General features: G+C 64.8%; 429 protein-coding genes, 5 tRNA genes, 2 pseudogenes, 1 riboswitch and 1 other annotated feature (2 of these 438 cut by a window edge). Of the genes and pseudogenes, 201 read left to right on the top strand and 235 right to left on the bottom strand.

From position 1 onward, the window contains the following. From glgB to ACXJ1Z_RS10290, 4 genes are all read right to left on the bottom strand, one after another. Positions 1–491 carry the start of a 1,4-alpha-glucan branching protein GlgB gene (glgB, locus tag ACXJ1Z_RS10305; protein ID WP_463776467.1) on the bottom strand. The gene continues 1,675 nt to the left of window position 1, outside the view, so 491 of the gene's 2,166 nt are visible here — the first part of the coding sequence; its start codon is at positions 489–491; its stop codon lies off the left edge, out of view. After that, a complete protein-coding gene (locus ACXJ1Z_RS10300; RefSeq protein ID WP_463776466.1) occupies positions 488–2,899 on the bottom strand; it encodes a glycogen/starch/alpha-glucan phosphorylase in 2,412 nt (803 codons plus the stop codon). The genes glgB and ACXJ1Z_RS10300 overlap by 4 nt, the downstream gene beginning before the upstream one ends. A 392-nt stretch (positions 2,900–3,291) precedes the next feature. After that, positions 3,292–3,951 carry a TetR/AcrR family transcriptional regulator gene (locus ACXJ1Z_RS10295; protein ID WP_463776465.1) on the bottom strand — a complete coding sequence of 220 codons (660 nt, stop codon included), beginning with the start codon at positions 3,949–3,951 and terminating at the stop codon, positions 3,292–3,294. 191 nt (positions 3,952–4,142) lie between these two features. Beyond that, complete coding sequence (locus tag ACXJ1Z_RS10290) at positions 4,143–5,102, bottom strand: hydroxyacid dehydrogenase (protein WP_463776463.1); 960 nt, start codon at positions 5,100–5,102, stop codon at positions 4,143–4,145. A gap of 98 nt (positions 5,103–5,200) precedes the next feature. On the opposite strand from ACXJ1Z_RS10290, the gene ACXJ1Z_RS10285 reads away from it, so the two are divergent. Then, on the top strand, positions 5,201–6,121 hold the full coding sequence (locus ACXJ1Z_RS10285) for an SMP-30/gluconolactonase/LRE family protein (RefSeq protein WP_463776462.1): 921 nt from the start codon (positions 5,201–5,203) through the stop codon (positions 6,119–6,121). Between the two features lie 46 nt (positions 6,122–6,167). On the opposite strand, the gene ACXJ1Z_RS10280 is transcribed toward ACXJ1Z_RS10285, so the two are convergent. From ACXJ1Z_RS10280 to phhA, 8 genes are all read right to left on the bottom strand, one after another. After that, a complete protein-coding gene (locus ACXJ1Z_RS10280; RefSeq protein WP_463776461.1) occupies positions 6,168–6,587 on the bottom strand; it encodes a GlcG/HbpS family heme-binding protein in 420 nt (139 codons plus the stop codon). A 79-nt stretch (positions 6,588–6,666) separates the two neighbouring features. Then, positions 6,667–7,371 (bottom strand): GntR family transcriptional regulator, encoded by a 705-nt coding sequence (locus ACXJ1Z_RS10275; protein ID WP_463776459.1) that lies wholly within the window; start codon positions 7,369–7,371, stop codon positions 6,667–6,669. Continuing rightward, positions 7,368–8,969, bottom strand: coding sequence for a GNAT family N-acetyltransferase (locus tag ACXJ1Z_RS10270; protein WP_463776458.1), 1,602 nt, complete (start codon positions 8,967–8,969; stop codon positions 7,368–7,370). The genes ACXJ1Z_RS10275 and ACXJ1Z_RS10270 overlap by 4 nt, the downstream gene beginning before the upstream one ends. A gap of 45 nt (positions 8,970–9,014) precedes the next feature. Next, positions 9,015–10,022: a fumarylacetoacetate hydrolase family protein gene (locus tag ACXJ1Z_RS10265; protein ID WP_463776457.1), complete on the bottom strand. Its 1,008-nt coding sequence runs from the start codon at positions 10,020–10,022 to the stop codon at positions 9,015–9,017. Then, positions 10,019–10,666: a maleylacetoacetate isomerase gene (gene maiA / locus ACXJ1Z_RS10260; RefSeq protein WP_463776455.1), complete on the bottom strand. Its 648-nt coding sequence runs from the start codon at positions 10,664–10,666 to the stop codon at positions 10,019–10,021. Before maiA ends, ACXJ1Z_RS10265 begins: the two co-directional genes overlap by 4 nt. Next, entirely contained in the window at positions 10,666–11,241 is a 576-nt protein-coding gene (locus ACXJ1Z_RS10255) for a VOC family protein (protein ID WP_463776454.1), read from the bottom strand. Before ACXJ1Z_RS10255 ends, maiA begins: the two co-directional genes overlap by 1 nt. A gap of 13 nt (positions 11,242–11,254) precedes the next feature. Next, the gene (gene hppD / locus ACXJ1Z_RS10250; RefSeq protein WP_463776453.1) at positions 11,255–12,352 is read right to left on the bottom strand and encodes a 4-hydroxyphenylpyruvate dioxygenase; all 1,098 of its coding nucleotides are present in this window, start codon (positions 12,350–12,352) and stop codon (positions 11,255–11,257) included. Next, a complete protein-coding gene (gene phhA / locus ACXJ1Z_RS10245) occupies positions 12,349–13,215 on the bottom strand; it encodes a phenylalanine 4-monooxygenase (RefSeq protein WP_463776452.1) in 867 nt (288 codons plus the stop codon). The genes hppD and phhA overlap by 4 nt, the downstream gene beginning before the upstream one ends. Before the next feature lie 106 nt (positions 13,216–13,321). Here phhA and ACXJ1Z_RS10240 point away from each other — a divergent pair, with 106 nt between their 5' ends. Next, a complete protein-coding gene (locus ACXJ1Z_RS10240) occupies positions 13,322–13,783 on the top strand; it encodes an Lrp/AsnC family transcriptional regulator (protein ID WP_463776451.1) in 462 nt (153 codons plus the stop codon). A 17-nt stretch (positions 13,784–13,800) separates the two neighbouring features. Here ACXJ1Z_RS10240 and ACXJ1Z_RS10235 read toward each other — a convergent pair whose 3' ends face one another. From ACXJ1Z_RS10235 to ACXJ1Z_RS10210, 6 genes are all read right to left on the bottom strand, one after another. Next, a complete protein-coding gene (locus tag ACXJ1Z_RS10235) occupies positions 13,801–18,579 on the bottom strand; it encodes an NAD-glutamate dehydrogenase (protein ID WP_463776449.1) in 4,779 nt (1,592 codons plus the stop codon). Between the two features lie 162 nt (positions 18,580–18,741). After that, complete coding sequence (locus ACXJ1Z_RS10230) at positions 18,742–19,482, bottom strand: SDR family oxidoreductase (protein ID WP_463776447.1); 741 nt, start codon at positions 19,480–19,482, stop codon at positions 18,742–18,744. After that, positions 19,479–20,807 (bottom strand): FAD-binding oxidoreductase, encoded by a 1,329-nt coding sequence (locus ACXJ1Z_RS10225; RefSeq protein ID WP_463776446.1) that lies wholly within the window; start codon positions 20,805–20,807, stop codon positions 19,479–19,481. The genes ACXJ1Z_RS10230 and ACXJ1Z_RS10225 overlap by 4 nt, the downstream gene beginning before the upstream one ends. Next, complete coding sequence (locus tag ACXJ1Z_RS10220; protein ID WP_463776444.1) at positions 20,804–21,244, bottom strand: GtrA family protein; 441 nt, start codon at positions 21,242–21,244, stop codon at positions 20,804–20,806. Before ACXJ1Z_RS10220 ends, ACXJ1Z_RS10225 begins: the two co-directional genes overlap by 4 nt. Continuing rightward, positions 21,241–22,734 (bottom strand): UbiA family prenyltransferase, encoded by a 1,494-nt coding sequence (locus ACXJ1Z_RS10215; RefSeq protein ID WP_463776442.1) that lies wholly within the window; start codon positions 22,732–22,734, stop codon positions 21,241–21,243. The genes ACXJ1Z_RS10220 and ACXJ1Z_RS10215 overlap by 4 nt, the downstream gene beginning before the upstream one ends. Positions 22,735–23,239: 505 nt before the next feature. Beyond that, positions 23,240–24,400: a cell wall hydrolase gene (locus tag ACXJ1Z_RS10210; protein WP_463776440.1), complete on the bottom strand. Its 1,161-nt coding sequence runs from the start codon at positions 24,398–24,400 to the stop codon at positions 23,240–23,242. 375 nt (positions 24,401–24,775) lie between these two features. Between ACXJ1Z_RS10210 and ACXJ1Z_RS10205 the strand changes: the two genes are divergently transcribed. Continuing rightward, positions 24,776–24,925, top strand: a complete 150-nt coding sequence (locus ACXJ1Z_RS10205; RefSeq protein WP_463776439.1) for a hypothetical protein — start codon at positions 24,776–24,778, stop codon at positions 24,923–24,925. A 150-nt stretch (positions 24,926–25,075) separates the two neighbouring features. On the opposite strand, the gene ACXJ1Z_RS10200 is transcribed toward ACXJ1Z_RS10205, so the two are convergent. From ACXJ1Z_RS10200 to ACXJ1Z_RS10190, 3 genes are all read right to left on the bottom strand, one after another. Beyond that, positions 25,076–25,318: an XrtV sorting system accessory protein gene (locus tag ACXJ1Z_RS10200; protein ID WP_463776437.1), complete on the bottom strand. Its 243-nt coding sequence runs from the start codon at positions 25,316–25,318 to the stop codon at positions 25,076–25,078. Between the two features lie 310 nt (positions 25,319–25,628). Continuing rightward, entirely contained in the window at positions 25,629–27,794 is a 2,166-nt protein-coding gene (locus ACXJ1Z_RS10195) for a GumC family protein (protein ID WP_463776436.1), read from the bottom strand. 82 nt (positions 27,795–27,876) lie between these two features. Next, entirely contained in the window at positions 27,877–29,037 is a 1,161-nt protein-coding gene (locus ACXJ1Z_RS10190) for an outer membrane beta-barrel protein (protein WP_463776434.1), read from the bottom strand. Between the two features lie 447 nt (positions 29,038–29,484). Here ACXJ1Z_RS10190 and ACXJ1Z_RS10185 point away from each other — a divergent pair, with 447 nt between their 5' ends. Beyond that, positions 29,485–29,982: a polysaccharide biosynthesis/export family protein gene (locus tag ACXJ1Z_RS10185; RefSeq protein WP_463776433.1), complete on the top strand. Its 498-nt coding sequence runs from the start codon at positions 29,485–29,487 to the stop codon at positions 29,980–29,982. Between the two features lie 410 nt (positions 29,983–30,392). Continuing rightward, a complete protein-coding gene (locus ACXJ1Z_RS10180; RefSeq protein WP_463776431.1) occupies positions 30,393–31,835 on the top strand; it encodes a DUF6418 domain-containing protein in 1,443 nt (480 codons plus the stop codon). On the opposite strand, the gene ACXJ1Z_RS10175 is transcribed toward ACXJ1Z_RS10180, so the two are convergent. Further along, complete coding sequence (locus ACXJ1Z_RS10175) at positions 31,761–32,855, bottom strand: acyltransferase family protein (RefSeq protein WP_463776429.1); 1,095 nt, start codon at positions 32,853–32,855, stop codon at positions 31,761–31,763. The genes ACXJ1Z_RS10180 and ACXJ1Z_RS10175 overlap by 75 nt on opposite strands. Before the next feature lie 303 nt (positions 32,856–33,158). Here ACXJ1Z_RS10175 and ACXJ1Z_RS10170 point away from each other — a divergent pair, with 303 nt between their 5' ends. Next, positions 33,159–34,583, top strand: coding sequence for an oligosaccharide flippase family protein (locus ACXJ1Z_RS10170; protein ID WP_463776428.1), 1,425 nt, complete (start codon positions 33,159–33,161; stop codon positions 34,581–34,583). 68 nt (positions 34,584–34,651) lie between these two features. Here the strand turns inward: ACXJ1Z_RS10170 and ACXJ1Z_RS10165 are convergent, their stop codons facing one another. After that, positions 34,652–35,749 (bottom strand): glycosyltransferase family 4 protein, encoded by a 1,098-nt coding sequence (locus ACXJ1Z_RS10165; RefSeq protein ID WP_463776426.1) that lies wholly within the window; start codon positions 35,747–35,749, stop codon positions 34,652–34,654. Positions 35,750–35,782: 33 nt separating this feature from the next. On the opposite strand from ACXJ1Z_RS10165, the gene ACXJ1Z_RS10160 reads away from it, so the two are divergent. Genes ACXJ1Z_RS10160 through ACXJ1Z_RS10150 form a run of 3 tightly spaced genes read left to right on the top strand, consistent with a single transcriptional unit; the run spans position 35,783 to position 39,349 of the window. Further along, a complete protein-coding gene (locus ACXJ1Z_RS10160) occupies positions 35,783–37,006 on the top strand; it encodes a glycosyltransferase family 4 protein (RefSeq protein ID WP_463776425.1) in 1,224 nt (407 codons plus the stop codon). A gap of 5 nt (positions 37,007–37,011) precedes the next feature. Then, positions 37,012–38,220 (top strand): glycosyltransferase family 4 protein, encoded by a 1,209-nt coding sequence (locus ACXJ1Z_RS10155; protein WP_463776423.1) that lies wholly within the window; start codon positions 37,012–37,014, stop codon positions 38,218–38,220. Beyond that, the gene (locus ACXJ1Z_RS10150; protein WP_463776421.1) at positions 38,183–39,349 is read left to right on the top strand and encodes a glycosyltransferase; all 1,167 of its coding nucleotides are present in this window, start codon (positions 38,183–38,185) and stop codon (positions 39,347–39,349) included. The genes ACXJ1Z_RS10155 and ACXJ1Z_RS10150 overlap by 38 nt, the downstream gene beginning before the upstream one ends. A gap of 463 nt (positions 39,350–39,812) precedes the next feature. Here ACXJ1Z_RS10150 and tatC read toward each other — a convergent pair whose 3' ends face one another. From tatC to argS, 8 genes are all read right to left on the bottom strand, one after another. Further along, entirely contained in the window at positions 39,813–40,622 is an 810-nt protein-coding gene (gene tatC / locus ACXJ1Z_RS10145) for a twin-arginine translocase subunit TatC (protein ID WP_463776419.1), read from the bottom strand. A gap of 31 nt (positions 40,623–40,653) precedes the next feature. After that, the gene (gene tatB / locus ACXJ1Z_RS10140; RefSeq protein WP_463776417.1) at positions 40,654–41,046 is read right to left on the bottom strand and encodes a Sec-independent protein translocase protein TatB; all 393 of its coding nucleotides are present in this window, start codon (positions 41,044–41,046) and stop codon (positions 40,654–40,656) included. Between the two features lie 46 nt (positions 41,047–41,092). Continuing rightward, a complete protein-coding gene (locus ACXJ1Z_RS10135; RefSeq protein ID WP_463776416.1) occupies positions 41,093–41,386 on the bottom strand; it encodes a twin-arginine translocase TatA/TatE family subunit in 294 nt (97 codons plus the stop codon). Positions 41,387–41,554: 168 nt separating this feature from the next. Beyond that, the gene (gene scpB, locus ACXJ1Z_RS10130) at positions 41,555–42,139 is read right to left on the bottom strand and encodes an SMC-Scp complex subunit ScpB (RefSeq protein ID WP_463776414.1); all 585 of its coding nucleotides are present in this window, start codon (positions 42,137–42,139) and stop codon (positions 41,555–41,557) included. After that, a complete protein-coding gene (locus ACXJ1Z_RS10125) occupies positions 42,136–42,924 on the bottom strand; it encodes a segregation and condensation protein A (RefSeq protein WP_463776412.1) in 789 nt (262 codons plus the stop codon). Before ACXJ1Z_RS10125 ends, scpB begins: the two co-directional genes overlap by 4 nt. Continuing rightward, positions 42,921–43,943 (bottom strand): beta-N-acetylhexosaminidase, encoded by a 1,023-nt coding sequence (gene nagZ, locus ACXJ1Z_RS10120; RefSeq protein WP_463776411.1) that lies wholly within the window; start codon positions 43,941–43,943, stop codon positions 42,921–42,923. The genes ACXJ1Z_RS10125 and nagZ overlap by 4 nt, the downstream gene beginning before the upstream one ends. Positions 43,944–44,074: 131 nt before the next feature. After that, the gene (locus ACXJ1Z_RS10115) at positions 44,075–44,869 is read right to left on the bottom strand and encodes an SPOR domain-containing protein (protein ID WP_463776409.1); all 795 of its coding nucleotides are present in this window, start codon (positions 44,867–44,869) and stop codon (positions 44,075–44,077) included. Positions 44,870–44,871: 2 nt separating this feature from the next. After that, entirely contained in the window at positions 44,872–46,629 is a 1,758-nt protein-coding gene (gene argS, locus ACXJ1Z_RS10110) for an arginine--tRNA ligase (RefSeq protein ID WP_463776408.1), read from the bottom strand. Positions 46,630–46,708: 79 nt separating this feature from the next. Between argS and miaB the strand changes: the two genes are divergently transcribed. Then, positions 46,709–48,043, top strand: a complete 1,335-nt coding sequence (gene miaB, locus ACXJ1Z_RS10105) for a tRNA (N6-isopentenyl adenosine(37)-C2)-methylthiotransferase MiaB (RefSeq protein ID WP_463776406.1) — start codon at positions 46,709–46,711, stop codon at positions 48,041–48,043. A gap of 49 nt (positions 48,044–48,092) precedes the next feature. On the opposite strand, the gene ACXJ1Z_RS10100 is transcribed toward miaB, so the two are convergent. After that, positions 48,093–48,584, bottom strand: a complete 492-nt coding sequence (locus ACXJ1Z_RS10100; protein ID WP_463776405.1) for an RcnB family protein — start codon at positions 48,582–48,584, stop codon at positions 48,093–48,095. Between the two features lie 240 nt (positions 48,585–48,824). Between ACXJ1Z_RS10100 and ACXJ1Z_RS10095 the strand changes: the two genes are divergently transcribed. The 6 genes from ACXJ1Z_RS10095 (at position 48,825) to ACXJ1Z_RS10070 (ending at position 56,039) form a co-directional block, all read left to right on the top strand. Continuing rightward, positions 48,825–49,847 carry a PhoH family protein gene (locus tag ACXJ1Z_RS10095; RefSeq protein WP_463776403.1) on the top strand — a complete coding sequence of 341 codons (1,023 nt, stop codon included), beginning with the start codon at positions 48,825–48,827 and terminating at the stop codon, positions 49,845–49,847. 599 nt (positions 49,848–50,446) lie between these two features. Beyond that, positions 50,447–51,331: a CDP-glycerol glycerophosphotransferase family protein gene (locus ACXJ1Z_RS10090; protein ID WP_463776402.1), complete on the top strand. Its 885-nt coding sequence runs from the start codon at positions 50,447–50,449 to the stop codon at positions 51,329–51,331. Positions 51,332–51,442: 111 nt separating this feature from the next. Then, positions 51,443–51,934 carry an rRNA maturation RNase YbeY gene (gene ybeY / locus ACXJ1Z_RS10085; RefSeq protein WP_463776401.1) on the top strand — a complete coding sequence of 164 codons (492 nt, stop codon included), beginning with the start codon at positions 51,443–51,445 and terminating at the stop codon, positions 51,932–51,934. Between the two features lie 22 nt (positions 51,935–51,956). Beyond that, a complete protein-coding gene (locus ACXJ1Z_RS10080; protein ID WP_463776399.1) occupies positions 51,957–52,874 on the top strand; it encodes a hemolysin family protein in 918 nt (305 codons plus the stop codon). Positions 52,875–52,919: 45 nt separating this feature from the next. After that, positions 52,920–53,804 (top strand): LysR substrate-binding domain-containing protein, encoded by an 885-nt coding sequence (locus tag ACXJ1Z_RS10075; RefSeq protein WP_463776398.1) that lies wholly within the window; start codon positions 52,920–52,922, stop codon positions 53,802–53,804. Positions 53,805–53,852: 48 nt separating this feature from the next. Continuing rightward, entirely contained in the window at positions 53,853–56,039 is a 2,187-nt protein-coding gene (locus ACXJ1Z_RS10070; RefSeq protein ID WP_463776397.1) for a prolyl oligopeptidase family serine peptidase, read from the top strand. Here ACXJ1Z_RS10070 and ACXJ1Z_RS10065 read toward each other — a convergent pair. Further along, complete coding sequence (locus ACXJ1Z_RS10065) at positions 56,017–57,135, bottom strand: Tle-like phospholipase domain-containing protein (RefSeq protein WP_463776395.1); 1,119 nt, start codon at positions 57,133–57,135, stop codon at positions 56,017–56,019. The two genes, ACXJ1Z_RS10070 and ACXJ1Z_RS10065, sit on opposite strands and share 23 nt — an antisense overlap. A gap of 64 nt (positions 57,136–57,199) precedes the next feature. Beyond that, on the bottom strand, positions 57,200–57,655 hold the full coding sequence (locus ACXJ1Z_RS10060) for a peptidylprolyl isomerase (RefSeq protein WP_463776394.1): 456 nt from the start codon (positions 57,653–57,655) through the stop codon (positions 57,200–57,202). 211 nt (positions 57,656–57,866) lie between these two features. Here ACXJ1Z_RS10060 and mgtE point away from each other — a divergent pair, with 211 nt between their 5' ends. Both mgtE and ACXJ1Z_RS10050 read left to right on the top strand, forming a co-directional pair. Then, positions 57,867–59,237, top strand: coding sequence for a magnesium transporter (mgtE, locus tag ACXJ1Z_RS10055; RefSeq protein WP_463781226.1), 1,371 nt, complete (start codon positions 57,867–57,869; stop codon positions 59,235–59,237). A gap of 27 nt (positions 59,238–59,264) precedes the next feature. Continuing rightward, on the top strand, positions 59,265–59,672 hold the full coding sequence (locus tag ACXJ1Z_RS10050; protein WP_463776392.1) for a DUF1489 domain-containing protein: 408 nt from the start codon (positions 59,265–59,267) through the stop codon (positions 59,670–59,672). 7 nt (positions 59,673–59,679) lie between these two features. On the opposite strand, the gene nudC is transcribed toward ACXJ1Z_RS10050, so the two are convergent. The 3 genes from nudC to ACXJ1Z_RS10035 are packed head-to-tail and all read right to left on the bottom strand — an operon-like array spanning position 59,680 to position 62,983. Continuing rightward, positions 59,680–60,621, bottom strand: coding sequence for an NAD(+) diphosphatase (nudC, locus tag ACXJ1Z_RS10045; protein ID WP_463776391.1), 942 nt, complete (start codon positions 60,619–60,621; stop codon positions 59,680–59,682). Beyond that, positions 60,618–61,907 (bottom strand): serine hydrolase domain-containing protein, encoded by a 1,290-nt coding sequence (locus tag ACXJ1Z_RS10040; protein ID WP_463776390.1) that lies wholly within the window; start codon positions 61,905–61,907, stop codon positions 60,618–60,620. Before ACXJ1Z_RS10040 ends, nudC begins: the two co-directional genes overlap by 4 nt. A 14-nt stretch (positions 61,908–61,921) precedes the next feature. Further along, a complete protein-coding gene (locus ACXJ1Z_RS10035; protein WP_463776388.1) occupies positions 61,922–62,983 on the bottom strand; it encodes an A/G-specific adenine glycosylase in 1,062 nt (353 codons plus the stop codon). Positions 62,984–63,012: 29 nt separating this feature from the next. On the opposite strand from ACXJ1Z_RS10035, the gene ACXJ1Z_RS10030 reads away from it, so the two are divergent. From ACXJ1Z_RS10030 to ACXJ1Z_RS10015, 4 genes are all read left to right on the top strand, one after another. Continuing rightward, positions 63,013–63,624, top strand: a complete 612-nt coding sequence (locus ACXJ1Z_RS10030) for a DUF721 domain-containing protein (RefSeq protein WP_463776387.1) — start codon at positions 63,013–63,015, stop codon at positions 63,622–63,624. Then, positions 63,621–64,304, top strand: coding sequence for a DsbA family protein (locus ACXJ1Z_RS10025; RefSeq protein ID WP_463776385.1), 684 nt, complete (start codon positions 63,621–63,623; stop codon positions 64,302–64,304). Before ACXJ1Z_RS10030 ends, ACXJ1Z_RS10025 begins: the two co-directional genes overlap by 4 nt. An 87-nt stretch (positions 64,305–64,391) precedes the next feature. After that, a complete protein-coding gene (locus tag ACXJ1Z_RS10020) occupies positions 64,392–65,144 on the top strand; it encodes a thioredoxin domain-containing protein (RefSeq protein WP_463776384.1) in 753 nt (250 codons plus the stop codon). A gap of 35 nt (positions 65,145–65,179) precedes the next feature. Beyond that, positions 65,180–68,605, top strand: coding sequence for a chromosome segregation SMC family protein (locus tag ACXJ1Z_RS10015; protein WP_463776382.1), 3,426 nt, complete (start codon positions 65,180–65,182; stop codon positions 68,603–68,605). Between the two features lie 11 nt (positions 68,606–68,616). Here ACXJ1Z_RS10015 and ACXJ1Z_RS10010 read toward each other — a convergent pair whose 3' ends face one another. The 6 genes from ACXJ1Z_RS10010 to thiC all read right to left on the bottom strand — a co-directional run bounded on the left by ACXJ1Z_RS10010 (position 68,617) and on the right by thiC (position 73,321). Next, positions 68,617–68,847: a hypothetical protein gene (locus ACXJ1Z_RS10010; protein WP_463776381.1), complete on the bottom strand. Its 231-nt coding sequence runs from the start codon at positions 68,845–68,847 to the stop codon at positions 68,617–68,619. A gap of 84 nt (positions 68,848–68,931) precedes the next feature. Then, positions 68,932–69,138 carry a cold-shock protein gene (locus ACXJ1Z_RS10005; protein ID WP_463776380.1) on the bottom strand — a complete coding sequence of 69 codons (207 nt, stop codon included), beginning with the start codon at positions 69,136–69,138 and terminating at the stop codon, positions 68,932–68,934. Between the two features lie 341 nt (positions 69,139–69,479). Beyond that, positions 69,480–70,358, bottom strand: coding sequence for an OmpA family protein (locus tag ACXJ1Z_RS10000; RefSeq protein ID WP_463776378.1), 879 nt, complete (start codon positions 70,356–70,358; stop codon positions 69,480–69,482). A 279-nt stretch (positions 70,359–70,637) separates the two neighbouring features. Continuing rightward, a complete protein-coding gene (locus ACXJ1Z_RS09995) occupies positions 70,638–71,027 on the bottom strand; it encodes a nuclear transport factor 2 family protein (protein WP_463776377.1) in 390 nt (129 codons plus the stop codon). 94 nt (positions 71,028–71,121) lie between these two features. Beyond that, on the bottom strand, positions 71,122–71,418 hold the full coding sequence (locus tag ACXJ1Z_RS09990; protein ID WP_463776376.1) for a YciI-like protein: 297 nt from the start codon (positions 71,416–71,418) through the stop codon (positions 71,122–71,124). 25 nt (positions 71,419–71,443) lie between these two features. Beyond that, entirely contained in the window at positions 71,444–73,321 is a 1,878-nt protein-coding gene (gene thiC, locus ACXJ1Z_RS09985; RefSeq protein ID WP_463776374.1) for a phosphomethylpyrimidine synthase ThiC, read from the bottom strand. A gap of 45 nt (positions 73,322–73,366) precedes the next feature. Next, positions 73,367–73,476: riboswitch (TPP riboswitch) on the bottom strand. A gap of 311 nt (positions 73,477–73,787) precedes the next feature. Here thiC and ACXJ1Z_RS09980 point away from each other — a divergent pair. The 4 genes from ACXJ1Z_RS09980 to ACXJ1Z_RS09965 all read left to right on the top strand — a co-directional run bounded on the left by ACXJ1Z_RS09980 (position 73,788) and on the right by ACXJ1Z_RS09965 (position 77,036). Continuing rightward, positions 73,788–74,609 (top strand): SPFH domain-containing protein, encoded by an 822-nt coding sequence (locus tag ACXJ1Z_RS09980; RefSeq protein ID WP_463776372.1) that lies wholly within the window; start codon positions 73,788–73,790, stop codon positions 74,607–74,609. Further along, positions 74,590–75,273, top strand: a complete 684-nt coding sequence (locus tag ACXJ1Z_RS09975) for an SOS response-associated peptidase family protein (RefSeq protein ID WP_463776370.1) — start codon at positions 74,590–74,592, stop codon at positions 75,271–75,273. Before ACXJ1Z_RS09980 ends, ACXJ1Z_RS09975 begins: the two co-directional genes overlap by 20 nt. 90 nt (positions 75,274–75,363) lie before the next feature. Continuing rightward, positions 75,364–75,858, top strand: coding sequence for a hypothetical protein (locus ACXJ1Z_RS09970; RefSeq protein WP_463776369.1), 495 nt, complete (start codon positions 75,364–75,366; stop codon positions 75,856–75,858). 260 nt (positions 75,859–76,118) lie between these two features. After that, positions 76,119–77,036 carry a GGDEF domain-containing protein gene (locus ACXJ1Z_RS09965; protein WP_463776367.1) on the top strand — a complete coding sequence of 306 codons (918 nt, stop codon included), beginning with the start codon at positions 76,119–76,121 and terminating at the stop codon, positions 77,034–77,036. Between the two features lie 210 nt (positions 77,037–77,246). Here ACXJ1Z_RS09965 and rpmA read toward each other — a convergent pair whose 3' ends face one another. Further along, positions 77,247–77,516: a 50S ribosomal protein L27 gene (rpmA, locus tag ACXJ1Z_RS09960; protein WP_463776365.1), complete on the bottom strand. Its 270-nt coding sequence runs from the start codon at positions 77,514–77,516 to the stop codon at positions 77,247–77,249. A 45-nt stretch (positions 77,517–77,561) separates the two neighbouring features. Next, positions 77,562–77,855: pseudogene (rplU, locus tag ACXJ1Z_RS09955) on the bottom strand (50S ribosomal protein L21); the annotation flags it as partial. 249 nt (positions 77,856–78,104) lie between these two features. On the opposite strand from rplU, the gene ACXJ1Z_RS09950 reads away from it, so the two are divergent. Beyond that, complete coding sequence (locus ACXJ1Z_RS09950; RefSeq protein ID WP_463776364.1) at positions 78,105–78,629, top strand: hypothetical protein; 525 nt, start codon at positions 78,105–78,107, stop codon at positions 78,627–78,629. Between the two features lie 4 nt (positions 78,630–78,633). Here the strand turns inward: ACXJ1Z_RS09950 and ACXJ1Z_RS09945 are convergent, their stop codons facing one another. The 14 genes from ACXJ1Z_RS09945 to coxB all read right to left on the bottom strand — a co-directional run bounded on the left by ACXJ1Z_RS09945 (position 78,634) and on the right by coxB (position 90,003). Further along, a complete protein-coding gene (locus ACXJ1Z_RS09945; protein ID WP_463776362.1) occupies positions 78,634–79,107 on the bottom strand; it encodes a molybdenum cofactor biosynthesis protein MoaE in 474 nt (157 codons plus the stop codon). Positions 79,108–79,109: 2 nt separating this feature from the next. Next, on the bottom strand, positions 79,110–79,352 hold the full coding sequence (locus ACXJ1Z_RS09940) for a MoaD/ThiS family protein (protein WP_463776361.1): 243 nt from the start codon (positions 79,350–79,352) through the stop codon (positions 79,110–79,112). Between the two features lies 1 nt (position 79,353). Then, complete coding sequence (gene moaA, locus ACXJ1Z_RS09935; protein WP_463776359.1) at positions 79,354–80,361, bottom strand: GTP 3',8-cyclase MoaA; 1,008 nt, start codon at positions 80,359–80,361, stop codon at positions 79,354–79,356. After that, entirely contained in the window at positions 80,361–80,699 is a 339-nt protein-coding gene (locus ACXJ1Z_RS09930; protein WP_463776358.1) for a Rossmann fold domain-containing protein, read from the bottom strand. Before ACXJ1Z_RS09930 ends, moaA begins: the two co-directional genes overlap by 1 nt. After that, positions 80,699–81,070: a dihydroneopterin aldolase gene (locus ACXJ1Z_RS09925; RefSeq protein WP_463776357.1), complete on the bottom strand. Its 372-nt coding sequence runs from the start codon at positions 81,068–81,070 to the stop codon at positions 80,699–80,701. The genes ACXJ1Z_RS09930 and ACXJ1Z_RS09925 overlap by 1 nt, the downstream gene beginning before the upstream one ends. An 8-nt stretch (positions 81,071–81,078) precedes the next feature. Then, on the bottom strand, positions 81,079–81,966 hold the full coding sequence (locus tag ACXJ1Z_RS09920) for an RsmD family RNA methyltransferase (RefSeq protein WP_463776355.1): 888 nt from the start codon (positions 81,964–81,966) through the stop codon (positions 81,079–81,081). Further along, the gene (thrC, locus tag ACXJ1Z_RS09915) at positions 81,966–83,369 is read right to left on the bottom strand and encodes a threonine synthase (RefSeq protein ID WP_463776354.1); all 1,404 of its coding nucleotides are present in this window, start codon (positions 83,367–83,369) and stop codon (positions 81,966–81,968) included. Before thrC ends, ACXJ1Z_RS09920 begins: the two co-directional genes overlap by 1 nt. A gap of 59 nt (positions 83,370–83,428) precedes the next feature. Further along, complete coding sequence (locus ACXJ1Z_RS09910; protein ID WP_463776352.1) at positions 83,429–84,001, bottom strand: SURF1 family cytochrome oxidase biogenesis protein; 573 nt, start codon at positions 83,999–84,001, stop codon at positions 83,429–83,431. A gap of 273 nt (positions 84,002–84,274) precedes the next feature. Further along, entirely contained in the window at positions 84,275–85,096 is an 822-nt protein-coding gene (locus ACXJ1Z_RS09905; RefSeq protein WP_463776351.1) for a cytochrome c oxidase subunit 3, read from the bottom strand. Between the two features lie 76 nt (positions 85,097–85,172). Further along, positions 85,173–85,778 (bottom strand): cytochrome c oxidase assembly protein, encoded by a 606-nt coding sequence (locus tag ACXJ1Z_RS09900; RefSeq protein WP_463776349.1) that lies wholly within the window; start codon positions 85,776–85,778, stop codon positions 85,173–85,175. Between the two features lie 4 nt (positions 85,779–85,782). Further along, on the bottom strand, positions 85,783–85,899 hold the full coding sequence (locus ACXJ1Z_RS19720; protein ID WP_488199530.1) for a cytochrome c oxidase system small membrane protein: 117 nt from the start codon (positions 85,897–85,899) through the stop codon (positions 85,783–85,785). Positions 85,900–85,909: 10 nt separating this feature from the next. Continuing rightward, on the bottom strand, positions 85,910–86,812 hold the full coding sequence (locus tag ACXJ1Z_RS09895; RefSeq protein ID WP_463776348.1) for a heme o synthase: 903 nt from the start codon (positions 86,810–86,812) through the stop codon (positions 85,910–85,912). 303 nt (positions 86,813–87,115) lie between these two features. Then, positions 87,116–88,804, bottom strand: a complete 1,689-nt coding sequence (gene ctaD, locus ACXJ1Z_RS09890; RefSeq protein WP_463776346.1) for a cytochrome c oxidase subunit I — start codon at positions 88,802–88,804, stop codon at positions 87,116–87,118. Between the two features lie 26 nt (positions 88,805–88,830). Next, positions 88,831–90,003, bottom strand: coding sequence for a cytochrome c oxidase subunit II (gene coxB / locus ACXJ1Z_RS09885; protein ID WP_463776345.1), 1,173 nt, complete (start codon positions 90,001–90,003; stop codon positions 88,831–88,833). Positions 90,004–90,201: 198 nt separating this feature from the next. On the opposite strand from coxB, the gene pyrE reads away from it, so the two are divergent. The 6 genes from pyrE to ACXJ1Z_RS09855 all read left to right on the top strand — a co-directional run bounded on the left by pyrE (position 90,202) and on the right by ACXJ1Z_RS09855 (position 95,330). After that, the gene (pyrE, locus tag ACXJ1Z_RS09880) at positions 90,202–90,786 is read left to right on the top strand and encodes an orotate phosphoribosyltransferase (RefSeq protein ID WP_463776344.1); all 585 of its coding nucleotides are present in this window, start codon (positions 90,202–90,204) and stop codon (positions 90,784–90,786) included. Between the two features lie 13 nt (positions 90,787–90,799). Beyond that, on the top strand, positions 90,800–91,534 hold the full coding sequence (locus ACXJ1Z_RS09875; RefSeq protein WP_463776342.1) for a pyridoxine 5'-phosphate synthase: 735 nt from the start codon (positions 90,800–90,802) through the stop codon (positions 91,532–91,534). A gap of 76 nt (positions 91,535–91,610) precedes the next feature. Beyond that, positions 91,611–92,012 (top strand): holo-ACP synthase, encoded by a 402-nt coding sequence (gene acpS / locus ACXJ1Z_RS09870; protein ID WP_463781225.1) that lies wholly within the window; start codon positions 91,611–91,613, stop codon positions 92,010–92,012. A gap of 13 nt (positions 92,013–92,025) precedes the next feature. Further along, positions 92,026–92,934, top strand: coding sequence for a signal peptidase I (lepB, locus tag ACXJ1Z_RS09865; protein WP_463776341.1), 909 nt, complete (start codon positions 92,026–92,028; stop codon positions 92,932–92,934). Continuing rightward, positions 92,931–94,079: an AI-2E family transporter gene (locus tag ACXJ1Z_RS09860; protein ID WP_463776340.1), complete on the top strand. Its 1,149-nt coding sequence runs from the start codon at positions 92,931–92,933 to the stop codon at positions 94,077–94,079. Before lepB ends, ACXJ1Z_RS09860 begins: the two co-directional genes overlap by 4 nt. Before the next feature lie 48 nt (positions 94,080–94,127). Further along, positions 94,128–95,330: a DUF3089 domain-containing protein gene (locus tag ACXJ1Z_RS09855; protein WP_463776339.1), complete on the top strand. Its 1,203-nt coding sequence runs from the start codon at positions 94,128–94,130 to the stop codon at positions 95,328–95,330. A 20-nt stretch (positions 95,331–95,350) separates the two neighbouring features. On the opposite strand, the gene ACXJ1Z_RS09850 is transcribed toward ACXJ1Z_RS09855, so the two are convergent. Further along, positions 95,351–96,832: a SulP family inorganic anion transporter gene (locus tag ACXJ1Z_RS09850; protein ID WP_463776338.1), complete on the bottom strand. Its 1,482-nt coding sequence runs from the start codon at positions 96,830–96,832 to the stop codon at positions 95,351–95,353. 71 nt (positions 96,833–96,903) lie between these two features. After that, positions 96,904–96,959 (bottom strand) — a sequence feature (sul1 is cis-regulatory element that is thought to sense ions involved in sulfur or methionine metabolism; They are found in Alphaproteobacteria). Positions 96,960–97,142: 183 nt separating this feature from the next. Between ACXJ1Z_RS09850 and ACXJ1Z_RS09845 the strand changes: the two genes are divergently transcribed. After that, positions 97,143–97,736 carry a uracil-DNA glycosylase family protein gene (locus ACXJ1Z_RS09845; protein WP_463781224.1) on the top strand — a complete coding sequence of 198 codons (594 nt, stop codon included), beginning with the start codon at positions 97,143–97,145 and terminating at the stop codon, positions 97,734–97,736. 51 nt (positions 97,737–97,787) lie between these two features. Here ACXJ1Z_RS09845 and ACXJ1Z_RS09840 read toward each other — a convergent pair whose 3' ends face one another. From ACXJ1Z_RS09840 to ACXJ1Z_RS09830, 3 genes are all read right to left on the bottom strand, one after another. Continuing rightward, a complete protein-coding gene (locus ACXJ1Z_RS09840) occupies positions 97,788–98,162 on the bottom strand; it encodes a hypothetical protein (RefSeq protein ID WP_463776337.1) in 375 nt (124 codons plus the stop codon). 133 nt (positions 98,163–98,295) lie between these two features. After that, positions 98,296–99,141 carry a MipA/OmpV family protein gene (locus ACXJ1Z_RS09835; RefSeq protein WP_463776335.1) on the bottom strand — a complete coding sequence of 282 codons (846 nt, stop codon included), beginning with the start codon at positions 99,139–99,141 and terminating at the stop codon, positions 98,296–98,298. An 86-nt stretch (positions 99,142–99,227) separates the two neighbouring features. Continuing rightward, entirely contained in the window at positions 99,228–99,767 is a 540-nt protein-coding gene (locus tag ACXJ1Z_RS09830) for a GNAT family N-acetyltransferase (RefSeq protein WP_463776334.1), read from the bottom strand. Positions 99,768–99,842: 75 nt separating this feature from the next. Between ACXJ1Z_RS09830 and crtY the strand changes: the two genes are divergently transcribed. From crtY to ACXJ1Z_RS09805, 5 genes are all read left to right on the top strand, one after another. Then, positions 99,843–101,030, top strand: coding sequence for a lycopene beta-cyclase CrtY (gene crtY / locus ACXJ1Z_RS09825; RefSeq protein ID WP_463781223.1), 1,188 nt, complete (start codon positions 99,843–99,845; stop codon positions 101,028–101,030). Continuing rightward, positions 101,027–102,505 carry a phytoene desaturase gene (locus tag ACXJ1Z_RS09820; protein WP_463776332.1) on the top strand — a complete coding sequence of 493 codons (1,479 nt, stop codon included), beginning with the start codon at positions 101,027–101,029 and terminating at the stop codon, positions 102,503–102,505. Before crtY ends, ACXJ1Z_RS09820 begins: the two co-directional genes overlap by 4 nt. Further along, positions 102,502–103,080: an LOG family protein gene (locus tag ACXJ1Z_RS09815; RefSeq protein WP_463776331.1), complete on the top strand. Its 579-nt coding sequence runs from the start codon at positions 102,502–102,504 to the stop codon at positions 103,078–103,080. The genes ACXJ1Z_RS09820 and ACXJ1Z_RS09815 overlap by 4 nt, the downstream gene beginning before the upstream one ends. Positions 103,081–103,096: 16 nt before the next feature. Next, positions 103,097–104,053 (top strand): phytoene/squalene synthase family protein, encoded by a 957-nt coding sequence (locus ACXJ1Z_RS09810; protein WP_463781222.1) that lies wholly within the window; start codon positions 103,097–103,099, stop codon positions 104,051–104,053. Between the two features lie 111 nt (positions 104,054–104,164). Beyond that, positions 104,165–104,311 (top strand): lmo0937 family membrane protein, encoded by a 147-nt coding sequence (locus ACXJ1Z_RS09805; protein WP_463776330.1) that lies wholly within the window; start codon positions 104,165–104,167, stop codon positions 104,309–104,311. A gap of 19 nt (positions 104,312–104,330) precedes the next feature. Here the strand turns inward: ACXJ1Z_RS09805 and ACXJ1Z_RS09800 are convergent, their stop codons facing one another. Continuing rightward, a complete protein-coding gene (locus tag ACXJ1Z_RS09800; RefSeq protein WP_463776328.1) occupies positions 104,331–105,587 on the bottom strand; it encodes a multidrug effflux MFS transporter in 1,257 nt (418 codons plus the stop codon). A gap of 122 nt (positions 105,588–105,709) precedes the next feature. Between ACXJ1Z_RS09800 and dinB the strand changes: the two genes are divergently transcribed. Continuing rightward, the gene (dinB, locus tag ACXJ1Z_RS09795; protein WP_463776327.1) at positions 105,710–106,849 is read left to right on the top strand and encodes a DNA polymerase IV; all 1,140 of its coding nucleotides are present in this window, start codon (positions 105,710–105,712) and stop codon (positions 106,847–106,849) included. On the opposite strand, the gene ACXJ1Z_RS09790 is transcribed toward dinB, so the two are convergent. From ACXJ1Z_RS09790 to ACXJ1Z_RS09780, 3 genes are all read right to left on the bottom strand, one after another. Then, a complete protein-coding gene (locus ACXJ1Z_RS09790) occupies positions 106,831–107,229 on the bottom strand; it encodes an NUDIX hydrolase (protein WP_463776325.1) in 399 nt (132 codons plus the stop codon). The two genes, dinB and ACXJ1Z_RS09790, sit on opposite strands and share 19 nt — an antisense overlap. Positions 107,230–107,430: 201 nt before the next feature. Further along, a complete protein-coding gene (locus ACXJ1Z_RS09785) occupies positions 107,431–107,883 on the bottom strand; it encodes a Dps family protein (protein WP_463776323.1) in 453 nt (150 codons plus the stop codon). 70 nt (positions 107,884–107,953) lie between these two features. Then, positions 107,954–108,511 (bottom strand): hypothetical protein, encoded by a 558-nt coding sequence (locus ACXJ1Z_RS09780; protein ID WP_463776321.1) that lies wholly within the window; start codon positions 108,509–108,511, stop codon positions 107,954–107,956. An 87-nt stretch (positions 108,512–108,598) separates the two neighbouring features. Here ACXJ1Z_RS09780 and otsB point away from each other — a divergent pair, with 87 nt between their 5' ends. From otsB to ACXJ1Z_RS09745, 7 genes are all read left to right on the top strand, one after another. After that, positions 108,599–109,450, top strand: a complete 852-nt coding sequence (otsB, locus tag ACXJ1Z_RS09775) for a trehalose-phosphatase (RefSeq protein ID WP_463776320.1) — start codon at positions 108,599–108,601, stop codon at positions 109,448–109,450. A gap of 116 nt (positions 109,451–109,566) precedes the next feature. Continuing rightward, complete coding sequence (locus ACXJ1Z_RS09770; RefSeq protein ID WP_463781221.1) at positions 109,567–111,327, top strand: glycoside hydrolase family 15 protein; 1,761 nt, start codon at positions 109,567–109,569, stop codon at positions 111,325–111,327. Between the two features lie 88 nt (positions 111,328–111,415). Beyond that, complete coding sequence (otsA, locus tag ACXJ1Z_RS09765) at positions 111,416–112,837, top strand: alpha,alpha-trehalose-phosphate synthase (UDP-forming) (protein ID WP_463776318.1); 1,422 nt, start codon at positions 111,416–111,418, stop codon at positions 112,835–112,837. Between the two features lie 140 nt (positions 112,838–112,977). Beyond that, the gene (locus ACXJ1Z_RS09760) at positions 112,978–113,226 is read left to right on the top strand and encodes a hypothetical protein (RefSeq protein WP_463776317.1); all 249 of its coding nucleotides are present in this window, start codon (positions 112,978–112,980) and stop codon (positions 113,224–113,226) included. A gap of 162 nt (positions 113,227–113,388) precedes the next feature. After that, entirely contained in the window at positions 113,389–114,294 is a 906-nt protein-coding gene (locus ACXJ1Z_RS09755; protein ID WP_463776315.1) for a sulfite exporter TauE/SafE family protein, read from the top strand. A gap of 105 nt (positions 114,295–114,399) precedes the next feature. Then, positions 114,400–115,416, top strand: coding sequence for a UDP-glucose 4-epimerase GalE (gene galE / locus ACXJ1Z_RS09750; RefSeq protein WP_463776313.1), 1,017 nt, complete (start codon positions 114,400–114,402; stop codon positions 115,414–115,416). 21 nt (positions 115,417–115,437) lie between these two features. Further along, complete coding sequence (locus tag ACXJ1Z_RS09745; RefSeq protein WP_463776312.1) at positions 115,438–116,037, top strand: thymidine kinase; 600 nt, start codon at positions 115,438–115,440, stop codon at positions 116,035–116,037. A 19-nt stretch (positions 116,038–116,056) separates the two neighbouring features. Here ACXJ1Z_RS09745 and ACXJ1Z_RS09740 read toward each other — a convergent pair whose 3' ends face one another. The 3 genes from ACXJ1Z_RS09740 to ACXJ1Z_RS09730 all read right to left on the bottom strand — a co-directional run bounded on the left by ACXJ1Z_RS09740 (position 116,057) and on the right by ACXJ1Z_RS09730 (position 119,033). Then, positions 116,057–117,070, bottom strand: coding sequence for an NAD-dependent epimerase/dehydratase family protein (locus ACXJ1Z_RS09740; protein WP_463776311.1), 1,014 nt, complete (start codon positions 117,068–117,070; stop codon positions 116,057–116,059). 149 nt (positions 117,071–117,219) lie between these two features. After that, a complete protein-coding gene (locus ACXJ1Z_RS09735) occupies positions 117,220–117,981 on the bottom strand; it encodes a hypothetical protein (RefSeq protein ID WP_463776309.1) in 762 nt (253 codons plus the stop codon). A 98-nt stretch (positions 117,982–118,079) separates the two neighbouring features. Then, positions 118,080–119,033, bottom strand: coding sequence for a UDP-glucuronic acid decarboxylase family protein (locus ACXJ1Z_RS09730; RefSeq protein WP_463776308.1), 954 nt, complete (start codon positions 119,031–119,033; stop codon positions 118,080–118,082). Positions 119,034–119,181: 148 nt separating this feature from the next. On the opposite strand from ACXJ1Z_RS09730, the gene ACXJ1Z_RS09725 reads away from it, so the two are divergent. From ACXJ1Z_RS09725 to ACXJ1Z_RS09710, 4 genes are all read left to right on the top strand, one after another. Then, positions 119,182–120,117 carry a glycosyltransferase family 2 protein gene (locus ACXJ1Z_RS09725; RefSeq protein ID WP_463781220.1) on the top strand — a complete coding sequence of 312 codons (936 nt, stop codon included), beginning with the start codon at positions 119,182–119,184 and terminating at the stop codon, positions 120,115–120,117. Positions 120,118–120,225: 108 nt separating this feature from the next. After that, positions 120,226–121,167 carry a glycosyltransferase family 2 protein gene (locus tag ACXJ1Z_RS09720; RefSeq protein WP_463776306.1) on the top strand — a complete coding sequence of 314 codons (942 nt, stop codon included), beginning with the start codon at positions 120,226–120,228 and terminating at the stop codon, positions 121,165–121,167. Positions 121,168–121,310: 143 nt separating this feature from the next. Next, positions 121,311–123,041, top strand: a complete 1,731-nt coding sequence (locus tag ACXJ1Z_RS09715) for a type I secretion system permease/ATPase (protein ID WP_463776305.1) — start codon at positions 121,311–121,313, stop codon at positions 123,039–123,041. Between the two features lie 4 nt (positions 123,042–123,045). Further along, entirely contained in the window at positions 123,046–124,362 is a 1,317-nt protein-coding gene (locus tag ACXJ1Z_RS09710) for an HlyD family type I secretion periplasmic adaptor subunit (RefSeq protein ID WP_463776303.1), read from the top strand. Here ACXJ1Z_RS09710 and ACXJ1Z_RS09705 read toward each other — a convergent pair. The 3 genes from ACXJ1Z_RS09705 to ACXJ1Z_RS09695 all read right to left on the bottom strand — a co-directional run bounded on the left by ACXJ1Z_RS09705 (position 124,359) and on the right by ACXJ1Z_RS09695 (position 126,812). Further along, on the bottom strand, positions 124,359–124,772 hold the full coding sequence (locus tag ACXJ1Z_RS09705) for a Rap1a/Tai family immunity protein (protein ID WP_463781219.1): 414 nt from the start codon (positions 124,770–124,772) through the stop codon (positions 124,359–124,361). The two genes, ACXJ1Z_RS09710 and ACXJ1Z_RS09705, sit on opposite strands and share 4 nt — an antisense overlap. 5 nt (positions 124,773–124,777) lie before the next feature. Further along, positions 124,778–125,575, bottom strand: coding sequence for a metallophosphoesterase family protein (locus tag ACXJ1Z_RS09700; RefSeq protein WP_463776302.1), 798 nt, complete (start codon positions 125,573–125,575; stop codon positions 124,778–124,780). A gap of 118 nt (positions 125,576–125,693) precedes the next feature. Further along, on the bottom strand, positions 125,694–126,812 hold the full coding sequence (locus ACXJ1Z_RS09695; protein WP_463776300.1) for an acyltransferase family protein: 1,119 nt from the start codon (positions 126,810–126,812) through the stop codon (positions 125,694–125,696). A gap of 349 nt (positions 126,813–127,161) precedes the next feature. On the opposite strand from ACXJ1Z_RS09695, the gene ACXJ1Z_RS09690 reads away from it, so the two are divergent. From ACXJ1Z_RS09690 to ACXJ1Z_RS09655, 8 genes are all read left to right on the top strand, one after another. Then, a complete protein-coding gene (locus ACXJ1Z_RS09690; protein WP_463776299.1) occupies positions 127,162–127,989 on the top strand; it encodes a class I SAM-dependent methyltransferase in 828 nt (275 codons plus the stop codon). 81 nt (positions 127,990–128,070) lie between these two features. Further along, on the top strand, positions 128,071–129,105 hold the full coding sequence (locus tag ACXJ1Z_RS09685) for a cell wall hydrolase (RefSeq protein WP_463776297.1): 1,035 nt from the start codon (positions 128,071–128,073) through the stop codon (positions 129,103–129,105). 151 nt (positions 129,106–129,256) lie between these two features. Next, positions 129,257–131,179, top strand: coding sequence for an acyltransferase family protein (locus ACXJ1Z_RS09680; RefSeq protein ID WP_463776295.1), 1,923 nt, complete (start codon positions 129,257–129,259; stop codon positions 131,177–131,179). A 72-nt stretch (positions 131,180–131,251) separates the two neighbouring features. Beyond that, entirely contained in the window at positions 131,252–131,836 is a 585-nt protein-coding gene (locus ACXJ1Z_RS09675) for a polysaccharide biosynthesis/export family protein (protein ID WP_463776294.1), read from the top strand. Between the two features lie 272 nt (positions 131,837–132,108). Continuing rightward, positions 132,109–133,407 (top strand): outer membrane beta-barrel protein, encoded by a 1,299-nt coding sequence (locus ACXJ1Z_RS09670; RefSeq protein WP_463776293.1) that lies wholly within the window; start codon positions 132,109–132,111, stop codon positions 133,405–133,407. Between the two features lie 19 nt (positions 133,408–133,426). Next, on the top strand, positions 133,427–135,547 hold the full coding sequence (locus ACXJ1Z_RS09665; RefSeq protein ID WP_463776292.1) for a GumC family protein: 2,121 nt from the start codon (positions 133,427–133,429) through the stop codon (positions 135,545–135,547). 273 nt (positions 135,548–135,820) lie between these two features. After that, positions 135,821–136,627, top strand: a complete 807-nt coding sequence (locus ACXJ1Z_RS09660; RefSeq protein WP_463776290.1) for a WecB/TagA/CpsF family glycosyltransferase — start codon at positions 135,821–135,823, stop codon at positions 136,625–136,627. Positions 136,628–136,953: 326 nt separating this feature from the next. Continuing rightward, positions 136,954–138,120 carry a nucleotide sugar dehydrogenase gene (locus ACXJ1Z_RS09655; protein WP_463776289.1) on the top strand — a complete coding sequence of 389 codons (1,167 nt, stop codon included), beginning with the start codon at positions 136,954–136,956 and terminating at the stop codon, positions 138,118–138,120. A gap of 663 nt (positions 138,121–138,783) precedes the next feature. On the opposite strand, the gene ACXJ1Z_RS09650 is transcribed toward ACXJ1Z_RS09655, so the two are convergent. After that, complete coding sequence (locus tag ACXJ1Z_RS09650; protein WP_463776288.1) at positions 138,784–139,650, bottom strand: flagellin; 867 nt, start codon at positions 139,648–139,650, stop codon at positions 138,784–138,786. 256 nt (positions 139,651–139,906) lie between these two features. Here ACXJ1Z_RS09650 and ACXJ1Z_RS09645 point away from each other — a divergent pair, with 256 nt between their 5' ends. Beyond that, on the top strand, positions 139,907–140,320 hold the full coding sequence (locus ACXJ1Z_RS09645; protein ID WP_463776286.1) for a flagellar biosynthesis repressor FlbT: 414 nt from the start codon (positions 139,907–139,909) through the stop codon (positions 140,318–140,320). A gap of 27 nt (positions 140,321–140,347) precedes the next feature. Here ACXJ1Z_RS09645 and ACXJ1Z_RS09640 read toward each other — a convergent pair whose 3' ends face one another. The 9 genes from ACXJ1Z_RS09640 to ACXJ1Z_RS09600 form a co-directional block, all read right to left on the bottom strand. Further along, positions 140,348–141,004, bottom strand: a complete 657-nt coding sequence (locus ACXJ1Z_RS09640; protein ID WP_463776284.1) for a TadE/TadG family type IV pilus assembly protein — start codon at positions 141,002–141,004, stop codon at positions 140,348–140,350. Further along, positions 141,001–141,603, bottom strand: coding sequence for a TadE/TadG family type IV pilus assembly protein (locus tag ACXJ1Z_RS09635; RefSeq protein WP_463781218.1), 603 nt, complete (start codon positions 141,601–141,603; stop codon positions 141,001–141,003). Before ACXJ1Z_RS09635 ends, ACXJ1Z_RS09640 begins: the two co-directional genes overlap by 4 nt. Positions 141,604–141,617: 14 nt before the next feature. Continuing rightward, complete coding sequence (locus ACXJ1Z_RS09630; RefSeq protein WP_463781217.1) at positions 141,618–143,507, bottom strand: pilus assembly protein TadG-related protein; 1,890 nt, start codon at positions 143,505–143,507, stop codon at positions 141,618–141,620. A gap of 551 nt (positions 143,508–144,058) precedes the next feature. Next, a complete protein-coding gene (gene ygfZ / locus ACXJ1Z_RS09625) occupies positions 144,059–144,829 on the bottom strand; it encodes a CAF17-like 4Fe-4S cluster assembly/insertion protein YgfZ (RefSeq protein ID WP_463776283.1) in 771 nt (256 codons plus the stop codon). 65 nt (positions 144,830–144,894) lie between these two features. Next, positions 144,895–145,041, bottom strand: coding sequence for a DUF2256 domain-containing protein (locus ACXJ1Z_RS09620; RefSeq protein WP_463776281.1), 147 nt, complete (start codon positions 145,039–145,041; stop codon positions 144,895–144,897). An 88-nt stretch (positions 145,042–145,129) separates the two neighbouring features. Continuing rightward, on the bottom strand, positions 145,130–146,425 hold the full coding sequence (locus ACXJ1Z_RS09615; RefSeq protein ID WP_463781216.1) for a glycosyltransferase: 1,296 nt from the start codon (positions 146,423–146,425) through the stop codon (positions 145,130–145,132). A gap of 108 nt (positions 146,426–146,533) precedes the next feature. Continuing rightward, positions 146,534–147,604 (bottom strand): tetratricopeptide repeat-containing glycosyltransferase family 2 protein, encoded by a 1,071-nt coding sequence (locus tag ACXJ1Z_RS09610; RefSeq protein ID WP_463776280.1) that lies wholly within the window; start codon positions 147,602–147,604, stop codon positions 146,534–146,536. Between the two features lie 337 nt (positions 147,605–147,941). Beyond that, complete coding sequence (locus tag ACXJ1Z_RS09605; protein ID WP_463776279.1) at positions 147,942–148,307, bottom strand: response regulator; 366 nt, start codon at positions 148,305–148,307, stop codon at positions 147,942–147,944. A 119-nt stretch (positions 148,308–148,426) separates the two neighbouring features. Beyond that, the gene (locus ACXJ1Z_RS09600) at positions 148,427–149,953 is read right to left on the bottom strand and encodes a L,D-transpeptidase family protein (RefSeq protein WP_463776277.1); all 1,527 of its coding nucleotides are present in this window, start codon (positions 149,951–149,953) and stop codon (positions 148,427–148,429) included. Between the two features lie 218 nt (positions 149,954–150,171). Here ACXJ1Z_RS09600 and ACXJ1Z_RS09595 point away from each other — a divergent pair, with 218 nt between their 5' ends. The 3 genes from ACXJ1Z_RS09595 to ACXJ1Z_RS09585 all read left to right on the top strand — a co-directional run bounded on the left by ACXJ1Z_RS09595 (position 150,172) and on the right by ACXJ1Z_RS09585 (position 154,905). Next, the gene (locus ACXJ1Z_RS09595; protein WP_463776276.1) at positions 150,172–151,086 is read left to right on the top strand and encodes a DMT family transporter; all 915 of its coding nucleotides are present in this window, start codon (positions 150,172–150,174) and stop codon (positions 151,084–151,086) included. A 179-nt stretch (positions 151,087–151,265) separates the two neighbouring features. Beyond that, a complete protein-coding gene (acnA, locus tag ACXJ1Z_RS09590; RefSeq protein ID WP_463776275.1) occupies positions 151,266–153,938 on the top strand; it encodes an aconitate hydratase AcnA in 2,673 nt (890 codons plus the stop codon). A gap of 241 nt (positions 153,939–154,179) precedes the next feature. Beyond that, complete coding sequence (locus tag ACXJ1Z_RS09585; protein WP_463776274.1) at positions 154,180–154,905, top strand: hypothetical protein; 726 nt, start codon at positions 154,180–154,182, stop codon at positions 154,903–154,905. Between the two features lie 410 nt (positions 154,906–155,315). Here ACXJ1Z_RS09585 and ruvB read toward each other — a convergent pair whose 3' ends face one another. The 8 genes from ruvB to ACXJ1Z_RS09545 form a co-directional block, all read right to left on the bottom strand. Then, on the bottom strand, positions 155,316–156,359 hold the full coding sequence (gene ruvB / locus ACXJ1Z_RS09580) for a Holliday junction branch migration DNA helicase RuvB (protein WP_463776273.1): 1,044 nt from the start codon (positions 156,357–156,359) through the stop codon (positions 155,316–155,318). Positions 156,360–156,473: 114 nt separating this feature from the next. After that, positions 156,474–157,073, bottom strand: a complete 600-nt coding sequence (gene ruvA, locus ACXJ1Z_RS09575; protein WP_463776271.1) for a Holliday junction branch migration protein RuvA — start codon at positions 157,071–157,073, stop codon at positions 156,474–156,476. A gap of 59 nt (positions 157,074–157,132) precedes the next feature. Continuing rightward, entirely contained in the window at positions 157,133–157,918 is a 786-nt protein-coding gene (locus ACXJ1Z_RS09570) for an SDR family NAD(P)-dependent oxidoreductase (RefSeq protein WP_463776270.1), read from the bottom strand. A gap of 62 nt (positions 157,919–157,980) precedes the next feature. Continuing rightward, a complete protein-coding gene (gene ruvC, locus ACXJ1Z_RS09565) occupies positions 157,981–158,457 on the bottom strand; it encodes a crossover junction endodeoxyribonuclease RuvC (protein ID WP_463776269.1) in 477 nt (158 codons plus the stop codon). Further along, complete coding sequence (locus ACXJ1Z_RS09560; RefSeq protein WP_463781215.1) at positions 158,458–158,808, bottom strand: DUF3147 family protein; 351 nt, start codon at positions 158,806–158,808, stop codon at positions 158,458–158,460. Between the two features lie 58 nt (positions 158,809–158,866). After that, positions 158,867–159,610, bottom strand: coding sequence for a YebC/PmpR family DNA-binding transcriptional regulator (locus ACXJ1Z_RS09555; RefSeq protein WP_463776268.1), 744 nt, complete (start codon positions 159,608–159,610; stop codon positions 158,867–158,869). A gap of 95 nt (positions 159,611–159,705) precedes the next feature. Then, positions 159,706–159,942 carry a DUF2312 domain-containing protein gene (locus tag ACXJ1Z_RS09550; protein WP_463776266.1) on the bottom strand — a complete coding sequence of 79 codons (237 nt, stop codon included), beginning with the start codon at positions 159,940–159,942 and terminating at the stop codon, positions 159,706–159,708. Positions 159,943–160,151: 209 nt separating this feature from the next. Beyond that, complete coding sequence (locus tag ACXJ1Z_RS09545; RefSeq protein ID WP_463781214.1) at positions 160,152–160,463, bottom strand: DUF1244 domain-containing protein; 312 nt, start codon at positions 160,461–160,463, stop codon at positions 160,152–160,154. An 88-nt stretch (positions 160,464–160,551) separates the two neighbouring features. On the opposite strand from ACXJ1Z_RS09545, the gene pyk reads away from it, so the two are divergent. Next, the gene (gene pyk / locus ACXJ1Z_RS09540; RefSeq protein ID WP_463776264.1) at positions 160,552–162,021 is read left to right on the top strand and encodes a pyruvate kinase; all 1,470 of its coding nucleotides are present in this window, start codon (positions 160,552–160,554) and stop codon (positions 162,019–162,021) included. A 12-nt stretch (positions 162,022–162,033) separates the two neighbouring features. Here the strand turns inward: pyk and ACXJ1Z_RS09535 are convergent, their stop codons facing one another. After that, positions 162,034–162,693, bottom strand: coding sequence for a YggS family pyridoxal phosphate-dependent enzyme (locus tag ACXJ1Z_RS09535; protein ID WP_463776263.1), 660 nt, complete (start codon positions 162,691–162,693; stop codon positions 162,034–162,036). Between ACXJ1Z_RS09535 and ACXJ1Z_RS09530 the strand changes: the two genes are divergently transcribed. Together ACXJ1Z_RS09530 and ACXJ1Z_RS09525 are read left to right on the top strand one after the other, a co-directional pair. Continuing rightward, complete coding sequence (locus ACXJ1Z_RS09530) at positions 162,692–163,303, top strand: thiamine phosphate synthase (RefSeq protein ID WP_463776262.1); 612 nt, start codon at positions 162,692–162,694, stop codon at positions 163,301–163,303. The genes ACXJ1Z_RS09535 and ACXJ1Z_RS09530 overlap by 2 nt on opposite strands. 58 nt (positions 163,304–163,361) lie before the next feature. Further along, positions 163,362–165,749: a DNA translocase FtsK gene (locus ACXJ1Z_RS09525; protein WP_463776260.1), complete on the top strand. Its 2,388-nt coding sequence runs from the start codon at positions 163,362–163,364 to the stop codon at positions 165,747–165,749. A gap of 112 nt (positions 165,750–165,861) precedes the next feature. On the opposite strand, the gene ACXJ1Z_RS09520 is transcribed toward ACXJ1Z_RS09525, so the two are convergent. After that, the gene (locus tag ACXJ1Z_RS09520) at positions 165,862–166,260 is read right to left on the bottom strand and encodes a hypothetical protein (RefSeq protein ID WP_463776259.1); all 399 of its coding nucleotides are present in this window, start codon (positions 166,258–166,260) and stop codon (positions 165,862–165,864) included. Positions 166,261–166,482: 222 nt separating this feature from the next. On the opposite strand from ACXJ1Z_RS09520, the gene ACXJ1Z_RS09515 reads away from it, so the two are divergent. The 4 genes from ACXJ1Z_RS09515 to ACXJ1Z_RS09500 all read left to right on the top strand — a co-directional run bounded on the left by ACXJ1Z_RS09515 (position 166,483) and on the right by ACXJ1Z_RS09500 (position 171,226). Further along, the gene (locus ACXJ1Z_RS09515) at positions 166,483–168,237 is read left to right on the top strand and encodes a cation:proton antiporter domain-containing protein (protein ID WP_463776258.1); all 1,755 of its coding nucleotides are present in this window, start codon (positions 166,483–166,485) and stop codon (positions 168,235–168,237) included. 129 nt (positions 168,238–168,366) lie between these two features. Then, positions 168,367–169,482, top strand: coding sequence for an alanine dehydrogenase (ald, locus tag ACXJ1Z_RS09510; RefSeq protein WP_463776256.1), 1,116 nt, complete (start codon positions 168,367–168,369; stop codon positions 169,480–169,482). Between the two features lie 644 nt (positions 169,483–170,126). Beyond that, complete coding sequence (locus ACXJ1Z_RS09505) at positions 170,127–170,786, top strand: S1 family peptidase (RefSeq protein ID WP_463776255.1); 660 nt, start codon at positions 170,127–170,129, stop codon at positions 170,784–170,786. After that, positions 170,786–171,226 (top strand): hypothetical protein, encoded by a 441-nt coding sequence (locus ACXJ1Z_RS09500; protein ID WP_463776253.1) that lies wholly within the window; start codon positions 170,786–170,788, stop codon positions 171,224–171,226. The genes ACXJ1Z_RS09505 and ACXJ1Z_RS09500 overlap by 1 nt, the downstream gene beginning before the upstream one ends. Before the next feature lie 345 nt (positions 171,227–171,571). Here ACXJ1Z_RS09500 and ACXJ1Z_RS09495 read toward each other — a convergent pair whose 3' ends face one another. Then, a complete protein-coding gene (locus tag ACXJ1Z_RS09495; RefSeq protein WP_463781213.1) occupies positions 171,572–171,973 on the bottom strand; it encodes an acyl-CoA thioesterase in 402 nt (133 codons plus the stop codon). Further along, a complete protein-coding gene (locus tag ACXJ1Z_RS09490; protein ID WP_463776251.1) occupies positions 171,970–174,084 on the bottom strand; it encodes a S9 family peptidase in 2,115 nt (704 codons plus the stop codon). Before ACXJ1Z_RS09490 ends, ACXJ1Z_RS09495 begins: the two co-directional genes overlap by 4 nt. 51 nt (positions 174,085–174,135) lie before the next feature. Between ACXJ1Z_RS09490 and ACXJ1Z_RS09485 the strand changes: the two genes are divergently transcribed. The 5 genes from ACXJ1Z_RS09485 (at position 174,136) to ACXJ1Z_RS09465 (ending at position 179,389) form a co-directional block, all read left to right on the top strand. After that, a complete protein-coding gene (locus ACXJ1Z_RS09485; protein ID WP_463776250.1) occupies positions 174,136–175,968 on the top strand; it encodes an aminopeptidase P family protein in 1,833 nt (610 codons plus the stop codon). A 53-nt stretch (positions 175,969–176,021) separates the two neighbouring features. Next, entirely contained in the window at positions 176,022–176,423 is a 402-nt protein-coding gene (locus tag ACXJ1Z_RS09480; RefSeq protein WP_463776248.1) for a cupin, read from the top strand. A gap of 176 nt (positions 176,424–176,599) precedes the next feature. Further along, positions 176,600–177,199 carry an EF-hand domain-containing protein gene (locus ACXJ1Z_RS09475; protein WP_463776247.1) on the top strand — a complete coding sequence of 200 codons (600 nt, stop codon included), beginning with the start codon at positions 176,600–176,602 and terminating at the stop codon, positions 177,197–177,199. A 25-nt stretch (positions 177,200–177,224) separates the two neighbouring features. Beyond that, positions 177,225–177,971 carry a response regulator gene (locus tag ACXJ1Z_RS09470; RefSeq protein WP_463776245.1) on the top strand — a complete coding sequence of 249 codons (747 nt, stop codon included), beginning with the start codon at positions 177,225–177,227 and terminating at the stop codon, positions 177,969–177,971. Next, positions 177,971–179,389 carry a sensor histidine kinase gene (locus tag ACXJ1Z_RS09465; RefSeq protein ID WP_463776244.1) on the top strand — a complete coding sequence of 473 codons (1,419 nt, stop codon included), beginning with the start codon at positions 177,971–177,973 and terminating at the stop codon, positions 179,387–179,389. Before ACXJ1Z_RS09470 ends, ACXJ1Z_RS09465 begins: the two co-directional genes overlap by 1 nt. A gap of 4 nt (positions 179,390–179,393) precedes the next feature. Here the strand turns inward: ACXJ1Z_RS09465 and ACXJ1Z_RS09460 are convergent, their stop codons facing one another. Both ACXJ1Z_RS09460 and ACXJ1Z_RS09455 read right to left on the bottom strand, forming a co-directional pair. Beyond that, positions 179,394–182,090, bottom strand: a complete 2,697-nt coding sequence (locus ACXJ1Z_RS09460; RefSeq protein WP_463776243.1) for a M1 family metallopeptidase — start codon at positions 182,088–182,090, stop codon at positions 179,394–179,396. Between the two features lie 2 nt (positions 182,091–182,092). Next, positions 182,093–183,691, bottom strand: coding sequence for a helicase HerA-like domain-containing protein (locus ACXJ1Z_RS09455; RefSeq protein WP_463776241.1), 1,599 nt, complete (start codon positions 183,689–183,691; stop codon positions 182,093–182,095). A 123-nt stretch (positions 183,692–183,814) separates the two neighbouring features. Between ACXJ1Z_RS09455 and pabB the strand changes: the two genes are divergently transcribed. The 5 genes from pabB (at position 183,815) to ACXJ1Z_RS09430 (ending at position 188,013) form a co-directional block, all read left to right on the top strand. Next, entirely contained in the window at positions 183,815–185,620 is a 1,806-nt protein-coding gene (gene pabB, locus ACXJ1Z_RS09450) for an aminodeoxychorismate synthase component I (RefSeq protein ID WP_463776240.1), read from the top strand. Next, positions 185,617–186,789 (top strand): pyridoxal phosphate-dependent aminotransferase, encoded by a 1,173-nt coding sequence (locus ACXJ1Z_RS09445; RefSeq protein WP_463776238.1) that lies wholly within the window; start codon positions 185,617–185,619, stop codon positions 186,787–186,789. Before pabB ends, ACXJ1Z_RS09445 begins: the two co-directional genes overlap by 4 nt. Beyond that, positions 186,786–187,487, top strand: a complete 702-nt coding sequence (locus ACXJ1Z_RS09440; RefSeq protein WP_463776236.1) for an RluA family pseudouridine synthase — start codon at positions 186,786–186,788, stop codon at positions 187,485–187,487. The genes ACXJ1Z_RS09445 and ACXJ1Z_RS09440 overlap by 4 nt, the downstream gene beginning before the upstream one ends. Further along, positions 187,480–187,890 (top strand): alternative ribosome rescue aminoacyl-tRNA hydrolase ArfB, encoded by a 411-nt coding sequence (gene arfB, locus ACXJ1Z_RS09435; protein ID WP_463776235.1) that lies wholly within the window; start codon positions 187,480–187,482, stop codon positions 187,888–187,890. The genes ACXJ1Z_RS09440 and arfB overlap by 8 nt, the downstream gene beginning before the upstream one ends. Positions 187,891–187,939: 49 nt before the next feature. Continuing rightward, positions 187,940–188,013, top strand: a tRNA-Gly gene (locus tag ACXJ1Z_RS09430). A 61-nt stretch (positions 188,014–188,074) separates the two neighbouring features. On the opposite strand, the gene ACXJ1Z_RS09425 is transcribed toward ACXJ1Z_RS09430, so the two are convergent. Next, a complete protein-coding gene (locus ACXJ1Z_RS09425; RefSeq protein ID WP_463776233.1) occupies positions 188,075–189,694 on the bottom strand; it encodes an arylsulfatase in 1,620 nt (539 codons plus the stop codon). A 35-nt stretch (positions 189,695–189,729) separates the two neighbouring features. Beyond that, entirely contained in the window at positions 189,730–189,888 is a 159-nt protein-coding gene (locus ACXJ1Z_RS09420) for a hypothetical protein (RefSeq protein ID WP_463776232.1), read from the bottom strand. Positions 189,889–190,541: 653 nt separating this feature from the next. Here ACXJ1Z_RS09420 and ACXJ1Z_RS09415 point away from each other — a divergent pair. The 3 genes from ACXJ1Z_RS09415 (at position 190,542) to ACXJ1Z_RS09405 (ending at position 194,751) form a co-directional block, all read left to right on the top strand. After that, positions 190,542–192,224 carry an ABC transporter transmembrane domain-containing protein gene (locus ACXJ1Z_RS09415; RefSeq protein WP_463776230.1) on the top strand — a complete coding sequence of 561 codons (1,683 nt, stop codon included), beginning with the start codon at positions 190,542–190,544 and terminating at the stop codon, positions 192,222–192,224. Next, positions 192,221–193,294 carry an efflux RND transporter periplasmic adaptor subunit gene (locus tag ACXJ1Z_RS09410; protein ID WP_463776228.1) on the top strand — a complete coding sequence of 358 codons (1,074 nt, stop codon included), beginning with the start codon at positions 192,221–192,223 and terminating at the stop codon, positions 193,292–193,294. Before ACXJ1Z_RS09415 ends, ACXJ1Z_RS09410 begins: the two co-directional genes overlap by 4 nt. 89 nt (positions 193,295–193,383) lie before the next feature. Further along, positions 193,384–194,751 carry a TolC family protein gene (locus ACXJ1Z_RS09405; RefSeq protein ID WP_463781212.1) on the top strand — a complete coding sequence of 456 codons (1,368 nt, stop codon included), beginning with the start codon at positions 193,384–193,386 and terminating at the stop codon, positions 194,749–194,751. A gap of 85 nt (positions 194,752–194,836) precedes the next feature. Here the strand turns inward: ACXJ1Z_RS09405 and ACXJ1Z_RS09400 are convergent, their stop codons facing one another. The 6 genes from ACXJ1Z_RS09400 to ACXJ1Z_RS09375 all read right to left on the bottom strand — a co-directional run bounded on the left by ACXJ1Z_RS09400 (position 194,837) and on the right by ACXJ1Z_RS09375 (position 201,361). Beyond that, entirely contained in the window at positions 194,837–195,190 is a 354-nt protein-coding gene (locus tag ACXJ1Z_RS09400) for a PRC-barrel domain-containing protein (RefSeq protein ID WP_463776226.1), read from the bottom strand. Between the two features lie 41 nt (positions 195,191–195,231). Then, a complete protein-coding gene (locus tag ACXJ1Z_RS09395) occupies positions 195,232–196,149 on the bottom strand; it encodes an SDR family NAD(P)-dependent oxidoreductase (protein WP_463776225.1) in 918 nt (305 codons plus the stop codon). Between the two features lie 51 nt (positions 196,150–196,200). Next, positions 196,201–197,412, bottom strand: a complete 1,212-nt coding sequence (locus ACXJ1Z_RS09390; RefSeq protein WP_463776223.1) for a CaiB/BaiF CoA transferase family protein — start codon at positions 197,410–197,412, stop codon at positions 196,201–196,203. Positions 197,413–197,416: 4 nt separating this feature from the next. Beyond that, complete coding sequence (locus tag ACXJ1Z_RS09385) at positions 197,417–198,424, bottom strand: alpha/beta hydrolase (RefSeq protein WP_463776221.1); 1,008 nt, start codon at positions 198,422–198,424, stop codon at positions 197,417–197,419. A gap of 175 nt (positions 198,425–198,599) precedes the next feature. Then, positions 198,600–199,742: an FAS1-like dehydratase domain-containing protein gene (locus ACXJ1Z_RS09380; RefSeq protein ID WP_463776219.1), complete on the bottom strand. Its 1,143-nt coding sequence runs from the start codon at positions 199,740–199,742 to the stop codon at positions 198,600–198,602. A gap of 44 nt (positions 199,743–199,786) precedes the next feature. Next, a complete protein-coding gene (locus ACXJ1Z_RS09375; protein ID WP_463776217.1) occupies positions 199,787–201,361 on the bottom strand; it encodes an acetate--CoA ligase in 1,575 nt (524 codons plus the stop codon). Positions 201,362–201,484: 123 nt separating this feature from the next. Here ACXJ1Z_RS09375 and ACXJ1Z_RS09370 point away from each other — a divergent pair, with 123 nt between their 5' ends. Then, positions 201,485–202,264 carry an IclR family transcriptional regulator gene (locus ACXJ1Z_RS09370; protein ID WP_463776215.1) on the top strand — a complete coding sequence of 260 codons (780 nt, stop codon included), beginning with the start codon at positions 201,485–201,487 and terminating at the stop codon, positions 202,262–202,264. Positions 202,265–202,352: 88 nt separating this feature from the next. After that, positions 202,353–203,954, top strand: coding sequence for a carboxyl transferase domain-containing protein (locus ACXJ1Z_RS09365; protein ID WP_463776214.1), 1,602 nt, complete (start codon positions 202,353–202,355; stop codon positions 203,952–203,954). A gap of 5 nt (positions 203,955–203,959) precedes the next feature. On the opposite strand, the gene ACXJ1Z_RS09360 is transcribed toward ACXJ1Z_RS09365, so the two are convergent. Then, entirely contained in the window at positions 203,960–204,406 is a 447-nt protein-coding gene (locus ACXJ1Z_RS09360) for an endonuclease domain-containing protein (protein WP_463776213.1), read from the bottom strand. Positions 204,407–204,480: 74 nt separating this feature from the next. Here ACXJ1Z_RS09360 and ACXJ1Z_RS09355 point away from each other — a divergent pair, with 74 nt between their 5' ends. From ACXJ1Z_RS09355 to ACXJ1Z_RS09345, 3 genes are read left to right on the top strand one after another with little or no spacing between them, the layout of a single operon-like run. Next, on the top strand, positions 204,481–206,331 hold the full coding sequence (locus ACXJ1Z_RS09355) for an acetyl/propionyl/methylcrotonyl-CoA carboxylase subunit alpha (RefSeq protein ID WP_463776212.1): 1,851 nt from the start codon (positions 204,481–204,483) through the stop codon (positions 206,329–206,331). Further along, the gene (locus ACXJ1Z_RS09350) at positions 206,328–206,708 is read left to right on the top strand and encodes a TfoX/Sxy family protein (RefSeq protein ID WP_463776210.1); all 381 of its coding nucleotides are present in this window, start codon (positions 206,328–206,330) and stop codon (positions 206,706–206,708) included. The genes ACXJ1Z_RS09355 and ACXJ1Z_RS09350 overlap by 4 nt, the downstream gene beginning before the upstream one ends. Next, positions 206,708–207,160: a MaoC family dehydratase gene (locus ACXJ1Z_RS09345; RefSeq protein WP_463776209.1), complete on the top strand. Its 453-nt coding sequence runs from the start codon at positions 206,708–206,710 to the stop codon at positions 207,158–207,160. Before ACXJ1Z_RS09350 ends, ACXJ1Z_RS09345 begins: the two co-directional genes overlap by 1 nt. A 218-nt stretch (positions 207,161–207,378) precedes the next feature. On the opposite strand, the gene ACXJ1Z_RS09340 is transcribed toward ACXJ1Z_RS09345, so the two are convergent. Genes ACXJ1Z_RS09340 through ACXJ1Z_RS09325 form a run of 4 tightly spaced genes read right to left on the bottom strand, consistent with a single transcriptional unit; the run spans position 207,379 to position 210,735 of the window. Beyond that, entirely contained in the window at positions 207,379–208,413 is a 1,035-nt protein-coding gene (locus ACXJ1Z_RS09340; RefSeq protein ID WP_463776208.1) for an alcohol dehydrogenase catalytic domain-containing protein, read from the bottom strand. Next, the gene (locus tag ACXJ1Z_RS09335) at positions 208,410–209,420 is read right to left on the bottom strand and encodes an LLM class flavin-dependent oxidoreductase (RefSeq protein WP_463776206.1); all 1,011 of its coding nucleotides are present in this window, start codon (positions 209,418–209,420) and stop codon (positions 208,410–208,412) included. Before ACXJ1Z_RS09335 ends, ACXJ1Z_RS09340 begins: the two co-directional genes overlap by 4 nt. After that, positions 209,417–209,920 carry a nuclear transport factor 2 family protein gene (locus tag ACXJ1Z_RS09330; protein WP_463776204.1) on the bottom strand — a complete coding sequence of 168 codons (504 nt, stop codon included), beginning with the start codon at positions 209,918–209,920 and terminating at the stop codon, positions 209,417–209,419. Before ACXJ1Z_RS09330 ends, ACXJ1Z_RS09335 begins: the two co-directional genes overlap by 4 nt. Further along, on the bottom strand, positions 209,917–210,735 hold the full coding sequence (locus ACXJ1Z_RS09325; RefSeq protein ID WP_463776203.1) for an SDR family NAD(P)-dependent oxidoreductase: 819 nt from the start codon (positions 210,733–210,735) through the stop codon (positions 209,917–209,919). The genes ACXJ1Z_RS09330 and ACXJ1Z_RS09325 overlap by 4 nt, the downstream gene beginning before the upstream one ends. 79 nt (positions 210,736–210,814) lie before the next feature. Between ACXJ1Z_RS09325 and ACXJ1Z_RS09320 the strand changes: the two genes are divergently transcribed. Together ACXJ1Z_RS09320 and ACXJ1Z_RS09315 are read left to right on the top strand one after the other, a co-directional pair. Further along, a complete protein-coding gene (locus ACXJ1Z_RS09320) occupies positions 210,815–211,285 on the top strand; it encodes a GbsR/MarR family transcriptional regulator (RefSeq protein ID WP_463776201.1) in 471 nt (156 codons plus the stop codon). A gap of 23 nt (positions 211,286–211,308) precedes the next feature. Next, the gene (locus ACXJ1Z_RS09315; RefSeq protein ID WP_463776199.1) at positions 211,309–212,067 is read left to right on the top strand and encodes an enoyl-CoA hydratase/isomerase family protein; all 759 of its coding nucleotides are present in this window, start codon (positions 211,309–211,311) and stop codon (positions 212,065–212,067) included. 9 nt (positions 212,068–212,076) lie between these two features. Here ACXJ1Z_RS09315 and ACXJ1Z_RS09310 read toward each other — a convergent pair whose 3' ends face one another. The 5 genes from ACXJ1Z_RS09310 to ACXJ1Z_RS09290 form a co-directional block, all read right to left on the bottom strand. Beyond that, the gene (locus ACXJ1Z_RS09310; RefSeq protein WP_463776197.1) at positions 212,077–213,099 is read right to left on the bottom strand and encodes a DUF2889 domain-containing protein; all 1,023 of its coding nucleotides are present in this window, start codon (positions 213,097–213,099) and stop codon (positions 212,077–212,079) included. Positions 213,100–213,160: 61 nt separating this feature from the next. Next, positions 213,161–214,186, bottom strand: a complete 1,026-nt coding sequence (locus ACXJ1Z_RS09305) for an NADP-dependent oxidoreductase (protein WP_463776196.1) — start codon at positions 214,184–214,186, stop codon at positions 213,161–213,163. A gap of 8 nt (positions 214,187–214,194) precedes the next feature. Next, a complete protein-coding gene (locus ACXJ1Z_RS09300; RefSeq protein WP_463776194.1) occupies positions 214,195–215,523 on the bottom strand; it encodes a cytochrome P450 in 1,329 nt (442 codons plus the stop codon). Beyond that, positions 215,523–216,338, bottom strand: coding sequence for an SDR family NAD(P)-dependent oxidoreductase (locus ACXJ1Z_RS09295; protein ID WP_463776192.1), 816 nt, complete (start codon positions 216,336–216,338; stop codon positions 215,523–215,525). Before ACXJ1Z_RS09295 ends, ACXJ1Z_RS09300 begins: the two co-directional genes overlap by 1 nt. Positions 216,339–216,354: 16 nt before the next feature. Continuing rightward, the gene (locus tag ACXJ1Z_RS09290) at positions 216,355–217,794 is read right to left on the bottom strand and encodes an aldehyde dehydrogenase family protein (RefSeq protein ID WP_463781211.1); all 1,440 of its coding nucleotides are present in this window, start codon (positions 217,792–217,794) and stop codon (positions 216,355–216,357) included. 235 nt (positions 217,795–218,029) lie between these two features. On the opposite strand from ACXJ1Z_RS09290, the gene ACXJ1Z_RS09285 reads away from it, so the two are divergent. Both ACXJ1Z_RS09285 and ACXJ1Z_RS09280 read left to right on the top strand, forming a co-directional pair. After that, positions 218,030–219,538, top strand: a complete 1,509-nt coding sequence (locus ACXJ1Z_RS09285) for an NAD-dependent succinate-semialdehyde dehydrogenase (RefSeq protein WP_463776190.1) — start codon at positions 218,030–218,032, stop codon at positions 219,536–219,538. Positions 219,539–219,617: 79 nt separating this feature from the next. Then, entirely contained in the window at positions 219,618–220,133 is a 516-nt protein-coding gene (locus tag ACXJ1Z_RS09280; protein WP_463776188.1) for a GNAT family N-acetyltransferase, read from the top strand. Between the two features lie 27 nt (positions 220,134–220,160). On the opposite strand, the gene ACXJ1Z_RS09275 is transcribed toward ACXJ1Z_RS09280, so the two are convergent. After that, positions 220,161–221,168 carry a zinc transporter ZntB gene (locus tag ACXJ1Z_RS09275; RefSeq protein WP_463776187.1) on the bottom strand — a complete coding sequence of 336 codons (1,008 nt, stop codon included), beginning with the start codon at positions 221,166–221,168 and terminating at the stop codon, positions 220,161–220,163. A 126-nt stretch (positions 221,169–221,294) separates the two neighbouring features. On the opposite strand from ACXJ1Z_RS09275, the gene ispG reads away from it, so the two are divergent. Together ispG and ACXJ1Z_RS09265 are read left to right on the top strand one after the other, a co-directional pair. Beyond that, on the top strand, positions 221,295–222,431 hold the full coding sequence (ispG, locus tag ACXJ1Z_RS09270; protein ID WP_463781210.1) for a flavodoxin-dependent (E)-4-hydroxy-3-methylbut-2-enyl-diphosphate synthase: 1,137 nt from the start codon (positions 221,295–221,297) through the stop codon (positions 222,429–222,431). Next, positions 222,428–222,916 carry a GNAT family N-acetyltransferase gene (locus ACXJ1Z_RS09265; RefSeq protein ID WP_463776185.1) on the top strand — a complete coding sequence of 163 codons (489 nt, stop codon included), beginning with the start codon at positions 222,428–222,430 and terminating at the stop codon, positions 222,914–222,916. The genes ispG and ACXJ1Z_RS09265 overlap by 4 nt, the downstream gene beginning before the upstream one ends. A gap of 170 nt (positions 222,917–223,086) precedes the next feature. Here the strand turns inward: ACXJ1Z_RS09265 and ACXJ1Z_RS09260 are convergent, their stop codons facing one another. From ACXJ1Z_RS09260 to rpoB, 3 genes are all read right to left on the bottom strand, one after another. After that, positions 223,087–223,530: a hypothetical protein gene (locus ACXJ1Z_RS09260; protein ID WP_463776184.1), complete on the bottom strand. Its 444-nt coding sequence runs from the start codon at positions 223,528–223,530 to the stop codon at positions 223,087–223,089. A 155-nt stretch (positions 223,531–223,685) separates the two neighbouring features. Continuing rightward, the gene (rpoC, locus tag ACXJ1Z_RS09255) at positions 223,686–227,975 is read right to left on the bottom strand and encodes a DNA-directed RNA polymerase subunit beta' (protein ID WP_463776182.1); all 4,290 of its coding nucleotides are present in this window, start codon (positions 227,973–227,975) and stop codon (positions 223,686–223,688) included. Between the two features lie 76 nt (positions 227,976–228,051). Further along, positions 228,052–232,245 (bottom strand): DNA-directed RNA polymerase subunit beta, encoded by a 4,194-nt coding sequence (gene rpoB, locus ACXJ1Z_RS09250; protein ID WP_463776180.1) that lies wholly within the window; start codon positions 232,243–232,245, stop codon positions 228,052–228,054. 332 nt (positions 232,246–232,577) lie between these two features. On the opposite strand from rpoB, the gene ACXJ1Z_RS09245 reads away from it, so the two are divergent. From ACXJ1Z_RS09245 to ACXJ1Z_RS09230, 4 genes are all read left to right on the top strand, one after another. After that, on the top strand, positions 232,578–233,906 hold the full coding sequence (locus ACXJ1Z_RS09245; protein WP_463776179.1) for a hypothetical protein: 1,329 nt from the start codon (positions 232,578–232,580) through the stop codon (positions 233,904–233,906). Positions 233,907–234,008: 102 nt separating this feature from the next. Then, positions 234,009–234,164 carry a hypothetical protein gene (locus tag ACXJ1Z_RS09240; protein ID WP_463776177.1) on the top strand — a complete coding sequence of 52 codons (156 nt, stop codon included), beginning with the start codon at positions 234,009–234,011 and terminating at the stop codon, positions 234,162–234,164. A 24-nt stretch (positions 234,165–234,188) separates the two neighbouring features. Continuing rightward, entirely contained in the window at positions 234,189–234,743 is a 555-nt protein-coding gene (locus ACXJ1Z_RS09235) for a DUF2975 domain-containing protein (protein WP_463776176.1), read from the top strand. Then, on the top strand, positions 234,743–235,018 hold the full coding sequence (locus ACXJ1Z_RS09230; RefSeq protein WP_463776175.1) for a helix-turn-helix domain-containing protein: 276 nt from the start codon (positions 234,743–234,745) through the stop codon (positions 235,016–235,018). The genes ACXJ1Z_RS09235 and ACXJ1Z_RS09230 overlap by 1 nt, the downstream gene beginning before the upstream one ends. A 122-nt stretch (positions 235,019–235,140) precedes the next feature. On the opposite strand, the gene groL is transcribed toward ACXJ1Z_RS09230, so the two are convergent. The 3 genes from groL to ACXJ1Z_RS09215 form a co-directional block, all read right to left on the bottom strand. Further along, positions 235,141–236,787 (bottom strand): chaperonin GroEL, encoded by a 1,647-nt coding sequence (groL, locus tag ACXJ1Z_RS09225; RefSeq protein WP_463776173.1) that lies wholly within the window; start codon positions 236,785–236,787, stop codon positions 235,141–235,143. Positions 236,788–236,834: 47 nt separating this feature from the next. Beyond that, positions 236,835–237,122 carry a co-chaperone GroES gene (gene groES / locus ACXJ1Z_RS09220; protein ID WP_463776172.1) on the bottom strand — a complete coding sequence of 96 codons (288 nt, stop codon included), beginning with the start codon at positions 237,120–237,122 and terminating at the stop codon, positions 236,835–236,837. A gap of 197 nt (positions 237,123–237,319) precedes the next feature. Beyond that, positions 237,320–238,744, bottom strand: a complete 1,425-nt coding sequence (locus tag ACXJ1Z_RS09215) for an MATE family efflux transporter (protein ID WP_463776171.1) — start codon at positions 238,742–238,744, stop codon at positions 237,320–237,322. A gap of 161 nt (positions 238,745–238,905) precedes the next feature. Between ACXJ1Z_RS09215 and ACXJ1Z_RS09210 the strand changes: the two genes are divergently transcribed. After that, positions 238,906–239,307, top strand: a complete 402-nt coding sequence (locus tag ACXJ1Z_RS09210; protein ID WP_463776169.1) for a c-type cytochrome — start codon at positions 238,906–238,908, stop codon at positions 239,305–239,307. Further along, positions 239,304–239,750, top strand: a complete 447-nt coding sequence (locus ACXJ1Z_RS09205) for a nuclear transport factor 2 family protein (protein WP_463776168.1) — start codon at positions 239,304–239,306, stop codon at positions 239,748–239,750. The genes ACXJ1Z_RS09210 and ACXJ1Z_RS09205 overlap by 4 nt, the downstream gene beginning before the upstream one ends. An 81-nt stretch (positions 239,751–239,831) precedes the next feature. Here the strand turns inward: ACXJ1Z_RS09205 and rplL are convergent, their stop codons facing one another. The 6 genes from rplL to ACXJ1Z_RS09175 form a co-directional block, all read right to left on the bottom strand. Then, a complete protein-coding gene (gene rplL, locus ACXJ1Z_RS09200; protein WP_184242919.1) occupies positions 239,832–240,209 on the bottom strand; it encodes a 50S ribosomal protein L7/L12 in 378 nt (125 codons plus the stop codon). Positions 240,210–240,344: 135 nt separating this feature from the next. Then, complete coding sequence (gene rplJ, locus ACXJ1Z_RS09195) at positions 240,345–240,860, bottom strand: 50S ribosomal protein L10 (RefSeq protein ID WP_463781126.1); 516 nt, start codon at positions 240,858–240,860, stop codon at positions 240,345–240,347. A gap of 360 nt (positions 240,861–241,220) precedes the next feature. Further along, a complete protein-coding gene (locus tag ACXJ1Z_RS09190) occupies positions 241,221–241,826 on the bottom strand; it encodes a hypothetical protein (protein WP_463781125.1) in 606 nt (201 codons plus the stop codon). A 75-nt stretch (positions 241,827–241,901) separates the two neighbouring features. Continuing rightward, complete coding sequence (locus tag ACXJ1Z_RS09185) at positions 241,902–242,693, bottom strand: TPM domain-containing protein (protein ID WP_463781124.1); 792 nt, start codon at positions 242,691–242,693, stop codon at positions 241,902–241,904. A 178-nt stretch (positions 242,694–242,871) separates the two neighbouring features. Then, a complete protein-coding gene (locus ACXJ1Z_RS09180) occupies positions 242,872–244,956 on the bottom strand; it encodes a TonB-dependent siderophore receptor (protein WP_463781123.1) in 2,085 nt (694 codons plus the stop codon). A gap of 268 nt (positions 244,957–245,224) precedes the next feature. After that, complete coding sequence (locus ACXJ1Z_RS09175) at positions 245,225–247,699, bottom strand: TonB-dependent receptor (RefSeq protein WP_463781122.1); 2,475 nt, start codon at positions 247,697–247,699, stop codon at positions 245,225–245,227. 483 nt (positions 247,700–248,182) lie between these two features. On the opposite strand from ACXJ1Z_RS09175, the gene ACXJ1Z_RS09170 reads away from it, so the two are divergent. Next, on the top strand, positions 248,183–249,451 hold the full coding sequence (locus ACXJ1Z_RS09170) for a GGDEF domain-containing response regulator (protein WP_463781121.1): 1,269 nt from the start codon (positions 248,183–248,185) through the stop codon (positions 249,449–249,451). 14 nt (positions 249,452–249,465) lie between these two features. Here the strand turns inward: ACXJ1Z_RS09170 and ACXJ1Z_RS09165 are convergent, their stop codons facing one another. Further along, on the bottom strand, positions 249,466–249,888 hold the full coding sequence (locus ACXJ1Z_RS09165; protein ID WP_463781120.1) for a hypothetical protein: 423 nt from the start codon (positions 249,886–249,888) through the stop codon (positions 249,466–249,468). A gap of 302 nt (positions 249,889–250,190) precedes the next feature. Between ACXJ1Z_RS09165 and yaaA the strand changes: the two genes are divergently transcribed. From yaaA to ACXJ1Z_RS09070, 19 genes are all read left to right on the top strand, one after another. Beyond that, positions 250,191–250,943: a peroxide stress protein YaaA gene (yaaA, locus tag ACXJ1Z_RS09160; protein ID WP_463781119.1), complete on the top strand. Its 753-nt coding sequence runs from the start codon at positions 250,191–250,193 to the stop codon at positions 250,941–250,943. A gap of 428 nt (positions 250,944–251,371) precedes the next feature. Then, positions 251,372–252,244, top strand: a complete 873-nt coding sequence (locus ACXJ1Z_RS09155) for a transporter (RefSeq protein ID WP_463781118.1) — start codon at positions 251,372–251,374, stop codon at positions 252,242–252,244. Between the two features lie 181 nt (positions 252,245–252,425). Beyond that, on the top strand, positions 252,426–253,619 hold the full coding sequence (locus tag ACXJ1Z_RS09150) for an acyl-CoA dehydrogenase family protein (RefSeq protein WP_463781117.1): 1,194 nt from the start codon (positions 252,426–252,428) through the stop codon (positions 253,617–253,619). 146 nt (positions 253,620–253,765) lie between these two features. Beyond that, on the top strand, positions 253,766–254,353 hold the full coding sequence (gene msuE / locus ACXJ1Z_RS09145) for an FMN reductase (RefSeq protein WP_463781116.1): 588 nt from the start codon (positions 253,766–253,768) through the stop codon (positions 254,351–254,353). 20 nt (positions 254,354–254,373) lie between these two features. Further along, on the top strand, positions 254,374–255,471 hold the full coding sequence (gene sfnG / locus ACXJ1Z_RS09140; RefSeq protein WP_463781115.1) for a dimethylsulfone monooxygenase SfnG: 1,098 nt from the start codon (positions 254,374–254,376) through the stop codon (positions 255,469–255,471). Between the two features lie 2 nt (positions 255,472–255,473). Continuing rightward, on the top strand, positions 255,474–256,283 hold the full coding sequence (locus ACXJ1Z_RS09135; protein WP_463781114.1) for an ABC transporter ATP-binding protein: 810 nt from the start codon (positions 255,474–255,476) through the stop codon (positions 256,281–256,283). A gap of 10 nt (positions 256,284–256,293) precedes the next feature. Next, on the top strand, positions 256,294–257,175 hold the full coding sequence (locus ACXJ1Z_RS09130; RefSeq protein WP_463781113.1) for a branched-chain amino acid ABC transporter permease: 882 nt from the start codon (positions 256,294–256,296) through the stop codon (positions 257,173–257,175). 3 nt (positions 257,176–257,178) lie between these two features. Further along, entirely contained in the window at positions 257,179–258,240 is a 1,062-nt protein-coding gene (locus tag ACXJ1Z_RS09125; RefSeq protein WP_463781112.1) for a branched-chain amino acid ABC transporter permease, read from the top strand. A 12-nt stretch (positions 258,241–258,252) separates the two neighbouring features. After that, on the top strand, positions 258,253–259,620 hold the full coding sequence (locus ACXJ1Z_RS09120) for an ABC transporter substrate-binding protein (protein WP_463781111.1): 1,368 nt from the start codon (positions 258,253–258,255) through the stop codon (positions 259,618–259,620). 22 nt (positions 259,621–259,642) lie between these two features. Next, a complete protein-coding gene (locus tag ACXJ1Z_RS09115) occupies positions 259,643–260,419 on the top strand; it encodes an ABC transporter ATP-binding protein (RefSeq protein ID WP_463781110.1) in 777 nt (258 codons plus the stop codon). Positions 260,420–260,441: 22 nt separating this feature from the next. Then, the gene (locus ACXJ1Z_RS09110) at positions 260,442–261,560 is read left to right on the top strand and encodes a sigma-54 interaction domain-containing protein (RefSeq protein ID WP_463781109.1); all 1,119 of its coding nucleotides are present in this window, start codon (positions 260,442–260,444) and stop codon (positions 261,558–261,560) included. 11 nt (positions 261,561–261,571) lie between these two features. After that, entirely contained in the window at positions 261,572–262,828 is a 1,257-nt protein-coding gene (locus ACXJ1Z_RS09105) for an SfnB family sulfur acquisition oxidoreductase (RefSeq protein WP_463781108.1), read from the top strand. A gap of 4 nt (positions 262,829–262,832) precedes the next feature. Then, positions 262,833–264,005, top strand: a complete 1,173-nt coding sequence (gene ssuD, locus ACXJ1Z_RS09100) for an FMNH2-dependent alkanesulfonate monooxygenase (protein WP_463781107.1) — start codon at positions 262,833–262,835, stop codon at positions 264,003–264,005. Positions 264,006–264,011: 6 nt separating this feature from the next. Further along, the gene (locus ACXJ1Z_RS09095) at positions 264,012–265,424 is read left to right on the top strand and encodes an FAD/NAD(P)-binding protein (RefSeq protein WP_463781106.1); all 1,413 of its coding nucleotides are present in this window, start codon (positions 264,012–264,014) and stop codon (positions 265,422–265,424) included. Positions 265,425–265,734: 310 nt separating this feature from the next. Then, on the top strand, positions 265,735–266,055 hold the full coding sequence (locus tag ACXJ1Z_RS09090; protein WP_463781105.1) for a hypothetical protein: 321 nt from the start codon (positions 265,735–265,737) through the stop codon (positions 266,053–266,055). A gap of 41 nt (positions 266,056–266,096) precedes the next feature. Next, on the top strand, positions 266,097–266,459 hold the full coding sequence (locus ACXJ1Z_RS09085) for a CsbD family protein (protein ID WP_463781104.1): 363 nt from the start codon (positions 266,097–266,099) through the stop codon (positions 266,457–266,459). An 8-nt stretch (positions 266,460–266,467) separates the two neighbouring features. After that, on the top strand, positions 266,468–267,988 hold the full coding sequence (locus ACXJ1Z_RS09080; RefSeq protein ID WP_463781103.1) for a PAS domain S-box protein: 1,521 nt from the start codon (positions 266,468–266,470) through the stop codon (positions 267,986–267,988). Then, positions 267,985–268,209, top strand: a complete 225-nt coding sequence (locus ACXJ1Z_RS09075) for a hypothetical protein (protein ID WP_463781102.1) — start codon at positions 267,985–267,987, stop codon at positions 268,207–268,209. Before ACXJ1Z_RS09080 ends, ACXJ1Z_RS09075 begins: the two co-directional genes overlap by 4 nt. Before the next feature lie 45 nt (positions 268,210–268,254). Then, positions 268,255–269,136, top strand: coding sequence for a hypothetical protein (locus ACXJ1Z_RS09070; RefSeq protein WP_463781101.1), 882 nt, complete (start codon positions 268,255–268,257; stop codon positions 269,134–269,136). 248 nt (positions 269,137–269,384) lie between these two features. Here the strand turns inward: ACXJ1Z_RS09070 and ACXJ1Z_RS09065 are convergent. Beyond that, positions 269,385–269,459: transfer RNA gene (locus ACXJ1Z_RS09065), tRNA-Gly, on the bottom strand. A gap of 214 nt (positions 269,460–269,673) precedes the next feature. On the opposite strand from ACXJ1Z_RS09065, the gene ACXJ1Z_RS09060 reads away from it, so the two are divergent. Together ACXJ1Z_RS09060 and ACXJ1Z_RS09055 are read left to right on the top strand one after the other, a co-directional pair. Then, positions 269,674–270,573 (top strand): tetratricopeptide repeat protein, encoded by a 900-nt coding sequence (locus ACXJ1Z_RS09060; RefSeq protein WP_463781100.1) that lies wholly within the window; start codon positions 269,674–269,676, stop codon positions 270,571–270,573. Between the two features lie 8 nt (positions 270,574–270,581). Then, positions 270,582–271,193: an LON peptidase substrate-binding domain-containing protein gene (locus tag ACXJ1Z_RS09055; protein ID WP_463781209.1), complete on the top strand. Its 612-nt coding sequence runs from the start codon at positions 270,582–270,584 to the stop codon at positions 271,191–271,193. A 31-nt stretch (positions 271,194–271,224) separates the two neighbouring features. Here the strand turns inward: ACXJ1Z_RS09055 and ACXJ1Z_RS09050 are convergent, their stop codons facing one another. From ACXJ1Z_RS09050 to ACXJ1Z_RS09020, 7 genes are all read right to left on the bottom strand, one after another. After that, positions 271,225–271,869 (bottom strand): MarC family protein, encoded by a 645-nt coding sequence (locus ACXJ1Z_RS09050; protein WP_463781208.1) that lies wholly within the window; start codon positions 271,867–271,869, stop codon positions 271,225–271,227. Continuing rightward, positions 271,866–272,594: a Cif family virulence factor gene (locus ACXJ1Z_RS09045; RefSeq protein ID WP_463781099.1), complete on the bottom strand. Its 729-nt coding sequence runs from the start codon at positions 272,592–272,594 to the stop codon at positions 271,866–271,868. The genes ACXJ1Z_RS09050 and ACXJ1Z_RS09045 overlap by 4 nt, the downstream gene beginning before the upstream one ends. Continuing rightward, entirely contained in the window at positions 272,591–273,502 is a 912-nt protein-coding gene (folD, locus tag ACXJ1Z_RS09040) for a bifunctional methylenetetrahydrofolate dehydrogenase/methenyltetrahydrofolate cyclohydrolase FolD (protein WP_463781098.1), read from the bottom strand. The genes ACXJ1Z_RS09045 and folD overlap by 4 nt, the downstream gene beginning before the upstream one ends. 11 nt (positions 273,503–273,513) lie before the next feature. After that, a complete protein-coding gene (locus ACXJ1Z_RS09035) occupies positions 273,514–273,819 on the bottom strand; it encodes a YggT family protein (protein ID WP_463781097.1) in 306 nt (101 codons plus the stop codon). A gap of 126 nt (positions 273,820–273,945) precedes the next feature. Next, positions 273,946–274,506 (bottom strand): hypothetical protein, encoded by a 561-nt coding sequence (locus tag ACXJ1Z_RS09030; RefSeq protein WP_463781096.1) that lies wholly within the window; start codon positions 274,504–274,506, stop codon positions 273,946–273,948. 48 nt (positions 274,507–274,554) lie between these two features. Next, positions 274,555–275,454 carry an acetylglutamate kinase gene (argB, locus tag ACXJ1Z_RS09025; protein ID WP_463781095.1) on the bottom strand — a complete coding sequence of 300 codons (900 nt, stop codon included), beginning with the start codon at positions 275,452–275,454 and terminating at the stop codon, positions 274,555–274,557. A gap of 54 nt (positions 275,455–275,508) precedes the next feature. Continuing rightward, positions 275,509–276,216, bottom strand: a complete 708-nt coding sequence (locus tag ACXJ1Z_RS09020) for a queuosine precursor transporter (protein ID WP_463781094.1) — start codon at positions 276,214–276,216, stop codon at positions 275,509–275,511. 114 nt (positions 276,217–276,330) lie between these two features. On the opposite strand from ACXJ1Z_RS09020, the gene ACXJ1Z_RS09015 reads away from it, so the two are divergent. After that, positions 276,331–277,659, top strand: coding sequence for a NupC/NupG family nucleoside CNT transporter (locus ACXJ1Z_RS09015; RefSeq protein ID WP_463781093.1), 1,329 nt, complete (start codon positions 276,331–276,333; stop codon positions 277,657–277,659). A gap of 21 nt (positions 277,660–277,680) precedes the next feature. Here the strand turns inward: ACXJ1Z_RS09015 and ACXJ1Z_RS09010 are convergent, their stop codons facing one another. The 3 genes from ACXJ1Z_RS09010 to ACXJ1Z_RS09000 form a co-directional block, all read right to left on the bottom strand. Next, positions 277,681–278,244, bottom strand: a complete 564-nt coding sequence (locus ACXJ1Z_RS09010) for an NADPH-dependent FMN reductase (protein ID WP_463781092.1) — start codon at positions 278,242–278,244, stop codon at positions 277,681–277,683. Positions 278,245–278,333: 89 nt separating this feature from the next. Next, positions 278,334–278,864: a nuclear transport factor 2 family protein gene (locus ACXJ1Z_RS09005; protein ID WP_463781090.1), complete on the bottom strand. Its 531-nt coding sequence runs from the start codon at positions 278,862–278,864 to the stop codon at positions 278,334–278,336. A gap of 58 nt (positions 278,865–278,922) precedes the next feature. Continuing rightward, positions 278,923–279,561 (bottom strand): YqaA family protein, encoded by a 639-nt coding sequence (locus ACXJ1Z_RS09000; RefSeq protein ID WP_463781089.1) that lies wholly within the window; start codon positions 279,559–279,561, stop codon positions 278,923–278,925. Between the two features lie 187 nt (positions 279,562–279,748). Here ACXJ1Z_RS09000 and ACXJ1Z_RS08995 point away from each other — a divergent pair, with 187 nt between their 5' ends. From ACXJ1Z_RS08995 to ACXJ1Z_RS08910, 18 genes are all read left to right on the top strand, one after another. Beyond that, positions 279,749–280,234 carry a hypothetical protein gene (locus ACXJ1Z_RS08995; protein ID WP_463781088.1) on the top strand — a complete coding sequence of 162 codons (486 nt, stop codon included), beginning with the start codon at positions 279,749–279,751 and terminating at the stop codon, positions 280,232–280,234. After that, on the top strand, positions 280,227–281,567 hold the full coding sequence (locus ACXJ1Z_RS08990) for a DNA-packaging protein (RefSeq protein ID WP_463781087.1): 1,341 nt from the start codon (positions 280,227–280,229) through the stop codon (positions 281,565–281,567). Before ACXJ1Z_RS08995 ends, ACXJ1Z_RS08990 begins: the two co-directional genes overlap by 8 nt. 156 nt (positions 281,568–281,723) lie before the next feature. Continuing rightward, positions 281,724–282,881 (top strand): phage portal protein, encoded by a 1,158-nt coding sequence (locus ACXJ1Z_RS08985; RefSeq protein ID WP_463781086.1) that lies wholly within the window; start codon positions 281,724–281,726, stop codon positions 282,879–282,881. After that, positions 282,878–283,186 carry a DUF6127 family protein gene (locus tag ACXJ1Z_RS08980; RefSeq protein ID WP_463781085.1) on the top strand — a complete coding sequence of 103 codons (309 nt, stop codon included), beginning with the start codon at positions 282,878–282,880 and terminating at the stop codon, positions 283,184–283,186. Before ACXJ1Z_RS08985 ends, ACXJ1Z_RS08980 begins: the two co-directional genes overlap by 4 nt. Further along, on the top strand, positions 283,186–283,575 hold the full coding sequence (locus ACXJ1Z_RS08975; RefSeq protein ID WP_463781207.1) for an HK97 family phage prohead protease: 390 nt from the start codon (positions 283,186–283,188) through the stop codon (positions 283,573–283,575). Before ACXJ1Z_RS08980 ends, ACXJ1Z_RS08975 begins: the two co-directional genes overlap by 1 nt. 56 nt (positions 283,576–283,631) lie before the next feature. After that, a complete protein-coding gene (locus ACXJ1Z_RS08970; protein WP_463781084.1) occupies positions 283,632–284,774 on the top strand; it encodes a phage major capsid protein in 1,143 nt (380 codons plus the stop codon). A gap of 176 nt (positions 284,775–284,950) precedes the next feature. Then, positions 284,951–285,493 carry a head-tail connector protein gene (locus ACXJ1Z_RS08965; RefSeq protein WP_463781083.1) on the top strand — a complete coding sequence of 181 codons (543 nt, stop codon included), beginning with the start codon at positions 284,951–284,953 and terminating at the stop codon, positions 285,491–285,493. Positions 285,494–285,638: 145 nt separating this feature from the next. After that, positions 285,639–286,043 (top strand): DUF3168 domain-containing protein, encoded by a 405-nt coding sequence (locus ACXJ1Z_RS08960; RefSeq protein WP_463781082.1) that lies wholly within the window; start codon positions 285,639–285,641, stop codon positions 286,041–286,043. Beyond that, entirely contained in the window at positions 286,040–286,447 is a 408-nt protein-coding gene (locus ACXJ1Z_RS08955; RefSeq protein ID WP_463781081.1) for a phage major tail protein, TP901-1 family, read from the top strand. The genes ACXJ1Z_RS08960 and ACXJ1Z_RS08955 overlap by 4 nt, the downstream gene beginning before the upstream one ends. Continuing rightward, positions 286,444–286,758 carry a gene transfer agent family protein gene (locus ACXJ1Z_RS08950; protein WP_463781080.1) on the top strand — a complete coding sequence of 105 codons (315 nt, stop codon included), beginning with the start codon at positions 286,444–286,446 and terminating at the stop codon, positions 286,756–286,758. Before ACXJ1Z_RS08955 ends, ACXJ1Z_RS08950 begins: the two co-directional genes overlap by 4 nt. Then, positions 286,755–286,940, top strand: a complete 186-nt coding sequence (locus ACXJ1Z_RS08945; RefSeq protein WP_463781079.1) for a phage tail assembly chaperone — start codon at positions 286,755–286,757, stop codon at positions 286,938–286,940. Before ACXJ1Z_RS08950 ends, ACXJ1Z_RS08945 begins: the two co-directional genes overlap by 4 nt. Continuing rightward, positions 286,933–287,478: a tail tape measure protein gene (locus tag ACXJ1Z_RS08940; protein ID WP_463781078.1), complete on the top strand. Its 546-nt coding sequence runs from the start codon at positions 286,933–286,935 to the stop codon at positions 287,476–287,478. The genes ACXJ1Z_RS08945 and ACXJ1Z_RS08940 overlap by 8 nt, the downstream gene beginning before the upstream one ends. A gap of 137 nt (positions 287,479–287,615) precedes the next feature. Then, positions 287,616–289,943, top strand: coding sequence for a DUF2460 domain-containing protein (locus ACXJ1Z_RS08935; protein WP_463781077.1), 2,328 nt, complete (start codon positions 287,616–287,618; stop codon positions 289,941–289,943). Further along, the gene (locus ACXJ1Z_RS08930; protein WP_463781076.1) at positions 289,940–290,764 is read left to right on the top strand and encodes a phage/gene transfer agent baseplate hub protein; all 825 of its coding nucleotides are present in this window, start codon (positions 289,940–289,942) and stop codon (positions 290,762–290,764) included. The genes ACXJ1Z_RS08935 and ACXJ1Z_RS08930 overlap by 4 nt, the downstream gene beginning before the upstream one ends. Further along, positions 290,761–291,174 carry a hypothetical protein gene (locus ACXJ1Z_RS08925; protein ID WP_463781075.1) on the top strand — a complete coding sequence of 138 codons (414 nt, stop codon included), beginning with the start codon at positions 290,761–290,763 and terminating at the stop codon, positions 291,172–291,174. Before ACXJ1Z_RS08930 ends, ACXJ1Z_RS08925 begins: the two co-directional genes overlap by 4 nt. Positions 291,175–291,180: 6 nt before the next feature. Continuing rightward, positions 291,181–293,373 carry a GTA baseplate fiber-binding domain-containing protein gene (locus ACXJ1Z_RS08920; protein WP_463781074.1) on the top strand — a complete coding sequence of 731 codons (2,193 nt, stop codon included), beginning with the start codon at positions 291,181–291,183 and terminating at the stop codon, positions 293,371–293,373. Between the two features lie 38 nt (positions 293,374–293,411). Then, the gene (locus ACXJ1Z_RS08915) at positions 293,412–293,870 is read left to right on the top strand and encodes a DUF2793 domain-containing protein (RefSeq protein WP_463781073.1); all 459 of its coding nucleotides are present in this window, start codon (positions 293,412–293,414) and stop codon (positions 293,868–293,870) included. 190 nt (positions 293,871–294,060) lie between these two features. Continuing rightward, a complete protein-coding gene (locus ACXJ1Z_RS08910) occupies positions 294,061–295,131 on the top strand; it encodes an OmpA family protein (RefSeq protein WP_463781072.1) in 1,071 nt (356 codons plus the stop codon). 230 nt (positions 295,132–295,361) lie between these two features. Here ACXJ1Z_RS08910 and queC read toward each other — a convergent pair whose 3' ends face one another. The 6 genes from queC to ACXJ1Z_RS08880 all read right to left on the bottom strand — a co-directional run bounded on the left by queC (position 295,362) and on the right by ACXJ1Z_RS08880 (position 300,602). Continuing rightward, the gene (queC, locus tag ACXJ1Z_RS08905) at positions 295,362–296,057 is read right to left on the bottom strand and encodes a 7-cyano-7-deazaguanine synthase QueC (protein ID WP_463781071.1); all 696 of its coding nucleotides are present in this window, start codon (positions 296,055–296,057) and stop codon (positions 295,362–295,364) included. Between the two features lie 54 nt (positions 296,058–296,111). Next, a complete protein-coding gene (locus ACXJ1Z_RS08900; RefSeq protein WP_463781070.1) occupies positions 296,112–296,519 on the bottom strand; it encodes a DUF3617 domain-containing protein in 408 nt (135 codons plus the stop codon). A 125-nt stretch (positions 296,520–296,644) separates the two neighbouring features. Beyond that, a complete protein-coding gene (hslO, locus tag ACXJ1Z_RS08895) occupies positions 296,645–297,556 on the bottom strand; it encodes an Hsp33 family molecular chaperone HslO (RefSeq protein ID WP_463781068.1) in 912 nt (303 codons plus the stop codon). Then, positions 297,553–298,482, bottom strand: a complete 930-nt coding sequence (gene argF / locus ACXJ1Z_RS08890; RefSeq protein WP_463781067.1) for an ornithine carbamoyltransferase — start codon at positions 298,480–298,482, stop codon at positions 297,553–297,555. Before argF ends, hslO begins: the two co-directional genes overlap by 4 nt. Further along, on the bottom strand, positions 298,479–299,669 hold the full coding sequence (locus tag ACXJ1Z_RS08885) for an aspartate aminotransferase family protein (protein ID WP_463781066.1): 1,191 nt from the start codon (positions 299,667–299,669) through the stop codon (positions 298,479–298,481). Before ACXJ1Z_RS08885 ends, argF begins: the two co-directional genes overlap by 4 nt. Positions 299,670–299,801: 132 nt before the next feature. After that, on the bottom strand, positions 299,802–300,602 hold the full coding sequence (locus tag ACXJ1Z_RS08880) for a cold-shock protein (protein ID WP_463781065.1): 801 nt from the start codon (positions 300,600–300,602) through the stop codon (positions 299,802–299,804). 248 nt (positions 300,603–300,850) lie between these two features. Between ACXJ1Z_RS08880 and ACXJ1Z_RS08875 the strand changes: the two genes are divergently transcribed. Next, entirely contained in the window at positions 300,851–301,282 is a 432-nt protein-coding gene (locus ACXJ1Z_RS08875; RefSeq protein ID WP_463781064.1) for a protein tyrosine phosphatase family protein, read from the top strand. A 168-nt stretch (positions 301,283–301,450) separates the two neighbouring features. Here ACXJ1Z_RS08875 and ACXJ1Z_RS08870 read toward each other — a convergent pair whose 3' ends face one another. The 18 genes and pseudogenes from ACXJ1Z_RS08870 to ACXJ1Z_RS08785 all read right to left on the bottom strand — a co-directional run bounded on the left by ACXJ1Z_RS08870 (position 301,451) and on the right by ACXJ1Z_RS08785 (position 316,436). After that, positions 301,451–302,881, bottom strand: a complete 1,431-nt coding sequence (locus ACXJ1Z_RS08870; protein ID WP_463781063.1) for an ammonium transporter — start codon at positions 302,879–302,881, stop codon at positions 301,451–301,453. Positions 302,882–302,892: 11 nt separating this feature from the next. Beyond that, positions 302,893–303,231, bottom strand: a complete 339-nt coding sequence (locus ACXJ1Z_RS08865) for a P-II family nitrogen regulator (RefSeq protein WP_463781062.1) — start codon at positions 303,229–303,231, stop codon at positions 302,893–302,895. A gap of 150 nt (positions 303,232–303,381) precedes the next feature. Beyond that, positions 303,382–304,083: an endonuclease/exonuclease/phosphatase family protein gene (locus tag ACXJ1Z_RS08860; protein ID WP_463781061.1), complete on the bottom strand. Its 702-nt coding sequence runs from the start codon at positions 304,081–304,083 to the stop codon at positions 303,382–303,384. An 8-nt stretch (positions 304,084–304,091) separates the two neighbouring features. Further along, the gene (locus tag ACXJ1Z_RS08855; RefSeq protein WP_463781060.1) at positions 304,092–304,667 is read right to left on the bottom strand and encodes a pyridoxamine 5'-phosphate oxidase family protein; all 576 of its coding nucleotides are present in this window, start codon (positions 304,665–304,667) and stop codon (positions 304,092–304,094) included. A gap of 48 nt (positions 304,668–304,715) precedes the next feature. Beyond that, positions 304,716–306,242, bottom strand: a complete 1,527-nt coding sequence (locus tag ACXJ1Z_RS08850) for a peptide chain release factor 3 (RefSeq protein ID WP_463781059.1) — start codon at positions 306,240–306,242, stop codon at positions 304,716–304,718. A gap of 37 nt (positions 306,243–306,279) precedes the next feature. After that, on the bottom strand, positions 306,280–307,026 hold the full coding sequence (locus ACXJ1Z_RS08845) for an SDR family NAD(P)-dependent oxidoreductase (protein ID WP_463781058.1): 747 nt from the start codon (positions 307,024–307,026) through the stop codon (positions 306,280–306,282). 43 nt (positions 307,027–307,069) lie between these two features. Further along, positions 307,070–307,942, bottom strand: a complete 873-nt coding sequence (locus tag ACXJ1Z_RS08840) for an aldose 1-epimerase family protein (RefSeq protein WP_463781057.1) — start codon at positions 307,940–307,942, stop codon at positions 307,070–307,072. An 8-nt stretch (positions 307,943–307,950) separates the two neighbouring features. Continuing rightward, complete coding sequence (locus ACXJ1Z_RS08835; RefSeq protein ID WP_463781056.1) at positions 307,951–308,370, bottom strand: hypothetical protein; 420 nt, start codon at positions 308,368–308,370, stop codon at positions 307,951–307,953. Between the two features lie 4 nt (positions 308,371–308,374). Continuing rightward, positions 308,375–310,783 carry a phenylalanine--tRNA ligase subunit beta gene (gene pheT / locus ACXJ1Z_RS08830; RefSeq protein WP_463781055.1) on the bottom strand — a complete coding sequence of 803 codons (2,409 nt, stop codon included), beginning with the start codon at positions 310,781–310,783 and terminating at the stop codon, positions 308,375–308,377. Between the two features lie 13 nt (positions 310,784–310,796). Next, positions 310,797–311,885: a phenylalanine--tRNA ligase subunit alpha gene (pheS, locus tag ACXJ1Z_RS08825; RefSeq protein ID WP_463781054.1), complete on the bottom strand. Its 1,089-nt coding sequence runs from the start codon at positions 311,883–311,885 to the stop codon at positions 310,797–310,799. Between the two features lie 61 nt (positions 311,886–311,946). Beyond that, positions 311,947–312,275: pseudogene (locus ACXJ1Z_RS08820) on the bottom strand (GIY-YIG nuclease family protein). Between the two features lie 206 nt (positions 312,276–312,481). Beyond that, positions 312,482–312,841: a 50S ribosomal protein L20 gene (gene rplT / locus ACXJ1Z_RS08815; protein ID WP_463781053.1), complete on the bottom strand. Its 360-nt coding sequence runs from the start codon at positions 312,839–312,841 to the stop codon at positions 312,482–312,484. Positions 312,842–312,854: 13 nt separating this feature from the next. Continuing rightward, a complete protein-coding gene (gene rpmI / locus ACXJ1Z_RS08810) occupies positions 312,855–313,058 on the bottom strand; it encodes a 50S ribosomal protein L35 (protein WP_463781052.1) in 204 nt (67 codons plus the stop codon). A 212-nt stretch (positions 313,059–313,270) separates the two neighbouring features. After that, on the bottom strand, positions 313,271–313,480 hold the full coding sequence (locus ACXJ1Z_RS08805; protein WP_463781051.1) for a hypothetical protein: 210 nt from the start codon (positions 313,478–313,480) through the stop codon (positions 313,271–313,273). Between the two features lie 95 nt (positions 313,481–313,575). Beyond that, the gene (locus tag ACXJ1Z_RS08800) at positions 313,576–313,782 is read right to left on the bottom strand and encodes a cold-shock protein (protein ID WP_463781050.1); all 207 of its coding nucleotides are present in this window, start codon (positions 313,780–313,782) and stop codon (positions 313,576–313,578) included. Positions 313,783–314,062: 280 nt separating this feature from the next. Then, complete coding sequence (gene ctrA / locus ACXJ1Z_RS08795; RefSeq protein WP_463781049.1) at positions 314,063–314,758, bottom strand: response regulator transcription factor CtrA; 696 nt, start codon at positions 314,756–314,758, stop codon at positions 314,063–314,065. A gap of 146 nt (positions 314,759–314,904) precedes the next feature. After that, complete coding sequence (locus ACXJ1Z_RS08790) at positions 314,905–316,275, bottom strand: putative O-glycosylation ligase, exosortase A system-associated (RefSeq protein WP_463781048.1); 1,371 nt, start codon at positions 316,273–316,275, stop codon at positions 314,905–314,907. Then, positions 316,272–316,436, bottom strand: coding sequence for a hypothetical protein (locus ACXJ1Z_RS08785; protein WP_463781047.1), 165 nt, complete (start codon positions 316,434–316,436; stop codon positions 316,272–316,274). The genes ACXJ1Z_RS08790 and ACXJ1Z_RS08785 overlap by 4 nt, the downstream gene beginning before the upstream one ends. A 65-nt stretch (positions 316,437–316,501) precedes the next feature. Here ACXJ1Z_RS08785 and ACXJ1Z_RS08780 point away from each other — a divergent pair, with 65 nt between their 5' ends. The 5 genes from ACXJ1Z_RS08780 (at position 316,502) to ACXJ1Z_RS08760 (ending at position 326,047) form a co-directional block, all read left to right on the top strand. Next, on the top strand, positions 316,502–317,746 hold the full coding sequence (locus tag ACXJ1Z_RS08780) for a TIGR04063 family PEP-CTERM/XrtA system glycosyltransferase (protein WP_463781046.1): 1,245 nt from the start codon (positions 316,502–316,504) through the stop codon (positions 317,744–317,746). A gap of 53 nt (positions 317,747–317,799) precedes the next feature. Continuing rightward, positions 317,800–319,206 carry a hypothetical protein gene (locus ACXJ1Z_RS08775; protein WP_463781045.1) on the top strand — a complete coding sequence of 469 codons (1,407 nt, stop codon included), beginning with the start codon at positions 317,800–317,802 and terminating at the stop codon, positions 319,204–319,206. A gap of 272 nt (positions 319,207–319,478) precedes the next feature. Then, positions 319,479–324,116 carry a glutamate synthase large subunit gene (gltB, locus tag ACXJ1Z_RS08770; RefSeq protein WP_463781044.1) on the top strand — a complete coding sequence of 1,546 codons (4,638 nt, stop codon included), beginning with the start codon at positions 319,479–319,481 and terminating at the stop codon, positions 324,114–324,116. Between the two features lie 101 nt (positions 324,117–324,217). Next, the gene (locus tag ACXJ1Z_RS08765) at positions 324,218–325,651 is read left to right on the top strand and encodes a glutamate synthase subunit beta (RefSeq protein ID WP_463781043.1); all 1,434 of its coding nucleotides are present in this window, start codon (positions 324,218–324,220) and stop codon (positions 325,649–325,651) included. Positions 325,652–325,738: 87 nt separating this feature from the next. Continuing rightward, positions 325,739–326,047, top strand: coding sequence for a putative quinol monooxygenase (locus ACXJ1Z_RS08760; RefSeq protein WP_463781042.1), 309 nt, complete (start codon positions 325,739–325,741; stop codon positions 326,045–326,047). Between the two features lie 56 nt (positions 326,048–326,103). Here the strand turns inward: ACXJ1Z_RS08760 and ACXJ1Z_RS08755 are convergent, their stop codons facing one another. Further along, positions 326,104–326,811 (bottom strand): uracil-DNA glycosylase, encoded by a 708-nt coding sequence (locus tag ACXJ1Z_RS08755; protein WP_463781041.1) that lies wholly within the window; start codon positions 326,809–326,811, stop codon positions 326,104–326,106. Between the two features lie 53 nt (positions 326,812–326,864). On the opposite strand from ACXJ1Z_RS08755, the gene ACXJ1Z_RS08750 reads away from it, so the two are divergent. From ACXJ1Z_RS08750 to ACXJ1Z_RS08740, 3 genes are read left to right on the top strand one after another with little or no spacing between them, the layout of a single operon-like run. Beyond that, positions 326,865–327,488 carry a ribonuclease D gene (locus ACXJ1Z_RS08750; protein WP_463781040.1) on the top strand — a complete coding sequence of 208 codons (624 nt, stop codon included), beginning with the start codon at positions 326,865–326,867 and terminating at the stop codon, positions 327,486–327,488. A 7-nt stretch (positions 327,489–327,495) separates the two neighbouring features. Then, complete coding sequence (locus ACXJ1Z_RS08745) at positions 327,496–328,143, top strand: LPS export ABC transporter periplasmic protein LptC (protein ID WP_463781039.1); 648 nt, start codon at positions 327,496–327,498, stop codon at positions 328,141–328,143. Further along, on the top strand, positions 328,140–328,658 hold the full coding sequence (locus ACXJ1Z_RS08740; RefSeq protein ID WP_463781038.1) for an LptA/OstA family protein: 519 nt from the start codon (positions 328,140–328,142) through the stop codon (positions 328,656–328,658). Before ACXJ1Z_RS08745 ends, ACXJ1Z_RS08740 begins: the two co-directional genes overlap by 4 nt. Before the next feature lie 123 nt (positions 328,659–328,781). Here ACXJ1Z_RS08740 and ACXJ1Z_RS08735 read toward each other — a convergent pair whose 3' ends face one another. The 5 genes from ACXJ1Z_RS08735 to ACXJ1Z_RS08715 all read right to left on the bottom strand — a co-directional run bounded on the left by ACXJ1Z_RS08735 (position 328,782) and on the right by ACXJ1Z_RS08715 (position 335,021). Beyond that, positions 328,782–330,182, bottom strand: a complete 1,401-nt coding sequence (locus tag ACXJ1Z_RS08735; RefSeq protein ID WP_463781037.1) for a sugar transferase — start codon at positions 330,180–330,182, stop codon at positions 328,782–328,784. A 135-nt stretch (positions 330,183–330,317) separates the two neighbouring features. Then, entirely contained in the window at positions 330,318–331,370 is a 1,053-nt protein-coding gene (holA, locus tag ACXJ1Z_RS08730; RefSeq protein ID WP_463781036.1) for a DNA polymerase III subunit delta, read from the bottom strand. Next, positions 331,367–331,870 carry an LPS assembly lipoprotein LptE gene (lptE, locus tag ACXJ1Z_RS08725; protein WP_463781035.1) on the bottom strand — a complete coding sequence of 168 codons (504 nt, stop codon included), beginning with the start codon at positions 331,868–331,870 and terminating at the stop codon, positions 331,367–331,369. The genes holA and lptE overlap by 4 nt, the downstream gene beginning before the upstream one ends. Beyond that, on the bottom strand, positions 331,867–334,389 hold the full coding sequence (gene leuS / locus ACXJ1Z_RS08720; protein ID WP_463781034.1) for a leucine--tRNA ligase: 2,523 nt from the start codon (positions 334,387–334,389) through the stop codon (positions 331,867–331,869). Before leuS ends, lptE begins: the two co-directional genes overlap by 4 nt. A gap of 149 nt (positions 334,390–334,538) precedes the next feature. Continuing rightward, the gene (locus ACXJ1Z_RS08715) at positions 334,539–335,021 is read right to left on the bottom strand and encodes a DUF3576 domain-containing protein (protein ID WP_463781033.1); all 483 of its coding nucleotides are present in this window, start codon (positions 335,019–335,021) and stop codon (positions 334,539–334,541) included. Between the two features lie 260 nt (positions 335,022–335,281). Here ACXJ1Z_RS08715 and ACXJ1Z_RS08710 point away from each other — a divergent pair, with 260 nt between their 5' ends. The 4 genes from ACXJ1Z_RS08710 (at position 335,282) to ACXJ1Z_RS08695 (ending at position 337,614) form a co-directional block, all read left to right on the top strand. After that, on the top strand, positions 335,282–336,022 hold the full coding sequence (locus ACXJ1Z_RS08710; protein WP_463781032.1) for a hypothetical protein: 741 nt from the start codon (positions 335,282–335,284) through the stop codon (positions 336,020–336,022). Positions 336,023–336,157: 135 nt separating this feature from the next. Further along, a complete protein-coding gene (phbB, locus tag ACXJ1Z_RS08705; protein ID WP_463781031.1) occupies positions 336,158–336,880 on the top strand; it encodes an acetoacetyl-CoA reductase in 723 nt (240 codons plus the stop codon). 96 nt (positions 336,881–336,976) lie between these two features. Continuing rightward, positions 336,977–337,201, top strand: coding sequence for a ribbon-helix-helix domain-containing protein (locus ACXJ1Z_RS08700; RefSeq protein ID WP_463781030.1), 225 nt, complete (start codon positions 336,977–336,979; stop codon positions 337,199–337,201). Beyond that, positions 337,198–337,614, top strand: coding sequence for a GNAT family acetyltransferase (locus tag ACXJ1Z_RS08695; RefSeq protein WP_463781029.1), 417 nt, complete (start codon positions 337,198–337,200; stop codon positions 337,612–337,614). Before ACXJ1Z_RS08700 ends, ACXJ1Z_RS08695 begins: the two co-directional genes overlap by 4 nt. 64 nt (positions 337,615–337,678) lie before the next feature. On the opposite strand, the gene ACXJ1Z_RS08690 is transcribed toward ACXJ1Z_RS08695, so the two are convergent. Both ACXJ1Z_RS08690 and murA read right to left on the bottom strand, forming a co-directional pair. Continuing rightward, positions 337,679–337,918: a hypothetical protein gene (locus ACXJ1Z_RS08690; protein ID WP_463781028.1), complete on the bottom strand. Its 240-nt coding sequence runs from the start codon at positions 337,916–337,918 to the stop codon at positions 337,679–337,681. Between the two features lie 67 nt (positions 337,919–337,985). Next, the gene (gene murA, locus ACXJ1Z_RS08685; protein WP_463781027.1) at positions 337,986–339,269 is read right to left on the bottom strand and encodes a UDP-N-acetylglucosamine 1-carboxyvinyltransferase; all 1,284 of its coding nucleotides are present in this window, start codon (positions 339,267–339,269) and stop codon (positions 337,986–337,988) included. 180 nt (positions 339,270–339,449) lie between these two features. Between murA and ACXJ1Z_RS08680 the strand changes: the two genes are divergently transcribed. After that, positions 339,450–340,346: a UTP--glucose-1-phosphate uridylyltransferase gene (locus ACXJ1Z_RS08680; protein ID WP_463781026.1), complete on the top strand. Its 897-nt coding sequence runs from the start codon at positions 339,450–339,452 to the stop codon at positions 340,344–340,346. 54 nt (positions 340,347–340,400) lie between these two features. Here ACXJ1Z_RS08680 and ACXJ1Z_RS08675 read toward each other — a convergent pair whose 3' ends face one another. The 3 genes from ACXJ1Z_RS08675 to ACXJ1Z_RS08665 form a co-directional block, all read right to left on the bottom strand. After that, entirely contained in the window at positions 340,401–340,712 is a 312-nt protein-coding gene (locus ACXJ1Z_RS08675; RefSeq protein ID WP_463781025.1) for a TrbC/VirB2 family protein, read from the bottom strand. Continuing rightward, positions 340,709–341,332: a lytic transglycosylase domain-containing protein gene (locus tag ACXJ1Z_RS08670; RefSeq protein WP_463781024.1), complete on the bottom strand. Its 624-nt coding sequence runs from the start codon at positions 341,330–341,332 to the stop codon at positions 340,709–340,711. The genes ACXJ1Z_RS08675 and ACXJ1Z_RS08670 overlap by 4 nt, the downstream gene beginning before the upstream one ends. Positions 341,333–341,521: 189 nt before the next feature. Further along, a tRNA-Thr gene (locus ACXJ1Z_RS08665) sits at positions 341,522–341,596 on the bottom strand. Between the two features lie 111 nt (positions 341,597–341,707). Between ACXJ1Z_RS08665 and ACXJ1Z_RS08660 the strand changes: the two genes are divergently transcribed. From ACXJ1Z_RS08660 to ACXJ1Z_RS08625, 8 genes are all read left to right on the top strand, one after another. Next, positions 341,708–341,887: a hypothetical protein gene (locus ACXJ1Z_RS08660; RefSeq protein WP_463781023.1), complete on the top strand. Its 180-nt coding sequence runs from the start codon at positions 341,708–341,710 to the stop codon at positions 341,885–341,887. 44 nt (positions 341,888–341,931) lie between these two features. Next, positions 341,932–342,618 (top strand): 2,3-diphosphoglycerate-dependent phosphoglycerate mutase, encoded by a 687-nt coding sequence (gpmA, locus tag ACXJ1Z_RS08655; protein WP_463781022.1) that lies wholly within the window; start codon positions 341,932–341,934, stop codon positions 342,616–342,618. Between the two features lies 1 nt (position 342,619). Continuing rightward, complete coding sequence (gene purE / locus ACXJ1Z_RS08650; protein WP_463781021.1) at positions 342,620–343,117, top strand: 5-(carboxyamino)imidazole ribonucleotide mutase; 498 nt, start codon at positions 342,620–342,622, stop codon at positions 343,115–343,117. Then, positions 343,114–344,172 (top strand): 5-(carboxyamino)imidazole ribonucleotide synthase, encoded by a 1,059-nt coding sequence (locus tag ACXJ1Z_RS08645; protein WP_463781020.1) that lies wholly within the window; start codon positions 343,114–343,116, stop codon positions 344,170–344,172. Before purE ends, ACXJ1Z_RS08645 begins: the two co-directional genes overlap by 4 nt. Then, positions 344,169–344,651, top strand: coding sequence for a dihydrofolate reductase (locus ACXJ1Z_RS08640; protein WP_463781019.1), 483 nt, complete (start codon positions 344,169–344,171; stop codon positions 344,649–344,651). The genes ACXJ1Z_RS08645 and ACXJ1Z_RS08640 overlap by 4 nt, the downstream gene beginning before the upstream one ends. A gap of 8 nt (positions 344,652–344,659) precedes the next feature. Beyond that, positions 344,660–345,589, top strand: coding sequence for a bifunctional riboflavin kinase/FAD synthetase (locus ACXJ1Z_RS08635; protein ID WP_463781018.1), 930 nt, complete (start codon positions 344,660–344,662; stop codon positions 345,587–345,589). Positions 345,590–345,708: 119 nt separating this feature from the next. Then, a complete protein-coding gene (locus ACXJ1Z_RS08630; RefSeq protein ID WP_463781017.1) occupies positions 345,709–347,463 on the top strand; it encodes an asparagine synthetase B family protein in 1,755 nt (584 codons plus the stop codon). A 101-nt stretch (positions 347,464–347,564) separates the two neighbouring features. Continuing rightward, the gene (locus ACXJ1Z_RS08625) at positions 347,565–348,575 is read left to right on the top strand and encodes a right-handed parallel beta-helix repeat-containing protein (protein ID WP_463781016.1); all 1,011 of its coding nucleotides are present in this window, start codon (positions 347,565–347,567) and stop codon (positions 348,573–348,575) included. A 29-nt stretch (positions 348,576–348,604) separates the two neighbouring features. On the opposite strand, the gene ACXJ1Z_RS08620 is transcribed toward ACXJ1Z_RS08625, so the two are convergent. Continuing rightward, positions 348,605–348,681 (bottom strand) — tRNA-Arg (locus tag ACXJ1Z_RS08620). A 234-nt stretch (positions 348,682–348,915) separates the two neighbouring features. On the opposite strand from ACXJ1Z_RS08620, the gene ACXJ1Z_RS08615 reads away from it, so the two are divergent. Both ACXJ1Z_RS08615 and ACXJ1Z_RS08610 read left to right on the top strand, forming a co-directional pair. Then, positions 348,916–349,215: a hypothetical protein gene (locus ACXJ1Z_RS08615; protein WP_463781015.1), complete on the top strand. Its 300-nt coding sequence runs from the start codon at positions 348,916–348,918 to the stop codon at positions 349,213–349,215. Between the two features lie 141 nt (positions 349,216–349,356). After that, on the top strand, positions 349,357–349,794 hold the full coding sequence (locus ACXJ1Z_RS08610; RefSeq protein ID WP_463781206.1) for an MmcB family DNA repair protein: 438 nt from the start codon (positions 349,357–349,359) through the stop codon (positions 349,792–349,794). Positions 349,795–350,036: 242 nt separating this feature from the next. On the opposite strand, the gene ACXJ1Z_RS08605 is transcribed toward ACXJ1Z_RS08610, so the two are convergent. From ACXJ1Z_RS08605 to pepN, 6 genes are all read right to left on the bottom strand, one after another. Continuing rightward, positions 350,037–350,228, bottom strand: coding sequence for a DUF1289 domain-containing protein (locus ACXJ1Z_RS08605; RefSeq protein ID WP_463781014.1), 192 nt, complete (start codon positions 350,226–350,228; stop codon positions 350,037–350,039). Positions 350,229–350,357: 129 nt separating this feature from the next. Further along, a complete protein-coding gene (locus ACXJ1Z_RS08600) occupies positions 350,358–351,203 on the bottom strand; it encodes a cytochrome c1 (RefSeq protein ID WP_463781013.1) in 846 nt (281 codons plus the stop codon). A 24-nt stretch (positions 351,204–351,227) separates the two neighbouring features. Continuing rightward, the gene (locus ACXJ1Z_RS08595; RefSeq protein ID WP_463781012.1) at positions 351,228–352,556 is read right to left on the bottom strand and encodes a cytochrome b; all 1,329 of its coding nucleotides are present in this window, start codon (positions 352,554–352,556) and stop codon (positions 351,228–351,230) included. Positions 352,557–352,567: 11 nt separating this feature from the next. Continuing rightward, positions 352,568–353,152: a ubiquinol-cytochrome c reductase iron-sulfur subunit gene (gene petA, locus ACXJ1Z_RS08590; protein WP_463781011.1), complete on the bottom strand. Its 585-nt coding sequence runs from the start codon at positions 353,150–353,152 to the stop codon at positions 352,568–352,570. A 208-nt stretch (positions 353,153–353,360) separates the two neighbouring features. Continuing rightward, on the bottom strand, positions 353,361–354,140 hold the full coding sequence (pgeF, locus tag ACXJ1Z_RS08585; RefSeq protein ID WP_463781010.1) for a peptidoglycan editing factor PgeF: 780 nt from the start codon (positions 354,138–354,140) through the stop codon (positions 353,361–353,363). Then, positions 354,133–356,787 (bottom strand): aminopeptidase N, encoded by a 2,655-nt coding sequence (gene pepN, locus ACXJ1Z_RS08580; protein ID WP_463781009.1) that lies wholly within the window; start codon positions 356,785–356,787, stop codon positions 354,133–354,135. The genes pgeF and pepN overlap by 8 nt, the downstream gene beginning before the upstream one ends. Positions 356,788–356,856: 69 nt before the next feature. On the opposite strand from pepN, the gene ACXJ1Z_RS08575 reads away from it, so the two are divergent. Then, positions 356,857–357,690: a Rossmann-fold NAD(P)-binding domain-containing protein gene (locus ACXJ1Z_RS08575; RefSeq protein WP_463781008.1), complete on the top strand. Its 834-nt coding sequence runs from the start codon at positions 356,857–356,859 to the stop codon at positions 357,688–357,690. Here the strand turns inward: ACXJ1Z_RS08575 and ACXJ1Z_RS08570 are convergent. Both ACXJ1Z_RS08570 and ACXJ1Z_RS08565 read right to left on the bottom strand, forming a co-directional pair. Then, a complete protein-coding gene (locus tag ACXJ1Z_RS08570) occupies positions 357,600–358,520 on the bottom strand; it encodes a DMT family transporter (RefSeq protein ID WP_463781007.1) in 921 nt (306 codons plus the stop codon). The genes ACXJ1Z_RS08575 and ACXJ1Z_RS08570 overlap by 91 nt on opposite strands. A 5-nt stretch (positions 358,521–358,525) precedes the next feature. After that, the gene (locus tag ACXJ1Z_RS08565) at positions 358,526–359,521 is read right to left on the bottom strand and encodes a threonine aldolase family protein (protein ID WP_463781006.1); all 996 of its coding nucleotides are present in this window, start codon (positions 359,519–359,521) and stop codon (positions 358,526–358,528) included. Positions 359,522–359,589: 68 nt separating this feature from the next. On the opposite strand from ACXJ1Z_RS08565, the gene ACXJ1Z_RS08560 reads away from it, so the two are divergent. Then, the gene (locus ACXJ1Z_RS08560; protein ID WP_463781005.1) at positions 359,590–359,880 is read left to right on the top strand and encodes a GNAT family N-acetyltransferase; all 291 of its coding nucleotides are present in this window, start codon (positions 359,590–359,592) and stop codon (positions 359,878–359,880) included. A 3-nt stretch (positions 359,881–359,883) separates the two neighbouring features. Here ACXJ1Z_RS08560 and ACXJ1Z_RS08555 read toward each other — a convergent pair whose 3' ends face one another. Both ACXJ1Z_RS08555 and ACXJ1Z_RS08550 read right to left on the bottom strand, forming a co-directional pair. After that, complete coding sequence (locus ACXJ1Z_RS08555; protein ID WP_463781004.1) at positions 359,884–361,122, bottom strand: M20 metallopeptidase family protein; 1,239 nt, start codon at positions 361,120–361,122, stop codon at positions 359,884–359,886. 19 nt (positions 361,123–361,141) lie between these two features. Further along, positions 361,142–362,533, bottom strand: a complete 1,392-nt coding sequence (locus tag ACXJ1Z_RS08550) for a lipopolysaccharide biosynthesis protein (RefSeq protein ID WP_463781003.1) — start codon at positions 362,531–362,533, stop codon at positions 361,142–361,144. A gap of 98 nt (positions 362,534–362,631) precedes the next feature. Between ACXJ1Z_RS08550 and ACXJ1Z_RS08545 the strand changes: the two genes are divergently transcribed. Next, positions 362,632–363,375 carry a phosphocholine cytidylyltransferase family protein gene (locus tag ACXJ1Z_RS08545; protein WP_463781002.1) on the top strand — a complete coding sequence of 248 codons (744 nt, stop codon included), beginning with the start codon at positions 362,632–362,634 and terminating at the stop codon, positions 363,373–363,375. 21 nt (positions 363,376–363,396) lie between these two features. Here the strand turns inward: ACXJ1Z_RS08545 and ACXJ1Z_RS08540 are convergent, their stop codons facing one another. The 3 genes from ACXJ1Z_RS08540 to ACXJ1Z_RS08530 are packed head-to-tail and all read right to left on the bottom strand — an operon-like array spanning position 363,397 to position 366,096. Continuing rightward, complete coding sequence (locus ACXJ1Z_RS08540) at positions 363,397–364,515, bottom strand: glycosyltransferase (RefSeq protein WP_463781001.1); 1,119 nt, start codon at positions 364,513–364,515, stop codon at positions 363,397–363,399. 16 nt (positions 364,516–364,531) lie between these two features. Continuing rightward, positions 364,532–364,957: an HIT family protein gene (locus ACXJ1Z_RS08535; RefSeq protein WP_463781000.1), complete on the bottom strand. Its 426-nt coding sequence runs from the start codon at positions 364,955–364,957 to the stop codon at positions 364,532–364,534. Next, positions 364,954–366,096, bottom strand: coding sequence for a CDP-alcohol phosphatidyltransferase family protein (locus tag ACXJ1Z_RS08530; RefSeq protein WP_463780999.1), 1,143 nt, complete (start codon positions 366,094–366,096; stop codon positions 364,954–364,956). The genes ACXJ1Z_RS08535 and ACXJ1Z_RS08530 overlap by 4 nt, the downstream gene beginning before the upstream one ends. Before the next feature lie 249 nt (positions 366,097–366,345). On the opposite strand from ACXJ1Z_RS08530, the gene ACXJ1Z_RS08525 reads away from it, so the two are divergent. From ACXJ1Z_RS08525 to ACXJ1Z_RS08515, 3 genes are read left to right on the top strand one after another with little or no spacing between them, the layout of a single operon-like run. Continuing rightward, positions 366,346–367,314, top strand: a complete 969-nt coding sequence (locus tag ACXJ1Z_RS08525; protein ID WP_463780998.1) for a diacylglycerol kinase family protein — start codon at positions 366,346–366,348, stop codon at positions 367,312–367,314. After that, entirely contained in the window at positions 367,311–368,219 is a 909-nt protein-coding gene (locus ACXJ1Z_RS08520; protein WP_463780997.1) for a hypothetical protein, read from the top strand. The genes ACXJ1Z_RS08525 and ACXJ1Z_RS08520 overlap by 4 nt, the downstream gene beginning before the upstream one ends. Then, complete coding sequence (locus ACXJ1Z_RS08515; RefSeq protein WP_463780996.1) at positions 368,216–369,007, top strand: NTP transferase domain-containing protein; 792 nt, start codon at positions 368,216–368,218, stop codon at positions 369,005–369,007. Before ACXJ1Z_RS08520 ends, ACXJ1Z_RS08515 begins: the two co-directional genes overlap by 4 nt. Here the strand turns inward: ACXJ1Z_RS08515 and ACXJ1Z_RS08510 are convergent. Beyond that, positions 368,973–369,482: a DUF2141 domain-containing protein gene (locus tag ACXJ1Z_RS08510; RefSeq protein WP_463780995.1), complete on the bottom strand. Its 510-nt coding sequence runs from the start codon at positions 369,480–369,482 to the stop codon at positions 368,973–368,975. The genes ACXJ1Z_RS08515 and ACXJ1Z_RS08510 overlap by 35 nt on opposite strands. A gap of 282 nt (positions 369,483–369,764) precedes the next feature. Between ACXJ1Z_RS08510 and rpe the strand changes: the two genes are divergently transcribed. The 7 genes from rpe to dxs all read left to right on the top strand — a co-directional run bounded on the left by rpe (position 369,765) and on the right by dxs (position 377,555). Continuing rightward, entirely contained in the window at positions 369,765–370,427 is a 663-nt protein-coding gene (gene rpe / locus ACXJ1Z_RS08505; RefSeq protein ID WP_463780994.1) for a ribulose-phosphate 3-epimerase, read from the top strand. Between the two features lie 4 nt (positions 370,428–370,431). After that, a complete protein-coding gene (locus tag ACXJ1Z_RS08500; RefSeq protein ID WP_463780993.1) occupies positions 370,432–372,318 on the top strand; it encodes a heparinase II/III family protein in 1,887 nt (628 codons plus the stop codon). A 104-nt stretch (positions 372,319–372,422) separates the two neighbouring features. Continuing rightward, positions 372,423–374,015, top strand: coding sequence for a bifunctional phosphoribosylaminoimidazolecarboxamide formyltransferase/IMP cyclohydrolase (purH, locus tag ACXJ1Z_RS08495; protein WP_463780991.1), 1,593 nt, complete (start codon positions 372,423–372,425; stop codon positions 374,013–374,015). Positions 374,016–374,153: 138 nt separating this feature from the next. Beyond that, positions 374,154–374,303: a hypothetical protein gene (locus ACXJ1Z_RS08490; RefSeq protein ID WP_463780990.1), complete on the top strand. Its 150-nt coding sequence runs from the start codon at positions 374,154–374,156 to the stop codon at positions 374,301–374,303. Next, complete coding sequence (gene msrA, locus ACXJ1Z_RS08485) at positions 374,300–374,983, top strand: peptide-methionine (S)-S-oxide reductase MsrA (RefSeq protein WP_463780989.1); 684 nt, start codon at positions 374,300–374,302, stop codon at positions 374,981–374,983. The genes ACXJ1Z_RS08490 and msrA overlap by 4 nt, the downstream gene beginning before the upstream one ends. 80 nt (positions 374,984–375,063) lie before the next feature. Next, on the top strand, positions 375,064–375,522 hold the full coding sequence (locus ACXJ1Z_RS08480) for a Fur family transcriptional regulator (RefSeq protein ID WP_463780988.1): 459 nt from the start codon (positions 375,064–375,066) through the stop codon (positions 375,520–375,522). A 110-nt stretch (positions 375,523–375,632) separates the two neighbouring features. Next, on the top strand, positions 375,633–377,555 hold the full coding sequence (gene dxs / locus ACXJ1Z_RS08475) for a 1-deoxy-D-xylulose-5-phosphate synthase (RefSeq protein WP_463780987.1): 1,923 nt from the start codon (positions 375,633–375,635) through the stop codon (positions 377,553–377,555). A 171-nt stretch (positions 377,556–377,726) separates the two neighbouring features. Here dxs and ACXJ1Z_RS08470 read toward each other — a convergent pair whose 3' ends face one another. Together ACXJ1Z_RS08470 and ACXJ1Z_RS08465 are read right to left on the bottom strand one after the other, a co-directional pair. Further along, on the bottom strand, positions 377,727–378,986 hold the full coding sequence (locus ACXJ1Z_RS08470; RefSeq protein WP_463780986.1) for an MFS transporter: 1,260 nt from the start codon (positions 378,984–378,986) through the stop codon (positions 377,727–377,729). A gap of 242 nt (positions 378,987–379,228) precedes the next feature. Further along, entirely contained in the window at positions 379,229–380,884 is a 1,656-nt protein-coding gene (locus ACXJ1Z_RS08465) for a peptide MFS transporter (RefSeq protein ID WP_463780985.1), read from the bottom strand. A gap of 237 nt (positions 380,885–381,121) precedes the next feature. On the opposite strand from ACXJ1Z_RS08465, the gene ACXJ1Z_RS08460 reads away from it, so the two are divergent. From ACXJ1Z_RS08460 to ACXJ1Z_RS08445, 4 genes are all read left to right on the top strand, one after another. Next, positions 381,122–381,403 carry an integration host factor subunit beta gene (locus ACXJ1Z_RS08460; RefSeq protein WP_463780984.1) on the top strand — a complete coding sequence of 94 codons (282 nt, stop codon included), beginning with the start codon at positions 381,122–381,124 and terminating at the stop codon, positions 381,401–381,403. A gap of 96 nt (positions 381,404–381,499) precedes the next feature. Next, a tRNA-Leu gene (locus ACXJ1Z_RS08455) sits at positions 381,500–381,584 on the top strand. A gap of 38 nt (positions 381,585–381,622) precedes the next feature. Continuing rightward, positions 381,623–382,174, top strand: a complete 552-nt coding sequence (locus ACXJ1Z_RS08450; protein WP_463780983.1) for a hypothetical protein — start codon at positions 381,623–381,625, stop codon at positions 382,172–382,174. Between the two features lie 152 nt (positions 382,175–382,326). Then, positions 382,327–382,965: a PilZ domain-containing protein gene (locus ACXJ1Z_RS08445; protein WP_463780982.1), complete on the top strand. Its 639-nt coding sequence runs from the start codon at positions 382,327–382,329 to the stop codon at positions 382,963–382,965. A 32-nt stretch (positions 382,966–382,997) separates the two neighbouring features. On the opposite strand, the gene msrB (ACXJ1Z_RS08440) is transcribed toward ACXJ1Z_RS08445, so the two are convergent. Genes msrB (ACXJ1Z_RS08440) through ACXJ1Z_RS08430 form a run of 3 tightly spaced genes read right to left on the bottom strand, consistent with a single transcriptional unit; the run spans position 382,998 to position 385,788 of the window. Beyond that, positions 382,998–383,492, bottom strand: a complete 495-nt coding sequence (gene msrB, locus ACXJ1Z_RS08440) for a peptide-methionine (R)-S-oxide reductase MsrB (RefSeq protein WP_463780981.1) — start codon at positions 383,490–383,492, stop codon at positions 382,998–383,000. 44 nt (positions 383,493–383,536) lie between these two features. Further along, positions 383,537–384,799 carry an ABC transporter permease gene (locus tag ACXJ1Z_RS08435; RefSeq protein WP_463780980.1) on the bottom strand — a complete coding sequence of 421 codons (1,263 nt, stop codon included), beginning with the start codon at positions 384,797–384,799 and terminating at the stop codon, positions 383,537–383,539. Further along, positions 384,796–385,788 (bottom strand): ABC transporter ATP-binding protein, encoded by a 993-nt coding sequence (locus tag ACXJ1Z_RS08430; protein WP_463780979.1) that lies wholly within the window; start codon positions 385,786–385,788, stop codon positions 384,796–384,798. The genes ACXJ1Z_RS08435 and ACXJ1Z_RS08430 overlap by 4 nt, the downstream gene beginning before the upstream one ends. 97 nt (positions 385,789–385,885) lie before the next feature. On the opposite strand from ACXJ1Z_RS08430, the gene queG reads away from it, so the two are divergent. Beyond that, the gene (gene queG, locus ACXJ1Z_RS08425; RefSeq protein ID WP_463781205.1) at positions 385,886–386,923 is read left to right on the top strand and encodes a tRNA epoxyqueuosine(34) reductase QueG; all 1,038 of its coding nucleotides are present in this window, start codon (positions 385,886–385,888) and stop codon (positions 386,921–386,923) included. On the opposite strand, the gene ACXJ1Z_RS08420 is transcribed toward queG, so the two are convergent. The 5 genes from ACXJ1Z_RS08420 to ACXJ1Z_RS08400 all read right to left on the bottom strand — a co-directional run bounded on the left by ACXJ1Z_RS08420 (position 386,913) and on the right by ACXJ1Z_RS08400 (position 392,115). After that, positions 386,913–388,184: an MFS transporter gene (locus ACXJ1Z_RS08420; RefSeq protein ID WP_463780978.1), complete on the bottom strand. Its 1,272-nt coding sequence runs from the start codon at positions 388,182–388,184 to the stop codon at positions 386,913–386,915. The genes queG and ACXJ1Z_RS08420 overlap by 11 nt on opposite strands. Positions 388,185–388,197: 13 nt before the next feature. Next, positions 388,198–389,424, bottom strand: coding sequence for an NAD(P)/FAD-dependent oxidoreductase (locus ACXJ1Z_RS08415; RefSeq protein WP_463780977.1), 1,227 nt, complete (start codon positions 389,422–389,424; stop codon positions 388,198–388,200). A 76-nt stretch (positions 389,425–389,500) separates the two neighbouring features. Continuing rightward, complete coding sequence (locus ACXJ1Z_RS08410) at positions 389,501–390,496, bottom strand: LLM class flavin-dependent oxidoreductase (protein WP_463781204.1); 996 nt, start codon at positions 390,494–390,496, stop codon at positions 389,501–389,503. An 11-nt stretch (positions 390,497–390,507) separates the two neighbouring features. Continuing rightward, positions 390,508–391,353 (bottom strand): tetratricopeptide repeat protein, encoded by an 846-nt coding sequence (locus tag ACXJ1Z_RS08405; protein ID WP_463780976.1) that lies wholly within the window; start codon positions 391,351–391,353, stop codon positions 390,508–390,510. A gap of 15 nt (positions 391,354–391,368) precedes the next feature. Then, complete coding sequence (locus ACXJ1Z_RS08400) at positions 391,369–392,115, bottom strand: alpha/beta fold hydrolase (protein ID WP_463781203.1); 747 nt, start codon at positions 392,113–392,115, stop codon at positions 391,369–391,371. Positions 392,116–392,210: 95 nt separating this feature from the next. Here ACXJ1Z_RS08400 and ACXJ1Z_RS08395 point away from each other — a divergent pair, with 95 nt between their 5' ends. From ACXJ1Z_RS08395 to ACXJ1Z_RS08380, 4 genes are all read left to right on the top strand, one after another. Beyond that, complete coding sequence (locus ACXJ1Z_RS08395; RefSeq protein ID WP_463780975.1) at positions 392,211–393,536, top strand: ArnT family glycosyltransferase; 1,326 nt, start codon at positions 392,211–392,213, stop codon at positions 393,534–393,536. 229 nt (positions 393,537–393,765) lie between these two features. Then, positions 393,766–395,772, top strand: a complete 2,007-nt coding sequence (gene thrS, locus ACXJ1Z_RS08390) for a threonine--tRNA ligase (RefSeq protein WP_463780974.1) — start codon at positions 393,766–393,768, stop codon at positions 395,770–395,772. Next, positions 395,769–396,221: an acetyltransferase gene (locus ACXJ1Z_RS08385; RefSeq protein WP_463780973.1), complete on the top strand. Its 453-nt coding sequence runs from the start codon at positions 395,769–395,771 to the stop codon at positions 396,219–396,221. Before thrS ends, ACXJ1Z_RS08385 begins: the two co-directional genes overlap by 4 nt. Further along, the gene (locus tag ACXJ1Z_RS08380; protein WP_463780972.1) at positions 396,218–396,889 is read left to right on the top strand and encodes a spermine/spermidine synthase domain-containing protein; all 672 of its coding nucleotides are present in this window, start codon (positions 396,218–396,220) and stop codon (positions 396,887–396,889) included. The genes ACXJ1Z_RS08385 and ACXJ1Z_RS08380 overlap by 4 nt, the downstream gene beginning before the upstream one ends. A gap of 78 nt (positions 396,890–396,967) precedes the next feature. On the opposite strand, the gene ACXJ1Z_RS08375 is transcribed toward ACXJ1Z_RS08380, so the two are convergent. The 5 genes from ACXJ1Z_RS08375 to ACXJ1Z_RS08355 form a co-directional block, all read right to left on the bottom strand. Then, the gene (locus ACXJ1Z_RS08375) at positions 396,968–397,855 is read right to left on the bottom strand and encodes a bestrophin family protein (RefSeq protein ID WP_463780971.1); all 888 of its coding nucleotides are present in this window, start codon (positions 397,853–397,855) and stop codon (positions 396,968–396,970) included. Next, positions 397,852–398,076, bottom strand: coding sequence for a hypothetical protein (locus tag ACXJ1Z_RS08370; RefSeq protein WP_463780970.1), 225 nt, complete (start codon positions 398,074–398,076; stop codon positions 397,852–397,854). The genes ACXJ1Z_RS08375 and ACXJ1Z_RS08370 overlap by 4 nt, the downstream gene beginning before the upstream one ends. Positions 398,077–398,264: 188 nt before the next feature. After that, positions 398,265–398,393 (bottom strand): hypothetical protein, encoded by a 129-nt coding sequence (locus ACXJ1Z_RS08365; protein WP_463780969.1) that lies wholly within the window; start codon positions 398,391–398,393, stop codon positions 398,265–398,267. 119 nt (positions 398,394–398,512) lie between these two features. After that, on the bottom strand, positions 398,513–399,010 hold the full coding sequence (locus tag ACXJ1Z_RS08360; RefSeq protein WP_463780968.1) for a hypothetical protein: 498 nt from the start codon (positions 399,008–399,010) through the stop codon (positions 398,513–398,515). Positions 399,011–399,106: 96 nt separating this feature from the next. Beyond that, entirely contained in the window at positions 399,107–399,508 is a 402-nt protein-coding gene (locus tag ACXJ1Z_RS08355; RefSeq protein WP_463780967.1) for a hypothetical protein, read from the bottom strand. Positions 399,509–399,686: 178 nt separating this feature from the next. Here ACXJ1Z_RS08355 and ACXJ1Z_RS08350 point away from each other — a divergent pair, with 178 nt between their 5' ends. After that, a complete protein-coding gene (locus ACXJ1Z_RS08350) occupies positions 399,687–399,875 on the top strand; it encodes a CrpP-related protein (RefSeq protein WP_463780966.1) in 189 nt (62 codons plus the stop codon). A 36-nt stretch (positions 399,876–399,911) separates the two neighbouring features. On the opposite strand, the gene ACXJ1Z_RS08345 is transcribed toward ACXJ1Z_RS08350, so the two are convergent. From ACXJ1Z_RS08345 to ACXJ1Z_RS08300, 10 genes are all read right to left on the bottom strand, one after another. Continuing rightward, positions 399,912–400,562, bottom strand: coding sequence for a DUF4197 domain-containing protein (locus ACXJ1Z_RS08345; RefSeq protein WP_463780965.1), 651 nt, complete (start codon positions 400,560–400,562; stop codon positions 399,912–399,914). A 148-nt stretch (positions 400,563–400,710) separates the two neighbouring features. After that, entirely contained in the window at positions 400,711–401,070 is a 360-nt protein-coding gene (locus ACXJ1Z_RS08340) for a hypothetical protein (RefSeq protein ID WP_463780964.1), read from the bottom strand. A 125-nt stretch (positions 401,071–401,195) separates the two neighbouring features. Next, entirely contained in the window at positions 401,196–402,644 is a 1,449-nt protein-coding gene (locus ACXJ1Z_RS08335) for an aromatic ring-hydroxylating oxygenase subunit alpha (protein WP_463780963.1), read from the bottom strand. 278 nt (positions 402,645–402,922) lie between these two features. After that, positions 402,923–404,566: an FAD-dependent oxidoreductase gene (locus tag ACXJ1Z_RS08330; RefSeq protein ID WP_463780962.1), complete on the bottom strand. Its 1,644-nt coding sequence runs from the start codon at positions 404,564–404,566 to the stop codon at positions 402,923–402,925. Between the two features lie 201 nt (positions 404,567–404,767). Beyond that, on the bottom strand, positions 404,768–405,973 hold the full coding sequence (locus ACXJ1Z_RS08325) for a PepSY-associated TM helix domain-containing protein (RefSeq protein WP_463780961.1): 1,206 nt from the start codon (positions 405,971–405,973) through the stop codon (positions 404,768–404,770). A gap of 2 nt (positions 405,974–405,975) precedes the next feature. Continuing rightward, the gene (locus ACXJ1Z_RS08320; RefSeq protein WP_463780960.1) at positions 405,976–407,961 is read right to left on the bottom strand and encodes a TonB-dependent siderophore receptor; all 1,986 of its coding nucleotides are present in this window, start codon (positions 407,959–407,961) and stop codon (positions 405,976–405,978) included. A 355-nt stretch (positions 407,962–408,316) separates the two neighbouring features. After that, the gene (locus ACXJ1Z_RS08315) at positions 408,317–409,081 is read right to left on the bottom strand and encodes an SDR family NAD(P)-dependent oxidoreductase (RefSeq protein WP_463780959.1); all 765 of its coding nucleotides are present in this window, start codon (positions 409,079–409,081) and stop codon (positions 408,317–408,319) included. Position 409,082: 1 nt separating this feature from the next. Continuing rightward, a complete protein-coding gene (locus ACXJ1Z_RS08310) occupies positions 409,083–409,871 on the bottom strand; it encodes an SDR family NAD(P)-dependent oxidoreductase (protein ID WP_463780958.1) in 789 nt (262 codons plus the stop codon). 7 nt (positions 409,872–409,878) lie between these two features. Next, positions 409,879–411,192, bottom strand: a complete 1,314-nt coding sequence (locus ACXJ1Z_RS08305; protein ID WP_463780957.1) for an acyl-CoA dehydrogenase family protein — start codon at positions 411,190–411,192, stop codon at positions 409,879–409,881. A 37-nt stretch (positions 411,193–411,229) separates the two neighbouring features. Beyond that, positions 411,230–412,297 carry a phosphotransferase family protein gene (locus ACXJ1Z_RS08300; RefSeq protein ID WP_463780956.1) on the bottom strand — a complete coding sequence of 356 codons (1,068 nt, stop codon included), beginning with the start codon at positions 412,295–412,297 and terminating at the stop codon, positions 411,230–411,232. A gap of 155 nt (positions 412,298–412,452) precedes the next feature. Here ACXJ1Z_RS08300 and ACXJ1Z_RS08295 point away from each other — a divergent pair, with 155 nt between their 5' ends. The 4 genes from ACXJ1Z_RS08295 (at position 412,453) to ACXJ1Z_RS08280 (ending at position 415,277) form a co-directional block, all read left to right on the top strand. Continuing rightward, entirely contained in the window at positions 412,453–413,289 is an 837-nt protein-coding gene (locus ACXJ1Z_RS08295; RefSeq protein WP_463780955.1) for a helix-turn-helix transcriptional regulator, read from the top strand. Between the two features lie 77 nt (positions 413,290–413,366). Beyond that, complete coding sequence (locus tag ACXJ1Z_RS08290; protein ID WP_463780954.1) at positions 413,367–413,936, top strand: sigma-70 family RNA polymerase sigma factor; 570 nt, start codon at positions 413,367–413,369, stop codon at positions 413,934–413,936. Next, the gene (locus ACXJ1Z_RS08285) at positions 413,929–414,633 is read left to right on the top strand and encodes an anti-sigma factor (RefSeq protein ID WP_463780953.1); all 705 of its coding nucleotides are present in this window, start codon (positions 413,929–413,931) and stop codon (positions 414,631–414,633) included. The genes ACXJ1Z_RS08290 and ACXJ1Z_RS08285 overlap by 8 nt, the downstream gene beginning before the upstream one ends. An 83-nt stretch (positions 414,634–414,716) precedes the next feature. After that, the gene (locus ACXJ1Z_RS08280; RefSeq protein ID WP_463780952.1) at positions 414,717–415,277 is read left to right on the top strand and encodes a fasciclin domain-containing protein; all 561 of its coding nucleotides are present in this window, start codon (positions 414,717–414,719) and stop codon (positions 415,275–415,277) included. Between the two features lie 150 nt (positions 415,278–415,427). Here the strand turns inward: ACXJ1Z_RS08280 and ACXJ1Z_RS08275 are convergent, their stop codons facing one another. The 3 genes from ACXJ1Z_RS08275 to ACXJ1Z_RS08265 form a co-directional block, all read right to left on the bottom strand. Further along, positions 415,428–416,915 carry an 8'-apo-carotenoid 13,14-cleaving dioxygenase gene (locus tag ACXJ1Z_RS08275; RefSeq protein ID WP_463780950.1) on the bottom strand — a complete coding sequence of 496 codons (1,488 nt, stop codon included), beginning with the start codon at positions 416,913–416,915 and terminating at the stop codon, positions 415,428–415,430. Then, a complete protein-coding gene (gene hmuQ, locus ACXJ1Z_RS08270) occupies positions 416,912–417,226 on the bottom strand; it encodes a heme-degrading protein HmuQ (protein WP_463780949.1) in 315 nt (104 codons plus the stop codon). Before hmuQ ends, ACXJ1Z_RS08275 begins: the two co-directional genes overlap by 4 nt. Positions 417,227–417,320: 94 nt before the next feature. Beyond that, positions 417,321–418,100: an SDR family oxidoreductase gene (locus tag ACXJ1Z_RS08265; protein WP_463780948.1), complete on the bottom strand. Its 780-nt coding sequence runs from the start codon at positions 418,098–418,100 to the stop codon at positions 417,321–417,323. A 227-nt stretch (positions 418,101–418,327) separates the two neighbouring features. Between ACXJ1Z_RS08265 and ACXJ1Z_RS08260 the strand changes: the two genes are divergently transcribed. Both ACXJ1Z_RS08260 and ACXJ1Z_RS08255 read left to right on the top strand, forming a co-directional pair. Beyond that, positions 418,328–418,753 (top strand): hypothetical protein, encoded by a 426-nt coding sequence (locus ACXJ1Z_RS08260; protein ID WP_463780946.1) that lies wholly within the window; start codon positions 418,328–418,330, stop codon positions 418,751–418,753. Between the two features lie 92 nt (positions 418,754–418,845). Continuing rightward, positions 418,846–420,846, top strand: coding sequence for a TonB-dependent receptor (locus tag ACXJ1Z_RS08255; RefSeq protein ID WP_463780945.1), 2,001 nt, complete (start codon positions 418,846–418,848; stop codon positions 420,844–420,846). Positions 420,847–420,897: 51 nt separating this feature from the next. On the opposite strand, the gene ACXJ1Z_RS08250 is transcribed toward ACXJ1Z_RS08255, so the two are convergent. Further along, positions 420,898–421,929 carry a S66 peptidase family protein gene (locus ACXJ1Z_RS08250; RefSeq protein WP_463780943.1) on the bottom strand — a complete coding sequence of 344 codons (1,032 nt, stop codon included), beginning with the start codon at positions 421,927–421,929 and terminating at the stop codon, positions 420,898–420,900. Positions 421,930–422,005: 76 nt separating this feature from the next. On the opposite strand from ACXJ1Z_RS08250, the gene ACXJ1Z_RS08245 reads away from it, so the two are divergent. Next, complete coding sequence (locus tag ACXJ1Z_RS08245) at positions 422,006–422,884, top strand: LOG family protein (protein WP_463780942.1); 879 nt, start codon at positions 422,006–422,008, stop codon at positions 422,882–422,884. Between the two features lie 42 nt (positions 422,885–422,926). Here ACXJ1Z_RS08245 and ACXJ1Z_RS08240 read toward each other — a convergent pair whose 3' ends face one another. The 6 genes from ACXJ1Z_RS08240 to ACXJ1Z_RS08215 all read right to left on the bottom strand — a co-directional run bounded on the left by ACXJ1Z_RS08240 (position 422,927) and on the right by ACXJ1Z_RS08215 (position 430,427). Continuing rightward, positions 422,927–423,460: a GNAT family N-acetyltransferase gene (locus ACXJ1Z_RS08240; protein ID WP_463781202.1), complete on the bottom strand. Its 534-nt coding sequence runs from the start codon at positions 423,458–423,460 to the stop codon at positions 422,927–422,929. Then, positions 423,457–424,677: a DUF445 domain-containing protein gene (locus ACXJ1Z_RS08235; RefSeq protein WP_463781201.1), complete on the bottom strand. Its 1,221-nt coding sequence runs from the start codon at positions 424,675–424,677 to the stop codon at positions 423,457–423,459. The genes ACXJ1Z_RS08240 and ACXJ1Z_RS08235 overlap by 4 nt, the downstream gene beginning before the upstream one ends. A 142-nt stretch (positions 424,678–424,819) precedes the next feature. Then, positions 424,820–428,254: an efflux RND transporter permease subunit gene (locus ACXJ1Z_RS08230; protein ID WP_463780941.1), complete on the bottom strand. Its 3,435-nt coding sequence runs from the start codon at positions 428,252–428,254 to the stop codon at positions 424,820–424,822. A 36-nt stretch (positions 428,255–428,290) separates the two neighbouring features. Next, positions 428,291–429,490: an efflux RND transporter periplasmic adaptor subunit gene (locus ACXJ1Z_RS08225; protein ID WP_463780939.1), complete on the bottom strand. Its 1,200-nt coding sequence runs from the start codon at positions 429,488–429,490 to the stop codon at positions 428,291–428,293. Positions 429,491–429,804: 314 nt separating this feature from the next. Next, positions 429,805–430,104 carry a CtrA inhibitor SciP gene (gene sciP, locus ACXJ1Z_RS08220; protein WP_463780937.1) on the bottom strand — a complete coding sequence of 100 codons (300 nt, stop codon included), beginning with the start codon at positions 430,102–430,104 and terminating at the stop codon, positions 429,805–429,807. Continuing rightward, positions 430,101–430,427 (bottom strand): hypothetical protein, encoded by a 327-nt coding sequence (locus ACXJ1Z_RS08215; protein ID WP_463780935.1) that lies wholly within the window; start codon positions 430,425–430,427, stop codon positions 430,101–430,103. The genes sciP and ACXJ1Z_RS08215 overlap by 4 nt, the downstream gene beginning before the upstream one ends. 136 nt (positions 430,428–430,563) lie before the next feature. Here ACXJ1Z_RS08215 and mnmA point away from each other — a divergent pair, with 136 nt between their 5' ends. Continuing rightward, positions 430,564–431,715, top strand: coding sequence for a tRNA 2-thiouridine(34) synthase MnmA (mnmA, locus tag ACXJ1Z_RS08210; RefSeq protein WP_463780934.1), 1,152 nt, complete (start codon positions 430,564–430,566; stop codon positions 431,713–431,715). Between the two features lie 46 nt (positions 431,716–431,761). Further along, the gene (locus ACXJ1Z_RS08205) at positions 431,762–432,103 is read left to right on the top strand and encodes a hypothetical protein (RefSeq protein WP_463780932.1); all 342 of its coding nucleotides are present in this window, start codon (positions 431,762–431,764) and stop codon (positions 432,101–432,103) included. A gap of 42 nt (positions 432,104–432,145) precedes the next feature. On the opposite strand, the gene ACXJ1Z_RS08200 is transcribed toward ACXJ1Z_RS08205, so the two are convergent. Then, complete coding sequence (locus ACXJ1Z_RS08200; protein WP_463780931.1) at positions 432,146–434,380, bottom strand: transglycosylase domain-containing protein; 2,235 nt, start codon at positions 434,378–434,380, stop codon at positions 432,146–432,148. Positions 434,381–434,486: 106 nt separating this feature from the next. Further along, entirely contained in the window at positions 434,487–434,900 is a 414-nt protein-coding gene (gene msrB, locus ACXJ1Z_RS08195; protein WP_463780929.1) for a peptide-methionine (R)-S-oxide reductase MsrB, read from the bottom strand. Between the two features lie 216 nt (positions 434,901–435,116). On the opposite strand from msrB (ACXJ1Z_RS08195), the gene ACXJ1Z_RS08190 reads away from it, so the two are divergent. Further along, positions 435,117–435,872 (top strand): Crp/Fnr family transcriptional regulator, encoded by a 756-nt coding sequence (locus ACXJ1Z_RS08190; RefSeq protein WP_463780928.1) that lies wholly within the window; start codon positions 435,117–435,119, stop codon positions 435,870–435,872. A 44-nt stretch (positions 435,873–435,916) separates the two neighbouring features. Here the strand turns inward: ACXJ1Z_RS08190 and ligD are convergent, their stop codons facing one another. The 5 genes from ligD to lptB all read right to left on the bottom strand — a co-directional run bounded on the left by ligD (position 435,917) and on the right by lptB (position 442,919). Continuing rightward, positions 435,917–438,475, bottom strand: a complete 2,559-nt coding sequence (gene ligD / locus ACXJ1Z_RS08185; protein WP_463780927.1) for a DNA ligase D — start codon at positions 438,473–438,475, stop codon at positions 435,917–435,919. A 15-nt stretch (positions 438,476–438,490) separates the two neighbouring features. Further along, on the bottom strand, positions 438,491–439,444 hold the full coding sequence (gene ku / locus ACXJ1Z_RS08180) for a non-homologous end joining protein Ku (protein ID WP_463780925.1): 954 nt from the start codon (positions 439,442–439,444) through the stop codon (positions 438,491–438,493). A gap of 268 nt (positions 439,445–439,712) precedes the next feature. Continuing rightward, positions 439,713–440,348 carry an energy transducer TonB gene (locus ACXJ1Z_RS08175; protein WP_463781200.1) on the bottom strand — a complete coding sequence of 212 codons (636 nt, stop codon included), beginning with the start codon at positions 440,346–440,348 and terminating at the stop codon, positions 439,713–439,715. Positions 440,349–440,553: 205 nt separating this feature from the next. Then, entirely contained in the window at positions 440,554–442,065 is a 1,512-nt protein-coding gene (gene rpoN / locus ACXJ1Z_RS08170; protein WP_463780924.1) for an RNA polymerase factor sigma-54, read from the bottom strand. A 74-nt stretch (positions 442,066–442,139) separates the two neighbouring features. After that, the gene (lptB, locus tag ACXJ1Z_RS08165; RefSeq protein ID WP_463780922.1) at positions 442,140–442,919 is read right to left on the bottom strand and encodes an LPS export ABC transporter ATP-binding protein; all 780 of its coding nucleotides are present in this window, start codon (positions 442,917–442,919) and stop codon (positions 442,140–442,142) included. Positions 442,920–443,117: 198 nt separating this feature from the next. Here lptB and ACXJ1Z_RS08160 point away from each other — a divergent pair, with 198 nt between their 5' ends. Beyond that, on the top strand, positions 443,118–443,501 hold the full coding sequence (locus ACXJ1Z_RS08160; RefSeq protein ID WP_463780921.1) for a hypothetical protein: 384 nt from the start codon (positions 443,118–443,120) through the stop codon (positions 443,499–443,501). A gap of 117 nt (positions 443,502–443,618) precedes the next feature. After that, positions 443,619–444,965: a TldD/PmbA family protein gene (locus tag ACXJ1Z_RS08155; RefSeq protein WP_463780919.1), complete on the top strand. Its 1,347-nt coding sequence runs from the start codon at positions 443,619–443,621 to the stop codon at positions 444,963–444,965. 34 nt (positions 444,966–444,999) lie between these two features. Here the strand turns inward: ACXJ1Z_RS08155 and ACXJ1Z_RS08150 are convergent, their stop codons facing one another. Both ACXJ1Z_RS08150 and ACXJ1Z_RS08145 read right to left on the bottom strand, forming a co-directional pair. Next, complete coding sequence (locus tag ACXJ1Z_RS08150) at positions 445,000–445,419, bottom strand: hypothetical protein (RefSeq protein ID WP_463780918.1); 420 nt, start codon at positions 445,417–445,419, stop codon at positions 445,000–445,002. Positions 445,420–445,562: 143 nt separating this feature from the next. Next, complete coding sequence (locus tag ACXJ1Z_RS08145) at positions 445,563–447,497, bottom strand: glycosyltransferase family 2 protein (protein WP_463780917.1); 1,935 nt, start codon at positions 447,495–447,497, stop codon at positions 445,563–445,565. 326 nt (positions 447,498–447,823) lie between these two features. Here ACXJ1Z_RS08145 and ACXJ1Z_RS08140 point away from each other — a divergent pair, with 326 nt between their 5' ends. Continuing rightward, on the top strand, positions 447,824–448,978 hold the full coding sequence (locus ACXJ1Z_RS08140; RefSeq protein ID WP_463780915.1) for a sulfotransferase family protein: 1,155 nt from the start codon (positions 447,824–447,826) through the stop codon (positions 448,976–448,978). Positions 448,979–449,486: 508 nt separating this feature from the next. Here the strand turns inward: ACXJ1Z_RS08140 and ACXJ1Z_RS08135 are convergent. Then, a protein-coding gene (locus ACXJ1Z_RS08135) for an SDR family NAD(P)-dependent oxidoreductase (protein WP_463780913.1) crosses the window boundary here: on the bottom strand, positions 449,487–450,128 show its 3' portion. 156 nt of this gene lie beyond the right edge of the window; only the last 642 of its 798 coding nucleotides appear in the window; its start codon lies beyond the right edge, outside the window — the gene reads right to left on this strand; its stop codon occupies positions 449,487–449,489.

Here is a 450,128-nt window from a genome sequence, read left to right as displayed (position 1 = left end):
CGATGCCGCATCGGATAGCGCCTGGGATCCCAGTCGTTGAAATCGCCGACAAGGCTGACTTGCCGCGCGCCCGGCGCCCAGACCGCGAAATGGACGCCCGGCGCACCTTCGTGCTCGATCAGGTGCGCCCCCAGCTTGTCGAACAGGCGAAAATGCGTGCCCTGCGCGATAAGCAGATCGTCGAGCGGGCCCAGCACCGGGCCGAAGCTGTAGGGATCGGTCACCAGCCAATCGTTTCCGCCGGCGTTGCAACGATAGAGGATCGGCTCTCGTGAGCCGAGGAAGCGTCCTTCGAACAGACCGCGCGGATCGACCTTGTCCATCGGCCCCAGCGCGGTGCCATCCAGGGTGAAGGCTTCGACCTCCTCCGCTCCCGGCAGCATCGCCCGCAGCAGGGTTCCTGCGGGCCCTTCATGCACCCCCAGCAGCGAAAACGGGTCCGAGTGGGTTCCTTCGAATAACGCGTCGATAGCGCTCTGCGGTGGCGTCACATCACGTTCCAAATGTCTTTCGCATACTCGGCTATCGTTCGGTCAGAGGAGAACCAGCCGACGTTGGCGATGTTCCGTATCGCCGCCGTGCGCCAGCGCGCCCGATCCTCCCAGCAGGTATCCACGCTGCGTTGCGCCTGGGCGTAAGCATCGAAATCGGCCGCCAGCATGAACCAGTCGCTGTCCATGATGCCGTTCATCAGATCGCGGTAACGATCGGGATCGTCGTGCGAAAATACGCCCGTCGCGATCGCGGCGATCGCCTGGCTAAGTTCGAGCGACCCTTCGATGATCGCGCGCGGATTGTAGCCATCGGCGCGTCGCGTCGCGACTTCGTCGGCGGTTAGACCGAAGATGAAGATGTTGTCGTCGCCCACCCGGTCCTTGATCTCGATGTTGGCGCCGTCGAGCGTGCCGATCGTCAGGGCGCCGTTCATCGCGAATTTCATGTTGCCGGTGCCGGACGCCTCCATCCCGGCGGTCGAGATCTGTTCGGACAAGTCGGCGGCCGGAATGATCCGTTCGGCCAGGCTGACGTTGTAATTGGGGATGAACACCACCTTGAGCAGCCCGCCGACGGAAGGATCGGCATTGATCCGTCTGGCGATGTCATTGGTCAGTTTGATGATAAGCTTGGCGTTGTGGTAGCTCGGCGCCGCCTTGCCGCCGAAGATCTTGACCCGAGGCACCCAGTCGCGCTCGGGGTGACTGCGGATCTGGTCGTAAAGGGCGACGGTCTCCACCAGGTTGAGCAGCTGGCGCTTGTATTCATGGATGCGCTTGATCTGCACGTCGAACATCGCGTCGGGATCGAGGCGGATACCCATGGTCTGCTTGATGTGGTTGGCCAGCGCGACCTTGTTGGCGCGCTTTACCGCCATCACCTTGTCCCCCAACGCCGCGTCGGCGGCGAGTGGCTTGAGGTCGCTCAGCTTCGCGGCGTCGTCCAGGAAGGCCGGACCGATCGCGTCCTGGATCACGGCGGTCAGCCCAGGGTTGCATTGCTGCAGCCAGCGGCGCGGCGTGACGCCGTTGGTCTTGTTGTTGATGCGCGTGGGGTAAAGCTTGTGAAGGTCTGAAAAGACGGTCTGCTTCATCAGTTCGGTATGCAGCGCCGCGACACCGTTTACCGAGTGCCCCCCGGTGAACGCTAGGTTCGCCATGCGCACGCGACGCTCGCCGCCTTCGTCGATCAGCGAGATGTTGGCGATGCCCGCGTCGTCGAACCCCGCTTTACGCGCCTCGAGCAAGACCCGGCTGTTGATTGCATAGATGATCTGCATGTGCCGCGGCAGCAGCCGTTCGAACAGCGGCAGCGGCCAGCTTTCAAGCGCCTCGGGCAGGAGTGTGTGATTGGTGTAGGAGAACGTGCGCTGGGTGATCGCCCATGCCTCTCCGAATTCGATGCCATGCAGGTCGACCAGCAGCCGCATCAGTTCGGCGACCGATACCGCCGGGTGGGTGTCGTTCAGCTGGATGGCCGCCTTGTCGGGCAAGGTCCGGATGTCGCCTTCGTACTGGACATGGCGCCGCACGATGTCCTGGATCGAGGCGGCGGAGAAGAAGTACTCCTGACGCAGGCGAAGTTCTTGCCCCGCCTTGTGCGAATCGGCCGGGTATAGCACCCGTACCAGCGAATCCGCGCGCACCTGATCGGCCAGCGCGCCGGCATGGTCCCCGGCGTTGAACGCATCCAGCTTCAGCGGATCGAGCGCATTGGCGGTCCACAACCGCAGCGTATTCACCCGCTTGCCGCGCCACCCCACGACCGGCGTATCGATCGCGGTCGCCTCGACTTCTTCGGCCGGATGCCAGACGACGGCATCGCCCTGCGCCACCGCCTCGCCGCCAAAACCGATGCGATAGGTGCTTTCGACCCGCTCGAACTCCCAGGGGTTGCCATGCGCGAGCCAGGTCTCGGGCAATTCTATCTGCACACCGTCGTCGATACGCTGGCGGAACATGCCGTTCACATAGCGGATGCCGTAGCCATAGGCCGGGATGTCGAGCGTCGCGAGGCTTTCCATGAAGCACGCTGCGAGCCGGCCCAGGCCGCCATTGCCCAGCGCCGCGTCGGGCTCGAGTTCCTCGATCTCGGCAAGGTCGAGGCCATGCGCTTCCAGCGCTTGGCGCATTTCCTCGGTCAGGCCCATGTTGGACAGCGCATCGCGCAGCAGCCGACCGATCAAGAACTCCATCGACAGGTAGTAGACCCGCTTGCCGCCCTGCTCGTAAGTGCGCCTGGTCGATTCGATCCAACGGTCGATGATATCGTCACGCAACGCCAGGATCGACGCCTTGTACCAGTCGTACAGCTTGGCGGCGCGCTCGTCCTTGCCGATGCGATGGCGCAAGATGTCGACGATGAGGGCGTCTGTTTCCGATGCGGCGGCATTCCTGGTAGCCAAGATCAACTTCCCCTGTTGCACAAATGCCGTCCGGATCGACGCTCGCGCGCGGTCGGACGATGGCGCCAAACCACACGGTTGCACGCGATTCCTGATCGTCCTGCCCTGTCTGGCTATGCGCGGCTCGCAGTTGCGGCAAGCCGATTGTGCGATGCAGCAGAAAAAACCGGCTTCAAGAGGTTGAAGGGTGTTTCTTCGTTACAGTCGCGCCACGATGCTGGCCGGTTGCGGAGGCATCAGCCTACGATGACACAGCCAGTCGGCTTGATCGCCCGACATCCTTTGTCGATAGGCGCCAGACGGAATCACAAGCCGCAAGTCGCCCTTGGCCGCGACTTACCGACCCGGCATCGCAATGACACGCCTGGCTCGCCGGCAGAGCGGTTTGCCGCCTACCAGTACGATCGCCCGGGTATAAGCTTGTCGACCAAATCGCGCACCCATGCGGTGCGATCTTCGATGCTCGGTTCGCCCGCGCGCAGGATCGCGGAGGCATGATAGCCTCGCACGGCCATGATATAGACGGTGGCGATGGCGTGGGGATTGCGGCACGGGATGCCATCACGCTCGGCGCAATCGGCGATGAAGCCGCTGATCGTCTCGATCCCTTTGGACACCCGGTTGGCAACCGCATCGGCCAGCTCGGGAAATTGCAGCCCCTCGGCATAAGCCAATCGCTCGTAGTTCGCCCATAGTGGCGCCAGGCAGGTCCGCATCGCAGTATCACCGAAAGCGAACAGGCCGTCTGCGAGCGACTGAACCTTGCGATTCTCGCTGTGCAGGGCGAGATTGGTCAACTGATCGACCGTCTGCAGCACAGTGGCCTGAAACAGTTCCATCTTCGTGGCGTAGCGCGCGTAGAGGGTGGTCTTCGAGACGCCTGCGGCCTTGACGATCATCGCCATCGACGTGCCGGCATAACCATGCTCGAAAAACTGTTCACGCGCGGTGTCGATGATTTCGCGATCGATCTGCGCGACGATCTCGGTTGTCGGCCTTCCACGCGTACGCAACACGCTCGACTTGTTTTCGCTAAGCGCCAACGTTTCCATCACATACTCCCCGCCAACGTGTTCAGGCGCGGCGGGCAACGCATTACGCGCCTCATCCGCTGCGCCCTTGGACCTTGATTTCGTTGGCTTCAGTTATTTATATTATCATATTACGGCCAATCGGCCAGTGCCCTTGCACCGATTTCCCAAAGTGGGATCCTGGCCTTGACATAGGCGATCACCCGCCACCGTCACCGCAATGCAGCGCCATTCAGCAGCGTCGGTGGCATTTCACCGCGATGAACCATGTCGATCACCCTTGCGCAGTGCAGCGCCATATCCTTCATGCCCGCTTCAGTCACGCCGGCGACATGCGGCGAGAGCAGCGCGTTGGGCAAGCTGAACAACGGGTGGTCGGCAGGCGGCGGCTCGTCCGTGAACACGTCGATCCCGGCACCGCCGATGCTGCGTGCCTGCAGCGCCGCGACCAGCGCGACCTCGTCGATGATGCCCCCGCGTGAGCAGTTCACGATGATCGCCTTGGAATGCATCTGCGCCAGTTCGCCTGCCCCGATCAGGTTGCGCGTGCCTTCGGTCAGCGGGGTGTGGATCGAGATCACGTCGCGGCTGAGGATTTGCGCCAGCGGCAGCGACTCTACCCCGGCCGCGCGCATGTCCGCGTGAGGCACCATCGGATCGTAGGCCGCGACTTCGGCCCCGAATCCGGCACCGCAGATCGTCGCGACATGGCGGGCGATGCGGCCGAAGCCGATCAGACCGACCCTGGCACCGCTGAGATCACCCAGGCGAATGCCCCAACGCTCGTCCCAGCGGTTCTCGCGCACCAACGCATCCATCTCGCGCACTTGCCGCAGCAACCCCAGCATCATCGCCACCGCCCCTTCGGCGACGGCGGTGGAGTTGTTGCCGCCCGGCGTGTTGGCGACCAGCACGCCTTTGGCGGAGGCTGCGGGGATGGCGATGTTGTCCACCCCGGCGCCATGCTTCACAATCGCTTTGAGCCGGGCCATCGAGCCGAAGATATCCTCGCCCAACGGGCTGGTGCGGATCAGGATAACGGTGGTGTCCGGCAGTCGCGGATCGTCGCTCCAGTTCTCCCCCCGGATCAGCGTATGGCCGCTGGCCTCCAGCGCCACGACGCCAGCAGGGTGGATCGGATCGATGATGGTGACGAGTTCGCCGATGCTCAAGCTGATCCTCCTGATGTATACCATCGCTCCTGAAAGCACTTTGCCGGAAGGTCAACCGGGTTTAGGTGTCGCGCAAACGTGACGCCTAGGAGAGACCGATGTTCGCCGCCCCGCCCGCCATCATGGCCGAACCGTTCTGCCGCATTCCCGACAAGTTCCGCCGACACGAGATGTCGGAATGGGCGAAGGTCCAGCTCTATGGCGCGCCGGCGCCGGCGTTCCTCGAAGGCCCGGTGTTCGACAAGGCCGGCAACCTGTGGGTCACCGACATTCCCTGGGGTCGCCTGTTCAAGATCAGCCCGGAGGGCGAATGCGAGGTGGGCTTCGAATACGACGGCCAGCCCAACGGGATGAAGTTCCTGGCCGACGGGCGCATCCTCGTTGCCGATCATCACAAGGGCATGGTCATCTGCGATCCGGCGACGGGCAAATGGGACTACTGGTTCGAACGCTATCTGCTCGAGCCGTTCCTGGGCTGCAACGACCTGACCATCGCGAAGAACGGCGACATCTACTTCACCGACCAGGGCCAGTCGGGCTGGCACAATCCCAACGGGCGGCTGTTCCGCGTCAAGGCCGGCACCGGCCAGCTGGAACTGCTGCTCGACGGCATTCCCAGCCCCAACGGTCTGGTGCTGAACAAGGCCGAGACCGCGGTGTATCTCGCCGTCACCCGCGCCAACGCGATCTGGCGGGTGCCGCTGCTGATGGACGGCGCGGTGGTGAGCAAGGTCGGCACCTTCATCCAGATGTCGGGCGGCAACGGGCCTGACGGCGTGGCGATCGACGAGGACGACAACCTGGCCGTGTGCCATGTCGGCTTCGGCGCAGTCTGGCTGTTCAGCAACCGGGGCGAGCCAATGCTGCGGATCGACGTTCCCGAAGGCCGCTACACCACCAACGCCTGCTATGGCGGGCTGGACAACAAGACGCTGTATTTCACCGAGTCGGCGACCGGGACCATCTATCAAGCGCCGATGCCGGTGGCAGGCCGGGAGATCTACGCGGCTTCGGTCTGACTTGCCCCGTCGACCCGGGCCTGACCCGGGTCGACGATGCGTCGGATCAGCTGGCGGTCAGTCCCGCGGCTGCGACACCTGCGAACGCCGCTTCCTCGTCCTTGTCCGAAAGATCGCCGCTGACGCCCACTGCGCCAAGCAGCTTGCCCTCGCCGTCCTTGATCAGCACGCCACCTGCCGCCGGGATCAGCTTGCCCGCCCAGGCGACCGACAGCGCCGCCATGAACTGCGGACGCTCCGCCGCCATGTCACCCAGCTTGCGGCTGGACACGCCCATGGCCAGCGCACCTGCCGCCTTGCCGCCCGCCACATCAGGGCGGCCATAGGCCGAGCCATCCTCGCGCTCCATCGCCACCAGGTGCCCCCCGGCGTCGAGCACCACCACGGTCAGCGGGTTCAATCCCATTTCGCGACCCTTGATACGCGTGGCGGCGATGACGGTGCGGGCCTGGTCGAGGCTGATCATGCGAGGACTTCCTTCTTCAAGATATGCCGCAACCTAGCCCCGAGCTACCGGCCCAAGCAACACCGAATGTATACGCTGACTACTCGGCGGCGGTGGCGAGTCCGCCGTGCAACGCCACCTCTCCAGTGCCGCTGGCGAGCAGGTGGCCGTGACGGACCAACCCCTGGCGGGTGCGGCGGATGTGCAGCACCAGCACCGCTTGCGCCACCTCGACGTCACCATTGACCAAAGCGTCGTACATCGTCTGGTGCTCGGTATCGTGGGTGCGGTTGCCGCTGCCCATGCGCAGCTTGAGGTAGGCGCGGCGATAGCTCTGGGTCGTATCCCACACCCGCTCGACGATCTGCGCCAACAAGGGGGTCGCGTGGCGGCGATAGGTGATCCAGTGAAACTCGCGGCCAAGCGCGATCGCCTCGTCGATATCGGTGCAGACCTCGTTGCGCGCGATCACGTCGCGTAAGTCGGCGAAGTCCTCGGGCGTGAGATGCGGCGCGCTTTCGGCGAGCAACAGCGGCTCGATGCGCTCGCGGATTTCGTAGGAGATGACGAGGTCGCGCGTGGTCAGCTCGGTCACTCGGGCACCGGCGTTGGCGCGCATGGTGACGAGGCCGCGCGCCTCCAGCATCCGCAAGGCATCGCGCACCGGGATGCGGCTCGTGCGCAGTTCGTCGGCCAGCTCGTCCTGCTTGATGCGCGATCCGGGCGCGAGATCGCCCGAGAGGATGCGCTCGGCCAGGATGTCGGCAACGCGCTGGCTGGCGACGGTGGACGGATCCTTGATCACCCGTGCGCCCCGCTGCCGCCACCCGCCGAGCCCCCGCCAGCCGGGGGCGGCGAGCCGACCTGACGCCAGTCCACGCGATACAGATCGAAGCGCCGATCGCGCAGGTTCTGCACCGCGCCCGATTGCCGCGCCGTCAGCAGCGCATCGAGGCTGAGGTCGGCGATGGCGATCGTCTCAGTGTTGGGCGCCGTCTCCGCCGCGATGCCGTCGCGCGCGAAGGGGAAGTCCGAAGGCGTCAGGATCGCGCTCTCGGCATAGTGGATGTCCATGTTCTCGACGTTGGGCAGGTTGCCGACCACGCCCGAGGTGACGACGTAGCACTGGTTCTCCACCGCGCGCGCCTGGGCGCAATAGCGCACCCGCAGATAGCCGCGACGCTCATCGGTGCAGAACGGCACGAACAGCAGCAGCGCGCCCTGGTTGACGAGGTGGCGCGCCATCTCGGGGAACTCGCTGTCGTAGCAGATCATCACCCCGATCGGCCCGCAATCGGTGGGGATCACGCTGGCGCCGACGCCGCCCTGGATGTTCCACCAGCGCCGCTCCGACGGCGTCGGGTGCAGCTTTTCCTGCGTGTGGGTCGAACCATCGCGCAGGAAGACCGAACTGATGTTGCGGATCTCCTTGCCGACCCGCGTCGGGTGCGAGCCGCCGATGATGTTGATGTTATAGCTGACCGCCATCTTTTCCATGAAGGCGGTGAAGCGCGGTGTGTACTCGGCGATCTTGGCGATGGCGGCCGCCGGCTCCAGCTTGGTCTGCTCGATCGAGAGCAGTTCCAGCGTGAACAGTTCGGGGAACAGCACGAAGTCGGCCTCGTAGTCCGAGGCCACATCGATCCAGTATTCGACCTGCTCCTCGAACTGGTCGATGGTGTCGATCTTGCGCATCTGGAACTGGACCGTCGCGACGCGCACCGACGAGGGCAGGCGCTCCTTCATGCCGGGCGCGGCATTGCCCATGTCACGCGGGGCGAGCGGGTTGGTCCAGTACATCAGCACCGCGAAGCCGGCGCTCTCGTGGTCGGCGGGGATGTATTCGGGCAGGATGCCGCGCGGTTCGTAGCCCTCGCTCATCTGGAACTCGACCACCTGATCACGGACCTTCTTGGCCTTCACCGCCTCGATATAGGCGGCGGGATCAGGATAGCTGCGGCGGCGGCGGGCATATCCGGGCATGCGACCGGCGAAGGCGATGCCCTTCAGTTCGAAGTCCTGGCACAGCTCGCGGCGTTTGCGATAGAGACGCTGGCCGATGCGCAGGCGGCGGAAGTCGGGGTCGACGCAGACCTCGAAGCCATAAAGGACGTCGCCGTCGGCGGTGACTGGACGGCCATAGCCGCCGCCGCTGATCTCCTCCCATGTGTGCGGCTTGAACGCCAGTTCCGAGCTGACGATCATCGTCGCGCAGTGGCCGACGACCTTGCCCTCGTACTCTGCGACGAACTGGCCATCGGGGAAGTTGTTGATCTGGCCGCGGATCTCGGCACGCGTGAACGCGTCGGGGCGGCCATAGACCTTGGCGGACAGGCGCGTGATCGCGGGCGCGTCCGCCAAAGTGGCCTGACGGATGAGGAGCTTGGCTTTTGAAGTGGTCATGGCGCTGCACTTACGCGATTGCTGCAGTGCAACGCCAGTACCCAATCAGGCTTGCACGACGTCCTGTTCGATACGCCCGAAGATCGAACGCCCTTCGGCGTCGATCATCTCGATGCCGACGGAGTCGCCCCAGCGCATGAACGGCGTCGCGGGCTTGCCATCGCGGATGGTCTCGATCGTACGGATCTCGGCGATGCAGGAGTAACCAAGGCCGCCCTCGCCGACCGGCCGCCCGGGCGAGCCGTCCGCGTCCTTGTTGGAGACAGTGCCCGATCCGATGATCGTGCCGGCGCACAGCGGGCGCGTCCGGGCGGCGTGGGCGACCAGATCGGCGAGGCTGAACGTCGCGTCCTCGCCCGCTTCGGCGCGGCCGAAGGGCTGGCCGTTGTAGTCGATCCGCAGCGGCAGGTGGACACGCGCGTCGCGCCACGCCTCGCCCAACTCGTCCGGCGTCACCGCGACCGGCGAGAAGGCGCTGGGCGGCTTGGACTGGAAGAAGCCGAAGCCCTTGGCGAGTTCGCCGGGGATCAGGTTGCGCAGGGAAACGTCGTTGCACAGCATCACCAGCTTGATGTGGCCGAGCGCCTCGGCGGGGCCGGTGCCGAGCGGCACGTCGTCGGTCACGACCGCGATCTCGCCCTCCATGTCGCAGCCCCAGGCTTCGTCGCGCAAGGGGATCGGATCGCGCGGGGGCAGGAACGCGTCGGAGCCGCCCTGATACATCAGCGGATCGCTGTAGAAGCTGTCGGGAACCTCGGCATTGCGTGCTTTTCGCACCAGCTCGACGTGGTTGATATAGGCGCTGCCGTCGGCCCACTGATAGGCGCGCGGCAGCGGCGCATGCGCGTCGGCCTGATCGAACGGCTCGCCCGGCCAGGCCCCGTTGTCGAGCTGCTCGGCGATGGCGCGCAGGCGCGGTTCGGCATCGGCCCAGTCGTCGAGCGCGGCCTGCAGCGTGGGCGCCACTTCATGCGCGGCGACGCAACGGGACAAGTCGCGCGAGACGACGACGAGGCGGCCATCACGGCCATGCTTCAACGAGGCGAGCTTCATGCGTGTGGGTTCCTCGGGGCGTCGGGCTGATTTTCTGGGAGCGCGGCGGTGAACGACGGCAGGGCGAGGCAAGCCGTCTCGATCCGCGCGATATGCGGCATCATGCCAAGATCGAAGCCGAACCGCCGCGCATTGTAGAGCTGCGGGATGAGCACGGCTTCGAACAGGCCGGGCCTGTCGCGCAGGAAGTCAACCGCGCCGCGCTGCGCCAACCGGCTTTCGACACCGGTCAGGGTCTTGTCGAGCCAGCGGTGGTACCAGGCGCGAACGGCGTCCTTGTTTAGGCCCAGGTCCTGTTCGAGATAGGCGAGCACCGACGAGTTGAGCGGGGCGTGCAGTTCGGTGGCGATGGCATAGGCAAGCTCGCGCACGGCGAAGCGCCCTTCGATGTCGTCAGGCAGAAGTGGTTTTTGCGCATAGCGTTCGTCCAGCCATTCGAGGATCGCCAGCGATTGCGCATAGATGCGTCCATCCACCTCGAGGGCGGGAACACCGGCAAAAGCGTTGATCGCCCGGAACGACGCGCTGCGTTGTTCCGCCGCCAGCAGGTCCACCGGCACCGTCTCGTAGGCGAGCCCCTTGAGGTTGAGGGCGATGCGGACCCGGTAGCTGGTCGAACTGCGATAGTAGCCGTGCAGACGCATCAGCTGTCTGTCTTGCCGGTTTCCTGCGCGATCTTTTCATGCAGCCAGGCGGCGTGGCGCGGGGCCTTGCGGGTGAGCGACCACTCTTCCAGCATGTCATCCGCCACGTCCTTCAGCCGTTGCATCTGGTCGTCGGTGCCGAAATCCCAAGCCAGTTCAAGGCGATGGCCGTTGGGATCGAAGAAATAGATCGACTTGAAAACGCCGTGGTGAGTCGGCCCCACGACATCAAGCCCACGCGCCTCGACCCGTGCCTTGGCGGTCAACAGGGCATCGTAGTCGTTCACCTTGAAGGCGATGTGCTGCACCCAGGCGGGTGTCGCCTCATCACGACCCATCCGGTCCGCGTTGGGCAGCTCAAAGAAGGCGAGTACGTTTCCCCCACCGGCGTCGAGGAAGACGTGCATGTAGGGGTCGGGGGCGCCAGTGGAGGGTACCTTATCCTCGGCGATCGCCAGCTTGAACTCCATGCCCAGCACGTCGCGGTAGAACTCGACCGTCTCCTTGGCGTCCTTGCAACGATAGGCGACGTGGTGGATGCCCGCGAGCACGGGTGGGCTGTCGGCCAGGCTCATGAAATGCTCTCCCTTATTCGGCCGGCTCGGCGACCTTGAGCACGCCGCGGCGCACCTGATCGCGTTCCATGCTTTCGAACAGCGCCTTGAAGTTGCCGTTGCCGAAACCCTCGTCGCCGCGCCGTTCGATAAACTCGAAGAACACCGGCCCGACCCGCGCCTCGGCGAAGATCTGCAGCAGCAAGCGCGGCTCGCCATTCTCGACCGTACCGTCGAGCAGGATGCCGCGCGACTGCAGCTCGCCCGCATCGACACCGTGGCCGGACAGGCGCTCATCCAGCATTTCATAATAGGTCTCGGGCGGCGCGGTCACCAGTGGCACGCCGAGTGTCTTCAGCCGGTCCCATGTCGCCACGAGATCATCCGAGATCAGCGCGATATGCTGGATTCCCTCGCCATTGAAGGCGCGCAGGAACTCGTCGATCTGGCCTTTTCCACCGTCCGCCTCCTCGTTGAGCGGGATGCGGATCTTGCCATCGGGTGCGGTGAGCGCCCGGCTAGTGAGGCCGGTGTATTCGCCCTTGATGTCGAAGTAGCGGATCTCGCGAAAGTTGAAGAGCTTCTCGTAATAGTCGGCCCAGAACTTCATGCGCCCGCCATAGACGTTGTGCGTCAGGTGATCGATCAGCTGGAGGCCCGCGCCCACCGGATGGCGGTCGATGCCGGGCAGGTAGTCGAAATCGATGTCGTAGATCGACAGGCCTTCTCCGTCCCTTTCGTAGCGGTCGATCAGGTAGATGATCGAGTTGCCGATGCCGCGGATGCCGGGCAGGTGTAGCTCCATCGGCCCGGTCGCGACCTGCACCGGCTCGGCAGAACGGGCGATCAGCTCGGCATAGGCGGCACGCGCATCATGCACGCGAAAGCCCATCCCACAGGCGCTAGGCCCATGCTCTCGGCTGAAGAACCACGCAGGGCTCTGCGGCTCGTAGTTGGTGATGAAATTGATCTCGCCCTGGCGCCATAGCTCGACATCCTTCGACCGATGCCGCGCGACTAGGCTGAAGCCCATCGCCGCGAAGACCGGCTCCAGCACGCCCTTGTGCGGCGCCGAGAATTCAACGAATTCGAAGCCGTCGAGGCCGATGGGATTGTCGAAAAGATCGCTCATGCCGTATGCTCTCCGGTGATTGCGAACCCGTTCTCTCCGGGCAGGGGAATGCCTGCAGGTAGCGGCGGTTCGTCACGCCAGCGTTCGTACAAGGGTCCAAAATCCAGCTGCGCCAAGCCGTCGATCAACTGGTCGAGGCTATCCAGCACGAAATAGTTCCGCTGGAAGCTGTCGATCGAGTAGGCGGTGCGCATGATCCGCAAGGGATCGAACGGCAGCCGCAGCACCGAAGGATCGCTTACCGCATAGACGGTTTCGCCTGCCGACGAGACGATGCCGGCGCCCAGTACCTTCAGATCGTCGCCGTCGCGAACCAGGCCGAACTCGATCGTGTACCAATATACGCGGGCGAGCATATCCAGCGCGCCCATGGCCGTCGCTCGCTCCCCCGCCTTGCCGTAAAGCTCGAGGAAGTCGGCGACACGGCGATCCAGCAGCATCGGCACATGGCCGAAGAAGTCATGGAAGATATCGGGCTCGACGAGGTAGTCGACCTCCGATTCCTCGCGCAGCCAGCGGGTCACCGGGAAGCGGCGATGCGCGAGATGGTCGAAGAATACCGCATCAGGGATGAAGCCGGGTACCGCCACCAGTTGCCATCCGGTTGCCGCACCCAGTACCGCGTTGGCATCCTCGAACCGAGGAATGGCATTGGCGCAGTCCAGCTTCGTCAGACCCGCGACGAACTGCGGCGCGGCATGGCGGCGCGCAAGTTCGCTTTGCCGCGCATAGAGCCGGCGCCATCGGTCATGGGCCTCGTCGGAATAGCTGTTCCAGTCCTGCGCCACGGTGAAGTCGAACGCAGCGCCGTCATACTCTCCGCGAAGCCCACTCGTCGTTGTCGTAGTGCGAGGGGTCTGCATGGAAGGATAATGCCACAGTCATGCGATCAGTTCCGTGCGAACTTGCGCAGGAAGACTTGTCATGGAAGTGGAAACACGCAAGTAATACCGAATTATGAGTGGATCCATGCAACTCGACGCATTCGATCGCAGCATTATCACCGCCTTGCAGGAGGATGCGAGGATGCCGGTCGCCACGATCGCCGATCGAACGTCCCTTTCGGCGACCCCCGTCAGCAGGCGGCTCAAGCGGCTGGAAGACGAAGGCCTGATCCGTGGCTATGAAGCGATACTCGACGCCCGCAAGCTGGGCTTCGCGCTCGACGCCTATGTGCTCGTCAATCTCGACGCGCATAGCGACGAGAACATCACCGGCTTCGAAAAGGCGATCGCCGACAATCCTTACGTGATCGCCTGCCATGCGGTCACCGGAGAGCGCGACTACCTGCTCCATGTCATCGCCCGCGATGTCGAGCATCTGGGGCAGATAACGCTAAAGTCGATCGTCCGGATCAAGGGAGTGCGCGACGTGCAATCCATCATCGTGCTCGACACGATCAAGCGCAGTCGCGCCCTGCCGCTGGATTAGCGACAGGGCGAACGCCCTCAGTCCGGTTTGCGGGCCAGCAGGTTGCGCGCCTGACTGGCGATCTGGGCCAGCATCGCCGGCGCGGTCGGTACCGTCGCAGCGGCCCGGTCGACCATCGCACGAAACGTGCGAATCGCGGTGGCATGCGCGGCGGCCCAGGATTCCACCGCGGCGACAGGATCGTCGCGGTTGGCCTTGCCCTTGGCGAAGCTGGCGAGGAACTCCAGCCGCATCTGCTGAAAATCGCGCGCCAGGCCGGCGACGAGCAGGCGTTCCCACGGATCGGTCGGGCTCATGACCGCGGCACTCATCTGTGCCCAGTCCAACCCGAGCGCAGACCCCAGCCGGGTGAACGCGGCCACCAGGCGGCGCGGCGTGATGCGGGTCTGATCCGCCAAGGCCGCCAGCCCGATCGCACCATCGAGATCGTACAAATGTGCGACCGCGCTCGCCTCGCCTTCCGGCGCGCCTTCGGCCACCAGCGCCGCGCTGATGCGGCCAGAGTGCGCGCGCCCGCTCTCGCCCAGCAACTCGCGCGTCCCGGTGACGAGCGCGGCGATACCGTTGTCCAGCCGCTCGGCAAGCACGGTGGGCGCAAGACGACCCGCGCCAACGCGCAGCAGGTCGGCCATGTGTCCGCGCACGGCATGGGCGACCTTATCGAACAACGCGAGCCGCGCCGTTTCCGGCATCGGCGTCTCCTCGATCCGCGTCCACAACGGCTCCAGCCCGAACAGGCGATCGGCAAGCGTGAAGGCAGCCGCGACCTGCCCCAGGGTCGCGCCTTCCTCTTCCGCAAGTTCGAAAGGATGGATCACGCCAAGACGGTTGACGATGCGATTGGCAAGCTTGGTGGCGACGATCTCGCCGGCCAGACGATGGCTCTTGATGAAGCTCGCGAACTTGGCCTGCATGGCGCTGGGGAATGCGGCCAGCAGCACGCCTTCCATGCTCGGGTCGCTTGCCAGCGCGCTGTGCTCGATCGCATCCTGCAACACCAGCTTGGCGCTGGAAAGCAACACCGCCAGTTCGGGCCGCGTCAGCCCCTGCCGATCGAGCGCCCGGCGCGACAGCGTCTCGCCATCGGCAAGCCCCTCGGTCCGGCGGTCTAGATTGCCGGTTTCCTCCAGCGCTTCGATCAGACGCGCATACGACGGGATCGCCCCGCTGCCGCCCCGCTCGGCGATAGACAGCGCCAGCGCCTGGAGGCGGTTGTCCTCCAGAACCAGTTCGGCCACCTCGTCGGTCATCTCGCGCAGCAGCGTGACGCGCTTGGCCTCGGTGAGCTTGCCCGCCCGCTTGGCAGCCGCAAGCGCGATCTTGATGTTGACCTCGTTGTCGGAGCAATCGACCCCGGCCGAGTTGTCGATGAAATCCGTGTTGATGCGTCCGCCATGCAGGGCGAATTCGATCCGCCCCGCCTGGGTGGTACCCAGGTTCGCGCCTTCGCCCACCACCTTCACACGCAACATGGCCCCGTCGACGCGCACCGCATCGTTGGTCGGATCGCCTACCGTCGCGTTGTTTTCGACCGAAGACTTCACGTATGTGCCGATACCGCCGAACCACAGCAGATCGACTTGCGCCTGCAAAATGGCGCTGATCAAGGCTTCGGGTTCCAGCTCGGTGGCGGTAACGCCCAGCGCCGCACGCACCTCGGGACTGAGCGGGATCTGCTTCATCGAGCGCGCGAACACGCCACCGCCCTTCGAGATCAGCGCCTTGTCGTAATCGTCCCAGCTGGACACCGGCAGGTTGAACAGGCGATCGCGCTCCACCCAGCTTTTCGCTGGATCGGGGTCGGGATCGAGGAAGACGTGACGGTGATCGAATGCCGCGACCAGCCGGATCGACTTGGACAGCAACATGCCGTTGCCGAACACGTCACCCGACATATCGCCGCAGCCCACGACCCGCACGGGATCGGTCTGAACGTCCAAACCCTGTTCCAGGAAGTGGCGTTGCACCGATAGCCACGCGCCCTTGGCGGTGATGCCCATCGCCTTGTGGTCATAGCCCTTGGAGCCACCACTGGCGAACGCATCGTCCAGCCAGAAATCGTGGGCGATGGCGATGCCGTTGGCGACGTCCGAGAACTTGGCGGTGCCCTTGTCCGCCGCCACCACGAAGTAGGGATCCTCGCCATCGCGGATGACGACGCCTTCGGGATGGACCACCGCGTTGTCGACGATGTTGTCGGTGATCGACAGCAGCGTGCGGATGAAGATCTCGTACGATGCCTGGCCCTCCGCCGCCCAGCCGGCGCGATCGCGGGCCGGATCGGGGAGCAGCTTGGGATAGAAACCGCCCTTGGCGCCGGTCGGCACGATGACCGCGTTCTTGACCCGCTGCGCCTTCATCAGGCCCAGGATCTCGGTACGATAGTCGTCGCGTCGGTCGGACCAGCGCAGGCCCCCGCGCGCGATCGGACCGGCACGCAAGTGGATGCCTTCGACCCGGCGCGAATAGACGAAGATCTCACGCCATGGCACTGGCTTGGGCAAGCCCGGAACCAGCGCCGAATCGACCTTGAACGCCAGCGCCTCGGCGGCCGCCGGTGCGAAGGCATTGGTGCGCAGGATCGCTTCGACCAGGCTGCGGAACAGGCGCAGCACGCGATCGTCGTTGATCGCCGCCACGCCTGCCAAGCCGGTGCGGATCGCCTCGGACGCCGCGGCCTCGCCCGCCTCGCGATCACCGGCGAAGGCCGGATCGTGCCGCGCGCGAAACAGGCCGATCAACGCGCGGGTGATGTCCGACGAGCGGCCAAGCGCATCGACGACGGTGTTGATCGTGTAAGTGGCTCCGGTCTGGCGCAGATAACGGTAGAACGCACGCAGCCAGTCGGCTTCATCCGATCCAAGACCGACAGATACGACCAGGCGATTGAACACGTCGTTCTCCGACGCGCCGTTCAGCACCGCCGCGAACGCCGCCTCGATCGCTTCGCTGCGATCCAGAAGCGGCGCCGCCGTCTCACCCGCAGACAGTTCGACCAGGAAGTCGTGGATCGTCCCCATACGGCCACGATCGAGGCCGGTAGGAATTTCCTCCAACACCCGGAAGCCGAAATTCTCCAGTGCCGGCACCGCGTCCGACAAGGGCAGCGCGCCTTCGTTCTGGTAGATTTTCAGCCGCAAACGCTCGGGGCCATCGCTATCCATGCGGTAGAGCCGCGCGTCCCGCCGGCTATGCGGACCCGATGCGATCTCGGCTTCGCTTCCGGCCAGACGACGCAGATGACGGATATCGAGCGCGGCTTCCACCGCGCCGTAATCGCTGCGGTAGACCACCGGAAACGCCTCGGCGTAGCGGGCGGTGACCGCCGCCGCGCGCGAGCCTTCGCCTTGCGCCACCAGCGCCGCTTCCACCGCCTCGCCCCAGCCGCGCAGCAGCACGCGCAGCTGGCGGTCCAGTTCCGCCTCGTCGGGGGTGCCGGCCGCCTCTCGCACGTCGATGACGTAGCGCAACATGGCAAGCGTCCCGGCCTCGACCTGCACCGACCAGTCCAGCACACGAACACCGTCGCTCTGCTCGATCATGGCCTGGATCCGCCCACGCATCTGCGAGGAGAGCTGATCGCGCGGCAGCCAGACGAACGCGAGCGCATGGCGGGCCAGGGGTGCCTCTACCAGCAACAGCCGTGGCCGTGGACGATCGACCAGGCTGGTCATCGTGGTGGCCACACGCTCGACATCTTCGTCGCTGAAGCTGACCAGCAAGTCGTGCGGCAAGGCGCCGAGCGCATGGCGCAAGGCCTTGCCGGTGTGGCCGTTGGGATCGAGATCGAAACGCTTGCTCAGCCGGGCGAGCTGCCGGCGCAGGCGCGGGATCTGATCCGGCGCGGCGGCGAGCGCGGCGCTGGTCCACAAGCCGGCATGAACCGAGATCGCGGTGACCGCGCCATCCTGCACGACAGGGACGAGGAACAGGTCCAGCGGGACGCGGCGATGGACCGTGGCAAGGCGGTTGGCCTTGACGATGATCGGCGCCCGCGCCGAACCGGCTGAGCCGGCCGTGGCCACAGCCTCGTCGAACAAGCCGAAAGCGCGCTCGTAGCTGACATTGGCCAGAACCGCTTTCGCGCTGCGGCGGCAGATGCCGAGCAGCTGCGAATGGCCGCCATCGCGCTTGCGGGTGACATGGCCAAGCTGCGTAAGATGGCCTTGCGAGAACCATTGCAGCAAGGCGGCACCCTCCGGATCGTCGAGGCCGGCCCCGCCTTCCAGCCGCGCGGCATCCTCCTGCAATCGCTCGACCATGCGAGGATAGTCGCTGACGGCCGAGCGGACATCGGCGAGCGTCGCCTCCAGCACGTCGGCAAGCTCGCGGCGCTGGCGTGCATCGATACGCGCAGTCTCGATGTAGATCATCGATTCTGCTTGCGCATCCTGGGCAAGTTCGTCCGGCAAGGCGGTGATCGCACCATCGGCATCGCGCACGACAGATACCACGGGATGGACCAGCCGGTCGATGGCGATGCCCATCGCGCTGATCGCGGCGGTCACGGAATCCACCAGGAACGGCATGTCGTCGTTGACCAGCGCGATGCGCAAGAAGCGGCGGCCGCGCTCGCCAGCATCGCTGGAGGATGACAACTCAATCACCGGATCACCGGGCTCACGCTGCCGCGCGGCGGCGAACAGAAAAGCCGACGCATAGTCGACCCAGCCAGATTCAAACGGACCGTCGCCAGGCAGCAACGAGTCACGAACGCGATCGGCGATCCGCGCCTCGAGATTGCCGCTGATCGCCGCCTTGCGGCCGCGCGTCCCGGCTTTGCTACCTTCGGTCATCTGTCTCTCCACTCGGAACTCTGGCGCAACCGCCGCGATCCATTGGCATGGTCCGCTCCGCTGATGTGCACCCAGCTTGATCGGTCGTCCATATAGGCACTCCAACCTGAAGCGACAGTTACGGCCTTGGAGCTTATGGCAGGACGATCGATGTCATGCCGACTAGATGCTCATGGTCTTGAACTTGAACTCGGGGATGTTGCGGATCGCCAGCATGATCCCCTGCCAGATCGGGCGGACGTAGATGACGTCGCGCCCCTTTTCGACCGCCTTGACGATCGCGGCGCCCAATTCGTCGGGCTGAGCGGTCAACTTGGGCGGCAAATCCATGCCTTGCGTCATCTGGGTCCGGACGAAGCCTGGCAGCACCGTGACCACATGCACGCCGGTCTTGTCCCGCGCGAGGCGGTTGCGCAGTCCGGAGAGGAAGGCGGTGAAACCCGCCTTGGCCGAGCCGTAAATGTAGTTCGCCGCCCGCCCGCGCTCTCCCGCGACCGAACTGATGCCCACCAACGTCCCCGACCCTCGCGCCGCCATCCGATTGGCCAGCACGGCGAGAAGGCTGGCCGGTCCCTCGAAATTGCTGCGCAGCACCTTCGCCATCTCATCCAGAGACGTTTCGTTGCGCTTCTGCTCGCCCATGTAGCCGACCGCGCAGACGGCGATATCCGGCAGTACCGGCAGCTCGGCGATGAAGGCCTCATGGCTGGAAAGGTCTAGGGCATCGACCTCGTGCAAGGTGACGTCGACGCCGTGGCGCGTCACCAGATCCTTGCGATCGTCCGCCAGCGACGCGGCATTGCGCGCGGCAAGCTGCACCGCGAAGCCCCTGGCGGCAAAGGCACGCGCCGTGGCGATGCCGATGTCGGATCGCGCCCCGATGATGAGGACGGTTCGGGTCATAGGACGAGCCTTTCGGACTGCAGGGAGCTGAAACGCGACGCGGCGCCGCTGGCCTCGCGCATCCTGGTGAATGCGGCGGTGCGGCCGTCGGACTGGCGCAGCCGTGTCGGCGTGAGCAGGCTGTCCTTTGCAAGATAGAACCGGCCGCCATGGTCGATCGCGATCGCCTCAAGCACGGCGAACAGGGCGGGCGTGCTTTCCCGCATCGGAAAATCCAGCGCGAGCGTGTAGCCTTCCATCGGAAACGAAAAGCGACTGGCCTGCGCCCCCATCCGCTTGAGCACGGCCAGGAACGAGCCCTCCCCCGATCGCCCGATCGCGCGCAGCAAGGCCTGCAGCCCTTCGCGCGCGGCGGCGAGCGGGATCACGCACTGGAACTGCGCGAAGCCCCTGCGGCCATAGATGCGGTTCCATTCCAAAATGGCGTCGAGGGGGTAGAAGTAGCTCTCGTAGTCGATCAGCGAAGATCCGGCATGCCGCCTACCCTTGGCGTAATACAGCGTATTGAACGCCCGCACCGACAGGGAACTGAGCGCGATGGCCGGGAACTCCAGCGGTACCGATTTGATGCCCCGCTGGGGCCTCCCCCAGCGATTGGCGCCTGCCACGTCGTCCAGCTCCGCCAGCTTCGCATGCTCGCCAACCATGACCAGCGAACGCCCCATCGCGTCGCCGCGCGCGAGGCAATCAATCCAGGCGACCGAATAGGTGGCGTCCTGCGCGCGTTCGAACAGCTCCATGGCCGTCGCAAGATCGGGGGCAGGGTACAATTGCTGGCGGATCCAGCCGGTCTCCACGGGCGTCAGGCGAAAGGCGGCGCGCAGGATCACGCCGGTCAGGCCCATTCCACCGACCGTCCACGCGAACAGGTCCGCCTCTTCGCCGCGACCGGCGCGACGGACCACGCCGTCCGGGCCCAGCACGTCGATCCAATCGACGAAGGCGCCAAAAGAGCCGTGCCGGTGATGGTTCTTGCCATGGACATCCGCGGCGATGGCGCCACCGACCGTCACGAACTTGGTGCCGGGAGTCACGGCCGGAAACCAGCCGCGCGGCAGGAACACGTCGATCAGGTCGGCCAGCAGCACGCCGGCTTCGGCCACGACCTCCCCACGCTCGGGGTTGAACGCCAAAATGCGGTCGAGCCCGCGCATGTCCAGGGTGTTGGCCGTGTTCAACGCACTATCGCCATACGATCGGCCATTGCCGCGTGCGATCATTCGACCCGGCGCCTGGGCTACCGCCCGCTCGACAGCTTCGGCATCGCGCGGCCGCACCACCGAACATTCCGCGCGCGGAAAACGCCCCCAGCCCGACAGCTTCATCGTGCCACCTTGGCCACCCCGGCGGGGTGAAGCACGGCGTCAGTGAACACGAAGCGACGATCAAGGCGGTATTTGATCACGTAACCCACCGCGAGCCCCAGCAAGGCACCCAGCTCGCGCATGGTCTCGCTATGCCAGACGAACCAGAACGTGCTTTCGGTGCCCCAGAAGATGGCGGTCGTGACGAGACCCATCGCGGTGTAGAGCCCGAACTTCTGCCCATGTTGCTTCAGGCCGCTACCGGTGTCGAAAAAGATCCAGCGTTTGTCGAGCACATACTTGATGACAAGACCGGCCAGCGTGCCGACGAAAACCGCTGCCATGAACATGGCCATTCCGTCGCCCTGCCGCAGCACCAGCCGCTGGGCACCCAGGTTCGCAAGCGTCGCGATCACCGCGAACAGCGCATAGCGCAAGATCAGCACCGGCAGGCTCATGCCAATGAAGCCGCCACCACGAAACATGCGACCAGGATACCGCACACCATGCTTACCTTGTCCTTGGCCGCAAACACGATCGGATCGTCGTGCATCTCGCCGCGATGCGCCTTGAAGATGACGCGGCTGATCCAGAACAGCAGTACCGGGGTCACCCCCCAAAGCGCCTCGGCGCGAGGGTAGATCCTGGTGACCGTCTCGGAACTGAGGTAGAGTGTCATCACCAGCACCGCGACGAAGCCCGAGGCCGTCGCCATCTGCGATACCAGCTCCAGATCGCCGGGGTGGTAGCCGCGACCATGGATCTTGAGCTTGCCGGCTTTCACCGCATCGACCAACTCGGCCTGACGCTTCACCGCCGCGAGCGAGAAGAAGATGAAAAGCGCGAATGCCAGCAGCCAGACGGAGATCGGCAGCCCGGTCGCGACGCCACCGGCCAGCACGCGGATGGCGTAAAGTCCTGCCAATACGCAGATATCCATGATCGGAAAGCGCTTGAGCGACAAGGAATAGGCCAACGTGGCGACGAAGTAGATGCCGATGACCAGCAGGAACTTTGCTCCCAGCAATGCGGCGATGCCCATGCCGGCGACCAGCAGCAGCGATGCCAGCGGCAGCCCCAGCTCGATCGCGGCTGCCCCGGATGCGAACGGTCGATTGCGTTTGCGCGCATGGGCGCGATCAGCGGAGAGATCGAGCAGGTCGTTGACGAGGTAGACGCTCGAAGCCACGAGGCAAAACGCGACGAAGGCGCCCCCTGCACGCATCAACATGTCGAGATCGAACAGCCGGTGGGCCCCGGCGATCGCGAGAAACACAAGCAGGTTCTTGACCCACTGATGGGGTCGCAGCGCCTGCAACAGTTTGCTGGCACTGCCAGGCGCTTGGGCAAGGACATGAAAGCTATCGTGCTGGCACGCCATCGCCTGGACCCGTGCCGATCGGCTTTTGACCACGGCGTGTCCCGATCGCAGCCAGACCGGCGCATCCGCATCGGTATCGCCGATATAGGCATAGTTGCCGGCACCGAACCGCTCGACGAGAAAGTCGGCCTTGTTTCCCCCCTTGAGGTTACGGACGCCATCGGAACCGAAGACTGCATCGAACAGCCCCAAATGCGCGGCGATCGCATTCGCCAAGGCTTGATCGGTCGCGGTAACCAGCGCCACCTGCCCGCCCTCCGCACGCCAGGTGCGAATGAACGCGATCACGTCATCATCATAGGGCAGAACGCCGATGTCGACAGATGATCGCTCTGCCAACACCGACTTGAGCCGTGCCCGCCCCTTGATCAGCGCCGCCAATGCGACGAGCGGCGTCTTCCAATCCGCTGCAAAGGCGGACCAGAACGTCTCATGGAGCATGTTGGAACGCAGCAGCGTACCATCCAGATCGACCGCGAGGAAAACCGGAAGCTTCCGAGCAGGCGTGGCATGCTCCCGTCTTTGCGTGGCGTCCGCCGCACTCACGTTGGCACTCTGACCGATCACGGTTTGACTACGTTATGGTGGACACTCGTCTCAACAGCGATGTGCCATGTCGGGCGATGCTCAGGCAATGGCAAAGCCATTCGGCCGAACATGACCGATGGCATGACAACCCGTTCGAAGGCGACTTCATGCGGCCTCATCTTCAGCGCGCCTCGTTCTTGCCGCGTTGTAGGTCTGAAGATCGCGGCCTTGGACACGCTGCGCAATCCCGGGACGATGGCCGGAGCATAAGCGAAATCAACCCGTGGCGCGGCAAACCATCTCATGGCCGTCTTCGTATGAGCTTACGGCCACGATTGCCAAGCACGCAAACGCAAGCACGAGACGAATGCGTGCGCGTTTTGTAGCTGCTCACGCGTTAGCTCGCCAGCGTTGTGCCAACAGCCGACGCTGAGGCCTGACGTCGATTGCTTCCGATCCAACCGGGCGGCGCACCAGACATGCGAGCGCCCCTTCCCCCTATCCCATCCAACAACAACGTTCGGAGTGCTGGAGAGAAACGCGATTAGAACGCGTTTGCAGGCGGCGGCTCAACGCGCTTGTCGGCAGGGGGGACCCGGGCAAACGAGAAAGCAAGCGCTGCGCGAGCGTCCGCATCGACGCGGATGGTAGGAGGAACCGCAACTGCGGATCGCCAACCATAGACGTGGCATTCACCACGACCGCCACAGAGCAATTCCGCGACCTTGCGTAGCGCGGCGTCTTTCGCCTGCGGCGTGACCAACAAGAAGAACACGCCTTCATCGGGGAACGTTCGCATCACGCGGCTGCCGCCGATCATAGGTCCGGCCAAATTCCTCTCGGCGTTCGAAGGCTGGGACCAAGAGGTCTGAGGCAATCGCCGAGAGAGCGGAATGGCTTGGGCCGACACGGTAACCGCATGATTGGCCGCACCAAGGCCTTTGGCCTCAGCATTCACCCGCTGCGCCAAAGCGATGCTTTCCATGGTCGGGAAATTGCCTTGTGACGCGATAGCTTGCTGCCGATCCGACAGCTCGACCGATGCCGCCGCATGATCGACAAAGGAGGCAAATTGCACGGCGGAGGGTTCGTGACCGTCGAGGCTGGTCCGGACCACCGCAGCCGAACCCCAGCGACCAGGCCAGCGAAAGAACAAGTGCGTGCCCACGCGGGCGATCTTTTCCAGCTTGGGGCTCCACCACGGATACACATCGACCGTGTGATAGTGCGTTGCCAGTCCCACGCCGCCAAACACCATCCCATCAAGCATCAGATCCGCATGGGACAATGCCCTCGCCCGTGCTGCAGGACTGCTGGGACGCGCCAACGACCCGTCACAGGTGAACGTGAACTGACAACCGGTGTGTCGATCGCTGCCTTGGGCGACGACACCGCAGATGCTGCCTGGAAAAGCCGGATGGCGCAGGCGATTGAGCACCACTTGCCCCACCGCGAGTTGGCCGATGCCATTATCCCCCGCCTCGTAGAGCATCGCCGCCGCCAGGCAGGCACGCGCCCGAAGCCGGTCGCCGGGTGCGCCAGCAAATCGAAAGGGTCTTGCAGCCGGTCCGAGGGCGACGAACGGCATCGCCGCGTTCGACTGGGCGGCTTCCTTGCCCAGCAACGGTGCCGGTTCGACCGCGCCGTCCCGCCCGGCGTTACCGGGACTGGCCGGAAGCTCGTTCACGCCCAGCAGGCTCGCCAAATCACGCGGTGGCTTTGCATCATCGGGCGAAAACACGGGGGTGAAGCAAATCGACAATACCGCGGCAAGTATCAGGACGAGTAACGCGATGCCCAGCAGAGGTGCTCGTGCTCCCCGACGCCCGAGCAGCCACAGCCTCGGCCCCAAGGCAGATCGATACGACCAACCAAGCCCTGAACACGACCGCAGCAGCCTGATTTTTTCGAACATCTGCCGATGCGAAGCCGCCAAATTCATCAGTGATACAACCCTTTAGGGTGCAGCGCAGCAAAGCATGCAGATCGACTGTCGAGGCGATACGGCCTCGGGGTCACCATATGCCGGACAATCTTCGTGTTAATGACTTCACGATAAAAACGACTGAGGATGACCATCATGACTTTTGGCAACAACGAGCAGTACAGACTGCGCACGCAAGCTGTCGGCGCTTGTACCCATCGTCGTCTGCATGTCGCGGCAGCGATCATCGATGGCGTTGCGCTTTCGACCCTGCTCTGGCTGACCATCCTCATCGCCATACGTTGAATCACGGCAGCACGACGCCACCGGCTATTTTGCGTGCCTCCATCGGATTGAGATGCACGCCATCGCGCGATAAGGTGCCACTTTCGTGTCCCAGGCACCTCGGTCGGGCAAGCGATGCGCGAATCCTCGGGCATAGTGGCATGACTTCGATCACGCGCGATCCAGCGGCCTGATGACAAACCAGATATATGCCAGTACGCCAAACATCATGACGGTTGCAGGCAAAGGCCAGTCCGCGTTCCCGATCTGGTTGGCGGCGACGCAGGTAACTGCGGGCGGCAGGTACTTCCACACAGCATCATGGTCCGGACGTTCGCCGGCCGATCGCTGCAGGTAGATGATCGCCAATCCAGCAAATATGATCACCGTGAGCCAATCATACACCGTGCTCATCGTAGTGTCCCCCCGACACGTGTATCTGCCCCGCCCGAGGGCGCTTCGCGCCGCGAACTATCCCAACAGTCCACTCCGAAACGGACCCATCGATTACTGCAGCGCACAATCGACCCTGATGACGCGTCAACAACCGCCGATTCGACGGGGCAAGTGGCGGTTTCGATACGTCCGACGCTCGCGAACCGACGCGACCGTATCTTGTCAGGGGCCTCATCCTTGCGGACCGCGCAAACCGCCGTTCGCTTGTAGCCGCCCTCTGGTTTGAGCGCGACCAGCCCCATCATGACCTTGCATCGATCCGTCATCATCAACCAGCCGCAAGCCGCAGTTTGCCGATCGATGGTTCGCTATAGCTTCCCATCATCATCTCACTGCTTGCGGGAACCTCGGTCAGAACAAGACCGAGAACCGCATTGCCCGATCGTGTCAGGAGCGTAATCGCAAACTCGATCGCCTGGCGCGAGGTGTGCTTCCACCGCGTAAGCAAAACCACACCATCGCTGACGGCGGCGATCGCCCGTGCTTCCGCGACCTGCAACACGGGGGGCAGATCCAGCACGACAAGATCGAACATCGTTCTCGCTTCACTGACGAGCGCTTCAAGTTCGTCAAAGGCAATTGACTGCCCCGCCTCGATCATCTCGCCAACGGGCAGGAAACGCGCCGGAGTAAGCTTGTCATCGATCAGACAGTCCGTCAGCCTGGCCTCACCTCGCAATGCTTCGATCAGTCCGGGTCCGGCCTTGCCGAAACCGAACCGGTGATGGAAGGTCGGTCGCTGCAAGTCGCAATCGATCACGAGCACGCGACGCCCCCGAAGTGCCTGACTGCGGCCAAGCGCGATGGCCGTCGTCGATTTGCCTTCACTGGCTTGAGCCGATGTGAGCGCGATGACTTTTGGCTGCTCCTGGCCCGGCAGGAACAGACCGGCCGCCAAAGCCCGCAAGGCCTCCGCATACGGCGACCCTGGTGCCTCGACCACCTGGTTGATGATCGCCATGTCATCGGTGTTGCGAAGTCGGGGCACCGCCGCGAGGAATTCGACCCCGAAGATCGATTCGACCTCCTCCGCCGACCCTACACCCACTGCGAAGACCTGCTTGATCAGGGCGGTGATCGCAAACAGGATGCCCCCCAGGAACGCGCCGATCGCCAGGTTCACCAGCCAGCTCGGCCCAGACGCCTGCACCGGCAAAGGCGCATAGGCGGCGATCCGCGCGTCGGCTTGCTCGACTCCGCTCTGCGTGGAGATCTGGGCCAACCGGCTCATGTACGCGTCCAGCAACGCCTTGGGTGCCGCGACCTGACTCTCAAGTTCACGAAGCTGGACGGCAGCACGATCTGCTCCAGCCAGTTTGGTCTCGGTAGAAGATAGCTTTCCGGCGATCTCGGAAGCCCGTCCGGCCGATGCCTGCGCTTGCGCTTGCAGGCCGGAAACGACGCGCGTGCCTTGGCTGGCGATCAGGCGATCAATATCGGACAGCTGCTGGCGCGCCGTAATCAGCTCCGGGTGATTGGGCCCGTAACGACTGGCCAGCTGCGCCACCAGGGCACTGGTCGTCGCCTGCTGCGCCCGCAGGTTCAGCATGCTGGGTGTATTGAGTTCGCCCAGCTTGTCGACACCTTGCGCGATCTGCGACTGCGCGGCGCCTAGTCGCTGCGCGTCTTCAGCGGACTGCGCCCGAGCGAGCGCCAGTGTCTGATTGTAGCTGGAGATCTCCTGCTCCGTCAGCGTACCCGCCGCTGTGTTGCCGTTCAGGCCAGTGCGCGCCTTGTACGCAGCGACGGCGGCATCCGCGCTCAGAACTTGCGAGCGCAAGCGATTGATCTCGTTTTCCAGATGGCGCCGAACGCGGGTGTTCTCTTCCACACGCACGTTCACTTGCGATTCTATGTACGTGCGTGCGTAGAGATTGGCCATTCGCTGCGCCGTTTCGGGATCGCTTGATTTATAGCGGATCTCGATCAGATAGGTCAGACCGATGCGGCTGATCGTGCGATGCTTCAGCACATCGGTTACCACCAGCGCCGCATCTTCCTGCTGCTGCCTCGACATGCGCTCGACCGGAGTGTCCGGAATCAGTCCGGCCTCACGGGCGACTTGAAAAGCCATGCCTGAGGACGAGAGCATTTCGACCTCGGTATCGACCACGCTGGAATCCGCGGGTAGCGGGGAAAGAACATCGTCCAGACCCTGGACGACCTGCTTCTTGCGCTGGTCGAGCAAGACGCTTGCCTTCGTTTCGAAGACAGGCTCCTGACGGAGCGTGTAGAGCGCCGCGAGCCCGAGCACGACGGCCATGATGCCCAGGAACAGCTTGTAGTTATCACGCACGAACCGGCCCATCCGGGAGCCATCCAGCTGACCGGAATGAGATCCCGCATAGCCTACAGGATCCTCCGCGTTGAATGGTCGCCCCCGCTCAACAAGCGCGTGGTGCTGGCCAGCCGTCATCTCGTTGGTCAAGTTCATGTTCCCGTGGCGAAAAGCGAACCGCATGGCAGTTCGGCTGGTTACAATTTACTGGCGCGATCGCCGGCTTCAGGTTCGCACCTCAAGGCTTGAGCAACACCCCGATGCTCATCACGTTTTCGGTCAGGCGCCGGCCGATCTCGACAGGGCGCGTGTTCACCCGCAAATGGTCATAGCGCGCGAACAAGGTCGCATGCCGATCGACCAGATACTGGCCCGTAAGTCCAACGTGCGGCCGCCGCTCGGTTCGGGTCGGCAGTTGAAATCGATCGGTTTCGTAATCCGCCAAGGCCGAAATCACGATATACCGGTACAACTCATGATCCACTCGCAGACCTACGCGGGTGCGGCGATAGCTGGGCGCCAGCGGATTGCCTGCATCCTGCAGTGTTCGGGACGCTTCGAAGGCGATCGTGGTCAGCCTCGTCGGAAAGTATTCGATGGAGGCTCGACCGCCGAACCCACTGAAATCACGAATGGCGCCACTGCGAAAGCTTTGCTTGATATATCCGACTGCGACCTCGCCGCGCAGCAGGTCGGTAAACTCGAAGCTAACCCCGCCTAGCAATTCAGCTTTGCGTGCCGAACGATCGACGGTCAGCGAGTTGTCTGGAAGATTGTAGTCGATCTTGCTGACCGTTCCGCTTAGCAGCAGCGCCAGATCGGCGGTTACCGCATAGTCCGCTCGCAATCCCGCCTGATAACGCTTGCGATCCAGCTCGCGTGAATCGACGCGCACTCCGGCGAAAGTGGTTATATCGGCATAGGCGATGCTCGCGGCGCTGCCGGTCGCGGCCAAGCGCAGGCGATTGCCCTGCCAAGTCAGCTGTGCCCCTGCCAGGGCCGTATTGAACGCGGCCGGCCGCACGGTGTTTCGCAGGGCTCCCGGGGCGGACCGGCGCTCGACGTCGCGCCGGTAACCAGCGTATCCAAACAGGCGGATCTCGTCTCCAGCATCATAGCGCCCCTCGCCCTGCACGGCGAACGTCTCAGTACTTTCCGTCCTGAGCTTGGCAAAGCGCGTTGCCGTCGCCGAAGCTGTGAGACCAAGCTGATGGCGTGACCATTGCGTCACGGCGCGTACCGACGGCTCGATCACGATGCCAACATCGCTGTCCTTGCCGTTCTGTACGGCACGGACATTATCGTCATAGGCGACCTGGACCCTGAGCCGAGGGTAGATCGCAAAACCGGCTGCGCGAAGTCCGACCTCTTCATAGCCCGCCTGCACACGTTGATTCACTGCCTGAGTCCGCTGCCTGTCGAACTGCGTCCCGGCAGTGGGTGAGGCGGACACGTTCTGCGCGCGAACACCATGGCCACACGATAATGCGATCATCGCACTCGCCCCACAAAGCCCTTTGATCGTTCCAGTCCGCATACCGACAATGATATCAAACGGCCAAAGTGCCGCAACGCCAATTCCGACGATGATCGATGTTGTTCGTGTTGCAAGTGCAAACACCAACACTATTCTTGGCCTCGTATAACTACCCACGCTCATCGAATGAGCGTTAATTGACGATATCCCGGCATGAGTTCGTATCGACAACTTACATCCAAATCGGATTGATGTCCTGTTTGCATAATGAAGCGCTCTGGAGGAAATGCGAAGATGCCGAAAGCAAAGTTAGGCGCTCTACTGGGCTTGGCCGCATCGCTGATGCCGGCGCTGTCCGGATGTGCATCAATGCCGCGGCAAGTAGCGCCATCGGTGGCGGAGACGACCGAGTACCGCCTGGGATCAGGCGATGGCTTGAGACTTATCTTCTACGGCGAGGACAAGCTTAACGGCGAATATCAGATAGCGAGCGACGGGCGTCTCGCACTCCCGCTCGTCGGGACGATCGAAGCAAATGGGAAAACTCTCGCCGAGTTGCAGGAAGCAATCCGCGTCGCCTATGCCAAGGGTGGGTACTTGCTGGACCCAAAAGTCGCGGTTGAGATCCTACGGTATCGCCCGTTTTTCGTACTGGGTGAGGTCAACGCGCCAGGGCAGTACCCCTTCATTCCGGGCATGAACGTCCGGCAGGCGATCGCTACCGCCAAAGGCTACACATATCGCGCACAACAAGGAACTGCGATGATCACGCGTTGGGGCGAGGCAAGCGAGACACCGTACAAGCTTTCGCCAGGCACCGCCGTCAGGCCCGGCGACACCATCCGCGTTCCTGAACGCCATTTTTAATCATGAGACGGCCTGCTGTCGTTAAACACCCGCCTGATCGCGGCGGTAGGCAGATAATGCGCTCTATTTACAGAATATCTAAGTGCAGCGGCCCCATCATGGTTCTTTTCACAAACTTTAAGGGCGGCTGATTCAAATCAGCCAAATGTTCGATCGCTGTCTGCACTGCATGTTAGGCCAGATCACCTATAATCCTACTTGCATCCATTCAATTGTATTGACCAGGATTGCATCACAAGATGTGGGTTATGGTCCCGGAAGCGCCTCAACTAGGGAAGTGTGTCGAGATGATATCGTCAACCGCCAATCCAAGGCGATCTGCACGCTTCCTCCCCGCGCCTTTCGCAGGCAACTCGCCGCGCTCCTCAAGATCTCGACAGCACAGCCAGCTCACCCTCGAGGCATTCTTCATGGCGCTGTCATTCGTGGGATCACTTTTGGGATCTGCATATTGGATCCATCCTGCATGGTCTTTGGCAGCTTTCGTCAACTACATCTGGCTGTGCACCGTGCTGTTCCGCCTGGAACCGCGCGGAACCGTGCTCATCCTGCCCCAGTTGATCAATAATGCATCCGCCATGGTTGCGATGATCATGATAGAGTTCGGCGCGGAGATGTTCGAACTGGGCCTTGTCGGTCGCCCCGGTCCATGGTCAAGCGCGCTTGCCATCTGCAATCTGATGTTTTGTGCCGGATTCGTCGTCGCCGTACGTCCGCTTCTGAAGATGCTGGATCGCAGGTCAGGCACAGAGATGTCGTTGGTGCTCGACCGCTTTGCCAATCTTGTCGCCATCATCACCTTGGCGCTGGCCGGAATGATGGCACTGGCTCTCATCTTTCGCGGGCTGCAAGCGGGATTCCCCCTACTCGCCGGTACGGATCGCTTCCTGTTCAGACGCTTCTCTGCGGACAAAGTGACACTTTACGCACTCAACCTGAAGTTCGTGATCGGCTACGCGCTTGGGTTTGTCACATTCGTAGTGCCTGCGACGCGATGGCTACGCATCAGTGCGGGACTCATGTTCGCCCTGCTGATGATCATCTATTTCCTTTTTGGTGATAAGTTCTTCACCCAGCTAAGCGCACTCTCAGCCTTCGCGGCCCCCTATCTCTACTACCATCATCGCAAGATATCCCGAAGGATCTGGGTCTATGCTCTTAGTGGCTTGCTTGCGCTCTCGGGAGTGATGGGCATGACCACCTACATCTACTCGAAGGGGTTCACCGAAACCAGTGCCGCAACCACCAAGAAACTAAGCGGACGGATGGTTGGCCAAGGAGAACTATGGTACCTTCAATCCTCGATCGGCGCTCCCGTAGTCGACTGGAACGCCCCTTTGATCGAACGCTATCTTCAATCACTTAGCGTAAAATCAATCGATCTGTTTGCCGTGCAAAATTCGCTCGGGCCCAATTACTTTTCCAACCGCTACGCGCCGGACTATTTGCGAGCATCGTTGCAGCGCAATGCCGGCTCGGTCACCTATACGGCTGTCACCGAGGCTATGGGGCTTGTGCTTTTTGGATGGCTGGGATTGGGCGTCCTGATGTTCGTACTCGGTGGATTTCTCGGGCTCGCCTGCGCCTATATCGCCTATGCAATTGAGAGCCGATCAATCTTGAGCGGACTGTTCGCAGCATACATCTATGTACAACTGCGCACGTCGATAATCCAGGCGACCCCATGGGTGATCGCAAGCGTTTATTCGGCGCGGTGGCTGGTGCTGATACTGGCTATCGAACTCGCGCTACTTGTCCTTGCCCGTGGCGGCGCACGCTCAGGCAGGAGGAGCCGCCGGAATCAGGTCCGCTCGCCGCGATCCATCCAACCAACCGCGAAGCCATCGATCTAATGGACGCTCAACCAGCAAATTGACGGCAAACGCTGCGGTGATGACCACGATCATGAGCAGCATCACATAGAGCCAGGGCGCCATCGGCAAGCCGATGCGGTTCCAGATCAACGCGCCCGATCGAATACCGAACGGATGGATCACATAGATCGCGTAGGATGCCTCCCCGCCGGCAACGAGAAAGCGCTTCAATCTCCCTTGATGGGCATCGAACGGCGCCGCGACCACAGCCATCGCGATCAACCACGCCGGCAACCCTGCATAGACCGCGCGGGGAAGGTAAGCTGCCATTCCGTTGTTCTGCATCCATGTAAGCAGCAATACACTTGCCGCGATAACGGACCACGCTCCCACGCTGCTCAGCCTGAAATCGCGATGGTACAACATGGCCACGCCGATGCCGCCGATAAATTCGAACACCAACGACTGCCCCCAAAAGGCGATTGCCGTTGGTGGATGCGGCAGCACGTTCGCAAGAGCAACCATCGCCCCGAGCAGAAGCGTCATCACCAACAGCCCCGTGCGCTGGCCGAACATCAGCGCGATCGCGAAGACAACGTAGAAGTACGCTTCGAAATTGAGCGTCCATCCCAATTTAAGCACGGGCACTGCCTCTCCCAACGCGTTCAGCGATGGAAAGAACAGAAAGGACGCAAGGACGTGGCCGAGGTCAGGCTGGGGGATTGAAACCGCATTCGAGAAGGTGGCGGACGCGAGCAGCATCAGCACGGTTGCGAGATAATACAGCGGTGCGATACGCAGATAGCGCCTGATTAGGAAGTTACGCGCGGCACCCTTCTGTCCAAATTTACCAGCTGCGACATGATACATGATGAAGCCGCTGATCACGAAGAACAGATCGACGCCAAAGCCGCCATCGATAAGGGTAAAGGGATGGAAGCCACCAGCATCCGGAAACCGCGATACAACCTCGTGCTGTAAGTGTGCGAACAGAACCGAGACAGCCGCGATGAAGCGAAGAACCTGAACACGCCCGAGATATGCTCCTCGTTGCTTCATACGTAGTTCTCCAAAGTCACTGAAATTGATCCGATACCGATCGGACGCGAAGCCGAATATCCTGACTGGCTATTGCCCCCTCATTGTCCCGGCAGTATTTTGCAAGTGCGAATGGATCGGTTCTGCAGCACGTTGCGATACCGTCACCACGCGCCTTATGCACGTTGGGAACGGTCGTGACGTCTTTGATACATAATCGGATCACGTTTCTGCACGGCTTGATTCAGCGCATTGTGATTACCTGCAGAGCGATGGTCCGAACGCTGCCTTACGTGTCTCATAGAGGATGACCGGCGCTTACTCATGCTGAAGAACCTGGCATCGATGTCGTCGCTCAACCTGTTCAAGGCCGCGGTGCAATTCGCGATCACCACCCTAGTGGCCGTCTTCGTCTTACCTGCCGACTATGGCCTGATCACATTCTCGCTGCCCATTATCCAGTTCATTGCGCTGATGACGGACATGGGGCTGGGCAGTGCCATCATTCGTCAACCTGACGTTCGACCGGAGGATGCAGGAGCCGCGTTTGCAGTCTCGGCGGCGATTGCCACCATTTCGGCGCTAGTCCTGATCGCTTTCGCACGCCCTATCGAGATTTGGGCCTCGATGCCGGGACTTGCGCCGGTCCTGGCAGCGCTGGCGATCGCGGTGGGCTTTACGATCGCGGCGGCGATCCCGCGTGCCATGTTGGAGCGAGATCTACGCTACCAGCAAGTCGCGCTCGTGGAAGGTGGCGCCACCATCGTCGGCGCACTTCTGTGCGCCGCTCTGGTCGGCATGCTGCAGGCGGGCATTTGGGGCGTGATCGGCTTTCACATCGCACTGCAAGCCACGCGCGCCGTGTCCTTCACGGGATTGACCTGGAAACTGTACAAGCTTGATGGACAATGGAACAGAGTGCTGCCGTTACTAGGGTTTGGCGGTTGGGTTTTGGCCAGTAACGTCATCAATTTCGCGGCCCGCAATGCGCAGGGGCTGCTCATCGGCGCAACGTTGGGGGCTGCGGTGGTCGGCCTCTATGGCATGGCCTATCAATTCATGATCCTGCCCCTGATGGCCCTTGCATGGCCCGCTTCAGGTGTCCTGCTGGCAACGCTTAGCCGTCTAGCCAGTGGGTCGACACTTGATGGCGATCGCGCCGCATTCACAGCGCCGGTGCTGTCGTTGAGCCTGCTCACCGCAACGATCACCTTTCCGCTGATGATGTGGATCGCGCTCGCATTGCCTTTCCCGGTGCGGACGTTGCTCCACCCACAGTGGCAGCAGGCTTTGCCGCTGATCGCGATGCTCGCGCCGCTGGGTGCCCTCCAGTCGCTGGCGGCTTACAATGGAGCCGTTCTGATCGCGCGCGGGCATGCGAGACTACAATTCCACGTGAATCTGGCCAGCAGCGCCGCGCTATTGGTCGGCTTTGTCGCATCGCTGCCGTTTGGCATCCAGGCTTTCGCGGTCACCTATCTGATCGTCGGCAGCATCGTCGCGGTAGGACAGATCCTGGCGAAGCTATGGGCTGCCAGAATAAACGTGATCGAATATCTGCACAGCCTGGCCGTTCCGATCCTGGCCACGGCGGCAGGTTGCGCAACCGCTGCTCTTTACGGATTGCGACCGCTTGATTGGCAACAATGGAGCTATATGACGCTGATCTACATATTAACCGTCCTAGCGATCAATGCGTGCAGCCACCGTCCGATCGTTCAAGCGGTTCGCGGCTTGATGCCCGCTTAGGCGGGGGTGCAATATAGCCCCCTCGCCAGCCAACCAGATGCAGTTCGATACCCGGGATAAACGCCTCTTTATGGCGCGACCATGGCATCAATCAGGACGCGCGCGCTACTCTCCCATGTAAAGCGATCCACACGCTCCATTGCCAAAAGACGTTGCTGCGCATTTCTTTGTGATACATCCCAGTGCTCACGCATGATTTCGGCGAGGCGGTCAGCATCGGCGCGTGGAAAGTAAGTTGCCGCATTTGCACAGACTTCATGCAAAACCGGAATGTCCGACGCAATTACCGGGCAACCGGTAGCCATTGCTTCCAGGGGAGGGATACCGAAACCCTCATAGAGGCTGGGGAATACAAGTGCCGTCGCGTGCGCGTAGAGCGAAGCTATTTCCGCATCGGTTCGACGGGACGCCAGGATCACATTCTTCGCCGCGGCAGTACCCTCACCCCCGAAAACGCTGCGATCAAGTGATCCCACCACCACGAGCTTGGCGCCGTCTCGACCCATTCTAGCAAAAGCGTCCAGAAGAACCGGAAGGTTCTTGTTGGGCGCGGGGCTGCCGACGAAGAGGAAATACCGTTGCGGCTCAAGACCCAAACGCGCTAACACCAGATCGTCTGATGCGCTTCCGACAAAATGATCGCATCCGTTGTAAGCCACCAGGATGGCGTCTTCACGCAACGCCAATGTTTGCGCGAGTTCTTGCTGCGAAAACTTCGATACTGTCCCGATGCGCCCGGTTCGCGCCAGAATACGGCCAAGCGCACGATGGGCGATACGATATTTCAGGCCGAAATTACCCGGCGTGCGGAAGACTGCTGCATCGTGAATGACCACCAGTCTATCTCGGTGAAAAACAGGTCCGCTATTGCCCAGGTTCAACAATCGCGATTTTGCGGCAGCGCGCGCCAGATCCCGTTGTTCCCACAGATGGCCTCCGCCCTTGCCGACGACTTCAATGGTGATGGCGCCTAGCTGCAGAGCCTGATCTGCTCCGGGAGGAACCATCAGCTTCCAGCGAAATCCATCCAACTTTGTAGATTGATTTTGGATCAGACGGTCCATCGCAATCACGATCTCCCGACTATATCGCTGAACTCCACTCAGTCGTTGCATCATGAAACGACCATTTATTGCGATGTCGCGATTTGATCCAAGATCATTCATGCGTCGAAACCTAACCACTAGGATAATCAGGGCTTGATCATACTCCATCTTAGCTCGCTTTATCCACCATCGTTAGTCGGTGGCGCTGAAAAGGTTGCATCCATTCTTGCAGAAGTTCAGGCGGCCGCAGGTCATGACGTCACCGCCTGCTCACTTGTGCGGGAACCCACGAAGCCAGCCATGTTGAATGGCGTCAGGTCGCGACCCTTGAACGCGCGCAATCCCTTGTGGATTCTGGAATCGGCAAAATATCCATCGCCCATACGCCTCGCCAACAAGGCCGCTACCGTGCTTAACGGTCGAGTTTCATCCGAATTCGGGGCACTTCTCGACGACATCAGGCCGGACGTTCTGCACACCCATTCCATGGTCGAATTACCACCGCATGTTTGGGATCAGGCTGCGCGCAGGAATGTTCCTGTCGTCCATACGCTTCATGATTACGACTTGCTTTGTATTCGCGGCGCGATGTTCAAAGATGGGCGCAAGTGCGAGCCTCGCCATATCGCATGCCGCGTTTTATCCGCACCCAAGCGCAAGATGCACGACCGCATCGATGCCGTTGCCGCAGTCTCGCAGACCGTGCTGCAGACACATCTAGACCATGGCCTTTTCACCCATTTACCGGCCCGAAACCGCCGTGTGATCTGGAATCCGGCGCACCTGCCGAAGCGTCGCCGCCCTCGACATCCACGCAACTTCGACGAGCCTCTACGCTTCGGCTTTCTGGGGCGTCTCGTGGGGGAAAAGGGTCTCGGGCCATTACTGCAGGCGTGCCGACAGTTACCCTTGAGCGGATGGACACTTCGGATCGCCGGAGAAGGCGCAGAGCGCCGCGCGTTTGAGGCTCAGGCACAAGGGCTTCCGGTTACATTCGACGGCTATGTCGAAAGCACCGAGTTCCTGTCGCAGATCGACGTGCTGATTTGCGTGCCGCTGTGGGATGAACCGTTCGGCCTCACCACGATCGAAGCGTATGCGGCCGAATGTCGTGTCATCGGCTCCGAGCGAGGGGTTATTGGTGAAGTCGTAAGCCGGATCGATCCCGAATGGCGCGTGTCGCCGGGCGACGCGGACGCCTTGGCATTCGCGATGAACCGCGCATTGGACACGCACGCACCGCTGGATACGGCACGCCAGTCCGAAGTGGACGCGCTGCTGACCCAACTCGATCCGGCCAACGTCGCGCACGATTATCTCGACCTTTATCACACGGCACAGGCACGATCCGGCGCGCCCGTTGCTGCGAACGGATGACGTCCATGCGGATCCTCCATCTCAGCATGCTCTACCCGCCCCACATCCTGGGGGGAGCGGAAAAATCCGTGGCGATGCTGGCCGAAGCACAGACCGCCTTGGGCCATCAGGTCGCAGCGGCCTGTACCACCCCCGACAAATTCGTCCACGAGCAGCGCAACGGCGTGGACGTTTTTCGGATGCCGCACGAAACCGCGTTCTGGGCGGAGGAATGGCCGCGGCACAGCAAGCTTGAACGAGGCTGGCGCAAGTTCACGCAGCAGTTCAATTACCGTCTGCGCGGCCATTTCGGACGCGTGATCGACCGCTTCCGGCCCGACATCATTCACACGCATTCGATGGTCGATGTGTCGACGACGGTGTGGGAGGCCGCCGCTGAACGCGACCTTCCGATCGTCCACACCTTGCGCGATTATGACCTGCTGTGCGCCGATGCGTCGATGTGGCACGACGGTGGGCCCTGCGGTGTAAAGTGCAAGGTGATGACCTTTGCCAAGGTCGGGCGGCATCGCCTCACCGAGGGTGTGGCCGCCGTAGGACGCGAGACACTCGACATCCACCGCCGCGCGGGCTTCTTCGATCACCTGCCCGAGCGTCTTCAGCGGGTGATCTGGAATCCTGCCGTCGTGGAAGGTGCAGGTCCCGGTTATCAGCGACCGACCCGTGCCGGCCAGCCATTCACATTTGGCTACCTGGGCAGGATCAACGAGGAGAAAGGCGTCGGCACCCTGATCGATGCAGCACGCCGGCTCGCCCCCGGCAATTGGCAGGTCATGGTCGCTGGAAAGGCGAACAACACGCTCGATCCCTTTGTCGCACGCGCGCAGGGGCTTCCCGTAACCTTTCCCGGGTTCATGGATCCACGGGCGTTCTTCGAAGCGATCGACGTTATGATCGCGCCATCGATCTGGGCGGAACCCCTTCCCCGCACCATTCTGGAAGCCTGCGCGATGGGCGTACCGACGATTGGTGCGCGATCGGGCGGCATTCCCGATCTGATCGGCCATGACAACGCGGATTGGCTGTTCACCCCGGGCGATGACGCCAACCTTGCCGGGCAGATGATGCGTACCATCAGGACAGGACGCGAGGGATTGCCCGGCCAGGAAGCGTTCGCCTCGGTGCTTACCGAAACGCAGCCGGAAGTGGTCGCTCGCCGTTATCTGGCCTTCTACGATGATGTCCTTGCCGCTCGTCTATCGCGCGCGGCCTGAACAAGCCATGCGCATACTCCACGTCGCAGAATCGGTAAAAGGCGGCTGCGGGACATATCTGAATCAGCTGGTTCGCGCCCAGCGGGCGAGCATGGCGATCACCGATGTCCACGCCGTTCTGCCTGCTGCACATGTGATCCAGGTACCCGATATTCCCCAGGATTGCCGCACGCTGTTCGACAGTGCCGGTCGTTCGCCAAGGTCGCTCCATGCGCTGTGGAAGGCGACCGCACGGCAGGTGGCGGCCATTCAGCCGGACTGCGTGCATCTCCACTCGACCTTTGCCGGCGCGATCGGCAGGCTTGGGCTCGCTCTGGGATCTCGCCGACCGCCGGTCGTCTATTGCGCGCATGGATGGTCATTCGACATGGACGGATCGCCCGCCAAACGCGGGACAATGGCCCTGACCGAGCGGGTGCTTTCACATGGCTGCGAGGGCGTGATCGCAATATCGGAATACGAGCGGGAGCGCGGCATCGCCATCGGCATCGCGCCCGAGCGCATCGTGACGGTCCTCAACGGCATCGTCGATGCACCGTGGACCCCCATCCCGGCCAATTGCGAAACGCGCGGCGTCGGACGACCGCGCAGAGCGTTGTTCATTGGCAGGCTCGACCGGCAAAAAGGCATCGATATACTGCTGGCCGCCATCGCCGGATTGGAGGACCGCATCGATCTTCGCGTCATCGGCTCGACTGTCGTTGGGGATCAAGCCGCAATCGATCTGGATCGCCCTGGCATCACCCACCTGGGTTGGTGCGATGACGAGCGCATCCGGCAGGAGCTTGCCTGGGCGGACTACGTGGTTATCCCATCGCGGTGGGAAGGCTTTGGCCTTGTCGCCCTTGAAGCGATGCGAGCCGGCCGCGCAGTAATCGCGACGAACGTGGGCGGCCTACCCGAAGTGATCGACAATGGACGCACCGGTTGGCTGGTCCCCGCCGAAGACCCGGTTGCACTTCGCACTGTGATGCTGTCACGAACCAGCGCTCAACTCGCCGCCGCCGGGCTCGCCGGTCGTCGGCGTTTCGCCCAGTGCTTCACGATCGAGCGCACTGCCATGGCGTTATCGGCTGTATATCGGCAAGCCATCGCGATGCGTGGCAGCATCTCGCATGCCTTCGCTTGAACTTGGAAGTTGCTGAAATAAGGTGCGTAGGCAGCGCCTCAGTCCGGCACAATCGCAATCGAGACGGTGACTCTAGCGGGGACGACCGCCTCACGAGCACGCGTCGAGTCCCATGAATGATTGCGCAGGCGGTCTGCCGCTGGTTTGAAAGCGAGGTTGTTTTTCCAGCTCTTCGAAATACGTATGAGCCGGAGGGCCGTGATACAGCCACGGCAGCGCCATAAATGGCCGGAGCTGCGTTGGAGATGACTCTCGTCAATCAATCCGCATTTAGCTTGCGGTGCTGCAGCAACCCTGTCTGGATCCGCAGGACATTGGGCATACGGTCGCCATGTCCGTGGTGGCATGGACCGCCAAGTTCGCCGTCGCCATTTTGACCGAACGATCCATCCGCGATCGAAGCCGGGCCACGGCCAAGTCCGGCATCGACGGAACACCAATGTGGCAGATCGGTCGCGCTCGGCTACTCGACCACCACGCTGGTCGACGCAGCGGCTTCCTCGGCTGCCTTGGTTCGTGCGTCGCTACGCTCGGTAAACCACATCAGGATCAGCGTGCCTTCGAACAGCAGCAATAGCGGCACCGCCAGCAGCAGCTGGGAGATCACGTCGGGCGGCGTCGCCACGGCAGCGACGATGAATATCCCGACGATGGCATAGCGCCGCGCGCCCTTGGTCTGTTCACGCGTGATGATGCCGGCACGGTTCAGCAGCATTAGCAACACCGGCATGAGGAAGCTGATCCCGAACGCCAAGATGAACTGCATGACAAGCGCAAGGTAATCGCCGGTTCCCGGTAGCGCTTCCAGCTTAAGCCCGCCCTTCTGCCCCTCGAACCCGAGGAAGAAGTGAAACGCGGTGGGCATCACCACGTAATAGGCGAGCGCCGCGCCCATCGTGAACAGCACCGGGGTCGCGATCAGGAAAGGCAGGAACGCCTTCTTCTCTTTCGCGTAGAGGCCCGGCGCGACGAAAGCCCAGATCTGGTTGGCGATGATCGGAAAGCTGAGGAAGAACGCGGCGAAGATGGCGATCTTCACTTCGACGAAGAATGCCTCGTACAGCTTCGTATAGATCAGCACCGCCTCGCCGGGCGGAAAGGCGCGTGTCAAGGGTGCGACGAGGAAGGTGAAGATACGGTCCGCGAAGTAGAAGCAGATCGCGAACGCGATGCCGAACGCCACGAGCGCGCGCAACAGTCGCGTGCGCAATTCGATCAGGTGATCGAGCAGTGGCGCCTGCGAATCGTCGATGTCCTGAAGGCGAAAGGCCATGACTATGCCACCAGGCTTGAGTTGCCGGCCATCATGGCGGCGGGAGCGGCAACTGCGGCTCGGCCTCGTCGGCCGGGTCAGAGCGCTTATGCGGCGAAGTGCGGTCTTCCAGCGAAGCGAGCGCAGCCTCGGCCGAGGTCGGCTGCGCACTCAGTTCGTCGCCGGTCATCGGATCGCTGGCAGCAAGCTGCGGATGCGATTTCATGATCGCCTCGTTCTGCTCACGCCATTTGCGCTCCATTTCCTCAAGCTCGGCCTCGCGCACCATGGCGTCGAGTCCGCTGCGGAAGTGACCCGATATCCGCCGCATCTTGCCGATCCATCGCCCGGCGGTGCGCAGCGCCATTGGCATGTCTTTGGGACCGATCACGACCACCGCTACGATCACGATCATCAGCATCTCGGATGCACCGACGTCGAACATGCGCTCTTGGTCCCTGGTTCGACTTTTCAGATCGTCTTATCGTTCGTCAAACGCCCGTTTTCGGATCGGTGGGGTTGACGACCGGGGCCGGAGCGACCGGAGGCGTAACCACGGGCGGGGACACCGGATCGACCGGACTGACAGGCTGCGGCGCGATCTGGACCGGAGGCACGACCGGCGCGGCGGTGTGACGATCGCCGCTTTCCTCGTGAATACCTTCCTTGAAGCTTTTGATGCCCTTGCCGAAATCACCCATGATCTCGGAGATGCGGCCGCGGCCGAACAGGATCAAAACGACCAGAAGGACGATGATCCAGTGCCAGAGGGATAGGCCACCCATACTTGCGACTCCAATGCTTGCGCCAGTCGGTGGCGCGGGGCTCATCTAGTGCTTTGTACGCCCGGATGCCAGTGCGTTCCACGTCGGGCGCAAAGGCATCGGGTGCACTAAAGCGCGATCAGGTTGCGGCGCGCTACGACCCGGCGATGACGATCGCGTGACGGTCCCTCATTGCGTATCGTCGCCGTCGGCTTCGCGCGACATCGCCTGTTCCACCATGTCGTCGTCGACGGGATCGAGCAGCCCGGCGCCGCGCATCTCGTCGACGCCCGGCAGTTCCTTGAGCGATGCAAGACCGAAGTGGGCGAGAAACTCCGGTGTCGTGGCGTAGATGACGGGACGGCCGGGCACCTCGCGGCGGCCGCTGATCCGCACCCACCCGGCTTCCATCAGCACGTCGAGCGTCCCCTTTGCGGTTTGCACGCCACGGATCGCCTCGATCTCGGCCCGGCTGACCGGCTCATGATAGGCGACTATCGCCAGCACTTCGGTCGCCGCACGGCTGAGCCTGCGCACATCCTCGCGCTCACGCCGTAGCAAATGCGCCAGGTCGGGCGCGGTCTCGAAGTGCCAGCGGCCACCCCGTTCGACGAGATGCACGCCGCGCCGATCATAATGCGCGCGCAATTCGGCCAGCGCGGCACGCACGGGGACACCGCCCAGATGCGCCGAAATCGTCTCGACCGTCATCGGCGCCTCGGCCGCGAACAACGTCGCTTCCACCGCACGCACGAGATCATCGGGTGGGTTCACCGCCCGATCGCCTTCAACCGCAGCGGTCCGAACGTCTCATCCTGCGCCAGTTCCGCCCGGCCAGTACGCGCGAGTTCCAGCGCGGCGACGAAGCTGGAGGCCAGGGCCGACCGACGCAGGCGCGGGTTGGCCCAATCCCCTTGGGTGACCGGCGGCACGAAATCACGCAGTTCGATCCAGTCCAGCGTGACACCGAGCATCGCGGCGACCCGGGCAATCGCACTTTCCAGTGTCATCACCATGCGTTCGCGCACCATGTGCACCACGGGCTCGTTGCGCATCTTCACGTCGCCATATGCCCTTACAAGGTCGAACCATTCGCATTGCCAGCGATTGCGGCGATCGACGCGCAAGCCTTCTGGCGCCCCGCGTGAGAACACGTCGCGCCCCAGCCGGTCCCGCGCCATCAACCGGGCCGCGCCTTCGCGCATCGCATTCAGCCGCTGCAGACGAAGCTGCAGGCGTAGCGCCAGTTCTTCGGGGCTGGGATCCTCCTGTTCATCCTTGGGCAGCAGCAATGCGGACTTGAGATAGGCGAGCCATGCCGCCATCACCAGGTAATCGGCGGCCAGTTCCAGCCGCATCGCCCCGACCCGATCGATGTAGCCCAGGTATTGATCGACGAGTTCGAGGATCGATATCCGTCGCAAGTCCACCTTCTGCCGCCGGGCGAGATCGAGCAGCAGATCAAGCGGCCCTTCCCAGCCGTCGATCTCTAGATAAAGCGGTCGATCCTCGTCGCGTGCGCTCGATCCCTGCCGATCTTCGACAGCCAGCGCGGTCACGCCCTGGTGTCGCCGGAGGCCAGCGCCAACAGCGCGTCGCGCTTGGCGACGAGCTCGCCATGGTCGGCAGTGACTACCTCGACATCGAGCGCCAGGGCGCGCTCCAGTCGGGCACCGCTCGCCGCGGACATCGACGGGCAGGCCGCGGCGATCCCGATCATGTCGTCCATTCGCGCCCAGCAGTTGAGCGCGATGTCGCATCCCGCCGCGATCGCCCGCGCCGCGCGTTCGGGCACCGTTCCATCAAGCGCCTGCATGTCGAGGTCGTCGGTCAGCAGCAGGCCAGCGAAGCCGATACGCTTGCGAATCACCTCTTCGATGATGAACGGCGAGAGGGTGCCCGGATTGTCCGCATCCCACGCGGTGTAGCGGACATGGGCGGTCATCCCGATCGGCGCATGGGCCAGGCTGCGAAACGGACGCAAGTCGATTTCCAGTTCCTCGGCGGAGGCAGTAACGGTGGGCAGCTCCTTGTGGCTGTCTGCCGTGGCGCGGCCATGACCGGGCATGTGCTTGATGCAGCCGACGACGCCGGCGCGGGCAAGTCCGTCGAGCGCCGCGCGGCCGAGCGCTGCCACGCGCATCGGATCGGCGCCGAAAGCGCGATCGCCGATGACGTCGTGCGCACCCGGCTGGCGCACATCGATCGAGGGATAGCAATCGACGGTGATCCCGACCTCTGCCAGGTCCAGTCCCAGCGCGTGGGCATTGCATCGCGCCGCCTCGATCGCGCTGATCGGTCCGATGTTATAGAGCCGGTCGAACGCCTCGCCAGCGGGATAAGCCGGCCAGATCGGAGGCTTCAACCGCGCCACGCGGCCGCCTTCCTGATCGATGCAGACGAGTGGCCGGTCGCGACCGTGGATGTCGCGCAGGCTGTCGGTCAGCGCGCGGACTTGCTCGCGGCTATCGATGTTGCGGCCGAACAGGATGTATCCGGCAGGGTCGGCATCGCGGAAGAAGGCACGCTCGTCGGCGCTGAGCGTCAGCCCCGACAAGCCGAAGATCGCGGGTGTCATGATCGAGGATTCGCAGAACTCGACAGTCGGGGCAAGTTGGCGTCGTCGGATGTGCACAGGTGGAGGCGGATCACGACCGCCCCCGCCATTCCCGTAGAGGTGGGAATGGCGGGGCTATGAGGCCGGCGCCCTCAGCTGCCGCGCTTGACCTGGCAGCTCAGGCCTGCCCCCTTGAGCGTGGCGCAAAGGCGATTGGCGGCATTAGTATCGCCGGGCACGGCCTGCAGGCGATAGACGGTGCCGATGTCGGCGCGCCCCTCGACGATGCGGTACTTCATGCCCGATAACGCTTCATATTGCGTGGACAGGCGGGTCCAGCCCTTGTCGGCGGACTCGCGAGTGGAATAAGCGCCGATCTGCACGCCGACACCGGTGGTGTCGGTCGACGCCGCCGACGATGAAACAGCTGCCGGCGATGCGGCCGCGTTGCCCTCGGGCTTGGGCGTGATGGCGGGTGCAGGCGCATCGCTGCCCATGCGGACTTGCCGGGTCTGGCCTTCCGCCACAGCGAAGCTGGTGTCGCCGGTGCCGGCGACGACTTCACCACCGGGATTGGCCGGTCTCGTCTTATATGGCGTGGTCGGTGCCGCGATCGTCTCGCCATCGGCAACCAGCGTCTCGTCGGGTCGGTCGCGCTGGAACCACCAGATCGCGCCGACGATCACGCCCAATGCCACCAGTCCAAGCAGAACGAAGGCGATGAGTTGCCCGGTGCCCGAGCGGTTCTGATCAAGATCGTCGTCATCGTCACCCTCGAGCCACGGCAGGCGGACGTCGTCATCGCCGAGGTCAAGCTCTCCCGTCTGATCGAAGCGGTTGTCGAACGATCGGTCGGTGCCGACCTTCGAGCCGGTCCTGGCGAACGCCTCGCGTTCATCCTCGATGCGCGAATCGTCGCGGCCCACACCCGGATACGCCATCGCCATCGTCACATTTCCTCCACCGCCTCGACACCGAGCAAGGCCAGCCCATTGCGTACCAACTGCCCGATCTGGGTTGCAAGAAAAAGCCTAGCGCCGGTCAGGTTACCATCTTGTGCCACGATGAAGCGCTTTTCGACGCGATCGTTGCCGAGGTTCCAGTAGCCATGGAACGCAGCCGCCAAATCCTGCAGGAAGAAAGCGATCCGATGTGCCTCGCGCGCGGCGGCGGCGGCTTCGACGATGCGAGGGAACTGCGCGGCCAGCTTGATGAGATCCAGCTCTTCCTCGCCCAGCAGCTCTACATGCTCGCCCGATGGCGCGAAGCCTTCCGCCGCGCCCTTGCGCAGGGTCGAGCTGACGCGGGCATGGGCATACTGGACGTAGAACACCGGGTTGTCCTTCGACGCCTCGACCACCTTGGCGAAGTCGAAGTCCATCTGCGCCTCGGGTTTGCGGGTCAGCATGGTGAAGCGCACCACGTCCTTGCCGACTTCCTTCACCACGTCCGCCAGCGTAACGAAGGTGCCCGAACGCTTGGACATCTTCACCGGCTCGCCATTGCGCAGCAACTGCACCATCTGGACCAGCTTGATCTCGAACGGGATCGCCCCCGTTCCATCATTGGCGCCGTCGGCGCTGGTCAGCGCGGTGACCGCGGCCTTGATCCGCTTGACGGTGCCGGCATGGTCGGCGCCCCAGATGTCAACCAGCGCATCGGCATTCTGCGCTTTCTGGAAGTGGTAGGCGAGGTCGGCGCCGAAATACGTCCAGCTGCCGTCGGACTTGCGGATCGGGCGATCCTGGTCGTCGCCAAATTTGGTCGAGCGGAACAGCGGCAGTTCGACCGGCTCCCAGTCGTCCAGGGTCTTGCCCTTGGGCGCTTCCAGCACGCCGTCATAGACGAGATCGCGGGCGCGCAAAAAGGCTTCGGCTTCCTCGGGCTTGCCGGCGGCCTGCAGTTCCGCCTCCGACGAGAACAGGTCGTGCTCGATGCCGAGCAGCGCCAGATCCTGCTTGATCATCACCAGCATCGCCGCGACCGCCTTTTCGCGGAACAGGATCAGCCAGTCGCTTTCGGGCGCGGCGACGTACGTGTCGCCGAACTCCTGCGCGAGCGCCTGGCCCAGCGGCACCAGGTAGTCGCCAGGGTAGAGCCCCTCGGGGATCGTAACCGTCTCGCCCAATGCCTCGCGGTAGCGGACGTGCACCGAGCGGGCGAGCACGTCGACCTGCGCACCCGCATCGTTGACGTAGTATTCGCGGATGACCTTGTAGCCCGCCGATTCCAGCAGCGTGCAAAGCGCATCGCCCACCACCGCGCCCCGGCAATGGCCCATATGCATCGGCCCGGTCGGGTTGGCCGAGACATACTCGACGTTCACCACCGCGCCGCCGCCTGCATCCGACTTGCCATAGTCCGCGCCCAACGTCGCGATCGCACGCAGTTCGGCCAGCCAGGCGGCGGGCGACAGGCGCAAGTTGATGAAGCCCGGACCGGCGATCTCGGCGCTGGTCACGTCGGGCAGCTTGGTCAGTTCGGCGATCAGCGCCTCGGCCAGATCGCGCGGCTTCAAGCCCGCAGGTTTGGCCAGCACCATCGCCGCATTGGTCGACAAGTCGCCGTGCGAGGGATCGCGCGGCGGCTCCACCGTGATCGCCCCGCGCTTCATCCCCGCCGGCAGCGTGCCTGCGGCTTCCAGCGCGTCGAGCGCGGCGGAGAGATGACCGGTGAAGGCGGCGTAGAGGGTCTGGTTCTGGCTCATGGTGCGCGCCGGTTAGCCGGTTTGCCCCTTCAAACCAACCTCCTTCAAATTCGCCCGGCTTTCCTGTATCGGGCCAGCCATGCCCCCATCAACGTCCCCGCAGACCTACAAGGTCAAGAGCTTCGGCTGCCAGATGAACGTCTATGACGGCGAGCGCATGGGCGAACTGCTCGCCTCGCAAGGCATGACCGCCGCGCCCGAGGGGACCGATGCTGACTTGGTCGTGCTCAACACCTGCCACATTCGCGAGAAGGCGGTCGATCGCGTCTACTCCGACATCGGCCGCCTGCGCCGCGATGACGGCTCGGTCCCGCTGATCGCGGTCGCGGGCTGTGTCGCCCAGGCCGAGGGCGAGGAGATCATGGCGCGGGCGCCGTCTGTGAAGATGGTCGTCGGCCCGCAAGCCTATCATCGCCTGCCCGAAATGGTGCGAGAGGCGGCGGCCGGTCGATCCTCGACCGACACCGACATGCCCACCGCGACCAAGTTTGCCAGCCTGCCTGCGCGACGCCGCAGCGGGGCGACCGCCTTTTTGACCGTACAGGAAGGCTGCGACAAGTTCTGCACTTATTGCGTCGTGCCCTACACGCGCGGCGCGGAAGTCTCGCGACCGTACGCCGACCTCGTCGACGAGGCGCAGCGACTGGTTGACAGCGGTGCGCGCGAGATCACGCTGCTGGGCCAGAACGTCAACGCTTGGACCGGACAGGACGCGAAAGGCCGCGACGTCGGGCTGGACGGCCTGATCCGCGCCCTCGCCGCGATGCCCAGCCTGGCGCGCATCCGCTACACCACCAGCCACCCCAACGATATGACGATGGCGCTGATCGAGGCCCACGCCACGATCCCCAAGCTGATGCCGTTCCTGCACTTGCCGGTGCAGTCGGGATCGGATCGCGTGCTCAGGGCGATGAACCGGAGCCATTCGGTCGAGAGCTACTTGCGGATCCTGGAGCAGGTGCGCGCGGTGCGCCCCGACATCGCGGTCTCGGGCGATTTCATCGTCGGCTTTCCCGGCGAGACCGATGCGGAGTTCGACGAGACGGTGCGGCTGGTCGAAGCTGTCGGCTATGCCCAGTGCTTCAGCTTCAAGTATTCCCCACGACCCGGCACACCGGCAGCGACGATGGAAGGCCAGATCGCTCCAGAGGTAATGGATGAGCGGCTACAGCGGCTGCAGGCGTCGCTGAACCGCACCCAGCTCGCCTTCAACCAGGCCAGCGTCGGGCGTGTGTGCGACGTGTTGGTGGAGCGCAAGGGCAAGCTGCCCGGCCAGTGGCTGGGCAAGTCGCCCTGGCTGCAATCGGTGCACTTCTTCGATGACGCCGCTATCGGTGATATCGTCTCCATCGAACTCGTGGAGGCAGGGGCCAATTCGCTGGCGGGTCGTCCCGCCTTGCGGATGGTCGCCTGAATGCGCATCCGGCCCCGGCGCATCGCTGCACCGGGGCCGGACGACAGGCTTACCAGAAGAAGCCGTTATGCACCTGCAACACGCGTCCGTTGCGGATGTTCACCAGCGCCACGTCGTTGCCATAGCGGACCCAGCGCGCGTTGCGGGCGGGAGCCGGCAGGCGATAGTTGCGATAGTCGTTTACCCAATACCGATTGCCATAGTACTGGCGATCGAAACGGTGACCGACGGCAACCGGGCGATATTGATATCCGCGCGGTCCGGCGTAGGCGGGGCGGCGGTAGGCATCGCGATGGGTGCGGCGATAGTCGCGCCAATCCTCACGCACTTCGCGACGTGATTCGCGCACGTCGCGGCGGGCATCGCGCACATCGCCACGATCGCCGTAGCGCTGGGCATCGCGCAGGTCTCGCTGGTCGCGGCGCAGATCGCGCTGGCTTTCGCGCACCTCGCGCGCGCTTTGCGCCTGCGCCGCCACCGCAACGAAAACCGCCGGAACCATCGCGCTGGCCGCCAGCGCGGCCATGATGAACTTACGCATCTCTATCTCCATCTTCGGCACCCCCGAGGGGCAACACATTCACCTTTGGAGCTGTTAAACTGAACGGAGTGACAACCACAGCTTCAGGACCAATGCAGGAATGTCGCGAGATGTATTCGGTTGCTGAACATCAAGTGCGTGATCGCAATTGTGGACAGTGCGGTGTCCGCCCGCTTGCGCATGCCAAACCGCAGCCTAGATTGGACGTACACTGAAGCGCGTTCATCCTGAAAGGAGCGCATGGCCCGCAAGATAGCGCAGCGTCCAGAGTCGACGCAATTTCGGCCCGACCATCATCGGCGGGCGCGTGTCGAGGTTGAATTCGACCAACCCGCGCTGCTCGGGACATTGTTCGGCCAGTTCGATGCCAACCTGGTGCAAGTGGAGAACCGGCTCGGCGTCTATATCGCCGCGCGGGGCAATCGCGTGCAGATCGAAGGCCCCGAAGACGCGGTCGCCCGCGCGCGCGAAACACTGACGGGCATGTATCACCGCCTGGAACAGGGCCACGCGCTCGATACCGGCGCCGTCGAGTCGCTTATCGTCATGTCCGCAGAACCCACGCTCGAAGGCATCATCACCGGCGATGCCGGCGGCAACCCGCCGATCATGATCCGCACCCGCAAGAAGACGATCGTACCGCGTTCGGCGATGCAGATCGACTACATGCGGTCGCTGACCCGTGCCGACATCATCTTCGCGCTCGGCCCGGCAGGCACGGGCAAGACGTATGTGGCGGTGGCGCAAGCCGTCAGCCAGTTGATGACCGGCTCGGTTCAGCGCCTGATCCTGTCGCGCCCGGCGGTGGAAGCGGGCGAGAAGCTGGGCTTCCTGCCCGGCGACATGAAGGACAAGGTCGATCCGTACCTGCGACCCTTGTACGATGCGCTCTATGATTGCATGCCCCCCGAACAGGTCGAGCGCCGGCTGGCCGCGGGCGAGATCGAGATCGCCCCGATCGCCTTCATGCGCGGGCGGACGCTGGCCGATGCCTTCGTCATCCTCGACGAAGCGCAGAACACCACGCGCGAGCAGATGAAGATGTTCCTCACCCGCTTCGGCCAGAACAGCCGCATGGTCGTGTGCGGCGACCCGCGCCAGATCGACATCCCCGGCGGCGAGCGCATGAGCGGCCTGGCCGATGCGGTCGGGCGCCTCGAAGGCGTCGAGGGGATTGAGGTGACACGGTTTACTTCTGCAGATGTTGTGAGGCACCCGATCGTGGGTCGGATCGTGGACGCTTACGAGGGGCAGGAGGCTTAGGTCGGGCCAGCTTGAATAGCGGATTGTCCGGTTGCGACCCGATTGCGGACGCTTGCACCGTTAATTCAAATCGCGCATGACCGCCGATCGCGCGGGATTTGCCTTTCTCGCGATGATGCGAGAGCAATCTTTTGAAACACAGTCAGTATTGCTGATGCTTATGCGTTGGCCTAGCCGCGTCTCCCGAGCCCGATAATCGAGCTATCAACTGGAGTGAGCGTTGTCGCGATTGCCTGCACGACTAATCATAAGCTTTGCGACAAAGGACGAGTTTAGGAGCGGATACTACGTTCCCCGCACCACAATCTATGCCCCCTATCGTGTATAATGTCGCATTCCCGCTCGTCGGTGGCAGTCACCAGTTTCTTCACGGCCTGCCAGTGGCTGCTTCATTGTCACGCCGTCCAGATGTGACAGTCGAGATTTTCACGCCTTGTCAGTCCGACGCAAACTTCGCCCGTGACATGCTTCAAGCGCTGGGTGCGGAGCGGGTAGCAATCACCGTGATGATGCTACCTACCATCGTAAGTGGCCTGTCAAAGCGTCTAAGCGCATGTGGCCCCTTGAAGATCCTTCGTCTGGCTTGGTGGTGTAATCGCATGCGCCAGTTCGACTGCATCGTGGCATTGGAGCGCACGTCAACTTGGCTCACACGGGTGCCGGGTCACTGCCCACCGATAGTGCACATCCCTCATGGAGTTGGCGGTCCGCGCCGTGCGAGCGGCAAAGGGGTGGATCGGCGCTTCTCCTTGTTTGATCTTGCACTGGTGGCGGGGCCAGCGGACGTTCGGTGCACCGTCGAACACTGCCTTTTGCCGCCAGAGCGGGTATTTGCGGTGGGTCAGGTCAAACTGGCTGGATTGAACCGCCTGCGAAAGCTGGCTTGTCAGCCCCTATTCGCCAATGGGCGACCGACGATCCTTTACAATCCGCACTTTCACCCACGTCGCGGAAGCTGGACGCGCTTTGGCAAAGAATTAATCCGGACTGTGAAGGAAGATGGAAACTTCAATCTGATAGTCGCGCCGCACGTGCGGCTGTTTGCCGATAAACCGTGCGCCGAACGCAAAGCCTTGGAAGCGCTGTCAGACCCGGAGTGGCTTATCGTCGATCTCGGCTCCGAGCGCTGCATGAACATGACCTATACCCTAGGGGCTGACATCTATGTAGGCGACTTCAGCAGCCAACTTTACGAATGGCTTATTTTTCCACGCCCGTGCGTGTTCATCGATCAGGTGGCTGATGGTGGCTCCGGCGACACCAAGTTGCCCGCCATGTGGAGCCTTGGCGAGACGGTAACCACGCCGGAACAGATCCTTGGTTCACTTCATCGTGCGACTGCGGACCACGAGCTTTACAAAGCTCTACAGCTTGAAGCGATCCTTGATACAGTCGGCGACTTTCGCAATCCAGCGGACGAAAACGCAGCAGACAGGATCATCGAGTTTCTTGGCGAGCGATCCCCATCTTTGGGCAATGATTAAGCCAAGGAGAACGCAACGCAGGGTCGCCGTCCGCTTTCCACCGCCAGTTCAGACATTCCGGCCGCAGCATCGACCTAGGTCTGTGCGCGCCAGTAAGCTAAAAGCATCGCCATGGACATCGAGATCGATATCGAGGAGCCTTGGCCCGCCCTGCCTAGCTGGGACGCCTTGGCCGAACATGCCGCCAAAGCCACGGGCCTAGTCGCACCCGAACTCGCGCATCCTCGCCTCACCGCCAGCATCCTGTTCACTTCGGACGAGGACATCCACGCGCTGAACGCCGAGTGGCGGGGCAAGGACAAGCCGACCAACGTGCTGTCCTTCCCCATGATCGAGCGCTCCGACCTCGTCGATCTCGCTCCGAGCGGCCCGCCCGAGATGCTCGGCGACATCGCGCTGGCTTACGAGACTTGCGCGCGCGAGGCCATCGAGAAGGGCATCCCCATCGACCACCATGCGGCGCACCTGATCGTGCACGGGCTGCTCCACCTCGCCGGGTACGACCACGAGACCAGCGACAAGGACGCGACGTCAATGGAGGCACTCGAAACAAAGGCTCTTGCGGTGATGGGCCTTGCCGACCCATATGGCTGCGAACGTTAATCGACAGGGGCTCAGCAGCACGATGGCCGACAATGGCCGGCACACAGAATCCGGTTCGGGAGAACCGGACAGTAGCGGCACGCTCTGGCGTGTCATCCGACGGATGTTCGTTTCCGATGTCGATCAGTCGCTTCGCGCGCAGATCGAGGATGTGATCAACGAGCACGAGGGCGAAAGCTCTCAGGATCAGAGCGGCGACCTGTCGTCGCTCGAACGTCAGATGTTGCGCAATCTGCTGCATTTCAGCGAGCACGATGCCGACGACGTCGCCGTTCCGCGCGGAGACATCATCGCGATCCCGGCTTCCGCAAGCTGGGACGAAGTGGTCGAATCCTTTGCCGAGCATGGCCACAGCCGGATGCCGGTCTATGGCGAATCGCTCGATGAAGTGCGCGGCATGATCCACATCAAGGACGTGTTCCCGATCCTTGCACGCGGTAACGTCGCCCCCGCGGACTGGACGACCCTGCTGCGCCAGCCGCTGTTCGTGCCGCAATCGCGCGGCGCGCTCGACGTGCTGGCGGACATGCGTGCCAAGCGCATTCACCTGGCGGTGGTGATCGACGAGTATTCGGGCACCGACGGCATCATCACGATCGAGGATCTGGTCGAGGAAATCGTCGGCGAGATCGAGGACGAGCACGATGACGCGCCGGATGTCCTGCTGGTGCCGCTCGACGACGGCATGTGGGATGCGGACGCGCGCGTCGAGCTCGACGAGGTCGCCGAGAAGATCGACCCCCGACTTGCCGAGATCGAGGAATCGGTGGACACCCTGGGTGGACTCGCCTTCGTGATGGCGGGACAAGTTCCCGAAGTCGGAACGATCCTGGAGCATGCGAGCGGCTGGCGTCTGGAAATTACCCAGGGCAACGAACGACATGTGACGAGAATACGGCTGCATCCTCCGGTGGACGTGGTGGAGAGCGAAACTGACTGAGGCGCACGGCAACGACCGGCACGCACGGCGAAAAGGTAGCTGGACTTGGTAATACGCCGCCTTCCCCCGCTGCGCGCGCTGGAAGCGTTCGTGCGCGTGGTGCGCCTGGGATCCGCCAAGGCCGCGGCGAGCGAGCTCGCGCTGTCGCCCTCCGCGCTGTCCCGCCGCGTTTCGGCGCTCGAGGATTTCACCGGCAAGCGCCTGTTCACGCGCCAGCACCAGTCGATGAAGCTGACCGACGAAGGCCAGTCGTTCTACAACGCCATCGCGCCCAAGCTGGAAGAGCTGGCCGAAGCGGTCGAGGCGCAGATCGATACCGGCCAGGTCCTGCGTCTGCACTTGGGCGTACCATCGCTGTTCGGCGGCCAGCGGCTGTTTCCCCGCTTGCCTGAGCTGCGGCGCCTCCATCCCCGCCTGCATATCGACATCGAGACGGGACCGAACCTCGAGGGGCAGATCGGCGACACCCTGGATGCCGCGATCATCCTGACGAAGATGCCCGATCCCTCGTTCTACTCGTTCGTGCTCGACGAGAACCGGGTCTATGCGATCGTCTCGAAGGCAACTGCGCAAGAATTGGGTGACACGCCCGACGCGGCCAAGCTGTCGCGCCAGACGTTCCTGATCCATAACGATCTGCCCGACAGCCTCGATGCCTGGAAGGCGGCGATCGGGATGAGTTCACTGCAACCCGCCTCCGTCGATCGCTTCGATTCGGGCCAATTGGTGCTCGAGGCGGCCGCGCAAGGGCTTGGCATCGCGATCATGCACGACGATCACTTCCGCCGCTCTCACGACGACCGGCTCGCGGTGCTGTACGACATCGATGTCGCCAGCCCTTATCGGTACTGCTTCATCTGCCGCCCCAAGGATCTGGAGACCCGGCCCGTGAAGATCTTCCACGAATGGCTGATCAAGGCCGACCTTTGAAGGCCCCGGCCGTCGAGGGAAAGCACATCGAAACAAAGGGGAAAGAGCATGGCACTTGGCACGTTCGTCCGTAGTCTCGCGTTGAGTTCCGCCGCGGTCCTTTCGATCGCCGCAACACCGCCAGCACCCCCCGCCTTCCCCACCGGCGACACGGTCGACACCATCCAGGGCCAGCCGATCGCCGACCCCTATCGGGCGTTGGAAAACGCCGCTGATCCAAAGGTCAAGGCGTGGAGCGACGCGCAGAACGTGCGCACGCGTGACTATCTCGATGCCCTGCCCGGACGCGCGGCGATCGCGGCAAAGCTGACCCGCATGTTCAAGGATCGGTCGCCAGCCTATTGGGGTCTGCATCCGGCGGGCGGCCGCATCTTCGCCGGCTACAGCGATCCTGCGGTCCAGCAAGCCATGCTGGTGGTTCTGAACGCAGCGGGCGATCCGGCGAGCCGCAAGCCTCTGGTCGATCCCAACACCATGGATCCCAGCGGCCACACCGCCATCGACTGGTTCGTACCCTCACCCGATGGCAGCAAGGTCGCGGTCTCGATCTCGCAGAACGGGAGCGAGGACGGCACGCTGCATATCTACGATGCCGCAACCGGCAAGGAGATCGAGAAGCCGATCGACCGCGTGCAGTTTCCCACGGCCGGTGGATCGCTGGCGTGGACGGCCGACGGCAAGGGCTTCTGGTACACCCGCTATCCCGAGCATTCGCAACCCGAGAGCGAATGGCACTTCAACCAAAGCGCGTATCTTCATATCCTGGGCAGCGACCCCGCGAAAGACAAGCTGATCCTGAGCGCTGAGGACGGCATTCCGCGTACCGCCGAAATCTTCCTGAGCAACGCAGAACACGGCAAGGCCGCGCTCGCTTCGGTGCAATGGGGCGATGGCGGTCAGTGGCTGCATTATGTGCTGACGCCGGATGGCAAGGCGCTCAAGATCGCGGAATATGCCGATCGGGTGATCGGCGGCGTCGTGATCGCGAAAGACGGCACCGTCTATGGCGTCTCGCGCAAGAACGCGCCGATGGGTAAGGTGGTGAAGCTTGCCGCGCCCTACACCGGCGGCTTCGCCAAGGCGGGCGTGATCGTGCCCGCGCGGACCGACGCCGCGATCATCGACGGCGGATCCGATTTTCCGCTGGTGCTGGCCGACGGCAAATTGTTCGTCACCCGCATCGCCGGTGGTCCCAACACGGTCGGCATCTACGACCTTTCCGGCAAGGATCTGGGCGCGCTCGACGTGCCGCCGGTCTCGTCGGTCAGCGACATCGTGCCGCTGCCCGGTGGCGACGTGCTGTATGACGTCAACGGTTATACCGAACCACCGCATTACCTGCGCTGGAGCGCGGCGACGATGAAATCCACGCCGACCGCGATCAAGGTGACGACGACCGTCTCCTACGCCGATGCACAAGTGAAACAGATCTTCGCGACATCGAAGGACGGCACCAAGGTTCCGGTCACGCTGGTGATGAAGAAGGGCACCACGCTCGATGGCAAGAACCCGCTGCTGCTTTACGGCTACGGCGGCTATGGCGTTAATGTGACGCCCGGCTTCTCCGCGGCACGCACGCGCATGCTGCTGGACGGTGGGGTCATCTACGCGGTCGCCAACATCCGCGGCGGCGGCGAATATGGCGAAACCTGGCACACCCAGGGGATGCTGACCAACAAGCAGAACGTGTTCGACGACTTCACGGCGGCGGCGCAGGATCTGATCAAACTGGGCTACACTAGCCACGACAAGCTGGCGTTGCAGGGCGGATCGAACGGCGGCTTGCTGATGGGGTCGCAAATCACCCAGCATCCCGCCCTTGCCAAGGCGGTAATCAGCCAGGTGGGCATCTACGACATGCTACGGGTCGAGCTCGATCCCAACGGCGCGTTCAACATCACCGAATTCGGGACGGTGAAAGACCCGGCGCAGTTCAAGGCGCTCTACGCCTATTCGCCGTATCATCACGTCGTGAAGGGGACCGCCTACCCCGCCGTCCTGTTGATGACAGGCGCCAACGATGGCCGCGTCAATCCGTTTCACTCGCGCAAATTCGCCGCAGCATTGCAGGCGGCGACATCGTCGAAGGCGCCGATCCTGTTGCGCACGTCGGCAAGCTCAGGGCATGGTCAAGGCTCGTCGCTGGACGAGGTGATCGCCCAGCAGACCGACATGACGATGTTCCTGTTCGATCAGCTAGGCGTCGATCCGGTCAAGGCTGCGGCGGCGAAGTAACGCCGGACGCCGTTTCCGCAGGCTGAGGGACGGGAGCGGGCAGGAGTGCCGATTTCGCGCGGCGCTCCCGCTTGACCCGTGGGTCGCGTTTCTTTTCGGCCTTCGATTTGGACTTGGCAGGGGGAATGGCAGAGGGGTCGGGCGGCAAGCCCCAGCGCAGATTGGCGGCCTCGCCCTCGGGCTGGACCAGCCTGTTCGTTGCGACGGAAGCCCTGGCGCCGCCATCGGCTTTGGCGGCGATCCATGTCACGCATTCCGCAAGCTCACGGATAGCATGGGCGGCGACCCGGCCTTCGGTCGGACGACAGTTGATGATGAGCATGTCCTGGCGCACCGGCGCGGTCCGATTGCGCAGCACTTCCAGGATATCGCCACGCTCGGCTATGGCGATGCGCTTGTTGGCATTGGGCTGGATCAAGGTATAGCGCGGCGAGGTATTGAACACGTAGGCGTCCACCCCGTCGTTCTCCAGCGAAACCTGGATCGCGATCGCGCCGCCCAGCGAGTGTCCGGTGACCACGATCGGCACCCCCTTGCCACCTTCCGCATCAAGCTTGGCGCGCTCTTCCTTGTAGAGCAGCAGGCCCTGGTCGCGCTGAGTGTTACCCAGGTTGCCATAAACCCAGTCGGTCAACTGGCGGGTGTCCGTACCGCGATACGCGATCACCCGTCGCTCCAGCGCGCCGGCCGGGCTGCGTTTGTCGTACACGGTGTAGTTGAAACCGTGGGTCTTGAGCTTGGCTTCCGCCTTGTGGATCGGCTTGAGCTTGGCCTTCGCCGCCTCGTCGCCCTTGGCCGCCGCGCGCTCCAGATCGCAGATGTCCTGCGTCGGCAGGCGCCGGATCACCGTGTAGCCGGGTGGCAGTTCGAACGCCTCGATATCATCGCAGTAGGCGTTGCTGGCAAGCTGGGCGTACTGCCAGGAGACTGCGGCGGTATCACGCGTGAATCCGCACCACCCTCCATCCTGATCGAAGCAAGGGCCGTGCGCCTGGGTGAGGTCGGGCAAGGCCCGCTTCGTGACGATGCATCCGCTGAGCCCCATCGCAAGCGCGACGAGGCTCAGGACGCGCAACTTGACGTTCGTAGGCTTCATTTCATCGCTCCTGCCATAGGGCGATGCCATTGGGCCACTTAATGCTGCGTTACGAGACTGAAAATCAGCCTTCGCCGACAGTTGCCTTCACGATCGTACCCGGCTCGCGCGGCGGCTCACCCTTGGGCAGCGCATCGACGTTTTCCATGCCTTCGACGACCTGGCCCCACACCGTGTACTGCTTGTCGAGGAAAGTGGCGTTGTCGAACACGATGAAGAACTGGCTGTTGGCCGAGTTCGGCGCGCTGGTGCGGGCCATCGAGCAAACGCCGCGCACGTGCGGCTCGGCGCTGAATTCGGCCTTGAGGTCGGCCTTGTCCGAGCCGCCGGTTCCCGTACCGTTGGGGCAACCGCCCTGCGCCATGAAGCCGTCGATCACGCGATGGAACTTCACGCCGTCGTAGAAACCTTCGCTGGCCAGTTCCTTGATCCGCTCGACATGGCCGGGCGCCAGGTCGGGGCGCAGCTTGATCTTCACGTCACCCGTCGAAAGCGTGAGATTGAGATATTCGTCGGCCATCTTGGCATCTCCTGTAAGTTCGCAGGCGCATATAGGGGCTGGTGAGGCGATGTCACGGGCATGACCCTGGATAGATCGCACTCAGGGCGCAAACGCTGCGCCGCAGCATCGTTGGTTGCTTTTGAGACGCACAGGGGTAGACCCCTCGCCCATGGCAGCCGAGCATCCCCAGGACGATCTGATCGAGCGCGTGGACCACGCGCCCGATGCCATGCCCGAGAACGAACATCACGACGAGGATAACCGGCTGAAGCCCGACTTCGTGCGCAGCGTCCGCGAGGCGCTGCACGAGGAGGACTTCGAGCGGGTTTACGACCTTGTCGAACCGTTGCACCCGGCGGATATCGCCGATCTGTTCGAACTGTTCGAGCAGGACCAGCGCCTCGACCTGGCGCGCGCCATCCGCGACCTGATGGGCGTCGAGGTGATCGCCGAGTTGAACGACTGGGTGCGCGAGGCGCTGCTGGAGGGCCTGCCCGCCGACGTCGTAGCCGAGATCGCCGAGCAACTCGACACCGACGACGCGGTCGCGATGATCGAGGACCTCGATCGCGAAGACCAGCGCGCGATCCTGGCCGAGCTCGACCCGGAAGACCGCGCCGCGATCGAAGCGGCCCTCGCCTATCCTGACGAGTCGGCCGGCCGCTTGATGAGCCGCGACTTCGTGGCGGTGCATGAATCGATGTCGGTCGGCGACCTGATCGACTTTCTGCGTGAACAACGCGAATTGCCGACCGAATTTTGGGAAGTGTTCATCGTCGATCCGATGCACCGCCCAATCGGCACCTGCTCGCTGTCGTGGATCCTGCGCACTCCGCGCGCGATCCGCCTGTCCGACGTCATGAAGCGCGAGCAGACGCTGATCCCGGTGATGATGGACCAGGAAGAGGTCGCGCTGCGGTTCCAGAAGTACGCGCTGATCTCTGCCGCAGTGGTCGACGACGCCGGGCGGCTGGTCGGCCAGATCACCGTCGACGACGTGGTCCACATCATCCAGGAAGAAGCCGGCGAGGACGCCCTGCTGCTGTCGGGCGCAGGCGATGGCGACATCAACGAGCCGATCATGCTGACGGTTCGCACCCGGCTGATGTGGCTGGTCGTCAACCTCGCTACCGCCATGCTCGCCTCGTCGGTGGTGGGGCTGTTCCAGGGCGCCATCACCAGACTGGCGCTGCTGGCGGTGCTGATGCCGATCGTATCGGGGATGGGCGGTAACGCAGGCACCCAGACGCTGGCGGTGGTGGTGCGGGCGCTGGCGACCAACCAGCTGACGAGTTCAAACACGCGCTGGATGATCCTGCGCGAACTGCGCATTGCGATGACGAACGGCCTGGCGCTGGGCCTGCTGATCGGGACCGGCACATGGTTGGTGTTCGGCATGCCGCTGCTGGGCGTCGTCATCGCCGCGGCCATGCTCATCAACAATCTGGTTGCCGGACTCGCCGGCATCCTCGTCCCCGTCGCGCTCGACCGTTTCGACATAGATCCGGCGGTGTCGTCAGCGGTCTTCGTGACCACCGCGACCGATACGATGGGCTTCTTCTCGTTTCTTGGCCTCGCGGTGCTGACAGGCCTCGCCTGACGGGGCGCGCGTTCTTATCTGGGGGCCATGCCGCTCCACATGACCAAGATCGCCTACGGAACCGAGAGCCCGGCGAGCCTCAAAGCCTGGCTGGAAAGCCATTCCGGCGCTTCCGGGGGCGAAGCGCTGATGACCACGCGCTACTTGCCCAAGCGGCACGAGGAGATGGTCGGCGGCTCACTGTACTGGATCTTCGAACACACGTTGATCGGCCGCTCGCCGCTGCTCGGCTTCACCCAGCGCGAGGACGGGCGCTGGCACATCCGGCTGGAGCCACGACTGATTCCGGTCCACACCCGGCCCCGGCGCGCGCACCAGGGCTGGCGCTACATGGAGGATGCCGACACCCCACGCGACCTGGGCGACGGCGAGGATGCGGGCGACCTGATGCCACCCCGGCTGATCGGCGAACTGGCCAAGCTGGGGCTGGTCTAGCGCCCCGTCAGCCGCCCCGGTCGATCCACCACCGCAACAGCACATGCGCGACGGCGGTGGCCGGTGGCGCGCCGAAGCTGCGCCCGTTTTCGTCCCGCGCGATGGCCTCCAATGCGTCGAGCACGTCGTCGCGGGTAAACCAGCGCACGTCCTCGAGTTCGGTGGTGTCGATCGTGATCGCCGCCTCGTCGGCATACGCATGGCAGCCGATCATCAGCGAGGACGGAAACGGCCAGGGCTGACTGGCGACGTAAGTCACGTCGCGCACGCGCACGCCCGCTTCCTCGAACACCTCGCGCGCGACGGCTTCCTCGATCGTCTCGCCCGGCTCGATGAAGCCTGCCAGGGCCGAATAGCGCCCTGCCGGAAAGCGGGGCTGGCGACCAAGCAGGACGCGTCCTTCGTGCTCGACCAGCATGATCGTGACCGGATCGGTGCGTGGGAAGTGCTCGGCGCGGCAATCCGCATCGGTGCAGTTGCGCTGCCAGCCACCCTTGGCAAGCACCGTCGGGTGACCGCTCACCGCGCAGAAGCGATGCCGGGCGTGCCAGCCGACCAGCGCCCGCGCGCCGCCGTATGTCGCCAGTTCATGGGCTGGCAGCACCGCCATCGCCTGCCAGCTGACCGGCCCGGCGAAGATTGCCTCGCGCCCGAACTGCGCGGGCACCTGGGCGAAGCAACCGACGCCATCGCGATCCGGATCGACGCCGAGGAACACCAGTTCGGCATCGGCCGCAGCATCGGCGACTTCGCCCCAGGCCAGATGCCCATCATCGGTCAGCACCGGATCGAGGCCATCGAGCAGCAGCAATCGTCCGCCTCTGGCCCGCAAGGCTTCGAGCGCGGCGGGATCGGAGCGGATGTGATCGGCCCGATCGATGCGCGCACCGGCAAAGGCGATGTAGGGGACGGCGGTCGGCAGCAGGTCGGCAATCGGTGGCATCGTCATCGTCTTCCAAGCAGCGCCATGACGTCCGCCTTCAGCGCCGTCTGGAATTCGGGCAGCAGCGATACCGCGTCGGCCGGCATGAACTGCGTGAAGATCTGCGAGCGCAGGCCGTGGATGATGTCGACCATGCCGACCGTCCCCGCTGCCCCCGCCCAGCCGTAGATACCCGCCTCGGCGCCAAGGCCGACGCGCCCGCCGGCGCCGAAGCCACCGACCGGCCCCATGATTGCCGGCCCCGGCACGCCCGCCGGCAGCAGGTTGGACGTGCCCAACCGCACCGCCCGCTCGGACAGCACCCGTTTGCCGTCGATCTGGCCGAACTGCGCCAGCATGCGCAGGAAGCGGTCATAGTCGCGCGGGCTGCTGACGAGGCCAGCCCCGCCGAACGGCGCCGCCGGCTTGTCGAGGTAGATCGACCTATCGCCCTCGTCGATCGCCACGAAGATGCCTTGCAGCACGCCATAGTTGGTCGCGAGTCGCTTGGCGTCGGCGCGCGGCACCTGGAAGAAGGTGTCCTTCATGCCCGCCGGTCCGAAGATGGTCTCCTTCAGGTAGACGTCGAACGCCTTGCCGGTGAGCACCTCGATGATCCGCCCCATCAGGTCCAGACCCATCGAATAGTTCCAGCGCGTACCGGGATCGTAGACCAGCGGCACTAGTGCCAGGTTGTCGGCGAACGCCTTCAAGCCCTGCACCGACTTGGCGCGCGTGAAGCCGGTGATCGGGAACCGGGTGATCTGCCCCGGCACCAGCCCCTTGTCCTGCATCAGCTTGGCGATCGGCCCGCTCTGGACGATGGCATAGCCCAGACCCGACGTGTGCGTCACCAGATGGCGCATGGTGATCGGACGCGGCGCGGCATGCAGCGCGGTGATCGAGCCGTCGTAGGTGTTCTGCACCTGCATGTGGCGGAACTGCGGGAGCACGTCGTAAACCGGCTGGTCCAGCGTCATCTTGCCTTGGGCGATCAGCTGCATCGCTGCCATGCCGGTTATCGGCTTGGTCATCGAATAGATGCGGAACAACGTATCGGGCGTCATCGGGTCAGGATCGGTGAAACCCTGACTGCCGCGTGCGACGAATTCGGGCACTTGCCCCGGCGCGCCAAGCGAGGCGACCATGCCGGGGAACTTGCCGGGGCCGACCCAGCGCTCCACCAGCGCGCGCACCTGCGGCATCAACTCGGGCCGCGTGGCGGCGTGCGACAGGTGCGGCAGGAACGCACCCAGCCCCGCCGCCGCTCCCAACTGCAGCAAGGCACGGCGATCAAGGGCGGCTTCGAGCATGCGGCGGGTAGACGTCAAACTTCGACTCCGGTCCGGGCCAGCGCGAGGTGCGCCGCCTTGGCGAATAGCGTCGGCAGCCCCGCCTCGTCGATCCGGGCGAGCGGCCACCACTCGCCGTCGAAAGCGCCGAGCCTTGCCCATTCGTTCCCACGGTAGACCTGCACTTGCAAGGTAAGCTCGAAATGGGTGAAGCCGTGCGCGACGGTGCCACCAGCGACCCAGTCGCCTCCCAGCGGCGCTTCGCCCCCGCCGTCGCCACGCGCGCTCCAGCCGTCGTCGGGCAAGGCGCGCATGCCCCCCAGCAAGCCTTTTGCGGCACGCTTGACCAGCCACACGGCATCGCCCCGTTCGATCCAGAACGCGCGGCCGACACGTTGCGGGCGCGCCTTCTTGGCCGCCTTGACCGGATAGCGGTCGGGCTCGCCCGTCTTGCGCGCCGCACAGTCGGTCGAGAGCGGGCACAGCAGGCAGCGCGGCGCGCGCGATGTGCAGATCGTCGCGCCCAGATCCATCATCGCCTGGGCAAAGTCTCCAGCGCGCAGCTCGGGGGTGATCGCATCGGCGTGGCACCGGATCGCCGTGCGAGCGCCGGGCAGCGGCTCGGCCACCGCGAACAAGCGTGACACCACTCGCTCGACATTGGCGTCCACCACCACCGCGCGGCGTCCAAAGGCGATCGCGGCGACGGCGGCGGCGGTATAGGCGCCCAGCCCCGGCAGTTCGCGCAGGCCTGCTTCGGTGTTCGGGAACGTGCCTCCGCTCGCGACGACCTCACGCGCGCAAGCCACCAGGTTGCGCGCCCGGGCGTAGTATCCCAGCCCCGCCCAGGCTGCCATCACATCCTCATCGCTGGCGGCGGCCAGATCCTCGACCGTCGGCCAGCGGCGCGTGAATTCGGCGAAGTAGCTTTTCACCGCCGCCACGGTGGTCTGTTGCAGCATGACTTCGGACAGCCACACGCGATAGGGATCGGACGCGACGCTGCCCGGCGGTGCGCGCCAGGGCAGGTTGCGCGCATGGGCATCGTACCAGGCCAGAAGCCGGGGGGCGGCCGTGTCATGCGATCTGGCTTCCATCGCGCCGCTATGGCATTGGCGAGCCAGCAATGGAACGGTCCGAACACTTGGCAGACCCCGAAACGAACAAAGCCGCCGCGCCCAAGAACAAGGCTGCGAAAGCTGGCGGCAAAGCCGGCGGCCTCAAGCCCTACGAGCGCCCGCGTGGTGGGCAGGCGCGTGCCATTTCAGACCTGATGCCCGAAGTCGGCCGCACCGCATTTCGCCGCTTCGGCTTCGTGCAGTCGAGCGTCGTCAGCCGCTGGCCCGAGATCGTCGGACCCCGCCATGCGCGGATCTGCACACCCGAATCCATCCGCTTTCCACCCGGAGAAAAGCACGACGGCATTCTGCAACTGGTGGTGGTGCCCGCGCATTCGCCGATGATCCAGCACGTGATCCCCGAGATCATGGACCGGGTGAACCGCTTCTTCGGCTACAATGCCATCGCTCGGGTCAAGATCCGCCAGGGCGAGGTCAAGCCTCCACCCACGACCGCGACGAAGACCGCGCCGCCTTCGCTCAAGCCGATCCCGATGGAATTGGGCGAGTCGCTGCGCGACATCGGCGATCCGGAACTGCGCGCCGTGCTGGAATCACTCGCGCGCAGCATGGGCGCCGCCGGCAACGCGGCCAAGAACACCGACAAGGACAAGACGTGAGCCACCGCACCATCCGCATCACTGCCCTGCTGGCTCTCGCCGCCCTGGGTATCGCCGCCGCACCACCGCACGGCAACTGGACCGCCACCGTGACGCAAGGGCCCGATGGGGCCTTCACGCTCGGCAATCCCGCCGCCAAGGTGAAGCTGACCGAATATGTCAGCTACACCTGCTCGCACTGCGCGAACTTTCACAAGGAAGCCGACGCGAAATTGCGGCTCGCCTATGTCCCGCAAGGCAAGGTGGCGGTGACGGTGGAGCAGGTTCTGCGCAACCCCATCGACCTTACCATCGCGATGTTGACCAACTGCGGCGATCCCAAGACCTTCTTCACCCGGCACAACGCCTTCATGGCTACCCAGGACAAGTGGCTGGCGAAGTACGACGGCTTCACTCCGGCGCAGACCGCGCGCTGGACCAGCGGGCCGGTGCCCACCCGCCTGCGCGCGATCGCCTCGGATTTCGACTTCTACGCGATCGCCGCGCACTGGAGCTATTCGCGGCCACAAGTCGACAAATGTCTGGGCGATGCCGCCACGCTCAAGCGCGTGACCGCCCAGACCGAAGCGGCATCGGCCAAGGGCGTGGACAGCACGCCCAGCTTCGCGATCAACGGCGAGGTGCTGGCCGATACCCACGATTGGACGCTGCTGGTGCCGCAGATCGACGCGCGACTTTGATCAGTCGCGCCTGTCCCCACATCGTCTCGCTTTTATCCGCCGCTTTCCTGGTTTAGCTGATCTCCTGTCGTAAGAAGGACTGCCTGCATGACTTTCCGGATCCGCCCGCTCGTCCTCGCTGCCATGGTGCTGCCGATCGCGCTCGCCACCGCCGCGTGTGGCGACAAAAAGCCGGGTGAAGCGCCCAGCGGCGCTGCCGCCGCCAAAGTCGCGCCACCCGCCGGCAAGGCGTGGGTCGATGTCGTCACCAAGACCGAAGAAGGCGGATATCGCGTCGGCAACCCCGACGCGCCGGTCAAGCTGGTCGAATATGGAGCCCTGTCGTGCTCGCACTGCGCCGAGTTCGCCAAGGAAAGCCACGAGAAGCTGCTCAACGACTATGTCGCCAGTGGCAAGGTGAGCTATGAGTTGCGTTACTTCATGCTAAACGCCTTCGATGTGCCCGCCACGCTGCTCGCGACCTGCGGCGCGACCGAGGCGGTCATTCCGTTAAGCGAGCAGTTCTGGGCCTGGCAGCCCAACATGTTCACCAACCTGCAAAGCGCGGGCGACGCCAAGATCCAGCAGGCCGCCGCGTTGCCGCCGGCCCAGCGCATGCAGGCGATCTCGCAGCTCGCCGGCATGACCGAGTTCTTCGCCGCGCGCGGGATCTCGCGCGATCAGGGCGCGGCATGCCTCGCCGATACGGCCAAGGCCGATGCGCTCGCCAAGCAGACCGAGACCGCTTCGAACAAGGAGCAGATCACCGGCACACCAACGTTCTTCATCAACGGAGCGACGGTCGGAACGTCCGACTGGGCGACGCTGGAACCCAAGCTCCAGGCCGCAGGCGCGCGCTGATGCGCGCCCTTGCGCTCACCGGCGGCTGATCCGTCATGCGCATCCGGCGACTGAAGCTCAGCGGTTTCAAGAGCTTCGTCGAGCCGGCTGAACTGCGGATCGAATCCGGGCTGACCGGCGTGGTTGGCCCGAACGGCTGCGGCAAATCGAACCTGCTCGAAGCGATCCGCTGGGTCATGGGCGAAAGCTCGGCCAAGTCGATGCGCGGCGGCGGCATGGAAGACGTGATTTTCGCCGGCACGGCATCGCACCCGCCGCGTGCCTTTGCCGAAGTCGTGCTCCATGCCGATGGCTCGGACGGCGAGGAACTGCAGGTTATTCGCCGGATCGAGCGCGGGGCCGGGAGCGCCTATCGCATCAATGGCCGCGATGTCCGGGCCAAGGACGTGGCGCTGATCTTCGCCGATGCCGCCACCGGCGCGCATTCGCCCGCCCTGGTCAGCCAAGGGCGGATCGCGGCGGTCATCAACGCCAAGCCGGCCGAGCGGCGCGCCATGCTGGAGGAGGCCGCAGGGATCGCCGGCTTGCACGTTCGCCGCAAGGATGCCGAGATCCGCCTGCGCGCGACCGAAAGCAATCTCGCCAGGCTGGACGACATCACCGCCGCGCTCGACAAACAGGTCGGCGCGCTGCGCCGGCAAGCGCGCGCCGCCGAACGCTACACCGCGTTGTCTGACCAGATCCGTATCGCCGAAGCCCGGCTCGTCTTCGCTCGCTGGCGCGATGCCGCTGCGGCGGCCGAGGCGGCGCGAAAGGAAGCACAGGCGGCCGACGCGCGGGTCGCCGGGTTGCAGGACACCGCTCGCGCAGCACAGGCGGCACAGGCGCTGGCCGCACAAGCCCTGGCCCGCGCGCGCGATCTGCTCACCGACCGGCGTGACGATGTCAGTGCCCACGGACACCGCATGGCGACGCTCGCCGGAAAGCTCGAGGCGGCCGAACAGCGGCTCGCCGATCTCGATCGCCAGCGCACCCGCCTTGAACAGGACCGCAGCGACGCCGACCGCCTGACCCGCAATGCCGCCGATGCGCTCGCCGGCTTGGAACGCGATCTTGTCGAGGGCGCCGAAGCCCTGCGCATCGCCGAAAGCGAGCGTCCGATACTTGCCAGAACGCTGGAGCGGGTCGAAGCAAGCTCCCGCGCCGCCGAACTCCACCTGGCGCAGACAACCGCCGAACAAGCGGGGGTCGAGGCGGAATGGCGCATAGCCGAGGCGGAAACGGCGCAAGCACGCGCCCGCCTCGATCGCCTGGACAAGGAGGACGCGAGGCTCGCAGGTCTGGTCGCCGAACTCGCGCGGGGCGGCGATCCGGAGGTCGCGGTGGCCGCGGCCGCCGCCCGCCGCGACGAAGCCGCCGGAGCGCTGGTAGTCGCGCGCGAGACACTGGCCGTCATGGTCGCACGAAAGGCGGCACTGCAAGCCGCACGCGATGCTGCGGCCAGCGCCCTCGCCGGTGCTCGCGCCGATCTTACCGGCATCGAGCGCGAGCATGCCGCCTTGCTGCGTGATCGCGAGGCCCGAGCCAAGGGCGCCAAGGCGGGTCATGGCCTGCCCCCCGCGATCGACGCCCTGCAGGTGCAGGCAGGTTACGAGCGCGCGTTGGCCGCGGTGCTGGGGCGCGATGCCAAGGCGCCCCTCGGCACGCCGCAGAGCGCCACCGAAGGTCGCTTCTGGACCGGCGCTGCCCCACCGCCGCCGCTGCCCGACAGCCTGGCGCACCGAATGACCCGCAGCCCGCCCGAACTTGCCGCGCGCCTGGCTCTGGTTCGGGTTGCCGAAGACGACGACGGCGCGGCCCTGGGACCGGGGGAGTGGCTGGTGACGCGCGCCGGGACCTTGCGGCGCTGGGACGGTTTCGTCGCGCGGGGCGAAGGCGCGGCGGAAGCGGCGCGACTCGAGGCCGAAAATCGCTTCACCGACCTGGACGCGCAGATCCCGCCACTTCGCGCAGCGGCAAGCGACGCCGAGGCGGCGCTGGCGCACGCGCAACAACAGCTGGCGCAAACGCAGCAGGAACTCGCGGTTGCGGAGCGGGCGGTATCCGCGTCCGTCGAGGAAGAGCGCGCGGCATTGAGGGCACATGATCAGGCCGAAGATGCACGCATGCGTGCGCGATCGCGACGTGCCGAGCTCGATCGCAGCGTCAGCGATCTTGCAGCTCAGCGTCAGGCGGCTGGGACCGACTGCGAGGCGGCGCAGGTTCGTCACGCCGCCCTGCCCGATCCTGCGACCGGACGGCTGGCGCTCGCTACCGCCCGCACGGCCTATGATGATGCGCGCCGGGGGCTGCAGGCAAGCACCGCCGCGCTTGCCGCGCTCGATCAATCGCTCGGTTCTCAGCGCGAGCGGATCGCCACCCAACGCGCCGACATTCGGGGCTGGCAGGCGCGCGCCGGGGACGCGGCCAAGCGCCTGGCGGACACCGCACGGCAGCTCGAAGAGATCGAACACGAGCGGGCCGGCATCGCGCCGGTACCGGTGGCGCTGACGGCCGAGATCGCGGCGGCGCAGGCGGTCGGCATTCGGCTGACGGACGAACTCGCATCCGCCGAGGGCGCGTTGGCAGCGGCGACGCAGGACGGGCGAGAGGCCGATGCGGCGCTGGCGACGATTCAGGAGGCGCTCGCCGCCGCACGCGAAGGGCGCGCCGGTGCGACCGCGCGCGCCGAGAACGAGGACGCCCGGCGGGTCGAAATGAATCGGGTGTCGGGAGAGCGGTTCCAGTCGCCGCCCCCGCTTCTCCCGGGGCGTTTTTCCTTCGATGCGCAGAGTGTCGGTGCGGTCCTCGACGAGTCCGCCACGATGGATCGCCTGTCCGGGGAACGCGAACGGATCGGACCGGTGAACCTGGTCGCCGCCGACGAACTCGCGCAGGCCGAAGCCCAGTTCGGCGTGAATCTCAAGGAACGCGCCGAACTGACCGAAGCGGTCCACCGCCTGCGTGGTTCGATCGGCAATCTCAACCGCGAAGGGCGCGAGCGGTTGCGCGCCGCATTCGAGGCGGTGGATGGGCATTTCCGTCGGCTGTTCACGCGGCTTTTCCAGGGTGGACAGGCCCATCTCGCGCTTATCGACTCCGAGGATCCGCTCGAGGCCGGGCTGGAGATCTTCGCTCAGCCGCCGGGCAAGCGACTGCAATCTTTGACGCTGCTGTCAGGCGGTGAACAGGCGCTCACCGCGGTCGCGCTGATCTTCGCGCTGTTCCTCACCAACCCCGCGCCGATCTGCGTACTGGACGAGGTCGACGCACCACTGGACGATGCGAACATCGAACGGTTCTGCGACCTGCTCGATGCGATGGCGACCGAAACGCAGACGCGCTACCTGATCGTCACCCACAATGCGGTGACGATGAGCCGGATGCACCGGCTGTTCGGGGTGACGATGGTCGAACAAGGCGTCTCGCGCCTCGTCAGCGTCGATCTGGGGGGCGCTGAGGAACTACTCGCCGCCGAGTGACATCAGCCGCGTCAGGCTTCGACGTCAGCACTCGTGCTAGCCAGCAACGACAGGCGTGCCGCCTCAGCCGTCGCCTCACGCTTGGCGCGCGATTCCTCGGTCTTGCGAGCCCGGTCGGCCATATCGCGCCATGCCGCCTCGGAGCGCAGCGCCCGTTCGCGCACATTGTCCAACGCGGCAGTTTCTGCGGCCTGCGCTGCTTCTTCAGCACGCTCGGTGGCGAATTCAAAGCTGATGGACATGGGCTCTCCTCGGGGGATGGATCTGGGCTGGCGTGATCTCGAACGGGTGCCGGACCGATCGTGCGATCAGTCCGGCGGATCGGCTCAAGCCGCGACGATGTTCGTTGCTGATTCCTTGCCATTGCGGCCGCGCTCGACTTCATACGAGACGCGCTGGTCACGCTCGAGAGTCATCATGCCGGCGGCCTGGACCGCCGAAATGTGGACGAAGCTATCCGCGCCGCCGTTGTCGGGCTGGATGAAACCATAGCCCTTGTCGGCGTTGAAAAACTTTACGGTGCCGATCGGCATAGTCGAATCCTTTCGAAGAACTTGGGTTGCCCAAACCGCAACATGCGACAGGGCCGTGCGTCAGTTCGTCAATCGAAAGGAAGTCGTCGTCAGCTTTGCACTCTTCCCCCCCTTTTCAGGAGTCCGGGTGCTCACAATCGGCAAAGTCCGTCGCAAAATTCGACGTCAGCGATGGTTTTGTACCACAACATGCCAAGATCACCTAATCGGGACGATCGCGCGCGTGCCCTGGCGCATGCCACCAAGCCCCCGTCGGCCAGCATGGCGTTCAGCAAAAGTCTGCGGGAGCGAGGCTGTGCTCCCGCTCCCGCAGACCTAGGTTCGTGAGAGGATCGCGCGGTTTAGAGCCCGTCGAGCCCCTTGCTGACGAGCACGTTGACCGCGACACGGCGGTTCTGCGCCTTGCCTTCCGGCGTGCTGTTGTCCGCCGCCGGGTCCGCCGTGGCCATGCCGGTCGGCGTCAGCATGCGGTAGGGCTTCCAGTGGCAGATCTGCTGGAGATAGTTGACGACGCGCGCGGCGCGCTTCTCGCTGAGCGCCTGGTTCACGTCCTCGCTACCCGTCGAATCGGTATAGCCGACCACGAGCAGCAACGCATTGTCCATGCCCTCGGCCTGGGTCGCGGCGGCGCAAAGGTCCGCCTTGGCCTTCTCGGACAGGTTCGACTTGCCGGTATCGAAGTTGACGTTGGTGGTGGCCTTGACGTTGTACTTGTCGATATCGCCCATCCGCCCGCGCAGGGCCTCGGTCGCGGCGGACTGCTCGGCGAAACGCTGATCCGTGCCGTTGTGGATCATCGTCGCGGTCTTGAGATCCTTGCTCTTCAGGTCGATCTTCTTCGCCACCAGTTCGCCACCGCCCGACTGCAGGGTCTCCACGCTGACCGGCAGACCGTTCAGCAGCGAGGTCGCCGCCAGCTTGCTGCGGCTAAGGCTCAGGAAACCGCCGCTGGACGTGATCGTGGTGGCGTCGTTGATGATGATCACGGACTTGGTGCCATCTTCGCTGGTGACCTGCATCCTGGCGCCACTGCGGGCCGAGATGATGCCGTCGATATCGGGCCCCTTGGTCGTCGCCTCGGGGACGGTCGTATCGGTCACACTGCCGCTGACTCCAGCGTCGGCGGGTTCCTGCGGTTGCGCGGAAAGGCTTCCCGAGGCCGATCCGGCAAGGATCGCACCCAGCAACAGAACCTTCGAGCTTTTTGAATTGAAACGCATCACGCTGCTCCTTTAGAATCCATCTGCAGGGGCACTTGCGATTGCTGGTCGAGCACGACTTGCGTCGCTGTTGTCTCCGTCAACTTCAAGGCCCCTTTCCCCCCAACTTCATCAGATAACGCACGACTGTCGGTCGCGCCTGAGGACGTGGAACATCTTGCGTGTTGACTTGAAGCTTGCGCGCACATGAACACTGCCGATCGAGCGCTCTGGCGGCGGCGATCAGAGCAGGCGTTGCGACGAAGCGAGGCACATGGCGACGACGGCGCCCCGTTTGCTTTACGCGGTGGTCACGAATATCTCGGCTTCGATCACCCAGTCTCCCGCGATCAGGCGCCACTTGGCGGCGTACGTGCCGGAGGCCCTGCACGCTCCGGAAGCGACCGTCGCTGTCCAGCCCCCGCGCTCCATCGCGATGGGTTCGACAGCGGAAACGCTGAAGTCCCGGGGCGTGCGCATGTAGATGTCGCGATGTGCCGCTGCAAACTCACGACGCCAGACTTTCACTTGCGCCAATCGCCCTACGATCACGGCGCTGTCGGTGCCGGTGATCATGACGCAATCGCGCGCGAGGAGTGGACCGATCGCGCTGGCATCGCCCGCGGCAATGGCTTGGTTGAACAGGGCGCGGCGGGCGCGGATCGCAAGTTCGGTGGCAGCGGGGTTCATCAATGCTGTTTGAACCCCAGCCTGCGTGGCGGCAATTCCGGTTGATCCTGCTGAGAGAGCGCGCCGCGATCATCGAGCTTGCGGCGGGCGATAGTCAGGGTACCGGGCAAGCTGCGCCGCCACCGACCACCGTCGCCCAGCGACGGACCGTCCAGGATCTCACGAGCCCTTGGACAACGTAGGGATCTGATCGCGCGAACAACTCTGCGCCGGCAGCGTCATCACCCTGGAACAGCAGCAGCGCCTGCTCGGCAGGATCGAGCGCCCCACCCAGCAGCAGTCCACCGCGTGCCACCGCCTCGCGCGCGAGCGTCAGGTGCTCGTCCCGCAAGGCGGCTCGCCGCTCCAGATAGTCGGGCGCAAGATCGTAAGTCAGGATCCAGTGAGGCATGGCCGCCAGCTTTCCCCCGCGAGCCTCAGTCGTGCTCGCGGTCGCCCGCGCCGACATAGAGTTCGCGACCGATCTCCTCGTATTTGGCGCTCATCGCCTTCATCCCGGCTTCGGCTTCCGCCTCGGACGCGATGAAGGTCTGCACCGGCTGGTTCTGCTTGGCGGCGAAATCGCGCACTTCCTGGGTGATCTTCATCGAGCAGAACTTGGGCCCGCACATCGAGCAGAAGTGCGCCGACTTGGCGCCCTCGGCCGGCAGGGTCTGGTCATGGTACTGCTCTGCCGTGTCGGGATCGAGCGACAGGTTGAACTGGTCGCGCCACCGAAACTCGAAGCGCGCGCGGCTCAAGGCATCGTCGCGAACCTTCGCGGCAGGGTGGCCCTTGGCAAGGTCGGCGGCATGCGCGGCAAGCTTGTAGGTGACGACGCCCGTCTTCACGTCATCGCGATCGGGCAGGCCGAGGTGTTCCTTGGGCGTGACATAGCAAAGCATCGCGCAGCCGAACCAGCCGATCATGGCGGCGCCGATGCCGCTGGTGATGTGGTCGTATCCGGGCGCGATGTCGGTCACTAGGGGCCCGAGCGTGTAGAACGGGGCCTCGCCGCAGGACTCGAGCTGCTTGTCCATGTTCTCCTTGATCTTGTGCATGGGCACGTGGCCGGGGCCCTCGATCATCACCTGGACGTCCTGCGCCCAGGCCCGCTTGGTCAGTTCGCCCAAGGTGTAGAGTTCCGCGAACTGGGCTTCGTCGTTGGCGTCGGCGATCGAGCCCGGGCGCAAGCCGTCGCCCAGCGAGTAGGCGATGTCGTAGGCTTTGCAGATCTCGGTGATCTCGTCGAAATGCTCGTAGAGGAAGCTCTCCTTGTGGTGCGACAGGCACCACTTGGCCATGATCGAGCCGCCCCGGCTGACGATGCCGGTCACGCGCTTGGCGGTCATCGGAATGTAGGGCAGGCGCACGCCGGCGTGGATGGTGAAATAGTCGACGCCCTGCTCAGCCTGCTCGATCAGGGTGTCGCGGAAGATCTCCCAGGTGAGGTCCTCGGCGACGCCGCCGACCTTCTCCAGCGCTTGATAGATGGGAACGGTGCCGATCGGCACGGGGCTGTTGCGGATGATCCACTCGCGCGTGTCGTGGATGTTGCGTCCGGTGGACAGGTCCATGACGGTGTCGGCACCCCAACGGATCGACCAGACCATCTTGTCGACTTCGCTGGCGACATCGCTGGCGACGGCGGAGTTGCCGATATTGGCGTTGATCTTGACCAGGAAGTTGCGCCCGATCGCCATCGGTTCGCATTCGGGGTGGTTGACGTTGCTGGGGATGATGGCGCGGCCCCGCGCCACCTCGTCACGCACGAACTCGGGCGTGACGTAGTCGGGCACGGAGGCGCCGAAATCCTGACCGTCGCGGATGTACTCGGCCAGCATCTCGCGCCCGATGTTCTCGCGCACGGCGACGTATTCCATCTCGGGCGTGATGATGCCGCGCCGGGCGTAATGCATCTGGCTGAGGTTCGCGCCCGGCTTTGCACGCAGCACCCGGCTGGCGACGTTGGGAAACGGCGCGACGCCGCCCGAACGATCGGGGCCTTTGAGGCCATTATCCTCGGGCCGCGTCTCGCGCGGGGTGTACTCCTCCACATCACTGCGGGCGAGCTGCCACTCGCGGCGTAGCTGCGGCAGGCCAGCCTGGATATCGATCACCGCGTCGGGATCGGTGTAGGGGCCGCTGGTATCGTAGACGCGCACCGGCGCCTCGCCGCAGCCGGGCTCCAGATGGATCTCGCGCATGGCGACGCGCAAGTCGGGATTGGCGGGCGAACCGACATGGACCTTCTTGGACCCGCGGATCGGTCCGGTGGTGACGCCGATCTCAAGCTTGCTGTTGATGTCTGCCATATGCACGCTCCTCTTTTCAGACGTGAGCGAGCTTTTGCGGGCGTGGAACGGACCCGGCCAACTCCCTCCGCCCGTACTAACGGGTTCAGGTTCGACGGATCGTGCGGAGCATACCCGCACCTCTCAGCCATATGCTGGCTCCCCGGTGGTGACGCCGGTGTAGCGGCACCCGAGCGCCGGGTAAAGTGGCTCACAGTTGACTTTGCCCGCCCTGGCGGGTGTTGATGATCGCGGGAGGTTCGACTCCTCTCGACGCGGATGTCGGGCGCGGGCCACCGGCCACATACAAAGCGCGACATCCGCATGCGTGGGTGCAAGTGTCCTTGAAACACTCCTTCAACGCAGGCACCCGTTGTCGTCGGCCCGCAGGGGCAGCCGTGCAAAGGCCATGCGGGCCTCGCGCCCCCGCCGATGCATCGTGACGGCCACGGGTGCCTTTTTGCCCGCTGAGTGAAGGAGCGCAGGTATGCAGACGACGGTAGCCTTGATGGCGGCACTGGTGGTGGCGGTCGTGTTCCTCGCGGCGCCCACCTGGCGCAAGGCATGGCGCAGCCATGAGGTGACGTTGTGGGAAACCGGACTGATCTATGGCGCCGCCGGCTTCGTCGAGCAGCTCGGCCCCGGGATTCATCGCCGCTTCGATCCGCTCCATCGTCGGACCCTCGTCTGCGTCCCGACGGTTACACGGGCGCTGAGTGGCCAGACGATCGAGGCGATCAGCAAGGACCAGTTCGCCTTCCGCCTCACCCTTACGCCTGTCGTGACGGTCGTCGATCCGCGCCTGCTGGTCGAACAGACCACCGGACCCTCTGGGGAGCGGGCGCCGGTGCAGCCGGTCGATCATCGTTATGACCGACTGAGCCCAAGCCTTGCCGCCGCCGCCCTCGCCGTAGTGGCGACCCGGACGCTCGAGGAGTTCCTGGCCGACCCGGCGGCCATGGTCACCGCGATCGCGCCCCAGCTTGCCGATGCCCTGCCCGGCACCCGGCTGGACGAATTGCTGCTGACCGGCATCACCCTGCCCCCCGAGGTGCGCAAGATGTTCACCGAGGTCGAGCGTGCGCGACGCGAAGGCTTGGCCGGCCTGGAACGCGCGCGCGCCGAGCAGGCATCGTTGCGCGCACTCGCGAACGCCGCTCGCAATCTGGCCGACAATCCGGCGCTCGCCAACTTGCGGATGCTGCAAGTGATGGAAAATGCCAGGGGCGCCAAGACCTTCGTGCTGGGCGGCGGCGTAACGGACCCGGGCAAGGCGCCAGCAGCCGCCGATGCGCAAAGCCAAACCTGAGCGCGAACGCCAGACTACCCGCATGACCATGCTCTATCGTCTGGATGCGAATGCAAGGCTGGTGGCCGACACGTTCGGCGCGGCGGCCGGTGACGACCCCTGGTCCGGCGGGCACGTCGCCCCCGGCAGCTTCGCGCCGATCATCACCGCCGGGCGTGAATTCGTCGCGGGCCCACGCCCGAACTCTCGAAGCCCGCAGCGGATGGTGCCGCGTCTATGGGGCGTGCCGCCACCACCCTCGATCCAGGAAGCGCCCCGCCACGGCATCGCATCCGTGCGCAACGTCGACAGCTCCTTCTGGATCGGCAATTTGCGCAATGCCGAGTTTCGCTGCCTGATCCCTGCCACGGCGTTCATGGAATGGAACGCCACGGCCTCTCGTCGGCTCGATCATGATGGCAAACGACGGCGCCATTGGTTCGCCTGCACCGATCAGCCGACGTTCGCCTTCGCGGGTGTGTGGAAGGACAGCGAGATACCGAGCTTCGCCTTGCTGACATGCGAGCCCAATGCCGCCTTGCGCCACGCCGGGCGCGATTCCATGCCCGTCGTCCTGCCTGCGGACCCTGCGTCCCGCGATCTCTGGCTGCGCGGTAGCTGGGATCGCGCAAGAGCGTTGCTGGTGCCTTATCCCTCATCGACGATGCGCGAGTATGAGCAGTAGCGGCACCACACCCGCATGACTTGCTTGCTGCCACTGCCAAGGCGGGGTTACGTTGATATCAGCAGCAGCATGTCTTGCCGGAGCCGCCCCATGCAGATCATCGCCACCGCCGCGCGGCGCCACTGGTTCTATCTGGTGTGGCCGTTCCTGCTGGCAGCCGCATTGATGTTTCGCGCCACCCATCCCTGGTCGGATGCGCCTGGGTTCGGTGAAGCGACGACGCTGTTCGACTGGTGCGTGTTCGTCCCTGCTCTTCATGCGATCTGCTATCGCGCAATGCCGCGGCGAGCCCTGGCGCTGCGCACGCTGGGCCTGATCTGCGGGGGTGCGTGGATCGCGGGGAAGATCGTTCCCGATTCGGCCGAAGTCATCCTTGCGCAATGGGGTTGGTTACGCGCGCCGGCGATGGCGGTGCTGCTGCTCGCCGAAGGCATGGCCCTCATCGCGATCGTGCGCCTGACCTTTGCTCCAACACCCGATTCGCGCGCGTTGGAGAAGCAAGGTCTGCCCCCTCTAGTGGTAAAGCTCATGCTGGCGGAGGCACGTTTCTGGCGGTGGCTATGGGCGAGAATACGCGGGAGATAACACCCAAGATAGCCGCGATCGGCATCGCAACCACGCGCTTGCCGGGTCATTCTCGCCGGCACCGGCACGCTGCGATGGTAAAATTCGCGTATAGAGCGGTCGCCCAATAGCCACCGTCGAATCAGACGGCCACGCAAATAAACACGAAGTACCGCCGCGTAGCACTGCGGCCATCGCGCTTATCCGGTGCTATGATACAGGTCGTCGCAAAACTTGGTACGGCAACGCTTTATTTTCCAATGCCATCTAGAAGATCGGCCATGCTTTACGCGTTCAAAGACGAGGTCGATCCGATCGCAGGCCGTCTGGCTCGCCTCTTGGCCTGGGCCGCCGGAATGCCGACGCGCACCGGGTGGCTGATCGGGCTCACCTCGGTGCTGGGCGTTGCCCTGCTTGATGCGCTGGGACGTGGTTACGGCCTGCGGTGCTTTCCGTTGTATATCCCGCTCATCTGTCTTGGCGGCTGGACGATGGCACCACGTTCAGCCCTGCTCTTCGCCGGTGGAACCGCGATCCTGGCCATGGTTCCGGATTGGTCGCAAGGCCCACTTGGTCCACAAGGCTACGTGACTGCGATCAACGCCGGCTTGCGCCTGCTGGTATACCTTGCCCTGGCGATGATCCTCTCCGCCTGCCGACGCTCCTACGACATCGCGCGCGTCTTCGCATCGTTGGACAGCCTGACGCAGGTCTTGAACAAAGCCTCGTTCCATCGCGAATTCCGGCGCCTGCTCGAAGCGCGCAGGGCATCGTCGACATGGCTCAGCGTCGCATTCGTCGACCTGGACGATTTCCGGACGATTAACGGCGCCTATGGCCATGCCGCCGGAGACGATGTCCTGCGTCGGTTCTCCAGCACGGCGATCACCAATATCCGCCGTGGAGACCTGATCGGTCGGATCGGCGGTGACGAATTTGCCGTCGTCATCCGCGCCATCGACAAGCAGACGGCGCATTCGGCCGCGCAATCGCTGCATGCGCGGTTCATGGACACGCTGGCTGACGCCGCAGCGCCGGCAACGTGCAGCATGGGCGTGGTCATCCTGCCGCCCAATTTCGCCTGCAGCGAGCCGGGGCTGATAGAAGCGGCGGATCGGCTCATGTATCGCGTCAAGGATCACGGCAAAGGCGCGATCTTGCTCGCCGACGCGAACGACGCGCTGCGGGTCGCTGCCTGACGAAATAGCGCGACGAAATCCCGCTTCGGCCAAGCACCGCGCTGATGCTAGCGGCCGCGAGCCGCTTCGAACGCATGAGCCGGCAAAATCGGATATCCACCGATGGCATGAAAAAACGGGAGCAGGCTCAGCCCACTCCCGTAATTCTTTTCGAAGCTGCGCACCCGAGGTGCGGCGAGACGACCGGCAGGTCGCCCCGTCAGCGATTCGTTATTCGGCCGCCTGCGCGATGGCGTCGACCGACACGTACTTGCGGCCCTGCTTGCCGTCGTGAAAACGCACGCGTCCCTCACCCAGAGCGAACAAGGTGTGATCTTTGCCGATGCCGACATTCACGCCCGGATACACGCGGGTACCGCGCTGACGGATGATGATGTTGCCGCCGATCACTTCCTGACCGCCGAACTTCTTAACGCCAAGGCGGCGACCAGCTGAATCGCGACCGTTGCGCGAAGAGCCGCCTGCTTTCTTATGTGCCATATCTATCTACTCCGAACTGGTAATCGACGAGCGCGCTGGCGCTCAGCCGACCGACAGAATGCGCAGCAGGGTCAACTGCTGGCGGTGACCGTTTTTGCGGCGGTAATTGTGACGGCGGCGCTTCTTGAAAACGACCACCTTCTCGCTCTTCGCCTGCGCGATGATCTCGGCGGATACCGTCAGGCCGGCGATATCGGCGACTTCGCCATCCTTGCCGGCAAGCAGGATATCACCCAGCGTGATCGTCTCGCCAGCTTCGCCAGCCAGCTTCTCAACCGCGATCTTGTCTCCGGCAGCGACCCGATACTGCTTGCCGCCGGTGCGCACTACTGCGAACATGGTGCTCTTACCCAATCTAAAATGTGCCCGATGAAGGGCCGAAACAACCTGCCCCGGCCGTTCTGGTTCCTGTTTCAGGATCCTGCTGCGGGCGACGCGCCGGACAGCCCGCGTTGACACGGGTTACCGGAAGAACGGTGCCGTTAGTCCAAGCCCAAAGATGAGTCAACGGGGCGCGGCGTTCAGATATGCTGGAAATCACGGCAATTGGCGCTCGCACGCGGCCGATCGCATGCTATGGCTCATGGCATGACCCGCGCCATCGTGAGCAAAGCCGCCCCCTTGGCCATGGCCATCCTGCTCCAGGCCTGCGCCGCGTCGAGCGAGTTCCCGTCGCTGGCCGTTCGGGATGCCGAGCGAGTCGAGGGCAGCGCCGCGCCCGCCGCCGGCAGCGCCGAAGCGATCCCGGTTCTGCCACCGACCAGTGCCGATCTGACGACTCGCCTGGCCGGCCTGCTCGATCTGGCGCGTAAGGCGCATTCCAGCTTCAAGGCCAAGCAGCCGGGCGCGGAACGCGCCATCGCGGCGGCAGGCTCGGTGCGGGGCGACACCTGGACATCGGCCGAAGTGGCGCTCTCGGACTTGCAGACGTCGCGTAGCGATGCGCTCACCGCGCTGGCGGAACTCGATCAGCTTTATGTCGAGGAGCGCGCCGCGCACCCTGAGCAGGTCAGCCCCACCGCCGCTGCGATCGCGACGATCCGCGATCAGGTCAACGGCTGGGTCGCGGAAGAGACCGAGGTCGTGACGCGGCTGGGTACGCGGCTGAAATAGCCGACTACGACCAGCGGGAAAGGTCTTCGTAATCCTCGGCGCGCGGTTCGATCCAGCGCCACTTGCCGCCGACCTTCTCACGCTTCCAGAACCAGCTTTCGGATTTGAGGTGGTCCATCGCGAACTCTGCCGCGGCAAAGGCGTCACGCCGGTGGCGGGCTGCAGCGGCGACCAACACGATAGGCTCTCCTGCCGACATCTCTCCACTGCGATGGATCACCAGCAGCCCCTCTATCCCGAAACTCTCCAGCGTTCGCGCCGCCAGATCCTGCATCGCGGGCAGCGTCAGCGGACCGTAGTGGCGCAGTTCAAGGGCCTCCACCGCGTCGGCACCGGCGTCGGCACGAACCTGCCCCAGGAAGCTGGCGATGCCACCCGCCGCCGGATGCGCTTGCGTGAAGCTCCCAAGTTCATCCGCTGGATCGAAGCGGGTCGTCAGCAGCCTCACGGCGATGCGCCGATCGTCGAACGCCGCCATCGTCAGCCGCCGCTCACGGGAGGCAGGAAGGCAAGTTCATCCCCGTCCTTGAGCACGGGCTCATCGCGATCACGCACCAGCAGGCCGTTGACGGCCAGCTTGACCTTGTCTGCCCGAAGCGCCGCCGCCAGTTCGGGATCGAGCGCGCAAAGCACCGCCTCGATCGAGGTGACGGTATCGACCTTACGTTCGGCGGCACCTGCCGCGTCTTCGAGCCGGCCGAGGAAAACGAGCTTGATCGGCATCTCAGCCGCCGGTCATCGACATATGCCGTGCCAGCGCAGGAGCCTGTCCGGCTTGGTCGATCGCGAAGTTGTGCCGCGCCGGCTTGATCCGCATCGCCAGGTTCAGGCCCTCCGCCAGCGCGGTCTGCGGATCATCGGAGCGCAGCGCCGCACGCAGATCCACCTGCTCGGTACCGCCAAGACAGGCATAGAGCTGCCCGGTCGCCGTTACGCGGACGCGATTGCAGCCTTCGCAGAAGTTATTGGTCAAAGGGGTGATCAGACCAAGCCGCCCACCCGTTTCGGCGACGTCGAAATAGCGCGCCGGCCCACCGCTGCGATGGGTCGACGGGGTCAATGTCCAGCGCCGCGCCAGATCGTCCTGCACGGCCAGCAGCGGCAGATAATGGTCGAAGCGATCTTCCTCGACTTCGCCCAAGGGCATGACTTCGATCAGCGTGGCATCGTAACCCTGTCCATGCGCCCAAGCGATCAGGTCGGGGATTTCGCCCTCGTTGATGCCCTTGAGCGCGACGGTGTTGAGCTTGACCTTCAGGCCCGCCGCCTTTGCCGCCGCCAGCCCCTCGAGCACCTGCGGGAGCGAATCACGGCGCGAAAGCTGCTGAAATTTCGCGCGATCCAGGGTGTCGAGCGACACGTTGATGCGCTGCACGCCGGCGTCCTTCAGACCTTCCGCGAATTCGGCCAGTCGCGTACCATTGGTGGTGAGCGTCAACTCCTCCAGCCCATGACCCAGCTTGCGGCCCAGCGCGCGCACCAGTTCCATCATGTCGCGGCGCACCAGCGGCTCGCCGCCGGTCAGGCGAATCTTGCTGATACCGCGATCGATGAAGCCGAGCGCCAGATCGTGCAGTTCCTCGAGGCTGAGCACTTCCTTGCGCGGCAGGAAGGTCATCCTCTCGGGCATGCAGTAGGAGCATCGCAGGTCGCAGCGGTCCGTGACCGACAGCCGCAAGTAGCTGATCCGTCGCTGGAACTGGTCGACTAGGGGAGCATGCGCGCTGGTCATCAACCCTGATATAGCATCGGACCGGCGCCTGTTCCATCGATGCACAGCAATTGTCCCGTCAACCCCGGCGCGCGGACGAGATATTCGGCCGTGGCGCCGATCGCCGGCTCGTCTTGCCCGGCGATCGCGTTGACCCGCTGCGGAGCGAATTGCCGAGCAAGACCGCGCACGATGCCAAGGCGCCAGTCGCGATGCGCATGATCGGCGGGTCCGAAGACCAGTAGTAGATCGTCGCCTCCGGCGAGTGCCTCCGCCGCGGCAGGCAGCATGTCGGCGTGAAATCGCGCGGCGGCGCCAAGTGCGTCGTCGGGCAAGGCTCCGACTCGCAACACATGCATCACCGGCGCTCGCGCGTCAGCGTGATCCCGATCGCTTCGCCATTCTCGGAAATGGCGAGCTTGACGATCTTCACCGTCACCGCGCTGATTCGGGAATCCTGGACGAACAGCGTCTCGCAGATATGATCCGCCACCGCCTCGATCAGCTTGAAGTGGACGCCGGCGGGCAGCGCTTCGGACGCCGCGAACTTGAGGTCCATGTAATTCTTGCTGGCGACGAGAGGCGTATCGGGCGCGTAGTGGTCGATCGGCTTCATCTGCGCCGCGATGCCGATCCGCAGCGGCTGCGGCTGACCCGTCTCCTCTGAGTAGATACCGGTCAGCACGTCGACCACGAAGTCGGCGATCTCGAGTGTCAGCGAATCGGTCATGCCTGCCCTTAGCCCGGATTGGTCCAGCGCGCGAAGATCGCTGTGGGTAGCAGCCGGCCGCCCTCGCCGTCTTCCTGCACCGCCAGGTCGCCGTGCTCGACGACGCCGGGCAGGTCGGCGAACAGCTCGGCCACCAGGCCCGCCAGCGCGAGCGACGACATCCGCACCGCATAGACGGTCAGGAACAGGAATCGACTGTCGGCATCCAGCAGCCTGCGGCAATCCGCCATCAGCCCCGGCAGGTCGTCCTCCAGCCGCCAGGTCTCGCCGGTCGGCCCGCGTCCGAATTTGGGAGGGTCGAGGATGATGCCGTCATACCGCCGCTCGCGCCGCACTTCGCGTGCTGCGAACTTGGCGGCATCGTCGATCAACCAGCGGATCGGCCGATCCGCCATGTTCGACAGCGCGGCATTCTCACGCGCCTGTGCGACCGACTTCTTCGAGGCGTCGACATGCGTCACCTGGCCGTGCCGCGAGAGCGCCAGGGTGCCGACACCGGTATAGCCGAACAGGTTGAGCGTCTGCGCACCCTCCGCCGGCAGCTGGCGACGCATCCAGTCCCAGACCGGCGCCATATCAGGGAAGAACCCGAGGTGCCGGAACGGCGTGCATTGCGCGGTGAAGCCCACGTCACCCAATGCCAGCGGCCATCCCTCGCGCGGGACCGGCTTGTCGAAGTGCCACCTGCCGCCACCGTCCTCGTCGGAGCCGGGCACGAACTCGCCATGCGCATCCCACTCGGCTTGTCGAGGTGACCACATCGCTTGCGGCTCGGGCCGGATGAACCGGTAATCGCCATAGCGCTCAAGCTTGCGGCCATGGCCCGAATCGATGAGGCCGTAATCGTCCCAGCCCTCGCCGGCCAGGATCAGCGGATCGCGCGAAAGCGCCGCCATCAGATCTTGGGAGCCGCTCGCTCGGCGACGTACTGGGCGACAGCCTCGTAAGTACCCGGAAGCGTCGCGAAGCGCTCTTCACGTTCGAACAGATCGCCGACGCGGGTGGGCAAGGCGGGGCGCTGGCCGATCGCCTGCTCGACTGCTTCTGGGAACTTGGCCGGATGCGCAGTTGCTAACGTCACGATCGGCACGCCGGCGTCGATCCCGGCATGACGGGCGGCATGTAGCGCGCAGGCCGTATGCGGGTCGATCATCTCGCCGCAGCTTTCCCAGGCCCAGCGGATGGCCTGCGTCATCTCGTCCGCATCCGCACGGCAGCTGCCGAACAAACTCGCGGCGCCCTCTCGCTGTGCATTTGTCAGCTGCATCGCCCGGCTCGCCTCGAACCCGGTCATCTGCGTGGCCTGAGCCAAGCCGTCACGTCCGCCGATGTCGAACAGCAGACGCTCGAAATTGGAGGACACCTGAATGTCCATCGACGGAGCCGCGGTCGGCGAAACGGTGCCTTGCGAGTAATCGCCGGTCGAGAGCGCGCGATGAAGGATGTCGTTGACGTTGGTCGCCACGATCAGCCGCGCGATCGGCAATCCCATCTGCTGGGCCACGTACCCTGCGAACACGTCGCCGAAGTTGCCGGTCGGGACCGAGAACGCCACTTCGCGATCCGGCGCACCCAACTGCAACGCCGTGGCGAAGTAGTACACCACCTGTGCCATCAGCCGCGCCCAGTTGATCGAGTTGACCGCGCCGATCGCGAACCGATCGGTCATCGCGCGATCGTTGAACATGCGCTTCACGATCGCCTGGCAATCGTCGAAACTGACATCCTCCAAGGCGAGATTGTGGACGTTGGGCGCAAGCACCGTCGTCATCTGCCGCCGCTGGACGTCGCTGACCCGGCCCTTGGGATGGAGCATGAAGATATCAACCTTGGCACGGCCGGCCACCGCGTCGATCGCCGCCGATCCGGTATCGCCCGATGTCGCACCGACGATCGTCAGGTTACGATCCGAACGGCCGAGGAATTCCTCGAACAACAAGCCGAGCAATTGCAAGGCGACGTCCTTGAACGCCAGCGTCGGGCCATGGAACAGCTCCATCAGCCAGTTCTGCGCATCCATCTGCACCAGCGGCACGACCGCCGAATGGCTGAAGCGGCCGTAGGCGGCCTCGCACAACGTCAACAGACGCTCCGGGCTCAGGCTCTCGCCGACGAACGGCTGCATCACCCTGGCGGCGAGTTGTGCGTATGGCAGGCCGCGCATCGCCGTAATCTCGGCAGTGCTGAAACGTGGCCACGCGCGCGGCACGTAGAGACCGCCATCACTGGCGAGCCCCGCGAGCGTGGCGCCTTCGAAATCGAGCGCCGGTGCGCTCCCCCTGGTGCTGACATAGTCCATTGCGCTTGCGCGCCTAGCCGCAGCGCGCCCAAGGTGCAATGCGCCAGAGCGGTGCGGCCTCAGCCGACTAGGCGTTTACGCACCGCCACGCCATAAATGATCACCGCCGTGGCAGCGAACAGGAACCATTGCACGGCATAGGCCAGGTGGTTGTTGGGGATCTCGGACGGATCCGGCCGGGCATTGGCCTCAAGCCCGCCCAGCGGTGGATCGGCCACCAGCCTCGGTCCGGGCGCGATGATCCCGGTAACCGCTCCGCCTCGCCAGGCGCCGCTCCACCTGGGATCGCGTGTCCAGCCCATCACGACTTTCGCTTGCGCGCCATCGGGCAGCAGACACTGCGCATATTGCGCGATCCCGGCCTCTTGCCCCGCATTGCGGCCGGCGATGCTGCTGATACCTACGACCTTTGCGCAAACAACGCGCGAACGTCGATAGAGGACCGCCTGCGCCGCCGCTTCGTCGACCGGAAACGACACCTCCTGGGTGGCGACATGCCCGGTGGCATAGCGCGCGAGCAGCGCCTCCTTTTCGCGCAGCCGGTCAAGTTGCCAGAAGCCAAGGCGCAGCATGATGCCGACCGCCACCAGGACCAGGAGCGTCGGGATCACCGGAAAGCGGTGCTTGGTCATCTCGATCCTCTCCTGGCCGTCCTATCGATATCCAGAGCCGACCTGAGGCCGATCCGGCGCGAAAGGCGCTGACTTGATGGCATGCGAACGTAGTTGATGATCGCGAAAGCTATCCCAACCTGGCCTGCTCTCGTCTGAGATAGGCATGGGAATCGCGATGGCACCCCTCGGACAGCGCGACCTTTGTCGCCACGATCTTTGGTCCACAAAACGAAAGAGGCAGCCGACACGATGTCCGGCTGCCTCCTGGCTAGATGGATGGAGTTGTACGCATCAGTGAGTGGGATAACCCCAGCCACCCCACACGTAGATGGCTACGAACAGGAACAGCCATACGACGTCGACGAAGTGCCAGTACCAGGCCGCCGCCTCGAAACCGAAGTGCTGACGCGGTGTGAAGTCACCCTTGTACGCACGAACCTGGCAGACGATCAGCATGATGGTGCCGATGATGACGTGGAAGCCATGGAAGCCCGTCGCCATGTAAAACGCCGAGCCATAGGTGTTGGCGCCAAAGGGGAACGGTGCATTCGCATACTCGTAGGCCTGGATCGCCGAGAACAGCAGACCGAGGAGAATCGTCGCCCACAGCCCCTTCTTCAAGCCGTCACGATCGCCGTGGATCAGCGAGTGGTGTGCCCAGCTGACCGTCGTACCCGAGCACAGCAGGATCAGCGTGTTGAGCAAGGGCAAGTCGAACGGATCCATCACCGCCTCGATCGCCTTGGGCGGCCACTGGCCACCGATCGATTCCGCGAGCTCCGAGGGGAACAGCGAAAAGTCGAAGAAGGCCCAGAACCAGCCGACGAAGAACATCACTTCCGAAGCGATGAACAGGATCATGCCGTAGCGCTGATGCAGCTGCACGACCGGGGTGTGGTCGCCAGCGTGCGCTTCCTTGACGATCTTCGAGAACCACGAAAACACGCTCGCCAGCAGCAATGCCATGCCCAGCCATGGCACGAAATGCCCACCCGGCATCTTGTGCATGAACAGCACCATACCGGTCGTGAAGACCAGGGCGCCGACCGTGGTTGCAAGGGGCACGATGTCCGGCGGAAGAATGTGGTAATCGTGTGACTTGCTACCGGCCATATGCCTTCGTCCCTGTTGATCGCAAATCCGCGGCGCGCCCATGACAGCCGGCGGCGTTTAGAATGACCTTAAGCCCTTACTTGCCCGATCCGACGCGGTCCAGAGCCTTTGCGCCGGCATTGATCGCGGGATGGAAGGTGTAGCTCAGCGTGATCTGCTGGATGTCTTTCGTGTCCGGATCGTTCAGGATCGCCGGATCCACGTAGTAAAGCACGGGCATGCGCACCTCTTCACCCGGCTTGAGCGTCTGCTCGGTGAAGCAGAAACACTGGATCTTGTTGAAGTATTTTCCAGCCTGCTCGGGCTCGACGTTGAAGCTGGCGGTCCCGGTCAGCGGCGCGTTTGACGTGTTCTTCGCCCAGAACAGCGCCATGTCGCGAATGCCGATAGTGATCTCGTCCGTGCGCTGCAGCGGCTTGAACTGCCAAGGCATGCCACGTTCGACATTGGCATCGAAGCGGATCGAGATCGTGTTGGAAGCCGCCTTGATCTGCTCGGCGGTCTGTTCGTCCACCCGCTGCGTGGTACCGTTGAAACCCGTTGCAGCGCAGAACAACCGATACAGCGGCACCGACGCAAAACCCAGCCCGAGCATCGCCAGCGCGGCGCCGAACGCGATCATCGCGGTACGACCATTTCGGCCGAACCGTTGAGGTGGCTGCCCGAGGGTATTTGCGGTCATGACCTCAGCTCATCTTCGCGATCGAAACGAAGAAGATCAGGATTACGAACGCTACCAGCAAAAGGCCCAGCACGTTGTTGCGGCTACGGCGGATGCGCTTGGGGTCGGTCTCGCGAGTCATGCCATCGTCCTTACATCGGCAGGAAGCGATCGACCACCAGCGCCGCAAACAACGCAAAGAGGTAGATCACGGAATAGCCGAAGAGTTGCTTTTCCGGCTTCATGGTATCGTCAGGGCCGGTACGCACGCGCAAACCCACGCGCAATGCAAAGGCCAGAAACACCAGCGAGAGCGCGGCCGCGCTCACGCCATAGATCAAGCCAGCACCACCGATCCACCACGGCAACACGCTGAGCGGCAGCAGCAGCACGGCATAGATCAGGATCTGACGACGCGTGGCCTTTTCGCCTGCGACCACCGGCAGCATCGGAATACCGACTTTCGCGTAGTCCGACTGGACGAACAGCGCGAGTGCCCAGAAGTGCGGGGGCGTCCAGAAGAAGATGATCGCGAACAGCAACACCGGCATCAGCGTGATATGCCCGGTCGCCGCGACCCAGCCGATCAGCGGTGGGAATGCCCCCGCTCCCCCACCGATCACGATATTCTGCGGTGTGCGTGGTTTGAGCCAGACCGTATAGACGACAGCATAATAGACGATCGAGATCGCCAGGATCGCAGCCGCCAGCCAGCTGATCGCGAGACCCATCAGCAGGACGGAACCGACGGAAATGGCGATCCCGAAGTCGCGTGCATCCGTGCGGTTCATCCGGCCTTGCGGCAATGGACGGGCGGCGGTGCGCTTCATGCCGGCGTCGAGATCAGCCTCCCACCACTGGTTCAACGCTGCGGCGCCACCAGCGCCCACGGCGATGCACAGGATCGCGGTAAAGGCCAGAACCGGATGAATGCGTTCCGGCGCCGCGAGCAATCCGCATAGTCCGGTGAAAATCACGAGGCTCATGACGCGCGGCTTGGTCAACGCGAAGAAATCGCGCCATTCGGCGGGAGGCGGGCTTACGGCTACGGTCATGCGCCTGCCTATAAGCCTGCCGGGCGGCGGCGGCAAAGCCAAAGCGTGCGTCCAGTCGCTCGCGAGGGCGTCGGAGCCCTTCTCGGAAACGCACTGTACACTCAGCGGCGGCCCTGGCGCTCAGCATGATGAAGTGGATGATCTCTGCGCGATCGCAATGTCGTGACAGATCGCTGAGGTACAGCCTGCTTCGAAGCGCGGTCCAAGCAGGGGCGCATGGATCGAATTGACGCCGCCAGAAAACAGGAAGGCAGGCGAGTTGCCCCGCCTGCCTTCCTGTCATTGATCACGAACGTACGTTGATCAGTGGTGCGCGTCCTCGATCACGGGGAGCGTCTCGAACTGGTGGAACGGCGGCGGGCTGGAAAGCGTCCATTCGAGCGTGGTTGCGCCTTCGCCCCAATAGTTACCCTCAGCCTTGCGCCCGGCGATCAGGGCGTAGCCGATATTGACGAAGAAGATCACCATGCTGGCCGCCATGACCATGTAGCCGATCGTCGCGACTTCGTTCCAGTGCGTGTAGGCTTCGGCATAGTCGGGGTAGCGGCGTGGCATACCCTGCAGACCGAGGAAGTGCATGGGGAAGAAGATCAGGTTCACACCGACGAAGAACACCCAGAAGTGCACGTGCGACAGGAACTCGGAGTGCCAGCGGCCGCTCATCTTGGGGAACCAGTAATAGAACCCGGCGAACAGCGCGGTAACCGCTCCCAGCGACAACACATAGTGGAAGTGCGCCACCACGTAATAAGTGTCCTGAAGCACGTCGTCGATACCGCCGTTGGCGAGCACGACGCCGGTGACGCCACCCACGGTGAACAGGAAGATGAAGCCCAGCGCCCAGACCATCGGACTCTTGAACTCGAGGCTGCCACCCCACATCGTCGCGATCCAGGAGAAGATCTTGACGCCGGTGGGCACCGCGATGACCATCGTCGCGGCCGTGAAGTACATCTTCGTGTTTACGCTCAGGCCGGTCGTGTACATGTGGTGTGCCCACACGATGAAGCCGACCACACCGATTGCGACCATGGCGTAGGCCATGCCGAGGTAACCGAAGACGGGCTTTTTCGAGAAGGTCGAGATGATCTGCGAGATCATGCCGAATCCGGGCAGGATCATGATGTAGACCTCTGGGTGACCGAAAAACCAGAACAAGTGCTGGTACAGGATCGGATCACCACCGCCGGCGGGGTCGAAGAACGTCGTACCGAAGTTGCGATCGGTCAGCAGCATGGTGATCGCTGCGGCGAGGACCGGAAGCGCCAGCAGTAGCAGGAAGGCGGTGACCAGCATCGACCACACGAACAGCGGCATCTTGTGCATGGTCATGCCGGGGGCACGCATGTTGAAGATCGTCGTGATGAAGTTGATCGCGCCCATGATAGAGCCGGCGCCCGACAAGTGCAGCGCGAAGATGCCGAAGTCGACGGCTGGCCCGGTCGAACCATAGGTCGAAAGCGGTGCATAGACCGTCCAGCCGGTGCCCGCGCCGTTGCCGAGGCCGCCGGGCACGAAAGCCGAACACATCAGCGAGACGAAACCGGCGACCGTCAGCCAGAACGAGATGTTGTTCATGCGCGGGAACGCCATGTCCGGCGCGCCGATCATCAGCGGCACGAACCAGTTGCCGAAGCCGCCGATCATCGCCGGCATGACCATGAAGAACACCATGATCAGGCCGTGCGCGGTGATCAGCACGTTCCACATATGCAGCGTAGCATTGAAGTCGGCCGCATCGTCGCCGAAGAACGATGCCACCGCACCCAGGTACTGGATACCGGGGTGCATCAGCTCGGCGCGCATGATGCCGGACACGGCACCACCGATGATCCCCGCGATGATCGCGAAGATCAGGTACATCGTTCCGATGTCCTTGTGGTTGGTCGACATGAACCACCGCGCAAAGAAGCTCGGCTTGTGGTCATGATCGGCGTGACCATGATGATGGTCTTCGACGTGACCTTGGAATTGATCTGCGGTGGTGGCCATTACGGGGACCTTCGTACTAAATATCGTTAAGCGGCGGGCGACGACGTGGTCTCGACGGCCGGAACCGCCTCGCTCGCGTTATCGGCGGGGACCGCGGCATCGCTGGCGTCAGCAGCCGGCGCCGCTGCTGTCGTGGTATCGGCGATCTTCTTCTGACCGTCGATCACGCCACCGGCATGGGCCAGGACCCAAGCGTTATACTGCGCACGCGGCAGCGCCTCGACCGCGATCGGCATGTAACCATGCTTCACGCCGCACAACTCCGAACACTGGCCGTAATAGACGCCGGGCTTTTCGACGAAGAGCACCTTCTCGTTGATGCGTCCCGGCACGGCGTCGAGCTTGAACCACAACGAGGGCACGGCGAACGAGTGGATGACATCGGCCGCCGTGATCTGCAGGCGGACCGGCTCACCTGCCGGGATCACCATGCGGTTGTCGACTTCGAGATGCCCGGGACCGTCCCAGGGCTTCGAACCGACTTCACGGATACCCGCGTTCGTTACCGGCTGACCGGAAATGTTGAGCATGTACGAGTTGACTTCGAAGTCGCCATTGTCCGGATAGCCGTAGGTCCAGAACCACTGGTTGCCGGTGATCTTGACGGTGAGCGACTTGGCCGGAGCCGTCTTGTACTGCTTCGCGATGAGATCGATCGAGGGAACCGCGATGCATACCAGGATTAGCACCGGAACCAGCGTCCATGCCACTTCGAGTGCGGTGTTGTGGCTGGTCCGCGAAGCGACGGGATTGGCGCGGCGGTTGAACTTCAACACGACGACGACAAGCAGAACCAAAACCAGCAGCACGATCGCAGCAATCAGTGGGATGAGCACGAGATCGTGGATCCAGTGCGCATACTCACCGGTAGGCGAGAACTGCTTCTGCAGGCCGATGCCACCATCCACCGGCATGCCGATGCCGGGCGTGGGCTTCATCGGCGTATAGGCCGTGCTTGCCGCTGTATCTGCAGTGGGGCCGCTGTTGTTCACCGGATTACCGGCGGCCTCCGCAGGGGCAGCGCCCTTATCTGATGCGACCGGAGCCTGAGCGCCCGGCGCACCGGCAGCCGGCGTGGCATAATCGGCCTGAGGCGCGGCAGCCGCGAGTGCCGCCTGCGGCAACATCGCCAGCGCGAGTGACAGCCCGAAGGCCTTGAGTGCACGGCTTGCGGCACGAGCGTGGTTACCGGAATTCATTCGTCGTGGTTTCCCGATTCCCTGTGTCAGCGCATAGGCGAGCCATGGCCGAGCGCAGTCCAGATCCGGGGGAAAAATTGCCCCTAGTGCCGGGCCTATACGCGCGCTTGCGGCGTGTCTCAAGCGCCTCTAGGGGAATTTTTGACAAGCACGCGAAGACCCCCGCAGGGTCGCAGTTGAACAAGGATCAAGCGCGCCATGGAGGAACAAGCCGTCCTCGCCGAGTTCCGCGCGAGCAGGGCGCTGCTGGAAGGGCACTTCCTGCTGTCATCGGGCAGGCACAGCGCACATTACCTGCAGTGCGCGCGCGTGCTCATGAATCCGGAGCGGGCAGGACGCCTGGCGACCGCGCTGGCCGCAAAGCTTCCGCAGGATCAGCGCCGGCAGATCGCCAAGGTCGTATCCCCGGCGATGGGCGGCGTGATCATCGGCCAGGAGATGGGCCGGGCCTTGCAAGTCGATGCCATGTTCGTAGAACGGCCCGAAGGCGTGTTCGAATTGCGCCGCGGCTTCGCATTGGAGCCGGGCGACAAGGTGCTGATGGTCGAGGACGTGGTAACCACCGGCAAATCCTCGCGCGAGGCCATCGCCGCGATCACCGCGGCGGGAGGAGACGTGATCGCAGCGGCCGCGCTGGTCGATCGTTCCGGCGGCGCCGTCGATCTGGGCGTGCCGTTCACGTCGCTGGTCGAGATCACCTTCCCGACCTACGCAGCCGATGAATTGCCGCCCGAGCTTGCTGCGCAGCCAGCGGTGAAGCCCGGCAGCCGCGCCAGGATCTAGGCGTTATGGCACGATGAGCATCACCCGTTCCCTGCGCCTTGGCGTCAACATCGATCACGTTGCGACCATCCGCAACGCGAGAGGAGGCGAACATCCGGATCCGGTTCGCGCTGCCGAAATCGTCGCGCAGGCAGGTGGAGACGGCATCACCGTCCATTTGCGGGAGGATCGCCGCCATATTCGTGACGAGGATCTGGCGCGGGTCCAGGCGGCGACCGGCCTCCCGCTCAACCTGGAGATGGCTGCGACCGACGAGATGGTCGAAATCGCATTGCGGCATCGACCCCATGCCGCGTGCATCGTTCCCGAACGCCGCGAGGAGCGAACCACTGAAGGGGGCCTCGACGCCGCCGGTCAGCACAATCGCCTCGCGCCTCTCGTGGCGCGATTGGCGGACGCAGGCATCCGGGTGAGCCTGTTCATCGCGCCCGATGCACGCCAGATCGAGGCGGCCCTTCGGCTGGGTGCGCCGGTCGTCGAACTGCACACCGGCGAATATGCCCATGCCACAGGGGACGCCATCGCGGCGGAGCTCGCGAGGATCGCCGACATGGCTGCGCTTGCCGTCAAGAACGGCATCGAACCGCATGCAGGTCACGGCCTGACTTACGAGAACGTACAGCCGATCGCCGCCATCCCGCAACTGGCCGAGTTGAACATCGGGCATTATCTTATTGGCGAGGCGATCTTTTGCGGGCTCGATGCCAGCGTAACCAAGATGCGCGAACTGATGGATGCAGTTCGGTGAGCTTCGCACGGTCAACTTGGCCCGCGATCGTCGAGGCGGGATTGACGGCGCGCTGGCCACGTCCGGGAATACAGCCATGATCATTGGCCTCGGTTCCGACTTGTGCAACATCGAGCGCATTCAGAGTTCGCTCGATCGCTTCGGCGACCGCTTTCTCAATCGCGTGTTCACCGATGTGGAGCGCGCCAAGGCTGCGCGCCGCCCGCACACGATCGCAGGAACCCTGGCGAAGCGATTCGCCGCCAAGGAGGCCTTCTCCAAAGCGGTCGGCACCGGCTTCAAGGCCGGCGTGTTCATGAAGGACATCGGCGTCGTCAATGCGCCGTCCGGCGCACCGACCCTCGCTCTGAGCGGAGGCGCGGCCGATCGGCTCGCCGCGATGATCCCGCAAGGGTACGAGCCCGTAGTTCACCTAACGCTCACCGACGATCATCCATGGGCGCAGGCCTTCGTGATCATCGAAGCCCGCCGCGCCTAGGAAAAATCCGCAGATGAGCAAGACCAACGCCGAGCCGGCGCTGCGCGATCACGCACCGGCGAGCGACCGGTCGGAGCGAATCAACTGGCTGCGCGAATTGCGCGGCCTGTTGCTGATGCTGCTCGCGGTACTCGGCTTTCACAGCTTCGTCGCCAAACCGTTCTACATCCCCTCGATCTCGATGATGCCGAACCTGCTGGTCGGCGATCGGCTGGTCGTGGCTAAGTATCCTTATGGCTGGAACTGGTCGTCGATCAGCTTCCACCTGCTACCGCGCGGCAACTGGCGCCTGCTGGGCGGCACGCCGGAATATGGCGATATCGTGATCGTCGTACCGCGCAACCGCAAGGAAGATCTAATCAAGCGCGTCGTCGGCCTGCCGGGCGATCGCGTCGCGGTGATCAACGGTCAGATCGTGCTGAACGGCAAACCGGTGCCGCAAAGGGTCGAGCCGCCGGTGCAGTTGCCCGTCGAAAACGCGCTTATGTGCGACAACGGTGGCTATCAGAGTCAGTGCCTGGACGCCTTCGAGAAGTACCGCACCCGCCTGCCAAGTGGCCGCGACGTGTACGAGTTGCCCGCATACCGCGAAACATTGCCCAATGGTGCGAGTTACACGATCATTGACCACCTTGATCAGATGCTGGATCACTTTCCAGAGGTCACTGTGCCGGAGGGGCAGGTGTTTCTTATGGGCGACAATCGCGATCACTCGGCGGACAGCCGCATGCCTTTATGGGGTAATGGTCTGGGTGGCCCCGTCCCCCTTTCCGACATCGGAGGCCGCGCAGAGTTCATCACCTTTTCGCTCGACGGCAGCCAGACCTGGAACCCGATGAGCTGGTTCCATGCATTGCGCGATGGCCGCGCCGGAACATCGCTTCGCCCGCCGATCACGTCGGTACGGTCACCCGCGGCATGACCGCGACCACCCACGAGCCCGACAAGACCCACGACCTCGAACAGGAGATCGAAGAGGGTCGCGCCGGGCCCAGCGATATCAGCGATCCCCGCACGCGGCTGGAAGTGCGGCGCGCGATGACCTGGCTCGGCGTAGCGCTTGCGTTCGGCCTGGCGGTGTTCCTGTCCGGATCGCTGCTGGTGATTTTTGGCGGGATCGTCTTTGCTGCGCTGATCGATGGCGGCGCGCGATTGCTCGGCAAGGTGCTGCCGATCGGGCGCGGCATACGCGTCGCCATCGTGCTGATCGCGGCGCTGGCCTTCCTGTTGTGGACGATCCACTTCGCCGGCAGCCAGATCGCATCGCAGGCGGCGCAGTTGCCCGCCACCATCGAGGGTCAGTTCTACAAGGGCCTTGGATGGCTGAAGGGCCACGGCATCAAGATCGACAACGGCGATGTCCAGGGCCTGATGCGCCAGGCGATGGGCGGAATCGGGCAGGTCACCCGAGCGGTCGGCGGCCTCATCGGCGGCGCGACGACCCTGTTCCTGATCGTGGTGCTGGGCATCTATTTCGCGATCGAGCCCGATATCTACCGTCGCGGCGTGGCGTGGATTCTCCCGGCCGACAAGCGCGACGAATTTGAACGCACCGCTCAGCAGATGGGACGATCCTTGCGTCGGCTGCTGTTTGGCCGCCTGCTCGGCATGGCGGTGGAAGGCGTCGCCACCTGGATCATGCTGCAAGTCTACGGCGTGCCGATGGCATTCCTATTGGGCCTGATCACCGCGTTGCTGGCCGCCCTCCCCAACATCGGCGCGCCGATCTCGGGCGCGATCATGGTACTTGTCGGGTTCTCAGGCGGCACCGACATGGGTATCTTCACCATCATCGTCTATGGGATCGTCCAGACCGTCGACGGATACATAATCGTGCCGATTATCGCGCGCAAAACGGTCGACCTGCCCCCGGCATTGGTGCTCGCGGCGCAGTTGATCATGGGCGTATTGTTCGGGATCCTGGGACTGGCGCTGGCCGATCCGATGGTGGCGATGATCAAGGTGTGGCTGGAACGCCAGGCCAACCGCAATCAGGAGCATCAGGATCATGACGGCGGGGCGCGGCGTGCGATAGGGAGCCAAAGTGCGTTAGCCACCGAACCGTAAAACGCGCAGTTCCTTCGGTCGCGACCATGCGCTAGGGCCCGCGCACTTATGGCGCGCAAGTTTCTGTACATCATCATCGGTGCGATCGTACTGGTCCTGGCAACCCTGCTGCTATTGCGCATCTATGCGCAGGATTTGACCGAGATCGCATTCGTACCCTCGGCCAAGTTTACGGATCAGCCGCGCCTTGCCGAAGCAAGCTATGACGATCCCAACATGTGGCTGGCACGGCCTGGCATGCCTAATGATCCGAGCCGATGGCTGCCCTCCAATTACGCACAAGCCGAGGAGAGCGAGGCCGCACAGACCGACCAGGAGACGGTTGCGCAGAGCGATGCCCCCGTCGCCGCCACGATCGACCAGAAAGTCGATGCAGCGGTCTTTTTCGTGCATCCCACCGGCCTCGTCAGCCGGACGAGCTGGAACGCCACGCTGGACGACGAAGTCTCACGCCAGCGTTCGCGTCTGTTCGTCCAGGGCATGGCCAGCCCTTTCAATTCCAGCCCCGACATCTGGGCGCCGCGCTATCGTCAGGCGGCGATCGGCGCGTTCCTGACCGATGCCCCCGAGGCCACCCAAGCGCTCGACCTGGCATATCGCGACGTAGCGCAAGCGTTTGATGCGTTCGTAAAACGCATTCGCTCGGATCAGCCGATCGTGCTTGTTGGACACAGCCAGGGTGCCTTCCACCTGCGGCGCCTGATTCGCGATCACATTGCCGGCACGCCATTGGCCAAGCGCATCGTCGTCGCCTACGTCATCGGCTGGCCGGTTTCCGTGGAACGCGACCTGCCGCTGATGAAGATGCCCGCGTGCAAGGAAGCACGATCGACCGCTTGCGTCGTAAGCTATCTCTCGTTTGCCGATCCGCCGGAAACCGAAATGTTGCTGCGGGCCTATGCGCGCCGGCGTGGTCTCGACGGCAAGGAGGTCGGCACCAATCCGGAGTTCATCTGTGTCGATCCGGTCGATGGCATCGAGAATGGCAAGTCTGCGGCCAAAGACAACCTGGGCACGCTGGTGCCCGATATCATGAAGGGCACCGGCTACCTGACCGCTGGAGTCGTTCCTGCAGCATGCGGCGCGGACCACCTGCTGCATATCGGACCGCCGCCGGAACTCGAGATGGGACCCTATGTCCTGCCCGGTAACAACTACCACCTGTACGATATGACGCTGTTCTGGTCGAACCTGCGAGCCGACTTCGCCCGGCGGGTTGCCGCCTACAAGGCCGCGTCAACCGCGCGCTAGGGCTATCTGCCGCCCCCGTGTCACCGCCCCTGCTCACGCACCAAGGGGGCGTGTCGATCGACGAGGATGGCGCTGGCCTGGTTCAAACCCAGGATCTCGACCTCGCTACCGTGACGGCGCATGCGCGACACGACCTCGTCGAGCGTCGCGACTGCGGTCACGTCCCAAAGATGGGCCGCGGTAAGGTCGATGCGGATGCGCCGGGCCGTATCGCGCGTGTCGAACTGCTCGGCGAAGATGTCCGCGCTGGCGAAGAAAACCTGTCCGGTGACGGTGTAGGTCGTGGTCCCGCCCGCCAGGTCGCGATCGACGGCGACGTTCATCAGCCTGGTGACCTTGAAGGCGAAAAATACGCCGCTCAGCAGCACGCCGATCGCGACGCCGGCGGATAGATCGTGCGTCGCCACCGTCACCGCCACCGTGGCCAGCATGACGATGCCCGACAGTTTGGGATGACGGGCAAGATCCGCCAGCGACCCCCACGAAAACGTGCTGATCGACACCATGATCATGATCGCGACCAGCGCCGCGACCGGCACTTGCGCGACCCATGGCCGCAGCGGCACCATCACCACCAGCAGGAACACGCCCGCAACCAACGTCGAGATGCGGCCGCGACCGCCGTATCGCACGTTGCCGACGGTCTGGCCGATCATGCCGCACCCGGCGATGCCGCCGAACAACCCCGCCGCGATGTTGGCAAGTCCAAGACCGGTGCACTCGCGCGCCTTCGAACTGCCGGTTTCCGTCAGGTCGTCGACCACGCTGGCGGTCATCATCGACTCCAGCAGGCCAACCGCCGCCATCGCGAAGGCGTAGGGCGCGACGATGCGCAGCGCCTGCAGCGTCAACGGGACGTCCGGAAAGGCAAACGAGGGCAGCGACCGCGGCAGGCTTCCCAGGTCGCTCACGGTGCGCAGGGGCATCGGGACAGCGACGCTGATGGCGGTGAGCACGACGATGCAGATCAGCGGCGACGGGATCGAGGTGGTGAGGCGCGGCAGCAGATAGATGATCGCGAGGCCCAGCGCGATCATCGCGTAGGTATGCCAGGTGACATCCAGCATCTGCGGCAATTGCGCCGAGAAAATCAGGATCGCCAGAGCGTTGACGAACCCGGTGCGCACGGAGCGCGAGACGAAGCGCAGGAGGACATCCAGCTTCAGCAGTCCGAACACGATCTGCAGCGTGCCGGCCAGCAATGTCGCCGCCAGCAGGTACTGCAAGCCATGGCTGTGGACCAGCGCCGCCGCGACCAACGCAACGGATCCCGCCGCGCCCGAGATCATCGCGGGGCGTCCGCCGGCAAAGGCGATGACGATGCCGATCACGAAGGACGCGAACAGGCCGACTTCGGGGTCGATGCCGGCGACGAAGGAGAAGGCGATGACCTCCGGGATCAGGGCGAAGGTGCCCACCATTCCCGCCAGCACATCGCGCCGGGCACCCGCAGCCGAGGTGAACCATTCGGCACGATACCGATCGAAAGTACCTGTCGTCATGAATTGGATCTTTTTCGCGAAAGCCGCCGCAGCGCCGCCCTCGCGGCGGTTCGGTATTGCGGAACGGCGTGCGTTATCCGGCGGATCGGCGGCCGGAATAGCCACCCGGAATTCCACCGGGTCCTAGCGAGTGGCCGGCGCCTTACCCGTCATCGTGACCCTAGGCAACACAGGTACCGTTCCTGACACAATGACAGCTTCGGCTGTCCCCGCTGCTGGCAGGACGCTGAGAGCAGCCGGCCGTCACCTTGGCAGGCGTCTCGTGACAAGGCTTGTACGCGGCTGGCGCGCGTCACATCTGGCAGGTGTGATCGACGAAACTCTCGATGCCCTCCTTGGCCAGATCCGCGACTGCCGGGTGTGCGCCGGCGCCCTGGCGCATGAGCCTCGACCGTTCGTGGCAGCCTCGGCCCGTGCGCGACTGCTCATCATCGGGCAGGCCCCAGGCAGCAAGGTTCATGCAAGCGGGATCGGCTGGGACGATGATAGCGGCGATCGCCTGCGCGGTTGGCTTGGGGTGGATCACGCCACGTTCTACGACATCACCAGAGTGGCCCAGATGCCCAGCGGGTTCTGCTACCCCGGCAAGGGTCAAGGCGGCGATCTGCCGCCGCGCGTTGAGTGCGCACCCTTGTGGCACGACCGTCTGCTGGCGATGTTGCCGGATGTTCGCCTGACCTTGCTCGTGGGAATGCACGCGCAAAAACGCTACCTGCCGCGCAAGTTCGCTCCCAACATGACCGAGGCGGTGCGACAATGGCGCGAGGCGCCGTCCGGCTTGTTCCCCCTGCCCCATCCCGCCTGGCGCAGTCGCTTATGGATGAAACGCAATCCCTGGTTCGAGGCCGAGGTACTGCCCGATCTGCGGCAGCGTGTCGCCGCGATGCTCTGGCGCATGGGCTGATCATGCACGTGCCAACGTGCTCATGCGATCAGTGGGGCAGCCCCGTACCGCTCAGCGATGGCGGCAGCGGGTGCGATCGCCCGACCGGCATGCGGCGACATCTTCACGCCAAAGGGCCATGGCCGCGGCATGCTCCGATGCGAGGCGGGCTTTCTCCGCTTCCCAGGCGGCCTGATCGCTTTTGATCTGGTCTTCGCGGGCGATCTCGGCAGCCTGATTGGCGCTCAGGCTCGCAGCGTTGTCGGCAAGTTGTCTTTGTGCGTCCAGCGCCTGTTGCCGATTGAGCGCCGCTCGCGCCGCCTCGGGCGTCGCCTGCCCATATGTTGGTTCCGACGTGACCGGCTTGGCGCCAGCCAACGGGGCACAAAGCAGCGATCCGATGGACAACGCGAGCGTCAGCGAAGGATAGGATGCGGACTTCTTCATGGCGGGTATCCTTGGCTCGCACCCCTCGGGGGTGCTTGACGGGGACGGTTCGTCCCGCGTCGTCGTGATACCGCTAACATCCCGTACATGAACGAGGCCCGGCACGGCGGTCATGCCATACCGGGCCGCCGGATCAGAAGGTGTAGCCTACACCCAGGCCGCCGATCCATTGATCGGCATCGCCGACCACGCTGGTGAACGGCGTGTTCTTGCCGGCGTTCAGCATCTTGCCGTACGATCCGACCGCGAAGACCGCGAAGCCGCCATTGAGCAGGTTGCCATCGAGGTCGTAGGCACCGAGCACACCGACGCTGACGCTGTCCCATCCCTTTTTGGCGTTGTAGGCCGGAAGCACCCCGGCGGTCGCCAGGCTCTGCGCCGGAGTGACGGAATAGAAGTAACGGTTGAATTTGCCGTCGCCATGATGAGCGCTGAGGTTCAGCGTGACCAGCGAGCCCTTGCTCAGCGGGGTCACGTAGGTCAGGTTTGGTGTCCAGACCATGCCCTTGTACGAGCTGGCGACGTCCCAGCGGACATCGGCCGAAAGCGACAGCTGGTCATAGGGATTGAGAAGCTTGTACGCGGTCACGCCCGCCGTGACGCCAAGCTCGACGGCATCGTCAAGCTTTCCGGTGCGCTTGACGATGTCATCCTTGATCTGTCGCGCACGATTGCCCGAATACGTCGCCACCGGGCCCAACGAGAAGCCGATCTTCGCATCCTTGGCATCGGGGATGAGGTCGAGGGCGACGCCGCCGGCACGCGGATTGATCTCGATGCCCTTATAGCGGCCCTGCACCACCGGGACCGGCGTTACCACGTAGTCGTCCGAACCACGATAGCTGGGGATATAGACGCCGCCGACACCCACGGTGAGGTAGTCACCATCGAGCGCGCTTTCGCTGGAAGCGTCCTGCGCCAAAGCCGGAAATGAAACGATCGCGGCGGCGAGGCCGGCGACTAGGGTGAGCTTGCGCATGAATGGTGAACCTTGTGAGAATTTGCGGCTGAACGCGTCATATACCGTCGCGTTGCAGCAACGCAGCCCGGGTTGCATGATTATGATCAAGTGTGTCCTTCGGGTAACGTCTCGTTACCGGCACCCAGCTTGCGCTGCATCATGAAGACGTCGTTCCATTGCCCGTGCTTCCACCCTGCGCCGATCAGAGTGCCACAGGGCAAGTAGCCCGCTCGCGCATGCAGCACGACCGACGCCGGCTCGGTTCCCGCGATAAGCGCGAAAGCCTGCCGGTAGCCTCGTTCCTCGCAGGCGAGCAGAAGCGCGTTGATCAGCATGGTGCCGATCCCGCGCCCGAGCGTGTCGTTTCGCACGAAGATGTGCGTTTCGCAGCTGTAGGCGTAGCCGGCGCGGGGTCCGAACTTCTGCGCATAGGCGAAACCGACGATGCGCCCGCTGATGTCGCGCACGACTAGCCAGGGATACCCCTCCCCCAGGATCTTGGCGATCCGCCCAGCCATGACTTGCGCATCCGGCGGCTCCGTCTCGAAGCTCGCCGAGCTATCCAGAACGTAATGCGCGTAGATCTCGGCAATGGCGTCGGCGTCCTGCTCGGACGCGTCGCTAATGGTTAGCTCGTCTGTCATCGGTGTGAAACATGCCCCAAAGCTTGCGCAACGCCAAGTTGCGGTAAGCCAGCCCCGCCTCTAAACGTGACCACGATGAACGCGCCGTCAACTGATATTGCGATCCTGGGTGGCGGACTTGCCGGCGGGCTGATCGCGCTGGCCCTTACGGCGCGACGCCCGGATCTACGAATTTGCGTTTTCGAACAAGGAGATCGTTGCGGCGGCGATCATGTCTGGTCGTTCTTCGCAAGCGACATCGCTGACGGTGCCGACTTGTTGGAACCGTTGATCGCCGCGCGCTGGGACAGCTATGAAGTGCGCTTTCCCAAGCGAACCCGCGTCCTGCGAACCGCCTATCGCAGCGTCACGAGCGCGAGATTGGACGCAGCGTTGCGAAAGGCGCTGCCGGCCACAGGGCTGATCACCGGGGCGACCGTGACCGGAGTCGGGCCGGAGTGCGTGACCCTGGCCGACGGACGCACGTTCGCAGCAGGCGCGGTGATCGATGCCCGTGGCGCCGCGGGCCTGCCGCACATGGCGGGCGGATGGCAGAAGTTCGCCGGACAGATGCTGCGCCTGAGCGCGCCACATGGCCTTGCCCGACCGACCGTGATGGATGCGACTGTGGCGCAGCACGATGGCTATCGCTTCGTTTACGCGCTGCCGTTCTCACCCACCGAGATCTTCGTCGAGGATACCTACTACGCCGATGGCCCCGCGCTCGACCTGCCGCTGCTGCGCCAGCGCATCGCCGATTATGCCGCCGCACAAGGCTGGAACGTCGCCGACGTGGCTTACGAGGAAACCGGCGTCCTGCCGGTGATCGCTGCGGGCGATTTCGCGGCGTTCTGGAACACGATGGGCACCCCCGGCATTGGACGTGCCGGGACACGCGCTGCGCTCGTCCATCCGCTCACCAGCTATTCACTACCGATCGCCTGGCGTTTCGCCTTGCACCTTTCCTCCCTCGACAAGCTCTCCGCACAGGTCATAGGACAGACCTGTCATGCATGGGCACGCGAGCATTGGCGCCAGGGGCGCTTCTACAGGATGTTGACCCGCATGCTTTATGGTGCCGCCCGACCCGATCAACGCTACAAGGTGCTTGAGCGTTTCTATGGCTTGTCCGAACCGCTGATCGAACGGTTCTACGCCGGCCAGTCGACCGGCGCCGACGCCTTGCGCATCCTGGCCGGCAAGCCGCCGGTGCCGATCGGCGCGGCCATCGCCAGCCTCATGGGCCACGGCCGCCCCCTCTCGCCGCTTGGAACCACATCATGAAGCGCGCCTGTGTCATCGGAGCCGGCTTTGGCGGCCTTGCGCTCGCCATCCGGCTGCAGTCGGCGGGAATCGCCACCACGCTGGTCGAGGCCCGCGACAAGGTGGGGGGGCGCGGTTACGTGTGGGAGCGCGAGGGCTTCACATTCGACGCCGGCCCCACGGTCGTTACCGATCCCGACTGCTTGCGAGAGCTGTGGGCGCTGTCGGGACACACGATGGCCGACGATGTCGAGCTGATGCCGGTGATGCCGTTCTATCGCCTCAACTGGCCGGATGGCACGACGTTCGATTACTCCAACGACGATGCCTCGATGCGCCGCGAGTTCGCCCGCGTCGCACCCGACGACATCGCCGGCTACGAGGATTTCCTGGCCTACTCCGCAGGCGTGTACCAGGAAGGCTATGTCAAGCTTGGGCACGAGCCGTTCCTCGACTTTGCAAGCATGCTCAAGGCCGCGCCCGCGCTCGCGCGCTATCAGGCGTGGCGGTCGGTCTATTCGATGGTCTCGCACTTCATCAAGAGTGAGTACCTGCGCCAGGCATTGTCGTTCCACACCCTGCTGGTGGGCGGCAACCCGATGACCACCAGCGCGATCTACGCCCTGATCCACAAGCTGGAGAAAGACGGCGGCGTGTGGTGGACCAAGGGTGGCACAAACAAGCTGGCGCAAGCCATGGCAAAACACTTTGAGCGGCTGGGCGGGGTCGTGCGCCTCGACGACAAGGTGGTGCAGATCCACACCGTCGGCGATCGCGCGACAGAGGTCGAGACGGCAAGCGGCTGGCGCGAACGCTTCGATGCCGTCGCGTCGAACGGCGATATCGTGCACACCTATCGCGACCTGCTGGGGGCGACGCCGCGCGGCAAGCAAGTGGCCAAGTCTCTGCGGAAAAAGCGTTTTTCGCCAAGTCTGTTCGTGGTTCACTTTGGGGTCGAAGGCACCTGGCCCGGCATCCCGCACCACATGATCCTGTTCGGGCCCCGCTATAAAGATCTGCTGACCGACATCTACGAACACGGCGTGCTGCCCGAGGATTTCTCGATCTACCTGCACCATCCCACCGTGACCGATCCCGACATGGCCCCTGCCGGCAAGAGCACCTTCTATGCCTTGGTGCCGGTCGCACATCTGGGCAAGCTGCCGGTCGACTGGGACAAGGTCGGTCCGGTCCTGGCGGAACGCATCATCGATGAGGTCGGCCGCCGCCTGATCCCCGACATTCGCGATCGGATCGTCACCCAGTTCCACTATGCGCCCACCGACTTCGCGACCGACCTGTCGGCTCACCTCGGCAGCGCCTTCAGTCTCGAGCCGATCCTGACGCAAAGCGCATGGTTCAGGGGCCACAACCGCGACGACAAACTGAAGAACGTCTATCTGGCCGGCGCCGGCACCCATCCGGGAGCGGGCATTCCCGGGGTCGTCGGCAGCGCCAAGGCGACGGCGAAGCTGATGCTGGAGGACCTGAAATGAAGCGCCTTGCCGTCTATTGCGGCTCTGCCACGCCTGCCGACCCGCGCTATGTCCAGCTTGCCAGCGATGTCGGCACGGCTTTGGCGCGTAAGGGCATCGGCGTGGTCTATGGCGGTGGCAAGCTCGGCCTGATGGGCGCGGTCGCAGGCGCGGCGATGCTCGCGGGTGGCGAGGTGATCGGTGTCATACCCCAGGCGCTGGTGCGTGGCGAAGTCGCCAACTATGACTGCGAGCTCACCATCGTTGCCGACATGCACGAGCGGAAGGCCGCGTTCACCCGGTTGTCGGACGGTTTTCTGGTCCTGCCTGGCGGCGTCGGCACCATGGACGAGTTGTGGGAAGCGGTAAGCTGGTCGCAGTTGGGGTACCACTCCAAGCCTGTCGGCATCCTCAACGCTTTCGGATTTTACGATGGGCTGCTGGCGTTCAACCGCCATATGGCCGAGGTCGGGTTCGTCCGACCTGCCCACCAGGGCATCATCATGGCCGAGACGGAGCTGGACCTGCTGCTGGAGCGCATGCACGCCCACCAGCCCGTCGAGGCGATCGTGTCGATGGACCCGACCACGTTGTGATCGCCGCTACGTGAACATCGAGGCGTCGGCGCGCACGCGCGAGGAACTCGTCGAGGCGGCACGCATCTCGATCCGCAAGGGGTCGGCCAGCTTTCGCGCCGCCAGTCGCCTGTTCGATCGCGTCACTCGCGAACGCGTGTGGATGCTCTATGCCTGGTGTCGCGCGTGTGACGATATCGCGGACAATCAGGAACACGGCGGCGCGCTCGGCGTCCAGGACAACGCGCAGGAACGCCTTGCGACCATCCGCGCGATGACCCGGCAGGCCTTCGCCGGCGAATGGACCGGCAACCCCGCATTCGACGCGCTGGGGCTGCTTTCGCGCGAAGTGCCGCTCACGCATGCCATGGCCGAGGACGTCATCGCCGGCTTCGCGCTCGACGCAGCGGAGTGGCGCCCGCGCTCCGAGGCCGACATGCTGCGTTACTGCTACCATGTCGCCGGCGCGGTGGGCGTGATGATGGCGGCCGTGATGGGCGTGCCGGAGGGCGATGAGGATACTCTGGATCGGGCCTGCGATCTTGGCATCGCTTTCCAGCTGAACAATATCGTGCGCGATGTGGCCGAGGACGATGCCGCGGACCGCCGTTATCTTCCCGTCGAATGGACCGTCGAGGAGGACATCCCGCCGGGCGAACTGACCAAGCCGCATTACCGCGCCGGGCTTGTGCGCATCGTGTCGAGAGCCTGCGATCTTGCGCGTGGCTACGAGGCCTCCGCCCGGGTCGGTGCAGCACGGCTGCAGTTTCGCCAGCGCTGGGCGATCCTGGCGGCGGCGAACATCTATGGCGCGATTGGGCGTCAGGTGGTGGAGCGCGGCGCCCACGCCTGGGATCACCGCGTCCGCACCACCAAGGGCCAGAAGCTGGCGCTCGTGGCGGCCGCCGGCTGGGAAGCCCTGCGCGCCTCGCCTGCAGCGGCGCGGGCGCCCGGACCTTCCCGCCGCCAGCTTGCGGCCCTCGCCCGATCCTGAATGCCGAAGATGGTCCGCTCGAAAGCAGGGCCTTTATTGCTACTTCTTTGCTGGATTGCAGCCATCCGCCGTGCGGAGCGTTGTCGAAGCAGGGTAACAAGGAGGACGACCATGCTTTTCACGATCGCTGCAATTCTGTTCATTCTGTGGTTGCTGGGACTGGTGGTTTTCCACGTTACCAGCGGCATTATCCATATCCTGCTGGTGGTCGCGATCATCGTCGGACTGGTCCAGCTGTTCCGCGGCCGAAGGGTCTGAAACCAGCGACCGGAGCTCGTCAGAGCTCCGGTTCGGCCACCACCGGGGGCAGAACCGGTGCATGCAGCCGTTTGAACAGGCGTCCTTTTTCGGAATAGAGGACGATCCCCAAGGCACCCAGGCCGGCGATCGTCATCGCCGTCAGCAGCGGCCGTGCGGTCCCGTCATAGACTTGCCCGATCAGGGTTCCGAGTAAGGCGCCCAGCAGCAGCCGTACGAACGCCATCACCGACGCGGCGGCACCGGCAGTGCGCGCAAACGGCTGCAGTGCGATCGACGCGAAGTTCGACCCTACGAACGACATCATGCACATGCTGATCGTCATCAGCGGCACGAACACCCACAGGCTCTCGCCAACGATCGCCCAGATCAGGTGAACGACTGCGACGATGATGTAGGTGATCAGTGCCGTATGCGACACCCGCCGGGCGCCGAACCGCTCGACGATGCGCGAATTGATGAAGTTGGTGCCCGACATCACCAGCGCCATGCCGCCGAACACCAGCGGGAACAGCACGCCGGCTCCGAAGTGCTCGGCCACCAGCTGCTGCGAGCTGTTGATGTATCCGAACAGCGCACCCTGAACGAACGAGGCGCCCAGAAAATAGCCGATGGCGGCGCGGCAGCGCACCGCCTCCAACATGTTCGCCACGATGATGCGCGGCGCGATCGTCTGGCGATAATCGGGGTGGAGCGTCTCTGGCAGCCGCGCCCAGGTCCAGAAGGTGACGCCTGCGGCGAGCAAGGCCATGACGCCGAAGATCCAGCGCCAGCCGGCGACCAGCAGCACGGTTTGCCCGATCGTCGGCGCCAGCATCGGCACCACCATGAACGTCATCGAGATCAGCGATTGGACCCGCGCCATGCGATCGCCGGAGAACTGATCGCGGATGATCGCCATCGGCATGACCATCATGCCGGCGGTGAAGAAGCCCAGCGTCGCGCGCAGGGTCAGCAAGGCGGTGAAATCGGTGACGAGCGCCGACGCGAGTGAGATCACCATATAGACGCCCAGACACGTCAGGACCACCGGACGACGCCCGAACCGATCACCCAGCGCACCGGGGAACAGCGATCCCAGCCCGCTGCAGATCAGGAAGATGCCCACGACCAGTTGCCGCTCGTTGGGATCGGTGACACCAAGATCGTGGGAGATATTGCCGAGCGCCGGCAGCATGACGTCGATCGCCAGCGCCTGAAGCGCCTGGATCGCGGCCATGAGGCCAACGAATTCGGTCTCGCTCAGCGGCGCTTTCTGGATCGGGGGAGCTCGCATCCCGTGCTCATGGCGCAAGCCGACCTGACTGACCAGCCCGATCGGTATTGCCCGAAAGCGGGGCGGCACATCCTGCGAAGAGGAACGAGACGGGAACCGATCCACGCGCTATCAGCCAAGGCATGGCGTCGGCCCCGGATCACGACGAAGACGACGAGACCACGCTTGGTCTGCGCAAGATCATCCATGTCGACATGGATGCCTTCTTCGCCAGCGTCGAACAGCGCGACGATCCCAGCCTTCGCGGCAAGCCCCTCGCGGTCGGGGGGTCCTCGGGTCGCGGCGTGGTGGCGGCGGCAAGTTACGAGGCGCGAGAGTTCGGCGTGCGTTCGGCGATGCCTTCGTCGCGAGCGGTCCGGCTTTGCCCCGAGCTGTTGTTCCGCAAGCCGCGCTTCGAGGTGTACAAGCAGGTATCCGATCAGATCCGCGCGATCTTTCTGGATTATACACCGCACGTGGAGCCGCTGTCGCTGGATGAGGCGTATCTCGATGTTACCGCGGATCTCAAGGGGATCGGATCGGCCACCCGGATCGCTCGCGACATCCGCAGGCGGATTCAGGAGCAGACCCGGCTGACCGCCAGCGCCGGTGTGTCCTACAACAAGTTCCTGGCGAAGCTTGCCAGCGACCAGAACAAACCCGATGGCCTGTGCGTGATCCGCCCCGGAGAGGGCGCGCAATTCGTTGCCGGCTTGCCGGTCAGCCGCTTCCATGGTGTCGGCCCGCGTGGTGCGGAGAAGCTCGCCACACTCGGCATTCGCACCGGCGCGGATCTTGTCGCGCACGATCTGTCGTTCCTGCGCGCGCATTTCGGCAGCTTCGCCGAATATCTCTTTCGCGCCGCGCGTGGCATCGATCTGCGCGCGGTGCGGGCGAACCGCATCCGCAAGTCCATCGGTGGCGAACGCACGTTCTTCGAGAACATCGAGGATCCCGATCGGCTGCGCGAGACGATGGACACCATCGTCGACATCGTATGGGAACGCATCGAGCGAGCGGGCGTCCCGGATGCACCGGTGCGCGGGCGCACGGTCACGCTGAAGCTGCGCTACGCCGACTTTCGCACGTTGACCCGTGCGCGATCGATCACCCCCCACGTGACCGACAAAGCGATCTTCGCGCAGCTTGGCCATGCCTTGCTGGAGGAGCTGATGCCACTGCCGCAACCGGTGCGGTTGATGGGCCTGACTTTGTCGTCGTTGGAACGCGAGGAACGTGCCGGGGCAGCGATGCCGAAAACCGGTCAGCTATCGCTTCTGTAGCTCGCGATCCACCCCGCCAGGCCGCTCGCGATCCTGGGCGAGACATCCGGCGGTAACGTGCCGACTTCGAACCATTGTACCTCATCGACTTCGCGAGCATCCGGGATCGCCGGCCCCGTCGACCGACCGACGACGACATGGACGACGTTGTAGGCACCCATCGGTCGCTCCATCAGCTCATCGACCTTCTGCGCCTCGAGCAAGGTGCAGCCCGTCTCCTCCACCAATTCGCGCCGCGCGGTCTCGACCGGATCTTCGCTTCGGCCCATGCTGCCGCCCGGCGTCACCCAGTCGGTCGAGCCGTAGGATTGGCGAACGAGCAGCACTCGGCCTTGGGCATCCAGCGCCACCACCCGGCAACCATGCACGGTCGGCTTCATCGTCCGCCACCACAGGGAGCGCGCCTGGTATGCAAGACGATAGAGCCGCCGATGCAGCGGGGCCGGGATCAAGTGAAGCATGTCATCGCAGGCAGTTCGGATCTACGGGGTTTCGGGGCTCGCAGGCCTGCCAGATAACGATGGGCCAGATGACGATGGACCAGATAACGATAGGACAGAATGCTTTCGTCCGTCCCGCGCCTATGCCAGAATTTCGCGCAGGAACCACGCACGCTGTTCGGCTTGATCGGTCCAGTCGTCGACGATGCCGTCCGTGGCATTGTCGCCCGCCTCTTCGGCTGCCGCCTTAACTTCCCGTAGCTTGGCGATGTAGGTGTCGTTATCCTCGGCCAGTTCCTTCACCATCGCCATGGCATCCAGGCTGGTGTCGTCCTGTGCCTTGATCTGCGTCTTCTCGGCAATCGCCGCCGGGCTGGTCAGGGTCGTGCCGCCCTGCTTGCGCACGCGCTCGGCGATGAGATCGGTGAGGCCGAAGATCTGCGTTGCGTGCGTATCGAACAGCAGGTGGAGGTCATGGAACTGGCGGCCTCGCACATGCCAGTGGAAGTTCTTGGTCTTGATGTAGAGCGCGAAGGTGTCGGCCAGCAGGCCGTTGAGGCTGTCGATCAGCGCGGCTTTGGCATTGTTGGTCATGATGCTTTGTTCCTCCGGATTCGAGACTGATAACCGCGACCATCACCTGTGGTTCTATCGGAATTACCGATCACAGGATCCCGCGAACCGCGAGGAACATGGCAATCGCGATCACAACCAGCAATCCCCCCACCACCTTGCGTACCGCCCGTATACACCGTGTCGCGAACAGCGGTGCCAGTGCCCACGCGGCTGCTACCAGAACCAGACCTGCCAGGCCCCCGCCGAGCCCGGCCGCAAGCGGCGCCCCCATGCCGATCGCCAGACCGAACAGCGTGAAGCGCGCGGCATCGGTGACTTGATGCGCCACCAGCACCAGGCCGAGGGCGCCCAGCGAATGCGTCGGTTCCCGCGGATCGCGGCGAGGCGAGAGGATCAGGGATTCCAGGCCCGCCAGACCCAATGCAATCGCCTGCAGCACCGGCCGTGCCGGAAACGGGATCGTGCCGAGGAATTTTGCGGCGGCATATCCCGCAAGCGCCGACGAGGCTGCCGCGCATGCAAGGCCCGTCGCCAGCACTCCGAAGCGCTGCCCTTGCGCTCGGGCGAGCGCCGCAATCGTCATCTGATCCCGCGCCGCGATCCCGGATAGCAGCACTGCCATGAACGTGAGATAGAATGCCGCCATTGCGCCTGCATGGCCGCATGTCACCGGCAATTCAACGGCATGGGGGCAAGATCAACGGAACCGGTACGGTCCAAGGCCGTTCGGGGCTTGATTGTCGGGCGTGAGACCGGCAGCACAGCCATCGATCGCCCCCCTGCTTCCACCGATCAAGATGAAAAGGCCAAGACGATCGCCCAATCGACCCGCCTGCCCGGTTCGCAAGATCTGCCAGAGCTCTCCCCGCCTCCAAGCCTGGTCGAGATGGCGGACTGGTCCTTGTTCCTCGACTTCGATGGCACCTTGGTCGAGATCGCCGAGCGGCCCCAGGATGTCGTAGTTTCCCAAGGCCTTCCCGCCGCACTCGAAGCCCTGTCGCGGCGTCTTGCCGGTCGGCTCGCGATCGTCAGCGGGCGCTCGCTGGCGGCGCTGAACCAGATGCTCGGTCCGATTTCGGTCGCGATGGCGGGATCGCATGGTGGCGAGTTCAGGCCCGCCGGATCGGACCGGATCGAGGCGCTTGCCGATCCCCTGCCCAAGGCGTTGTGCGAAGCGCTGGCCACCTTTGCCCAGGACAACGGCGGCCTGGTTTTCGAGGCCAAGCCTTGCAGCGCAGCCGTGCATTATCGCGATCGCCCGCAGATCGGCCCGGCTCTGTTCGAGCATGCGCAACGGCTGGCGACGGATTTTGGCGCATATGTCAAACATGGCAAGATGGTGGTTGAATTGACGATGCCCGGGTCCGACAAAGGCAACGCGGTCAGCCGGTTCATGGGCCTGCCGCCGTTTGCCGACAGTCGCCCGCTGTTCGTTGGCGACGATGTTACCGACGAGGATGCCTTCGCAGCCGTTCGCAGGTTCGATGGCGGCGGCGTCCTGGTCGGCTCGATGCGCGAGACACGGGCGCTGTGGCGCCTGAGCGGCGTTGCCGCGGTTCACGACTGGTTGGAGAAAGACGCTTGAGCACGCCTGATACCGCACCCAACGCGCCCGCTTCATCGGCGCCCAGCCCGTCCGCGACCATCGCCCCGACACCGGCGGCGGCGGACACGTCGCTTTCGTCGCTCGAACTATGGCCGATCGGCAATTGCCAGGTCTCGGGCCTGATCGACCGGCGCGGCGCGCTGGTGTGGGGTTGCGTTCCGCGCGTCGATGGCGATCCGGCATTCTGCGCCCTGCTGCGCGGAGAGGATGGACAGGATCAGGGCACCTGGCGGTTCAGTCTGGAAAATCAGGTTTCCGTCACGCAGGAATATGTGCGCAACACGCCCATCCTGCGCACGCGCCTTGAGGACGAAAGCGGCGGCAAGATCGATGTGTTCGACTTCTGCCCACGTTTCGAGCGGCAGGGGCGGATGTACCGTCCGGTCGCGTTCGGACGGATCGTACGCCCGGTCTCGGGATCGCCGCGACTTAAAATCACGCTCTCGCCGATGAACAATTACGGTGAGGAGCTGGCGACGGTCACCCACGGCTCCAACCACATTCGCTATCTCAACGATCAACACGCGCTGCGGCTGACGACCAATGCCCCCGTCGGGTACATCCTTGAAGGCCGGCACTTCCGGCTTGAAAAGGAGCTGTCGTTCTTCCTGGGCCCGGACGAGCCGTTCGGCGGCGACATCGCGCATGAACTCGACGCGATGCTGCGCCAGACGCAGAGCTATTGGCAACTCTGGGTTCGCGGGTTGGCGACGCCGATCGATTGGCAGGAAGCGGTCATTCGTGCCGCCATCACCCTCAAGCTGTGCCAGCACGAGGAGACCGGCGCGATCGTCGCCGCGCTGACCACGTCGATCCCCGAGGCGCCGGGATCGCAGCGGAACTGGGATTACCGCTACTGCTGGATTCGTGATGCCTACTACACCGTGCAGGCACTCAACCGACTGGGCGCGCTGGACGTTCTGGAAAAGTACCTCGCGTACCTGCGCAATCTGGTCGACGATTCGCACGCCGGGATCATCCAGCCGCTGTATTCGGTGAGCGGGGCGAAGGAGATCGTCGAGTGGGAGGCCAAGGCGCTCCCCGGCTATCGCGGGATGGGTCCGGTGCGCGTCGGCAACGCCGCCTACTATCAGATCCAGAACGACTGCTATGGCCAGATCATCATCCCCAACATCCAGGCATTTTCGGATCACCGCCTGCTCCGGATGGGCAACGCGGACGACTTCGCCAGCCTGGAAAAGGTCGGCGAACTCGCATGGAAACTGCACGATCAGCCCGACGCCGGCCTATGGGAACTGCGCACCCGCACTGCCGTGCATACCTATTCGGCAGTGATGAGCTGGGCAGCCTGCCACCGGCTGGCGAACGCGGCGGAAGTCCTCGACCTTTGCGACCGTGAGCGCGTCTGGCGCGAACGGGCCGAGGCCGTACGCGCGCACGTCGAGGCTGGTGCTTGGTACGAGGAAGGTGGTCATTACGCTGCCAGCTTCGGCGGCAAGGAGCTCGACGCCAGCCTGCTGCAGATGGTTGAACTGGGCTATGTGTCGGCCGACAATCCGCAGTTCCAGGCGACGCTCAAAGCGGTCGAGCGCACACTGCGGCGTGGCGAGCACATGCTGCGTTATGCCGACGAGGATGACTTCGGCCTGCCCGAGACCGCGTTCAACATTTGCACCTTCTGGCTCATAGAAGCGCTGCACCTTGATGGCCGTGACGAGGAAGCACGCAGTCTGTTCACTGCCATGCTGGGCCACCGCACCCAGTCCGGGCTACTTTCCGAAGACATGGACTTCGAAACCAGCGAGCTGTGGGGGAACTTTCCGCAGACTTATTCGCTGGTTGGTATCATCAACTGCGCCGGGCTGCTCTCGCGGCCGTGGCGCGACTGGCGCTAGACACACCGTTGGCGCCGGCTTCATGGCCACGGCGCCGCGGGATGATGGACCGCATATCGCCCGTGAGCGCCGTCGCGAAGGGGCAAGAATGAGCAGACTTATCGTCGTATCGAACCGTGTTTCGGTACCCCAGGCGATGGGCGCCGCCGGGGCTCAGGGCGGGCTCGCGGTGGCTCTCAGCGCCGCATTACGCGAACATCGCGGGATCTGGTTCGGCTGGTCGGGAAAGGAAACCGATAATTTTACCGGCCACCTCGACATGCAGCGCAATCAGGACGTGACCACCGCCACGATCGATCTCGAGCCCCAGGACATCGACGAGTACTACAATGGTTATGCCAATCGCACCCTTTGGCCATTGTTCCACTACCGCATCGACCTGACCGAGTACGACCGCAATTTCGGTGAGGGCTATGAACGGGTCAATCAGCGTTTCGCCGATTCCGTGCTCCCGTTGATCGAACCCGAAGACCTCGTCTGGGTTCACGATTATCACCTGCTTCCGCTTGGTGCGATGTTGCGTGAAAAGGGCGTGACCAATCGGATGGGGCTGTTCCTGCACATCCCCTGGCCGCCGACCCGCCTGTTTGTCTCTTTGCCCAATCACGAGCAGCTCGTCGCATCGATGCTGCAATACGACCTGATCGGGCTTCAGACCGAGGAGTGGCTCGACAGCTTCACCCATTATCTCAAGAAGGAGATGGGGCTGAAGGTCAGCGACGACGATGTTATCGAGTACGAAGGGCGCCGGATCATCGCCCGCGCCTTTCCGATCGGCATCGACTACAAGGAATTCGTCGAATCAGCCAAGAGCGACCTGGCCATCGGCGCGTACCAACGCCTCAAGGACAGCCTCGGCGGCGGACGCAAGATGCTGATCGGCGTCGATCGGCTCGACTACTCCAAGGGTCTGGGCGAGCGGTTCGACAGCTTCGATCGCTTCTTAAGCGACAATCCCGAGATGGCGAAGGACGTCGTGTTGCTGCAGATCGCGCCGCCATCGCGTGGCGAGGTCGCTAGCTATCAGCTTATCCGTCACGATCTGGAGCGAAAGGCGGGGCACATCAACGGCGCCCATGCCGATGTTGCCTGGGTGCCCATCCGCTACGTCAACCGGGGCTATCCGCGAGCCGAACTGGCCGGTTTCTACCGCGCGGCCGACATCGGGCTTGTCACACCCTTGCGCGATGGCATGAACCTGGTGGCCAAGGAATACGTCGCCGCGCAGGATCCCGCCGATCCTGGCGTCCTGATCCTCTCCCGCTTCGCTGGCGCCGCGCCGCAGATGGAGGATGCGATGCTGGTCAATCCGCACAGTACCGAGGAAGTGAGCGACGCGATCAAGCAAGCCTTGCACATGCCGCTGGCTGAACGGCAGCGACGTCACGAGCGTCTGCTCGTCTCGGTCCAGAACGAGGATGTCGTGCGTTGGCGAGAGAATTTCGTCAACGCGCTGCAGGTGCCGGCGCAAATGCTTCAGGACATTCCCGTGCAGGACCACGCCGCCTGAAAACGATCCTATAATACATCGAACTGAAACCGTCCTTACACATAAGGCGCTCAGAAGGACGCTGCAGGACGAGGACCGATCGGTACCGACACCCCGCATTCGGCGAAGTGTAGGAGTGACCCTGCGGGGTCGGATGATCGATGACCATCTACGGCGAATGTATTGGTGCGCGTGATCGCACGCCCGTCACCATCTCGGATCTTGGCGATCGGGAGTGCGAGATTCAGCTTCAGCCAAGCGCAAGCGCGGTCGAGGGCTTGGTCGAGCTATGGATCGGGGCGATCGGGCCATTGATGGTGATGGCCCAGAACTGTGGAGCCGGGCGTTATCGCGCGCGTTTTCGCGAGCCACTCGATCAACGGATCATCGCGCACTTCGCACGGGCCTGACCCATCCACGCGGCGGCGTCGCGGTTTCGAAACAGGCGGCGCGCGAATTAACTTGCCTCATCCGGCGCACGCGCCATGGTCAAAACCTAACGCACGCGCGTCAAACCGCGGTCGTCCGCGCAACATCGTTTCGTTTGGCCCTGGTGGTTTCGCCATGGCCCCTTGCAGACAGCTGAACCCGATCCACCACGCCGTGCCCGTTCGACCGATCTCGACCCTTCCGGCCAGACCGGTTGTCGCCGCTTGCCGGCGATCGATGATGGCACCATCGGCGCGTGCTCGATGATCGAACTGTACTACTCGCTTGCCGGCGCTCTCGTCGGTTTCCTGGTCGGTATGACCGGGGTCGGCGGCGGGTCGCTGATGGCGCCGATCCTGGTGCTCGGTTTCGGGTTCGCGCCGGCCATGGCGGTTGGCACGGACTTGTGGTTCGCCACTTTCACCAAATGCGTCGGCGGACTGGTGCACCGGCGGTTCGGCTCTCCGGACTGGAAGGTGATCGGCCGCCTCGCCATGGGAAGCGTGCCTGCGGCAATCGTGACCTTGATGTATCTCGGCTTCGTGGATGGTGGTCGTGTCAGCTCCGCGTTGCTGATGAAGCTGCTGGGCGGGATGCTGGTCCTCACCGCCATCATCGTGCCGGTAAAGCATATCATCCACGCGCCGGTCGCGCGTGTTCGCGCCCTTCTGGGCGACAAGCTGCGCACCGTGCAGTGGGCGGTAACGATCGCAGCGGGTGCGGTCGTCGGCTGCCTGGTGACGCTGACGTCGATCGGCGCCGGCGCCTTGGTCGCGGTGGTGCTGATGCTGCTTTACCCGCTGCGGCTCAATGCCAAGTCGTTGGTCGGCACCGACATCGTTCATGCCATTCCGCTGGCGCTGATCGCCGCGATCGGTCACTCGTGGCTTGGCAACGTCGACTGGGGACTGCTTGGGCTGCTGCTGATCGGGTCGATCCCCGGGGTCATCGCCGGATCGTTCGCAGCCGGGCGCGTGAGCGAAACCTGGGTTCGCCTCGCGCTCGCCGCCATGCTCGCCTTTTCCGGGCTCAAGATGTTGACGGCCTGAACTCCCCTCACTGCCCCGGCGAGCGACGTGGTTGCCAATCGTGCCTGCCGGCAACATAAGCACGCGACGGCGGAAGGACGCGCCGGACAGCCGATGGGGTAATCGATGAGCGAAACGTTGGACAGGCCTCCCGTCTTGGTGACCGGCGGCGCGGGTTACATCGGAAGCCACGCCGTGCTCGCGCTGGTCGATCGCGGCTGGCCGGTCTGCGTCATCGACAACCTGACGACCGGCTTTCGTTTCGCGATCCCCGAAGGTGTGACACTTTACGAGGGCGACATCGAAGATGCCGCGCTGCTGGCACGCATCTTCGCCGAGCAGAAGGTCGGCGCGATCATGCACTTCGCCGGGTCGGTGGTCGTACCGGAATCGGTCGAAAATCCGCTGAAATACTATGGCAACAACACCGCCAAGACCCGGGCTCTCATCGCCGCGGCGGTCGCAGCGAGCGTTCCACACTTCATCTTCAGCTCGACCGCGGCGACTTACGGCATTCCCGAGGTCTCGCCGGTGACCGAGGACAGCCCCAAGGCGCCGATCAATCCTTATGGCATGTCCAAGCTCATGACCGAGTTCATGCTGGCCGACACTGCCGCCGCGCATGCGATGAACTACTGCGCCCTCAGGTACTTCAACGTCGCCGGCGCCGATCCGCAGGCACGCACAGGCCAGTCGACCGCTGGTGCCACCCACCTGATCAAGGTCGCGGTCGAAGCCGCGTTGGGTAAGCGCGAACACGTAGGCGTGTTCGGCACCGACTTCGCGACGCCGGATGGTACCGGTGTGCGCGACTACATCCATGTGTCGGACCTTGCCGATGCTCATGTGCTGGCGCTGGAGGCGCTGATCGCCGAGCCCAGGCGATCGATGACGATGAACTGCGGATACGGACGTGGTTTCTCGGTTCTGGAAGTGCTCGATGCTGTCGATCGCGTCACCAATCGCACGATCTATCGCCGGTTCCAGGCACGTCGCGCCGGCGATCCCGATGCGCTGATTTCCGATAACAGCCGCATCAAGGCCACTTTGCCATGGATGCCGCGCTATGCCGAACTCGACACCATCGTCGGCCACGCGCTGGCTTGGGAGCGCAAGCTGACGCAGATGCGGGGCGAAGGCTGATAACGGACGCCGGAAGCGAGGATGGCCAAGCTCTACTTCTATTATGCCAGCATGAACGCGGGCAAATCGACCACGCTGCTGCAGGCGGACTTCAACTATCGCGAACGCGGCATGGCGACGATGCTGTGGACGGCGGCGATCGATGAGCGCGGTGGAACATATGCGATCGAGAGCCGCATCGGTCTTGGCGCCGATGCGCACCGCTTCGATGCCGCGACGAACCTGTGGGATGCGGTCTGCGCATCGCATGCCACGCAGCCGCTGTCCTGCGTGCTGATCGACGAAGCACAGTTCCTTACCTCGGATCAGGTGTGGCAATGCGCCAGACTGGCCGATTTCGCGGACATACCCGTCCTATGCTTTGGCCTGCGCACCGACTTTCGCGGCGATCTGTTTCCCGGTTCGGCAGCTCTGCTTGGCATCGCCGACAAGCTGGAGGAGCTCAAGGCGGTTTGCCATTGCGGCCGCAAGGCGACGATGAATTTGCGGACAGACGCCGAAGGCATCCCCGCCCACGATGGCGATCAGACCCTTATCGGCGGGAACGAAAGCTACGTCGCGCTATGCCGCCGGCATTTCAGCGAGGCGATGAACGGCTGGTCGGCTCTGGCGGTCTGCTGAAGCGGCGCGCCAGCTCAGCTCATGTCCCGGTATAACCGCGATACCATCTGACGAAGTGCGGAATGCCCACTTCGATCGGCGTCGTCGGGCTGTACCCCATGTCACGCGCGATGGCGGTGATGTCGGCGTAAGTGGCGGGCACGTCGCCCGGCTGCATCGGCAACATTTCGAGCTCGGCCTTGCGACCGCACGCATCCTCCAGCACCTCGATCATCCGCATCAGCTTTTCCGAACGGTTGTTGCCGATGTTGTAGATCGCGTGCGGTTTGGTGCTGCCGCCCGGCTTCGCCGATCCGTCGTCGACCGGCGGCTGGTCCAGACAAGCGACGACCCCCGCGACGATGTCGTCGATGTAAGTGAAGTCCCGCTGCATCTGGCCGTTGTTGAAGACCTGGATAGCCTGTCCGGCGAGCAGTCGCTCGGTGAAGCCCCATAGCGCCATGTCGGGGCGCCCCCAGGGGCCATAGACCGTGAAGAACCGCAGCCCGGTCTGTGGCAGACGGAACAGGTGCGCGTAGGTCTCGCTCATCAACTCGTCGGCGCGCTTGGTGGCGGCATAGAGCGATACCGGGTGGTCGGTGCGATCCTCGACCGCGAAGGGCAGCTTCTCGTTTCCGCCATAGACCGAACTGGAACTGGCATAGACCAGATGGGAGGTGCCGCGCGCTCTCCCCAGTTCGAGCATGTTCACGTGCCCGGCGAGGTTCGACCGGACGTAGGCATGCGGGTTCTGCAGCGAATAGCGAACCCCGGCCTGCGCTCCCAGGTGGACGATGGCATCGAACGCGTGCCCCGCAAGGCTGGCTTCGAGTGCGGCGTTATCGGCGAAATCGAGTTCGATAAACGTAAATCGCTCACCATGGTCCTTGACGAGCCCGGCAAGGCGATCGCGCTTGAGCTGCACCTGATAGTAATCGTTCAGATTGTCGATGCCGATGACCTTGCCGCCACGCTGCAGCAATGCTGCCGACACGGCGGCGCCGATGAAGCCGGCAGCGCCGGTGATCAGGACGGTGGATTGATGCGCAACCATGGGCCTCCGGGGTCTAGTGGCTCGGGCCTAGGTCGCATGCCAGAAGCGGGCAAGCCACAACTCCTCCAAAGCGGCCGCAAGAGCCGGTCGGCGCCCCCTCGCGGATGGACCTTGCGGAACGCCCTTGGCGGCCATTCGTCCGTGTCGGCTTACCGCATCGTCACCTTGAATTTGCGGATGGTCGCCTCCCCGCTGCCGCCCAGCGGCTCCACGCCGATGGCGGCGCCGTTGATCCACCAGTCCCCGTTGACCAGCCCGGACCGCCGCAGATAATCCAGCGCGGCCTTGCCCTCGAACGTCCCGGCGGTTCTGCGATCCACGGGAATGAAGGTGACGTAAGTGCCCGCAGACCCGCTCTGGTTGACGAAAACGGTCCATCTGACCCGATGCGAATCGATCACGCGACCAAGCGGCCGCCCGGTCCTCGCCCATTTGCGGGTAAACGCCGGCATATTCCAGAACCAGCCGATCTCGATCGTCTTTTGATCCGCGGCGCCCGGCGCTCTGGTCAGGAAAAATTCGCCCAGTCCGTTGAACTGCTCCGGGTTGCTGGAAGATTGCGCATCGTATGAAAAGGCGAGCGCCTTGAGCGATTTGACCTGCCGCGGCGCGACGCGGTTCCTGACCGCGCCGCCATCGTAGTTGCCCCAACCGACGTAGTTGTAGCCGAACACCCCGCACTTGTGGGACCGTCGCTCTGCCGCGGGCCAGCGCCAGGTCAGCTTGACGTTTCTGCCCGCAGCGAGATCGCCTTTGTCGTAGGAGATGGCGTTGTTGAAATCCCGCTCCGCCAGCAGCGACTTGTCGTAGCGCGTGCACCAGGGCGCGGCGTAGGTCATGAATTGCCCTTCGCTGGACCACTGGGAATCGCCCTTCTTCACCGTTTGGGCCGAAACGGACACACTCAGCATCCCAGTGCAAAGCAAAGTAGCGCAAAGCGTCTTGATCATGATTGCGTGGTCCACGTCGAGAGGGGGCGGGTCTTACGGCTGGCCGTCGAGCAGCGCGGCTAGACGATCGTGCGGAAATATTCGATCGTCTTGGCCAGGCCATCGTCCAGTTGCACCTTCGGCTCCCAATCGAGAACCGTCTTGGCCTGGGTGATGTCGGGACGACGCTGTTTGGGGTCGTCCTGCGGTAGCGGCAGGTACACGATGTCCGACTTCGATCCGGTGATCGCAAGCACCTTTTCCGCCAGTTCGCGCATCGAGAACTCACCCGGATTGCCGACGTTGATCGGCCCGGTAACGTCCTTGTCCGTATCCATGAGGCGCAGGAAGGACTCGACCAGATCGTCGACATAGCAGAACGATCGCGTCTGCGTACCATCACCGTAGATCGTGATCGGCTCACCCTTCAGCGCCGAGACGATGAAGTTCGACACCACGCGCCCGTCCGAGGGATGCATCCGGGGGCCATAGGTGTTGAAGATGCGCGCGACCTTTATTTCCAGACCATGCTGGCGCCGATAGTCGAAAAACAGCGTCTCGGCGCAGCGCTTGCCTTCGTCATAGCAAGAGCGCGGGCCGATCGGGTTGACATGCCCCCAGTAATCCTCCGTCTGCGGATGGACTACCGGATCGCCATAGACCTCGCTGGTGGAGGCCTGGAAGATCTTGGCGCCGGTCCGCTTGGCAAGGCCCAGCATGTTGATCGCGCCATGCACGCTGGTCTTGGTGGTCTGCACCGGATCATGTTGATAGTGGATGGGCGATGCCGGGCAGGCGAGATTGTAGATCTCGTCCACCTCCACATAGAGCGGCATCGTCACATCGTGGCGCATGAACTCGAAACGATCATGCCGTCGCAAATGGTCGATATTCTGCTTGGTCCCGGTGAACAGGTTGTCGACGCAGAGCACCTCGTGCCCCTGTTCCAGCAGGCGATCGATAAGGTGGGATCCCAGGAAGCCGGCCCCGCCGGTTACCATCAGGCGCTTACGAACGTTGTAATGACGCGCCATGCGGGTCCTTTCTTGAATGTTAGCCCTGCTTCTAACGAGCGATAAGGCTTAGGCCAATCATCTATACCGAGACATAACAACACCAAGCGGGCGTTGACCCGGGGCCTCGCCAGCGGCATGCACGCCAACAGGAAAGTGGGTGCGCGATATGCCTCGGGTCAGTGTCGTCATACCCACCTTTGGCCGAGCCGCATTGCTGCGGCGGGCGATCGAGAGCGTCTTGGCCCAGACGATGCCGGACCTCGAGGTGATCGTCGTAATCGACGGCCACGATCCGGCGTCGATCGCGTGCGTCGAAGCCTGCTCCGATCCACGCGTTCGCCATATCGCGCATGATTCGGGCCGCGGCCCCGGCCCGGCGCGCGACACAGGCGCCAGGGCGGCGCGATCACCCTGGGTCGCTTTTCTCGACGATGACGATCAATGGTTGCCCGCAAAGATCGAAAGGCAGCTCGCCTGCGTCGTCTCCAACCCACGCGCGCTCGTCACCACATTGACCGACGTGGTGATGCCGACGGGCACGTTCGTGCGCCCGCTCGTCCCTTACGCGCCCGACCGCCCGATCGACGAATGGCTGTTCGACCGCACGACATGGTTGAAAGGTGGCGTGACCTTCATCCAGACCTCTTCGCTGATGGTCCCGCGCGCCTTGTTCGACACGCTGCACTTCAGCACGTCGCACCAGCACGAGGATTGGGAATTCGTCATCCGGGCGATGAAGGAGCATGGCCATGCCCTGCTGACCGTGCCCGAGGTGCTGACGATCCATTACGACGATGCCCGTCCGTCGTTGAGCAAGCAGCGAAGCTGGCATCACTCCCTCGAGTGGATCGAGCGCCTGGGACCGTTGATCACGCCGCGTGCCTACAGCGGGTTCGTGTTGAACGAGATCGGACGCGCGACCGCGGAAAGCGGCCGGTATGAGGCGCTGCCCACCCTTATCAAGCGTGCCTTCCAGCGTGGCCAGCCAACTGGACGCCAGCTGTTCCGCGTAGCCTTGACCTGGGCCATGCCGACCGCCCTGCGCCGTCGCCTGCGCAAGCGCAGCGCGGATCCGGCAGCAAACGACCCGGTCCCGCAATGATGTGCGTTTTTGGTGTTATTGTATTCACCTTAAACGGGTAGATGCGTCTGCATCATGACTCTGCCCTCTGACCCCATGCCTTCACCCTACGAGATCGGACACGCGAACATGCCTCGGGTCAGTGCCGTCATCCCGACATTTGGCCGTCCGGAACTGCTGAAACGCGCCGTCGATTCCGTGCTGGCGCAGACGATAGCGGAGGTCGAAGTGATCGTCGTGATCGACGGGCACGATCCAGAAACGCTCGCCTATCTCGATGCCGAGACCGATCCGCGGCTGCGCTACATCGCCCACGATAGCAAGCGTGGGGCCGGACAGACCCGGGATACCGGTGCGGACGCCGCCCGTGCGCACTGGGTCGCTTTCCTCGACGACGATGACGAGTGGCTGCCCGAAAAGCTGGAGCATCAGCTCGCACTGGCTCCAGCGGACGGACGCGCCGTCCTGATGACCCGGTCGCGGGTCGTCACGCCGCAAGGAGAGTTCATCCGGCCACTGGCCTTGTACGACGGATCCTTGCCGGTCGACGAGTGGCTGTTCGATCGCACCACCTGGCTCAGCGGTGGGCAATCGTTCGTCCAGACATCGTCGCTGATGTTCCCCAAGGCCATGTTCGACACCCTGCGCTTTCGCGATACGCATCAGCACGAGGAGTGGGAGCTGGTCATTCGCGCGGTCAAGCAGTTGGGCTATCCGCTGCTGACAGCGCCCGGCGCGCTCGTGATCCACTATGCCGGGCAACCTCGCCCACGATTGAGCCACAGCTACACCTGGAAGGTTTCGGTCGAGTGGGCACGGGGGCTGAAAGACTACTTCACGCCGAAGGGCTACAGCGGCTTCATCCTGTCTCACGTCGGGCAGAGTGCCGCCAAGCTTGGCCAGTACGATGCCCTCCTGCCGCTGGTCCGCGAATCGTTTCGCGCAGGGCGACCCACCTTGCGCCAGCTGTTTCGCTATGCGGTCTGCTGGGCGGTTCCCGTTCCCGTCCTATTGCGCCTGCGGGCCATGGTTCAGGGCGAACGCAAACGTATCCGCAGCGGCCAATCATAATCGCGCTCCGTACCGTGATCGCCGGGAACGTAGTTAAACGATTTTTAACAGCAGCGTAGCTAAACACACCCGCATGACCTGAGAGATCGGCGCAGACGTGCGGCGCCATCCGGGCTCCCTCATCCTGCGTGGAACTGCCAGATATGCGCGATTCGACCGAGCTGACCGTTGCCCTCACGCGCTTTCGCCCAGCCCTGCTGACGATCGTCGGCCTCAGCGCGCTGCTGAACATCCTCCTGCTCGCAGGATCGATCTACATGATGATGGTCTACGACTCGGTCCTGCCCAGTCATAGCATTCCGACGCTGATGGCGCTCCTCGCGCTGCTGGTCGTGGTCTATGTGTTTCAGGGGTATTTCGATGCGATCCGTTCGCGCATGCTGAGCGATATCGGCAGCGCTCTCGACCGGCGCCTGTCCGGCCGGGTTCAGCAGATCATGCGCCACATCGGCTTGCGTGGTGGTGCCGGTGCGGTCGATCCGCTGACGCCGATGCGCGATCTCGACAGCGTGAGAACCTTCCTGGCAGGTCCGGGACCGGCGGCGCTAATCGACATGCCGTGGATGATCATCTTCCTCGGCTTCCTGTTCATGCTCCACGTCTGGCTAGGCGTCACCGCGCTGGCCGGAGCGGTGATCCTGGTTGGCCTGACCGTCCTGACCAATCGCGCCACGCGGTCGTCCTCGGAAGAGCTGCGCGTCACGTCGTCGCGTCGTTATTCGCTGGTGGAAACCCAGTTGCGCCACGTCGAGGTCATCGCCGCCATGGGAATGCAGCAACGGCTCGGCGCGCGCTGGGACGCCGTCAACCAGGCCTATCTCACCACCAATGGCCGCTTGTCGCAAAGCATCACCAAGCTTGGCGGGATGAGCAAGATCTTCCGCACCTTCCTCCAGTCGGCGCTGCTGACGGTCGGAGCGCTGCTGGTCATCGACGGCAAGGCGAGCGGCGGCATCATCTTCGCGTCGTCGATCCTTGCCGGTCGCGCACTGGCGCCGATCGACCAGGCGATCGCCAATTGGCGCGGCTTCGCCCAGGCCCGCGCCAGCTGGACACGCCTTGGCCAGTTGCTGCGCGCCGTTCCCGCAACCGAGCCGCTGGCGGTTGCCCTTCCCGCGCCCAAGCGCTCGCTCGACGTGCAAGAGCTGAGCCTTGCTCCTCCGGATCTCCAGCGCCTGACCGTAGCCAACGTCACGTTCGCACTCCAGGCCGGAAACATATTGGGGATCGTCGGGCCGAGCGGCGCGGGCAAGTCGTCGCTCGTCCGGGGCCTGACCGGGATCTGGGCGCCCGCGCGCGGTTCGGTCGCGCTCGACGGGGCGCCGCTCGAGCAATGGGATGCCGAACGGCTGGGCAGCTTCATCGGCTATCTGCCGCAATCCGTCGAACTGCTCGAAGGTACGGTCGCGGAGAATATCGCACGGTTCGACCCTGAGGCCCGTTCGGATGCGGTCATCGCCGCCGCGCAGGCGGCGGGCGTCCATGACCTCATCGTCAAGCTGCCCAACGGCTACCAGACCGCGCTCGGGGACAATGGCGCCGCCCTTTCGGCAGGGCAACGCCAGCGCCTGGGGCTGGCTCGCGCGCTTTATGGCGATCCGTTTCTGGTCGTCCTGGACGAGCCCAACTCCAATCTCGACAGTGACGGAGAAGACGCTCTGGAAACCGCGATCGCCGGGGTCGGCGCAAGGGGGGGCATCGTCGTCGTGATCGCCCATCGCTCGGCGGCGCTGTCGCAGGCAACCCACATCCTCATGATGAGCGAAGGCGTCGTCCAGCGCTTCGGTCCGCGCGAAGTCGTATCGCGCCCAATGGGCCCGCCCGTGGCCTTCCAGGGCCGGCCCAGCCACGCAGCGATCAACAAAGGCAACTGATCCCATGGCAACCGTTGCAAACGCTTCCACCAGCTTCGATCCCGAAGCCGATATCCGGCAGCTCGTCCGCAATTCGAAGATCGGCCTCGTCGGCTTCCTCGCGCTGGCGGTCGGAGCCGGAACGCTGATCCCCATCGGCGGCGCGGTCATCGCATCGGGTCAGCTCGGCACCGAGACGCATACCAAGCGAATATCGCATCCCATCGGCGGCACCATCAAGCAGATCTTCGTCAAGGAAGGCGATCACGTCGCCGCCGGTGCCCCGCTGATGCGCTTCGACGATACGGTCTCGACGGCGGAAAGCGATCTGTCGTCGCTGTCGGTGGACCAGTTGCTCGCGCAGCGCGCGCGGCTGGAAGCGGAACGGGTCGATGCGGGCGCGATATCGTTTCCCGCGGCCTTGATGGACGGTCATCCCGGCGCCGAGCAGGCGATGGACGAAGAGCGGCGCCTGTTCACCATCCGCCAGGTCGAGGCTTCGGCGATGCGCGAGCAATTGCGTTCGCGCATCGCGCAACTCGGTCAGCAGATCGGCGGCTATCACGCGCAGATCGGCGCCCTGCGCAAACAGCAGACACTGATCGATCCGGAACGCGAGAACATGCAGGCCCTCTACAAGCGCGGCCTGGTCACGCTGTCACGCCTGAACCAACTCGAACGCACCTCGGTGGATGCAGATGGCAGCGTCGCCATGTTGCAGGCCCAGATCGCGCAGACCCGTGGCAAGATCAGCGAGACGCGCGAACAGCTGCTGCAGATGAACCAGACCCGGCGCAGCGACGCGGGGACGCAGCTGGCATCGCTCAATTCTCAGCTCAACGAACAGACGATGCGCAACATCAGCGCGCGCGACATCAAATACCGCTCGCTGATCCGGGCGCCTTACGCAGGCGTGGTCAACAAGATCTCGTTCTTCACGCTGGGCGAAGTCGTCCGCCCGGCCGAGCCGATCATGGAGATCGTACCGGACAAGGACCGCATGACGGTGGAAGTGCAGATCAATCCGACCGATGTCGAACAGGTCCAGAGCGGCGCCAAGGCACGCGTCCGCTTCAGCAGCCTCAATTCGACCGCCACGCCGGAAGTGACCGGTGTGGTTACCCTGGTCGCGCCCGATCGCACGACCAATCCGCAGACGGGCCAAAGCTATTTCGCGGCACGGGTCGCGGTCGATCCCAAGGACATCGCCCGCCATCGCGAGTTGGCGCTGCGCGTCGGGATGCCGGCGGAAGTGTTCATCGAGACCGGCGACCGTTCGATGATGTCGTACCTGACCAAGCCTCTGCGCGACCAGTTCGCGCGCGCCTTCAGGGACAACTAGGGCCGCACCGCCGGCTTGGGCGCTGGCGCCGGCACGGTGGGGTTCGCGCAAGGGTAAGTCTGTTTCAGGGCGACGACGATCACCGAGGCCGCCTGCCCCGAGCGATTGGACGGATAAGCGCCCACGTAAGCCAGAAAGGCCTGGCGCAACTCGCCTTGCGACAACCGGCCAACCTCGCAGAACTCGCGCTGGTTGAGCCAGATCTCGTAAGCGCGAATCGTGTCGCGAACCGCCGCGACATAGGAGAAGCAATAGGTGATGCTCGCGGTCGCGCTTTCATGGCAGCGGTCGGCCAGTTCCCCGGCGGTCAGATAGCCCAGCCTCGTGGCATCATCGCCGGGCGACGCGGCGTGGGCGCTGGCCGCGCCAACACAGGTCAAGGCGCCGAAGAGCGCGCACACCAACTTCATACGGATCACGAAACCCAGGCGTCCTGCGTGGCACCATCGATCTTCACCGCACCCCGATCGGTCGCGATGATCTCGCGTTCCGTGCCTTCGAGATACAGCGCGGTCAGCACACCACTCTCGTAGGCGCCGGTGTCGATGCCGATACGATTGGGGCGCAACTCGACGTTTTCGGAAACGGTGTGGCCATGAACGATCACCGCCGGGTGCGGTGTCGAATCCTCGAGGAACTGATCGCGAATCCACAGCAAATCGTCGCGCGACTGTCGCTTCAGCGCGACGCCGGGACGTATCCCGGCATGACAGAAGAAATAATCGCCGGACTGGGCGGTGAGCGGCAGGTTCTCGACCCATGTCAGCAATTCGGGCGTGATCTCCCGCTTGATGCGCGCGATCACAGCGTCCTCATCATCACCACGCTCGGGTGGCGTGATCCCGAGGCTCTCGAGCGTCTGCCTGCCACCGGTGCGCATCCAGGCGCGCAACATGCCCTTTTCACCCGACAGGGCGCGCAGCAGCAGGTATTCGTGGTTTCCTTGCAGAACCACGAAGCGATCCGTCTTCTGCTGCGCGGCGTAGGCAAAACGCAGAACGCCGGCGGACTGGGCACCGCGATCGATGAGATCGCCCAGCTGGATGATATGCAGATTGCCAGCCTGCGGCAGGGACTCCGAGTGCGCCTCGATCCGGTCGAGCAGTTCGGCGAGCAGATCAAGCCGGCCGTGGACATCGCCGATCGCGTATATGCGATCGCCCACCTGGGTCGATGGCTTGTCGATCGTCTTTTTCTTACCGAAACCTAGCACGAGTGGTCGCTCCTTGAATCACCTCTCTTACACGGTCTTGCTTAGCGACACCTGAACTTATCCGCATCGTCGCCGCGTGATAAGCGATTTGCCGTGGTAAAGCCGCCGTGCCTGCAGGTCAGGACCGCTCCGGCGCCGATGGCTGGCCGCTTTGAACCGATGCCGGTCGCCCCCGCTTGGCGAGAACTTTGATCAGCGGCGCCTCGACAAGGTAATGCACCGCGATCCCGACTACGATCGCGGATGCCACGCATAAAGGATAAAGCAGCTCGACCGGAGTTCCCGGCGCGATCCGCAGCGCCAGGGCAAAGTCGATCAGCAGCACCGGGTTATGGACGAGGTAGATCGAGAACGTCGCGTTACCCAGCACGACGCCGGTACGCGTCAGCCAACCAATGCCGGCCGGCGTGATGAGCGCGAGCCAGACGGTAACGGCACTGCACGCGGTCCAGCATAAAGCGCGGACGAGATCGTCGCCGATGCGCACGTTCTCGATGAAGAGCGTGGACAGGATGACGGCCAACAAGACGACGTAGAGGCCCCCTGCCAGCCGGGGACGCACGATCGCATGGCTGCGCAGCTGCAACAGCCCGAGGCCATATCCCGCAGCGAACTGGAGGTTCGCGCCGTTCTGCCCCCCCATGAATACCATCCGCGCCAGCTCGGACCAGCCCTCTCCCACCGAGGCTGGAGCCAACGGCGCCAGCCGAAGGAAGATGGCCGCAAGGATCGGCCCGGCGAACCACACGACCAGAAGCCACGTTCGACGCCGCCGGCCAAGCAACGCTACCGCGAACAGCAGGTAGAACAGCCATTCATGCCGCAAGGACCATAGGACGTTCGGCTTAAGCTCGCCGACAGGCCATAGCACCAGCGCCCGTGCCATCGCCGCCCATTCGACCTGATGAGTGCCCAGATAGGAAAGGACGTTGTAGCCGATCACGCACAACCACATGAACGGAAGGATGCGGATCGCACGGCGCCAGGCGAAGTCGGATGTCGCCAGCCGCGGCTCAAGGCGCTTGTCGAGCGATACGTACGCGATGATGAAGCCGCTGATGACGAAAAAGATCGCGACACCGAATTCGCCGGTCAGTTCGAAACCGAACGGACTACGCGAAAAGAACTCCGGGTGACTCATCATCGTGTTGGTGTGCGACAGAACGACCATCGCCGCCGCCACGCCCCGCAGCAGCTGGATTCCCGGAAGAAGATCGCGCGCCTTTGCCCGGGTCATGCGTTATGATCAGCGGGGTTCGTTATGGTCATACCAGCCTCTTGTCACGCACGAGCCGGCGGTGCAATCGCACCGTCCCGAGCGGCGTGAACGCCTTGTACCATCGCAAGACCCGCTCCCGCCTGCCCGCTCCTGAAGATCACACCCATCAAAGGGCTAAGACGATTGCGCGGGGGCAGATGCTCGGGCCAATGACGGCACCGCGCCCCTCGCCCGATCCTGAGTGCTGAGGAGCAATTGGTGTTCTGGCAGCGCTATCAGTTCTTCTACTCATCTCGCCCTTACTCTAGAACGCCAGCGATTCGCGCCCGGTCATCAGGCGTTCACCGTGAAAGGCGAAGGTAAACGCATGCCTGCAATTACCAATGACGATCGCAAGTTCGCCCTCTTCACCGATCCCCAGCTGCGCGAAGCCACGCCCTATAACGATCGCGGCGATTATTTCGGCAAGGCGCGCGACCGGATGGAACGCACCTTCCGCCTGATCGAACGCGATGTTCCGGGCAAGGTCATGCTCGATATCGGTGCTTCGCCGTTCTACCTGCTGCATCTGGCCAAGCAGGCGGGAGCGGCCCGTTGCCACGGCACCTATTTCGCCAATGACGAGCATTCGTTGCGCGGCGTGGATCTGGTGCACTCGGGCGCGGGACCGATCGAGATCAGCCACTCTGATGCCGAGAACGATCGCCTGCCCTTTGCCGATAACGAGGTGGACGTGGTGTCCGCCTGCGAGATCCTGGAACATTTCGACTACTTCCCGGCGCATCTTGCCAGCGAGATCCGCCGCGTCCTCAAACCCGGCGGATTGTTGTGCATCACCGTGCCGAACGTGGCCTCGATCGCACACATCCTCAAGCTGGTGGCCGGCAAGAACATCTACATGCGCTATCGGTCCGACAGCAGCGGACGCCACAAGCACGAGTACACAGCGGCACAGCTGCGATCCTTCGTGGAATATCTGGGGATGGAAATCGTGCGCGCCGGCGTGCTGCCGTCCCCCACCACGGGCAAGAAGCTGCTGCGCCCGTTCTATCGGGCACTTGCCCACTTGCCGGTCCTCAAGAACTACTCACCCATCCTCTATGTCCTTGCGCGGCAGCCCGATCCGAAGCCGACGAGCGATCTGTCGATGCCACCTGCCGCCCTGTATGAAGCGATATCCTCGACGGAGGTATAACGGCCGCATTCGCGATCGGCGTTGCCAAGGCAGCGCGCGACGCTACTGGTCGCCTGCCACCTGAGCTTCATGCAAGCATCGATGATCGTACATCCCCCTCCTCCGCTGCACCCGCCGCGCCGCAAAAGCGGCTGGAGCGTCGCGGCAGTCGTCCTGCTGGTGGCCGCTGCCATCGCCGTGTTCGGGCTGTTCGCCTTACCGCCATCGTCGAGCGATCCATCCCGCGTGGACATCGCCGCACAAGATCCCGCGGTGCCCTTGTCGGCCGCCGACCTTGCCCAGCTCACCGTGTCCGATCCGACCACCCTGGAATCCGTTTCCCCAAACGAGGCGGTCGAGATCAATGCCGCCATCCCGCTGTCGACGACGGCGAACCCGCCAGCGAAGGCGCTGGTCGTGCCGTTGGGCAACGGCGTCGACTATTTGCGCGCCCTCGATTGCATGACCTCCGCGATCTATTACGAAGCGGCCAATGAAAGCGAGGACGGCCAGCGCGCCGTCGCACAAGTCGTGCTGAACCGCACGCGCGACCCGCTTTACCCGAGCACGGTTTGCGGGGTCGTCTATCAGGGCTCCGAACGCGTGACCGGTTGCCAGTTCAGCTTCACCTGCGATGGCTCGCTCGCTCGGCGGCCGATGCCGGCCTTGTGGTCCAGAGCGCGGGCGATCGCCAGTCGCGCGCTGGCCGGCAGCGTCTATCCGGCGGTGGGATGGGCAACGCATTATCATGCCAACTACGTCGTTCCCAAATGGGCGAGGACCTTGGCCAAGACGGCGCAAGTCGGCCTTCATATCTTCTACAGATGGCCCGGCGCGCGCGGCAGCGAACGGGCGTTCACCCAGCCTTACGGGGGAACGGAAGCCGTACCATCGGCCATCGCGGCAACGCTGCTGGACGAGCCGAACCCCATGAACACCGGTGCAGCAGCGGCCGCGGTCTCGCTGTCCGAACGACCGGTCCTTACCGATGATGCCGCCATCAGGCCGGCGCCGGGCGTGAAGGGTCCGGTTCCGGCCGACGCGACGAAACCCGCTCCATCCGCCGACACGAACCGCTGGGTCATCAAGGAGCCGCCCGTTCCGGCAGACGCGGCTGAAAAGCCGGCCACGCCCTGAACGGGCGCCGAACCCGCGTGCGTCTCGATTCCGCACGAAGAAACGACTCGCGTCCGTGGCATACTCGCGGCAGAGAAATTTGTGCGGCTGCCTAGTGATCGGTCGCTCGGGGGGAACGGTTGTGCTCGATAGAGCGGGTCGAGGACGTGGATTGACGCCGCCAGGCGAGGGCGCGGCACCGCGCCAGGGACATGCCGGCACCTTTCGCGCCGACATCGAAGGCCTGCGCGCTCTTGCGATCCTGCCGATCCTCGCCAACCATGCGGGCATCCCGGGTTTCGCCGGCGGCTTTGTCGGCGTCGACATTTTCTTCGTGATCTCGGGCTATCTGATCACCCACATCATCACGCGCGATATCGCCATGGGGCGGTACTCGCTGGCCGAGTTCTACCGCAGGCGGGCGCTCCGCATCTTCCCGGCGTTGTTCGTGCTGCTGCCCGTCGTTACCATCGTCGCGCTGCTGGCCATGGCGCCTTCGGAATTGGTGACCTTCTCGCGATCGGTGATCGCGACGACCTTCTTCGCGTCCAACTTCCACTTCCTGGCGGACACCGGCTATTTCACACCTGCCGCGGCGACGCGCCCGCTGCTTCACACCTGGTCGCTGGCGATCGAGGAGCAGTTCTACATCTTCTGGCCGCTGCTGCTCGCTCTTGCCGTCCCCAAGGGACGACGGGCGCGCTGGGGAATCGTCTGGGCAGTCGTGGCCGCATCGTTCGCCGCATCCATATGGATGACCCGGATCGATATGGCGGTCGCGTTCTATCAGTTGCCGTTCCGGGCTTGGGAGCTTGGCCTTGGCGGTCTCTTGAGCACGCTGTCTCTTGCCGGCCTGTCGCGCCCCGTGCGCGAATTGCTTGCGGCTCTGGGCATCGCCGCGATCGGCTATGCCACCCACTTCTACCGCGAACCGCTTGTCTTTCCGGGACTCGCCGCGGCCTTGCCATGCCTGGGTGCAGCAGCGATCATCGCCGCAGGCCCGGAACCCTTCGTCAACCGCATCCTGTCACTGGCGCCGGCCAGGTTTTTCGGCCGGATCTCGTACTCGCTCTATCTTTGGCATTGGCCGGTAATCGTCTTTGCCGGACTGTGGCTGTTCCTGCCGTTCGGATGGCAGACGATCGCCGGCGAGATCGCGTTGTCGATCCTGCTGGGCTGGCTCTCTTACGAGATCGTCGAGAAAAAGGGCCGGACATGGCTTGCCGCGATGTCGCTGAGAAAGCTGTTCACTACTGCCGCAACAGTGATGGTGACCACCGGGGCCGCAGCCTTCACGCTCATGGCCGCAGACGGCCTTCCTGGCCGGTTTTCCAGCCATCAGCGCGTGTTCGACGGCGCGCTCGCCAGGGACGACCAGCAAGCCTATCGTCAAGGTCGCTGCTTCATGGTCGAACCCCTCGATCGATATGACGAGCAGACATGCCTGACAGGCGCCGCCGACCAGCCGCATGTGCTTCTGATCGGCGATAGCCTGGCAGCGCATTGGTGGCCGGGACTGTCGAAGCTCGATTTGCCGTTCTCGGTGCTGCAAGCGACGATGATCGGCTGCAAGCCGGGCTTCTACCCGCTCGATGACAAGCGCCCCTGCGCCCGGTTCTTCAATCGCATCCTGGGCGAGTGGCTGCCGCGTCACAAGCAGCAGGCCGTCATCCTGGCCGGACGCTGGCAGATGTCGGATTTGTCATTGCTCGATACCACGCTGGCGCGCTTGCACGCAGCAGGGCAGAAAGCCGTCGTCATCGGATCAGTCCCGATTTACCGATTCGCCGTACCCCGCCTGCTCTTCTTCAACCGCGACGCCAAAGATCCCGGCGTCATGGCGCGGGCCAATCTTGATCGCGGCGCCTCCTTCGAGGTGGATCGGGCTATCGCAGAGATAGCGTCGCGCCATCATGTCGCCTTCATCTCGCCGCTGGATGCACTTTGCCCAGGCGGCGATTGCAAGGTCTTGGCCGCGCCCGGCGTGCCCATGCAGTTCGATGAAGCCCATTTCACGGTGGAAGGATCGGTGTTGGCAGCCCGAGCGATCAGGCCGCAGCTGGTTGCAGGGGTCATGGAACCGTCCGAGAATTAGACAAAGCTTCTGCTTGTACGCACCTGCAACATCGGTAAGTAGAAACCCAGCCTTATGCGATCGAGAAAAGCTGTGCCTGTCAGAATTGCGTTCCTGTTGTCGCTTGTCGGACTTTTCCTCGGCGGTTGCGCCCAATCGCGTGAGCAGGTCATCTCCAGCGGCAGCCGCTACGAAACGGTTGACCCCGCTAGCGCGACGTCGGATTACCTGCTGGACGTAGGCGACAAGGTGCGCGTCACCGTCTTCAATGAACCGACGCTCTCCGGCGAATTCGCGATCAATGCAAACGGTGCCGTCTCGCTCCCCCTCATCGGTGATGTTCCGGCGCGCGGCAAAACGGCGGGTCAGGTCGCAACGCAGGCCGAGAGCATCTTCAGCAAAGGGTACCTTCGCGATCCGAAGATCAGCGCTGAAGTTACCACGTTCAGGCCGTTCTTCATCCTGGGTGAGGTCAAGGCCCCAGGCCAGTATCCCTACACCAACGGCATCAACGTCTTGAACGCCGTCGCGACGGCTCAGGGCTATACACCACGTGCGCGCAAGTCGATCGTGTACATCCGCCGCGTCGGAGAGGTAACCGAGCAGGCTTACGAGGTGACGCCCAGCCTGCGCGTCTACCCGGGCGACACCATCAGAGTCGGCGAGCGGTATTTCTGAAACGCACGCTCTCCACCAGAGCAGGGTATCCACACTGCGGTCGTGAATATCTGATGCAGGGCTTGCCGCGCATCACGCGCGATCGAGACAAGTCCGCGACGACGCGTAATCTTGAAGATGCTCGGACGGGATGGTCACGCAGGCTAGGATCGAGCGCAGGCAGGCCACTGGCAATGGGGGGCAGCTCCGGATATGCTGGTTTCGTCGGATTCGGGTTGATCGCACCGCAAATAGAAGAGCGGCACCTTGGGGGTCCGCTCTATCGGGGGTTTATGGCAAGTTCGATCAAGCGCGCAGGTCTCCTGTGCTTCACGCTGCTGGCAGCAATGCCGCACGCGGCTAGCGCGCAAACCGAATCCATACTGGTGACTCCGGTATTGCCACCAGGCTTCGACAAGGGCCGGAACGTCGGCGTGACCGAACGGGCCAGGCCGGATTACGACGCTCTTGGGATACCGCTCGGTCAGTTCAATGTTTTTGCGCAATTGGGCACAGGCATCGGCTATACCAGCAATGTCCTCCCGAATTCGCCCAATCAGGATTCGGACGAATTCCTGACCGTTTCTCCGAACGTCAGGATCGTCTCCGACTGGACCCAGAACCTGGTCACGTTGGGGGGTGGACTGGACGCGACGCGCTATCGATCCACCACCAATCGAAATCAGAACGAGTGGCACCTCGACGCTCATGGTCGTTATGATATCAGCGACAGCGCCCTGATCGATGGTCAGGCCTTGGTCGAGCGGCGTTTCGAGACACCGTTTTCCGGTGCGATCGCATCTGATCTGTCAGTACTGTCCAGCTATGTCCATTCGTATGGAGCGCTTCGCGGCGAATACCAGATGGGGCAGATGCGGACGATGCTGTCCGCCGATTTCTCCCGGTTCACGTTCAGTCCGATCGACCGACCCGAGGGCGCCATCGATCAATCGGATCGCGACCGTGACATCGCGCGGCTGACGGCGCAAGCCGAGTACGCGCTCACACCCAGCACTTCGGTTTTTGGGCGGATAGGCTATGATCGAAACAATTATGATCAAAATCTTCGGACCGGGCTGCCAAATCTCGATGCAAACGGATATCGCGGCAGCGTCGGCGTAAATCTCGATCTGTCGAGCTTTCTGCGCGGAACCGTGTCGGTCGGCTATCTGAAAAGAGATTACGACGCATCGATATACCGGAGCGTCAGCGGGCTCGCCGCTGAAGGCCGGTTGGAATATTTCTACAGCGAATTGACGAACTTCACCATCGACGCTTCGCGGACGATCCAAGATACGTCATTAGGCGGTATCGGCGCCTATTTCGACAACCGCGTTTCTGGCCGCGTCGATCACGAGCTGCTGCGAAATCTGATAATCAATGCCGGCGTGGAATACACCTATCAGACCTATGTCTACACGACGGCAAAGAACCGTGTGCTGGGACTGAATGCAAGCGCCAAATATCTGGCCACGCGGCTATACAATCTGGGCGCAAATGTCAGCTACACCAAACGCTCAGAGTCAGGGCGGATTGGTGGTCGAGATTTTAACGAACTTCGCGCTCTCGTCAGCGTGACGGTTCACCCTTAAATCCTAGGATACCTCGCAAATGGAAATCGCGCACAAGCCCGAGGGATACGAAGGTCGCCTAGCCGACCTAGTGCAAATCGTCCGTGACACCGTTCGGCGTCGATGGCTCACACTCGCCATTGTATCAGCCGTGGTTTTCGCCCTGGGTGTGGTCGCGGTCATGTTCATGACGCCGAAATACGAGTCGGTGGCCTTGGTCAGGATCGATCCAACGCGCAATCCCGTCGATAATCGCGGTGCCGGACAAGCCAGTCTGTCGCCCGAGGCAATCGAGACCGAAGTCACGATCCTGAACTCGCCGGATATCGCACGAGCCGTCGTGACGCAGCTCGGCTTGCAGAATGACCCGGAGTTCAATCCTCTCTTGAAACAGGACGGCGCTCGCGCGACGCAGACGGAACAGGTTAACGCGACCGCAAACGCCTTGCTAGCGAACCTGGCGGTCAGCCGTGACAAACTGACGTACATCATCGGCATTCGCTTCACGTCGACAAACGCTCTCAAGGCGGCACAGATCGCCAATGCCTTCGCCGACCGTTACCTGGCGACGAAAGTCGGCAACAACATGGGAGATGCGTCGCAGCAGGTCGCCTTCTTCCAGAAGCGTCTCGAAGAACTTGGGCGCGAAGTGCGCGCGGCAGATGCTGCAGCAGCGCAATATCGTGTCCAATCGGGTCTGGTCACCGCTTCCGGCTCGAATTCGGGCACCATCACCGATCAACAGATCGTCCCCCTCTCATCGTCCCTGGCCGCCGCAGAAGCGCAGGCTGCTGCTGCACGTGCCTCGCTTGGCACGGCCGAGGCGCAGATGGCCCGCGGTGGCATTGATGGCGTTGCCGAAGTGCGTAGCTCACCGGTCATCGCCGACCTACGCCGTCAACGCGCCGAGGTTTTGCGCAACATGGGCGAAGTCACCGCCAGGTACGGCGAACTTCATCCAGAAAGCGTCAAGATCCGCGACCAGCTGAAGGGGCTCGACCAGCAAATCAGCGAGGAATCGCGGCGGACGCTCGCGTCGCTGCGTGCCGAGGCGGTCACGGCCGAGGCCAGCACGGCCAGCCTGCGCGCCACAATGAACCGCCTGGGCGGCGTCCGCGCAAATGAAGCCCGCGCCTCGGTGCTGGCCGATAGCCTTGAACGTGAAGCCGCTGCCAAGCGCGATGCCTACAACAAAGTCGCGCAGATGTCGGTCGACAGCACCCAAGCCTCCAGGAACCAGATTTCTCAGGCTGTGATCGTCGCCCGCGCCAGTCCCGCGGGACGCCCCACCTCGCCCAACAAGCCGCTTCTGTTCGCACTCTCGCTTATCGTCGGCCTTTCGGCAGGTGCAGCGACGATCGCGACGCAGGAGATGCTGGTTTCCGGCATGCGCTCGATCGCCGACGTGGAAGCGGCGCTTGGCCTGCCTGTTCTGGCAGCTGTCCCCATGCTTCCCAAATCGGCTCATCCCGGCGATCTCATCCTCGAGAAACCGACATCGTTGTTCGCGGAATCCTTCCGGATTGCCCGTGCCGCGATCCTGGGCGTGAAGTCGAAAAAGCCGCCGCAAATCATCGCGATCACATCGTCACTACCGTCCGAGGGCAAGACGACCACCGCCCTGTCCTTCGCTCGGGTCCTGGCAATGAACGGCGCCAACACGCTTCTGATCGATTGCGACGTCCGTCGTGCCTCGCTGCGCGAGAGTGTGCCCGAGCATCCGGATGTACCCGGGATTGTCGAAGTGCTGCACGGCGAGGCCAATCTGGCCGACGCGATCGTCCCGAGCAGCCGCGTTCCACGCCTCGACCAGATGCTGGTGAAGACCCAGTATTTCAGTTCCGAAAACCTCTTCGGCGGCGACGACATGGAGCAGTTGCTTGCGGGGCTGCGCGGTCGTTATGACCATATCGTGCTCGATCTTCCGCCATTGATCGGCTTGGCGGACGGACGCTTCCTCGCCGTACTCGCGGACGCGACCGCTCTCGTCATACGCTGGGATTCGACACCGGCAGATGCCGCGTCGACGGCCTTGAACTGGCTGCGGACAGACGGAGCCAATCCCGTCGGCGCGATCTACACGATGGTCGACTCGTCGGCGGAGGCAATCGGTGGCCTCTACTACTCGAAGAAGTATTCCGGCTATTATCAGGCCGCATGACGGCCAGGTGTCGTTATAGTCCTGTCGTTGATTGATTTTAAATGGAGCCGGAAAGCAGAAGGTGAGGCAAATTTCGAGTCGAGAAATGCCCTCGGTCGCCCGGCTCCAGCCGTTTCTGCTCTATAAAGAGCCAGACGGAACATTTAGGCGATGCGCCAAGTCTAAATTGCAGCTCAGCCAGTATTCAAGCCAATTCGGCTCATCCATGCTGGCTGAGGCTTCACAGACGTACTATGAGGGCGTTGTAATATCGCGGTGAGAACGTATGCGTTTATGATTAACGATCGCACTCTTCTTGGTAAGAAAGATCCTCTTCACAGTCAGTTGGGGGTAAGATTTGACCGCCGTACTCTCGACGAGGTCATCGCCCTGATCCTTCAAGACACTAAACGCCCTGCTTTTTACGTGACTTGTAATCTAAATCACCTGCGTGTTCTCCAATCAGAGCCTGATTTCCGTGAGGCTTATCGCCGGGCGACGCTTATCACGCTGGACAGTCGCCCCATCCAAGTGGCATCGCGGTGGCGCTTCGGCGAGGAAGTTCCGCTGGTGACCGGTGCGGACCTCTTCGAAGTTCTCTTTGCCAAACTTCGCGTGGGTATGGATCGACCTTTTTTCGTTTCGAGCTCGGACAAAACCGGCGACGTTCTCACGAAGAAACTGATCGATCGCGGCTTCGATCCGACCGACATAGCGTACCATACGCCGCCATTTGGCTTCGAGGCCGATCCACAACGCAGCGCAGCCATGATTGCCCAGATACGCGACCATGGAACGACGCATCTTTTCATGGGAGTGGGTGCACCCAAAAGCGAGCATTGGGTGACGCGGCATCTAGACGCACTTCCCCCGGCACATATTCTATGTGTCGGGGCCGCTCTCGATTTTACGGCAGGTGCAAAGAAGCGCGCGCCGACGTGGCTCGGACGTTTCGGGCTGGAGTGGCTACATCGTTTGGCCTCGGAACCTGGCCGTCTGCTGCCCCGCTACGCCGGCGATGCCGCCGTTCTCGCCAAGATCCTAGTCGGAAAGAAACTCGCGCAAGTCTCGCCCCCATACGAGTATGTCAAGTCCTCGTGATAGACTGCCCGATGGATTCGAGTATCTGTTGCATCTAGAGTGCAAACGATACTCCGAATGATTATCGCAGATTCGCTTGCTTGACCCCGCATTCGCCCGTCAAGTGAGACCGTGTCGCTGGACGATGACGATTACTCCATTTGGGTCTGGTTAAAAATAGCTGCCGCATACCGAGACCCTATTAACGACATTGAAAAACCTGTACGCTGTACGCCCAAGCCACCCTTGAGACCGCGTCGCGCATATCCTAGAAACGACGCCTTGTTGTAAGCATCTGCTGATACGCGATAGAGAACATCGCATTTATCTTAATCGGAGACATTTGGATGAAGATCGCGGTTTTCGGTTTGGGCTATGTTGGCCTGTCAAACGCCATTCTCCTGGCACAACATAACGAAGTTGTAGCCGTTGATATCGCCGCCGAACGCGTAGAACTGCTTAATACGAGGCGGTCGCCGATCATAGATCCGGAGCTTGAGGAGTTTCTCGCAACTCAGACTCTCGACCTTACCGCGACGCTTGATCCGCAGCAGGCGATCACCGGCGCTGATTACGTGATCGTCGCCACGCCCACAAACTACGACGTTCAGACCAATAAATTCGACACGTCATCTGTCGAGGCCGTAATCAGATCGGTCATTTCGATCAATCCAGATGCGACCGTGGTGATCAAGTCGACGATCCCGGTCGGATTTGTTGAAGACGTGCGCAGGCGTCTGGGCACGGAACAAGTGATCTTCAGCCCAGAATTCCTACGCGAAGGACGCGCGCTTCACGACAACCTCCATCCATCGCGTATTATCGTCGGCGAACGCTCGGAACGTGGCCGCATCTTTGCCGAACTGCTCCTGCAAGCGGCTGCGAAGAAAGATGTCGAGATTCTGTATACGGATCCGAGCGAGGCAGAGGCAATAAAGCTGTTTGCCAACACTTACCTCGCCATGCGCGTCGCATTCTTCAATGAACTGGATAGTTACGCCATTATGCATGGCATGGACGCCAGACAGGTGATCGTTGGCGTGGGCCTCGATCCCCGTATCGGCCAGCATTATAGCAACCCAAGCTTCGGATATGGCGGTTACTGCCTGCCCAAAGACACGAAGCAATTGCTGGCAAACTACTCCGAGGTTCCGCAGAACCTGATCAGGGCCATTGTCGACGCGAACCGCACCCGGAAGGATTTCCTCGCCGATCAGATCATTGCCATGAAGCCGTCAAAGGTCGGCGTTTTCCGTCTCGTCATGAAAGCCGGATCGGACAACTTCCGGCAATCGTCGATCCAGGGGATCATGAAGCGCATCAAGGCCAAGGGCATCGAAGTGGCGATCTACGAACCCGCCATGACCGATTCAGAGTTCTTCGGCTCGAAGGTGATACGCGACCTGTCCGAGTTCAAGCACGATTGCGATGTCATCCTTGCCAACCGCCTGACGGACGAACTTGCCGATATCGAGGCCAAGGTATTCACGCGAGACTTGTTCGGGTCAGATTGAACCAGCGTACGTCGCGCTGGCTCTCGGCATCCGAGATATATCAAGGCGGTGCTTACCCCCCCCCGCCCCCCCCGCAAGGGGGGCTGCATCTCAGAACACCGATCCAATAGGCAATACGCTACTGCATTGGTAAGCTCGGATTGCGATCAGGCCGGGGCGGTGCGGAACGTCGACCCACACGTCTTAGGCGTTGCGCAACTCGGGATAAAGCCGGCGCCTGTGTCTATATGGCATGGCCAAAGGTCGTTCGTCCGCAGATCGCTACGCCCCGATCCCACGGTTCGGTGAGACGATCAGACGAAAGTGACATGCACGGCCACGACAGGTTTGCTCATCGGGAAGTGTCGAAGTCCGGCGGCGAAGGAATGGGGGGTTATTCGCGAAGGGGCTGCGCAGTCTGGCAGCTCGAACGCGGCCCGCATGGCTGTGATCGAACGCTGCGGTCATGCTGAGCCGGCGCCATGTTCATCGACGATCTCGCGCACGCGTGGACGGTGTATCGCTCGGATTGGATCGGCATAACGACAGGGCGGCACAATGCACGCCTGCCTGAAAGGTGCGCTTGGTCGATCCCTAACCGGTTGAGGCGTTTGCACAAAAAGTGGGGCCGGCGTTTCTACGCCGGCCCCGGATCCTAGACGATCAAGTCCGCTGGGTCCGCGATTAACGGAACAGCGACATGATCGACTGCGGCGCCTGGTTGGCGATCGACAGAGCCTGAACGCCAAGCTGCTGCTTGACCTGCAGGGCCTGAAGCTTCGCCGACTCCTTGGCGAGGTCGGCGTCGACCAGGTTACCGATGCCGCCCTGGATCGAGTCGGACAGCTTGCTGACGAAGCTCATCTGGCCATCGATCTGGCGCGAGGCCGAACCCAGCGTGCTGAGCTTGGTGTTGACGCTGGCGGCAAAGGTATCGAGGTTGGTCTTCAAGGTACCCGCTGCCGTCGCATCGGCAGCCAGATCGGTGCCGGCGAAAGTCAGCGCCGTATCCGTACCGGCTGCACCAAAGGCAGTGGTCGCATCGGCTTCCAGGTCGACGTTGGCGACATCCAGCTTGGACGTGCCGCTGGCCGACATCAAGGCCGAAACCTTGCCGGTCGCCGACGAGTCGGTCTTCAGCAGGTTGGTACCATTGAACTCCGACGAGCCGACGATGGAGTTGATCTGCTTCTTGAGCGCCTTGAGATCCTCACCGATCGCGGTGCGGCTCTTGGCGTCGAGGCCTCCATCCGAAGCTTCGGTGGCCTTGGACTTCATCTGGTTGACGAGATCCGAAACCTGCTCCGCACCGGCCACGGCAACGTCGACCGTGCTCTTTGCACGGCTGAGCGAAGACGTAACCGCCGTCAGTCCGCCGACATCGCCACGCAGCTTCTGCGCGATGGTGTACTTGGACGAGTCGTCCTTGGTCGAGGAAACCGCCAGGCCGGTGTTGATCCGGGTCTGGACGGTCGAAAGACCCTTGTTCGTCTCGTTGAGGCTCTGAAGAGCCGCCATCGCGCCGACGTTGGTGTTTACTGACATACCCATAGTGAAATTCCTTCTAAGTTTCAGGCTCTTTCTAAAGCCCCTGACCAAGACGGCGGCCGACCGGCGGACCATCTTCTTGTGAGCCGCAAATCCATTCTGGTATGATTTTCGGGGATCCGGCTTTTTGGCTGCAAATTTCCTGCCGTAGATCAAGTGCGAGCCTCGACCTGATCCTCGATACGGAAAATTTTGCCTAGTGGCCCAACTGCTCGACGAATTTTCTATAGGTATTGAGTACTCTAGAAAGGGCACGAGAATGGCACTCAAGATCGATCTGCGTGACGGAGAGAAGGTGGTCGTCAATGGAGCCGTTCTCTGTTCGTCAGGCCGGACCCGCCTCTATGTCGAGAACCACGTGACGATCCTGCGTGGTACCGGGATCATGACGCCCGTTGAGGCTGATACCCCTGCGCGGCGCCTCTATTTCGCCTGTATGATGGCCTACCTCGAACCTGAGCAGGACGTTCATCGACAGGCCGTTCTCAGCCTCTTCACCGATATCCTGGACGCCTTTGAAGGTCCGGAGGCGAAAGCCGCTTGTGGTGAGTTGGCGACGCTGATGGCAAGCTCGGACTTCTACCGAGCTCTTGGTGTCTGCCGCGAACTGATGCATTACGAAGATGGCGTCTTGGCGCGTCTGGACAAGAACGCTGAATACCAGTTCGGCTGATCTATCGAAACCCCAGGCATCGTCGCGCTACATGGAAGTTGTAGGCAGCCCATCCTTGGTCTCGCAATTGGTCTTCATCGGAAACGACGATTGCGGCTGTATCGCGAAGTCTGATCGCCGCGCGCGATAGCTTGCGCTTTGCGTGAAAGTCGACGGAAGCGTAAGCAAGTCATAGACACTGGCGATGAACAGCGGTTTATACGCGAACGTTACCTGGGCGTGGATGATTATCTCGTCTTTCGCCAAAGACCGCGCAGGATTGAAGGTCGGCGCGCTCTGCGTAGAATGACATCCAAGCAAGGGCTTGGCACTCAGCAAGCCGCCGTCGAACTGTTGATTGACGAACTTGTTGATGATGACGCCATTGCCGGCCACGTCCACGCCTTGCGCGATGGTGATGACGACCCGACCGTTGTTCACCATGTCGATCGGCTGCGCCGATACCTTCAAGGCGGAGAAAAGGTCATAAACCTGCGCCTCCGTCGCGGTGATACCTCCTTGCCCCTGTTGCCCCATCAAATCCGCCAACATCGACGCCAGTCTTTGCGCCTTGTTGATCTGGACAAGGCAATTGGCCATTTCCAGACCAGACATACAGAAACCGAGCACCAGCGGCATCGCCAAGGCAAACTCCAGAAACCCTACCGCGTTCCTGTCGCGAAATAACCGGCGCCAGAGGTTCACACGCCACCTGCGGTGATTTTCACGGGTTCATTGCGGGTTACCGCGGTGGTCTGCAGGGTCACCCCGTTCATTCCGAATGCCTCCAGGAAGGGGAAATAGGGCGCCGCCGGGAACGTCACCACGTAACTCACCACTTCCCCGGTCCCGCCATTCGTACGATCCTTGAATGACACCGAATCCCAGACGCCGTTGGCGTTCTTGTCGGTATAGGGCTCCCCCGGATAATCGGGAGCGGTGCTGCCGGGGCCATCGTATTTGCCGTTGCCGTTCATGTCGCGAAAGGGCTCGGGCGTGCTTGCGCTTGCAAAATCAGCATAGGATTTGATCTGGATGTCGATCGCCTGGTTGTCTTGCAGAGGGTAGTTGAGCATCATGTTCTGGATGCCGGCACGAATGATGACTTCGCGCTCTGCCGCGGTTTTTTCCTGCAACGCGGTCGTCGACCGTGCCGCCTCGAGCGTCGCGCCTTCGAGTGTCATCCAGACCGTATAGTAATGACCCAGTTCGATACCCCCGCAGATCAAAAGGATCAGCACCGGCGAGACCATGGCGAACTCCACGATCGTCGAGCCACGTGAAGCGCGCCTCAATCCGCGCATGAATGCTGCAACACTCATTTCGTCAGGTGCAGGTCGACAAGGTCGGCCGCGATGGCGGTAAACGCCTGGTTTAGCGCATCCGCACTCGTCGTCAGCCAATACCCGCCCGAACCGCAATTCTTGAGCATCGTCTGCGCCGTACCGGAAATGTCCGATCCCTTGTTTATCACGACCACGTAGATCGGCGGCGGGTCCGAACCGTCCGAGAGAACTTGTGAGTTGGCGATGCTGCACGCCTTGATGAACCGCCGGTCAACGGCACCGGTTATGTCGTTGCCGCTTACGAGTTGATGGTCGTCGGGCGTACCATAAGCAGTCCAGGTCTTGTCGCTCGCGCCCTTTGATACACCAAGCGCCGTTTCACCGTCGGTCATGAATACCAAAGCGCGCTTTGGAGTGGACGTACCTTCGGGCTTTGTGCGCTTGAATACGTCGAAGCGCGAAAGCATCCGGTAGCCCCAGATGAATCCGATGTGATGCATCGTTCCGTTAGCCGGAGTAACGCCCCAGACCTTGTTATCGACGAAGCTGTCGTAAGACGCCTTGTCCCGCCCGTACTTCATGCCAAGCCCCGCTTCGGGACATTGCCAATTGGGTGACGGATACTGGGTAGTGGCCGAACCGACCTTCCATAAAGCAGGGGCGTGCCACTGGGCCGGGGATGTTTCGATTATACGCTCTTCGTGGACCTTGTAAGACGTATCGCCGACGTTGGTGAATGAGTTGTATTTTGCCGGATCCCAGTATCCATCGGATTGGGTCGTTATCACATCATCATCTGCCGGGGTGGAGGGATCGTTCAATTCGATGAACAGGCGATAGAACCACCGCTTGTAAAGATCGCTATTCGCAAAGGATTTAAAGCTCGGATCGGTCGTAGCAGGATATAGATTGTCGGATGTGAAACTGCTCGTACCTGATCCACTTGGCGCAATATAGGGATCGACTACTTGATAGTATTTCGTCGACTGGGTCTTTTTGGAAGCGCCCCCATCCTTGGGGATATAGGCCGGCGGATACAGGAAAGGGCGAATCTGGTTCATCACCTTGGTCTGGCTCCCCCGCTTGATGAGGTCGCCGGGGAGATCATTATAGAGATCGAACGCGTTCGCATCCGCCTTGCTGACTGCGGCACCCATGTCCCGAACGGTATCGTCGTTCGCGACGCATCCCTTCCAGCCGTACGGGTCACCCATGGTCCAGTTCTTGTCCGTAAAGCCCGGCATGACCTGGATCTGTACACCTGCGTCTTTGAGGATATCACCGATATTGGTGGTGATCGTATAGTTGATGATACCGACCGCCAGATCCGCGCGATTGTTCGATCCCTGGAACAAGACGTTCAGGAAGCTATGCATCGCGGTCTTGAGCGCGGAAATCTTCGATCCGCCATCCACGACGGAATTCATCGATCCGGTGTTGTCGAGGACGACCATCACCTCCAACGGGCGCGGCTGGAGCTCCGCGCTGGCCGTCGCAACGATCGGTTGTGGCGCTACGCCGAAGATGGACATGAAATAAAGCGGCAGCGACGCCTTGCCGGTGACGGTCGTCCTGTTGACGCCCTTCACGACCACGAATTCCGGCGCGAGAAGACTTGTCGTTCCGTCTACCGGGGTGACATCGGCAGGCGTGGTCGACCCCATGTAGTTGTTCGGGAAGTTATCCTGAAAGTAGTTCTTTACTTGGGTATCACGGTTTTCGGGAACGCCCGCTGTGCGATTGCCGAAGGAACGGGCGCCAGCCAATGCCGCTGCATCGACGGCGGTCTGTAGCTTGGATTTGACGTTATAGATGCGGCCGATATCGACGCCCGCGCCGATTGAAGCGATCATCACAAGCAATCCCACGCACATGAGCGGAAGAACCGCTCCAGACCTGTCAGCGTGGACGCGGCGCAACATGGCCGGGGTGGAGACGTACCGCTTCAGCATACCTGACTAACTCTGATGAATCGCCAGACATGTTCCACATTAAGGTTAACGGGCCGTTTCGAGGCGCGACAATCACTCGTCTGACCAAGATGAAGGCTTTGCAAAACCCGATGATCAGGACTGCCATGTGGTAGCTTATGCCAATATCTTCCAAGTCTTAACTTGGATACGGACTATTGTTATTTCAAAGCCTGAGCTATCAGGATGATAGCCTCAACGCTGTAAGCAGTAAGATTGACGTCATCGCGATCCTATCCACACAGATCCACATCGCTACCTATTATCATCAGAATATACAAACCGCGTAGTTGTACCTAACTAAACCACCACCTTAAGAAGTATTACGTAAGGGCAGGCGCTAGTGCGCGTTTAATATCGTGTTTATGACGATGGGTGACGTACGCCCATAAACAAGCCTATCACGTCGGGATTTGGGAAGCGGTGTGCAAGAGGCATCAGGGCCAGCGCGTGATATCGGTGATTCGCTTGGGTGAGACCGCAAGCCTGTCTCGGTACCCCGATCATTCTGTGCCGGGGGCTACTCCGTCCGCCAGGCTCGGTTCCAACCAGAACGGCGCGAGGTCAGCACTGATATCTTCCACACGCAAGTGATCGATCGCAACACCCAGATCGGGGTAAGCGACACGCTGCCGCTTGGGATTTGATCGTGCTTGCGGGACCACGATCAGGCGGCGATTGACCTTCTGGCGCCAATTCATGCGTGCGGTATTTTCCTGCCCGATGTAGCAGCCTTTAGTGAAGCTGACGCCGTTCAGCTCTACCGCATTGCATTCCAGCCACAGCGTCGCATCGGTGCCCAACTCCGCTGCGCCCTCGGCGACGCCAAGAGAAAGGCGGTGTGCCCGCCACGTGTCGTCAGCACTTTCGGCGGCCACTTGGTCATCCGTCGCCGGGCCGAGCCAACGCCTACCCAGGTCTTGCAGTCTGGGATCGGCGGCGCCCTCACCTTCGGCAAGCGAGCTCCAATGCACGGTCACCTGCGGATCGATGGCGATGTCGATGGCGCGGCGCAGGCGGTAGAGCGACAGGCGCTTGGCCAGCGCCGCGGCGGCATCGACCTCGCAGTCGATCAACAGGTCATCGTCCGACTGCCAGACGATGAAGTCGAAAAGCACCTTGCCCTGGGGGCTTAGCAGCGCCGCCCAGACCGGCAATGAGCCTTTGACGTCGGATGTCACCAGACCCTGCAGGAACGTGGCCACATCCTCTCCCGATCCGCTCCGGGCAGACAAGCGGACGATCGAACGGCGGGCAAGACGTGTTGGGTTCATAGGCCGCAAGGTGGGGCCAGCGTCGCGACAATGCAATTGCGAGGCGGCATTGCGCCTGACGGTGATTATCTCGCCGCGGTCTTTGCCGCGCGGCAGCGATCGGAACAGAATTTGACATTGTCCCAATCGCGCTCCCACTTCTTGCGCCAGCTGAACGGTCGCTCGCAGGCGAGGCAGATCTTCGTCGGCAGGTTCAACTTTTTGTGGGCCACCGCATGGTAACGCACGACGAGGACGGAAGTCGCGTGGGCTGCAGGCTCATGCCCCTGCGGATACCCAACCCTTCGGCGGCGCTCTGGATCAGCGGTGTGTAGCCGGCTTCGCAAGCTGGGCCAGCAGCGATATGTTGTTGAAGAACCAGGTCTTTTCCAGATGCCAATCGGTGTATTTCGATAGTGTGTTCGCCAAGGTGTAGGGCGTGTACCAGCAATTATGATCGGGATGGACGACTTCGACGAACGTCTCGCTACCGGCAAGGTAATCGAAATGCCGCCTGTGGCATTGATATGCGTCGGGAACGCTGATCAGGATCGTGTCGGCTTTCAACTTGCTCAGTGCCGCAAGAAATTCCGATACGTTGGCGACGTGTTCCATCACCTCGGGCACCAGTACGATGTCGTATTCACCGATGATGTCCTCGAACCGCGAGAACAGTTCGCCGCTGGTATGGGGTGCGAGCGCAGCAAGCGCCTCTTCCTGTATATCGAACCCGTCCAGCTTCTGGCACACCGCTTCCAGGGCGAGATGAAGGGACGTTTCGGGCGATGTGATCGGCCAGTCTGCACAGCCAACGTGGATCACGCGCTTGCCTGCACAAAAGGCCCGCAAGACATCGGTCCTGTTCTGGCCGACAAGTTCGCTGCTCACTTCCACCTTCTGCACGAAATACGGATCGTGTTGCGCCTCGAGTGCAGAGGATTGTTCCGCAACAGGTTGGCGTTCAGGCTCGATGTTCCGGGATGACTCCTGCGAGTTCAGTTCCTGAAGATGGATGTGGTCGTACAATTCGAGCGTGCTGCCCCATAGCTGATGAGCATAGATCCGTCCCGGTCCGTCATAAGAGACGCCGGAGAAATGCTGCGGAATGAAGTAGTGGCTGGGATATATCCGAAGTCCATGATAGCGGTTATTACGGTAGGCGTCGGTAAGCCTTTGCGGGCCGACAGTCTCCCAGGCCATCCTGTCGACAACCGATTCTTCGTTGTGAATGTCGAGGATGATCTGTCCAACAAAGGGATTATTCGGGACAGAAGCGAAATACCCTGCTGCCAGCAAGCCGGGGCGTGCGATTTCGCTCTCCCAGCAGGTGAATGCGTCGCAGTCTAGCAGATCATCGTCCAACGAACGCGTGCAAATACTGTCGGCATCGGCAACGAACCCGCCGTGTTCGTAGACGATCTCCCATCGCATCATGTCGGCGACGCCGTTAAGCTCACGCTCGGACATCTGCGCCATGTGGTTGCCATTGATCCAGCCACGATTGCTAAGATCATCATTACCCCAGACGACGATTTCCCAAGTCGGGTTCCGTATACGCCAGGAATCTATGCAGTTATCGGGTCGCTTGTTCTCATCGCCTACCCAGATAAAGTGCATCTTCTTCGGTATCATGACGAAGCCTTCTGAATTGACCTGTGTTTTTTACATCTGGGCTCTGGCTGTGACCCGGATTGCCCCGGGCTCATCCCGTCAGTGATCGGGACATCACGCCGCGGCCGCCATCCCGCGCATCGCCGAAGCGGCCTGCCGGAAGTGAGCCGCGCGCTCGGTGTCCCCGAGCTTTGCATAGAGGTTGGCAAGGTTGGCGGCAGGCCGAAAGCTGCCGGATCCTTCGACGGATCCGTCGAGATCGGGATTCTCGCCGATCTGAAGGCATTTCAGCCAGGCACATTCGACCACGGGCAACAGGTCCGTGGCCAGATCCACATTGCGGCTGATCCATTCCAGGTAAACCTCCGCCACGGCAAAATAGAAATCGGGCGAGTTGTCCCAGTTATCCTGTTCGGCATCGATAAGTCGAAGCGCGTCGTCGAACCGCTCACACCACCTCAGCGCCAGCAGAAGGTAGATGATGATCGAATGTCTCGTGGCGTCTTCGGCGCTGGATTTCTCGCGGGCAACGATCAGGCAATCGGCAGCCGCCGCATTTTCGCCCATGGTCAGGTATTGGCGGCCAAGCTGATACAAGAGGTAAGGATCGTCAGGCCGAACATCGATTTCCCGTCGCAGAAGGCTGACGTTGCGACCTTCCTTCCTTTTGAGATGCTCGGCGCTGTAGCCGTCATGGAGCACGAGGACAGGCAGGCGAACCAGTGGCAGGCCCGTCACAGGCTGTTCGTGAACCCTACCCCGGTAACGCACGCCCCTGGGAAGTAACCGGGGAATGAAGCTGCGGCGCCGTGCCTCGGGCTCCCCTTCGTCCGCGATCTGGATGCACCCACAGAACTTGGCCGGACCGCCGCGCAGGGGCGGTATGGTCGCAGGACCCAGGGATGCCAGCCCGCCAACGAGCCATTCGTCGGCATCCAGCATCAGGTTCCAGTCGGCGCGCGAATGCTCCAGTGCGGCATTGCGGGCAGCGGCAAAGTCATCGCACCAGTCGAAGTGGTGAACCTCCGCGCCATAGCGCCGAGCAATCTCGATGGTCCCGTCGGCGGAGCCTGTATCCAGGATGACGATCTGGTCGACCGCCTCATGCAGACTATTCAGGCAGCGGGCAAGGCTGCGCTCTTCATCGCGAACGATCATAACCAGGGCCAGACGGATCGCAGCCATGACGCTCCTTACGCGTGAATACGCACAGTCGATGATCTCGAAGGCTGCAGTTAACCCTGATCTTCCATGAGCATTATAGACCGCGATACGGCCAGACGGAGAAAACGACATGATCCGGCGATTTATGGCATCGTCGAGATTGCTGTCCTAAGTCGCTCCAAAGCAGCAGCGCACCTGCGCCTCTTTCGCTTTGTTCGAAGGATTGGCGGCTGCCGCGGTCACGTCGGATCACCCCAATGAGGGCTCGTAACAACGGCGAGCAGCCACAACAGCGTCGCGCGCGGTGCCCCCTAGTAGGCCATCGCTCGGCTCGACGGCTTGCAGGCCTGCCGCGCTATCAGTCGAGGAGCGACGTCACTTCATTCTGTAGCGCATTGAGGCCATAGGGTTTGGCGATAAAGTGGCCAGCATCGGGGATCTGGGCCGAGCGGGGGAAAGTATCCCCCGACGTGATCAGGATCTTGATCGCCGGCCAGCGGTCATGCACCAACTGGGCGAGGGCCAGCCCATCCATGCTTCCCGGCATGCGTATGTCGGTGAAAAGGACATGCACCTCACCGACATGTTCAAGGATGCGCATCGCCTCATCGGCATTGGCGGCCTCGATGACCTCATAGCCGGCTTCCTCAAGCGCATCGGTGCCGATCGCCCGGATCATGGGTTCATCCTCGACCAGCAGTACCTTCGCCTTGAGATCTACCATACCAATTTCATCACATCGTTTCGGACGCAACGATCGGTTTGGTCCGACCGTTCCCCCGATATGAGAAATCGTTGATATTCCTGCAGGTTAACGAAACACTGCAGGAATATGCCGGCGGATTATAGCGGGTTGTCGAGCTGCACGATCGGTTCTTCGCTGGCCCGTTGCGTCGTCTTGGTCTCACGCGGCGAAGCGAAGCTGGCGAGGACCGGCGTGTCCCTGCCATAGATGTCGGCGAACTTCTTCAGCTGCCCGTCGATGGCGCGCGCCATGGTCATATAGGTGATATAAACCGGGAAGGTCCGGGTCATCGGCACCTTGGTATAGATCCCTGCCCGGCTGAGGTCCGCCGCCTGATCGGCAGGCATCTGCGCGCCCAGGATCGCCATCGTCATGCCGAGTTCGACGGCACGTTCGGTACGGATGCAGCCATGGCTGAAGGCGCGCACTTCGGAGTTGAAATAGCTCTTGGAGGGCGTGTCGTGCAGATAGATCGCGTGCGGGTTGGGCATGTCGATCTTCATCAGGCCAAGCGCGTTGCTCGGCCCCGGCTGCTGCACCACGGTGATCGTGCCATCGGCCGAGCGCGTTCCCTTGTAGCCGCTGGCCTTGGCCCAGCCGGGGCTGCCCATGACCTTGGCGCCAAGCCCCTCGCCCTTGACGATCGACTGCGGCACCGTCCAGGTCGGGTTGAACACGACCGCGCTGACCGTTTCGGCCAGTTGCGGCGTCGCCGTCCGGCCCGGCTTGCCGACGACGGTCTTGTACGTGCGTACGATCCTGTTCTTGACCGTCAGACGCAGCTGAAACTCCGGCACGTTGGTGATCAGGTAAACGTCACCCAGGTCATGCTTGAGCCACCGCCAGCGATCCATATTGACGCGGATGAGCGACTTCTTGCTCGATTGCGCCTCGGGCGTATCGGCCAGTGCCTGCTTGAGCGCGGCATAGTCCGGGTGGGTAGGCGCAAGTTGACCGACCACGGCTGCAATATCGTGCGCGCTCAACGCCTGTGCCATGATCTGCGCCGTCGGCATCTGATCCTGATCCGGATCGACCGCGAACCATTGCACACGTGCGGTCATCGGCGTGCGACCGTCGCGCAGATCCTCGACCAGCCAGGAGAACGAACGGCTTGCCACCTGGTCCAGCGCATCCCCGGCTCCGGCGCTGATCGCCGCCTTGAGTGCCTCGGGCTGATAGTCCTTGGCGAACAGACCTTCCGTCTTGATCCCCTGGATCGTCGTCAGAAGCGCCTGCGCATCCTCGATCGACCATGGCATGACCGTCTCGATGATCTGAACCGGCTGCACCACCGGCTGCGCCGTGGACGAAGGATCGGCATCCTCGACCGCCGGAGGCAGGCCCTGCACCGATGCGGGCGGCGTCGGCGCCGAAGTGCCGGCATTCGTCGAAACCGGATTGGCAGTGCGACCGGTGGCGGCCGGCCGCCTGATCGCATCGGTCGTCGTCGAATCCCAGTCGCCTGCCGGAGCTTGCGGCTTGATCTTGGGCGCGTTCTTGCTCATCGCGCCGGCACGGGCGGGATCGCTGGCCTGCGCCAGCACGGGCTGTACGGCCGTCGTGGCGAGGATCACGCCCGCCATGGTGAAAGCCCCGATACCGGTTCGCGTCCGCTGATTCATACGTGTAAGAACTCGCTCCACACCGTTTCGCTGCGCCGGAAACTGCGAACGAACGGGAAAAAGACGGACGCCTGTCCGCTGCTGGTGACGATGATAGCTCGTCGCCGCACCGCAATTCAAGCTTTCGTCCTGACTTAATGGTGAACGGTCGGTGATCGTGCGTGGCGGTGCTACGAACGCTTGCGCCGGGCAGGTCGGCGGGCGACAGCCGATCGACCATGCCAACCCCGCCCAACCATACACCGCCACCGCCGTCACGCGCCGCCGCCATCGTCGCGGTGACTGTCGGCATCGCGCTGTTCAGCCTGATGGACGCCGCGATCAAAGGCGCGGCGATGATCGTCGGGGTATATACCGCGCTGCTGCTGCGCAACGCGCTGGGATCGCTGATGATCGCCCCGGTCTGGCTGGCCGGCGCCCGCCGATGGCCGTCGCGCCAGGTTCTGGGCCTGCACGCGCTGCGATCGGTGGTGAATGCCGGCATGGCGCTGCTGTTCTTCATCGCGCTGGTCCGCCTGCCGATGGCGGAGGCGATGGCGCTTTCGTTCATCGCGCCGCTGATCGCGCTTTATCTGGCAGCTGTCCTGCTCGGCGAGACCATCCGCCGCCAGGCCATCGCCGCCTCGCTGCTGGGCCTTGGGGGCGTAGCGGTGATCGTCGCCGATCGACTTGGCGATGGAAGCGCCACGCAAGACGCGCTGGTCGGGGTGATCGCGGTCCTTGCCTCGGCCGTGCTCTACGCGATGAACCTGGTGTTGCAGCGCAAGCTCGCGCTGCTGGCGGGGCCGATCGAGATCGCGCTGTTCCAGAACACCATCGTGTTCGCGCTGCTCGCGCTTTTCGCGCCATGGTTCGCAGTGGCACCGTCCTTCACGGCACTGGTCGGCGGCAGCCTGGGCGCGTTGCTTGGCACCAGCGCCCTGGCGTTGCTCGCATGGGGCTATGCCCGGGCCGAAGCGCAAGTGCTGGTCCCGATCGAATACAGCGCCTTCCTGTGGGCCGCACTCGTGGGCTGGGTCTGGTTCGCCGAGCCACTTGGCGCCGCGACGCTGGCGGGAACCGTGCTGATCGTGCTGGGCTGCTGGATCGGCACCCGCGGCGAGGGCGCGCAAACCGAGCAGACCGCGATCTGACGCCGGTATCGCCATGCGCAAACCCGCGCGGCCCTTGACCTTCGGGCCTTGAACGCGCATCGGCGGGGCCGACGAATCCGCTTGTCGCAATGCAGCATGTCCCGACGTGGACGGCTCGGGCGATACGCGCAACCTTTGGCCCAAACGCTGGCCCAAACCTTTGAAGGGGAAACACCCACATGACCCAGGTCGGACAGGACACTCTCGGCACGCGCAGCACCATGACGGTGGGCGACAAGGACATCGCCTACTACTCGCTGAAGAAGGCGTCCGAGAAGCTCGGCGACATCAGCCGCCTGCCCTTCTCGATGAAGGTCCTGCTGGAGAACCTGCTCCGCTTCGAGGACGGCGGGTTCACCGTTTCCACCGACCACATCCAGGCGCTCGTCGACTGGCAGGCCAATCCCGCCACCGGCGCCGAGATCCAGTATCGCCCCGCCCGCGTGCTGCTGCAGGATTTCACCGGCGTGCCTTGCGTGGTCGACCTGGCCGCCATGCGCGACGCGATCCGCACCCTGGGTGGCGACACCTCCAAGATCAACCCGCTGGTCCCCGTCAACCTCGTCATCGACCACTCGGTCATGGTCGACGAGTTCGGTCACCCGCGCGCCGCCGAAGAGAACGTCGAGATCGAGTACCAGCGCAACATGGAGCGCTACGACTTCCTCAAGTGGGGCTCCAAGTCGCTCGACAACTTCTCCGCCGTGCCCCCAGGCACCGGCATCTGCCACCAGGTGAACCTGGAATACATCGCCCAGTCGGTGTGGACCTCGAACGACCAGGACGGCAATCTCGTCGCCTATCCCGACACCTGCGTCGGCACCGACAGCCACACCACCATGGTCAATGGCCTGGGCGTGCTGGGCTGGGGCGTCGGCGGGATCGAGGCCGAGGCCGCGATGCTCGGCCAGCCCGTCTCGATGCTCATCCCCGAAGTCGTCGGCTTCAAGTTCGTCGGCGAACTGAAGGAAGGTGTCACCGCCACCGATCTCGTGCTCACCTGCACCTCGATGCTGCGCAAGCACGGTGTCGTCGGCCGCTTCGTCGAATACTACGGCCCCGGCCTCGCCTCGCTCAGCCTCGCCGACCGCGCGACGCTGGCCAACATGGCGCCCGAATACGGCGCGACCTGCGGCTTCTTCGGTATCGACGACAAGACCCTGGACTACCTGCGCCTCACCGGCCGCGCGGAAGATCAGATCGCGCTGGTCGAAGCCTATGCCCGCGAGCAGGGCTTCTGGATCGAACCCGGCGCCGTCGATCCGGTGTTCTCCAGCACGCTGGAACTCGACATCTCCACCGTCGTCCCTTCGCTCGCCGGTCCCAAGCGCCCGCAGGACTGGGTCTCGCTGCCCGACGTCGATGAAGTCTTCAACGGCGACATGGAGAAGATCTACAAGAAGACCGCCACCCGCGTTCCGGTCGAGGGCAAGAGCTTCGACATCGGCGACGGCGACGTGGTGATCGCCGCGATCACCAGCTGTACCAACACCTCCAACCCCTCGGTGCTGATCGCCGCCGGCCTGCTCGCCAAGAAGGCGGACGAGTTCGGCCTCAAGCCCAAGCCCTGGGTCAAGACCTCGCTGGCTCCCGGCTCGCAGGTGGTCACCGACTACCTCAACAAGGCCGGACTGCAGCAGCACCTCGACAACATCGGCTTCAACCTGGTCGGCTACGGCTGCACCACCTGCATCGGCAACTCCGGCCCGCTGGCCGAGCCGATCAGCAAGGCGATCAACGAGAACGGCCTGGTCGCCAGCGCCGTGATCTCGGGCAACCGCAACTTCGAGGGCCGCGTGTCTCCGGACGTGCGCGCGAACTTCCTGGCCTCGCCGCCACTGGTCGTAGCCTACGCGCTCAAGGGCACCGTGGTTGAGGACTTCGTCACCACCCCGATCGGCACCAGCAAGGATGGCCAGGACGTCTATCTCAAGGACATCTGGCCCACCAACCTCGAGATCGCCGAAACCATGGCGACCTGCATGGACCGCGCGATGTTCCAGGCGCGCTATGCCGACGTCTATCGCGGCGACACGCACTGGCAGTCGATCAGCGTCACCGGTTCGGACACCTACTCATGGCGCGCGGGATCGACCTACGTCGCCAACCCGCCCTACTTCGAGGGCATGGAGATGACCCCGGCGCCGGTGAACGACATCATCGAGGCCAAGCCGCTGCTGATTCTGGGTGATTCGATCACCACCGACCACATCAGCCCGGCCGGTTCGATCAAGGCCGACAGCCCCGCCGGCCAGTGGCTGATGGAGCACCAGGTCGCCAAGGCGGACTTCAACTCCTACGGCGCGCGCCGTGGCCACCATGACGTGATGATGCGCGGCACCTTCGCCAACATCCGCATCAAGAACGAGATGGTCCCCGGCATCGAAGGCGGCATGAGCCGCTACGGCGCCGAGGTCGGTGCGGTCTATGACGTCGCGATGAAGTACAAGGCGCAAGGCACGCCGATGATCGTCATCGCCGGCAAGGAATACGGCACTGGCTCATCGCGCGACTGGGCGGCCAAGGGCACGAACCTGCTGGGCGTGCGCGTGGTCATCGTCGAGAGCTTCGAGCGCATCCACCGCTCGAACCTGGTCGGCATGGGCGTGCTGCCGTTGCAGTTCAAGGCAGGCGACGATCGCCAGAAGCTGGGCCTGACCGGCGACGATAGCTTCACCATCCGCGGCGTCGCGGACCTCAAGCCCAGCCAGGACGTGGAAGTCGAAGTCACCCGCAAGGACGGCTCGACCTTTACCTTCACCGCGCTGTGCCGCATCGATACCGCCAACGAGGTCGAGTACTTCATGAACGGCGGCATCCTGCACTACGTGCTGCGCAAGCTCGCCGCCTGATCCCAGGCGCGACGTTCGATTAAAAGGCCCCGTCCTGCGATATGCAGGGCGGGGCTTTGTTTTGCCCCCATTCCGGGCGCGGCCATTTCAGCGTCTGACGGGCCGGGCGCCACCTCCCCTCCCCGGCGAGGTCGGCTCAGTGCACGAAAAAAGGGCGGCACCGTACGGCGCCGACCCTTCCCATCCCCATGCTTTTTCGCCGGGTATTCCTGGCGTTCAGGCTGCCTTTTTGGCCCACCTCTTGCGGCCGACCACCGCGGCCGCCGCCACGCCGAACAAGATCAGCATCGGCGGTGCCGGAACCGGCGTTGGCGGCTTGGGCGGTTTGGGCGGCTTTCCACCCGAGCTGCTGCTCGAGGTACTGCTCGAGGTGGAGCTCGATGAAGAGCTGGATGTCGAACTGGACGTCGACGACGAGGTTGACGAAGATGTCGAACTGCTGGTGGTCACGCCGCTCGTCGTGCTGACGCCGCTGGTGGTACTCACGCCGCTGGTCGTGCTGACACCACTGGTCGTACTCACGCCGCTCGTGGTGCTGACCCCGCTGGTGGTGCTGACGCCGCTAGTCGTGCTGGTGGTGCTGACCCCGCTGGTCGTCGAAACGCCGCCAGTGGTGGTCACGCCGCCGGTGGTCGTCACCCCGCCCGTGGTGCTCACACCCCCGGTCGTCGATACCCCGCCAGTAGTGCTAACACCGCCGGTCGTAGTGGACGTAATGGTCACGCTGCCACCACCGCCGCCGCCGCCGCCGCCGAAGAAGCCGCCGAAAAATCCGCCGCCGAAGCCACCCAGCGGACCACCGCCAACCACGACCGGCCCGCCACCACCGCCGCCCGAGGGCACTGCCGCGGGGACGTATGGACCGGGTAGCGGCATCGCCATCGCCACTTGCGGCTGCGTGCAGCAGGTGCGGCGGATGATCTTGCGTACCCGGCGGACGGTCTTGGGCCGCTCGGCCCGCGCGTAATGGCGTACCGGCTTGCTCGTGCGGACGACTTGCACGCGCTTGTCGCCCTTTGCCGAGCGATACTGGCCTTCCTTCGCAGGCGTTTCCGCCACGTGGACGGCGCCACCGCCGATCAAGGCGCACCCTGCCGCACAGGCGGAGAGTTTCGCAAGGGCCATCCGGACAGACATAAAGCGTGCTTTCTTCTCTAATCCCCAGACGGTTGCGGGAGTATCGGAAAAGCCTTCGCTTTTTTCCGCTTCCGCCACGACCGTCTGCCATAGAGAACGCAGAGAGTTATTAACGCGACAACGGCGTTAACCTTGATTCTCGGGTCCCGATGCGAGATTCCGCAGGCTGGCTTTGATACAACCGGTTACCTGTGCCGAAACGGGACTGCCGACAGGGCCAAGTGTAAACCATTCCGTCGCTTAGCCGTCGGCGTCGTCCGCGCCCGGACCGAACAGGCCGCCTTGCGTCCCGGGCGGTGGCGAAAGACCCATATGCCGCCAGGCCGCATCGTTCAGGCACCGCCCACGCGCGGTGCGCGCAACGAGGCCAAGCTGGATGAGGTATGGCTCGATGACCTCCTCGATCGTATCGCGCGGCTCGGACAGGCCGGCCGCGAGCGTCTCGACGCCGACCGGGCCGCCGCGATAGATGTCCGCGATCATGGTCAGATAGCGGCGATCCTGTGCGTCCAGGCCCAGCGAGTCGACTTCGAGGCGGGTCAGCGAATCATCCGCGACCTTGCGCGTGATCGTGGCGTCGCCGCCGACATGCGCGAAATCGCGTACGCGCCGCAGCAGCCGTCCAGCAACCCGCGGCGTGCCGCGCGCGCGCCGCGCGATCTCGGTGGCGCCGCCCTTGTCAATCCCGACGCCGAGCAGGCCGGCCCCGCGCGTCACAACATGCTCCAGCTCGGGCACGGTGTAGAAGTTGAGGCGCACGGGGATCCCGAAGCGATCGCGCAACGGCGTCTGCAACAGGCCCTGCCGGGTGGTCGCGCCGATCAGCGTGAATGGCGGCAAGTCGATCCGCACCGACCGCGCGGACGGGCCCTCGCCGATGATCAGATCGAGCGCACGGTCCTCCATCGCCGGATAGAGCACCTCCTCGACCACCGGATTGAGGCGATGGATCTCGTCGATGAACAGCACGTCGCCGTGTTCGAGATTGGTCAGCAGCGCGGCAAGATCCCCCGACTTGGCGATCACCGGGCCCGAAGTGGCGCGAAAGCCGACGCCGAGTTCGCGCGCGACGATCTGCGCCAGCGTCGTCTTGCCCAGACCCGGCGGCCCGAAGAACAGCACATGGTCCATCGCCTCGCGCCGCGACTTCGCCGATTCGATGAACACCCGCAGGTTGCCCTTGGCCGCCGCCTGACCGACGAATTCCTCCAACGTCTTGGGCCGCAAGGCCGCATCGACGTCCTCTGGCTGGCGCGTGGTGGTCAGGATCGGATTGTCAGTCATGGTGCTCGATATTGTCCGCGGTCGTCACGCGAAGATGGGACATCGACATGCGAGACCGCTGGCCGACGCCGGTGAGGCGAAGCTGTCCGCACTGGCAGATGGCCGCGCGCACGGTCATCCGGCCGCTTTGCGCAAGGCGATCCGAACCAGGTCGTTGAGCCCGGCATCTTCACCCAGTTCTTCCACCGCCTGCGCGACGGCCGCGCTGGCGACCTGCGGCTTGAAGCCGAGGTTCTGCAGCGCCGAAAGCGCATCGGCCGTTGCCGAACCCGCCGGCGCCGCGACTACCGCCAGCCCGCTCGCCGAGGGCAAGGCACCCGCCTTGTCCTTCAGTTCGTTGACGATGCGGCTGGCGAGCTTGGGGCCGACGCCGTTCGCCCGCGCGACCATCGCCGAATCGCCACCGGCGCAGGCACGCTGCAATTCGGCGGTGGTAAGCGCGGACAGGATCGCCAGCGCCACCTTGCTGCCCACGCCCTGCACCGCCGTGAGCAGCCGGAACCAGTCGCGCTCGCCGGCGGACGCGAAGCCGATCAGCCGCATGTCGTTTTCTGACACCTGCAGGTCGGTGAACACCACCGCCCGGTCGCCACGGATGCCGAGGGCCTGCAGCGTGCGCGCGGAGCAATGGACCAGGTAACCGACGCCCTGGACGTCGATTATGGCCCAGTCCGCGCCAAAATCCTCAAATGTGCCGGAGAGACGCGCGATCATGGTTTGTTCCTATGGCAGGGAACTTCACGCCGCGCCAGCCTCTACCGGCACCAAAGAGATCAGGCGATGGTCGGCACCATCCCACCTTCGACGCGCAGGGCCGCGCCGTTGGTGGCAGCACCCAGTGGGCTTGCCACATAGGCGACCATCGCGGCGACTTCATCAGCCTCGATCAGGCGCTGGATCAGCGACAGCGGGCGCATCTTCGTGAAGAACTCGGTCTCGCGATCGGCTTCCGATGCGTCCTTGTTGTCGACGGTCGAGCGGATGAACTCGACGATGCCTTCCGAGCGGGTCGGCCCGGGCAGGACCGAATTGACGGTTACCGACGTACCACGCGTCAGTTCCGCCAGCCCGCGCGAGATCGCCAGCTGCGCGCTCTTGGTCATGCCATAGTGGATCATCTCGCGCGGTGGCAGCACGCCGCTCTCGCTGGCGATGAAGATCACCCGTCCCCAGTCCGCCGCGATCATTTGCGCGAAATAGTGGCGGGCCAGCCGGGCGCCGCTGACCACGTTCACCTCGAACAGGTGGTGCCAGTCCTCGTCGGTGATCTCGGCAAATGGCTTGGCCTCGTAGATGCCCAGGTTGTTGACGAGGATGTCGGTGTGCGGAACCGCCGCGATCAGCGCCTGCGCACCCTCGGCCGTGGCGGGATCGGCCTGCACCGCCCGAACCTCGCCCAGCTTTGCGAGTTCGGCGCGCGCCGCCTCGAGCTTGTCGGCATTGCGGCCGCAGATGGTCACGATCGCACCTTCCCGGGCAAGGCGCCTGGCGATGGCGAGGCCGATACCAGCGGTGGAACCGGTTACGAGCGCGGTCTTGCCGCTGAGTTGAAGATCCATGTCTTACGCAATCCTTGAGGTTGGTTGCGCGTCGATATGGGAGGAGCGGTCGGTAATGCCAGCTAGCGGTGCGAACCAAGCATGTTGGCGTGGGTGATCGCCACCGCCAGCGCATCGGCCGCATCGGCGCCGGCCAGCTTCACGCCCGGTAGCAGCACCTTGAGCATCGCCTGCACTTGCGCCTTTTCCGCGCGTCCGGTGCCGACGATCGCCTTCTTGACCAGGCTCGTGGCGTATTCGGCCACGGGCATGCCGGTGCGCGCCAGCGACAACAGGCATACGCCGCGCGCCTGCCCCAGCTTGAGCGTCGATTGCGCATTGGTGTTGACGAACACCTCCTCGACCGCGCCGCCGTCGGGCCGGTGAGTCAGGATCACGTCGGTCAATTCACGATCCAGCGTGACCAGCCGCTCGGCGAGCGAGGTGGCGGCATCGGTCTTCACCTGACCGTTGGCGACATGGCTCAGCCGACTGCCCGATTTGGCGACGATGCCCCAGCCGGTGCAGGCAAGGCCGGGATCGAGACCGATGATAAGCACCTAGACCCGCAGGCCGAGGCGCGGACCGACGCTCATCATCAGCAGGTACAGCAGGATCGTCAGCAGGCATCCGGCGCCCAGCGCCACCCAGAACGATACACCGTGACGCAGCAGCACCGGCATCAGCAGGAACATCGGCAACGACGGCAGCACGTACCAGAACGTCGCTTCTGCATGGACGGCCATGTTCTCGGCATTCGGTCGGGACTGCCACAGCAAGATCATGCCCAGCACCGAGACCAGCGGCAGCGATGCGACCAGCGCCGCCACCGCCGGCAGGCGCTTGCCGATTTCGGCGATGGCGACGATCAGCGCCCCGGATAGAAGTGCCTTGCCGATCAAGCCGAGCATTGGCTGGCCCTGCATCGGCCAGCCCTGCATCGGCCATCCGGAATCGCCGAGAACGCGATCAGCCCAGCTTCTCCATGATTTCGTCCGAGACCTCGTAGTTGCCCCAGACGGTCTGCACGTCGTCGTCGTCGTCGAGCGTGTCGATCAGCTTGAACAGAGTCGCGGCGCTGTCCTCGCCCACGTCGACCTTGAGGTTCGGCTTCCACGCCAGCTTGACGCCATCAGCCTCGCCCAGCGACTTTTCCAGTTCGCGGGCGACTTCGTGCAGGTTCTCGACGCTGGTCCAGACCGAGTGGCTCTCGCCATCGCTCTCGACGTCGTCGGCGCCGGCCTCGATCGCGGCTTCCAGGACCTTGTCCTCGTCACCCACGGAACCCGGATACTCGATCAGGCCGAGCCGATCGAAGCCATGGCTGACCGCGCCGGTCGCACCCAGGTTGCCGCCGTTCTTGGCGAACGCGGTGCGCACGTTGGTGGCGGTGCGGTTGCGGTTGTCGGTCAGCGCCTCGACGATGATGGCGACGCCGTTGGGGCCGTAGCCCTCGTAGCGCACTTCCTCGTAGTTCTCGGCATCGCCCTTGGTCGCCTTGTCGATGGCGCGCTGGATGTTGTCCTTGGGCACCGACTGCGCCTTGGCGGCGTTGACCGCGGCGCGCAGGCGCGGGTTCATGTCCGGATCGGGCATGCCCATCTTGGCCGCGACGGTGATTTCGCGGGAGAGCTTGCTGAAACTCGCCGAGCGCTTCTTATCCTGCGCGCCCTTGCGGTGCATGATGTTCTTGAATTTGGAATGGCCTGCCATGGTCTCTGCCCGTCGTCTCGTGCGATCTCGTAAGGATGGTCGCCCTTACAACACGCGCGCGTGCAAGGGCAACCTCGGCAGGTTCCGCGCGCCGTTCAACCCAGCCCGAGCGCCGCCTTATAGGTGTCGAGCAGCATGTCCATCTCGGCGCGATCATCGGGCTTCATCTTACGCAGACGCACGATCTGGCGCATGATCTTGACGTCGTAGCCAACCGACTTGGCCTCGGCGTAAACGTCGCGGATATCGTCGGAGATGCCCTTCTTCTCTTCTTCCAGGCGTTCGACGCGCTCGATCAAGAGGCGAAGGCGGTCGTCGGTGTTCTCGGCCATGGTCGGGCTTTCCGTGTGGGACAGTGAATCGGTTGGCGGCGGCTGATAGCGCCGCCGCTGGCCGCGTGCAAAAGCCAAGCCTGTGGATAGTGCGGTTCGGCCTTTGCGAAAGAATTTTCCTACACGCAATCCCGCTGGTATCTGCGTGGCTGTTCTTTCTCATCGTCGATCATGAATCAACCACCGCATCCGGCAGGAACGCCCGCCCTTCACTGCGACGCGGCGTTCTTCTTCATGCTTTCATCCATCCGGGCCAGTTGCTCGGGGGTGGCGTCGCTCTGGGTCTTTTTCCACTCGGCGGCGGGCATGCCGTGGATCAGTTCGCGTGCTGCGGCCTTGTCGCCGGGATAGCCGGCATCGCGGATCCAGTCCGCCAGGCAGTTGCGGCAAAAGCCTGAAAGACCCATCAAATCGATGTTCTGCGCGTCCTTGCGATGGCGCAGATGGCGCACCAGGCGGCGAAATGCGGCAGCGGCCTGGGCGTCGTCCAGCGTGTCGAGTGGGTCGTTTTCCTTCATCATCGGTCCCGTTCGTCCTTGGTTTGTCATCGTCCCTTTGCCATATGGGCGCCCGACCGCAATGTTGCATCCAACCTTGGGCAGACAGCAATTGGCACGAACCGATACCAGCAGCACGCGTCGGACCCGCAGGGTCAAGATCCTGGCGACCCTTGGCCCGGCAAGCTCCACCAGGGAAACCATCGCCGCGCTGCTGCGCGCCGGCGCCGACGCCTTCCGCGTCAACATGAGCCATGGCGAGCACGAGATTCATTCGCGCACAATCGCCCTGATCCGTGAAGTGGAGAAGGAATTCGGCCGGCCCGTGTCGATCCTGTGCGATCTGCAAGGCCCCAAGCTGCGCGTCGGCAAATTCCGCGACGGTTCCGCCTTCATCCGCCACGGCGCGCACTTCACGCTCGATCGCGACCCCGAGCCGGGTGACGATACCCGCGTCCAGTTGCCCCATCCCGAACTGTTCGGCATCCTCCAGAAGGGCCAGCGGCTGCTGATCGACGACGGCAAGCTGCGCCTCAAGGTCATCCGCGCCGAACCCGATGCGTTGCTGTGCTCGGCAGAAGTCGGCGGCGCGATCTCGGATCGCAAGGGCGTTAACGTGCCCGATACGCTGGTGCCGGTGCCGGCGCTGACGGAGAAGGACCGCCGCGACCTCGCCTTCGCGCTCAAGGAGCAGGCGGACTGGATCGGCCTGTCGTTCGTGCAGCGGCCCGAGGACGTCGCCGAAGCCCGCCGCCTGATCGGCGGACAATGTGCGCTGATGGCCAAGATCGAGAAGCCCAGCGCGATCGACACCCTGGACGAGATCATCGAACTGTCCGACGGCATCATGGTCGCGCGCGGCGATCTTGGGGTCGAACTCAACCCCGAAGACGTGCCGCCGCTGCAAAAGCGCATCATCGAGAAGGTGCGCCTGGCCGGCAAGCCGGTCGTGGTCGCGACGCAGATGCTAGAATCGATGATCGAGCGGCCGACGCCGACGCGCGCCGAAGTCTCCGATGTCGCCAACGCGGTCTATGACGGCGCCGATGCGGTGATGCTCTCGGCCGAGACCGCGGCGGGGCAGTGGCCGCTGGAAGCCGTCGCGATCATGGATCGCATCGCCACCCAGGTCGAAGCCGATTCGACCTATCGCGACCGCATCCACATCACCGAGACGCCGCCCGATGCGACCATGGCCGATGCCCTGGCCGAATCATGCGCCAGCATCGCCAATGCCTTGCCGATCGAGGCGATCATCTGCTTCACCGGGTCGGGCATCTCGGCTCGCCGCGTGGCGCGCGAGCGGCCTTCGGCGCCGATGCTGGTGCTGACCCCCAGCGAGAAGACGGCGCGCCGGCTCTCGCTTTTGTGGGGCGCGCATGCGATCTCGACCAAGGACATCGGCAGCTTCGAAGAGATGATCGCCAAGGGCAAGCGCATGGCGTTGCGCCACGGCTTCGGTTCGGCCGGATCGCGGCTGGTGATCCTGGCGGGCGTACCCTTTGGGGTTCCCGGATCGACCAACCTGCTTCACGTCGTCACCCTCTCGGGCAACGAATTGGAGAAGCACGACAAGCGATAGCGGCGACCGGCGCTAGCGATTGCCGAATAGCGCGCTGCCCACGCGGACGTGGGTGGCGCCCAGCATCACCGCGGTCTCGAAATCGCCGCTCATGCCCATCGACAGTCGATCGAGGCCATGGTCGGCGGCGATCTTGGCCAGCAGCGCGAAGTAGGGCGCCGCCTCGATGTCGGCGGGCGGCACGCACATGAGCCCGATCACGGGCACCTCGGCCCCGCGTGCCTGGTCTAGCAAGGCAGGCACCTGCGCGATGGCACAGCCGCCCTTCTGCTCTTCCGCGCCGATGTTGACCTGCACGAAGCAAGGTACCTGCCGCCCCGCTTTCGCCATCGCCTTGCCCAGCGCGGTGACCAGAGAAGTCCGGTCGAGCGAGTGGATGCAATCGAACAGCGCGACCGCATCGTCCGCCTTGTTCGATTGCAACTGACCCACCAGGTGCAGCCGCACGTCCTGATGCGCGTCGATCAGCGCCGGCCACTTGGCTTGCGCCTCCTGCACTCGGTTCTCGCCAAAGACACGCTGCCCCTGCGCAAGCAGCGGAGCGATCGCCTCGGCGGCATGGGTCTTGGAGATCGCGATAAGTTCGATTGCCGCCGGATCGCGCCCGGCGATGGTGGCAGTCTTGACGATCCGCTGGCGAATGTCGTCGAGTGGCGTGGCTGGCTGATCCATGGCGCGCTGCTATAGCGTCTGCGTGCGCCACCGCTACCCACCCGTATCGCCGCTGACCGACTTGCCAGACGTATGGCTGATCAGCGATGCCCGCATCGACGACCAGCTCGAAGCCGCGATCGATCGCCTCCCGCCCCGCTCGGGAATGGTATTTCGGCATTACCACTTGCCTCCCGCCGAACGCAGGCGCCGCTTCCGCCAGCTTGCCGTCCGCTTGCGCCGCCGCGGTCACCTGGTGGTGCTGGCCGGACCCGTTATGGAGGCCCGGCGGTGGGGTGCGGATGGCGCCTACGGCGCACCCGATCGGCTAGCCGGTGGCGTGGGGCTGCTACGCCTGGTCACGGCGCATTCGCTTCGTGAACTCGGCCGAGCCAACCGCATCCGCGCCGATGCCGTGCTGCTCTCGCCGGTCTTCGCGACGAACACGCATCCGGGCGCGTCATCGCTGGGCCCCGCCCGTTTCCTTCTGATGGCAAACCGATCACGCGCCCCGGTCATCGCGCTGGGCGGGATGAGCGCACCGCGTGCGCGCCGACTGGGAACAAGGCGCTGGGCCGCCATCGAGAGTCTTGCACAGCCACGAAGACGGACGTTCCCGATCCATTCTTGACGCGGACTCCCGCCAAAGCGCATTATCGCGCGCGTAACTACGGAAAAACCACCTCAGCATGGCGACAAGAGCCCTCGCGACCGGCCGCCGGATCGCCAAACCCGACTGGCGCGCCGTCCTCAAGCGCTCGCTGCGCCGTGCGAGCGAGTTGACGGGCGCGCTGACGCTGTTTTCGGCCATGCTGTTCCTGGCCCTGTCGCTGGCGAGCTACCGCCAGACCGACCCGTCCCTGTCGACGGCAGCGGGCGGCGCGGTGCAGAACTGGATGGGCCCTGCCGGCGCCTGGCTGGCCGACGTGGCGCTGTTGCTGTTCGGACCGGTCGCGTTCCTGTTCGTGCCGCTGCTGTACGTCTTCGCACGCAAGCTGTGGCGGCTGGTCGAGGAGGAGGACGGCAGCGTCGAGCCGGTCAACCAGCGCTGGTGGCGCCCGGTCGGCGCACTTGCCGTGGCGATGGTGCTGATCGCCACCGTGCTGTCGCTCGGCTTTACCCAGCAAGGCGGTGTCTTGCCGGCATCGATGGGCGGGATCACCGGACTGCTCGGCGCCAAGGCGATCCACGGATTGACCAGCGTGCTGCCCGAAGCGGCGCAGGGCTGGACGGTGTTCGTGCTCGCGGTGATCTGCCTGTTCGCCGGCACCGCGCTGGCGGGCAAGGTCTTCGCGTTCGACTGGGGCATCCTGCTGTCGCTGCCGGGCAAGCTGGGCCGGGTGGCCGACGCCCTGCCTTCGCCCGACGCCGGCCGACCGGCCGCGCGTTCAAAGCCTCAAGCCACACCGCGTGCAGCCACCGAGATTGCCGAGGCGACGACGCCCGCAGCTGCTTTGCCATGGTCGGACGAAAAGCCGCGCAAGGCGCCCGAGATCGTCGACCCCAGCAAGCCCGCGGCGCCGGCGCAACTCGCCTCGGCGGGCCGCCAGAAGGATTTGTTCGACAAGTACCAGTTACCCAGCATCGAACTGCTGAACGAGCAGCAGACCGGTTCGCAAAAGCCGATCGACAAGCTCAGTCTGGAGCGCAACGCCCGCCTGCTCGAAACCGTGCTCGCCGACTTCAACGTCAAGGGCGAGATCACCGCCGTGCGCACCGGGCCGGTGGTCACGATGTACGAGCTGGAGCCCGCCCCGGGTATCAAGGCCAGCCGCGTGATCGGCCTGGCCGACGACATCGCCCGCAACATGAGCGCGATTTCGGCACGCGTTTCCTCAATCCCCGGTCGCACCGTCATGGGCATCGAACTGCCCAACGCCGACCGCCAGATGGTCTCGTTTCGAGAGATGGTCGGCTCCGAGGCCTTCGCCAGCCACAAGGGCATGCTGCCGATTATCCTGGGCAAGGACATCGCCGGCGAGCCGGTAGTGGCTGACCTGGCGACCATGCCGCACCTGCTGGTCGCGGGCACCACCGGGTCGGGCAAGTCGGTGGGCCTCAACACGATCCTGCTGTCGCTGCTCTATCGGCTGACGCCGGCGCAGTGCCGCCTGATCCTGGTCGATCCCAAGGTGTTGGAACTCAAGAGCTACGACGACATTCCGCACCTTCTTTCGCCCGTCGTCACCGAGCCGCCCAAGGCGGTTCGCGCACTCAAGTGGGCGGTCGAGGAGATGGAGCGACGCTATCGCATGATGAGCGAGCTGAGCGTGCGCAACCTCGCCAGCTTCAACGAGAAGGTCCGCGCCGCCGCCGCGAAGGGCAAGCCGTTAGGCCGTAGGGTGCAGATCGGCTTCGATCCCGAAACCGGCGAGGAGCTTCACGAGGAGAACCAGCTCGATTACGAGACGCTGCCGCAGATCGTGCTGATCGTCGACGAGCTGGCCGACCTCATGGTCACCGTCGGCAAGGAGATCGAGGTGCTGATCCAGCGCCTCGCGCAGAAATCGCGCGCCGCCGGCATCCACCTGATCATGGCGACGCAGCGCCCGTCGGTCGACGTCATCACCGGCGTCATCAAGGCCAACCTGCCGACCCGCATCAGCTTTGCCGTCACCAGCCGCATCGACAGCCGCACCATCCTGGGCGAGCAAGGCGCCGAGCAGCTGCTGGGCAAGGGCGACATGCTCTACAAGCCCAGCTCCGACCCGATCAAGCGCGTCCACGGCCCCTTCGTCAGCGACGAGGAAGTCGAAGGCGTGGCGGACTACTGGCGCACGCAGGGCAAGCCCGACTATATCGACGCGGTGACCGAGGAGCCCGAGGAAGGCAGCTTCGGGTTCGAGGATATCGACTCCGCTTCCGACAACCCTGACGACCGCAAGTATCGCCAGGTCTGCCATCTGGTCTTCGAAAGCCAGAAGGTCTCGGTCTCGTGGCTGCAACGTCAGATGGGCGTGGGCTACAACACCGCCGCCAAGTGGGTCGAGCGCATGGAGCAGGACGGCTACGTCGGCCCCGCCAACCACGTCGGCCGCCGCGACATCTACCGCGACGAGAACGGTAATCCGCTTTGATTAGTGTAACGCTTTTGATCTCAGGATTTCAGGGGGCTTCCTAGCAAGAATACACTACATTTGTTAAACAATCCTTTTGTCTCCTTCCGCCCACTTACGAATGTTTCCGCACCTAACGCCGAGGGTCGAGAGCAGACGCTCGTTGAGGCCAAACAAACGGAAGCGAGCCGAGCACGAACCCTAGGAATGTCGCTTGAAGCGACACAGCTAAGCCGAATGCAGAGATGTCGAGAACGACCAAGGCATAGGTGTTCGCGAGAACGTCAGCGAACATGATCGCCGCTGCCAACAGTAAAGCGGACCGCCGAAACCGCGTTAACAGCATGATGATCGCGAGTAGGTCCAAGATGACCAACGAAGTCCAGAACGCTTCGAGCAGGGGCGGTCCCCAATTATATGGCCGCCAACCATATGCGAGGAAGTCGCGCGCATGGTTGAACGCGCCTATTGCGAAGCAGGCCATGTAAAGCCCGAGCACCATCCTGAAGCGAAGATTGGGCTCCATTTTCATGGGGCGCAGTGGTATCTGTGGGATCGGCCGTTGCAAAGAGACTAAGCGGAAAGCGACCGGACCGCTCCCCACCCCCAAGCTGCCACGTCCACAATTGGATTGGGCGTATCGGTTTTCCGCCTTCTCCAGCCTCCCACCGCTCCCACCAAGGGTTCCGCGCCGCCACTTTGATCGCTAGAGCGGTGCGGTGACTCCTTCCCCATCCCACCCGAGCCGCCGCTAGTGGAGCCGCACGCCCAGTCCTTCCTGCTACAGGACGGCTGCCTGCTGTTCGGCACGGCGCTGATCTTCGTGCTGCTGTTCCGCAAGCTGGGGCTGGGTGCGACGCTGGGTTATCTGATGACCGGCGCGGTGCTGGGGCCTTATGCCTTGCGTCTGGTCGGCGATGCCGAGGGCAAGTTGGGCATTGCCGAGCTTGGTATCACGCTGCTGCTGTTCATCGTCGGCCTGGAACTGGCGCCGCGTCGCCTGTGGCGCATGCGGCACGAGATCTTCGGGCTGGGCCTGCTGCAGGTCACCGCGTGTGGCCTCGCCGTGACCGGGATCATCTATGCCTTCACCGGCTTCAGCCTGACCGCGTCGCTGGCGCTCGGGCTGCCGCTCGGCCTGTCTTCGACGGCGCAGGTGCTGCCGATGCTGCAAAGCGCAGGGCGGCTGCACACGCCGTTCGGAGAGCGCGCTTTCGCGATCCTGCTGTTCCAGGATCTCTCGATCATCCCGCTGATAACGATCATCGCCGCGATGAGCCGCAATCCCGAGGCGGCGCAGGGGCCGCCCGGATGGCTGCTGGTGGTCTATACCGTGCTGGCCGTCGTCGGGCTGATCGCGGCGGGGCGCTTCGTGATCCAGCCGCTGTTCCGCCTGATCGGCAATCTGGGCGAGCGCGAGATGTTCGTCTTCGCCGGCTTGTTCACCGTCATCGCTTCTGCCGCCGCGATGGAAGCGCTGGGCCTGTCGACCGCGCTCGGGGCCTTCATCGCCGGCGTCATGCTGGCCGATTCGCCCTATCGGCATGAACTGGAAGCCGACGTCGAGCCGTTCCGCACGATCCTGCTCGGGCTGTTCTTCATGTCGGTGGGCATGATGGTCAACATCGATGCGATCGCGCAGCGGCCGCTGTTTGTCGTCTCGCTCGCGCTGGCGCTGATCGCCACCAAGGCGACCATCATCTTCTTCCTTGGCCGGCTGTTCCGCATGGACTGGCGCGGCGCACTCGCGCTCGGCCTGCTGCTGAGCCAGGGTGGCGAGTTCGGCTTCGTGCTGTTCGCGCAGGCGCAAGGCGGCCTGCTCATCTCGCCGCTGGCGGGCAGTGTCTTCACCGCCATCGTCACGTTGTCGATGGTGACCACGCCGTTCCTGATGATGGCCACTCGCCGCATGCGCGAGGCACCCGTCAGCCAGGAGACGCGGGACGAGCCGCAGATCGACGGTTCGAACGCGCTGATCGTCGGTTACGGCCGCTTCGGCCAGACCGTTGCTCAGTTGCTGATCGCCGCCGAGGTCGAGGTCACGCTGATCGACACCGATGTCGAGATGATCGACGTGGCGGAGAGCTTCGGCGCGAAGGTCTATTTCGGCGATGGTACCCGGCTCGATCTGCTGCGGCAGGCCGGAGCCGGCGAAGCCGAGCTGATCGCGTTCTGCATCGACGGCGACCAGATCAGCGAAGAGTTCCTCCATGCCGTACACGGCGCCTTCCCCCGGGCCGAGATCGTCGTGCGCGCCTTCGATCGGCGCACGATGATCAAGCTGAAGGATGCGCCGGTGCGGCGGGTGGTGCGCGAGGTGCTCGAATCGGCCGTCGTCATGGGCCGCACCGCGCTGCAGGCGCTCGATGTCTCGCAACAGAGCATCGATCGCGCCGAGGCGGCCTATCGTGCCCGCGACAAGGAACGGTTGAAGGCGCAGTACGAGGCCGGCGACATCAAGGCGGCGCGCGATCGCATGTTCACCCAGCCGACGCGTGAGGCCCACTGATCGTCCTTGCGCCCACCTCGACCCGCGCGGCTCGGCTTAACCGGCAAACGAATGACACAACCGCGCCCACCCGGCGTTTCCTTGTCATAATGCAGCAAACGCACGCCATCATACCATCGGAGTGAAGCCATGCGCGTCGGTACCGTCCGCGAGATCAAGAACCATGAATACCGGGTCGGCCTGACGCCTGAAAGCGTCTGCGAACTGGTCGCGCACGGCCATGAGGTCTGGGTGGAGACCGGGGCGGGGCTGGGCATCGGTGCGTCGGACCGCGACTATGAAGCGCAAGGCGCGCAGATCAAGGCGACCGCCGAGACGATTTTCGCCAGTTGCGAGATGATCGTGAAGGTCAAGGAGCCGCAGTCGACCGAGCGCGCGATGTTGCGCGAGGGTCAGGTGCTTTACACCTATCTGCACCTCGCCCCCGATCCGGAACAGACCGCCGATCTGGTGAAATCCGGCGTGACCGCCATCGCTTACGAGACGGTGACCGGGCCGGGCGGCGCGCTGCCCCTCCTTAAGCCGATGAGCCAGGTCGCCGGGCGCATGTCGATCCAGGCGGGCGCGACGGCCCTGGAAAAGGCGCATGGCGGGCGCGGCGTGCTGCTGGGCGGCGTGCCGGGGGTGATGCCGGGCAAGGTCGTGGTGATCGGCGGTGGCGTGGTCGGCTTCAATGCGGCGCAGATGGCGGTTGGGCTGGGCGCCGACGTCACCATCCTCGACCGCAGTCCGGACGCGCTGGAACGCCTGGGCAATCACTTCGAGAGCCGCGCCAAGACGCGCTTTTCCAGCAAGGCCAACCTGGCCGACAGCGTGGCCGACGCGGATCTGGTGATCGGCGCGGTGCTGATTCCCGGCGCGGCGGCGCCCAAGCTGGTGAGCCGGGCGATGCTGGGCACGATGAAGGCCGGCGCGGTGCTGGTCGACGTGGCGATCGACCAGGGCGGCTGTTTCGAGACCAGCCACGCCACCACCCACGCCGATCCGACCTTCGTGGTGGATGGAATCGTGCACTACTGCGTCGCCAACATGCCCGGCGCCGTGGCGCGCACCAGCACCTATGCGCTCAACAACGTCACCCTCCCCCACGCCCTGGCGATCGCCAACAAGGGTTGGCAACAGGCACTGCGCGACGATCCGCACCTCGCCGAGGGGCTGAACGTGCACGCCGGCAAGGTGACGTACGAGGCCGTGGCGGCGGACCTGGGGTATGACTACGTGCCGGTGGCTCAAGTGCTGAGCTGAGTTTCGTCCGGACACGCAATGTCGCCCGCTGGCGAGTGCGGGATTGCGCCAAGGCAGAACTCACAACGGCGGACGTGCGGCCGGCGCGGGCCTGGCACGACAGGCTTGGCTCGCGTTCCGTCTAGCGAACGGGTGGCGGAGGAACGCAAAAGCAGACCGCCAACTCAGATAATGCGAAGCGCCGGCGCGAGAGTCTCGCAACAGGTCCGCCGGCCCGTAACGTACACCAACCAAGGGTGCCTCTCGGGCGAAGGCTTCGCGGGTCGGGAGCAGGCGCCCGTCTGGCACGCCGGCCGCATGGTGCGGATGGATGTGAACGTGGCCCCGCTCACCCGCACCCGCCGTTTGCCGGATTGCTCCGGCGATATGGTTAGTAACCTAAATGGTTCTATATGTCAAGGATGATGAGATGGTCGCTGGTCCGCTTTGGGGTGGGAAGCATACGTTCGCACAGGCGCTACGGCATAACCGCTTCGCGCCATTGTGGTCATTGACCATCCGGCATAGAGTTTCAAAGGTCACGTTTCAACAGACTGCGGTGAGGAGGGCATTTAGCCGCTTAGCGTATGCCGCTAAGACGAGCGACGAAGCATTCCGTTTGTTGGTTTCAATTCCGCCTCTTAACCCAAAATAGGAGCAACGCGATGGACGTCCACATTGGTAGGGTTGTCTTGCCTCTCGGCAGAATTATCAATGGAGGAGCAATCCAACCCCTGGGAACTTGTTTTGCGGTCGGACCTCGTAGATTTGCAACCGCTGCGCATGTTACCGGTCCAAGCGATGAGGGCTTATTAGCAATTTATGGTCGCGCTGACTCTTTGTCGGACTATCAAGATACAACCAATGAGCAGGTAAATGGCACATCGCTGAAGATAGTCAGTTACAGCCCTATGCATGACATCGTCATTCTGGAATTTGTCGATCCTACCAGTCAGATGGCCTTCGGATATCGTCTAGGGAGTTCTGATATGATCTCGCCGGGCGTCCCAGTATTAAGCCTCGGCTACCCCCACGCCGATCACGGGCGATTGGTTCTCACCCAACAATCCAGCATGGTCGGAGCTCGCATTCTACTCGGCGTTGATAATCTGAAGATCAAGCACGTCGTGTTGAACACGCAGACCCGGCCCGGACAATCAGGTGGTCCTGTTTTCTCGGCGGACGGGCTGTTCATTTGCGCAATGATTGTCGGAGGTTATGCACCCGGTGGGCCTAGCGGCATATCATTGGGCGGCATCGATCCGCAAACATTGCATCAGACTACCCACGCCGTTTCTGCAGAATACATCTCAGGGTTGCTTTAATGCTAGCTTTAGATCTTACCACAGATGGATGGCTTGAAGGATTGCCTCAGAGCCAGGTCGACGCGATCACGCAACTATTTGCATCGGGCAAATCAGAAGAAGAAATTGGCGAACTGTGGCTCTCTAGAACGGGATCTAACAACACTGTGGGTTTCGGTGTGGGCGGGCCGATCCAGAGCTTTTACTCCAACGTAAAAAAGGAATTCGCTGCGTTCGTCTGCGGTGATGATAAATATAATGATGAGCGTGCCCAAGCTGCTCAGATTTGGAATAATCAGGGCAAGGTCGGACTTGTAAGTATGGTGGCAGCGGTAGTCGCTAGCACGGTGGGGTTGGCTGCGGCAGCGGTGGTGCCCGTTATTGCATTGCTGTTTTCGCTAGCTGCGAAAATCGGTTTGAATGCATTTTGCGCGGCATGTAGTACATCCACCCAAGCTTAGCGGATATTTGGGCAGGGTTAGCTGCAGGGCCAAATGCTTGAGTGCCGACGATGCGCAAGAGATAACGAACCGCATACCTCAAAGGCCGAATTAGCCAAAGATTTCTGGCAACGCCTCAGCGAACTGCAATCAGGTGCCTGCTAAGGAATTGGGCACGACAACCATCCAAGTCATTCACGTAGGTCTAGAGGCTTTGAAAGCGCGGTTATTACGGCCAGTTGTGTTGTCGGCTATTCAATTTTAGCCTCTGAACCCGGACTTCGGCTTCCGGCTTTCAAAAGGTTGCCATCGGAAAGCAGGTTCTCGAACGGTCAAAATTGGGCGTAAGCTGATGTTATCAGACGGCTAAGCCTCGATCTCCATAAACGGACGGGCGACATCTTCTGGCACGCGCATGATCCGCCCGCTCCCCATGTCCAGCATCGCCCACTGCGTCCTAGCGCCGACGATCAGCTTGCCCGCCTCGTTGCGGAACTCGTAGCGGCGTTCGAAGCGCGCGCCTTCGGGCGGTCCTTCCACCCAGGTCGTCGCCTCGGCGCTCTCGCCCTCGCGGATGTTGCCGCGGTAGTCGATCTCGTGGCGCACCACGAGCCAGGCGTAGGCGGCCTGGTGCTCGGGCGGGGCCACCGCTTCCCAGTGCGCGGTGGCGAGGGCTTCCATCCATTGCACCCAGACCGCGTTGTTGACGTGGCCCATGCGGTCGATGTGCTCAGGGAACGCGGTGAAGGCGAGAGTGAAGCGGCTCAGCCCTCCACTCCCAGTTGCCAGAGGATGAAGGCGAACTCTTCCGCCGTCTCGTGCAGGCTCTCGAACCGACCCGACTTGCCGCCGTGGCCGGCGCCCATGTTGGTCTTGAGGATCAGCTCGTTGTCGTCGGTCTTGAGCTCGCGCAGCTTGGCGACCCACTTGGCGGGCTCCCAGTAGGTCACGCGCGGGTCGTTGAGGCCGGCGGTGACCATCAGCGGCGGATAGGCCTGCGGCTTGACCTGATCGTAGGGGCTGTAGCTGCGGATCAGCTCGAAGGCGGCCTGGTCCTCGATCGGGTTGCCCCACTCGGGCCATTCGCCCGGCGTGAGCGGCAGCGAGGCGTCGAGCATCGTCGCCAGCACGTCGACGAACGGCACATGCGCCACCACCGCGCCGAACAGCTCGGGGTCGGTGTTGATCACCGCCCCCATCAGTTCGCCACCGGCCGACCCGCCCGAGATGCTGATCTTGCCGGCCTCGGTGTAGCCCTTGGCGACCAGGCCCCTGGCGACATCGACGAAGTCGTTGAACGCGTTGGTCCGCCGCTCCAGCTTGCCTGCCTTGTACCAGGCACGACCGAGGTCGTCGCCGCCACGGATGTGGGCGATGGCATAAGCAAAGCCGCGATCGACCAGGCTGAGCCGCGCGGTCGAGAAGCCGGGATCGATAGAGATGCCGTATGCGCCATAGCCGTAGAGATGCAGCGGTCCGCCCTCGTCCCGATCCTTACGCATAACCACGCTGACCGGAATCCGGGTACCGTCACGCGCCTCGATCTCGAGCCGTTCGGTCTTGTAGAGGCCCTCGTCGTAACCCGACGGGATCTGCTGCACCTTCAGCGTCTCGAGCCGGCCATCGGCGATGTGATAGTCGTAGACCGTCGCCGGGCTGACCATCGACTCGTATGAGATGCGCAGCTTCTCGACGTCCCATTCCGGGTTGTCGCCCATGCCCGCCGAGTAGCTGGCCTCGGGGAACACGATCGGCTGGAACTCGTCCTCTTCGTACCAGTGCAGCTCGATCTTATCGAGCCCGGCACGCCGGCCTTCGACGATGTAGAAGTCCTTGAACAGCTCGAACCCGGTCAGGTAGAATTCGTCCGAACCCTCGATCAGCGTCGTCCACTCGCCCGGCGCATCGATCGACGCGGTGGCGAGGCGGAAGTTCTCGTGGGTGTCGTTGGTGTGGATGAACAGCGTGTCGTCGCGCACGTCGACATCGTACTCGATGCCCTTCTCGCGCGGGCGGACCAGGATCGGCGTCGCCAGCGGATCGTTCGCAGGAATCAGCCGCACTTCGCTGGTTTCGTGATCGCCCGCCTGCAGGATGATCCACTTTTCCTGCGCGCCCAAGGCCACGCCACAAGAAAACGCCTCGTCGAGATCGTGATAGATCGTCACGTCCTCGGCGGGATCGGTGCCGAGCTTGTGCAGCTTCACCGTGCGGTGGCGCCAGTTCTCGTCGCTGAGGCTGTAGAGCACCGAGTCCTCGGCGGCGCTCCACACGATGTTGCCGATGGTGCCTTCGACCTCGCTGTCGCCCCACTTGCCGGCGGCGCCGGGCACCGCATCGTCGAGATCGTCATCGCTGACCAGTGCCCGGAAGCGGATGGTGTAGCGCTCGGACCCGTTGGTGTCGGTGGAGTACGCCAGATTGCGCCCGCTGGGGCTGACGGCGATCGCGCCGAGGCGGAAGTAGTCCTTGCCCTCTGCCAGCGCCACCTCGTCGAGGATCAGCTCGTCCTCAGTGCCATCATCCGGCGCATCGACGGCGCGGCGCCACCACTTCTTGTACTGTGCGCCCTCCTCGAACTCGATCCAGTAGAGCCAGTCGCCATCCTTTTGCGGCACCGAAGTGTCCGCTTCCTTGATGCGGCCGCGCATCTCGGTGAACAGCGTGTCGATCCGGTCCTTGTGCGGCGCCATCCGCGACTCGAACCAGGCGTTCTCCGCTTCCAGGTGCGCGAGGACCTCCTTGTCGGTCACTTCCGGATAGCCGGCGTCGCGCAGCCAGGCGTAATCGTCGTTCACCTCGATGCCGTGGTGGGTGGAAGTGGACGGCTTCTTCGCCGCTTGCGGAGGACCGGAGAGGGTCGGGGTGGAACTTGCCATCCCTCGCATCTATGTTCGGGGGATGACCCCCGCAACCCGGACAGGCCCGATATGCTGATGAACACCCACGAAGCGCGGCTCGACGCCTTGCGCCAGGAACTCGCCCGCCAGGGACTCGACGGCTTCGTGGTGCCGATCTCGGACGAGCACATGAGCGAATACGTCGGCAGCTATGCGCAGCGGCTGGCGTGGCTGACGGGGTTCGGCGGCTCGGCGGGGACGGCGGTGGTGTTGACCGACGCGACGCGCGAGCCGGCGGCGGCGATGCTGGTCGACGGACGCTATACCTTGCAAGTGCGCGACCAGGTGGACGGGCGATTCTACGCTTATGAGGGCGTGCCGCAGACCAGCGTCGCCAAGTGGCTGGCGGCGAACGCCCCGCAAGGCGCGCGGATCGGCTACGATGCCTGGCTGCACGGCAAGGGCTGGGTGGCGACGACGCGCAAGGCCTTGGAAGCCGTCGGCGGCACGCTGGTCGCGGTCGAGAGCAACCCGATCGACGCGGTGTGGCAGGATCGTCCCGCGCCCTCGCCGGCGCCCGCAGTGGTGCACGACGAAAGCTTTGCCGGCCAGTCGAGCCAGGCCAAGCGCGAGGCGATTTCCGCCTGGCTGACCGAGCAGAAGCTGGACGCCACGGTCATCACCGCGCTCGATTCGATCGCCTGGCTGCTCAACATCCGTGGCGCGGACGTCGATCGCACGCCGGTGGCGCTGTCCTATGTGCTGGCGCATGCCGATGGCACCGCCGACCTGTTCATCGCCGAGGAGAAGGTCACCGCCGAGATCGCGCACCACCTCGGCAACTCGGTCCGCATTCGCCCGCGCGGCGCTTTCGTCCCCGCCTTGACGGGCATGGCCGGCAAGCGCGTCGCCGTCGATCCCGAGCGCGCGGTGGAAGCGATCTTCGCAGGCCTGCAGGATGCCGGGGCTGAGATCGTCGAAGCGCGCGATCCTTCGGTACTGCCAAAGGCGGTCAAGAACCCGGTCGAACAGCAGGGCCATCGCAACGCCCAGGCACGTGATGGCGCCGCCGTCTCGCGCTTCCTGTGCTGGCTGGAAACCGCAGGCCCGACCGGCACGGTCACCGAGCTGTCAGCCGCCGATGCCTTGCATGACTTCCGCAAGCGCAGCGGCGACCTGCGCGATCTGTCGTTCGACACGATCTCGGGCGCGGGGCCCAACGGCGCGATCATGCACTACCGCGTCAGCGAGGAGACCAACCGCACTCTCGAACCCGGTAGCGTCTACCTGGTCGACTCGGGCGGCCAGTATCCCGACGGCACGACCGACATCACCCGCACCGTCTGGGTCGGACCCGGACAGCCCTCGGCCGAGGTCAGGGACCGCTACACCCGCGTGCTCAAGGGCCACATCGCCATCGCCCGCGCCGTGTTCCCGCGCGGCACCGCCGGGAGCCAGCTCGACGTGCTGGCCCGCCAATACCTGTGGCAAGCGGGCGTCGATTACGCGCACGGCACCGGCCATGGCGTCGGCAGCTTCCTGGCGGTCCACGAAGGTCCGCAGCGCATCGCCAAGTCGGCGGGCGGGCAAGCCGGCACCGATCAGGAGCTGCTGGCCGGCATGTTCATCTCGAACGAGCCCGGATACTACAAGGCAGGCGACTACGGCATTCGGCTCGAGAACCTCGTGCTGGTCGAACCGCGCGAGATCGCCGGGGCCGAAGGCGAGTACTTCGGCTTCGAGACGCTGACGCTGGTGCCGTTCGACGCGACGATGCTGGAGACCACGCTGCTGTCGCCCGAGGATATCGCCTGGTGGAACGCCTACCATGCGCAGGTGCTCACGGTGATCGGGGCGCAGCTCGACGGCGAAGAGAAGGCCTGGCTGGAGGCGCGCTGCCGACCGCTTGACTCGGCGGCATGACCGCGCGACGCTGACTTCGACATGCCGGGGAACGGCCGGCTGGAGGGGATCCTATGAACCGCTCGCAGAACGATCTGAGGATTTTTCCGGTACATCTTGGGCTCGGGGCGAAAGCGCTGGCCCAGCCGGAGTTCACGGGGATGGCGTGGTACGAGGCCTATGCTCGGCGTACGGCGGGTGACGGAGCCGAGGGACGGCTGGTTTCGCTCTACGAATTCGACGAGAGTTGGGACAGTTGGGAGATGCATCCTGCCGGTGACGAACTCGTCGTGTGCCTCGCAGGCGAGATCACGCTGATCCAGGAACAGCCCGACGCCAGCTTTCATTCGCAGACGTTGCAACCCTTCGAATACGCGATCAACGCCGCCGGGGTCTGGCATACCGCGGATGTCGCCGAAAAAGCGGCGGCGCTGTTCGTAACCGCGGGCGAAGGCACGCAACATCGCCCCCGCTGATCGGATGACGAAACAGCCGAGGTGGATGTTACAATCGGCGACACTTTGTGCCCGGCGCGGCACACCTGCGCGACAATGATCCGCTAGACCGGACCATCGAAGCCGCAGGGCTAACCTGTATGGCCAACCGCCCTTGAGGCGATGACCTGTTTTAACGCACGGGATGGGAGCCGAACATGAAAAAGACGATCACCAGGAGCCTTTCGATCGCCGCCGCGCTTTTGGCTGGCAATGCCTTCGCCGCGCAAGGCCAAGTCAAACCGAAGCTGGATAGCGACGGCAACGGCGTCATCACCCGCGCCGAGGCGCAATCGGCGGCAACCGCGATGTTCGCCCGGCTCGACGCCAACCACGATGGCAAGATCGATCAGGCCGATCGCCAACTGCGACGCGAGACCATGAAGACTCAGCTGTTCGAACGGCTCGACGCCAACAAGGACGACCAGTTGTCCAAGGCCGAATTCCTCGCTGGCCGCGGCGCAGGCAAGCGCGGCGGCGATCGCCAGCGGATGGCGGCGGTTGGAACCGACGATGGCGCGATGCAACGCGGTCATGGCCGCCATGGCGGGATGATGCGTGGCGGCATGTTGGGCATGTCCAAGCTGGCGAGAACCGGCAAGGATGGCGCCATCACCCCGGCCCAGTTCTCCGCCGCCGCGCTCGCCCGCTTCGATGCCATGGACACCAACAAGGACGGTCAGGTAACGCAGGCCGAACGCCAGGCGGCGCGCGCGCAGATGAAGGCGCAACGCGCCGCTGCACGAACCCCGGGCTGACGCCGGTCCTGGCTACGGAGCAAGCATGAACGAAAGCACGCCCGCGCCGACATCCCCGAAGGTGCTGCTCGTCGATGACGAAGCGACCTTGCGCGAACCCCTGGCAGAGTATCTGACGCGCCAGGGGTTTCTCGTGACCGCCGCCAGCAACGCGGCCGACGCGCGCAATCGCCTGCGCGAGGACAAGCCGCACCTCGTCCTGCTCGACATCATGATGCCGGGCGAGGACGGGCTGTCGCTGTGCCGCCATCTGGTCGAAAGCCGCGATATCCCGGTGATCCTGCTGACCGCACGCGGTGAGGCGACCGACCGGATCGTCGGCCTCGAGATCGGCGCGGACGACTATGTCGTAAAGCCGTTCGAGCCGCGCGAACTGGTCGCGCGCATCCGCAGCGTGCTGCGGCGTGCCAGCCGCGCCGCGCTCCCCACCGCCGAGAACGAGGTGCTGGAGTTCGAAGGATGGCGGCTAGACCCGCTCAAACGGCGGCTGAGCGATGCCGAGGGAACGGTCGTGGCGATCTCGTCGGTCGAATTTCGGTTGCTGCTCGCCTTCCTGGAACACCCACGTCAGGTGCTCGACCGTGACCGGCTGCTCGACATGGTGCAGGGCCGCGAGGCGCACTTGTTCGACCGTGCTGTGGATAATCAGGTGAGCCGCCTGCGCCGAAAGATCGAAGTCGACAGCCGCAATCCGCAGATCATCCAGACGGTTTGGGGCGGCGGCTACATGCTGGCGGCCGACGTCAAGCGCCTGGCCTCGGTCGACGAGTGATGGCGCTACGTCCCACCAGCCTGATGGGCCAGATGCTGCTGGCGGTGGCGGCGGCGCTGCTGCTGGTGCAGGGATTGGGCGCGGCGCTCGTCTATCGGGCGCAACGCGAACGCTTTCAGGTCGAGACGATGAACGCCGTCGCCTTCCGGCTGATCTCGGAAGCACGGGGTGCCGCCGGGGTGCCGCGCAAGCTGAAGCTGGGACCACGCCCGCTGTTCGCTGATCGCCTGCATCGATTCGCGGTGGAATCGAGTCGCCTGTCGCCGCTCCGCGATGGTGAGTGGCGCGATGGCGCTGCGGAACAGACCCTGCGCGAGATCCTGGCATCGCAGGACTTCGCCGCTTCGGACGTGATCGTCGTGCGCCGCGCGGTCACGAAGGATGCTTATGCCAAGACGACGCTGAACCGGCGCGCTATCCGTCTCGATCTTCCGGCACAATCGATCGACCGGGCGATGAACGCCGATCTCTACATCGCCGGCGTGCGCCCGATACAGGGCGGAAACTGGATGGTCGCTCGCGTACGGGCACCGCCGTCGGCGGACGCGCTCATCTTGCCGCTGCTGCTGCAGACGCTGGCGATCTACGCCGTGTTGGTCGGCGTGCTCGCGCTGATCCTGCGGCGCATCACCCAGCCCCTGGCCGCATTGACCCGCCAGGTGGCGCAGTTCGCCGCGACGCAGGATCCGTCCGGGCAGGTGGCGCCAATGGGGCCCGAGGATATCCACCGTCTGATCGTGGCGCTCAACGCGATGGAGTGGCGCATCTCGTCGTTGCTGGACGAGAAGGACGTAATGCTCGGCGCGATCGGGCATGACCTCAAGACGCCGCTTGCCGCCTTGCGCGTGCGCATCGAGTCGGTCGAGGACGACGTCGAGCGGGGGCGGATGGCGAGGACGATCGAGGACATCGTCCGCACCCTTGACGACATCCTCTCGCTTGCCCGCGTCGGTCGGCCCAGCGATCCGCTGGAGCGCAACGAATTGTCCGCTCTGCTGTCGTCGGTGGTCGAGGAGTATGAGGACATGGGTGCGCCCGTCGAGCTTGAACCAACCGAGCGGATCGTGCTGGAAGTGCGCCCGACCTGGTTGCGCCGGGCCTTGCGCAACCTGATCGACAACGCGGTGCGATACGGCGAACGGGCACGGGTATCGATGTATCGCCACGAAGGCGATGTGGTCTTCAGCATCGACGACGACGGCCCCGGCATCCCCGACGACGCACTTGAGGCGATGACCCATCCGTTCATGCGCGGCGATCCCTCACGCAATAGCGCGACCGGCGGCGCTGGCCTGGGCCTGGCGCTGGCTCGCGCGATCGCGGAACAGCACGGCGGCGCACTCGAACTCGCCAATCGGGGCGGCGCCGACGGCGGTGTCGCGGGTTTGACCGCCAGGATCGTCCTCCCGCTGGGGTGAACCGCTATTTCAGCTTGGCGAAGGCTTCGGAAATCGCGATGCCGCGCTGGTTCAGCAGCACGCCACAGTTGTGAACCTGCTCGATCGAGCGTTCCAGCTGCAATTGTGCGGCGGTTCCGGCAAAGCGCGGACGCAAGTCGCGCGCGATCTGCTCCGACCGATCAAGCGAACAGAACTGACCCAGCGAATTGGCGATGCGACCCGCGAAGAACGGCCCGTCGCTGCCGGCCAGCAGCATGTCGATGTTCTTGACGATCCAGTCATAGCCAAGCCCGCGCGTGCCGCTGCGCGCCATGACGCCATCGAGGATGTCGAGCCGCTCGCTGGCGCGCAGGCGCGGATCATCGATAGCCAGCAGCCATGCCGCGATCGCCGGCTTGGCGCTGCGCGATGCCGCAACCAGCGCGGCGGGGCGGAACACCGGGTCCTCGGACTCCAATGCGCGCTTCACCAGTTCGCGCGCGGCTGGTTCTCCGCCGCCATAGATGTACAGGTCGAAGCCATGGTCGATCCAGGCTTCGTCCAAGGCGCCGCGATCACCGGCGAGGTACCTGGTCGCCGCCTCTTCGAGTTGACGCCGCATCGTCGCGCCGCGCGGCGTGCCCAGCAGCGACGCGAGCATCGCATTGCGCCACTGCATCCGGGTCGCGCTGTCGGCGGCATAGGCGCCGGCCCTGGGATCGAAGCCGTAACGACCCAGCAGCGATCCGTAGAGCCGTTGGCGAAAGCGCACCCACCCCTCGCGTCCGGTGCTGTCGACCAGGCCCATGCGAACCAGCTTGCTCAGTGCGGCGTCGGCCGCGAAGGCGGCGCGGCTATCGGGATGCTTGCGCAGGTTTTCGGACAGACGCGCCAACTCGGTCACCGTCCCGCGCCCGGCCAGGATCGAGGCATAAAGGGAATCGCCGACCGAGAGCGCCTCGCCTGCCGTCAGGTTGCGGGCATTGCCGATCAGCGCATCCCATTGCCGCGCCGCCAGCTCGAACCGGTAGTAACCCGTTCCCCAGGCATTGGGCACGAACGGATCGGTTCCGGTGACGTCGAACGTGGTCGACCGTCCATCGAGCATCTTGCACTCGCGGTCATAGCCGCGCCGCACGCATACGGGCATCACCCATTGCGTGTCGGGCGCGGTGACGCCCAGCGGCGCATAGCGGGTCTGCACGACGGTAAGGTGGTCGCCATCACGCTGAAATCCCAGCAACGGCACGCCCTGCTGCTCGACGAAACTGCGCAGGGCGGGCACGAGCCTGGCGTCTCCTCCCGCTTGCGAAAGCGCGGTGAAGAAGTCGTCGGATGTCGCCGTGCCATGGCGATGCGCCGCGATGTAGCGCCGAACGCCGTCGCGGAACTGCTCGCGCCCCATGTAGGTGGCGAACATCGCCAGAACCTGGCCGCCCTTGCCATAGGTTATGCGGTCGAAGGCGCTGTCGATCTGCGCGGTGGTGGCGATCGGCTGGCGCACCGCGCGCCCGCTGAGCAGGGCGTCGGTGTCCATCGCCGCATACCCTTCGTCGAGCACGCCAGACCAGATGTCGAGATCGGGCCGCCATGCCTGCCCGATGAGATAGCCCATCGCATTGGCAAAGCTTTCGTTCAGCCACAGGTCGTCCCACCATGCCGGGGTGACGAGATCACCGAACCATTGGTGCGCCAGTTCGTGCGCCACGATGCGGCCGAACTCCTGCTGCTGCGCGATGGGCGCCTTGCGATCCATCACCAGCAGGTCGTCGCGATAGAGATCGGCGCCGGCATTCTCCATCGCGCCGGGCAGGATCGGCGTCGTCACCTGGTCGAGCTTTGGATAGGGGAACGGCTGGTCGAACCAGTCTTCCAGCAGCCGGACGATCTGCGCCGAATTATCCAGGGCATAGTCCAGCCGCGCGGCGTTCTGCCGGGTCGAGACGATCCGCAGCGGTAGCGGATCCGCGCGCTGGATCGTGGGCGCGACCTGCCCGTCCCTGGTCACGAACGGTCCCACTATCATGGCCAGAAGGTAGGTCGGCAAGGGCAGCGTCGGCGCGAAGCGGTGCACGTCGAGGCCGTCCTGCCGGGTCAGCGGCAGTTCGGGCGCGTTGGCGATCGCCGTCAGCCCGGGCGGCGTGCGCAGGGTGACCGCGAACGGTGTCTTGAAGCCCGGCTCGTCGAAACCGGGAAATGCCGCGCGTGCGTCGGTGGACTGAAACTGCGTCCAGCTGTACCAGGCGCCATCCACCTGGACGTGGAACATGCCCGCGGCCGTCACGCCGAACGGCGCCTCGTAATCGAACGCCAGCGTTGCCGGGCCGGCGGCGATCGGCTCGGCGAAGACGATCCGTGCAGCCCCGTGATCGTCGAGCTGGGTCCATGTGCCCGGCACGCTCCGTCCGCCGATCCGTGCCGAGACGCGCGAGACATCGAGGCCGCGCCCGTGGAGGAAGACGTGGTTGCTCGCGTGCGCCATGGTGATGTCGATCTCGGCATGGCCGGCAAACCGTGACGCGGCGGGATCGATCGTCAGATCGAGGCGATACGCCAGCGGACGCACCGCTTCACCCAGCCGTCCTTGCGGATAGGCTTCGGACGGCCGCCGCCCCTGTACCTGAATGGTCGCGGCATCGGGCGCGACATCGCCAGGCGTGTCGCGAGCGGACGCGCCGCGCGGCACGGCGCACAGCACCGCACCGATCGCAAGGCATGGCAGAAACCGGAACCAAGTCACTCCTAGCGCATCAACCCGCCGAACAGGTTGCGCGCGAAACTGGCGAGGCCGGGAATACCCGTCGCCTTTTCCAGCCGGCTGCCGATCGCGCCCGCCGCCGCGCTGGCGGCGGTCGCGGCCGGGTTGGCGCGACTTGTGCGGCCTTGCAGCTTTCCGGCCAGGATCGAACCCGCGCTGGCCGCTGCCGCGCCGGCGGCGGCGCGTGCCGCGCGACTGCCGATGCCATCCCACAAGCCGGGGCTCTTGCGCTCCTGCCGGCCGACCGCTTCCCTGCCTTCGATGGCGACCTGCTGCGCGGTCGCCGCGGCATCCGCAGCCTTGGCGGCAAGCACTTCCTCGGCGCTCTCACGATCGACGCGGGTGTCGTATTTGCCTGCGAACGGGCTGATCGACTGGATGATCGCGCGCTCCTTGGGCGTGATCGGTCCCAGCCGAGAGCGCGGCGGCGCGATCAGTGTGCGCTGGACGATGGAGGGCGCGCCATCCTCATCCAGTGTCGATACCAGCGCTTCGCCGGTCTTCAACTCGGTGATGGCCCGTTCGACATCGAGATCGGGATTGATGCGGAACGTCTCGGCCGCGGCCTTGATCGCCTTCTTGTCGCGCGGGGTAAATGCCCGCAGCGCATGCTGGACCCGGTTGCCAAGCTGCCCGGCGATCTTCTCGGGCACGTCGATCGGGTTCTGAGTGATGAAATAGACGCCGACTCCCTTCGAGCGGACCAGACGCACCACTTGCTCGATCTTGTCCTGCAGCGCGCTTTGCGCATCCTCGAACAGCAAGTGCGCCTCATCGAAGAAGAACACGAGGTTGGGTTTTTCCGGATCGCCGACTTCGGGCAGCGTCTCGAACAAGTCGGCCAGCAACCACAGCAGGAACGTGGCATAAAGCTTCGGGCTGCGCATCAGCTTGTCGGCGGCCAGCACGTTGATGATGCCGCGACCCTGCTCGTCGCAACGGATGAAGTCGTTGATCTCCAGCGCCGGCTCACCGAAGAACTGCGCTCCCCCCTGGCTCTCCAGGCTGAGCAGTTGGCGCTGGATCGTACCGACGCTGGCCTTCGAGATATTGCCGTACTTGGTCGACAGCTCGCTCGCATGTTCGGCCGTGTGGACCAGCATCGCCTGCAGATCCTCGAGGTCGAGCAACAGCAGACCCTGATCGTCGGCGAAGCGGAAGGCGATATTCAGCACGCCTTCCTGCGTCTCGTTCAAGTCGAGCAACTGCGCCAGCAGCAGCGGACCCATTTCCGAGATCGTCGTGCGGATCGGGTGCCCTTGCTCGCCATAAAGGTCCCAGAACACGGCCGGATTGTCGCCATAGGCATAGTCGGCTATCCCGACGTCCTTTGCGCGCGCCTCCAGCGACGCGGCATTCTTGAACGTGGGACTGCCGGCCATGGCGATGCCGGATAGATCCCCTTTCACATCGGCGAGAAATACCGGCACCCCGGCGGCGGAGAACTGCTCGGCAATCGTCTGCAGCGTGACCGTCTTGCCGGTGCCGGTCGCTCCCGCGACAAGGCCATGGCGGTTCGCGCGCGACAGATGCAACGCCTGCCGCTCGCCATTGGCGCCCAGCCCCAGAATAATGTCGGTCATCGTCTCTCCCGGATCAGCGCGGACCGACAGTAGATCGCGGTCGCCGCGGGCGCGAGAGGCTTTTTGCCACCGGGGTGCGAAGCCGCTAGATGCGTGGCCGTGCCGCAACCACCCTTAATCGACATGGCCACTACGCCATTCGTCCTGCTCGACGATGCGCGCGTGCAAGGCGCCGCCGACGCCCGCCTGTATCGCGCCCCGCATGAGATCGTCGTTGCGCGAACGGCAGAGGATGTTCTGCCGGCGCTGGAGCGGCTGGCGGTGCTTGCTGCCGAAGGGCATCACCTTGCCGGCATGCTTTCCTACGAAGCCGGGCTGGCACTGGAGCCACGGCTGGCGCCTTTGCTGGCGGGCCGGACGGGCGATCAGGCGCTGCTGTGGTTCGGCGCGTTTAGCGGCTACCAGACGATCCCGGCGGACGAGGTCGCGACGTGGCTGCAGGCAGCGCGTCGCGATGGCGCCGCCACGATCGGTCCACTCGAACCGCAGATTTCGCCCGCCGCCTATCGGTCGGCGTTCGAGCGTTTGCTCGCCGCGATCGAGGGTGGCGATATCTATCAGGCAAACCTGACGTTTCCCCTAGCGGGATCGTGGCGGGGCGACCCGCTTGCATTGTACGCGGCGCTGCGCCCGAACGCGGCGGCCGGCTATGGCGGTATCGTTCATGACGGCAACCGATATCTGCTGAGTTTCTCGCCCGAGATGCTGTTCGACCTGCACGAGGGCGCCATCACGGTGCGTCCCATGAAAGGCACCAGGCCACGGTCCAGCGATCCGCGCGAAGACGAAATGCTGCGCAGCATGCTCGCAACATCGCCAAAGGATCGCTCTGAGAACCTGATGATCGTGGACCTCATGCGCAACGATCTGGCGCGCATCGCCGAGCCTGGCAGCGTCCGCGTGGAGCAGCCCTTCGCGATCGAAAGCTACCCCACCGTGCATCAGATGGTGTCGACGGTAACGGCGCGGCTATCCGCTGGCAAAAACGCGATCGACGTGGTGCGCGCGCTGTTCCCTTGTGGCTCGGTTACCGGCGCGCCCAAGATCCGTGCGATGGAGCTCATCGCCATGACCGAACGGGACCCGCGGCATGCGTATTGCGGCAGCATCGGCCGGATCGATCCCTCTGGCGATGCGGCGTTCAATGTGGCAATTCGCACGCTCCGCCTCGAAAGTGGCGGAGACGGCAGCAGCGGCCGGGCGGTCCTGGGGGTCGGGTCGGCCATCGTCGCGGATTCGCAAGCGCTTCCCGAATGGCGGGAGTGTCTGGTCAAAGGGGGCTTCGTGCGACAATCTGGAGTGGACGGCGCCGCCCGTTTCGACCTTATCGAAACCATGCGCTTCACGCCGGAAGACGGCATCCCGCTGCTTGAACTGCATCTCGAGCGGTTGCGCACCAGTGCCCAGGATCTCGGCTTCAGCTTCGATCGCCATGCCTTGCGCAACGCGATCCAGGCCTTGTGCTTCGATGCCGATCGCGCCTCACGGCTGCGCCTGGTCGCGGCACGCAGCGGTGCCTTCAGCCTGGAACTGACGCACTATCCGCCCGTATTGCCCGATCCGGTCATCTGCGCGGTTCTGCCGCTTGCCGTCGACGCCGGCGACTGGCGCCTGCGTCACAAGACCACGGATCGCGGGTTCTACGAGGCCGGACTGGCTGCCGCGCAGGCCGTGGGCGCGCACGAGGCGCTCCTGCTGCGCGACGATGGCCTCGTCACCGAAGGATGCTTCACCAGCATTTTCGTCGAGCGGGACGGACAACTGCTTACACCTCCTGCACGACTTGGGCTGCTGCCCGGCGTGCTGCGCCATTCACTTATCGAGGCCGGGCGCGCGGTGGAGGCGGAACTGACGCTGGACGATCTCGCCGCTGGCTTCCTCGTCGGCAACGCTCTACGCGGCCTCATGCCTGCAAGATTGCTTACATGACCCCGTCGATCTCACCCGCACTCGCCCGCATCGCCGCATCGCAGACAGCGGCGATGACCGACCGCGCCACTCGCCTGCGCGAACAGGGTGTCGACATCATCTCGCTCTCCGTTGGGGAACCGGATTTCGCCACCCCGCCGCACGTCATCGCCGCCGCCAAGGCCGCGCTCGATGCAGGCGAGACGCGCTATACGCCGGTCGGCGGCACCAGCCGCCTAAAGCAGGCGGCCATGCTCCATTTCTCGCGCGATCTCGGCATCGACGTGCCGCTATCGCAAGTCACGGTCAGCGCCGGGGGCAAGCAGGCGATCTTCCACGCGCTGCTCGCCACGCTTGGCGAAGGCGACGAGGTGATCGTGCCGGCGCCGTGGTGGGTCAGCTATCCGGAGATCGTCCGGTTCGCGGGCGGCACCGTCGTGACTTTGCCGACATCGGCGAAGACCGACTACCTTTTCACGGCGCGCGACCTCGAAACCCTGATCGGACCACGTACGCGCTGGGTGCTGCTCAACAGCCCGGGCAACCCGACCGGCGCCTGGTATCCACCCGAATTGCTGCGCAGCATCGGCGACGTGCTGCGCCGCCATCCACAGGTGCTAGTTCTCTCCGATGATATCTACGCGCCCTTGCTCTATACCGGCAAAGGCCATGTGACGCTGGCGGCCGAGTGCCCGGATCTCGCGCCGCGGATCCTCACTGTTTCGGGCGTGTCCAAAAGCCATGCGATGACCGGGTTTCGCATCGGCCTTGCCGCCGGGCCGGAGTGGCTGATCAAGGCGATGGAAAAGCTGCAATCGCACTCTTCGGGCAATGCCTCCTCGATCAGCCAGGCGGCCGCCGTCGCCGCGCTGGAAGGTCCGCAGGAGTTCCTCGCGGATTGGCGTGACCGCTTCCGCACGCGCCGCGATCAGGTCGTCTCCGGCATCAACGCCATTCCCGGCCTGTCCACACCGACACCCGATGGCGCGTTCTACTGCATGGTCGATGCGTCGCCACTTATGGACCGTTTCGCCGACGACACGGCGCTGGTGCTGCATCTGCTCGATCATGGCGTCGCGGTGGTACCCGCCTCGGCGTTCGGCGGCAGCGACGGTTTTCGCATCAGTTTCGCCGCCGATGACGACAAACTGGCGCAAGCCGTCGCGCGCATCGCAAAGGCCCTGACATGACCACTCCGGCAATCCTGTTCGAGGACGGCGAGGCCCTCATCATCGACAAGCCCGCCGGGCTGCCGCTCGATCCGCCGCGGGCCGGTGGCCCCAGCCTGGAAGATCATCTCGAAGCGCTGCGCCTGAATTTTCAGCGCCCGCCCTTCCCGGTCCACAGGCTCGATCGCGACACCTCGGGATGCCTCCTGCTGGCGCGAAACCCCAAGGCGCTCAAGCGCTTCTCCGCCGCCTTCGAAGCGCGCACGGTGGAGAAGATCTATCTTGGCATCGTGGACGGCCCGGTCGCTGGCGATGCGGGTACGATCGAACTGGCGCTGTCGAAAGTCAGCACCGTCAGGGACGGCTGGCGGATGATCCCGGCGCGCAAGGGCAAGCCGGCGATCACGCACTGGCGCAAGCTGGCCGAACACGAAGGGCGCACCCTCGTCGAGTTTAGGCCCGAAACCGGACGCACCCACCAGATCAGGGTGCACGCCGCCAGCGGATTGGGCGCGGCACTCCTCGGCGATCCGGTCTATGGCGCGGGCGAGAACGGACAGGGCAATGCCCCGCGCACCATGCTGCACGCCGCCGCCCTGACCATCACACGCGACGCCAAGCCGCCGGTGACAGCAACGGCGCCGTTTCCGGCCGACTTTCGCGCAGCCGGCTTCGCACCGGAAACCGAAACCGACGCACCTCCCGCCGACCATGGCTGACGAAGTGATCGAGCGCGCGCAGGCGCTCGCCACGGAAGTCTTCATCACCGCCTCGGGTCCGGGCGGCCAGAACGTCAACAAGGTGGCGACGGCGGTGCAGCTGCGGCTAGACATCTATGCGCTGCGGCTGAGCCCCCCGGTGTTCGCGCGGCTGCGCGAGCTGGCCGGCAGCCGCATGACCGCGCGCGGCGAGCTGCTCATCAGCGCTCGCCGGTTCCGCACGCAGGAAGCCAACCGCTCCGATGCGCGCGAGCGTCTCGCCGAATTGCTGACGGAAGCGCAGCAATTGCCGGAAAAGCGCGCCAAGAGCCGCCTCAACCGCGTGGGCAAGGAGCAACGGATCAAGGGCAAGAAGCTGCGCGGCTCGGTCAAGGCCGGGCGCGGCAAGGTATCGTACGACTGAACACACGCGTTGACGCCGCCCCGCCCGCCATGGCACTAGGCCCACCGACGCGGGTGTAGCTCAATGGTAGAGCAGCAGCTTCCCAAGCTGAATACGAGGGTTCGATTCCCTTCACCCGCTCCATCTGCCCGACGTCATACGTCCGGCATTTCCATCGTTTACCGCAGCCACGAAAACACGCGCGTCAGTCGTGATCGCGCGGCGGATTGGGGTGTGTCGGCGGATCAGGCATGACCACACCGACATCGCGTGCATAGGCATTCCAAGCCTTGATCAAAGCGGCCTTGCGGGCGGGTTGCGTTGCGGCAAGATCCTGGGTCTCGCCCGGATCGCGCGTCACGTTGAACAAGTGCCAGGTGCCATCGCTGATGTCGGTGATCTTCCAGTCGCCTCGACGCAGCGAGCGTGAGCCGAACAGTTCGGTACCCACCGCCTTGTCCGGCGGATAGACCGCGCTGCCGTGCGCCAGCAGTTCCTGCCAGCTCAGCCCATCGATCGGCGGGACCGCGCGCCCGGCGAAACGCCCAGGCTCCGTCGGCACATGGGCGATGTCGAGCAGCGTCGGCACCACGTCGCGCACGTTCGTATACGTGGCCGAAACCGACCCCGCACGCGCGATGCCCATGCCGGTGACGAAGGCCGGTGCGTGGATGCCGCCTTCGCTGGCGAACGTCTTGAAACGCCAGGACGGCGATGTCGCGGCCTGGGCCCAGCCGGCGCCATAGTTCACGTAGCTTGCCGGGGTCCCCAGCGTCTCCAGCGGGGGCGGCACCGCGCCCGGCTTGGGCGCCGGATCACGCGCTTCGGCACCGTTGTCGGAGAGGAAGGCGATGACCGTGTCGTCGTATTCGCCCTCGGCCTTCAGTTCGGTCACGACCCGCCCGACCGCACTGTCGAGGCGATCGACCATGGCGGCATAGATCTCCATCTTGCGCGAGGATGCCCGCTTCTGCTCGGCGGTCAGCGAAGCCCACGGCACCGTATCGACCGGGTGATGCGGCCGTACCGCGGGGTCGATCAGCCCCAATGCCTTCTGACGCGTCAACCGCTGCTCGCGCAAGGTATCGTAGCCCACGTCATAGCGGCCCTTGTACTTGGCGATGGTTTCGGCAGGCGCCTGCAACGGCGCGTGCGGTGCGGTGAAGGCGAGATAGGCGAAGAACGGCTTAGCGCCATCGCTGGCGTGGGTGGTCCGCAGCTGATCGATGAGCTTGGCCGCGAACGCGTCGGAAGAGTAGAAGTCTCTGGGCAGGCTGGTGACCGCGACACCGTCCTCGCGATAGCCCGACATTTTCGTCGGATCGGGCGAGAGACCAAGGCCGAAGTGGTTGTGGCAGCACTGCAGCATCGCGAAGCTGTGCTGGAATCCACGCGCATGCGGATCCTGTTCGGGCGCGACGCCAAGATGCCACTTGCCGGAGAACAGCGTGCGATAGCCAGCCGCACCCAGCCGTTCGGCGACCGTCGCAGTATCCGCGCGCAGATAGCCTTCGTAACCCCGCTTGCCGATCTGGTTGGGCGCCATCGATTCGGGCATGTTGCCCAGTCCGACACGGTGACTGTCACTGCCGGTGAGCAGCATCGCCCGGCTTGGTGCACAGGCCGCTTCCGTGTGAAAGCCGGTGAGCCGCATGCCCGATCTGGCAAGCGCATCGAGGTTGGGTGTGTCGATCTCTCCGCCGAACGCACCCAGGTCCGAAAACCCCAGATCATCGGCGACGATGACGAGGATGTTCGGCCGCTTCGGCTCGGCGGCATGGGCTGCAGGCGATACCAGCGCGGAGCAGGCGAGCGCCGCCGCCATGCTCCGGCGCCAACCGATGTGGCGCGACGCCCCTCTCACCACGAAGGCCCCTGCTGCAGGACTTCGCTCAGCGGCGATTTACGCACTCTCGTGATCGGCTGGGTGGCGGACGCCAGCCACCTGCCCTGGATCACGCCGGTCGGATAGCCGGCGGTCGGATAGCCGGCGCTCGCGAGGCATCGACGAATACGCATAACCTGTTCTTCCCCTCGTCGCATTCGGTTGGCCGTCCTGGTATCCATGTGTGGTCGTTGGCGCGGACCGATGCCGAATACCACCGAGCGAAAAGCCTGAACGAAAAGCACTCGGCAATCGCCGATGATTGGCGATTGGAACTTCTTCAAGCAAGCCCAACTTGCACGCCCTTCATATGCCCCCGGTGGCACAGCGATTCGGAACAGGGGGCGATGGTGCAGCCGCCAGCGGCGCTGCCTCCACGCAGTGTTGCCCCGCCGACGTCACGCTCGTGAATGGGAAGGTGTTGTCGGCGATGATGGTAAGCTATTGCGATGCTGGCGTGATTTCTGCGGCTCGCGCACATCGCCACGAACAGATAATTGCAAGTTGAATAACAGCTGAAGCGAACGAGGCACCGATGTCGTATGACGCGAACATTGCCTCCAGGTTGCACATGCGAGACAGGTCGCGCAAAGCTTGGCCGGTCAGATAATGATTGCTTTTCAATAGGACAGCACGCAGCGATCATCATGCAACGCCTTTGGGACAAAGGCTCGATCCCGTCCGATGTTGCAGATACCAATTTTAATTTTGCAATGCAGCATTGGCGACTTGTCCGCTGTGCGATCTTCCCTGTAATGCGCGATCAGCATTGTCGTGAGGTCGTGAATTGGCATCTGAGCGTTTAGGACTGCGGGATGCCGCCGCGTGGCTCGCGGAGATAGTCGGGCCGGACAAGGGCTACGTTAACGTCGGCTTCGTCTACACCCTGGCGATCACGCTGCTTTCACTGGCCACGCCGATTTCGGTCCAGTTGCTGATCAACTCGGTGGCGCGGACCGCGCTGGCCGCACCGTTGTGGATCCTGTCGGGCGTGCTGCTCGTGCTGCTGCTGCTGGTCGCCTGTCTCAGTGCCTTGCGCATCTACCTGCTGGCGATGTTCGAGCGGCGGATCTTCGCCAGGGTCGTTGCCGAGATCACCGTGCGCGCAGTCCATGCGCAAAACCCCTTCTTCTCGGACGACAGCCGGGGAAGCCTGTTCAACCGGTATTTCGATATGGCGCTGGTGCAAAAAGCGGTGCCCAGCCTGGTGATCGGTGCTTTCACGATCATCCTGCAGGCCGCCGTCGGATTGGTGGTGACGAGTTTCTACCACCCGTTTTTCCTGGCATTCAACATCGTTCTGGTAGGGGTCTGCGTGATCATCTGGCTGGTCTGGCGCCATGGAGCGATCACCGGGGCGGTCGCCCTGTCGCACGCCAAGCATCACGCCGCGGACTGGCTGGAGAGCGTCGGCGCCTCGAACGGCTTCTACAAATCCGCGCGACATCTCGATTTCGCGATGGATCGGTCCGAAGCCGTCACCGCCAACTACATTCGGGCGCATCGCCAGTATTTCCGCTATAGCTTCGCGCAGGCGCTCGGCTATTTCCTCGTCTATGCCTTTGCCGCCGCGACGCTGCTGGCGCTGGGCGGGAATCTCATCCTGGCGGGGCAGCTCTCGATCGGCCAACTGGTGGCGGCAGAGCTCATCATGTCCGGCGTGTTCTATGGCATCTACCAACTGGGTTGGTATCTCGACACGTTCTACGATCTGGTGGCGAGCGCGGAGGAATTGTCGCTTATCTTCGCCATTCCGCAGGAAGCGGCCGGCCGTGGCGGCGATGCGCCGCGCGATGGCGCGGTGCGCTTTCGCGAGGTGGAACTCGCCGGGTCGCGCTTCGATTTCGCCGTTGACAGTGGTGAACAGGTCGCGATCGTGGCGGAGCCGGGCGTTGAAAGCCAGATCGCCGTCCTCCTCAAGCGTCACGAGAACCCCGACCGGGGATTGCTGTCGATCGGAGGCAGCGAATTGGGCAGCTTCGATATGTACCTGCTGCGCTCGGCGGTGATGGTGCTCAACCGGCCAACCATCGTCGACGTCACGATCCGCGAATATCTCCACCTCGCGGGTGGCGGCATCGCCGACGGCGCGCAGGTGATGAATGCGCTCGACATGGTAGGCCTCTCGCCGCGCATCGCCAGCTTGCCGGGCGGGCTGGACACGCAGCTGGCAAGCTCGGGCTCGCCCCTGTCCATCGTCGAGGTGATGCAGCTGAAGGTCGCGAACGCCCTACTGAGCCGGCCCAATGTGCTGCTGCTGTCCCAGCTGTTCGATATGATGCCGGCAGAACCGCTGCTGGCGACGCTGCGCGTGTTGCGCGACCAGGGAACGACCGTCCTGCTCTTCACCGGCCGACCCGAGGCGCTGAAGCTCGACAGCTGCCTGTGGCTGGGGGCGCGCGCGCAACATCGCTTTGCAGACCAGACGGAGATGACAGGCTTTCTGGCCGACCGGGAGCACGGCGCGTGACGATCGAGGCCGCGCAGCTTACGCACTTCCGGTCGCTCGCGAAGCTCAGGCCGCCGCGCGTGGTGGTGACGGTGGGCTGGCTCATCCTGGTGGGCATCTGCCTCGCGGTCGCCATCCTGTTCGTGCCATGGCGGCAGACGGCGCAAGGCGGCGGGCAGGTGATCTCGCTTGACCCCGAAGATCGCCCGCAGCAGGTGTCATCGCTGGTCGATGGCCGGGTCGCGCGCTTCTTCGTCAGCGATGGCCAGCGGGTGAAAGCCGGCGACCCGATCGTGCAGGTCGTCGACGTCGATCCCAACTTCCTCGAGCGGATCGCCGCCGAGAAGGCGGAAGTCGTCGCCCAGATCGCGGCGATCGAGCAAGCACGTGCGGTCGCCTCGATCGACGTAGGACGCACGGGGCAGTTGTTCGCCGAGGGACTTGCCGCGCGACGCGACTACGAGCAGACGCAGATCAAGGTCGCCGATGCCAACGCCAAGCTGGCCGAGGCTCGCGCGAAGCTCAAGCAGATCGAAGTGAAGCAAAGGCGCGAGACGGCGCAGATCGTCACCGCGCCGCGCGATGGCCGGATCCAGAACCTCAATGCCGCAGCCGGTGGCGCGCTGGTCTCCGCCGGTACGGTGCTGGCGCTGGTCGCCCCCGAGCGGATCGAACGCGCGGTCGAACTCTACGTCGATGGTCGCGACATCCCGCTGGTCGATCAGGGTCGGCCGGTGCGGCTCGAGTTCGAGGGCTTTCCTGCCTTCCAGTTCAGCGGCTGGCCCGCGTTCGCCGCCGGCATCTACGATGGTCAGGTGCGATCCGTGGATCCCACGCCCCGGCCGGATGGCTTGTTCCGCGTGCTGGTGGAACCCACCCCCGGAAAGCCGGCCTGGCCGCTGCGGCGTTTCGTACGCCAGGGCAGCAAGGTCCTTGGCTGGGTGCAAGGCGACAACGTGACCGTGGGGTACGAATTGTGGCGCCAGCTCAACGACTTTCCGATCAACTTCGGACAGGACGAGGTCGCGGGCAAGCAGCCGGAAAAGCAGGACAAGGCTGAGAAAAGCTCGATCGAGAAGAAGAAGAAGTGATCAGGCGGTTGATGATCGGCACGGTCGCGCTGCTGGTCGCCACGGCATCGTCGACAGCCTATGGCCAGGACGGCGCCGCATCGGCGACGATGGCCGAGGCCGGCGGCCCCCTCACCCTCCAGGACGTCCTGCGCTCGTCCGCCCGCTCGGCGCCCGACATCATCGCGGCACTGGCGCGCAACCGCCAGGCGGAGGGCCGCGCGGTGAGCGCACAAGGCGCCTTCGATACCGTATTCGCGATCGATGGCCGCAGCCGCGTCGCCGGCTATTACGATGGGAGTGAGATCGCCGGAAAGGTCGAGCAGCCGCTGTCGGACAATGGCGGCTATGTCTATGGCCAGTATCGCGCCTCGCGCGGAGACTTCCCGATCTATGAGGACAAGGCCTACACCAACCGCCTGGGAGAGGTGAAGGTCGGGGCGCTCTATTCGCTGATGCGCGATCGCCTGATCGACGCGCGCCGCTCGGAATACCGGATGGCTGCCAACGACATCGACATCGCCCGCTTCGAAGCCCGAGCCACCGGCATCGGCGTACAGGCGCGCGCGGTCGAGGCCTATCAGAAATGGGTCGCCGCAGGGTTGAAGCTCACCGCCTATCAGGGCCTGCTGGATCTGGCGCAGGCACGCACGCACGGCATCCAGCGCCAGGTGCAGCTGGGCGCCAAGGCGGACATACTGCTGGTCGAGAACGAGGCGAACCTGGTCAAACGGCAGGCCTATGTCGTCGAGGCGCGCCAGGACGTGCGCGCGGCGGCGGTGAAGCTGTCGCTGTATTACCGCGATGAACAGGGGCTGCCGGTCATCGTCGACGACGCGCGCCTGCCTGTCAACGTCGACGCACTCGACGGGTTGCGGACGGATCGGGCGTTCAATCCCGACAGCCGGCCCGATTTCGCGATCCTGCTGCAGGAAATCGACAACGCCACGATCAAGCTGGCGCTTGCCCGCAACGATCTGCGGCCTCGGCTGGACCTGGGCGGCGAAGTGGCGAAGGATATCGGCAGCGAGGGACTGGGCGGGTCGAGCCGCACGCCGCTCGAGGTCATCGTCGGCGTGACCTTCAAAGTGCCGCTGCAAAACCGCAAGGCAAAGGGCAAGCTGGCCGAAACCCAGGCGAAGATCGATGAGCTGTCCGTCAAACAGCGCTATCTCGCGGAGAAGATCCGCGCGGAAGTCGGCACGATCGGCATCGAAGTGGATACGGCGGGCCAGCTGGTCAATACCAGCGGACGCGAACGCTCGCTGGCGCAAGAACTCGCGACGGCGGAGCGTCGCCGCTTCCAGTTGGGATCGAGCGATTTCTTCCTGGTCAATCAGCGTGAGGAAAGCGCGACAAACGCGGAAGTGAAGCTGATCGAGGCCCGCGCCCGCGTCGCCGCCGCCCGCGCCGAACTGGCCGCGGCGACCGCCGACGAAGATGCGCTGGGCCTGAACCAGCAAACGACCTATCCCTAAGGCCGGCCTCGGCCGAGCGATCTCGCCTGCGCCATGATTTCATAGACCGCCAGCAGCGCCGGGATTGCGGCTGGCGCTGCGGCCTTCACCAGATCTGCATCTCGGCGTCCTCAGCGGAAACGCGGCCGTTCTCGTCCATCATCTCCTTGCTGATATGCGACACATATCCGCCCAGATCCGGATCGTAAGTGAGATCCTGCCAGGGAACGCGCAGGTAGCGGGTCGCACCCAGGCCGAACAGGCCACTGTCCGAGACGATCACATGCGCCACTTGCCCCGTGCGCTTGTTGACCATGAAGTTGTGCACGTGGCCGACCTTCTTGTGGTCGAGGCCATAGACATGGGTGCCCTCGACCCGGTCGGAGGCGACCAGATCATGATCGCCGACCGTTTCGATCGGGGCGTCGGGGCCGGTGGTATCGATTTCGCGTTCGGGCATGGGCTTGCTCCTTCTGCAGCCCTAAACGCGTGTGCCCGCGATCAGTTCGCGGCGTCGCGGATCATCTTGAATCCATAAAGGAGGTGATCGAGCTGGCCGTCGGGTACCGGGGTGAAAGCCAGGCTGTCGCCATCGGTGCGGATGAGGTCGATGCGTTCGGCGACGTCTTCCAGCGACCATTCGGGCTGGAACACGCCGGCGTTCTCGGCGATCCAGGCGCGTGCGACGCGGCCACCCATCGCGACGTACATCTCGCCCGACGCGGCGCAATCCTCGTGGCAGAGATAGCCGACCATCGGCGCGACCTGTTCGGGCTCCATCGGCGGGAACTTGCTGGTGTCGATCCCGTCGGACATCCGGGTGACGGCGGCTGGCACGATCAAATTCGACTTCACGTTGTGGTTCTGGCCCTCGATCGCGGCGGTGTTCGAAAGGCCCATGAAGCCGGCCTTGCACATCGCGTACGTAACGTTGTCCGACTTGCCGTAGAGTCCGTTGATCGAGCTGGTCAGGACGATGCGGCCGTACTTTTGCGCCATCATGTGCGGGAAGGCTTCGCGCACGACGTGGTACGCGCCCTTCAGATGCACATCGAGAACGGCGGTGAAGTCTTCGTAGGCCAGGTCGCTCAGGCTGCCGCGACGCACGTTGCCGGCCGAGTGGATCAGGATGTCGATACGCCCGAATGCATCGAGCGCGGATCGGATGATCGCCTTGCCACCTTCGGGCGTGGCGACGCTGTCGGTGTTGGCGATGGCCTCGCCGCCGGCGGCGCGGATCTCGGCGGCGAGTGCCTCGGCCGGGCCTTCATCAGTCAGATCGCCCGCCATCGAGGCGCCGGGATCGTTGACGACGATCTTGCAGCCGCGGCTTGCCAGCAGCAGCGCGTGCGCCCGGCCCAACCCGCGACCGCCGCCGGTGATGACCGCGACGCGGTTGTCGAAGCGTAGATCGGGCATGGACGGTCCTCTTTTCACTGGGCTGCTGCGCTTCTTAGCGAGCGATAACGGTCAGGCAACGACTCCCGATGCCTTCAACGCGGCAATCCGCTCCGGCGTAAGATCCAGAACGTCGGCCAGGATCGCATCGGTATGCTGGCCCAGGGCGGGCGGCGCCTCAGGTGTCGGCTGCTCGGCACCGGTGAAGCGGATCGCGCGGTTGACCAGCGGGATGCCGCCGAGCGTGGCATGCTGCGCCTCGACCACCATGTCGCGGGCGATCGCCTGCGGTTGCGCCAACGCTTCCGTCACACTCAGGATCGGTGCGTGCGGCACTTCGAACTTGGTGAAGATCGCTACCAGCTCATCAACCGAGCGCGTCTCAGTGAAGGCTGAGACGATCGCATTGACCTCTTCGCGCGCATCGCGACGTTTTTCGAGGGTGTCGTAGCGAATGTCGTTGGTAAGGTCCGGCAACTCGATCGAGCGGCAGACCCGGCCCCAGAAACTCGGCGTCAGGCAGGCGATGACGATCGAGCCGTCCTTGGCCGGGAAGATGCCGTAAGGCACCAGGTTCGGATGCTGCGAGCCTACACGCTGCGGCTCCTTGCCGAAGAACGACAGCTGCGCGATGTAGCCGAGCATGCCCATCAGCCCATCCATCAAGCTGACGTCGATGTGGCGGCCGACACCGGTACGCTCGCGTTCGTAGAGTGCCGAGATGATCCCGATCGGGCCGTTGATGCCGCCGACCAGATCCCCCAGCGGAATCCCCAGCTTGGTCGGCAGGCCGTCCGCCTCGCCGTTCATCGACAGCGTGCCTGACCGCGCCTGCAACACGATATCGAAACTGGGCTGATCCTTGAGCGGCCCGGTCTGGCCATAGCCCGAGATCGAGCAGTAGATCAGCCGCGGGTTGATCGCCTTGAGCGTCTCGTAGCCCAGTCCGAGCCGCTCCATCACGCCGGGGCGGTAGTTTTCGACCAGCACGTCGCACTTGGCAGCGAGGTCGCGGACCAGCGCGAGGCCTTCGGGGCTCTTGAGGTCGACGACGATCGACTTCTTGCCGCGATTGACGGCGAGGTAATAGTGGCTCTCCCCCTCGCGCAGCGGCGGAAAGGTGCGGGTCTCGTCACCGGTGCCGGGCGGCTCGATCTTGAAGACTTCGGCGCCGAGGTCCGCCAGCGCGAGGCTGGCCGCGGGGCCCGCCAGCACCCGGGTGAAGTCGATCACGCGCACGCCGCCCAGAGGGCCCTGCCACTGCGTCTGCTCGGTCTGGGTCATGCGCTCATTTCAAATGTTCGCGGAAGAACGCGAGGATTACCGCCACCGCGTCACGCGCCTCGGGCAGAGCGAGGTTGTAGTAATAACAATGGCCCATGCCCTCGCCGACGATCAGCGTCGAACGCACCCCGGTCTTGAGCAGTTGCGAGTTGGTGTAGATCGCCGGGCTGAGATCGATCGCGCGGGTGCCGGTGATGATCAGCGTCGGCGGGTAAGTCGCCAGGACATCGAGGTGGTAGGCCGGCCACGCGCTCGCATCGCGGGGGTCGATACCGTCGAAGTAGCCCTTGGTGATGTCGATGGGCGGGCTGCCATCCGCTGGCGGCGGCGGGAAAGACGCGTCGATGTAGCCGGCGATGTAGGCGGACTCTCCAGCTTCGAACGGAGCCCCGCCCGCGCCGAATACACCGATCGCGCCGGCCTGCGGCAGCCCATGCGCGGGAAGCCAGGCGGCGGCTTGCGCCGTCAGCACGCCACCGGCCGAGCCGCCGAAGATCCCGATGCGGCCCGGCGTATAATCGTCCAGCAGCGCGGCATAGACCGCGGCGACATCCTCGACCGCGGCGGGATGTTTGTGTTCGGGCGCCATGCGGTAGTTGACGCTGACGATGCGATAGCCGCCCATCGCGGCCAGCGGGATGGACTCCATGTGCGAGATCCCGTCCCAGCCGACCGTAAAGGCGCCGCCGTGCAGGTTGATGAGCACGCGATCGGGATCGTGGCTTCCGTCCGCAGGCGTGAAGTCGAGCACTTCGACGCCGCCGATCGTGGTGCGTTCGAGGGAAACCGGGAACGCCTCGCGCAGGCTGGCGACGCCGGGCGCGGTGTAGGCGTTGATCTGCTCGCGCCGGGTTACGGCATCGTCCGAGCCGACGGTGTCGAACGGTGGGGCCGATGCGCGCAGGCGCTGCGCGGCGGCGGCCTCTTCGCTGATGAGCTTGGATACCGGCAGCACGAACGCGGGTACGCGCACGTCGCCATTGGCTTCGAATTGCGGCTTGGCCTCTTCCATGTCCCTCTCCTTCGAGGTTGCCGGCTCATGTTGGCCCGGCTGAGGAGATTGGTCGCCGCATCTTCGTGCAGCTTAAAGCATCAGCCCCTCCCGATGATGGGAAGGGGTAGCATCCCGGCCCATCCAGCTCCTCCGCGCGTTTAGGAGGAACTGGGATGAGCCAGGATTCTAAGGCTTACGCCTTGCTGGGCAGTTCCGCCACGGCGGTGCCGAAAGCCGAAAGCTCCTGGCGGTGCGTGATCGCCTTCTGCTCGACTTCGACGTACTTCTTGCCGTTCTCTTCGAACTTGCGGGTCACCTCGCCGGTGATGACCATCGCGTCGCCGTCCGGGTTGTGGCGACGGATCTGACAGTTCGACTTGTGCAGGAAGCCCTCGTCGCCGATCCAGTCGGTCATGTGGTGGGTCAGCCACGAGCAACGCTCCGGGCCGTAGTCGTAGGCGCCTGGCGCGCCGACTTCGAGAGCGAACGCCTCGTCCCAGTGCACGCGCTCGGGGCAGTCCGGCACGTTGAAGCGGTTGCGGATGCCCAGGCCCGGGTGGGCCTTCTGCATCTTGTACGCCAGCTTGTTGGCGCGGATGTAAAGACCGCCCCAGCCCTGTGCGTAGCAGATGAAGCCGGTGACGGTCATCGGGCCCTTCATCATCGGCGGCAGCTTGTCGCCGACGTTCACGTCCTCGAAGTAACGCGGCGTGGCGCCACGGGTCTCTTCACGGTCGTAGATGTCGTAGAACTCGTCGAGCTGCTCCTGGGTGAAGGGCTCAACGCGGCCACGCGCTTCGGTGTACTTGGTGCCACGCTCGCGCGCTTCGTCGCGGTCGGTGCGGAACACCCACGAGTCGGCGCCTGCGACCTTCTCGTTGTTCTGGTTGAAGAAGTCGACGTGGTAGATCTGCTGGAACGAGCGACCGGCGAACTTGGTCTGATGCTCGACCAGATCCTTGAGGTAGGCCTCGGTGCGGATCGTGTCGTTGCGCAGGACCGGCTTTTCCCAGGTCCAGTCGGCACCCGCCCACATCGCGTGCACGCCGGCCAGACCACCGCAATAGCCCGAGATGATGCGGCTGGTGGTGAACAGGAACGACGGCAACGCGACGACATCGCCGTACTTGGTGGTCTTGGCATACTCAGGGTCGCACCACAGCGGGTTATCGTCGCCGATACCATGCGCGTAGTGGCGGATCGCGTCGCGCGTGGCTTCGTAGTTCCACGGCTCGACCGTGTTCTCGATCTTCACGCCGATACGGGCGCGCAGATCGGCGAGGCCCTGCTCGGTGATCTTGGGGAACTTGTTCGTGGGGGCGTCTGCTTCAGCCATCTCGTTCTTTCCTGTGTGAAATTTGTGAGGGGTGTTGGTGTTGATCAGGCGACGGTTTGCGCCGCCTTGGCGGCCTCGCGATCGCGCAGCATCTTGCGGTGGACCTTGCCGGCGGGATTCTTGGGCAGTTCGTCGACGAACTCGACGATGCGGGGGAATTCGTGCTGGGCCAGGCGCTCGCGGGTGAAGTCCTGCAGTTCCTTGACCAGCGCGTCACTGCCTTCGCAGTTGGCGACGACGCAGGCCTTGACCACCTGCCCGCGCTGCTCGTCGGGCACGCCGATCACGCCGCACTCCATCACGTTGTCGTGGCGCAGCATGGTGTTCTCGATCTCGACCGCCGACATCGTCCAGCCGGCCGAGATGATCACGTCGTCGGCGCGGCCACAGTGATAGAAGTAGCCATCCTCGTCGGTCTTGGCGCGATCCTTGGTGGTGATCCAGGTGTTGCCGCGCCACAGCATCAGTTCGCCGATCTCACCCGCGTCGGTCTTGCTGCCGTCGGGACGCTGCACTTCGAGCTTTTGCCCCGGAACCGCTTTGCCGAGCGAGCCGGGCTTGACGGTGAAGTCTTCCGCGCCGGGATAGTTGACCAGCACGACGCCGATCTCGGTGGTGCCGTACATCGAGCAGGCGGGCACCTTGAAGGTTTCGTCGATCCATTCCAGCGTGCCGGGATCGATCGGTTCGCCGGTGAACGACAGCTTCTTGAAGTGGAACTGGAAGTCGCCCCCCTTCCCGCTGTTCTTCATCATGCGGTAGTGGGTGGCAGCGGCGCTCATGTTGGTGATGCCGAAGTCGTCGAGCGCCTTCATCAGCCGCACCGGATCGAAGCGGCCGGCGAAGGTGCCGGTGGTCACGCCCATCGCCAGCGGCGCCAGCGTGCCGTGCCACAAGCCGTGGCCCCAGGCGGGTGACGACGGGCAGAAGAACTCGTCGCCCGGACGAATGCCGGTGCCGTAGAGCGCCGCGAACATCAGCGTGACGAGCGTGCGGTGCGAGTGCTTGACCGCCTCGGGCAGCTCGCGCGTGGTGCCGCTGGTGTACTGGAACACGGCCATGTCGGTGGCGCGGCTCTTGGAGCGGTAGGTCGTCGGGTACTTGGCGATCACGTCGAGCAGACCGTCGTCGGCGACCACGATACGCGGTGCTCCGTCCACCGCCACAGAGCGTGCGAGGTCCGCCTTCTCGACATTGGTGATCAGAATCGATGGGTTGCAGTCGCCCACCCGCAGCCGCAGCGCGTCGGGGCCGAACAGCGTGAACAGCGGGACCGAGATCGCGCCGGTCTTCATCGCGCCGAACAGGCAGACATAGAAGGGCAGCGACGGCTCGAGCATGAAGGCGATGCGATCGCCCTGCTTCACGCCCTCGGCATCGAGCCAGTGGGCGAACTGCGCGGCGCCGGCCGAAATCTGGTCGAAACTGAGAATCTCGTCCGAGCCATCGGCATGCGCGATCCGAACCGCGGCGCGGCCCGACCCGTCGGCATGGCGCGTGATGCACTCGTCGGCAATGTTCAGGTACTCGCGATCGCCACTGAACAGCTCCCACAGCGCTGCCGAGGAGGCATGGGCCTGAGCGTCGGCATAGCTGGTGTAATCGGTCAGCCTGGTCATCGAACAATCCCGTGTCGGCGCCGAGCCTCAAGCTTGAGTCGAAGCGCCGTGCTTTTTGCGTTGGACAAATCATGGCACAGCGTGCTTGTTGTTGCAAATAGTGAATGTTATTCAATATATCGAATGATCCTGACCGACCTGCCTCTCGAAGCCAAAACCAGCAAGGCGCCCGCTATCGCCCGTGCGGCGGCTATCCTGCGCCTGCTCGGCAAGCGCGGAACGCCTCTCGGCGTGCAAGCGATCGCGCGCGAACTTGGCCTGGTGCCCAGCACCTGCCTCTACGTCCTGCGCGCGTTGGCGGAGGAGGAGCTGGTCGCCTTTGACCCGGACACCAAGCGTTATGCGTTGGATGCCGGCGTGCTCACGCTGGCGCGCCAGTGGCTGCGCAACGACCAGTTCCACGAAGTCGCCCAGCCGGTGCTCGACCGCATCGCGCGCGAGTTCGGGCTCACGACGTTGGGCGCGCAGTTGTTCGGGCTCGACCACATCATCGTCACCGCCATGTCGCAATCCGGCGCCACTTTTCAGCTTTCGACGCAGGTCGGCAGCCGCTTTCCCGCCCTGGTCTCGGCGACAGGTCGCTGTATCGCCGCCTTTGGGGGGTATAGCGACGCGCAGCTGAAACCTCGCTTCGACAAGTTGCGCTGGGACGAGGCACCCGATTGGGACACCTGGAAGGCGCAAGTCGATGACGCGCGCCAGACCGGCATCGCCGTCGACGCCGGGCACTATATCGCCGGGGTGACGGTCGTCGCCGCGCCGGTGTGGAAACAGGAGGGCCGCCCCAGCCACGCGCTTGTCGCGATCGGCATCGGCAGCGCCATGCGCGGCGAGGCCCTGCCGCGGCTCAAGGACACACTGCTGGCAGCCTCGCGCAGCTTGAGCGAGCGGCTTTCGGGTTAAATGGAATTTGCGCAGCCCCTGCGGCTCGCTAGATGGACGTGAAAAGAAGGACCGGGACGGGAATGACACGCACGTACGAGCACAACCGATGAGCGCGCCGGTGCTCTCGACGACCCTGGACCTCGCCAGTCCCGAGGCGCAGGCGCGCGACGCGCACAACCGCATGCTCGCCGCCGAACTGCGCGAAAGGGTCGCCAAAACCGCGCTGGGCGGTGACGAACGCTCGCGTGCACGGCACCTCAGCCGCAACAAGCTGCTGCCGCGCGACCGCGTGGAACGGCTGCTCGATCCGGGCTCGCCCTTGCTCGAGATCGGGCAATTGGCGGCGCACGGCCTCTACAACGACGAAGTGCCCGGCGCCGGCATCATCACCGCGATCGGCCGGGTCTCGGGCCGCCAGTGCATGATCTTTGCCAACGACGCGACTGTGAAGGGCGGCACCTACTTCCCGCTCACCGTCAAGAAGCACATCCGCGCGCAGGAGATCGCCGAGGCCAACCGCCTGCCGTGCGTCTACCTCGTCGACAGCGGCGGCGCCAACCTGCCCAACCAAGCGGAAGTCTTCCCCGATCGCGACCACTTCGGCCGGTTCTTCTTCAACCAGGCGAACATGAGCGCAAAGGGCATCCCGCAGATCGCCAGCGTCATGGGCAGTTGCACCGCCGGCGGCGCCTACGTTCCCGCGATGAGCGACGAGAGCGTCATCGTGACGGAGCAGGGCACGATCTTCCTCGCCGGCCCGCCCTTGGTACAGGCCGCGACAGGCGAGGTCATCAGCGCTGAGGATCTGGGCGGCGGCGACCTGCACTCCCGCAAGTCCGGCGTTACCGACCACCTGGCCGACAGCGACGAGCATGCGCTGACCATAGTGCGTGACATCGTCAGCCACTTGGGCCCCGCGCACCAGCACGGCCTCGACCTGAAGGACCCGCGCCCGCCCAAGTACGCGGCGGAGGAGCTGTACTCGATCATCCCCGAGGACGTGCGCGCACCCTACGATGTGCACGAGGTGATCGCCCGCATCGTCGATGGCAGCGAGTTCCACGAGTTCAAGGCGCTCTACGGCACCACGCTCGTTTGCGGCTTCGCGCATATCTGGGGCATGCCGGTGGCGATCCTCGCCAACAACGGCGTGCTGTTCTCCGAGAGCGCGCAGAAAGGCGCGCACTTCATCGAGCTGGCCTGCCATCGCCAGATCCCGTTGCTGTTCCTGCAGAACATTTCCGGCTTCATGGTCGGCGGCAAGTACGAAGCCGAGGGCATCGCCAAGCACGGCGCGAAGCTGGTGACGGCGGTAGCGACGGCGCAAGTGCCCAAGCTGACGGTGCTGATCGGCGGCAGCTTCGGCGCAGGCAACTACGGCATGTGCGGCAGGGCCTACGACCCACGCTTCCTGTTCACCTGGCCCAACGCCCGCATCAGCGTGATGGGCGGCGAGCAGGCCGCCTCGGTGCTGGCCACCGTCCACCGCGACGCCGCCAAGTGGACGCCCGAGGAAGCCGAAGCCTTCAAGGCCCCGATCCGCCAGATGTACGAGGACGAAGGCAACCCCTACTACGCGACCGCGCGGCTGTGGGACGACGGCGTGATCGACCCCGTCCAGACCCGCGACGTGCTGGGTCTGGCGCTGTCGGCCTGCCTCGAAGCCCCGATACCGGAGGCACCCCGCTTCGGGGTGTTCCGGATGTGAGGAGCCTACGTTTCCAGATCCTCCCCGAGCTCGTCTCGGGGAGGGGGACCGCCCCACACAGCGGGGTGGTGGAGGGGGAGACGCTCTATGCAAGCGGCGACGATGCCGGTGAGCGCCGCCTCCAGATCGCCCAGCACATCGCGTGCCGGAATGCGCACCGTCTGAATACCCGCCCGTGCAAACCACGTATCTCGCACCACATCCCGCGCCGGCCGCTCACCGAAGTGATGCGCCTCGCCATCGATCTCGATCGCCAGCCGTGCATCCAGACAGTAGAAGTCGAGGGCATAAGGCCCACTCGGATGTTGCTTGCGAAATTTGAGCCCGCCCGGTCGCTTACGCAGTTCCTGCCAGAGCAGGACTTCCGGCAGCGACATCGCCTTCCGCTGCTTCCTGGCACGATCGATAGCGCCGGATTTCGGCTTGGGCGCCTGGTCCTTGAACATCGCCATCTCCCCCTCCACCACCCGCTGCGCGGGCGGTCCCCCTCCCCGAGACAAGCTCGGGGAGGATTTGAGGTAACCTTATGATCAAGTCCCTCCTCATCGCCAATCGCGGTGAAATCGCCTGCCGGGTCATCCGCACCGCGCGTGCACTCGGTATCCGGACCATCGCGGTCTACTCGGACGCCGACGCCAACGCGCTGCACGTGCGCGAGGCCGACGAGGCCGTCCACATCGGCCCGTCTGCCGCGCGCGAAAGCTACCTCGTCAGCGAGCGCATCCTCGCCGCAGCCCAGCAGACCGGCGCCGAGGCGATCCATCCCGGCTACGGCTTCCTGTCCGAGAACTCGGCGTTTGCGCAAAGCGTGATCGACGCCGGGCTCGTCTGGGTCGGGCCTAACCCCGCCTCGATCGACGCGATGGGCCTCAAGGACGCGGCCAAGACGCTGATGGCCGCTGCCGGTGTGCCGGTCACCCCCGGCTACATGGGCGAGAACCAGGACCCCGCCTTCCTCGCCGAAGAGGCCGCCAAGATCGGCTATCCGGTGCTGATCAAGGCGGTCGCCGGCGGCGGCGGCAAGGGCATGCGATTGGTCGAGACGCCCGAGGCTTTCATCGACGCGCTCGCCTCGTGCCAGCGCGAAGCGGCGTCGTCGTTCGGCAACGCCCATGTGCTGATCGAGAAGTACATTCTCTCGCCCCGCCACATCGAAGTGCAGGTGTTCGGCGACAAGCACGGCAACGTCGTCCACTTGTTCGAGCGCGACTGCTCGCTGCAGCGCCGCCACCAGAAGGTGATCGAGGAAGCCCCGGCCCCCGGCATGGACGCCGCCACGCGCGCCGAACTATGCGCTTCCGCCGTGCGGGCGGCCAAGGCGGTCGACTACGTCGGCGCCGGCACGATCGAGTTCATCGCCGACGGCTCGGAAGGCCTGCGAGCCGACCGCATCTGGTTCATGGAGATGAACACCCGCCTGCAGGTCGAGCATCCGGTGACCGAGGAGATCACCGGCGTCGACCTCGTCGAATGGCAACTGCGCGTCGCCTCGGGTGAACCGATCCCCCTGGCGCAGGACGAGCTCGGCATCGACGGCTGGGCGATGGAAGCGCGGCTCTATGCCGAGGATCCGGCCAAGGGCTTCCTGCCCTCGATCGGCAAGCTGGAACTGCTGCAGTTCGGCGACGCCGAGGGTGGCCGCATCGACACCGGCGTCTACGAAGGCGCGGAAGTGTCGCCGTTCTACGACCCGATGATCGCCAAGGTCATCGCCTGGGGCGAAGATCGCGACGAAGCGCGCGAGCGGCTGTCCGACATGCTCAGCGACAGCGCGGTGTGGCCGGTGAAGACCAATGCCTCGTTTCTGGTCAAGGCACTGGAACATCCCGACTTCGTCGCGGGTACCGTCGACACCGGCCTGATCGGCCGCGATGGCGAGGCGATGGCAGAAGTGCCCGCTCCCTCCACCGAGGTGTTGGAGGCCGCTGCCGATTCACTGATCCCGGCTTACGCCTCGCCCGGCCTGCGGCTGAATGCCGCCCCGGCGCGCAAGGCGTGGTTCCTGCTCGAGGGGCAGGAGATCGAGGTCGCGATCGGTGAAGGCTCCGACGAGCCGGCGGACTCGGTGCTGATCACCGAGCAGGGTCAGGCTTGGCAGCTCACGCCTTGGCGGCGCGAGGGCGTGCATGGCGCCGCGACCGGCACCGGAGCGATCCTGGCGCCGATGCCGGGCAAGGTCATCGCGGTCGAAGTCGAGGCCGGGCAGACGGTCACCAAGGGCCAGAGGCTGCTGACGCTGGAAGCGATGAAGATGGAGCACACGCTCACCGCGCCGTTCGATGGCGTGGTGGCGGAACTCAACGCCAGCGCCGGCCAGCAGGTGCAGGTCGAGGCTGTGCTCGCGCGCATCGAAGAGCATGCCGAGACGCCTGCGTGACCTCGTCGCAGGACAAGCAGCGCGCCGCCGAACTGGTTGAGTGGGTGGTGGAGGCCATGGAAGAGGCCGGCACCGTCACCTCGCGCGCGATGATGGGCGGCCATACGCTGTACTGCGACGGCGTGACCTTCGCGATCGTCGCGCAGGGGCAGATCTGGTTCAAGAGCGACACCGAGACCGACCACGAGTGGGAGGCGGCGGGCTGCGCCAAGTTCACCTACGAGCGCGAGGGCAAGCTCGCGACGATGAACTACCGTCTCGCGCCCGACGACGTGTACGATTACCCCGAAGAATTGCGGCGCTGGGCCGAGCTTGGGCTCGTCGCCGGGCGGCGCGCCGTGGCCAAGAAGAAGCCGCGCAAGAAGAAGGAAATCTGATGCCGGGCAAGTTCTTCGATGAGTGGCAAGTGGGCGAACGGATCACGCACCAGCCCAGCCGCACCGTCACCGAAACGGACAACCTGCTGTTCAGCGCCATGACGCACAACATGCAGCCGCTGCACCTCGATGCCGAGGCGGCCAAGGCGAGCGAGTTCGGGCAGATCCTGGTCAATTCGACCTTCACCTTCAGCCTCGCGGTCGGCCTGTCGATCGCGGACACTACGGTGGGCACGTTGGTGGCGAACCTGGGCTTCGACAAGGTGGTGACCCCCAAGCCGACCTTCATCGGCGATACGCTGACCTGCCACAGTGAAGTGGTCGAAATCCGCGAGAGCAAGTCGCGGCCGACGCAGGGCATCGTCGTGTTCAAGCACGAACTGACCAACCAGCGCGGCGAGACGGCGCTGTCGATGCTGCGCACGGTGCTGCTAAAAAAGCGCGAGGGATAGGTTTTGCCACTGGTCAGCCTGACCTGCGCTTTATTCGCCCTACGTCCCGTCGTCCCCGCGAAGGCGCGGACCCCGCTTGTTTTTGTTGATCCTTGGTCTTGGACAAGGAAGCGGGGCCCCCGCCTTCGCGGGGGCGACGTGGCTTGAGGTTTTCGAGAACTGCGCGGAGTGGGGCTAATGGCTTGCGGTACGAACGGTTAGCGCCTGCGGGGTGCGGCCTAGCCCAGCCGCGGATCGACCAGCGTGCGTATCGGCGCGCTCGGGCCTGAGAGATTCGCGACCGCTTCGGCCACACCGCCAAGGCCGATGCGGCCGCCCAGCCACGGCGTCACGTCGATCCGTCCGTCGGCGATCGCGCGCAGCGCCAGGTCCATGTCCTGCGGCTCCTCGCCGCCGGCGAACTGGATGTTGAGTCGCTTGTTCTGCGCGGCGAACACGAACAGGCTTTCGGCCTCCATGCAGTAGCCGCCCATAACGATGCGGCCTTCGAATGGCGCGGCGGCAATGATCCGTTGCAGCATGCCGGGCTGGCCGACGCACTCGTAGATCAGGCTGACGCGGCGACCGTCGAACTGTGGCAGCGGCGCATAGGGATCGGTCTCGCGCGGATCGACGGCGATGTGTGCGCCCGCCGCGATGGCGAGATCGCGCCGTCCCTGGTGGAAGTCGGCCGCGACGATCGGCCCCACGCCCATCAGCCTGAGGCCGGCGATCACGCCCAGACCGATCGCGCCGCAGCCCAACACCAGTGCGGCGTCGCCCTTGTCGGGCCGACCCCGCCGGGCATGTTCCAGCCCGACCGCGAGCGGCTCTACCATCGCCGCATAGTCGTCCGGCAGAGCGTCGGGCACTTCGATCAGGAAGTCCTCGTCGAGCAGCATCAGCTCGCCGAAGCCGCCGGGGCATTGGTGACTGAACCCGACCACGGCATGGCTGCCGCACTGGCGCATGATCGGCACCGAGACCACGCGCCGGCCCGGGCTCACGCTGCGGCGGCTGCCCGGGCCGTAGTCGAGCACTTCGCCGACGTACTCGTGACCCGGCACGAACGGCTTGTCGAATTCGAGCGCCGCGTAGGGCCCGCCCATCTGGCGCGACAGGTCGATGACGTTGCGCCCGCCGGTGAGGAAGTGCTGGTCCGAGGCGCACATCCCGCAGACGTGGGTGCGCACCAACGCCTGGCCCTTGCCCGGGATCGGATCGGCCAGATCGCCGACGCCGACCTTGCCGTCAGCGATGAACGCGGCCTTCATGCTTTCGTCTCCATCACGTCGCGCAAGGCAGGCATGGTCTGTTCGAGCAGCCGCAGCGACTTCCAGCCCTCTTCCGGCGAGAGGCCACCGAGCAGCGGCTGGAAGCCGATGTTGGGGCCATCGGGCAGCGCGGCGACACGCTCGAGCAGTTGGTCGGGCGTCATCGCCGCGAACATGCCGGCCTGGCGCAGCACGGCCGGGTCGGTGAGGCCCATGAACGGCGAGTTCGAGCCGTCGCCCTCCTGCGCCGCCCACTTGGCGTACTCGGTGATGACGTGGACGGCGTGCGGCGCGATCGCCTCCCAGCCGGCGTCCGGATCCTCGCACAAGTGCACCGCGAGCGGCATGCCTTGAACAGGGCGGAAGTACGTGCGCGGGGCACGCCCGGCGGCGGCGCACTCGGCCAGGTAGATGTCGACCAACTCGCCTTTCATCGGCCCGAAGCCGACGTCGTGGCGCGCGGCGCGCTTGGCCGATGCGGCGACGCCGCCGCCGACCAGGATGATGTCGCGTGCGTCCTGCACCGGCAGCGGGCGCACGAAGATCGGGCGTCCATCCGCCTCGAAGCGCTCGCCCGCGAGCGCGCGCAGGATCAGCTCGATGCCTTCGTCCATCAGCCGGCCGCGATCCTTGAGCGACTTGCGGAACATCGCGAACTCCAGCGGCACGTAGCCGGCGCCGAAGATCACGTTGAGCCGCCCGTTGGACATGTTGTCGACCACCGCGATCTGCTCGGCCAGCTCCAGCGGATCGTGCAGCGGCAGGATCACCGCGCCAAGGAGAAAGCGGATGCGGCTGGTCACCGCCGCCATGCCGCCGGCCAGCGTGAACGGCTGCGGCAGATAGCCGTCGTCGGAGCCGTGATGCTGCATCAGGCCGATCTGGTCGGCGCCGATGCGGTCGACGAACGCCGCCATCTCGATCGCGGCGCGATAGAGGTCAGGGGTCGGCGCGGCCCAATCGGGTGAGCGCATGTCGAACGAAACGGTGATCTTGCTGGCGGTCATGCGGGGGCCTTCAGGACAGCATAGGAGGGATCTTGTGCGTCGCGACGGCTGCGCTCGGGTGCAGAAAGCGCGGTGACGTCGCCGATGGTGTCGAAGTCGGTGACGGTGTCGCGACGGTCGATCGCCCATCGCCCGTCGCGCCGCGACCAGCTGTCGCAATAACGGCTCCACACCTGGATCTGGAACGCCTGGCCCTCGCGCTCCCCGCGCAAGGCTGCGAAGACGTAGGCTTCGCTGCCAGCGCGGTCGCCATCCACTTCGATCAGGATGTTGGTGACCTGGTGCGAATGGGCCTGCAATTGAGCATGCGACTTGCAGATCCAGTCGATCGCGCCGCGACCGCTGCCCTGGAAGCCCTTCGGCCCGTAATCCACCACCGCATCCTCGTGGAACACCGAATGGCCCAGCGGCACGTCCAGCCGATCGACCGAGCGGCAATAGCGATAGAGCTGCTCGGTGATCGCCTGCTTGTCGGCGAGGTCCTGCATGACGGCGCTCATGGCTTAGGCTTCGCGGCATAGGCGGACGACATCGCCGCGATCTGGCGGATGCGGGCGCGGCGCTGCGCCGCCGAACTGGCGGACATGATCGCCTCATCGTCCGCTTCGCCCCAGTTGCAAACCGGCCCGTGCGGCAGGCGCTCCAGGCCGAGGCGGGCGACATCGTCGGGCTGGGCCAAATTGTCGGGCAAGGCGATGCCCTTCTGGTCCATGATCTCTCGATGCGCGGGCGTGTCGGTGCGGCCGATCACGTAGCTGAGCACGTCGACGCCGTAAGGCTCCAGCTCGGCCCACAGCGATTCGCACAGCACCAGGTCGAATGCCTTGCTGGCGCCGTAAACCGAGAGCCCTGGCAACCCGGCATAGCAGGCGCCCGAGCCGACCACGATCAACCCGCCCCGGCGGCGCTCTCGCATCGGCGCACCGAACGCGTGGAGCGCGCGCATGGTCGTCATCACGTTGCGGATCGCGAGCGAGTCCCAGTTCGCGATGGCGTTGTCGAAGAACATCGAGCCATTGGCATCGGCGCCTGCGTTGAGGATCAGCAGTCCGACTTCGCGGCCTCCGGCAGCGGCGAGCAGCTGCTCGGTCGCATCATCGCGCGCCAGATCGATCAAGGCGGTGACGCACTCGACACCGTGTCCGGCCCGCAATTCGCGTGCGAGCTGTTCCAACGGCGCTTCCCTTCGTGCGACCAGGATCAGGTTGACGCCGGCTTGCGCCAGTTGCCGTGCGAAGCTGGCGCCGGTGCCTTCGGACGCGCCGGCGATCAGCGCCCAGGGTCCATAGCGGCTTGCGATTTGCGCGCTATCCATCGATGCTCTCTCCCATCGGCCACACAATTATCTGCTGGCCAGCGTCCTTAAAATTCACTAAATCCAGAATATGTCAAACATGAAGTTGTCTGCCGAGGACGAAAGCTTCCTCGATGATATCGCGCTGCTGATGGCGCCGTGGGGCTGGGCGAGGCCGGTGGGGCGGATCTACGCCTACCTTCTGCTGCGCGATGGCCCGGCAACGCTGGACGAGATTGCGGCGGATCTGGGCATGAGCAAGAGCAACACCAGCGTCGCCGCGCGCACGCTGGAGCACTGCGGCAACGCGCGCCGCCATAGCGAGCCGGGCAGCAAGCGCATCTACTACACGGTGCCAGACAGCCATGGCACCTCGTTCCTCGAACGCGCGGCGCTGCTGGGGCGGCTCGAGTCGCTGTTCAACCGCCAGTCCGCGCGCGCCCTGCCCGATGCGGTGACCGGCCGGTTCGACACGCTTGCCGCGTTCTACGCCCGGATGCGCGGGGCGATGGAAGACGTGATCGAGGCGGAACCGGCGCGCGGGATCCGCAAGGCAGCGCGGCGGGGCTGATACGACAGCGCGGGAGAGCGACGATGGATCTGGCCGACTACGTGGACAAGTACAGCTGCATTCGCTTCGCACGCGATGGCGGCGTGCTGGAGATGACTTTACACACGCGCGGCGGGCCGGCGCTGTGGGGCACCTCGCGCACCAGCCTGCACGCCGAGCTGGGCCAGGCCTTCGCCGATATCGCGCGCGATCCCGAGAACAAGGTGGTGGTGCTGACCGGCACGGGCGACAGCTTCATCGCCGGCGGCGACGCGCAGGAGCGCTTCGACGAGCCGGACATGGCGCACATGTGGCGGCGCATCCACGACGAGGGTCTGGCGCTGCTGCACAACCTGCTCGCCGTGCCGGTGCCGATGATCGCGGCGGTGAACGGCCCCGCGCTGGTCCATGCCGAACTGGCAGTGCTCGCCGACATCGTCCTGGCCGCGCCGCATGCCGAGTTCGCCGATCTCGCGCACACGATGCAGGGCGCGGTGCCGGGCGATGGCGTGCACGTCGTCTGGCCGATGCTGCTAGGGCCCAATCGTGGGCGCTATTTTCTGCTTACCGGCGAGCGGATCGGGGCTGAGGAAGCGCAGCGGCTCGGCGTCGTCGGCGAGGTGGTGCCCGCCGACGCCCTGCTCGGCCGTGCGCGCGAACATGCCCATCGCCTCGCCGGCCTGCCGGCACCGATGCTGCGGCACACCCGCAACCTGCTGGTGCGTGAACTGCGCCGCCGCATGTTCGACGAGTTGAGCAGCGGCCTCGCGCACGAAGGGCTCGCGATCCTGCTCGGCCGCTAAGGCCCGGGTTCAGGCCGGCTCGTGCAGCACCTCGGCGAGGCGGGGCACATCGGCGAGCGCACGCAACGCATCGTTGAGGTGCGTGCAGCCCTCCGGTCCGCGCAGCAATTCCAGAACGTCGCCACGGATGGTGTCGAGCCGTTTGCCGACCAGCCGATGCACGTTGTGGACCGCACCGGGACATTCGGAAAACGGCAGGATCCGTGCCTCGGGCTCCAGTGTCAGGATCTCGAGCGTATCGAGGTCGCATTGCGCGCGCAGCACGTATTCGTGAATGGCGACGCGGCCTCCGCCTTTCAGCTTGGCGCTGTCCTGAAACATCGAGTCGATCCGCAATTGCCCGGCGTTCTCATCCCGAGTCACGTCGATACGGCGAGCGCGGCGAAAGCCGGCACCGTCTTCCTCGAAGAACGCATGCCAACCTTCCGGATCGGCCGGGTTGCGCAGTTCTCCCGCATCGGCATCGGCCACGGGGTACGGCGGGTCGCCAGGCAGGACGCCCGAGTTGCCGGTCTGCAAGCCCCAGCAGATATTCGCGCGGCTCGACAGCATCGATTCCATCTCGTCGCCCATCTGCGCACGCATTTGCGCGGCAAGCTCTGGGTACCATTGCGACCATGCGAAGGACGACACCAGCGCCGTGCCCGAGATATCGTCCAGCACCAGGTAAAGCGGATCGTTGCGCTCGATCAGCTCGGGCAGACGTTCGCGCAGGGCCATGCGCAAGTGGTTGCCGCCACGCTCTCCCACCAGCGCATCGATGCCGGGATGATTGGGCTCCGACGTGATCGCGGTGATCGTCTTGTCTTCTGCCATGCGCAGGCGGAATCCACCCTCGCCCAGCACCTGACTTCGCCCGCCGCCCGGATGGGTGAGGTAATCGCGCGCCCGCCCGATCATCAGCCGTTGCCCTTGCGGACCATCAGGCCAGGCGACATCGATGCTGGATGTGCGCCGGACCGATCCGGAGGAGCGCAACGGGGCTGGATTGGCCGTGTCGCGCGGGGGCGGAGGATAGTGGGACGTCGCCATACCCGTACAGTGTAGCGCCGCGCCCAGCATATCAACCCTGCCCGTTACTCGCGCCCGACGATCAACCCTCCGGCGATACCCGCACCAGCAGCTTGCCGATGTGGTCGTGACCCCGAAAGACGCTGGCAAAGGCATCCGGCAAGGCCGCGATGCCCTCGACGATCGACTCGGCAAAGGTGATCTTGCCCGCCTTCATCCAGCCGGCGATATCGTCGAGGCCCTTCTGCCCCGCGAACATCCCCGCGAAGCCTTTGATCTCCAGCGCCTTGTTCATGATGTGGCGGTAGAAGCCGGGCAACCGGTCGGGACCGGGGCCTTCCATGCCAAGCCCGTAGTAAGCGATGAAGCCGCACATCGGCATGCGCGCGCCGCGCTTCAGATGCGGCAGCACCGCCATGGTGACATCGCCGCCGACGTTCTCGAAATAAACGTCCGCACCTTGCGGCAAGGCGGCCGTGAGCTGGTCGGCGAAGTCGGGCGCCTTGTAGTCCGCGACCGCGTCGAAGCCGAGGTCGAGCAGCCCCTGACACTTGGCCCTGCCACCGGCGATGCCGACCGCGCGCGCGCCGAGCGCCCTGGCGATCTGTCCCGCCATCGAACCGACCGCGCCGGCCGCCGCGGAGATGACGATGGTCTCGCCGGCCTGCAGCCGACCGACCTTGATCACGCCTTCGTAGGCCGTCTGCCCCGGCCCGCCGAGCGCGCCGAGCGCGGTCGACACCGGCGCCAGATCGGGATCGAGCTTGCGCGGGGGGCCACGATAGTCGCTCTTGTCCGGGGCGACGATGGCCCGCTCAGCCCACAAGCTGCGCCCCTCGACATAATCCCCTGCGGCGTAGTCCGGGTGGTTCGAGACGATCACGCGCGACACCGTCGGCCCGATCATCGGCGCACCCAGTTCCACCCGGCTGCCCCCCGTCATGGTCCTTTCGTCGACCGAAAACCGGATAAGCGGATCGACCGCGATGTAGAGCGTCTGCAGCAGCAGTTCGCCCGCGCCCGCTTGTGGTTCGGCCACCTCCTCGATGCGGAAGTCCGACGCTGCGGGATCGCCCTGGGCATAGCAGGCAAGGACGACCTGCTTCACGCCCGTGCTCACTTCAACCTGACCGGCACCGAGGTCATCCCGCGATGCTCGAGGCCGCGATACGCGGGCCGGGGCTTCGACGGATCGAACGTCATGTCGGGGAAGCGGTCGAGCAGGCCGTTGATGGCGACGATCATCTCCTGACGCGCGACCTCGATGCCCAGGCACCGGTGCGGGCCGAAGCCAAAACCCATGTTCGCCTGCTTTTTGCGGAAGATGTCGAATTCCAGTGGGCGCTCGAACACGGAAGGATCGTGGTTGGCGGCGCCGAAGCACAGGTAGACGCGCGTGCCTTCGGGTACGAACACGCCCTCCACTTCAGCGTCGGCGGTGCTCACACGCGGCATCATCGGGTCGGTGCAGCGCCACCTGAGCGACTCCTCGACCGCCAGTTCGACCAGGGCGCGGTCCTCGCGGCAGGCATCCCAGAAATGGCGGTGGGACATCAGCGCGTCGATGGTGATGCCCAGCTGCCGCCAGGTCGTGCCGCCACCGGCGAAGATCGCCAGCTTGCAATAGCCGAAGATTTCGTCCTCGGTCAGCTTGCGCTTGAAGCCGTCTTCCTCGTCGACGATCTCGGCATTCAGCAGCCCGGTGATGAGGTTGTCGCCGGGATCGCGGGTGTTCTGCGCGATCAGGTCACGCAGCGTGGTGTCGATCCAGGCGCGCGACGCCGCGGCCTCCTCGGGCGGCAGTTTGGCGGCACCGAAGGTGGCGCGATTGAGCTGGTAGCGAAATTCGATCACGTCCTCGCCCTCCAGCCCGATCGCACGGGTGACGGTCGCCATCGGCAGGCGGGCGCACAACTGGGTGTTGAGATCGGTTGTCTCTTCATCGCGCAAGCGGTCGAGGAGCGCGTCGACGGTCTCCTCGATCCAGCGCTTGTTCCACCAGTCGATGACCTTGGGCCGCTTGAACAAGGGCTGCGCGGCCGAGCGCAGGCGCTTGTGCGGCTTGCCCACCATCGACAGGATCGTGGTGCCGATCGTGCGCACGCCCGCGCTCTCGTTGTAGCCTTCGGACGAGAACAGCAGGTTTTCGCGAAAGCCGATCTCGTTCGCGCGATACGAAAAGAAGGTCATCTCGTTGCGCGGCGGGCCCATCGTCATCGGCAGTTCTGGTACGCCGAGCAGCCCGCGCAACGAACCCTGATGCACGGGCGCCGCATCGCGCAGCGCGTTCATGTCGTCGGTGTAGTCGCGGTTGCCGTCGACCCCGGCGTTCGCGCTTTCCTTGTTGACGTCGAACATCTCGGCATAGCGCGGATTGTCGGACATCAGCGAGGCCAGGGCATTCGAACCGGACCCATGGCCCATCGGACACGTCGCCATATGCATCAAGCTCCTGTCTTGCGGCCGGCCATCAGGCCGCCGTCGACCGGCAGGTTCACGCCGGTGATGTTGGACGCCAGGTCCGAACAGAGAAACAGCGCGGCAGCGGCGGTGTCACGCGGGTCGATCGCCTTGCCCAGCGGGTGCGCCTTGCCCATGCTTTCGAGGATGCGCTCCTTGTGGGAGCTATCGGGATCCATCCCGGCATAATGCGTGAGCATGCCGGCGGGGCACACCGCGTTGACGCGGATGCCCTGGTCGGCGACCTCGATCGCCAGTGAACGGGTAAGCTGGACGACCGCGCCCTTGGTGGTGCCATAGAGCACGCCGCCATAGCCCATCATGCCGGCGACCGACGCGGTGGAGACGATCGCGCCGCCGCCCTGCCCATCATCGGCCTGCTTCTGGAACTGGCGGATCGCCGCCTGACAGCCATAGACCACGCCGTTGATGTTCACGTCCTCGACGCGCTTCATCTCTTCGGGATCGCAGTCAATCAGCCGCTTGAGCCCTGTGCCGGGGATCGGGCTGATGGTGATGCCCGCATTGTTGTAGATCACGTCGAGCCGGCCGAACGCCGCCACCGCCTTCGCCACCGCCGCATCGACCGATGCAGGGTCGGACACGTCGCAACCGATCGCCACCGCCTCGTAGCCGGCGGCCGTCGCCAGCGCTGCGGTTTCCTCGGCACTGGCGGCGTTGATGTCGGCGGCCACGACCTTCGCGCCATGCTCGCCGAACAGCAGCACCGCCGCGCGCCCGACACCCGAGCCGGCGCCGGTTATGAGCGCCACCTTTCCTTGGACCAGTCCGTCCATCATCTCTCTCCCGTGTTCCTCACCCGCCGATGTTCAGCGTGGTCATCATCTGGAATTCGCGCAGACCCTCGATGCCCCGCTCGCGCCCTTGCCCGCTCATCTTGATGCCGCCACCGCTGGCGTAGCTGGACATCAGCGCGCCGTTGATGTTCACCGCGCCGCTGCGAATCTTCAGGCCCACTTCCAGCGCCTTGACCTTGTCCGCGCCATGCACCCAGCCGGACAGGCCGAACTTGGAATCGTTCGCCATCTGCACCGCATGATCGAGATCGCGGTAACCGATCACGCCGATCACCGGCCCGAAGATCTCGTCCTGCGCGGCGGGATTGCCGTTGTCGGGCAGGTCGAGCACGGTCGGCTCGAAGAAGAACCCCTTGTCGAGATGTTCCGGGCGCTTGCCCCCAGTGACCACCTTGCCGCCCGCGGCGACGGCGGCCGCGACGAAGTGCTCGCATCGGGCGCGCTGCCCGGCGCTGATTACCGGCCCCAGCACCGTCGCCGGATCGCCGGCAGGCCCGATCTTCACGCCTTCCAGCGCCTTTGCCATGCTTTCGAGAACTTGTTCCTTGCTCTCCTGCGGCACGAACACGCGCGTACCCAGCACGCAGCCTTGCCCCGCATGCGAGAGACAGACGCTCGATGCCGCCGACGCCGCGCGGCCGACCGCATCCGGCAAATAGATCTGCGCCGACTTGCCGCCGAGCTCCAGCACGAGCCGCTTGAGCGTGGGCGCGGCCTGCTCGGCCACCTTGGCGCCGACCGCGCACGATCCGGTGAAGCTGACCATGTCGACATCGGGGTGCGTGGTCATGGCGAGGCCGCCTTCCAGCCCCTCCTCCATGATCACGTTCATGACGCCCTTGGGCAAGCCCGCCTCGTCGGCGGCCTCGGCAAAGACCATCGACGACAGCGGCGTGAGCGGATTGGGCCGCAGGATCACCGTGTCGCCCGCCATCAGCGCCGGCACGACTTTCCAGAACGCAGTGTAGAACGGCACGTTGTAGGCCGAGATCGCCGAGACCACGCCCAGCGGCGACCAGCGCTTGAGGCTCTGCACCACGAAGTACGGGTTGACCCGTTCGTGCAGCGGCAGCGGGTTCTCCTCATGCTCGGGCAGACGCAGGAACAGGTCGACGATCTCGTCGGTCATCCGCAGCGGCGCATGGACCTGTGCGCCCATGACGTTCGACGAGACCGGGCACCCCGCCTCCAGGATAGCGCATTCCTTCAGCCGATCCGCGCGGCTGCGCAGCGCCTCGGCATAGCGGGTCATATACCGGGCGCGTGCCTTCATCGACAGGCCAGACCAGCCGCCATCGTCGAAGGCCCGCCGCGCGGCGTCGATCGCGGCGATTACCTGCGGCTGCGATGCACCGACAACGGTGTCGACGACGCTTTCGTCCGAGGGGTTCTGCACGGCGAACGTGCTGCCCTCTCCCTTGACGAACGCGCCGTCGATGTAGCCCGCGTACTCCAGCTTACCCCTCCATATTCGTTATTTCGAATTTATGTTCGCCAAATCAGATTAGCGTAGCATGGTCGAGGCGTCAATCGGTCAGCCGGAGCATGGCTGTGCCGTTGCATCATGGCGGCGCCATCCCTATTCCACGCAACGCCTGCCCATTCGGCGCCTGGCGGCTGCGCAACGGCGCCGCCCCGCTGCGGCCCGACTATCGACGCGAAGGATGCCTGCGATGGCCTACACCGATTTCCTCAAGACCCAGTGCTACATCGATGGACAATGGGTGGATGCGGACTCCGGCGCGACGTTCGAAGTGACCGATCCGGGCTCGGGCAAGCTCATCGGCACGGTGCCCAAGGCCGGCGCCGCCGAGACCGCGCGCGCGATCGACGCCGCCGAGGCGGCGCTCCCCGCCTGGCGCGCCAAGACGGCGGGCGAGCGCGCCAAGCTGATGCGCAAGCTGTTCGACCTGATGATCCAGCACCAGGACGAGCTGGGCGAACTGCTCAGCCGCGAGCAGGGAAAGCCTTTCGCGGAAGGCAAGGGCGAGATCGTCTACGGCGCGGGCTTCATCGAATGGTTCGCCGAAGAGGGCAAGCGCGCCTATGGCGACGTGATCCCCAGCCATGCCGCCGATCGCCGCATCGTCGTGATCAAGCAGGGCATCGGCGTCGTCGGCGCGATCACGCCATGGAACTTCCCCAACGCGATGATCACCCGCAAGCTCGGCCCGGCGCTCGCCGCTGGCTGCACGATGGTCATCAAGCCGGCTTCGGCAACGCCCTACTCGGCGCTGGCGATCGCGGTGCTGTGCGAGATGGCGGGCATTCCCAAGGGCGTCGTCAACGTCGTCACCGGCAGCGCCGGCGCGATCGGCTCTGAACTGACGCGCAATCCCAAGGTCGCCAAGATCACTTTCACCGGATCGACCGAGATCGGCCGCCAGTTGCTCAAGGAATCGGCCGAGACGATCAAGAAATGCTCGATGGAACTGGGCGGCAACGCGCCGTTCCTGGTGTTCGACGATGCCGACGTCGATGCCGCGATCGAAGGCGCGATGATCTCCAAGTTCCGCAACGGCGGCCAGACATGCGTATGCACCAACAGGTTCTACGTGCAGGACGGCGTCTATGATGAGTTCGTCAGCAAGCTGGCAACCCGCGTCAAGGCGATGAAGATCGGCTACGCCATGGACGAAGGCACGCAAGTCGGCCCGCTGATCGACGAGAAGGCGGTCGAAAAGGTCGAGGAGCATCTGCAGGACGCGCTCGATGGCGGCGCCACCGTGCTCGCCGGCGGCAAGCGCAGCCCGCTGGGCCACAGCTACTTCGAGCCCACCGTGATCGCCGGCGTCAAGCGCGACATGAAGCTCGCCAAGGAAGAGACCTTCGGGCCGCTCGCCGGCGTGATCCGCTTCACCGACGAAGCCGATGCGATCGCCATGGCCAACGATACCGAGTTCGGTCTCGCCAGCTACTTCTACGCCCGCGACATCAGCCGCGTGTGGCGCGTGGCCGAGGCGCTGGAAGCCGGCATGGTCGGCATCAACACCGGGCTGATCTCCACCGAAGTCGCGCCGTTCGGCGGGGTCAAGCAGTCGGGCCTGGGCCGTGAAGGCTCCAAGTACGGCCTCGAGGACTTCATGGAGACCAAGTATCTGTGCATGGGGATCGAGACCTCGGCCCCCGCGGCCAAACAGGGTCAGCCGCAAGCCGGTTCCCCGGCTGCAGGCTCCGAGTAAGCGTTCGCCCGTTCTGCCGGCAGCCGGTCCGTTCGTGACCGGTTGACCGGCGGATCGCTTCGGCCGATCCACCGCACCCATGATCCTGCGCGCCGCCAACTCCACCGATGTCACCGCCTTGACCGCCTTGGGCGAGGCGGCGTTCTGCGCCTCCTTCGCGCATCTCTACGCGGCCGAGGACCTTGCCACGTTCCTAAGGTCCAGCCACTCGACCACCAAGGTCGCGGCGGAAGTCGCCGACCCGAACATGCGCGTACACCTGGCGGTCGACGCCGACGGCAAGTTGCTCGGCTTTTGCAAGCTCGTGCTCGCCTGCGGCTGGCCGGACCATGCTCGCGCCCCGCGTGTGATCGAACTCAAGCAGCTTTATACCGATCCCGATGCCACCGGGCGCGGCATCGGCGCCGCGCTGATGGACTGGGCGCTCGATGAAGCGGCCGCTTGTGGCGCGGGTGAGATCCAGCTGTCGGTCTATAGCGACAATCCCGGCGCACAGCGGTTCTATGCGCGGTATGGCTTCACCAAGATCGCCGGCATCCACTTCATGGTCGGCAACCAGCGCGACGAGGAGTTCCTGTTCGCCAGGCTGCTGTGACCCCGCCCGCGCGGCGCGTACCCGGGGTCAGAACCACTTGAGCCGGCGGAACAGCACCAGTTGCGCACCCGCGATCACCGCGCACATCCCCACGATCTTCCAGAATGCCAACGGATCGTGGGCGTTGGGAATACCTTCCACGTTCATGCCGATCAGGCCCGACAGGAACGTCAGCGGCAGGAAGATCGTGGAAACGATCGCAAGTTGCGACTGGTTGCGCGCATTGCGTTCCAGCAGGCGCGCGCGCACGTCGTCCTGCAGAACCAGCGCGCTCTCCTTCGCGATGTCGAGATCCTCAAGATAGCGCCGCAGACGATCGATCGACTCGGCGATCTCGCGTCGGTCATGATCCTCGAACCAGTCCGGTGCATCGCGTGAGATATTCTCCAGCGCCTCATGTTGGGGCGACATATACCGCTTGAGCGCCAAGCACTCGCGCCGCACGCGCGAGATTTCCGCGAGCATGGCCTTGTCGGCACAATCCGCCTCGTCTGCCTCAAGCCGATCGATCGACTCGTCGAGTTCGTAGATCGACTGGCTCATCCGCTCGATCAGATGCTCGGTCAGCGAGGTGATGAGGTTGCCGGCATCGACCGGCCCCTTGCCCGCATCCAGTTCGTCGCGGGTATCGCGCGGCGTCTGCAACGGCATACGGCGCAGCGTCAGCAGGCGCCTGCCATCGCTCCAGACTTGCATCGAGACCATATCCTCGGGCTCGGCGCCGGGATTGAAATTGATACCACGCAGCGTCGCCACCAAGGCATCGCTCTCGCGAAAAGCGCGCGGACGCGTGGAATCGCTGACCAGCAATTCGGCCGTGGGCTCGGGGATATCAAGATCGCGCATCAGCCATTCGGCCACCCCGTCGACCGATCGACACAGATGCAGCCACAAGACTTCGCCCGGAACGTCGGGGCGCCATGCGCGCGCTTCGTCCCAGCCGATTTCGCGCGCACCACCCTGCCCGTCCAGCACACGGCCAAACAGCAGGGGACCATCGAGGTCGCAATCATCGGTATGGCTCAAATCGGTCATGGCGAAATCCGTGATGCTCAAGACACCGCGCTCGGGAAAGTTGCAATCGCCTTCAATCGTCGCGACGCGCCGATAGACCGTAAAGCCGCCTTTCGCCTGTCACGCGAAAGGCCTATAGGCGACGTCATGTCCTCACTACGTCCATGGCGCACGATCGAGCGCCGCAAGAGCCGCCAGATCATGGTCGGCAAGGTCCCCGTCGGCGGCGATGCCCCGATCACGGTCCAGACCATGACCAACACGCTGACGAGCGACGCCAAGGCGACGATCGATCAGATCCGGCGCTGCGAGGATGCGGGGGCCGACCTGATCCGCGTTTCCTGCCCCGACGTCGAAAGCACCGCCGCATTTCGCGAGATCGTACGCGGCGCCACCGTGCCGCTGATCGCGGACATCCACTTTCACTACAAACGCGCGCTCGAAGCCGCCGACGCCGGCGCGGCCTGCCTGCGCATCAACCCCGGCAACATCGGATCGAGCGAACGCGTGGCCGAAGTCGTCCGCGCCGCCAAGGCCAACGGCTGCGCCATCCGCATCGGCGTCAACGCCGGCAGCCTGGAACGCCACTTGCTGGAAAAGTACGGCGAGCCCTGCCCCGAGGCGCTGATCGAGAGCGCCCTGGATCACATCAAGCTGCTGCAGGACCACGACTTCCACGAGTACAAGGTCGCGGTAAAGGCCTCGGACGTGTTCCTCGCGGTCGCTGCGTACCAGGGCCTGGCCGATGCGGTCGATTGCCCGTTGCACCTGGGCGTCACCGAAGCCGGCGGGCTCATCGGTGGCACGGTCAAGTCGGCGCTGGGCATCGGCAACATGCTCTGGGCCGGCATCGGCGACACCTTGCGCGTGTCGCTTTCGGCGGAACCCGAGGAAGAGGTTCGCGTCGGGTTCGAGATACTCAAGTCGCTCGGTCTGCGCACGCGCGGTGTCCGCGTGGTGTCCTGCCCGTCCTGCGCGCGTCAGGGCTTCGACGTGATCCGCACCGTCGAGGCGCTGGAGCAGCGCCTGTCACACATCAAAACGCCGCTCTCGCTGTCCGTGCTGGGCTGCGTCGTCAACGGCCCCGGCGAGGCGCGAGAGACGGATATCGGGCTGACCGGCGGCGGCAACGGCAAGCACATGGTCTATCTTTCGGGCGTGACGTCGCACCACGTGCAGTCGGACCAGATGCTCGATCACATTGTTTCGCTGGTCGAAGCTAAGGCGGCCGAAATCGAAGCGCAGATGACCGATGCAGACAAAGTCACCGAAGCGGCCGAATGACGGTCTCCGGGATTGCGATCCGTCCCGCCAGGCGTGAGGATCTGGCGCAGATCGCGGCCTTCATTCGCGATCTGGCCGAGTACGAGAAGCTGTCTCATGAAGTGCGCTTCAACGAGGCGACGCTGGCGGGGCATCTGTTCGGCGAACATCCGATGGCCGAAGTCGTGATCGGCGAGCTGAACGGGGTATCCCAGGGTTTCGCGCTGTTCTTCCACAATTTTTCGACCTTCGAAGGCCGGCCGGGGATCTACCTGGAAGATCTGTTCGTGCGGCCCATCGCGCGCGGCGCGGGGCTTGGTCGGGCCTTGTTGGCGCATCTTGCCCAGCTGACGATCGCGCGCGGCTGCGCCCGGCTGGAGTGGTCGGTCCTCGATTGGAATGCACCGGCAATCGCCTTGTACGAACATCTCGGCGCACGCGCGATGACGGGTTGGACGACCATGCGCCTCGATGCCGAGGCGCTCGCACGTCTGGGGAACGGCTGACCGCTCACATTGCTTGCAAATGGATCGCTTCGGGCCCGGCAGCGACCGCGCTGTCAAGCCTGGTCACAGATCCACAGCATGTCGCTGGCGCACGATCCGGGGCGGTCATCGGCGATAGCTTACGCGACTTCCGGCCAGCAGGTCCGCCGCTTTGCGCGCTGTGAAGGCCGCTAGAAGTAGATGTCGACGTAATCCGTAAGCTCGTCGCACCACTCGAATTCCCGCAGTCGGTAATAAGGTCTGCCTTGGGTTATCGCGAAGTGCCAGTCCTTCGTCGCTTCGCACTTGCGGCCAACGTCCGGTGTGTCGGAAATTCGGATCGTGCCCGAAAACGTGAAGTAGCCCTTCCCGATCTCGGTGATGGTCCCATCCATGAACAGACGGCCCGGACCTCCGGCCTGCGCCTGCGCGGCGGTAAGCCGCCAGATCGGCCCGCGTGTCACCCGAACCGAACCGCGCGTGTTCCAGTCGTTCCACTGCAGGGTCACACCTTTCGACGCTAACAAGCGCCTCGCGTCTTGCTGGCTGGAGATGATGGTTTCGCCCGATGGGGCGATATCGGCAGAAGCCGCGCTTGCGACAAGCATTGCGGCGAGCAGGAGGATCGTGCGCATCGGCCCAGGGTAGCGTCATCGTCACCGGCTGTCCCACGCAAACGGCGCCCGCGTACCATCAGCAATCCGATCGCGTCGGCGCGACACAAGAAAAAGCCCCCGCCGGATCACTCCGGCGGGGGCCTGTTCATCGACCGATGGGATCGACGCGAAGCTTATGCCTCGGCGTCGCCCTCACCCTTGATCAGGTAGTCGCCGGCATCCTCGTCGGTGCCGTGAGCCTCACCTTCCATGGTCGCCAGCGCATCGTTGCCGATCGCCGCTTCCGGGCCCTGCTTCAACTCGGCCGCATGCTCTTCGGCCGCGCTGTTGGGCGCGATAAGCGCTTCCTGCAGCTTGCGGTACGACGCACGCAGCGAGGCGTCGCGGCTCGTCGCAGCGACCCGCATGCGGTTCATGCCCGCACCCGTGCCTGCCGGGATAAGCCGGCCGACGATCACGTTCTCCTTCAGACCGATCAGCGAGTCGCGCTTGCCCTCGACCGCCGCCTGCGTGAGCACGCGGGTGGTTTCCTGGAACGAAGCGGCCGAGATGAACGAGCGCGTCTGCAGCGAAGCCTTGGTGATGCCCAGCAGCACCGGCTTGCCCTCGGCAGGGCGCTGGCCCTTGTCGAGCTTGGCGTTGTACTCGTTCATTTCCTCGTAGTCGACTTGCTCGCCGGCCAGCAGGGTGGTGTCGCCGCCGTGCGTGATCTCGACCTTCTGCAGCATCTGGCGAACGATCACCTCGATGTGCTTGTCGTTGATCTTCACGCCCTGAAGACGATAGACCTCCTGGATCTCCGCGCACAGGTACTCGGCCAGCGCTTCCACGCCCAGCACTTCGAGGATGTCGTGCGGGTCGGGCGAACCCGAGATCAGGTTGTCGCCCTTCTTCACGAAGTCGCCTTCCTGCACGTCGATCACCTTGGACTTGGGGATCAGGTACTCGACCGGTTCGCCCTCTTCCGGGATGATCGCGATCTTGCGCTTGGCCTTGTAGTCACGCACGAACTCGATCCGGCCCGAGGTCTTGGCGATGATCGCGTTGTCCTTGGGCTTGCGCGCCTCGAACAGCTCGGCAACGCGCGGCAGACCACCGGTGATGTCGCGGGTCTTGGCGGCTTCGCGGCTGGCACGTGCGATGATGTCGCCCGCTTCGACCGCTTGTCCGTCCTCGACCGAGAGCGTCGCACCCGGCGCGAGCATGTAGCGTGCCGCCTCGCCCGAGTCCTCGTCGAGGAGGGTGATGCGCGGACGCAGATCCTCCTTCTTCTTGGCGCGGGTCGAGCGATCCTCGGTCACCACGCGGCTGGTCATGCCGGTGGCTTCGTCGGCCTGCTCGCTCAGCGTGCGACCATCGATGAGGTCCTGATAGCGGATGATGCCGCTGGTCTCGGTGATGATTGGCAGCGAGAACGGATCCCACTCCGCCAGACGCTCGCCTTCCTTCACCACGCCACCGTTCTCGTGGATGAGCACGGTGCCGTAAGGGACGCGGTGCATGGCGCGCTCGCGGCCTTCGGTGTCCATCACCACGATCTCGCCGTTACGGGCAAGGCTGAGGCGACGGCCACGCTTGTCGGTGATCGTCGGGATGTCGCGATAGACGACGGTACCGTCCGAAATCGATTCCAGGTGGCTGGTTTCGTTGAGCTGCGCCGCACCACCGATGTGGAACGTACGCATGGTCAGCTGCGTGCCCGGCTCACCGATCGACTGCGCGGCGATGACGCCGACAGCCTCACCGATGTTCACCGGCGTACCGCGGGCGAGGTCACGCCCGTAGCACTTGCCGCAGACGCCCATCACGGCTTCGCAGACCAGCGGCGAACGAATACGCGCGGCCTGCAAGCCGGTCGCCTCGATCTTCGCCACGGCGCTCTCGTCGAGCAGCTGACCACTCGATGCGACGACTTCGCCGGCCTTGTCGACGATGTCCTCGGCCAGGGTCCGGCCCAGGATACGCTCGGCAAGCGAGGCGATGGTCGAACCGCCCTGGATGATCGAACGCATTTCCAGTGCCCGCTCGGTGCCGCAATCGTCGACCACAACCACGCAGTCCTGCGACACGTCGACCAGACGACGGGTGAGATAACCCGAGTTTGCCGTCTTCAACGCCGTATCCGCGAGGCCCTTGCGCGCGCCGTGGGTCGAGTTGAAGTACTCAAGAACGGTCAGGCCTTCCTTGAAGTTCGAGATGATCGGCGTCTCGATGATCTCGCCCGAGGGCTTGGCCATCAGGCCGCGCATGCCGGCAAGCTGCTTCATCTGCGCTGGCGAACCACGCGCACCGGAGTGGCTCATCATGTAGATCGAGTTGATCTGCTTTTGGCGGCCGGTTTCCGGATCGATCGGCATCGCGCGGATTTCGTCCATCATGGCGTTCGCCACCTGGTCGCCACAGCGGCTCCAGGCGTCGATCACCTTGTTGTACTTTTCCTGCTGGGTGATCAGGCCGTCCTGGTACTGCTGCTCGTAGTCCGCGACCAGTTCCTTGGTCTCGGCGACCAGCGCCACCTTGCTGTCCGGGATGATCATGTCGTCCTTGCCGAACGAGATGCCTGCCTTGAACGCGTTGCGGAAGCCCAGCGACATGATCGCGTCGGCGAACAGCACCGTGTCCTTCTGGCCGGTGTGGCGATAGACCTGGTCGATCACGTCACCCAATTCCTTCTTGGTGAGAAGACGGTTGACGACGTCGAAGGGTACCGTGTGGCTCTGCGGCAGGCATTCGCCGATCAGCATGCGGCCCGGCGTGGTCTCGACGCGCAGCATGTACTGCTTGCCGGCCTCGTCGGTCTGCGGGATCCGGGTGTGGATCTTGGAGTGCAGCGTGACCGCACCGACGTGCAGCGCCTGATGCACTTCGGCGATGTCGGACAGCATCATGCCCTCGCCAGGTTCGCCTTCGCGATCCATCGAGAGATAATACAGACCCAGCACCATGTCCTGCGACGGCACGATGATCGGCTTGCCGTTGGCGGGCGACAGGATGTTGTTGGTCGACATCATCAGCACGCGCGCTTCGAGCTGGGCTTCCAGCGAAAGCGGCACGTGTACGGCCATCTGGTCACCGTCGAAGTCGGCGTTGAAGGCCGAGCAGACGAGCGGGTGCAGCTGGATCGCCTTGCCCTCGATCAGGACGGGCTCGAACGCCTGGATGCCCAGACGGTGCAGCGTCGGCGCGCGGTTCAGCATGACCGGGTGCTCGCGGATCACCTCGTCCAGGATGTCCCAGACTTCCTTGCGCTCCTTCTCGACCCACTTCTTCGCCTGCTTGAGGGTCATCGACAGACCCTTGGCGTCGAGGCGGGCGTAGATGAACGGCTTGAACAGCTCGAGCGCCATCTTCTTGGGCAGGCCGCACTGATGCAGCTTGAGCTCGGGCCCGGTCACGATGACCGAACGGCCCGAGTAGTCGACGCGCTTGCCCAGAAGGTTCTGGCGGAAGCGGCCCTGTTTGCCCTTGAGCATGTCGGACAGCGACTTCAACGGACGCTTGTTCGCACCGGTGATGATGCGGCCACGGCGGCCGTTGTCGAACAGAGCGTCAACGGCTTCCTGCAGCATGCGCTTTTCGTTGCGCACGATGATATCGGGCGCGCGCAGCTCGATCAGGCGCTTGAGGCGGTTGTTGCGGTTGATGACGCGGCGATAGAGGTCGTTCAGGTCCGAGGTCGCGAAGCGGCCGCCGTCCAGCGGCACCAGCGGGCGCAGCTCTGGCGGGATGACCGGCACGACGTCGAGGATCATCCACTCAGGGCGGTTGCCCGAATCGATGAACGATTCCACGACCTTGAGGCGCTTGATGATCTTCTTGGGCTTGAGCTCGGACTTGGTGGTCCGCAGCTCTTCCAGCAGATCGTCACGCTCCTGCACCAAGTCGAGGCTCATCAGCATCGCCTTGACGGCTTCGGCGCCGATGCCGGCCGAGAACGCGTCCTCGCCGTACTCATCCTGCGCGTCGAGCATCTCGTCTTCGGTGAGCAGCTGGAACTTCTCGAGCGGGGTCAGGCCCGGCTCGATCACCAGATAGCTTTCGAAGTACAGCACGCGCTCCAGCTGCTTCAACTGCATGTCGAGCAGCAGGCCGATGCGCGATGGCAGCGACTTGAGGAACCAGATATGCGCGACCGGCGCGGCCAGCTCGATGTGGCCCATGCGCTCGCGACGCACCTTGGTGACGGTCACTTCGACGCCGCACTTCTCGCAGACGACGCCCTTGTACTTCATGCGCTTGTACTTGCCGCACAGGCACTCGTAGTCCTTCACGGGACCGAAGATCCGCGCGCAGAACAGGCCGTCACGCTCGGGCTTGAACGTGCGGTAGTTGATGGTTTCCGGCTTCTTGATCTCGCCGAAGGACCAGGAGCGGATGCGCTCGGGCGAGGCGAGACCGATCTGGATCTGATCGAAGGTCTCTGGCTTCGCCATCTGGTTCGTGAACTTGGTCAGGTCGTTCATAGTTTACGTCCCTCTGGGGGTAATTTCATGGGCGGGAGCGAAGGAGCGCCGTCTTCATCGACAGCGCTCCCCTGGTTCACTCCGCCGCCAACCGGCCGTTGTTGATCGCGTCGTCGTCGGCATCGTCGTGGTCGATGACCGAGTTCAATTCCACGTTCAGGCCCAGCGAGCGCATTTCCTTCACGAGCACGTTGAAGCTCTCGGGAATGCCGGCCTCGAAGGTGTCGTCACCCTTGACGATCGCCTCGTAGACCTTGGTGCGGCCGACGACATCGTCGGACTTCACCGTCAGCATTTCCTGCAAGGTGTAGGCGGCGCCGTACGCCTGCAAGGCCCAGACCTCCATCTCACCGAAGCGCTGGCCACCGAACTGCGCCTTACCACCCAGCGGCTGCTGCGTGACGAGCGAGTACGGCCCGATCGAACGTGCGTGGATCTTATCGTCCACAAGGTGGTGCAGCTTGAGCATGTAGATGATGCCCACCGTCACCTTGCGGTCGAACTTGTCGCCGGTGCGTCCGTCGAAGAGGTCCGACTGGCCCGACTTGTCGAGGCCCGCCAGTTCCAGCATGTCGGCGACGTCGGCTTCCACCGCGCCGTCGAACACCGGCGTACCCATCGGCACGCCGCCGGTGAGGTTGCCGGCCAGCTCCAGGATCGAGGCATCGTCACGCGCCGAAATATCGGCGTGATACTTCGGACCATAGATCGTCATCAGGCGATCGCGCACCGCTTCGGGCGGAGCGCCCGCTTCGGGGTTGGGGTTGGCGTGGCGCCAATCCTCGAGCGCGGCCTTGACCTGCTGACCTAACCCTCGTGCGGCCCAGCCCAGGTGGGTTTCGAAGATCTGCCCGACGTTCATGCGCGATGGCACGCCCAACGGGTTGAGCACGAGGTCCACCGGCGTCCCGTCGGCGAGGAACGGCATGTCCTCGACCGGCAGGATGCGGCTGATCACGCCCTTGTTGCCGTGACGGCCGGCCATCTTGTCGCCCGGCTGCAGCTTGCGCTTCACCGCCACGAACACCTTGACCATCTTGAGCACGCCGGGAGCCAGCTCGTCGCCGCGCTCCAGCTTCTCCTTGCGATCCTCGAACTTGTCCTGGATCGCCTTGACGGTCAGGTCGTACTGGCCCTTCACCGCTTCGAGCTGCGACTGCACATGGTCGTCCTCGACCGCGTACTTCCACCACTCGTGACGCTCTGACTCGCCGAGCAGCTCGTCGTCGATCACGCCGCCCTTCTTCACGCCCTTGGGGGCCGCGGTAGCGGTCTGGCCCAGGAGCATGTCGCGCAGGCGGTTGTAGGTCGCACGGTTGAGGATGCCGCGCTCATCCTCGCGGTCCTTGGCGAGGCGTTCGATTTCCTCGTTCTGGATCGCGCGGGTACGGTCGTCGACTTCGATACCGTGGCGGTTGAACACGCGGACTTCGACGATCGTGCCCGAGACGCCCGGCGGCAGACGCAGCGACGTGTCGCGCACGTCGCTGGCCTTTTCGCCGAAGATCGCGCGCAGCAGCTTCTCTTCCGGAGTCATCGGCGATTCACCCTTCGGGGTGATCTTGCCGACCAGGATGTCGCCCGGGTGCACTTCGGCACCGATGTAGACGATGCCTGCCTCGTCGAGGTTGCGCAGGGCTTCCTCGCCGACATTGGGGATGTCGCGGGTGATGTCCTCCGGCCCCAGCTTGGTGTCGCGGGCCATGACCTCGAACTCCTCGATGTGGATCGAGGTGAAGACGTCATCCTTTACGATCCGCTCGGAGATCAGGATGGAGTCCTCGTAGTTGTAGCCATTCCAGGGCATGAACGCGACGAGGCTGTTACGGCCCAGCGCAAGTTCGCCCAGCTCGGTCGAGGGACCGTCGGCGATGATGTCGCCGGTGGCCACCACTTCGCCCACCTTCACCAGCGGACGCTGGTTGATGCAGGTGTTCTGGTTCGAACGCTGGAACTTCTGCAGGCTGTAGATGTCCACGCCCGACTTGCCTGCCTCGATGTCGCCCGACACGCGGATGACGATACGGGTGGCGTCGACCTGGTCGACCACGCCGCCGCGCAAGGCGGAGATGGCCGCGCCGGAGTCACGCGCCACGGTCTCTTCCATGCCGGTGCCCACGAACGGCGCGTCGGCCTTGACCAAGGGCACTGCCTGGCGCTGCATGTTCGAACCCATGAGGGCGCGGTTGGCGTCATCGTTTTCCAAGAACGGAATGAGCGATGCGGCGACCGACACCAGCTGCTTGGGGCTGACGTCCATCAACGTGACCTGATCGCGCGGGCTCATCACGAACTCGCCGTTCTGGCGGGCCGAAACGAGATCCTCGGCATAGTTGCCCTGATCGTTGATCTCGGCCGATGCCTGCGCGACGGTGTGCTTCTGCTCTTCCATGGCGGAGAGATAGACCACGTCGCTGCTGACCTTGCCGTCGAGCACCTTGCGATACGGCGTCTCGATGAAGCCGTACTTGTTGACCCGCGCGAAGGTCGAGAGCGAGTTGATCAGGCCGATGTTCGGGCCTTCCGGCGTCTCGATCGGGCAGATACGGCCGTAGTGGGTCGGGTGAACGTCGCGCACTTCGAAGCCCGCGCGCTCACGGGTTAGACCGCCTGGGCCCAAGGCCGAAACACGACGCTTGTGCGTCACTTCGGACAGCGGGTTGGTCTGGTCCATGAACTGCGAGAGCTGCGAGGAGCCGAAGAACTCACGCACCGCGGCCACGGCGGGCTTGGCGTTGATCAGGTCGTTGGGCATCACGGTCGACACATCGACCGAGCTCATGCGCTCCTTCACGGCGCGCTCCATGCGGAGCAGGCCGACGCGGTACTGGTTTTCGAGCAGCTCGCCCACCGAACGCACGCGGCGGTTGCCGAGGTTGTCGATGTCGTCGATCTCGCCCTTGCCGTCCTTGAGGTTCACCAGTTCCTTGACGACAGCGAGGATGTCCTCGGTGCGCAGCGTGGTCACGGTGTCCTCGGCATCAAGGCCCAGGCGCATGTTCAGTTTCACGCGGCCCACGGCCGAGAGGTCGTAGCGGTCGGCATCGAAGAACAGGCCGTCGAACAGGGCTTCAGCGGTTTCCTTGGTCGGCGGCTCACCCGGACGCATGACCTTGTAGATGGCTTCGAGGCCCATCTCACGGTTCTCGGCCTTGTCGACCTTGAGCGTGTTGCGCATCCACGGGCCGGTGTTGACGTCGTCGATGTCAAGCAGCTCGATCTGGTCGATTCCGGCCTGATCGAGAGCATCAAGGTTCTCAGGCGAAACTTCGTCGCCCGACTCGATGTAGATGCGGCCGGTCTGCTCGTTGATGAGATCACGCGCCGAATAGCGGCCGAAGATTTCCTCGGTCGGGATCAGCAGCTCTTCCAGACCGTCCTTCTGCGCCTTGTTGGCGGCGCGCGGCGAGATCTTGGCGCCGGCGGCGAACACGACTTCGCCCGACTTGGCGTCGACGATGTCGAAGCCCGGCTTGGACCCGCGCCATGCTTCGGGCGAATACGGCAGGCGCCAGCCACCCTCGCCACGCTTCCACGTGACGGTCTCGTAGAAGTGATCGAGGATCGCCTCGTCATCCAGACCCAGCGCATAGAGCAGCGCGGTGACCGGCAGCTTGCGCTTGCGGTCGATGCGGACATTGACGATGTCCTTGGCGTCGAATTCGAAGTCCAGCCACGAACCGCGGTACGGAATCACGCGCGCGGCGAACAGGAACTTGCCCGAGGAGTGGGTCTTGCCGCGATCGTGGTCGAACAGCACGCCCGGCGAACGGTGCATCTGCGAAACGATCACGCGCTCGGTGCCGTTGACGACGAACGTGCCGTTCTCGGTCATGAGCGGCATGTCGCCCATGTAGACGTCCTGCTCCTTGATATCGAGCACGGAGCGGGTCTCGGTCTCGGCGTCGACCTCGAACACGATCAGGCGCAGCGTCACCTTCATGGGAGCCGCATAGGTGATGCCGCGCTGGCGGCACTCGGTCACGTCGTACTTGGGGTCTTCCAGCTCATAGTGGACGAAGTCCAGCTCGCTGGTGCCGGCGAAGTCGCGGATCGGGAAGACCGAGCGCAGCGTCTTCTCCAGGCCCGAGACATAGCCGGTCGCCGGATCGGAGCGCAGGAACTGTTCATAGCTCTCGCGCTGAACCTCGATCAGGTTCGGCATCTGGATGACTTCGTGCGCATCGCCGAAGATCTTGCGGATCCGCTTCTTGTTGGCGGAACGCTCTTGCTTGGGCTGGATGTCGGAGTTGACGGGCTTGGTCGCCATAAGGGATCTTTCGCCTTCACTGGTCGTACAAGGCCGGTGCGAACCGGCCCCATCGTTAAAACTCTCGCGATACTCACCGCATTGAGCGATGAACCATCGGAAACGCGACAAAGGCCGCGCATGCTCGTCACCCGGAGGATGACCCGCATTTCGCAGCCTGTTGCGTCAGATGGAACCCGAGAGCCGCTTCCTTCCTTGTCGAGTCCCCGCGCTGGACTCGGCTTGCTCGAAGCGTCGGGCAGGACCGCGATATAGGACTTGCATGCCGAACTGTCAAACCCGGCGTCGATCGCGCATGGCAATCATAGGGCGGCGTGCGATAGAGCCGCGCCATGCAAGTTCCCGTCCCCCCGCCCGAGCCGATGGCCGTCGACCGCGTCATCGGTGACCACTTTGACTTTGCGATACCGGCGCACGAGACGGCGCTGCGCGAGGATGGCGTGGCGTTTCTTACACGGGCATTTCGTGCATTCGGCGCGTTGGGGAGCGACAACGCCGTCACCCGCATCGAATCGCTAGAGCGCTGCGCGGGTGGCAGCACCGGCGCCAAGTTCTTCCTGACCGTCGCCTATGCGCACGCGGATCCGGCGCTGCACACGCACTTGTTCGTGAAGTTCTCGCGCGATTTCGACGACCGCCGGCGCGACCATCCGGGCCGCTACGAGATGGCCGAGGAGGTGCCCTTCATGGCCATCGCCAGCGACCCCGGCTTTCCGATTCCCACCGCCCGCCCCTATTTCGCCGATTACGAGATGGCGACCGGGACCGGCCTCATCATCACCGAGCGGGTGGCGTTCGGCGAACATGGTATCGAGCCGCATCGCGCCAAGTGCCTGGATTTCCAGACCATGGCGGAACCGCTGGCCTATTATCGGGCGATCGTCGTGGCGCTGGCGCGGCTTTGCGGCGCCCACAAGGCGGGGCGGCTCGCACCGGAAGCCGACACGCTGTTCCCCTTCGATCCCATCGGGGCCAGTGCCGACCTCATCCGTTACGACGAAGCGGGACTCGAGCAAGATCTCGCACGGCTAGGCAGCTTCGTGCAACGCTGCCCCAGGCTGTTCGACCCGGAACTGCGCGACGATGCCTTCCTGCGATCGCTGGCCATGGGTGCACGGCAGGTTCGCCGCAACGAGGCCGCGATTCGCGCTTGGCTGATCGACGATCCGGACAAGATCGCGCTGTGTCACTGGAATGCGCACGCGGACAACGCCTTCTTCTGGCGTGACGGCGTCGAGCTAAGCTGTGGGTTTATCGACTGGGGCCGGGTCGGACAGATCACTCTCGGCGCGGCGCTATGGGGCGCGTTGAGCGCGGCGCATCACGATGTCTGGGACTATCATCTCGACGGATTGCTGGAACTGTTCGCGTCCGAGTACGCCGCGGCTGGTGGGCCCACTCTCGGCGCTGCCGCGCTCGAGCGGCACCTGGTGATCCACGTCGCGGTGATGGGCGTGGCGCGCATCCTCGTCTTTCCCGAAGTGGTGAAATTTCGTTGTCCGCAAGTCGAACGGCTGACCGGCCCCCGCGATCCGGCGATCCTCGCTATCGAGAACGCACGCAATTGCCTGCATGTACTGACGGTGTTCCTCAAGCTGTGGAAGCGACGTGACATCACCGGCCGCATCACCCGACTGATCATGCCGCCAGACGCGCCCTGATTGCTGCTCAACAACGTTCGCATCGTTTTTCGATATTATTGATTGACGATATGATCGAGTAGAGTTATTGAAGATCGATAACGCCCACATCGGAGATCGATCATGACCCATTCCGCAAACCGACCTGCCGCTCTCGTCCTCGCCGTCTCCCTCACCGTCGCTTTGTGGGCAACGACGCTTTCGGCGGAGGCGAGCACGGCCCCGGCCGCCTACATCCCTCTCGTCGTCGCCTCGCCCTCGCCGATTGTGTTGATGTAAGCCGCCGGACGCAGGAGAAACATTATGACCTCGATCACCCGCGATCCGCTGCTCGCCATCGCCAAAGGCATCCTGTGGTTCCTGATGGGCGTGATGCTTGTCGCCGCCGCCGCCTGCCTCGCGGCGATCCCCGCGATGCACATCTTCCAGCACGAGATCACCATCGAGCTGGCCAAGGAAGCGACACCTTTCCCGACCGGTGCCTTCCTTTGGGCCTGCAGCGGCATCCTGCTATTGGCGGCAGCGCTCGTACTTATCGTGTTTCGCGTGTTCCAGCTGCTCAAGCGTATCATCGATACGGTGGGCCAGGGCGACCCCTTCGTGCCGGACAATGCCGGGCGGCTGACCCAGATGGCGTGGCTGACACTGGCGATGCAGCTGATCACCCTGCCCATCGGCGCATTGGCCGCGTGGGTCGGCAACGAGCTGGCTAAATCGGGCGCCGGTCATACTGACATCGACGATATGGGCTTCGGCATCTCTGGCAACGGCCTGTTGCTGATGCTGATCCTGTTCATCCTCGCCCGCGTGTTTCGCCAAGGCGCCGCAATGCGGGCCGAACTGGAGGCGACCGTCTGATGGCCCGGTCGAAAACCACCGTCGACGTTGAGGACACCACCGAAGACACCGCGGGATCACGCATCACCGTCAAGCTCGACGATCTTCTCTACGAACGTCGCATGACGCTGACCGAACTGGCGGAGCGGATCGGCATCACCATCGCCAACCTCTCGATCCTCAAGACCGGCAAGGCCAAAGCCATCCGCTTCTCCACCCTCGAAGCCATCTGCCGCGAACTGGGATGCCAGCCGGGCGATCTGCTGGGCTACGACACGAAAGGTGCAGACGGCTAGAACGCGATAGAGCGGAGGCGTGCCGACCAGGCACATGGTTGCACCTCCGGTCGCCAAACGCAAAGAAGCCGGGGGATCGCTCCCCCGGCTTCCCGGTATGCTGGTGGTTGGTCGACTTGGACTTAGAAGCCCATGTCGCCCATGCCGCCCATTCCGCCGCCACCCATGGGGGGCATCGCGGGCTTGTCGTCAGGCTTCTCGCTGATCGCGGCTTCCGTCGTGATCAGCAGGCCGGCGACCGAGGCCGCGTCCTGCAGCGCGGTGCGAACGACCTTGGTCGGGTCGATCACGCCGGCGGCGACGAGGTTCTCGTAGACGTCGGTCGAGGCGTTGAAGCCCTGGGTCTCGTCACCTTCACGCAGCAGGTTGCCTGCGACGACGGCGCCATCGTGGCCGGCGTTCTGGGCGATCTGCTTGAGCGGGGCGGTAATCGCCTTGCGGATGATGTCGATGCCCTTGGTCTGGTCGTCGTTGATGCCCTTGAGGCCTTCGAGAGCCTTGGTGGCATAGAGCAACGCGGTACCGCCGCCGGGGACGATGCCTTCTTCGACCGCCGCGCGGGTTGCATGGAGAGCGTCGTCGACGCGATCCTTGCGCTCCTTCACTTCGACTTCCGAAGCGCCGCCGACCTTGATCACGGCAACACCGCCGGCCAGCTTGGCGAGACGCTCCTGCAGCTTCTCACGATCGTAGTCGCTGGTCGTGCCTTCGATCTGCGAACGGATCTGCTCGACGCGGGCCTTGATCTCTTCGGCCGAACCGTTGCCATCGACGATGGTCGTGTTGTCCTTGTCGATCGTGACCTTCTTGGCCTGACCCAGCATGGTGAGCGTGACGCTCTCCAGCTTGATGCCCAGATCTTCCGAGATCATCTCGCCTGCGGTCAGCGTGGCGATATCGCCCAGCATCGCCTTGCGACGATCGCCGAAGCCCGGTGCCTTGACGGCAGCGATCTTCAGGCCGCCACGCAGCTTGTTGACGACGAGCGTGGCCAGAGCCTCGCCCTCGATGTCTTCGGCGATGATGAGGAGCGGACGGCCCGACTGCACCACGGCCTCGAGAATCGGCAGCAGCGCCTGCAGCGACGACAGCTTCTTCTCGTGGATGAGGATGTAGGGGTTGTCCAACTCGACGGTCATCTTGTCGGGGTTGGTCACGAAGTAGGGCGACAGGTAACCACGGTCGAACTGCATGCCCTCGACGACGTCGAGTTCAAACTCGAGACCCTTGGCCTCTTCGACGGTGATGACGCCTTCCTTGCCGACCTTTTCCATGGCTTCGGCGATCTTCTCGCCGACTTCGGTATCGCCATTGGCCGAGATGATGCCGACCTGGGCGATTTCCGACGAGCCGGAAACGGCCTTCGAACGGTTCTTGAGGTCTTCGACGACCTTGATCACGGCGAGATCGATGCCGCGCTTCAGATCCATCGGGTTCATGCCGGCGGCGACCGAGGTCATGCCTTCACGAACGATCGCCTGCGCCAGAACGGTCGCAGTGGTGGTGCCGTCGCCGGCCTTGTCGTTGGCCTTCGAGGCCACTTCGCGCAGCATCTGCGCGCCCATGTTCTCGAACTTGTCCTTGAGTTCGATTTCCTTGGCGACGGTGACGCCGTCCTTGGTGATACGCGGGGCGCCGAAGCTCTTGTCGATCACGACGTTGCGACCCTTGGGGCCCAGCGTGACCTTCACGGCGTTGGCGAGGGTGTCCACGCCAGCGAGAATGCGCTCACGAGCGTCGCGCGAAAAGCGTACGTCCTTGGCTGCCATTGTCAAAAATCCTTATCTAAATTGGGAAACGCAGGTGGTGTCCGGCTTCAGCCGATCACGCCCAGGATGTCCGATTCCTTCATGATCAGCAGGTCTTCGCCGTTGACCTTGACCTCGGTGCCCGACCACTTGCCGAACAGAACGCGGTCGCCAGCCTTGACGTCGAGCGGAGTGATCGTGCCGTTCTCGGCGCGGGTGCCCGAACCGATCGAGACGATCTCGCCCTCAGCAGGCTTTTCCTTGGCGCTGTCGGGGATGATGATGCCGCCGGCCGTCTTTTCCTCGGCCTCGACGCGGCGCACGAGTACACGGTCGTGCAGCGGACGAAAACTCATGGGGTTCTCCCTTACTCAAATGAACTGGGCTTGGCACTCTCGATGCGGGAGTGCCAACGGGGCGGGATATGGTTCCGCCGGTCGGGTGCGTCAAGCAAGTTAGGCAATTAAAATGACACGGCGATGGCGTGATCGGCTCAAACGAGGATGGCGCTCCTTGAACGCCGATGCCGCCAAAGCTCAGGCGCCGCGTAAGCTCAGGCGAACGTGGTCGCCGGCAACAGGCCGAAGCGTTCGCGCCCGGTCCAGCGTATCAACAGCAACACCGCGGCGACGGTCAGGCCCGTGGCCAGACCGATCCACACGCCGACCCCGCTCAGGCTGGTATGCAAACCCAGCCAATACGCCACCACGAAGCCCGACAGCCAGTAGCTGACGATAGCGATAACCGCGGGAATACGCGTGTCCTGGATGCCGCGCAACGCGCCGGCAATCACCGCCTGCGTGCCGTCGACCAGCTGAAAGGCGGCAGCGACGACCAGGTACTGCAAGGCGAAAGCGATCACCGCGGCGTTGGCGGGATCGTCGATCGCGACGTAGGCCGAGACGATCAGCCGCGGTGCGATCAGCATCGCCCCGGCCGAAAAGCCGACGAACCCGAGCCCGGTAACGAGGGCCGCCCACCCTGCCCGACCGACGGCGGCGCGATCCCGCGCGCCATAGTGATAGCCGACGCGGATGGTGGCCGCCTGGCCGATGCCGAACGGAACCTGGAAGAAGATCGCCGCGATCTGCAGCGCCACGGTGTGCGCGGCCAGTTGCGCTTCGCCGATCATGCCCATCAGGAACGCGGCCGAGCTGAACAGCCCGCCTTCCGCCATCAGCGTCAGTGCGATCGGCAGGCCCAGGTTGACGATCTGGCGCATGCGTTGCCACTCGGGCCGCCACCAGCGTCCGAAGATGCGCATGCGCCGCAACCGCCGGTCCGAGCAGATCGCCACGCAATAGGCGATGACGGTAGCGACCGCGGTGATGAAGCTGGCAAGCGGCGAGCCGAGCAGGCCCAGCGGCGGCATGCCAAGGTGACCGAACACCAGCACCCAGTTGCCCAGCGCGTTGACCGCGATGGAAACCCCGGTGATCACGGTCGCGAAGACCGGCCTGCCCATCGCCGATACGAACGTGCGCAGGACGTTGACCACCAGCATCGGGATCACGCTCAAGGCGCATACCTGCAGGAAATCACCGGCAAGACGCGCCAGCACCGGCGTTTGTCCGGCAGCCAGCACCATGCGCTCGCCGAAGAGGCAGACGACGATGCCCAACAGGCCAAGCAGGACACATAGCCACAGTGCCATGCGCACCGAGCGGCGCACCTCGCGTACCGCATGGCGCGAGCGGCCGATCTCGGCGGCGATCAGTGCGGCGACCGCGCCGGTGAGGCCATAGAACGACATCAGCATCAGCGCGAAGATCGCCACCGCCAGGCTCGACGCGGCGAGCGCCTCCTGCCCCAACCGCGATACGAACATGACGTCGGTGGCGAAGACCGCCATCTGCAGGATGTTGGCGGTGGCCAGGGGGCCGGCCAGCCGCAACGTGGCCGCAAGCTCGGCGCGAAACAGTCCCGATGCGGGAGCGTCGAGCGTGGGGGACGCGGTAAAGAGTGGTACGGCGGTCATCGGGCGGGTCCGTAGCGCAAGCAAGCGGCAAGCGCGACCTTAGTCGCGCGAAGCCAACGTTTCGTCGTCCGGAAGCCATCGGCCCCGCGCGCGCTTCACACCGGTCGCTTTCTGCAATAGGCCCGGGGTATCGCATCAGCGCGTTCGGGAGACGCACGACCATGTTCCGCTTTTTCGTACCGATCCTTGCCATGTCGCTGGCAAGTGCTTGCGGACCGTCGGGAAGCGGGTCGACTGCGCGAAGCGGACGCGATGACCCCGCGCAGCTCGCCCTGTCGCCGCCGCCGGCCTTCGCGGTTTGCAGTTCGTGCCACGCGGTTGCACGCGATGCGCATGGGGTGGGGCCCAGCCTTGCCGGCGTGTGGGGGCGCAAGGCCGGCAGTCTGCCTGGCTATGCCTATAGCGGCGCCTTGAAGACATCGGGCATCGTCTGGAACGATCAGACGCTCGACGCCTGGCTGGCCGCGCCGATGAAGATGGTGCCGGGAACCAGGATGGTCGTCGGCATTCCGAACCTGGAAGCGCGCAAGGCGGTGATCGACTACTTGCGAAAGCTGAAGTGACCAGCGTCGCGCTCACCCACGACGCGGCGCGCTGGACCGAGTCCATCCGCCAGCGTCTCGCCGCTTGCACGCAGGCCGGCGATGCCCGCAAGGCCGAAGATTATGCCGCCTGCTTTGCCCTTGATGGCGTGCTCGCCCTGGAACGCGAAACCATCTCCGGTCGCATGGCGATCCTGGCCTGGATGCAGGCGCCTTCGGTCATCCCGCAGCCTGCCGGTGGCGCGCCCGGCTTCATCAGCCATCATCTGACGACATCGCATATCGTCCTGAACAGCCCGATCGCCGCCAGCGTGCGCACCTACTGGATGGTGACGAGTGCGTCAGGTCTCGATCACAACGGCTTCTACGTCGATGCCCTGCGCCGCGAGGGCGAGGACTGGCTGATCGCCCACCGCCGGCCCCGCACCTTGTGGGTCAGCCCGACCAGCCTGCTGCACGGCTGACCGGCGTCGCTTACGAAAAAGGGCGGCCCCGAAGGACCGCCCTTTCGCTGTTCCAGTCCGCAAGGACCGAAACGAAATCGATTACTTGACTTCGACGGTGCCGCCGGCTTCTTCGATCTTCTTCTTGATCTCTTCTGCCTCGGCCTTGTTCACGCCTTCCTTGATCGCCTTGGGAGCGCCCTCGACCAGAGCCTTGGCTTCGGCGAGACCCAGCGCGGTGATGGCGCGGACTTCCTTGATGACCTGGATCTTCTTGCCACCGTCGCCGGTGAGGATGACGTCGAATTCGGTCTTCTCTTCAACGGCTTCAGCAGCAGCGCCACCGCCGGCAGGGCCAGCAACGGCAACGGCGGCAGCGGCGGAAACGCCCCATGCCTCTTCCAGAGCCTTGGCAAGGTCAGCGGCCTCGAGAACGGTCAGCTTCGAGAGTTCTTCAACGAGATTGGCGATGTCGGCCATGATATATCACTCCTAATTGTGGACCCGATGCCGAACGGCGACCGGGCAAATCGGTTTGCAAACTTGCTAAGCTTGTTCGTTGCCACGATTTCCGAGTCGCCAGGCTGCACCCGGCTAGAAATCGCTTGGCGAAGCTTATGCGGCTTCCTTCTCGGCATAGGCGTTGAAGACGCGCGCCAGCTTGGACGCCGGAGCGACCGTGAGCTGGGCGATCTTGGTCGCCGGTGCCTGGATGAGGCCGATAAGCGTGCCACGCAGCTGATCGAGGGAAGGCATCGAGGCGAGTGCCTTGATCCCGTCCGCGTTCAGAACATGCGGGCCCATCGAACCGCCGACGATCTCGAGCTTGTCGGTCGTCTTGGCGAAGTCCACGACTGCCTTGGCGGCAGCGACAGGATCGACCGAGGTGGCGATCGCCGTCGGACCCGTGAACATCGTGTCGATGCCCGCGTAGTCCGTGTCCTTGATGGCAAGCTTGGCAAGATTGTTCTTCGCAACCTTGAAGGTCGCTCCGGCTTCGCGGATTTTCGTGCGCAAGGCGGTGGACTGGGCCACCGTCATGCCGAGGTTGCGGGTGACGACCACCACACCAACTTCGTTGAACGTCGCGCTGAGCTGGGCGACCGAATCGGCTTTTTGCGAACGATCCATGCCTTACTCCTTCACAATGGTCGCTGATGGCAAACCGCCAGCGACCGGCTACGTTTTTCCATGCCGCGAATGCGGCAAGGAGAAGTCCGTTGTCGATGGGGAAGGAGGTATCACACCCGAAAGTGCGATGGCGGCATCACGCAAAGGAGCGAGAGGGGCCGTGGAATATCTCTGTCCCCGCCTAGGCTGGAAATTAAGAGGGAAACCCTCACCAACTGTCTCGGACGGATGACACGGCAACACAAGCCGCCGGTCAGCGAGGGCCTATGGTCAAAGTGCGCGCGAGAGTCAAGGCAGACTAGGCGCTGACGATCCGATCGAGGCATCCCGGCGGACGCCCTCGACCAATCGTGGGGCAGGTCACCTTATCGTCGCCTTGGCATTGCGGGCCTCGCGCAATTGCCGCCGGGCCTCGTCCATAGATATCGGCTTGCCCGGCAGTCGCACGCGGTCCGGGCCGACATCCGCCTTGTCGACGCTGGTCAGCACCCATCCGTCGAACGTCTGCAGCGCTTTGCGAGGACGCAGGACTCTACAGAAACCCGAATGTATGGGCTTAGGAACATGAGGATGACGACCGTTGCCGGCAATGCGGTGCATGGCCTTGAAGTGAGCGTCGGCGCCGGAGTGCGTTCCGAGACCTGGCTCAACGGTATCCTGCTCGCGCGATCGGAGGCGGGCGAGACCGGCGTGGAGTCGCTCGCTATCCAGCACGACATGGTGCCGGGCGAGAATCGGGCCAAGGTACGGGTGGGGCTCGCCGGAATGAACCTGGAACAACGCACCGCGCCGATCGCGGTCACCTCCCGGCGGCGGCTGCAGGTGGATGAGCCGCGGCGAGGCGCAATTCAGGACGATGGCGGCAGGCCGCGTGCTGGACTGGGCCAGCGTCATCGGCAAGGCGGCCCTGACCATCTCCAGCCAGAGCGTGCCGCCTTGCCCGGTCAGCATGCAGTTCAGCGTCATCGGCGCAAAGCTGGTGATGACCCGCTAATCAATGCCGTTCATCATCGGTTCGCACCTCCTGGACGGCGCGGCTCGCTACCAACTCCCGCTCGCGCCGCCGCCGCCGAAGCTGCCGCCGCCACCCGAGAAGCCGCCGCCGCCGCTACTCGATCCTCCACTTCCACTGCCGCCACCGGAACTCCAGACGATCGGAGCGCCCCAGCCCCCTTTGCGGCGCCCGCCCTGGCGGCGCATGGCGCTCACCACCGGCACCACGAAGAAAAGCAGGATGAACACGCCGAAGATGATGGGAACGATCGGCAGGTTTGCGCCCTTCTGCTGGCCACCGCGCTCGGCCTTCGCGGCGATCTGCTGAGCCTGCGCAGCTGGCAAGGTCAGCTGCCGGATGATCGCGTCGGCGCCCGCCTCGATCCCGCCGGGCAAGTCCCCAGCCTTGAAGCGCGGCACGATGTCGTTGTTGATGATGACGAAGCCCATACCGTCGGGCAACACGCCTTCCAGGCCGTAGCCGGTCTCGATCCGGACCTTGCGCTCGGCCGGAGCGACCAGCAGGAGCACGCCGTCGTTGCGCTCCTTGTCGCCGACGCCCCACTTGCGGCCAAGCTGGTAGCCATAATCGGCGATGTCGTAACCCTGCAGGCTGGGTACCGTCGCCACGACCAGCTGACGCCTGGATTGCTGCTCCAGCGCCGCCAGCTTTTGCGTCAGGCGCACCTCGACCACATCGGGAATGGCGTTCGCGCCATCGACCACCCGGCCGGTGAGCGCCGGGAACTGCGGTTCAGCCATGGCGCACGGCGCCAGCAACGTTGCCCATCCCAGCAAGAGCAAGCCGGCGGCCAGCCACGCGATAGCAGGCCGAATCATCGATGAGGGACGTGTGGTCACGGTGCGCCTTCCAAGCCGGGATCGACCTTGGAACCCGCCGTAGCCGCCCGGGGTCGAGCTTCCTGGAATATCAGTAGCGCGGCGCTCACGGATGCCAAGTGAACGACGCGCGTGTCGGAGCCATGAACCCACGCCTGCTACGTCGTTCGAAGCAAGATCAGAAGCGGTAGCCGATCGAACCCATCACGTTCCGTGGGGCCGCCACGAAGCAGTCGCCGCGCGCAAGGCAGGAGGCGTAACGGATCTCGTTCAGCAGGTTCGTCGCATTGATCGCGAAGCGCCAGTTCTCCCAGGTGACTTCGGCCAGCGCATCGACGTTCGTGCGCGAAGGCGTGACGATGGACCAGATCGCGCTGGTCGAGCGGCTTTTGCCGTTATAGGTCACGCCGGCGCCGAGCCGTAGCCGGGCTTCGCCTGGAGCGCCGAAGGTCTTGGTCGTCCAGGCCGACGCTACATGGCGTGGCATGTAGTCGAGGTTGGTGTCCGTTTCCGATTTCAGCTTGTTGTAGCCGTAGTTGAGCAGCAGTTCGAACTGCCCGGGCAGCGTGTGGTTCGCCTCGACCTCTATGCCCTTGGTCTTCAGCACCCCCGACTGCGTGGTTGCGTTGCCCGCCAGATAGAGCACGCGGTTCTGCTCCTTGATCTTGAAGCCGGTTACGGTGATAAGCGTGTGCGGCTCTGGCTGCCACTTGACCCCGACTTCGTACTGGGTGCCGGTCAGCGGCTTGTAGGGATCGCCGATGGTGCCGCCGACGTTCTGGACCGAGCCAGCCTGCGGCAGGAAGCTTTCGGTATAGCTGAAGAACGGCGAGAAGCCGGCACCCAGTTCGCCGATGATCCCTGCGCGAAACGTGGTGGCATTGTCCTTCTGGCCCGAAGAGCCGGTCACGCGGTCACGACGAGCGCCCAGGACGACCGAGACGCGATCGAACGCACGGATCTGGTCCTGAACGTAGACGCCGAGCTGCTTCTGGGATTCGCTCAGATAGGGACCAACGGGATCATAGGTTGGCAGCGCATCGAAATCGATGTCGTAAAGATCCACGACGTCTTGGCCTGTGCCGAGGCGCTTGCTGACCTTGTTCCAGCTGTAGTCGATGCCGGCCAACAGAGTGTGTTCGATGGCGGCGCCGGTGTTGAACTTGAACTGGACGTTGTTGTCGGTCGAGAAGACGTTCATCCGCGCATAGCTGGAATCCGCAATGAGCCCGATCGTGCGCCCATCGGTTCCATAGACCGAAAAAGGATCGGTCGGGTTCGAATAGCTGTCGGCGTAATGCGTGAAATACGTCAGGTCGCTGTCGATGTACCGCGCCTTGAGGCTTATGCGCAGTCTGTCGGAGAAGTCGTGGGTGACGGCAGCGCCGCCCTGAAGCGAGCGGCCATCGTACCGGTCCCAGCCAGCCTTGCCGACAAAGGTATAGGGATCGAGCCGACCCGTGGGGTTCGCCGGATTGGGGCGGAACGTCCCGATCAGCGGCAGAAACTGCGAGGTCGAGCCGGTGTCGTCTTCCTGGTAAAGCCCGGTCAGGACGACATTCGTGTCAGGGGTAGGTTGCCAGCGGATCGACGGCGCGAACATCACGCGATCGTCGGGCACGTGGTCGACATAAGTGTCGGCGTCGCGAACGCGGCCCACGGCGCGGATCGCCAGATTGTCCGCCAGCGCGAGGTTGACGTCGGCCAGGACTTCCTTGCGATCGTAGCTGCCATAAACGAGGTTGATCTCGCCACCCGTCTGGAACCGCGGCGTCTTGGAAACGAGGTTGACGATGCCACCGATCGAACCTTGGCCGAACAGCACGGAGGCGGGACCGCGCACGATCTCCACCCGCTCGAAGTTATAGGGATCCGAGGTGATGCTGGCGTAGTACGAGAACACGTCGCGCATGCCATCGCGGAACTGCAGCGCGTTGATCCCGCGGACTCTGAACCCATCGACTCGCGTGTCACGACCATAGGCGTTGGCCAGCACGCCGGCGGCATACTTCACGGTATCGCTGATGCTGATCGCACCTTGCGAAAGGTATTGCTCCGACGTGATCACGGTGAGCGGCTGCGGCACTTCGATCAGGGGTGTCTCGGTCTTGGTACCCGAGATGGCGCCCGTGACGACGATGTCGTCGACACCCGATCCTGCAGCCGTGGCTTCAGCGCCGGCTTCTTCCGCGTGGACGCCTGCAGGTGCCACGATAGCGAATACGGCAGCACCACTCAGCGCGATAGAACGAATGGAGTTCACAACAATCCTCTTGCGACTTGATCTCAATAAGGCTGCGCCCTAGCGCTAATGAGAATCATGGGCAATACGCCGCACTATATCGTCTGGGATTGTGCCTTTTTGGCAACGCGGTGAATGTCGTGGATCGGCACGGCCCGTGGTGACAGGCTCCGAATGTACGCAGCGGGCGGCTCGCGGATCGCAGGCAGCAGAAACAGCGAAGCCACTCTCCCACGCTTGTTGCAAGCGTGGGAGAGTGGCTCAATATGTTGCCTCGGTTGACGTAGGCTTAGCTGCCGAAACGATACCGCAGGCGGACACCATACGTGCGTGGCTCGCCAAGTGCGCGTGCGTCATAGCCGAACGCGCCGATCCCGCCGAACACGGATGCGGTGTACTTCTCCTTGGTCAGGTTGGTGACAAAGAAGTTGAGATCCACCGGAAGGCCACCCACGCCCGCCCAGCTGGCATTGGCGTTGACCAGATCGATACCGGGAATACGGCCCGGATTGCCGACCAGGTTGGCAGGTATGATGGGGTTATTGACCGCGACCGGTATGACATAGGAGATCGCCGTCAACTGGCTGTCGCTGTGCGAAAAGGTTCCGCCAAACGAGATCTTCCCGATGCTTTCATCCAGCGGCAGCGTGTAGTTCGCCGAGATGCTGTACTTGTTCTTAGGCGCATATCCGAGCGGATAGCCCACTGCCGTGCCTGTGGGGATCGGCGGGAAGTACAAGTTGTTGCTGCCGGCGACCGGCTCGACCGATGTCAGCTTCGTGTTCAGGTAAGCGTAGTTGCCATCGACGGTGAAACCCGTGAACGGGGTCACCGAGGCTTCCACTTCCACGCCGTAGATCCGCGACCGGGCACCCGAGGCGATCGTCTGCGGCGGCTGCTGGTTGGGGTTCGCCGGGGTTGGATCCAGTCGAGCGCCCAGCTGTTGGCTCAGGAACTTGGAATAGAAGGCTGCAACGTTGAAGGTCGCACGGACAGGACCGCTCAGGCTGGTCTTGAGGCCGATCTCGTAGTTGTCCACCTTCTCCGGCTCGAAGGTGTTGAAGACGGGGCCACCATCGACCTTCACGCCGCTCGACCGGTATCCGCGCGAGTACTTGCCATAAAGCAGCATGTCCTCGGTTGGCTTGTAGTCGACATCGATCAACCAGGTCGGCGCATCGCTCGTGCTGCGGAACTCGGCCTCGCATTGGTTGGCCGCAGTGCCGGTTTGGCAAAGGCGGATCAGGTTTCCACCGGACACCGCAGGCAAGAGGTAGACTGCCTGGCGCGTGACTGCGGTCGTCGCGTCCCAAGTATAGCGAAGGCCGGCGGTCAGGCTCAACTTGTCGGTGAGCTTGTAAGTCCCCTGGCCGAAGACGCCGTAGTTCTGGAAGCGCTGGTTGTTCAGGCGCTCGTTGATGATCGAGGTTCCGCCAAATGTCGGGCTTCGGGTGGAATAGCAGACGCTGCTCTCGGTGGCGGTAAGCGGACACACGCCGCTGCTGACCGAGGAACTGCCGCTGAAGCTGATGGGTTCACTTTGCTCGGTATAGAGGCCTGCCTGCCAATTGAGCCGATCGCCCAGGCCCGTGCCCTGGAACTGCAACTCTTCGGTGAACGTCGACTGTGCGGCGCTGTCCTGCCCCCTGCGCGGAGATGTCGCCGCCTTGATGAGGTTCTGGCCGGCGTTGGGACCATCGGGAATGATCAGGTATTCGCCATAGACACTGGCGCGGAACTTCTCGCGAAACTCGCCATAACTGGCGATGTTCTTGATCGTCAGGTTATCGGTGGCCTGCCACGTCGTGGTGTTGATCACCTGCCACTGGTTGATGCGCTGACGCGGATTGCTGGTGCCGTTCTCTACCGCGTAGTAGTCGCCGGTTGCCTGCAGCCGCGCAACCTGGGCGCAGCCGGCATTCGCGACGGCCCGCGTCTGGGCAGTGGGCTGGGTTCCGGGCGCGCAGTTGAAGATCTGCGGCAGGAAGCCGTTGGTGTCGGAGTCGCTGTAGGTGGCGATCAGGTAGTTCTCGAGGTTCGGCGTCAGTTCGGCGACGACGCTCAACCGTGCGGCGGTGTAATCGGTATCGGCGAAGTCGCGTGGACCGATAGGCGAATAGTTGTTGAGATACCCGTCACGCTTCTGGCGGTCTACGCCCAGACGAACCCGGAACGTGTCGGCAAGTGGAATGTTCACCACCGCCTGCACTCGCTTCATGTCGTAATTGCCGTAGGAGCCCTCGACGTAGCCCTCCAGATTACCGGTCGGCTTTTGCGGAACGAGCAGGACGGCACCGCCGGTGGTGTTCCGGCCAAACAGCGTACCCTGCGTGCCCTTGAGAACCTGCACATTGGCGAGGTCGAAGAACGCGCCCGGACCTGCGCCGTTGCCCAGCGTGGTACCGCCGGCAGCACGCAGCGTCGCCACGTCGGCGAAGTAGACCGCTACCGAAGGCGCCGTGCCGTTGTCCTGCACGAAGCCACGGATCGCGAAAGACGTGTTCTCGGCACCGAAGCGTCCGTTGGAGCTGAGCGAAGGCGTGTAGATCGCCAGATCGCCGGCGTTGACAACGTTGCGGGTGCTCAGCTGTTGCTGGTCGAATACCGTGATGGAGATCGGCACATCCTGCAGGCGCTCCTCGACACGGCGAGCGGTAACGATGATGTCGCCGGTGGCCTGCTGAGCGGCGGCCGGAAGGGCAATGCCCGTGGCCAGCGCGGAAGCGGCAAGCATAATGGTCCGCCGAGCGGCGCGCTTCGTCATAATTCTCTCCCTGTTGTCGCAATGACTGGCAAGATTGATCTTGCTCTCGGTCGCGGCACTAGCCCATCCGACGGCCAAATCTCTTGATGAATTTGGACAGCGGCCAATCCGGATGCATTTATACCGGAGTGTGTCCATTTGCCCTCACCTACTCGCGGTAGAACCAGCTATAACATCTGTGCGAGCATCGAACCTGTTCTAGGGTTCTAAGGAGCCCGAGCGATCGTTCGCTTATCGCCGCATCTCTGGATGAACTTCGTACTTGTAAGTTGGCCACCTCGTTTCACGCGGCACTGAAGGCTGTGACAGGAACATGCTGCCGCCGGAATTTTACGCGCGTGCAGGCTCACGGACACACCCGAACGCTTGCGTCATCCTATATAGCCTCATGGTAGAGGTGCGATGCACCTGGCAGAGCGGTGATAATCTATGAGCCTCTATCGGCAGGCCGATCGACGAGCGCACAGCTCAAACCCTGCAAGCATGGCACACGGCATCTTCATCATCGAGGACTCCGCCGCGCTCAGCAAGCTGCTGATCTCCCGCATCGCCGAGCATAGCGCCGCAGACGTCCAGTGCTACAAGAGCTATTCCGAGGCGCGTGAGGCCCTCGCGGTGCAAAAGCCCCTGCTGACGGTCGCCGGGCTCAACCTACCCGACGCGCCCAACGGAGAAATACTGGATCTGCTGGCGTCCGAGAATGTGCCCACGCTGCTATATACGGCCAGCTTGACGCGCAGCATACGCGAACGCTTCTGCTCTCCCAACATAGTCGATTACTTCGTCAAGAACGCACCGGATGCGGTGGACAATATCGTTCAGACTATCGTGCGGGTGACGGAAGAAGCGGCAACCCCGGTGCTGATCGTCGACGACATGTCCAGTGCGCGCCACGACCTTGCCGGCATCCTCAAGAAGCAGAATTACCGCATCCTGGAGGCCAGTTCGGGTGCGCAAGCGCTCAAGCTGCTCGCCGAGAACGAGGCCATCGAACTGGTCGTCACGGATTACAACATGCCCGATATGGATGGGCACGCCCTGACGCGCGAGATCCGGTCGCGCTACGCTGCGGATCGGGTGCGGGTCATCGGCATCTCGGCGTCATCCGATCCTTATCTGTCGGCATCGTTCCTCAAGGCGGGCGCATCCGACTTCATCTATCGTCCGTTCATCCCCGAAGAGGTGCAATGCCGGATCGGCGGCAACATCCAGATGCTGGAGCATATCCGCCATCTGCGTTTCCTGGCCGAGCGCGACCCGCTCACCGGCCTCTACAATCGCCGCGCGTTCTTCGAACAGGCGCATCAAGTCCTGGACGAGATGCGCGAACATCAGGGCGAGGGTTCCGTCGCCATCCTCGATATCGACCACTTCAAGAAGGTCAACGATACCTACGGCCACGATACGGGCGATTCAGTGATCAAGGCGGTGGCCAAGGTTCTTCTGGACATCGCCAAGCGCGAGCGGCTGATAACCGCACGGTTCGGCGGCGAAGAGTTCGTCACCCTGTTCCCCGGCCGCGACTGCGAGACCGTGCACCGCTTGTGCGAGGAACTGCGTGAGCGGATCGCCGCCCTGTCCATTCCTTACTACGACACCGTCTTCAGCATAACCGCTTCCCTGGGCGCGGCGATCGTCCAGCACGAAGAGGGGATCGACAACAACCTCAACGCTGCGGATCAGATGCTGTACATGGCGAAGAACAATGGCCGTAATCGCGTGATCTACGATGCAATGTTTCGTGACACCTGAATCACGCAAGCCCGCTACCGTGGCGGGCGGATCAACGCTGCCAGGTTATCGTCGCCCTCATCCGCGTAAAACGTAGAAGGGGCATGGCCTGGCATCAGGACATCGATGCGTTCCGAGACGAAACCCAGTGGCGGCGGTCCTTGAGCGATCGGTTTGTCGGCGTCCGCGCGTTTGGCATGGCACTGGCGGGTGATCGCATCATCAAGCTCGCGCCCGGCCTTGCGGTCGAGCACCCATTCAGCTCGTTTCATCGGACTGTCAGGAGAACCCTCGACCCAGATCCGGCTGCGGCCGACCGCTGTTCCTTGCCAGGCGCCGCTCGCAGCTTTGACGAGAACGATGCTGTACTCTTGCGTCGACAGGTGCCCTCCTCTGCCAAAAAGCATTACCATGGTAGGCGATTGCGGCATCGGTTCACCCATGGCCTGGCGCAGCATGCGATGGTCCCCGATCGCCGAGGTGGTGGCCTTCGATGGGCCCGCGGCCACAGGCAGGCAGGGCCGACTTGTTGCAGGGCTGGCGGCAACGGGTGCCACGGCGAGCAAGAGCGCTTCTATCATCGTCGAAGAATGCAGGCCGCCGCCGCTTTAAGCAACTGGGCGATGGCTTGGCGAACGATGCGTGGTTCACTCGCGACACGCCGTCCGGCTGTTCCTGCTTCCTGCCGTTAAACGCGAGCCGGATTGCCGGCATCGGCCACCGCTTTGACGCAAGAAAGCACCCCCGCTACGGACGGCGCATGATCACCCTGCTCTCCCCTGCGAAGACGCTCGATTTCGAGCGTGTGTTACCCGCGCTGCATGCCACCAAGCCACATTTTGCCGAGGAAGCATCCAAGCTCGCAAAATCGGCAGCAAACCTTTCGCAGAAACGCCTGGCGGATCTGATGCATATCTCGCCACGCCTGGCCAAGCTCAACGCCGACCGGTTCCGTGATTTCGCCAGCCTGCCCGAGCGACCGGCGCTCTTCGCCTTTGCAGGGGACGTCTACACCGGGTTCGAGGCTTATACCTTGGACGATGCCGGCGTTGCTTTCGCCCAGAACCACGTGCGCATGCTGTCGGGCCTATACGGCCTGCTGCGGCCGCTCGACACGATCAGGCCCCATCGTCTCGAAATGAGCACGCGTTGGGCGCCGCGCCATAAAAGCCTGACCGACTGGTGGGGTGAGCGTATCGCCGAACTGCTTGTCGGCCAGGTTGCAGCCGAAGGATCCGGCGTCATTCTCAATCTCGCCAGCCAGGAGTATTTCGCAGCGGTCAGAGGCAAACTTGCAGGCGTGCGGGTCGTGGACATCGAATTTCGCGAACCCGGCCCTACCGGCCCGCGCTTCGTGAGCTTCAACGCCAAACGCGCGCGCGGCATGATGGCCCGCTGGATGTGCGAGCATCACGTGCAGAACGTGGAAGACATGCGCAACTTCGATAGCGACGGATATAGCTTCGACGATGCTGAGAGCGAACCCGATCGTTGGCGTTTCAATCGCGCCTGAGCAGCGCGATCCCCGGCATCTCCGCCGAAACCAGGCGGGCCAGCCCTAATCTACGATCCTGGATGCGGAAGTCCCTACAGCCGATTGGAAGAAGCTCCCGCGTTTGGCGGCAGACACGGTCGCAAAATGGCCGACGCCATCCCCGCACGGTCGAGCTCACCCCGCGACACCCACGATGCGCGCATTCCACTCTAGAGATTACCGAAAGGTCGCAACCAAGCGGCTGCAAGGCGCTCTTGATTCGCTGCCTGGGCAACAGTGATTCAGCACGTCTGATGATCACGCGGCGTGTCGCCGAGCCCACCCAACACGCAACGTGTTGGAACGATTGGCGAGCCCGGTCTGGCACATGAATTGCTCATGGGCGACCAAGATCGATTGCGCTGCCCAGGCATCGCACCCGGTCCTTGATCTAACCGGAGACATCCATGCCATATCGTCGTCTGAGCCTGGCGCTCGCTTCCTTCGCGGCACTTGCAGCGCCGAACCTGGCCCATGCCGTCGATCTTGATGCCGGGGACTATGATCCGGCCAAGCCCGGCACCAGTCTGGCTCTCGTCTACCTTCAGCATGCGGAGCGCAACGAACAGGATGTTGATGGCGACAAGGTTCCGGGCGACAACGAAGTCAACACCGATGTCGCGATCGTCAGGCTGGTGCATTACGTCGACATCGCCGGCCTGACCGTCGCCCCACAGGTTCTCGTGCCCGTGGTCGCACAGCGGGGCCTTGGCGATCGGGCCTCATTGGGTCGCAGCACCGGGGTGGGCGACATCATCCTGGCGGCACCGGTGTGGCTGGTGAACCGCCCCAAGTCGAACACGTACTTCGGCGTGACGCCGTACCTCTATCTTCCCACCGGCGAGTATCGCGCCGACCGCGCGCTCAATGCCGGCGAGGACCGCTGGAAGCTCAACCTGCAGGCGGCCGGAACCGTGCGCATCGCCCCCAAGCTCGCATGGGATGCGGGCGCGGACATCACCTTCTACGGCAAGACCGGCAAGTCTTTCGCGGGGGGCCGCATGACGCAGAAAGTCGGATATCAGGTGCAATCGTCGCTACGCTATTTCATCAGCGACCGCTTCGATCTTCGCGGTGGCATCTCCCATGCCGAGGGCGGCGACTTCACGCAGAACGCGCTGGTCAATCGCGGCTTCACCCAGACCAAGTTCTGGGTCGGCACCGCCGTCAAGCCAAGCGCCAGCACGCAGGTCATCGTCACGCTCGGCCGCGACCTCGACGTACGCAACGGCTTCAAGGAAGCGGGACGCGTCAACGTGCGTCTGCTGAAAGCATTCTGAGCAGCGCCAGACTGCTGATCCACTGCTGCTTCAGCAACACCCCATCAGCAACCTGCGCCCGCGATGCTCCCGTCGGCGCGGGCACTGCACGGAGCGGCGCTGGATCGCCCGGATGGCACGCTGCTTGCTGATACCCAGGATGATGTGCGGCCTGACATCCAGGCATGGGAGAACCGGTTTTATGACGAGCACGACAGCGCTTCTTCCCACGCCGCTTCGCGATGCCTTGCGTACCGCGGCATCCCTGGCTGACCTGTTCGAACAGTCCGCCGTCGCGCGCGATCGCCTCGGCGGCACGCCAAAGGTAGAACGCGACCTTCTGCGCGAAAGCGGCCTGCTGTCGCTCACCATACCGCAAGCTCACGGCGGGACCGGGGCCGATTGGGCGACGGCGATGCAGACCGTTCGCATCATCGCGCGCGCCGACAGTTCGCTCGCGCATGTCTATGCGTTCCACCACCTGATGCTCGCCACCGTGCGGCTGTTCGGATCGGCACCGCAGTGGGAGGGCGCCTATCGCCGCACCGCGCAGGACGGGCTGTTCTGGGGCAACGCGCTGAACCCGTTGGATACGCGCACGGTCAGCACGCCCGGCGACGGCGCGCGCACCTTCACCGGCGACAAGAGCTTCTGCTCGGGCGCGCTCGATTCCGACATGCTCGTCGCCTCGGCGCGGCAGGATGGCCAGCAGCGCCTGGTCATCGCCGCAATCCCGACCGACCGCGCCGGGATCACCATCCTCGACGACTGGGACAACATCGGCCAGCGGCAGACCGACAGCGGCAGCGTGCTGTTCGATCGCGTGCGGATCGAGGAAAGCGAGATCCTGCTCACCCCCGGCCCGCTGGGTTCCGTGTTCGCGACACTGCGCCCGCTGATCGCGCAATTGATCTTGTCAAACATCTATCTCGGCATCGCCGAAGGGGCCTTCCGCGCGACCAAGGCCTACACGCGCAGTCAGGCCCGGCGCTGGCTGACCTCGACGGCGGTCGAACAGTCGCAGGACCCCTATGCCTTGGAGCGCGCCGGCGAATTCTGGCTGGCGCTGGAAGGCGCGCGCCTGCTGAACGATCGCGCCGCCGCCCTGCTCGACGATGCCTGGGCCGAGGATGAGGCGCTTTCGCACGAATTGCGCGGCGAGGCGGCGATCGCCATCGCCACGGCCAAGGTCGCCGCGATCAAGGGCGGCATGGATGTGACCACCCGCATGTTCGACGTGATGGGTGCCCGCTCGACGACCGGCAAGTTCGGCTTCGACCGCTACTGGCGCAACCTGCGCACGCACTCGTCGCACGACCCTGTCGACTACAAGTTGCGTGAGCTTGGCGACTGGGCGCTGAACGACGTCGCGCCCGTGCCGACATTCTATTCGTGAGCGCTGCTGGTGAGGCAACACCCGATCAGCACGGCGCTGGCCTTGCCCCAGCATGGCGCCCCGCACCCTGCCTCTAAGGTGTTGATTTCCCACACGCCGACATCTGGCACGCTTCCTGCGGTGCATTGCGAAGAAACGAGAACGAGATGACCAAGCCCTTGCGGATCGTTGCCATATCGGGCGCCTTGCAGCAGCCGTCGCGAACCGAGGTTCTGCTGGACGCGATCGTCGGCGAGCTGGCGGTCGCGCTGCCGATCGACGTCCATTTCGTGAAGCTGAGCGAGATCGGTGCCGAGGTCGGCGCCACGCTGAACCGTGGCGCCTTGCCCCCACGCGTCTTCGCCGACATCCAGGCCATCGAAACCGCCGACGCGCTCGTCGTCGCGACCCCGGTCTACCGCGCTTCGTACACCGGCCTGCTCAAGCACCTGTTCGACTTCGTCGGCCATGAATCGCTCGTCGGCCGGCCGGTCTTGCTGGCCGCGACGGGCGGCAGCGAGCGCCACTGCCTGATGATCGAGCACCAGCTTCGGCCGCTGTTCGGCTTCTTCCAGGCGCTCGCCCTGCCGCTCGGCATCTACGCCAGCGAGGCGGACTTCGACGACTACCGGCTTGCCAGCAAGGCCGTCGCCGATCGCATCGCGCTCGCGGTCGATCACGCGCTGCCGTGGCTGATCCGCCCCGACGCGCGCCGCCTGCCCGCCTTGCGCCAACCCTTCATCGCCCAACTCTGAACACCTGCGAGGACATCATCATGACCGATGCATCGAAGAGCCCGATCCAGTTCGCCTACTGGGTGCCCAACGTCAGCGGCGGCCTGGTCGTCAGCAAGATCGAGCAGCGCACCAGCTGGGACATCGATTACAACCGCAAGCTGGCGCAGATCGCCGAGGCCAACGGCTTCGACTACGCACTGTCGCAAATCCGCTTCACCGCCGGCTATGGCGCCGAATTCCAGCATGAGCCGGTGGCCTTCACCCACGCCCTGCTGGCGGCGACCACCAAGCTGAAGGTGATCGCCGCGATCCTGCCCGGACCGTGGAACCCGGCGGTCGCCGCCAAGCAACTGGCGACGATCGACCAGCTCACCGGCGGGCGCGTCGCGGTCAACATCGTCAGCGGCTGGTTCAAGGGTGAGTTCACCGCGATCGGCGAGCACTGGCTGGAGCACGACGAGCGCTATCGCCGCTCCGAGGAGTTCATCCGCGCCCTCAAGGGGATCTGGACGACCGACAACTTCAGCTTCCGCGGCGATTTCTACCGCTTCACCGACTACACCTTGCGCCCCAAGCCGCTGAAGCAGCCCCACCCCGAGATCTTCCAGGGCGGCAGCTCACGCGCCGCGCGCGACATGGCGGCGCGCGTGTCCGACTGGTATTTCACCAACGGCAACAGCGTCGAGGGCATACGCGCCCAGATCGACGACTTGCGCGCCAAGGCGGCCGCCGAGGGGCGGACCGTGAAGGTCGGCGTCAATGCCTTCATCATCGCCCGCGACACCGAAGCCGAAGCCCGTGCCGTCCTCGACGACATCATCGCCCAGGCCGATCCCGAAGCGGTCAACGCGTTCGGTGATGCCGCCAAGCAGGCCGGTCGCGCGTCCCCTGAAGGCGAAGGCAACTGGGCGAAGTCGACGTTCGAGGATCTGGTCCAGTACAACGACGGCTTCAAGACCAACCTGATCGGCACCCCCGAGCAGATCGCCGAGCGCATCGTCGCGCTCAAGGCCGTCGGCGTCGACCTCGTGCTGTCCGCCTTCCTGCACTTCCAGGAGGAGGTCGAATACTTCGGCCGCAACGTCCTGCCACTGGTGCGGGCGCTGGAAGACGCGCGCACGCTCGAGACGGTCTGATCATGGCTGCGCCGCACACCCTCGCACCGCAGGGGGACGATCCGTCCCGCTCGGCCATCGCGCTGCACGACATCTCGTTGGCCTTCGGCGGGCTGGACGTGCTGCGCGATGTCAGCCTGGACGTGCGGCGCGGCGAGATCGTCGGGCTGATCGGACCCAACGGCGCGGGCAAAAGTTCGCTGCTCAATGTCATGAGCGGGTTCTATCGCGCCGATCGCGGCGGCGTGTCGATCGGAGGCACCCGGCTCGACCGCCTGCAGCCGCGGCGAGTGGCGCGGGCCGGTGTCGTCCGAACGTTCCAGAACCTCGGGCTGTTCGGCGGCATGACGGTGCTCGACAACGTGCTGACCGGCCGCGCCCTGCACGGCAAGGCCGGTTGGCCGCATTACCTGTTCCGCACCCGCGCCGCCCGCAACGAGGATCGTCGAAACCGCACGCTGGCGCTCGATGCACTCGCCTCGCTGGAATTGCAGGATCACGCCCACACGCTCGTGTCCGCCTTGCCCTATGGCGCGCAGAAGCGGGTCGAGCTGGCGCGCGCCCTCGCGATGGCCCCGCAAACGCTGCTGCTCGACGAGCCGCTGGCGGGGATGAATCCGGATGAAAAGCACGAGATGGTCTCCGCGATCCGCGCCGCGCGCGACATCCGCGGCACCACCGTGGTGCTGATCGAACATGACATCGGCGTGGTGCTGACCCTGGCCGATCGGTTGGTGGTTCTCGATCGCGGGCGCGTGATCGCGGATGGTCTGCCCGCAACAGTCGCCGCCGATGACGCAGTGATCGCCGCCTATCTCGGCACGCGGCACTAAGGGGCGCGCGATGCAATTCTTTCTCGAAGTGCTGGTCGCAGGCGCGCTGTCGGGCGTGATGTACGCGCTCGTCGCCATCGGTTTCGTGCTGATCTATCGCGCCTCGGGCGTGTTTAATTTCGCCCAAGGGTCGATGATCCTGTTCGCCGCGCTCACGTTCGTGAATCTGGTCGAGCGCGGCGTGCCGTTCTGGCTGGCGTTCGGCGCCACCTTGCTGCTGCTGATCGCGGCGGCCTTCGCGATCGAGCGCCTGGTGCTGCGCCCGCTTTCCAACCGCTCCGTCAGCACCCTGTTCCTGGCCACGCTGGGGCTGAGCTACATCTTCGAGGGCCTGTCCCAGATCGCCTGGGGCACGCAGGTCCATGCGCTGGATCTGGGCATCTCCGACGATCCGGTGTCGGTCGGGGGCCTCTCGCTCAGCAGCTTCGACATCGCCGCGACCGCCATCGCCGGCAGCCTCGTGATCGTCCTGGCGCTGGTCACGGGCAAGACCAACCTCGGCCTGTCGCTGCGCGCCGTCGCCGCCGATCCGCTCGCGGCGCTGTCGATCGGCATCCGCCTCGACCGCGTGACCGTGATCGCCTGGAGCCTTGCCGGGTTCGTCGCGCTGGTCGCCGGGCTGATCTGGGGCGCGCGATCGGGCGTGCAGTTCTCGCTCTCGCTGATCGTGCTCAAGGCGCTGCCCGTCCTCATCATCGGTGGCTTTACCTCGATCGGCGGCGTGATCGTCGCGGGCGTGCTGGTGGGCGCGGGCGAGAGCCTGGCGGCGATCTATCTTGGCCCCACCATCGGCAACGGCGTGGAGGGCTGGTTCGCCTACGCCCTCGCGCTCGTGTTCCTGATGGCGCGCCCGACCGGCCTGTTCGGCCAGCGCACCTGGGCGAGGATCTGAGCCATGGCCAGCCTGCCCGCACCCCTTGCCGCCGCCCTGCCCCAAACCCCGCGTATCCGCGCTCTCGCACCGATGCTGGCGATCATTATAGCCGCGATCGTGCCCTTCGCGATCGGCTCCGACTACCTGTTCGGCGCGGTGCTGGTGCCGATCCTGATCCTCTCGCTCGCGGGCCTTGGCCTCAACATCCTGACCGGATACGCGGGCCAGCTTTCGCTGGGATCGGCGGCGTTCATGGCGATCGGTGCCTTCGCGACCTACAACATCCACCTGCGGGTGCCGGGCTTCACCCTGCTGCCCGCGATCGTCGCCGGCGGGTTCGTCGCCGCGGCGTTCGGCGTGCTGTTCGGACTGCCCAGCCTGCGCGTCAAAGGCTTCTACCTGATCGCCTCGACGCTCGCCGCGCAGTTCTTCGTGCCCTGGGTCCTGTCGCAGTACGGCTGGTTCACCAATGGCAGCGCATCGGGCGTCATCACCGCGCCGCCGCTGACGCTGGCCGGTTTCGACCTCGACAATCCCGCCGGCCGCTATGGCTACACCCTGGGCATCGTCGCAGTGCTGACGCTGCTCGCGCGCAACCTGATCGACAGCCCCACGGGGCGCGCGTGGATGGCGGTGCGCGACATGGACCTTGCCGCCGCCGCGCTGGGCATTCCGCTCGGTCGGGCCAAGCTGCTCTCCTTCGCGGTCAGTTCGTTCCTGCTCGGAATCGCCGGCGCGCTATGGGCCTTCACCTATCTTGGCACCGTGGAGCCCGCCGGCTTCGACCTCGACCGTTCGTTCCAGGTCCTGTTCGTGATCATCCTGGGCGGCCTCGGCAGCATCCGGGGCAATTTCCTGGGTGCGGCCTTCGTCGTCCTGCTGCCCGTCGCACTGAGCGTGGTCGGTGGCGCCATCGCCGGCCCAAGCCTCGACCCCGCGCTGCTCGAAAACGCGCAGAAGGTCGTCTTCGGCGCGCTCATCATTTTCTTCCTCGTCGCAGAACCCGACGGTCTGACAAGGTTGTTGGACCGCACACTCCGTACCCGCTCGAGCTGGATCGGCCTGACGAAATCCCGCCAGTAGGAGTTGCCGTGCATGCTTAAGTATTCGTCCAAGTCGTTCCTGAGTCTGTCCGCCGCGGCGACGCTCGCCCTGCTGTCGGGCTGCCACAAGCAGGCCGACACGACCCAGCAGGGGGGCGTCTCGGCCGCGCCGGGCAAGTCGCAATACTTCCCGCTGCAGAGCTATCGCGTCGGTCCCTATGCGGCCGGTGGCAGCGGCTTCTTCGGCGGTTTCATCGACTACATGCAGCTGATCAACGCGCAGGGCGGCGTCAACGGCGTGCCCCTGACGTGGGCGGAGTGCGAGACCGAGTACGACGTCGAGAAGGGCGTCGAATGCTACGAACGGCTCAAGAAAAGCGCCGATGGATCGCCCACGGCGGCCACAAACCCGCTCTCGGTCGGCATCGCCTATGCCACGCTGGACCGTTCGACCACCGACAAGATCCCGCTCATCACCATCAACCACGGCCGCACGGACTCCACCGACGGCAGCGTGTTTCCCTACGTCTTCCCGCTCCAGCTGAACCCCTACAGCGAGGTCTCGGCGATCTTCAACTGGATCGGCAGCAAGGCGGGTGGCCTCAACAAGCTGCGCGGCAAGCACATCGTCGTGCTCTATCACGGCTCGCCCTACGGCAAGGAGACCAACGGCGTGATCGACACGCTGGCGGCGCGCTATGGCATCACGGTCGACAAGATCGAGGTGCCGCATCCGGGCAACGAGCAGCAGTCGCAATGGCTCAAGATCCGTCAGCTCAACCCCGAATGGGTGATCCTGCGCGGCTGGGGCGTGATGAACCCGGTAGCGCTGAAAACCGCGCGCAAGGTCGGCTTCCCGGCGGACCACATCATCGGCAACATCTGGAGCAATTCGGAAGAAGACGCCGCGCCCGCCGGGGACGCCGCCAAGGGCTTCATCTCGATCACCACGCACCCGTCGGGCACCAGCTTCCCCGTGCTGCAGCAGATCAAGGCGCAGGTGATCGACAAGGGCAAGGGCAACCTTACCGACCCGAAGCGCTTCGGCACGGTGTACTACAACCTGGGCGTGGTGAACGGCATCCTCAACGTCGAGGCGGTTCGCGTCGCGCAGGCCAAATTCGGCAAGCGCCCGCTGACCGGCGAGGAAGTGCGCTGGGGGTTCGAGCACCTGAACATCGACGACGCCCGCCTCAAGGCGTTGGGCGCGGTCGGGCTGGTCCAGCCGCTCAAGCTGTCGTGCTCCGACCACGAGGGCGGCGGCGCCGTGCGATTCCAGCAGTGGGACGGCACCAAATGGAACGTCATCAGCGACTGGATCCAGGCCGACCGTCCGCTGCTGCGCCCGATCATCGAGGCATCGGCGCGCCAGTACGCCCGCGAAAAGGGCATCACCCCGCGCGACTGCTCGAAGAGCTGACCGGCAAGGCGAAGGCGAGACCATGCGCAACATCCTCGAAGTCGAGAACGTGGAGATCCGCTACGATCAGGCGATTCTGGCCGTGCGCGACATCGCGTTCGCCGTGCCCGAAGGTGGCTTCGTCTCGCTCATCGGCGCCAACGGCTCGGGCAAGACGACGACCTTGCGCGCAATCTCCCGCCTGCTCGAACTGGATCGTGGCCGCGTGACGCGTGGCGCGATCCGGTTCGACGGCGGGGATATCGCCCGGCAAAGTCCCCACGCGCTGGTGGCGAGCGGGATCGCGCAAGTGCTGGAAGGGCGGCGCTGTTTCCTGCCGATGACGGTGGAGGAGAACCTGCTGACCGCCGCCGCCGCGCTCCGCCTGTCCCGGGCGGAGACCCGCGCCGCGCTGGAGCAGGCGTACGCCCGCTTCCCCCAGCTTGCCGGCCGCCGCCGTACGCCTGCTGCGCTGCTCTCGGGCGGCGAGCAGCAGATGCTGGCGATCGAGCGGGCGCTGGTGCGAACGCCCCGGCTGCTGCTGCTGGACGAACCGACCATGGGCCTCGCCCCGCAGATCGCCGAAACTATCCTGGAGACCGTCGCCACGCTCAACCGCGAGCATGGCGTCGCCATCCTGATCGCGGAACAGAACGTCGCACTGACCTTGCGTTTCGCGCAGGACGCCCATGTGCTGGAGAACGGCGCCATCCGCCTTTCCGGCACCGCCGCAGACCTGCTCCATCATCCGGAAATCTGGTCGACATACCTGGGCCTGCCGACCACGGCACCCGCTGTCCTGCAAGCCATCCCGGCCTGACGAAGCGCGAACGGAGCCCGCCATGGCACAGATCAAATCCCTGCTGACCTACCCGCACCCGCGATCGCTGACCAAGTCGGTGCGGGCCTCCGCGCTGGTGTTCGAGGACCCGGTTTCGCGCGCACTGCTCGACCGCATCGAGCGGCTCGCGCCCAGCGAGGCCAACGTCCTGATCGTCGGCGAGACCGGCACCGGCAAGGAGATCGTCGCGCGCCACGTCCACGATCTCAGCCGTCGCAAGGACGGTCAGTTCCTCGCGGTCAATTGCGGCGCTTTTACCGAAACCTTGGTGGAAAGCGAACTGTTCGGCCACGAGCGCGGCGCGTTCACCGGAGCCGTCGCCGCCAAGGAGGGCTGGTTCGAGGCGGCGGACGGCGGGACCCTGTTCCTCGACGAGATCGGCGACCTGCCGCTCAGCATGCAGGTGAAGCTGCTGCGCGTGCTGCAGGAGCGCGAGGTGGTGCGCGTGGGATCGCGCACCTCGCGCCCGATCGACGTGCGGGTGATCGCCGCCACCAACGTCCAGCTCGAAGGCGCGGTGTCGGCGGGGCGCTTTCGCGAGGACCTGTTCTACCGCCTGCGCGTCGCCTCGCTGACGCTGCCGGCCTTGCGCGATCGACCGCGCGACATTCTGCCGCTCACGCATTTCTTCCTCAAACAGCACCGCGACCGCCTCGGCTATGCCCACGCCGAACTCTCGCCGGAGGCCGAACGCGCGCTCGTGCGGCACAACTGGCTGGGCAACATCCGCGAGCTGGAGAACGCCATCCACCACGCGCTGCTGGTGTGCGACGACGGACTGATCCGGCCTGCCGACCTTCAACTCACCTCCGGCCCGCAAGTCGCCGCGCCGCCCTCTCATCACGGTAGCGGCCACCAGCCGGCCGCGGTCGATCTGGAAGGCTCGTTGTCGGAGATCTTCGAGCAGGGCGGCGACGAGCTGTTCGAGCAGATCGAGAACCGGGTGTTCCTGGCGGCCTTCGAATACTGCCAGCGCAACCAGGTTCAGACCGCCAGGCTGCTGGGCATCAGCCGCAACATCGTGCGCGCCCGCCTGATCCGCATCGGCGCGATCGGCGGCAGCTCCATCGAACCCCAAGCGGGGACGCTTTCCCCCCCATCCAACACCCAGATCCATTGACAGGAGTCCGCATGACTACGCTTCTCAAGGATGCTCCCGCCGCGCCGGCCACTCCGACCGGCGTCCCCGCCGTCGCCCGGCCCGACGCTCCCGCCCATGTCATCCGTGACGATGCCGAGGCGATCGCCGTCGCCGAACGCCTCGCGGCCCAGTTCGCCAAGGGCGCGGCCCACCGCGACCGCGAACGGATCTGGCCGCTGGCCGAGCTCGACGCGTTCTCGCAAAGCGGCTTGTGGTCGCTCAACGTGCCCAAGCGATTCGGCGGACCGGACTTGTCGTATCGCACCATCGTCAAAGTGATCGACATCATTTCGGCGGCCGATCCGTCGCTGGGCCAGATCCCACAGAACCACATCGGCGTCGTCGCCGCGATCCGCACCACCTCGGACGAGGCGCAGCAGGCGCTGCTGTTCAAGCAGGTGCTGGAAGGCACCCGCTTCGGCAACGCCTTCTCGGAATTCGGATCGAAACGCGCCGCCGATTTCGAAACCACGTTCGTGGAGGACGGAGACGACGTCATCGTCTCGGGCCGCAAGTTCTACGCCACCGGCGCGCTGCTCGCGCACCTGGTGCCGATCGTCGCGCTGGATGACGAGGGCCGCGCCTTCTACGCCATCGCCGACCGCGCCGCGCCGGGGCTGACCGTGATCGACGACTGGTCCGCGTTCGGCCAGCGCACGACGCTGAGCGGAACCGTCATCCTGGACAAGGTTCGCGTGCCCAAGAGTCACGTGGTCCCAGGCTACAAGGGCTATGCGGAGCCGACCGCCGATGGCGCCATCTTCCAGATCATCCAGGTCGCGGTGGACACCGGCATTGCCGCAGCGGCTATCGCCGAGACCATCACCTTCGTACGCGAGAAGTCGCGCGCCTGGGTCGACAGCGGCTTCGACCATGCGTGGCAAGACCCATACGTGATCCAGGCGATCGGAGCGCTGCAACTACGCCTCAACGCCACCCGCGCCCTGCTGGACCGTGCCGCCATCGCCGTGGACGAGGCCGTCGCCAACCCGAATGCCGATGCGGTGGCGACGGCGCAGATCACCACCGCCGAGGCCAAGATCCTCAGCACCGAGATCGCGATCGAGGCCACCAACAAGCTGTTCGAACTGGCCGGCACCCGCTCGACGCTCGCCGAGCACGGCCTCGACCGGCACTGGCGCAATGCCCGCACGCACACGCTCCACGACCCGGTGCGGTGGAAATACGCAATCGTCGGCAACTACTACCTCAACGGCGAAAACCCGCCGTTGCATGCCTGGAGCTGAACCGATGAGCACCAGCGCACCCGACAAGATAAACGTGCTGTGGTTCCTGCCCACGCACGGGGACAGCCGCTATCTGGGCACGCAGGAGGGCGGTCGGGCGGTCGACCTGCCCTACCTGCGACAGATCGCGCAGGCCGCCGATACGCTCGGCTACTACGGCGTGCTGCTGCCGACCGGGCGCAGTTGCGAGGATAGCTGGGTGGTGGCCTCCGCGCTCGTCCCCGCGACCGAGCGACTGCGGTTCCTCGTCGCGGTGCGGCCCGGGCTGCAGTCGCCCACGCTCGCCGCGCGGATGACCGCGACGCTCGACCGCATCTCGAACGGGCGGCTGCTGATCAACGTCGTCACCGGCGGCGATCCGGTGGAGAACGGCGGTGACGGCATCTTCCTCGACCATGCCGAGCGCTATGAGGTGACCGAGGAGTTCCTGGGCATCTACACCGCGCTGCTGCGCGGCGAATTGGTCGAGCACGAGGGCAAGCACTTCCGCATCGCCGACGGGCGGCTGCTGTTCCCGGCGGTGCAGACGCCCTACCCGCCGCTCTACTTCGGCGGATCGTCCGAAGCGGGCAACCGGGTCGCGGCCAAGACCATCGACAAGTACCTGACATGGGGCGAACCGCCGGCCGCCGTCGCCGCCAAGATCGCGACGATCCGCGCATTGGCTGCCGAACAGGGGCGCGAGGTCTCGTTCGGGATCAGGCTGCACGTCATCGTGCGCGAGACCCGTGAGCAGGCCTGGGCCGCCGCCGATGCGCTGATCAGCCGGCTCGACGACGAGACCATCGCCAGCGCACAAAGTGTGTTCGCGCGGATGGACTCCGTCGGGCAGGCCCGGATGAGCAAGCTGCACGGGGGCCGCCGCGACCGGCTGGAGGTCAGCCCCGACTTGTGGGCCGGCGTCGGCCTGGTGCGCGGTGGCGCGGGCACGGCACTGGTGGGCGATCCCGAAACCGTCGCCGAACGCATCGACGAATACCGGCGGATCGGCATCGACAGCTTCATCCTGTCGGGATACCCGCATCTGGAGGAAGCCTACCGCTTCGGCGAGCTGGTGCTGCCCCGTCTCCCCCTCGCGCATGGCCACCGCACCACCGCCGCCGCCAGCAACATGGGCCCGTTCGGCGAGACCATCGCCGGCGACCACCGCCCCGCGGTCCGCGCCTCGCAATCCTGAGTGCCCATGCCCTACACCTCACCTACCGTACCGACGGTGGCGATCATCGGCGGCGGCTTCACCGGAGCCGCGGTCGCCTATCACCTTGCGTCCCTTACGGATGATCACTCGCGCATCCTGGTCTTCGAGCCGCGCGCCGAGATCGGGCGGGGTGTCGCGTACTCGACGCAGGATCCGGTCCATCGCATCAACGTGCCCGCCGCGCGCATGACGCTGCTGCCCGACGACGAAAACCACTTCGCGCGCTGGCTTGCAGCGCAAGGTGCGCTGGCACGCGATCCGGAGGCGACGTTGCGCAACGGCCAGTCCTATCCCGCTCGCCGGCTGTTTGGCCGCTACGTCGCGGAGCAGCTGGACCCATTGATCACGAGCGGCCGGATCGAGCATCATCGCGCCCGGATCGTCTCGGTGGCGAAGGACGGCAGCGGCTGGTCGCTGACCACCGACGCAGGGGAGGTCTTTGCCGCCGACATCATCGTCATCTCCACCAGCCATCCGCCACCGGTGCCGCCCGCCATGCTCGCCCAGGCGTTTGGCGCAAACCCCAGGTTCATCGCCGATCCCTGGGTACCCGATGCGCTGGCGCCGATCGCGGCCGAGTACCGCGTGCTGGTCGTGGGCACCGGATTGACCATGGCGGACGCCATCGCCACGCTCGATACACAAGGACATCGCGGATCGATCACGGCGATCTCCCGGCGCGGCCAGCGATCGCATAGCCATGCGCAAAGCCACGTCGAGCCGTTCGGAGACTTCCTGACCCGACCATCGCACACCGCGCTCGGCCTGCTTCGCCGCGTCCGTTCGACCTTGCAGGCCGGCGGCGCATGGCAGGGCCTGTTCGACCGCCTGCGGATCCAGGGTCCCGACATCTGGAAAGCCCTGCCGCTGGCCGAACGACGCCGGCTGATCCGCCATCTACGGCCCTTCTGGGACACCCACCGGTTCCGCATCGCCCCGCAGATCGGTGCGATCCTCGACCGCCGGATCGCGGAAGGAACACTATCGATCGAGGCGGCGTCGATCCGCCGCGCCGCAATGGTATCCGGCCGGTTCGCCGTCACCATGCGCAGCCGCAACGGGGCTTTGCAAACCAGGGAATTCGATGCGGTCATCGCCACGACCGGGCCGGGTCATGGCAGTATCCTGAACTCGCAGCCCTTCCTCGCCGAGCTTCGCGCGTCAGGATCGCTCATGCCCGATGCCACGGGTCTGGGGATCGCGGTGGACGAGGCCAGCCGCCTCCTCGGCCCCCATGGTGCGACCCCGCACGCCTTCGTGGCCGGCCCTCTGGCACGCGGAACGTTCGGCGAGTTGATGGGATTGCCCGAAGTGACGAACCATGCGGTGTCTGTTGCAGCCAATGTCGCCAGGTTGCTTCCCGATTTCGCCGCGACTGCTGCGTGCTCGTCGGCGTGAAGTTTCCCAGTACCCATGCCGTTCGCTCACGAAGATGGACTGCCCTGTCCGACAAAGGTCTGGCCGGGGAAAGTCGCCGGCGGCTGGTCTGCGTAGAGGGAAGAATGGTAGTCCCGTCGCCCGATAGACCGGTCAGAAAACATTGCCTTTTTCTCCGCAGAGCGAGCTAAATCGCCAGACGAGTCGTTTTATTATGGTGCTTTTGAACCTAAAAATCCGCGCGAAAATACCAGGAACGTAGCAGCGTCATACCTGTTGATCCGCCAACACCGGCCTCGCAGTTCGCGAAACGTCGGCAAGAGGGTCAGCAATGAAGGCCATATCTATATTGGTGCTTGGCACGGGCTTGCTCGCCGCGTGCGCAGCACCGGCAACGCGGATTTCCACCGGACTGCAGCGCTACGGGCTTGACCCGGCGCGTGCCGATTGCGTCGGCACCCGCCTGCAGGGCGAGCTCTCGATCGGGCAACTGCAGCAACTCGGTCGGGGCGCGGCCGCCTACCGCAAGGATGACGCCGATCCCGGCACCCTGACCGCCGCCGACCTGTTGCGGGTCGCCGGCGAGATCAGGGACCCCGCGATCGTGCTGGCCGTCGGCAAGGCTGCGGCAGCCTGCAACGTCGTACCCTGACACCCTCCCTTTCCCCCAGTAGTACAACAGGATCAAGAACCATGAACAAGGACGAACTTGCGGGCGGCGCCCGCTATGTTGGCGGCAAGGTCGAGAAGACGATCGGCGACACGGTCGATAGCCGTGACTGGCAAGTCGACGGCGTTGTCGACCAGGTCGCCGGTGGTACCCAGCACGCCTATGGCCGGGCCAAGTCCATCGTCGGCGACATCGTCGACAGCGCCCCCGAGTTGGCCGACGAAGCGCGTGATCGCCTGAAGGCGGCAGGCGAGCGGGCGACCGATGCTGCGCAGCATGGTGGCAAGGTCGCAGTCGATACCGTCCGCGAGCAGCCCGCCATCTGGGCGCTTGCCGCCGGTGTCGCCGGCTATGCGCTGGCCTGGTTCATCCACGCACGCCGCTGAGATCGACCATGGCGACGGCATCGTTCAAGACCCTGAGAGAGACCGCCGATCTGCGCCATTTGCGCCAGATCATCGTTGGACTGGACGAGGGCGTGATCCTCATCGATCCCGACCAGAGCCTGCTTTGGGCGAACGATGCCGCGTTGGCGATGCACGGGGTGGAGACCATCCCCGAACTTGGGGCCACGGTCGACGAATATCGATCGCGGTTCCAGTTGCGCTACCGCAACAACCATCGGCTCGAGGCGGATGACTATCCGATCGACCGGGTGGTGGCCGGCGACTCTTTTTCCCAGGTCGTGGTCGAAGTCACCGTCGCGGGCGAGGAGAGCCCGCGCTGGGTGCATCAGGTGCGCAGCCTGGTCCTCAACGACGCGGACGATGCCGAGCCTGCGTGCCTGGTGCTCATCATCCAGGACGTTTCGGCGCGGTACGAAGCGGAGCAGCGCTTCGAGCAGTCCTTCAACGCCAATCCGGCGCCGGCGGTCATATGCCGGCTGGAGGATCTGCGCTACATCAAGGTCAATCAGGGCTTTCTGGAAATGACCGGCCTGGTCCGCGATCAGGTGCTGACCAAGACCGTCTACGACGTCGACCTGCTGCGCAACGCCGAACGCCGCGATCTGGCCAAGGAGCGCCTGGCGGAAGGGCGCACCATTCCGCAGATGGAAGCCGAACTGGAATTGCCCGAAGGCGGCACCAAGCTGGTGATCGTGGCCGGTCAACCCATCGATATGGACGAGCAGCCGTGCATGCTGTTCACCTTTGCGGACCTCGAACCCCGTCGCAAGGCGCAGGACGCCTTGCGGCACAGCGAGGAACTGTTCACCCGCACATTCCAGATGGCACCGGTGCCGATGGCTATCGGCGTGCGGGAAGGTCACTTGCTGTGCGAAGTCAACGCCAGCTTCTCGCAACTGACCGGCTATTCCGCCGCCGAGATCATCGGCAAGCCGCTGGGCGAGATCGGGCTGTGGGACAGCGGCGAAGCCCGGCACGACATCGAGACGCTGATCGAGGCCGGTCAGGATCTGCGCGGTTACGAGGCCAGCGTCCACGCCAAGGACGATGCGATCATCGATTGTCTGGTCGCGACCGAGCGGGTGCGCCTGGGCGAAAACACCTGCGTTCTCTGGGCCTTTCAGGACATCACCCAACGCAAGGCGACCGAACTCGAACTAGTCGAGGCGATCGAGGCGGTGATGAAGGACACCAGCTGGTTCAGCCGCTCGATCATGGACAAGCTGGCGCGGCTGCGCACGCCGCAACCCGAAGTCAGCGGCCCCGGCCTCGACGATCTGACCGCCCGCGAACGTGACGTGCTGGCACTGATCTGTCGCGGTTATGACGACAAGACCATCGCGCGCACGCTCGACGTCGCCAGCAACACCGTGCGCAACCATGTCGCGCGGATCTACGCCAAGATCGGCGTCCATCGCCGCATCGCGGCGGTCGCCTGGGCGCGTGCGCGCGGCTTCGATGGTGAGAGCCTGACGATCGACAAAACCAAGCGGGAGACACGGGCATGACCGGCAAGCGAACCAGCGACGACCCGGCCAAGTCCGCCAAAACCGGCGGTGTGGCCAGAACCTCCGATCCCGATGCCCCGGCCGCCGCGGCCAAGGCGTCGGTACACGAAGCGATCGGCAAGCTGATCGGAGACGACGCCGAGCAAAAGCGCGGCGCCGCCGAGAGAGAAGCGACCGGAACCACCCCCGGCAAACCCAGGAAATCACGAAGTCCCAAGTAATCCGTCCAGTCCCGAGACGGCAAGACATCTCAACAGGAGTGAACAATGGCTACCATAGTAACAGCCGGCCCAATGCCGGTCGATGAACTGCGCGCCCCCAAGACGCGCGCCCGCATCTCGTGGGGCGCGATCTTCGCCGGCGTGATTCTCGCCGTCGCCATCCAGATCGTGCTCGGCATCCTTGGCACCGGAATCGGGCTGACGATGGTCGACCCGTCCGAAGGCACGACGCCGGGCGCGGCAGGCTTCGGCATCGGCGCGGGCATCTACTGGCTGATCACCACGATCATCGCACTGGGTGCCGGTGGTTACGCCGCGGCACGCGTCGCCGGCGTGCATGATCGTTTCGACGGCTTGGTCCATGGCCTCGTCGTGTGGGGCGTGACCTTGCTGCTCACGCTGTACCTGCTGACCTCGGTCGTGGGCGGCATCATCGGCGGCGCGTTCCGCACCGTCACCGCGGTTGCCGGCGCGGCCGGTGCCACGGTGGGCGCGACAGTTCCCGCCGCCGCATCCATCGCCGGGATCGACAAGACCGACGTGCGCAGCGAAGCCGCCCGCTACCTCTCGGACGCGCCGAGCGACCCTGCGCAGATGACGACCGAGCAGGCGCAGGCCGAAATCGCCAAGCAGCTGCCGGCATTGGCCCGTGGCGGTGCAGAGGGTCAGCAGGCTGAAGGCCGCATCGTCGACATCGTCGCCGCTCAGCGCAAGATCAGCCGTGACGAGGCCCAGGCTCAGGTGACCCGCGCCAAGCAGCAGTTCGCCAAGACCAAGGACGACACCGTCGCCACCGCCAAGACGGCGACCGACGCCGCTGCCGGTGCCGCTGCCGGAACCTCGTTCGTGCTGGTTCTGGCCCTGCTGGTCGGTGCCGCCGCATCGGGTGTCGGCGCGACTGCCGCGACGCGCCGCCGCGTGGTCTGACGCACAAGGTTGGGCAAACCCCGGGCACTACAAAGCCCGGGCCGGCCACCTGACGCATTGGCCGCCTGACGCATTAAATAACAAGAGCGGGACATCGGTTCACAGCCGATGTTCCGCTTTTTTCGTTTGCATGAAGAGGTGCAGCAAGGCTCGATGCCAGTCCGGCGACGAACCTGTCTGCGCGATGACCTTGTGGGGGCCACCCTGCTATCTATCAGCACCTTGCCGCATGACTGCGGCAGGGAAACTGGAGCGGGCGAAGGGATTCGAACCCTCGACCCCAACCTTGGCAAGGTTGTGCTCTACCACTGAGCTACGCCCGCTCGAGACGCTTACGGAACGCTGCCAAATGGCTGGCGTGCCGGGGTGAGGCGCGCCGTTAGCATCGGGTTGTGAGGGCCGCAAGCCAAAAACGCATCTTCGACCTCAACAATCCGGAACGCAGGCCTCTTGGAAGCATTCGCTCTTCACAAAGCCGTCCGGGATCGCGATCTAGGGGCGACGAACGAAATTGCGGGAGCACACCTTTTGGCGAGCATGGGACTCAACCTCGAAGAACAGAAATCGGTCGACCGCTTCCGGCAGGAGGTGGCCGAGCCGTCGATGACCAAACTGGTCATCCTCGACTTCTGGGCCGAGTGGTGCGGCCCGTGCAAGGCGCTGACGCCTCTTCTGGAAAAGGTCGCCGCCGATTATGCCGACAAGGGCGTGGTGCTGGCCAAGGTAAACGTCGATGAAGAGCAGTTCATCGCTTCGCAGTTCCAGGTGCGATCGATCCCGACCGTCTATGCGATGTTCCAGGGGCAGCCGGTCGCCGATCTGACAAGCGCACGCAACGAATCCCAGCTGCGCGCATCCATCGACCAGCTGCTCGCCAAGCTGCCCGTCCAGGCGGGAGACGCGCCCGCACCCGATATAGCGCCATTGCTGGCCATGGGCGAGGACGTGCTGGCGGCCGGTGATGGCGAGCGTGCCATCGGCATCTTCGCGCAGATCCTCGACATGGTACCCGACAGTGCGGAGGCGCACGCGGGGCTGCTTCGTGCGCTGATCGCGAACGGCCAGTTCGAGGAAGCCGAAGGCCTGCTGGCCGAGATCGACCCCGCGCTCGCCGCCGATCCGCTGATCGAGCGGGCGCGCACCGCTCTCGCGCTTGCCAAGGATCGCCCCGACGACAGCGAGTTGGTCGCCCTGCGGGCCGCCGCCGCCGAGCGACCCGACGACATGGACGCGCAGCTCGCCTTTGCCGGGGCAGCCTTTGCCGCCGGAGAGCGCGACGAGGCGGCGGCGACCCTGCTGGCGATGATCGGCACCGACCGCGAATGGAACGAAGGCGCCGCCAAGACCAAGCTGCTGCAGATGTTCGAAGCCATCGGTCTCGAAGATCCATGGGTCGCATCGACGCGGCGCAAGCTCTCCACGATCCTGTTCGGCTGACGCGCGGAATGGCGCGCATCTCGATCTTCCCGCTGCCCGGTGCGATCCTCTATCCCGGCCTGCAACTGCCGTTGCACATTTTCGAGCCGCGCTATCGCGCGCTCGTGGGTGATGCATTGGTACGCGATCGCCGGATAGGGATCATCCAGCCGCAACGCGCGGTCGAGGGCGCACCCTTGTTCGCGGTGGGATGCCTGGGCCGGATCGACGATGTCGAGGCGATGGAGGACGGGCGCTATAATATCGTCCTCGAAGGCGAATCGCGGTTTCGCGTGATCCGGGAACTGGACGTCACCACACCGTTCCGTCAGGTCGAGGGCGAACTGCTGCCCGAAGCACCGCAACCGCTTGCCGCGATCGAGCGCGCCAGCTTCGAACGCGAAGCGCGTCGCTTCGCGGATGCGCAGGGCTACAGCGTCGACTGGGATCAGGTTTCGCGGCTGGACGACGTGTCGTTGATCAACGGCGTGTCGCAGATCGCACCGTTCGATCCCGCCGCCAAGCAGGCACTGCTGGAAGCGGGCGGGGTGTCCGAACGGTGCGAGTTGCTGGTGCAGCTGATGCAGTTCTTCGGCCGCACCGATAATGACGACGACGACAAGGGCATCACGCTGCAGTGATCGCCAAGCCGTCCGGTCCGACGGAATCCGTTCAGATCGCCTCGCGGATGCCGTCGATCACGTATTGCGCCGCAAGTGCAGCCAGCAACACGCCCAACAACCGGGTAATCACCGCCTCCACCTGATCGCCGAGCAGCCGCATCAGCGGCCCCGCCGCCAGCAGTGCCAGAAGCGAGAGCAGCAGCACCGCGACCAGCGCCGCCAGGATCGCCAGCGTCGCCTCGGTGCCCTGGGCCCGGCTCATCAACAGCATGACGGTGGCGATCGAGCCCGGGCCCGCCAGCATCGGCATCGCCATCGGGAATACGGAAACATCGTTGAATTCGGGCGCATCATCACCGTGCGCGCGCACTCTGTCGGCCCGCTCGCTGCGGCGCTGGGTGCGTTTTTCGAACACCATCTCCAGTGCGATGAGGAACAGCATGATCCCACCGGCGATACGGAACGAATTGAGCTCGATATGCAGCGCCGACAGCAAGCGTTCGCCGAACAACGCGAACGTGAACAGGATGCAGGTGGCGATGAAGCAGGCGCGCACCGCCATCGATCGGGCCTGAACGGCGGTGGCTTCACTGGTCAGACCGGCGAAGATCGGCGCGCAACCTGGCGGATCGATCACGACGAACAGGGTCACGAAGGCGGAGACGAACAACGCGCCGAGTTGCGGATCGATCATGATGCGGGACACGCCGAACCGGCGCTGCCGGCGACCTGCTTCTGCAGGACCGGCTCCATAGGCTTGCCCAAGCCCCGATGGAGGCTGACGGTCAGCGCGCGTCCACATGTACCATCGACGGCGACCGCCCAGCTGAGCGTGCGATCATCGCTCCAGCCGCCGCGGGTTCCGGCGGGAAAGGCCGGCGGCGGCGGCACAGGCGCGCCCGGAGCCAGCTGGGGCCGCGCGGTGCGATCGCAGGTGGCGACGCCGGCGCCAATCATGTCGGGCGCGGCAAGCGCCGCCGCCAACCCGTCACTCTGGGTCATGACCCACTTGTAATCGCCCTTTTTCTGACGCTGCCAGACGGTGGTATAATACCCCGGCCCGCCCGCTGCCAGTCGCGTGGCGCCATAGCTGACCGCCAGCGATCCATCGCAACTCAGCCAGACCTGTTGCGGCTGCCAGGCGGCGGGCCTTGCGGTGGGTTGCTGCGCCTTGAGCCAGGCGCGGGCGATCGTCGGCTGCGGCACGAACAGCATCGCATCCTCCGTCGCCATATCGCGCATCGCCGCCCACTGTCCCTTGCGTTGCGCAAGCTGCGACATCGCCACATCGGCGGCGACGATCGCCGCAGGGCTGGCATAGCGGATCGGCGGACGCTTCGGCCTGGCTGTCACTTCGTGGCTGGCGACGCTGGCGGTGACGGCTGCGATCGTCGCCAGCGCGACCGCCGAACACCTCACAACGTGTCGGCCGAAAGCGTCACGCCGGCATTGCGGTGCGCGGCGACCAGCGTGTTGCGCAGCAGCACCGCGATGGTCATCGGCCCGACACCGCCGGGAACGGGCGTGATCCCCCCGGCGACCGACGACGCACCGGCATAGTCGACATCGCCCACCAGACGAGTCTTGCCTGCCTCGGCCGCGGGAACGCGGTTGATACCGACATCGATCACGGTCGCACCCGGCTTGATCCAGTCACCCTTCACCATCTCGGCCCGCCCGACCGCGGCGACGACGATATCCGCGCGGCGCACGACTTCGGCCAGGTTCCTGGTCCGGCTGTGGGCAACGGTGACGGTGCAGCTTTCGGCCAGCAGCAGTTGCGCCATCGGCTTGCCGACGATGTTCGATCGCCCGATCACCACCGCATCGAGGCCCAAGAGCGAGCCGAGCCGATCCTTGAGCAGCATCAGGCAACCGAGCGGGGTGCACGGCACGAAGCCAGGCTGCCCCACCGCCAGGCGCCCTGCATTGATGACATGAAAGCCATCGACGTCCTTGTCCGGACTGATCGCGGCGATGACCTTCTGCTCGTCGACATGCGCGGGCAGCGGCAACTGGACGAGGATGCCGTCGACCGCCGGATCGGCGTTGAGCGTCTCAACCAAGGCCAGCAGATCGGCCTCCCTGGTGTCCGCCGGAAGCTTGTGCTCGAAGCTGTTCATCCCGCTCGCCAGCGTCTGCTTGCCCTTGGAGCGGACATAGACCTGGCTCGCCGGATCCTCACCAACCAGCACCACCGCAAGGCCCGCCTTGCGACCGGCGGCGGCCTCGAATGTCGCGGCAGCCTCGGCCACGCGCGCGCGCAGCGTCTCGGCGAAGGCCTTGCCGTCGATGCGGTTGCCTTTGATGGCAGATTCGCCGCTCACCGATCCGTCGCTCACAGGCCGCCGGTAGCCGAGGCGATCGCCAGGTTGCGCAGTATGATGCGCAGGATCTCGAGGCTGACGATCAGCACCAGCGGCGAAAAGTCGATCGAGCCGGTTGCAGGCAGGATGCGGCGGATCGGACGCAGCAGCGGTTCAAGCAGCGCGTTGACCGCCTTCCACACCGCGGCGACGAAGTCGTTGCTGGTGTTGACCACGTTGAACGAGATCAGCAGGCTGAGCACGAACTGCACGATCACCAGCATCAGTATGACCGAGATGACGTATCCGACGATCTCGAACAGGGTGAGGAAGATCAAGGAGCGTGCCTTTCGCTTGGAATGTCGGGGCCGCTGATAGCCGAGCGCACCCATCGCGCACAAGCTTGGTGGTGCGTGCCGATACCTTCCGTCCTCTGCCCAGCATCGGGACCGTCGTCCGGCGCCTTATTGCGGGACGATGGAGCTGCGCTCGATCCGCCAGACCAGTTGCAGCGCACTGGCGCCGGGCACGTCGTTCGCGCGGCGCAAGACGATGCTGCCGCGACGCGATTCGCGGCCATCGGGAAAGTCGACCGTGACCGGGGTCTCGTAGAACAGCGAGCCTGCCGCATTCTCCCAATCACCGCGACCAAGGGCAAGCTTGGGGCCCGCATCGCCATCGAACTGCGCGGCCAGCTTTTCGGGGGTCATCGTCGCATCGAGGCTCCACGCCTTGGCCGCGCTCGCCCAGTCGCCGACGCGGATCGCGCTGGTGTAGAAGCGCAGCAGCCGCTCGGGATCGCGGCGCTCGTCGAGTGCGCCCATGTCGAGATCGGCGGCGACTCCGTTCGCCGCGCCGGAAGACCAGGCCGATGGCTGATCGCTCGGCACCGTCTCCGTCGCCTCGGCCGATTCGACCGTCTGCGTGGGCGACACCCCGGGTGCTTCGTCCTGCTTGCACCCGGCAAGCGCCAGGACCGTGCCGGCGGCAATGACGGCGAGCAGTTGAGCGGTTCGGCTACGCATGACTTCTCGCCCCTGCCCTTGTCTGACGGGATCCCCCGCGGATGGCTGTCAGCCCGCCCGTATCAGCGTGCCGGCGCCTTCCTGTGTAAATATTTCCAACAACATGGCGTGTGAGACCCGTCCGTCAAGCACAACGGCCGCTTCGCAACCCGCTTCGACCGCCATCAGGCACGTTTCCAGCTTGGGGATCATGCCGCCCGAGATCGTACCGTCGCTCTGCAATCGGGCGAGATCGGCGGGGCGCAAGTCGCGCAGCAGTTCGCCCTGCTTGTCGAGAACGCCCGCGACATCGGTCAGCAGGAACAGCCGTGCAGCGCCAAGAGCGGCGGCGATCGCGCCGGCCATCGTATCGGCGTTGATGTTATAGGTCTGGCCATCGGCACCCGGCGCGATCGGGGCGATGACGGGAATCATCCCGGCGTTGGAGACGGTCTCGATCACGCCGATGTCGATCGCATCGGGCTCTCCCACGAAGCCCAGGTCGATCACCCGTTCGATGTTGCTGTCCGGATCCTTGGCGGTGCGCTGCACCTTGCGCGCGGTGACCATGCCGCCGTCCTTGCCGGACAGGCCCATCGCCTTGCCGCCGGCTTGCGCGATCCAGCCGACGATCTCCTTGTTGATCGCGCCGCACAGGACCATCTCGGCCACCTTTGCGGTCTGGGTATCGGTGACGCGCAGACCATCGACGAACTGCGATACCACGCCCATGGTCTTGAGCATCGCGCCGATCTGCGGGCCACCGCCGTGGACCACCACGGTGTTGATGCCCACCGCTTTCAGCAGCGTGACGTCATGTGCGAAATCGCGCGCAAGGTTGGGATCGCCCATCGCATGGCCGCCGTACTTCACCACGAAAGTGCGGCCGGCGTAGCGTTGCAGATAGGGCAGCGCGTCGACGAGCGTCGCGGCCTTGGCGAGCATGGCGGGATCGTGCGGTTCGGTCATCGCTTCGCCGCTTAGAGCCGGAGCGTGCCGATTTGAAGGGCTTTTCGCGCGCCCTCAGGCGTCCAGTCTGCGCCCCAGCCGTACGAACAGCCAGATGAAGGGCGGCACCATGATGGTCGAGAGCACCACCTTGGAGATGATCTGCCCTTCCATGATCGATCCGACCGGCATCGCCTGTCCCGCGGCATCGATGGTGCCGTAGAACGAGATCGTGATGAAGATCACCGTATCGACGATCTGCGAGATCAGGCTGGCGATCCAGGCGCGCAGGATCAGCAGCTTGCCCCCGCGCCCCGCCTGCGTACCACCCGCCAGCCGCGAGAAGAGATAGACGTTGAGCGTCTGCGAGATGCCATAGGAGCACAGCCCGGCGAACTGCATCCGGGCGCCCTGCCCCAGCAACCGCGCAAATGCCTGCTGATCGCCCCAGAACGGCGCCGGCGGAACGACATGGATCACCAGCGACAGCAGGATCATCGACACGATCAGGGGCAGGAAGCCGAACCGCACCAGCCGGTTGGCGGTCGCCTGCCCGTAAAGCTCGGCCACCGCGCTCGACATCACGACCAGCAACAGGAAGGCGAAGATGCCGCTTTCGACCGCCAGATCGCCCAGCACCGGCCAATGACCCAGCGATGCCAGCTTGGTACCCAGCACGCCGGCGAGCACCACCAGCCCGCCGTACAGCAGCGAAAAGACGAACAGGGCGCGCGGGATGGCGATCGTCGCTGGCGGGTTAGGCGCGGATAGATGGGATGACATGGCGCAGGGTCTAGACCAAGGCGGCAGAATTGCACTAGCGGCTAACCGCCCCGCCATCTAGTTTCTGCCCCACTTTCAGGCACCTTCCCTCTCCCGACAAGGAACCCGCGGCCGATGCACGTTGCCTACAGCCTAATCGGCATCGTCCTCATCATGTGCGTCGCCTTCCTGCTTTCGACAAACCGCGGCGCGATCCGACTGCGGGTGGTGGGCGCGGCCTTCGCGTTGCAGGCCGGCTTCGCGGCGCTGGTGCTTTATGTCCCCGTCGGTCGCACGATCCTGGGCGGCGCGGCGCGCGGGGTCGACAGCCTGCTGGGCTATGCGCACGCCGGTATCGAGTTCCTGTTCGGCAACCTCGCCAGCCCGGCGATCGGCGGCAAGAGCTTCGCGATCTCGGCGTTGCCGGTGATCATCTTCTTCGCCTCGCTGATCTCGATCCTGTACTACCTGCGGATCATGCCGCTGGTGATCCGCTGGATCGGCGGCGCGCTGGAGAAGGTGACCGGGATCAGCAAGATCGAGAGCCTGTCCGCCGCGTCGAACATCTTCGTCGGGCAAAGCGAATCGCCCTTGGTGGTCCGGCCCTATCTCGCCAGCCTGACCCCCTCGCAGCTATTCTGCCTGATGACGGTAGGTCTCGCCGGGGTCGCGGGAACGATCCTGGCCGCCTACGCCAGCATGGGCATCCGCATCGACTATCTGGTGGCCGCCGCCTTCATGTCGGCGCCGGGCGGCATCTTCATGGCCAAGATGATCATGCCCGATCCGCGCCCTACCGACATCGTTCGCGCCGACGGCTTGCTCGAGCATGGCGACCCGCCCGCCGGAATGGCCGCCGCCGCGCTCAATCGCGCCGACGTGACCCACCAGCCCACGGTTCACGACGACGTGCCGGTCGAGGTTCCGCATAACGACGAGAAGCCCGCCAACATCATCATGGCCGCCGCGCAAGGCGCGCAGACCGGCGTCGGGCTGGCGGTGGCAGTGGGGGCGATGGTGCTGGCGTTCGTGGCGCTGATCGCGCTCGCCAACGGGCTGGTTGGCTGGATCGCGGGGTGGTTCGGTTATGCCGACGTCACGTTCCAGCTGCTGCTCGGGTACATCTTCGCGCCGATCTTCTACCTGCTCGCCACGCCTGACTGGCATGAGGCGCTGCAGGCCGGCGGACTGTTCGGCACCAAGATCGTACTCAACGAATTCGTCGCCTTCATCGAACTGGGCAAGGATACCGGCCTCAGCCCGCGCACGGTGGGTGTCGTCACCTTCGCACTGTGCGGCTTTGCCAACTTCTCGTCGATCGCGATCCAGATGGCGGTCACGGGTGGGCTCGCGCCCAACCAGCGCCCCGTCATCGCCCGGCTGGGCATGCGGGCGCTGGCGGCGGGCAGCCTGTCCAACCTGATGAGCGCGGCGCTGGCTGGGCTGTTCCTCGGCCTCGGCTGACCGAGGAACGCCCGCCGTCGATCAGGCGGCAGCCATCGCCTTGTGCTGCTTCACGAACGCCAGATAGGCCTTCATCCACCCGGCCAGGAACTCGGCCGAGCGATCGTGGATCGTGTGATCCGGCCCAATGAGATCATCCTGCCACTGGATATAGGCCTCGGGCTGATCGAGCACCGGCATGTCGAGGTAGGCCAGCACCATGCGCAAGTGCGACTGGCCGATCGCGGTGCCGACCGGGCTGGTGGAGGTGCCGACGACACCGGCGGGCACGCCTTTCCACACGCTCTTGCCCCAAGGACGCGAGCCATGGTCGATGGCGTTCTTCAACACGCCGGGGATCGAGCGATTGTATTCCGGCATGGCGAACAGCGCCGCATCGCTGCCCTGCACCAGTTCGCGCAAGGCGACGACGCTGGCCGGCGGGTTCTCATCCTGGTCCTGGCTGTAGAGCGGCAGGCTGCCGATGTCGGCATGGACGAATTCGTGTTCGCGCGCTTCGGGCAAGTGGATCAGCGCCTCGGCCAGGCGGCGATTGATCGATTCGGCTCGCAGCGAGCCGACGAGTACGCAGATCTTGAGTGGCATGGTGACTCCGGGATAAAAGGAAGGCCTGTCTTGCCGCTCTCAACCCTTATCAAGTCGCCGCGTTCCTCTGCACCTTGGTGAGTGGCCGCTCACGCAGGGCGACGTGGCACAGGCGGGCGATGGTAGCTGACGTCGCTGCGATCGCGCGCGGCCTGGCATGGCGCCTCGGGCGTGTAAGCGGTGGCGGGTGCCGGGGAGAGCGCGGCGCGGGGCACGTCGTACGTGCCCTCGACCAAGGTCACGCGGTTGGCGATCCGCCACTCGCCGCCGCGCTTCTGCAGATGGTCGACGTAGCGGCCGGTCGACATGAAGTGCGGCCCCTGCGCGGTGACGCCCGAGAAATGGTAGTACGTCTCGCAATAGGCATCGTCGCCCTGCAGATCGCAGACATGATTGAGGATGGCGTGTTGCGTCGCCTCGAACATCAGGGTGGTGCCGTCGGCGTAGGCGAGGAAATCGTCGGGCGTGCCGACGAACTGGCCATGATCCTCGATCGCATCATCCCAATAGCACGAGCGGGCCAGTTCGTTGTCGAGCCGATCCAGCCCGCGGGCATAGCGCAGCAGGACTTCGCAGATGTGATGGCGATCGACCAGTTCGGCCAAGGTGGTGTCGGGCATGGTCCTCTCCTGCTTTTGTTTGCAGGAGATGTGCCGCGCCCGATCCCTGGCTGCAAGCCTAGGCGCGCACTGCCTGCGGGTTGGTCTCGCACAGGCCGTTCGCCTTGCTGTCGCCATGGCCCAGCAGCGTCACCGCCAGAAAGCCGACGATCACCAGCACCACGAAGCCGATGGTGACGAGGCCCAGGTACTTGTCGATGAAGCGCTTGATCGGCGCCCCGAACAGGCGGAACAGCACGCCTACGATCATGAAGCTGATCGAGCGCGAGATGATGCTGGCGCCGATGAACACCGGCAGGCTCATGCCGATGAAGCCGGCGGTGATCGTGATCAGCTTGAACGGGATCGGCGTCGCGCCCTTCACGATGATGATCTCGGCCCCGTATTCGCGCAAATAGCACGCCGCCTTGGGGAAGCTCTCGGCCAGGCCCAGCGCGTGCAGCAGCGCCTCGCCGAACGCCTGGAACGCGAAGTGGCCGATCGCGTAGCCGAGCAACCCGCCCAGCACAGATCCGATCGTGGCCACGGCGGCGAAGCGGATCGCCTTCTTCGGTTCGGACAGGCACATCAGCCCCAGCAGCGGATGCGGCGGCACCGGGAAGAAGCTCGCCTCCATGAACGCGAAGGCGAACAGCCACCACGCGGCGTTGCGGTGCGCGGCCTTGGCCATCGTCCAGTCGAAAAGGCGGCGCAGCATCAGTGATTCCCCTCGGGGTCGCGCTTCGATCCCTCGCGCGTGGTGCCTAGCAGCAAACCAACAGCGAGCAAGTGCATAACCATTTTGGCACTTTGTTCTTGACATCAGCATGCCGTTTGGGTACATAACGGGAACAGCGAGGGGCCGAGCCACTCGCGACATTCATCCGATTGCTGGGGGAGTATCCATGGGGGACACAGCTGTTCCGGTCTGCAAGCCGACGCGCGCCACGAAGGCCGAGGAGAAGCGCTGGCGTGCCGCGTTCCTGGCCGAATTGGCGGCGACGTCGAACGTCACCGCTTCGGCCAAGGCGGCGGCGGTCAGCACCACCCGCGCCTATGACGCGCGGCGCAAGGACGCAGGCTTCTACCGCGCGTGGCAAGAGGCGCTGTGCGAAGGCTACGAGCATCTCGAAATGTCGCTGCTCCAGCGCCTGCGCGATGGCGAGATCAAGCCCACCGCCGGGGCCAAGAAGGGCACGCGCGTGTTCGACAACGCCAATGCCCTGCGCCTGCTGGTGGCGCACCGCGACTCGGTCTCGCGCCAGCAGGGTATCCGTGACAACCAAGACACCTCGGCGATCCTGGAGCGGATCAACATCCGCATCGACCGGATGCGCGCCACGCGCGTCGCTGCCGTGGAGCAGGCCAGCGAGGATGCCGATCATGGCTGAATCGCCGCGCCTCCGATACCTGATGGAGCTCGAACCCGAGGAACGCCGCCGCCAGCTCGCGGCGATGCCCGACGATGAGCGCAAGAACTTCGAGTGGAACTGGCCCTTCTGGGCGCGCGAGGAGCAGATGCCGCCCGCCGGCGACTGGCGCACCTGGCTGATCATGGCCGGGCGCGGCTTCGGCAAGACTCGCGCCGGAGCCGAGTGGATCCGCGCGTGCGCCGATGCCGACCCCGGTGCCCGCATCGCGCTGGTCGCCGCCTCGCTGGGCGAAGCGCGGGCGGTGATGGTGGAGGGCGAAGCCGGGCTGCTTTCGGTGTGCCCGCCTCGCCTTCGCCCAGCCTACGAACCTTCGCTGCGGCGGCTGAGCTGGCCCAACGGCGCGCAAGCGATGCTCTATTCGGCGGGCGAGCCGGAATCGCTGCGTGGCCCGCAGCATAGCCACGCCTGGTGCGACGAGATCGCCAAGTGGGACAACGCCAGTGGCCGCGCGCTGTCGGCCTGGGACAACCTGTTGCTTGGCCTGCGCGTGGGCGACCATCCGAGGATCGTGGCGACGACGACGCCACGCGCGGTGCCGTTGATGCGGCGGCTGCTGGCCGAGGAAGCGAACGACGTCGCGGTCAGCAAGGGCCGCACCGAAGAAAACGTGCACAACCTGCCCGACCGGTTCCTGCGCGACGTGCGGCGCAGCTTCGGCCGCTCGCAACTGGGCCGCCAGGAGCTCGACGGCGAGCTGATCGAGGACATCCCCGGCGCGCTGTGGACGCGCGCCATGATCGAGGATTGCCGCGAGATCCAGGGCCTGTGCGCCGAATCGCGGCGCGTGGTGGTAGCGGTCGATCCGCCGATATCCAGCCGGGGCGATGCCTGCGGGATCGTGGTGGTCGCGCTCGGCTTCGACGGGATCGCCCGGGTGCGGCACGATGGCTCGCTGCTGAAACCCAGCCCCGAACGCTGGGCGCGCAAGGTGGCCAAAATGGCCGAGGTCTGGAACGCCGACCGCGTCGTCGCCGAGGCCAACCAGGGCGGCGAGATGGTCTCCAGCGTCCTGCGCGCGACGGGGTACGACCTGCCGCTCAAGCTGGTGCACGCCACGCGCGGCAAGGTGGCGCGGGCCGAGCCGGTGGCAGCGCTCTACGAAGCGGGCCGCGTGCGCCACGGCGGCGTGTTCGCCGAGCTGGAGGACGAGATGTGCGGGCTGATCGTGGGCGGCGGCTACGAAGGACCGGGCCGCTCACCCGACCGCGCCGATGCGCTGGTCTGGGCGCTGACCGAGCTGATGCTGGGGACCGCTGGCGAACCTCGGGTGCGCAATTTGGATACGACCTGAAGCCCCCTCCACCACCGCCTGCGGCGGCGGTCCCCCTCCCCGAGACAAGCCTAAGAAACACGCGAAGATCCTCCTCAAGCTCGCTCGGGGAGGGGGACCGCTCGCGCAGCGAGTGGTGGAGGGGGGGAGAACCCCACGCAAAAGACCGGAGGCGATATGTCTTTCATTGATGCACTCGTAACCGCCTTCAAAGGCACCGACCGGCGCGTGCCGCTGGCGCGCGGCCCCTCCTCGCCGTGGTCCTTCGCCACCGGCTCCGCCACGCGCGCGCCGTTCGAGTACAACGCCGCCGTGCGCCGCGCCTACCTGGAGAACCCCGTCGCCCAGCGCGCCGTGCGGCTGGTGGCGGAGGGCATCGCCGGCGCGCCCTTGCTGCCGACCGATCCCAAGCTCGCCGCGCTGGTGCAGGCGACCAGCGCCGGGCAGTCGCTGCTCGAAACGCTGGCCTCGCACCTGCTGCTGCACGGCAACGCCTTCGTGCAAGTGCTCAAGGACGCGCGCGGGCACCCGGTCGAACTGTTCGCGCTGCGGCCCGAGCGGATGAGCGTGGTCGCCGGCCCTGACGGCTGGCCGAGCGCCTGGACCTACACCGTCGCCGGACGCGCGCTGACGATCCCGCTGGAGGACGAGCACGCCTCGCCCAACCTGATCCACATCCGCCACTTCCACCCGGCGGACGATCACTCCGGCGCCGGATGCCTCGTCGCGGCGGAGCAGGCGGTGGCGATCCACAACGCCGCCGCCGACTGGAACCGCCAGATCCTGGAGAACTCGGCCCGGCCCTCCGGCGCGCTGGTCTATGACAGCGGCGATGGCGGCACGTTGACCACCGAACAGTTCGACCGCCTGCGCGACGAACTCGCCGGCACGTACGCGGGCGCCGCCAACGCCGGTCGGCCGCTGCTGCTGGAAGGCGGGCTGAAATGGCAGGCGATGGCGCTGAGCCCGGCGGACATGGACTTCGCCACGCTGAAGGCCGCCGCCGCGCGCGACATCGCGCTCGCCTTCGGCGTGCCGCCGATGCTGCTGGGGCTGCCCGGCGATGCGACCTACGCCAACTATCGCGAGGCCAACCGCGCGCTGTGGCGGCTGACGCTGCTGCCGCTCAGCGCCAAGCTGCTGGGTGCGCTGGCCGAGGGATTGTCGCCGTGGTTCGCCGATCAGCAACTTGCGATCGACTTCGACCGGGTGCCCGCGCTGGCCGAGGATCGCGAGCGGTTATGGGCGCAAGTCAGCGCCGCCGACTTCCTCGATGCCGACGAGAAGCGCGCCCTGCTCGGGCTTCCGGCAAAGGATGAAGGGAACAAATCATGAACCAGAATGACATGCTCGCCGGTCTGCTGGCGCAGGCGAAGCTGGCAGGGGCGGACCTGATCACCCTGCGGGCCATCGTCGAGGAAGCGAGCGAGGTCGGCGCCAAGCGGATGCTCTCCAGCATCGGCCTGGACGACGCGCGCGCCTCGCAGGACATGTCCGAGTTGCGCGAACTGCTGCGCGCCTGGCGTGATGCCAAGGCGAGCGCGCGCACGGCGGCGATCGGCTGGATCGTGCGCGGGCTGTGCGCGCTGCTGCTGCTCGGCATCGCGGTGCGGATGGGTGCGACGGAGCTGCTCAAGTGATGCGCTTTGCGGGCTACGCCGCATTGTTCGGACGGCGCGACGGCCACCGCGACACGATCCGCCCCGGTGCCTTCGCACGCACTCTGGCCGCTCGTCGCGATCCCCTGCCGCTGTTCTGGCAGCACCGCGCCGACCAGCGCATCGGCTGGATCGATCACATCGCCGAAGACGAGCGCGGCCTGCGCATCGTCGCCGGGATCGACAATCCCGAGGGCGGAGCGGGGCGAGCCCTGCGGCGCGGCGCGGTGACGGGCCTGAGCTTCGGCTTCCAGACGCGCCACGCCGAATACACGCCGCAAGGGCGCGATCTGCTGGCGATCGACCTGCTCGAAGTCAGCCTCGTCACCCACCCCGTCCAGCACGGCGCGCGGGTGCACCTGCTGGCGTGATCGCGCCTTCGGTTTCCATTTTCCCGCCGCCTCCGTGCGGCTCCCCAAGAAAGGCCATGCCCACCATGGATGATACCCAGCAGACACTAGTCCTCGACGCCTCGTTCGACATCGTCGCGCGTCAGGATGCCACCGACGCCGCCGTCGAAACCCTGCGCACCGATGTGGAGGACGTGAAGACCCGCCTCGATCGCGTCGGCCGCGCCGCCGTCCGGCCGATGATCGGCGGCGGCACCGCCAGCGTCGAGGTGAAGAGCTTCGTCGACGGCTACTTGCGCCAGGGCCGCGAGACCGAGGTCAAGTCGCTCTCGGGCGCGGTCGCCTCGGACGGCGGCTATGCCGTCCCGCGCGAGATCGATGCCCTGATCGCCAGCCGTCTCAAAGAGATCAGCCCGATCCGCGCCATCGCCCAGGTGGTGCAGACCGGCAGCGCGGGGTACCGCAAGCTCGTCACCACCGGCGGCACCGCGTCGGGTTGGGTGAGCGAGACGGCGGCGCGGCCCGAAACCGCGACGCCGAGCTTCGCCGAGATCGCGCCACCCTCGGGCGAGCTCTACGCCAACCCGGCGGCGAGCCAGGCGATGCTCGACGATGCCGGGTTCGACCTCGAATGCTGGCTGGCGGACGAGATCGCGATGGAGTTCGCCCGCGCGGAAGGGTCCGCCTTCGTCAGCGGTACCGGCGTGAACCGGCCCAAGGGCTTCCTCGCCGCACCGACCGCGGCGACGGACGATGCCACCCGCGCGTTCGGGGCGCTCCAGTTCCTCGGCACCGGCGCGGCGGCGGGTCTTGGCGCGGAGCCGGAATCCAAGCTGATCGACCTCGTCCACGCGCTCAAGTCCGGCCACCGCCAGGGCGCTAGTTGGGTGATGAACTCGGCCACGCTGGCGCAAGTGCGCAAGCTCAAGACCAGCGACGGGGCGTTCGTGTGGCAGGCGGGCCTGGCGATGGGCCAACCGGACCGCCTGCTCGGCTACCCGGTGGTCGAGGCCGAGGACATGCCGGACATCGCCGCCGGCACCTTCCCGATCGCGTTCGGCAACTTTCGCGCCGGCTACCTGATCGCCGAACGCACCGCGACGAGCATCCTGCGCGATCCGTTCACCAACAAGCCGTTCGTGCACTTCTACGCGACCAAGCGGATCGGCGGCCAGGTGCTCGATAGCGACGCGATCAAGCTGCTGAAGATCACCGCCTGATCTGGCTCCCGCGCTGGTCCGACCGGCGCGAGACATTCGCCCCTTCTCTTCGTCATTCCCGGACACGCGGGAATCCATCTCCAGGTGGCTCCTTTGCCGCGACCTCGGGAAATGGATCCCGCTTTCGCGGGGATGACGAGGGGATGGTTGCCAACTCACTCTCTTTGGAGATGTCCATGACCCGCGTGATCCTCACGCCCGCGGCGGTGCCAGCCATGGCCCTGGCCGAACTCAAGCAATGGCTCGGCATCACGATCCCCGCTGACGATGCGCCGCTGGCGCTGGTGTTCGCCGCGGCTCAGGAAACTTGCGAGAGCTTCACCGGCACGATGCCGCTGGAGCAGGGTTGCGAGGAAGTGCTGGCAGGACGCGGCGGCTGGCAGATGCTGGCGACGCGTCCGATCCAGTCGATCGCCGCGGTGGAGCGGATCTCCGGTTCCGGGCGGATCACGCTGGCACCCGACGCCTACGAAATCGACCTCGATGCAGACGGGTCGGGCCGCGTGCGGCTGCTCTCGTCCGAGCCGGGCCGCGTGGCGGTACGCTTCACCGCCGGGCTCGCTTCCGAGTGGAGCGCCCTGCCCGAAAGCTTGCGCCACGGCATCGTCCGCCTCGCCGCGCACCAGCATCGCGAGCGTGAGAACTCAGGCGCGGCGCCGCTGCCACCCGCTTCGGTCGCGGCGCTGTGGCGGCCCTGGCGGCGGATGCGGCTGGCATGACCACGAACTTCACTGAGGTGGCCGAGCCCCTACGCGCCCGCGCCGTCGCCCTTGCCCAAGCCCGCGCCGCTACCCGACGCACCGACCCCGCTCAACGCTGGCGTCGCGCAAGGCTGCTCTGGCCGCTGTTCACGAAAGGATGACCATGGAAGTCCCGCTTCGCGCCGCGCTGCTGGCCTGGCTCGCCGCCGATCCCGAACTTGCCAGCCAAATCAACGCCATCGTCGAGGAAGCCCCGGCGCGCACCAGCCTGCCGTGGCTGGCGATCGCCGCCAGCGCCAGCATCGACTGGAGCACCAAGAGCCACGCGGGCCGCGAGGTGCGCGTCGCGCTTGAACTGCATTGCCGTGGCGATGCGCCCGACGCCGCCGGCGATCTCGTCGCCCGCATCGAAGCGCGGATTGCCAACCTGCCGCGCGATCACGCAGGCTTCACCTTCGCCTCCAGCCGCTTCCTGCGCGCCCGCGCCGAACAGCGCGCCGAAAGCCGCCGCGCCATCCTCATCGAGTACGCCTTTCGCGTCCTCGCCCTCAACGGAGACCCCGTATGACCGCCCAGAAAGGCAGCGCCTTCCTCCTCAAGATCAGCGATGGCGCACAAAGCCCGGCCTATCAGACCGTCGCCGGCCTGCGCACCACCCAGATGAGCGTGACCGGCGAGACCGTGGTCGTCACCCACAAGGCCAGTGGCGGCTGGCGTGAATTGCTGTCGGGCGCGGGTGTGCGCGCTGTGTCAGTCAGTGCGGCGGGCATTTTCCTCGGCAGCGCCGCCGAAGCCAAGGTGCGCGCCAACGTGCTGGCCGGCACGCTCGACGACTACGAATTGTCGTTCGAGGATGGCGAGAAGCTGAGGGGCAAATTCCTCGTCCAGAGGCTGGACTATGCCGGCGATTTCAACGGCGAGCGCAATTACACGCTGCAGCTGGAAAGCTCTGGACAGGTCTCGCCGGCATGAGCGCCGCGCCCAACCCACTGCGGGGTGAGACAGCGCTGTCGGTCGCGGGCCGCGACTTGCTGCTGCGCCCCAGCTTCACCGCGCTGGTCGCCGCCGAGGAGGAACTCGGTCCCCTGTTCGCGCTGGTCGAGCGTGCCGCCAAGGGTGAGCTACGGCTGGCCGAGATGGCGGCGCTGTTCTGGCACTGTCTGACAGATCGCGACGACCTTTCGCGCGAGGCGCTGGGCGAGGCGGTGTTTTCCGCCGGCCTCGCCGCCTGCGCCGTCCCGCTGCGGACGCTGCTGCGCCAGATCCTGGGCGGGGCGCAATGACCTTTGGCGAACTGGCGCTGACGCTGGGCGCGGCGGCGGCACGCCAGCTCGGCTGGCGCCCGGACGAGTTCTGGCGCGCCACGCCCGGCGAACTCTTCGCCGCGCTGGGGCCTGTCGCCAGCGCTCCGCCATCGCTCGACCGCGCGACCCTTCAACGCCTGATGGAGCAAGATCATGGATGACGACATCGACAGTCTGCTGGTCGAAGTGCGCGCCGGCACCGATGATTTCGCGCGCGACATCGAACACATGCGCGCCAGTGTGGACGGCAACCTCGTGGCCGGTTTCACCCGCGCCGGCGACGTGCTCGAACGCGGGCTGACCGGCGCCATCCGCAAGGGCAGCCTGGGATTCGACGACCTCAAGCGGGTGGCGCTGGACGCGATGGACGCCATCGCCGCGCAGTCCTTCAAAGGCGCGTTGGGCGGCGGCGGTGCGGGCCTCGACCTTGCCGGGTTGGCGGGATCGCTGCTGGGCCTGCCCGGACGCGCAACCGGCGGCAACGTCGCGCCGGGGCGCGGCTACCTCGTCGGCGAGCGTGGGCCGAAGGTGTTCGTGCCGACCAGCGCCGGGCGGATCGAGACGTCTGCCAAGCCGGCGCGCGACGTGCGGGTATCGATCAACCTGAACACGCCCGCCGGGGCCAGCACGCCCAGGTCGCTGCAACGCTCCTCTCGCCAAGTCGCCAGCGCAGTGCGGCGGGCACTGACCGGACACTGACGCCCGACTTCACCCCACACTTCGTCATTCCCGCGCAGGCGGGAAGCCATCTCCAGGTCTGTCGATTGACGCGAGGTCAGGAGATGGATCCCCGCTTTCGCGGGGATGACGAAGGTACTTATGATTGGAGTTTCCCCATGGCATTCTGGCTCGCCGACAAGCGCGAGGGGCAGCAAAGCGACTGGATCCAGCGCTTCGATCCACGCTTCTGGACCGTCAACTTTCCGCGTCCGATGATGGCCAGCGTGATCTCGACCGCGCCCGATGCATTGCGTTTGGACTGCGCGTTCCTGCGCAAGGCGGACCTTGCCGGCCTCATCTGGGAGAGCGCCGACACGCTCGACCACCCCCTGCTCGCCTATGAAACGCAAGCCGATTATTCGGGGGCGACGCTGTCGTTCCGCTGGCGCTCGGTCGGCGTGATCGCGCTTGACGGCGTGAACGGGCCGACGCTGACGATCGAGGGGCGCGATGCCGCCGGGCTCCCGCGCACCTGGTACGTGCGGCTTTGGAACTACGCCCAGGGCACGCCAGAGGACGCGGCCATCGTGCTGCCGTTCTCGGAGCTTATCGGCGGGTTCGATCTTCCCGCCGATGCCGATCCGGTATGGCCGGGCGCGATCGACCGCATGTTCATCTCGATCGCGCCGCCCGGCTACGATGGCGCCAGCGGCGATCCGCTGCCGGCAGAGGTCGAGGGCTGGATCGAACTCAGCGCGATCCGCTGCGAGGGCGCGCGCGCGATGCTCGAGATCGGCGATGTGATGGTCGCACCCACCGGCCTCGCCATCGCCACCGGCTTCGACGACGAGGGCGTGCAGACGCCTGCGCGGCTGCTGCGCAACGTGCGTGCACTCGGCTATCGCGGCTCGGTGATCCACTATGTGGGTATGAGCCACTACTTCCGGCTCGTGGCGATGGGTGGTCGTTTCGTTGCCGGTAGCACGGACGATCCGCTCAACACGCCGACGCGTGTCTGGCACGCCGCCCTCTTCGCCGAATGCGCGCGGCTGGGGTTCAGCCCGGTCGCCTCGCTGTCCTACGAAGTGCTGGCGCAGCATTGCCCACCTGCGTGGATGCAGCGCGACTTGAACGGCGATCCGGCGCTGACCGGATGGATGCCGCCCTCCTCGCTGCTCTCGCCCGCCAACCCGCAAGCGATGGCCTGGCTCCAGAGTGTCGCCGCCGCCTTCGCCACGATCATGCGCGAAGCGGGCGTCCCGGTGCGGTTCCAGATCGGCGAGCCGTGGTGGTGGACGTACGCGGACGGGCGCATCTGCCTTTACGACGATGCCGCCCGCGCCGCGTTCGACGATCCTCCCGCCATCGCCGATTTGCGCGCGCCGTTGAACGCCGACCAGATCGCGCTGCTCGACCGGGCGGGCGCAATGCTGGCGCGATCGACCGCCGATGTGGTCGCCGCCGCCCGCGACGCCGTGGCTCCGGACCCCCTCGAATCGCTGCTGCTGGTGTTCACCCCTACCATCCTCGACCCGGCCACGCCTGAGGCCTTGCGCGCGAACCTGCCGCTCGGCTGGGCCGCACCGGCGTTCGATCGCCTGCAGGTCGAGGACTACGACTGGCTGACCGCCGGCGCCGACAGCCGCCGCCGCGACGGCTACGCGCTGGTCAACGCCCGCCTCGGCTATCCGCCGGACCAGCAGGATTACTTCGCCGGCTTCGTCCTGACCTCCGAGATCAAGGACCAGTGGCGCGCCATCGATGCCGGCATCGACGAAGCGCGCACCCGCCACCCCCACGAGATCGTCGTCTGGGCGCTGCCGCAAGTGGCCCGCGACGGATACCTGCGCCTGCCCCTCACAGGAGAGCCCGACATGCAGCCCTTCGACGATGTGCCCTATCCCCTCGCACTCGGCAGCGACGCCAGCGTCGCGCCTGAGTTCTCGACCACCGTCGCGGTCACCGCCTCGGGCTACGAACGGCGCAATGCGCTGTGGTCGGACGCGCGGCTGCGGTTCGATGTCGGGCCCGGCGTGCGTTCCGAAGCGGAGATGGGCACGCTGATCGCCTTTTTCCGGGCGCGGCGTGGCCCGGCGCGCGGCTTCCGCCTGCGCGATCCCACCGACTTCAGCTCGCACGACATGACCGGCACGCCGACCATGCTCGACCAGCTGCTGGGGATCGGTGACGGCATGCGCACCGCCTTCCCGCTGCTCAAGCGCTACGGGGAGGGCGACGACCCGCAAGTGCGCCGGATCACCCGGCCCGATCCGGTCAGCGTCGTCGTCAGCCTCGATGGCGTGGCGCAAACCGGCTGGACACTGGAGGGCGGCTGCGTCGTCGCTTGCGCCAACCCGCCCAGGCCCGGCACGCAGATCCGCGCCGGCTTCCTGTTCGATGTGCCGGTGCGCTTCGCCGAGGATCGACTGGACATCTCGGGTGCCGCCTTCGCCGCCGGCGAGGCCCCGAGCGTGCCCGTCGTCGAAGTGCGGGAGGCGGCATGAGCCGGGTCTGGTTCGCCCAACCGCTGGAGACCGTCGCGACCTGGTGGCGGATTCTGCGCCGCGACGGGGTGACGCTGGGCTTCGTCTCGCATGACCGCGACCTCTGGTTCGATGGGGTGCCGCATCGCGCCGCGCCGGGCATGGTCGCATCCGCCATCCGCCGCAGCGCCGGTCTGGACGACGACAGCGCCGAGGTCGCCGGCGCGCTCAGCCATGACGCGGTGAGCGCGGTCGACCTCGCCGCGGGCCGTTACGATGGCGCGCGCGTGCGGATCGGCCTGGTCGACTGGCTGACGCTGGAACGCGAAACGCTCTGGGTCGGCACGATGGGCGCGACGATCGAGGAGGACGGCGGCTTCACCGCCGAGCTCGCCTCACGCAAGGCGGAACTGTCGCGCAGCTTCGTACCCCGCACCAGCCCGGCCTGCCGCGCGATGTTCTGCGGACCCGGTTGTGCTCTCAACCCCGGCTTCTTCACGCACGAGGCGGTGCTGACCGGCTGCGATCCTGAAGGCGGGTCGATCACGATCGCCAGCGCTGCCGCGAACGGAGCACTCGTCGGAGGATCCTTGCGCTGGATCGATGGCCCGCTGGCCGGTTCGAAGGTCCTTATCCGGGCGGAAGCGCCCGATGGCGTGCTCTTCGTCGCTCCGGCGCCGGAGCGTACGTTGCCGGCTGGACTGCGCGCGATCGTGCGCGAGGGGTGCGATCACACACTCGACACATGCGCCGATCGCTTCGCCAACGCCGTCAACTTTCGCGGCGAACCGTTCCTGCCCGGCAATGACCTGCTCGCGCGTTATCCGGTGCCCGCATCATGACCGGTGCCGCTTTGGCGCAGGCCGCCCGCGCGCTCGTCGGCGCGCCCTATCACCCTGGCGGACGCGATCCCGCGACCGGGCTGGATTGCCTCGGCGTGCTTGCCGCCGCACTCGCCGCGATCGGCGCCCGCGCAGGCGTCCCGCCGCGCGGCACCCAGCGCCGCAACGCCCTGCCCGAAGCGGATCCCATCGCGCAAGCGGCAGGCCTGGTCGATGCGACCGGCCCCATCGTCGCGGGCGACGTCGTGCTGGTGCACTGCGCGCCGATCCAGCCGCACCTGCTCATCGCGGTCGACCCCAATAGCTACGTCCACGCCCATGCGGCGCTGCGCCGGGTCGTACTGGGGCCATGCGATCCGTCCTGGCCGCTAAGCCGGCACTGGCGACTTCATTCGATCATCGAGGATTGACCGGACATGGCAACGCTTGTTTTCAGCAGCCTGGGTACCGCGCTGGGCGGACCGCTCGGTGGCGCGATCGGCGCGATGGCGGGGCGCCAGTTCGATGCCTCCGTGTTCGGCCCGTCAGCCCGCAACGGCCCCCGGCTGCGTGAACTGGAGGTATCGCTCTCCAGCTATGGCGTCACGATCCCCCGCCTGCATGGCCGCATGCGGGTGGCCGGGGCGATCATCTGGGCGACCGAGCTTCAGGAACATTCCGATCTGCGCGGTACCGGCAAGGCGCAGCCCGCGACGACCACCTTCAGCTACTCCGCCAACCTGGCAGTGGCCCTGTCGAGCCGGCAGATTGTCGGCATCGGGCGCATCTGGGCGGACGGCAAGCTGCTGCGCGGCGCCGCCGGGGATCTCAAGACCGGCGGCATCCTGCGCATCCATCGCGGCACACACGATCAGGCCGTCGACCCGCTCATCGCCGCCAGCGAAGGCGCGGCACGCTGCCCCGCCTTTCGCGGACTGGCCTACGTGGTGTTCGAGGCGCTCGACCTCACCGACTTCGGCAATCGCATCCCGGGGCTGACGTTCGAAGTCATCGCCGACGATGGCGCGGTCCGGTTGGCGGACATGATTGGCGATACGGTCGCCGACGTTCGCGTGCCGCAGGAGATCGAGAACATCGTCGGCTTTGCGATCGAGGACAGTCTTGGCGCCAGCCTCGCCGGGCTCGATCCCGTCATCCCGATGGGCCTGGATGCCGCAGGCGAAACCATCGCCGTACAGGCCGGCGCGATACGCGAAGACGCGGTGATGTTGGGCGAACCCGCGATCTCCGGTGAGGACGACGCGTTCGCCCCGGCACGCGGCACCAGTCACAGGCGCGCCCCGATCGCGGCCCGGCCGGCGCCGGTGCTACGCTATCTAGATGTCGCGCGCGATTACCAGCCTGGCACCCGCCATGCCGGCGGTCGTGCGGGAGACGGACAGCCGGATATCGTCGAACTGCCGGCCGCGCTCGACAGCAACACGGCCGGCATACTCGTCGAACAAATGGCGACACGGCAAGATGCCGCGCGCGAGCGAATCGCCTGGCGTACCTGCACCCTCGATAGCCGTATCGCGACCGGCTCGGCGGTGAGGTTGCCCGATCGCAAGGGGACGTGGCGGGTCGAAAGCTCGGAGTGGCGCGAGGACGGCATCGAGCTTGAGCTGTCCCGGATCGCCGCGACATTCGCCGCGTCGCCCGCGCCGCCTGGCGGCGTTGCATTTCCCTCGCCCCCCGATTTGCCGGGCGCGGAGACGAGGCTGGTGGCCCTCGAGCTGCCGTGGGATGGCACCGGCGGAGCGGCGCCGCGCCCGCGCCTCGCCATCGCCGCCAGCGCCGATGGACCGAACTGGCGCGGTGCCGCCCTGTTTGCCGAGGGGCCCAATGCAGCCGGCCATCTGCATCCGCTCGGGCCGGCGCGACGGGTTCGTGCCGTGGTGGGAGTCGCGCTGGATAGGCTGCGACCGGCCAGCCCCTTGCTGCTCGATCGCGGCGGTTCTCTCACCGTCGAACTGGCGGCTGCCGACCTTGCGCTTTCGGGCGCAAGCATCGAAGACCTGGCGAATGGCGTCAATCTCGCGCTCGTGGGCGACGAACTCATCCAGTTCGCCACGGTCGATCCGCTGGGCAACGGACGCTGGCGCCTCGGCACCTTGATCCGCGGCTGCGCGGGCACGGAGGCGGCGGTGCACGGTCATGCCGTCGGCGATCCCTTCGCGCTGCTCGACGGTCGCATCACCGTACTCGATCCACCGATCGATCTTGGCCCGCAAACGACGATCATGGCACTTGGCCAAGGTGATGCGGCTCCGGCTGCTTCACCGCTGCGTCTCGCAGGCGTGACCCTTCGCCCGCTCGCGCCGGTGCATGGGCGCGGGGTGATGACCGGCGAGGGCGTCCTCCGACTCGCATGGACACGCCGTGCACGGGGCGCCTGGACCTGGCGCGATGGCGTCGACGTGGCGCTGGTGGAAGAGCGTGAGCGCTACCTCGTCACTCACGAGGACGCGGCGGGCGTGCTCCATGCATGGAGCGTCATCCAGCCCCTGCTCGCCTTGAGCGCCGACGATCTCGCGCAAGTCGCCTGGCTTGGGCGGGATCGCTCCTTCGATGTCCAGCAGCAAGGCACCCACGGGCTTTCTTTACCGCATCGAATCACCATCGCTTGACGAACCTGATCCCGACACTTCCCGCTGGAGACGACCGCATGCCCGATACCATTGCTTTTGCATCCGTCACGCCGCGCCTGTCGCTGCCGCTCCTGTTCGTCGCGCAGGCGGGCAAGGAGCTCTGCCACAACGAGGCGCTCGCCCGAATCGATGCGCTGCTTCACGCCGCCATCAAGGATGAGGCCGACGCGCCTCCGCCAGCGGCGCAAGACGGCGAATGCTGGCTCGTAGGCGCCCGACCCGAAGGGAGCTGGCGCGACCACGCCGGCGAGATCGCGATCTTCCAGGCCGGAGCCTGGCTGTTCACGGCGCCCGCCCCGGGAATGCGGCTGTTCAACCAGCGCAACGGCCAATTCATTTTATTCCACGAGGCGTGGCAAAAAGGAGGGGAACCCCAGGAACCAATCGGGGGGCTGTATGTTGATAGCGAGGCTCGGACCGCTATCGCGACGCTGATCTCGGATCTTAGGGCTTCTGGTATTTATCCTTCTGCTTGAAAGCAGTGGCGAGTTTACAGGGGTTTATGGTGCCGTCTGCAAAGCATAGCTCGCGATGCGGACAAGTCGATACATCTGCAAATGCGACATATATACAACAGCCGTGGTCATTGTACGCTTGCGTAGGGTCTGCGGACGGGATAGATGCCCAATCACTCGGTGGCTCCAAATTCCTGAATAGGGGAACGATATGAGGAAACTCGTTATTGGCTTGGCGCTGGCTTCTACAGCCATCGCCACGCCTTCATTCGCGCGCGACGACGCATGGTACATCGAAGGTGACTTCGGTGCGACTCTCGTCGAAGACTCCAAGTTCGACATCGCTGGTCTGAACAACGCTGCTTCGCTCGACTCGCACTATGGTTTTGATGGTGGCGTGGCGATCGGTTACGATTTCGGCGCGTTCCGTCTCGAGACGGAAGGCAGCTTCCGTCGTGCAGAGAGCGATGAGTACTCGACGGCAGTCGGTACGTTCGACGACCGCGGCCATGCCAGCGCCTTGGCGTTCATGGTCAACGGCCTGCTCGACTTCGGTGCCGATGACGGCATCCAGGGCTTTGCTGGCGGTGGTGTCGGCGTTGCCCGCATCCACTACAACTCGTCGCTGAACACCGTGCCCGGCCGTACCGTGCCGTTCGACGACAACGACACCGGGTTCGCCTGGCAGTTGCTCGCCGGCGTTCGCGCTCCGATCACCAAGAACATCGACATCGGTTTGAAGTATCGCTTCTTCAACGCCGACAACGTGGACATGACCGGCACCTTCGGCGCGCCGATCGAGACCCGTTTCCGTTCGCACTCGCTGTTGGGCACGATCGGCTTCAACTTCGGTGGCGCAGAGCCAGTCGCTCCCCCGCCTCCGCCGCCGCCGCCGCCGCCTCCTCCTCCGCCCCCGCCGCCGGCTCCGGTCTGCAACAAGGGTCCGTACATCGTGTTCTTCGACTGGGATAAGTCGGACATCACGCCTGAGGCTGCGACCATTCTCGACAGCGCCGTCAGCGCCTACGCGAATTGCGAGAGCGTGCCGATCATGCTGGCCGGTTACACCGACCGTTCGGGTTCGACCCAGTACAACCAGGGTCTGTCTGAGCGTCGTAACGCCTCCGTGCGTTCGTACCTCACCAGCCACGGCATTGCCGACGGTTCGATCTCGAGCCAGGCATTCGGTGAAAGCAACCCGCGCGTCCCGACTGCGGACGGTGTTCGCGAGCTGCAGAACCGCCGCGTCGAGATCACTTACGGTCCGGGTTCGGGCATGTAAGCGAACCGGCAACGGTTACAGGATTGAGGGGTCGGAGAAATCCGGCCCCTTTTTCTTTGTGCGGTCAAATCGCCTGCATCAGGGCGAGATGGTTACGTCGTTCGAGACGACCTGGCTGTTCGTCACGCTACCGTTCCGCGCGGTTGGGAACGGTAGCCTGGCACAAGAGCCGATCGCATACGTCTCGCAGCTTGGGACCGAGAGAAAGCGGCACGTAGCCACCGCGTAAATCAGGCGGCGTAAGCGGTTCCATCGATCAGGCCCGCGTCTTCGAAACCGGCCTTGCGCAATCGGCAGCTGTCGCAAAGCCCGCAGGCAAGCCCTTCGTCGGTGGGGTCATAGCACGACCAGCTCATCGCCGGGTCCAGACCTAGACGGGCCGTCTCGGCCGCGATCTGCGCCTTGCCCAGGAACTGCAGCGGCGCGTGGATCGTAAAGCCGGACCCTTGTGCCCCGGCTTTCGTCGCCAGCTCCGCAAGATCCTGGAAGCCGGCAATGAACTCCGGCCGGCAATCGGGATAGCCCGAGTAATCCAGCGCGTTCACGCCGATGAAGATATCGCGCGCCCCCAGCGCCTCTGCCCATGCCAGCGTCAGGGACAGGAACACGAGGTTGCGTGCCGGCACGTACGTCACCGGAACATCCGCACCCACCCCATCCTTGGGCACGGCGATATCGTCGGTGAGCGCGGAGCCGCCGAATTGTCGCAAGTCGAGGGGGAGCACCACGTGGCGAACCGCATCGAGATGAGCGGCGATCGCATGCGCCGCGTCGATCTCACGGCGATGACGCTGGTTGTAATCGATCGTCAGCGCATGAACGGCGAAGCCGCTCTCGCGCGCAAGCGCGGCAGCTACCATCGAGTCGAGACCGCCGGAAAGAAGTACGACCGCCGGCTTGGAGGTGGGATTGCTGATCTCTTGCATCAGTCGGCCTTACTGCGAGACCAACGCCGATGAAAGGGTGAGCCGCTGCAGCCCTCAGCTGCGGCAATCTCCGAGACGCCGGGCTTCGGCGGAGAACGCGAACGGCAGGCCCTCGGCAATCCCCTGGCTCTCGATCTGCAGCAAGCTGTCGGATTCGCGCCGGATCTGGGTCCGGCCGTATCCATGACCGGGGCAGGTGTACTGAATGGCGACTTCCTCAGCCCCATCCTCGACGGTCATCCGCGAACAATTTAGCCGCGAATGTCGCAATTGGATCAAGCGCCGCGCATCGTTGAGACAAATCCGTGTCACCTTGCCCGGCTCGTCACGTTGCCGCAGTTCCCATTCGCCTTTTTCCACGCGGTTGAGCATGGACAAGCGCTGGACATCGGCCAACACCACGCCGGACGTAAGTATGCAAAGCGCAGTGGCGAGCGACCTCAGGGCGAACTTGGCGTTCATGGCTTGGCGGTCCTGGACGTGTGATGAAGCAGGCAGAAAAGCCGATCACCATCGAGAATTGATGTAGCACACCTTGGTCCGCCGTCCAAGCGCCCTCCAGCATCGACGAAGCGAGCAGCAATGACCTAGGCGTTTACGCGGATGATCTTCGAACAGAAGGCACAATCGACCGGGATGGTTCCGTCCGGGTCCCTCATCTCGACGCGCTGATCCTCGGGAAAGCCCGAAAGCACCGATTGGTAATGCTCGACCGTACATCGGCAGCCGCGCGTGACCGATGTCAGCGTCTCGACGCGAACCTCTCGCTCCTCATGGAACAGGCGGGTCAACAAATCTTCGAGCGGCAGACCTGCATCGACCAGCTCGTCGTGGCGGGTGCTGCCGGCCATCGTCGCGACATGCTCCCACTCGGGATGCGCGTCCTTCACATGCAGCCGCTCGCGCCCCTCCTCGCCATCGGGGAAGTGCTGGACCAGCAGACCACCAGCGATGCAGCGGGCTCCTTCCGATCGGACCGCCACGCGCAGCAGCGTCGGCACTTGTTCCGACTGCGCGAAATAGGCCTCGCACGATCGGGTCAGCGATTCGCCTTCAAGCGGGACAATCCCCTGATAGCGCTCACCGCTGGATGCGAGGTCGAATGTGATGGCAAGATAACCCTCACCAAACAGATTTTCGAGCCGAGGGGTCGTGGCCATCGCCTGCGCCATCTCGCGATCGTGGCTGACATAGCCCCGGACGGCACCGCGCAGGTAATCGCACACCAGCAGGTCGACCGAGCCGCCCTTGGCTTGCGCCTGCAGGGTTAGCTGGCCGTCTTCATCCTTCAGCAGCGAGCCCATCAGCGCGGTCAGCACCAACGCCTCTGCGAGCAGGTGCTTGATTGCCGGCGGATAATCATGCGCGGACAGTACGGTCTCAAGAGCTGGACCCAGACGGACGAGCCGGCCACGCGCGTGCCGATCGGCGATCGTGAAACCAATCACCTGGTCGAAGCCCGTCCGCTCAACCCTGATGTCGGCTGCGGTTCCGCTCATAGCTGACCCAACGCCCAGCGCAGGATCGACTTCTGGGCATGGATCCGGTTTTCCGCCTCGTCCCAGATCGCCGATTGAGGCCCGTCGATGATATCCGCAGTCACTTCTTCACCGCGATGCGCAGGAAGGCAATGCAGGAACACCGCGCCTGGATCGGCCAACGCCATCAATGACGCATCCACCTGGTATGGCGCCATGGCGGCCAGATGGGCGTCGCCGCCGGCCTGGCCCATCGAGATCCAGGTATCGGTCACGACGACCTGCGCGCCGCGCACCGCTGCCTGCGCGCTATCCGTCATGATCACCTGTCCGCCTGCCCGGCGCGCCGCATCAATGAAGCCCGCACTCGGTTCGTAACCGGCGGGCCCTCCCACGCGAATGGTGAACTTCATCAGCCCCGCCGCTTCGATGAGCGAGTTGGCGACGTTGTTGCCATCGCCAAGCCATGCCACCTGCAGGCCCGGCAGCGCGAATCCGCGTTCGATGACGGTAAGCAGGTCCGCGACGATCTGGCAGGGGTGCGACAGGTCGGTCAGGCCGTTGATCACCGGAACCTCCGCATAGTGCGCCAGTTCCTCGATCTTGGCATGATCGTCGGTTCGGATCATGATCGCATCGACCATGCGGCTAAGCACCCGCGCGGTATCCGCGACAGTCTCCCCACGCCCAAGTTGGGTGCTGCCCGATTCCATGATCAGCGCACTCCCGCCCAGTTGGCGCATCGCCATGTCGAACGATACCCGAGTACGCGTCGAATTCTTCTCGAAGATCATCGCGAGGACATGGCCGGCAAGCGGCGCATCGGCATCGGGGCGCCCTTTGGCCCAGCCCCGACGCGCCGTCTTGCGATCGAGCGCGTCGTTGATCATGGCCGCCACGGCATCGCCGCCGGCGTCGGCAAGTCCGATGAAGTGCCGCGTCGTCATGCGACGACTGCCGGTTGGTAGCTGGCGGCGGCGGCCGACAGCTTCTCCATGAACTCGTCGATGTGGCTTTCGTCGATCACCAATGGCGGCACGATGCGTACCACGTTCTCGCCCGCCGACACGGTCAGCAGCCCATGGTTATCGCGCATGTGGGCGACGAATGCGCGCGGCTCCACCTTCATCTTGAGGCCGATGAACAGGCCCCGACCGCGGACCGAATCGAACAGCTCGGGATAATTGCCGAGGAACTGCTCGATGCGCCCGCGCAGGCGTTCACCCTTGAGGCGGACGTCGGCGAGGAACGTCTCGCCGCCGATCACGTCCAGCACCGCGTTACCTGCAGCCATCGCCAGGGGATTGCCCCCGTAAGTCGAGCCGTGCGTCCCCGCGATCATGCCACGCGCGGCCTTTTCGGTCGCCAGGCAAGCACCCAGCGGAAAGCCACCGCCGATGCCCTTCGCAGTGGCGAGGATATCCGGATCGAGGCCATATTGTTCGTGGGCATAGAACGTGCCCGAACGGCCCACGCCGCTCTGCACCTCGTCGAGGATGAGCATCAGGTCATGCGCATCGCACAATGAGCGCAGTCCCTTCAGGAAGGCATCGTCGGCCACCCTTATGCCACCCTCACCCTGGATCGGCTCGACCAGGAAGCCGGCAGTGTGCGGACCGATCGCGGCCTCGGCGGCTGCCAGGTCGTTGAACTCGACATAGCGGAAGCCGGGCAGCAGGGGCAGGAAGCCCTTATGCATCTTCTCCTGGTTGGAGGCGCTGATCGTTCCGAGCGTGCGCCCGTGAAAGGCGTTGTTGAAGGTGATCAGTTCGAAGCGATCCGCGTTGCCGCCGTGCTGGTGATAGGCACGTGCAGTCTTGATCGCGCACTCCACCGCCTCGGCGCCCGAGTTGGTGAAGAACACCGTGTCTGCAAAGGTCAGGTCGACCAATCGCTTCGCCAGCGCCTCACCCTGTGGGCTGCCATAGAGATTGGAAACGTGCATCAGCGATGCCGCTTGCTGCTGGATCGCGGCGATCAGCCCCGGATGAGAATGGCCGAGCGCGTTGACCGCGATGCCGCTGGCGAAATCGAGGAAGCGACGGCCGTCTTCACCGATCAGATGGCAGTGTTCGCCGCGCACGGGGCGGACGTCGCACCGGGGATAGACGGGCATCAGCGGAGTGATCGACATGGCCGGACTTCCTGCAGGTATGGATTGTCGGGGATTTGCAAACGACAAATGGCGGCCCAGGCGGGCCGCCATCTGCGCACTTTGGCTTTTGCGAGAATCCGGGTCAGACGACCCGGAGCCTGGCCGGCAGGATCAACCCTGGCGCGGGACGAGGTTGACCGCCGAGTACTTGCCTCGTCGATCCACTTCGATGTCGAATTCGACCTTGTCGCCTTCGTTGAGGCCGGACATGCCCGAACGCTCGACCGCGCTGATGTGTACGAACGCATCAGGCTGGCCGTCGTCACGCGTGATGAACCCGAAGCCCTTCATCGAGTTGAAGAACTTGACCGTTCCGGTTGCCTTGTCGCCGGTGAGCTGACGTTGCGGCGCCGCTTCGCGCGGTGCCTCGTCACGCTTCTCGACGGGAATGATATCGCCAACAACCACGAGATCACTGGCCGACACCTTGCCACCACGATCCACCAGCTGGAATTCCAGCTGCTGACCTTCGGCAAGACCTTCGAGACCGGCACGCTCGACCGAGCTGATGTGCACGAACACATCATCGCCGCCCTCTTCACGCTGGATGAAGCCGAAGCCCTTGGCCGCGTTGAAGAACTTTACGACGCCCTTGCCCTGGCCGACAACTTGCGCGGGCATGCCGCGACCACCGCCGCCGCCGGCACCGCCGCCGAAGCCACCGCTGCGAGGAGCGCCGCCGCCGAAGCCGCCACCACCGCCGCCGCTGTAGCCACCGCCGCGAGGAGCGCCGCCGCCGAAGCCGCCGCCACCACCGAAGCCGCCACCACCGCCGCCGCCGCCGAAGCGATCACCGCCGCCGCCGCCGCCGCCACGGTCCTGGCCTGCGAAGAACGGATCGAAATCTTCTTCGCCGCCGAACCGATCCCGCTTGTCACGACCCCTACCGCGACGTCCTCTATCAAAACCCATCTCTACGAACGCACCTTCGCTCCGCCCCAAAAGCTCTCATCTGGTCACGTGGACGAGCCGCGCCAAACGCCGGGAAAATGGTCGGCAAACATGCACAACCTTTTCCCGCGATTTGAGCTTATATACAACATGCAAGGGCTTGGCGAACACAAATGCGTGGGTTTCGGCGGTGCATGTCGAATTTACGCATGGCTGTGCTAGGAGCGGCCGGTCAGGCCCGAGGGTCGTTTGCAGGGAACCCGCAAGTCATGTTTCGCAAGCTCACCGATGAAATCTACGCCAGCCCGCAGATCGGCCTCGACGACGTCGAACAGGCCCGCATGCTGGGAGTGACGCTGATCATCAACAACCGCCCCGAAGGCGAAAGCGATGACCAGATCGAAGGCGACAGGATCGCGGCCGCAGCCACTGCTGCGGGTATCGACTATGTCGCCATCCCCGTCACGCACGCCGGCTTCGCCGAACATCAGGTGACCGCGATGGCAGCGGCGCTTGAACGCAGCGGCGGCCCCGTCTTGGCCTATTGCCGGTCCGGCACCCGATCGACGCTGCTGTGGGCACTTGCTCGCGCGAAGTCCGGCGGTGACCCCGATCAGCTGGCCGAGCAGGCGGCCGCCGCCGGCTACGATGTCGCGCCGATTCGCCAGATCATGGACATGCTTGCCGCCGGATCGAAATAGTCCGGCCGCTCCCCTCGGAAGCACCGTTATTGCTGAGCGCATGAAAAGAGGGCCGGAGCTGCTGGCTCCGGCCCTTTTGAAGTTTGTGTTCGCAGGAGGAACATCGGATGGCGGGGTCCGATCGGAGGAGAGGAGGAGTAAACCGGCCCCGCCAAACTGGTAGAAAACTCAGTAGTTGTAGGCGCGCTCACCATGGCTGGTGATGTCGAGGCCGGCGTTCTCGTCTTCGATGCTCGGACGCAGACCAATGGTCTTGTCGATGATGAAGTAGAGGACCGCCGAGATCACGCCTGAGTAGACGAGCGTGAAGAGCACCGCCTTGATCTGGGTGATGACCTGACCGCTGATCGAGTACGTCGAGGCATCGAACACTGCGGGAAACTGGGTGTAATCGAACACACCCTGACCGCCGAGCGCCGGCGATGCGACGATCCCGGTGCCGATGGCGCCGATGATACCGCCGATGCAGTGAACGCCGAACACGTCGAGGCTGTCGTCGTAGCCCATCTTGATCTTCACCTTGGTGACGAAGATGTAGCAGACCGGCGAGACGATCAGGCCCAGCACGATCGAGGTCATCGGCGCGCCAAGGCCCGCAGCAGGCGTGATCGCCACGAGGCCGGCGACGGCACCGGTCACGGCGCCCAGCATGCTGGCCTTGCCGTGGTGGAACTGCTCGATCAACGACCAGCTGACGGCGGCGGCGCAAGTGGCGAGCATTGTGTTGATGAAGGCGACCGCGGTGACGCCGTTGGCTTCGAGGTTGGAGCCGGCGTTGAAGCCGAACCAGCCCACCCACAGCAGGCTTGCGCCGATCATGGTCATGACGAGCGAGTGCGGCGGCATGGGCTCACGCGGGTAGCCGTGACGCTTGCCGATGAAGAGGCAGCCCACCAGGCCAGCGATGCCGGCGTTGATGTGAACGACGGTGCCGCCCGCGAAGTCGAGAGCGCCCCAGCCCCACAGCAGACCCGAGTCGGTCGGAGAGTCGGCCAGGAAGTCCGGGCCGGCCCAGTACCACACCATGTGCGCCATCGGGTAATAGACGAGGATCGACCACAGCACGACGAAGACCAGCAGCGCGCTGAACTTCACGCGCTCGGCAAAGGCGCCGACGATGAGGGCAGGCGTGATCATCGCGAAGGTCATCTGGAAGACGACAAAAGCGAGTTCGGGGATGTAGACGTTGTTGCTGAACGTCGCGCCCATCGTCGTGCCGTCGACGCCGATCAGGAAAGCCTTCGACAGGCCGCCGAAGAAGTGATTCTCACCGCCGGAGGTGAAGGCGATCGAATAGCCGACCGATGCCCACAGCAGGCCCGCGACCGAGACGATCATGAACACCTGCATGCAGACGCTAAGCATGTTCTTGGCGCGCACCAGACCGCCATAGAACAGCGCCAGGCCCGGGATCGACATCAGCAACACCAGCGCGGCGCAGATCAGCATCCACGCGGTGTCGCCCTTGTTGACCATGCCGGCCATCGCGGCCGCATCGGGGGCCTTGATCGGCGCGGCGGCTTGCGCCCATGCCGCGGTGGAGGCGGCGAGCGACGCGATCGTCGCGCCGGCGCCGCAGAATATCTTGCGGTTCATCATGGAATTGCCCCTCACAGCGCGGTGTCGCCGGTTTCGCCGGTGCGGATGCGCACGGCCGAAGCCAGGTCGAGAACGAAGATCTTGCCGTCACCGATCGCTTCGGTGCTGGCGACCTGCTGGATCGTCTCGACGATCTTAGCGGCCATGTCGTCCGGTACGGCGACTTCTATCTTCACCTTGGGAAGCATGTTGGTCGAGTACTCGGCACCGCGATAAATCTCGGTCTGCCCCTTCTGCCGCCCAAAGCCCTTGACCTCCGAAACAGTCATGCCCGCGACGCCGATGGCGCCAAGAGCTTCCCGCACTTCGTCGAGCTTGAACGGCTTGATGATGGCGATGATGAACTTCATGCCGATCCCCTTGTAGCCCCCGGCCCACCTGCCGGTGACATCGGGTTTGCAAGCGACGTGCCAATTTAGGTTTTGGTAAGATATCAACACCGCTCAGCGGATAGCGGTGAGCAGGTGCAACATGACTCGCTCGTTTACTAAGCAGCGTGCCTAAATTTTGGGCAGCCCGAGGGATGCAAATACCGGCAGGTGGTCCGAACCTATCGCAGACAAGGCGCTGCGATGCACTCCGGTTCCCAACACCTCGCACTCGCCAGAAACTATGATACGATCAAGCGATGCGACCGGGCGTCGCGAAGGGAAGCTGCGTCCCGGTGTCAGCACCTTCCAGTCGGTGCTGAACTCGCGAAAGCAGCCACCCTTTGCCGCCCACTCGTTCATGTCTCCCATCAAGACCGTCGGCATCGCGTCGGGACATCCGGCAGCATGTGCAAGGACGGAGCGAACCTGATGGCGGCGACGCAATCCCGACAGGTCGAGATGCATGCCGACTACGCGCACGCAACGCCCTTCGATCCGCAAATCCGCACGAATGGCACCGCGCGGTTCGAGCACCGGAAGTGGGACAGGCGCGGCCTCGATGAGTTCGATGTTGCGGCGAACCAGTATCGCATTCCCGTGCCAGCCGAGGCTGCCGGGTTTCATCGACAGGGGGACCGGACGATAGTCGGTCAGATGGATCGCCTCGAGCGGCAGCACCGTTTCGCGCTGGCCGTAGCGCCGGTCGACTTCCTGCAACGCGATCACGTCGGCATCGATCTCGCGCAGGATCGCCAGTATCCGGTCCGGATCGCGCCGCCGGTCGACGCCCACGGCCTTATGGATGTTATAACTGGCGAAGGTGACTTGCATCGCGGCTACTAAGCGTCAGAACCCGATTTGTTTCCGGCGATGAAACGATCCGTCGGACGCACCGGCAACCCGTCGATGCTGCGAGTGCGGCTTTTGGCCTTGGCTTCCCAGGCGGCGGGATCCTGCTGCGCATGATACCTCACCAGCGTGTCACGCTCATGGTCGAGCGCCATGACAGGCACGCCCCAGCCGCAACTGGTCTGCACGCTTTGCACCGCGACATCGAAGATCTGCCGCGTACCTGCGAGCAAGTTAAAGCGTGTGGAAAGCTCGTCCCAGTCCGCATCTTGCGGCAACACTGGCCGACCCTGTCCGTAGATGCGCAGGATCAGCGCGGGCTGCTGGAAGTTGCACATCATGATCGTTATGCGGCCGTCCGCCACCAGATGCGCATGGGTCTCGTTGCCCGACCCGGCGAGATCGAGCCACGCGACGCGGTTGGGTGAAAGGACCCGGAACGCATCGTAGCCCTTGGGACTGAGGTTGATGCGCGCATCGACCGTCGCCGTGGCGATGAAGAATACGCTCTGACGAGAAATCATCGCGACATGCGCGTCTGTCAGATGATCGGAAAATTCAGCCATGATCCCCGCCGATATTCTCGCTAACCTACCCCATCAAGACGCCGCGTGTCACCGCTCCTTGGTGGCGCTGAAGGCGAGGTCGGGATTGCGCTCTTCCTGGTAGTTCACGTCCCAGGCCGAGCGGGCCATGAACACCGGGTCGCCGTCGCGGTCCTTGGCCAGGTTCATCTTGTTGAAGTCGGCGAAGGTCTTGAGCGCGGCGTCCGAACCCTTGAGCCAGCGGGCGGTGTCGAACGGTGCCGGCTCCAGCATCGCCTCGACCTTGTACTCCGCCTCCAGCCGCGAGATCAGCACTTCCAATTGCAGCTGGCCGACGACGCCGACGATCCACTGCGAGCCGATCTCCGGGTAGAACACCTGGATCACGCCCTCCTCCGACAGATCGTCGAGAGCCTTGCGCAGCTGCTTGGTCTTGGTCGGGTCTTTCAGCTGGACGCGGCGCAGGATTTCCGGCGCGAAGTTGGGCAGGCCGATGAAGCGCACGTCGTTCTTTTCCGACATCGTATCGCCCACCCGCAGCGTACCGTGATTGGGGATGCCGATGATATCGCCGGGCTCCGCATTGTCAGCGATCTCTCGATCTTGCGCGAAGAACAGGATCGGCGAGTGCACCGCGATCGGCTTGCCGAGGCCCGAGGGCGTCAGCTTCATGCCGCGCTTGAAGGTGCCGGAGACCAGCCGCATGAAGGCGATGCGGTCGCGGTGCATGGGGTCCATGTTGGCCTGCACCTTGAAGATGAAGCCGGTGACCTCGTCGAACTCGGGCAGGATCGTGCCCTGCTCGCTGGGCTGCGGGCGCGGCGGCGGGGCGAAGCGGCTGATCGCGTCGATCAGCTCGGCGATCCCGAAGTTCTTGAGCGCGGAGCCGAAATAGACTGGAGTCAGGTTGCCGGCGCGGTACTGCTCGAGATCGAAGGCGGGATAGCCACCGTGGGCCAGCTCCATCTCCTCGGCGACGTCCTCGGGCAGAGTCACGTCCGCGTCGACCTTGCCGAGGAACTCGCGGCTGGGGCCTTCGGGTCGCGCGACCGTGCCGGTCTCGATGTCGTAGATGCCCTGGAACACGCCGCCCATGCCGACCGGCCAGGACATCGGGCACACGTCGAGCGCCAGCATGTCGGCCACTTCGTCCATCAGATCGAAGCAGGCGCGGCCTTCGCGGTCGACCTTGTTGATGAAGGTGATGATCGGCAGCGAGCGCAAGCGGCAGACCTCGAACAGCTTGCGGGTCTGCGGCTCGATGCCCTTGGCCGCGTCGATCACCATGATCGCCGAGTCGACCGCGGTGAGCGTGCGGTAGGTATCCTCGGAGAAATCCTCGTGCCCCGGCGTGTCCAGCAGATTGAAGGTGATGCCCTCGCGCTCGAAGGTCATGACCGAACTGGTCACGGAAATGCCGCGCTGCTGCTCGATCTTCATCCAGTCGGAGCGTGCACGCCGCGCCGCGCCGCGCGCCTTGACCTGCCCGGCCAAGTGGATCGCGCCGCCTTGCAGCAGCAGCTTTTCGGTCAGCGTGGTTTTGCCGGCGTCAGGGTGCGAGATGATGGCGAAGGTGCGGCGCGTATTGATCGTCATGCGCGCGCCATACGAGCGCGCGGCTCTACTCGCAACGTCAGCTGTCGCGAGCGACCTGGAAGCCCGCGAACGACTGGTTCACCGGCATGATCTCCAGCGCGTTGATGTTGACGTGGCGCGGCTGGCTGGCGACCCACAGCACGACCTCGGCGATGTCCACTCCGGTCAGCGGATTTACGCCGGCATAGAGCTTGTCCGACGCCTGCTGGTCGCCGGTGCGCACAAGGGTGAACTCGGTTTCGACCATGCCGGGCTCGATCGAGGTTACGCGCACGCCAGTGCCCGACAGGTCGGAGCGCAGACCCAGCGCGAACTGGCGCACGAAGGCCTTGGTGCCGCCGTAAATGTTGCCGCCCGTGTAGGGATACGTCGCCGCCACCGACGACAGCATGACGATACCCCCCCGCCGCTCGATCAGCTGCGGCAGCAGCTTGTGCGTCAGCGCGGCGAGCGCGGTGACGTTGGTCTCGATCATTGTCGTCCAGGCGGTGAGGTCGGCATCCTGCGCCTTGTCTGTGCCCACCGCGAGCCCGGCATTGTTGACCAGCCAGTCGATGCCGGTGAAGGCGATCGGCAAGGCGGCGAGGGCGGCATCGCGCGCGGCCACATCGCGCACGTCATAGACGCAGGGATGGAAACGATCGGGACCAAGCTCCTGCGCCAACGCCTCGAGCCGCTCGGCCCGGCGACCGGTGCCGACGATGCGCCAGCCAGCGCCGGCGAACGCACGCGCGGAAGCCTCGCCGATCCCAGACGTCGCGCCGGTGATGAGGACTGTCTTCATGGTTTTTCCTTGCACGGTGGAGACTTGCGACGAGCGCGGAGCGTCAGAAGGCAGGATCGACTGTCACACCCATGCGGAAGCCGCGGCTGTCACCCGCCGGCAGGCTGACGATGCCCAGCTTGTCGCGAAAATCGCCTTGGTAACCGACCGTGTCGGCGATCCCCTGCCAAGGTTCGATGCACAAGTACGCCGCGCCGGGCTTCTGCCAGATCCCCAGCATCGGCATATCGGGGAAGGCGACAGTCAAGGACGACGCACCCGGCGCCCCGAACCGTATCGAACGGCTGGCTAGGTCGTCCCAGATCAATGCGTCGGCTTCGAACAGGGATGCGTCGGGTATCAAGTCGTGGCCGACCACCGGGGTCTCGAAGCGGCTGGCCAGCAACAGTCCGCTGGCAGGGTCGATGCGGCGGATCGGCTGAGGCTCGGGTTGTGCGAAAGTCACGCGGTGATCCGCCTTGTCGGCGCCACCGGGCAGAGGCCAGGCAAAGGCCGGGTGAAAGCCCAAGCTGAACGGCATCGCCTCGGCCCCGGTATTGGTGACGCGCGCCTCGACATGCAGCGTCATCGCTTCGAGGCGGAACAGCAGATCGAGCGCGAAGGCGAAGGGATATACGGCACGGGTCTGCGCATCGTTACGCAGGCGAAAATGCGCCGTGCCTTCCTCCGCTGCGACCAACGCGAAGTTCGCGTGACGCGCGAAGCCGTGCTTGGCCAATTCGTGCGTCTCGCCATCCAACCGATAACGGCCATCGTTGAGCATGCCGACGATCGGGAACAGGATCGGCGCATGGCCGGTCCAGAATGCCGGATCGGCATCGGTCATGTATTCGCGCCCTGCCGTGTCGGTCAGCGACCATAGCTCCGCACCAAGCGGATTGATCCGCGCCGTCAGCCCTGCGGACGCGATGGTCACAAGCGCGCTCACAGATCGAACTCGCCGAGGCTGCGCGGTCGCGCCAGTTGCCAGTCGAGCCCGTCGAAGCGGTCCTCCAGCTCGTCCCACTGGACCATCGTCCCTGCCGGGATCCCGAGTTCGGGCAAGTGCAGGCGGAGCAGCGCGCGCGCGGCGTTCACGTCGGTCGCATCGATGTCGATGACGCAAAAGCACTTCCCGGGCTCTGCACCCGCATCCTCACCATCGAAATACAGCGTTCCGCCGCCGTCGCTGCAACCCAGATCCGCCAGTCGCAACTCCGCATCGAGGTGGACGGTAAAGCGGTGGTGCCGCTCCAGCGGATCGATATCGCCGGGAATGAAGACGGTCATGAACGTCGAATCGTCGGGTTCGCGCATCTTCTGGCGCAGACCGTCGTCGAGGAACCGTTCGATCATCTGCACCATCGGCCTATCCTCGCAGCACTGCGCCCAGCTTGGCGGCTGCCGCGGTTACCTTGTCGGCGATCGCCTTCAGGTCTGCCTCGGCATAGCTCTTTTCGCCCGGCTGCAGCGTAACTTCAACCGCCAGTGACTTGTGTCCTTCGGGAACGCCCTGACCACGGAAGTCGTCGAACAAGCGCGCGGCGACGATGTTCACCTTGTCCGCGCCCTGTATGGTGCGAACGAGGTCGCCAGCCGGCAGGCCGACCGGAACCAGGAACGCGAAGTCGCGCGTCACAGCCTGCAGTACCGGCGGCGCATAGGCCGTCCGCGCGAACCCGGCCGCACCCTTGCGCGCAGGAACCGCGTCGAGGAAAAGCTCGGCGATCGCCACGGGACCGGCGATGTCGAACAGTTTGGCAGTGGCGGGATGCAGCATGCCGAAACGCGCCAGCACCGTCTTGGGGCCGAGCCGCAGCGTGCCGGATTGACCGGGGTGGAACTGAGGGCCCGCCTCGCCCATCACCTGCAGCTTGTCGACCGGCGCGCCGGCTTGCGCCAGCAGCGCCAGCGCCGCGTCCTTGGCATCGAAGGCGTCGAAGCTGGTCGCCTTGCCGGTAGCCCAGCCGCGTGGCGTCTTCTCACCCGCCAGCACCAGGCCCAGCGTCAGCCGCTCATCGCTCGCGCCGCCCGCCCCGCGCAAGTAACGCCGGCCGATCTCGAACAGCCGCAGCGCGCTGGCCCCGCGGTCGAGATTGCGGCGCGCGGCCGACAGCAGACCCGGCAGCAGCGACGGTCGCATGACCTTCATGTCCTCGCTGATCGGATTCGCAAGCGTCCAAACTTCACCGTCTGCGAAGGCAGCAGCCTCGGCCGCGGGCAGGAACGACCAGGTGACGGCTTCGTGCAACCCGCGCGCGGCAGCAGCGCGGCGCACGCGGCGCTCCAGCTTCTGTGCGGGCGTGGCGGTGGGGCGGGCGACACCTTCGGCGCGGGGCAGCGCGACGCTCTTGACCTGCTCGAGGCCGTGGATGCGCACGACCTCCTCGACGAGATCGGGGGCGCCGGCGATGTCGGGACGCCAACCCGGGACGGTTACCGACCAGCTGCTGTCGAAGCCGGCCTGCGTTTCGACCACCGCGAAGCCCAGGCTTTCGAGTATGGCCTGCTGACGCGTGGGCGAGATCGCCACACCGCCCAGTCGTTCGGTCAGTGCGGGCTCGAAGTGGACCGTCTTGGGTGTCGAGGGCGGCGCACCGGCGCGTACCGCTTCGGACGCCTCACCACCGCACAACGCGATGATCAGCGCGGTCAAGTGGTCCAAGCCCGTATCGAGAAAGGCCGGGTCGATCCCGCGCTCGAACCGGCTGCGCGCATCCGACGTCAGGTTAAGCTTGCGACCGGTGCGGGCGATGCGCTCGGGGTCGAAGTAGGCAATCTCGAGCAGAACGTCGGTGGTGTTGTCACCGCAGCCCGAATGCTCGCCGCCCATGATGCCGGCAATGTCATGCACCCCGGCCTCGTCGGCGATCACCGTCATCTCCGCATCGAGTGCGTAAGTCTTGCCGTTCAGGGCGGTCACCTGCTCGCCATCGCTTGCGCAGCGGGCGACGACCGCCCCGGTCAACTTGGCGAGGTCGTAGGCGTGCGCGGGGCGGCCATAGGACAGCATGATGTAGTTGGTCGCATCGACCAGCGCCGAGATCGCGCGCTGTCCGGCGGAATGGAGCACATCCTGCAGCCACTGCGGCGATGGCCCGTTCTTCACACCGCGGATGACGCGACCGTAGAACGCGGGGCAACCCTCCGGATCGTCGGTGCGGATCTCGACCGGGCAGGGATAAGCCTCGTCGATCGGCGCGGCAACGATCGGCTGCAGGGTGCCAATTCCCTTGGCGGCGAGATCGCGGGCGATGCCATAGACGCCCATGCAGTCCGGGCGATTGGGCGTGACCGAGACGTCGATGACCGGATCGACGCCGCGATAGTCGGCGAAGGCGGTTCCGACTGGTGCGTCTTCGGGCAATTCGATGATGCCGTCGTGATCTTCGCCCAACTCCAACTCGCGAGTCGAGCACATCATACCGTTCGATTCGACGCCGCGAATGGCCGACTTCCTGAGCACCATGCCGCTGGCCGGCACGGTCGCACCGGGCAGGCCGAGCACGCCGATCATGCCGGCGCGCGCGTTGGGCGCGCCGCAGACGACTTGCAGCGGTTCGCCCGCTCCGGTGTCGACGCTGAGCACTTGCAGCTTGTCGGCATCGGGATGGCGCGCGGCGGTCAGTACATGCGCGATGCGGAAGCCGGCGAGCTTGGCGGACGGATCCTCCACGCCTTCGACTTCGAGGCCGATCGCGTTGAGCGCGTCGAGGATCTGATCGAGCGTGGCGTCGGTATCGAAGTAGCGACGCAGCCAGGAGAGCGAGAACTTCATGGTCTAGTCCCTCTCAAGCCGCCGTGCCGACGCCGGCCGACAAGGTCGGCACGTCGAGCGCGGAGAAGCCGTAATGCGCCAGCCAGCGCACGTCGCCGTCGAAAAAGGCGCGCAAGTCGTTCATGCCGTACTTCAGCATGGCGAGGCGATCGACGCCGACGCCGAAGGCGAAGCCCTGCCACTCGTCGGGGTCGAGCCCGCCGGCGGCGATGACCTTGCGGTTGACCATGCCCGATCCGAGCAGCTCCATCCAGGCATGTCCCGGCGCGTCACCCGAACCGCCGACCACGCGCCGGCCACCCTCGTTGGCATAGCCAACGTCGACCTCGACCGAGGGCTCGGTGAAGGGGAAGTAGCTGGGGCGCAGGCGCAGGACGATGTCGTCACGCTCGAAATAGGCGCTTAGGAACGTCTCCAACGTCCACTTGAGGTGTCCGAGGTGGATGCCCTTGTCGATGACGAGGCCCTCGATTTGGTGGAACATCGGCGTGTGGGTGGCGTCGCTGTCCGAGCGATAAACCCGGCCCGGCGCGATTAGCCGCAACGGCGCGCCTTGGGCCAGCATTGTGCGGATCTGCACCGGCGAGGTATGCGTGCGCAACAGCATCTCGCGGCCTTGGTCGTCGCGATCGGGGAAGTAGAACGTATCATGCATCGCGCGCGCCGGATGGCTCTCGGGCATGTTGAGCGCGGTGAAGTTGTGCCAGTCGTCCTCGATCTCGGGGCCGGTAGCGACGGCGAAGCCGAGGTCGGCGAAGATCTCGGCGAGTTCGTCCATGACTTGGCTGATCGGGTGGATGGTGCCGCGCGGGGTTTCCGGCGCGGGGAGCGTGAGGTCGATCGTCTCGGACGCCAGTTGCGTATCGAGCGCGGCGCTCTCCAGCGCGGCCTTGCGGCTGGTGAGCGCTTCGGTGACCGACTCGCGCAGGGCGTGGATCTTGGGGCCTTCGACCTTGCGCTCGTCCGGGCTCATGGCGCCGAGGGTTTTGAGCAAGGCGGAGATGTCGCCCTGCTTGCCGAGGTGGCGCACGCGCAGGGCTTCGAGCTCGTCAAGCGACGAGGCCTGCGCAATGGCGCCGAGTATCTGCTCTAGATCAACCACACCATATCCCAACCATCTTCGTCATTCCCGCGAACGCGGGAATCCATCTCCTGACCTCACGTCAGACACTCCGTTTCGACGGCAGCGCATCGAAGCCGAAATCCAGAGCGAGGTCGCGCCAGAGCGGATTGGCCGGCTCGATCAGATCGACCTTCCAAGCCCGTGTCCACTTCTTGAGCCGCTTCTCGCGCGGGATCGCAAGCTCCATCGTTCCGTGCTGTTCGAACCACATGAGGCGGTAGACGCCGTAGTCGCTGGTAAAGCCTTCAAGCAACCCCCCCGGTGCTGGTGCAAGCGCTGGAGCAGGTTCGACGTGACACCAGTGTATAGAGTGCCGTTCCGGTGCGAGGCCATGAGGTAGACACACGGCTGGAACACGTCGCGCTTCATTGCTTACATTTCCTTCGTCACTCTTGCGAACGCGGCATTCCATCTCGTGACGTTGCGTCGTTTGAAAGACCTGGAGATGGATTCCCGCGTGCGCGGGAATGACGAAGTGGCGTGGGCAAATGGTGTGCGACTTGGCGGCTCGTCAAACAGAAAAGGCGCGGGAAGCTTTCGCCTCCCGCGCCCTTGTCTGCTTGCCACCAAGGCGCTTACGCGGGAAGCGCGGCCTTGGCCTGGGCGATCACCGTGTTGAACACGCCGCCTTCGTTCATGGCGAGATCGGCCATGGTCTTGCGGTCGAGTTCGATGCCGGCAAGCTTCACGCCGTGGATGAACTGTGAGTAGGTCAGGCCTTCGATGCGGACGGCAGCGTTGATGCGCTGGATCCACAGGGCGCGGAAGGTCCGCTTTTTGACCTTGCGGTCACGGTACGCGTACTGGCCGGCCTTTTCGACGGCCTGGCGTGCGACGCGGATGGTATTCTTGCGGCGGCCCCGGTAGCCCTTGGCCTGGTCCAGGATCCGCTTGTGCTTTGCGCGGGTGGTAACACCCCTCTTGATACGGCTCATAGTCTAGCGCTCCTCAGCTCAGCCCGTAGGGCGCCCACTTCTTGATCGTGCGTGCATCGGCGTCGGAAATGACGTCGGTGCCACGATTCTGGCGGATGTACTTGGCGTTGTGGCTCATGAGGCGGTGGCGCTTGCCGACCACGCCATGCTTGATCTTGCCAGTAGCCGTGAGCCGGAAGCGCTTCTTGACGCCGCTCTTGGTCTTCAGTTTGGGCATTTTCGTCTCCTTGTTCGGGGACACGTACGGCCGGCCCTGGCAGCCCTTTTCGCCAGGCCGGCGCGCGAATCTCTTGGCTAAGATATTCGTTCGTGCCGATTGAAGTGCGCGCGCTTAGCGGCGGGTGGCGCAAAAGGCAAGGCGCGCGATCGCTGCCGAGCCGAAGTTGCTTGTTGCCACGGTGCTGGCAGGCCCAGGCGGGCCGCCGCGAATTACTTGCTGGTGTATTCGCCGGGCTGTGCGCGAAAGTTGTCGCGGGCAAAAGCGCGGGCGGCGTTGGCGGTCTTGAACGTCTCGTCCTGCAGCGTCGCGGTAATCAGCGGGTAGCCGCGCGAGTTGTAGCGCGTGGTCCTGACCGTCAGCCGAAAGTTGCCATCCGCGTCCTTGGCGATGAGGAAGGGGCGGCTGGTGGGATCGGCCATAGTACGGCTCCTGATGCAGGTCGGGGAAATGGGGGACTGCAACAGCGCGAACGGCATTCGGCCATCCGCGCTGTCGTTAATCAGTCAGCCTGTGATCAGGCAGCCTGGAGATTGACGGCCGAGGTCTTGCCACGGCGATCGGTCTCGAGCTCGTACGAAACGCGCTGATCCTTGTTCAGCGTGCTCATGCCGGCCGACTGAACGGCGGAAATGTGCACGAATGCGTCGTCGCCGCCGGTCTCCGGTGCGATGAAACCATAGCCCTTGTCGGCATTGAAAAACTTTACGGTGCCGGTGATCATATTAAGCGTCCTTCGTCTCTTGCATATTCAGGGCGTACCCGAGAACAGGGCACACCAGGCGTTCGTGAAGCTAGTTTAGGACAAAGGGGGGAGCTTTGCTGCCCGAAAGTCCGTCGCGGGCGACGTCAGCGGATTCGCTCTAGACCATGTGGAGCGTAAGCGCAAATCGGCAGCGCCAATCCGCCTTCGTGCCGTCGAAAACGAAAGCGGCCCGTCCTCCCAGGTGGACGAGCCGCTCACTCGAACCCCGCTCGGGCATGCGGGGGTAAAAGGATCGGATTCAAGCCGCTTCGGCCTCCACGTCGGGATCGCGCAGCACGTAGCCGCGGCCCCAGACGGTCTCGATGTAGTTGGCGCCACCGCAGGCATGCGCGAGCTTCTTGCGCAGCTTGCAGATGAACACGTCGATGATCTTGAGTTCGGGTTCGTCCATGCCGCCGTACAGGTGGTTGAGGAACATTTCCTTGGTCAGCGTGGTGCCCTTGCGCAAGCTGAGCAGCTCGAGCATCGCATATTCCTTGCCGGTCAGGTGGACACGGGCGCTGTCGACTTCGACGGTCTTGGCATCGAGGTTCACGGTCAGCTTGCCGGTCTTGATGACCGACTGCGAGTGACCCTTCGAGCGCCGCACCACGGCGTGGATGCGCGCGATCAGTTCTTCGCGGTGGAATGGCTTGGTCACGTAATCGTCGGCGCCGAAACCGAAGCTGCGCACCTTGCTGTCCATCTCGGAGATGCCGGACAGGATCAGCACCGGCGTCTGCACCTTGGCGACGCGCAGCTTCTTGAGCACGTCGTATCCATGCATGTCGGGCAGGTTGAGATCGAGAAGGATGATATCGTAATCGTACAGCTTGCCGAGATCGAGACCTTCTTCGCCAAGGTCGGTCGAATAGACGTTGAAACCCTCGGCCGTGAGCATCAGCTCGATCGCTCTGGCGGTGGTCGGCTCATCCTCGATCAACAGCACGCGCATGCGATTATCCCTTTGATTGCCCCGAAGTGCGCAAACGACCACTCACTTCGCGAGTGCTGCCGCCAGTTAACCATATGGTCTATGAAGATTAAAGGTTAATTCACCGTAAACGTCGGCGCAGGGATAAATCTAGGTTATCGCGGCAGTTACGACACCAGTACCGGGGCGGGTACCGGGCTCATCCGACGCTTCGCGATACGCCCCGCAAGCTTGGGCTCGGTGCGTTTGAGGTAGCTCCACAAGCCGTTCTGCACCCCGATCAGCATCAGCACGAACGGCTGGTAGGCGATGCCGACGAACAGCGCGCCCACCATGTAGATCACATGCGCCAGCTGCAATGCGATCGCCAGCGGCGCCTGCCATTGCTCGTCGGGCCCGGTGCGCTTGGCCCAGCGACGACGCAGCACTTCCATCTGGATGATGCCCGACAGCTGGATCGTCAACCATAGCGCCAGGCCGGGAAAGCCCTGCTCGCCCAGCATCTCGAAATAGCTGGAGTGGAATGCACGCGCGCCATCCTGGATCACCTGGGTGGTGACGACGGTGCTGCTGCCCGCCGTCTGCGTCTGCGTGGTTTCGAATCGCAGGTTGTTGGCGAGATACACGTTGAAGCCGCCGCCGAACGGGTGATGCTTGGCATAGTCCCAGGTCCAGCCCCACACCGCGAGGCGCGTGCTGGCGGACTGGTCGGCCTGGTTGTTCTCGATCGTGTTCATCCGCGCGGTGTAGGACTTGGGCAGGAACGGCACCGCCACCAGTGCGGCGAGCGCCATGCCCGCGCCGATCAACACCCGATGCCTGGCCGTGCGCAGGTAGAGCAGGCACAGCACGCCGATGCAGATCAGACCGGTGCGCGCCTGGGTGCCCACGGGGATCAGCAGGCAGGCGAAGATCAGCGCCGCGGCGAACAGCCACACCCGCTTTTCGGATGGAAAGATCGTACCGTGCTTCGCCAGCCACAGGATCGACGGGATGATCGCGATGGCGACGCAGGAGATAATCGACCCTTCGTAAAGGCCGGTATTGTTGTCGACGAAGAAGCGCAGCGTGCCATAGCCGCCGCCGCCTGCCAGCGTCTTGATCGCTCCGTCGATGATGATCGACCCCGCGCTGAGCACCATCACCAGCAGCGCGGCTTCGATCCGCAGGCGCGTGCGCAAAGTCAGTGGCAGGAAGATCGAGAAGATCAGCGCCTTCCAGACCCATGACCACTTCTCTGCTGCCTCGGCCGGGAAGTCGGCGACCATCGTGGTATAGCCGCAGTACAGCAGCAGCAGGAACAGCAGGGCCTGACGCATGGTGAAGCGCGAATCGGTCTTGTCATCAAAGAACAGCCAGCCGGCGAACGCGGCGGTGAAGAAGATCAGCGAAGTCGGGATGTGCGACAGGATCCCCCACGAGATCAGCTGCGGCGCCAGGATGTCGACGTACAGATAGGCCAGCACCCACAGGAACGGCTTACGGCAACCCAGCGCGAGGAACAGCCCCAGGAACGCGGTGAGGCACAGGTCAATCACGCCGATTCGTCCCGATCGTCGGTGGTCAGCGTCGGCTTGCGCCGCATGCCGAAGCGCGGACGCTCGGCGCCTTCAGCATCGAGGTCGTCGCGCGCCATCAGGCGCAGCGCAGCCAGCACGAGCAATCCGTGCGCTATCGACAAGGCGAAGATATCGACCATCGCCGACCGTCCTAGAGCGACGGAGTTGACGCCGCGTTAAGCGTTTTTCTGCTAGCACCAGCGCCATGATCCGGGCGCTCCACATCCTCGACCACTCGCTGCCGATGCACAGCGGCTACACCTTCCGCACCCGCGCGATCCTGAAGGCGCAGCAGCGGCTTGGCATCGAGGTGCGCGGCATCACCGGCCTTCGCCATACGATGCCCAGCGGTGCCGCCGAGGAAGCGGACGGCCTGTTGTTCCACCGCACTCCGGGTGTCGCCAGCGGGCCGGCGGGCCTTCGCGAATGGCGCGAGGTCGGCCTGTTCGCCGATGCGATCGAGAAGGTGATCGAGGATTGGCGCCCCGATGTGCTGCACGCGCACTCCCCGGCCCTATGCGGCGAGGCGGCCTTGCGGATCGCCCGGCGCCAGGGCATCCCGCTGGTCTACGAAATCCGCGCGTTCTGGGAAGACGCGGCCGTGGGCAATGGCGTGACCCGCGAAGGCTCGCTGCGCTATCGCCTGACGCGACAGCTCGAGAATCATGTCGTCGGCCAGGCCGATGCCATCGTCACCATCTGCGATGGGCTGCGCCGCGACCTGATCGCACGCGGCACCGCGCCAGAGCGAATCACCGTGGTTCCCAATGGCGTCGATCTGTCGCTGTTCGGCACGCCGCCGGAACCCGAAGCCGGCCTTGCCCGCGAGCTGGACCTGATCGATGAGCGGGGCGAGCGCTTGCCGGTCATCGGTTTCATCGGCAGCTTCTATGATTACGAAGGCATCGACATCCTGATCGAGGCGATGGAACTGCTGGTCCGCTACCATCCCGATGCCCGGTTGCTGCTGGTCGGCGGTGGTCCCTGCGAAGATGCCTTGCGGGCGCAGGCCGCGAAATCACGCGCGGCCAAGGCGATCCACTTCATCGGCCGGGTGCCGCACGATCAGGTCGAGCGCTACTATGCCCTGACCGACATCCTCGCCTTTCCACGCAAGCGCAGCCGCCTGACCGATCTCGTCACCCCGCTCAAGCCGCTGGAGACGATGGCGCAAGGCAAGCTCGTTTGTGCCTCGGACGTGGGCGGCCACCGGGAACTGGTGCAGGATGGCGTGACCGGACGCCTGTTCATGCCGGACGATGCGCAAGCCTGCGCCGGCGCGCTGGCTTCGATGTTGACGCACCGTCAACGCTGGCCCGCGCTGCGCGAGGCCGGCCGCCGTCATGTCGAACTCGAACACGATTGGGCGTTGAACGCGAAACGTTATCAAGTTGTTTACCAAACGCTCCTAGGCGTGGGTGCTCAACCAAGGCTGGGGGCAGCCGCCTGATTCGCCATGATCGCCCCCGCCCAGGCCGACGACGCTGTTGATGGGGAACTGATTTGGCCGACGAAAAGCGCAAAGGACGGGCTTCGAAACCGTCTGTCGCCAGCCATCCGCTGTTCCCTGTCGTGGTCGTGCTTTGGTTCGGCGCCCTGTTCGGGCTTGCCAGCCTCGCGATCCATCCTACCCTGATCGAACGATTGGTCGCGCTGTCCGGGATCGATAGCGTGATCCCGATGGCCGCACCGCCGCTCGGCAGGACGACCCGCATTCTCATCGCATTGTCGATGACCGGGCTGGGTTGCGCCGTCGGCGCACTGGTCGCGCGCCGGCTCGCCAAACCCCTCCCGCAAAAGACCGGCGGCGTACGCCGGACATCCGTCGCGACGGCCACGATCACGCCGGACGAGGCGCCCTCCCCTGTCGCGCTGTTCGGAGCTGAGCGTGACCAAACCGTCGACGAGGATCAACCGCAGCGTCGGCGACGTCAGCTTGCCATTCTCGATAGTGATGACCTTCCGACAGAGGACGCCCCCCTGCCCGGCAACGGACAGATCCTCAGCGTCGCCGAATTGCCGCTCAAGAGCTTCGACGAGGTGGACGAAATCTGGCTGCACAGCAGCGAGCGGGATCGAGCGCGGACGCCCGCCGAGCGCGAACCAGGCGACCGGCAGGCGGCCGACGACGAGGCGCAAACTATCACGCAAGCGCCGGCAGATACACCGGCCGATACCTCGGCCGATGGCGACGAGGACGTCACCGATCCACGCAACAACCGCCTGTTCGAAAGCTACGTCCGGCGCGTGACCGCCGGCGTGGGTTCGAACGATGCCGATGCGATCCCCTCGGCAGGGTTCGTCACGCTAGCAGCAACCGAGCAGTCCGGCGCCCCCGACGAGACCATCGTCGCGCAGCAGGTCGACCGGCCCGCATCTGCGCCTGTCGCTGCTATTCCCGGCGACACCACCTACGCCAACACCGCACAGCGGATCGCCAGCGCACCGCTCGACACGTTGTCGCATGTCGAGCTGCTTGAGCGCCTGGCGCAGACGATAGCGCGCCGCCAGACCGATCGCGCACTATCCCGCGATCACGCCGAACCCTCGGCAGCGGCGCAGCACGACGCGCCCATACCGGCTGCGCTGCGACCGCATCAGGCACCAGACCATGCGGACGACTATGCCGTGCCGGCATCCATTCCGCTGCGCACCGTCGCGTTCCCGGCAGCCCCTGGCTCCATGGACGACGCGACGTCTGACGAAAGCGTTCTCGCAACCGGATATTCGTCGCTGCTGGGAATGTCGAAGGGCGCCACCGTCCACGATTTCGCCCGCAACGATGCGGGCGAAGCCGCTGCTGCACCGCGCGCCTTCGATCCGCCAACTGCCGAAGCTGGAACCGACCAGACCGAGCAGGCCCTGCGTGCCGCCCTCGCCACGCTGCGCCGGATGAGCGGAGCAGCCTGACGCTTCCGCTTTGAGGCTGGTTCGGCACTACCCTAGGGGGTGATCCGGCAAGAAACGTGTTCAATCTGGCGCATCTTCGATCCGGATCGTGCCGCGACAGGGGCTTCGCGGTTGCAAATAATGCCTGCAATCGTCATGGGGGATGCTCGGGATGAATTGCCGCGTGTCGCGACCTCGCGATTCGTGAATACCACGGACGACCTTGCAAAGATCGTGCGGGGTGGGCCTGCGACAAGACATACCCGTGCAAATGACAGGACGGGTATTTATCGATGGCATTTCCGAAGCCCCAGGGCCTCTACGACGCGCGCAACGAGCATGATTCCTGCGGTGTGGGCTTCGTCGCCCATATTAAAGGCATCAAATCGCATGCGATCGTATCGTCGGCGCTGGAGATTCTGAAAAACCTCGACCACCGCGGCGCGGTTGGTGCCGATCCCCTGCTGGGCGATGGTGCCGGCATCCTGATCCAGACACCCGACGCGCTGTTCCGCAAGTGGGCGGACGCCGAAGGTCTTACGTTGCCCGCGCTCGGCGACTATGGCGTGGCGATGTGCTTCATGCCACAGGACGAGGCCAGCCGCGACCTGATCACCCAGACCTTCGAGAAGTTCATCAAGAAGGAAGGCCAGAGCCTGATCGGCTGGCGCGACGTTCCCACCACGATGGACGGCCTGGGCAAGGCGGTGATCGCCTCGATGCCGGTGATCCGCCAGTGCTTCGTCGCGCGCGGGCTCAACTGCGCCGACCAGGACGCGTTCGAGCGCAAGCTACTGGTGATCCGCAAGCAGACGCAGAACCCGCTGGCGCAGATGGCCGAAAAGCATGGGCTTCCAGGCATCGCCGAGCTGTACATGCCCAGCTTCTCGACCCGCACGATCGTCTACAAGGGCTTGCTGCTAGCGACCCAGGTCGGCTCGTTCTACGACGACTTGCGCAATCCCGATTGCGTCTCGGCGCTCGGCCTCGTCCACCAGCGTTTCAGCACCAACACTTTCCCCAGCTGGAAGCTCGCGCACCCGTACCGCTTCATGGCCCACAACGGTGAGATCAACACCGTGCGCGGCAACGTGAACTGGATGAACGCGCGCCGCCGCACGCTGGAATCGGACCTGCTCGGCGCCGATCTCGACAAGATGTGGCCGCTGATCCCGCACGGCCAGTCGGACACCGCCTGCCTCGACAACGCCTTCGAGCTGCTGCTGGCGGGCGGATACAGCCTCAGCCACGCGATGATGATGCTGATCCCCGAGGCCTGGGCCGGCAACCCGCTGATGACGCCCGAGCGCCGCGCGTTCTACGAATATCACGCCGCGTTGATGGAGCCGTGGGACGGCCCCGCCGCCGTCGCGTTCACCGATGGCCGCCAGATCGGCGCCACGCTCGACCGCAACGGCCTCAGGCCCGCCCGCTTCCTCGTCACCGACGACGATCTGTGCGTCATGGCGTCCGAGAGCGGCGTGCTGCCGATCAAGGAAGACAACATCGTGCGCAAGTGGCGCCTCCAGCCGGGGCGCATGCTGCTGATCGACTTCGAGCAGGGCCGCATCATCGAGGACGAGGAGCTGAAGAACCAGCTCGCCGCCGAAGAGCCGTACCAGCACTGGCTCGACCAGGCGCAGTACAAGCTCGAGGACCTCGACGTCATCGATCCCGAGCTGACCGAGTTGCCGCAGCCCACCGGCACCCTGCTCGATCGCCAGCAGGCGTTCGGCTACACTCAGGAAGACGTCAGTCGCTTCCTCGAGCCGATGGCGGTCAACGCCGACGATCCGATCGGGTCGATGGGCACCGACACGCCGATAGCCGTGCTCAGCCGCAAGTCGCGGTTGGTCTACGACTACTTCAAGCAGAACTTCGCGCAGGTCACCAATCCTCCGATCGACCCGATCCGCGAGGAACTGGTGATGAGCCTGGTGTCGATGATCGGCCCGCGCCCCAACCTGCTCGGCCATGTCGCCGGAACGCACAAGCGCCTGGAAGTCAGTCAGCCGATCCTGACCGACGCCGATCTCGCCAAGATCCGCTCGGTCGAGGCCGCGCTCGACGGCGCCTTCCGCACCGCGACGATCGACATGACCTGGGACGCCGAAGCGGGCGCCGAGGGCCTTGAGCTGGCAATCAAGGAGATGTGCTGGACCGCGACCGAAGCGGTGCTGGCGGACAAGAACATCCTGATCCTGTCCGACCGCGAGCAGGGCCCGGACCGTATTCCGATGCCGGCGCTGCTGGCGACCGCCGCCGTCCACCACCACCTCGTCCGCCAGGGCCTGCGCATGCAGACTGGCCTGGTGGTCGAGACCGGCGAAGCGCGCGAAGTGCACCACTTCTGCGCGCTCGCGGGCTATGGCGCCGAGGCGATCAACCCGTACCTCGCCTTCGAGACGATCGAGGCGATGCGGGTGCGCAAGGAGCTGCCGATCGAGGCCAGACAGGCGCAGAAGAACTACGTCTACGCCATCGGCAAGGGCATCCGTAAGGTCATGTCCAAGATGGGCATCTCGACCTATCAGTCGTACTGCGGCGCGCAGATCTTCGACGCGGTCGGCCTGTCGAGTGCGTTCATCGACAAGTACTTCACCGGCACCGCCACCACCATCGAAGGCGCCGGCTTGGTCGAGATCGCGGAAGAAACCGTGGCGCGCCATGCCGCGGCCTACGGCGACAACCCGGTCTACAGGAACATGCTCGACGTCGGCGGCATCTACGGCGTGCGCGTCCGCGGCGAGGAACACGCCTGGACGTCCGAGAACATCGGCAACCTGCAGCACGCGGTGCGTGGCAATGTGCCAGAGAAGTACGCTGCTTTCGCCGCGTCGATCAACGACCAGTCGGAGCGGATGCTGACCATCCGTGGCCTGATGGAGTTCGTGCCCGGCACGTCGGTGCCGATCGAGGAGGTCGAGCCGGCCACCGAGATCGTCAAGCGCTTCGTCACCGGCGCGATGAGCTTCGGCTCGATCAGCCGCGAGGCGCACACCACCCTGGCGCTGGCGATGAACCGGATCGGCGGCAAGTCGAACACCGGCGAAGGCGGCGAGGAAGTCGACCGCTTCACGCCGCTGCCCAACGGCGATTCGATGCGCTCGGCGATCAAGCAGGTGGCATCGGGCCGCTTCGGCGTCACCACTGAATACCTGGTCAATGCCGACGACATCCAGATCAAGATGGCCCAGGGCGCCAAGCCCGGCGAAGGCGGCCAGTTGCCGGGCGACAAGGTCGACAAGATCATCGGCAAGGTGCGTCACTCGACGCCGGGCGTGGGCCTGATCAGCCCGCCGCCGCACCACGACATCTACTCGATCGAGGATATCGCGCAGCTCATCCACGATCTCAAGAACGTGAATCCTGGCGCGCGCATCTCGGTCAAGCTGGTGTCCGAAGTGGGCGTGGGCACGGTGGCCGCGGGCGTCTCCAAGGCGCGCGCCGATCACATCACCATCGCCGGCTACGAAGGTGGCACCGGCGCTTCGCCGCTGACTTCGCTGACGCATGCGGGTTCGCCGTGGGAGATCGGCCTGGCCGAAACCCAGCAGACGCTGCTGCTCAACAACCTGCGCAGCCGCGTGGTGGTGCAGGCCGACGGCGGCATTCGCACCGGACGTGACGTCGCGATCGCGGCGCTTCTGGGCGCCGACGAGTTCGGCTTCGCCACCGCCCCGCTGATCGCGGCGGGCTGCATCATGATGCGCAAGTGCCACCTCAACACCTGCCCGGTCGGCGTCGCCACGCAGGACCCGGTGCTGCGCGCGCGCTTCACCGGCCAGCCCGAGCACGTCGTGAACTACTTCTTCTTCGTCGCCGAGGAACTGCGCGCGATCATGGCCGAGCTGGGCTTCCGCACGATCGCGGAGATGACCGGCCGCGTCGACCGACTCGACACCCGCAAGGTGATCTCGAACTGGAAGGCCAAGGGCGTGGATCTGGCCAAGATCCTCTACAACCCCGGCAAGGGCGACAGCCCGACGCTGAACTGGTCCGAACACCAGGATCACGGGCTGGAGCACGCGCTCGACAACGAGCTGATCGCCGCTGCCTACGACTCGCTGGAAAACCGCCAGCCGGTGCGGATCGAGAAGACCGTGATCAACGTCAACCGCACCGTGGGCGCCATGCTTTCGGGTCGAGTGGCGAAGAAGCACGGCCATGCCGGCCTGCCCGACAACACCATCAACGTGAAGCTCACCGGCGTCGCCGGCCAGAGCTTCGCCGCCTGGCTCGCGCACGGCGTCACGCTCGACCTGACGGGTGACGCCAACGACTATGTCGGCAAGGGCCTCTCGGGCGGCCGTGTGATCGTGCGCCAGCCCGGCCACGTAAATCGCGAGCCGACGCAGAACATCATCGTTGGCAACACCGTGCTTTACGGCGCGATCGCGGGCGAGGCGTTCTTCAACGGCGTCGCCGGCGAGCGTTTCGCGGTGCGCAACTCGGGCGCGGTCACCGTGGTCGAAGGTTGCGGCGACCATGGCTGCGAGTACATGACAGGCGGCGTCGTCGCGGTGCTGGGCAAGACCGGCCGCAACTTCGCGGCGGGCATGTCGGGCGGCATCGCCTACGTCTACGACGAGGACGGCGTGTTCGACCAGTTGGCCAACAAAGCGATGGTCGACCTGCTTCCGCTCTCTGCTGAACGTGACGAGGATGAGGGCGCCGGTCGTCCGCAACAGCGCACCAACGGCGTCAACGACAGTGGCATGGGCGATCCGCTCCGCCATGATGCGGACCGCCTGCGGGTGCTGCTCGAACGCCACCACCTGCACACCGGCTCGAAGCGCGCGCGTGCCTTGCTCGACGACTGGAGCAACACCCTGGGCAAGTTCGTGAAGGTGATGCCGCGCGACTACGCCAAGGCGCTCAAGTCGCTGGAGGCCGAGCGGTTGGAAGCGGCATCGGTCGCCGCCGAATAATACGCAATGTCGGGCTCCGCTCGCCGGAGCCCGCTTTTTCGGGCATAAGCCTGGACACGGACTGTCGGTGAGGGCCGACCGTCGCGCGGAGTATCAAGAAGATGGGCAAGGAAACCGGGTTCCTCGAACTCGATCGTCATGATCGCGGCTATGAAGCCCCCGAAGCGCGGCTGAAGAACTACAAGGAGTTCATCGTCCCGCTGCCCGAGGCCGACCTGAAGGCCCAGGCCTCGCGCTGCATGAACTGCGGCGTGCCGCATTGCCACACCGGCTGCCCGGTCAACAACATCATCCCGGACTGGAACCATCTGGTCTACGAGAACGACTGGCGCAACGCGCTGGACGTCCTGCACTCGACCAACAACTTCCCCGAGTTCACCGGCCGCATCTGCCCCGCACCGTGCGAGGCGGCCTGCACGCTGAACATCGCCGACCAGCCGGTCACCATCAAGTCGATCGAATGCGCGATCGTCGACAAGGGCTGGCAGAACGGCTGGATCACGCCGCAAGTGCCCGCCAAGCGCACCGGCAAGACGGTCGCGGTGGTGGGTTCGGGCCCAGCTGGCCTCGCCGTCGCGCAGCAGCTCGCGCGCGCCGGCCACTCGGTCACCGTATTCGAGAAGAACGACCGTTTGGGCGGGCTGATGCGCTACGGCATCCCCGACTTCAAGATGGAGAAGCACCTCATCAACCGCCGCGCGGTGCAGATGGAAGCGGAGGGCGTCACCTTCAAGACGAGCATGGAAGTGGGCGTCACCGTCTCGGTCGCGGCACTGAAGGAGAACTTCGACGCGATCGTATTCGCCGGTGGCGCCGAGGATCCGCGCAAGCTCGACATACCCGGCGCGGAACTGCCCAGCGTGCGCCTGGCGATGGAATTCCTCACCCAGCAGAACAAGCGCAACGCCGGTGACGATGAACTGCGCGCCGCCCCGCGCGGATCGCTGACCGCGACCGGCAAGCACGTCATCGTCATCGGCGGCGGCGACACCGGATCGGACTGCGTCGGCACCTCGAACCGCCAAGGCGCCGCCTCGGTCACCCAGATAGAGATCATGCCCAAGCCGCCCCAGATGGAAGACAAGGCGATGAGCTGGCCGTTCTGGCCGCTCAAGCTGCGCACTTCGTCGAGCCATGAGGAAGGCGCCGCTCGCGACTGGGCGGTGCTGACCAAGCGCGTCGTCGGTGACAACGACATCAAGGGGCTGGAGTGCGTCCGCGTCGAGTGGAAGGACGGCAAGATGCAGGAGGTGGAGGGCAGCACCTTCACCTTGCAGGCCGACCTGATCCTGCTGGCGATGGGCTTCGTCGGCCCACGCAAGGCCGGCATGCTCGATCAGGCGGCCGTCGAGCTCGACCCGCGCGGCAACGTCAAGGCCAACGTCTTCGAGTACAAGACCAGCGATGACAAGATCTGGGCCTGCGGCGACATGCGCCGTGGCCAGAGCCTGGTCGTGTGGGCGATCCGCGAGGGTCGTCAGTGCGCCCGCGCGGTGGACGAAGCCCTGATGGGCGTTTCCAACCTGCCGCGCTGAGGCGATGGAACGTGAACGGGCGCGGTCCCTGCTTGACCGCCCCGTGCGTGTGCGCTGTCCTCGCCGCGACGCCTAGGAGGGCCGAAGATGCTGCTGGAAATTGCCGAGATCGAAGTGAAGCCGGGGCAAGAGGACACATTTGCGGCCGCCATGCGCGGTGGCGGCATCGCCCACCTCGCGGCCTGCAAGGGCGTCATCGAAGCACGCCTGGGACGCGGGGTCGAAAAGCCCGGTACGTTCCTGTTCCACGTCGTGTGGACCTCCATCGAAGAACACATCGCGGCACGCGACCTCGACAGCTTCAAGCAATTTAGAGCAGCCATGGGTGACCTGACCCAGGGCGGATCGATGAACCACTATGTCCTCGACGCGGCAGTAAGCGGACCATCCGTTTGAACCTGACGCTCTAACGGAACCAGTGGTGCTCCCAGACGTCCAGCATGGCTGACCGGTCATGCGGTCCAGTCGATCATCTCGCGGCCGTTCGCTTCGAGAAAGACGTTCGCCTGGCTGAAGTGACGGCTGCCGAAGAAGCCAGTTCGAGCGGAGAGCGGACTTGGATGTGGTGCGCACAGCACCAGATGGCAACTACCGGCGAGCTCCGGCAACCGCTCGGCCTTGCGTTGGGCGTGCGCGCCCCACAGCATGAAAACGGTCGCTTCGCGCTTTGCGGCGACGGCTGCAATCACGGCGTCGGTCACCGCCTCCCAACCCAGTTTCGCATGCGAGCCGGCGCGGCCCTCCTCGACCGACAGCGACGTGTTGAGCAAGAGCACCCCTTGCCGTGCCCACGATTCAAGATTCCCCCCCGGGCTCGGCGCCACGCCGCAATCGCTCGCGATCTCCTTGTGGATGTTGCGCAGGGACGGCGGCACTTTGATTCCATCGGGTACCGAAAATGCCAGACCATGCGCCTGACCTGCGCCGTGATAGGGATCCTGCCCGAGGATCACGACTTTCACCGCATCGAGCGGCGTCAGCGCGAGGGCGCGAAACCGGCTCGCCTGCGGCGGATAGACGCGCTTTCCCGCTGCCTCCTCGGCAACGAGATAGGCCAACAGCTTGCGCGTTTCGGCGCTTTCGAGGACCGGCGCGAGCGCTGCCCGCCAGTCTGGCGGCACCAGCGTTGCGAGTACCGGGTCAGAATCGTTCAGGCTCATGCGGCTGGCGCCCATTGCGAAGTTCGGGTGCAATGCCTAAGCATCCAAGCCATATGACTGTCCATCTCCACGAAGAAGATTTGCCCGAGGGCGTGCTCGCTCCGGGCACGGTTGCCATCGACACCGAAACGATGGGGCTTATCACTCCGCGTGACCGGCTTTGCGTCGTCCAGATCAGCGATGGTGGGGGTGACGAGCACTTGGTCCGGTTCAAGGTCGGCAGCGACTATGCCGCGCCGAACCTGCGCGCAGTGCTGGCCGACCCGCAAAGGCTCAAGCTCTATCATTTCGCTCGTTTCGACCTTGCGGCGATCGAGCATTACCTTGGCGTCACCGCCGCTCCGGTATTCTGCACGAAGATCGCCAGCAAGCTGACCCGCACGTACACCGACCGCCATGGTTTGAAGGATATCGTGCGCGAACTGTTGGGCAAGGAGATCTCGAAGCAGCAGCAGTCCAGCGACTGGGGGGCCGCCGACCTTTCCGATCCGCAGCGCGAGTACGCGGCATCCGACGTGCGCTATCTTCATGCCATGCATGAGATCTTCGTGACCCGCCTCGCCCGCGAAGGCCGCACCGAACTTGCGCAGGCGTGCTTCGACTTTCTCCCCCATCGCGCGCGCCTCGATCTCGCCGGATGGCCCGAACACGACATCTTCAGTCACGAAGCCGCCTGACCCGTAGATGACCACCCAAGCCATCCGCATGCGCGATCGCCGCCGCCATTTCGCGGCGCCGGGTGGTTCGCACGATCGCACGATCACGTTGCTGGGCAAGGTGCTGCCGATGGGCATCGGCCTGTTGGTCGCGGTGATGATCCTCTTACCGCTATCACCGCGCGGAGAGATCAGCTTTCTGCTCGATCGCAACAAGGTAGCCGTCACCAACGAACGGGTGCAGGTCGCGGGCGCGGCCTATCGCGGCATGGATGACAACGATCGTCCCTTCGTGGTGACCGCGGATAGCGGCGTTCAGGAAAGCGCGGCGGTGCCGGTGATCCATCTCGACGAGCTGGTCGCCAGGTTGGCGATGAACGATGGCCCAGCCCAGATACGCGCGCCATCGGGCGACTATGACTATCGTACCGAAAAGATCGCCGTGAATGGCCCGGTGTTCTTCAACGCGGCGGACGGTTATCGGATGGAGACGCGCAATGTCGCGATCGACGTCAAGTCCAAGAACGCGGTGGGTGCCGGCGGCGTGACCGGATCGGTGCCGACCGGCACCTTCAAGGCCGACCGCATCGTCGCCAATCTTGAGGACCGTACCGTCAAACTCGAAGGTAACGCCCGGCTGCGGATGACGCCCGGCAAGCTGAGGATACCAAAATGACGCCGATTCGCCTTCGTAGCGCGGTCCTCGCCGGCGTTTCCCTTACAATCGGCGTGGGCTCGCTTGGCCTCTTTGGTGTGTCGCATGTCCATGCGCAGTCATTCTCGGCCCATAACACCAATGCGCCGGTCGATTATGCCGCCGATCGGATCGAATTGCAGGACCGCCAGAATCGTGTCGTGCTGTCGGGCAACGTCGACGTCAAGCAGGCCGAGCTACGGCTGAGGGCGGCGCGTACGGTGGTGGACTTTACCAATGGCGGATCGATGCAGATCCAGCGCATCACCGCCACCGGCGGAGTCACGGTCACCCGCAACGACGAGATCGCGACCGGCGACGTTGGCATCTATGATTTCAACAAGCGCGTGATCACGATGGTCGGCAATGCCTCGCTCAAGCGCGGTGGCGGCGATACGCTTTATGGCAATCGCTTTGTAGTCGATCTGAACAGCGGCGTGTCCTCTGCCGAGGGTCGCGTCACGGGCACCTTCAGCGTTCCCAAGAAGCAGAACTGACGCTCTCTGTCAGGCGCCCCTGATGGGCGGCGCCAGCTGCGGCAGCTTCGAAGTGCACCCTGTGCGATGGCCACAGGGGCATTCTTCTTCATACATGCGCACTCTTGAGGCGGATCCAGCGGATCAGAATGCCTTGTCGTGTACGAGGACGCGCAGGGTCAAGAAGATGATCTTCATGTCGCGCAGGATCGTCCAGCCCTCGAGATATTCGAGATCGGACTGCAGGCGCGAAACCAGATCGGATTCCTTTTCGGTCGCCCCACGGAAGCCGCGCACCTGTGCCAACCCGCTCAGGCCCGGCTTGAGGCTGTGGCGCTGCCAGTAGCGCATGTCGACTTCCCAGAACAGCTTGGAGCCCGCCTGCGAGCCGATCGCATGCGGGCGCGGTCCGACCAGGCTCATGTCGCCCAGCAGCACGTTGAACAGCTGCGGCAACTCGTCGATGCTGGTCGAGCGGATGAACTTACCGACGCGTGTGACGCGCTGGTCACCCTTCGAGGCCGAGACGTTGCCGTCCTTGTCGCTCAGCGCAACGGTCATGCTGCGGAATTTGTACATGTTGAAGAACCGGTTGCCGCGCCCCATCCGTCGCTGAACGAAGAAAATCGGTCCACGATCCTGCAGTTTGATGGCCAGCGCGACCACGATCAGCAAGGGCGACAGCGCGAAGATCGCAAGGCCGGCCGCGCCCGCATCGAGCGCGCGCTTGATGATACGGTCGCGCAAGCCGAGCGGTCCTGCCGACACCAGCAACAATCCGTGGCCATTGTGGACACGGGCACCTTGCGCGCCCAGTCGCGCGACTTCGTCGTCGAGAACTTCGCCGTCGACGTTGGCACCCTTGAGCATCATCGCCCACTCAACCCGGCGAGCGGCGGGGCAACTCACGATCACACGGTCGATGTTGCGCAGGACCAGCCCGATACGGTCGAGTGCGTGCGGATCGTTGAGATTGGGACGCAGACCCATCGCGTTGGCCGAGATACGGATCGCACCGGGGATGTCCACGCGCGGGCCGCCATCATCGATGACCAGCTGATTGTATGGATTTGCGCCGCAACGCCGAAAGGTGAAGCTGCGAAGCTGCAAGCGCACCAGCGGAATCAAGATGAGCGTGCACACCATGCCGCCGCTGAAGCTCAAGCGTGAGAAGTCAGCGGAAGCCTTGGCGAAGAACGCGACGAATACCACCGCCGCCACCGACAGCAACAGCGCCCCTTGGGCGCGAAAGATGCCCACCCAGCTGTCGAGCAGCGCCGCGACCGAGTACGATCCATTGTACAGCGCGATCGTCAGGAAGATCGGCAGGACCATCTCGACGTGGAGGAATGCCTGCGACAAGGCCCATGAACCAAGGAACAGGTAGCTCGAGATGCTGAAGCCGAAGACCATGGCCAAGACGTCGCCGACCATGATCGCCAGATAACATTGCAGCCGGCGCCGCTCGAGCGACGGCGCGACAAGCAGCGCCTCCCCTTCCGGCAGCGCGGTACCGGGGTGCCGTATCGCAAATGGCGCATTCATACGCTTGCGACTCCCTGTGCTCACATCGTCTGGTGCAATCATCATCTGCTCTCATCAGAGGTGCGGAATCCGATGCTGCAATGCAGCACGTATAGTTCCATAAGTGGTATAGCGCAATGCTAGTTGAACGGGAGCTTAGTTACGCGGCTGCGTACGTGCCGAATCGACACGTGCCAGACGCGTGATCGTCGCAAGTTCTTGCGCCAAAAAGAGATCGCTGTCGGCGCTGTTCGTCAACATCGACTGATGGAGCAGCATGAGTCGCTGCCCCAGACGCTCCAGCCTGGCGCCACGCCAGTTGCGCAACTGTTCGGCCATGACCGCCTTGTCACGCCAGAATATGCGACGCGCGTTGGCTTCTGCATCGATGAAGCGCGCCAGACTTTCGTTCGGCCCCATGCGCGATGCCAGGCCTGCCAGTTGCGCCGCACGCCGCTCAAGCGCGAGCAACAAGCCTACCGGCGAAATCTGCATCGCGCGCATCCGCGCCAGTTCGGGCGCGAGGCGATCGCGGCGACCGCCGAGCACAGCATCCACGATCGGCGCGAAGTCGTCGTCGGACGTCTGCGCCGCGATCGCATCGAGATCCTGTGCACTGACCGTACGCGGGCTTTCGGGTGACGCATCGCAATACAGCGCGAGTTTCTCGATCTCGGATCGCGCGATCCGTGTGTCCAGTCCGGCGCTCCTGGCGATTCGTTCTGCCAGTTCACTGGTGATTCGCAAACCCGCGACTCCGGCCTGTGTGCGCACGCTGCCAGTCACCGAAGCAAGATCGGGCGCATGGAACATCGCCACCAGGGCATCGTCGCGCGTGGCGAGCAGCTTGGCTGTGCGTGACTTGTCGGAGGCGCCGGTGGCGACGACCAGCACCGGACAGGCTGCAACGTCGCTGGCGATCAGATTGGCGACGGCATCGTGCGCCTCGTCACCTGCCGCGCGGACCCAGATGTGGCGGGCACCGCCGAACAGAGAGCTCGAGCGCGCTTCGTCACCCAGGCGCACCGGATCCTTGCGCAATTCCGCTCCGGTGAACTCGATCCGTTCACCCGGATCCTTGAGCAGCGAGACGATCCGCGCCGCAGCATCGGCGGCGCCGGCCTCGTCGGGTCCGCACAGGAAAAACACGCGCGCCGTCGCCGCCGCCCGCGTGGCCTGGCCGGCGAAATCCTTTTGCGTCGCCTTCACTTCGCGGCGGCCGTGCCCTTGCGAAGCTGCACCGCCAGATTGGTGACGATACGATCGGCGACATCCCTGGCGAGATTTTCCAGAGCGGTCTGCTCGGCTGCAATCGTCGCATAGTCGGACGAGACGACGTCGATCCCGGCATCGGATCCCGCGGTCGCATCCACCAGGACTGCACCACTGCCCAAATCCACCAACTGGTAACGCGCGCGTAAGGACCGACGCTCGCGGCCCACGGTATCGTCGCGCAGCAAGCCGAACGATTCGAGCTTGTCGTCAAGTCGTACATCAAGCCGATACCGCGGAGTCGTGTTACCGCTGGCCGAAAGCTTGTCGTTCAGCGCATTGCGGACCAGCCATCCCGCGCGGCCATCGATGGTGGCGACTTCGATGCCCGAGAGCCCGCGCGCGACCGTGCCACTGCCACCGCCCGCATACATCGGCTGCAGTCCGCACCCCGCCAGCGGCAAGGCACACAGCAGAAGGGCGCCGAAACGCTTCATGCGACGAGATTGACCAGACGATCGGGCACCACGATGACTTTCCTTACTGCGGCACCATCGAGTGCACGCTGCACCTTGTCGCTGGCGAGCGCAAGCGCCTCCAGTTCTTCCTTTGAAGTGCCCTTCGCGACAGTGATCGTGTCGCGCAGCTTGCCCTTCACCTGGATGGCGACGGTCACTTCGTCCTCGACCAGCAGCGCCGGATCGACCGGCGGCCAGGCGGCGAGCGAGACGAGATCGTTTCCGATCACCGACCAGGCTTCTTCGGCCAAGTGCGGCATCATCGGCGCGACCAGAAGCAACAGCGTACGGATCGCGGCGGAGCGGCTGGCGGATGGCTGCGCCTTTTCGACCGCGCTGGTCAATTCGTAGATCCGCGCGACGGCCTTGTTGAACGACAGCGCCTCGATGTCCTCGGCCACCAGCGCCACCGTCTGATCGCGCTTGCGGTCTACGCCCTTGTCCTCGCCGGCGGCTTGCGCATCGTACTGATTGAACAGACGCCAGAGCCGCTGGACGAAGCGCGCGCAGCCCTCGATCCCGGCTTCGGACCAGGGCAGGTCACGCTCGGGCGGACTGTCGGAGAGCATGAACCAGCGGATCGCGTCGGCGCCATAGGTCGCAACGATCGCATCGGGGTCGACGACGTTCTTCTTCGACTTCGACATCTTGATGACGCGGCCGATCTCGACCGGCGCGCCGTCGGCAATCAGCTTGGCCGACTCAGACCCGCGCTCGATCTCGGCGGGTGGGAAATAGACCGGCTGGCCGTTGGCATCGTCGATGCGGAAGTACGTCTCGTGTGTCACCATGCCCTGCGTGAACAGGCTGGCGAACGGCTCCTTCACGTCGATCATGCCGATCCGGGCGAGCGCGCGGGTCCAGAAGCGGGCGTAGAGCAAGTGCAGGATCGCGTGCTCGATACCGCCGATGTACTGCTCGACCGGCAACCATCGGGCGATCGCCTTGCGGTCGAACGGCTTGTCGCCCGGCTGGCTGGCGAAGCGCAGGAAGTACCACGACGAATCGACGAAGGTGTCGAGCGTGTCGGTCTCGCGCACCGCCGGCTTCCCGCAGTCGGGGCAGTCGACGTGCTTCCAGGTGGGATGGCGCACCAGCGGGTTGCCTGGCGTCTGAAAGTCGACGTCCTCGGGCAGCACCACCGGCAGCTGGTCCTTGGGGACCGGAACGACGCCGCAAGCCTCGCAGTGGATGAACGGGATCGGCGTGCCCCAGTAACGCTGGCGCGACACGCCCCAGTCGCGCAGGCGCCACACGGTCTTGCCCTGACCCCAGCCCTCGCTCTCGGCGCGGGCGATGACCTGAGCCTTGGCATCGGCGATGCTCTGACCGTTCAGGAAGTCCGAGTTGACCAGCACGCCGTCACCAGCCTCAGCCTCGCCCTTGAACGGGGCATCGGCTTCGGCCGGATCGGCTGCGACCACGCGCACGATCGGCAACCCGTACTTGGTCGAGAACTCGAAGTCGCGCTGGTCATGGCCGGGAACGCCCATGACCGCGCCGGTGCCGTAGTCCATCAGCACGAAGTTCGCGATCCACACCGGCAGGTCCTCGCCGGTGAAGGGATGCGCGACCTTGAGGCTGGTGTCGAAGCCCAGCTTCTCGGCCGTCTCCAGCTCGGCGGCGGTGGTGCCGCCCTGCTTGCACAGCTCGATGAACGCCTGCGCCTCGGGCGATTTGGCGGCGATCGCCTGCGCCACCGGATGCTCGGCAGCGACCGCGACGAAGCTGGCACCGAAGATCGTATCGGGGCGAGTCGAGTAGACCTCGATCTCGTCGGCGAAGTTGACCGGCTTGAACCTGAACTGCAGCCCGCGCGACTTGCCGATCCAGTTCTCCTGCATCAGCTTGACCTTGTCGGGCCAGTTCTCGAGGCTCTGCACGCCTTCGAGCAGCTCCTCGGCGAAGTCGGTGATCTTAAGGAACCACTGGCTCAGCTTGCGCTTCTCGACCAGCGCGCCCGAGCGCCAGCCGCGCCCGTCGATCACTTGCTCGTTGGCGAGCACGGTCTGGTCGACCGGATCCCAGTTGACCGAGCTTTCCTTGCGATAGACCAGCCCCGCCGCATAGAGGTCGAGGAACAGCGCCTGCTCGTGGCCGTAATAGTCAGGCTCGCAGGTCGCCAGTTCGCGGCTCCAGTCGAGCGCGAAGCCCAGGCGCTTCAGCTGCGCCTTCATGTTGGCAATGTTCTCACGAGTCCAGCCGCCGGGGTGGACGCCCTTCTCCATCGCCGCGTTTTCCGCAGGCATGCCGAACGCGTCCCAGCCCATCGGGTGAAGCACTTCGTGCCCGGTCATCCGCTTGTAGCGGGCCAGGACGTCGCCCATCGTATAGTTGCGCACGTGGCCGATGTGGATGCGCCCCGACGGATAGGGGAACATCTCCAGCACGTAGCTGCGTGGGCGTTCGCTGGCATCGTCGGCCGTGAAGCACGCGCGCTCGTCCCAGACACGCTGCCAGCGCGTGTCGGCAATGGCGGGGTCGAACCGCTCGGTCATCTTCGTAAAATCTCCAGCGGGCATCGGCGCCACTTACACAGCTTCGTCATTCCCGCGAAAGCAGGAATCCATCTCCGGGGGTTCGGCGTTACGCAACGTCAGGAGACGCCCCCGCCGCGGCGGGGGTGACGAAGGTAGAGACCCGGCTGTCAGCCGACCGAATTGCGCCGCAAGTCGCGCGCGCGCGTCAGGATGATGTCCTCAAGCTTCTGCACCGTCGCGGCCTGAACCGGCGCGGCGATCCAGCCGCCACCTTGCTGCACTTCGCGGCTGGCGGCGACGCGCAAGGCATCGGCGCGCAAGTCGGCATCGAGGATCGTCACCGACACCTTGACGCGCTCGCCCGGGTTCTTGGGGTTGGAGTACCAGTCGGTAACGATCACGCCGCCGTTGCTGTCGGTCTGCAGCAGCGGCATGAACGACAGCGAATCGAGGCTGGCGCGCCACAGATAGCTGTTCACCCCGATCGTGGTCACCTGTGTCGGCGCGATCTCCTTGCGCACTTCCTTCTTGCCGCCACACGCGCCCAGCGCGAGCACCATCGCAAGCCCCAGCCCAGCCCGCATCATTCCGGCACGCTTCAGGCCGGTGCGCGTGATACCATTGCGCGACGTATCGGTGCAGACTGTCATCGTCGTTCCCAGTTCCTGTTTCTTCGGCGCACAATCCCGCCCGTTTGCGGCAATGCGCCCAAGGCACCGCCTCTATCGCCGCCACGCCTGCGCGGCAAGTGCAGGCGACGAGCACCGACCAAAGCCCGCAAGGCATTCGCAGGGCGATCTGTTTCGCATCATCAGCGTGTGTTAAGACGCGGATTGATGATATTTAAGCTTTCCATGGGCATCCATACCGGCTGGCGCCCGCAGGTACGAGGTTTTCGAAGGTTTCACGCATGACCGAACTGGCTGATCGCAAGAGCGCCACGACCGGCAGCCTGCTCATCGCCGGTGCGGTGAGCCTACTCGCGCTGCCCAGCGCCGTGCTCGGCTTCACTGCCGATTTCACCGTGAACGAGACGTTGGCGCCCGAGGCCGAGGCATCGCCGGCACCGCAGCAGGGTGCCGCATTCTCGCGTGCGCTGGCGATCCGCTCGCTAGCCAAGGGCAAGCTGTTTCCGTTCACACCGGCCGGTATCTCGGCCGAAGCGGAGCGATCGGTGACCGTCGCGGTGCGTGTCGATCCGGCATCGGCCCGCGCGATCACGGTGCGCGGGAACCTGGCGCAGCAGGATGCCGATCTCGCCCACTTGCGGATCGCGCCGACCGGCTTCAGCCTTGGCGTATCGCGAGGATACAAGAACTTCGCAGATACGATCACACCGCCCCCCACGCGCCCGGCGGCCGTCGATCTGCCGGACCTGCGCAAGTTCAGCCTGGCCCCCTCGGGCAAACCCGACGATTCGCGATTTTCTTCGCGGATCAGCGTGGACGACAAGGCATCACCTGGCCGCACGTCTCGTACCTTCGCGAGCGATGGCAGCGATGTCGATCTGGGCGGCGCCTACCGGGTGGCCAAGAATCTCAACGTTACTGCCGGGGTCCGCTATTCCCAGGATCGGGAACGCCTGACGCCGCTGACCGATGGCAAGCAGGACAGCCAGGCGGTCTACGTCGGCACGCAATTCAGCTTCTGACGCGAGGCGTTGCCGTCGCAGGTGCACTTTGCCCACCCCAATGTACCGCCCGACAGGACATGGTACCCTTGTGCTGCCTGCTATCCTTAACTAGCACTGCGCAAGAGAGAGGCGCGCTAGGACAAGGCAGAATTGATGGCACGTGTAGCAATCGTTACCGGTGGTACCCGGGGAATCGGCGCGGCTATTTCGCAGGCGCTCAAGGATCGCGGGCATACCGTCGTCGCCAATTATGCCGGCAACGAGGAGAAGGCGAAGGCCTTCAGCGAAAGCTCCGGGATCGCCACCTACAAGTGGGACGTGGGCGATCATGAGGCCTGCCTTGCCGGAGTGAAGCAGGTCGAGGCGGAAGTCGGCCCGATCGATATCGTCGTCAACAATGCCGGCATCACGCGCGACGGCACGCTGCACCGGATGACCTTCGACGACTGGAACGAGGTCATGCGGATCAACTTGGGCGGTTGCTTCAACATGGCCAAGGCGACGTTCGGCGGGATGCGCGAGCGTGGCTGGGGCCGGATCATCAACATCGGATCGATCAACGGACAGGCGGGGCAGTACGGCCAGGTGAACTATGCCGCCGCCAAGTCCGGCATCCATGGTTTCACCAAGGCGCTGGCCCAGGAAGGTGCCAAGTTCGGCGTCCTGGTCAACGCGATCGCGCCTGGTTACATCGACACCGACATGGTCGCCGCCGTGCCCGAGCCGGTGCTGGAGAAGATCGTCGCCAAGATCCCGGTCGGTCGCCTCGGCAACGCTTACGAGATCGCGCGCGCAGTCGCGTTTCTCGCCAGCGAGAATGCGGGCTTCGTCACCGGGTCGACGCTGAGCATCAACGGCGGTCAGCACATGTATTGACGGCGGCGGCGGAGTGGCCGGGGCGGACAGCAGGTTCGCCCGATCCGTTCGCGGTCATGGCGTCGCAATTCTCGTCGAACCCGTTATCAGGCTATTATGCCCGTGCCGTTCCACCCTCCGATCAAGCGATCGATCGAGATTGCCGGCCACAAGACCTCCATCAGCCTGGAACCGGTGTTCTGGGACATGCTCAAGGCCCGCGCTGCCCAGCACGAGATGCCGATCAATGCGCTGGTGGCCCGGATCGATGCCGAGAGGCTAGAAGCCGACACCCCGCCGGGCCTGGCCGGCGCGATCCGGGTATGGCTGGTCTCGACATGATCATCCTGCCGTACCAGCCGCGCCATTTCGACGGGATCGATGCGTTGTGGCAGACCTGCTTCCCCGACGATCCGCCGCGCAACCGCGCCGACCGGGCGATCCCGGCCAAACTCGCCTTGGGCGATGATCTGCTGCTGGTGGCAGAATGCGATGCAGGGCACGTAATCGGAAGCGTAATCGCCGGGTATGACGGCCATCGCGGCTGGCTCTACGCCGTCGCCTGCGCCCCTGAACATCGCGGGACCAGTGTCGGCTCGGCACTGGTCGGAGAGGCCTGCCGACGTCTTGCGGACATGGGCTGCGGCAAGGTGAATCTTCAGATACGCAGTGGTAACGAGGCCGTCGCGGCGTTCTACCGCAAGCTCGGCTTTGCGGACGAACCACGGGTTTCGATGGGCCGGGTGCTCGGTTGATCTGTTCGATCACAGGAAAGGCGGCAGGCTCTCACCCACCGCCTTTTTCCTGGTCGCGCCCGCCTCAGTATGTCGAGGGCGGATCGCTGGCAGGGAAGCTCTCGTCGCTGGCTTCATCCACCTTGTTCCAGGTGCGCGGCGCATTCGACATTCCTTCGGTTCCGGCATCGCGGACCTTGGAGAAGTTATCGTTGCCGTCCTTCGACCCACCGGCGAATGCGGCCTGCCCATTGGCGTCACGCGTGGCATATTTGTAGAAAGCGTAGCCGGCCGCACCGGTCAGCGCGAGTCTGATCAAACCCATGATTTAAAAGCTCCTATCCCTTAACGAGCTTGCAACGCGCGAGGATCGGGCGAGTTGCCGGCGAACGTCAGTCGCCGCCGACCCGCTCCACGTTGGCGCCCAGCAGTGAGAGCTTCTCTTCCAGCCGTTCGTAGCCGCGATCGAGATGATAGAGCCGGTGCACTTGCGTCTCCCCCTCTGCGGCCAGACCGGCGATGACCAGACTCATCGACGCGCGCAAATCGGTCGCCATCACTTCGGCGCCGTGCAGCTTGGGGACGCCATGGACGATCGCGGTGCGCCCCGACGTGTCGATGCGCGCGCCCATCCGGGTCAGTTCGGGAACGTGCATGTAGCGGTTCTCGAAGATCGTCTCGGTCAGCACGCTCGACCCCTCGGCCAGGCACAGCAGCGCCATCAACTGCGCCTGCATGTCGGTGGCGAAACCGGGGTACGGCGCGGTCGCGAGCGTCACCGCGCGCAGCTTTCCATCCGCGGCGATGTGCAGCCCCTCGGGCCGTGGCTCGACATGGACGCCGGCGCTGCGCAGGGCCTGCACCGTCGCATCCATCTCCTCGATCCGGGTACCGGCCAGCGTCACCTCGCCACCGGTGATCGCCGCGGCGCAGGCATAGCTGCCCGCCTCGATACGATCGGGCATGACGCGATACGTCGCACCGTGCAGGCGGGGAACCCCGTGGATGGTGACATCGCTGGTGCCGATCCCCTCGATCTGCGCACCCATCGCCACCAGCAGGTTGCACAAGTCGACGATCTCGGGTTCCCGCGCGGCGTTGTGCAACGTCGATTTGCCGCGCGCGGTCGCCGCCGCCATCAGCGCGTTCTCGGTCGCGCCCACCGAGACCACAGGGAACGAGTAACGCCCGCCCGGCAAACCGCCATCGGGGGCGATCGCGCGGACATAGCCCGCCGCCATCTCGATCGTCGCACCCAGCGCTTCCAAGGCTTTCAGATGCAGGTCGATCGGTCGGTTGCCGATGGCGCAACCGCCGGGCAGCGACACGGTCGCTTCGCCCATGCGCGCCAGCAGCGGGCCCAGGACCAGGATCGAGGCACGCATCTTGCGCACGAGATCGTAGGGCGCGACGTTGCTGGTGATCCGCGTGGCGGCCAGCGTCATCACCCGGCCGAAATCCTCGGGCCTCGATCCGGCGATCGTGGTCGACACGCCGAACTGGTTCATCAGGTGCTGGAAGCCATCGATATCGGCTAGGCGTGGCAGGTTGCGCAGCGTCAGCGGCTCGTCGGTCAGCAGCGCACACGGCAGCAGGGTCAATGCGGCGTTCTTGGCGCCCGATACGGGGATGGTGCCCGACAGGCGCTTGCCGCCTTCGATAATGATCTTGTCCATCACCACCCCTTAGCGTCTTTGCATATCGCGGCAAGCGAGCGTGACCGGTGGATGATCGCGCAGGCGCAACGGCTGGGCCTGCGGTACGTTCACGCAATCGCAATCAAGATCCGCGACAGATTGCGCTTCCGGGCATAATCGCCTTTATTGCAGCGCAGCATCCAGGGGGAATACGTGCCTATGTCCGAAAATCAGTTCCGCAAGCCCGTTCGCAAGGCCGTGTTTCCGGTTGCCGGCCTCGGCACCCGGTTCCTGCCCGCGACCAAGGCTATCCCCAAGGAACTGCTGCCGATCGTCGACCGCCCGCTGATCCAGTACGCGGTGGACGAAGCACGCGAAGCCGGGATCGAGGAATTCGTGTTCGTCACCGGTCGCGGCAAGACCGCCATCGTCGAGCATTTTGACACCGCCTACGAACTCGAAGCGACGATGACCGGTCGCGGCAAGTCGCTCGAGCCGCTCGAGGCGACGCGGATGCGGCCCGGCAACCTGACCACCGTGCGCCAGCAAGTGCCGCTTGGCCTTGGCCACGCGGTGTGGTGCGCGCGCGCCGTGATCGGCGACGAGCCTTTCGCGATCTTCCTTCCCGACGAGCTGATGTACGGCAAGCCCGGCTGCATGGCGCAGATGATCGAGGCCTACAATCAGGTGGGCGGCAACCTGGTCTCGGTGCTCGAAGTGCCGCGCGACGAGGTCTCCAGTTATGGCGTGATCGCACCGGGCGCCACGCTAGACGCGCTTGGCGGCACGCTGACCGAGGTCAAGGGCCTGGTCGAAAAGCCCAAAGTCGACGAGGCGCCTTCGAACCTGATCGTCTCGGGCCGCTATATCCTCCAGCCCGAGGTCATGGGCCTGCTCGAAAATCAGGGCAAGGGCGCAGGCGGCGAGATCCAGCTGACCGATTCGATGGCCAAGCTGATCGACACCCAGCCGTTCCACGCGGTGACCTTCCAGGGTCGCCGGTTCGATTGCGGATCGAAGCTCGGCTTCGTCGAGGCGACGCTGGCCATCGCGCTCGACCGCCCCGACATGGGCGACGACGTGCGCAAGATCGCGGAGCGCCTGTTGCAAGGCTGATCGCCTGACTGATCCTCCTGTCTCGATCGGGACGGGAGGACCAGCGGCTCTTGGCTATCCGCCAACGGCCGCCGACTGGATGCCCGACACGATCGCCCCGGCTCCGAACAGGATGAACACACCGATGATCACGGTCGCGCCGAAGCGCCAGTTCATCCGCCCGGTCAGCATCATGAACCCCACGGCGGCGACCGCCATCACCGCGACCGCCGTTGCGACGTTGCCCAGCAAGGTGCCCTGAAGCCAGCCGAGCGCGGCCACGATCGGCCCGCTGCCCGCCGGATCGCGCACCACGGCCTGCGCCATCGCCGTTCCGGGAGTGCCGACCAGCGCCGCAAGCGCCAGCAGGATTCGCCGGCCGCTCACTTGCGCACCGGATCGGTCAAGTGGGCCATGATGGATGCGACATAGAGCTCGGTCTCGCGAATGGCGGGGATGCCGCCTGCCTTGGTCACGCGGGCGGGACCGGCATTGTATGCGGCCAGCGCCCGTTCGATATCGCCGCCGAACGCATCGAGCTGCATCCGCAAGTAGCGTGCTCCGCCTTCCAGATTCGCCATCGGGTCGGAAGGATCCACACCCATCTGCCGCGCCGTGCCTGGCATCAACTGCGCCAGCCCCCGCGCGCCCACCGGCGATCGCGCACCGGTGTTCCAGCGGCTTTCCTGCCAGATCACCGCTTCCAGCAAGGTCGGGCTGATGTCGTACTTGGCCGCAAGCTCGGCCACCCGCGCCCGAAAGCGCTCGGGGCCAGCCGCATCCGCGACGCCGGTAAAGGAAGCCGGGTGGAAGCCGCCCCCGTCGGGCAGCAATTCAAGAGTATCCTGGTCCAGCGCGCCGGCACTGATCTCCGAGACCGATGGCGAAGGGCCGCCCGACACCCAGCGTACGCCCGCAGCCTCGACCTGCAGTACATCGGCGCTGGCCACGCCCGGCGCGGCGAGCGCCAACACGGCCACGACCGAGGCCATGAATTGCTTGGTCATGTAAAAAACAGCCCCGATCCGCCATATGTCCCGCAACAGGAGATACCGCGAACATAGCTAACAACTCAAGCCGCCAGTGGTCCGTACGAAACCTGAGACAGCCGAATCGAGAAGGAGCACCCCAAGCGACCAATTCTGGCGGAAGTTTGCGCCTTGGCGCTGCACGCGACGCACCATCTTGGGAAAGAATGGTGCTGCTAGGGAGGATTGAACTCCCGACCTCGTCATTACCAATGACGCGCTCTACCACTGAGCTACAGCAGCGTGCATCCGGCCAGCCTGTCGGCCTGCCGGGCAGAGGCGCGCTTTGTGAGTATGATGGGGAATTGTCAAGCGCGCCTTGCAGTTGGTGGACCGGCGCGGCATGTCGATTCCATGGCCAAGCCGATCGATCATGCTGCCCGCGAAGAGCGTCTCGCCGCCAAGCTGCGCGAGAACCTGCGTCGCCGCAAGGCCCAGGCCCGCGCGCTGGATGGTTCAAGCGTCCGGGCCTCTGACGGTCCTTCACGCGAAAACGACTCGGCTGCTCTTTCCAAGCAGGCCCCGGAAAGCTAGGGCCAGCGCTCTTTTACAAGTCCTTTCACCAAGGAGCGTGCCCTTTGCCCCGCCTGATCCTTGTCCGCCACGGCCAGAGCCAGTGGAATCTCGAGAATCGTTTCACCGGCTGGTGGGACGTCGACCTGACTGAAAAGGGCGAAGCGGAAGCGCGCGCCGCCGGCACGCTGCTGCGTGAAAAGGGCATACTGCCCGACGTCGCCTTCACCTCGTTCCAGACCCGCGCGATCCGCACGCTGCACTTCGCGCTGGAAGCCGCCAGCCTGCTGTGGATCCCTGAGACCAAGGACTGGCGCCTGAACGAGCGGCATTATGGCGGCCTCACCGGGCTCGACAAGGCCGAGACCGCAGCCAAGCATGGCGACGATCAGGTCAAGATCTGGCGCCGCAGCTTCGACATTCCGCCGCCGGTGCTCGAATCGGGCTCGGAGTTCGATTTGGCCGCAGATGACCGTTATGCCGGCATCGCGATCCCCAGCACCGAAAGCCTGAAGGACACGATCGCGCGCGTCCTGCCGTACTACGAAGGCTCGATCGTGCCGCACCTGAAGGCCGGGGCCACTGTGCTGGTCGCCGCGCACGGCAATTCGCTGCGGGCGCTGGAAAAGCATCTGTCGAACATCTCCGACGACGAGATCACCGGACTCGAGATCCCGACCGGACAGCCGATCGTGTACGAACTCGACGACGAACTGGCCGTGACCGATCGCTACTATCTGTCGGAGCGGTGAGATGACCTCGGCGGCGCTCGTCGCGCCCATGGTCGCAATCGTCATGGGCAGTCAGTCCGACTGGCCGACGATGCAACGCGCCGCCGAAATGCTCGACAAACTGGGCGTCGCCTATGACGCCCGCATCGTCTCGGCCCACCGTACGCCCGACCGTCTCGTCGCTTTCGCCAAGGGCGCGGCGGATGAGGGCTTCAAGGTGGTGATCGCCGGCGCCGGCGGTGCCGCGCATCTGCCCGGCATGGTCGCCAGCATGACCCATCTGCCGGTGCTGGGCGTGCCGGTGCAGTCGAAGGCCCTCTCCGGGCAAGACAGCCTGCTCTCGATCGTGCAGATGCCTGCCGGAATACCCGTGGGCACGCTGGCGATCGGCGAAGCCGGCGCCGCGAACGCCGGGCTGCTGGCCGCCGCGATCCTCGCCACCGCCGACGAGGCGCTCGCCGAACGGCTCAAGGTCTTCCGCGCCGAACAGTCCGCCAGCGTCGCCGAAAAGCCGGCATGATCGCTCCGGGCGAAACGATCGGCATCCTGGGCGGCGGGCAACTTGGCCGCATGCTGGCGATGGCGGCGGCCCAGCTTGGCTATCGCTGCCACATCTTCGCGCCGGAAAACGATTCCATCGCCGCCGAGGTCAGTGCGGCGTTCACCTGCGCCGACTGGTCCGATACCGCAGCGATGGCCGGTTTCGCCGCCGATTGCGCGGTGATCACTTACGAATTCGAGAACGTACCGGTCACGCCGTTGCTGGCGCTTCGCACCGTTCCTCTCCATCCCCACCCGCGCGCGCTCGAAACCGCGCAGGATCGGTTGAGCGAAAAGCGGTTCGTCACCGAACTGGGTGGCAGGCCTGCCCCATTCGCCGCGGTCGATACGCCCGCCGAGCTCGATGCCGCCATCGCACACATCGGCCTGCCCGGCATCCTCAAGACTCGGCGCGACGGCTATGACGGCAAGGGCCAGTGGCGCATACAGGCGCCCGGCGACGCCGATGCGCTCGACCCGCCGTCGCAGCCGTTGATCTACGAGGGCTTCGTCGAATTCGAAGCCGAGTTTTCCGTCATCCTGTGCCGGGGCCAGGATGGCGACGTGCGGTTCTTCGATTCGGCCCGCAATCGCCACGTCAGCGGCATTCTCGCCCGCTCGTCGGTCCCCGCCGGACAACCCATCAGCGATCAGGTCGACGAAGCGCGTGCGCTGTCCGCCAAGGTCGCCGAGGCACTCGATTATGTCGGCGTGCTGACCCTCGAATTCTTCGCCACCGCCAATGGCCCGGTATTCAACGAGATGGCGCCACGCGTCCACAACTCGGGCCACTGGACCATCGAGGGCGCGGTCACCTCGCAGTTCGAAAATCATATCCGCGCGATCTGCGGGCTCCCGCTTGGCGACACCGGCCTTGCCGCCACGGCGGTCGAGATGCGCAACGTCATCGGCGATGCCGCCGAGGACTGGCCGACGATCCTCGCCGATCCCTGCAGCCACCTGCACCTCTACGGCAAGGCCGCCGCGCGCCCCGGCCGCAAGATGGGTCACGTCACGCGCCTGACGTTCGCATGAGCGCGATCGTGTTCGTCTATGCCCGCGCCGCGAACGGCGTGATCGGTCGCGACGGCACCCTGCCCTGGCACCTTCCCGTTGATCTCAAGCGGTTCAAGGCGCTCACCACCGGCAAGCCGATGATCATGGGCCGCAAGACCTTCGAAAGCTTTTCGTCGCCGCTGCCGGGTCGCCGTCATATCGTGTTGACCCGCGATGCGCGCTGGAATGCCGCCGGCGCCGAGGTGGCGCACTCGCCCGACGATGCCGTGGCCATGGCGAACGCAGACGAGATCGCCGTGATCGGCGGCGCCGAGGTCTTCGCGCTGTTCGCAAATCGGGTGACTCGCATCGAAGCGACGGAGATTCACGCGGACTATCCCGGCGATACGACGATGCCCGCGCCCGGCCCCGATTGGCGCGAACTGAGCCGCGAGGAGCATGCTGCCCAAGATGGCAGGCCCGGCTACGCTTTCGTGACGCTCGCGCGCCTCTTATAGGCGTTGCGATGATTCGCCTCGATCACCGCGAGCCCATGCCCGAAGCCCTGCGCGGCGCGATCCTCGCGCTGGGGAACTTCGACGGCTTCCACCAGGGCCACCAGGCCGTCGTCGGCGAAGCGATCCGCTGGGCGCGGGCCGAGGGACGGCCGGCGATCGTCGCCACGTTCGACCCCCATCCGGTTCGTTTTTTCAAGCCCGATGCCGAACCGTTCCGGCTGACCACGCTCGACCAGCGCGAGGCGCTGTTCGCCGCCGCCGGGGCCGATGCGATGCTGGTGTTCCACTTCGACGCCGTGATCGCCGGGATGCCGGCCGAACGCTGGGTCCGCGAGATCATCCACGAACACCTCGCCATTGCCGGCGTCACCACGGGTGAGGATTTCGTGTTCGGCAAGGATCGCAGCGGCACCGCCGCCTCGCTGCAGGCGCTGGGCGAGCCGCTCGGTATCGCCACGCGCGCGGTGGGCGGCGTGTCGGACGCCGAAGGGCCGATCTCGTCCAGCCGCATCCGCGCCGCACTGCGCGCCGGCGACTGCGAAACCGCCGCCCGCCTGCTCACCCGTCCGTTCGCGGTGCGTGGCATCGTCCAGCATGGCGACAAGCTGGGCCGCACGATCGGCTACCCTACCGCCAACTTACCGCTGGGTACCTACTTGCGCCCCCGCTACGGCATCTATGCGGTGACCGGGAGACTGCCCGATGGCCGCGTGCTCGACGGCGCCGCCAACATCGGCATCCGCCCCACGTTCGATCCGCCCAAGGAACTGCTCGAACCGTACTTCTTCGATTTCTCCGGCGATCTGTACGGGCAAGAGATCGAAGTCGCGTTTCACCACTTTCTGCGACCCGAAGCGAAGTTCGACAGTCTCGATGCGCTAACCGACCAAATGGAGCGCGATTGCGACGAGGCGCGGCGGCTGCTTGCCCTGGCCTGACCCGGTTCGGCGCATGTCACGCCTGAACGGGCGCGTCTGCGATCGCTTCATGGGATCTTAACCACGATGCGGCACTCCCGCTGCGTCCCGAGCCACGGGACGATGGAGATGCGCTGTCGATGGCTGGTTGGTTTCTCACCCGCGAAGAGCATCCCGGCGACGCTGAGACCGCACTCGACACCGCGCGGGCGCAGTTCGCTCGCCATGGTTTCACCAACTTGCAGGAAAAGCGGTTCGCCGGCTGGGCCCTGATCCACGCGCCCTACATCGTCGGCGGGCCGTCCTTGTTCTTCGAAGAGATCAACGGTGATTTCGCGCTCGCCGCAGGCACCCTGGCCTACGATGGATTGACCGGTCCTGCCGCCTTGCGCCAGCTGCTGGCCGAGGCGAAGCCACCGCAGTTCGACTGGGCCCGTCTCGCCGGCCAATTCGCGCTCATCCTCCATCGCGGTGGACGAACCTTCATCGCCACTGATTTCTTCGGCGCGTTCCAGCTTTATCACGACGCCGGGCACACCCTGTTCTCGACCTCGTTCCTCACTGCCGCGACGGTGTTGCCGCAAGTCAGCTTCGACGCTCAGGGGCTTTATGAATATGCCGTGCAAGCCGCAGTCCTGGGCGACGACACGGTGCTGGCCGAGCTCAAGCGCCTGGGACCGAACCAGGTCGTCGAGCTTTCACAGCGAGGCGCAACCTTCCATGCCGTATCCAAGCCGCTGCCGACGGCCCCCACCGTGGAGCCCTTGGCCGAACGCGTCGCCAGTCAGGCTGCCTTGCTGCGCAACGTCGTGGGCGAACAGGTCAGCCACTTCGGCGACCTGGTGCAATGCCCGTTATCCGGCGGGCTCGATTCGCGGCTGGTCTATGCGGTGCTGCGCTCCCTCGGCTGTACGCCGCAGGTCTATGTCTACGGCTGGCCGATCAGCGAGGACGTGAAGATAGCGCAGCAGATCGGCGCGGCGGAGGGCTTCGCGGTCGAATGGATCGACAAGGACGCCTATCGCGAAATCACCCCCGACGCGTTTCCCGAGCAAGTCGCCCGCAATTTCGAGGAGAACGATGGCCTGCCCAACTTCGGTGGGCTGTTCGACAACGGCGGCAACTCCTACGCCCGCGACCGTCGCCACCGCGACGGCGCGCTGACCATCTCGGGCGGCGCGGGTGAGATCTATCGCGACTTCTTCTTCCTGCCCGATCGCCCCTTGCGTGTCGCCGATGTCGCCGACAGCTTCTTCGCCCGGTACGACCGCCGCGACATGACCGCAGCTTTCGACGGCGGCGCCTTCCTGCGCCGGATCCGCGACAAGATGCTCGAGGCGCTGGAGCGGCCCGGCGACACCGGCGTCCTGCCTCGCACCCTGATCGAGCAGCTCTACCCGCGCTTTCGCGGCCGCAGCCTGTTCGGGCGCGAATTGAGCGTCGAAGCGCGCTACAGCCCCTACACCTTTCCTTTCCTCGACCAGCGCGTGGTGGCCGAAGCGATGACCCTGCCCATGCCGCTCAAGCGTGCGGGCGTGTTCGAGGCGGCCTTGCTCAACGCGATCGATCCGGTGCTGGCGGCGCGGCCTTCCGCCTATGGCCACCACTTCGCCGAGCCTCCGAGCCGGCGCCATCGCTTCGACGAATGGGCGACGCGCATCCGTCCGATCTGGCTGCGCAAGAACAGCTATGCCATCCAGCGGCGTCTCAAGCCGCTCGGCGACGAGCATGGCGGCCTGCACGCCGATGAGTACATGGGCCAAGTGATCGATCTCGATTACCCGGTGATGCGCCGCTGGTTCGACGTCGACGCGGTCACCGACAGCGGGCTCAAGCGCCGCATCGCCCTGCTCGAATATCTCGCCACCTATCTTGGGTCACGATTGGTACGGTGAGTGTCCAGCCTTGGCACACGGCGGCAACCAACTTGCCGCAAAGGATGCCAAGCACCTGCGCGTGTGGTTATGCACGCTACAACCGTTGGAGAATCCCCGCCGTGCGTCTGCCCATCCTCGCCACCGTCATGTTCCTGACCGCCGGGCCGGCGATGGCCCAGTCGACGGCGCCGTTCTTCGTATCCGAGAGTGGCAAGGGATTCGGCAGCCTGACCGAGGCGGTGAACGCGATCGGCGACGGTGACGGCACCATCCTCATCGCTCCCGGCCGCTACGCCGATTGCGCGGTGCAGGCCGCGGGCCGCGTCGCGTTCGTCGCGCGCCAGCCCGGCACCGTAACTTTCGACGGCGGCGTCTGCGAGGGTAAGGCCACGCTGGTACTGCGAGGCCGCGGGGCGCACGTGCAAGGCATTCGCTTCACGCATCAGGTCGTGCCCGATGGCAATGGTGCGGGCATCAGGCTCGAACAGGCCAACCTGACGGTCGTCGGCTCCACATTCATCGATGCGCAGTGCGGCATTCTTTCGGGCGACGAAGCCTCGACCAACACCGTCACCGTCGATCGCTCTACTTTCGCCGGCCTTGGCAAGGATCCGCGCGGCAATGGCGCGCACGCCATGTATATCGGTCGGGTCCGCTCGCTCAAGGTGACCAACTCGCGCTTCGAACGCGGCACCGGCGGTCATTACATCAAGAGCCGCGCGCCCAACATCGAAGTGCTCGACAGCAGCTTCGACGACAGCCGCGGCACGATGACGAACTACATGATCGATCTGCCGAACGGCGCCGTCGGCCGGATTGCCGGAAACGCCTTCGTCAATGGCTTGGGCAAGGAGAACCGCACGACCTTCATCTCGGTCGCACCCGAAGGCCGCGAGAACACGTCGGCAGGCCTGGTGATCGAGAACAACAAGGCCTGGCTGGTCCCGAACTACCCATGGCAGACCGCATTCGTCGCCAACTGGACCAGCGACCAGATTATCGAGCGCAACAACACGCTGGCCCCCGGCATCACCCGCACCAGGCGCATGGCGGACAGCGGCGCGCGCCAGCTGCTGCGGATGGCATACAACTACGTCCACGACAAAGCGCTCGACCTGCTCAAGGCTTAAGGCGAGATCGGCGACCGATGTGTTTGGAATGGTGCACCCGACAGGATTCGAACCTGTGACCTCTGCCTTCGGAGGGCAGCGCTCTATCCAGCTGAGCTACGGGTGCAACGGTCGGGCGACTAGCAGAGGGCTGCGGCCGATGCCAGCGGCTTTTCAAGCGATGCAGGCTGGGCTCGCACCGCTCATGGGACGATCCACCAGCGGCCATTAGCTTTTTGGCAAGCCTGGTTCGCTAGCTTGCGCCACTATGGACGCATCTGCGATCGACTTGAACGAGGCCCGGCCGTTTCCTGGCCGCAGGCATCCTATGGGGATCGAAACACCAACAGCCAGCGTACCCATGGCGCTCACCACCGCTTGGTCGGCGATCCATGAGGCTGCGACCACCGTGGGGGTGATCGCCCGGATCGACATGGCTCATCTTTCCCTTCTGATCGATCGCGGATTACAAGTTACGATAGGCCCATGCGCCGATGCAGCCCTGCGGGATGACATGCAGGATCTGGCCGATGTTCTGCAGCGTGGTATCGCCGCACTGCTATATGCCCATACCAGCGGCGGTTCTCCCGATGCTGCGGCGCGTGCGTTGTGGGCAGATTTTCTTGCGGCAAGAGACGCCATTTCGACGCGGCTTGCTTAGGTGAGTACGCATCAGCTCGTCTGAGAGGTTGCAAGTTCCCGCTATGTTCTTAATGCGGGTGGCATGACGTTACACGACTCGCGTGCCTATCCGGCCATACCCGTGCGGCCCTCGCCAACCACTTACGTCGCCAGCGATGTGATGCGCGGCATCTGCCGCCTTTTCGCGCGCAACGACATCTGGTGCGTGCCCGAGATGCCGCTGCGTTGTGGTCGGCGCGCCGATCTGATGGGCATCGACGCCAAGGGTGCCATCATCATAGTCGAGGTTAAGGTGAGCCGAGCCGATCTGCTGGGCGACGCCAAATGGACCGACTACCTCGATTATTGCGACAGGTTCTACTGGGGTCTCGCGCCGAGCCTAGACCGTGCCTGTCTCGAGAGCGAAGCGTTTCTGCCGGGTCGGTGCGGCCTCATTGTCGCCGACGGCTACGACGCCGAGATCCTTCGTCCTGCGTCAACCCGCAAGCTTGCCGCGCCGCGGCGCAAGGTCGAAATCGAACGGCTTGCCCGCACATCGATGCGCCGCCTCGTCACCGGAGCCGACCCCCATACGATACAATGGGGCGCAAGCGACTGACGGCTCATCGCTGGTTGGCATCGAGGTTTGAGCGCCGATGGCGGGATCGCGAGTGGCTCTGGGCAAGCGCATCGGTGTGCACCGGCACTGGCTTTGCGGTGCTCTGCTGACGAGCCGGCGCTGAGCAGAACCAGCGGGCACAGACACCGACGCAGGATCGCAATAGCAAGTAAAGCAGCCCCGATCCGGCGACAGGGCGTGATGGGACTTTACGAGGCGTAGTGGCCGGATCGTGCGATGCTCTAACGATCGCGATGCGTTGGCGCCGTACCAATACGCGATCGGACTTTGCCGATGATCTGCAGCTTGTCAGGCGCTGAAAGCCTGGACCAGACGGTAATCTCTTCGAGGGTACGAAAGCAGCCGCTGCAGTGATCCGTCGCATCATCGATCCGGCACACGCCGGTACACGGCGACAGAACATCAGCGATCATGGTGTGAACATCGGTACGGTACCCGCGGTCCGTTTGTGAGGACGGCTCGTATGTCCATCACCAATACAAAACGCCCCTGCCATCTCAAGGATGGCAGGGGCGCTGCATGTTCCGCCTGGGTGGCCTTGATCAGGCCGCCTTCTTCTTCTTTTCGTACCAGATGTTCTTGTACGACATGAAGCCGAGTACGGTGGCGAAGAGCAGGAAGCCCAGCACTGGCCAACCGGTCTGCTTGCGCTTCTCGAGCTTGGGCTCGGCCGTCCAGATCAGGAAGGCACTTACGTCCTTGGACATCTGGTCGACCGTGGCCTTGGTACCGTCGCTGTAGGACACCTGCCCGGTGCTGGTCAGCGGCGGCGGCATCGCCAGGTTCAGGTTTGCGAAGTACGGGTTGTAGTGCAGACCCGGAGGCGTCTTGGCATCCGGGAATTCCTTCAGCAGCGCGGCGGGTTGCTTCTGGTAGCCGGTCAGCAGCGAATAGACATACGGACCGCCATCGTGACGCGCCTTTGTCATCAGCGAGAGATCCGGCGGAACCGCGTTATTGTTTGCAGCGCGCGCGGCGATGTCGTTGGCGAACGGCTTGGGGAAGTAGTCAGTGGGCATGCCCGGACGCATCGCATCCTCGCCCGTGTTGGGATCGGTGCCGGGAACCTGGAAGCCCTTGGCGATCGCCTTCACTTCCGGGTCGCTGTAGCCCAGCGCCGTGAGGTCGCGGAAGGCGACGTGGCTGAGCGAGTGGCAGGCCGAGCAGACTTCTTTGTACACCTGGAAGCCGCGCTGCAGCTGCTGGCGGTCGAACTTGCCGAACGCGCCGTCGCTGGAGAAGCTGACTTCCTTGGGGTGCAGGTGGAACTCGTGCTCGGCGGTCACCGGCGCGGGTTCGGTGATCTCGGTGTAGGCGCCGTTGGCGAACGACCACGCGAGGCCGACTGTGAAGAACAGTCCGACGAGGATGGAGATGATGCGGATCATGGCGTTATTTCCGTCTCGATCGGGTCAGGCGTGGCTGTGGTCGGGGGTCGAGGTCGTGCCGGGAAACGGCGCGGTCGGGCTCGCCATCAGCGGCACGTTCTCATCCTTGCCGAGCACGGCGTCGGTGATCGAGAACGGCAGCGGATCGGGACGCTCGATGGCCGACACGATCGGCACGATGATCAGGAAATGCGCGAAGTAGTAGATCGCGGCGATCTGGCTGATCATCACGAAAGGCTCCGCAGCCGGCGCGCCGCCGCAATAGCCCAGGATGAGCGCGTCGACGACGAGCGCCCAGAAGAACTTGCGATACAGCGGACGGTACGCACCCGAGCGAACCGGCGAACGGTCGAGCCAGGGCATGAAGAACCACACCAGGATCGCGCTGAACATGGCGAGCACGCCCATCAGCTTGGCCGGGATGAAGAAGAAGTCCGAGGTGAAGGCGCGCAGGATCGCGTAGAATGGCCAGAAGTACCATTCGGGCACGATGTGCGCCGGTGTGCTCATCGGGTTGGCCGGAATGTAGTTGTCCGGGTGCCCGAGGTAGTTCGGAAAGAAGAACAGCACCAGGCAGTAGAGGAACGCGAACGCGCCCACGGCCCAACCGTCCTTCGCGACGAAGTAGGGGTAGAACGGCACGGTATCGCTCTCGGTCTTCACTTCGACGCCGGTCGGGTTCGACGAGCCGGGGATGTGCAGCGCCCAGATATGCAGGATGACGACACCCAGGATCACGAACGGCAGCAGGAAGTGAAGCGAGAAGAAGCGGTTGAGCGCGGCGTTGTCGGGCGCGAAGCCACCCAGCAGCCACTGTTGCAGCGGTTCGCCGACGAACGGAATGGCGCTGAACAGGCCGGTGATGACCTTGGCGCCCCAGAAGCTCATCTGACCCCAGGGAAGGACGTAGCCCATGAAGGCGGTGGCCATCATCAGCAGGAAGATGGTGACGCCCAGCAGCCACACCATTTCGCGCGGAGCCTTGTACGAACCGTAGAAGAAGCCGCGGAAGATGTGGATGTAGATGACAACGAAGAAGGCCGAGGCACCGTTGGCATGCGCGTAGCGCAGCATCCAGCCCCAGTTGACGTCGCGCATGATGTGCTCGACGCTGTCGAAGGCCACGCCCGCGTTGGCGGCATAGTGCATCGCCAGGACCACGCCGGTGACGATCTGCAGCATCAGGCAGAGACCCGCCAGGATACCGAAGTTCCAGAAGTAGTTCAGGTTGCGCGGAACCGGATAGCCGGCGCCCAGCGAATTGTAGACCAGACGCGGAAGCGGCAGCTTCTCGTCCACCCACCGCATGAACGGATTTACCGGCTTGTATTCTTGGGCCCAGGGAAAGCTCATGATGGTCTACCTCAGCCGATCTTGACGACGGTGTCGGACGTGAATTCGTACGTCGGAACCTCGAGGTTCTTCGGTGCGGGGCCCTTGCGAATGCGCGCGGCGGTGTCGTAGGTCGAGCCGTGGCAGGGGCAGAAGTAGCCGCCGAACTCGCCCTTGGTTTCGCCTTCACCGGCGCCTAGCGGAACGCACCCCAGATGGGTGCAGACACCCATGGTGATGAGCCAGTTCTCCTTGCCCTCCTTGGTCCGCTCGGCGAGCGTCTGCGGATCGCGCAGGGAGGAGATGGGAACCGCGTTGGCTTCGGCGATTTCCTTGGCAGTCAAGTTGCGGATGAACACGGGCTGCTTGCGAAACACGCCCTTGATAGCCTGGCCGGACTTGATCGACGAGATATCGATTTCGGTCGAGGAGGCGGCCAGAACGTCGGACGAGGCCGACATCTGGCTGATCAGCGGGTAGAGGATCGATACGCCGGCGACGCCCGCGGCGCTGACCGCGGCGATGTTGATGAAGTCGCGTCGCCGCACTCCATCGCCGGTGACCAGGTCCGGTCCCGTGACCAGATCCGGGGAGCCCGTGACCGCTTCTTCTGCCATGTTCGCCCTTGCCCTACTCTCGTAGACTTCTCGATGCCTGCAACCGAACCCGGCGCCAAGCGAAATTCCTAGTCGGTGGTGGCTGTGAATACCCGAATGCCGCCCACAGCCGGACGCACGGGAACCCCGAGCCGACGCCGACTTGGCGCGCTGATAGCTGCGATTGCGCCACCTGCCAACCGCCTTTTTGGCAAGACGGACGGTGACTTCAGCCGATCGCGATCAGGGAAATCTGACGTCCATACGACGCTTCACCCTGGTGACAGGCGCGCCGATACGAGAAGAAGCGGCCCGGTGCCCCATACGTGTCGAGCCCCAGGCGCTCGACCTGCCCGACCCCGGCAGCGCGCAATCGGGCGGCCACGTAGCCTTCGAGATCAAACTGCCAGTGCCCGGCCCGGCCGGCTTCGAACCAAACGAGATTGTTCGGATCTTCGTCGAGAAACCGACTCTGGAAAGCGTCATCCACTTCGTAGCTTGCCTGCGCGATGCATGGCCCCACCACGGCGGCGATCCTGGCGCGATGGGCGCCGAGCTGCTCCATCGCCTCCACGGTGGCGTCGGTGATGCCGCCGATCGCCCCTTTCCAACCGGCATGTGCGGCACCGACCACGCCAGCCTCGCGATCGGCCAGCAACACCGGCGCGCAGTCCGCCGTGAGGATACCCAGCACGATGCCCGGACGATCGGTGACCAGCGCATCGGCATGCGGACGATCGGCATCGCCCCAGGGATCCGAGACGATCACGCATTGCGCTGAATGGACCTGATAGGCGGTGACCAGCTGATGCCCGGGGGCAACGATCGCGATCGCGCGCCGCCGATTCTCGGCGATCGCCTCGGGATCATCGCCGGAACCAATACCGACGTTGAGACCGGCGACCGCGCCCTGCGAAACGCCCCCGCGCCGACCGAGGAAAGCGTGCGCGATACTCTGCAGACAAGGGGCGCGTACCGCCTCGACCGCTTCGTCGGCAGGCTCAGCCAAGGCTTTTGCCGACTTGTTCCCTGACGTCGGGGGACAACGAGGGCTGTGCCGCGATCTGCTCGAGCTCGGCACGCATGAGCGCCGCGCGACCCGGCTCTACCCGCCGCCACCGCCCCAAGGAGGGGACGAAGCGTGCAGCCGTCTGCGGGTTGATCGGGTCGAGCCGACGGATCAGGTCGCCGATCATGCGATAGCCCTCGCCGCTTGCAGTGTGGAACGCCTTCGCGTTGACGGCGAGGGCCATGTAAAGCGCCCGCACCCTGTTGGGATTGTTCATGGTGAAGTCGGGATGCCCCGCCAGCGCCTTGACGTGATCGAGCACCTTGGGGTGCAGCGATCCCGCCTGCAAAGAGAACCACTTGTCGATCACCAGCGCGTTGCCGGCATAGCGGCCATGGAAATCGGCCAATGCCTCGGCGCGTTCGGGACCGTCGAGCCCGGACAGGACCATCAACGCGCCCTGGCGATCGGTCATGTTGTCCGCCGCGCGATACTGCGCGATACCACGCCGCCGAGCTTCTTCGGGAACCCCGGCCGCCAGGTAGATCAGCGCCTGCGTCTTGAGCTTGCGAGCGCCCCGCGCTTGCGCCTCGCGCGAGTATGGCACGGTCCGAACGCGATCGTGCAGGCTGATGAACTGCGCCTCCAGCTGCTTGCCGATCCAGGCCTTCAGCCCCTCGCGCTCGGCGTGGATGGCCGTCGGATCGGCGACCAGGAACTGTTCTGCCAGATACCCTTCCGCCGGCAGGATCAGCAACTCGCCACGCATCAGATCATCCAGCGATTCATCCGCCAGAACCGAGGCGAAAGCCTGAACGATCGCCGCACGGTCGCGATCGCGTGCCGGCGCGTCGAGGTTGCCGCTCAACGCCGCGATCAGGTGACGCACGACCAGACTTTGCATGGCCTCGTACCGGGCGAACGCATCGTCGTCCCTGGCGGCGAGGAACACCAGGTCTTCGACCGGCCGATCGAACTCGATCGCGACCGGCGCCGAAAAACCACGATTTAGCGATAGCACCGGCGGGCGCGCGTGGCCGGTGAAGGTGAAACTCTGCTCCGCCTGGTCGAGCACGATCAGCTGCTCACCGGTATGCGTACCGCTCTCGCGATCGAACAGCGCCAGCTTCAGCGGGATCGGCACCGGCTGCTTTTCAGGCTGGCTCGGCGTCGGTGGCACGATCTGGCTGAGCTTGAGGGTGACCTCATCGCCGCGATAGGTGACAGCGGCTGTCACTTGCGGGGTACCGGCCTGCGAGTACCACAAGCGGAACTGCGCAAGGTCCAGGCCCGCGCCATCCTCGATCGCTTTCACGAAATCCTCGCACGTCGCCGCTTCGCCGTCGTGCCGATCGAAGTACAGGTCGGTGCCGGCGCGAAAGCGCTCGGGCCCGGCCATGGTGCGCATCATGCGAATCACCTCGGCGCCCTTGTTGTAGATCGTCGCGGTGTAGAAGTTGCTGATCTCCTGATACGAATCGGGGCGAATCGGATGCGCGAGCGGACCTGAGTCCTCGGGATATTGCGCCGAGCGCAGCACCCGCACATCCTCGATCCGCTTGACCGCCGGGCTGCCCATGGCCGCGCTGAACATCTGGTCGCGCAGGACGGTGAAGCCTTCCTTGAGGCTGAGCTGGAACCAGTCGCGGCAGGTCACGCGATTACCCGACCAGTTGTGGAAGTATTCGTGCCCGATCACGCCCTCGATCGCGTCGTAGTCGCCATCGGTGGCGGTTTCGGGGTCGGCCAGGACGTAGCGCGTGTTGAAGACGTTGAGGCCCTTGTTCTCCATCGCGCCCATGTTGAAGTCGGACACCGCGACGACGTTGAACAGGTCGAGGTCGTACTCGCGCCCGAACGCGTCCTCGTCCCACTTCATCGAATGCTTGAGCGATTCCATGGCGTGGCTGGTGCGCGCCTCGTCACCCGGGCGGACCCAGATGTTGAGATCGACCTTGCGGCCCGAGCGCGTGGTGAACGTGTCATGGTTGGCGACGAGGTTGCCGGCGACGAGCGCGAACAGGTAGCTTGGCTTTGGCCAGGGATCATGCCACTCGGCCCAGTGCGTGCCGTCGGGCCCCTCGCCCTGCGCCTCGCAGTTGCCGTTCGACAGCAGGATCGGGAACGCCGCCTTGTCGCCGCTCATCCGCACGCGATAGGTGGAGAGCACGTCGGGACGATCGGGGAAGAAGGTGATGCGGCGAAAGCCTTCCGCCTCGCATTGGGTGCACAACATGCCGTGCGAGGCATAGAGACCCATCAGCTGGCTGTTGGCTGCGGGGTTCAGCAGCGTATCGACCGCGATCTCGTGCGCGTCGCCTGTAAGCGTCAGCAACAGGTCCGGGCCGTCGAGCCGCCAGTCGTGTGTGTCGTGCCCATCGATGCGTACCGCCAGCGGCGCGATCTGGTCGCCGTTGAGGCGCAGGGTATCGCTGCCGTTGCCGTCCGGATTGCGCCGCACGCTCAGCTTCGCAGTCACCTTCGCCGCGTCCAGCGACAGGGCGAAGTCGAGCGCGATCTTGGGTACGAGCCAGGGCGGTGCCTGATAATCCTCGCGGCGGATCACCGCCGGCGCGGTCGGCGGCGGGGCGGCATCGGCCGTCTGCGGGTTTTCAGGCGTGACGGAGGGTCTGCTGGCGATGTCCATGCGCGCTTAATTAAGCCTTCGAGGGCCGATTGCCACCGCGAACACGCAGCTGTTAGACGGGGCAGCGACATGCCACGCTTCTTCATCTTCGGTCTGGGCTACACCGCCGGCCATATCGCCACTGCCGCCGAGGCTCTCGGATGGGAAGTCGTCTCGACCGGCAGCGCCGGAACGCTGTCGTTCGACGATGAGGGCAATGTCTGCATGGCGCTGGCCGATGCCGACCATGTGCTATCGTCCGTCCCGCCCGGCGGCGAAGGCATCGACCCGGTGCTCGACCGCTATGGCGATGCGCTGGTGGGCAAGCCGCTGTCGTATCTGTCTTCGACCGGGGTCTATGGCGATGCCGGCGGGGCTTGGGTGGACGAAGGCGCGCCGGTCGGTAGCGGACGCCGCACCGCGCGGGTCGACGCCGACGCGGCCTGGCTGGCGCGCGGGGCGCGGGTCTATCGCCTGCCCGGTATCTACGGACCGGGGCGCAGCGTGTTCGATCGCATTGCCGATGGGCGGGCACACCGTATCGCCATGCCCGAACAGGTGTTCAGCCGCGCGCATGTGGCGGACATCACCAGCGGCGTGATCGCCGGCATCACCGCACCGGCTGGCGCCTACAATCTCAGCGACGATCGCCCGTGCAGCCAGAACACACTGGTGGAGGAGGCCTGCCGCCTGCTGGGCATCGCGCCGCCGCCGATGCAGTCGCTGGAAGAGGCCCGGCTGTCACCGATGGCGCGCGGGTTCTATGCCGAGAACCGGCGCGTCGCCAACGGCAAGGCCAAGCGCGTGCTGGGGTGGCAGCCGGCCTATCCCGACTATGCTGCCGGCCTGCGCGCCCTTAGCGCGACGATCAGTCCTGCCATCGCCAGCACCGCGCCCGCGATCGCCAGCGGCGACCAGCGGTAGCCCTCGAACGCGGTCGAGATCAGCATCGCGATCACGATCACCGCGACCCCGTTGTACGCCGCGCGCCCGGCGCCGAGCTGGCGGATCAGCGTGTAATATAATGGGAAGGTCACCACCGAGCCGGCGATCGCGAGGTAGGCGGTCCCGGCCCAGTAGGCGCCGCTGGCCGGCAACACCGGCGGCCCCGACAGGATCCAGGCCAATGCGGCGTCGGCCAGCGTGCCATAGAGCATCGCCCAGGCGAGCAGGCTGACCATCGGCAGGCCGCGTCCGGTTTCGTTGGCCTGGATCACGTTGGAGATCGACGCGCACAGCATCGCCGCCAGCGCCAGCACGACGCCCAGCACGACATGCCCGCCCAGCGGCTCCATCCGCGCCTCGTGCAGCAGCAACAAGGCGATGCCGGCGATGGCGATGGCGCTGCCCACGGCGAAGCGCCGGGTGATGACCTGCCCCAGCAACACCCGCCCGAGCAGGGTGTTGGGCACCAGCAGCAACCCGATCATCACCGCGACGATGCCCGAGGTCAGGTAGGCCTCGGCCCGATAGACGAAATTGTAATTGCCGCAGAACTGCGTCACGCCGACCAGGAACGCGAGCCGCTGCCCCGCCGCGCCCAGTCGCAACGGCCGTCGCATCGCCAGCGCGACCGCGAACATCGCCGGGGTCGCGATCAGGAAGCGGAACGTCACCGACCAGCCAGCCGGCGCGGCGTCGTTCTGCCCCAGGATCATGAACCACGTCGAACCCCAGATCAGCGCGACGATCAGGAACGGGATCGCGATCTGCGGCCGCAACAGCGCATGCGGCGGTGGTTGACCTTCAGTCAAGGACGTCACAGCGCGCGAATCGCTTTGGCGAGCGCGCCGACGTGACCGGCATCGGCGTTCCACGACGTCACCAGCCGCGCGCCGTCCCGGCCCCAGTCGTAGAAGGAAAAGCCCTGCGCCCGCAGCGCCGCGCGTTCATCGGCGGCAAGGGTCAGGAAGATCTCGTTGGCCTCGACCGGGTGCAGCAGCCGTTCGCCTGCAGCCGTGGCGATTTCAGCCGCGGCCGCGTTGGCCGCGCGGGCGTTGTCCAGCCACAGGTCGTCCTTCAGCATGGCGAGGATTTGTGCCGCAAGGAAGCGGCCCTTCGATTGCAGATGTCCCGCACGCTTGCGGCGATAGCGCACGACGTCGGCCAGCCCCGGCTCGATGAACACGATCGCCTCGGCCCCCAGACCACCGTTCTTGACGAACCCGAAGCTGAGCGCGTCGGCCCCGCTGCACGCCTCGGCGGGGGTGCAGCCAAGATGCGCGACGGCGTTGGCGAAGCGGGCGCCATCGATATGAAGCCCCAGATCGCGCTCCTTGGAAAAGGCGGCAATCGCGGCAAGCTCGTCGGGGCGATAGACGCACCCGTACTCGCTGGCCTGCGTGATCGAGACGGCATGCGGCTGCACCTGGTGCACGTCGTCGCGAATCGGATCGACGACCCCGGCAATGGCTTCGGGCGTCAGCTTGGCGCTCTGCCCTTCGGCCAGCATCAGCTTGGCGCCGTGCAGGTAGAAGCCCGGCGCGCCGCCTTCGTCGACCTCGATGTGCGCCTCGCGGTGGCAGACCACGCCGCCATGCGGCGGCACCATCGCCGCCAGCGCGAGGCAATTCGCCGCCGTGCCGGTCGCGACCCATAGCGCGGTGCATTCGCGCCCGAACAGTTGCGTGAATGCGCCGTCCAGTTCACGGCTGATCGCGTCGTTGTCGTACGGCGCATCGGGCGCATCCGCGGCGAGCATCGCGCTCCACACGGCGGGGTGCACGGCGGCGGCATTGTCGGACAGGAACTGCATGGCCATATCGCCTGTTACCGGATGGCAGGCGCGTCAAGCCCTGCGCCCGTCGAGACAAAGGAGCACGCATGGTCGGCCTCACCATCACCAAGCACGATTCCGGCGGTGCCGGAGAATACCAGGCGCATCTGGCCGACAGCGATACGATCGGTCGCCTCACCTGGGTCGAGCGTGACGGCGTGCACATTGCCGACCATACGCTGGTGCCGCCGGCCATCGGCGGCAGGGGCGTCGCCGCCCGGCTGGTCGAGGCCTTGGTAGCCGACGCACGCGAGAACGGGTTCAAGATCGAGCCGGCGTGCAGCTATGTCGCGGTCGCGTTCAAGCGCCATCCCGAATGGAACGACGTCCGGGCCTGATCGTCAGGCGAAGCCTTCGTCGAGAAACCGCACCGCCAGCCCGGCCAGGAACGCCGCCCCCAGCGGCATCGTGGTTTCGTCGACTTGCATCCGGGTCGAATGGATGCCGCAACAATGCTGCCAGTCGTCACCTTCGTGGCTGACACCCAGGAAGAACATCGCGCCGGGCACTTTCTCGAGCACATAGGCGAAGTCCTCCGCGCCCATGATGGGGTCGGGCAGGCGCTGGAATCCCTCGGCCCCGAACAGGCCCTGGGCCACCGTTTCGCCGAAGGCTACCGCAGCCTCGTCGCAGACGGTGACAGGAAAGCCCTCCTGGATCGTCACTTCGGCGGTAAGGCCGTGCGCCCCGGCGATCCCGGCCGCAAGCTGCTGCACTTCCTCGCGCAGCCGCGCGCGGTTGCGCGGCGACAGCGAGCGCATCGTGCCGGTGAGTTGGGCGGTGTTGGGAATCACATTGTGCGCGGTGCCGCCTTCGATCTTGGTGATCGTCACCACGACCGGGTCGAACACGCTGAACTTGCGCGTGACCATCGCCTGCAGCGCCATCACGATCTCGCAGGCGACCGGCATCGGATCGAGCGTCCCGTGCGGCATCGAGGCATGGCCGCCGCGTCCGGTGACGACGATGCCGAGCTGGTCGGCGGACGCCAGCAAGGCTCCGGTCCGCCCGCCGATCAGGCCATGCGGCGCGTTAGGCATGACATGCAGCGCGAATGCGGCATCGGGCAGCTTCACGCCATCCGCGCCCTCCCCGTCCTTGGCACCCAGCAGCCCGTCGTCGAGCATGAACCGGGCGCCGTGATAGCCCTCCTCGCCCGGCTGGAACATGAAACGGACCTCGCCCGCGAGCGAATCGGCCCGCGCGCAAAGCAGCTCGGCGGCACCGGCCAGCATGGCGACGTGGGCATCGTGACCGCACGCGTGCATCCGGCCCGGAATGGTCGAGGCAAAGTCCAGCCCGGTCTCCTCGGGCATCGGCAGCGCATCCATGTCGCCGCGCAGCAGCACCGAGCGGGCGTCATCGCCGGAAGCAAACGCCCCGCCCCGCAACGTCGCGACCAGTCCCGTGGTCGACGGCCCCTCGCGCCATTCGAGCGGCAGGTGCGCCAGGGCCGCACGGATCTTGTCACGCGTCCTGGGCGTATGCAGGCCAAGTTCGGGTTCGGCATGGATCGCGCGGCGCAGCGCCGTGAGGCGATCCGCGATGCCGACCGCGTCGGCGACAAGAGCTGTGGTCATGCCGCCATGATACGCGTGACTAGAGCGCTGTCGAGGCCGCTTTCGCCGGCGCTTCAGGATGATCGTGCGCGATCGACTGCGCCGCCGGCTCCAGCGACTCGTCGCCGCGCATCCGGCGCAACGTGTAAATCGCCATGACGCCCATGGTGAAATAGAGTGCCGCCGCTTCGAGGGTCACCGCCCAGGCCGCGCCGCTGGGGCCGATGCGGATGAACAGCACCATGCCGATGCCCAGCACGCCCAGCGCGATCAGCCGCGCGGTGAGCGAAAGCTGCGCCTTGCCGGTCGAGTGCAGCACCGGCTCGAAAGCCACGCTGGCCAGATCGAAGCTGGCCGCGATCGCCAGCGGCACCAGGATCGCCGCACCGCCTTCGAACGCCTCGCCACCGATCAGGCCCAGCAGCGAGCGCCCGGCGATCAGCGCGATCAGCACCACGACCACACCACCAGCACCCGCGATCAGGCTGGTCTGGATTGCCAGCCTTTGGAATTCGCGCAAGCTGGAGGCGACCCGCATCCGCGAGATCTCGGCATAGACCGCGCGGGTCAGCATCGTCGAGAACTTGCTAAGCGCCTGGCTGAGCTGGCTCGCCAGACGATAGAGACCCGCCGCGCGCGTGCCGACGATGCCGCCGACGATCAGTAGCGGGCCGTTCTTCGTCAGCGCATCGATGCTTGAGCCGGCGAACGTCACCAGGAAGAAGCGCCACAGGCCGGGGTTTTCCTGCAACGCCAGCCGGGTCTCCTTGAGAAATGACAGACGCACGGATTCGGGCGCCAGCCGCTTCGCCATCGCCCAGTAGCAAGCCGCTTCGATCAGATCGACCGCTGCCCAGACCAGCAGGAAATTCTCCACGCTGGGAACGGTCAGCCACACGGTGACCGCTCCAATCAGCCGTCCGACGGGTACGACAGCCTCGACATAGACGGCCATCTGGAACTTGTTGAGCGCGCGTACCATGCCGGTTGGTGCCGAAACCAGCGCCCACAACTGCGCGCAGCAGAATGCGAAGCCGATGCCGATGTAGTTCGTGTTGAGATCGAGCAGATGCGCGAATCCGAAGAACACGATCGCCGCCAGCACGCAACCACACGCCGCGCCAGCCGCGTCGAGCAGCCCGGCGAACATGCCCAGCCGGCCGAACGCCGCCCAGTTCTTGTCGTGAATGTGCGAGGCGCCATAGCGCACCACCACCCGCCACGTCTGGAACCCCGCGATCGCGATCAGCGCCTGTGCGGTACTGAAGATCAGCGAAAAGTGCCCGAAACCTTTGAGGCCCAAGGTCCGTGTCAGGATCGCCAGGTAAACGATGCTGCAAAGCGCACCGAAGCCCTTGCCGCCCATCAACCAGGCTGTGTTGGCTAGGATGCGCGCGATCGGGGTGGTAGGCTTGGCGCTATCGGCAGGCATTCGGGCGCCTTTGCGCCTTTCGCCTGGGGAAGGCAAGTTGGCGTGCGTTTCCGCGCTTAACCCTTTCGCTCCGGGCCTGCCGCATTTAGGAGACGCGGATGATCGAACACGCCATTCTCCTGAGCGCCGGCCAAGGCTCGCGCATGCTTCCGCTCACCGCCGAGCGGCCCAAATGCCTGATCGAGTTTTCAGGCCGTACGCTGCTGGAGTGGCAGGTCGAGATGCTCGCGCGCGGCGGCGTGAAGCATATCGACGTCGTCACCGGGTTCATGACCGACATGGTGGACGACGTCATCGCCCGGATCGACGACCCGCGCGTGACGATCACCTCTCGCTTCAATCCGTTCTTCAAAGTGGCCGACAACCTGGGCTCCTGCTGGATCGTTCGCGAGCAGATGCAGGGCGACTTCGTTATCCTGAACGGCGACACGCTGGTCTCCGAGGCGATCGTGCGCACCGTCCTGCAGGACCGCGACTGGCCGATCGCGGTCACCGTCGACGTGAAGCCCGCCTATGACAGCGACGACATGAAGGTGGAACGCGATGGCGAGCGACTGATCCACATCGGCAAGACCCTGACCGCCGCGCAATCCAATTCCGAGTCGATCGGCTTCCTGGCGTTTCGTGGCGAGGGCGTAGCGCTGTTTCGCGAGACCGTGCGCAAGGCCATGCGCACTCCGGAAGGCGTGCAGCATTGGTATCTGAAGGTGATCGACAGTATCGCGCCGACCGGCAAGGTCGGAACCGTTTCGATCGAGGGTGAGGAATGGGCAGAGGTCGATTTTCTGAACGATATCGAGATTGCCACCGCACTCACCGACAGTTGGGCCAAAGCAGGCTGAAGCCAGAGGATCGCCGCCTGATCAGGCGTCTTCGAGCATTTCCTCGAACAGCGTCTGATAGCCAGCCAATGCGGCAGCGCGATCGAATGCATACGCTCTGCCGCCGGGACTGACGCGGGTAGAAGCGTCGAGCTGGTCGATAATGCCGCGCGCGAAGGCGACAGGATCTCTGGGATCGGCAAGGATGCCATAGCGTCCTTCATCGAGAATAGCCGCCGCATTGCCCGCGGTTCGCGACACGACGACCGGAGTGCCGATCGCAAGTGCTTCGAGCAGCACGTTGGGCGAACCTTCCCACAACGAGGGGATCGCCATCACCGCCGCGGCCTGAAAGTACGGATAGGGATTGGCGACCTGCCCCGCGAAGCTGACATCATCGGCAATTCCGAGCGCGGTCGCCTGCGACTGCAGCGCGCCATGGACTTGCGGCTTTCCGGTGCCCAGGATGATCAGCCGCATCGGTGTCTCGCCGCGCGCCCGGGCAAAAGCCTCAATCAGCACACCGAAGTTCTTTTGCCGCACCAGCCGCCCCACGCCGAGTACGATAGGCACGTCCTCGCCCGTCCAGGGGTGCGCTGCAGGCTCCAGTGCGCGCATCCTGACTTGCGTGACATCGACGCCATTGGCGATCACCATCGCCTTGCCGCTTGTGACATGGGCCGCAAGGATCGGATCGAGGGCCAGGTTGTCCGATACCAGCACCAGCCGCGCGGCTTTTCGCGCGACCATCCGAGCGACGTTGCGCCGCCGGCTGACCAGGGCCCGTATTCCGCCGCCCGTGTGCGCCAGATCGTTGCTGAACCGATAGACGCACCGCTGCCGCAACGAACCGCGGGTGGCCATGAGCATCGCAAAATGCGCGTGGTTGCCGGCAGACAGCACCACGTCGGGAGCCATGTGCTTAAGCGTTCGGCGCAAGCGTGGTATAGAAAGGCGTAGCTCCATCTTCCGCGGCAGGTGCATCGCACCCAGCACGCGATGCTCTATCCCGTCGAGTGCGGCAGCCATGTCACCACCGGCGCGAACGGTCACGATAACCGTACGCCAGCCGGCCGCGTTCATGTGCCTGGCGATTGCGATCGCATTGCGCGCGACCCCTGTGGCGTCGAGCTGGTGCAGGAATATGGCGAGCGTCGGCACTGGACGTTGCGCGCTTCTAGAAGCGCGCGGACAATTGCCCGGCAAGCGCCGCAATCTGTTCGGCCTCGATCGTCACGGCGGAACCCAGTTCGGGCAGCTTGGGCCAGCCGGTATCGACAAAGACCCGCCCGCCCCAGGTTCGCTCTCCCTCGTAGCGGGGGATGACATGGAAGTGGACGTAGGGATCCACCATCATCAGCATGAGGTAATTGAGCTTCGCGTAATCGACGAAGCCGCGGAGCACCCGCTCGATGGAGGCCGTGACCTGCTTGAGTTCGGCATGCGCCTCGACCGGCAAGTCGCCGAATGCAGTCGCGTCCGACTTCGCCGCCAGAACCAGGCTACCCAGCGTCGGCTGCGCCGGCCGCAGCAGCACCAGCCAATGGTCGAAGTCGGCGACCAGGGTATCGGGATAGCCGAACTTGAGGATCGTCTCGTTCATCGCAAAAGCGCTCCTTCTTCGGAGAGCCAGCTGGTGATCTTGCCCCCACGACTACGCACGATCCACGCCTGCACCAGCCGCACCGCATGGACAAGGCAAGCAATCCCGGTCCACCAAGCGACCGCGATCAGGCCAAGATCCGGTCGGCCGAAAACCATCGAGACGAACAGGATCACCATGTTGGGATTGCGACGCGCGGTAATCAGGCGGAAACGGCTGTCTAACCGCCGCCAGACGTGGATGTGCATCATCTCGTTCTGGCGCATGAACACCCCTTCGATCAGGCGCTGCACCCAGTACCCTCCCTGGATCACAGCCTGCACCCACCAGAACGTGGCGGTATCGTACGCGAGGCCCCAATGCACCAGGCCGGTCGCCCAGAACCACCACCAAAAGGGCGGATGCACCAGATCCATGCCATGATCGAACACGTTGCCCCACGCTGACGAGGTTATCGTACAGCGCGCCAGCTTGCCGTCCACGGTATCGAGCACCATGAACCCAAGACCAAGCAGCATGCCCAGCCAATAGCGCCCCTCGGCGAAACACCAGGTCGCCAGCACGCAAAGCACTGCGCCGATCGTCGTCACCATGTTCGGCGTCAGGCCAAGATGCGCGCTGATGCGGGTGAGCACCAGCGCCCATTCGGGCCACAGGTACTTGGTCAGCACGTCGGTTACGCCCTTGTAGGCGCCGAAATAGCTTGCCCGCTCGATGCTGCGCACGGTGTCGGGCCGCAGCGGAATCACGAACGGCGTCTCGCGCTTACGCAGCTGCTTGTTCTCGATCGTCGGCCCGTCTTCCAACGCCAGCACTTCATATGAGCCATCGAGGCCGGGCACGATCCCGCCGGTCATCGCCGCTTCGATCACGCTGGCATCGTCGCCGTTTCGCACATGGGCGAGTACGGGCACGCCACCGGCCGTCAGGATCATGCCGGGGTTGGCCGCGACGTGTCGCAGCCATGCCGGATCGAAGGCGAAGGTGGCGTTGGTCAGCAATACCGGCCCGGCTCCGCGCTCGCGCGGCGAAAGCTTCGCGGCAAGCGCGATGCGGCGCACCCGCTCGGCCGAACTCAGGCCCCAGATCGGCGTTGGATTGTCGCCGATCGTTGCGAAAGTGGGTTCGGTGCGCGCCATGGGGTGGCTCCTAATCGACTGTCGGGATGCAGGCAATCGCCGCCGCGAGCGCGCGTGATCCGGCACCATGGCTTCTCACTCCGTCGGGCCCGGCAGCGCGACGCCCCGCCGCACGATCACAGTATTCGGTGAATTTCAGATGATTTCAGCCGCCGACGCTCCTAAGTACGGGTGATTGTGAACGGAACAATCTACGAAATCGAAGGCCTGCCTCGCTTCGGGCGTCCAGGGCGCACGGCTGATGCGTCCATGATCCGCTACGTGCCGCGCGGACGCGCCGTTCCGCTGGTCGGCATCGTGCGCAATCCGCGAAGCCATCGCAACAAGGGGCTCGATCCGGAGTTGGCGGATTGCTCCAATATCCTGACCGAGACGCCCAAGAGCCGCACCGCCTTGCGCACAAGCCTGCGGGATTTCGCCAGTCGCGGGATCGACTATCTGGTGATCGACGGCGGCGACGGTACCGTGCGTGATGTCCTAACCTGCGGTGCGGACATCTTTGGCGACACCTGGCCGGAATTGATCGTCCTGCCCAAGGGAAAGACCAACGCGCTCGCGGTCGACCTGGGCCTGCCCAACCGTTGGAGCCTGGCCGAGGCGCTTGTCGCCGCACGCAGCGGCGGCATCGTCCAGCGCAGGCCCATGCAGATCAGCGCCGAAGGCCAGGAGGGTAGTGCGCTCGGCTTCTTCCTGGGTGCAGGCGCTTTTACGCTGGGCACCGAAGTTGGCCAGGGTGCGCATCGTGCCGGTGTGTTCAACAGCTTCGCGGTTGGTCTCATCATCGCCTGGAGCATCATCCAGACGATCTTCGGCCGTGCCGGCAATCCATGGCGCGTCGGCACCCGCATGCGGCTGCGTGATCGTGACAGCGGACGCGAACTTCCTCGGCGCGGGCCGGGTGCACGCGATACCCGCTTCATCGCGGTCGCCACCACGTTCGAGAAATTTCCGCTGGGACTGCGGCTGTTCGGCAGCAACGTGCCGCCGGGACTTAAGCTGGCGGTGATGGATGCGCCGGTGCGCTGGATGCTGATGCTGCTGCCGGTCATGCTGCTGGGCTTCCTGCCACGCTTCATGCAGCGTGCGGGCGCGCACCGGGTGGCAAGCGGGCCGATCGACATCGATCTTGGCGGCGCGTTCATTCTCGATGGCGAGGCGTTTCCCGCCGGCCGGTACGTGCTTGAGGAAGGCCCGCAGCTCACCTTCGTCGTACCATGAGCGACGATCTTGAGCGTCGCATTGCCGACGCGCTCGCACGTCCGGTCGAAGAGCCGGTGCGAACCTGCGCCAGGCTGCTCGTCAGCGATAATGCCCTTGGGGTTCTGTTCTACGGTTCGAACTTGCGAACAGGCTCGCTCGATGGCGTACTCGATTTCTACCTGCTCACCTCGGGCCCGGTGCAAAGCGGGATCTGGCCGCGCGTCAGCTATCACGAATGGTTGGTCGGGGGCACGACATTGCGGGCCAAGGTGGCGACGATGACGCTGGCGACATTCGCCGCCGCCGCCGCCGGCCGACTGCTCGACACCACCATTTGGGCGCGCTTCGTGCAACCCTCGGCACTGGCCTGGCAGCGCGACGACGCCCAGGCGGCGGCGATCGCGCGCGCCATCGCCCATGCAGCGCGCACCGCGGCCCGGCTGGCCGTCGCCCTGGGGCCGGACGAAGATACCGCCGATGGTTACTGGCGGGCGCTGTTCCGCGCGACATACGCGGCGGAGTTCCGCGTAGAGCGTGGCGGGCGCGAGGATACGATCCTGGCGGTCAATCGCGAGCATTTCGACGGACTGCTGCCCCTGGCCCTGAAAGCGGATGGCATCTCGTTCGAGCATGGGGCCGATGGCTTGATCCGGCCCGGTATGCCCGATCGGCAACGGCGTCGGGTGCTTCGCTGGTGGTCGCGCCGCCGCCGCCTGGGCAAGCCGTACAACGTTGTCCGGCTGGTGCGCGCATCGACCACCTTCGAAGGCGCGGCGCGCTATGCCGCCTGGAAGATCGAGCGACATACCGGCATCGCCGTTCCCCTTTCGCCATGGCAGGAACGCCATCCGGTCCTCGCCGCGCCCGGCGTGCTGTGGCGGGTTTGGCGCGCCAAACGCCGGCGAGCAGGACATGGCCGATGAAGGTGCATACCGCCCTGGTTCTCGCCGGATCGCGGCCCGGCGCCACCGACCCCGTCGCGATCGCCGAGGGAGTCGCGCACAAGGCGCTGGTCGATGTCGGTGGTGAACCGATGCTCGCGCGCGTCGTCGGCGCGCTGCGGGCGTGCGGGATAAACACGATCGCGGTGAGCGCCGATCATCCGCAAGTCGTCGCGCTTGCCGGCAGGCTGGGCTGCACCGTAGTGGCCACCGGTGCGGGGCCGAGCGCCAGCGTCGGCGCCGCCTTCACCCGCTTTCAGGCGCCGCTGCTGGTGACGACTGCGGATCATGCCTTGTTGCGCCCCGAGTGGGTCCGCGACTTTGTGGCCGACACGCCGGCGCAAGCCGACGTCTCGGTCCTGCTAGCCCACCGCCACGCGGTCGAGACGGCGTTGCCCGACAGTCGCCGGACCTACCTGAAGCTTGCGGATGGCGGTTGGTCTGGCTGCAACCTCTTCCTGCTCGCCAGTCCACGTGCCGAGGCGGCCATCACCACCTGGGCGGCGGTCGAGGCCGATCGCAAGCGGCCGTGGCGGATCGCCGCGCGACTGGGTGCGGGCACGTTATGGCGCTATGCGCTGGGCCGGTTGACGATGGCGGAGGCTATAGCGCGGCTTGGCCAGCGGATCGGCATCGTCGCCACCGCTGTGGCCGCCCGTGATGGGCTGGCCGCGGTCGACGTCGACAAGCCCGGCGATCTTGCGCAAGTGCGCGCGCTTGTCGCCGCATCGGCCCTTAAAGATACCGCATCTGCACCCGGATCGACTTGACGCTTGAACCGACCTCGAAAGCGGTCTTGCCGACGCTGGGCCGCCCCAGATTGAAGATGTTGATGCTGGGGTTGTTCGACATCGCGCCGCCATCGGTGCTGATGTCGGTTTCGCCATTGCCGTTGACATCGTGGCGCACCGCGATCGCATAGCGGCCGGCCGAGGGCACCGGCATGCAGAAGGTCATCGTACCGGCACGCGCCGGCAGTTGCACGCGCGCAAGCCAGCGGCCTTTTTGCAGCCAGTCTTCGGAAGTCCCCCGATAGGACTGCACGCGTACGTTACCCGACGCGCTCTTGACGCCATCCACCGTGACCAGGATCGCCGGGCCCGAACCGGCGGTGCAGCGCCGCATGTCGTTGTGCAGTTCCTGCTTGTACTCTGCCATGGCCGGCGTGACGGTGGCGACCATCATCAGGCCCAGCGCCAGCGCGGCGATGGCGGATCGCTGGCCGCGAGGGATGGCGAAGGTCATGAAAGCCGGTTCGTGGTTGTTCATATGTCGATCTCTAGGAAAAGATGGGTTGCCGCCGCCATGATCGCTTCTTGGGGTCGACGACGATGGTTTACCATGCCCCGGTCGCGCTTAATCGGGACTGAATTGCCCGGATGCCGGGCTTCGATCGAAGCATGATGGAGTCCTGGCATGAGGTGGTAAAAACACGTTCACACCGCATCGCGTGTGGAAAAGCCGGCATACACAACTTGCCGCCACAAGATATGGTGCTGTACCCGCCGCAAAAGGACTGCTCGCGCGATGTCATCCCCTCTTATTTCTCCTTCGATCCTGTCCGCCGATTTCGCTCGTCTGGGTGAGGAGGTGCGCGCGATCGACGCCGCCGGTGCGGACTGGATCCACGTCGACGTGATGGACGGACACTATGTCCCGAACATCACCATCGGACCTGCGGTGGTCAAGGCCCTGCGCCCGCACACGGCCAAGCCGTTCGACGTGCATCTGATGATCTCGCCGATCGACAGCTATCTCGAGGCCTTTGCCGAGGCCGGGGCGGACATCATCACCGTGCATCCGGAAGCCGGGCCGCATATTCACCGCACCGTCCAGGCGATCAAGCAGCTGGGCAAGAAGGCGGGCGTTTCGCTGAACCCGGGCACGCCGGCCAAGATGCTCGATTATCTGATCGACGAGATCGACCTGGTGCTGATCATGAGCGTCAATCCCGGCTTTGGTGGACAGAGCTTCATCTCCAGCCAGCTTCGCAAGATCGAGGCGGTGCGCAAGATGATCGACAAGACCGGACGCCCCATCCACCTTGAAGTCGATGGAGGGGTGGATGCCTCCACCGCCGCTTCGTGCGTTGCCGCCGGTGCCGACGTGCTGGTGGCCGGTACCGCGACCTTCCGCGGCGGGCCGGACCGTTATGCCGCCAATATCCGCACCCTCAAGGGTCTGGAATGAGGCGATGACGCAAAAGGTACGCTCGAGAACGCGCAAGGCTCTTCGGAACCACAGCGAAGCTCGGGCGATACCGTCTGACATCCAAGCCGAGGAGGGCGTGCTGCAGGACGACGACGCGCTCGATTATGCCGACATCCGCCAGCCCTCGGTCGCCACGGGCGAACTGATCGAACCCGGACGGGCTCTGGCGCTGACCGACTTCACGCCACCCAAGGTGGGGGCGGGCGAGCGTCTCGTCCGGCTGGCCTATCGCCTCGGGGTACCGGGCGCGATGCTGGTCTCGCCGCTGGGTGCCAAATCGAAGCTGCGGCTGCTTGCCACCGTCACTGCCCCCCTGCCCGGCAACCGAGTATCGGGCACCGCGTTGCGCGCAGGACATTTTCTGGTCCACGGCGCCAAGACGCCGATCGCCCAGATCGACTATGCCGGCACTTCGCGAGCGACGCCGCCGCTCGAACGCGTCGTCCATGGTTTCGGCTGGCTTGCCGACCTCGAGGCCTGTGCCCCGCGCAACCAGGCCGCCGGTGTTGCCGAGCGCATCCTGTCGTCGTGGCTGCAGGCCAACGCCCAGCCACCTGCCAAGCCCGGCAAGGGCCCGGCCTGGAGCGTGGGCAACACCGGCAATCGGCTGCTTCATTGGCTGGTCCATGCCCCGCTGATCCTGTCGGGTGAAAAAGCGCTGCGCAGTCGCTCGCTGCGGGCGATGAACGATACGGCGCGCTGGCTCGATCGACACGTCGGCCATGCCGAGGACGGCCTTGCCGAAGTGTCCGGCTGGGTCGCCATCGTCGCTGCCGGATTGCTTCTGCCCGACGGCAAGCCACGGCGCCTCTTCGGCGAGGCGGGACTGATCAAGGCGCTCGGCGAGCTCGTCGGCGAGGATGGGGGCGTGCTGTCGCGCAGCCCGATCGCGCAGATGGAAGCGATCGCGCTGCTGGTGAAGCTGCGCGCCTGTTACCGGGCGACGCGGCGCGATCCGCCCAAGGCGGTCGATGCCATGATCAATCTGCTTGTCCCGCCATTGCTGGCATTGGTCCATACCGACAGCGCGCTGGGCAACTGGCAGGGCGGCTGGGCGGTCGATGGCGACGAGGTCGCGGCGCTGGTCGATGCCAGCAGCGTGCGCACCCGGCCGCTGCGCGACGTGCGCCAGTGGGGCTATCAGCGCGTGCTGGCCAACAAGACGGTGCTGCAGTTCGACGCCGCGCCTCCACCAATGCCCCGCCATGCGCGCAACGGCTGCGCTTCGACGCTGGCGTTCGAGCTGTCGCACGGGGCGCACCGGCTGATCGTCAACTGCGGCGGGGCGGCCGCGGCCGGCGGGCTTATCCCGCTACGGCTCGAACAAGGCCTGCGCGCGACGGCCGCACACTCGACGCTGACGCTCGACGATGCCAACTCGACGGCCGTGCTGATCAACGGTGCGATCGGCGTGGGCGTCTCGCAAGTCGATATCGAGCGGCGCAGCATCGAGGCGGGTGGCGCATCGGCGACGCGGCTCGAAGCCAGCCACAATGGCTATGCCGGTCGCTACGGGCTGACGCATCGGCGCATCCTGATCCTGCGTGACGACGGCACCGAGCTTCGCGGCGAGGACATGCTGCTGCCGGCCGCACGCAAGGCCAAGCGCGGCAAGGTCGGCTTCGCGATCCGGTTCCACCTCGGCCCCGATATCGAGGTGGCCCTGTCCGAGGACAACCAGGGCGCCGGACTCGCCCTTCCCGATGGCAGCTACTGGCAGTTTCGCGCTTCCGGCGTCGAGATCGTGCTGGAGGATAGCCTGTGGGTCGATGGCCAGGGTCGCCCGCTCGGCACGCAGCAGCTCGTCCTGCAAGGGCTGGTCTCTCGCGGCGGCGGCAATTTCAGCTGGCTGCTCAAGAAGATGGGCTGACGCGCGGATCGCTTTGCGATTGCGCACGACCGCCGAAGCTTGCCCCGCGGGCCGACCCGACCTAGGAGCGCGCGCAACGCAACCTGTCGGAAACCCCTGCCACCATGACCCAGCTCGTTCCTGTCCGCCGCGCCCTGCTATCCGTGTCGGACAAGACCGGGCTTGCCGATCTGGGCCAGGCGCTCGTGGCACGCGGGGTCGAACTGATTTCGACCGGCGGCACGGCGAAGGCGCTGCGCGAGGCAGGCCTCGCCGTGAAGGACGTGTCGGAGATCACCGGATTTCCCGAGATGATGGATGGTCGCGTGAAGACCCTGCATCCGATGGTGCATGGCGGCCTGCTGGCGGTGCGCGACAATCCCGAGCATGCCGCGGCCATGGCGGAGCATGCGATCGGCGCCATCGACCTCGTGATCGTGAACCTTTATCCCTTCGAGGCGACCGTCGCCAAGGGAGCCGAACGCGACGAGGTCATCGAGAACATCGATATCGGTGGCCCTTCGATGGTTCGCTCGGCGGCCAAGAACCATGCCTATGTCGCGATCGTCACGGATGCGGCCGACTATCCGGCGCTGCTCGCCCAGCTCGAGGCGAACGATGGCGCGACGGATTTCGCCTTTCGCAAGCGCCTTGCCGCGCAGGCCTTTGCCGCGACCGCCGCTTACGATGCGGCGATCGGCGCATGGTTCGCGCGCGTCGATCAGCAGGAGAAGTTCCCTGCGCGCCTCAGCATGACGCGGACGCTCGCAGGCACGCTGCGCTATGGCGAAAACCCGCATCAGGACGCGGCGCTCTATCTGCCGGCAGGACCGCATGCGACCGGCCTGCCGCAGGCCGAGCAGGTGCAGGGCAAGGAACTGTCGTACAACAACTACAACGATGCCAACGCCGCGCTCGAACTCGTCGCCGAGTTTCGCGACCAGGCGCCCGCGATCGTGATCGTCAAGCATGCCAATCCTTGTGGCGTCGCACAGGCCGATTCGCTGCTGGAGGCATGGCAAGGCGCGCTGCAGTGTGACAGCGTCTCGGCGTTCGGCGGCATCGTCGCCGCCAATCGCCCGCTCGACGGGCCGACGGCGGAGGCAATTTGCCAGATCTTCACCGAAGTCGTCGTCGCGCCCGGTGCCGACGATGCCGCCCGCGCGGTGTTCGCCCGCAAGAAGAACCTGCGGCTGCTGCTGACCGATGGCCTTCCCGACCCGCGCCGTGCCGGCCAGACGCTGGCGATCATCGCGGGCGGCATTCTGGTGCAGGATCGTGACAACGGCGCGATCAGCCCGGCCGACCTCAAGATCGTAACCAAGCGGGAGCCGACCGAACAGGAGCTCAAGGACTGCCTGTTCGCCTGGACCGTGGCACGGCATGTAAAGTCGAACGCCATCGTCTATGCCAAGGATGGCATTACCGCAGGGATCGGCGCCGGCCAGATGAACCGGCGCGACTCGTCGCGGATTGCCGCGATGAAGGCAGCCGAAGCCGCCGAGACCTATGGCTGGGCGCAGCCGCGTACGGCGGGAAGCGCGGTCGCATCCGACGCCTTCTTCCCGTTCGCCGACGGCTTGCTTGCCGCGGCGGAAGCTGGCGCGACGGCCGTGATTCAGCCAGGTGGCTCGATTCGCGACGACGAGGTAATCAAGGCTGCGGACGAGGCGGGTCTGGCGATGGTGTTCACCGGAATGCGCCATTTCCGCCACTGATCATGGCGCCGGCACCGGGTCGGCCCCGGTCCAGGGCAAACATGGCAATTTGATGGCGGCATTCAGCTAAGCGCAAGCGTGGAAGGTTCAGACCGCCCTCGACGGTGGACTGGATCAGACCACGAACGGAACAAGACTATGCGTATTTTGAAGAACGAAATCGCCCGTTACATGGCACTCGGATTTGCCGGCGGCGCCGCTCTGGTGCTTGGCACGATGGGCCTCGATTCCGCGGCCAAGATCGCCAACGGCGTCGTCCCGCCCGCTCAGGCAGCGTCGGTAAAGTGAGCCGTCTGGCGTTTCGCGCCTTTGCTCTGGCCGGCTTCAGCATGGCGGTAAGCGGTTGCCTGCAGCCGGCAATGGCCGAGACGTCGGTCAACGCACCTGTGGCGATGGTGAAGTCGCACGATGTCGGCAAGCGCGAGACCGCCATTTTTGCGGGTGGTTGCTTCTGGGGCGTCGAGGCGGTCTTCAGCCACGTCAAGGGCGTCACCAGCGCCGTTTCGGGTTATACTGGCGGCGCCCGCTCGACCGCCAACTATGACACGGTCAGCAGCGGCAGCACGGGACATGCCGAGTCGGTGCGCGTGACGTGGGATCCCAGCGTGGTACGTTACGACCAGCTGTTGCAGATCTACTTCTCGGTCGTTGCCGATCCCACCTTGTTGAACCGGCAGGGTCCGGACAGCGGCACGCAGTATCGCTCGGCACTGGTCCCGCTCAATGCCGAGCAGTCGCGGGTCGCCAAGGCGTATGTCGCGCAGTTGGGCAAATCGGGGCTGTGGTCACGACCGATCGTGACCGCCATCGAGCCGTTCCGTGGGTTCTATCCGGCCGAGCCTCATCATCAGGATTTCGCCTCCAGGAACCCCGACAACGGCTACATCCTGCGCTGGGACGCACCCAAGGTCGCGGCATTCCAGAAGGGCTATCCCGCCCTCTACAAGACCGGGTTCACCAAGGGCTGAAACCCCGCATCGCGAGGCCAGATCACTCTGCCTGACTCGCGGCAATTGCGCGCGCGCCGGCGCAGCGCCATATCGGCGTAATGTCCCTACACAATCATCATGAGCATTCGGGCGAGCATCTCGTCACCGCCGCCCGCACCGCCCTGACCGGAGCGGGCGAGCAATGGACGGACATGCGCGCCAACGTGTTCGCTGCGCTTGCCGCCCATGATCGCCCCGCATCGGCCTATGATCTGGCCGAAAGCGTCTCCGCTATACGCGGAAAGCGCGTGGCGCCCAACAGCGTCTACCGGATCCTGGACCTGTTCGTGCGCACCAACTTGGCGCGCCGGGTCGAAAGCGCCAACGCCTACATCGCCAACAGCCATCCGGGATGTCGCCACGACTGTATTTTCCTGATCTGCGATGCCTGCGGTACGGTCACGCATATCGATGACGATCGCATGACCGGCGCGCTCGTTGCCGCCGCACGCGGCGCCGGGTTCGCCGATGTGCGCCCGGTGGTGGAGTTGCGCGGAACCTGCGCCGCGTGCGCGTGAACCGAGGCAAATCGCCTGATAGCGGTTTTTCCCTGTCATTCGGGTGACGACACTCATAATGCACCTTCGCGCTATTCGACAGCGTATCAACGCACGTGTAGAAGCTTGACATGACAGCCGACCCGGCAACGCCACTCCTCGATACCGTCGACACCCCCGACGATCTCCGCCTGCTCAAACCGACCCAGCTGCGACAGCTGGCGGACGAGTTGCGAACGGAGATGATTTCGGCCGTGGGCCAAACGGGCGGGCACTTCGGCTCGGGGCTTGGCGTGGTCGAATTGACGGTAGCGTTGCACTACGTTTTCAACACGCCCGATGATCGCCTGATCTGGGACGTCGGCCATCAGGCCTATCCCCACAAGATCCTCACCGGGCGCCGCAGCCGCATTCGCACCATCCGCCAGGGCGGTGGATTGTCCGGCTTCACCAAGCGTGGTGAAAGCGAATACGACCCCTTCGGCACCGCCCACAGCTCCACGTCGATCTCGGCGGCACTGGGCTTCGCCATCGCCAACAAGCTGACCGGTTCGCCGGGCCGCGGCATCGCCGTGATCGGTGATGGCGCGATGAGCGCCGGGATGGCCTACGAGGCGATGAACAACGCGCGCGAGGCGGGCAATCGCTTGGTCGTGGTGCTCAACGACAACGACATGTCGATCGCGCCGCCCGTCGGTGGGCTTTCGGCATACCTTGCGCGCCTGGTGTCTTCCGGGCAATTTCTGGGCTTGCGCGAACTGGCGCGCAAGTTCGCGCGCAAGCTGCCTCGCCCGTTGCACAACGCCGCTCGCAAGACCGACGAGTTCGCGCGCGGCATGGCGATGGGCGGCACCTTGTTCGAAGAACTGGGCTTCTATTACGTCGGCCCCATCGATGGTCATGATCTCGACGCGCTGGTACCGGTGCTGGAGAACGTGCGCGATGCAGCGGCCGGCCCGATCCTGATCCATGTCGTGACGCAGAAGGGCAAGGGCTACGCGCTTGCCGAAGCGGCGGCTGACAAGCTGCACGCGGTTCAGCAATTCGACGTCATCACCGGCGAACAGGTCAAGAGCGCGAGCGGTCCGCCTAGCTACACCAACGTGTTCGCCGCCGCTCTGCTGGCAGAGGCCGAGCAGGACAGCCGCATCTGCGCGATCACCGCGGCGATGCCGGGCGGCACCGGGCTCGACAAGTTCGGCCAGCGCTTTCCGGAGCGCAACTTCGACGTCGGCATAGCCGAACAGCACGCCGTCACGTTCGCCGCCGGCCTCGCCGCACAAGGCATGCGGCCGTTCTGCGCAATTTATTCGACGTTCCTCCAGCGCGCCTTCGATCAGGTGGTGCATGACGTGGCGATCCAGAACCTGCCGGTGCGCTTCGCGATCGATCGCGCCGGGCTGGTCGGTGCGGACGGCGCGACTCACGCAGGATCGTTCGACGTGACGTACCTGGCGACCCTGCCCAATCTGGTCGTCATGGCGGCGGCGGACGAGGCCGAACTGGTGCACATGGTCCACACCGCCGCGCAGCACGACGCGGGTCCGATCGCCTTTCGTTATCCCAGAGGAAACGGGGTGGGCGTCCCTCTGCCCGAGACGCCCCAGTTGCTGCCGATCGGCAAGGGCCGGATCGTTCGTGAGGGCACGAAAGTCGCCATCATGTCGCTCGGCACCCGCCTGGCCGAAGCGCTCAAGGCAGCCGATACGCTAGAAGCCAAGGGGCTTTCGACGACCGTTGCCGACCTGCGTTTCGCCAAGCCGCTCGATTCGGAACTCATCCGCAAGCTGATGCTCAGCCACGAAGTGATCGTGACGGTCGAGGAAGGCTCGATCGGCGGCCTTGGCGCCCACGTCCTTACGCTGGCCAGCGATGAAGGGCTGACGGACGGCGGACTGAAGATCCGCACGATGCGCTTGCCCGACGTGTTCCAGGATCACGACAAGCCCGACAAGCAATACGACGAAGCCGGCCTCAACGCGCCGCAGATCGTCGACACCGTGCTCAAGGCCTTGCGTCACAACAGCGCCGGCGTGACCGAGGCGCGCGCCTAGATCAAGGCTGCTTTACAGTGAGCCGCTAAAGCCTGAGCCTCGCGCTGTCGGAACCAGATGGCAGACCAAGCGCGGCCCGCCGCCCTTCGTTGCGTGCAGATCGTATCCTCGTCGATGAACGAGCCCTTGGACTGCCGGATGGCGATCCAGGGCCCATCCATCGCGCCTGGATCAGGCTTGCCCCGTTCCGATGACACCGGGGTTCGGGATGCCGGCTTCCAGCGCCTCGGCCTCCGGGCCCGGCTTGCTGCCACGGCCGAGCAGGAGGATCGAGGAGGCACCGAGCAACACGGCGAACCCGACGATGACGAGAAACAGTTCGTAGCCACCGGTGCTTGCCAGCGTCAGGCCAAGCAGCATCGCACCCGCTGCCGTCGAAAACGACATGGCGGCGGTGAGCAAGCCAAGAGTGGAACTGTAAACGGCCACGCCGAAATGACGGGCGACGAGGAAGGCGATGATGTCGCCCTCGGCACCGAACGCGAAGCCCAGGCAGAACACGGCGAAGGTGATGATCGCAGGCGTATCCAGGCTGGATGCCAGCAGGAACAGCCCGACGCAAGGCAGCGCCAGACCCACGAACGACGTGATCACGGCATTGAACCGGTCCAACGCGATCCCGGTGACGAACCGTCCGGCGAGCATCCCCACCGACACCGCGCTCAGCATCACTGCTGCGCCCTCGCCCGTAATGCCGTTGGCAAGCAGCAGCAGCTTGAGCTGCACCAGCACGATGGTCTGCGGCAGATTGCACAACAACATCGATACGAGCAGGATCCAGAACGGGCGCGACCGCAGGATCAGGGGATAATCCTCACGCGCGCGACGCTTCGGGGCCGTCGTCGTGCGTGTGCCGCGATCGGGTGGCAGCAGCAGGAACGTCACCAGCCCAGCGATGGCGGTGAAGATCGCGATGGCCTGATAGCTTGCGCGCCACCCGTTCGCTTCGACATAAGCGTTGAGGATCGGAGCGATGAAGATCCCGGCGATTGCAGGGCCGGAAGCCACGATCGCCAGCGCCAGGCCACGGGCGCGCTCGACGTGCTGGACGGCGGCACGGGTATAGACCGTCGATGTCGTGGTGACGCACAGCAGGCTCTGCAGCGAGAAGATCACGATATAGACCCACAGCTGTCCGCCCATCAGGCTGTATGCAAGATAGATCAGCGGCAGCGAGACCTGGCCGATCAGCGCAGTCCAGCGTACGCCGATGGTATCGGCAAGACGCCCGACCAGGGGGAAGATGAACGACATCAGCAGCGCCAGGCTGCCCACCATCGCGAATTCCGACTTGGGCCACTTGGTGTCGGCGATCAACGTCGGCGCAATCGTACTGGTGATGGTCCCCACGATCGACATGCCACTGGCCATGCCGATCGTCGCCGCCAGAAGCGGGCGCCAATTGCGGGCCAACTCGGTGAAATACGTCATCGAAAGGCGTCCTCTACCTATAAGCGGCGCCCTTGATCTTGTGCCGCCGCTATATCAGCCGCCGTTCTGACCGTCTCACCCGGATACGTCCAGCCCTCTCGGTCCGGATGCCGCGCCGTGGACGGCGCTCCATCGCGTCAGCGAAGCGGAGGTCATGGGCTTACCGACCCTCAAGCTTCGAGAACGCCCGCTCGATCATGCGCTGGCCACAAGCCGAGCGCCTCCCTTGCGGAACCCGCTGGCTAGCGCGGCCGGACCTCGGGGTGGATGCCCGCTTCCTGATTGTCCAATCCCGCCTGCGCCTGGCCGCGCAGGTCATCGCCGGGATCGCGGTCGACCAGCGTGTCCACGTGCATCCACTTCTTGACGATGGGTGACAGCAGCAGCACCACGACGGCGACGCCGATCGTGACCCAACCGATCTTGGCGTAGATGGCCAGCGTCAGTTCCTTGCTCATCACGCCGCTTTCGCCGCCGGTCGCCTCACCGATCTTGCCGGCCACGAAGTTGCCCACGGCAGTCATGTAGAACCAGGCGCCCATGATGAACCCGCTCAGGTGCACCGGCGAAAGCCGCGTCATCGCCGACAAGCCTACCGGCGACAGGCACAGCTCGCCGGTTGTCTGCAACAGGTAGATCAGGAACACGAAGATGACCGGCGTCATGACCGCCGGACCGACCGAGTTAGCGCCCCACACGAACAGCAGGAACGATACGCCAACCTGCACCAGCGCAAGACCGAACTTGGCGGGTGCCGATGGCTCGACACCCTTGCGGCCCAGGTACTGCCACAAGGCCGCAAACAGGGGGGCGAAGATCACGATGTAGATCGGGTTGATTGACTGGAACAGGCTGGTCGGCACGCCGCCCCGGTCGACGAACTTATCGGTGTAGAGGCTCAGGCTGCCGCCCGCCTGCTCGAACAGGCCCCAGAACACCGGGTTGAGCGCAACCAGGAACAGGATCGCGAAGATGCGCTCGCGCGGCTCCTTGGGCAGCTTGAATGCTTCGTACAGCGTGTAGAGCAGCATCGCCACGCCCGACACCATCAGCAGGCTCTGGATCACGTCCTGGTACTGCACCAGCAGCCAGATCACGACGACGGCGGCAAGGCCGATGCCATAGAGCGTCCACTCGCGGCTGCGGTTCAGGGGTACCGGCGGCTCGCCGTTGCCGCGCAGCGCCGGCTTGCCGAAGCTGAAGATGACGAGGCCCAGCGCCATGCCGATGCCGGCCAGGCCAAAGCCCCACGACCAGCCAATCGTCTCGCCCAGGTAGCCGACTAGGATCGTACCCATGGCCGCGCCGACGTTCACGCCCATGTAGAAGATCGTGTAGGCGGCATCGCGGCGTGGGTCGGTCATGCGATAGAGCTGGCCGACGATCACCGAGATGTTGGCCTTCAGGAAGCCCGAGCCGACGATGATCAGCGACAGCGCGAGCCAGAACACGTTGATCGCCGGGTCCGCCTGCTTGATCGCGGGATCGGTGACGCCGTGCATGCCCTCGACCGCCATGAACAGATGGCCGATCGCCAGCAGCACGCCGCCATAGAACACCGCCTTGCGCTGGCCGAGGTAACGGTCCGCCAGATAACCACCCAGCACCGGGGTGATGTAGACGAGGCTGGTATAGGCACCATAGATCAGGTTGGACTTGCCATCGGTGAACAGCCAGAACTTGGCCAGGTACAACACCAGCAACGCGCGCATGCCGTAATAGGAAAACCGCTCCCACATTTCGGCATAGAACAGCACGAACAAGCCGCGCGGATGGCCGGCGAATTCCTCGCTCTTGCGCGTGGCGATGATGCCGCCGATGATCAGGACCGCGAAAAGCGCGACGGCGGCTATCGCCCCGATCCAGTCACCCTCGTTCCAGCTGCCGATTTCCTTCATGCGGTGTCCTTAGAGCCGTAGTGCGTGCGCAAACGACGATGGTTAGCGAGCAATCCGCTGCAATCAAAGCGTAAAGGACCATGGGTAGCCCGCTAACGCCGGGCGCGTCGCAACACGGACACGTCCTGGCCGGAACGACGTTGCCAAGGCGCCATTCACCATTGCGAAACTACCAGGAAAATGGCACTCTGCCACCGTGGGAAGGCAGCATCTAGCTGCCCTTTGGTAGGGGTTCATATGATCCGGTCCGAGTTGCTGCAGTCGCTGGCCAAGGAAAACCCCGAGCTTCGCATCGATGACGTCGAACGCGCACTGGATACGTTCTTCGACGAGATCTCGGAAAGCCTGTCAGCGGGCGGACGCGTCGAACTGCGTGGATTTGGCGCGTTTTCGACCCGCCAGCGCGATGGCCGCAAGGGTCGCAACCCACGCACCGGAGAAGCGGTCGAAGTGGCGGAGAAGCGCGTTCCCTATTTCAAGCCGGGCAAGGACATGCGGCTGCGGCTCAACGTCAGCTAAGATCTACCGCCCCTCGCCGTCCCGCCATGCCGAAGCGACCATTGCCCGGCGTGAAGCGATCTGCCAGAGGTTGCCGGTGACGATATCCGGCCCGATGCGGACGTGGCGGAATGGTAGACGCAGCGGACTTAAAATCCGCTTGAGGTTCTCAGTGCGGGTTCGAGTCCCGCCGTCCGCACCAGATCGCCTGACCATCAGGTTCAGCCGGCAGGTACTATTTTGCCCCGCAAGCTGAAGGTTTTTCGCACTGCGGTCGGCTTTCGCGACGCCTATGTCGCAGCTCCCAGCCGAGCGGCGGCCTTGCGGGCGTGGGGAACGCAAAAGGATCTTTTCGCGCGTGGATCCGCCGAAGAGGTTACCGATCCCGCCTTGGCGAGCGATGCTTTGAGCAATCCTGGCGAGGTCGTCTATCGTACGCGCGGCGGCTTGGAAGAACAGGTCGCGGCCTTGGGAAAGCTTCCGCGTCGAAAGGCCAGGCGCACCGCATCCGCAAAGACAGGCAAGGATATCGCCGCACCGGCGCCCCCGCCCCGCAAGCCGCCACGCCCGCGACCCAGCAGGGCCGACGTGGAGGCCGCCGAACATGCGCTCACGGTGCTGGAACAAGAACAGCAAAAAGCCGAGCAAGACTTGCGCAAGCGAGAGCTGGCCCTGACGGCCGAGCGCAAGGCCAGCGAGGCGCGATTTGCCCGGCAATTTGAACACCTTCAAGCCAAACGGCGCGAGGCTCGCGACGCCTATGACGCTGCGTTGCGAGAGTGGGAGCCATGAACACCGATGCCTGCGCATGGCAACATGGTGTTAATCGTAGAGCAAGTTTCACGATTTTTTAGGAACGGGGCAGCTAATCAACAGCGTATATCCGCTGATCGCGTCGTGCTGCTTACCGCCAGTGACGGCGTGCGGGCCAGCTGAGGGTGCAGATGCAAGACATTGTTCAAAGCCAGGCCCATCAAGCGGATGCCCCGCCATCGGTTGCGGACTTGCGCGGTGCGCCTCGCTTCGCGCTCATGCTGCGCAGTGCCAAGCTGCTTGCCGACGGGGCCGAGTACCTGTGCATCATCCGCGACGTGTCGGAAACCGGGGTCAAGCTGCGGCTGTTCCATGCCGCTCCGCGCGCCGAGGTTCTGCTGATCGAGACCGCCAGCGGGCAACACTATCCGATGCAGCTGGTTTGGGAAGCCAACGGCGAAGCAGGTTTTCGCTTCCAGCAGCCGATCGACGTAGACGCCTTCGTAAAGGAGTCGGGGCCCTACCCCAAGCGGCCCTTGCGCCTTCGGGTGCATCACGCCGCCAAGGTCCGCACTATGAACGACACCGTGATGACGGCGACCATCCTCGATATTTCACGCCAAGGCGCCCGACTGAACATCCCGACCCGGCTGGCGATCGGCCAGAAGTTCTGGCTCGAGGCGCGCGAGCTGCCATTGTTCGAGGCCACCGTATGCTGGCGCCGCGAACCTGAATACGGCGTCGTGTTCAGCCAGTTGATGGGGCTGGAGGAGTTGGCCCAGCGCGCCGAGCGGATGGACCACGACGATCAGGGCTCCATCGCCGCCTGAGCCGGACCGGCTTTTTTCACCTTCGACCTGGTTTAGGCGACCCGGAACCGCATCGCCGCACCGTTCATGCAGTACCGCTTTCCGGTGGGCTTGGGGCCGTCGTCGAAGACGTGGCCGAGATGGCCGCCGCACCGGGTGCAGTGCACTTCGGTGCGCGGATAACCCAACGAGAAGTCCGTCGATGTCCCCACCCCGCCCGGAAGCGGCTTCCAGAAGCTGGGCCAGCCGGTCCCGCTGTCGAACTTCGTCGCCGAGGAATATAGCGCCTGGCCGTCTGCAGCGCACACGAACGTACCCTTGCGATGCTCGTTGTTCAGCGGTGATGAAAACGGCTGCTCGGTTCCTTCCTCACGCAGGATGTGGAACTGCGCCGGGGTCAATCGCTTGCGCCACTCGCTTGGCGTGAAGCGGACCGGGAAGCTCTTGGCTTGTGCGTCGTCGCTGCCGCACGCCGCGATCACCGGCATGGCGGCGCCGATGCCAAGCCAGCCAAGGAATTGCCGGCGAGATGTCGATCCTGATGTCATGAAACGAAGATCGCGCTTCGTCGCGGCTTTTTCAATCCGCCCCTTCAGCCTTTCGCTTTGCGCAGCCGCCTGAACGGACCGCGCCTCGACCCAACGCTTGCCGAACCGGACTTCATCACCCGGCGGCGAAACAGCTGCGAGCCCAGCCGCACCATGACCGCCACGAACAGCATCTGCCAGCCGATCGCCAGGACGTGCTGGCCCAGGCCTGGCTGCTGCGCCGCGCGTGCCAGCATCGCGAAGGGCGAACTGAAGGGAAAGATTACCGCGAAGATCTCGGCCGCGCTTCCCGGCTTGGTCATGGCGTAAGTGGCCAGAAAGAACACCACGAGCTGCAGCATCGTCGCCGGCATGGATAGCGTCTGCACTTCACGCACGGTGGCCGCCAAGGAGCCGATCGCCAGGAACACCGAACCCAGCAGCAGATAAGCCATGGCGAAATAGACGATGCCGAGCGTGATCAGCAGCGGCCAACCCACCGCCGGCTCCGGCAAAATTCCCAGCGAGCCGTGCGCCACCAGCACGAACAGCCCCGAAGCCGCGCCCCAGACGCCGATGCCGACGAACGAAACGCCCAGCATCGCGAACAGCTTGCCAAGGAACACCGCATCCATCGGGATCGCCGCCGCGAGGATCTCGATGACCTTGTTGCCTTTCTCCTCGACGAGATTGGACAGCACCATGCCGGCAAGCAGCATCGTCAGCAGGAACAGCAGCGTCTGTGCGGCTTGCGCCGTCAACAGCTGGTCCTTGTGTTCGCTTGCGGCGCTCGAAGCGGTCCGCCGCAGGGCTACGACCGGGACCGGCTGCGGTGTGCCATGGATTGCCGCGCCCGCGATGAGCGCCACGGGCCCGCGCCAGTCTTCTAGCTGCTCGGCGGTTCCGGTCAGCATGGGATGCGCGAGGGTGCCGGTCAGAACCGCGCCGATGGCGTCACGTTGGCTGCGAACCAGTGCCGCCTGCGGGATGAAAGCCTCTCCCGGGGCAAGCCTGCGCACTACGACCACCGGCGGCACCGCATCGCCCAGCTGAGCGGCCAGCGCCCTTTGCGATGCGACGAAAGCGTCGATATCGCCTGTGGTCATCGCCAGGCCTAGATGTGGCTGGCGGCTCGCGGCTTGCATCTGCTCGCCAAGTCCCCCCGAAAACCCCGCAACCGCCACCATGAACAGGGGGCCAAGCAGGAAGAATATGAAGCTGCGGCTGAACAGGATCGCGACGAAATCACGCCGCGCGATCACATAGGCAGCGGCAAGCATCGACAGACGACCGGCGATCGGCGTCGCAAAGGGCGGGTGCTCGCTCACTTGCCTTCCTCCTCAGGCTTGCCGGCTTCGAGCGCCTTTGCCGCCGCTTCCCCGGCGATGGCGACGAACGCATCGTGGAGCCCGGCCCGCTCGATCGATAGCGACAGGATGCCGGCGTCGCCTTCGATCAAGGTGCGCAGCAGCGGTTCGATACCCGTCTCGGGCAGGGCGAAGTTCCAGTAACGCCCCTCACGCCGCGCGTCAGCGGGTAGTCCGGCCCGCCACGCCCCCGTCTCGACGCGGGTCTCCAATCGCACTTGCGCCGCGATGCGATCGCGCGCCACATCAACTGGGCCAGCGAACGGCACCTTGCCGCCCGCGATGATCGCCACCTCGTCACACAGCCGTTCGGCGTGCGCGATGACGTGGGTGGAAAAGATGACGGTCGTCCCTTCCCGCGCCAGCCCGCGAATCACCGTTTCGAGCTTGCCCTGATTGAGCGCGTCGAGGCCGGAGAACGGCTCGTCCAGCACCACCAGCCGCGGACGATGGACCAGCGTGCCCAGGATCTGCACCTGTTGCGCCATGCCTTTCGAAAGCTGGCGGATCTGGCGATCGGCCGCATAACCCAGACCATGCGCTTCCAGCAGCTCGCGTCCCCGGCGGCGTCCCTCCTTCAGCGGCAGCCCGCGCAAGGCACCGATGAAGGCGATCGCCTCGGTTGCCTTCATCGACGGATACAACCCGCGTTCTTCGGGCAAATAGCCGATGGCCCGCGCCACGTCGTGCGGTCGATCTGCGCCCAGGACACGGCGATATCCCGCGTCGGGTTCGATGATCCCCAGCAACATGCGCAGCGTCGTGGTTTTCCCGGCGCCGTTGGGCCCAAGGATGCCGTAGATCGCGCCCTGCGGCACCGACAGGTCGACGCCATAGACCGCGGTGAAGCCATCGAAGCGCTTGATCAGCCCCCGCGCCTCGATCGCCAGCGGGCCGGAAGTCATGGCTACGTTGCCCGCCAAGCGCGTGTCTCCTATGGCCAGACTCATGCAGGCGCCTTCACCCCGTGGCCTCCTTGCCGATGCCGAGTCAACGCCAGCATCGGCAAGCCCGGTTAACATCGAGCTTACGCGGTTCGTCGCGGACATGCGCGCCTATGCCCAGACGCTGGGCTTCTGCGCCTTCGGCATCGCGCCTGCCGGAAGCGACCCCATTCACGGCGACCGGCTTTCCGCCTGGCTTGCGCAAGGCATGCACGGCAGCATGGCGTGGATGGCGGAGCGCGCGCATCAGCGCCGCGCGCCGCAAGCCCTCTGGCCCGAAGCGCAAAGCGTGATCGCGCTGGGGATGAGCTATGCCCCGGCGAGCGACCCGCTGCGGTTGGCCGATGATGGCGAACACGCGCGGATTTCGGCTTATGCGCAAGGCGGCGATTATCACGATGCCTTGAAGAAGGCGCTCAAGGCGCTCGCCCGCTGGCTGGTGGCCGAGGCACCGAAGCGGGCCCTGGGCGAGCCCGAGGTCAAGGTCTTCACCGATACCGCACCCGTCATGGAGAAGCCGCTGGCGCAGGCCGCGGGCCTGGGCTGGCAGGGCAAGCACACCAATGTGGTCAGTCCCCAGCACGGTTCGTGGCTGTTCTTGGGCGAGATCTACACGACGCTCGACCTGCCGCCGGACCAGCCCGCGCGCGATCGCTGCGGATCGTGCCATGCCTGCCAGGATGCCTGTCCCACCCAGGCATTCCCCGAACCATACCGCCTCGATGCGAGGCGCTGCATCAGCTACCTGACGATCGAGCACAAGGGGCCCGTGCCGATCGAGCTGCGGGGCAAGCTGGGCAACCGCATCTATGGCTGCGACGATTGCCTGGCGGTATGCCCCTGGAACAAGTTCGCCCGCGACGCCCATGCCTTTCGCGCCTATCTGCCCCGCGCCGAACTCGCCGCGCCCGAACTGGCGGATCTGCTGACTCTGGACGATGCGGCATTTCGCATGCTGTTTAGCGGATCACCGATCAAGCGGATCGGTCGCAACCGCTTCGTGCGCAACTGTCTCTATGCCGCCGGGAACAGCGGACACACGGAGTTGCTGGAGCATGTGTCGCCGCTGATGGCCGATCCCGACGAAGTCGTCGCCGATGCGGCGCGCTGGGCGGCTACCGCTCTGCAGGCTAAACCCTGAACTCACGCTCCGTGCGGGACGGCACCGCCAGCAGGCCAAGCAGCGTCAGCACCGCCGCACCCGAGATGTAGAGGCCGACGAACGCCAGACCGCCACGATCGGCCAAGCCTTGCGCGACGGCGGGCGCAAAGCCGCCGCCCAGGATGCCGCCGACGTTGAAGGCGATCGAGACTCCCGTGTAGCGCACCCTGGCGGTGAACAGCTGGGGCAACAGCGAGGCCAGCGGACCATAGACCAAGCCCATCGTAAACAGGCCGATACACAGGAACAGCGCGACCAACCCCAGCGAGCCGGATCCGAACATCGGGCCCATCGCGAAGCCGACCAGTACCGCGATCGCGCTGCCCGTCATGAGCACGGTGCGCGAGCTCCACTTGTCCGCAGCATAACCCGCAACGAAAATGCCCGCGGCCATGAACAGAATCGCGAACAGCTGCACGCTCAGAAAGCTGCGCTTGTCGTATCCCAACGCGGTCGTGCCATATCCGAGCGCGAAGGCGGTGGTGAGGTAGTAGATCGCGAAGCAGGCGACGACGGCGCAAGTTCCCGCGAGCGTCTGGCGCCATTGATCGCGCAGCAATTCGACGATGGGAATGGTGGTGTGCTGCTCCACATGGGCGGCGACCAGCGCCGGCGTGTCGGCCAGGCGAAAGCGAATCCACAATCCCAGGATCACCAGCACGGAACTCAGCAGGAACGGCAGCCGCCAGCCGCCTCCCATGAATTGCGCATCGCTCATCGTGGTGCTGAGGATCAGGAACAGCCCGTTGGCCGCCAGAAAACCGACCGGTGCGCCAAGCTGCGGCGCCATGCCGAAGCGCGCGCGCCAGCCCTCCGGTGCGTTTTCCACCGCCAGCAGCGCTGCGCCGCCCCACTCGCCGCCAAGGCCGAGCCCTTGTGCGAATCGCAAGACGCACAGCAGCAGCGGCGCGTACCAGCCAATGCTCTGGTACGTGGGCAGCACCCCGATCAGGACGGTCGCACCGCCCATCAGCAGCAGCGAGGCGACCAGCGTCGACTTGCGGCCGATGCGGTCTCCGAAATGGCCGAACAACGCGGCACCCAATGGGCGGGCGACAAAGGCGATGCCGAAACTGGCGTAGGCCGCCAGTTGCTGCGCCGATGGCGACGTCGCCGGAAAGAACAGCGGGCCGAACACCAGCGCCGCCGCCGTGGCATAGATGTAGAAGTCGTAGAATTCGACTGCCGTGCCGACGAGGCTTGCGGTCAAAACCCGCGCATGGCGGCGATAGACGTTCAAATCCGCTGCCCGATCAGAGCAGTTCTTTCAGAGGCTTGTCCTTGTCCGCCAGCTCGGCCAGATTGGGCTTGGCGCCAGCCTCCACCAGCTTGCGGCCCTGCACGTAGTCCTTGACCATGTTGACGCAATCGAGCGCCAGCACGCGGCCCTCCTTGAGATAGACGACCGAAAACGAACGCGTCGCCGGTTCGCCGCGAACAACCACCTTGTCGAAGCCGACGTTGATCCCGGCGGTCTGCAGCCGCAAGTCATACTGGTTCGACCAGAACCACGGAAACGCCTTGTACGGCTTTTCATCGCCGCAGATCGCCTTGGCCACGCATGTCGCCATGTCGTTGGCGTTCTGCACCGATTCCACCCGCATCACGGTGCCGCCGGCGAACTCGCACGCGAAGGCGGCACAGTCACCGATCGCATAGATATCGGGCAAGGACGTGCGGCAGAATTCATCCACGTCGATACCATTGGCGCCGGACGCCCCAGCGAAGATCAACGGACCGACCGCAGGCACGATGCCGATACCGACGATCACAGCCTGTGCCGGCAGCACCTCGCCGTCGGCAAGTTGCACGCCGGTGACCTTGTGCCCGTCGCCAACGATGAAATCGACCGCCGCTCCGGTGCGCAGATCGACGCCGTGATCGCGGTGTTCCTGCTGGTAGAACGCGGAGAGCTCCTCACCCGCGACGCGCGCCAGCACGCGTGGCAGCGCCTCGAGCAAGGTGACGTGGCAACCCAGCTTGCTGAGTACAGCCGCCGCTTCCAGCCCGATATAGCCGCCGCCGATGACGACGATGCGGTTGGTGCCGGCATCGATCTCGCTCATCAGCAAGTCGCAGTCCTGACGCGTACGTACCGCATGAACGCCGGCCAGATCGGCGCCTTGGCACGAAAGCCGCCGCGGATCGCCGCCGGCTGCCCAGATCAGCTTGCCGTAACCCAGTTTGCCGCCATTCGAGAGCGTGACCTCGTGCGCGCCGGCATCGACCTTGGTCACTTCGACGCCGAGCTCGAAGTGGATCTCCTTGTCGGCCCAGAACGTCGGCGGGCGGATATAGAGGCGGTCGAAGGTCTTTTCGCGCGCGAAGTATTCCTTGGACAACGGCGGCCGCTCGTACGGATACTCCGGCTCGCGCCCGATCACCACGACGGTGCCGGTGAACCCGTTCTGCCTCAGGGCGATGGCGGCCTGTGCGCCGGCATGCCCTGCTCCCACGATCACGACGTCTGCTTTGTCCATGACGCGGGAAGTCGGAGAAAACCGCCCGCGCGTCAATGCCCCACAGGCCAGCCGCGTGCCTTCATCGTTCGAGCGTTCAGGCGGATACCGGCTGGCGCAAGGCTTCCATCGTCAATTCCAGCGACTGGCGCTGCGCCTCGGGATCATAAGTGGACCCCGACAGAATCAACTCGTCCGCGCCGGTGCGAGCGACGAATGCCTCGATCCCCTCGCGCACCGTCTTGGGCGAGCCGATCGCGCTGACCGATCGCATCTGATCCAGCATCGCCAGGGATTGCGCCGGCAAGGTATCGCGATAGCCGCGGATCGGAGGCTTCGAGCGGCCGGGATTCCCGGTGCGCAGCGCGACGAACGACTGGTCGTTGGTCGAGGCCTGATACCACGCCTCTTCGTCGGTTTCGGCGGCCATCACGTTGATCGCGGCCATGAAGTGCGGCCGATCGAGCGTCTCGGAGGGTTGGAACCGCTCACGATACATCGCCGCCGCCTGATCGAGCGCGGCCGGTGCGAAGTGCGAGGCGAACGCATAGGGCATCCCCAGCATCGCCGCTAGTTGCGCGCCGAACAAGCTGGAACCCAGGATCCACATCTCGACGTCGGCACCCGCCGCCTGCGGAGCGGACACGCCCACCGATGGATCGCCCGCGAAGCGCGCGCGCAGTTCCACGACGTCCTGCGGAAACGCCTCGGACGCCTTGTGGATGTCCTTGCGCAAGGCATAGGCCAGCCGTCCATCGGCGCCTGGCGCGCGCCCGAGCCCCAGATCGATACGGCCGGGAAACAGCGCGTCGAGCGTGCCGAACTGCTCGGCGATCACGTAGGGATTGTGGTTGGGCAGCATGATCCCGCCCGAACCGATGCGGATGGTTGAGGTCGCATTGCCGATATGCGCCAGCACTACGGACGTCGCACCCCCGGCGATGCCGTCCATGCCGTGATGCTCGGCCACCCAGTACCGCTTGTAGCCGGCGCGCTCGGCAACTTGCGCGGTCAAGGCCGTCTGGGCGAGCGACTCGGATACCGAACCGCCCTCGCGGACCGACACGAGATCCAGGACCGACATGGGGATCATGGCGCGATTGCTCATTTGGCGGCTCCATTGTCGAGTTGGGCGAGGTAACCCTTCGCGGTCTTTGCCGCGTCGCTGTCGGGGGCGGTGGCGAGCACCGATTGCCAGCTCTTTCGCGCGGCCGCATCCCGGCCGCCAAGCACGGCGATCACGCCGGCCTCAAGGCCGACCTCGGGATCCTGGGGCGCGATCTGCGCGGCGCGTTCGATCTGGGTCTGCGCCTCGGCCAGCTTGTTGTCACGCCGCGAAAGCGTGGCCGAAAGCAGCCAGGTCTGCGCGTCACCCGGAGCGGCGGTGCGGGCCTCGGCCAGCGCGGCTTCGGCTTGCGGCTTTTGGTTCAGCGCGACGAATGCGCGCGCGCGATCGACCGCTATGGTCCCCAGCAGGTCGCTGTCCTGCGCGCTCTTGGCTTGCGCCTGGGCCGCGTCGAGGATGGGCAATGCCGTGGCGGCCGAACCGCCCGCCAGCGCCGCATTGCCGGCCATCGCGCCCAGTCGTGCACGGCTGGCGGCATCGGTCGGCGGAGCGGCGTCGCGTGCGCGCAGGAAAGCGTTCTGCGCCTCGCTCCAGCGCTCCATGGCACCGAAAGCCACGCCCAGGCACAGGCCGGCGCGTACCCGCTCGTCACCCACCGCGCGATCCAGGGCCTTTTGCGCGGCCACGGCACCGGCGGCGGGGTTCGCCTGCATTTCGTCGACGCACCCGGCGGTCTGCCCGGCGGGCATGATCGGGCCGTTCGCGGAGCCGCCGGTTTCTTGCACGCGACGCTTCGCCTCGATGGCCTTGCGATCGAGAATTTCGGGCGGCAGCGACGTCACCGATGCGCCGTATTGCAAAAGGGGAAGTAGCAGCAAAAGCATGAAAGTCTCCGGCGCCTAGCGCGCCCATCCGGCAAGTTCACCGACGGCATCAAGCAGCCTGGCGATGTCCGCGTCCCGCGACAGGCGATGATCGCCGTCCTTGATCAGCGTGACCTGCACCGCGTCTGAACGCAGCGCTTCGGCCAGCCTGAGCGAAATGGCCCAGGGAACGTCGGGATCGGCCTGGCCATGCAACAGCCGCACCGGAGCATCGATGGCGACCTCCCCATCGAGCAGGCGGTGCCGCTGCCCATCGGCCCAGAAAGCGGGATAAGTCGGCGTCGCCTCGGGGCCATAGGGGTTGTCGGCCCACAGCGTCTCGCCCGCCGCGAGCCTGGCTTGCTCGTCGTCCGGGGTGCCCCAATCGGTGAAGTCCGGCGCTGGTGCCACGCCGATAAGCCCGGCGACGCGATTGGGCCGTAACGCCAGAGCCACCAGCAGCATCAGCCAGCCACCCATCGAGGACCCGACCAGCACAACCGGCCCGGGACAGTGCGCGGCGATCAGCGCTAGCACCTCGTCGCGCCAGCCGGAAAGCGTACCGTCGGCGAAGTCGCCGGAACTCTGCCCGCAGCCGGAATAGTCCAGCAGCAAAGCGCCATGCCCTTGCGCCCGTGCGGCCGCGAACACTGCCATCGCCTTGCCGCCCGCCATGTCGGACTTGTAGCCGGGCAGGAAAACGACCGTTGGGCCTTGACCCAGCGTGAAGCGGTAAGCGATGCGACGACCATCGGGCATGTCGTGAAAGGCGATATCCACCATCCCCAAAACGTGGCGATCCACGCTGCGCATCACAAGGGTCGAAGGGTGCCAGCTCTATCAATCCGATCTTAAGCGCTCTTGCCTAAGGCCGAGCCATGTACCGACGCGCCCGCCCGCCGCTGATCGATCGTTTCGCCACCTCGCCGCGTGCGCTCATCGCCCTCTGGGCCTTGTTCGTCGCCCTGCGGCTGGTGATACTGCTGATCCCGGTGGCGGCGACTTCCGACGCCGAATGGTACGTGCTGCGCGCCATCGGCCTGGCTGCTGGCGAGGGATACCTGGACAACACAGGAGCGCCCACGGCGTTCTGGCCGGCGGGTTGGCCGATAGCGATGTCGCTGCTGTTCCGCATCACGGGCCCCTCTTTGATGACAGTCGGCCTGTTCAATCTGGCTTGCTCGATCCTCACCGGCTATCTCGCGCTCCTGCTTGCCAGGCGCCTGTTCGGCAGCGAGCTGGCGGCACGCACCGGCTTGCTGCTGTTCGCGCTCTATCCAAACGCGATCGGCTATGTTCCGCTGGCGCTGACCGAGGTGTTCTACACCGCGCTGCTTCTGTTGGGCTGCTGGCTGGTCATCATGCGGCGTTCGGCATTGTGGCTGGTGGCGGCGGGGATCGTGTTCGGCGTGGCCACCTTGGTGAAGGCGCAGACGCTGGTGATGGTGCCGCTGCTGTTCGCAATCGACTGGCTGCGCACGGGCGACATATGGCGCCGCCTCCCCGCTTTGATCGGCCAGGGCGCGCTGGTTCTGGCAATGGCCGCGCTGACCGTCATGCCGTGGACGCTGCGCAATCACGCACGGTTGGGGGCCTGGGTCGCGGTGTCCACCAACGGCGGCTTCACGCTGCTGACCGGCAACAACGACACCGCGACCGGAGACTATACACCCGCCGATCCCACGGTAACCGCACTGATGGCGCGCAGTGATCTGAACGAAGTCACCCGCGATGCCGAAGCCAAGCGGTTGGGTTGGGCCTGGATCGCCGCCAATCCCGACGGCTTCGTGTCTCTCGCCCCAAGAAAGCTCGCACGGTTGTGGCTGCCCGATGGCGAAGCGGAGTGGGCCTATCAGGCCGGCGCCCCGTCCTACGCGCGGTTCGCCCCGCTCTATCGTGCCGTTCGTATCCTGAACCAGGCGTTCTATGCGCTGCTGATGCTGGGGTTCGCCGCAGCTTTCGTGATGATGACGCTGAACCGCCGTGCCAAGCGGCAACGCTGGGTCGGCTGGTGGCTGCTGCCGTGGGGCGTGGCGGCCTATCCCAGCCTGATCGCGCTGATCTTTTCGGGTCAGTCACGGTTCCACTATCCGGTGATGCCGTTCGTTTGCCTGGCGAGTGGCTGGCTCTTGGCCGAGGTCTGGAAGGCCAGAGTTACGGCGCGCGACACCGCCACCGCGCCCGTCATCGCAGCGTCTGCGTGACAATGCCCATTGTGCAGCTTATATCCGCAACCATGGCAATCCCGAGCGCCCCGGCCACGACCACTACCACCGGGACAATCCCGGGGTGTCGGCACGCGCGCTGAGCGTCTCTGCCGCCGCCCGGGTTCGGGTGGTCGGCGTCCCATCCGAACCTGCTGAAATCGGCGCCGGACTTTGCGCCACGCGGCCCCATGTGCCATGGCGCGCGACGGTACTAGGGAAGACGACAATGTCCGAGATGTTCAAGATCAGCCTGCCCGACGGCTCGGTGCGAGAAGTACCCGCAGGCTCGACCCCGGGCGATGTCGCCGCGGCGATCGGCCCGGGCCTGGCCAAGGCGGCGCTGGCGGCAAAGGTCGATGGCGAGCTGGTCGATCTCTCCCGCCCCTTCGAGGGTGATTCGCAGCTCGCGCTGGTCACCTCTCGCGACGAGGCCGATGCCCTTGAACTGGCCCGTCACGATTTTGCCCACGTTCTGGCAGAGGCGGTGCAATCGCTGTTCCCCGGCACGCAGATCACCTTCGGCCCCTCTACGGATGATGGCTTCTACTACGACTTCGCCCCTAAGGATCGCCCCTTCACCGAGGAGGACCTGCCGGCGATCGAAGCCGAGATGCGGCGGATCATCGCCGCCGACAAGCCGCTGCACCGCGAAGTCTGGACGCGCGCGGACCTCATCGCCCGGTGGGCCTCCGAAGGCGAAACCTTCAAGGCCGAGTGGGCGGTGGAGCTGCCCGAAAACGAAGAACTCTCGGTCTATTGGTCCGGCTCGCCCAATTCGGACGGCGCCTGGCTCGACATGTGCCGCGGTCCGCATCTGCCCTCGACCGGCAAGCTCGACCCTGCCGCTTTCAAGCTGACGCGCGTGTCCGGCGCCTACTGGCGCGGCGACCAGAAGAACGCGATGCTCAGCCGCATCTATGGCACCGGCTGGCTGAACAAGAAGCAGCTCGAGGCGCACCTGATGCGGCTGGAGGAAGCCGGCAAGCGCGATCACCGCCGGCTCGGCAGCGAAATGGACCTGTTCCACCTCCAGGCCGAGGCGCACGGTTCGGTGTTTTGGCACCCCAAGGGCTACCTGATCTGGCGCGAGCTGGAGGCCTACATGCGCCGCGCCATCGACGGCGCCGGCTATCGCGAGGTCAAGACCCCGCAAGTGATGGACGCGCGCCAGTGGGAGCAGTCCGGCCACTGGGGCAAGTACCGCGAGAACATGTTCGTCATCCCCGACGAAGTGCCCAACGTCGAGGACGAAGGCCCGATCGTTTCGGATGACGCCGAGTGGATGGCGCTCAAGCCGATGAATTGCCCGGCGCACGTGTTGATCTTCCGCCAGGGCATCAAGTCGTACCGCGACCTGCCTTTGCGCATCTACGAGAACGGCTGCTGCCATCGCAACGAGCCGCACGGCGCGCTGCACGGGTTGATGCGGGTGCGCCAATTCACCCAGGACGATGCGCATATCTTCTGCCGCGAGGACCAGATCGTCGCCGAGACGCAGGCGTTCTGCGCGCTGGCCGACCGGATCTACAAGGACTTCGGTTTCACCTACGCGATCAAGCTGGCGCTGCGCCCGGACAAGCGTTTCGGCAGCGACGCGATGTGGGATCAGGCCGAGACCGAGTTGCGCGAGGCGGTGGTTCAGGCCGGGCTCGCCACGCCGGAGTACGGTTGGGAGGAACTGCCCGGCGAAGGCGCGTTCTATGCGCCCAAGCTGGAATGGCACCTGACCGATGCGATCGGCCGCACCTGGCAGGTCGGCACGATCCAGTCCGACCGGGTGCTGCCCGATCGCCTCGACGCGCACTACATCGGCGAGGACGGCGCCAAGCACCGCCCCGTCATGCTGCACCGCGCGATCTTCGGTTCGTACGAGCGGTTCATCGGCATCCTGATCGAACACTTTGCGGGCAAGCTGCCGGTGTGGCTCGCGCCGGTGCAGGCTGTGGTAGCGACGATCGTCTCGGATGCGGACAGCTATGCCGAGGAAGTCACGGCCAGGCTCAAGGCCGCAGGCGTGCGGGTCGAAACCGACCTGCGCAACGAGAAGATCAACTACAAGGTGCGCGAGCATTCGCTGCAGAAGGTCCCCTACCTGCTGGTGGTCGGCAAGCGCGAGGCCGAGGAAGGCACCGTCGCCATCCGCACGCTGGGCGAGCAGCAGCAGAAGTTCGTCACTCTCGACGAGGCGATCGCCCTGCTCAAGGACGCCGGCACCCCGCCGGATCTGAAGTGACCATTCGGGACGGAACAGCGAACGATCGCGCGCGCGCATTTGCCATCTGGCGCGCCGGGATCGCGGCAACCCACGGGTTTCTTGCGCCGGACCACAAGGCCAGGTTCACCGGAATCGTAGAGGACATGCTCGCCACGACACCGTTCACCGTCGTCGCGGACAAGGCGGGCCAGGTGCAAGGCTTCATGGTCTTCGTCGACGGTTCGATCGAGGCGCTGTTCGTCGATCCTGCGGTGCATGGCCGGGGTTTCGGATCGGCGCTGGTCGACCAGGCACTCTCGATCGATCCGCAGGCGTGCGTCGATGCCAACGAGCAGGCCGACAACGCGCTGCCGTTCTACGAGGCCAGGGGCTTCGTGCAAGTCGGGCGATCCGAGCGCGACGCGGAAGGCTTGCCTTACCCCATCATCCACTTGCGGCATCCCGGTCCCGAGGCATCGATCACATGATCCAGCGTGAAAAACTGGCCACCGCTCAGGTTCCCGGTGGCGCGGAACTGACGCTCTATCGCCATGATCGCGATCACATGATCGTGCTGGGCGACAACGAACTGATGAGCACGCGCAAGTGGGGCTCGGAAGAAGCGCTGGCGACCATGGCTATCGACAAGATCGGCAACGCCAAGCAGCCCAGCCTGCTGATCGGCGGCTATGGCATGGGCTTCACCTTGCGCGCCGCGCTGAAAGCCTTGCCGGCGAACGGTCACGTCACCGTGGTCGAGCTAGTGCCCGAAATCATCGAATGGGCGCGCGGGCCGATGGCGGACCTGACCGCGGGATGCCTTGAGGATCCGCGAGTGACGCTGGTGCAGTCTGACGTCGCGCCTTTCATCGCCGGCGCTCATGCCGACTACGATGCGATCCTGCTCGATGTCGACAACGGGCCCGACGGTCTGGTGCGGGAGGACAACAACATCCTCTACTCCACCCCGGGCCTGCGCTCTGCCAAGCGGGCCTTGACCGCCGATGGCGTGCTGGCGATCTGGTCGGCAGGCCCGGACGCGACCTTTACCCGCCGGCTGGAACGGTGCGACTTCGTGGTGGACGAGGTGAAGGTGGCGTCCCGCAGCAACGGCAAAGGTCCCAAACACATCATCTGGTTCGCCTCGAAGCGCTAGGTCGCTCCCGCGCAGGACGATGCGACCTGCGCGGCTATCGCGGCATCGATACGGTCCTGATCGACCCAGCCACCATCGTTACCACAACACGCCTTCGGAATCCGGGGCGATGGGTGGCGGTGGCTCCTTGCCGATCGACTGGAGCAGATCGATCTCGATCGTCCGGCACATGTTCAGCAAGGGCAGATCGTGGACCGTGTTGGCGAACGGATCGACCAGATCGTTCCCGATCGCAAGCACCGCCAGGAACATCAGCCCGGCCACGGTGGAGCCCAGCGGGGTTGCGAACTGCAGAGTCTCGACCAGCCCGATCGGCAACAACAAACAGAACATGTGGGTGAACAAGGTGGGCAGGAAACGGTACTGCGTCGGCAGCGGTGTGTTCTTCAACCGCTCCATGCCGCCTTGGGCATTGGCGATGTCGACGAGCACGGCCTCAAGCTGGGTTTGCTGGATCGTATCGATCCAGCCATTTCGGCGAGCTTCGTCGATGCGTCGCCCGGTATCATCCAGAATGCCGTTCGCGACGTTGACGCGCGAAAGTGCGAGATCCGCATCACCTTGTGGCAGCAGCCGTACCACCTCTTCGTCGGGTGACTGACGACGCAGCTGGCAACGCAGCGCGTGCACATAGGCGATCTGGCGCATCACGATGCGCCGCTTCATCTCGGCTGCATCCGGATCGGGCATGAAGTTGCGGACACCACGCGCCAGGTTGCGGCTGGCGTTGATCATCAACCCCCACAGTCCGCGCCCTTCCCACCAGCGTTGGTAAGCCGAGTTGCTCCGGAAGCCGAGGAACAGCGCCAACGCCGAACCGAAGATCGTCAGCGGCAACGGTGGCGCGCTAAATGGCAGATAATAATACGTTATCGTGACGATCACATCCCACACGAACAGGATCGTCAGGGTCTTCCAGACTTCACGGGCAATCTGCTTGGCACTCGGCGCAGCATTGATGATCATTGGCGGATCGTCGAACCTTTTTCGTTTTTCACAAACTGACCGGAATCAGCTGCCTTTGCCATCGCGATCGAGGTGCCGGTGGCGGGTCGGATCGCGAACCATTCACTGCGATCGATTGCTACCAGGAAGCCCAGCACGCCCAGTCCGAACAGCAGCAGCAGCGCCCGACCGGCCAAGGCCTCCATCATGCGCTTCTTTTCCAATCGTCCGGCGTCATCCATGTGCACGTTTCCTTACTTAGATCCAAAGCTGATAAGTGGAAGGCGCGGTTGTCGGCAGTGTTCATGGATTGCAACAAAGGCTTGCTGCGCTGCAGCATGGCGATAGGCCGACCGCTTCACAAGATTGGTGCCTACGACGAACTTCGTGCTCTTGCCGCCAGCATGGCCAATCATGCACCGATCATGTGCTAGATGGTGAACAAGGGTCCGGCGCAGATGAGAGCCAGGGCACAGACGACCACGCCGCCGCCCTGCAGCAGTTCCGATTGCCCGGCACGTCGAGAGACTCGTCTGGCGATGACAACAACCCTGCTCATGGTACGACCATCCGCCCCAGGTGCTTTAAAACCGGTTAAATCGCCGAAGCTGACATCCATAACTTTGGTACTGGGAAGCGGACGGCCCGAGCTAGGCGGCCTTGCAGCGAAAGAGCCTGTCAGGGCGACGAGCCGGCCAGGACGAACCTCGCCTGATCGGACATGACAACCGTTTTCGGGAACAGCGCCAACGCGGCCCGAGCGGCGGCGACAGTTCCCACGTTCACGGAAAAGGTCAACAATTCGCCCCGAAAGTGCATTTCGACGTTCACCGTTTTCCAGGCCGTCCTGAGTTCGACCCTCTCGATATCGGCGAAGCGGCGCTCGTGCCTGCGGAGCATGCGATAGCGGATCCCTGACGAAAGGATGGCAAGCGACGGATTGGCATTGTTGCTGGCGATCGCGAACCACCACGGCAATCCTTTGATGCCGGCAAAGGCCGCAAGGACCGCAACCGTCGTGCCCGCTTCCGCGGCAGAATGGATTGGCCCGCGCTGGCCGCGCGCGGAGCGCCTTTGGACAAGGCGGTAGAGGATATAGATCGTCATCCCGATGGCGATCGGCTGAAGCATCAGCATGATCACGGTGCCAAGGACAGCGCCTGTCGTGTCGGTCATGGTCGGCTCCGGCTTGGCAGAATGCGCCTTGGGTTGCTGCTCCAAGGCAAGGCTGACGTGAGATGGCGCGGCGTCGCTATGGTCCGTAAGATCCGGCTAACCGGCCACCGTCTCCACAAAGCGAGCGGAAATCCACCCCCGCCGGCACGGGCCCTCATAGCGCAGCAACGGCTTCTTCGCGGTTGGACGAGGGATCGCACAATCGCCGCCACCGGCAGGCTGCACGATAACTGCCGCCCACTCGCGCGTGTTTTCACACTCGAACATGAGCGTACCCGGCTTCAGGCGATCGGTTTCGGGCCATGCCGTTCCTGGACCGACGCGGAGAGACAGATAGCCATCGCGCCCTCGATGCGGCAGCTTGGGCCGGACCATGGATGGGCACGCGTCCATGTTCGGGTCGTACCGAAGCAACACCGCAACACGATCCGGCGGAGAGATGGGCACGATTGCGGCGGCAGCGGAGGAGAAGGCGACAAGGCTGCCGATCAGCAGCATCGCACGAGATGGCATTCTCGATCCTTCCATCGTTTGACGGCCGAATGTTGGAGAACAGCCGAGCGAGGTCAAGTGCGCAGATGCTGACGGTCCGACCGATCTTTCAGCAAATAGCAACCACATCGCGCAGCCGCCGGTTAATGGACGGCGGGGCAAACCGGGAGAAACCGGAGTAGCTATGCAAGAAGCACTTTTCGAGAGCGGCGCCGTCGCCCGCTCGGCGGGCCTGGACGCCTTGGCCAATCCCTTTTTTGACGAAGCTGCGATGCCTTCGGCCACTGGCGAGAGCATCGAAGACTGGGGCATCAAGTTGTCGACGTGGCACGCGGGCTGGCAAGCGGAGCCTGTGGGCGACGCTGGGGCTTAGGCGCATCGCGTCACGGATGATCGCGTGCGATCGCGCTCAACCCAGTACTCTGGATCCGTTCAAAATTCCCTCGACCAGCGAGTCACCGGCACTCGATGGATTTGCGCGGATAGACGCCTCCTCTCGCCCGATCGCGGCCCACAGTCCCTGAGCCGCCTGGCGAGTGACGGTTCGCTGGATACCGGAAATGTCGACCCCGGTCGCCGCTCCCAGTACCGGGCCCAGGATGGATCCGCCATCCAATTGCCGCAAGGCATCGCCGACCTCGGGCAGCATCACGTCGATGATGCGGTCGCCGATTGATTGTTCGAGATAGGAGGTTGCGGCGGTTGGTCCCCCGCGCAGGATACCCACCGCATCGGAGAAGGTGAGCGAACGGATCGAGTCATAGACGAGCGGTGCCGCGCGATCGGCGGCATCGCTTGCGGCACGGTTCACCAGCGCGGTCAGTTCGCGCTGGACGGGCGCCGAATGCAAGAGCGCTCCCAGGATGGCCGAAGAACGATCGCCGCCGATCGTCGGCAATGCGAGCCGCGCCTGGGCATCGTTGAGATACCCGTCCGGCGTGATCAGCCGCGCTATCGCGCGCTGGCTCGCGATGGCGAGCAGGCGCCGCAGACCTTCCGTCGTTCCATCGCCCGAGCCGATCGTGGCGCACCCAGGCAAGATGAGCAGCGGCGCGGCCATTAAGGCACCAAGAAGCAGAGACCTGCGAGAAGGATGGAGCATCGGATTACCTCGTCTGGAGGAACGTCATACGACCGTGACGCTGTAACGCCACCTTAACGGAGGAGCGATGGCGGCGCAGTTCCAGGTTCTTGCACCGGCCCTGACATCAGCCACCTGTCGGCACCGCCACCACCCTGATCCATCGTCTGCCTTGGCGAGCGTATCGGCTGCCCCAATCCTGCGTCGCCATCGCTCCTTCCGGCGACCGGTAAACCTCCTTCGCCCTGCATTCGAAGACTTGCGGCGAAATCGGATCCGGCGTGCAGGTGCCGACATCGACACGAAGAAGAACAGATTTCGGGTCCAGACCCGACAACGCCTTTTCCCGTTCCCAACCCTCGTTGATATCTTCGAGCATCATTGCCCGCACAGCAGCGGGTGGCCTGATTTCCTTGGGTTGGGCGAATGCCCCGTCGCCCAACAGGGCGATGCACAGGATCAAGGCGGTACAAGCAGAACGGTTCATGGTGACACATCCTTAGGTGCCGCTACGACAGCTCCATCATAACGCGGATCTTGCGGCCTGGGCCTGGGCGGAACCTGGTCCAATCCTGCCTACAGGAAGGGTCCTTGGCTGCGAAGTCCGCGGGCTCACTGCCATACATCAACCACCGGCCCATCGAAGTTGCCGCCGAGTTTATGTTGGGCCGCCGCCAGCTTTTGCGCAGGCATGCCGCGCAAGTATCCGTCCAGGATTTGTTCGAAGTTGCCGATCAATCCTTCCATGTCTCTCGAAAGACGCATGAACTCGAAGCCCTTGGCATGCAGGCCTTTCTGCTGGATCGGGATGTTCGAATAATCCTGGCGTGGAATCGGCGGAAAATCGGGGCTGTCGAACGGCAGCACGATCGGCTCCATGACAGGATCAGGCTCCTCTCCCTTTGGGTAGAAGGTCAGCGACCACAATTCGAAGAAACAGCTCTCCGGACCCAAGGGGCGAATGCGATAGGCCGACATCGAACTGAATATCGGCAGCAGGAAGTAGTGCGGAAAAAGAAACTCGACCGCACTGATCGGCGCCGATTGCGCGACGGCCAGCAAGTCGGGAACCGGCTCGCCGCGCTCACGCAGGCGCTCCGACAGGCGCTGCATCACCAGCGCATACCATTGCGGCACCGCAATGTTCGGATCGTCCGGCAGGCCTTCCGACGATACTTCGCGAGCGATCTCGACCTCCTTGGCGTGCACCATGCCGGCCATGCCCTCGCTCAGCAATTCCAGGTGATGGATCTGCATATCGACGGCCTGCCTGGTCGTGACACCTGCCACCGCAACGCGCCTGGCATTCGCCGCACCGTCCTTGCGCAACGCCACATCGGGGTCGAACGGATCGTGATAGACACCCTGCAGCGGCTTGTGCAGTTGCGGATGGGTCTGCATCACGTGATAGCCTTCCATGAAGGCCTCTATCGCCACCTTCCAGTTGGCCGGCAGCACCGTCGCATACGACCACTCGGCTCTCAAATGCTGCACGCGGTGCGCCTCGAGCCGATCGGCGAGTGGGCCCAGGCTTTCCTTGACGCTCGGCGCGTCGTCATCATGGTTGATCCAGACGCAGCCGGCGAACACCTCGGCCCGACAGGGGATAAGGTTGATCTCGTCCGGATGAAGCTGCCTGTCCGAGAACAGGTGCTTGCCATAGACCAGCGTACTTTCGCCATCCATGTTCCAGCGCCAGCCATGGAACGGGCAGATGAAGCCGGATTTGGAACAGTTGCCGTGCGCGGTCGCATGCGAGGATCCGATCGTGGTGCCCCCGGCGATAGGCACACCGCGGTGACGGCAGGCGTTGTGGAACGCCTTGATGCCGGTGCCGGTCCTGACCACGATCACCGACTTGCCCACGTTCTCGTACTCGATCCAGTCGCCGATATCCTGCAACTGCTCCTCGCGGCAGGCCATTTGCCAGACATGCGGCCACAGATGTTCTACCTCCGCGTCGTAGAACGTCTTATCGTAGTAGCGCTGAACCGGGATCCGCTCGGGATCATCGATGGCGAACGGAACGGTACGGATGCCGCCTTCAGGTGTCTCAAGCATGTGCGCCATCTCCCGCGCTTTGTATTCGCGGCAGTACATCGCGCAGAGGCGGTGCTGGCAAGCGCTATCGGACCGGTTGCACGCAGGGACAACAGTATCGGTCATCACGATGGCTGCCCGCCAGCGATCGAGCTGATCAAGTTCAGGCGGCAGCGACGCTCCAAGCCAGGCGGCGGAAGAACGCGCTTCTTGAGGGCGCTGATCTCCGCACGGGAAGAATCAACATAGCGAGACGCGAGCAGTCACGTCGCAGATCGTCGACAGTTGGACGCGGCACGTCAGGGCATCTCCCGAACAGGCTGTGCGGCAAACATGGCATGGATCTGAGCGACAACCGCAGCGCCCTCACCCACGGCGGCGGCCACGCGTTTTGTGGAACCAGCGCGGACATCGCCGATGGCGAACACGCCGGGATGGCTGGTCTCCAGCGGCAAGGCACCGGTTCCTGTGATGATGAAGCCCTTGCCGTCGGTGTCGACACAGTCGCGTGCCCAGTCGGCATTGGGATCGGCGCCGATGAACAGGAACATGTGGCGCACCGCGCGCCGGGTGATGCTGCCGTCGCGCATGTCGCGCAAGGTCGCGGCAGTGAGCCCTGTCTTGCGATCGCCCTCCAGACCGGCGATTTCGCTGCCGATGTGCAACTCGACATTGGGAAGTGCGGCGATCCGGTCGATCAGGTAGCGCGACATCGTCGCCGTCAGGTCGCGTCGTACCACGAGGTGCAGCTTCTTGACCTGCGGCGCGAGGAACACGACCGCCTGGCCTGCCGAGTTGCCGCCGCCCACCAGCACCACCTCCTCGCCCGCACAAAGCCGCGCCTCGATCGCGGACACCCAGTAGGAGACACCTGCACCCTCGAATTCGGCAAGATCGGGCAAGTCGGGCCGTCGATAGCGCGCGCCCGACGCGATTACCACCGAACGGGCGCGCACCCGCCGATCGTCCGCGCAGACCAGCGCCAGCCCCGGCTGATCGCAATCGAGGCGCTTGACGCCGAGCGGTATGGCGATTTCCGCTCCGAACTTGAGCGCCTGATTGAATGCCCGGCCCGCCAGCGCCTGCCCGGAGATGCCGGTGGGAAAGCCCAGGTAGTTCTCGATCCGCGCCGACGCGCCTGCTTGCCCGCCCATCGCGTGCGCATCCAGAACCAGCACCGACAGCCCTTCCGACGCGGCATAGACCGCAGTGGCAAGTCCGGCGGGACCAGCGCCGACGACCGCTACGTCATAAACCTGCTTCGGATCGATTTCGGGTACAACGCCGAGGCAGGCGGCGAGTTCTTCGTTGCTCGGACGCTTGAGTATGGGGCCGCTTGGGCAGACCACCAGCGGCAGTTCCTCGTCGAGCACGCCGGTACGCTCGACCAGCGCACGCCCCTGCTCGTCGGACCGGATGTCGAGCAGCAGGTTGGGCAGGCCACTGCGCGATAGGAAGTCCTGCAGTCGCAAAACGTCGGGGCTGTTCGGCAAGCCGATGATGATGGTCCCGGCGCCACCCTCCTCGATCAGGGCGACCCGCCGCAGGATAAGTGCGCGCATGACGACTTCGCCCAGATCCGCCGAGCCGACCATCAGCGCGCGCAAGTGCGCCGGATCGAGCGGCAGCGCGGTGCAGCCTTCCGGCCCGGCCCGCCCGGCCGCTATCGAAGGCCGGCCGGCCAGCTGGTTCACCTCGCCCGAGAACTGCCCGACCCCGTGCGTGGTGATCGGCGCTTCGCCATCGAGCCCGTCACGACGCAAAACCTCGATCGTGCCTGCCAGTACCAACCAGGCCGGCGCATCGTGATCGCCAATGGCATAAAGGGTCACGCCCGCCGCAAACTGCACTTCCGCGCCACTGGCAAACCGCCGCGCGGTCGCGATCTGCGATGAATTCAATACCGGAAATCGCTGATATTCGCGGGTATCGACCGTTTTCATGCTCGTCTCCATAAGCGCCGAAGCCGCCAGACCGATCTGGGCAATCGTCGATGATCGCACCATCATACCTAGGTGTGAAAATGCGCTGCCGAGCGATACAGATCGAGGGATCTGCGATCCCTGACAAGATCGGCAATGATTTGATCCGCAATCGCTTGTGAGACCATCAGGCTTGCGCGACCGGCGAGAAGCCGCGCCGCGCTAACTGGCGCCTGCGATCGCGCCGGGGGTCAGCGCCAGCGCCATGAGGATCAGCGCCGTGCAGATGTAGCCCCATGTGCCCATCCCTGCCCATGCCAGCTTGATGCCGCGCCGTGGCTGGTGCGCCGCCTTGGCCAGACGCAGACTGTAGATCGCCACGCCGCTGATGGCCATCGCGGTCAGGATCAGACCGAAGCAGAACCAGATGATCTTGGTGGCCAAGCCGCCCAGATCACCGAAATGCAGCGGATCCGCCATCTCGGAGATACGCTGGTGTGTACTTAACGCGCGGCCATCGAGCGACATCGTCACGCGACCGCGGCCGGGATCGATCGCGACACCGTTGGCGCGGTCACGGACCAGCCAGGCTTGATCCTGTCCCAGGAACACCACGCCGTTGTCCTCGGTAAAGCGGATCTCGCGGATCATCAGGCCGGGTCGCTCGCGCCGGACCACCCCGACGAGGCGGTCGAGTTCGTTCCCGAGCGGTTGCATCGATGGCGGAACGGCCGGCAACTTCGGGACTGCGGCCTGCCCACCCAGGCTCTCTACCAGATACCACAGTCCCGTCACCGCGATCAGCGTCACGAACCACAAGCTCCACAAGCCGCCAAGCCGGTGGAGATCGCCCGTCAACCGCCGCGTGTCACCGCCGCGCGGCCTTCGCAGAAAGCCGCGCCACCACTTTTTGTACGTGACGATGCCGGTCACCAGCGACGTCGCCAGCAACAGCGCCAGCGAGCAAACGACGGGAATGCCGATCCTGGTTGGCAGCATGAGGTGCCGGTGTACCTGGCGCAGGAAGCGATGGACGTTGGCCCATCCGTGCGTGCCGGTGACTTGCCCGGTCCAGGGATCGAGGTAGACGCGTGACGGGGCGCCCTTGCCATGATCCATCCAGGCCTCGACGGCGAACCAGGGGTCGATGGGCGCATAGAGCGTCTGCAGGCGGGCAGCCGGATCGGTGCGGGCCGCCGCCTGCGCCAGCTTGCCCCACGAAACGGGCGGGGCGTCCTGGGGCGTGACCCGCATCGCCGGCGTCACCAGCCAGTCGATCTCATGCGCGAAGACGGCGAAGGTTCCGGTAAGAAGGATGAAGCTCAGGAAGATGGAAAGCTTCAACCCCAGCCAGCTGTGGACGATCCACCAGAGCGAACGCCCTTTCGTCCGCTTCGCCGGCCTGGCTGCGCCGCGTTCATGCCTCATCGTCAGAAACCGAAGCGCAACTCGGCCAGGAAGGTTCGCGGCTCGCCGGGGAAATGACCGCTTTGCGCCGAGAATCCGGAGGCCGCATAGACCTTGTCGAAGATGTTATCCACCCGCAGCAGCAGTTCGGCGAAGCCCAGCCCCTTGGTGAGCGACGCATCGAAGATGGTGTATGGCTTCACCTGCTGGCCCGACAGGCTGATCCGGCGTGAGACATGCTCGCCGCCAAAGCCGATCGCCGTGCCGATCGCCGGGATCTGGTAGCGAGTCCAGAAACCGACCTTGTGCTTGGGCGCATTGGCGAAGCGGTTGCCGACCGCGTTCGTCACCGCCTGCCCTGCCACGGTGTCGGTGATCCTGGTGTCGTTGTAGCCATAGTTCGCCAGCAGCACCCAGTTCGGCGTGACGTCGGTGGCCAGATCGATCTCGAAGCCCTTGCTCGTCACTTCGCCGATCGGTCGCAGCTGATCCTGCCCGTTGACCGGCGCCAGCGTCACATCGGCCTGGAGGATGTTGCGGCGCACGATCCGATAAACGGCCAGGTTGGCCTGCAGGCGGCCGGCGAACAGGTCGGACTTGATGCCGGCCTCGATCTGTTTGCCGGTCACCGGACCGAAAGGCCCGCCGACATCCGTGCTCTGGCTGGCGGCGGCCTGCGGCTCGAAGCTGCCCGACCAGCTGAAATACAGCGATGCGTCCTTTCGTGGCTTGAACACGGCGCCTGCACGATAGGTGACGTCGCCGTCGCTATAGGAAGACGCGGCGCTCTGGCGGCCGCCGATACTGGTGGTCACGCCGTCGTCGTACTTGTCATAGCGCACACCTCCGACCAGCAGCAGCGCCTCGGTGACGCTCACCTGATCCTGAAGGTACGCGCCTTGGCGCCTGGTGCGGGTATCGGTGGTCGTGAACGGCAAGGCTGCCGCACGCGCCACGTCTCTGGCCGAAGTAACATAGACGGGATTGCTCAGGCTCAGCGGCGTGACGCCGGCACGCAGGATGCGCGAGTCGAGCACGTTCTTCTCGTCGTACCAATCCCCACCCGCCTGGAACTTGTGCTCCATCCCGAGCAGGCCGACCTTTGCGGTCATGTTGGCCATGAACGACAAGCCGTCGACTTGGCGGATCTGGTCGCGAAACTCCCTGGCGACGAGGTCGGAACTGCCGGGCACGAGCCCGCGCGGTTCGTGGTACTGCTGCGTTTCTTTCGCCTTGAAATAGCGCGCGCCCGCATCGAAGGTCACGGCATCGCCGATGCTGGTGGCGTAACGCGCCTGGAACGCCTTCGATTTCAGATGGAGGAAGTCGGTCGGCTCGTTCGCATTCCAGCGGATGCCGGTGAGGAAGTTGCCGGCATCGTCGGTCAGCACCCCGCGCAGACGATTGCCGGGAAGATCGTTGTCGTAGATCGTCGCCTGCAGCGTCAATTTCCCGCCGGGGTTTGTCTTGATGGACAGGCCACCGTCACCGATCAGCGACTTGCTCTTCGTGTTGACGCGGTACGGCGCCATGGACTCGTAGAAGCCACCAAGCCGGTATGTCACGACGCCCTCGGCGTCGACAGGCCCGGTCGCCTCTGCCGACATACCGGCGCGGTTGTAATTGCCCAGCGTGCCGACCATCCGCAGCGAGGTCTTGTCGTCGGGCACCTTGGAGACGTAGTTGATGATGCCGCCCGGCGATCCCGGACCGAAGAACAACCCGGCCGGTCCCTTGAGCACTTCGACCCGGCTGATGTTGAACAATTGCGGCACCGAGAAGCCGATGAAGGGATTGCCGCGCTGCCCGTCGTAGAACGACTGGTCCTGACGGAAGCCCCGGAAAGTGACGCCGGCATAGCTGAAAAAGCTGACGCCCGAGATATTGCGATAGAGATCGGTCGCATCGCGCGCGCCCTGATCGCGAAACAGTTCGGCATTGATGACCTGAAGCGCCTGCGGGATGTTGAGCGGGTCTTCCGCCACCTTGCCCACCGTGGTGCTGTCCACGCGGTACAGCCTTTGGGCTCGACCGTTGACGATGATCTCGTCGACCGGTTGATCCGCCTCTGCCGCATCCCGTGCGCAAGCGGCTTGCCCACCGCACGTTATTCCAAGCGACGTGGCGCATGCCACCAGGTACCGCGACTTCATCAAAACCCCTGCTACTGCTAATCATTCGCAACTAACGGGTTCATACCTAGGAGGCAAGTAGATGCTGACCTACAGTCAGTTGGCGCTTCCTTGATCACAATGAGCACGCACAGGCATTCGCACGCCGCAAAAGCGTGCCTGCACATCTCAGCCAGGCCTGCTTCCGCGATCGCGCCAGGTCGCTGGGCACGTCAGCGGCTTAAGGCGGTGGTCAGCCTCGCGAGATCAGATGGCCGCCGTCGACCGCCAGACTTGCGCCCGTCACATAGGACGCCATGCCGCTGGCGAGGAAAAGAACGGCGCCGACGATCTCGTCCGGCTCTCCCCCTCGGCCAAGCGGCATGCTCTTGCGCGCGTGATCGGCAAAGCCATCGGTTCGCGACCATGACTTGGTGCCATCGGTGTGAAAGGGTCCGGGCATGACCGTGTTCACGCGCACGTTTGGACCATACTCCTTGGCGAAGCATTGCGTCAGCACGTTGAGCGCCGCCTTGGCTGCAGCGTAGGGGGCGAAGTACGGCTCGGGACGCAGGGATCCGGTCGAGCTGATGTTGATGATCGCGCCACCCGTGCTCTCGGCCATGTGCGCGCCGAACAGGGCGGACAAGCGGAAGGCGGAACGCAGGTTTACCGCGATGATGTGGTCGAACGCCGCTTCGCTGGTCGCTGCGGACGAGGGTTCGATCGGCGACTTCCCGGCATTGTTCACCAGGATCTGCGCGCCGCCCCAACGTTCGGTCACCTCCAGGAAAAGTCGGTCGCAATCGGCCCAGGCCGCCGCATCGAAGGCATGCGCCGAAGCCTTCCCTCCGGCCTCGCTCACTTCGTCGGCGAGCCGGCGGCACGTCTCCACCTTCCTGCTGGCGATCGCGACGGCGGCGCCCGCCTTGGCGAGGCCCAGCACGATCGCCCGCCCCAAGCCTCGGCTTCCGCCAGTGACGACGGCGACTTTTCCTGTGAGATCGGGCATGGTCATGTCAGATGTTCCTCACCAGCCGACCACCATCGAGCACGATCGTGTCGCCGGTCTGAAAGCGCGACGCATCGGAGGCGAGATACGCGGCCGGCCCCTCGATATCTTCGGGCTCACCGGGGCGGCCAAGCGGGGTGATCGCGGCGAAGCGGTCGATGATCGCCTGACGATCGGCACCGCCGTCGGTGAGTCCCGTCAGGATGAACCCGGGCACCAGCATGTTCGCGCGCACGCCGAACGGACCCATCTCGACTGCCAGCCCGCGCACCATCGCCAGCAACGCGCCTTTCGCGGCGGCATAGTGCTGCATGCCGGGTACCCCGTGGAAGATCGAAAGGCTTCCGCACGCGACCAGCGAACCGCCCGGGTCGCCCGCTTGCGCGCGTTCCTTCATGTGTCGGGCAACCGCACGCAGGGTGTAGAACGCGCCATGCTGGTTGACGTCGAGCAGCGCATGATAGGTCTCGCTCGTCAGTTCGGTAAACGACGGCGCCCGCTTGTTGATGCCGGCATTGGCGAAGACGCAGTCCACCCGGCCAAAGCGCGTCAAGGTCGCCTGCATCGCGGCGTCGACCGCATGCTCTTCGGCGACATCGGCCTGCTCGAAATGTACGCCTCCCGCGCCAAGCCCGGACAACTCGGCGACGAAGTCGGCCGTACCGTGTGCATCACGATCCCAGGCGACGACGCTGGCGCCTTGTCGCGCGCAGCCGCGCAGGAAAGCAAGGCCGATGCCGCTCTTGCCACCGGTCGCCACGACGACCTTGCCGGTCAGGTCGAACAAGCCGGACATGGCTGGTCTAGCCGGCACTCTCGAGTGCCTCGAACTCGGCCTCGGCCAGCAGCTCTGCATAACGGGCCTCGGCTTCGATCGTCTTGGTCGGGATATGCTCGGACGGGAACAGTCCATCCGCAGGCTTGGTCTGCTTGAGCAGCGCGTTGGCGATCTGCACCTGGTGAACTTCGGTCGGACCATCGGCCACCGACAGCATCGGCACGCCCATCCACATCTTCGCCAAGGGGGTCTCGTGCGTCGTGCCCAGCGCGCCATGCAGATGCACCGCACGGCGCACGATGTCGTGATAGACCCGCGCCATCGCCACCTTGCACATGGCGATGTGCATGCGCGCCGTGCCATGCGGCTGCGTATCGATGATCCACGCGGTCTTGAGCACCAGCAGGCGGTACATCTCAAGCTCCAGCGCGGAGTCCGCGATCATGCCCTTTACGAACTGATGGTCGCCCAGCTGCCGCCCTTGCGTACGGCGCGAGACGGCACGTTCCTGCATCATCTCGAGCGCGCGCTGGCATTGCCCGACGACGCGCATCGCGTGGTGGATGCGCCCTCCTCCAAGCCGCGCCTGCGCCAGCTTGAAGCCCTGCCCGGCCTCCCCGAGCATCGCATCGAGCGGCACGCGCACCTGTTCGAACCGTAGATAGGCATGATGCCCTTCGTCCACGGCGTCGTTCATGCCGGCGACGTCGCGCACGTCGACCAGCCCCGGCGTGTCGGCGGGAATGAGGAACATCGACATCCGCTCATGTGGCGGATTCTCGGGATTGGTGATGACCATCGCGATCACGAACGACGCGTTCTTGAAGTTCGACGCGTACCACTTCTCGCCTTCGATCACCCATTCGTCACCGTCGCGCGTCGCGACGCAGGTAAACTCCTTGGGATCGGCGCCGGCTTGCGGCTCGGTCATCGCGTAAGTGGAGAAGATCTGCCCGTCGAGCAACGGCTGCAGATAGCGCGCCTTCTGCTCGGGCGTGCCGAACATCGCCAGAATCTCGGCATTGCCGGTATCGGGCGCAGCGCAACCGAAGATCACCGGCCCCCACGAACTGCGACCGAGAATCTCGTTCATCAGCCCCAGCTTGAGCTGGCCATAGCCCTTGCCACCCATCTCGGGCGTGAGGTGGCAGGCCCACAGTCCCTGTTCCTTGACCTTCGCCTGCAGGCGTTTCGCCATCGCGCGCGCCTTGCGGTTGCGGATGTTGAACTGCTCGCTGCCCTTGGGGAAAAGCAGGTCCATCGCTTCGACTTCATCGCGAACGAACTGTTTCATCCAATCGAGCTTGATTTGGAATTCGGGATCTACGGAAAAATCCATGGCAACGTGTCCTTGACATGAGGGGGAGCGCGCAGCGTCAGCCGGCGATGATCTGGCGGGCCTTGGTCGTGAGCCAAGTCGCATAGGCGTGGACAGATTCGCCCACCGCGGCGGGGACCTTGCCGGCCTTGCTGGCAGCGTGCGTCCCTTCAAGCAGACAGGCCAGCTTGTAGCAGGCCAAGGCGAAGAACCACGGCATCTCGCTCATGTCCCGGCCGCTCAATTCGCCATACAGCGCCACCAGTTCGCCACGCGAAAGGAAGCCATCCCATGGCTTGACCATCGGCGACTTGCCCTGCGGATCGCCTTCCTCATACCAGCTGGACAGCACCCACCCCAGATCGAGCAGCGGATCGCCGAGCGATACCAGCTCCCAATCGAGCACGCCGGATATTCGCGGCGCTCGTTGCGAGAACATGACGTTGGGAAACTGCAGGTCGCCGTGCACCAGTCCGATCCTGCGTCCGGTCGGCAGGTTGTCCAGCAGCCAGCGTCCCACTTCCTCGACATGGGGCAGCGCCTTGGGGTCGTAGCCCGGGGTGGCTGCATAGCCCTCAAGCTGGCCGCGCCAGCGCTCAACTTGCCGTTCGTGCCACTGGTCGGGCTTGCCCAGGTCGCCGAGCCCGGCTGCCTCGTAGTCGACCTGCCCCAGCGCGACGGCCGCACGCACCAATTCCTCGCCCATGGCACGGCGCCAGGCGGGGTCGGAGGCGTAAGGCTCGGGCAGGTCGCCCGATTTGGCGAAGCCCTCGAGCGGCTCCATCAGGTAGAAGGAGGCACCGATCACCGCCTCGTCCTCGCACACCGCGTAGATCGACGGATGTGGAACGGCGCTGCCATCAAGGGCGCGCAGAACGCGGGCCTCACGCAGCATGGTGGCATTGCTCCTGGCGTTCAAACGCTTGCCGGGACGGCGCAGAACCAGTCGTGCATCACCCCGCGTCAGCAGAAAAACGCTGTTCTGCAATCCTCCTGCGAGCAACTCAACCTGGCTGATGTCGCCGCTTCCGGGAACATCTTGCTGGCCTATCCACCTGTTCAGAGACGCGTAATCGACGAGACCGTCGAAATCATCGAGATGTGTGGATGCGATCTTCGTCGACATGCCTTACTCTTCCCAATTCATTATGATGCGATTGTTTTGCTTGCCGCCAATGTGGCGCATCGGCATCGGGCCGACAACGACCAACCACGTTTGCATCTGGCCTAAAGGCTTCGACCCGGCCATGAGCCGACATGATGCTCGGCAGGAAGGCCCGCATGGACGAACTATCTGCCCTGGAACTGCGGATCGATGTGGGCACGGTGCGATGTGCCGGCACTGACATCACTGAGAGGCTGGTCCTCGACCACTACCGTCTGGACCTGTGCATCACGCCGCGGGCGGCCGATGCGCGCGCCGGCTTTCCCGTGCGCTGGGACCCGCACCGGTTCGAGCGGATCGGCGATATCATGCTGGTGCCGCCGGGCGAGCCGCTGCAGATCCGCGGCACGGCGGAAGGCATGCTGAGCTCCATCCGCTGCGAATTGCGCGGGGGATTGCCCGAACGCTGGCTCGGCGGGCGCGCGGACTGGACGGACCATCGGCTGGTGGCGGCGCTGGACATACCAAGCCTGACCGTGCGCCACTTGATCCGCCGGCTGGCCGAGGAAGCGAGTGACCCCGGTCCCGGCAGCAGCGAACTTACCCGCTTGATCGGCGGCCAGCTCGTCATCGAGCTCGGCCGTTATCTCAACGCTGTCGGCGACGACCTCGTGAAAGGCGGCCTGTCCGCATGGCGCCTGCGGCTGATCGACGAACGCCTGCGCGATCCCGATCGGCTGCCCACTTTGACCGAGCTGGCGACATTGTGCCGCATGTCGGTACGCCACCTGACCCGGGCGTTCCGCACCAGCCGAGGCTGCACGCTGGGCGATTACATGCAGCACAGCCGCATGGAGCATGCCAAGCGCCTGCTGCGCAATGATCAGAGCATCAAGTCTATCGCGCAGCAGCTCGGGTTCTCGTCGACTTCAAGCTTCGCGCTCGTCTTTCGGAAGGCCACGGGGATTCGACCACTCGATTTTCGCCAGCGCATCGTGCGCTCGTCGGCATGATCCGCGCCCTCTTGGACGCTTTCGCTTGAACTTGGATCGTTCAATGGCGACAGAGCCAAGTGGCAACCGGGGCGGGGATGATGGTCGAAGCGAGTGCCCATACCAGCCGTGAGCATCTCGCCCGCGCGCTCGACCGCGTGGCCGGTGGCGACCAGCAGGCGCTGCGCGAACTTTATCTGGCGACATCGGCGAAGCTTTTTGGCGTCTGCCTGCGTATCTGTCAGGATCACGAAGCCGCCGAGGACATCTTGCAGCAAGTGTACATCAAGGTCTGGGATCGTGCGGGACGCTTCGACGCGAAGCGGGCAAGCCCTGTGACATGGTTATGCGCGATCACGCGCAACACCGCGATCGATTGGCTGCGTGCCAACCGCAAGACCGCGCATCTGCCGCAGAGCGCCGCCGCGGCGGTCGCGGATGACGCTCCGCTCGCCTGGCAGGCGATCGCCGCGGATCAGGACCGGGCGCGGATATACCAGTGCCTCGACTCGCTGGACGAACGCCCGCGCCGCGCCATCCACGCCGCCTTCTTCGACGGCCTGACGTATCTGCAGTTGTCCGAAGCGATGGCGGTGCCGCTCGGTACCTTGAAAAGCTGGGTCCGGCGCGGTCTCATCCAGCTCAAGGCCTGCCTCGCTCATGAGTGAAACCGGCCACCCCGACGACGATCGCGACGCCCTCGCCGCCGAACTGGCGCTGGGTCTGCTCGATGGCGAGGAGCGCGCCGGGGCGATGCGGCTCTGCCTGTCGGATCGCGCGTTCGCGGCGGCGGTCGAGACTTGGCGCCAGCGCTTCGAACCGCTGCTCGACGCGTTCGAGGACCAACCCGCACCCGACGTCTGGCCGGCGATCGAGCGGCGCCTGGCGGCGTTCGACGACACCCGCCTGCGCCGCGCGCTCGCTCGCTGGCGGACCGGCGCGATCGCCAGTGGTGCGTTGGCGGCATCGCTGGCCGCGTTCGTCATATTGCGCGCGCCACCGCCCCCGATCGACACCACGCGCGCAACCGGGCAAACGGCGATCGCCCAGCTTGGCGACGAGCAGGCCGCGGCGATGCTGTCTGCCAACTACGATCCCGCGGGCGGCGTACTGCGCATTCGGGCGGTGCGGGTGCCGCAAAGCGGGCTGGCGCCCGAACTCTGGGTGATCCCCGCTGACGGCGTGCCGCGATCGCTGGGGATCGTCGCGTCCGATGGCGTGAGTAGGGTCGCCATAGCGCCGCAGACGCGCGCCCTGATGCAGGACGGCGCGACACTGGCGGTCACGCTGGAGCCTCGCGATGGCGCGCCGCACACGGCCCCCAGCAGCGCGCCGATCGCCGCCGGAAAAATTTCGACGATCTGAACGGCTCCGTGCATCCGCCGCGTCATCGGCTCCGTATCTGCTGACGCATCCCACCTTTCGGGTTGCCGGAGAAGGAAGCCGAGATGCCCAATTTCAAGAAGATCACGCTTATCGTTGCCGGCGCGTCGCTGTTCGCGACTGGCGCAGTCGCCGCCACCAAGAGCTACCCGATGGTCGGCGGTGCAGAGATGTACCCGACCAAGACGATCGTCGAGAACGCGATCAACTCCAAGGATCACACCACGCTCGTCGCCGCGGTAAAGGCCGCCGGTCTTGTCGAGACGCTTTCCGGCCCCGGTCCGTTCACCGTGTTCGCACCGACCAACGCCGCCTTCGCGAAGCTGCCGGCCGGCACGGTGGAAACGCTGGTCAAGCCCGAGAACAAGGCGATGCTTACCTCGATCCTGACCTACCACGTCGTGGCCGGCAAGATGAGCGCCAAGGACCTCGCCAAGAACGCCGCCGCGCACAACGGCAAGGCCACGCTGACCACGGTGCAGGGTGAACCCCTGACGGTAAGCAAGGGCCCGGGCAAGACCTGGATGCTCACCGATGCCAAGGGCGGCACGGCCACGATCACCATCGCCGACGTCAATCAGTCGAACGGCGTGATCCACGTCATCGACAGCGTGTTGATGCCGTGATCCGATAAACGCGCAATACTTCGCGCGTTACGTGGATCTGGAAGGCGTTACCCCCTCCCTCCGTCTTCCCGGTCCACGGGCAGAGGCCGCCGTCCTTCGGGTCGGCGGCTTTTGCTTGCGCAGGCCTTGCGCGGTCCACGGAGATGCGGGCTAGGCGCGCGCCGGATCAGCGGTCGCCAGCCACGCACCATGAATTCCGGGCGGCACGCGGTGGGGAATGCGGATGGATGCGACCGGCGGGCGGGCAAGGTCAGCGGCGGCGAGTATCTCCAAAACCGTGCTGCGGCCATCGGCCTCGATCACGAGTCCCATCAGCCAGCCATCGTCTTCATCGGCGCCCTTGGAGCGCGGCACGAACACGAACTCGCCAGCAATCCGCCCCGCGCCGAAATCATGCAACTGCCGTGTGCCATCCTGCAGGTCGTGCTTGATCAGCGGCGCCTCGCCCACCAGCGATTCGGTAAGCTCCCCGGGCAGGCCGAGCGCATAGACGTAGCGATAGGGCAAGCCGGTGCGGCGCTCGTCGATCGTCGGCAACTCCTGCGGTGCCGGGTCGATCGTGCGCTGACTAACGGTTCGCGTGGCAGGATCGATCGTCCAGCGCTCCAACCCGCGCGGCTGTTCGTCGGGCGCCAGATTGTCGTCCGCGAACATCCGGTCGTACGCCACCACGTCCAGCGCCACGCCTCCGTCCGGCAGATCGTGCGCGTTGGCGGTATGGAACACGAAGCAGGGATCGATCGGTATCCATATGATGTCCTGCGCATCCCCCTCACGCGGCAGCAGCCCGACGCGGGCGGGATGCTTGTCGTTCCAGCGATAGGGAAAGCCGTGTCCCGACAGCACCGTGCGCATCGATATGGTGAGCGGCAGGTCGAGGATGACGACATACCGCTGCGTGATCGCGCAATCGTGGATCAGTGGCCCGTGCTCCACCGGGATGGTGACGGAGCGCCGCACGCGCCCTGATACGTCCACCACATTGTAGCGGACCCGCTTGGGATCGGTCGCCTCGTAGCACAGCGCGTGCAGTTCGCCCGTCGCCGGATCGCGCCGCGGATGCGCGGTGAAGGAGCCAGGCAACGTGCCGTCGAAATCGTCGTAGCGCTGCGCCTCCAGATGCTCGTCGAAGCGAACGGGCGTGCTGCCCGCCTCGACCAGCGCCCAGCCCGCACCGGCGTGGTTCAACACGCTGGTGTTGACCGTATCGAAGACATGCCGGGGTCCCGGCGCGGCGGGCACCTTGCGGGCGGCGGCCACTTCGGTCGATCGGATCCAGCGATTGCGATACCAATGCGCCTTTCCGCCACCGAGGCGAACGCCATGCAGCATCCCGTCGCCGGTGAAGAAATGATAGGAGCGTGGATCGGGTGCTGCCGGATTGGGACCGATGCGCACATAGCGACCGTCGAGCTCGGGCGGGATCACGCCTTCGACGGCAAGGTCGGTCAGCGTGAGCTCCTGCGTCATTGGCTCGTGGATGCCGGTCAGCAGCGGATGCGGCGCATCGCGAGGCGGCAGACGTCGCCGATTGAACGCGGCGATGCCGGTGACGATCGGCGACGCGATCGCGCCGACTGCGGTGTCGACAAGTTGCTCCAGCCTGCTCGCCAGCGCCGGATGGCTTCCGGCGGTCACGATGCGATCGTCTGGATGACGTCGAAGCCCTCGAAGCGCGGTGGCCCAAGGTACAGCGGCTTATGCCCACCAGCACCGCGATGCGCCGCCCGAAATGCCTCCGACCGGGTCCAGGCTTCGAAATCCGCGCGCGAGTTCCAGATGGTGTGGGACGAGTAGAGCGTGTGGTCCTCGGCCGATGGCCCCTTCAACATGTGAAACTCGACGAAGCCGGGCACGCCCGAAAGATGGGAATCGCGTGCCAGCCAAACCTGCTCGAACGCATCTTCCTCACCCGGGATGACCTGGAAACGGTTCATGGCGATGAACATAAAGGCAAGCTCCTGAAACGATCGAACGGACATGACGTGGGGCCGCGCGTCTCCGATTACGAGGTGGCACAGGAGGCGTCGCGGCGCTGGTGGGTCAACCCGGCGAGGCGGCGGAACCTGCCAGCAGTCCGCCGTCGATGTTCACTTCCGTCCCCGTGACATAGGTCGCCTCGTCCGAAGCGAGCGTTACCGCGATCGCGGCGACTTCCTCGGGCAGTCCGAACCGCTTGAGCGGCGTGTCGGCGACCAGCGCCCGCATCCGCGCCTCACGATCGGGACCATCACCCAGCATCGCCTCCCAGATCGGCGTCAGGATCGCCGCGGGATGGATGGAATTGCAGCGTATCCGCCAGCCTTGCTGCGCGCAGTAAAGCGCCACCGTCTTGCTGTGGTTGCGGATCGCCGCCTTGGACGAGGCATAGGCCGCCGCGCCGGGAATGCCGACCAGTCCCGAGCGTGAGGATATGTTGATGATCGAACCGGCACCTGCCGCCTTCATCGCACCGATCGCATAGCGACAGCCCAGGAACGTCCCGTCGAGGTTGACCCGGTGCACCTCGCGCCAGTCCACCAGGCTGGCATGTTCGGGATCATGGGCCGCCATGCCTGCCTCGAACCCGGTCACCCCGGCGTTGTTGACCACCACGTCGGCCATCGGAACGATGCCGGAAAGCCGTACCCAATCGGCCTCTTCACGCACGTCGAGCGGTTCGAAGCGACAGCCGATCGCGGCCGCCGTCGCAGATCCCGTTGCCTCGTCGATATCGGTGACGATGACGACGGCACCCTCGGCATGGAAACGCGCCGCGATGGCACGGCCGATACCCCGAGCGGCGCCGGTGATGACGCACGTCTTGTTCTTCAATCTTTGCATGATGTTCTCGAGCCGGAGTCCAGTGGGCGGATCGCTCCGCCGGCGTATGGCTTGCCGCCTTAGCGGTGACGCTGGATCATTTCGTCGATCTCCCGAGGACGGCCAGGTCTTACCGCATCGCAGTCCCGACGGCAATTCCCGGCGACGTCGTCGATCGCGAGGCGGCACGGGCAGGTCTGGATGAGATGCAATATCATTGCGCAGGACGACGATTATGCGTACCGGCCGTGCTATCAGATCGCGCCGATCTGTTCGGGGGCGTCGCCTTTTTGTCCGCCAAGGCCAGTTCAGCTAAGGGTAGAAGCCCCGGGTCGCTCACGATGCTGATGGCGACCTTGGCGCTGCTCGTCCAGGCGCTTGTCGTACAGCTTCACTGGCATGCACCTTTCCACGCATCCGGCGATGGTCCTGCCACGATCGAACGATACGCGATCGGCACGATCGCCGCCGATCAGGAAACCTCGTCGCACGCCTGTGTCATCTGTGCCGAGCAGGCATCTGCCGGACATTACACGCTGCCACCGGTTCCGCTGTTTGCCGACGAACGTTCGCGCAGCCCGGACCTGATCGCCCCATCGCCGCTCTCCCCGCTGTCGGTGCGGCAGGCCAGCCATTCCTGGCATAGCCGCGGACCGCCTCTCCTCTCCGTCTGAACCCGCAAAGCCGGTGCTTTCCCACGCACCGGCGCTTCCAGCGTGCACCCTGAGCTGCGCGCTGTTGCCCCGTTCTTTTCCGGAGAAATTTCATGCGAACCTTCCTGCTTGCGGGTACGGCTCTTGCCGTGCTCACCCCTGTCGCGGCATCCGCGCAGGACGCCTCGGCCGATACCGCCAAGACCAGAACCCACGCCCATGACGAGATCGTCGTCACCGCGTCGCCCTTCGCCACCCAGCAAGACAATACCCCGGCGATCGTCGCCAAGGTCGATCGCGCCACGATCCTGACGCAAGGCGGCTCCAGCATCGCCAGCGCGCTCGCCAATGTACCGGGCATCTCGTCGACCGGTTTCGCAACCGGCGCCAGCCGTCCGATCATCCGTGGCATGGACGCCAACCGCGTCCGCATCCTTGAGGACGGGGTCAGCAGCTCCGACGTGTCCGACATCGGCCCCGACCACGGTATCCCGATCGACCCGCTCTCCGCCCAGAGCATCGAAGTCGTCCGCGGGGCCGGCACCTTGCGCTATGGCAGTCAGGCGATCGGCGGCGTGGTCAACGTGCTCAACAACCGGGTGCCGATGTCGCTGCCCGACAAGCCTCTCTCGGCCGAGGTCACCGGCAGCTACGGCACCGTCGCCAATGCTTTCGAAACCTCGGGGCTGGCGGACGCCGCGATCGGCAACCTGGCGCTTCATGCCGATGGCTTCTATCGCCACGCGGACGATTACGACACGCCGCTCGGCACGCAGGCGAACTCGTATTCGCACACCCACGGCGGCACCCTGGGCGGATCGTACTTCATGGGAGACAGCCATGTCGGCGCGGCGGTGACGCAGTATGACGCCAACTACGGCATCCCCAGCGACGACACGCATATCGTGATGAAGCAGACCAAGGTCTTGACCCGCAACGCGTTCGACCTGGGTTCGGGATTGTTGAAGACGCTGACCTTCGATGGCAGCTACGGCAAGTATAAGCACAGCGAAGTCACGCCCGAGGGCGAGATCGCCAGCACGTTCCGCAACAAGGAATACGATGGCCGCGCCGAACTGCTGATGGGGCCGCTGGGGCCTTTGCACAACACCGCCATTGGTTTCGAAGCGCAGGACCGCCGCTTCTCAGCCATCGGCGAGGATTCAAGCTATCTGTTCCCGACGCATACCAAGTCGCAGGCTGGTTATCTGTTCACAGAGCTTGCGCTTGCAGACAGCGTGAACCTTCAGGCGAGCGGTCGGGTCGAGCATGTCAGCATTTCCGGCACGCCGGCGGACGACATCCGCACCCGCAACAGCTACACCCCCGTCAGCGGCGCGATCGGCGCGTTGTGGACGGCAAGCCCCGCCGTCAAGCTGGGCCTTACCTTCTCCAGCACCGGACGGGCGCCGGCGCAAACGGAGTTGTTCGCGCGGGGCGGCCACGATGGTCCCGGCACGTTCGAAACCGGCGATCCCGACTTGCGCATCGAGCGGGCGAACTCGCTCGAGGGAAGCCTGCGATTGCGATCGGGGCGCTTCCATTTCGATGGCAGCATCTACAGCACATGGTTCAAGCACTACATCTATGGCGACCTGACCGGGCGCACTTGCGACGATACCGGCACTTGCGTCGACGATGACACCCAGGACCTGCGCGAGCTGTTCTATCGCCAGCAGGACGCGCACTTCCGCGGCGTCGAGGGAGAAGCCAGCTACGATCTGGTGCAGACCGATCGGGGCACCTTCCAGGCCCACGTCTTGGCGGACTACACGCGCGCCACGCTGGATGACGGCAGCAACGTGCCGCGCATACCGCCGTATCGGGTCGGCGGTGGTCTTTCTTGGAAAGGGACGAAGCTCGATACCGGGATCGATCTGAAATATTTCGGGCGCCAGGACAAGGCCGGCGCCTTCGACACCGCGACGCCCAGCTACATGAACCTGGACGCGCAGATCGCCTGGCGCCCGTTCGATGCCAGGCCCGGCATCGAGTTCGCGGTCGTCGGCCAGAACCTGACCGACGACGTTCAGCGCAACGCAGCCGCGCTCAACAAGGATGTCGTGGTGATGCCGGGGCGCAACGTGCGCTTCGTCGCGCGGCTGGCGATCTGAACGCTGCGTCCTCGATTCGGAGTTTGCCGCTCCGGATCGAGGCGCATCATATCAGGCGACTACGGATTCCAGCACCCGGATGGTGCCGACATCCGCGTCGATCTCGGCCATGACGCCCTCGGGAATGCAGGCCTGCCCCGCGATGTGGCCGAAGCGGGCGCCCTGGAATGCCGGCACGCCGAGCGATCCGAACGCATGGTCCATTACCTCGAACACGGTGAAGTTGCCGTACCCGGCCTCCTTCTCGACGCAGTCGGTGCACTGGCCGAACACCACCCCTGCCACCTTGCCGAGGACCCCGGCAAGCGCGAGCTGGGTTAGCATCCGGTCGATGCGGTATTCCGATTCGTTGGTATCTTCCAGAAACAGGATCGCGCCGGTGAAATCGGGCAAGTAGGGCGTGCCGGCCAGTGCGGAAATCACCGTCAGGTTGCCGCCGAGCAGGCGTCCGCGCGCCTTGCCGCCCCTGAACGTACGCACCCGATTGCTCGGGCGGCTGAGCGCGACCAGCGGATCGTCCGGCACCGCGATCGTCGGCATCGCACCATCGAACGCCAAGGCCCGCAGCGCCTGCCATGAACCCTGGTGCCATGCACCCGAAGCATTGGGCGAATGGATGGTGGGAAACCCACAGCGTGCCGCCAGCGCCATGTGCAGCGCGGTGTTGTCGCTGAACCCGGTGAACAGCTTGGGGTTGCGCGCAATCGCCGCGAAATCGAGATAGGGCAGTATGCGCGCACAGCCCCAACCGCCGCGCACGCTCATCACCGCGGCGACGCTATCGTCCTCGAACATCGCCTGCAGGTCGGCCGCGCGGGTCTTGTCGTCCCCGGCCAGATAGCCATGGCGCGCGGTAAGATGCGGCGAGGGATTTGGCACCAGCCCGACGGCGCGCACCGAGGCGAGAATGGCTCCGAGATCGAAACGATCCGCGACGAAGCCGGCGGGTGCGACCAGGCCGACCGTATCACCTTGCTTCAATCGCTTCGGCTTGCGCATCGGCTGCGCCGTCAGACGCGGCGCGGTGGCGGCGATGCTGGCGGCGGCGGCCAGCCCGGTGATGACGGTGCGACGGTTCAGCATCGCACGCAGCCTAGCGCTCTGCGGCAAGGGTGCAAATGCCCTCGACGATCGCCGCGCAAATCCCCATGTGGCGGCGATGACCGAACCAGAAGACAAAGAGCTTACCCGCCGCCGGTTCTACAAGGCCGAGCAGGAAGCCAGTTTCGCCGGTGGGCAACGCCACGGCACCCCGCAGACGCAGGATCCCGCCTACAAGCTGGCGTTCCTCGATTCCGAATTCCTTCTGCGCGACGAGTTGCGTCCGGTGCGCTTTCAGCTTGAACTGCTCAAGCCCGAGATGTTGCTGGAAGAAGCCGGCATCGGCTCCACGCTGGTGATCTACGGATCCGCACGCATTCCTTCGCCAGAGCATGTCGAGGCCGTACGCGCTACCGCCACCACGCCCGAGCGGGAGAAAGTGGTCGAGCGGCTCGTCGCCAAGTCGAAGTATTATGAGGAAGCCCGCAAGCTGGCGCGCACCGCCAGCGAGTGTGGCATCGTCGAAAAGGGCATGCGCCAGTTCGTGGTCTGCTCGGGCGGCGGCCCGTCGATCATGGAAGCGGCCAATCGCGGCGCCGCCGATGTCGGCGTCGATTCGCTGGGCCTCAACGTGGTGCTCCCACACGAGCAGGCGCCCAACCAGTACGTCACTCCCAACCTGTCGTTCCAGTTCCACTATTTCGCGCTGCGCAAGATGCACTTCCTGATGCGCGCGCGGGCGGTGGCGGTGTTCCCCGGCGGTTTCGGCACGTTCGACGAATTCTTCGAATTGCTGACGCTGATCCAGACAGGCAAGATGAAGCCTATCCCGATCCTGCTGTTCGGCAAGGATTACTGGAACCGCGTGGTCAACTTCGATGCGATGGCGGAGGAAGGCGTGATCAACGCCAACGACACCGACCTGTTCCGCTGGTGTGAAACCGCCGAGGACGGCTGGAAGCACATCGTCGACTTCTATGAGCTGGACTGCAGGTAGATCAACCAGGGCCTGGCCGGCAACGCGCCGCAAGCGAGCGGGTCAGGCCGGCAATCGCTCGTAGATGTCGATCAGGGTGCCCGCTGGGTCGGTGATCTGCGTGTAGATGGCAAAGCCCAGCCGCGCCGCGACCCGTTGCGACGCAAGGTTGTCGCGGTCGATCATCGCCACGATGCGCTGCTCGCCATGCAGCGCATCGAACCATGCCAGCACAGGGCGCATCACTTCCATCGCGACACCCCGGCCCCACCAGTCCTTGCGCACGATCCAGCCGGCCTCGGGCTGGTCGTCCATCCGCGGCTCGAGCCCGCGCCACGAGTGGAATATGCCGAGGCTGCCGATGATCTCGTCACTGCCGTGCGGGCGCACGTAGAACACCCCATAGCCATAGAGGCTCCACGAACCGGCGGTGCGCATCAGGCGCTCCCACTGGCTCTGCCGCGAAGGTGGGATAGTGCTGAGATAACGCCGGGTCTCCTCGTCCGCAGTCAGCGCGCACAAGCCATCCAGATCACCGGGACCGCGCGGTGGCCACAAGCCGAACCGTGGGGTGGTAAGCAGCGGCGCCTTGATCACAGCCAACGCTCAACCGTATGGATGGCAAGGCCGAACAGGCCGCCGACCAGCGTACCGTTGATCCGGATGAACTGCAGATCGCGCCCCACGGCACCCTCGATCCGGCTGGTAACCGTGTGTGCGTCCCAACGCTTCACCGTCTCCGAGACAATCCGCACGATCTCGTCGCCATAGCGCGAGACGATGCCAACCAGCGTGCGGCGGGCGAAGCGGTTGATCTGCAACTGCAGCGCCGGGTCCCCGCGCAACGCCTGCCCCATCTCGGCCAACATGCCCGAAATGCGCGTTCCCAGCGCGGTGTTGGGATTGCGCGCGGCCTCGATCAAGGTGCGGCGCAGGCGCTCCCACACGCTCTGCCACCAGGCGCTGACCGCCGGGTTGGCTAGCAGGTCGCGCTTGGCCTGCTCGACCTTGGCTTGCGTGTCGGGGTCATGGACCAGCTTGTCCGCCAGTTCCTCCAGCATCGCTTCGATCTTGAGTTTGAGCGGGTGGTCGGGCTGGACGATCATTTCTGCCATCAGCTTGTAGAGCCCGTCGAGCACCGCGTTGGCGAGGCGGGTGTCGAGCCCGGCGAACCGCAACAGCGAGTTGGCGCGTTGGCTGATCATCGCGCGCACCAGATCCTCGTTGGCCTCCAGCGCCTGGCCGGCCCAGCGGATCGCGCCTTCCATCAGCGGCAAGTGGCGGCGATCGGCGATGGCCGCCGTGAGCATCTGACCCAGCAGCGGCGCCACCGCGATCTTCTCCAGCTGGTGGACCAGCCCGGTACGCACTTGCGTGCCGAGACGCTCGGGATCGAGCGATTCGAGTACATCGGCGATGAGGTTGGCGGCACCGGCGCGCAGCCGCGACTGTTCCGAGCGGCCGGGATCGGCAAGGAAGCCGCCCGCGCTCGCGGCGAGGTTGAAGCCCGACAGGCGCCGGGCGACGACCTGGGGGGTCAGGAAGTTGTCGCGCAGGAACACCGCCATGGTGTCGGCGATGCGGTCCTTGTTGGTCGGGATGATCGCGGTGTGTGGGATGGGTAGCCCAAGCGGCCGGCGAAACAGCGCCGTAACGGCGAACCAGTCCGCCAGCCCGCCCACCATCGCCGCTTCGGTGAAGGCGATGGCATAGCCCCACGCCGCGCTCCATGCCGGGAACGCATCGCGTGAAAGCTGCAGGGCCAGGAACGCCGCCGCCATGAACAGCAGCATGCCGGTAGCCGTGCGGCGCATGGTGCGCGCGCGATCCGGTGGCGTGGTCGCTGCAAGAACGCGTGCTGTCATGTGACGCGCACGTCTGATCGATGTCGGGGCGACTTCATGCGGGCCTTAACGGCTGCGACGCCAAACGGTGCCGCGCGCCGTGCACCTTCGTTCATTCCGCCGGCAGCACGCCCTGCCCACCGCGCGGAGGGTGCGGTTCGTGCGACGTGGTCGGATCGTAAGTCAGGAACGTACGGCGCAGCCTTGGGCCGATGCGCTTCTCGAAACCGTCGGCCAGGCTGAACGCGGCGGGCACGATCACCAGCGTCAACAGCGTCGACAGCAGCAGTCCACCGATAACGGTCAACCCCATCGGCGCGCGGAACGCAGAATCCCCCGATAGCGACAGCGCGGTGGGGATCATGCCTGCGGTCATCGCCACGGTGGTCATCACGATCGGCTGCGCGCGCTTGCGGCCGGCGTCCATGATCGCCTCCAGCTTGTCGACGCCGTTCGCCATCTCCTCGATCGCGAAATCGATCAGCAGGATCGAGTTCTTGGCGACGATGCCCAGCAGCATGAGGATGCCGATGTAGACCGGCATCGACACCGGCTGGCCGACGATGGTCAGCGCCAGCAGCCCGCCCAGTGGCGCCAGCAGCAGCGAGGCCATGTTGACCAGCGGCGAGACGAACCGCTTGTACAGCAGCACCAGCACCGCAAAGACCAGGAAGATACCGCTGACCACCGCGACGATGAAGCTCTGGATCATCTCGCCCTGCCACTGGTCCTCACCGACCGGAGCGTTGGAGACGCCGGTGGGCAGGTCCTTCATGATCGGCAGGTTCTGGATCGCCTCCATCACCGGCCCCTTGACCTTGCCGGGGCCGAGATCCGCGCCGACGAAGATGCGGCGCGCCTGGTTATAGCGCTGGATCTGGGTCGGACCGGCGCCGAACTTGATCTCGGCGACGCGCTTCAACGGCACCGAACCGCCCGAGGCGGTGGGCACCGGCAGGTTCTCGATCGTGGACAAATCACGCCGCGAGTTCGCAGGCAGGATGACGCGGATCGGCACCTGCCGGTCGTTCAGCGAGAACTTCGCCGCGTTCTGGTCGATCTCACCCAAAGTGGCGATGCGGATGGTCTGGCTGAGCGACGAGGTCGTGACACCCAGTTGCGCGGCGAGATCGAGCCGGGGCACGACCACCAGTTCGGGCCGCTTGAGATCGGCGGCGATGCGCGGCGCGACGACGCCGTCCACGCCGCGCATCTGTTCTACCAGCGTCTGCGCCGCAGCCTGCAACTTCACCGGATCGCTGCCCGACAACATCACCGATATGTCGCGCCCGGAGCCGAAGCCACCGGACTGCGTGGCGAAGCTGACGCGCGCGTCGGGGATCTGCTGCAGCTGCGGGGCCAGCCGGCGTTCGAACTCGACGCTGGTGGCATCGCGATCCTTGGCCGGCTTGAGCGAGACATAGAGCGTGCCGACACCCTCGCGCGCGGCCTGCATCACCAGCCGCACTTCGGGCTGCCGTTCCAGGAGCGCCGTCACCTCGGTGGCGACAGCGGAGGTCTGCTGGATCGTCGTGCCGGGCACCATCTCGATGTTGACGCGGCTGGTGTCCTCGTCGGCGTTGGGCTGGAACTGCTGCGGTGCGCCCGCCAGCAGTGCGAACGTGACGACCAGTGCATAGATACCGGCGCAAAAAGCAAAGAAGCGGTGATCGCGCATCCGCGCGGCGATGCGGTCGCTGAGATAGCGATACCAACGCCCGAAATGACCCAACGCCCCGATTGCGGCGCGCAGGAAGCGCCCCAGTACGATCACCACGAAAGGCACCGCGATCGGCGCAATGACGGCGGAGAGGATGAAAGCGGTCTTGTCGAAGCCGATGCCGCGCAGGCCGGTGTCGACCGCCTTGAATGTCAGATAGGCCAGACCGCCGCCCAACCCCAGGATCAGCATCAGCAGCAGCAGGCCCAGCGGATAGAACCAAGCCTTCGCACGGGCAGGCCGAAGCGCGGCCCGCATACGCTGGGATTCGCGGTCGTCGAGCGTCCAGGCGAGCACCCGCAGGTACCATTCCATCGCCTTGCCGCCGCCATGCTCGGCGTGGCCGTGCGACTTGAGGAAATAAGCCGCAACCATCGGCGTGATGATGCGTGCTACCGCCAGGCTCATCAGCACGGCGGCGACCACGGTGAGGCCGAACGCCTTGAAGAACTCACCCGGAATACCCGGCATCAGGCCGACCGGCAGGAACACGGCTACGATCGAGAAGGTGGTGGCGACCACCGCCAGCCCGATCTCGTCGGCAGCATCGATAGACGCCTGATAGGCGGTCTTGCCCATGCGCATGTGCCGGACGATGTTCTCGATCTCGACGATGGCATCGTCCACCAGCACACCTGCGACCAGGCTCAATGCCAGCAGCGACAGGAAGTTCAGCGTGAAGCCCAGCAGGTCCATGAACCAGAAGGTCGGGATCGCCGACAGCGGGATCGCGATCGCCGAAATGAAGGTCGCGCGCCAATCGCGTAGAAACAGGTAGACGATGACGATCGCCAGCACCGCGCCTTCGACCAGCGCCTCCATCGAGCTGGTGTACTGGCCCTTGGTGTAATCGACGGTCGTGAACAGCTGGGTGAAGTGAACGTTGGGGTTCTCCTTCTTGATCGCGTCCAGCTTCTTCATCGCGTTTTCGTAGACGGTGACTTCCGACGCGCCGAGCGCGCGCTCGAACCCGAACGTCACCACTTCGCGCCCATGCAGCTTGGCGATGCGGACCTGTTCGGAATAGCCGTCCGAGACATTGGCGATATCGGCCAGCTTGACCGATCGCCCGCCGCCCAAGTTGATCTGCGTCTGCGAGAGCGCGTAGGCTGTGCCGGCATTGCCCAGCACGCGAACCGACTGGCGTGATCCGGCGATCTCGGCCTTGCCGCCGGCTGCGTCGGTATTGACCGCGCGCAGCACGTTGTTGACGTCACGCGCCGTTACCCCGAGCGAGGCCATGCGGTCCGGGTCCATGACCACGCGGATCTCGCGATCGACGCCGCCGTTGCGCTCGACGGTGGCGAGTCCGGGGACCGACAACAGGCTTTTCGCCACGGTATCGTCGATGAACCAGCTGAGCTGCTCCATCGTCATGTCGTCGGCGCTGACCGCGAAGTACCCGATCGAGCCGCCGCCCGCCTCGATCTTCTGCACTTGCGGCTCGAGGATACCGTCGGGCAGTTCCGAACGAATCTGATCGACCGCGTTCTTCACCTGGTTGGTGGCGACGTCCGGATTGGTACCGACGTTGAAGAACACCAGCGTTTGCGAACTGCCTTCCGACGCGGTGGACTGAATGTTGTCGATGCCCGGGATCGAACGGACCGAGCCCTCGACGATCTGGGTGATCTGCGTCTCGATCTCGCTGGGCGCGGCGCCCGGTTGCGAAATGCTGATTGTGACGCCGGGAAACTCGACGTCGGGCATGTTGTTCACGTCCATCCGGCTGAATGAGACGATGCCCGCCACCAGAAGGCCGAAGAAGAAGACGATTGGGATGATCGGATTTCGGATCGACCATGCGGAGATGTTCTGCAGGCCCATGGCGCTATCGTCCGCTGATAATCGAGTATGTACGCGTCATCGGAGCAACGGCCCTTGCGCCACGCGCTGGGCTTTGACCTTGTCGCCGGGGTTGAGGAAGCCGCCGGCGCGCAGCACCACCTGCTCCGACCCGCTCAGGCCATCGACGATGGCGATACCCTCGGCCGAGACGGCGCCGGTCTTCACCGCGCGACGTTCGACCCGGCTGTCCTTGCCGACAATATAGACGAAGCTGCCCTTGTCGTCGTTCAGGATCGCGGACTCAGGCAGACGCGGCGCGACAGTAGTTCCCGAAGCGATACGTGCGGTGGCGAACCCGCCGGGGCGCAAGCCGGGCGCATAGTTCAGCGCGATGCGCGCGATACCCTGGCGATCGTCCTGCTGGACCACCGGCGAAAGCTGCCACACCTGGCCGGCGAATGGCTTGGCGGATCCTACGGGGGTCACTTCCGCACGCACACCGACGGACAGCTTGGCCAGGTCGTCTTCTGACAGGCGGGCGGTCATTTCCATCTCGCCCCCCTTGGCGATGCGGAACAGCACGCCGCTGCCACCGGTCACGACTTGGCCGGGCTCGACCGTGCGGGTCAGCACCAGGCCATCCTCCGGCGCCACGATGTTGAGGCGGGCATTGCGCGCCTGGGTCTCGCCCAGTTGCGCGCGTGCGACCTTGACCCGCGCGTTGGCGGCATCGCGCGTGGCGGTCAGCCGATCGATGTCGGCCTTGGAGATGAAACCGCGAGCGACCAGTCGCAGCGCGCGATCGAGATTGGCCTGCGCCAGTCGGGCATCCGCGGCGGAAACCTCGACTTGCGCGGATAGGCTGGCGGCCTGTTCGACTTGCACCGAGCGATCGATCACCGCCAGCGTCTGGCCCTTGCGAACCCAGTCGCCGGCATCGACCATCACCGCGATCACTTGCCCACCATCGCCCACCGAGCCGATCGGCATTTCGCGCCGTGCGGCAATCGAGCCGGTCCCGGTGATCTCTCCGACGATCGAGGCGCGGCCGGGCGTATCGACGCTGACGACCGGGATCTGGGTGTCGACGCCGGTATCGGTAGCGGGCGTGTTGCGCGAGTGGACGGCGAACCAGATCGCCAAAATCGCGAGTATTGCCAGGCCCGCGAACAGCCAGATGCGCCGATTTAACCACGCCCCATGCCGCGCATCGGCCGGGTAGGCCTCATCCATCTCAGGGACGTTCATCGTATCGAATTTGGCGTCGTAGTTCATCCGCTACCACCTGCGCGAGGGCGGCGGCACTGCCCCCCATCGCAAAACCGGTGTGGCCTGCTCCTCACGCTCGCACGCGATCACCGTCCGCACCGATACCTACCCCTGAGCGAGCCATATACCCGGGGCTTGTCAGTGGCAAACGCCATGTCGATGCGGCGCGATGCGCATTAGGGAAAGGAGTCGCCGCGTGCCATTTAGGTCACGTGCGGACGATCACCCCTGCAAGGCTCGAAGATGAAGCGGAGAACTCGGTCCGGATCGTACGGATACTTTGTTTCAAGCTGAAGCCCGATCATGGGCCTGGATGATGATCAATACTTCTGCTGGCGTTCGTAAAGATCGCGATAGTGCTGGATGCGGGTGACCCGCAGGCCCTGCATTCCGGACCGATCGACCGCGCGCTGCCACGAGGCGAACTCCTCGAGCGTAAGCGAATAGCGCTGGCATACGTCGTCGATCGACAGCAAGCCGCCGTTTACCGCCGCGACCACTTCGGCCTTGCGGCGCACGACCCAGCGCGTGGTGCTGGGCGGCGGCAGTGACGCCAGGGTCAATGGCTCTCCAAGCGGGCCGATCACCTGCGCCGGTCGGATCTTCTGGTTCTCGATCATCGTTGTCCTCGTCCACCGGTTCTGCTTGGGCCGGCGACGGGTGAGGATATGCCCGTACCTGGCTTGCCATTGCCTAAATCGTTTGGGTTAACGGATGATCGAGATTGCATTTGCGCCGCCACGTGAGCGGCTGCGCCGCCATTGAAACTGCCATGTTCGACATCGGCGACTTCCTTAATTTGCCTTGCCATCGATACACTTGCCTCTCGCGCCGCGATCATGCGTGCGATCAGCTCCGGCCAGCTCGGGTGGACGGCGCTTGGCTTGCCGGCATTCCCTTTGCGACCAGATGCAGGGTTTAGAAGATCAAACGTCATGTCCATGGCCGGGCTCTTACCACCAGCATGGTCAAGGGGAGGTAAAGGCGGCGTTTACTCGCTCTTCAGGATCATCGTTTCGGCTGATGCAGATGCCAACACGGCGTGGTCAGACGCGCCGTAAAGGCGTATGGGCCTGCCGATGGACCTTGCTACCGATCTTGCCGGGCTGGACCCGGCGGCGCTGTTCCAGCTGGCCGAACCGTTTCGCGCGCGTCGGATCGTCGTTGCGATGTCCGGCGGCGTCGACAGCTCCGTCGTCGCGGCGCTGGCAGCGGCGAGCGGAGCCGAGACCATCGGCGTGACGCTGCAGCTCTACGACTATGGCGCCGCCACCGGCCGCAAGGGCGCGTGTTGCGCCGGAGACGACATTCGTGACGCGCGCGCCGTGGCCGACCGCCTTGGCATCGCCCACTATGTCTTCGATCACGAGAGCGCCTTTCGCCAGGACGTGGTCGAACGCTTCGCCGACGACTATCTGGCCGGACGCACACCGATCCCCTGCATCCGCTGCAACATGGGCCCCAAGTTCACCGACCTGTTCGCGATGGCCCGAGACCTGGGCGCCGATTGCCTAGCGACCGGACATTACGTGCGCCGGATGATGGGCCCCGCCGGTCCCGAACTGCACCGTGCCGCCGACCCGGCGCGCGACCAGAGCTACTTCCTCTACGCCACGACCGAGGCGCAACTCGATTTTCTCCGCTTCCCGCTGGGCGGCTTGCCCAAACCCGAGGTGCGGCGGCTGGCGGATGCGGCGGGCCTGCGCAACGCCGCGAAGCCCGACAGCCAGGACATCTGCTTCGTTCCCGATGGCGACTACGCCAAGGTGGTGCGCGCCGTCCGCCCCGAAGGCGAGGCACCCGGCGAGATCGTCCATGCCATCACCGGACAGGTTCTGGGCGAGCATCGCGGCGTGATCCACTACACTGTCGGCCAGCGTCGCGGGCTCGAGATCGGCGGCCAGCCTGAACCGCTCTATGTCATCGGCATCGAAGCCGGCAGCCGCCGCGTACGGGTCGGCCCCCGGCGTTTGCTGGCGGTACGTACCGCGCGCATCATCGAGACCAATCGCATCGGACCGCTGCCGACCGGGTCGCTGACGGCAAAGGTCCGCTCGCTTGCCAAGCCGGTTGCGATCACCCTGCAAGGCGCGATCGGCGACAATGCCGAGGCCACGATCCGCTTCGCCGAGCCGGAATACGGGGTTGCACCAGGGCAAGCGGCAGTGATCTATGCCGGCGACCGCGTGGTGGGCGGCGGCTGGATCGACGGCACCACGGCGGCGCATTGACGCGCGATCATCGCTTTTTCAATTACCCGACACATCAGGCAGATCCATGGCCCGCAAATACTCGAAGCACGGTCCGCGTGAGGACTTCCTGGCCGATGAAGACGAGGCGCCGCCACCGGTCGTGCCTTGCTGGCTATGCGGCCGGCCGACCGGAAAGACCATAGTGTGGCATCACCCCGTGCCTAAAAGCCGGGGCGGCCGCGATGTCGTGCCGATGCATCCGATCTGTCAGCAGACGCTTACCGCGAACTTCACCAACTCCGAACTGCAGCGTCATGGTATGGATGTCGAGGGCCTGCTGCTGAACCCCAACGTACGCAAGTTCGTCGACTGGGTGGCAAAGAAAGACCCCGACTTCACCGCGACGATCACGAAGAAGCAGCGCTAGGCCGGCAGCACGGCGCCGGAAGCACGATGGCAGCCTTGACGATCAATAGTTGACCGGCGCCCCTTGCTGCTGGGGCGGCGAGCGCGGCGGCGGCGAGACGATCCGGACGCTGGATCCCTGCTGCGGTGGCGGACGATTGCCCCCCGGCGGCGGCGGTGCGGCGCGCAGAGCCGGATCGCGCTGGTCCTGGCGGCCGGTTGCCTGTTCCAGGAAGTCGTCGCCCGCAGCCGGCGGCGGTCGATTTCCCTGCCCCTGCTCGCCCGCCGGGCCACCCGGACCGACCGTGCCGTCTTCATAGCGTGAGGGGCCGTCGGCGGGACCGCGCCGGCCCGCACCACCCGGCTGGATCAAGTTGCCGTTATCGTCGGTGTAGTAATAGTCGTCGGGATTGCCGGTCATCTGCTCGTCATCCGGCTCCAGCTGCCAGTCCGGAAGCTTGAGTTGGGTGTCGAACGGCTTCACCGGACGATCCTTTACCGCATAGCGCATGAAAGCCGCGAAGGCGGAGGCCGGGGCGTGGCCCCCCTGCAGCCCCGGTACCGGCCGGGCGTCGTCGCGCCCCATCCATACCCCGGTGGTGATCCCGCTGGAGAAACCGAGGAACCAGCCATCCTTGTTCGAGGTCGTCGTCCCGGTCTTGCCGGCGACCGGACGACCGATCTGCGCGGATCGGCCCGTGCCGGTCGCGACCGCGGACTGCAGCAGATCGGTGATCCCGGCGGCGACGTGCGGCGGCACCAGCACCTGCCCGGCTTGCGCCTTGTGCTCGTAAAGAACTTCGCCCTTGGTCGTCGTCACCTTGACGATGCCATAGGGCTCGATCGCGGTGCCGCCCGCCGAAACCGCGGCGAATGCGCGAGTCATGTCGATCACGCGCGTTTCCGACGTACCCAGCACCATCGACGGGTTGGTCGCGATCGGCGTGGTTATGCCAAAGCGACGCGCCATCGATGCGACCGTGGCAAAACCGACCTCGTTGCCCAGCGATGCCGCGATCGTGTTTTTGGAATAGGCGAATGCCGTGCGCACATCGATCTCGCCGGCGAAATTGCGGCCCGAATTGTGCGGGCTCCAGCCCTGGATCGTCACCGGCTCGTCCACCACGCGATCATCGGGCGTGTAGCCTGCTTCCAAGGCGGCGAGATAGACGAACAGCTTCCACGCCGAGCCGGGCTGGCGCACCGCCTGGGTGGCGCGGTTGTAATTGGAATTCACGTAATCGGTGCCGCCCACCATCGCCAGAACGGCGCCATCGCCGTCCATGCTGACGAGAGCGCCTTGCGCGCCCTTGGGCACGTTGCTGTCGATCGCCTGCGTGGCGGTGCGCTGCATACCGGTGTCGAGCGTGGTCCAGACCTCGATCGGTTCGTCGGTATCGGGCAGCAGCACGTCGAGCTGCGGCAAGGCCCAGTCGGTGAAATAGCGGACCGAGTTCTGGCCCTTCTCCTTGGCGATCTTCACGGCGTCGAGATCGGTGCTTTCGGCTTCCGATCGCGAGATGACCCCATTGGCGGCCATCGTTCCCAGCACGACCTTGCCCCGCGCGATCGCGGCATCGACATCGGCGGTGGGCGAGTAGTTCGATGGCGCCTTCACCAGCCCGGCGATGATCGCCGCCTCGCCAGTGGAAAGATCGCTGGCGGAATGGCCGAAGAACTTGCGGCTCGCGGCATCGATGCCATAGGCGCCGCCGCCGAAATAGACCTTGTTGAGGTACAATTCGAGCAGCTCGTCCTTGGTGAACTTGTGTTCCAGCGCAAGCGCGAGCACGGCTTCGCGGATCTTGCGCCCGAACGTGCGGCTGTTGTTGAGGAAGATCGTGCGCGCCAGCTGCTGGGTGATCGTCGATCCGCCCTGGCGCCACTTGCCGCTTTCGGCGCGGACCATCACCGAGCGGGCGACGCCGACGGGATCGACGCCCCAGTGTTCACGGTAACGCCGATCCTCGACCGAGACGATCGCGTCCTTCATCATCCGTGGAATGCGGTCATAGGGTAGCCACTGACCATAGCTTGGCCCAAGCGACACAAGTTCCGTGCCGTCGCGAGCGCGCACGACGATCATCTGGCCGTTCTGGCTGCTTTGCAGGGACGAGAAGGACGGCAATTCGCGCGCCGTCATGAACACGGCGGTCCCCAGGAAGATTACGCCAAGCAACGCCAGCGCACCGCCCCAGATGAAGATGCCGCGCAGCATGCGCAGCCAGAAAGGCCTGCGCGCCGCCTCTGGCGAGCGGAAATCCCGGCCTTCCTGGCGCCGGCCGAAATCTTTGGGCATTCCCGGTTTACGAACCCCCGTGACGTACGATCAAGAGCGGGTGACGCCTACACCTGGCGCAGGCATTTGTAACCCGCCCTTAACGAGCCGGATCAACCGCGTCGATTCAGCCCGCCTCGCCTTCGTCCTTCGGCGCAAAGTCGAGCGCGGCGGAATTGATGCAGTACCGCAGGCCGTTCGGCCCCGGACCATCGGGGAACACATGCCCCAGATGCCCCTCGCACTTGGCACAGCGCACTTCGGTTCGGACCATGCCATGCGAGACATCGCGATCCTCGTCGACCGCGCCGTCTTCCATCGGTGCGGTGTAGCTCGGCCAACCCGAGCCCGAGTTGTACTTGGTGTCCGACGAGAACAGCGGCGCGCCGCATCCGGCGCAGGTGTAAACCCCGGGCTGCTTGTTCTTGTCGTACTTGCCGGTGAATGCGCGCTCGGTTCCAGCCTGGCGCAGGACGGCGTATTGTTCGGGTGTCAGCTTTTCGCGCCACTGGGCATCGGTGAGTTCGATCTTTTCGGTCATGCCATGGGTCTCCTTGGCAGCCATGTGGGATCGCCCTGCAGAAGATACCATACGAACGCCCCCCATTTCCGCGCCTTGCCTGTGTCGCGTAAGCAAAATGAACCATTCAGCAGTCTGAACGTTCAAGAGCGACGACAAGCGGCATGAGTTGCCGCTTGCCCGGACCAAAGTCGGGTCATAGAGGTTAACTATTATCAAGTCTGATGGAGCCGGTTCGTGAACGATGTCTCGGGGCAGACACGTCTATTTCTCAAGGGCCGTCTTCGCCACGCGATGTCCGAGCGCGAGCTTTCGCTTCTCGACGATCTGCTGGTGGCGACGGAACGCGTGCCTGATGGGCACATGGTGCAAAAACGCGCCGTGCTCGCCGACAAGAGCACGCTCCTGCTCGATGGCTTTATCGCGCGCGTCGTCGAGATCGAAGGCACGCGGCATATCGTCGGCCTTCAGGTGCCCGGCGACTTCGTTGACCTTCATGCTTTCGCTCTCAAGCGGCTCGATCACGATGTCGTGACGATCGGACCGGCGATGCTCGGCTACGTCCCGCACGAGCGGCTCACCCAGGTCATGCGTGACGAGCCGCACCTTACGCGTGTGCTGTGGTTCTCGACGTTGCTCGATGCGGCGATCCACCGTGAGTGGATCCTCAAGCTCGAACAGCTCAAGGCCGAGGAACGGCTTGCCCACATCATGCTGGAACTCTGGCATCGACTGAACTTCGTCGGGCTGGCCGATGCGCACGGGTTCAACATGCCGCTGCTGCAGACCCATCTGGCGAACGCCTGCGGCACCACCGCGGTCCATATCAACCGCGTCATCAAGGCCGTGCGCCAGCGCAATCTGCTCGAAATCAACCGGGGCCGGGTCACCATTCCCGATCGCCCGGCACTGGAGGTGTTCGCGCACTTCCAGCCCGATTACCTCTATGGCGAAGGTTCGCTGTTCATGGGCGAGGACCTGACCGAAGCCTAGGCTCCCGATCGTTCGGGGCCCCGCCCTCGGTCGATGGGGCCTCCCTAAAGGTCCGGCAGTTCCTGGTCGGCAAAGCCCCACCCCGCCAGACGCTTGCCGGTGGCGCGTTCGATAAGTTCGGGACCATCGGCGATGGTGAAGCCGTTGGCGTGATCGAAACCGGCAAGCTCGTCCCACGCGATCGGCACCGCGACGGGCGCATTTGCCCGCGCCCGCGCTGAAAAGGGCACGACGGCGGTCGCGCCACGCTGATTGCGCAACCAGTCGATGAAGATCTTGCCCTTGCGCTTGGCCTTGCTCATCGTCGCGATGAAACGGTCGGGTTCGGCCTGGGCGAGTGCCTCGGCGAAACGGCGCGAGAAATCCTTGTGCGTGTCCCAGTCGTGCCCCGGCTTGAGCGGTGCGACAACATGGACGCCCTTGCCGCCGGAAAGCATCGCGTATGTGGTCAGCCCCATGGCGGCCAAACGATCGCGGATATCGATCGCGGCACTCTTCACGTCCGCAAAGTCGAGCCCTTCGTCGGGATCGAGATCGAAGATCATGCGATCGGGCCGCTCCACGGCATCGGCCCGGGCGCCCCAGCCGTGAAATTCGATCGTGCCCATCTGCACGCACTGCAACAGCCCCGCGACGTTATTGACGTAGAGGTAGTCCTCGCTGCCGCCGTCCTTTTCGAGGATCGGCACCTGATGGACGTTCGTGCCGAAGGTGCCGCTGTCGTGTTTCTGGAAGAAGCACTTCTTGTCGCGGCCTTGCGGACAGCGCACCAGGCTGATCGGTCGGTTGCCGGCAAACGGCAGCATCAGCGGCGCGACCTGTTCGTAGTAGGCGGCAAGCGCCCCCTTGGTCTGGCCGCTTTCGGGAAAGATCACCCGATCGGGATTGCTGATCGCGACACTGGCCGCGGGCGGCGGGGCCTTGGCAGCCTTTTCGGGCGTGACCTGTCGGGCTTTCTTGTCGGCGCGCAGGCCCAGGAAGCTGGCGTGGCGGACCCGGCCCTCGCCGGTGAACTCGGCGAAGGCGACTTCGGCCACCAGCGTGGGCTTCACCCAGGTCGCCCCGCGCGCCTCGACCCTCGGCACATCGAGCGGCGCCTTGGCGACGACCAGTTTGCCGAGCCGGTCCGCGATTTGCGCCAGCGCATCACCGTTGAACCCGGTTCCGACTTTGCCCTTATAGACCAGATCACCCTTGGCCTTCGCGCCTTCGTACTGGGCGAGCAGCAGCGAACCGAACGGGCGCTGCTTGGTGGTGGACTTGCTCCAGCCGACCACGACAAATTCCTGGCGGTTGATGCACTTGACCTTGACCCAGTTCTGGCTGCGCTTGCCGTGGTACGTGGCATCGATCTTCTTGGCGATGATGCCTTCCTGGCTTGCCGCGCACATGGCCTTGAACAGCTTTTCGCCCGCGCCGATAACGTGGTCGGCGACATGGATCGGCGCCTGTGCCTCGGCAAGCAGCGCCTCCAGGCGCTCCTTGCGCTCGATGTTGGGAAGGCCGCCAAGATCCTCGCCATCAAGCTCCAGCAAGTCGAATGCGAACAGTTCGAGCAGGTCGCTGTCCGTCTGCGAGCCATGCCCGCGCTTCAGCACCGACTGCAGCGACGAGAAATCCGGATTGCCGTCCTTGCCATAGGCGACGATCTCGCCGTCGATCAGGCATGGTGGCAGGTCCAGCGCGGATAGCGCGGTGACCAGCGGCTTGAACTTGTCGCTCCAGTCATGACCATTGCGGGTATAGACAACCACCGTGTCGCCGGCCGCGGCGATAAGCGCGCGATAGCCGTCGAACTTGATTTCGTGCATCCACTGATTGCCGGTTGGGACCGCATCGACCAGCGTGGCCAGCTGCGGGGCGCGGAACGCGGGCGGCTTGCCCCCCGCCTTGCGCTTCGCGCGCGGCCTGGTTTGCAGCTTCAGCGCCGGCTTGGCCTTGGCCGCATTATGGTCGGCGGCTGCGTCCATCTGTGCGGCGAAGGCCTTGCCCTTCTTGCCCGCCAGCGCGAACTCGCCTTGCTTGTCGGCTTCGATCTCGGCCATCGAACGACCGGTGAGCACGCTGGTCAGTGCGTGTTCGACCAGTTGATCGCCTTCTTGCGCGAACTCGTCTCGCACCTTGCGCAGCAGCCAGTTCTCGCGCTTTTCGCCGGCGCGCGGCTTGAGGCGGATGAGCATCCAGTCGCCCTTCATCCGCTCGCCCTGGAGCGTGAAGTGCAGATGGCCTTCCTCGATGTCCTTCGCGCTCTTGCCCGGCACCGGCGCCCAGGTGCCCTTGTCCCACAGCATGACGGTGCCGCCGCCATACTCGCCTTTGGGAATCGCGCCCTCGAACCCGGCATAGCTGAGCGGATGATCTTCGGTTCGCACCGCGAGCCGCTTGTCATCGGGATCGGGACTTGGCCCCTTGGTGACCGCCCATGACTTCATCACGCCGTCGACTTCGACGCGAAAGTCCCAGTGCAGCCGGGTCGCCGCATGCTTCTGCACGATGAACAGGTTGCCGGTATCGCTCCGCGCTGACTTGCCGGCCGGTTCGGCGGTCTTCTTGAAGTCACGCTTGGCGTTGTATTCGGCCAGAGGATCGGTGCGGGCGGCCACGGTCAGCGCTGCGCCCTATGCCCGCTTGCGCGCGCGCGGTGTCGGCGCCTCGGTCTTGATCGCCGCCTTCCTGGCAGGGGCCTTCTTGCTCTCAATCTTCTTTTCCGCCGGCTTCTTCGTAGCGCTCTTCGCCGACGTCTTCTTTGCCGGCGTCGTCTTGGCTGGCGCCGCCTTGGCCGCCCCGCCGCTGCCGACCGATTTCCTGAGCGCCGCCATCAGGTCGATCACGTTCGAGCCCCGGCTTTGCGGTTCCTCGACATCTTCCAGGATCTTCTTGCCCTTGGCCTTGCTCTTCTTCGCGATGAGGCCCTTGAGCGCGTCGATGTAGCGATCGTGAAATTCGGCCGGATCGAACGGCGCGCTTTTCTTCTCGATCAGCGTCGTCGCCAGGTCGAGCAGGTCTTCGCTGGGCGTTTCATCCGGGATCTCGTTGAAGTAGCTCTGCGCCTTCTTTACTTCGTCGGCATAGCGCAGCGTCTCCAAGACGATGCCCTTTCCGCACGGGCGCAACGAGACGAGTTGCTCACGTCCGCGAACCGACAGCTGGCCAAGGGCGATCTTCCTGGTCTTGCGCAAGGCCTCGCGCAGGACGACGAAGGCCTCGTCCGCCAGATCGTCGGCGGGAACGACGTAATAGGGCTTTTCGAAATAGAACACGTCGATTTCGTGCTGATCGACGAATTGCACCAGATCGAGCGTCTTGCGGCTCTCGATCTTGACCGCCTCGATCTCGTCTTCCTCAAGCAGGACGAAGTTGCCCTTGGACACTTCGAAGCCCTTCACGATCTCGTCGTGATCGACAGGACCGATGCCCTGCACGACCTTCTCGTAGTTGATCGGCTTGCCGGAGGGTTCGTGGATCTGGCGAAAGCTGATCGCCGCGCCGGACTTGGTCGCGGCATAGATCTCGACCGGGATCGAGACCAGTGCCAGTCGTATCTGTCCTTGCCAGTAAGCCCGTGCCGCCATGTCACCGCTCCTTTGCAGCGAGTCCATAGCTCACGAGGCCGTGGAGGGTTCCCGCCGTCGCATCCGGCCCGGCGCTATCGAGGGCGGAGGCGGGTACGGCGCGCAATAAAGTCCGGAACGGCGCCTCGTGAGGCGCGGTTGATAGCGCCGTCCCGGAGAGAACGTCCGACTATCTTGCCGGATCGCCCTATCTCGTGAATTCAAAACCTCGTGAACTCAAAACTCCGTGTGCGCCGGAAGCGTCGACCGCCGGCGAAGAACCAACGCGTCAGTCCCGCGGGATCACCCACCGGATCGTGCCGGAGTAGGCCCCGGTCACCTGGCCGCCGGATTCATCCATCGCCGGATCGAACTGGGCCCGTCGTGCCACCAGCCTGCATGTCGCCGCATCGAGATCGGCCGATCCGCTCGATGTCGTGATGCGGCAATCGGCCACCCGGCCGTTCGCCCCGACTGCCAGTTCGAACCGGACCGTGCCTTGCTCACCCCGACGCAGCGAGGCGGACGGATAGTCGCTGGTCGATACCCAGCCGCCCGGTGCACCGCGTGGACGGACGCCGCGCGCGACGAACTGCGGCCTGTCCGGCGTCGCCGAGGGAGTGGAGCCGGGGCCCGCCTCGAAATCCGTATCGAAAGGGCGTAGCGGAAAGTCGATCCGGAACGCGTCGTCGGCAAACTCGGTCCGGGTGGCATCGACCGGCGGTGCGACCCGCGGGGGGGTGGCGCTGCTGTCGATCACCTTCTCGACCCGAACCGCTTCGGGCGGAGGTGATGGTGTCGGCATCGGTTCCAAGGGGATGCTTTCCCCCTTGATCACGGTCACGACGTTCTTGACGTAATCCACCCCAAGGCCTGTCATCAGGGCGTAAAGCGCGATGCCATGCAGGCCGGCGACGGTGATCACCGTCAACGCCCTGCCTTTTCCAGGCATCCTATCGGCATGAGCCATAAGGACATCCTCTCCATGCCGGGGCTTCTCGACCTGCATTTTGTCGCAGCGGAGCCTCGATCTATGGAGAGGCTATCATAAATCGCCGGTTCACAAACTGCTTTTTACTAAGCCAGGCAAGTATCGGGCGTATTTGTTGTGTGAGCCCCGATCCAAGTACCTATTGCGCTGCAGCAATCGCCTTCTGCCGGCGCCGTTGTACGGAGCTGCCAAGCCCGATCGCTTCGCGATACTTGGCGACGGTCCGGCGGGCCAGATCATAGCCCTGCGCCTTGAGAAGATCGACCAGCGCATCGTCCGAAAGGATCGCCTTGGGCTGCTCGGCCTCGATCAGCTTGCGGATCGCGGACTTTACCGCTTCGGCCGAGGCTCCCTCGCCGCCAGGCGTGGAAATGCCTGATGTAAAAAAGTATTTCAGCTCGAACGTGCCGCGCGCGCAGTGCAGATACTTCGCCGAGGTCACCCGGCTGACGGTGGATTCGTGCATGCCGATGGCGTCGGCGACCGTCCGCAAGGTCAGCGGCTTGAGGTGCGACACGCCATGGCGAAAGAAGCCCTCCTGCTGCTTCACCAGTTCGGTCGCGACCTTCAGGATCGTCTTTTGCCGCTGGTCCAGCGCCTTCAGCAGCCAGTTCGCATCTGCGAGCTTCTCGGACAGCCAGCCGCGCGACGTCTTGTCGGGGCAACTGCTCTTGAGCTCGACATAATAACTGCGGTTGACCACCAGCTTGGGCAAAGTCACTTCGTTGAGCGAAATCTTCCAGCCGCCATCGCGACTCGGGTCGATCAGGATGTCGGGCGTCACCGCTCCACCGCTCTCGCCACCAAAGCGCAGGCCGGGCTTGGGATCGTAGGCGCGAAGCTCGCCCATCATGTCGGCGAAGTCTTCGTCGTCGACGCCGCACATCTTGCGCAAACGCGGGAATTCACCGCGCGCGACCAGATCGAGATTGTCGATCAGCCGCGCCATGCAGGGGTCGTAGCGATCCGCCTCGCGCGCCTGCAAGGCGATGCATTCCGAAAGCGTACGCGCGCCGACGCCCGTGGGATCGAGCGACTGGACAAGCGCCAGCGCCGCCTCCCCCTCGGCCAGCGGAATCCCGAGATCCTCGCACACTTCTCGCATCGGCACAGGCAGGTAGCCGGCATCGTCGAGCAGGCCGATCAGGTACCTGGCGATGCCGGCCAGATGGTCGTCATGGGCCACCAGCCCGATCTGCGCCTCGAGATGCTCGGCCAGGGTCGCCGCCGATCCGCCGCGCTCATCGATGCCGGGGCCGTCCTCGCCCCCACCGAGCCGGATTTCGCTGCTCCACGAGGCATCGAGCGTTTCACCGATCGCCCCATCGCCGGTATCGCGCTCCGGCCCGGCGGCGGCCGTGTCGATGTCGAGCGGGCGATCGTCGGCGCCGCGCCCTTCGCCGATCAGCCGGTCGACCGAGGATGTCTCCAGCGCCGTCGTGCGGACATCGGCCTCGGGCAACCGATCCGCCGCCCCCGGCTCACCCGGTTCGCTGCCGATATCGAGCAGTGGGTTGGCGGCGATCGCATCGCCGATGAAGGTTTCGATCTCCAGGTTGGACAGCGCCAGCAGCTTGATCGCCTGCTGCAGCTGCGGCGTCATCACCAGCGACTGGGATTGCCTCAGGTCGAGGCGCGGCCCCAAGCCCACCGCTCAGCTTCCCGTGCTGACGGGCCTCGCAGCGTGAAGCCCCGATGTCGCGCCAGGCCCCGAGACGACCCGCATCACAGCGTGAAGCCTTCGCCCAGATACAGCCGCCGCACGTTCTCGTCCGCGACCAGAGCCTCGGGGCTGCCCGCGAACAGCACCTGACCGCCGTAGATGATGCAGGCCCGATCGACGATATCGAGAGTCTCGCGCACGTTGTGATCGGTGATCAGCACGCCGATTCCGCGGGTCTTGAGATCCTTTACCAGATCGCGGATGTCCGAGATCGACAACGGATCGATGCCCGCGAACGGTTCGTCCAGCAGCATGATCGACGGCTTGGCCGCCAAGGCCCGCGCGATTTCGCAACGGCGGCGCTCGCCGCCCGACAGCGCCATTGCCGGGCTGGCGCGCAGGCGGGCCAGGCCGAACTCGTCGAGCAGGCGTTCGAGATCGGAGGCGCGCACGTCCTTGTCGGGCTCGACCAGTTCGAGCACGGCGCTGATGTTCTGTTCGACCGTCAGCGCGCGAAAGATCGAGGTTTCCTGCGGCAGATAGCCCAGCCCGAGAATCGCGCGCCGGTACATCGGCAGGCGGGTGACATCGAAGCCGTCCATCAGGATGCGCCCCGAATCGGGCCGCACCAGACCCATGATCGAATAGAAGCAGGTCGTTTTGCCCGCACCGTTGGGGCCCAGCAGGCCCAGCACCTCTCCCTTCGCCACCGAAAGCGAGATGTCGGTGAGTACGGCGCGCTTGTCATAGCTCTTGGCGATCGAGATCACTTCGAGGCCGCCGTTCAATGCGAGCGACGCGGCATCGACGGCATCGGGCATGGTGGTGGCGGTGTCGGTCATGACCTCGCGGTTTAAGGAAGGTGTTTCGGGCAGGCAAGAAAGCTTTTGGCCCATCCGATGCATGGTGCCGTCGATCGCCCCGGTCCAAACCCTTCCACGCCGCCGCGCGACCAGCGTCCTGCACGCTTGATCCTTGCGCGGTTGAGTGATCTATTGGTCAAAAATCGACGGCAGCAGCCCGCGACAAGGGGACGGGAGATGGTTGAATTTCGGCATCGCGGTCAGGCCGTCGGCGCGCAGGCCGACGCCCCACCGGTGGACTGGCGCCGCCGGATGAGCGATCATATCGCCTATGCGCTGCTGGTCTATACCGCCTTGCAGATCTTCGTGACCGTCGGCGCGCTCAAGACGGAGGGCGGATCGCTCCTGCCGTATCTCGCATTGGTGATCCTGGTCGTGTCGATCATCCCGGCCTGTCGCGGGTTCGAGGCGCGCTGGAACAGGCTGAGCGATGCCGAGGCGCACGATCCTGCCCGCGCTCCCGAATTTCGGCGCGACCGCCTGGCGCTGTGGCTGCTGGCGATCGGTCTGCCGTTCGGGTTGACGGCGCTGTTCAAGGGCATGGCGCTGGTGTTCGCCTAGTTCCTGCAGCGGATTTCGATGCGGCCATGGCGCGCTCATCATTGCAGCGTGGCCTTCGCGACCCTAGTTCGGCCCGGCACCGCCCATGCCCGGCGCCGCGCAAGGAGTCCCGACACGATGCTGAGCCCCGAAGCCGCCACCGACCGCGCCGCCGATCTCGTCGCGCGCGCCCGGCAAGCCGGCGCGGACGCGGCGGATGCGGTCTATTCCGCGAATGCATCCGAAGGCATCCAGGTGCGCCTGGGCAAGCTGGAGGATGTCGAACGCTCCGAAGGCGAGCACATGGGCCTGCGCGTGTTCATCGGGCAGCGATCGGCCAGCATTGGCTCGTCAGACCTCACCCCGGCCGCACTGGACGAACTGGCGACTCGCGCGGTGGCGATGGCGCGCGCCGCGCCCGAGGATCGCTTCGCCGGGCTTGCCCCGCCTGACCTGCTGACCCACGCGCCGTTCGCTGACTACGACTTGTACGACCCCGCCGATCCCGGCGCCGAAGCACTGCGGGCGGCGGCCGAAGAAGCCGAAGATGCGGCGCGCGCGATCTCGGGCGTGACCAATTCCGACGGCGCCAGCGCCAGTTCCGGCTTCAACGTCTTCGCGCTCGCCACCAGCCATGGTTTCGCCGGCGGCTATCGCGGGTCGAGCCACTCGATCAGCGCCAGTGTCGTCGCGGGCGAAGGCGCGGACAAGCAGCGCGACTCCGCATGGCGACAGTCGCGCCATCGCGGCGACCTGCCGTCCGCCGCCGGAATCGGCACCGAAGCGGGCGAGCGGGCCGTGGCGCGCCTGCGTCCGGGCAAACTGCGCAGCGGGCCGATGCCGGTGGTGTTCGATCCGCGCGTTTCCGGCAGCATCGTCGGGCACCTGATCTCGGCGATGTCGGGCAGCGCGATCGCCCGGCGCAGCAGCTTCCTGCTCGACAAGCGCGATGCCGACCTGTTCGATCCGTCGCTGCGCATCGTCGAGGATCCACATGCCCCACGCGGACCGCGCTCGCGCCCGTTCGATGGCGAAGGACTGGCGACGAATCGGCGCAACCTGGTCGAGCATGGCCGCGTCACCGGCTGGCTGATGGACAGCGCCTCCGCCCGCCAGCTTGGCGAGACCCCGACCGGCCATGCCGCGCGCGGCGGTGGCGGGGCGCCGGGTGTCTCGGTCGGCAACGTCCATCTGGCGGCCGGCATCCTGTCGCGCGATGCGCTGATCGCGGATATCGCCGATGGCGTGCTGGTGACCGAGCTCATCGGCCAGGGCGTCAACGGCGTGACCGGCGATTACAGCCGGGGCGCCAGCGGCTTTCGCATCATCGACGGTCGGATCGCCGGACCGGTGGCGGAGTTCACCGTCGCGGGTAACCTGCTGGCGATGTTCGCGCGGATGATCCCGGCCGATGATCTGGAATGGCACCGGGCGATCAACGTGCCGACGCTGCGGATCGAAGGCATGACCGTCGCCGGCGATTGAGGCTGGCGCCGCCGGGCCGGCCCTGCGAGGGCGATCAGTGCAGTCGTGGCGCTGGCGCATCGCCAGGTCGGCGCGGCGGCGCGGCGGCGCGCCCCTCGTCGGCGAGCAGCGCGGCGGCGTTCGCGGCGAGCAAGGCCAGCGCCGGGGTCGCCGCTTCGGCGGTCGCCTCCTCGGATCCATCCGCGAAGACGGCCGAAGCGATCGACAACCCCGAAGCGCCCCGCGAAATCAGGAACGGGCGATCATGGCCCAGGATCAGGAACGCCGCGCTTTCATAAGCGCCACATGCGACCATCGCTTCCAGTGCGGCGTGATTGGTTCCCGGACGCAGCACATAGACGGCTTCGGCCAGACGGATCGCCTGCTCGGCTGGCGAACTTGCGACGCAGTCGTGCAGGAAGTCCTGCAACACACGGGCGCGGGCAGACCGGCGCGGGATTGGCCGTTCGATCATGCAATTGGCTTTCTTGAACGTTGCGACCTTGGCGGCTGCCTCGGCGTGGCAGCCGCCCCAGTCAATCGTGCGGCGGCGGCGATTGGCGGGCCGTCCCGCAACGTGACACCACCGCGCCGGATTTTACCGAGGGTCTTGTCGCGTCAGACAGCACGTTGCGGCAACAGCACCTTGGCCGCGGCCGATCCGACCCCATCCAGCTTGGACTTGAGCTGGGCCTGATGCCGGGCATGACGCAGCGCCAGCCACGCCAGATACGGCGCGCAGAGAAAGCGCAGGGCGATCGAAGCGATGGTAATGGCTGAAAGCACCGCGAAATTGACGCCGACGCGGTTTGCGGCCGCGGCGGTCAGCACCGCGAACATCATCAGGCCGACGCCGATCAGCGTCTCGGTCAGCGAATCGGCGAGGATGGAGCCCTGCTTCGCCTTGAGCGCGAACTTGGGCGTGCGGCGCCAGGCGAGCGGCTTGCTCGACAAGCCCGCCACGCCGGCCTGCAACACCGTGTAGGTCAGGGCGTTGCGCGCGATCTCGCCATGCAGCATGTCGGCGATCTTGGTGGTTCCGGTCAGCTTGTAGCGATGCCAGATGCCCACCAGCCAGGTTGCCGTGCCCAGCAGGAACAGAATCCAGGCCGGGTCGGGCACCACGAAAGGCTCCATGACGCCGGTGAACAGGGCGACCGCCAGACCGGCGAAGCCCAGCAGGCTGCTGATCATCGCGAACAGTACCCGCAGCGGCGCCATGCAGCGCAGCACTTCGAGCAGCTTGGTCCAGCCGGGGAGCGGTGGGGCCCACGGTGCGGGCAGGAACAGCTTCCAGTGGCGGCGCAGCTGCTGCACCGGACCCGCCGTCCAGCGGAACCGCTGCTTCTTGTAGTCCGAGAAGGTCTCCGGGATCAGGCCGCGTCCGAACGTCTCGCCGATGTAGAGGCCGGAATAGCCGATCGCACGCAGGCGGACCGAGATCTCGGAATCCTCGGTCAGGCACCATTCGGCCCAGCCGCCGGCCTCGACGATGGCCTTGGCGCGGATGATGCACATCGTGCCGATGGTGAAGGCGCCACCGTATTCGCTGACGCCGACCATATCGACCTTGTTGCTGGGCATGTACTCCCAGTAGCAGGAGGTCAGATAGGCGCTGCCCTCGTAATCGCGATAATCATGCGGCGTCTGGACATAGCCGACGCGCGGATTGCGGAAAAACGGCAGCAGCCGCGCCAGGAAGTCCGGGGTGGCGAGGTAGTCAGCATCGATCACCGCGACGAATTCCGCGTCGGGATGCATCACGTCGAGCAGCCAGTTGAGCGCGCCGGCCTTCGCACCGGGCAGCGGCGAGACGTGGAAGAAGCGGAAGATCTCCTTGCCGGCCGCGGCATTGAGCTGCGCGCAATACGCCTCCAGCGGGCGCCACAGCGCCTCGTCCTTGGTGTTGTTGTCGCAGACGAGCACTTCGAAGTCGTGGTGGTCGAGCGCGGCAAGGCGGTCCATCGTCGCCATCACCACTTCGGGCGGCTCGGCATAGCAAGGCAGCTGGATGGACACCTTCTGGTCGCGCGGCAGCGGCGCCCCGTGCGGCGCGTCCATCGGCTTGCGCCAGGATTCATGCGTAAGCACCGCATCGCGCGCGATGCGCTCGGCAAAGCCCAGACCATAGAACACCGCACCAAAGATCATGCCGGAACCGGCAAGGAGCAGCGCACTGTCGGGCAATCCCGACTCGCCCAGGAACAGCGCCGTCCACACGAAGCCGACCATGAAGCCCAACAGCTCGGTCGTCATCAGGATCGCACCGGGAACGTTGAGGCGCGGCACCAGCCGGCACAGCGGCCAGGCGCAGGCCACGAACAGGATGATCACCGGCACCATGTGCGAGAGTCGCCCGCCCATCAGCAGCGTGACGGCTCCGGCCAGCAGCGTACCGACGATGGCGCTGCCGAGCACCACCTGGCCTTCGTGCGATCCGATCCGCTCGTACCGTGCAGGCGCCACCACCGCGCGGCTGATCATCAAAGAAGACAACAACCCCATGACCACGATGAAATACATCGCGGGATCAAGATCGGCCCGAGTTAACATCGACAAGTCCCCAGCTCCAATTCATTCCGCGATAGCGCGGGTCAAGTCTCCAGCAGTTGTGGGTCGCCGCCCTGCTCTGCTTATATATTGGCAAGCCTCTCGGTTCTTCGCTGCATATGCGAATGCGCCAAGCCGGTATATAGAACCGCCGGACTGACCCAAAAAAAGACCAGAGACACCTTGCAAAATGCGATCGGGGGCTGGAATCATCATCGATGAACCGAAGATGAAGCCGTGACAAGGCTTCGCGGGGCACACCCTCTTGCAATCGGGCGCGCAGACGGTCATCGCGAACCGGCAAAACGCCGAAACGGGAGGTTGGTCGGATGGATTCAGCAGCAGTGGTCGCAGCCGCGCGGGAGCGTACCGGCCTGACCGATTTCGGCGACCCGTCGATTCTCGAGGGTCTGGACGTGCTTTGCCGCGCCTACGAGAACGAGGCCGGGTTCAGCGAGCGAGGCAAGGCCATCGCCGAGAACGAGCTGGTCACCCAGCTGGCCAATCGCATGAAGGTGGAAGACTGGCTGGCCCGTCATCCCGAGCTGCTCGATCGTCCGGTGGAACGGCCGCTGTTCGTCTTCGGCCTGCCGCGCACCGGGACGACGCTGGCGATCAACCTGCTCGCCGCCGACCCGGCGCACCGCAGTCTGCTGCGCTGGACCGCCTACGATCCGGTCCCGCCGCCACGCCCCGAAGAGTTGACCGCCGGCCCGCGGTGGAAGGCGATGCAGGACAAGACCGAAGCCTCGCTGCAGTACATGCCCGAGATCGCCTCGATCCATTACGAGGATGCGCATAGCCCGACCGAGTGCCAGTTCGCGATGGCGCCCTCGTTCTGTGCGCAAGTGTACGAATCGCAGGCCGACATCCCCAGCTATCGCCAGTGGCTGTTCCACGAGGCCGACTATGTGCCTGCGTTCCGCTATGAAAAGCGGCTGCTGCAGGTGCTGCAGGCCGAGGCTCCGGGGCGCTGGATGCTCAAGAACCCATGGCATCCGCTGTGGCTGAATGCGCTGACCGAGGTTTTCCCCGACGCGCAGCTGGTGATGACCCATCGCGACCCGGCGGACGTGCTCGGATCTATCGGCAGCCTGATCCAGTACGTGCGCCAGATCTATGCGGAAAAGGTCGACCTGCACCGCATCGGCGAGACGTTCATGGAAACGTTCCGGATCATGATCGATCGCCAGCAGGCATTCCGCGATGCACGTGGACCCGATGCGATCCACGACGTCCAGTATGCCGCGATTTGCCGCGATCCGCTGGGCGAAGTGCGCAAGATCTACGAGCGGTTCGGCGAGACGTTCACGCCCGAAGCCGAAGCGGCGATGCACGCCTACATGCGCGACAATCCGCAGGGCAAGCATGGCAAGCACAGCTATTCGCTCGAAACCTATGGCCTGACCCGCGAAGGCGTGCATGAAGCGTTCGCCGACTACATCGAGCGCTACGACATCCCCATCAAGACCACCGCAGGCTGAAACAAGGCGTCGCGGCCACGCGGCGGGGCAGCGTCCCGCGCGTTGGCCCGCCGCCCGGTCGCGGAAAGAGGACACGGCTTCTCACCCGCCGGCGAGCGCGGGATAACGCCAGGAAAGAGACACGGCGGACGTTGCGGCCGGCGCGGTGTGCCTGGCACGACAGGCTTGGCTCGCCTTCCATCTTGCGACTGGCTGACGGGGGAAGCGCGTAAGCGGACCGCCAGCTCGACCTTCTTGTCATGCGAAGCCCCGGCGGCGACAGGTTCGCAAAAACGCCGCCGGTTTGAACGATCGGGAGAGCCTGCGGACGTACCGCCGGATGCCGATCGTCAGCCATCGCATCGGGTGCAGGCGCCCGTCTGTGAAGCGCCGGCCGCACGGTGCGGGTTGGTGTCGAACAAGGCCCTGTCCGCCCGCACCCGCCGTTTACCGGATCAGGCCGAGACCTGCTCCAGTGCTGCAGCATATAACCTAATTGGTTCTATTTGTCAAGATCGCCGCGTATCGTCTATTCGACGCTGACCAGCCCGGGCCGCTCGGCACCCATGCCGGAAAAGCCGATCGAATAGCCGCCATCGACCGGCAGGATCGTGCCCGTCACATAGGCGGACTCGTCGCTGGCGAAGAACAGCGCGGCGTTGGCGATGTCGCGGGCGAAACCCCAGCGGCCCATCGGGATGCCGGCGAGCATCGGGAAACCCTCTGGCGGGACATCGTGGGTGGCGGAGGCCGGAACCAGGCCGGTCCACATCGTGCCGGGCGCGATCGCGTTGACGCGGATGTTCTTGTCCGAATAATCGAGCGCGGCGACCTTGGTCAGCTGGTTCACGCCGGCCTTGGCAGCGCCATAGACGCCGTGATGCTTCCAGCCCACGATGCCCGAGGCCGAGGTGGTGTTGACGATCGAGCCGCCGCCAGTCTTCAACATCGACAGGATGCCGTACTTCATCCCCAGGAACGCGCCGCGGATGTTGGTGGCGTGAACCTTGTCCCAGGTCTCGACCGTCTGATCGGCCAGCGCCGCCATCGGACCGCCGAAGCCGGCGTTGTTGCACAGCACGTCCAGCTGGCCGAAGGTCTCCTCGGCCTTCGCGATCATTGCCTTGATATCGTCCTCGTCGGAGACGTCGCAGCGGATGCCGACCGCGCC

It is taken from the genome of Novosphingobium sp. TK46 (assembly GCF_055361525.1).
Note: the sequence above shows the minus strand (reverse complement) of the source record. Positions and strands in the feature narration are given on the sequence as shown.

Bases quoted from the DNA above. Each gene is read 5' to 3' on its own strand.
- ACXJ1Z_RS10280 (WP_463776461.1), bottom strand. From the start codon at position 6,587: ATGATCAGCCTCGACCAGGCCCGCACCGTCATCGCCGCCACGCGTATC.
- ACXJ1Z_RS08615 (WP_463781015.1), top strand. From the start codon at position 348,916: ATGGCGCTCACCACCGCTTGGTCGGCGATCCATGAGGCTGCGACCACC.
- ACXJ1Z_RS09615 (WP_463781216.1), bottom strand. From the start codon at position 146,425: ATGCACTTTATCTGGGTAGGCGATGAGAACAAGCGACCCGATAACTGC.
- ACXJ1Z_RS08375 (WP_463780971.1), bottom strand. From the start codon at position 397,855: ATGATCATCAATGCTGCGCCGAGTGCCAAGCAGATTGCCCGTGAAGTC.
- ald (WP_463776256.1), top strand. From the start codon at position 168,367: ATGCGCGTCGGTACCGTCCGCGAGATCAAGAACCATGAATACCGGGTC.
- dinB (WP_463776327.1), top strand. From the start codon at position 105,710: ATGGCGTCGGCCCCGGATCACGACGAAGACGACGAGACCACGCTTGGT.
- ACXJ1Z_RS08695 (WP_463781029.1), top strand. From the start codon at position 337,198: ATGATCATCCTGCCGTACCAGCCGCGCCATTTCGACGGGATCGATGCG.
- ACXJ1Z_RS10240 (WP_463776451.1), top strand. From the start codon at position 13,322: ATGCAACTCGACGCATTCGATCGCAGCATTATCACCGCCTTGCAGGAG.
- ACXJ1Z_RS09855 (WP_463776339.1), top strand. From the start codon at position 94,128: ATGGCGCGCAAGTTTCTGTACATCATCATCGGTGCGATCGTACTGGTC.
- thrS (WP_463780974.1), top strand. From the start codon at position 393,766: ATGTCCGAGATGTTCAAGATCAGCCTGCCCGACGGCTCGGTGCGAGAA.
- purE (WP_463781021.1), top strand. From the start codon at position 342,620: ATGACCTCGGCGGCGCTCGTCGCGCCCATGGTCGCAATCGTCATGGGC.
- ACXJ1Z_RS09560 (WP_463781215.1), bottom strand. From the start codon at position 158,808: ATGCTCGGCTTGATCGGCAAGGCACTTCTATCCGGGGCGCTGATCGTC.
- rpoC (WP_463776182.1), bottom strand. From the start codon at position 227,975: ATGAACGACCTGACCAAGTTCACGAACCAGATGGCGAAGCCAGAGACC.
- ku (WP_463780925.1), bottom strand. From the start codon at position 439,444: ATGGCGGCACGGGCTTACTGGCAAGGACAGATACGACTGGCACTGGTC.
- ACXJ1Z_RS09355 (WP_463776212.1), top strand. From the start codon at position 204,481: ATGATCAAGTCCCTCCTCATCGCCAATCGCGGTGAAATCGCCTGCCGG.
- ACXJ1Z_RS09545 (WP_463781214.1), bottom strand. From the start codon at position 160,463: ATGATGAAGGAAAACGACCCACTCGACACGCTGGACGACGCCCAGGCC.
- ACXJ1Z_RS09505 (WP_463776255.1), top strand. From the start codon at position 170,127: ATGGACGTCCACATTGGTAGGGTTGTCTTGCCTCTCGGCAGAATTATC.
- ACXJ1Z_RS08750 (WP_463781040.1), top strand. From the start codon at position 326,865: ATGACTGTCCATCTCCACGAAGAAGATTTGCCCGAGGGCGTGCTCGCT.
- ACXJ1Z_RS08525 (WP_463780998.1), top strand. From the start codon at position 366,346: ATGATCCGCTACGTGCCGCGCGGACGCGCCGTTCCGCTGGTCGGCATC.
- ACXJ1Z_RS09660 (WP_463776290.1), top strand. From the start codon at position 135,821: ATGATTAACGATCGCACTCTTCTTGGTAAGAAAGATCCTCTTCACAGT.
- ACXJ1Z_RS10115 (WP_463776409.1), bottom strand. From the start codon at position 44,869: ATGGCGATGGCGTATCCGGGTGTGGGCCGCGACGATTCGCGCATCGAG.
- ACXJ1Z_RS08735 (WP_463781037.1), bottom strand. From the start codon at position 330,182: ATGAATGCGCCATTTGCGATACGGCACCCCGGTACCGCGCTGCCGGAA.
- ACXJ1Z_RS08445 (WP_463780982.1), top strand. From the start codon at position 382,327: ATGCAAGACATTGTTCAAAGCCAGGCCCATCAAGCGGATGCCCCGCCA.
- ACXJ1Z_RS08925 (WP_463781075.1), top strand. From the start codon at position 290,761: ATGACCGGTGCCGCTTTGGCGCAGGCCGCCCGCGCGCTCGTCGGCGCG.
- ACXJ1Z_RS09610 (WP_463776280.1), bottom strand. From the start codon at position 147,604: ATGGCTGCGATCCGTCTGGCCCTGGTTATGATCGTTCGCGATGAAGAG.
- ACXJ1Z_RS10035 (WP_463776388.1), bottom strand. From the start codon at position 62,983: ATGGAAGCCAGATCGCATGACACGGCCGCCCCCCGGCTTCTGGCCTGG.
- ACXJ1Z_RS09835 (WP_463776335.1), bottom strand. From the start codon at position 99,141: ATGCGCAAGCTCACCCTAGTCGCCGGCCTCGCCGCCGCGATCGTTTCA.
- ACXJ1Z_RS09365 (WP_463776214.1), top strand. From the start codon at position 202,353: ATGAGCGCGCCGGTGCTCTCGACGACCCTGGACCTCGCCAGTCCCGAG.
- ACXJ1Z_RS08515 (WP_463780996.1), top strand. From the start codon at position 368,216: ATGAAGGTGCATACCGCCCTGGTTCTCGCCGGATCGCGGCCCGGCGCC.
- ACXJ1Z_RS08365 (WP_463780969.1), bottom strand. From the start codon at position 398,393: ATGAGCAGGGTTGTTGTCATCGCCAGACGAGTCTCTCGACGTGCCGGG.
- ACXJ1Z_RS08640 (WP_463781019.1), top strand. From the start codon at position 344,169: ATGAGCGCGATCGTGTTCGTCTATGCCCGCGCCGCGAACGGCGTGATC.
- ACXJ1Z_RS08800 (WP_463781050.1), bottom strand. From the start codon at position 313,782: ATGATCACCGGCACCGTAAAGTTTTTCAATGCCGACAAGGGCTATGGT.
- ACXJ1Z_RS08715 (WP_463781033.1), bottom strand. From the start codon at position 335,021: ATGACAGTCTGCACCGATACGTCGCGCAATGGTATCACGCGCACCGGC.
- ACXJ1Z_RS08360 (WP_463780968.1), bottom strand. From the start codon at position 399,010: ATGACCGACACGACAGGCGCTGTCCTTGGCACCGTGATCATGCTGATG.
- ACXJ1Z_RS09485 (WP_463776250.1), top strand. From the start codon at position 174,136: ATGCTGATGAACACCCACGAAGCGCGGCTCGACGCCTTGCGCCAGGAA.
- ACXJ1Z_RS09470 (WP_463776245.1), top strand. From the start codon at position 177,225: ATGAACGAAAGCACGCCCGCGCCGACATCCCCGAAGGTGCTGCTCGTC.
- ACXJ1Z_RS08630 (WP_463781017.1), top strand. From the start codon at position 345,709: ATGGCTGGTTGGTTTCTCACCCGCGAAGAGCATCCCGGCGACGCTGAG.
- ACXJ1Z_RS10155 (WP_463776423.1), top strand. From the start codon at position 37,012: ATGCGGATCCTCCATCTCAGCATGCTCTACCCGCCCCACATCCTGGGG.
- tatC (WP_463776419.1), bottom strand. From the start codon at position 40,622: ATGGCCTTTCGCCTTCAGGACATCGACGATTCGCAGGCGCCACTGCTC.
- ACXJ1Z_RS08330 (WP_463780962.1), bottom strand. From the start codon at position 404,566: ATGAAAACGGTCGATACCCGCGAATATCAGCGATTTCCGGTATTGAAT.
- ACXJ1Z_RS08850 (WP_463781059.1), bottom strand. From the start codon at position 306,242: ATGACGATCAATACGCGCCGCACCTTCGCCATCATCTCGCACCCTGAC.
- ACXJ1Z_RS09705 (WP_463781219.1), bottom strand. From the start codon at position 124,772: ATGAAGTTGGTGTGCGCGCTCTTCGGCGCCTTGACCTGTGTTGGCGCG.
- ACXJ1Z_RS09965 (WP_463776367.1), top strand. From the start codon at position 76,119: ATGCTTTACGCGTTCAAAGACGAGGTCGATCCGATCGCAGGCCGTCTG.
- ACXJ1Z_RS08700 (WP_463781030.1), top strand. From the start codon at position 336,977: ATGCCCGTGCCGTTCCACCCTCCGATCAAGCGATCGATCGAGATTGCC.
- ACXJ1Z_RS09020 (WP_463781094.1), bottom strand. From the start codon at position 276,216: ATGTCATCCCATCTATCCGCGCCTAACCCGCCAGCGACGATCGCCATC.
- ACXJ1Z_RS08300 (WP_463780956.1), bottom strand. From the start codon at position 412,297: ATGTCGACGAAGATCGCATCCACACATCTCGATGATTTCGACGGTCTC.
- ACXJ1Z_RS10205 (WP_463776439.1), top strand. From the start codon at position 24,776: ATGACTTTTGGCAACAACGAGCAGTACAGACTGCGCACGCAAGCTGTC.
- ACXJ1Z_RS08400 (WP_463781203.1), bottom strand. From the start codon at position 392,115: ATGGTGGATATCGCCTTTCACGACATGCCCGATGGTCGTCGCATCGCT.
- ACXJ1Z_RS09285 (WP_463776190.1), top strand. From the start codon at position 218,030: ATGGCCTACACCGATTTCCTCAAGACCCAGTGCTACATCGATGGACAA.
- ACXJ1Z_RS08980 (WP_463781085.1), top strand. From the start codon at position 282,878: ATGAACCAGAATGACATGCTCGCCGGTCTGCTGGCGCAGGCGAAGCTG.
- ACXJ1Z_RS10070 (WP_463776397.1), top strand. From the start codon at position 53,853: ATGGCACTTGGCACGTTCGTCCGTAGTCTCGCGTTGAGTTCCGCCGCG.
- ACXJ1Z_RS09570 (WP_463776270.1), bottom strand. From the start codon at position 157,918: ATGGATCTTCAACTCAGCGGCAAGACCGCGCTCGTAACCGGTTCCACC.
- ACXJ1Z_RS09665 (WP_463776292.1), top strand. From the start codon at position 133,427: ATGGAAATCGCGCACAAGCCCGAGGGATACGAAGGTCGCCTAGCCGAC.
- ACXJ1Z_RS08145 (WP_463780917.1), bottom strand. From the start codon at position 447,497: ATGTTAACTCGGGCCGATCTTGATCCCGCGATGTATTTCATCGTGGTC.
- ACXJ1Z_RS08235 (WP_463781201.1), bottom strand. From the start codon at position 424,677: ATGCGCCGCACGGCTACCGGCATGCTGCTGTTCATGGCGGCGGCGTTC.
- rplT (WP_463781053.1), bottom strand. From the start codon at position 312,841: ATGAGCCGTATCAAGAGGGGTGTTACCACCCGCGCAAAGCACAAGCGG.
- ACXJ1Z_RS08250 (WP_463780943.1), bottom strand. From the start codon at position 421,929: ATGCTGAACCGTCGCACCGTCATCACCGGGCTGGCCGCCGCCGCCAGC.
- ACXJ1Z_RS08325 (WP_463780961.1), bottom strand. From the start codon at position 405,973: ATGAGGCATGAACGCGGCGCAGCCAGGCCGGCGAAGCGGACGAAAGGG.
- ACXJ1Z_RS09190 (WP_463781125.1), bottom strand. From the start codon at position 241,826: ATGACGCTGAACTGCATGCTGACCGGGCAAGGCGGCACGCTCTGGCTG.
- ACXJ1Z_RS09345 (WP_463776209.1), top strand. From the start codon at position 206,708: ATGCCGGGCAAGTTCTTCGATGAGTGGCAAGTGGGCGAACGGATCACG.
- ACXJ1Z_RS09875 (WP_463776342.1), top strand. From the start codon at position 90,800: ATGAGCATCACCCGTTCCCTGCGCCTTGGCGTCAACATCGATCACGTT.
- ACXJ1Z_RS09295 (WP_463776192.1), bottom strand. From the start codon at position 216,338: ATGATGGACGGACTGGTCCAAGGAAAGGTGGCGCTCATAACCGGCGCC.
- queC (WP_463781071.1), bottom strand. From the start codon at position 296,057: ATGCAAGAGATCAGCAATCCCACCTCCAAGCCGGCGGTCGTACTTCTT.
- ACXJ1Z_RS08520 (WP_463780997.1), top strand. From the start codon at position 367,311: ATGAGCGACGATCTTGAGCGTCGCATTGCCGACGCGCTCGCACGTCCG.
- ACXJ1Z_RS08755 (WP_463781041.1), bottom strand. From the start codon at position 326,811: ATGAGCCTGAACGATTCTGACCCGGTACTCGCAACGCTGGTGCCGCCA.
- ACXJ1Z_RS10095 (WP_463776403.1), top strand. From the start codon at position 48,825: ATGGCCCGCAAGATAGCGCAGCGTCCAGAGTCGACGCAATTTCGGCCC.
- pabB (WP_463776240.1), top strand. From the start codon at position 183,815: ATGGCCACTACGCCATTCGTCCTGCTCGACGATGCGCGCGTGCAAGGC.
- otsA (WP_463776318.1), top strand. From the start codon at position 111,416: ATGAGCAGACTTATCGTCGTATCGAACCGTGTTTCGGTACCCCAGGCG.
- ACXJ1Z_RS08610 (WP_463781206.1), top strand. From the start codon at position 349,357: ATGCGCGGCATCTGCCGCCTTTTCGCGCGCAACGACATCTGGTGCGTG.
- ACXJ1Z_RS08985 (WP_463781086.1), top strand. From the start codon at position 281,724: ATGTCTTTCATTGATGCACTCGTAACCGCCTTCAAAGGCACCGACCGG.
- ACXJ1Z_RS08605 (WP_463781014.1), bottom strand. From the start codon at position 350,228: ATGATCGCTGATGTTCTGTCGCCGTGTACCGGCGTGTGCCGGATCGAT.
- ACXJ1Z_RS09115 (WP_463781110.1), top strand. From the start codon at position 259,643: ATGCGCAACATCCTCGAAGTCGAGAACGTGGAGATCCGCTACGATCAG.
- rpe (WP_463780994.1), top strand. From the start codon at position 369,765: ATGTCATCCCCTCTTATTTCTCCTTCGATCCTGTCCGCCGATTTCGCT.
- ACXJ1Z_RS10020 (WP_463776384.1), top strand. From the start codon at position 64,392: ATGACTTTCCGGATCCGCCCGCTCGTCCTCGCTGCCATGGTGCTGCCG.
- ACXJ1Z_RS09650 (WP_463776288.1), bottom strand. From the start codon at position 139,650: ATGGGTATGTCAGTAAACACCAACGTCGGCGCGATGGCGGCTCTTCAG.
- ACXJ1Z_RS19720 (WP_488199530.1), bottom strand. From the start codon at position 85,899: ATGACTCGCGAGACCGACCCCAAGCGCATCCGCCGTAGCCGCAACAAC.
- ACXJ1Z_RS09230 (WP_463776175.1), top strand. From the start codon at position 234,743: ATGGCCCGGTCGAAAACCACCGTCGACGTTGAGGACACCACCGAAGAC.
- ACXJ1Z_RS09920 (WP_463776355.1), bottom strand. From the start codon at position 81,966: ATGGCGGCGCTTTCGCGCGATCCGCTGATCCTGGCCGGCGAGGGCTGG.
- ACXJ1Z_RS08900 (WP_463781070.1), bottom strand. From the start codon at position 296,519: ATGAACGCCAAGTTCGCCCTGAGGTCGCTCGCCACTGCGCTTTGCATA.
- ACXJ1Z_RS08635 (WP_463781018.1), top strand. From the start codon at position 344,660: ATGATTCGCCTCGATCACCGCGAGCCCATGCCCGAAGCCCTGCGCGGC.
- nudC (WP_463776391.1), bottom strand. From the start codon at position 60,621: ATGACGATGCCACCGATTGCCGACCTGCTGCCGACCGCCGTCCCCTAC.
- ACXJ1Z_RS08140 (WP_463780915.1), top strand. From the start codon at position 447,824: ATGGATTCAGCAGCAGTGGTCGCAGCCGCGCGGGAGCGTACCGGCCTG.
- ACXJ1Z_RS09780 (WP_463776321.1), bottom strand. From the start codon at position 108,511: ATGGCGGCATTCTATCTCACGTTCATGGCAGTGCTGCTATCCGGGATC.
- ACXJ1Z_RS08225 (WP_463780939.1), bottom strand. From the start codon at position 429,490: ATGAACTACGACGCCAAATTCGATACGATGAACGTCCCTGAGATGGAT.
- ACXJ1Z_RS09730 (WP_463776308.1), bottom strand. From the start codon at position 119,033: ATGGCGCGTCATTACAACGTTCGTAAGCGCCTGATGGTAACCGGCGGG.
- ACXJ1Z_RS10170 (WP_463776428.1), top strand. From the start codon at position 33,159: ATGCTGAAGAACCTGGCATCGATGTCGTCGCTCAACCTGTTCAAGGCC.
- ACXJ1Z_RS09655 (WP_463776289.1), top strand. From the start codon at position 136,954: ATGAAGATCGCGGTTTTCGGTTTGGGCTATGTTGGCCTGTCAAACGCC.
- ACXJ1Z_RS08510 (WP_463780995.1), bottom strand. From the start codon at position 369,482: ATGACCTTCGCCATCCCTCGCGGCCAGCGATCCGCCATCGCCGCGCTG.
- groES (WP_463776172.1), bottom strand. From the start codon at position 237,122: ATGAGTTTTCGTCCGCTGCACGACCGTGTACTCGTGCGCCGCGTCGAG.
- ruvA (WP_463776271.1), bottom strand. From the start codon at position 157,073: ATGATCGCGCGTCTCTCCGGCACATTTGAGGATTTTGGCGCGGACTGG.
- ACXJ1Z_RS08575 (WP_463781008.1), top strand. From the start codon at position 356,857: ATGCCACGCTTCTTCATCTTCGGTCTGGGCTACACCGCCGGCCATATC.
- ACXJ1Z_RS08990 (WP_463781087.1), top strand. From the start codon at position 280,227: ATGGCTGAATCGCCGCGCCTCCGATACCTGATGGAGCTCGAACCCGAG.
- ACXJ1Z_RS09950 (WP_463776364.1), top strand. From the start codon at position 78,105: ATGACCCGCGCCATCGTGAGCAAAGCCGCCCCCTTGGCCATGGCCATC.
- ACXJ1Z_RS08500 (WP_463780993.1), top strand. From the start codon at position 370,432: ATGACGCAAAAGGTACGCTCGAGAACGCGCAAGGCTCTTCGGAACCAC.
- ACXJ1Z_RS09925 (WP_463776357.1), bottom strand. From the start codon at position 81,070: ATGACCGATTCGCTGACACTCGAGATCGCCGACTTCGTGGTCGACGTG.
- ACXJ1Z_RS09670 (WP_463776293.1), top strand. From the start codon at position 132,109: ATGGCAAGTTCGATCAAGCGCGCAGGTCTCCTGTGCTTCACGCTGCTG.
- ACXJ1Z_RS08215 (WP_463780935.1), bottom strand. From the start codon at position 430,427: ATGGACATGACGTTTGATCTTCTAAACCCTGCATCTGGTCGCAAAGGG.
- hslO (WP_463781068.1), bottom strand. From the start codon at position 297,556: ATGAGCGGAACCGCAGCCGACATCAGGGTTGAGCGGACGGGCTTCGAC.
- ACXJ1Z_RS09905 (WP_463776351.1), bottom strand. From the start codon at position 85,096: ATGGCCGGTAGCAAGTCACACGATTACCACATTCTTCCGCCGGACATC.
- ACXJ1Z_RS10285 (WP_463776462.1), top strand. From the start codon at position 5,201: ATGTTCGCCGCCCCGCCCGCCATCATGGCCGAACCGTTCTGCCGCATT.
- ACXJ1Z_RS09910 (WP_463776352.1), bottom strand. From the start codon at position 84,001: ATGACCAAGCACCGCTTTCCGGTGATCCCGACGCTCCTGGTCCTGGTG.
- ACXJ1Z_RS09970 (WP_463776369.1), top strand. From the start codon at position 75,364: ATGCAGATCATCGCCACCGCCGCGCGGCGCCACTGGTTCTATCTGGTG.
- ACXJ1Z_RS09630 (WP_463781217.1), bottom strand. From the start codon at position 143,507: ATGTTGCGCCGCGTCCACGCTGACAGGTCTGGAGCGGTTCTTCCGCTC.
- groL (WP_463776173.1), bottom strand. From the start codon at position 236,787: ATGGCAGCCAAGGACGTACGCTTTTCGCGCGACGCTCGTGAGCGCATT.
- ACXJ1Z_RS09135 (WP_463781114.1), top strand. From the start codon at position 255,474: ATGGCTGCGCCGCACACCCTCGCACCGCAGGGGGACGATCCGTCCCGC.
- ACXJ1Z_RS09325 (WP_463776203.1), bottom strand. From the start codon at position 210,735: ATGGATAGCGCGCAAATCGCAAGCCGCTATGGACCCTGGGCGCTGATC.
- argB (WP_463781095.1), bottom strand. From the start codon at position 275,454: ATGACCGAACCGCACGATCCCGCCATGCTCGCCAAGGCCGCGACGCTC.
- ACXJ1Z_RS09095 (WP_463781106.1), top strand. From the start codon at position 264,012: ATGCCCTACACCTCACCTACCGTACCGACGGTGGCGATCATCGGCGGC.
- ACXJ1Z_RS08835 (WP_463781056.1), bottom strand. From the start codon at position 308,370: ATGGTGCAGATGATCGAACGGTTCCTCGACGACGGTCTGCGCCAGAAG.
- ACXJ1Z_RS08945 (WP_463781079.1), top strand. From the start codon at position 286,755: ATGACCTTTGGCGAACTGGCGCTGACGCTGGGCGCGGCGGCGGCACGC.
- msuE (WP_463781116.1), top strand. From the start codon at position 253,766: ATGACCAAGCCCTTGCGGATCGTTGCCATATCGGGCGCCTTGCAGCAG.
- ACXJ1Z_RS08155 (WP_463780919.1), top strand. From the start codon at position 443,619: ATGCTGAGCCCCGAAGCCGCCACCGACCGCGCCGCCGATCTCGTCGCG.
- ACXJ1Z_RS08915 (WP_463781073.1), top strand. From the start codon at position 293,412: ATGCCCGATACCATTGCTTTTGCATCCGTCACGCCGCGCCTGTCGCTG.
- ACXJ1Z_RS08940 (WP_463781078.1), top strand. From the start codon at position 286,933: ATGGATGACGACATCGACAGTCTGCTGGTCGAAGTGCGCGCCGGCACC.
- ACXJ1Z_RS09405 (WP_463781212.1), top strand. From the start codon at position 193,384: ATGGCCGAGGCCGGCGGCCCCCTCACCCTCCAGGACGTCCTGCGCTCG.
- ACXJ1Z_RS08690 (WP_463781028.1), bottom strand. From the start codon at position 337,918: ATGGGTTTGATCAGACTCGCGCTGACCGGTGCGGCCGGCTACGCTTTC.
- ACXJ1Z_RS08560 (WP_463781005.1), top strand. From the start codon at position 359,590: ATGGTCGGCCTCACCATCACCAAGCACGATTCCGGCGGTGCCGGAGAA.
- purH (WP_463780991.1), top strand. From the start codon at position 372,423: ATGACCCAGCTCGTTCCTGTCCGCCGCGCCCTGCTATCCGTGTCGGAC.
- dxs (WP_463780987.1), top strand. From the start codon at position 375,633: ATGACAGCCGACCCGGCAACGCCACTCCTCGATACCGTCGACACCCCC.
- ACXJ1Z_RS09240 (WP_463776177.1), top strand. From the start codon at position 234,009: ATGACCCATTCCGCAAACCGACCTGCCGCTCTCGTCCTCGCCGTCTCC.
- ACXJ1Z_RS09390 (WP_463776223.1), bottom strand. From the start codon at position 197,412: ATGACCCAGACCGAGCAGACGCAGTGGCAGGGCCCTCTGGGCGGCGTG.
- ACXJ1Z_RS10230 (WP_463776447.1), bottom strand. From the start codon at position 19,482: ATGACCCGAACCGTCCTCATCATCGGGGCGCGATCCGACATCGGCATC.
- msrB (WP_463780929.1), bottom strand. From the start codon at position 434,900: ATGACCGAAAAGATCGAACTCACCGATGCCCAGTGGCGCGAAAAGCTG.
- ACXJ1Z_RS09635 (WP_463781218.1), bottom strand. From the start codon at position 141,603: ATGCGCGGATTGAGGCGCGCTTCACGTGGCTCGACGATCGTGGAGTTC.
- ACXJ1Z_RS08410 (WP_463781204.1), bottom strand. From the start codon at position 390,496: ATGATCCCCATGTCGGTCCTGGATCTCGTGTCGGTCCGCGAGGGCGGT.
- ACXJ1Z_RS08290 (WP_463780954.1), top strand. From the start codon at position 413,367: ATGATGGTCGAAGCGAGTGCCCATACCAGCCGTGAGCATCTCGCCCGC.
- ACXJ1Z_RS08965 (WP_463781083.1), top strand. From the start codon at position 284,951: ATGACCCGCGTGATCCTCACGCCCGCGGCGGTGCCAGCCATGGCCCTG.
- hppD (WP_463776453.1), bottom strand. From the start codon at position 12,352: ATGAGCGATCTTTTCGACAATCCCATCGGCCTCGACGGCTTCGAATTC.
- ACXJ1Z_RS09475 (WP_463776247.1), top strand. From the start codon at position 176,600: ATGAAAAAGACGATCACCAGGAGCCTTTCGATCGCCGCCGCGCTTTTG.
- ACXJ1Z_RS09165 (WP_463781120.1), bottom strand. From the start codon at position 249,888: ATGCTGCGCCAGGCCATGGGTGAACCGATGCCGCAATCGCCTACCATG.
- moaA (WP_463776359.1), bottom strand. From the start codon at position 80,361: ATGACCAGCGCGCATGCTCCCCTAGTCGACCAGTTCCAGCGACGGATC.
- murA (WP_463781027.1), bottom strand. From the start codon at position 339,269: ATGGACAAGATCATTATCGAAGGCGGCAAGCGCCTGTCGGGCACCATC.
- ACXJ1Z_RS09530 (WP_463776262.1), top strand. From the start codon at position 162,692: ATGGCGCGCTGCTATAGCGTCTGCGTGCGCCACCGCTACCCACCCGTA.
- ACXJ1Z_RS08310 (WP_463780958.1), bottom strand. From the start codon at position 409,871: ATGTCCGGCTTGTTCGACCTGACCGGCAAGGTCGTCGTGGCGACCGGT.
- argF (WP_463781067.1), bottom strand. From the start codon at position 298,482: ATGACGACGCGGCACTTCATCGGACTTGCCGACGCCGGCGGCGATGCC.
- ACXJ1Z_RS10030 (WP_463776387.1), top strand. From the start codon at position 63,013: ATGGAACGGTCCGAACACTTGGCAGACCCCGAAACGAACAAAGCCGCC.
- ACXJ1Z_RS10180 (WP_463776431.1), top strand. From the start codon at position 30,393: ATGGCGCTGTCATTCGTGGGATCACTTTTGGGATCTGCATATTGGATC.
- ACXJ1Z_RS09990 (WP_463776376.1), bottom strand. From the start codon at position 71,418: ATGCCTCACTGGATCCTGACTTACGATCTTGCGCCCGACTATCTGGAG.
- ACXJ1Z_RS09085 (WP_463781104.1), top strand. From the start codon at position 266,097: ATGAACAAGGACGAACTTGCGGGCGGCGCCCGCTATGTTGGCGGCAAG.
- sciP (WP_463780937.1), bottom strand. From the start codon at position 430,104: ATGATCGAGAACCAGAAGATCCGACCGGCGCAGGTGATCGGCCCGCTT.
- ACXJ1Z_RS10060 (WP_463776394.1), bottom strand. From the start codon at position 57,655: ATGGCCGACGAATATCTCAATCTCACGCTTTCGACGGGTGACGTGAAG.
- ACXJ1Z_RS10150 (WP_463776421.1), top strand. From the start codon at position 38,183: ATGATGTCCTTGCCGCTCGTCTATCGCGCGCGGCCTGAACAAGCCATG.
- argS (WP_463776408.1), bottom strand. From the start codon at position 46,629: ATGAGCCAGAACCAGACCCTCTACGCCGCCTTCACCGGTCATCTCTCC.
- ACXJ1Z_RS08545 (WP_463781002.1), top strand. From the start codon at position 362,632: ATGATCGAACACGCCATTCTCCTGAGCGCCGGCCAAGGCTCGCGCATG.
- acnA (WP_463776275.1), top strand. From the start codon at position 151,266: ATGACCCAGGTCGGACAGGACACTCTCGGCACGCGCAGCACCATGACG.
- hmuQ (WP_463780949.1), bottom strand. From the start codon at position 417,226: ATGTTCATCGCCATGAACCGTTTCCAGGTCATCCCGGGTGAGGAAGAT.
- ACXJ1Z_RS09170 (WP_463781121.1), top strand. From the start codon at position 248,183: ATGGCACACGGCATCTTCATCATCGAGGACTCCGCCGCGCTCAGCAAG.
- ACXJ1Z_RS08680 (WP_463781026.1), top strand. From the start codon at position 339,450: ATGTCCGAAAATCAGTTCCGCAAGCCCGTTCGCAAGGCCGTGTTTCCG.
- ACXJ1Z_RS10295 (WP_463776465.1), bottom strand. From the start codon at position 3,951: ATGGAAACGTTGGCGCTTAGCGAAAACAAGTCGAGCGTGTTGCGTACG.
- ACXJ1Z_RS08205 (WP_463780932.1), top strand. From the start codon at position 431,762: ATGGCCCGCAAATACTCGAAGCACGGTCCGCGTGAGGACTTCCTGGCC.
- ACXJ1Z_RS09235 (WP_463776176.1), top strand. From the start codon at position 234,189: ATGACCTCGATCACCCGCGATCCGCTGCTCGCCATCGCCAAAGGCATC.
- ACXJ1Z_RS09600 (WP_463776277.1), bottom strand. From the start codon at position 149,953: ATGAATCAGCGGACGCGAACCGGTATCGGGGCTTTCACCATGGCGGGC.
- ACXJ1Z_RS08230 (WP_463780941.1), bottom strand. From the start codon at position 428,254: ATGGGCCTGCAGAACATCTCCGCATGGTCGATCCGAAATCCGATCATC.
- ACXJ1Z_RS08255 (WP_463780945.1), top strand. From the start codon at position 418,846: ATGCGAACCTTCCTGCTTGCGGGTACGGCTCTTGCCGTGCTCACCCCT.
- ACXJ1Z_RS08350 (WP_463780966.1), top strand. From the start codon at position 399,687: ATGCAAGAAGCACTTTTCGAGAGCGGCGCCGTCGCCCGCTCGGCGGGC.
- rpoB (WP_463776180.1), bottom strand. From the start codon at position 232,245: ATGGCGACCAAGCCCGTCAACTCCGACATCCAGCCCAAGCAAGAGCGT.
- ACXJ1Z_RS10100 (WP_463776405.1), bottom strand. From the start codon at position 48,584: ATGCGTAAGTTCATCATGGCCGCGCTGGCGGCCAGCGCGATGGTTCCG.
- ACXJ1Z_RS09895 (WP_463776348.1), bottom strand. From the start codon at position 86,812: ATGACCGTAGCCGTAAGCCCGCCTCCCGCCGAATGGCGCGATTTCTTC.
- ispG (WP_463781210.1), top strand. From the start codon at position 221,295: ATGTCCTCACTACGTCCATGGCGCACGATCGAGCGCCGCAAGAGCCGC.
- ACXJ1Z_RS09075 (WP_463781102.1), top strand. From the start codon at position 267,985: ATGACCGGCAAGCGAACCAGCGACGACCCGGCCAAGTCCGCCAAAACC.
- pyrE (WP_463776344.1), top strand. From the start codon at position 90,202: ATGGAGGAACAAGCCGTCCTCGCCGAGTTCCGCGCGAGCAGGGCGCTG.
- ACXJ1Z_RS09315 (WP_463776199.1), top strand. From the start codon at position 211,309: ATGGATCTGGCCGACTACGTGGACAAGTACAGCTGCATTCGCTTCGCA.
- ACXJ1Z_RS09080 (WP_463781103.1), top strand. From the start codon at position 266,468: ATGGCGACGGCATCGTTCAAGACCCTGAGAGAGACCGCCGATCTGCGC.
- ACXJ1Z_RS08285 (WP_463780953.1), top strand. From the start codon at position 413,929: ATGAGTGAAACCGGCCACCCCGACGACGATCGCGACGCCCTCGCCGCC.
- ACXJ1Z_RS08480 (WP_463780988.1), top strand. From the start codon at position 375,064: ATGTCCCTACACAATCATCATGAGCATTCGGGCGAGCATCTCGTCACC.
- ACXJ1Z_RS09030 (WP_463781096.1), bottom strand. From the start codon at position 274,506: ATGCGTAGCCGAACCGCTCAACTGCTCGCCGTCATTGCCGCCGGCACG.
- ACXJ1Z_RS09605 (WP_463776279.1), bottom strand. From the start codon at position 148,307: ATGGTAGATCTCAAGGCGAAGGTACTGCTGGTCGAGGATGAACCCATG.
- ACXJ1Z_RS08595 (WP_463781012.1), bottom strand. From the start codon at position 352,556: ATGAGCTTTCCCTGGGCCCAAGAATACAAGCCGGTAAATCCGTTCATG.
- lptE (WP_463781035.1), bottom strand. From the start codon at position 331,870: ATGAAGCGTTTCGGCGCCCTTCTGCTGTGTGCCTTGCCGCTGGCGGGG.
- ACXJ1Z_RS09690 (WP_463776299.1), top strand. From the start codon at position 127,162: ATGCCTGCAATTACCAATGACGATCGCAAGTTCGCCCTCTTCACCGAT.
- ACXJ1Z_RS09685 (WP_463776297.1), top strand. From the start codon at position 128,071: ATGATCGTACATCCCCCTCCTCCGCTGCACCCGCCGCGCCGCAAAAGC.
- maiA (WP_463776455.1), bottom strand. From the start codon at position 10,666: ATGCGTCTGCACGGCTACTATCGCAGTTCGACCAGCTACCGGGTCCGC.
- ACXJ1Z_RS09805 (WP_463776330.1), top strand. From the start codon at position 104,165: ATGCTTTTCACGATCGCTGCAATTCTGTTCATTCTGTGGTTGCTGGGA.
- ACXJ1Z_RS09820 (WP_463776332.1), top strand. From the start codon at position 101,027: ATGAAGCGCGCCTGTGTCATCGGAGCCGGCTTTGGCGGCCTTGCGCTC.
- ACXJ1Z_RS08395 (WP_463780975.1), top strand. From the start codon at position 392,211: ATGTACCGACGCGCCCGCCCGCCGCTGATCGATCGTTTCGCCACCTCG.
- ybeY (WP_463776401.1), top strand. From the start codon at position 51,443: ATGGACATCGAGATCGATATCGAGGAGCCTTGGCCCGCCCTGCCTAGC.
- ACXJ1Z_RS08865 (WP_463781062.1), bottom strand. From the start codon at position 303,231: ATGAAGTTCATCATCGCCATCATCAAGCCGTTCAAGCTCGACGAAGTG.
- ACXJ1Z_RS08920 (WP_463781074.1), top strand. From the start codon at position 291,181: ATGGCAACGCTTGTTTTCAGCAGCCTGGGTACCGCGCTGGGCGGACCG.
- ACXJ1Z_RS09645 (WP_463776286.1), top strand. From the start codon at position 139,907: ATGGCACTCAAGATCGATCTGCGTGACGGAGAGAAGGTGGTCGTCAAT.
- phbB (WP_463781031.1), top strand. From the start codon at position 336,158: ATGGCACGTGTAGCAATCGTTACCGGTGGTACCCGGGGAATCGGCGCG.
- mnmA (WP_463780934.1), top strand. From the start codon at position 430,564: ATGGACCTTGCTACCGATCTTGCCGGGCTGGACCCGGCGGCGCTGTTC.
- ygfZ (WP_463776283.1), bottom strand. From the start codon at position 144,829: ATGAACCCAACACGTCTTGCCCGCCGTTCGATCGTCCGCTTGTCTGCC.
- ACXJ1Z_RS08875 (WP_463781064.1), top strand. From the start codon at position 300,851: ATGTTTCGCAAGCTCACCGATGAAATCTACGCCAGCCCGCAGATCGGC.
- ACXJ1Z_RS09850 (WP_463776338.1), bottom strand. From the start codon at position 96,832: ATGACGACAGGTACTTTCGATCGGTATCGTGCCGAATGGTTCACCTCG.
- crtY (WP_463781223.1), top strand. From the start codon at position 99,843: ATGAACGCGCCGTCAACTGATATTGCGATCCTGGGTGGCGGACTTGCC.
- ACXJ1Z_RS09245 (WP_463776179.1), top strand. From the start codon at position 232,578: ATGCAAGTTCCCGTCCCCCCGCCCGAGCCGATGGCCGTCGACCGCGTC.
- ACXJ1Z_RS10135 (WP_463776416.1), bottom strand. From the start codon at position 41,386: ATGGGTGGCCTATCCCTCTGGCACTGGATCATCGTCCTTCTGGTCGTT.
- ACXJ1Z_RS09420 (WP_463776232.1), bottom strand. From the start codon at position 189,888: ATGCGTATTCGTCGATGCCTCGCGAGCGCCGGCTATCCGACCGCCGGC.
- ACXJ1Z_RS09280 (WP_463776188.1), top strand. From the start codon at position 219,618: ATGATCCTGCGCGCCGCCAACTCCACCGATGTCACCGCCTTGACCGCC.
- ACXJ1Z_RS08345 (WP_463780965.1), bottom strand. From the start codon at position 400,562: ATGGCCGCGCCGCTGCTCATCTTGCCTGGGTGCGCCACGATCGGCTCG.
- ACXJ1Z_RS09090 (WP_463781105.1), top strand. From the start codon at position 265,735: ATGAAGGCCATATCTATATTGGTGCTTGGCACGGGCTTGCTCGCCGCG.
- ACXJ1Z_RS09760 (WP_463776317.1), top strand. From the start codon at position 112,978: ATGACCATCTACGGCGAATGTATTGGTGCGCGTGATCGCACGCCCGTC.
- ACXJ1Z_RS09215 (WP_463776171.1), bottom strand. From the start codon at position 238,744: ATGACCGCCGTACCACTCTTTACCGCGTCCCCCACGCTCGACGCTCCC.
- ACXJ1Z_RS10175 (WP_463776429.1), bottom strand. From the start codon at position 32,855: ATGAAGCAACGAGGAGCATATCTCGGGCGTGTTCAGGTTCTTCGCTTC.
- ACXJ1Z_RS08490 (WP_463780990.1), top strand. From the start codon at position 374,154: ATGCGTATTTTGAAGAACGAAATCGCCCGTTACATGGCACTCGGATTT.
- ACXJ1Z_RS09210 (WP_463776169.1), top strand. From the start codon at position 238,906: ATGTTCCGCTTTTTCGTACCGATCCTTGCCATGTCGCTGGCAAGTGCT.
- ACXJ1Z_RS08280 (WP_463780952.1), top strand. From the start codon at position 414,717: ATGCCCAATTTCAAGAAGATCACGCTTATCGTTGCCGGCGCGTCGCTG.
- ACXJ1Z_RS08785 (WP_463781047.1), bottom strand. From the start codon at position 316,436: ATGGTCGATATCTTCGCCTTGTCGATAGCGCACGGATTGCTCGTGCTG.
- miaB (WP_463776406.1), top strand. From the start codon at position 46,709: ATGCCCCCATCAACGTCCCCGCAGACCTACAAGGTCAAGAGCTTCGGC.
- ACXJ1Z_RS10270 (WP_463776458.1), bottom strand. From the start codon at position 8,969: ATGACCACTTCAAAAGCCAAGCTCCTCATCCGTCAGGCCACTTTGGCG.
- ACXJ1Z_RS09500 (WP_463776253.1), top strand. From the start codon at position 170,786: ATGCTAGCTTTAGATCTTACCACAGATGGATGGCTTGAAGGATTGCCT.
- ctaD (WP_463776346.1), bottom strand. From the start codon at position 88,804: ATGGCCACCACCGCAGATCAATTCCAAGGTCACGTCGAAGACCATCAT.
- ACXJ1Z_RS10200 (WP_463776437.1), bottom strand. From the start codon at position 25,318: ATGAGCACGGTGTATGATTGGCTCACGGTGATCATATTTGCTGGATTG.
- ACXJ1Z_RS09720 (WP_463776306.1), top strand. From the start codon at position 120,226: ATGCCTCGGGTCAGTGCCGTCATCCCGACATTTGGCCGTCCGGAACTG.
- acpS (WP_463781225.1), top strand. From the start codon at position 91,611: ATGATCATTGGCCTCGGTTCCGACTTGTGCAACATCGAGCGCATTCAG.
- petA (WP_463781011.1), bottom strand. From the start codon at position 353,152: ATGGCAGAAGAAGCGGTCACGGGCTCCCCGGATCTGGTCACGGGACCG.
- ACXJ1Z_RS09335 (WP_463776206.1), bottom strand. From the start codon at position 209,420: ATGACCGCCAGCAAGATCACCGTTTCGTTCGACATGCGCTCACCCGAT.
- ctrA (WP_463781049.1), bottom strand. From the start codon at position 314,758: ATGCGCGTGCTGTTGATCGAGGATGAGCCGACCACCGCCAGAGCGATC.
- ACXJ1Z_RS09050 (WP_463781208.1), bottom strand. From the start codon at position 271,869: ATGATCGATCCGCAACTCGGCGCGTTGTTCGTCTCCGCCTTCGTGACC.
- ACXJ1Z_RS08460 (WP_463780984.1), top strand. From the start codon at position 381,122: ATGATCCGGTCCGAGTTGCTGCAGTCGCTGGCCAAGGAAAACCCCGAG.
- ACXJ1Z_RS08780 (WP_463781046.1), top strand. From the start codon at position 316,502: ATGATCCGGGCGCTCCACATCCTCGACCACTCGCTGCCGATGCACAGC.
- yaaA (WP_463781119.1), top strand. From the start codon at position 250,191: ATGATCACCCTGCTCTCCCCTGCGAAGACGCTCGATTTCGAGCGTGTG.
- ACXJ1Z_RS08805 (WP_463781051.1), bottom strand. From the start codon at position 313,480: ATGGCCGATCCCACCAGCCGCCCCTTCCTCATCGCCAAGGACGCGGAT.
- ACXJ1Z_RS10065 (WP_463776395.1), bottom strand. From the start codon at position 57,135: ATGAAGCCTACGAACGTCAAGTTGCGCGTCCTGAGCCTCGTCGCGCTT.
- ACXJ1Z_RS09830 (WP_463776334.1), bottom strand. From the start codon at position 99,767: ATGACAGACGAGCTAACCATTAGCGACGCGTCCGAGCAGGACGCCGAC.
- ACXJ1Z_RS09260 (WP_463776184.1), bottom strand. From the start codon at position 223,530: ATGCGCACGATCCTCCTGCTCGCCGCAATGCTTGTCGCAAGCGCGGCT.
- ACXJ1Z_RS08955 (WP_463781081.1), top strand. From the start codon at position 286,040: ATGACCGCCCAGAAAGGCAGCGCCTTCCTCCTCAAGATCAGCGATGGC.
- ACXJ1Z_RS09400 (WP_463776226.1), bottom strand. From the start codon at position 195,190: ATGCCCGAACGCGAAATCGATACCACCGGCCCCGACGCCCCGATCGAA.
- ACXJ1Z_RS09900 (WP_463776349.1), bottom strand. From the start codon at position 85,778: ATGACCGCAAATACCCTCGGGCAGCCACCTCAACGGTTCGGCCGAAAT.
- ACXJ1Z_RS09120 (WP_463781111.1), top strand. From the start codon at position 258,253: ATGCTTAAGTATTCGTCCAAGTCGTTCCTGAGTCTGTCCGCCGCGGCG.
- leuS (WP_463781034.1), bottom strand. From the start codon at position 334,389: ATGACCGAGCGGTTCGACCCCGCCATTGCCGACACGCGCTGGCAGCGT.
- ACXJ1Z_RS10255 (WP_463776454.1), bottom strand. From the start codon at position 11,241: ATGAGCCTGGCCGACAGCCCACCCGTGCTCGCGGGCATCCACCACGTC.
- ACXJ1Z_RS09520 (WP_463776259.1), bottom strand. From the start codon at position 166,260: ATGAAAATGGAGCCCAATCTTCGCTTCAGGATGGTGCTCGGGCTTTAC.
- ACXJ1Z_RS09995 (WP_463776377.1), bottom strand. From the start codon at position 71,027: ATGAACCCCGCTGCCACCGAACTTGCGATCCGCGCCCGCCGCGCCCTG.
- ACXJ1Z_RS09150 (WP_463781117.1), top strand. From the start codon at position 252,426: ATGACGAGCACGACAGCGCTTCTTCCCACGCCGCTTCGCGATGCCTTG.
- ACXJ1Z_RS08760 (WP_463781042.1), top strand. From the start codon at position 325,739: ATGCTGCTGGAAATTGCCGAGATCGAAGTGAAGCCGGGGCAAGAGGAC.
- ACXJ1Z_RS08380 (WP_463780972.1), top strand. From the start codon at position 396,218: ATGATCCAGCGTGAAAAACTGGCCACCGCTCAGGTTCCCGGTGGCGCG.
- nagZ (WP_463776411.1), bottom strand. From the start codon at position 43,943: ATGACACCCGCGATCTTCGGCTTGTCGGGGCTGACGCTCAGCGCCGAC.
- ACXJ1Z_RS10220 (WP_463776444.1), bottom strand. From the start codon at position 21,244: ATGAGCCTGCCGGTGCTGATCTTGCGCTATGCGCTGTTCGCGGTGATC.
- lptB (WP_463780922.1), bottom strand. From the start codon at position 442,919: ATGACCGACACCGCCACCACCATGCCCGATGCCGTCGATGCCGCGTCG.
- ACXJ1Z_RS08765 (WP_463781043.1), top strand. From the start codon at position 324,218: ATGGGCAAGGAAACCGGGTTCCTCGAACTCGATCGTCATGATCGCGGC.
- ACXJ1Z_RS09125 (WP_463781112.1), top strand. From the start codon at position 257,179: ATGGCCAGCCTGCCCGCACCCCTTGCCGCCGCCCTGCCCCAAACCCCG.
- ACXJ1Z_RS09175 (WP_463781122.1), bottom strand. From the start codon at position 247,699: ATGACGAAGCGCGCCGCTCGGCGGACCATTATGCTTGCCGCTTCCGCG.
- ACXJ1Z_RS09525 (WP_463776260.1), top strand. From the start codon at position 163,362: ATGGCGACAAGAGCCCTCGCGACCGGCCGCCGGATCGCCAAACCCGAC.
- ACXJ1Z_RS09330 (WP_463776204.1), bottom strand. From the start codon at position 209,920: ATGAGCGCCGTCATGCAGGACCTCGCCGACAAGCAGGCGATCACCGAG.
- ACXJ1Z_RS10185 (WP_463776433.1), top strand. From the start codon at position 29,485: ATGCCGCGGCAAGTAGCGCCATCGGTGGCGGAGACGACCGAGTACCGC.
- ACXJ1Z_RS09005 (WP_463781090.1), bottom strand. From the start codon at position 278,864: ATGCCCGACACCACCTTGGCCGAACTGGTCGATCGCCATCACATCTGC.
- ACXJ1Z_RS08975 (WP_463781207.1), top strand. From the start codon at position 283,186: ATGCGCTTTGCGGGCTACGCCGCATTGTTCGGACGGCGCGACGGCCAC.
- ACXJ1Z_RS09840 (WP_463776337.1), bottom strand. From the start codon at position 98,162: ATGAAGAAGTCCGCATCCTATCCTTCGCTGACGCTCGCGTTGTCCATC.
- ACXJ1Z_RS08295 (WP_463780955.1), top strand. From the start codon at position 412,453: ATGGACGAACTATCTGCCCTGGAACTGCGGATCGATGTGGGCACGGTG.
- ACXJ1Z_RS10010 (WP_463776381.1), bottom strand. From the start codon at position 68,847: ATGTCCATCAGCTTTGAATTCGCCACCGAGCGTGCTGAAGAAGCAGCG.
- ACXJ1Z_RS08880 (WP_463781065.1), bottom strand. From the start codon at position 300,602: ATGGGTTTTGATAGAGGACGTCGCGGTAGGGGTCGTGACAAGCGGGAT.
- ACXJ1Z_RS08355 (WP_463780967.1), bottom strand. From the start codon at position 399,508: ATGCTGCTGATCGGCAGCCTTGTCGCCTTCTCCTCCGCTGCCGCCGCA.
- tatB (WP_463776417.1), bottom strand. From the start codon at position 41,046: ATGTTCGACGTCGGTGCATCCGAGATGCTGATGATCGTGATCGTAGCG.
- ACXJ1Z_RS09185 (WP_463781124.1), bottom strand. From the start codon at position 242,693: ATGATTCGGCCTGCTATCGCGTGGCTGGCCGCCGGCTTGCTCTTGCTG.
- ACXJ1Z_RS08305 (WP_463780957.1), bottom strand. From the start codon at position 411,192: ATGGATTTTTCCGTAGATCCCGAATTCCAAATCAAGCTCGATTGGATG.
- ACXJ1Z_RS09945 (WP_463776362.1), bottom strand. From the start codon at position 79,107: ATGGCGGCGTTCGACGATCGGCGCATCGCCGTGAGGCTGCTGACGACC.
- ACXJ1Z_RS09105 (WP_463781108.1), top strand. From the start codon at position 261,572: ATGACTACGCTTCTCAAGGATGCTCCCGCCGCGCCGGCCACTCCGACC.
- ACXJ1Z_RS10080 (WP_463776399.1), top strand. From the start codon at position 51,957: ATGGCCGACAATGGCCGGCACACAGAATCCGGTTCGGGAGAACCGGAC.
- ACXJ1Z_RS08600 (WP_463781013.1), bottom strand. From the start codon at position 351,203: ATGATCCGCATCATCTCCATCCTCGTCGGACTGTTCTTCACAGTCGGC.
- ACXJ1Z_RS09455 (WP_463776241.1), bottom strand. From the start codon at position 183,691: ATGACCGACATTATTCTGGGGCTGGGCGCCAATGGCGAGCGGCAGGCG.
- ACXJ1Z_RS08870 (WP_463781063.1), bottom strand. From the start codon at position 302,881: ATGATGAACCGCAAGATATTCTGCGGCGCCGGCGCGACGATCGCGTCG.
- ACXJ1Z_RS09725 (WP_463781220.1), top strand. From the start codon at position 119,182: ATGCCTCGGGTCAGTGTCGTCATACCCACCTTTGGCCGAGCCGCATTG.
- ACXJ1Z_RS09550 (WP_463776266.1), bottom strand. From the start codon at position 159,942: ATGGCCGAGAACACCGACGACCGCCTTCGCCTCTTGATCGAGCGCGTC.
- ACXJ1Z_RS09480 (WP_463776248.1), top strand. From the start codon at position 176,022: ATGAACCGCTCGCAGAACGATCTGAGGATTTTTCCGGTACATCTTGGG.
- ACXJ1Z_RS08315 (WP_463780959.1), bottom strand. From the start codon at position 409,081: ATGACCATGCCCGATCTCACAGGAAAAGTCGCCGTCGTCACTGGCGGA.
- ACXJ1Z_RS10195 (WP_463776436.1), bottom strand. From the start codon at position 27,794: ATGAACTTGACCAACGAGATGACGGCTGGCCAGCACCACGCGCTTGTT.
- ACXJ1Z_RS08995 (WP_463781088.1), top strand. From the start codon at position 279,749: ATGGGGGACACAGCTGTTCCGGTCTGCAAGCCGACGCGCGCCACGAAG.
- ACXJ1Z_RS09310 (WP_463776197.1), bottom strand. From the start codon at position 213,099: ATGGCGACGTCCCACTATCCTCCGCCCCCGCGCGACACGGCCAATCCA.
- ACXJ1Z_RS09375 (WP_463776217.1), bottom strand. From the start codon at position 201,361: ATGACCAGGCTGACCGATTACACCAGCTATGCCGACGCTCAGGCCCAT.
- arfB (WP_463776235.1), top strand. From the start codon at position 187,480: ATGGCTGACGAAGTGATCGAGCGCGCGCAGGCGCTCGCCACGGAAGTC.
- ACXJ1Z_RS09265 (WP_463776185.1), top strand. From the start codon at position 222,428: ATGACGGTCTCCGGGATTGCGATCCGTCCCGCCAGGCGTGAGGATCTG.
- ACXJ1Z_RS08935 (WP_463781077.1), top strand. From the start codon at position 287,616: ATGGCATTCTGGCTCGCCGACAAGCGCGAGGGGCAGCAAAGCGACTGG.
- ACXJ1Z_RS09010 (WP_463781092.1), bottom strand. From the start codon at position 278,244: ATGCCACTCAAGATCTGCGTACTCGTCGGCTCGCTGCGAGCCGAATCG.
- ACXJ1Z_RS10000 (WP_463776378.1), bottom strand. From the start codon at position 70,358: ATGCGTTTCAATTCAAAAAGCTCGAAGGTTCTGTTGCTGGGTGCGATC.
- ACXJ1Z_RS09380 (WP_463776219.1), bottom strand. From the start codon at position 199,742: ATGGCTGAAGCAGACGCCCCCACGAACAAGTTCCCCAAGATCACCGAG.
- ACXJ1Z_RS10165 (WP_463776426.1), bottom strand. From the start codon at position 35,749: ATGAATGATCTTGGATCAAATCGCGACATCGCAATAAATGGTCGTTTC.
- rpmA (WP_463776365.1), bottom strand. From the start codon at position 77,516: ATGGCACATAAGAAAGCAGGCGGCTCTTCGCGCAACGGTCGCGATTCA.
- ACXJ1Z_RS09320 (WP_463776201.1), top strand. From the start codon at position 210,815: ATGAAGTTGTCTGCCGAGGACGAAAGCTTCCTCGATGATATCGCGCTG.
- ACXJ1Z_RS09360 (WP_463776213.1), bottom strand. From the start codon at position 204,406: ATGGCGATGTTCAAGGACCAGGCGCCCAAGCCGAAATCCGGCGCTATC.
- ACXJ1Z_RS08860 (WP_463781061.1), bottom strand. From the start codon at position 304,083: ATGCAAGTCACCTTCGCCAGTTATAACATCCATAAGGCCGTGGGCGTC.
- ACXJ1Z_RS09790 (WP_463776325.1), bottom strand. From the start codon at position 107,229: ATGAAGCCGACCGTGCATGGTTGCCGGGTGGTGGCGCTGGATGCCCAA.
- thrC (WP_463776354.1), bottom strand. From the start codon at position 83,369: ATGGACTATGTCAGCACCAGGGGGAGCGCACCGGCGCTCGATTTCGAA.
- ACXJ1Z_RS09465 (WP_463776244.1), top strand. From the start codon at position 177,971: ATGGCGCTACGTCCCACCAGCCTGATGGGCCAGATGCTGCTGGCGGTG.
- ACXJ1Z_RS08335 (WP_463780963.1), bottom strand. From the start codon at position 402,644: ATGCTTGAGACACCTGAAGGCGGCATCCGTACCGTTCCGTTCGCCATC.
- rplL (WP_184242919.1), bottom strand. From the start codon at position 240,209: ATGGCCGACATCGCCAATCTCGTTGAAGAACTCTCGAAGCTGACCGTT.
- ACXJ1Z_RS09490 (WP_463776251.1), bottom strand. From the start codon at position 174,084: ATGGCAAGTTCCACCCCGACCCTCTCCGGTCCTCCGCAAGCGGCGAAG.
- ACXJ1Z_RS09155 (WP_463781118.1), top strand. From the start codon at position 251,372: ATGCCATATCGTCGTCTGAGCCTGGCGCTCGCTTCCTTCGCGGCACTT.
- gltB (WP_463781044.1), top strand. From the start codon at position 319,479: ATGGCATTTCCGAAGCCCCAGGGCCTCTACGACGCGCGCAACGAGCAT.
- ACXJ1Z_RS08670 (WP_463781024.1), bottom strand. From the start codon at position 341,332: ATGACCAAGCAATTCATGGCCTCGGTCGTGGCCGTGTTGGCGCTCGCC.
- ACXJ1Z_RS09860 (WP_463776340.1), top strand. From the start codon at position 92,931: ATGACCGCGACCACCCACGAGCCCGACAAGACCCACGACCTCGAACAG.
- ACXJ1Z_RS08200 (WP_463780931.1), bottom strand. From the start codon at position 434,380: ATGCCCAAAGATTTCGGCCGGCGCCAGGAAGGCCGGGATTTCCGCTCG.
- ACXJ1Z_RS09785 (WP_463776323.1), bottom strand. From the start codon at position 107,883: ATGACCAACAATGCCAAAGCCGCGCTGATCGACAGCCTCAACGGCCTG.
- lepB (WP_463776341.1), top strand. From the start codon at position 92,026: ATGAGCAAGACCAACGCCGAGCCGGCGCTGCGCGATCACGCACCGGCG.
- sfnG (WP_463781115.1), top strand. From the start codon at position 254,374: ATGACCGATGCATCGAAGAGCCCGATCCAGTTCGCCTACTGGGTGCCC.
- ACXJ1Z_RS10225 (WP_463776446.1), bottom strand. From the start codon at position 20,807: ATGAAGCTGTCGGGCTGGGGGCGTTTTCCGCGCGCGGAATGTTCGGTG.
- ACXJ1Z_RS09425 (WP_463776233.1), bottom strand. From the start codon at position 189,694: ATGGCGGCGGCGCTCGCCTGCTCCGCGCTGGTATCGCCTGCAGCCCAT.
- ACXJ1Z_RS09385 (WP_463776221.1), bottom strand. From the start codon at position 198,424: ATGGAAGAGGCCAAGCCGCAATTCGAAGCCAATGGCGACGTGCGCGTA.
- ACXJ1Z_RS09370 (WP_463776215.1), top strand. From the start codon at position 201,485: ATGATCCTGACCGACCTGCCTCTCGAAGCCAAAACCAGCAAGGCGCCC.
- ACXJ1Z_RS08535 (WP_463781000.1), bottom strand. From the start codon at position 364,957: ATGAACGAGACGATCCTCAAGTTCGGCTATCCCGATACCCTGGTCGCC.
- pheT (WP_463781055.1), bottom strand. From the start codon at position 310,783: ATGAAGTTCTCGCTCTCCTGGCTGCGTCGCTACTTCGATACCGACGCC.
- ACXJ1Z_RS10090 (WP_463776402.1), top strand. From the start codon at position 50,447: ATGCGCCAGTTCGACTGCATCGTGGCATTGGAGCGCACGTCAACTTGG.
- ACXJ1Z_RS09015 (WP_463781093.1), top strand. From the start codon at position 276,331: ATGCACGTTGCCTACAGCCTAATCGGCATCGTCCTCATCATGTGCGTC.
- ACXJ1Z_RS09055 (WP_463781209.1), top strand. From the start codon at position 270,582: ATGGCGCGCATCTCGATCTTCCCGCTGCCCGGTGCGATCCTCTATCCC.
- ACXJ1Z_RS09275 (WP_463776187.1), bottom strand. From the start codon at position 221,168: ATGACCGATTTGAGCCATACCGATGATTGCGACCTCGATGGTCCCCTG.
- ACXJ1Z_RS09735 (WP_463776309.1), bottom strand. From the start codon at position 117,981: ATGCTGAGTGTGTCCGTTTCGGCCCAAACGGTGAAGAAGGGCGATTCC.
- rpmI (WP_463781052.1), bottom strand. From the start codon at position 313,058: ATGCCCAAACTGAAGACCAAGAGCGGCGTCAAGAAGCGCTTCCGGCTC.
- ACXJ1Z_RS09940 (WP_463776361.1), bottom strand. From the start codon at position 79,352: ATGCCGATCAAGCTCGTTTTCCTCGGCCGGCTCGAAGACGCGGCAGGT.
- ACXJ1Z_RS08960 (WP_463781082.1), top strand. From the start codon at position 285,639: ATGGAAGTCCCGCTTCGCGCCGCGCTGCTGGCCTGGCTCGCCGCCGAT.
- ACXJ1Z_RS09815 (WP_463776331.1), top strand. From the start codon at position 102,502: ATGAAGCGCCTTGCCGTCTATTGCGGCTCTGCCACGCCTGCCGACCCG.
- ACXJ1Z_RS09070 (WP_463781101.1), top strand. From the start codon at position 268,255: ATGGCTACCATAGTAACAGCCGGCCCAATGCCGGTCGATGAACTGCGC.
- ACXJ1Z_RS10015 (WP_463776382.1), top strand. From the start codon at position 65,180: ATGCGCATCCGGCGACTGAAGCTCAGCGGTTTCAAGAGCTTCGTCGAG.
- ACXJ1Z_RS10040 (WP_463776390.1), bottom strand. From the start codon at position 61,907: ATGCTCGAAGCCGCCCTTGATCGCCGTGCCTTGCTGCAGTTGGGAGCG.
- mgtE (WP_463781226.1), top strand. From the start codon at position 57,867: ATGCCCGAGAACGAACATCACGACGAGGATAACCGGCTGAAGCCCGAC.
- ACXJ1Z_RS08150 (WP_463780918.1), bottom strand. From the start codon at position 445,419: ATGATCGAACGGCCAATCCCGCGCCGGTCTGCCCGCGCCCGTGTGTTG.
- ACXJ1Z_RS09110 (WP_463781109.1), top strand. From the start codon at position 260,442: ATGGCACAGATCAAATCCCTGCTGACCTACCCGCACCCGCGATCGCTG.
- ACXJ1Z_RS09975 (WP_463776370.1), top strand. From the start codon at position 74,590: ATGCGCAAAGCCAAACCTGAGCGCGAACGCCAGACTACCCGCATGACC.
- ACXJ1Z_RS09395 (WP_463776225.1), bottom strand. From the start codon at position 196,149: ATGCCCGATCTACGCTTCGACAACCGCGTCGCGGTCATCACCGGCGGC.
- ACXJ1Z_RS08930 (WP_463781076.1), top strand. From the start codon at position 289,940: ATGAGCCGGGTCTGGTTCGCCCAACCGCTGGAGACCGTCGCGACCTGG.
- ACXJ1Z_RS09930 (WP_463776358.1), bottom strand. From the start codon at position 80,699: ATGCATGTGTTGCGAGTCGGAGCCTTGCCCGACGACGCACTTGGCGCC.
- ACXJ1Z_RS08660 (WP_463781023.1), top strand. From the start codon at position 341,708: ATGGCCAAGCCGATCGATCATGCTGCCCGCGAAGAGCGTCTCGCCGCC.
- ACXJ1Z_RS08950 (WP_463781080.1), top strand. From the start codon at position 286,444: ATGAGCGCCGCGCCCAACCCACTGCGGGGTGAGACAGCGCTGTCGGTC.
- ACXJ1Z_RS08265 (WP_463780948.1), bottom strand. From the start codon at position 418,100: ATGCAAAGATTGAAGAACAAGACGTGCGTCATCACCGGCGCCGCTCGG.
- ssuD (WP_463781107.1), top strand. From the start codon at position 262,833: ATGAGCACCAGCGCACCCGACAAGATAAACGTGCTGTGGTTCCTGCCC.
- ACXJ1Z_RS10265 (WP_463776457.1), bottom strand. From the start codon at position 10,022: ATGAAGCTCGCCTCGTTGAAGCATGGCCGTGATGGCCGCCTCGTCGTC.
- ACXJ1Z_RS08550 (WP_463781003.1), bottom strand. From the start codon at position 362,533: ATGCCTGCCGATAGCGCCAAGCCTACCACCCCGATCGCGCGCATCCTA.
- queG (WP_463781205.1), top strand. From the start codon at position 385,886: ATGCGCGCCTATGCCCAGACGCTGGGCTTCTGCGCCTTCGGCATCGCG.
- ACXJ1Z_RS08565 (WP_463781006.1), bottom strand. From the start codon at position 359,521: ATGCAGTTCCTGTCCGACAATGCCGCCGCCGTGCACCCCGCCGTGTGG.
- ACXJ1Z_RS09060 (WP_463781100.1), top strand. From the start codon at position 269,674: ATGGGACTCAACCTCGAAGAACAGAAATCGGTCGACCGCTTCCGGCAG.
- ACXJ1Z_RS09535 (WP_463776263.1), bottom strand. From the start codon at position 162,693: ATGGATCAGCCAGCCACGCCACTCGACGACATTCGCCAGCGGATCGTC.
- coxB (WP_463776345.1), bottom strand. From the start codon at position 90,003: ATGAATTCCGGTAACCACGCTCGTGCCGCAAGCCGTGCACTCAAGGCC.
- msrB (WP_463780981.1), bottom strand. From the start codon at position 383,492: ATGACATCAGGATCGACATCTCGCCGGCAATTCCTTGGCTGGCTTGGC.
- pepN (WP_463781009.1), bottom strand. From the start codon at position 356,787: ATGGACATCGCCAGCAGACCCTCCGTCACGCCTGAAAACCCGCAGACG.
- ACXJ1Z_RS09745 (WP_463776312.1), top strand. From the start codon at position 115,438: ATGGCCAAGCTCTACTTCTATTATGCCAGCATGAACGCGGGCAAATCG.
- galE (WP_463776313.1), top strand. From the start codon at position 114,400: ATGAGCGAAACGTTGGACAGGCCTCCCGTCTTGGTGACCGGCGGCGCG.
- ACXJ1Z_RS09980 (WP_463776372.1), top strand. From the start codon at position 73,788: ATGCAGACGACGGTAGCCTTGATGGCGGCACTGGTGGTGGCGGTCGTG.
- ACXJ1Z_RS09715 (WP_463776305.1), top strand. From the start codon at position 121,311: ATGCGCGATTCGACCGAGCTGACCGTTGCCCTCACGCGCTTTCGCCCA.
- ACXJ1Z_RS08530 (WP_463780999.1), bottom strand. From the start codon at position 366,096: ATGGCGCGCACCGAACCCACTTTCGCAACGATCGGCGACAATCCAACG.
- ACXJ1Z_RS09800 (WP_463776328.1), bottom strand. From the start codon at position 105,587: ATGCGAGCTCCCCCGATCCAGAAAGCGCCGCTGAGCGAGACCGAATTC.
- ACXJ1Z_RS09445 (WP_463776238.1), top strand. From the start codon at position 185,617: ATGACCCCGTCGATCTCACCCGCACTCGCCCGCATCGCCGCATCGCAG.
- ACXJ1Z_RS08555 (WP_463781004.1), bottom strand. From the start codon at position 361,122: ATGACCACAGCTCTTGTCGCCGACGCGGTCGGCATCGCGGATCGCCTC.
- ACXJ1Z_RS08470 (WP_463780986.1), bottom strand. From the start codon at position 378,986: ATGACGTATTTCACCGAGTTGGCCCGCAATTGGCGCCCGCTTCTGGCG.
- ACXJ1Z_RS09695 (WP_463776300.1), bottom strand. From the start codon at position 126,812: ATGACCCGGGCAAAGGCGCGCGATCTTCTTCCGGGAATCCAGCTGCTG.
- ACXJ1Z_RS08845 (WP_463781058.1), bottom strand. From the start codon at position 307,026: ATGAAGACAGTCCTCATCACCGGCGCGACGTCTGGGATCGGCGAGGCT.
- ACXJ1Z_RS08430 (WP_463780979.1), bottom strand. From the start codon at position 385,788: ATGAGTCTGGCCATAGGAGACACGCGCTTGGCGGGCAACGTAGCCATG.
- ACXJ1Z_RS09740 (WP_463776311.1), bottom strand. From the start codon at position 117,070: ATGGTTGCGCATCAATCCACCGTCCTGATCACCGGCGCTGCCGGCTTC.
- ACXJ1Z_RS08970 (WP_463781084.1), top strand. From the start codon at position 283,632: ATGCCCACCATGGATGATACCCAGCAGACACTAGTCCTCGACGCCTCG.
- ACXJ1Z_RS09440 (WP_463776236.1), top strand. From the start codon at position 186,786: ATGACCACTCCGGCAATCCTGTTCGAGGACGGCGAGGCCCTCATCATC.
- ACXJ1Z_RS08340 (WP_463780964.1), bottom strand. From the start codon at position 401,070: ATGAACCGTTCTGCTTGTACCGCCTTGATCCTGTGCATCGCCCTGTTG.
- ACXJ1Z_RS09595 (WP_463776276.1), top strand. From the start codon at position 150,172: ATGCCAACCCCGCCCAACCATACACCGCCACCGCCGTCACGCGCCGCC.
- ACXJ1Z_RS09710 (WP_463776303.1), top strand. From the start codon at position 123,046: ATGGCAACCGTTGCAAACGCTTCCACCAGCTTCGATCCCGAAGCCGAT.
- thiC (WP_463776374.1), bottom strand. From the start codon at position 73,321: ATGGCAGACATCAACAGCAAGCTTGAGATCGGCGTCACCACCGGACCG.
- ACXJ1Z_RS08405 (WP_463780976.1), bottom strand. From the start codon at position 391,353: ATGCTTTTGCTGCTACTTCCCCTTTTGCAATACGGCGCATCGGTGACG.
- ACXJ1Z_RS08740 (WP_463781038.1), top strand. From the start codon at position 328,140: ATGACGCCGATTCGCCTTCGTAGCGCGGTCCTCGCCGGCGTTTCCCTT.
- ACXJ1Z_RS08465 (WP_463780985.1), bottom strand. From the start codon at position 380,884: ATGAAGGAAATCGGCAGCTGGAACGAGGGTGACTGGATCGGGGCGATA.
- ACXJ1Z_RS10235 (WP_463776449.1), bottom strand. From the start codon at position 18,579: ATGACCGAAGGTAGCAAAGCCGGGACGCGCGGCCGCAAGGCGGCGATC.
- phhA (WP_463776452.1), bottom strand. From the start codon at position 13,215: ATGCAGACCCCTCGCACTACGACAACGACGAGTGGGCTTCGCGGAGAG.
- ACXJ1Z_RS09555 (WP_463776268.1), bottom strand. From the start codon at position 159,610: ATGGCAGGCCATTCCAAATTCAAGAACATCATGCACCGCAAGGGCGCG.
- ACXJ1Z_RS09130 (WP_463781113.1), top strand. From the start codon at position 256,294: ATGCAATTCTTTCTCGAAGTGCTGGTCGCAGGCGCGCTGTCGGGCGTG.
- ACXJ1Z_RS10005 (WP_463776380.1), bottom strand. From the start codon at position 69,138: ATGCCGATCGGCACCGTAAAGTTTTTCAACGCCGACAAGGGCTATGGT.
- rplJ (WP_463781126.1), bottom strand. From the start codon at position 240,860: ATGGATCGTTCGCAAAAAGCCGATTCGGTCGCCCAGCTCAGCGCGACG.
- ACXJ1Z_RS08645 (WP_463781020.1), top strand. From the start codon at position 343,114: ATGATCGCTCCGGGCGAAACGATCGGCATCCTGGGCGGCGGGCAACTT.
- ACXJ1Z_RS10050 (WP_463776392.1), top strand. From the start codon at position 59,265: ATGCCGCTCCACATGACCAAGATCGCCTACGGAACCGAGAGCCCGGCG.
- ACXJ1Z_RS08745 (WP_463781039.1), top strand. From the start codon at position 327,496: ATGACCACCCAAGCCATCCGCATGCGCGATCGCCGCCGCCATTTCGCG.
- ACXJ1Z_RS09300 (WP_463776194.1), bottom strand. From the start codon at position 215,523: ATGCATATGGCGACGTGTCCGATGGGCCATGGGTCCGGTTCGAATGCC.
- ACXJ1Z_RS08160 (WP_463780921.1), top strand. From the start codon at position 443,118: ATGGTTGAATTTCGGCATCGCGGTCAGGCCGTCGGCGCGCAGGCCGAC.
- ACXJ1Z_RS08415 (WP_463780977.1), bottom strand. From the start codon at position 389,424: ATGGACAAAGCAGACGTCGTGATCGTGGGAGCAGGGCATGCCGGCGCA.
- ACXJ1Z_RS08855 (WP_463781060.1), bottom strand. From the start codon at position 304,667: ATGGCTGAATTTTCCGATCATCTGACAGACGCGCATGTCGCGATGATT.
- ACXJ1Z_RS08245 (WP_463780942.1), top strand. From the start codon at position 422,006: ATGACCGAACCAGAAGACAAAGAGCTTACCCGCCGCCGGTTCTACAAG.
- ACXJ1Z_RS08910 (WP_463781072.1), top strand. From the start codon at position 294,061: ATGAGGAAACTCGTTATTGGCTTGGCGCTGGCTTCTACAGCCATCGCC.
- ACXJ1Z_RS08710 (WP_463781032.1), top strand. From the start codon at position 335,282: ATGACCGAACTGGCTGATCGCAAGAGCGCCACGACCGGCAGCCTGCTC.
- ACXJ1Z_RS09340 (WP_463776208.1), bottom strand. From the start codon at position 208,413: ATGAAGGCCGCGTTCATCGCTGACGGCAAGGTCGGCGTCGGCGATCTG.
- ACXJ1Z_RS09000 (WP_463781089.1), bottom strand. From the start codon at position 279,561: ATGCTGCGCCGCCTTTTCGACTGGACGATGGCCAAGGCCGCGCACCGC.
- ruvB (WP_463776273.1), bottom strand. From the start codon at position 156,359: ATGACTGACAATCCGATCCTGACCACCACGCGCCAGCCAGAGGACGTC.
- ACXJ1Z_RS08885 (WP_463781066.1), bottom strand. From the start codon at position 299,669: ATGTCGATCACTCCGCTGATGCCCGTCTATCCCCGGTGCGACGTCCGC.
- ACXJ1Z_RS08370 (WP_463780970.1), bottom strand. From the start codon at position 398,076: ATGGATGACGCCGGACGATTGGAAAAGAAGCGCATGATGGAGGCCTTG.